The sequence below is a fragment of the Pseudomonas sp. B21-059 genome (assembly GCF_026016285.1).
GTDB lineage: Bacteria > Pseudomonadota > Gammaproteobacteria > Pseudomonadales > Pseudomonadaceae > Aquipseudomonas > Aquipseudomonas danubii.
The window spans coordinates 6214814-6668797 of record NZ_CP087201.1; the positions used below are offsets into that span (position 1 = coordinate 6214814).

Consider the following 453984-nt stretch of genomic DNA (forward strand, 5'->3'; position numbering starts at 1 on the left):
CACCGTGGCCTACTTCCAGGGCCTGTCCTGCTCGGAGCTGGCCGAACACCTGGCCGCGCCCCTGGGCTCGGTCAAATCCTGGATTCGTCGGGGCATGGAACGCCTGCGCCGGTGCCTTGAATCATGAACTATCGAACCCCAGAACGCCGCCGCGCCCTGGCCGCCGACTACGCCATTGGCCTGATGCAGGGCGCCGCCCGCCGGCGCTTCGAAATGCTCCTGCTGGACGACCCGGCGCTGCGCGAAGAACTGGCGCAGTGGCAGGAAAGCCTCGCCAGCCTGACCGAAGCCCTGCCTGAAGCCGCGGTGCCGGAACGGGTCTGGGCGGGCATCCAGGCACGCATCGAACCGCAAGTGCTGCACGTACCGCAGAAGAACCCGCTGTGGATGCGCCTGCGTCTGGCGCTCGCCGCCTGCGCCGTGCTGGCGACCCTGTACATCGGCTTTATCCAGCAGAGCGATCAGGTGCGCTACAGCGCCACCCTGCTCAGCGCCGACCAGCAACCGGCCCTGCGGATCAAGGCCCATGCCCAGTACCTGCAAGTGGAACCCCTGACCCTGGCGGCTGTTGGCCTGGACCGCAGCCTGGAACTCTGGGCGATCCCTGCCGACGGCAAACCGATTTCCCTCGGCGTGGTGCCGGTAGGCGGCCAAGGCAAGATCAACCTGAGCCCGGCCCAACGCGAACTGCTGGGCACCCCGATCGCCCTGGCCGTGAGCCTGGAACCCCACGGCGGCTCACCTACCGGCCAGCCCACCGGGCCGGTGTTGTACCAGGGGCAATTGGCGGCGCTGTAACAGGCACCTGCTGCCGCAGGAGCGGGCTTGCCCGCGAACGTCGTCAGGGTAAACTCCGCGCCCAGGCCCCCCGTCGCATCCTTGCAGGCAGGCCCTTGCCTGCCATGCAAGCCCCCGCCTTGCCTGGCGCCATCCATCGAACGGACTCTTATGAAAGCTGCGCTCTACAGCGGCCTCCTGCTGGCCCTGGCTATCGCCGTCTTGCTCTGGCGAATCGGCACCCCGGTCGATAGCAGCCAATGCGCCAACACGGCCCCGGGCCCCCTGACCGGCTTCATCCGCCAGCACTTCAGCGATCGCCAGGGAGCCGACTGGCGCGACGACGGCAGTGCCTTGGGCATTCTTGGCGTTGCCGAGGCCCAGGCGTTCGCCCGCCAACCCGAGCGTTACTACTGCGAAGCCCTGAACCTGCTGCAGGACCCACAGCGAACCCAGACGGAAAAGGTGCATACCACGGCCCTGATGCTGTCCCTGCCCCTCGACTACTACCTGGACCTCATGGACCGCAGCCACCAGCTGTATCAGCGCGGGGCCATGGACCGCCCCGTCCTGACCCTGGTGCTGATACCACGAGGCACGGCGCTGAACTACTGGTGGCTGCCCCAGTGGCGCTCGCGCTTCCAGCGGGATGCGCCAGGCATCCTGGCCGAGACCGACATAAAGGAAATCCTGAGTGGCGAACACTGGTTCGACTACCCGGGCAGAGGCTATTGATCAGGCTTGATTGGCGGGCAACACAAACCCGCCAATAGGCGGGTTTGTGAATCTGCATGAGGCTATCTGAACAATTCGGCATGGCTGCCCAGGTCGACAAAGGTCACAAGACCGGCTCGGGCCACGTCATAAATCAGCAGAAAATCGCCACCGATATGACACTCCCTGAAACCGTCCCACTCCCCCTTCAGCGCATGATCGAGATACTGCGCCGGTAGCGGCTCCCCCAGGAACAACAGCACCATGACCTTGCGCACTTCGTGCATGTCACGACGCCCTGCACGCCGATAGCGCTCCCAGGACTTTTTAAACTCCGGCGTTTGTGCGCATTGCCTGGGCAGGTCAGCGCGCTTTGGGTTCCTCTCCGGCTTCGCCATCAGCATCCCTCAACATGTCGTCAATCGAGTCGTACTGACGACGAATCTCACGCGCCTGCGCCATGGCACGAGCGGTTTTCTCCGATGGGACACGCACTTCGAAAGGCAGTCCCTGCACGGCCACAACCTGACGCAGGAAAAGACGCATGGCATCGCTCAGGCTCAGCCCACAGGCATTGAGCACAGCGGTGGCACTGACCTTCAAATCCTCGTCTATGCGGCAACGCACGTCAGTGGTTTTCAGTAATGCAGCCAAGGTATCACCTCTATTAGTTATTTGTAGCTACATTGTGGCTACGTTTTTCCATTCTGCGAGGTCGACTCTTTGCGGTCAACCGATTTCAGTGGACCGGACTCGTAAACAGGACCTCGTGCACGTTCAGCGACGCCACAGCGGACGAAACCTTCTGCAAGACATCCACCCCCCAGCGCCTTGCTGCCTCACGCACCAGCGGCTTATAGTCCGCCGGTCGCTCAAATAGCGACCGGGTTTGGCGACCCGACGAACTACGGTCAGAAGCATCTCTTACTCATTACGGAGATTTACTTATGGACCGCTACATGCCCATCACCGGGCAAGACTGCAACATCCCCTCCCTACTGATCGACACCCAGGCGCCACTGGATGTGCTCCATGAAGCCGCCGCCTTCCGTATCCGCGCCGTGACCCAGGTGCTGGAGCAACTGGCCTTGAGCGATGCGCTGGGCAAGGACCCGGTACTGGCCCAGGAGCTGGCCCAGCTCTGCGCCATTCCCCTGCGCGATGGCTGCGACCTGATGGATGTGCTGGGACGGCGCTTGCGCGCCACACTGATCGCCTGATTGAAAGTGCCCTCACCCCAGAAGAAAAAAACGCCGCGTTCTCGGCAAGAGAACGCGGCGTTTTAAGTGACTGACAGGCTTCAACCCAAAGGCTGACGGTCCTCAGGCAGCGCTGAACAGTTTGTGCGGGTCGATGACGAATTTCTTCGGTACGCCGGCATCGAACTCGCCATAGCCGCGCGGGGCATCGTCGAGGCTGATGACTTGCACGCCCACCACTTCGGCGATGTTGATGCGGTCCCACATGATGGCCTGCATCAGTTGGCGGTTGTATTTCATCACCGGGGTCTGGCCGGTGTGGAAGCTGTGGGACTTGGCCCAGCCCAGGCCGAAGCGGATGCTCAGGCTGCCCATCTTCGCCGCGGCGTCCACCGCGCCCGGGTCTTCGGTGACGTAGAGGCCGGGAATGCCGATCTTGCCCGCCACCCGTACCACGCCCATCAGCGAGTTGAGCACGGTGGCCGGGGCTTCGTGCTGGGCACCGGCATGGCCGTGGCCCCGGGCTTCGAAGCCCACGGCGTCCACCGCGCAGTCGACTTCCGGCTCGCCCAGCAGGGCGGCGATCTGTTCGTGCAGCGGGGTGTCCTTGGACAGGTCGGCAATTTCAAAACCCTGGGCCTTGGCGTGGGCCAGGCGCACCGGGTTGACGTCGCCGACGATCACCACCGCCGCCCCCAGCAGGCGCGCAGACGCAGCGGCGGCCAGGCCGACCGGGCCGGCCCCGGCCACATAAACGCTGCTGCCCGGGCCAACGCCGGCAGTCACCGCGCCGTGATAACCGGTGGGCAGGATGTCGGAGAGGCAGGTCAGGTCGCGGATCTTCTCCATGGCCTTGTCGCGATCCGGCAGTTTCAGCAGGTTGAAGTCGGCGTAAGGCACCAGCACGTACTCGGCCTGGCCGCCGGTCCAGTCGCCCATGTCGACGTAGCCATAGGCGCCACCGGCGCGGGCCGGGTTGACGGTCAGGCAGACCCCGGTGTGTTGCTCCTTGCAGGAACGGCAGCGCCCGCACGCGACGTTGAACGGCACCGACACCAGATCACCGATCTTCAGGTTCTCGACGTCGCTGCCCTTCTCGATCACTTCGCCAGTGATTTCATGACCCAGGACCAGGCCGACCTGGGCGGTGGTACGGCCACGGACCATGTGTTGGTCCGAACCGCAGATGTTGGTGGAGACTACGCGCAGGATGACGCCGTGCTCGATCTTCCTGCCGCGCGGGTCCTGCATTTTTGGATAGTCGATTTTCTGTACCTCGACCTTGCCGCTGCCCAGATACACGACACCACGATTACCAGACATGCTTTCACCTCGCTGTTGTTGTTATGGAACCGCGTTACCCAAAGGGGGAAACACGTGGATTGCTCGGGTACGGATGCTGTTTCGTTTTCAAAATCGCTTTCACGCCAACAGGCGCAACGCCTGTAGGAGCGAGCTTGCTCGCAAAGGGCTGCGCAGCAGCCCCAAGAATCATCAGAGCACCACCGTGCGGTTGCCGTTCAAGAACACCCGCCGTTCGATGTGGTAGCCCACCGCCCGGGCCAGGGTCAGGCCCTCGATGTCACGCCCCTTGGCGATCAGGTCTTCGGGGTAGTAACTGTGGTCCACCACCTCCACGCCCTGGGCGATGATCGGGCCTTCGTCCAGGTCGTTGTTGATGTAGTGCGCCGTGGCCCCCACCAGTTTCACGCCCTTGTTGTAGGCCTGGTGATAGGGCTTGGCGCCCTTGAAGCCCGGCAGCAGCGAGTGATGGATATTGATCGCCTTGCCATCGAGCTTGCGGCACAGCTCCGGCGACAGCACTTGCATGTAGCGGGCAAGGATCACCAGTTCGGCGCCGGACTCCTCGATCACCTGCCACACCTGACGCTCCTGGGACGGCTTGTCGTTGGGGTCGAGGGGGAAGTGGTGGTAGGGAATCTGGTGCCAGTCGGCCAGGGGCTTGAGGTCCGGGTGGTTGGACACCACCGCCACCACGTCCATGGGCAACTGGCCGATGCGCTGGCGATAGAGCAGGTCGTTGAGGCAGTGGTCGGCCTTGGAGACCATGATCACCACCTTCGGCCGGTAGTGCGGCGCGGTCAGCTCGAAGTTCATCTCGAAGGCTTTGGCGCGCTCGGCCAGCCCCTGACGAAAGCCCTGTTCGTCGAGGCCGTCGGGCTGGCGAAATTCCACGCGAATGAAGAAGCGGCCCGAGAGTCGGTCATCGAAGGAGTGGTGCTCGGTGACGTAGCAACCCTGCTCGAACAGAAAGCGGGTCACCGCGTCCACCGTGCCGAGCACGCTGGGGCAGTCGGCGGTGAGAATCCATGTATCGGGGGCGCGGCTCATCAGATGGGCTCCTGTTGACGAAAGCACTGTAGCCGCTGCCGAAGGCTGCGCTCGGCCCCGCAGGGGGCGGCTCTTCGAGCCTTGTCGCAGCCCGCGGCAGCGGCCACAGGGTTAGGGTTCAGGCCTGGACGCTAAGGCCGTATTCGGCGGCGGCATCCTGCAGCCACATCCACCAGTAATCGGAAAAGCTGCGACGCACCAGCAATTCCCAGGTGTCTTCGCCGGTGCGGCGGATCACCAGTTGCGACTTGGCGAACACCGTGCCCACCGCCTTGCCCACCGGGAAGTTGTTGGGGTGCACGTCGTAGCTGGTGGACTTCATCAGCACCTGGCGCACGTTGGGGCCGGACAGTTCGAGGATCTGCTGGCCGCCGCTGACGTTGACGATCTGGATGTGCAGGTCGCCCAGGGCGGCGCGCAGGTTCTGCTCGGCGGCGAACTCTTCGCCGCTGGGCACGATCAGCAGCCACTCATCCGGGCCCAGCCATTGCAGGCTGGTTTCACCCTTGACCACCACGCTCAGGGCACCCGGCAATTCGATGCCCAGGGCCTTGTGCACGCCGGCGGCGAAGGCCGGATCGTGGCCGTCGCCACGGATCGTCAGGTGACCGAGGAGTTTTTTCTCGCGCAGGATCACACCGGCGTTCTTGCGGCCCTTGCCCACCAGGCTCGGCAGGTCGGCGTGGTGCAAAGACGACTCGGCCTTGGCCCCGGTGGTGGGGCGCTGTTGGTAAACGTTGACTGCGGTCATGGAGCACCTGTCCTTTATTCTGTGGTCCGGTTCCGGTTGCCGCTGCCAGGGGCTGCGGTCGCGTGGGAACCGGGCGCAAGGTTTTGCATCCCGGGCAGGTCCTGCGGACCTTGGCGCAGCCTGCGGCAGTGGCTACAGGGTGCGTGCCCGGGTTCATGTCATATGTTCTGGCGGTCGCCCTTGGGGTCGAAGAACACCGAGGAAACGATTTCCGCCTCGATCACCCGGCCATCGGCCAGGGGCGCGAAGACCCGCTCGCCCAGGCGCTTGAGGCCGCCTTTGACCACGCCCAGAGCAAAGGAATAACCCAGGGAGTTGTGGGCATAGCTGGAGGTCACGTGACCGACCATGCTCATCGGGATCGCCTGCTTGGGGTTGAACACCAGTTGCGCGCCTTCCGGCAGCCACTGGGTCGGGTCGATCGGCTTGAGGCCCACCAGTTGCTTGCGCTGCTCGCGCACGCAGTCTTCACGGTTCATCCCACGCCAGCCGATCCACGAGAACGGCTTGGTCCGGCCCACGCACCAACCCATGTTCAGGTCGTCCGGGGTCATCGAGCCGTCGGTGTCCTGGCCGACGATGATGAAACCCTTCTCGGCCCGCAGCACGTGCATGGTTTCGGTGCCGTAAGGGGTCAGGTTGTACTTCTTGCCAGCCTCGACGATCTGCTCCAGCACACCCATGGCGTAGTCGGCCTGGACGTTGACCTCGTAGGACAGCTCGCCGGTGAACGAGATACGGAACACCCGCGCCGGCACGCCGCCCACCAGGCCTTCCTTCCAGGTCATGAACGGGAAGCCGTCCTTGTCCAGGTCGATGTCGGTGACTTCGCTCAGCAGCTTGCGGCTGTTGGGGCCCGACAGGGTCATGGTGGCCCAGTGGTCGGTGACCGAGGTGAAGTACACCTTGAGGTCCGGCCATTCGGTCTGCTGGTAGATCTCCAGCCACTGCAGCACGCGGGCCGCGCCGCCGGTGGTGGTGGTCATCAGGAAGTGGTTGTCGGCCAGACAGGCGGTGACGCCGTCGTCGAAGACCATGCCGTCTTCCTTGCACATCAGGCCGTAGCGGGCCTTGCCCACATCGAGCTTGGTCCAGGCGTTGGTGTAGATGCGGTTGAGGAATTCCCGGGCATCCGGGCCCTGGATGTCGATCTTGCCCAGGGTCGAGGCGTCCAGCAGGCCGACGCTGTCGCGCACCGCCAGGCATTCACGCTTGACCGCGGCATGCAGGTCTTCGCCGTTTTTCGGGAAGTACCAGGGGCGCTTCCACTGGCCGACGTCTTCGAACTCGGCGCCATTCTTCACATGCCAGGCATGCAGCGCGGTGAAACGCACCGGCTCGAAGATGTGCCCGCAGTGCCGGCCGGCCACGGCGCCGAAGGTGATCGGCGTGTAGTTCGGGCGGAACATGGTGGTGCCCATCTGCGGGATGCTGACGTTCAGCGAACGGGCGGCAATGGCCAGGCCGTTGACGTTGCCCAGCTTGCCCTGGTCGGTGCCGAAGCCCAGCGCGGTGTAGCGCTTGACGTGCTCCACCGACTCGAAGCCCTCGCGGGTCGCCAGTTCGATGGCGGCGGCGGTGACGTCGTTCTGCAGGTCAACGAATTGCTTGGGCGCCCGCGCCGTGCCTTTTTCATGGGGCACCTGGAACAGCGCCAGGGTCGGTTCTTCCAGGCGGGTCAGGGCTTTGGGCAACACGCCCTCGACGCTCTCGAATCCGGCTTCGCTGGCGGCGCGCACGCCACCTTCGAAACCGTCGGCCAGGGTGTCGCCGAGGCTGTAGACGCCGTTGATACCGCCGACACACACGCGTTTCTGCGGCGCTTCACCGGGCACGAAACCGAGGATGTCTTCACGCCACACCGGCTTGCCGCCCAGGTGCGAAGCCAGGTGCACCACCGGGCTGTAGCCGCCGGAGCTGGCGATCAGGTCGCAATCGAGCCATTCGCCGGGGCTGGTGACCTTGTGCGCCTTGACGTCGATGGCCGCTACGCGCGCGCCAGTCACGTGCTTGCTGCCACGGGCTTCGATCACCGCACTGGAAGTGAGGATGCGAATACCCTTGGCCCGGGCTTCTTCCACCAGGGCACCGCGGGGGTTGTGCCGCGCATCGGCGATGGCCACCACTTGCAGGCTGGCGTCGAGCCAGTCCAGGGCCACGCGGTAGGCGTGGTCGTTGTTGGTAGACAGCAGCAGTTTCTTGCCCGGGGCCACGCCGTAGCGACGCACGTAGGTGGACACCGCGCCGGCCAGCATGTTGCCCGGCACGTCGTTGTTGCCGTAGACCAGCGGCCGCTCGTGGGCGCCGGTGGCCAGCACCACGCGCTTGGCGCGGACCCGGTGGATACGCTGGCGCACCTGGCCAATCGGCGCGCGGTCGCCGAGGTGATCGGTGAGACGCTCGTGAATGGTCAGGAAGTTATGGTCGTGGTAGCCGTTGACCGTGGCCCGTGGCAGCAGCAACACATCCGGCAGCGACTTGAGCTCGGCGACCACACTGGCCACCCACTCCACCGCCGGCTTGCCGTCCAGGCTTTCGCGGCTGTCCAGCAGGCTGCCGCCGAATTCTTCCTGCTCATCGGCCAGGATCACTCGGGCGCCACTGCGGGCAGCGGCCAGCGCAGCGGCAAGACCAGCAGGGCCGCCACCGACGATCAGCACGTCGCAGTGCTGGTTCATGTTGTCGTAGGTGTCCGGATCGTTCTCGGTGGGCGAACGGCCAAGGCCCGCCGCCTTGCGGATGTACTTCTCGTAGGTCATCCAAAACGATTGCGGGTACATGAAGGTTTTGTAGTAGAAGCCCGGCGGCATCAGCTTGCCGCCGACCTTGCCGAGAATCCCCATCATGTCGTTGTTGACGCTAGGCCAGCCGTTGGTGCTGGTGGCCACCAGGCCCTGGTACAGCGCCTGTTGGGTGGCGCGCACGTTGGGGATCTGGGTGGCTTCGGTGGCGCCGATCTGCAGCACCGCGTTGGGCTCTTCGCAGCCCGCGGCGAAGATGCCCCGGGGCCGGGAATACTTGAAGCTGCGACCGATGATGTCCACGCCGTTGGCCAACAGGGCCGAGGCCAGGGTGTCGCCCTCGAAGCCTTTGTAGGTCTGGCCGTTGAAGGTGAAGGTCAGGACTTTGTTGCGGTCGATGCGTCCGCCGTTGGACAGGCGATTGGTCTGGCTCATACCTTCTCTCCAGCAGCCTTGGCGGTGAACTGCGGTTTGGTGCCTATCTTGTAGGTTTCAAGAATTTCGTAGGTCACGGTGTCGCGGGTGGCGTTGAAGTACTGGCGGCAACCGGCGGCGTGGATCCACAGCTCGTGGTGCAGGCCGCGAGGGTTATCGCGGAAGAACATGTAGTCGCCCCACTCCTCGTCGGTGCAGGCGTTGGGGTCCAGCGGCCGGGGAATGTGCGCCTGGCCGGACGAATGGAATTCCTCTTCGGAGCGCAGCTCGCCGCAGTGAGGACAGAAGATATGCAACATAGGGAGTTGTCCTTTTAGTGGGCGACCGCAGCAGCGCCGTGTTCGTCGATCAGCGCGCCGTTGTGGAAACGGTCGATGGAGAAAGGGGCGGCCAATGGATGCATCTCGCCCTTGGCCAGACTCGCGGCAAACACGTTGCCCGAGCCCGGGGTGGCCTTGAAGCCGCCGGTGCCCCAACCGCAGTTGAAGAACATGTTCGGCACCGGGGTCTTGGAAATGATCGGGCAGGCGTCCGGGCTGGTGTCGACGATGCCGCCCCACTGGCGGTTCATGCGCACTCGGGAGAGGACCGGGAACATCTCGACGATGGCCTGGATGGTGTGCTCGATCACCGGGTAGGAGCCGCGCTGGCCGTAGCCGACCCAGCCGTCGATACCGGCGCCGATCACCAGGTCGCCCTTGTCCGACTGGCTGATATAGCCGTGCACCGCGTTGGACATGATCACGCTGTCGATGATCGGCTTGATCGGCTCCGACACCAGCGCTTGCAGCGGGTGGGATTCGATCGGCAGGCGGAAGCCCGCGAGCTTGGCCATGTGCCCGGAGTTACCGGCGGTGACCACACCGACGCGCTTGGCACCGATAAAGCCCTTGTTGGTCTCGACGCCGATGCACACGCCGTTTTCCTTGCGAAAACCGATGACTTCGGTCTGCTGGATCAGGTCCACGCCCAGGGCGTCGGCAGCCCGGGCAAAGCCCCAGGCCACGGCGTCGTGACGGGCCACGCCGCCACGGCGCTGGACTGTGGCGCCGAGGATCGGATAACGGGTGTTTTTCGAGCAATCCAGGTAGGGGATCTCGTCCGCCACCTGCTGGGTGTTGAGCAGCTCGCCATCGATGCCGTTGAGGCGGTTGGCGCTGACCCGGCGCTCGGAATCACGGATGTCCTGCAGGGTGTGGCACAGATTGTAGACCCCGCGCTGGGAGAACATGACGTTGTAGTTGAGGTCCTGGGACAGGCCTTCCCACAGCTTCATCGCATGCTCGTAAAGCTGCGCCGACTCGTCCCACAGGTAGTTGGAACGCACGATGGTGGTGTTGCGCGCAGTGTTGCCGCCGCCCAGCCAGCCCTTTTCCACCACCGCGACATTGGTGATGCCGTGTTCCTTGGCCAGGTAGTAGGCCGTGGCCAGGCCATGCCCGCCACCGCCGACGATGACCACGTCGTAGACCTTCTTCGGGGTCGGCGTGCGCCACATGCGCTGCCAGTTTTCATGGTGGCTGAGAGAGTGCTTGAAGAGGCCGAAGCCCGAATAGCGTTGCATAGTCATTGCTCCAATTGCGGCTCTCAGCGGTAAACCGGGAAATCAGCGCACAGGGCTGCCACCTGGCGAGCGACATTGGCCTCGACGTCGGCATCGCCGAGGTGATCGAGGATGTCGCAGATCCAACCGGCCAGTTCAGTGCACTGGGTGACCTTGAATCCGCGGGTGGTGACCGCCGGGGTGCCGATGCGCAGGCCGGAGGTGACAAACGGCGACTGCGGGTCGTTGGGCACGGCGTTCTTGTTCACGGTGATGTGGGCGCGGCCCAGGGCGGCGTCGGCATCCTTGCCGGTCAGGCCCTGACGGATCAGGCTGACCAGGAACAGATGGTTGTCGGTGCCACCGGACACTACATCGTAGCCGCGTTTGATAAATACGCCGGCCATGGCCTGGGCGTTGTCGATCACCTGTTGCTGGTAGGCCTTGAACCCGGGCTCCAGCGCTTCCTTGAAGCACACCGCCTTGGCGGCGATCACGTGCATCAACGGACCGCCCTGGGCACCCGGGAACACCGCAGCGTTGAGCTTCTTCTCGATCTCTTCGTTGGCCTTGGCCAGGATCAGCCCACCACGGGGACCGCGCAGGGTCTTGTGGGTGGTGGTGGTGACCACGTCGGCATAAGGCAGCGGGTTGGGATACAGACCGGCGGCCACCAGCCCGGCGACGTGGGCCATGTCGACGAACAGCAGCGCCCCGACCTTGTCGGCGATCTGCCGGAAGCGCGGGAAATCCAGGGTCTTGGAGTAGGCCGAGAAGCCGGCGACGATCATCTTCGGCTTATGTTCCACGGCCAGACGCTCGACCTCGTCGTAGTCGATCAGCCCGGTGCGGGTATCGATGCCGTACTGCACGGCGTTGTACAGCTTGCCCGAGGACGACACCTTGGCGCCGTGGGTCAAGTGGCCGCCATGGGCCAGGCTCATGCCGAGAATGGTGTCGCCGGCCTGCAGCAGCGCCAGGTACACCGCGCTGTTGGCGGAAGAACCGGAGTGCGGCTGGACGTTGGCGTAATCGGCGCCGAACAGCTGCTTGGCACGCTCGATGGCCAGGGCCTCGACCTTGTCCACATGCTCGCAGCCACCGTAGTAGCGCTTGCCCGGGTAGCCCTCGGCGTACTTGTTGGTCAGCCCGCTGCCTTGCGCCTGCATCACCCGCTTGCTGGTGTAGTTCTCCGACGCAATCAGCTCGATGTGATCTTCCTGGCGTTGTTCCTCGGCATTGATCGCCGCCAGCAGTGCATCGTCGTAACCCTGGATCTGGTCTTGCTTGCTGAACATCACGTCTCTCCCAGCGGCGGCGCTGCGCCTTTCGTCTCGGTGAGGCCAGCCTTAAAGCTGCGCCCTTTGGATGCGATGGTATGACCGGCAAGGGGAACTCAAATGCCTATGGACGCCACGCAAAGGTGCGTTTACGACATGCCTTGGCGCCCACGGACAAATGCCTCGAACCGCTGCCCAGTGAAGGCTCTGGATCGGCGCCTTCAGGATCTCCGCGTCTGCTGCATCGCAATGCCGCCCAAGCCGTTCGCAGCCTGCGGCAGCGGCTACAGGAGTTGGCGCAGGGCCAGCAGCAGGAGAAAGTGCGCCGGGTACAGCAGGTAGGCCCAGCGGCGCATGGCCGGCACCGACCCGCCACGCAGCCCCCGCAGCAGCATCACTCCCAGCCACGGCGCCAGCAGACAAACGGCAATACCGCAGGTCGCCACCGGATTGCCCAGGCGCGCCGCCGGGAACAACGTTTCCCACTGGTTGGCCGCCAGGCACAAGGCCCCGGGCAACAGGCTGAAATACCAGGGGCGACGCAGCACCAGCAGCAAGGCCAGTGGCAGCAACACCCCGAAGGCGCCAAACATCAGCCAGCGGGAAAAACCCAGCGCCAGCAACAGGGCCACCAGGCCAAGCGCCAAGGCCAGTCCCCGACGCTGCTGCCAGCCCCGGGCCACCAGCAGGCCCAGGGCCAGGGTCGGCAACACATTCAAGGTGTCGGGATCAGGAATGAACAGGCGATAGGGAATCTCGCTCAGCAGGCTGAACAGCAGCAGCCAGCCCAGGTAACGCCATGGTCCGGGCCGACGGTCGGTTTCAACCCTGGCCCGGGTCAGATTCACCGCCATCGCCAGGCAGAACCAGGGAAACGCCAGGCGCCCCGGCACGTACAGCCAGTCCAGGCTCAAGCCCACATACCGCAGGTGATCCAGCACCATGCTCAGCAGCGCCAGCCACTTCAGCGCATCCAGCGCCTCATCGCGCCGGCGGTTGTCGGTTTTCAGCATCGCATCGCGCATAAATCCTTATGGGCCCTGCATTATTCCGGCATAAACAGAGCGTGTGCTCGGCCATTGTTCTTGGGTAAAGTGCGCACCATCATCGACCACGGAACTCTCTTACACGGAAGCCGGCCATGACCGACAAAAGCCAACAGTTCGCCAGCGACAACTACTCCGGCATCTGCCCCGAAGCCTGGGCCGCCATGGAGCAGGCCAACCACGGCCACGAGCGCGCTTACGGCGACGATCAGTGGACCGCTCGCGCCGCCGATCATTTCCGCAAGCTCTTTGAAACCGACTGCGAAGTGTTTTTCGCCTTCAACGGCACCGCCGCCAACTCCCTGGCCCTGTCGTCGCTGTGCCAGAGTTACCACAGCGTGATCTGCTCGGAAACCGCCCACGTCGAAACCGACGAATGCGGCGCTCCGGAGTTCTTCTCCAACGGTTCCAAACTGCTGATCGCCGGCACCCAGAACGGCAAGCTGACCCCGGAATCGATCCGCGAGATCGCCCTCAAGCGCCAGGACATCCACTATCCCAAGCCGCGGGTGGTGACCCTGACCCAGGCCACCGAAGTGGGCAGCGTCTACACCCCTGAAGAAGTGCGCGCCATCAGCGCCACCTGCAAGGAACTGGGGCTGAACCTGCACATGGACGGCGCGCGTTTCTCCAACGCCTGCGCCTTCCTCGGCTGCACCCCAGCGGAGCTGACCTGGAAGGCCGGCGTCGACGTGCTGTGCTTTGGCGGTACGAAAAACGGCATGGCGGTGGGTGAAGCGATCCTGTTCTTCAACCACAAGCTGGCGGAAGACTTCGACTACCGCTGCAAGCAGGCCGGCCAGCTGGCCTCGAAAATGCGCTTTCTCTCGGCGCCCTGGGTCGGCCTGTTGGAAAATGACGCCTGGCTCAAGCACGCCCGCCACGCCAACCACTGCGCGCAGTTGCTGGCCCAACTGGTGGCCGACATCCCTGGCGTGGAGCTGATGTTCCCGGTGCAGGCCAACGGCGTGTTCCTGCAACTCTCGGAACCGGCGATTGCCGCCCTGACGGCCAAGGGCTGGCGCTTCTACACCTTCATCGGCAAGGGCGGCGCGCGCTTCATGTGCTCCTGGGACACCGAAGAAGAACGCGTGCGCGAACTGGCAGCGGACATCCGCACCGTCATGAGCGCCTGACCCATCCCCTGCGCATGTAGGAGCTGGCTGGCCAGCGAAGAGGCCCGCAACCCGGGCGCCGGTCTCACAGGCGCCTTCGCCGGCAAGCCGGCTCCTACAACGGCCAGCGCACCTCCCACCCCGTAGGAGCTGGCTAGCCAGCGAACAGGCCCCCAAGCCAGGTGCCGATCTCACAGGCGCCTTCGCCGGCAAGCCGGCTTCTACAACGACACGCACTCCTCCACGGGAGCTGGCTGGCCAGCGAAAGCATCAGTTCACAAATTCCTGAACTGATTATTTGCCCCTGCTGATTCAACATCCGCCACCTTTATCCGAGACTCCGGGGTCGACCTATAAAAACAAAGGCTCCACCCATGACGACTCAGTCTTGCGTCACCGAAAAGGCCCAGTCTCCTGGCCTTGCGATCGAAACCCGCTCCATCGACTACGTGCCGCGCAACGAGCGCCACGGCAAGGTCTGGCACCAGGGCCCCTTCTGGTTCACCGGCAACTTCGTGCTCACCACCATGGTCACCGGCTTCACCGGCGCGGCCCTGGGCCTGAGTCTGCCCTATGCCATCCTGGCGATCGTCATTGGCGTGTGCCTGGGCACCTTCTGCATGGCCTTCCACGCCAACCAGGGGCCGCGCATGGGCCTGCCGCAGATGATCCAGTCCCGCGCCCAGTTCGGCCTGCGCGGGGCCATCGTGCCGTTCACCGCGGTGGTGTTCGTCTACATCGGCTTCAACGTGTTCAACGTGATCCTCGCCACCGACGCCATCAACACGGTGATCCCCGGGGCCCGGGCGCCCTGGTACACCCTGATGATCGCCATCGCGGTGCTGATCGCAGTGGTTGGCCATGACCTGTTGCACACCGTGCAGCGCTGGCTGACCTACGTGATGATCAGCGTGTTCGCGGTGCTCACCGTCAGCGCCCTGCTGACCCTGCAGGCCGACTCGGCCCTGGCCGACCCGCAGTTTTCCTGGTCGGCGTTCCTGATCCAGCTGTCGGCCGCCGCCGGTTACCAGATCAGCTATTCGGTGTACGTCTCCGACTATTCGCGCTACCTGCCGCACCAGACGCCGTCGCGCCAGGTGATTTTCTGGACCTACCTGGGCGCCGCCGGCTCGGCCCTGTGGCTGATGTCCCTGGGGGCCTTCCTGGCGTCCGCCCTGCCCTCACCAGATGCCATCGCCAGCGTGCGCGAAGTGGGCAACACCCTGATTCCCGGCTTCGGCACCTTCACCGTGCTGATCGCGGTGCCGGCGCTGGTGGGCATCATGGCGGTCAACTGCTACGGCGCCATGCTCACCGGCATCAGCGCCATTGACGGTTTCAAGTCGATCAAGCCCAACCTCAAGAGCCGGGTAACCGGCATCCTGCTGGTGGCGGTGGTGATCTTCCTGATCGCCATGAACATTCCCGAAAGCTACCTGGGCAGCTTCAACACCTTTGTCCTGCTGATGCTGTACTTCCTGGTGCCCTGGACCGCGGTCAACCTCGCGGACTTCTACCTGGTGCGCAAAGGCCGCTACGCCATCAGCCACATCTTCAATCCCGCCGGCATTTATGGCCGCTGGTCCAGCGCCGGGTTGCTGGCCTACTTCCTCGGTTTGCTGGCGATGGTGCCGTTCATGTCCCTGAGCTTCTACCAGGGCCCACTGTCCCAGGCCCTGGGCGGCGCCGACGTCGCCTTCGTGATTGGCCTGGCGGTGGCCGGGCTGGTCTACTGGGCACTGACCCGCAACCTGGACCTGGAAGCCGAACGCCTGGCTATCCAGGCCAGCGAACAGCAACTGGAAGGAGGCGCGCAATGATCCCCCAGACATCCCTGAAAGTGGCCTGCCAGCAACTGGCACCACGAATCGGCGACCTGGACTACAACTGCACCCTCAGCACCGAGGCCATCCGCCAGGCCGCCGCCCGCGGCGCCCAAGTGGTGGTGCTGCCGGAGCTGGTGCAGAGCGGCTACGTGTTCCGCGACCTGCAAGAAGCCCTGACACTTTCGGAAAGCCTCGACGGGCCGACCTTGAGCCTGTGGAAAACCCTGGCCGAAGAACTGCAGGTGGTGATTGTCGGCGGCTTCTGCGAGCGCCTGGACGATCAGCGAGTGGCCAACAGCGCCGCCCTGATCGAGCCTGAAGGAACGCTGACGGTGTATCGCAAGGCGCACCTGTGGGACCGGGAGAACCTGATCTTCACCCCGGGCGACGAGCCGCCCCCCGTGGTGCCCACCCGCTTCGGGCCGATCGCCATGATGATCTGCTACGACCTGGAGTTCCCCGAATGGGTGCGCCTGCCGGCCCTGGCCGGGGCCGCGCTTTTATGCGCGCCGGTGAACTGGCCAGACGGCCCGCGCCCGCCCAGCGAGCGGCCGGCGGAGATGGTCCGGGTCCAGGCCAACGCGGCGGTCAACCGGATGTTCATCGCCGCCTGCGACCGCTGCGGCGAAGAGCGCGGGGTGAACTGGGTGGGCGGCTCGACCATCGTCGATGCCGATGGCTATCCGTTGGCGGGCAAGAATCGGGAAAACGGGCAGCAGTTGCTGCTGGCGGAGCTGAACCTGGCCCAGGCCTGGCACAAGTCCATCAGTGAACATAACCATGTGCACCTGGATCGGCGGCCCGGTCTGTACTAACTAATCAGCCTCGACTGCAAGCCCTCTCGACCATCCGGGCCATGCCTTGCTCCGGGACCGAGGTGCTTGCAGACGCCCGATTGCGTCAATCTGTAAACCAGAATTCAACTGTGGCCCAGAGCACCACTGTAGATACTTTTAAAATCAGGCATCGAGTGATCCTCCTACAGATCCAACTACCCGAACACAGGAACAAATTAGTATTTATATAGCCAGCACAAGCACCAAAACAAAATGACTCTTTGTAAAAATCAATTAATAAAACAACTGAAGTTTCTCGCCAGCGCAAACATGACACCGCCCCCTCACCCCGCCCCCATACACCAAGTTCCCGAACAGCAAGCCGTCTATATTTTGACGCGGAGACGGAACTCATCGACAGGTATTTCTTACCTGCAATAAAGAACGCCTCCGCCGACAACCCTTAGTTCAAGCAAACAAAACAACTCCACCCCCGTGCATTATTCATTCAAGACATCGGAATTTACCGCCCAGATCAACATCCATCCACCCGAGCACGAACAGCATCTGCGCAAATACTACAAACGTCCTAAATAACACCACGCGACACCCAATTACAGCCTATAAAGAAATATCCACCTCTCTTCAGGCACTTACCCGAAAATGCTTTACCCCCTGCCTATAACATCATCCGGACAGCCACCCCAGGGCATTCACTAAAACCTGCCACAGCCCTTAAGACGCACACTCTTCGACTTTCAGTACTTATTCTATAGCTGACACCACATTCAAAACTCTACCCTTGAAGAACTGCCTTTAAAAACTACAACACCCTGGCAGCCCCTTGGTTTGCGCCCTCTCAACCACGCATTCCAAACAACCTAACAATACGAACATTTATTATTCAAAGAGCGCCTCTTATAAAGCGCCTTGAACAATCTTAAAATAATACCGCACCCTCAAGGAGAGTTTCATGAGGCCTGTACCGCTTTTATTTTCAGTCACGGCACTGGGGGTTTTCTCTGCTTTTGCCAACGTCTCGGCCGCTGCCAGCTATGCGCCGCTGCACAATAAATCCATGGGCATCGATACCTGCTTGGCCGTTGGCGAAGATAAGAGCCGGGTGTTCTTTGCTCCCTGCAATGGCTCCCGCGAACAGAACTGGACAGTCTCCGCACACAATGGCGGTCACTATTTCATTCACAACGAATCAAGTGAGACTCAATGCCTGCGAACCTTGTCCAATGGCAGAACGGTCACTCTCGGTGCCTGCAGCGGCGACGGCTACACCTCAATGCGACTTTGGACCGTCAAACACAACCTGGATGCCAGTATCACCCTGAGAAACAAATACAGCCTTGATCAGGGACGCAAGGAGACCCTGAACGCCGATGCCGCCAACAGCACTCCATCCATGTCGGTGCCCCATGTGGAAGACGCCGCACACTGGACGTATTCCGGCGAAATACCCTCACCGAAGCGGCCACTTCTAGGTCACAAGAAAGCCCTGGTAATGGCCACTCATTACAATGATTCCCTTCCTGCGAACCCCAACCTCATCCACGATGCCGTGCTCGGTGAGGGAGACTACCGGACCTCGTTGAAGAATTATCTGCGTCTGGCTTCCCACGGAAAACTGACGCTCGACGGAAAGTTTCTGAGCAACATCAATCTCGGCGAACGGCCAGCGACCTGTGACTCGTCCATGATTCTCGACCGCGCACGTTCTGCTGCTCGCGCACAAGGTGTCGAGCCTGACGAGTACGACTTCCTGATGGTGGATATCTCCAGATCCTCCAACTGCAGGTGGGAAGGACTGGCACAGACGCCAGGCAACTGGATACTGAGCAACGGCGTGGGCCACAAATACTGGATGTGGAGCCACGAGTTTGGCCACAACCTGGGTTTCCTGCACTCCTCCACACTACAGGACTGTCCGATCAGCGACGGTGTAGTGCGACTGAACTCGCAGTGCCGTAAGGGAGGCGGGGCGGATGCAGCAGACACCATGGGCGGCGGAGGTGAAAGAATGTACCCGGCGCACTACCAACTGTTCACCGGCTCGCTGGAAGACAGCGATGTTCCTGTCATAAAAAAACCGGGCACTTACAAACTGACACCGCTCTGGCAGTCAGGTGGCGCACAAGGCTACCGTCTGTATCGGTCCGACGGCTCGACGCTGGTGCTGGAGTATAGGCAGCCACAGCCCGTGTTCGAGGAGTGGCCAGTGGACAGCCCCTTCGTCAACGGCGTGACAGTGCGTGAGGTCCGGTATTCAGGTAACACCGTGGCCCACACCCTTGTCGATGCCACACCCGCAAGTACCTCAGGCATGAAGGATGCGCCGCTCATGCCCGGTTATTCCCTGCACGATGAGCTCTCCGGAAAGTTGATTACGGTGCTATCGGCAGACAACAACAGCACTGTCATCAAAGTGGAAGATCGCGCAACGCTCGACTGAAGTCGCCCCCCCAATGGCAATGCCCCTGCAGACAGAGCCCTGCGCCCTGTCTGAAGCCTCTTGCTCAATACTGTACGGAGAGGCCGTCCAAGTGCCGGCCTTTGCGTCTCAGTATTCCACCCGCACGTCGCCCTTGGGCACGCTGCAGCAGGACAGGATGTAGCCTTCGGCTTCGTCTTCCTCGGTGATCCCGCCGTTGTGTTCCATCACCACTTCGCCGCCCAGCTTGAGTACCTTGCAGGTGCCGCAGATGCCCATGCCGCAGGCCTTGGGGATCATCAGGCCGAGCTTGGCTGCGGCCGCGTGCACGGTTTCCCCCGGGGCCACGCGGATGCTCTTGCCGGAGGCGGTGAACTCCACCTGATGCAGGTCGGCGACATCCACTTCCGGCGCTTCGGCGGCTTGCTCGGCATGCTCCACCGCGTCGGCCCGGGCTTCGGGCGGGGTCGCGCCGAAGGATTCCTCGTGGTAGCGCGCCATGTCGAAGCCGGCAGCTTCCAGCAGGCGCTTGACGGCATTCATGTAGGGCGTCGGCCCGCAGCAGAACACTTCCCGCTCCAGGAAGTCCGGGGCCATCAGTTCCAGCATCTTGTGGTTCAGGTAGCCGCGATAGCCGGCCCAGGGCTCGCCCAGGCCGTGTTTCTCGCAGATCAGGTGCAAGCTGAAGTTGTCGATCCGCGAGGCCATGTGTTCCAGCTCGCGGTGGTAAATGATGTCCTTGGGTGAGCGGGCGCTGTGGATGAACACCATGTCGACGTTGCCGTTGGTGTCGTAGAACCAGCGCGCCATGGACATCACCGGGGTGATGCCGACGCCGCCGCTGAGGTAAAGCACTTTCGGGCTGGGGAAATCGATGGCGTTGAACAGCCCCACCGGCCCGTGCACCGCCAGTTCCTGGCCTTCATGCAAGGTGTCGTGGAGCCAGTTGGAGACCTTGCCGCCCGGCACGCGCTTGATGGTCACCGAGAAGCTGTAGGGCACCGATGGCGAGCTGGAGATGGTGTAGGAACGCATCACCGGCTGGCCTTCGATCTCCAGCTCCAGGGTGACGAACTGCCCGGGCTTGAAGAAGAACATGATCGGCTGGTCGGCCATGAAGCAGAAGGTCCGCACATCCCAGGTTTCCTGGATGACTTTGACGCAACGGACGATGTGACGGCCATTGGCCCAGGTCTGGGTGGTTACCGGGTTGAGGAAGGTGTTGGACATGCTGTTCTCCACGGCCGACTGTCGGCGTCTTGTCAGCGATTCTGCGTAAGGCTTCTCGCGCCCATTTACCTATCTGCGACATTCACATGCTTATCGCGACCAGCCCCCAGTTACAGGGGCTCCCCCGTCGGGAACAGATTGGGCCATGTCGCCCATGGATAAGGTTCAAGGCGCCCGCGGACCCACACTCGCCTCAAACACGACAACCGATTTTTCGTGACTTGCGTAGCACCCACCGTAGCCACTATTTAATTCGCCGGCCGCACCGAACGGCCATGAGGACTTGAACGATGGACGTCACCGCAACCCTGAGCTTGGGCGATCCACTGGAACCTGCACGCAAGGCCACTGCACAGATGCTGCAGGAGCGCGAGCGGACCTTCTCCCTGCCGCAGCCTTTCTACTGCGACGACAGACTGTTCGATATCGACATGCAGGAGATATTCCAGAAGGAATGGCTGATCGCCGGCATGACCTGCGAGATCCCCACCAAGGGCAACTACATCACCCTGCAGATCGGCAAGAACCCGATCATTGTCATCCGCGGCGCCGACGGTGTGGTCCACGCCTTCCACAACGTCTGCCGCCACCGCGGCTCGCGGCTGTGCACCAGCGACAAGGGCAAGGTGGCCAAGCTGGTCTGCCACTACCACCAGTGGACCTACGAACTGGACGGGCGCCTGCTGTTCGCCGGCACCGAGATGGGCGCCGACTTCGACATGAAGCAATACGGCCTGAAACCGGTGAACGTGAAAACCGCCGGCGGCTACATCTTCATTTCCCTGGCCGAGAATCCGCCGGCCATCGACGACTTCCTCTCCACGCTGGCCCATTACATGGAGCCCTACGACATGGAGAACACCAAGGTGGCGGTGCAGACCACCTTGCACGAAAAGGCCAACTGGAAGCTGGTACTGGAGAACAACCGCGAGTGCTACCACTGCGTCGGCTCGCACCCCGAGTTGCTGAAAACCCTGCTGGAATGGGACGACGTCACCGACCCTCGCGCCGACCAGGCGTTCAAGGACCATGTGGCCGCGTCCGCCGCCGCCTGGGAAGCCGAGAAGATCCCCTACGCTCACGCCAGCTTCGGCCTGCGCAATCGCATCGTGCGCATGCCCCTGCTCAAGGGCACCGTGTCCATGACCCTGGACGGCAAGCAGGGCTGCGCCAAGCTGATGGGGCGGATCAAGAACCCGGACCTGGGCTCGATGCGCATCCTGCACCTGCCGCACTCATGGAACCACTGCATGGGCGACCACATCATCGTGTTCACCGTGTGGCCCATCAGCGCTCAGGAAACCATCGTCACCACCAAGTGGATCGTGCACAAGGACGCGGTGGAAGGCGTGGACTACGACGTCGAGCGCATGCGCCAGGTGTGGGACGCCACCAACGCCCAGGACCGGCGCCTGGCGGAAGAAAACCAGCGTGGCATCAACTCCACCGCCTACCAGCCGGGTCCGTACTCCAAGACCTATGAGTTCGGCGTGGTCAACTTCGTCGACTGGTACAGCGAGCGCATGCTGAGCAACCTCGGCGCAGAACCGGCGCCTTATCTCAAGGGTGTGCCGGTCACTGGCTGACACCGCAGGAGTTCGGCAGCGGCTACAGGATTATGTAGCCGCTGCCGCAGGCTGCGAACGGCTTGGGCGGCATTGCGACGCGGCAGACGCAGCAGACGCAGCGAGCTTGAGAACGCTTGAGGTCCGGCGGGAAACCGTCAAGCAAGGTCCTGCGGACCTTGTCGCAGCCTCGCGGGCTCGGCAGCGGCTACAGGGCCTTCAGGGCTGTGACCAACTGACCGCGCCGGTCTCGCCAATGAAGTCTTCACTGATCTGCGAGCCGCTCAACTTCACTCTCACATAGCCATTGCGCACCCGCAGCGGGTAGTTCGGATCATCTGCCGACAGGGTTTCCGACCACAGCACCTGAGGGTTGCCTTTCAATTCGCGAGTGACGCCATAGGGAATCGCCCCGTGGCCGATGCAGCGCCCGTACATACCGTCCTTGGGCGCATAGCAGATGCCGTTGTGCAGGTGCCCCCAGTACCAGTAGTCCGGCACCCGGCCCAGGGCCGCGACCACCTGTTTGTACAGCGCGGTCTGCTGCTGGCCGCTGATATCCAGCCCCTGGTGATGACTGAGGACCATGATCTTGCGCCCCTGCCCCTTGCTCGCTACCAGGTCCTTGAGCCATTGCTGCTGCGGGGGATTGAGGTTGCCGTCCATGTACAGGTTCATTTCATCGGCGGCATAGGCGCTGTCCAGGCCGACGATCAGCCAGTGGCTGTTGAACAGGGCGAAGTAGCTGGTGCCTTGCTGCTTGGGAAACAGCGCGGCGATCTCGGCAAAGTAGCCATGGGCACCGCTGTACATTTCATGGTTGGAGTTGAGGCTGAATGACGCCTGGCGGCCCATGGGCCAGTCGGCAAGGTCGGCGCTCTCTTCGCTGCCGGTACCGGCGTAATACACATCTCCCAGGTGGACGGTGAAATCCGGCTGGTCCTGCTTGATCAGGTCCGCCACGCGCTGCGCCGCCGAATTGGGTTGGAAGTAGCCGGTGCCCCAATCCCCGGCCATGTCCAGCAGCACGTTGTCGGCCATCTCGATCAGCGCCGGGGTGGTGCCGAAGGTCGCGTGCTTGCGCAGGTTCTCGATCCAGTTGAGCAAGGCCTCGCTCCAGCGCAGGTCCAGCAGCTCCCATTGGCGACAACCCAGCAGGGTGCCGTCCTTCATCACCTGGGTCTGCAGCTCGGCCACCGTTTGCGGCAAGGGCTTGGCGTTGCCCAGGTGCAGGACCGACAGGCCGTGGGCCAGCTCCCAGGGCACCGGCGCCTGACCGGGGGGCAAGTCGCCGTGAATCAGGGCGTACTGCGCCTGGTCATGGGCGCGCTGCAGCAGTTGCACGATCGCCTGCAGCTCCTTCGGTTCAAGCTCGCTACGGAGTTTTTTCCAGGCCAGCTCGAGTCTGGCCAGCAGCCCGTCGACCCGGGCTTTGACCTGTTCGTATTCATGTTCCAGATTGCTCACAAATGACATGCCGGCATCCCTCTTGATGGTCCCTTTGCCCAAACGCCGAACGGGCGTCACAGGGTCTTCATGTATTCGATCAACTGCCACTTCTGCTCTGCGGAAAGCTGCGTGCCGTACAGATGGCCGCTGTTGCTGTTGCCCTCCAGGTGGGTGTCGTACTTGAAGGAGCCCGGCCCCTGCACCGCCGCGCCACTGGTGATGAAACCGACCTTCTGCGGGTCATACACATCCGAGCCGGTGTAGAACACCTGGGGCCGCAATTCCGGAGCCTGCAACAGGTCCCAGAGGCTCGGCACCGAGCCGTTGTGCAGATAAGGCGCCCGCAGCCAGACACCGTCGGTGGGGGTGTTGCTGTAGCTCTGGGTCTTGCGATAGGCACCGAAATCGAAAGGCGGCTTCTTGAACCCATGGAAGGCTTGCACCAGGCCGGTGGTGAAGGAGTCCAGGCGGTGAGGATCGGTGCCCAGCGTCTGGATATTGGTCGTGACCTGGCCGGTGTCGGCCTTGCCGAAATCATGGCAACCGGCACAGTTGGCCTCCCACAGCGGCTTGCCCTGGGCCACCTTGGCCTGATCGAGGGCGAACGGCCAAGCCGGCGGTTTGTGCCCCAGCAGCCAGTTGGTGACCCGGTTGAAGCTCTCAGGCAGCACCGATTCCGGGGTCGCGCCCACTGCCATCGCCGCCGCGTAGTTGCGCTCGCGGATCTGGTTGTTGTTGCCGTCCCAGTGCAGGTACATCGATTCCCGCGGCTTCTGGTTCCAGATCTGCGGCAGGTCCACGGTGCCGATGGTGGAGTCGTCGGGGAAGCCGAACACCACCATCTTGGTCGGGTTGAAGGTGTCGGTGCGCCCTGGCCCTTGCTGCGGCCGCAGCTTCTGCCAGGCATAGGCCTGCTTCTGCTTGAGCAGCGCGCTCTTGGCCATGGGCATGATCAGGTAGCGGTTGTACAGGCGTTCGACAAAGCCCAGCTGGAACTTGGCGTTGATCGCGTTCATCAGCGCATCCACGGTGAATTTCGGATCGCTGGCGCAATCGTAGGCGAACCACTGGAAGGCCTGGAGCTGCATCAGGTTGGCCGGTGCGGTGGGCACCACCTGGGACACATCGCTGGCGCTGGCCCGGTAGGCACCGGTGTGGCACAGGGCGCAGTTGGGCTCCACCGTGGGGTAGCCGAGCTGCCGCTTGGCCATGCCCACCGGCAGGTCCCGGCCGTTCTCGTAGAGGAAGCCGAAGACCTCGTAACCGCCGGGGCGCGGGAGTTTTTCCGGGCACAGTTGCGGCAGCACGGCAAACAGGTAGTAAGGAATCCGCGCTTCGATCCCCAGGCCGATGGCGGCGTACTTGAAGTGATCCTCGTCCGAGGCTTCCGGCGGCTGGGGCACTTCGCGAATCATGTTGACCCACGTGGCATAACCGACCACCCCCAGGACCAGCAGCAGGACCAGGCTGCCCACGCGAAAGCTGTGGCGCTTCCAGCAGGCGGCCCAGTACTGGCGCCAGTCGTGCAGCCCGGCACAGAGCAGGGCCCAGGGCCGGTTGGCCGGGGCACTGCCCAGGTACAGCAGGATGCCGAGGATCAGGAACATGCTGAGGTCGCCCATCAGCATGGGCACGAACACCTGGGCCTGGTTGCTGGTATTGATCAGGTAGATCCAGAACGCCACGGCGATCAGCCGCGACAGCACGCACAGCCAGGAATGCACCACGAAGCGCGGCGCGTTACAGCCCGAAGGCATGTAGAACAGGCTGATGCCCACCAGCAGCATGCCGGTGTTTTCCAGCCAGGGGTCCGACAGCACCGGCGGCAAGCCGACCACCGCGGTCAGCAGCGCCGGGGCAAACAGCGCCGGCAGGGCGAACACCATGTTCATGGCGATGCCCAGCCAGATGAAGCGTTGGAACCAGCGGATATAAGCGTTCATATCAACCTTCCCTGCATCCATGTGTAGCGGCCGCCGCAGCCTGCACTTGGCCTCCAAGCGCGCTTGCTGCGGTGCCTGTTGCTTGATCTGGCGCGGGCCCGCGGCGATCTTGCCGCGGGCTGGCCTGGGTCAGCCCCGGGCGGTCTTTTCCAGGTGCGCCAGCATCAGCGGGTACACATCGACCACCGCGTTCTTGCCGAAGATGCAGTCGATGTGTCCGTAACCCGGCACCACGTGGCGGCTGAACAACTCGGGGCCATGGAGTTGGCTCAGGCGTTCATAGGTCTTCTGCGTGCTTAGCGGCAGGTAGCACTGGTTGTCGGCGCCGCTGATAAAGCAGATGGGCAACTTCAGCCGATCGAAATGCGGCATGTAGACGTCACGCCCCTTGAAGTCCACCAGGTGCCCCTTGCGACAGATCAGTGCCAGATGCTCGAAGGTCTCGATGTTGGAGGCGCCGAACAGCTCGTGCAGGTTGTCGTGCAGGGTCTGGTTGAGGGTGTCGTGGCGGTACAGCGAGGCGTACATGAAGGTGATGCGGTGGCACACCGGATTGGTGCAGTAACCCTGGGCCTCGATCCGCGCGTAGCCGTTGAGCGCCGTGTCGTAGAGGCGGTTGAACAGGCTTTCCTTGCTGTCGGCGTAGGCCGTCAGGGACTTGATGCCGATGGCGTCGAGCATGCCCGGCAGGTGCAATCCGGCCTTGATCCCGGTGGCGGTGGCCACCACGGTATCGGCGGCAATCTGCGAGCAGACCACCGAGCGCACGTCCTGCAGGCCCGCCAGCAGCGACATGAAGAAGGTCGTGGCGCCATAGCAATGCACCACGCATTGCACGTCACGGGCCCCGGTCGCCTGCTTGATCTGGCCGATGGCGGCCTTGAAATCATAGGCCGCGATCTGGTCGCCATTGCATTCCCGCTTGCTCGCCGGCAACAGGATGCTGACCCGGAAATCCAGGAGCCAGACGTCATAGTCGTGCTTGCACAGGTACTCCAGCAGGTTGGTCTGGATGGTGTCGGTGGAGAAGATGTTGGAGCCCACGCCAAGCCCATGCACCAGCATCACCGGGCCTTTGCTGCCGGCCTGGTAGCGGGTCAGGCGCAGCTGCACCCGGTCTTCGGTCTCGAAGAACTGCACCGTGGGCACCGGCGCATCCAGGGGCCGCTTGTTCCGCGGCGGCGCGTCGGGGTTGAAGTAGATGTCTCCGGCGAACACGCCGCCGTAGCTCTCCCAGAGAATCCCGGCGAAGAACTTGCCGAAGCGCGCCAGGGCCTCGATGCGCTCACGCTCGTTGCGCGCATTGAGCACCTTCATGGTGGTCATCTGCCTGGCGAAGTCCGCCGGCAGGATGTGCATCACCCCGGAGCCCAGCACCGGGCCGCTCTTGTCCTGGCCGCGGTACAGGGTCACGTACAGGGTGCTGGTGTCGGGCCAGATGTTCAGCACGCCGTGATCCTCGGGCACGGTCTTGAACGCACTGAAGTAGTACTGGTTGCCGTCCTCGGCGGTCAGGCGCATGTCGTAGTTCATGTGGCGCACGCCCACCTGCTGCTGGAACTCCTCGAACAGGTTGAACACCCCGTGGCTGGCCACCAGGGGCTGAGCCGACAGCGCCGGAGCCTCCAGGGTGCCCACCAGGGTGGCAGCGTGCTCGGGCTCCTTGATCATCCGGTTGAGGTCGTTGGCCGTGATGGTCAGGGTGAACTCGATGGGAGAGTTCTGCGCCTCGCCGCGCTTGGCCGCCTCCTGATAGAGCGCCAGATCGGTGCCCTGGGGCTGGGTGAAGGCCGTGGAAAAATATCCCTTCATGGTCTCGGTGAACTGCACGCCCAGGGTCGGCGCCGGCACCGCCTTGCTCGGGGCCGAGGGCAGGCTGTAATCGATCTTCCAGCCCCGATCTTCGGCCAGCAGGCGCATGTTGCGCTCGCTGACCGCCGAGATGGTCAGCAGCGGATTGACCGCCAGTGAAGTCGGAATCACCGCGCCGTCCGCCACATACAACCCGGGATAGACCTCGGTGCCGCTGGCGCCGCAAAACACCTGGCCCTTGTGGTTGACCACCCCCTGAGCGGCGTCTTCGCCCATGACGCAGCCGCCCAGCGGGTGCACCGAAACGATGCTGTGCTTGAGCAGCTTGGTCCAGATCGGGTTCTCCACCCAGACTCCGCCCAGCGCCTTGGTGCTCTGGTACAGGCGCTCGTTGCCAAGAATCACATTGGGCTGCTGGCCAACGCCCGGCCAGTCGATGCGCAGTTGATCCTTGGCGTCCAGCAGCATGCGGCCGCGGCCATCGTCATGGCTCATGATCAGGTAGGTCTGCATGTTGTGCAGCGCACCGTAATAAGGCCCCCGCAGAAAGCTCTCGGCCTCCCGCTCCTTGTAGCCCAACTGAGCGCTGAGGCTGTTGTCGGTGGCCTTGCCCAGGGTCGCGGCAAACAGCGCCATGCTGGGCACCATGGCCCGGCCCAGGGCACCGGGAATCGACCCCTCCTCGATGACCATGCGGCTGCGCCAGTCGCCTTCGGTGCGCATGTCGATGATGGAGGTGATGCACGGCCCCACGGGTTTGAGCTCACTGGCCGAATGGGTGCCGAAGCCGATGCCGTTGATGGTCTGCTCACAGTTATGGCCGAACCCGAGGATGTCGCCGTTACCGCTCATGTGCTCACCCAGCTGGTCCGAGGTGGACAGGCCCTTGGCCCTGGAGCGCAGGAGAATTTCCGTGGAACCCAGGGTGCCGGCACTGAGCACCACGATGTCGGCCTTGACGAACAGGGTCGGCGCCGAGAACTTCTCGCGACCGCTGTCCAGATATTGGAAATGCACGATCCAGCCATCGCCCTCCCGCTCCAGGTAGCGCACTTCGGCCTGGCAGAAAATCTCGGCGCCATGATTGCTGGCGTCCGGCAGGTAATTCATCAAGGTGGTGTTCTTGGCCTTGTTGTTACAGCCCGAGACACAGTCGCCACAGTGGTTGCACGGCAGTTGCTCGACCCCGACATGGTTGAGGTTGTTGGGCAGCTTGGTGAAGGTCACGTTGATCGGCGGCTTGTAGAAGTGCGCACCCTGCTTGAGATACTCCGCGGACTTCTGGTTGGCCTGGAGCTTGGGCAAGGTCGGCGCCGAATCGGGATAGGGATTGGGCTTGAGCATCTCCCGGGCCCGGGCATATCCCTCCTTGAGCAAGGTATCGCGATGCTCGCGCACCGCCCGGGGCCAGCGCGGGTCGTCGAAGACCCCGGGTTCGGGCTCCAGGGCGACGTTGGCATTGATCAGCGACGTGCCTCCCAGGCCGCAACCGACCACCACGTTCTGCTGGGCGTTGACGTGCAGATCGAAGAGCCCGGTGCGTGAGCCGATGTGGCCGTCGGGGTCATGCACCTGCAGCTCTTCGGTGGCGGTGGCCAGGGTGTTGGGGTACTCGCCCGGCTGGATCTCCCGCCCTCGCTCCAGCAGGCAGACACGCCGACCGGCCCGGGACAATCGGGAAGCGGCGATGCCACCTCCGTAGCCGGAACCGATGACAACAACGTCGTAGTGTTCCTGGATCTCGCTGATGGGGGTCGCGATCCGAGTCATGGCGGGGTTCCTCTCAGGCTGATGGGGCAACTCTGTGGTCGCCTCTAATGGGTGCATCCGTCAGCGCGCAGGCAGCCGAACAGGCAGGCCTTGGCGCCTGAAACACAAGCAGTGAAGGGACAAAACGAAGGGCAGGGCTACAGACGTGCGCGCTGGTTGGCGGCACGGCGACGGGTACGTCTAGGGAGGGGGGCCCCGGTCGGATAAACCTGCGATAAACGACAATCCATTGCCTGCACTCCCTGAGCCGGATGTGGATAAGTTGCCGCTAAGTCCTTGTGGCATCAGTGAAGACAGGCCACCTATCACTGTCAAGAAAGCCATTAGAACTGTACGAAATTTGATCTATTGCCGTACACGCTATGGATTACAGGGGGTGCAGCCTTCCGCGAACATGTTATCCACACCTTGGCCCACAGCAACTGTGGGCAAATGAGCGAGGGTTGGGGATATTTCAGCAGGCAATGCCAAGAAAATCCGTGACTTATGGGAAAACAGCGGTTTTGCCGGCAATTGATCAATTATTGAACAAAGCTCTGAAAGGCACGTATTCAGAGGCCTGTAGAGGAAGGCGAACACCTTATCCACAGAACGGCCAACAGACTTTGGGGGCAACTGGGGTCAGAAGCATCAGCAACTGTGGAAAACCCCTGGAGGCCGCGAAATATCGAGGCTTTACCCGAATAATCGAGCCTGAACAGCGTATTTGGATGTTTTTTGATCAAACCATTCAAGCTCAGGTTCTACGGGGCCTGCAGCGCTAAGCGAACATCTTATCCACAGAAGCGCCAACAGACTTTGGGGGCAAGTGCTGTGCAAAAGTCTCTTCGGCTACTTCCCTGCCCTGGAAAAAAAGCCATGAAAATCGCCAGCTTAGACTGATCAAAATTCGAACAGACGGCTACAGGGCTTGTTTCACAAGGGCTTGAGCAAGGCGCGAACACCTTATCCACAGGTACGCACACAGGGATTGTGAGTAAACCCACCAGCGCCTTATCGGAGCTGGCTTGCCAGGGAACGACGATGCCCAGAGGTGGGCAAAACCCTAGCGGCCCCTTCGCCGACAAGCCGGCTCCTACGGCGGGTGCAGGCGCGATTTCCCTGGTAGGAGCTGGCTTGCCAGCGAACGGCGGTGCTCAGAGGTGGGTGCACGGCCCGAGGGCTGTGCATAAGCCTGAGCTCAGCGGACCACGCCTTCTTCGATGAGCAACTTGAGAATGGCCTCGGCGCCGGCCTCGGGGCTCACGCCCTTGAGCACTTGGCCGGTGCCGCCGCTGGCCTTGGCGGTGGCGGCCTTCATGCGATCCGCGCCGCTCTTGGCCTTGATCACTTTCAGGCGCTTGGGCCGCGGTTTGGCCGGTTGCAGGCTGGAGGCTGTGAGTAACTCGTCTTCCACCACCACGACCTGATCGGCCTGCAACAGACCACGGCGCGCCGGGCCATAGGCGCTCTGGCGCGGTTTCGGCGCGGCGTTATCCACAGTGGCGAGAAACGGCAGGCGCACCTTGAGCCGCCGCCGCTGGCCACGGGGCAAGGCTTGCAGGACATGGGCCACGCCATCGGCCAGGGATTCGACTTGCGCCAGCCCCACCACCAGCGGCCAGCCAAGGTTTTCCGCCAGCAGAAACGGCAGCATGCCGGAGCCTTCGCCGGTTTCTGCCTGGCTGCCGGTGAGCACCATCTGAGCGCCCGCGTCGCGCAGGTACTGGGTCAGGATCGGCAGGGCATCAGCGCCTGCAGGCTGTTCCAGCACGTGCAGCTGTTCCAGGCCCATGCCCAGGTAAGCACGCAGGGCCGGTTCGGCGACGTCGCCGGCATGCAGCACCTGCAGTTTGTCCCCCGCCAGTTGCAGGCCCAGTTCCACCGCACGGGCGTCTTGTTCGGCGCGCCGTGGACGGCCGGAGGTCGGGTGAGCGCCTATCGATACCAGGCTGATCACAGTGCTGTTCATAACGTCCCCTTAAGCCGCGTCGCGCTTGGCATCGTTGCGGTAAGCCGCTACCGCCGCGATCAAGGCCTTGAGAATTTCCGCGCTGTCGCCAATCACCGACAAGTCGGCGCGTTTGATCATGTCGCAGCCCGGGTCGAGGTTGATGGCCACCACCTTGTCGCAGGCGCCGATGCCCTGCAGGTGCTGGATCGCCCCGGAAATCCCCACCGCCACGTAGACCCGCGCGGTGACCCAGATGCCGCTGGCCCCCACTTGCCGATCTCGGGCCATGAAGCCGTCGTCCACCGCCACCCGCGAGGCGCCTTCGGTGGCACCCAGGGCCGCGGCGGTCTGGTGAAACAGTGGCCAGTCCTTGACCCCGTTGCCCCCGGAAAAGATGAATTCGGCCTCGGCCATGGGAATCGCCGCCGGGTCCACCGCCACCGCGCCCAGATCCTCGATCCGCGCCAGACTGCGGGCCACCGTTGTGGATAACTCCACCGGCAAGGCTTCGTGGCGGGTTTCGCTGACCGGCTCGGCGCATTCGGCGGCGGCCAGGATCAAGCGTGGCGCTGGCCGCGCCAGGTCCTGCAGCCCGGCACCGGCACGGCCGATGCACTGCCCGTCCTTGACCTGCCAGACCCGGGTCGCCGGGCGTTCGCCCAGGGCCGCGGCCAAGCGCCGGCCCAGTTCGCCGCCACCGCTGCGGCTGTCGGGCAGCAGCCAGTGACGCGGGCTGAACTGGTTATCCACAGCCCGCAGGCCCTGCACCCGTTGTTCCGGTGCATAACCGTCGAACTCGCTGCCTTGCAGCACCAGCAGGCGGTCGACGCCCGCCGTGGCAAAGGCCGATTCCTTGTGCTCGCCAAACACCACTGCCAGCACTGCGCCGTCCTGGCCTGCCAACTGGTGGGCCAGGCCCAGCAGGTCGCGGTCGTGGCTGCTCAGGCGGCCGCCGACCATGTCCGGCACCACGCTGATGTAGAACGCCGGCTGCGCCACCTGATGCAGCGGCAACTGCACCTCGGTCGCGGCCGTGCGCTTGGCGCTGCCGCCCTGCTGGGCGCCACTGCGGTCGATGCGCTTGAGGCCGTTGGGGCCGATAAAACCGATGCCATGGGGATTCTTGCGGATCAGGCCATTGGGCCCCATCCAGCTGTGTTGCGCCGGCTGCATGGCCGCGTGCAGCGGGTGCAGGCGGTTGCGGGCAATCCATTCAGCCCGAGGATCGCGGCGGATAATGTCGCTCATCAGTGCACCTCCGCAGGTTCGGGTTTCACCGACGCCGGCGCTTTGCCCGGGGCGGCGTCTTCGAGCAAGGCGTCGGCCACCAGTTCGGCGATGTCCTTGATCATCGGCCGCGGCTCCACCACCCCTTCGAGCATGGCCGTGCACTGTGGACAACCCACGGCCACCAGCTCGGCGCCGGTTTCGCGGATGTCTTCCATGCGCATGTCGGGTATCCGTTGCTTGCCCGGAATGTCGGTGATCGGCGCCCCGCCGCCACCGCCGCAGCAACGGGAACGAAAGCCCGAGCGCTGCATTTCCTTGATCTCGATGCCCAGGGCCCGCAGTACGTCCCGAGGGGCTTGGTACTCGCCGTTGTAGCGGCCCAGGTAGCAAGGGTCGTGATAGGTCACGCTGCTGCCTTTGTGCTGGCCCAGGTTCAGCGCACCGGCGCCGATCAGTTCGGCCAGGTAAGTGCTGTGGTGCTGCACCAGATAGTGGCCGTTGAAGGCGCCGTACTCGTTTTTCAGCACATGGAAACTGTGGGGATCGCAGGTGACGATGCGCTTGAAGCGGTACTTGGCCAGGGTCTGGATATTGCGCTTGGCCAATAGCTGGAAGGTTGCTTCGTCGCCCAGGCGTCGGGCCACGTCGCCGCTGTCGCGCTCTTCCAGGCCGAGCACGGCGAAGTCCACCTTGGCCGCTTTCAGCACTTTGACGAAGGCGCGCAGGGTGCGCTGGTTGCGCATGTCGAAGGCGCCGTCGCCGACCCAGAACAGCACATCGGTACTCTGCTTGTCGCTAAGCAGGGACAGGTTCAGGTCCGCCGCCCAGTTCATCCGTCCGCCCGGGTTGAAACCGCCGGGGTTGTCGGTGGCGATGAGGTTTTCCAGGACCTCGGCGCCCTTGTTCGGCGTCGCGCCCTTCTCCAGGGTCAGGTGGCGGCGCATGTCGACGATGGCATCGACGTGCTCGATCATCATCGGGCATTCCTCGACGCAGGCCCGGCAGGTGGTGCAGGACCACAGGGTCTCGGCGTCCACCAGGCCGTTGACGATGGGCTGGTGCGGATGGCCGCCATGTTCGCCGATGGGCCTTCCTGGATAGGGACTACCGGCGAACTGCGCGTCGGTGCCACCAGCCAGGCCGACCACCATGTCCTGAATCAGCTTCTTCGGGTTCAGCGGCTGGCCGGCGGCGAAGGCCGGGCACGCCGCCTCGCACTTGCCGCACTGCACGCAGGCGTCGAAGCCCAGCAGCTGGTTCCAGGTGAAATCCTTGGGCTTTTCCACCCCCAAAGGCGCGCTTGGGTCTTCCAGGTCCAGGGGCTTAAGGCCCGTGGAACGGCCACCACCAAAGCGCTCGGCGCGACGGTGCCAGGCCAGGTGCAAGGCGCCAGCGAAGGCGTGCTTCATCGGCCCGCCCCAGGTCATGCCGAAGAACAGCTCGGACACGCCCCACAGCACACCGACCGCCAGAATCGTCGCCAGCAGCCAGCCACCGAAATGTTCGGGAAGGATGCCCGCCACCGGCAAGGTCACCACAAAGAAACTCACCGAGAACGCCAGCAGGCTTTTCGGCAGGCGCATCCACGGGCCCTTGGACAGGCGTGCCGGTGGGTTGCGCCGACGCTTGGCGACGAACAGCGCGCCAACGAACATCAGCGTGGTGGCCAGCAGCAAGGCGTAGCCGAGGATGCGGTTATGCAGACCAAAACCATGCACCAGGATCGCCAGCACCGCCGCCAGGACAAAGCCGCCCGCCGTGGCCACGTGGGTGTTGGCCATGTATTTGTCCCGGGCCACCACATGGTGCAGATCCACCATGTAGCGCTTGGGCATGGCCAGCAGCCCGCCGATCAGATCGACCTTGGAGGCTCGCCCCTGGCGCCACATGGCCACGCGCCGCAGCGCGCCGAGGACCGCGAGGCCGACGGCGGCGAACAACAGAATGGGAAGAAGGGTGTTCAACATGGTGGAGCTCCCAAAGACCGGGTCGGTCGTTGTAGCCGCTGCCGCAGGCTGCGCCCGGGCGGCACTGCGTCACAGGACAGATGCTCTTGAGGGCCCCGGAAGGCCCTTCGGGCCTTATCGCAGCCTGCGCAGCGGCTACAGGTGGCTTAGAAATCCTTGCACAGGCGCAGTGCGTCGTAGATCGCAGCATGGGTGTTGCGCTGGGATACGCAGTCGCCGATGCGGAACAACAGGTAGCCCTCCCCCGTCTCGCTCAGGCACGGCTGCGGCTTGATCGCGAACAGCGCCTCGACGTCCATCTGGCCCTTGTTGCGCGAACCTTCCTTGAGCCCGTAGTAGAGCTCTTCGTCAGGACGCACGCCGTTTTCCACCACCACCTGGTCCACCACCCGCTCTTCGCGGGCGCCGGTGTATTCGTTCTCCAGCACTGCCACCAGCTTGTCGCCCTCGCGGTAGACCTTCTCCAGGGTCAGGTCCCCGGTCATGATCACTTCCTTGGGGTACAGGCTGCGGTAGTAGGTAGGGAACGAGGTACCGCCCACGGCGATGCCCGGCTTGATGTCGTCGGTGACGATCTCCACTTGCGAGCCCTTGTCGGCGATGAAGTCGGTGACCGACATGCCGGTGAACTCGCAGATGGTGTCGTACACCAGCACGTTCTTGCCCGGCGCCACCTTGCCGTCGAGGATGTCCCAGCTGCTGACCACCAACCCTTCGGCGGCGCCCCAGTGCTCGTTCTGCTCGATGAACGGATGGCCGCCCACGGCCAGCACCACCACGTCGGGGCGCAGGTCGAGGATGGTCGCGGTGTCCGCCGCGGTGCCCAAGCGCAGGTCAACTTTCAAGCGCGCCAGTTCCAGCTGATACCAGCGGGTAATGCCGGCGATCTGATCCCGTTGCGGGGCCTTGGAGGCGGTGGTGATCTGCCCGCCAATGGCGTCTTTTTTCTCGAACAGGGTCACGTCGTGGCCACGTTCGGCCGCCACGCGAGCGGCTTCCATACCGGCAGGACCGGCGCCGACCACCACCACCTTGCGCTTGATGCCGGTGGTCTTCTCGATGATGTGCGGCACGCCCATGTATTCACGGGAGGTGGCGGCGTTCTGGATGCACAGCACGTCCAGGCCCTGGTACTGGCGGTCGATGCAATAGTTGGCGCCGACGCACTGCTTGATCTGGTCGATCTGGCCCATCTTGATCTTGGCGATCAGGTGCGGGTCGGCCATGTGGGCGCGGGTCATGCCGACCATGTCGACGTAACCGCCTTCGAGAATCCGCGTGGCCTGGTTCGGGTCCTTGATGTTCTGTGCGTGCAGCACCGGGACCTTGACCACTTCCTTGATGCCCGCCGCCAGGTGCAGGAACGGCTCCGGCGGGAAGCTCATGTTGGGGATCACGTTGGCCAGGGTGTTGTGGGTGTCGCAGCCCGAGCCGACCACGCCGATGAAGTCCAGCATGCCGGTGTCGTCGTAATACTTGGCGATCTGCTTCATGTCCTCATGGGACAGGCCGTCCGGGTGGAATTCATCGCCGCACAGGCGCATGCCGACACAGAAGTCGTCGCCCACTTCAGCGCGCACCGCCTTGAGTACTTCCAGGCCGAAGCGCATGCGTTTCTCGAAAGTGCCGCCCCATTCGTCGGTGCGCTTGTTGACCCGCGGGCTCCAGAACTGGTCGATCATGTGCTGGTGCACCGCCGACAGCTCGACGCCATCCAGGCCGCCAGCCTTGGCCCGACGCGCAGCCTGGGCGTAGTTGCCGATCACCCGCCAGATCTCTTCCGGCTCGATGGTCTTGCAAGTGGCGCGGTGCACCGGCTCGCGCACCCCGGACGGCGACATCAGGGTCGGCCAATTGAAGCCGTCCCAACGCGAGCGCCGGCCCATGTGGGTAATCTGGATCATGATCTTGGCGCCATGCTTGTGCATGGCGTCGGCCAGGTTCTGGAAGTGCGGGATGATGCGGTCGGTGGACAGGTTCACCGAGCTCCACCATTCCTGGGGGCTGTCGATGGCCACCACCGAGGAACCACCGCAGATGGCCAGGCCGATGCCGCCCTTGGCCTTTTCTTCGTAGTACTTCACATACCGTTCAGTCGTCATGCCGCCGTCGGTGGCATAGACCTCAGCGTGGGCGGTGCTCAGCACACGGTTGCGGATGGTCAGTTTGCCGATCTGGATCGGCTGGAACATCGCTTCGAAAGCCATTTTTCTTAACTCCGCTTACAACGGTTTGACGACGAACAGGCCATCGTCGTGGCCTTCTTCGGAACCACCGTAAACCTGCTCTGCCACGGTGCGGATCTTGCTGCCACGGGCTTCCAGGATCTGGTCCATGGCACCGGCGAACCAGCCGGTGAACATGTAGTCCACCTTGCGCCCGACCTTGCCGTACACGTAGACGAACGCCGAGTGCTCGAGCTTGACGCTGGCGGTGCCTTTATCCAGGTCGATGTCCTGGATCTTGAACAGGCCCCAGCCGCGCTGGGACAGACGCTTCATGTAGTGCTCGAACACTGCGACGCCTTCCAGGCCGTGGCATTCGGCTTCTTTTTCGCACCAGTGCCAGGCGGACTTGTAGCCGGCCTTGTAGAGGATCTCGGCGTAGGCATCGGCGCCCAGCACTTCCTCGATACCCATGTGGTTGTTGACGAAGAAATGCCGCGGCACGTAGAGCATTGGCAGGGCGTCGGAGGTCCAGACACCGGTTTCGCTGTCGACTTCGATAGGCAGTTGCGGGGCGATCTTGGCCATGTTTCAAAACTCCGGAATTCTGTGGATAAGTACGTCTGTAGCCGCTGCCGCAGGCTGCGAAAAGGCTCGAAGCGCCTTCCGAGGGCCGCAAGAGCGCGTCTCCTTCGGAGCCGATCGCAGCCTGCGGCAGCGGCTACAGGAATGTGCTGTGGGGGGTGGCCTTATTCGCCCCAGACGTCCTTCAGGACGCTGACCCAGTTCTCGCCCATGATCTTGCGCACCACGCGCTCGCTGTGGCCGCGCTTGAGCAGGGTCTCGGTGAGGTTGGGGAACTCGCCCACGGTGCGGATGCCCAGGGGGTTGATGATCTTGCCGAAGTTGGTCAGGCGCCGGGCGTAGCCCTTGTCGTGGGTCAGGTATTCGAAGAAGTCCTGGCCATGGCCCTGGGTGAAGTCGGTGCCGATGCCGATGGAATCCTCACCGACAATGTTCATGGTGTATTCGATGGCTTCGGCGTAATCGTCGATGGTCGAGTCGATGCCCTTGGCCAGGAACGGCGCGAACATGGTCACGCCGACGAAACCGCCGTGGTCGGCGATGAATTTCAACTCGGCGTCGGACTTGTTGCGCGGGTGCTCCTTGAGCCCGGACGGCAGGCAGTGGGAGTAGCAGACCGGTTTCTTGGATTCGAGGATCACTTCCTCGCTGGTCTTGGAGCCGACGTGGGACAGGTCGCACATGACCCCGACGCGGTTCATCTCGGCGACGATCTCGCGGCCGAACCCCGAGAGCCCGCCATCACGCTCGTAGCAGCCGGTGCCCACCAGGTTCTGGGTGTTGTAGCACATCTGCACAATGCCCACGCCCAGCTGCTTGAACACCTCGACGTAGCCGATCTGGTCTTCGAAAGCGTGGGCATTCTGGAAGCCGAAGAGGATGCCGGTCTTGCCCACTTCCTTGGCCTTGCGGATATCCGCGGTGGTGCGCACCGGCATCACCAGGTCGCTGTTTTCGCGGATCAGTTTCTGGCTGGCGGCAATGTTGTTGACCGTGGCCTGAAACCCTTCCCAAACCGACACCGTGCAGTTGGCTGCGGTCAGGCCGCCCTTGCGCATGTCCTCGAACAGCTCGCGGTTCCACTTGGCAATGATCAGCCCGTCGATAACGATGCTGTCGGCGTGTAATTCGGCTGGGCTCATCAGGCTGTCCCCTTATTGGCGATTCCTGCGCCGAATCGTCTGCCGGCGCTTTGGGGTCAGCATATGCTTGAGGGCCGGGGCGCCCCGGTGCAAAAACGACAGGGGAATTGCCGAAAGCGTCAAGACCCGACAAAGGGCCGGATGTAGGGGCATGGCGCCCTCTGTTCTTTGCCTGGGGCTTGCGCCAGAATTCGCCGCTTCAACGAAAGCTTCACTGGATGAGGGGCAGTGCTGCAATGAAACCGATCTTCCTGGCCTTGATATTGATAGCCACCGGCGTACAGGCGGCCGAAGAGGCCGACAGCACGCCCTGCGACGGCGTGGAAAACGACGTGCAGACCCTGGAATGCGCGACCTACAACCGCACCACCGCCGAGCAGTTGCTGAGCGACAACGTGCAAAGCCTGCTGGAACGCCTGGGCACCCTGTACGGCAACGACAAGGCGCAACTGGCCGACATCAGCGCCAAGGTCAAGAACGCCCAGCAGCTGTGGCAGAAGCAGCGCGACGCCGACTGCGCGGTGGAATCCTTCCCGGCCAAGCCCGGAACCAAGGCCTACACCATCGCCACCAATGATTGCCTGGCGCGGATGAGCGACGAGCGCTCGGAGTTCATCGAGTCCATCGCCCAGGAATGACCCGCCACCGGTAGGAGCGGGCTTGCCCGCGAAGCATGCCCGACACCGCCCCATGTCGCGGCGGGAAAAGCTTCGCGAGCAAGCTCGCTCCTACGCCGGTCACGGGGTCAAGCGCCGCCGCGAAAGCACGAGACACCCCAGGCCGTCAGCTTGAACGGCAGATGGTAGTGCTGGCGCGGATCATCCAGTCCGAAGCGATACACCAGCACATCGAGAAACGGCACTTGCGGTGACGCCTGGCCCTGGGCTCGATAGAACGCCGCCACGTCCAGCTCCACCTCGTAGACGCCCCGGTCGAAGCGGGCCGCCAGCTCGCTCAGCGGGGCCAGCAGGCCGTTGTCGGCAATCTGCCCTTCGCAGAGCCACTCCTCGCCCAGGCGGCGTACCCGAACCTGCATGCCTGCGGCCACCTTGCCGCTGGCGACATCCACCACATGGATGGACACTCCGCCGTTCATTTCCAGAACCCCACATGAGCCTGGGCCGCTTCGTTTTCCAGCATCGGCCCCAGCACCGGGATCTGCCGCTGCCCCCGGGCAAAGACTTCACGGCATGGCAGGGAAAAGGTCGGGTTTTCCGGGTGATCGCCGGTCAGTGCCAGCAAGGCATGCTCGGACAAGGCGTAGACCACCCGACCAATCCCGGTCCAGTAGATGGCCCCGGCACACATGCAGCAGGGCTCGGCGCTGGTGTACAGGGTGCACTGGGCCAGCTCCTCGGGGCCCAGGAGCCTTGCGGCCTTGGCGGCAGCGGCGAGTTCGGCGTGCTGGGTCGGGTCGCCTTCGGGGGGCATGGAGTTGTTGCCGGCACTGGCAATGATCTTGCCGTTGCGGTCCGCCACCAGGGCGGCGAACGGGTGGCGGCCGCGGGCCTTGGCCTCTTCGGCCAGTTCAATGCTCTGGCGCAGCAGTTGCAGGTCCAGCTGGCTGACGCCGGCAGGGATGGGGGAAAGAATCTGGGTCATCTTGACCTCCTTTTCATGGACAGGGGCCCGCCGAAAAAAAGCGGGCCTGATAGCCGTCTTCAGTCACCAAGCCCGGCCTGGGCGGCCAGTTCTTGGGCCGCAGACATGCGGGGATTGAGCAGCAGGTTGAGCACGATGGCGGTGAGGGCGCCGAGGAAGATGCCGCTTTCCAGCAGCAGCTTGAGGGGGCCGTGGGCCTGGGCGAACAACGAAGGAAAGGACATCGGCAGCACGCCGACACTGACCGACACAGCGACGATGATGCCGTTGCCAGTGCCCTCGAACCTCACCCGTGACAGCTCCTGGATGCCGGCCACGGTGGTCATGCCGAACATGACGATGGCGCAGCCCCCCAGTACCGGGGTCGGCACCGCAGCCACCAGCGCCCCGAGCTTGGGAAACAGCCCCATGAGGACCATGATCGCGCCGGCTGCCGCCACCACGAAGCGGCTCTTGATCTTGGAGAGCGCGATCAGTCCGGTGTTCTGGGTAAAGGCGTTGTAGGGGAAGCTGTTGAACAGGCCGCCGAGCAGGGTGGACAGGCCGTCGGCGCGAAAGGCGTCCCCCAGGGTGCGCTGGGTGGTCGGCTTGCCGGTGAGTTTGCCAATGGCCAGACAGTTGCCGGTGGTCTCGGCCATGATCACCAGCATCGCCAGGGTCATGATCAGGATCGGCATCAGGGAGAATTGGGGAGCCCCGAAGGCCATGGGCGGGCTCAGCTCGAACCAGGCCGCTTCGCCCACCTGGGCAAAGTGGGTCATGCCGCAGGCCGCAGCGATCAGGCTGCCCACCAGCAGCCCGATCAGCACACTGAGGTTGCCGATAAAACCGGAGAACTTGCCATAGATCACCAGGGTCACCGCCACCGTGGCCAGCCCCAGCAACAGGTTGGCCGGTGCGCCGAAATCCTCGGCGGCGGGGTTGCCGCCCCCCAGCCAGACGGCCGCCGCCGGCATCAGGGAAATGCCGATGATGGTGATCAGACTGCCGATCACCACCGGTGGAAAGAACCTCAGCAGACGGCTGAACAGCGGAGCCATGGCAATGGTCAGGACCCCGGCGGCGATCACCGCGCCGAACACCTCGGCCAGGCCGAACTGCTTGCCGATCATGATCATCGGCGCCAGGGCAATGAAGGAGCAGCCCTGGATCAACGGCAAGCGTGCGCCGAAGCGCCAGAAGCCCAGGGTCTGGATCAGGGTGGCAACGCCGGACGTCAGCAGGTTGGCGTTGATCAGTAAAACCACCTGGGCCGCAGTCAAGCCCAGGGCATTGCCTAGAATCAACGGCACCGCCACCGCACCGGCATACATCACCAGCACATGCTGCAGGCCGAAGGTGAACAACTGGCGAACGGGCAGGACCTCGTCCACTGGGTGAACCCGGGGAATGTTCATGTCGCAGATCTCCTGAAAGTGCAGCTCTTGTAGTTGTTCTGGCAGGCATCCGGGGGCAATGCCCCGGCAGGATGTACGAACGTCGGCGCCCATGATCTGTGCTTGAATACGATGCAACAAATGAGCAGCCATCGTTTTTAACGATGGATTGGACAAGCCTGTCCTGGGGTCGGGAGACGCGATGCGCTTTTCACTGGAACAACTGCAGATGTTCGTTCAGGCCGCACAAACCGGCTCGTTCTCGGCCGCTGCCCGCAAGCTGGGCAAGACCCAGTCCACGGTCAGCGTGGCCATTGCCAACCTGGAGGCCGACCTGGGGGTGGAGCTGTTCGACCGCAGCAGCCGCAGCCCGGTGCTGACCGCCAGCGGAAAGAAGATGCTGCTGCAGGCCGAGGCGGTGCTGGAGCGCTGCCTGACCCTGCAAGCCAATGCCGACTGCCTGTCGGAGGCGCTGGAGCCGCAGTTGTCCATCGTGATCGAAACCCCTTACGGCCCGCTGATGCCGGTCTTGCGCGAGTTCGAGCAGGCCTTCCCCTATGTCGACCTGCTGATCCGTCATCCGCTGTCCGGAGATGCCAGTGAGTTGGTGGCCCGTGGCGATGCGGTGCTGGGGATCGCCTTTTCGCAACCGGGCTATCCCCAGGAGCTGGAGTTCCAGCAGATGGGCAAGCTGATCATGTTGCACGTCTGCCACCCGGATCATCCCCTGGCCCGGCTGGACAACGTGACCTTCGACGACCTGCATGGGCAGCGACGCCTGGCCTTCAGCGCCCACGCCGACAAGCTGCCCAGCAGCGAGTACCTGCGCTGCAGCCAACTGTGGCAGGCGGAAAACTACCTGGCGCTGCTGGAAATGGTCCGCGCCGGCCTGGGCTGGGCCACCCTGCCCCGGCAACTGATCCAGCGTGAACTGGCCAAGGGCGAGCTGGTGGAACTGCAACTGGGGGCCTATCCCCACACCGACTGGCTGGTGGGCGTGGACCTGCTCTGGGCCCGGCAACGGGTGATGGGCAAGGCCGAACGCTGGCTCAAGGAACGCCTGCTGCGGCACAAGGTGTACGAAGTGGATCGGCGCGGACAGTCCACGACCTGGTAACGCTGGCGCGGGCAACAAAGGGACAAGGTTCTAGGCTTGGCCGGACAGCAAATATAAGCAAGGATTCGCAATCCTTATAAAAGGCTTATATAGTCCGCCATGAACGAAATCCTCTGGAGTCGAAAAGCGGTCAAGCAGTTGATGCGACTGCACCACGAGCATCAGGTCCAGGTTCGTGATGCGATCGCCCTGCTGGCCGACATGCCCGCCAGTGGCAACGTCAAAGCCCTGTCCGGCCACACCTATGCCTATCGCCTGCGGGTTGGCCAGTACCGCGTGCTGTTTGATTGGGACGGGGTTATCCATATCGTCAGTGTTCAAGAGGTCAAAAAACGTGATGAACGCACCTACTGACATCCAGATCATCCACGGCCCGGACGGCAAGCCGGCGTTCGTGGTGATTCCCTACGCGCAGTACGTTGCGCAGCAGAATGAGCCTGATCTGATCCCCCATGGCGTGGTCAGTCGCATGGTCGATGGCGCCACGCCGATCCGGGCCTGGCGCGAGCACCTGCACCTGACCCAGGATGAGGTTGCCAAGCGGCTGGGGATCTCTCAGCCGGCCTTCGCCCAACAAGAGAGCGTGGCCCGACCCCGCAAGAGCACCCGGGAAAAAATTGCCGCCGTCTTCGGTATACGCGCCGACCAGCTGGAGCTGTAAGCTGCGCCCCACTCAACGATTGAAAGGGTTACTCATGAGCATCTGCGGTATCGAGATCAAGGGCAGCGAAGCCATCTTCGCCCTCGCCTCCCTGCAAGACGGCGCGCCGCACCACCAGGCGCTGGCCATCAAGAAGATCGCCCTGGAAGACGACGATGACGCGGGCAACGTTCGCGACTTCGCCGCCCGGATCGACGCCTTTGTCCGCGAACACGGGATTACCCGCATCGCCATCAAGAAGCGCAGCAAGAAAGGCGAATTTGCCGGCGGCCCCACCACCTTCAAGATCGAAGGCGTGTTTCAGTTGCTGGATAATTGCGAAGTGACCCTGCTGTCGCCGCAAACCATCAACGCCCAGCACAAGAAGCACAGCTTCGAGCTGGGGGCGAGCCTCAACAAATACCAGCACGAAGCCTACAAGACCGCCTGCGCCGCCTTGCTGAAGAAATGATCCTGAGGCCCTGCTTAGCGGTCTAACGCCAAACATCCAGCGCGCCTGAGATCCTCGCGTCCCTGCGGGCCGTTCGCAGCCTGCGGCAGCGGCTACAGTTGGCGCCGATAATGCTGCAGCCAGTCGGCGAATGAATTGTCTTCCAGGGCATAGGCGCCCCGGCTGGACTTCCACACCAACTCCTTTTCCCGCAGGGCATCGATACAGGCTTGCACCGTCTGGGTGCCCGGTTGCGTATCGCTGCCCATGGCCTGCAACGCCTTGGCCACCGCCGCCAGGGTGTCGTCGGTAAAGGGCGCGAACGGCAGGTTGTTGCGCGAACGCTCCACCATCACTTCCAGCACCGCCCGCTGGGACAGGGTCAGACCGTTCCAGGCGCTTTCGAATTCGCTCCAGACACCGGCTCGGAGAATCTCGGCGCTGCTGCGCAACAACTCGTTGAGCTGGCTCGCCTCCCCCAGCTCCAGGGCCACCTGGCCGATGATGCTGCGGAGCATTTCCGGACGCCGGCCAACCCATTCGAAGGCCTGGTCCAGATCATCGGCATTGAACTGGTTGGTGGGCGCCAGATGAGCGTTCAGATGGGCGGTGTAGGCCTTGGTGAAATCCCGTCCCAACAGCGGGAACGGGGTGATGCTCGAACCAAAGAACGGCTGGTTACGGTTGAGCACCAGATGGGCCAGCTTGTCGCGATTGGACCCGGTGAACACCAGGCGCAAGCCACTGGTATCCATGTCCCGCCCCTGATTGAGCTGATCCCGGGCCGCCTTGAGCGCGAACATGGCATTCAACCCGGCCTCCGAGCTCAAGGCATGCTGGGCCTCGTCGATTATCAGCACCACCGTCTTGCCCGCGGCGCTGTGGAGCAATTCCAGGGCCTGGGTCAGGGTCGCGCCCTCGGGCAACTGGGACTTGCTGAAATCCCAGGACAGGGTGCGCAGAAAGCTGAGCTTCTCCACCCCGAGGGACTTGGCCAGTTTGCGAATGCCTTTCTCGAAAGGCACCAGCGCCCCGGCAATGGCCGCGGCGATCAGCTCGGCGGGGTCTTTTTCGCGATTGGCCCAGAGGTCGACATAAACCGCCAGCCAGCCACGGCTCTGGCATTCGGGCAGCAGGTCCTCGCGCAGGAAGGTACTTTTCCCGGTGCGCCGCGGCGCCGCCAGGAACAGCCCCGAGCTGTAATCCTGAATCCCCGAACCCACCAGGCCATCGGCAATATTGAGCGCCAGAGCAGGACGACGAAACACGAAACCGGTGTTTTTCGACATGGTTTTATACTCAATTATTGCCAGGACTATAATTTATAGCCGCGAGTATAATTGACTATAAACCCCTGTCAAACCGACTCCTGGCCGCTCCCCAGCAGGCGTCGGTCTTCACGGGGACAGTGCACGAAACGCGCGCGGTAACTGCGGGTGAAGTAGGACGGCGACTCAAACCCGCAGGCGATGCTCACCTCCAGCACGCTCATGTCGGTCTGGCGCAGCAGTTGCCGGGCCTTCTCCAGGCGCAGGCCCAGATAGAAGTTGCTCGGGGTGTCGTTCAAGTGCAGGCGGAACAGCCGCTCCAGCTGACGCCGGGTGACCTTGATCGACTCCGCCAGGGCCAGGGTGCTCAGGGGCGGCTCGCTGTGCTGCTCCATCTCGCCGATCACCTGCACCAGTTTCTTGTTGCTGATGCCGTAGCGGCTGGCGACTTCCATGCGCTGGTGATCCTTGCGCGGGCGGATGCGCCCGAGCACGAACTGTTCGCTGACCTGGATCGCCAGTTGCGGGCCGTGGGCCTGGGCGATCAGGTCGAGCATCATGTCGATGGACGCGGTGCCACCGGCACAGGTGATGCGCCGACGATCGATCTCGAACAACTCCTGGGTCACGCTCAACTGTGGATAAGACTCCTTGAAGGCCTCGATGGCTTCCCAGTGCAGGGTCACCCGGTGCCCCTCCAGCAGCCCGGATTCCGCGAGAATCACGCTGCCGGTGTCGATACCGCCGAGGGTCACGCCCTCCAGGTCCAGGCGTCGCAACCAGTGTTCCAGGGCGGGACTCAGGCACTTCAACGGCTCGAAGCCGGCCACCACCCACAAGGTTGCGCCCTTCTTCAGCGGCTCCAGGGCCGCGTCAACATTGACCGACATGCCGTTGCTGGCCAGCACCGCGCCGCCGTCGGCGCTGAGCACATGCCAGCGATACAGCTCGCCACGAAAACGGTTGGCCACCCGCAGTGGCTCGATGGCGGAAATGAAACCGATGGCGGAGAACCCCGGCATCAGCAGGAAGTAGAAGTCCTGGGACATGCAACGCACTCCGGTGACGGCCAGCGTGGGCCCTGTGATACGCCAAATGCCCCCCTGCCACAAGGGGCCAGGTCGCTGCAGTGCAAGAGTCGGTCGCCGCTGTGCGTTTACCGCCGGCGACGCCTGCGTACCTTGAGCTCACCGACGCACCAAGACGCCGGGATCGACAATAACAACCTGCCGAGGGAACCCACATGAAACGACTGATCAGCCGCTGTGTGCTTGCGCTTAGTGGTAGCGTTTTTCTGACGTCGGGAGCCATGGCCGCCGACGCCCCCAGTTGCCAGAACGTACGCCTGGGCGTGGTCAACTGGACCGACGTGATCGCCACCAGCGCCATGACCCAGGTCCTGCTCGATGGCCTCGGCTACAAGACCAAGCAGACCAGCGCCTCGCAACAGATCATCTTCGCCGGCATCCGCGACCAGCGCCTGGACCTGTTCCTCGGCTACTGGAACCCGCTGATGACCCAGACCATCACCCCGTTCGTCGACGCCAACCAGGTCAAGGTCCTGGCCGAGCCCAGCCTCAAGGACGCCCGCGCTACCCTGGCCGTCCCCTCCTACCTGGCCGACAAGGGCCTGAAGACCTTCGCCGACATCGCCAGGTTCCAGAAGGAGCTGGGGGGCAAGATCTACGGCATCGAGCCCGGCTCGGGAGCCAATACCCAGATCAAGGACATGATCGCCAAGAACCAGTTCGGCCTGGGCAAGTTCCAGCTGGTGGAGTCCAGCGAGGCCGGCATGTTGTCGGCGGTGGCCCGGGCGGTGAAACGCAATGAAGCCATCGTGTTCTTCGGCTGGGCGCCGCACCCGATGAACGTCAACATCAAGATGACCTACCTCAGCGGCAGCCAGGACGCCCTGGGCCCGAACGAGGGCCAGGCCACGGTCTGGACCGTCACCGCGCCGAACTATGCCGAGCAGTGCCCGAACGTGCACCGGCTGCTGACCAACCTGACCTTCAGCGCCGAGGACGAGAGCCGGATGATGCAGCCGCTGCTGGAGCACAAGGACGCCCTGGAGTCCGCCCGGCAGTGGCTCAAGGACCACCCGCAGGACCAGCAGCGCTGGCTGGAAGGGGTGACCACCTTCGATGGCAAGCCGGCCGCCGAACACCTGCAACTGACCAGCAAGTAAGCAACCGCCACTACCGCCCCGCAGCCCGCACCGGGCTGCGCATGGCCACCTCATGCCCCCAGCAAACACGCCTGTAAGGAACCGCACCATGAACCACGACGTCATCATCACCTGCGCACTCACCGGTGCTGGCGACACGACCGCCAAGAGCCCCCATGTGCCGGTCACCCCGAAGCAGATAGCCGCCGCCGCGGTAGAGGCCGCCAAGGCCGGCGCCACGGTGGTCCACTGCCACGTCCGGGACCCTGCGAGCGGCAAGTTCAGCCGTGATGTCGCGCTGTACCGCGAAGTCATGGAGCGCATTCGCGAGGCCGACGTCGACATCATCGTCAACCTCACCGCCGGCATGGGCGGCGATCTGGAGATCGGCGCCGGCGAAAGCCCCATGGAGTTCGGGCCCAACACCGATCTGGTCGGGCCGCTGACCCGCCTGGCCCATGTCGAGGAACTGCTGCCGGAGATCTGCACCCTGGACTGCGGCACCCTCAACTTCGGCGATGGCGACACCATCTACGTGTCCACCCCGGCCCAACTGCGGGCCGGCGCCAAGCGCATCCAGGAGTTGGGGGTGAAAGCCGAGCTGGAAATCTTCGACACCGGGCACCTGTGGTTCGCCAAGCAGATGATCAAGGAAGGCCTGCTGGACAACCCGCTGTTCCAACTGTGCCTGGGCATTCCCTGGGGCGCCCCGGCGGACACCACCACCATGAAGGCCATGGTCGACAACCTGCCGGCGGATGCGGTCTGGGCCGGCTTCGGTATCGGGCGCATGCAGATGCCCATGGCCGCGCAAGCGGTGCTGCTGGGGGGCAACGTGCGGGTCGGCCTGGAAGACAACCTGTGGCTGGATCGCGGCGTGCTCGCCACCAACGGCCAACTGGTGGAGCGGGCCACGGAGATCCTCAGCCGCCTCGGCGCCCGGGTCCTGACCCCGGCCGAGGGCCGCCAGAAAATGGGCCTCAAGCAACGCGGCTGACCCCAGTCCACCTCTCTGTGTAGGAGCGAGCTTGCTCGCGAAGAGGCCGTCACATCAGACCCCATAGCAGCCAGCTTGCCGACGCAGGTGCGCGCAAAGCCGCCAAGCGCTTCGCTGGCAAGCCAGCGCCTACAGACTCTTTTTTCAGGAAGACGCGATGACTTTTATCACCAACATCAAAACCTTCGCCGCTCTGGGCAGCGGCGTGATCGGCAGTGGCTGGGTGGCCCGCGCCCTGGCCCACGGCCTGGACGTGGTGGCCTGGGACCCGGCGCCGGGCGCTGAAGCTGCCCTGCGCCAGCGGGTCGCCAACGCCTGGGTCGCCCTGGAACAACAGGGCCTGGCCCCCGGCGCATCGCCACAGCGCCTGCGCTTTGTCAGCACCATCGAAGAGTGTGTGAAAGACGCCGACTTCATCCAGGAAAGCGCTCCCGAGCGACTGGAGCTCAAGCTGGAACTGCACAGCAAGATCAGCGCCGCGGCCAAGCCCGACGCCCTGATCGGCTCCAGCACCTCGGGCCTGCTGCCCAGCGAATTCTACGAAGGCTCGACCCACCCGCAACGCTGCGTGGTGGGTCACCCGTTCAACCCGGTGTACCTGCTGCCGCTGGTGGAAGTGGTGGGCGGCCAGCACACCGCACCCGAGGCGATACAGGCGGCGATCCAGGTCTATGAATCCTTGGGGATGCGGCCACTGCATGTGCGCAAGGAAGTGCCGGGTTTCATCGCCGATCGCTTGCTCGAAGCCCTGTGGCGCGAAGCCTTGCACCTGGTCAATGACGGGGTGGCGACCACCGGGGAAATCGACGACGCGATCCGCTTTGGCGCCGGCCTGCGCTGGTCGTTCATGGGCACCTTCCTCACCTACACCCTGGCCGGAGGCGACGCCGGCATGCGCCACTTCATGGCCCAGTTCGGCCCGGCGCTGCAACTGCCCTGGACCTACCTGCCGGCCCCGGAGCTGACCGACAAACTGATCGATGACGTGGTCGAGGGCACCGCCGAGCAACTGGGCAGCCACAGCATTTCGGCCCTGGAGCGCTATCGTGATGACTGCCTGCTGGCGGTGCTGGAGGCGGTGAAAACCACCAAGGCCAAGCACGGCATGCACTTTCACGACTAACCCAACCCCTGTAGGAGCTGGCTTGCCAGCGAATAGGCCCTCAAGCCCGGCGCAAACCCAACGGACGCCTGCGCCGGCAAGCCGGCTCCTACCGTTATCCGGTGATCCTATGCCTGCCCTGACCACCTACAGCACCCGCATCATCAAAGACTGGGTCGACTACAACGGCCATCTGCGTGATGCCTTCTATCTGCTGATCTTCAGCTATGCCACCGATGCACTGATGGATCGCCTGGGGCTCGACAGCGACAACCGCGACGCCAGCGGCCACTCACTGTTCACCCTGGAACTGCACCTGAACTACCTGCACGAGGTGAAGCTCGACACCGAGGTCGAAGTCCATACCCGGATCATCGGCCACGACCGCAAGCGCCTGCACCTGTATCACAGCCTGCACAAGGTCGGTGATCCCCAGGAGCTGGCCGGCAACGAACAGATGCTGCTCCACGTCGACCTCGCCGGCCCCCGCTCCGCGCCATTCGACGAAGCGGTGTTGCAGCGCCTGCAAACCATGGCGGCCGAGCAGGCCGAGCTGCCGCGTCCCACCTACATCGGCCGGGTAATTGGCCTGCCAACGGAAAAATGACAACCAGCCCGAAAAGGAGATCGCCGTGAACATCGCCGCCCTTGCCGACTATCGCCGTTATCCGCTGATCAGCCCGTTGAGCGCCGTCCAGGTACTGCCGGACCGGGTCCAGGTGCACTGGGCCGATGGCCGCCTCAGCCCCTTTCACCATCAATGGCTGCGGGACAACTGCCCCTGCCCGGAATGCGTCTACAGCGTGACCCGTGAACAGGTGCTGGAAATCGTCGATGTGGCCGAGGACCTCGGCTGCCACGGGGCGCACATCGACAGCCAGGGCTGCCTGTGCCTCGAATGGTCGGACGGCCACCGTAGCCGCTTCGATCCCGGCTGGCTGCGGGCCCACGCCTATGACGAGCAATCCCGCGAGGAGCGCCGCGCCCACAAGGCGCACAGCCAGTTGTGGGACAGCAGCCTGCAACTACCGGTATTCGAGTATCAGGCCCTGATGGACGATCCTGCGGCTCTGCTGCAATGGCTGCTGGCCCTGCGCGACACCGGCCTGACCCAGGTCCGGGGCGCCCCCACGGAACCCGGTTCGCTGGCGCTGATCGCCCGACGCATCTCGTTTATCCGCGAGAGCAACTTCGGCGTGCTGTTCAATGTGCAATCCAAGGCCGACGCCGACAGCAACGCCTACACCGCTTTCAACCTGCCGCTGCACAGCGACCTACCCACCCGCGAGCTGCAACCGGGGCTGCAGTTCCTGCATTGCCTGGTCAATGACGCCGTGGGCGGTGAAAGCATCTTCGTCGACGGCTTTGCCATCGCCGATGCCTTGCGCCGTGAAGACCCCGAGGCCTTCCTGACGCTGTGTGAAACACCCGTGGAATTTCGCAACAAGGACCGCCACAGCGACTACCGCTGCCTGGCGCCGATCATTGCCCTGGATGCCCTGGGCCGGGTGGCGGAGATCCGCATGGCCAACTTCCTGCGGGGGCCTTTCGACACCTCGGTGGAGCAGATGCCCAGGCTGTACCACGCTTACCGTCGATTTATCGCCATGACCCGAGAGACGCGGTTCCGGGTCATCCGCCGCCTCGACCCGGGACAACTCTGGTGCTTCGACAACCGCCGCACCCTGCATGCCCGCAACGCCTTCGACCCGTCCAGCGGCGCCCGGCATTTCCAGGGCTGCTACATCGACCGCGACGAGCTGCTCTCCAGGATCCTGGTCCTGCAGCGCTGATCCCCATCCCACCGGCCACCGGCTCCCCGCAGGAGCCGGCTGGCCAGCGAAGCTTGCCGGCAAAACCTCCACAGGCAAAAAAAAGCCCCGATCAAGCCGTGACAGGATCGAGGCAGGGACTACTGCTGAGGAGCTGCGGTGAGAAGGTGACCAAACCAACACGGCGCGAGCTGGTTGCAGTCTGCCCACTCTGCCTGCTCGCGAGTTAGCCGAAAACGACCTGCCCGTAGGCAATAGGGTCATTGCAGGGGTTCAGATGTCCTCGGTATAGAACACCACCGTCACGTAGAAATAGCCGATCTTGTGCCAATCCCGGCGCTGGTTGTAGGGCGTCTCTTCAGAGCCCATGCCGATCTGATAATGACGCCCGGTCTTCTTATCCCTATAGGAAATGAACCCCTTCGTTTCCCAGCCACAGCAGACAAACTTGAGCCCCTCCTGCAGCCCCAGTTCCCGCTGCAGATAGCGCTCTACCTGATGGGCATCCTGACCTTTGACCCGATACCTCGCGGTGAGCGGTGCGCCCTGATCCTCGGGCTGCGACTCACAGTGAAAAAACTCCAGGGATTTCGGCGGATCGGTCATGGCCCGCAAAAAATCGCCACACTCGGTGGCTGCCGCAGCCGCGCTGCAAACCATCCACAACAAACAGGCCAAACCCAGGTTGAACATCACTTTCATCCACTACAGCTCCCTATATTTCTGCCCCAACGGCCATCCTGCCAACCCCCGCCGCTTGCGGCGGGGGTCCTTGAGCGCCAGCACGGCTCAATATCCACCCTTATGCAAGCCCGGGCCATCACACGCAAGCGCCGCGAGACTTGATTGACCGTCTTTTTCCAGACGCTGTTGCAACCGGCCATCAGCCATCGAGTTAGCCGAAAACGACCTGTTCATAGGTAAACGGGCCATCGCGACCATCTGTCCTTGCCGCCGCCCGGACGGCCAACCAGAATCGACTGACGACCACGTTACCTGAATAAGGATGAGCGTCATGATGCATGCGGATTTGATTGATCAGGACGACCTGCTGGGACAACTCCGGGCCCTGGGTTTCGAGATGCCCGCAGGCGCCAGCGCCGAGCAGGCCTGTGAATGTGCGGTGCGCGGTTTGAGCGATGCACGGGCCAAGGCGCTCAAGGGCATGGTGGAGCAGATGCTCACCGGTAATGCGACCATTCTTCCCGCGGTGCGCCAGGCCATTGATCGCCAGTTGCTGCCGGCCCTGGCCGAGTACCTGCAGCAAAAACGCGCGTGAGTCTCCCTGTGCCCTGAGCGGATTGCTAGAGTGCGCGTCCCTCTGGCGAAAACAGGCAAGCACTCATGATCCCGATACAGCCCGGCTCATCCGCCGACGCGGCCAGCTGGCTGCAATTGCGCCTGGGCCTGTGGCCCGACTGTCCGCCAGAGGAGCACCTGGCCGAAATCCGCCAGATGCTGGCCGCACCCGAGCGCTATGGCTGCTGGCTGGCCTTTGCCCAGAACGGTGAAGCCATCGGCCTGGCCGAGGCGGCGCTGCGCCACGACTACGTCAACGGCACCGAGAGTTCGCCGGTGGTGTTTCTCGAAGGAATCTATGTGGCTCCCGAGCACCGTCGCCAGGGCGTTGCCCAGCAACTGATCGAGCAGGTCAGCCAGTGGGGACGCCAGGCCGGGTGTGTGGAGATCGCGTCTGACACCAGCCTGGACAATCTGGCCAGCCAGACACTGCACCACGCGCTGGGCTTCGAAGAAACCGAACGCGTGGTGTATTTCAAGAAGCGTCTGTGACTACAGACGCACGCTGGCGAAGGTCGACTCGTTGCGCGCCTGACTCAAGGCCGACAGCGGGCCGGACAGCGGCGCCAGGACCATGGCTTGCGGCAGCGGCATCATCGCCACCTGCTGGGTGGTGTTGGAGCCGATGCGCTCGTCACGGGGCGGAATGCCGAAGTACTCGCGGTAGCACTTGGAGAAGTGCGGCGTAGAGACAAAACCACACACCGACGCCACTTCGATGATCGACATCGGCGTCTGCTTGAGCAGTTGCCGCGCGCGGATCAACCGCAGCTTGAGGTAGTAGCGCGACGGCGAACAATGCAGGTACTTCTGGAACAGCCGCTCCAACTGTCGCCGGGAGACGGCCACGTACACCGCCAGCTCGTCCAAATCGATCGGCTCTTCGAGGTTGGCTTCCATCAGCGCAACGATTTCCTGGAGCTTGGGCTGGTTGGTGCCGAGCATGTGCTTGAGGGGCACGCGCTGGTGATCCTGCTCGTTGCGGATGCGCTCGTAAACGAACATCTCCGAGATCGCCGCTGACAACTCACGGCCATGATCGCGACTGATCAGGTGCAGCATCATGTCCAGTGGCGCGGTGCCGCCGGAGCTGGTGAAACGGTTGCGGTCGAGGGTGAACAGGCGGGTGCTCATGGCGACCCGGGGGAAGGCTTCCTGCATCGACGCCAGGCATTCCCAGTGCACGCTGCAATCGAAGCCGTCCAGCAGACCGGCGCAGGCCAGGGCCCAACTGCCGGTGCACACCGCGCCGAGGCGGCGCGACTGGCGAGCCTGGCTTTGCAACCAGGACACATGTTCACGGGTCACGGTGCGCTGGATGCCGATGCCGCCGCAGACGATCACGGTGTCGAGGCTGGGGGCTTTGTGCATGGAGGCGTCGGGGGTGATTTGCAGACCGTCACTGGCCCAGACCTGACCGCCATCGACGCTGAGGGTGGTCCAGCGATACAGCTCGCGGCCGGACAGTTGGTTGGCCATGCGCAGGGGTTCGACTGCGGAGGCCAGGGAAATCAGCGTGAAATTGTCCAGCAGCAGAAAGCCGATGGATTGAGGCGCACGGTTCTGGGGTTGGGCCCCGGAGTTGAACGACGTCATCGCGATATCTCCTCACACAAAGCGGGTGATGGCCTCAGGCGGAGGCTCTTTTTATGTGCCCTGCGACTCATCGGAGGCGGGCTTGATATTCACAGAGCAATTGCCATGCCTAAAGTTGAATGGGCATTCAATAACTCCTGAAAACGACGTCGCGACGCGTCTATATAGCCCTTGGCAATGTGCGGATAAGAAGCGCCGGAATCACCGCACAGAAGGCGGCAGGCGCAGCGGTGAGCAGTTAGGTAGCACTTGCGCGACCGATGCGTCGGGCCAGGACTGGCGAGTGTCACTCAAAGCACAACCGAGCGACGGACGCCGAGGTCCATCAGCCCGCTTGGCCACTTGTCTATTCACGACGCGCTAAAAGGTGGCGCGCCCCTCCTCTGATGAGCAATTTGGGCGCGCCGCCGTCCCTGTGCAGTAGCCGGCGTAGCGCCCCATGCAGACTCAACACTCCACCGCACTCACCGCCAGCCCACCGCGAGAAGTCTCTTTATATTTGTCGTGCATGTCGGCCCCGGTATCACGCATGGTGCGGATCACCCGATCCAGGGAGATGAAATGCTGGCCATCGCCGCGCAAGGCCATCTGCGCGGCATTGATCGCCTTCACCGCGGCAATCGCGTTGCGCTCGATGCAGGGCACCTGCACCAGCCCGCCCACCGGGTCGCAGGTCAGGCCGAGGTTATGCTCCAGGCCAATTTCCGCGGCGTTGCACAACTGCTCGGGCGTGGCCCCGAGAATCTCCGCCAACCCCGCCGCGGCCATGGCACAGGCCGAACCCACTTCGCCCTGGCAACCGACTTCGGCCCCGGAAATCGAAGCGTTCTTCTTGCACAGGATGCCGATGGCCGCCGCGCCCAGAAAGAAGTCCACCACGTTGGCGTCGGTCACGTCCTCGCTGAACTTCATGAAATAGTGCAGTACCGCCGGAATGATCCCCGCTGCGCCGTTGGTGGGCGCGGTGACCATGCGTCCACCGGCGGCGTTCTCTTCGTTCACCGCCAGGGCGAACAGGTTGACCCACTCCATGGCGCTCAAGGTCGAGCCGATCACATTGGGTTTATTGAGCTCCTGCAGGCTGCGATGCAGCTTGGCCGCGCGCCGACGTACATTGAGCCCGCCGGGCAGGATGCCTTCGTGTTTGAGCCCCTGTTCCACGCAATCCTGCATCGCGCGCCACAGCGTCATCAGGCCGCTGCGGATTTCCTCTTCCGAACGCCAGACCTTCTCGTTGGCCAGCATCAGTTCGGCGACTCGCAGGTTGTGCTTCTGGCACAGGCTGAGCAGTTCCACCGCACTGGAGAAATCGTAAGGCAGCTCGCTACGATCCAGGTCCGCCACGCCACTACTGGCCTGGGCCTGGTCGACGACAAAACCGCCGCCCACTGAATAATAGGTATCGCGCAACAGCTCCCCGCCCTCACCTTCGGCCACCAGGGTCATGGCGTTAGGGTGAAAGGGCAGGTTTTCGTCCAGCAGGCGCATGTCCCGGGACCAGGTGAACGGCACAGCCAGCCGTCCGTCCAGCAACAGGGTGTGGGTTTCCCTGAGCCGTTCGATGCGCGGGCCGATCAGCGACGGGTCGATCGCATCGGGCCACTCCCCCATCAAGCCCATGATCACCGCGTTGTCGCTGCCATGGCCAATGCCGGTGGCCGACAGCGAGCCGAACAGTTGCACTTCGATCCGCCGCACCTGCTCCAGCAGATGGCGTTCCTTCAATACCTGGACGAATAACGCCGCGGCGCGCATGGGCCCGACGGTGTGGGAACTGGAAGGCCCGATGCCGATCTTGAACAAGTCGAAAACACTGATAGCCATTACTGCGTAACTCCTCGATGAGCACAGTCCAGGCGCTGAAAACGCCCTCTGACGGAGCTGCTACGCTCAAGCTGCAATCCGCCGAGAAGGGCGCATCATCAGGCTTTTACCGCGCCTCGCGACGTCTGACACCGACCCACTCATGCCCACCAACGCCGCCTGGCGCGAGGCTCGGGTTCTGGGCGTTTTTTGCGGTGCAGATGCAGGAAAAAATGCCCGGAAACACTGTAAGCGACCTCACCGACACTGGATGCGACCCTCCCTGTACTGGATACGACGCACCCCGTAGGCGACAGTTTTTCACTGGTACATGATCAGTCTCGACTCGATTGCAAGGCACGGTGGTAGAGCTGTCCCCGGCACACCAACCGCCACACTTATAAGCGCGGTCCATACGCCGCCAGAAAAACATCCAGGAGTCCCCCCTATGAAAGGTTCCCCGTTGTTGTTGGCCGCCATGCTGAGTCTGCCGCTTCTGGCACACGCCGCAGAACCGGAGCAATGCAGCACCGTAAACTTCTCCGATGTCGGCTGGACCGATATCACCGTGACCACCGCCACCACCAGCGTTGTGCTCAACGCCCTGGGCTACAAGACCAAGACCACGATGATTTCCGTGCCGGTGACCTACAAGTCCCTGGCCGACGGCAAGAACATGGACGTGTTCCTCGGCAACTGGATGCCGACCATGGAAAACGACATCAAGCCCTACCGCGACGCTGGCACCGTGGAGACCGTGCGCGCCAACCTGGAAAACGCCAAGTACACCCTGGCAGTTCCCGAGTCGCTGTATGACAAAGGCCTGAAAGACTTCGCCGACATCGCCAAGTTCAAGAAGGAGCTGGACGGCAAGATCTACGGCATCGAGCCGGGCAACGACGGCAACCGCACCATCCAGACGATGATCGACAAGAACGCCTTTGGCCTCAAGGACGCCGGCTTCAAGGTGGTGGAGTCCAGCGAGGCGGGCATGCTGTCCCAGGTTGAGCGCGCTCAGCGTCGCGACACCGCGGTGGTGTTCCTGGGCTGGGAACCGCACCCGATGAACACACGCTTCAAGATGAAGTACCTGACCGGTGGCGACGACTTCTTCGGCCCCAACTTCGGCCAGGCCACCATCTACACCAACACCCGCAAGGGCTACACCACCGAGTGCAGCAACGTGGGCCAGTTGCTGAAGAACCTGTCGTTCACCCTGAACATGGAAAGCACCCTGATGGGCAACGTGCTGGACGACAAGATGAAACCTGACGCGGCCGCCAAGGCCTGGCTGAAGAAGAATCCACAGGTGCTCGATACCTGGCTCGCTGGCGTGACCACCATTGACGGTAAACCCGGCCTGGAAGCCGTGAAGGCCAAGCTTGCCCAGTAATCGCTTACGCCGGGCGGGCTTGCCCGCCCGGGCTGTTTTTTCCTTGCATGCGGACGTTCAATACCATGCTCACTGATCAGAAAATCCCCCTGGGCCAGTACATCGCGGCTTTCGTAGACTGGTTGACGAAACACGGTGCCAGCACCTTCGATGCGATCGCTACCACCCTGGAAACCATGATCCACGGCGTGACGTTCGCGCTGACCTGGTTCAATCCCCTGGCCCTGATCGGCCTGATTGCCCTGCTGGCGCACCTGATCCAGCGCAAATGGGGCCTGACTGTATTTGTCGTGCTGTCCTTCCTGCTGATCCTCAATCTGGGGTACTGGCAGGAAACCATGGAAACCCTGGCCCAGGTGCTGTTCGCCACCCTGGTCTGCGTGCTGATCGGCGTGCCCCTGGGAATCGTCGCCGCGCACAAGCCGCTGTTCTACACCATGATGCGTCCGGTCCTGGACCTGATGCAGACCGTCCCCACATTCGTCTACCTGATCCCGACCCTGACCCTGTTCGGCCTCGGGGTGGTACCCGGCCTGATCTCCACGGTGGTGTTCGCCATTGCCGCGCCGATCCGCCTGACCTACCTGGGCATTCGCGATGTTCCACAAGAGTTGATGGACGCGGGCAAGGCCTTTGGCTGTTCGCGCCGTCAGTTGTTGTCGCGCATTGAGCTGCCCCACGCCATGCCGAGCATCGCCGCCGGTATTACCCAATGCATCATGCTGTCGCTGTCGATGGTGGTGATCGCCGCCCTGGTCGGCGCCGACGGCCTGGGCAAACCCGTGGTCAACGCACTCAACACCGCCGACATTGCCCTGGGCTTCGAAGCCGGCCTGGCGATCGTGCTGCTGGCGATCATGCTCGACCGCATCTGCAAACAACCTGAAGCCAAAGTAGGGGGTGACGCATGAGCATAATCCGCTTCGATAACGTCGACGTTATCTTCTCCAAGGACCCACGGGAGGCGCTCAAGCTGCTGGACCAGGGCATGACCCGCAACGAGATCCTGAAGAAAACCGGGCAGATCGTCGGCGTGGAAAAAGCCAGCCTGGACATCCAGAAAGGCGAGATCTGCGTGCTGATGGGCCTCTCCGGTTCCGGCAAGTCGAGCCTGTTGCGCTGCATCAACGGCCTGAACACCGTGAGCCGCGGCAAGCTGTTCGTCGAACACGAAGGCCAGCAGATCGACATTGCCTCCTGCTCCCCCGCCGAACTGAAGATGATGCGCACCCAGCGCATCGCCATGGTGTTCCAGAAGTTCGCCCTGATGCCCTGGCTGACGGTGCGCGAGAACATCAGCTTCGGCCTGGAGATGCAGGGCCGACCGGAGAAGGAACGGCGCAAGCTGGTGGACGAGAAACTTGAGCTGGTGGGCCTGACCCAGTGGCGCAACAAGAAGCCCGACGAGCTGTCCGGCGGCATGCAGCAGCGTGTGGGCCTGGCCCGCGCCCTGGCCATGGACGCCGATATCCTGCTGATGGACGAACCCTTCTCGGCCCTCGACCCGCTGATCCGCCAGGGTCTGCAGGACGAGCTGCTGGAACTGCAACGCAAGCTGAGCAAGACCATCGTGTTTGTCAGCCACGACCTGGACGAGGCCCTGAAGCTGGGCAGCCGCATCGCCATCATGAAAGACGGGCGGATCATCCAGTACAGCAAGCCGGAAGAGATCGTGCTCAACCCCGCGGACGACTATGTGCGCACCTTCGTCGCCCACACCAACCCGCTGAACGTGCTCTGCGGTCGCAGCCTGATGCGCAGCCTGGACAACTGCAAGCGGGTCAACGGCTCCGTGTGCCTGGACCCGGGCGGCGACTCCTGGCTCGACCTGGCGGAGGGCAACACCATCAAGGGCGCCCGCCGCAACGGCTCGCAGATGGACCTGCAGAACTGGACTCCGGGGCAGGCGGTGGAAGAACTGGGCCGACGCCCGACCCTGGTGGACTCCAACATCGGCATGCGCGACGCCCTGCAGATCCGCTACCAGACCGGCAACAAACTGGTGCTCCACGACAACCAGAAAGTCGTCGGCATCCTTGGCGACAGCGAGCTCTACCACGCGCTGCTCGGCAAGAACCTGGGTTAAGCCGCAGACACAAAAACGCCGCGAGCAATCGCGGCGTTTTGCTTTATCGACACACGCCCTTCTGTAGGAGCTGGCTCGCCAGCGAACAGGCCCTGAAGCCTTGCAGCCCCCTTGAAGGGCGCCTTCGCCGGCAAGCCGGCTTCCTACAGCGGGTGGAGCCGCTCCGTCGGGAGCGGTCCGTTACTTCACTCAGCTATAGACCCGGCCAAGGAGCTGCCGATGGCTTTCGAACTGATCGAGCACATCACGGGTGATCTGCTCCTGGGTGAAGCCCATCAAGTCGTATTCCTGGCTGCCGTTGTGCAGGTACACCTCGGCGCGGTAGAAACGACTGCGCACTTCGCTGTCCGCCCCTTCCGGCTGGGCCGATTCGCTCGGTGCCGCCAGGTAGCCGTCCAGGCTCACTTCATAGACGAAGGGATTGCCTTCCTCCATTTCCACCCGCAGGCCCAGCAAACTCTTGGACTTGCCCAGGTTGGTCTGCACTTCATGGCCCAGGGTGCGCAGTTGCGCGACGGCTTCCTGCAGCGCCGGGCTGATGTGCTTGTCCATGTAACGCTGCACCACCGACTGGGTCGGTTGCAGGTCCAGCTGGGTCAGGCGCTCGCTGAAACCACGGCGACCGCGCTCGGCCAATTGCGCTTGTTCCTGCTCGATCTGCACGTCCTGGCGCATGGCCTTGTGCAAACCGAACATGAAGAAGATCAGCACCACCGAGAACGGCAGGCCGGCCAGCACCACCATGGTCTGCATGGCTTCGAAGTTACCGGCGAACAACAGACCGATGGTCACCAGGGTGATCACCACCGACCAGAAGATCCGCAGCCAGTGCGGGGCGTCTTCGTCGACGTTGCCGCCTTTACAGGACAGGTTGGCCATCATCACCGCGCCGGAGTCGGCGGGGGTCAGGAACAGCACGAAGCCGACGAAGATCGAGACACCGATGACAATCTTCGAGGCCGGGTAGTGCTCAAGCAGTTGGTAGATCGCCATGGACGGCTGTTCCAGCGCCGTCTTGCCCAGTTCCACCGCTCCCTGGTTGACCACCAGGTCCAGGGCCGAGTTACCGAAGATCGACAGCCAGGCCAGGGTGAAGCCCAGGGGAATCAGCAGCACGCCGGCGACCAGCTCACGCACGGTGCGACCACGGGAAATACGCGCAATGAACATGCCTACGAATGGCGCCCAGGAAATCCACCAGGCCCAGTAGAACAGGGTCCACAGGCCCAGCCAGCGGTCGGACTTGGCGTTGTCGCCTTCGTACACATAGAGGTCGAAGGTCTTGAGCACCACACCGTTGAGGTAGTCGCCGATGTTCTGCACGAAGCCGTTGAGCAGGTGCAGGGTCGGGCCGAACAGCAGGACGAAAATCAACAGGCCGCTGAACAGCACGATGTTCAGGTTGGACAGGCGGCGGATGCCGTTTTCCACACCGGACACCGCGGCAATGGTGGCCACCGTGCTCATGACGATGATCACGATCAGCAGGTTGGTGTTGCTGTGCTCCATGCCGAACAGGTTTTCCAGGCCGGAAGACACCTGCATCGAACCAATCCCGAGGTTGGTCACCAGGCCCAGCAGGGTCACGAACATGCCGAAACCGTCCACTGCGTGGCCGGCCGCGCCCTTGACCCAGCGCTCGCCCACCAGCGGATACAACGCCGAACGCAGCGCCAGCGGCTGGTTATGACGATAGGCAAAGTACGCCACCGCCAGGCCCACCAGGGCGTAGATCGCCCAGCCATGCAGGCCCCAGTGCAGGAAGGTCAGCTGCAACGCCTGGCGTGCGGCCAGGTTGCTGCCGGGTACGCCTTCGGGCGGGTTGAAGTAGTGATCCAGGGGCTCGGAAGCACCGAAGTACAGCAGCGAGATACCGATACCGGAGGAGAACAGCATCCCGGCCCAGGCACCGTAGCTGAAGTCCGGGGTGTCTTGCTTGGTCCCCAGCTTGAGCTTGCCGTAGGAGGAGAACGCCAGGCCCACCACGAACACCAGGTAAGCGGCGATCACCACCATGTAGTACCAGCCGAAGCTGCGGGACAACCAGGCCTGGGCAATGCCCAGCAGTCGGCCGGCCTCTTGCGGGGCGATGATCAGAATGGCGGTCAACAACAGGATCAGCGCGGTGGAGGTGTAGAACACCCAACCGTTGACCCGCACCTTCTCCGGTGGGGTCTTTATAAGAGAGGCAGAACTCATTGCACAGATGCTCCAGGCAGTGCGAGAGAAGGACACAAGGCAACACCGCACCCGACCAATCGGTTAGTTGGCAGCCGATCATCGGGTGATATAAAGACACCCCGAAAAAGCCCGAAACCGCAAAAGCCGCGTTGCGCACCCGCATCCAAGGTCAGTGACGAACCTGCAGCTCGTCGCCTGTTCCCCGGAGCGTCCTGCCCCTTCAACACGTCCTTACTCTTGCCGGTCCACGCCATGCCACGTGTAAGTTTTGGGCTATTTCGGAGGTCGTTTTCCCGCCGTCCGCGAGTAGGAAAACCTCCCCAGGCAGCGACGATTTGTCGCAGATCTTATTCTTTGTTGATTGAACGTTCAATCAAAACAAAATAGACTGGCCCACAAGTCGACCGGCGTCATACGCCCGCCGACAGGCCTAAGGAGAGGTATCAGATGCCCAAGGTCGGTATGCAACCCATACGCCGCCAGCAATTGATCGAAGCCACGCTACAGGCCGTCGATCAGGTCGGAATGGGGGACGCCAGCATTGCGCTGATCGCCCGTTTGGCCGGTGTTTCAAACGGCATCATCAGTCACTACTTTCGGGACAAGAACGGCCTGATCGCAGCGACGATGGGTTACATCATGAGCATGCTCAACGAAGGCGTCAGAGCACGCCGCCAGGCCCTGACGGACGACAGCCCGCGCGCTCACCTGAAAGTGATCATCGAGGGCAACTTCGATGCCAGCCAGGTGAACGGCCCGGCAATGAAAACCTGGTTGGCCTTCTGGGCTTCCAGCATGCACCAGCCCGATTTGCACAGGTTGCAGCGGATCAACGACCACCGCTTGTATTCCAACCTGTGTTGCCAGTTCCGCCGTGCCCTGCCGCTCTACCATGCGCGCAAGGCAGCTCGCGGCCTGGCGGCTTTGATCGACGGTTTGTGGCTGCGTGGTGCCTTGTCGGGTGATGCATTCGACACCGACCAGGCGATACGGATCGCTTACGAATACATGGATCTACAACTGGCTAAGCAGGAGCGCCAGAGCACAAAAGAGACGCTCGGCCCCTGACCCGCCACTGATCAACGTGTCCTGAACTTCGGGATACGCCCGGTGGTCAAGCCCACTACTTAATGCACTTGCGAGGACACTATGGCCCGTTTCGAACTGCAAAAACTCTACATCGACGGCGGCTACACCGATGCCGGCAGCGACGCCACTTTCGATGCCATCAACCCGGCCAACGGTGAAGTTCTCGCACAAGTGCAGCGTGCGACCAAGGAAGACGTGGAACGCGCCGTGGTCAGCGCCGAAAAAGGCCAGAAGATCTGGGCCGCCATGACTGCCATGGAGCGTTCGCGCATCCTGCGTCGCGCCGTGGAAATCCTCCGCGAGCGCAACGACGAACTGGCCGCTCTGGAAACCCTGGACACCGGTAAAGCCTTCTCCGAAACCAAGTACGTGGACATCGTCACCGGCGCTGACGTGCTGGAATACTACGCAGGCCTGGTACCGGCCATCGAAGGCGAGCAGATCCCGCTGCGCACCACCTCCTTCGTCTACACCCGTCGCGAGCCTCTGGGCGTAGTGGCCGGCATCGGCGCCTGGAACTACCCGATCCAGATCGCCCTGTGGAAATCCGCGCCAGCCCTGGCCGCCGGTAACGCGATGATCTTCAAGCCCAGCGAAGTCACCTCGCTGACCACCCTGAAACTGGCCGAGATCTACACCGAAGCCGGCGTACCGGCTGGCGTGTTCAACGTGCTGACTGGCAGCGGCCGTGAAGTCGGCACCTGGCTGACCGAGCACCCGCGTATCGAGAAAGTCTCCTTCACCGGCGGCACCGACACCGGCAAGAAAGTCATGGCCAGCGCTTCCAGCTCCTCGCTCAAAGACGTGACCATGGAACTGGGCGGCAAGTCGCCGCTGATCATCTTCGACGACGCCGACCTGGATCGCGCCGCCGACACCGCCATGATGGCCAACTTCTACAGCTCCGGTCAGGTCTGCACCAACGGTACTCGCGTGTTCGTACCGAGCCACCTGAAAGCCGCTTTCGAAGCCAAGATCGCCGAGCGCGTAGCGCGCATCCGCATCGGCAACCCGGAAGACGAAAACACCAACTTCGGTCCGCTGGTCAGCTTCCAGCACATGGAAAGCGTGCTGGGCTACATCGCCAAGGGCAAAGCAGAAGGTGCCCGCGTACTGTGCGGCGGCGAGCGCCTGACCGACGGCGAATTCGCCAAGGGTGCCTTCGTTGCACCGACCGTGTTCACCGACTGCACCGACGACATGACCATCGTCCGTGAAGAAATCTTCGGCCCAGTGATGGCGATCCTGACTTACGAAACCGAAGAAGAAGTGATCCGCCGCGCCAACGACACCGACTTCGGCCTGGCTGCCGGTATCGTCACCAAGGACCTGAACCGCGCCCACCGCGTGATTCATCAGCTCGAAGCCGGTATCTGCTGGATCAACGCCTGGGGCGAATCCGACGCCAAGATGCCGGTTGGCGGCTACAAGCAATCGGGTGTTGGCCGTGAGAACGGCATCAGCTCGCTGAACAACTTCACCCGCATCAAGTCGGTACAGGTCGAGCTGGGCGACTACGCCTCGGTGTTCTAAGACACCCAGCCTGAACGACAACCCCTGTAGCCGCTGCCGCAGGCTGCGAAAAGGTCCGAAGGACCTTCCTGCGATCGCCGAAGCACGTCCGCTGCGCGGCCGATCGCAGCCTTCGGCAGCAGCTACAGGCCTATTGATCGTGCGACCTGACCAATCTCAAAGAGGGTGCATTCAATGTCCCAAGAATTCGATTACATCATTGTGGGTGCCGGCTCTGCCGGTAACACCCTGGCGACCCGTCTGACTGAAGACGAAGGCGTCACCGTCCTGCTGCTGGAAGCCGGCGGCCCGGACTATCGCTTCGACTTCCGTACCCAGATGCCGGCGGCACTGGCCTTCCCACTGCAAGGCCGTCGCTACAACTGGGCCTACGAGACCGATCCAGAGCCACACATGAACGGTCGTCGCATGGAGTGCGGTCGCGGCAAGGGCCTGGGTGGCTCGTCGCTGATCAACGGCATGTGCTACATCCGCGGCAACGCCATGGACTACGACGGCTGGGCCAAGCTGCCAGGCCTGGAAGACTGGACCTACCTGGACTGCCTGCCGTACTTCCGCAAGGCGGAAACCCGTGACATCGGCCCCAACGACTACCACGGCGGCGAAGGCCCGGTCAGCGTGACCACGCCCAAAGCCGGCAACAACCCGCTGTTCCACGCCATGGTCGAAGCCGGTGTACAAGCCGGTTACCCGCGCACCGAAGACCTGAACGGCTACCAGCAGGAAGGCTTCGGCCCGATGGACCGTACGGTCACCCCTAAAGGTCGTCGCTCCAGCACCGCCCGCGGTTACCTGGACATCGCCAAGAAGCGTTCGACCCTGACCATCGTCACCCACGCCCTGACCGACAAGATCCTCTTTGACGGCAAGCGCGCCGTGGGCGTGAGCTACCTGCAAGGCAGCACCGAAGAGCGCGTGGAAGCCCGCGCCCGCAAGGAAGTGATCGTCAGCTCCGGCGCCATCGCCTCGCCGCAACTGCTGCAACGCTCCGGCGTCGGCCCCCGCGCCCTGCTGGAAAGCCTGGACATCCCGGTGGTCCACGACCTGCCGGGCGTCGGCGAGAACCTGCAGGACCACCTGGAGCTGTACCTGCAGTACGCCTGCACCCAACCGGTGTCGCTGTACCCATCGCTGCTGTGGTGGAACCAGCCGGCCATCGGTGCCGAATGGCTGTTCAACGGCACCGGCATCGGCGCCAGCAACCAGTTCGAAGCCGGCGGTTTCATTCGCACCCGTGAAGAGTTCGAATGGCCGAACATCCAGTACCACTTCCTGCCGGTGGCGATTAACTACAACGGCAGCAACGGCGTGAAAGAGCACGGTTTCCAGGCGCACATGGGTTCCATGCGTTCGCCGAGCCGTGGTCGCGTGCAGATCAAGTCCAAGGACCCGCGCCAGCACCCGAGCATCCTCTTCAACTACATGGCCACCGAGCAGGACTGGCAGGAATTCCGCGACGGCATCCGCCTGACCCGGGAAATCATGCAACAGCCGGCCCTGGACGCCTTCCGTGGTCGAGAAATCAGCCCGGGCATCGAGGTGCAGACCGACGAGCAACTGGACACGTTCATCCGCGAGCACGCCGAGACCGCGTTCCACCCATCCTGCTCGTGCAAGATGGGCACCGACGACATGGCGGTAGTGGATGGCCAGGGTCGCGTGCACGGCATGCAAGGCCTGCGCGTGGTGGATGCCTCGATCATGCCGATCATCACCACCGGCAACCTCAACGCGCCGACCATCATGATGGCCGAGAAAATCGCCGACAAGATCCGTGGCCGTCAGCCGCTGCCCCGCAGCAAGGCCGACTACTACGTAGCGGGCAACGCCCCGGTGCGTGGCAAGCCAATGCGCGATATCACTCCGACCGCGCAGTAAGCAGTACTGGGCACCGACCGCAAGGGTCGGTGCCTTTTTCACCTCCCCGCGTATTTCCTGCCCCCGCATTGCCCGCACTGCCTCCTTGATCGCAGCCTCCGGCAGCAGCTACAGTTCTGCAACTTGCCCATCCCCTTCGCCCCGGAGTCCACCGACGCCTATATCTGTAGGAGCCGCCGGGCAGCGTTCCGTTTGCTGGCGACAAGACCCGCCCGCTATCGCGTCTCACAAGGAGGTTCTCCATGTTCGACTTTCACCCCCAGCTCAAGCAGCGCTTTGCTGCCTTGCGCACGGGCGCCGAATTCTTTTCCCTGCGCTACGTGCGCGAGTCGGACCAATACCTGTCAGTGCGCAAGAACGTTGCCGAACCACCGAGCCTGGGCCGCGACGAAGGGGCAATGCTGACCGCACGGGTGCGTGGTGTGGAAGCCTACGCCGCCACCAGTGACCTCTCGCAAGGCGGCCTGCAAGCCGCCCTAGACCGCGCCGAACACCTGGCTCGGGTGATCGCCGCCCACGCCCTGCTGGACCTGCGCGAGCAACCGGTATCCAGCCACCGTGGCGACTACCTTTCGCCGAATCTGGACCAGCCCTTCCCATCCCTCAGCGACTGCTACCAGCTGCTGGGCGACGAATCGGCCTCGGTGCCCAAGGACGAGCGCCTGGTGAACTGGCAAGTGGGCATCGGCGTGACCCAGGTCGAGCAGATCTACCTCAACAGCGCCGGCGCCGAGCTGCGCCAGGCTCAGCGGTTTGTCTACCCGGGCCTGGATGTCACCGCCTACGACGGTAGCGACAGCCAGACCCGCAGCCTGGGCCGGGAAAACTTCGGCCAGCAGGGCGCCGGTGATGTGATCAGCCGTTGCGGCCTGCTGGGCGCGGCGCCACGGGTGGCCGACCAGGCGCTGCAACTGCTGCTGGCGCCGAACACCCCGTCAGGCCAGCGGGACCTGCTGCTGATGCCGGACCAGATGATGCTGCAGATCCACGAGTCCATCGGCCACCCCCTGGAACTGGACCGCATCCTCGGCGACGAGCGCAACTACGCCGGCACCAGTTTCGTCAAACAGGAAGATTTCGGCCGCCTGCAATATGGCTCGTCCCTGCTCAACGTGACCTTCGACCCACAGATTCCCGAGGAGTTGGCCAGCTATGGGCATGACGACGATGGCAGCGCCGCCAGCAAGCAGTTCCTGATCCGCGAGGGGCTGCTGGTACGTCCCTTGGGCAGTGCCCTGTCGCAATACCGCAGTGGCCTCGACGGCGTTGCCAACAGCCGCGCCAGCAGTTGGAACCGCGCCCCCATCGACCGTATGGCCAACCTCAACGTCGAGCCCGGCGACCAGCCCCTGGACCGCCTGATCGGCCAGATCGAACACGGCATCCTGATGTCCACCAACCGCTCCTGGTCCATCGACGATGCGCGCAACAAGTTCCAGTTCGGCTGCGAATGGGGCCAGTTGATCGAAAACGGCGAGCTCAAGGGCGTGGTCAAGAACCCCAACTACCGGGGTATTTCCGCACAGTTCTGGCGCAACCTCTGCGCGGTGGGCGATCGCAGCACCTTCCAGGTCCTGGGCACGCCCAACTGCGGCAAGGGCGAGCCCAACCAGGTAATCCGCGTCGGCCACGCTTCGCCGGCCTGCGTGTTCAGCAAGATTGACGTATTCGGAGGAGACGCCTGATGAACAGGACGATGAATCAGGCCGAGCAGTTCAAGGCATGGGTGCAGTGGCTGCAGGACGCGATCAAGGAATCGGAACAGTTCACTCTGAGCTACTCGGCCGAGTCCTCGGAGTTCATCCGTTTCAACCACGCCAAGGTGCGTCAGGCCGGGCAGGTGCAACAGGCCAGCCTGCACTTCAAGCTGATCGAAGACGGACGCCACGCCGACTTGAGCATCACCTTGAGCAACGACCCCGAGGTGGACCGTCAGCGCCTGGTCGAAGCCCTGCAACAGTTGCGCGAAACCCTGCCGCTGCTGCCGGCGGACCCGTACCTGATGCTCAATCACGCCCAATGGCAATCCCACCACGTGCAGGACCATCCGCTGCCCGATAGCGAGCAGGTGGTGGCACAGATCGGCCGCGCCGGTGCCGGCCTGGATCTGGTGGGCATCTATGCCGCCGGCCCCATCAGCCGAGGTTTTGCCAGTTCCGCCGGAGCCTTCGGCTGGCATCAGGCCAATAGCTTCAACTTCGACTTCAGCCTGTTCCACGCCAATGGCGAAGCGGTGAAGGCCAGCTACGCGGGACACGCCTGGGACGACGCAGCCTTCGCCCAGCGCTTCGACCAGGCCCGTCAGCAACTGGAGTTCCTCGGTCGACCGCTGCGCACCCTGACGCCGGGGCAGTACCGCGCCTACCTGGCACCGGCGGCCCTGGAGGAGATCATGGGCATGCTGGCCTGGGGCGGGTTCTCGGCCCAGTCCATTGCCAGCAAGCACAGCCCCCTGCAGAAGCTCTACGCGGGCGATGCCGCCCTGAGCCCCCTGGTGTCCCTGGACGAACAGGTCAGCGGCTCCCTGAGTCCGGCCTTTTCCGATGAGGGCTACCCGCGCAGCGACCTGTCGCTGATCGCCGCCGGCAATGCCAACGCACAGTTGATCAACTCCCGCAGCGCCGCCGAGTACGGCCTGACCAGCAACGGCGCCGGCAGCAGCGAATACCCCAGTGCGCTGAACATGGCCGCCGGGCAGCTGTCGCAGCAGGAGATCCTCAAGCAACTGGGCACCGGCCTGTACATCAGCAACCTGTGGTACCTCAACTACTCGGACCTGCCGGCAGCGCGCCTGACCGGCATGACCCGCTTCGCCACCTTCTGGGTGGAGAACGGCGAGATCCAGGCCCCGGTGAGCACCATGCGTTTCGATGACAGCGTCTACAGCCTGCTGGGTTCACAACTGGAGGCCCTGACCGAGCAGCGCGAACTGCTGCTTTCGGCCAGTACCTACGGCCAGCGCCAGACTGCCTCGATGCATTTGCCCGGAGCCCTGGTCAGTCGCCTGACCCTCACCTTGTAAGCGACAAGCCGCAAGCTGTAAGCGGCAAGCTTGAAGCTTATGGCTTGCCGCTTGCCGCTGCCCTTGGGAGATCCCATGCCCGAACGCACGCCTCTCGATGCCACCACCGCCCGCTGGGTGCCCTGGGTGGTGGCCATCGCCTTCTTCATGCAATCCCTGGACGGCACCATCCTCAACACGGCGCTGCCAGCCATGGCCCAGGACCTGGCGGAAGACCCGCTGCGCATGCAGGGGGTGATCATCGCCTACATGCTCACCGTGGCCCTGCTGATCCCAGCATCGGGCTGGATCGCCGACCGCTTCGGCACCAAGAAGATCTTCTTCGGCGCCATCTTGCTGTTCAGCATCGGTTCCCTGCTGTGCGCGATGTCCAACACCCTGAGCCAACTGATCGGCGCCCGGGTGATCCAGGGCCTGGGCGGGGCACTGATGCTGCCGGTGGGACGGTTGGTGGTGCTGCGAGCCTACCCGCGTTCGGAGCTGGTGCGGATCATGGGCTTCATCACCATTCCCGGGCTGCTGGGCCCGCTGATCGGCCCGACCATGGGCGGCTGGATGGTGCAGTACCTGACCTGGCACTGGATCTTCCTGATCAACCTGCCAGTGGGTGCGGTGGGCTGCTATGCGGTGTGGCGTTTTATCCCCGACCTGCGAGGCAGCGAGCGCACCCGTTTCGATGGCCTGGGCTTTGTGCTGTTCGGCGCGGCGATGGTGCTGATCACCATCGCCATGGAAGGCCTGGGGGAACTGCACCTGCCGCACCTGCGGGTGATGTTGCTGCTGTTTGCCGGGCTGGCCTGCCTGGCGGCCTACTGGCTACGGGCCGGGCATATCGACACCCCGCTATTCGCCCCTTCGCTGTTCAAGGTGCGGACCTTTGCCGTGGGCATCCTCGGCAACCTGTTCGCCCGCCTGGGCAGCGGTGCCCTGCCGTTCCTGGTGCCGCTGCTGCTGCAGGTGGCGCTGGGTTATTCACCGTCCCAGGCGGGGATGAGCATGCTGCCCCTGGCGGCCGCGGCGATGCTGGCCAAGTCCATTGCCCGGCCGTTGATCGAGCGCCTGGGCTACCGCATCGTGCTCACCGGCAACACCCTGGCCCTGGGGCTGATGCTGGCCAGCATGGGGCTGGTCAGCGAGCACACGCCTTATCCCCTGCTGCTGGGCATGCTGGCAGTGCTGGGGGCGATCAACTCGCTGCAGTTCACCGCGATGAACACCGTGACCCTGATCGACCTCGACGATGCCGCCGCCAGCAGCGGCAACAGCCTGTTGTCGGTGGTGGCGCAACTGTCCCTGAGCCTGGGGGTGGCCTGTGCCGGTGCGCTGCTGGGCGGTTTTACTGCACAAGTAGGCAATGACGGAGTGAACACCGTGCTCGGCGCCTTCCAGCTGACCTTTCTCACCGTGGGCATCATGGCGATGCTGGCGGCGGCGATCTTCCTCCAGCTGTCGCCCACCGATGGCCGAAGGGCGCGCAAGGTCGAGGAGCAGCACATCGAGCATTGAGCCGCACACACCCCTCCGTAGGAGCCGGCTTGCCGGCGAAGAGGCCCCCGAGCATTGCACCAACCTCGCGACCGCTTTCGCTGGCAAGCCAGCTCCTACACAAAACCACCTTTGCGCGGTTGCTCGTCCAGAATTTGCAGGTTATGGGAGCGAGGCTGATACACTGCGCGACATTTTGTTTTGCAGGCCAGTCCCGTGACCACCATTGCCACCGCTTTTAATACTTTGCCCCTGTCTCCCGCCATGCTGGCTAACCTCGACTCCCTCGGTTATGCCCAGATGACGCCGATCCAGGCGCAGAGCTTGCCGGTGATCCTCAAGGGCATGGACCTGATCGCCCAGGCCAAGACCGGCAGCGGCAAGACCGCGGCCTTCGGCATCGGCCTGCTGAACCCGATCAACCCGCGCTACTTCGGCTGCCAGGCCCTGGTGATCTGCCCGACCCGCGAGCTGGCCGACCAGGTGGCCAAGGAAATCCGGCGCCTGGCCCGTGCCGAAGACAACATCAAGGTCCTGACCCTGTGCGGCGGCGTGTCCTTCGGCCCGCAGATCGCTTCCCTGGAACACGGCGCCCACATCATCGTCGGCACCCCGGGGCGTATCCAGCAACACCTGCGCAAGGGCTCGCTGGTGCTTGATGGCCTGAACACGCTGATCCTCGACGAAGCCGACCGCATGCTCGACATGGGTTTCTACGACGCCATCGAAGACATCATCGAGCAGACCCCGTCGCGCCGGCAGACCCTGCTGTTCTCCGCCACGTACCCGGTGGGCATCAAGCAACTGGCGTCGAAGTTCATGCGTGATCCGCAGACGGTGAAAGCCGAAGCGTTCCACGACGACACGCAGATCGAACAGCGTTTCTACGAGATTTCCCCGGAAGAACGCATGAGCGCAGTGACCAAAGTCCTGCACCACTTCCGCCCGGCTTCCTGCGTCGCTTTCTGCTTCACCAAGCAGCAAGTGCAGGAAACCGTCGATCACCTGACCTCCAAAGGCATTTCCGCCGTCGGCCTGCACGGCGATCTGGAACAGCGTGACCGCGATCAGGTGCTGGCGATGTTCGCCAACCGCAGTACTTCGGTACTGGTCGCCACCGACGTGGCCGCCCGCGGCCTGGACATCGATGCGCTGGACATGGTGATCAACGTCGAGCTGGCCCGCGATTCGGAAATCCACATTCACCGCGTTGGCCGTACCGGTCGCGCTGGCGAAAAAGGTATCGCGGTCAGCCTCGTCGCACCGTCCGAAGCCCATCGCGCGCAAGCCATCGAACAGCTGCAGAAAGCCCCGCTGAACTGGGATCAGGTCGACAACCTCAAGTCCCAGGGCGGCGCCCCGCTGCAGCCACCGATGAGCACGCTGTGCATCGCGGGCGGGCGCAAGGACAAAGTGCGTCCGGGCGATATTCTCGGTGCACTGACTGGCGACGCCGGCATCCCGGGCGCCCAGGTCGGCAAGATCGCGATCTTCGACTTCCAGTCGTATGTGGCGGTTGAACGCACCGTGGTCATGCAGGCGCTGCAACGTTTGAACAACGGCAAGATCAAGGGCCGTTCGCTACGCGTGCGCGTCCTCTAACCCCACTGCTTGAGCTGTCGTTCGCTCCTAACGAGGACACCGTTTTGCGTTCTACCCAAGTCGTGATCATCGGCGCTGGCGCGGCCGGCCTGATGTGCGCCCTGACCGCGGCCGGCCGCGGTCGCCAGGTATTGCTGCTGGACCACGCCAACAAGGCCGGCAAGAAAATCCTGATGTCCGGCGGTGGCCGCTGCAACTTCACCAATATGTACACCGAGCCCGCCAACTTCCTTTCGCAGAACCCGCATTTCTGTAAATCGGCCCTGGCCCGCTACACCCAGTGGGACTTCATCGGCCTGGTGGCCAAGCACGGCGTGCCCTACCACGAGAAGAAACTCGGCCAGCTGTTCTGCGATAACAAGTCCAGCGACATCCTCGGCATGCTGCTCGACGAATGCGATCAGGTCGGCGTCGAACTGCGCCTGGACACCTCGATCCAGCAGATCGAAAAGCTTGAAGCCGGCTATCTGCTGCAGACCACCCTGGGCGCGGTGCAGTGCCAATCCCTGGTGATCGCCACCGGCGGCCTGTCGATCCCGACCTTGGGCGCTACCGGTTTTGGCTATCAGGTCGCCAAGCAGTTCGGCCATGAACTGCTGCCGACCCGTGCCGGCCTGGTGCCCTTCACCATCACCGATCAGCTCAAGGAATTGTGCAGCGAGTTGTCGGGCACCTCGGTGGACTGTCTGGTGAGCTGCAACGAGCAGAGCTTTCGCGAGAACATTCTGTTCACTCATCGTGGCCTCAGCGGCCCGGCGATCCTGCAGATTTCCTCCTACTGGCAACCCGGCGACAGTGTCGAGATCAACCTGCTGCCAGACCACGACGCCCTGGGCTGGCTGCAACAGCAGCAGGCCGAGCGCCCCAACAGCGAGCTGAAAACCCTGCTGGGGGAAATCTTCACCAAGAAGATGGCGGGACTGCTGGCCGAGCACTGGTTCGTCTCCAAGCCGATGAAGCAATACACCCCGGCGGAACTGGCGGACGTGGCGCAAAAACTCGGCAGCTGGCAGTTGGTGCCGGCGGGCACCGAGGGCTACCGCACCGCCGAAGTGACCCTGGGCGGGGTCGATACCCGCGAGGTGTCGTCCAAGACCATGGAATCGCTGAAGAGCCCGGGGCTGTATTTCATCGGTGAAGTGCTGGACGTCACCGGCCACCTGGGCGGCTTCAACTTCCAGTGGGCCTGGGCCTCGGGCTACGCGGCGGCGCAATACGTCTGAGCCGCTGCAATCCCTGTAGCCGCTGCCGCAGGCTGCGACAGGTCCGCAGGACCTCAGCGGACCTTGAATCGCCGCGCCCCTTCGGGTCGTTCGCAGCCTACGGCAGCGGCTACAGGCGCCCGACCGGCAACGGCAACAGAATTTGTCGGCCGATGTGACGGCGGCATTGCGCCGTCGTCAATACTGGCTCAATTTAGCTGCATCGCCCCGGAAGGCCTGTCCCACTCCATGTCATCGACTTCTTTTCGTCAGTCTCTGCGCCGCCTCTGGGCGCTGGATAAATTCAGCTACAGCGTGCGGGTGTTCATCGCCCTGACCGGCAGCATGGCGCTGTGCTGGTATCAGGATGAGATGGGCCTGCTGATTCCACTGTTCCTCGGCATCATCGCCAGCGCCCTGGCGGAAACCGACGACAGCTGGCAAGGCCGGCTCAACGCCCTGGCCGTGACCCTGGTGTGCTTCAGCATCGCCGCGCTGTCGGTGGAATTGTTGTTCCCCTACCCCTGGATCTTCGCCATTGCCCTGGCCCTGGCCAGCTTCGGCCTGACCATGCTCGGGGCCTTGGGGGAACGCTATGGCGCCATCGCCTCGGCGACCCTGATTCTCTCGGTCTACACCATGATCGGCGTCGACCAGCGCGGCGGCGCGGTGATCGACTTCTGGCACGAGCCGCTGCTGCTGGTGGCCGGCGCGGCCTGGTATGGCCTGCTCTCGGTCCTGTGGCAGGCGCTGTTCTCCAACCAGCCGGTGCAGCAGAGCCTGGCCCGGCTGTTTCGTGAGCTGGGTTTCTACCTCAAGCTCAAGTCATCCCTGTTCGAGCCAATCCGCCAGTTGGATGTGGAAGCCCGGCGCCTGGAGCTGGCCCAGCAAAATGGCAAGGTCGTGGCAGCCCTCAACGCCGCCAAGGAGATCATCCTGCACCGGGTGGGCAATGGCCGGCCGGGGTCGAAAGTCAGCCGCTACCTGAAGCTGTACTTCCTGGCCCAGGACATCCACGAGCGCGCCAGTTCGTCCCACTACCCCTATAACGCCCTGACCGACGCCTTCTTCCACAGCGACGTGCTGTTTCGCTGCCAGCGCCTGTTGCGCCAGCAGGGCAAGGCCTGCCGCGCCCTGGCCGAATCCATCCAGCTGCGCCAGCCGTTCGTCTATGACGCCAGCTTCGCCGAGGCCCTGAGCGACCTGCACGCCTCCCTGGAACACCTGCGCATCCAGAGCAACCCGGCCTGGCGCGGGCTGCTGCGCTCGCTGCGCGCCCTGGCGGCCAACCTTGGCACCCTCGACCGCCTGCTCAGCGACGCCAGCAACCCCGACGCCCTGGCCGATGCCACCGACAGTAGCCTGCTGGACCGCTCGCCGCGCAACCTCAAGGATGTCTGGACTCGCCTGCGCACCCAGCTGACACCGACATCACTGCTGTTCCGCCATGCCCTGCGCCTGCCCCTGGCGCTGAGTATCGGCTACGGCATGGTGCATCTGATCCACCCATCCCAGGGCTACTGGATCATCCTCACCACGCTGTTCGTCTGCCAGCCCAACTACGGCGCCACCCGGCGCAAGCTGGGGCAGCGGATCGTCGGCACCGCCATCGGCCTGACCATCGCCTGGGCGCTGTTCGACCTGTTCCCGAGCCCCTTGGTGCAATCGCTGTTCGCCATCGCCGCCGGGGTGGTGTTCTTTACCAACCGCACCACCCGCTACACCCTGGCCACCGCCGCCATCACCCTGATGGTGCTGTTCTGCTTCAACCAGGTGGGCGACGGTTACGGGCTGTTCCTGCCGCGGCTGTTCGATACCCTGCTGGGCAGTCTGATCGCCGGGCTGGCGGTGTTCCTGTTCCTGCCGGACTGGCAGGGCCGACGCCTGAACAAGGTGCTGGCCAACACCCTGACCTGCAACAGCATCTACCTGCGCCAGATCATGCAGCAGTACGCCGCAGGCAAAAGCGACGACCTGGCCTACCGCCTGGCCCGGCGCAACGCCCACAACGCCGACGCGGCGCTGTCCACCACCCTGGCCAACATGCTCATGGAGCCGGGGCATTTCCGTAAGGAAGCCGACGTGGGGTTCCGCTTCCTGGTGCTGTCACACACCTTGCTCAGCTACCTGTCGGGGTTGGGCGCGCACCGGGAAACCCAACTGCCGGGGGAAGTCCGCGAGCACCTGATCGACGGTGCCGGGGTCAGCCTGGCGGCGAGCATCGACGAGATTGCCCAGGGCCTGGCCAACAAGACCCCGATCGCCATCCAGAGCGATGCCGAGGAAGCGTTGGCCAATGAGCTGGAGCAGATGCCGGATGAAATCGACGAAGGCCAGCGTCTGGTGCAGACCCAGCTGGCACTGATCTGTCGACAACTGGGCCCGTTGCGGACCCTGGCGGCGCACCTGATCAAAGACACCAGCGACGACGCAAAACCGTAGGAGCCGGCTTGCCGGCGAAAGAGGCCGCAAGATTTATGCAAGGTTCGGGGCCGCTTTCGCTGGCAAGCCAGCTCCTACAGACAGCCCCCTGTTCGGTTACATACCGTGTTGGCGCAACAGGCGGTCGTAGCTGCCGTCGGCCTTCATGGCGGCAATTTCCCGGTCGAACTTGGCAACGATCTGCGCATGCTCGGGGTTTTTCAGGCTGACCAGGATATGCAGGCCGTTCTCGCTCAGGGGCTTGGGCAGGAACTCCACGGCGTTGCGCACCCGAGGCGATTCCCGGGCCAGGTAGTAGCGGGCGACGTATTCGTCTTCCAGAGTCAGCTTGACCCGGTCCGCCGCCAGCATGCGCACGGCCATGGCGAAGTTATGCACCAGAACTTTCTGCAGGTTCGGGTCGTTGTCGAACTCCGGCGAATAGGCGTAGCCACGCACCACCGCCACCGGGTACTGATGCAGTTGCTTGAGGTTGTTGTATTCCAGCGAGGCATCCTTGCGCTTGATGAAGCGCACTCGGTTGACCAGGTACTCCGAGGAAAACTGCCCCAGATGGGTGCGCTCTTCGTTGTACCAGGCATTGACCAGTACGTCGTAGCGTCCCTCGCCAACCCCCATGAGAGCCCGGGCCCAGGGCACCTGTTCGAACTCGCTGGCATAGCCGGCACGGGACAGGGCGGTGCTGACGATATCGGTGGCCACCCCGCCATTGACCAGGGTCGCATCGGTAAAGGGGGGCCAGGCGTCAGCGACCAGGCGCAGCTTCTCCGCAGAAGCGCTGTGGCCCAGCAACAGCAATCCGATCAAAGCCAAAGCTCGATGCAATCGCAGCATGCTAAAAGATCCTTAGCGGGCACAGGGCCCAGCGCGTTCCAGCCGACACTCGAGGGCCCCTGCCGGTATTCGACAGGGCAGCCCAGCCCCTAACACTAGCTCATCAGAACCGCTGCACAGGACTTGAAAACAGATTACACAAAGAAGACAAAGGCCAGTAACAACAATAGTGGCATTTTGACCTAACTCACAGAAACAGCCTCTGGGTGCTGCTCGACAAGACATCCGGCGGCGATGTGCCTAGTATTTCGCACAGCACTTTCTACAGGATATGAAGATGACCATCGAATGGGTCTGCAAGCATCACACCGATCTGGGCAAGGAACAGTTGTACGCCATCCTGCAACTGCGCACCGAAGTCTTTGTCGTGGAACAGAAATGCCCCTACCAGGAAGTGGACGGCCGCGACCTTGAAGGCGATACCTGCCACTTGATGGCCTGGGACGACGACCGCCTGCTGGCCTATGTGCGCCTGCTGGACCCGATCTCCCAAGGCGGGGACGTCGTGATCGGCCGCGTAGTGATCGCCGAACAGGCCCGTGGCCAGGGCCTGGGTCATGCCCTGATGGAGCAGGCGCTGAAACAGGCGCAACGGCACTGGCCAGAAACCCCGATCTACCTCTCGGCCCAGGCCCATCTAAAGGATTACTACGGACGCTACGGCTTCATCGTCGCGGGTGAGGAATACCTTGAGGACGGCATTCCCCATATCGGCATGCGCCGGGCCTGAGACTCAGGGATAACCCAGCACTGTCTTGATCTGCCGCAGATTGGGCTCGATCCAGCCCTTGTCGATGGCTCCCCAGCTATGGATCCGGTAGCGCCCGGCATGATTGCGGGCGCCATCCTGCTGCTCGAACTCGCAGAGGATGTCCAGGTCCGCCAGGGCGGCGATGGTGTCCTGGGCGGTGCGTCGGGGCATGCCCGTGACTTCGGTCAGCGCCGGCACACTGCTGGCCAGGCCGCTGTCGATCAGATACGCCACATACAGGCGGCGGTAGAAACTGCTCTTGGTCTTGCTGACATCCATCGCCTACTCCCTTTCACTAAGCACTAATCCGCCGCTCCCGCCTTGGCTTGCAGGTCGCGCCAGGTCAGGTAGACCCGCAGGTCGAACTCCAGCTGGTGATAGCCCGGCAGCATATGCTCGCAGAGCTTGTAGAACGCCTTGTTGTGGTCCGATTCCTTGAAGTGCGCCAGCTCGTGCACCACGATCATCCGCAAGAACTCCGGCGCCGCCTCCTTGAACAGGGAGGCGATGCGGATCTCCTTCTTGGCCTTGAGCTTGCCGCCCTGCACCCGGGACACCGTGGTGTGCAGGCCCAGGGCGCGGTGGGTCAGGTCCAGGCGGTTATCGAACAGCACCTTGTCGATGGCCGGGGCGTTGCGCAGGTATTCCTGCTTCAGCTCCAGAGCGTAGTTGTACAACGCCTTGTCGCTCTGTACCGCGTGCTTGTGCGGATAGCGCCGGCTCAGGTAGTCCCCCAGGCGATCTTCGTCGATCAGCTGGCGCACTTGCTGTTGCAGGGCGACGGGGTAGGCCTGAAGGTATTTGAGTGCAGTCATGAAGGGGCAACGCAAGGTGCAAAGAGCGCCAGTGTAGCGAATTCAGGCCGGCAACGCGCTCCAGTCAAAAGGCTGGGCAAATTGACTGGCACTGCTGGCAGTCAGGGGGCGCGCCACCAGGAAACCCTGCACGTATTCACAACCATTGGCCTTGAGCCATTCGTATTGCTCGAGGGTTTCCACGCCTTCGGCAATCACCAGCAGGCCGAACTGTTTGCACAGGTCGATCACACTGCGGGCGATGGCGGCATCTCGCGGCGAAGTCAGCAGGCGAGCGATCAGGTGCCGGTCAAGCTTGAGGGTGTCCAACTGCAGGTCACGCAGGTACGCCAGACAGCAGCTGCCTGATCCGAAATCGTCCAGGGCCACCCGCACCCCCAGCTCATGCAACTGCTGCAACTGCTTGCGGGTCTCGTCCAGGTTCTGGGTCAGTGCCGCCTCGGTCACCTCCACCTCCAGCTGACGAGGCTGCAGGCCATGGCGCAACAACACCTGGCGCAGTTCGGTTGCCAGGTTGGGCATGCCGAACTGGGTAGCGCTGAGGCTGACACCCAACACCAGGTCCGGGCTGAATACCTGTTCCCAATCCTTGCGCTGAGCGGCGCCCTGCTGATAGATCCAACTGCCCAGGCGGCTGATCAACCGCGCCTCTTCCAACAACGGCAGAAACAGCCCGGGCGGTACATCGCCGACACTCGGGTGCCGCCAGCGCAGCAACGCCTCGAACCCTCGCAAGCGGCCATCGGCAATGGCCACCTGGGGCTGATACACCAGGGTGAACTCCTTGCGCTCCACCGCGCTGCGCACGCTTTCTTCAAGCATCAGCCGGGACCGGGCACGGCCGTTCATTTCATGGTCGTAGTAACGGTACTGCTGACGGCCGGCACGCTTGGCCTCGTACATGGCGATGTCCGCCGCGCGCAACAGGCCATCCAGATTGGAACCGCAGTCAGGGTAGATGGCGATGCCAATGCTGGCCCCCAGCACCACCTCCATGCCATCGATCTGCTGGCTGATGGACAGGCGTTCGATCAGTTTTTCGGCGATTTTTGCCGCCTGCTCCGGGAAGCTCAGCTCCAGCAGGGCCGTGAACTCGTCGCCGCCCATGCGCCCGAGAATGTCGAACGAATGCAGGCATTCCTTCAACTGTTCGGAGACCCAGCGCAGCACCCGGTCACCGGCATCGTGCCCCAGGGAGTCGTTGACTCGTTTGAAGCCGTCCAGGTCCAGGTAGAGCAGGACCAGAGACTTTCCCGAGCGATCGCTGCGCAGCAGGATGTTCTCCACGGTCTGATAGAAACCGCGCCGGTTGAGCAGGCCCGTCAGCGGATCGGTAACGGCCTGGTACTCCAGCTGTTGATGCAGGTGTCGAACCTCGGACATGTCCAGCAAGGTCACCACCATGGCCTTCTGTTCGCTGGGCAGGGGCGCGCAGGACAGGGCCACGCAGATCTGCTGACCGGGGACGGTCCGCAACAGGGCGTCATGCAGACGATAGGTCTCGCCCCTGCGGTAGCAGGCGTAGAGTTCGGATTCGTTCCAGTCGGGGACGTGGGGCTTTTGCAGGTAATCGAGGAAGGGCGAGCCTTCCAGATCTTGCACCTGGGCATTGAGCAAGCGCGAGACCGCTGGATTGGCGAAGCGCACATGGCCGCCTTCGTCCACCACCAGGATGCCTTCGGCGGCGTTGTCCAACACCGCGGCGTTGAACGCTCGCGCCACCTCCAGATCATGACTGAGGTGCTGCAGGGCTCGGCGGTTGCGCTGTTGCTCCAGCAAAGCCTGGACCTTGGGCTTGAGAATCTGCGGGTCGAAGGGTTTGAACAGGTAGTCCACCGCGCCACTGGCGTAGCCCTTGATCACGGCATCCTGGGACTGCTCGTTCGCGGTGAGGAAGATGATCGGTGTCAGCCGGGTACGCTGGCTGCCGCGCATCAGTCGAGCCACCTCAAAACCATCCATGCCGGGCATCTGCACATCCAGCAGCACCAGATCCACCTCATGCTCGAGCAACAGGCCCAGGGCCTCGACACCGGAGGCAGCGGTCATCACCCGCCAGTCCTGGCGCTGCAACAGAGCACGCATGCTTAGGAGATTTTCAGGATAGTCATCAACGATCAGAAGAGTGGAGTGGCCTTCGGCCACCTCCGGATGCACGCATTCCATGCTGCTTCTCTTGCCTGTAATAAGACTGAGCGGGTGAGAAAACCTGGCTAAAACTGTGGACTCACTCTAGACCCGGATCTTGAAAAGCAGAAGCCGCCATCACGTCATCGCTCCGCCAATGGCGCCGACTCCCGACTAACGGTCACAGTTGTGCAGCATAAAAACCGGGAAGGATGGCATTTCGATATTTTGCTGACGTCAGATATCCGCCGTACGGACCTCGCCCGGCTTCCGTTCTGCGTTATAAAGACGCCCGAAGAAGCGCAGGCTAAAGCCCTCGGCGACCTGCACCAGACCTTTCCTTGCGGAACCTCTCACCATGATCGATCTGGCAACCTGGAACCTCAGCGTTCCCGTCGGCAGCCCACCGGCAACCATTGACACCCCCACCCTGGTCAAAGGCTTCAAGGACCAGTACTTCCACTCCGATAGCGGCACCCTGTTCTTCTGGTCGCCGGTGACCGGATCAAAAACCGAGAACGCCATCTACCCGCGCACCGAGCTGCGGGAAACCTATTCCAACGGCACCCTGCGCAACTGGACCTATCCCGAGGCCGACAACCTGTTGTACGCCACCCTGGCAGTGAAGCAGGTGCCCTCGTCGGGCAAGATCGTCGTCGGCCAGATCCATGCCTACAACAGCACCAAGCCCCTGGTGAAAGTGGAGTACCAGTACAAGACCAGCCAGGGCAGCGGCAATGTCGTGGCCAAGGTGCGCATGCGCCCGGATGACGACGAAGGCCGGGTCATCACCGTCGCCAGGAACGTGCCCATGGATCGGGAGTTTTCCTACCTGATCCACCTGAGCCCCGGTGGTGCCCTGGGGATCAGTGCTGCGGGCTATCAATGGGATGGCCAGCTGAGCGCCACCTGGCGCGACAAGCCGCTGTATTTCAAGGCTGGCGTTTATGTCCAGGACAACAGCGGCTACACCAGCGAGGGCGGCAAGGTGACCTTCTCCAAGCTGGATATCGACCACAACAAAATCTAACCCCGTCTCTGTGCAGGAATCCCAGGCACAAAAAAGCCCGCATTGCTGCGGGCTTTCCGGATGACGCTAAGGCTTAGTTGACCTTGGCGTTCAGCTCACCCTTGAGGTAGCGCTGGAACATCGCTTCCAGGGAGATCGGCTTGATCTTCGAAGCGTTGCCGGCAGTGCCGAAGGCTTCGTAACGGGCGATGCACACGTCGCGCATGGCGGTTACGGTGGCACCGAAGAACTTGCGTGGGTCGAACTCGCTCGGGTTGGTGGCCATCAGGCGACGCATGGCACCGGTGGACGCCAGGCGCAGGTCGGTGTCGATGTTGACCTTGCGCACGCCGTACTTGATGCCTTCGACGATTTCTTCAACCGGCACGCCGTAGGTTTCTTTGATGTCGCCGCCGTACTGGTTGATGATCGCCAGCCACTCCTGCGGAACCGACGAAGAACCGTGCATCACCAAGTGGGTGTTGGGGATGCGCTTGTGGATTTCCTTGATGCGGTCGATGGCCAGCACGTCGCCGGTAGGCGGCTTGGTGAACTTGTAGGCACCGTGGCTGGTACCGATGGCGATGGCCAGGGCGTCGACCTGGGTCTTCTTGACGAAGTCCGCGGCCTCTTCCGGATCGGTCAGCATCTGGCTGTGGTCCAGCACGCCTTCGGCACCGATGCCATCTTCTTCACCGGCCATGCCGGTTTCCAGGGAACCCAGGCAGCCCAGCTCGCCTTCTACCGACACGCCGCAGGCGTGGGCCATGGCCACGGTCTGTTGAGTGACGCGCACGTTGTATTCGTAGTCGGTCGGCGTCTTGCCGTCTTCGCCCAGGGAGCCGTCCATCATGACCGAGGAGAAGCCCAGCTGGATCGAGCGCTGGCAGACGTCAGGGCTGGTGCCGTGGTCCTGGTGCATGCACACCGGGATATGCGGAAACTCTTCGATCGCCGCCAGGATCAGGTGACGCAGGAACGGCGCACCGGCGTACTTGCGCGCACCGGCGGACGCCTGAACGATCACCGGGGAGTCAGTCTTGTCAGCGGCTTCCATGATGGCGCGCATCTGCTCAAGGTTGTTGACGTTGAAGGCTGGAACGCCGTAGCCGAACTCGGCTGCGTGGTCCAGCATCTGGCGCATGCTGATGAGTGCCATTGTGTGTGTGTCTCCCGGTCGAGGGTCGTTAATCGTGCAAGCCTGCCGTAGCGGCGACTGCTATTCAAGTGATTGCAGATCGGGGGTCAGCCCGCCCTGTTGTATCCGTTAAAACCAAATCTCTACAGCCCTGTAGGAGCCGGCTCGCCGGCGAAAGGGGCCTTGAACCTTGCACAGGTCTGGAAGGCCGCCTTCGCTGGCAAGCCAGCTCCTACTGGGCCTTGCAGCCGCGGCCGATCAAGTCATTGGTGGCGACCCAGTAAACCAGGCCCTCTTCACCCTTGACGTGAAACGCCAGCATGTCATCGCTGTACAGCGAACCCGAACCACTGGGCTCAAGCTTAAGGCGCCGAACCTGATCGTCGCCCCCCAGGCGCACGTCGACCGCCTTGCGGCTGTCGTCGGTGTAGCGCCAAAGCACTTGTGCCTGGCTGTCACACACCCAGGTCGTCCAGTTGTCGGGAGCCGGCGACTTGAGCAGGTTCAGGTTGGCGCACCCTGCCAGCAAGCCCAGCATCGCCACGGCGATCAAACCTTTCATCGATGTTCCTCGGCTGACAGCCCACAGGCCCCAGCGCGTTGCGTTATCCAATCCGACCCGTCAAGGGCAGCCCTGTTCCCTGGTCTTTGACGGTGTCTCGTACTTCTCCAGGCCCTCTGGGCCCAGACGCTTGTTAATCACCGGCGCCGTTTCGGCCTGCCAATCGGCCTGATAGCAGCCTTTGTCCGGCTCACCGGCCTCATCGGCCGATTTTGCCTGGGGAGTGCCGGAGCACCCCGCCAGCAAAGCCGCGGCGATCAACAGTGGCAATGTCTTGACCATCAGAACACTCCTTTGCCCGGCCAACGGGAATCTCAGGCCTTGGCCCGGGCTTCCAGGACTTCAACCGCCGGCAGTACCTTGCCCTCGACGAACTCGAGGAAAGCGCCGCCACCGGTAGAAATGTAGGAGATCTGCTGGGCCACGCCATACTTGTCGATGGCCGCCAGGGTGTCGCCACCGCCAGCAATGGAGAACGCGGCGCTGTCGGCGATGGCCTGGGCCAGCACCTGGGTGCCGTTGCCGAACTGGTCGAATTCGAACACGCCTACAGGACCGTTCCAGAGGATGGTCTTGGAGGATTTCAGCAGCTCGGCGAACTGCGCGGCAGTCTGTGGACCGATGTCGAGGATCATGTCGTCAGCGGCAACATCAGCGATCAGCTTGACGGTAGCTTCGGCGCTTTCGGCGAACTCCTTGGCCACGACCACGTCCACCGGCAGCGGTACGCTGACCTTGGCAGCGATGGCACGGGCGGTGTCCAAGAGGTCCGGCTCGTACAACGACTTGCCCACCGGATGCCCGGCAGCGGCCAGGAAGGTGTTGGCGATGCCTCCACCGACGATCAACTGGTCGCAGATCTGGCTCAGGCTGTTGAGCACATCCAGCTTGGTGGACACCTTGGAACCGGCAACGATGGCCGCCATCGGCTTGGCCGGGTTGCCCAGGGCCTTGCCCAGCGCCTCCAGCTCAGCAGCCAGCAGGGGACCTGCAGCGGCTACTTTGGCGAACTTGGCCACGCCATGGGTCGAACCCTCGGCGCGGTGCGCGGTGCCAAAAGCATCCATCACGAACACGTCGCACAGGGCAGCATATTGCTGGGCCAGTTCGTCGGCGTTCTTTTTCTCGCCCTTGTTGAAGCGCACGTTTTCGAACAGCACGATGTCGCCGGCCTTGACCTCGACACCACCCAGGTAGTCGGCCACCAGTGGCACTTCACGGCCCAGGGCGCGGCTCAGGTAATCGGCTACCGGCTTGAGGCTGTTCTCGGCAGAGAACTCGCCTTCGGTCGGGCGGCCCAGGTGCGAGCAGACCATCACCGCTGCGCCTTTTTCCAGGGCCAGCTTGATGGTCGGCAGCGAAGCCAGGATCCGCGCATCGCTGGTGACAACACCGTCCTTGACTGGGACGTTGAGGTCTTCGCGGATCAGTACGCGCTTACCTTGCAGATCGAGGTCGGTCATCTTCAACACGGTCATGGGTCGCAATTCCTGGGTTACTGTTGTTCAGAAACAGAGAGTTTAGAGTCAGAGCGTGGAGTGGCTGTTTGCAGGTAGTGCCCAGCAACATCCAGCATCCGGTTGGCAAAGCCCCATTCGTTGTCGAACCAGGCCAGGATGTTCACCAGCCGAGGGCCGGAAACGCGGGTCTGACTGGCATCGACGATCGCCGAATGGGGATCATGATTGAAATCACAGCTGGCGTGAGGCAACTCGGTATAGGCCAGCAAGCCCTTGAGCGGACCGCTGGTGGCGGCCTCGCGCAGAATCCGGTTGACCTCGGTGGCGTCGGTATCGCTCACGGTCTGCATGGTGATATCCAGGCAGGACACATTGACCGTCGGCACTCGCACAGCTTTGGCCTGAATTCGCCCGGCAAGTTCCGGCAACAAGCGCTCGATACCACGCGCCAGACCAGTGGACACCGGGATCACCGACTGGAACGCCGAACGGGTCCGACGCAGATCCTCGTGGTGATAGGCGTCGATCACCGGCTGGTCGTTCATCGCCGAGTGAATGGTGGTGATCGACACGTACTCCAGGCCGATGGCCTGATCCAGCAGGCGCAACAGCGGCACACCACAGTTGGTGGTGCAGGAGGCGTTGGAGACCAGCAGCTCGGCGCCGGTCAGACACTCCTGGTTGACCCCGTAAACGATGGTGGCGTCGACATCCGCCTCGCTGGCCATCGGCTGGGAGAACAGCACCCGTGGCGCGCCGGCGTCGAGGAAACGCTGGCCGTCTGCCCGGGTGTGGTAGGCACCGGAGCATTCCAGCACCAGATCGACGCCCAGGGACGCCCAATCGATGCCTTCGGGGGTGGCACTGCGCAGCACTTTCACGCAGTTGCCATTGATATGCAGACAGTCGCCATCGACCTTCACCTCGCCGGGAAACCGGCCGTGGGTCGAGTCGAAGCGTGTCAGGTATTCAACACTGGCCATGTCGGCCAGATCGTTGATGGCGACGATCTCGAATCCAGCCGCAGCCCCCCGCTCGAACAGAGCACGCAAGACGCAACGACCAACCCGGCCGTAGCCGTTGAGTGCAACTTTATAGGGACGCGATTGAGGCATGGGGTTCTCGATCAGGCACAGGCAGACGAACTTGTTATACGCACCCCATCGCAGGAGCTGGCTTGCCAGCGATCAGCGGCGTGTCAGGCAGGCCGCGAATCGCTGGCAAGCCAGCGCCTACAAAGGGATCGCGGTGGCTGGGCCACCGCGTGCTTTTTTAGTCTTCCAGCAGCTCTTCGGCCTGGCCCAGGATGTTGTCCAGGGTGAAACCGAACTCTTCGAACAAGGCCGGCGCAGGCGCCGACTCGCCGTAGGTGGTCATGCCGATCACCCGGCCTTCCAGACCCACGTACTTGTACCAGAAGTCGGCGTGAGCAGCTTCGATGGCGATCCGCGCGCTGACCTGCAACGGCAGAACCGATTGCTTGTAGCCCGCGTCCTGAGCGTCGAACACGCTGGTGCACGGCATGGAAACCACGCGCACCTTGCGGCCCTGCTCAGTCAGCTTGTCGAAAGCCTGGACCGCCAGGCCCACTTCCGAACCGGTGGCAATCAGGATCAGCTCAGGCTCGCCTGCGCAGTCTTTCAACACGTAGCCACCGCGGCTGATGTCGGCGATCTGCCCGGCATCACGGGTTTGGTGCTGCAGGTTCTGGCGGGAGAAGATCAGCGCCGATGGGCCGTCCTTGCGCTCCAGGGCGTACTTCCAGGACACCGCCGACTCCACGGCATCAGCTGGACGCCAGGTGTCGAGGTTCGGGGTGCTGCGCAGGCTGGTCAGTTGCTCGATCGGCTGGTGAGTCGGGCCGTCTTCGCCCAGACCGATGGAGTCGTGGGTGTAGACATGGATCACCCGCTGTTTCATCAGCGCCGACATGCGCACGGCGTTGCGTGCGTATTCCATGAACATCAGGAAGGTCGCGCCGTAAGGCACCAGGCCACCGTGCAAGGCAACGCCGTTCATGATGGCGGTCATGCCGAACTCGCGCACGCCGTAGTACATGTAGTTGCCGCTGGCGTCTTCAGCGCTGACGCCCTTGCAGCCTTTCCACAGGGTCAGGTTGGAGCCGGCCAGGTCAGCCGAGCCGCCGAGAAATTCAGGCAGCAGCGGGCCGAAGGCGTTCAGGGTGTTCTGGCTGGCTTTACGGCTGGCGATGGTTTCGCCCTTGGCCGCGACTTCAGCGATATAGGCATTGGCCTTCTCGGCAAAGTCCGCGGGCAGATCGCCCGCAAGGCGACGTACCAGTTCATTGGCTTCGGCAGGGAACGCAGCGGAGTAGGCAGCGAAACGCTGATCCCACTCGGCTTCCACGGCGCGACCGGCTTCCTTGGCGTCCCACTCGGCGTAGATGTCGGCCGGGATTTCGAACGGGCCATGGTTCCACTTCAGTGCAGCGCGGGTCAGGGCGATTTCCTCGGCACCCAGTGGTGCGCCGTGGCAGTCTTCCTTGCCCTGCTTGTTCGGCGAACCGAAACCGATGGTGGTCTTGCAGCAGATCAGGGTCGGCAACGGGCTCTTGCGCGCGGTGTCGATGGCGGTCTTGATCTCTTCCGGATCGTGGCCGTCGACGTTGCGGATCACTTGCCAGTTGTAGGCTTCGAAACGCTTGGGCGTGTCGTCGGTGAACCAGCCTTCGACTTCACCGTCGATGGAGATGCCGTTGTCATCGTAGAAGGCGATCAGCTTGCCCAGGCCCAGGGTACCGGCCAGGGAGGCTACTTCGTGGGAAATGCCTTCCATCATGCAGCCATCACCCAGGAATACGTAGGTGTGGTGATCAACGATGTCGTGACCTGGACGGTTGAACTGCGCCGCCAGGACCTTTTCCGCCAGGGCGAAGCCCACGGCATTGGCCAAGCCCTGACCCAGTGGGCCAGTGGTGGTTTCCACACCCGGGGTATAGCCGAATTCCGGGTGGCCCGGAGTGCGGCTGTGCAGTTGGCGGAAGTTCTTCAGGTCATCGATCGACAGGTCGTAGCCGGTCAGGTGCAGCAGCGAGTAGATCAGCATCGAGCCGTGACCGTTGGACAGCACGAAGCGGTCACGGTCGGCGAAGGATGGATTGCTCGGGTTGTGCTTGAGGTAGTCACGCCAAAGTACTTCGGCGATATCCGCCATACCCATGGGGGCACCTGGATGGCCGCTGTTGGCTTTTTGCACGGCATCCATGCTGAGGGCACGAATGGCGTTGGCACGCTCACGACGGCTGGGCATCGCTGATCTCCTGAGGATTGAATAAAACGAAACGGAAAAAAGGCCTGCATTTTCCCTCAGGCGTCTGGCGGGGGCAATGACAGATAGTCACTCAGGCATGTTTTTCCCAAGGATAAGCACTCAATCCACTGGAGAAACCCGCTCGCCGTTCGTTGACAAGGCAACGAACGGCTCTGGCAAAGGCCCCTGCAACAGCAATATCAAAAAGTTTTGATATTGCTGTTGCAGGGCTTTGCAGGCACCTCTAGACTGCGCCCCTATGAACCTGCACGCACCCTCCATTGAGCATGACGATTGCGACGAACTGGCCGCCCTGTGCAAGGCCGGCGGCGATCCTCTGCGGCTCAATGTATTGCGCGCACTGAGCAACGACTCGTTCGGCGTACTGGAACTGGCTCAGATCTTCGCCATCGGCCAGTCCGGCATGAGTCACCATTTGAAGGTCCTGGCCCAGGCCAACCTGGTGGCGACCCGCCGTGAAGGCAATGCGATTTTCTATCGCCGTGCCCTGCCCCATACCGAACTCCTGGGGGGCAAGCTTCACGCAGCACTGCTGGACGAAGTGGACCAGGTGCGGCTGCCGGCGGATGTCCAGGGCCGGATCGGCCTGGTGCACCGGCAACGGGCCGCAGCCAGCCAAGACTTTTTTTCCCGGGTGGCGGAGAAATTCCGCGCCCAGCAGGACCTGATCGCAGGACTGCCCCAGTACCGCGACAGTGTCCTCGCGCTGCTGGACCAGCTGAGTTTCAAGCCAATGGCCACGGCCATTGAAGTGGGCCCCGGTGACGGTGGATTTCTCCCTGAACTGGCCCGACGCTTTGCCCAGGTAACCGCTCTGGACAACAGTCCGGCAATGCTTGAACTGGCGCGCCAGCTGTGTGAGCGCGAAACATTGGCTAACGTCAGTCTGCAATTGGCCGATGCATTGGATGGCGTGCCACTGACGGCCGATTGCGTAGTGCTGAATATGGTCCTGCACCATTTCGCCGCACCGGCCGAAGCCATCAAGCAGATGGCCCGATTGCTGCAACCAGGCGGCAGCCTGTTGGTAACAGACTTGTGCAGCCACAACCAGAGTTGGGCCAAAGAGGCTTGCGGCGATCTCTGGCTAGGGTTCGAACAAGATGATTTGGCCCGCTGGGCCAGCGCTGCGGGACTGACTCCCGGGGAAAGTCTCTATGTAGGCTTACGTAATGGTTTCCAGATCCAGGTCCGCCACTTTCAGCGACCGGCTGGCGACACTCACCATCGGTAAATTTAGGAAACTCTCGAGATGAGCGAATACTCCCTTTTCACCTCCGAGTCCGTGTCTGAAGGGCATCCGGATAAAATCGCCGACCAGATTTCCGATGCGGTGCTGGACGCCATCATTGCCCAGGACAAGCATGCCCGCGTCGCGGTGGAAACCCTGGTCAAGACTGGCGTGGCCATCGTCGCTGGCGAAGTCACTACCACTGCCTGGGTCGACCTGGAACAGATCGTCCGTGACGTGATCTGCGACATCGGCTACACCAGCTCGGACGTCGGCTTCGACGGCGCCACCTGCGGCGTGATGAACATCATTGGCAAGCAATCCCCCGACATCAACCAGGGCGTTGACCGCGCCAAGCCTGAAGACCAGGGCGCCGGCGACCAGGGCCTGATGTTCGGCTACGCCAGCAACGAAACCGCTGCGCTGATGCCGGCGCCGATTGCCTTCTCCCACCAACTGGTCCATCGCCAGGCTGAAGCTCGCAAATCGGGTCTGCTGCCATGGCTGCGTCCGGACGCCAAGTCCCAGGTCACCTGCCGCTATGAAAACGGCATCGTGGTCGGTATCGACGCCGTGGTGCTGTCGACCCAGCACAACCCGGAAGTGTCCTACAACGACCTGCGTGAAGGCGTGATGGAACTGATCGTCAAGCACGTGCTGCCAGCCGAGCTGCTGCACAAGGACACCCAGTTCCACATCAACCCGACCGGCCAGTTCATCATCGGTGGCCCGGTGGGCGACTGCGGCCTGACCGGCCGCAAGATCATCGTCGACAGCTACGGCGGCATGGCCCGTCACGGCGGTGGCGCGTTCTCCGGCAAGGACCCATCCAAGGTTGACCGTTCCGCCGCTTATGCCGGTCGCTACGTGGCCAAGAACATCGTTGCCGCCGGCCTGGCCGAGCGTTGCGAGATCCAGGTGTCCTACGCCATCGGCGTGGCGCAACCGACTTCGATCTCGCTGAACACCTTCGGCACCGGCAAGATCAGCGACGACAAGATCGTCAAGCTGGTACGCGAGCACTTCGACCTGCGTCCTTACGCGATCACCACCATGCTTGACCTGCTGCACCCGATGTACCAGGAAACCGCGGCCTACGGTCACTTCGGCCGTGCCCCACAAACCAAGACCGTGGGTGAGGACACCTTCACCACCTTCACTTGGGAAAAAACCGACCGCGCCGACGCCTTGCGCGCTGCTGCCGGCCTGTAAGCTTCACCTGGCAACATCCAAAGCCCCGCCCGGCTCGCCCGGCGGGGCTTTTTTGTGGCTGAAGGTTTCCTTGCAGAGCCAGCCGACAACCGTCGATACAGGGCGCTGCGCCATTGACGACGAGTTTTGGCGCCCGATGAAACACCCGGCAAACACCTTCGTCCAAGCCCACAGCCAATCCCCTCTAGCCTTTAGCGCATGCCCATCAGAGCAAGGATGCTCCCCATGCTGCCAAGACTCTTCCTGCTGCTTCTGGCCCTCGCCGCTCTACCCGCTCAGGCCCAATGTCCTGACTGGCCAACGTCCCAGGCCAACCTGGAAATCACCGCCCTGCAACAACAGCTCAAGAACTGGGACACCCGCTACCACCGGCACGGCCAATCGCCTGTAGCCGACGAGCTGTACGACCAGTCCCGTCATCGCCTGGCCAACCTGCGGCACTGCTTTCCACAGATTCCCGTGACAGCGGACCGGCCGTTGCTCGACGCCCGGGGCAGCATCCCCCACCCTATTGCTCACACCGGAGTGGAAAAACTCCCCGATGACAATGCCGTCCAGCTCTGGCTAAAAGGTCGCGAAGGTGTTTGGGCGCAACCCAAGATCGACGGCGTGGCCGTGACCCTGATCTACCGCCAGGGTCGCTTCCACCAGGCGTTAAGTCGGGGTGACGGCCTGCTGGGCCATGACTGGAGCGCCAGCGCCCGTCAGATCCCGGCCATCCCCAAACAATTGCCACAGCCCGTGGACCTGCTGCTGCAAGGGGAGCTGTATCAACGACTGGAGCAACACATCCAGTCCCGCGCGGGCAGCCTCAATGCTCGCAGCCGGGTCGCCGGATGGCTGGCACGCAAACACCTGTCGAGGGCAGAAGCACAGCAGATCGGCCTGTTTGTCTGGGACTGGCCCCAAGGCCCCGCCATCTTGAGTGAACGCCTGGAGCAACTGGCGCAACTGGGTTTTCCCGAGGGCGGTGAATACAGCCGGCCCATCACCGGGTTCAGCGAAGCTCGGCAATGGCGAGAGCACTGGTACCGCTCACCCCTGCCCTTCGCCAGCGACGGCATCATCCTGCGGCAGAGCCAGCGCCCGGCCGCCGAGCGCTGGCAGGCCAAAGCGCCGCACTGGATCGCCGCGTGGAAATATCCCTACGCCCAGGCCCTGGCCCATGTGCGTCAGGTGCGATTCCGCATCGGCCGCACCGGACGCATCACCCCTTTGCTGGATATCGAGCCTGTCACCCTCGACGACCGACAGATCCGTCGTGTCAGCGTCGGCTCGCTACAACGCTGGCGGGCACTGGATATAGCGCCCGGCGATCAGGTGGCCATCAGCCTTGCCGGACTGACCATTCCGCGCCTGGAGAGCGTGGTACTCAGGAGCCCGCAACGCCAGGCCATCGAGGCTCCGGCCCAGGAGGACTTTCATGGCTTGAGCTGCTGGCAGCCCTCTCCCGGTTGCGAGAGTCAGTTTCTCGCGCGGCTGACCTGGCTCAGCAGCAAACAGGGCCTGGACCTGCAGAATATCGGCGAGCGAACCTGGAGCAGGCTGATTGAAACAGGGCGTATCAAAGGCCTGTTGGATTGGCTGACCCTGGATCAGGCGGAGCTTGCTAACATTGCCGGCTTCGGCAAGCGCAGCAGCTCTCGTTTACTCGAGAGCCTGCACCGGGCAAGACAGCAACCCTTCCCTCGCTGGCTGAAATCCCTGGGGCTGCCCCCCAGTGGCTCAGCTGACCTGAGCGGGCCATGGCAAACCCTGGCGCTGAAAAGCAGCCAGGACTGGCAGGACGAGGCAGGAATAGGAGCGGAACGTGCTGCGCAACTGACGGCATTCTTTCGTGATCCACAGGTACTGGCCCTGCGTGCCGCCTTGAGTGAAGCGGGTATCGAAGGTTTTTAATCCATCATCCTGGGGCGCAGGTTGAACCACCCAGGCGGGATTGGGTTCCAACACCCCACTCCCGATGCCAGCGTCAATATTTTAATTGGTTATTTTTTGATCTTTTTTCCACCTGGAGCCTTCCATGAAACTGTTTCCATCCCTCGCTGCCTTGACCCTGTGCAGCCTGATGAGCGCGCCCCTGCTGGCCGCCGAACAAGCTCCGCAACTGACCGGTTGTGCCGCCAAGCGCCAAGCGATCATGACCCAGATTGAACAAGCCAAGGCTCATGGCAATAGCAATCAGCAAGCCGGCCTGGAGCGCGCCCTGAGTGAAGTCAACGCCCACTGCACCGATGCCTCGCTGAAGAAGGATCGGGAAAACAAGGTGCTGGAAGCCAAGCACGAAGTCAGCCGGCGCCAGGCCGATCTGGAAAAAGCCATGAAGAAAGGCGACTCGGAGAAGATCAACAAGCGCAAGGACAAACTCGCCGAATCCCGCAAGGAACTGCAGCAAGCCCTGGACGAGCTGGACAAGTAAGCGGCGCTTGTCGTGGCGAGGGGGACTGCTCCCTCGCCAGCGCAAAACACCTTGTCAGAACCGCCACTCAGTGATTGCGGAATTCTTTGTGACAAGCACTGCAGACATCCTCGACCTTCTGCACTGCCGGCCCCAGGTTACTGGCCTTGTAAGGCTGGACCTGGCTGATGGTCACCAGTTCACCGGTGGCCGCCTCCAGGTTGCGTGCCAGCTCCTGGAACCGCGCCTGCTTGCGCCAGACGTCATCGGTGGCGCTGGTGTGATCTTCTTCCTTGACCTCGGGGAAGTGCTTCCAGGGTTCATGGGACAGGCTGTCGAGCTTGACCGCACCTTCGGCAAAACGCGCACCGTCGAAAGGAATCCGCCCACGCAGCATGCCCCCCAGGTCCTCGCCGATCTTGAGCATCTGTTTGAAAATTGCCTTGCGCTGACCCAGGGGAGAGTTGGGATCGACACCGCCACAGGCGGAAAGCGTCAGGCAGGCCAGCAATACAACAGAAAGTCTTTTTAGCGTCATGGTGGCTTCAGGTCAGGTCACGGAAACGGCGGCCAGTATCCTCGCCTCCCCGGCAAACACCAATAGCCCTATTAACAATAGGGGTTGCCCACTGCCACCCAGTCTGTGGATAACCCCTCAAGGAAATACAGCATGAACCCGAGCTTCCTCCGCTGGCGTCGCCACCTGCTCTGGACCCTGCCAGCCCTGGCGCTGCTTGCCGGCTGCAACGGCGGCGATAACGGCAAGCCTGCGCCAACCCACGCCTTGGCCACCTACAACAGTGCGCCGTGGGAGTCGTTGCCCAGCGTAGCCGATAACGACCTGCTGGCCGGCTTCGGCTCCTGGCGCAGTGCCTGCAACCGCCTGAAAGCCGACCCGGTGTGGGGCGCCACCTGTGCTGCAGCGGCCAACGTGCCACAGACTCCGGCCGCCATCCGCGACTTTCTCAAGGAACACCTGGAAGTCTATGGGCTGCGCTCGGGCAGCGGCAGCAGCACCGGCTTGATCACCGGCTATTACGAACCGGTGTATCCCGGCAGCCTGACCCAGACCCGAACGGCCAATGTACCGGTGTACGGCGTGCCGGACGACATGATCATCGTCGCTCTGGACAGCCTCTATCCGGAACTCAAGGGCAAGCGCCTGAGGGGCCGCCTCGAAGGCCGGGTGCTCAAGCCCTATGACGATGCCGCGACCATCGAAGCCAAGGGGGTGAAGGCTCCGGTACTGGCCTGGCTGACCGATCCGATGGACCTGCAATTCCTGCAGATCCAGGGGTCGGGAAGGATCCAGCTGGATGACGGTCGCCAACTGCGGATCGGCTACGCCGACCAGAATGGCCACCCGTACCGGCCCATCGGCCGCTGGTTGGTGGAGCAGGGGGAACTGAAAAAAGAGGACGTGACCATGGGCACCATCGCCGCCTGGGCCAAGGCCCATCCGACGCGGATTCCCGAACTGCTGGGCAGCAACCCAAGCTACGTGTTCTTCAATCGCAACCCGGACAGCAACGAAGGCCCCCGTGGCTCATTGAACGTGCCGCTGACTTCCGGCTACAGCGTCGCAGTGGATCGCAAGGTCATTCCCCTGGGCAGCCTGCTGTGGCTGTCCACCACTCGTCCCGACGGCAGCAGCCTGGTACGCCCCGTAGCCGCTCAGGACACAGGCGGCGCGATTACCGGAGAAGTCCGTGCCGATTTGTTCTGGGGCACCGGCGAGGCGGCCGGACAACTGGCCGGCGACATGAAGCAGCAGGGACAGATCTGGATGCTCTGGCCCAAGGGCGCGGCGCTGCCCAAAGTACCGGAAGTGCCCGATACCCCTTGACCCCAGTAGCCGCCGGCTTGCCGGCGGAGGCGACCATGAAGACGCTTTCGCCGGCAAGAGGGTGTTTCAGACTGAAACGAAGAAGAAACTGGCGATCAGGCCCATGCCCACGAACCACACCAGGGACCGCAGGATCGCCCAGTCCGCCAGGTAGCAGATCATGTACAGCAGACGGCTGGTGACAAACAGCACCGCCAGGACGTTGATGGTCACCAGTTCGGCGTTACCCGCCACATGGGCAATGATCACCGCCGCAGCAAATGCCGGAGTCACCTCGAAACCATTGAGCTGCGCGTTGTGGGCACGCTTGGGCAGCCCCTCCAGGGTACTCAGGAACGCCCGTGGGTCATGGTTGTAGCGAAGCCCGTATTTGCCTGCGCCCTTGGCGATGGCGGTACACAGGTAGGGCAGAACAATTGCGATCAACACACACCAGAAAGCGACAGTCATGGAGCAAATCCTTTTTTAGAGTTTTAGGGGGTGTTCAGAACTTCATCACCAACATGCCAATCAGCACCAATCCACAGGCTAAGAGCCGTGGCCGGCCGAAAGGTTCTTTCAGGTAGCGCATACCGAACAGCACCACCAGAATCACACTGATTTCACGTAGCGCCGCCGCTTCTGCAATCGAGCCCAACTGCATGGCCCAAAGCACCAGAGCGTAGCTCAACAGTACACAGAAGCCGACGCTCAGCCCCAAGCGCCACTGCTCACGCCAGAACTGCGCGAACGCGGGCCGCTTCCACACCACAGCCACCAGGGGAAAGGGCCAGGCGCTGAGCAGCGTGACCCAGGTCAGGTAGTCCAGCGGGTGCGACCAGCGGCGCAGGGCCTGGCCGTCGATAAAGGTATAGCAACCGATGCACAGGCCGATCAGCGCCACCACCGGCAGCATGCTCCAGGGCAGGCGCGCGCCGCCTCCGCCTTGCCAGAGCAGGCAAAGCATGCCGAAGGGAATCAGCAGGATGCCGAGAATTTGCTGGGTGCTCAGGACCTCGCCGGCAAAGATCAGGGTCAGGGCCAGCACCACCAGGGGCGACAAGCCGCGCATCAACGGATAGACCAGCCCCAGATCACCTACCCGATACGCCTGGATCAGCAGATAGCGGTACAAGAGTTCGAAGGCCGCCGAGGCGATGATCCAGGGCCAGATCTGCGGCGGCGGCCATTGCAGGAAAAACAGCATGATTGCCACGAACAGCAACGCCACGCTGTCCATGCAGGCCACCACCAGCAATCGTTCACCGCTGAACTTGATCAGGGTGTTCCATGCCGCATGCAGCAGCGCCGCCACCAGAACCAGACTTGTCGCCAGCACCTCACACTCCCTGTTTGCCTGAAGGTCATCGGATCTCGTGCGGCACGGTCATGCTTGGGCAGAGTGCCCGACCACAGAGCGGGAATCCTCGCATGCCGGCTGCCCGGCTTGCACTGGTTGCCCGCTTTTTTGGCAGTGGCGACAGCGAATTCGGCAGCATGGGCGTGCCCGGGGCATTTTTACCGCCAGGCCTGCAACGTCGCCCCCTCGCTGCGGTCAATGGGTGCGGCTCAACAGCATTGCCGTGGCAAGGGAGCGGACTCCCGCGCCATAACGAACTGTGTCCCGTCCCGTCGCCGGCACATCAAACCTTTGGCCTGAAAGAGTTCAGGCTGCTTTTCCTGCGATCATCCAAAGGAGTCCGGATGCTTGAACTTGTCGCTGCTTTTATCTGCCTGACCACCCTGCTCACCTACGTCAACTTCCGTTTTATCGGCCTGCCGCCGACCATCGGCGTCATGGTCACCGCCCTGCTCTTTTCCTTGTTGCTGCAAGGACTGAGCTACCTCGGTTTCCCCGGCCTGGAAGAGCATGTCGAGGAACTGATCGGCAAGATCGACTTCGGCGACCTGCTGATGAACTGGATGCTGTCGTTCCTGCTGTTCGCCGGCGCCCTGCACGTCAACCTCAACGATCTGCGCAGCTATCGCTGGCCCATCGGCCTGTTGGCCACCGTCGGCGTGCTGATCGCCACCTTCGTCATCGGCAGCCTGGCCTACTGGATCTTCGGCCTGTTCGGCTGGCACGTAAGTTTCCTCTACTGCCTGCTGTTCGGCGCACTGATTTCCCCCACCGACCCCATCGCGGTGCTGGGCGTACTGCGGACCGCCAACGCCTCCAAGCCGCTGAAGACCACTATCGTCGGCGAGTCGCTGTTCAACGACGGCACGGCGGTCGTGGTGTTCACCGTGCTGCTGGGCATCGCCCAACTGGGTGAAACCCCAACAGTGAGCGCCACTGCCTGGCTGTTCGTGCATGAAGCCATCGGCGGCGTGGTGTTCGGCGGGCTGATCGGCTACCTGGTGTACCTGATGATCAAGAGCATCGAGCAGCACCAGATCGAAGTGATGCTGACCCTGGCTCTAGTGATCGGTGGTTCGGCCATGGCCAGCGAGATCCACGTATCGGCACCGATCGCCATGGTGGTAGCCGGCCTGATCATCGGCAATCTGGGGCGCAACCTGGCGATGAACGACATGACCCGGCGTTACCTGGATGGTTTCTGGGAACTGCTGGACGACATGCTCAACGCCCTGCTGTTCGCCCTGATCGGCCTGGAACTGTTGCTGCTGCCGTTCAACTGGCTGCACCTGGCGGCCGCGAGCCTGCTGGCAGTGGCTATCGTACTGTCGCGCCTGTTGACCGTGGCCCCGGCAATCCTCCTGCTGCGCCGCTGGCGCAGCGTGCCCCGGGGCACCATTCGCGTGCTGACCTGGGGTGGCCTGCGCGGTGGCGTCTCAGTAGCGCTGGCGCTGGCCCTGCCCCTGGGGCCGGAACGCGACCTGGTGCTGAGCATCACCTACATCGTGGTGCTGTCCTCGATCCTGCTGCAGGGTCTGAGCATCGGCAAGCTGGTGCGCCATGTCACCCAGGAAACCCCGGCAGCCAAGACCGAGGCCCACTGATCACTTCTTGATCTGTCGCGGATCGGGTGCCCCTGCCCGATCCGCGTTTTTGTTCGGCGTACCGCTCTCGCTGCGCACCTGGGCATGGCTGATCAGAGCGAAGATGAAACTGCCGCCGATGATGTTCCCCGCCAGGGTCGGCCCGGCGAACACCTGCCAGAAATCCCGCCACCCCAACTCGCCGGCAAACACCAGGTAAGAGACTTCGGCCGAGCCCACCACGATGTGGGTGAAGTCCCCCAGCGCCATCAGGTAGGTGATGAGGATGATGATCCACATCTTGGCGCTCTCCATGGACGGAATCATCCACACCATGGTGGCGATCATCCAGCCGGAGATGATGCCCTTGGCGAACATCTGCGAGCTGTCGTTCTCCATCACCTTGCGGCCGATTTCCAGAAAGGCCTGGTCGGTTCGGCTGTCGAAGATCGGCAGGTGCAGCATCACGTAGGCCACCAGCAAGGTGCCGCACAGGTTACCCACCAGCACCACGCCCCATAAGCGCAACAACCGCCCGAAGTTCTGCAGGCTCGGCTTGCTCATCACCGGCAATACCGCGGTCAGAGTATTTTCCGTAAACAGTTGCTGGCGCGCGAGAATCACCGCCAGAAAGCCCGCACAGTAGCCGAAGCTGGCGATCACTTTGAAGGCTTCGCCATCCGGCAGGCGGGAGTTGAGCAGGCCCATGCCCATCAGGGACAGGCCCATGGTCAGGCCGGCAGCCAAGGCCGACCACCACAGGGCAGCGACGCTGCGCTCCAGCTCCTGATCGCCCTGGGTGCGGATGATTTCATGCAGGACCGCCGCGCGGGGCGGCTGGTTACGGTCGACGTCCTGCTGCTCCGCGGCCGAAAGACCGGGGGTTTTACCGTCGTGTCGAGTGTCCATGGGAGTCCTGAACCAGGTGGGTCGTATGAGTTACGACATGCGAGGTTCAGGGCTGTTCCGTTCGGATTGGAGACCTCAGGCTGGCGAATGGGGTCAAGGCATTCGCCGACGCGTGGGTTCAGGCTTCGTCCTTGAACTGGTCCTTGACGTACTTGATTTCGGTGCGCCCGTGAGGCGCCGGCAGGCCGTCTTCACCCAGGTTGACGAAGACCATCTTCTCTACGGTGAGAATGGATTTGCGGGTGATCTTGTTGCGCACTTCGCAGGTCAGGGTAATGGAGGTGCGACCGAACTCGGTGGCGGTGATGCCCAGCTCAATGATGTCGCCCTGGCGTGAGGCACTGACGAAGTTGATTTCCGAGATGTACTTGGTGACCACTCGCTGGTTGCCCAGCTGGACAATGGCGTAGATCGCCGCTTCTTCGTCGATCCAGCGCAACAGGCTGCCGCCGAACAGCGTGCCGTTGGGGTTGAGGTCTTCGGGCTTTACCCACTTGCGGGTGTGGAAATTCATATTCACTCCTGACCGTCCTGCCAATTGATGCCCGGCATAATGGCAGACCGGACGGTCATGCTCTACGCAACATCGACTATGGTCGCGATTAACGATCTTCATCCAGGCGACAGAAACACTTTTGGAAGTCTGGCTCTGGCGGCTATAATCGCCACCGTTTCAAAACGGTCATCTGCACTTGATACCGTTTTCCCGCCACCTGTCCGAGGGGCGCTGCAGCAGGCATGACCTGTCAGGCTCGGATGGGGCGTTGTCGGTACAGGCTTCCCTGTACGGACACTAAACGCACAACGGCGCCCATTCGCACACTACGAATGGAGGCTCTTCATGAGCGCTGTAAACACGCCTGCAGATTTTACCGACTACAAAGTCGCCGACATTTCCCTGGCCGCCTGGGGCCGTCGCGAAACCATCATCGCCGAGTCGGAAATGCCCGCTCTGATGGGTCTGCGCCGCAAGTACCTGGCTGAACAGCCACTCAAGGGCGCGAAAATCCTCGGCTGCATCCACATGACCATTCAGACCGCCGTGCTGATCGAAACCCTGGTTGCCCTGGGTGCCGAAGTACGCTGGTCGTCCTGCAACATCTTCTCGACTCAAGACCAGGCCGCTGCCTCCATCGCCGCCGCCGGCATTCCTGTGTTCGCCTGGAAAGGCGAAACCGAACAAGAGTACGAGTGGTGCCTGGAGCAGACCATCCTCAAGGATGGCCAGCCTTGGGACGCCAACATGATCCTCGACGACGGCGGCGACCTGACCCAGCTGCTGCACGACAAATACCCACAGGTACTGGATCGCGTTCACGGCGTGACCGAAGAAACCACCACCGGCGTACACCGCCTGCTGGACATGCTGGCCAAGGGCGAGCTGAAGATTCCTGCGATCAACGTCAACGACTCGGTGACCAAGAGCAAGAACGACAACAAGTACGGCTGCCGTCACAGCCTGAACGACGCCATCAAGCGCGGCACCGACCACCTGCTGTCCGGCAAGCAAGCGCTGGTCATCGGCTACGGTGACGTGGGCAAGGGCTCAGCCCAGTCCCTGCGTCAGGAAGGCATGATCGTCAAGGTTTCCGAAGTCGACCCGATCTGCGCCATGCAAGCCTGCATGGACGGTTTCGAACTGGTTTCGCCGTTCATCGACGGTATCAACAACGGCACCGAAGCCTGCATCGACAAGGCCCTGCTGGGCAAGATCGACCTGATCGTGACCACCACCGGTAACGTCAATGTTTGCGACGCAAACATGCTCAAGGCCCTGAAAAAGCGCGCCGTGGTCTGCAACATCGGCCACTTCGACAACGAAATCGACACCGCTTTCATGCGCAAGCACTGGGCATGGGAAGAAGTGAAGCCACAGGTACACAAGATCCACCGTACCGGCCATGGCGATTTCGACCCACAGAACGACGACTACCTGATCCTGCTGGCCGAAGGCCGCCTGGTGAACCTGGGCAACGCCACTGGTCACCCAAGCCGCATCATGGACGGTTCGTTCGCCAACCAGGTTCTGGCGCAGATCTTCCTGTTCGGCCAGAAGTACGCCGACCTGTCGCCAGCCCAGAAAGCCGAGCGCCTGACCGTTGAAGTCCTGCCGAAGAAACTCGACGAAGAAGTGGCCCTGGAAATGGTTCGCGGCTTCGGCGGCGTGGTCACTCAACTGACCAAGCAACAGGCTGACTACATCGGCGTGACCGTCGAAGGTCCGTTCAAGCCAGACGCTTATCGCTACTAAGAGCAGCTGCAAGCGTTGAGCTTCAAGCGGCAAGCCAGGGCCACAAGCCGGGCTTGCCGCACAAAGCCTCACGCTTTGCCCCTATTTGCTTAAACAGTGTCAGGCAACAGGCTCCAGAATCAGGAGATGAGCGCACCCACGCTTCTCTTGGCGCTTTCAGCTTGCGGCTTGTAGCTGGAGGTTGCTTCCATGTCCCAAGATCGTCGCTACAGCTTCGAGTTCTTTCCGACCAAGACCGATGCTGGGCATGAAAAACTGCTTGCCACTGCCCGTCAGCTGGCCAGCTACAACCCCGACTTCTTTTCCTGCACCTACGGTGCCGGCGGCTCGACTCGTGATCGTACGGTCAACACCGTGCTGCAACTGGAGAGCGAAGTAAAAGTCCCTGCCGCACCGCACCTGTCTTGCGTCGGCGACAGCAAGGACGACCTGCGCGGTCTGCTGCAGCAGTATCAGGCAGCTGGCATCAAGCGCATCGTTGCCCTGCGCGGCGACCTGCCTTCGGGCATGGGCATGGCCAGCGGCGAGTTGCGCCACGCCAACGATCTGGTGAGCTTCATTCGTGAAGAAACCGGCAGCCACTTCCATATAGAAGTCGCCGCCTATCCGGAGATGCACCCGCAAGCGCGCAACTTCGAAGACGATCTCACCCATTTCGTACGCAAGGCCAATGCCGGTGCCGACAGTGCGATCACCCAGTACTTCTTCAATGCCGACAGCTACTTCTACTTCGTCGAGCGCGTGCAGAAGATGGGCGTAAACATCCCGATCGTGCCGGGCATCATGCCGATCACCAACTACAGCAAGCTGGCGCGCTTTTCCGACGCCTGCGGCGCCGAGATCCCTCGCTGGATCCGCAAGCAACTGGAAGCCTACGGTGACGACAGCACCAGCATCCAGGCTTTCGGTGAGCAGGTCATCAGCCAGATGTGCGAGCGCCTGCTGCAGGGCGGCGCACCAGGACTGCACTTCTACACCCTGAACCAGGCCGACCCGAGCCTGGCCATCTGGAACAACCTGAAGCTGCCGCGCTGATCGGCAACACTTCACCAGGCCCCGGCGCAAACCGGGGCCTTTTTATTTGCCCAAGCCTTGAGCCAGAGCGGCTGGAACTCCCCCTAGCAATTGCATGATCTCTCGTCGTAATCTCCAGCAATGTCCGTCATTGCCCAGCTGCTGATAGCCCTCCTCTGCACTTGCCTGAGCGTCGCCGCCCATGGCGAGAAGCTGCGCATTGTCACCGAACCCTGGGCGCCTTATGTCTATGAGGAAAACGGCAAGGCCCTGGGGCTGGACTACGAAACCACGGCCATTGTCTTTCAGCGCCTGGGGATAGAAGTAGAGTGGCAGTTCCTACCATGGAAACGCTGCCTGGCCATGCTGGAAACCGGCCAGGCCGACGGAGCCCTGGATATCTTCCATAGCGACCAGCGCGACCGCACCTTGCTCTATCCCAGCGAACCTCTCTCGGATGTGGAGTTCGTGATGTTCTACGCCAAGCAGCGCCCACATCCGTTCAAGCATCTGGATGAACTCAAGGGCCTGACCATCGGCACCTCTCCCGGCTACCTGTATAGCGATGACTTCAGCAATTCGACCCTGTTCAACCGCGAGCCGGCGCCGACCCATGAAGCCAACTTCGGCAAGCTGCTACTGGGACGCATCGACCTGTTGATCACCGACAAGCGAGTGGGCCAGCATCTGCTGGACAGCCTGGGCATTCGCGATCAGGTCAGCCAGAACCCTACGGTCATCAGCCGCCAGAGCCAGTACCTGGCGCTGCGCCGCAACGCCGGGATGGACCTTTTGGTGCAACGCTTCGGCGCCGAACTCAAGCGCTTCAAGCGCGAACCGGCCTACGCCGAGTTGAGCGCCAAGTACGGGGCGGAACCTGTTCTGCCCCCTGTCAGGTCATCCTCTACCCGGGGGTCAGAAAAAACCGTTGAGCAGCAGGAAAGCAGCGCATACTGATTGCTCTGTTATACTCCGGCCTCCCGCCAGGCTCACGCCCGGACGCTGGAACCTGTTCAAGGCCTCTCCACCCCGCTACGGCGCAGCCAACCGGCCCGCGCGAGCCTGTGTTGGATGAGTCTTCAGGCCAGCAGGACCGGACGGGATTGCGTCCTCTTAAACGCCATTCACGCCCGGCAAGATTATCCCTTTGGGCCAAGCCCTCACTAAAACAGGATTACTCATGTCCTTTGCTTCCCTCGGTCTCTCCGAGGCTTTAGTCGGTGCCATCGAAGCCGCCGGCTACACCCAGCCTACTCCGGTGCAACAGCGGGCCATTCCCGCCGTGTTGCAAGGTCGCGATCTGATGGTCGCGGCACAGACAGGTACTGGTAAAACCGGCGGTTTCGCCCTCCCGATCCTGGAGCGGTTGTTTCCCAACGGTCACCCGGACAAATCCCAGCGTCACGGCCCGCGCCAACCGCGCGTACTGGTCCTGACCCCGACTCGCGAACTGGCCGCGCAAGTGCATGACAGCTTCAAGCTGTATGCCCGCGATCTGAAGTTCGTCAGCGCCTGCATCTTCGGCGGCGTCGGCATGAACCCGCAGGTCCAGGCCATGGCCCGTGGCGTCGATGTGCTGGTGGCGTGCCCCGGCCGCCTACTGGACCTGGCCGGCCAAGGCAGCGTCGATCTGTCCCACGTGGAAATCCTCGTGCTCGACGAAGCCGACCGCATGCTCGACATGGGCTTCGTCCATGACGTCAAGAAGGTCCTCGCCCGCCTGCCTGCCAAGCGTCAGAACCTGCTGTTCTCCGCGACCTTTTCCAAGGACATCACGGACCTGGCCGGCAAGTTGCTGCACAACCCCGAGCGCATCGAAGTCACCCCGCCGAACACCACGGTTGAGCGTATCGAGCAGCGGGTGTTCCGCCTGCCCGCCAGCCACAAACGCTCGCTGCTGGCGCACCTGATCACCGCTGGCGCCTGGGAACAGGTGCTGGTGTTCACGCGTACCAAGCACGGCGCCAACCGCCTGGCCGAGTACCTGGACAAGCACGGCCTGAGCGCTGTGGCGATCCACGGTAACAAGAGCCAGAACGCCCGCACCAAGGCCCTGGCCGATTTCAAGGCCGGCGACGTACGCATTCTGGTAGCCACCGATATCGCCGCCCGCGGCCTGGATATCGACCAACTGCCCCACGTGGTCAACTTCGAGCTGCCTAACGTCGACGAAGACTACGTGCACCGTATCGGTCGTACCGGCCGTGCCGGTCGCTCGGGCGAGGCCATCTCCCTGGTGGCTCCGGACGAAGAGAAACTGCTGAAAAGCATCGAGCGCATGACCAAGCAGAAGATCGCCGATGGCGACCTGATGGGCTTCGATGCCAGCGCCGTGGAAGCCGAGAAGCCGGAAGTGCGCGAGCGTCCGGACGTACGCAACCCGCGCAATCCTCGTGGCCCACGTGGCGACGGCCCGAACGGCGGCGGTGGCGGCGGTGGTCGCAAGGACAAGGGCAAGGACAAGGGCGGCAAAGACAAGCCGGCCCGTGGCGAGCGCCCGGCCCGCGAGCAGAAACCGCGTGAAGGCACTCCGGCCCGCGAACAGCGCCAGCCGACGCCACGTGCCGACCGGGCACCGGATGAGTTCCTCGACGACGACGTGGACAACTTCGGTAACCGCGCTGACTACGTCAGCCCATACCAGAACAAGAACAACCAGGGCCGTGGTCGCCGTCCAGGGGCTCCGGCCCAGGGCGCCGGTGCCGGCAATCCGCCACGCGGCGGCGCTGGTGGTGGCCAGGGTCGCTCAGGCAACCCACGCAACAGCAACGGCAGCACCACCGGCACCGCACCGGCCAAGCGCAGCGGCGGCCCACGCAACGGCGCCCCTCGTGACAGCCAGGGGCGTCGCGACGAGTCGCGCAATCGTCGCCCGAACCGTGACGAACAGCCACGCCAGGAGCCGGCAGTGCAGAATCCTCGGGGCAACCAGCCGAAGATCATGCACAAGGAGTCCAAGGCCGATCGCTTCCCGACGCCTGAGCAACTGGACCAGTTGCCGAGCCGCCCACGGGGCGAGAAGCCGGCACTGCTGACCCGCAATCGCTGAGTCCGCAGGCTGCAATGAAAAACGCCCCTGGTCGCAAGACCCGGGGCGTTTTTTGTGGCGACTGGTCGAGGGCGCTTTCTGTAGCTGCTGCCGCAGGCTGCGAACGACGGGGAGCCCGGCGCAAGGGCCTGCCAGGCTCACCGGGTTGCATGACGGGCAATAAAAAACGCCCCCGATTTGTGGTCGGGGGCGCTTTTTTTGCCTTGGCGCAGATTGCGATCAGTCCAATAAGGGCTGTGCGAATTGAATCGCGAAGGCCCTGCGGGCCTTATCGCAGCCTGCGGCAGCGGTTACAGACGAAGCATTACTTCGCTTTCACACCTTCAAAGGTGATGTACAGGTCGACGTTGTTGGACGCCGGGCCCAGGTCCATCATCTTGCCGAAATCCTGGCGATTGATGCTGGTGGTGCCTTCGAAGCCGGCACGGTAGCCGCCCCATGGGTCCTTGCCTTCACCCAGGAAGGTGGCCTTGACCACAACCGGCTTGGTCACACCGTGCAGGGTCAGGTCGCCGGCCACGTCAGCGGTCAGCTTGCCGTCGGCATTCTTGCCGGTAGGCTTGACGCTGGTGGAGACGAACTTGGCATCGGCAAACTTGCCAGCGTCGAGGAAGTCCTTGCTGGTGATGTGCTTGTCACGTTCGGCGTGGTTGGTGAACACGCTGGCGGTGCGCACATTGACTTCGATCTTGGCGTCTTCAGGCTTGGCCGCGTCGAAGCTGAACTTGCCGTCCAGGTCCTTGAAGGTACCGGTGATGAAGCTGTAGCCCAGGTGGCTGATCTTGAAGTCGATGAAGGCGTGCTGGCCTTCCTTGTCGATCACGTAGTCCGCTGCCATCACTTGACCGGCCGCCAATACAGCCGATCCGATTGCCAGAGCGGCGAGAGTCTTTTTCAACATGCTTTCTATTCCTTTTGAGTCGAGGTTGAACATCAGGCTTTGCGACCCAGCATTCGGCTGAGGGTCGCATCACGATCGATAAAGTGGTGCTTCAAGGCCGCCAGACCATGGATGCCGGCAAAGATCACCAGCGCCCAGGCCAGGTACAGATGCACCACGCCTGCTACATCTGCCTGGTCCGGCAGTCCGGAAACCAGGGCAGGAACTTCAAACAAGCCAAACACCGGGATACCGACGCCGTCTGCGGTGGAGATCAGGTAACCGGCAATCATGACCGCGAACAGACCCAGGTACAGGAACCCATGTCCCAACTTGGCCCCCAGGCGGGTCAGACGTCCATGATTGGCCGGTGCCGGTGGTGGTGGGCTGACAAACCGCCACAGCACCCGCAGCAGCATGATCGCAAACAGCGTCAGGCCAATACTCTTGTGCAGGTCCGGGGCGTCTTTGCGCCAGGTGCTGTAGTAGTCGAGACCGACCATCCACAGGCCCAGAGCGAACAATCCGAAGACGGCCAGGGCCACGCCCCAGTGCAGAACAATGCTTACCCAGCCGTAGCGCGAAGAAGAATTACGTAACTGCATCGAGTTGCATCCTGTAAGAAACGCTGACCAAGACTAGCGATTTACCTATCGAATTAAAGCGAAAAATTTTGCTTTGAAATATCGAGAAATACGATCGATAGTCTGGGCCGGGCTCGTTAAGAAAAGATTAAGGACCATTTCAGAAGACTCAGGGATAACCAAGGGCGGGTGCCCTGGCAGCTCTCAGACACGTCTTTGCGTACAGGGCGCATTTGTCTGACCGCCGCCCCACACAATAGGTTGTCCCGCGGCCATGCATTGCATAGGCTTGCCCGATTCCGCCTCCAGGAGACTCTACATGGGCCTGAATAACCAGTGGATGCAACGCGATCTCGCGGTACTGTGGCATCCCTGCACCCAGATGAAAGACCACGAACAACTGCCTTTGATCCCCATCAAGCGCGGTGAAGGTGTCTGGCTGGAAGACTTCGAAGGCAAACGCTACCTGGACGCGGTCAGTTCCTGGTGGGTCAATGTATTCGGCCACGCCAATCCGCGCATCAACCAACGCATCAAGGATCAAGTGGACCAGCTGGAGCATGTGATCCTCGCCGGTTTCAGCCACCAGCCGGTGATCGAGCTGTCCGAGCGCCTGGTGCAGATCACCCCCGAAGGCCTGACCCGCTGCTTCTACGCCGACAACGGTTCGTCGTGCATCGAAGTGGCGATGAAGATGAGCTTCCACTACTGGCTCAACCGCGGCCAGCCGGCCAAGAAGCGCTTCGTCACCCTGAGCAACAGCTACCACGGCGAAACCATCGCCGCCATGTCGGTGGGCGACGTACCGCTGTTCACCGAGACCTACAAGGCCCTGCTGCTGGACACCCTCAAGGTGCCTAGCCCGGACTGCTACCTGCGTCCCGACGGCATGAGCTGGGAAGAGCATTCGCGAAACATGTTCGCCGCCATGGAACAGACCCTGGCCGAACACCACGACACGCTAGCCGCAGTCATCGTCGAGCCATTGATCCAGGGCGCCGGCGGCATGCGCATGTACCACCCGGTGTACCTCAAGCTGCTGCGCGAAGCCTGCGACCGCTACGGCGTGCACCTGATCCATGATGAGATCGCCGTGGGCTTCGGCCGTACCGGCAGCATGTTCGCCTGCGAGCAGGCCGGCATCCGTCCGGACTTTCTGTGCCTGTCCAAGGCCCTGACCGGCGGCTACCTGCCTCTGGCCGCGTGCATGACCACCGATGAGGTCTACAGCGCCTTCTACGATGACTACCCCACCCTGCGCGCCTTCCTCCACTCCCACAGCTACACCGGCAACCCGCTGGCCTGTGCGGCGGCGCTGGCGACCCTGGACATCTTCGAGCAGGACAACGTCATCGAGAACAACCGCGCCCTGTCCCAGCGCATGGCCAGCGCCACTGCGCATCTGGTGGATCACCCCCACGTGGCCGAAGTGCGCCAGACCGGCATGGTCCTGGCCATCGAAATGGTCCAGGACAAGGCCAGCAAGAGCGCCTACCCGTGGCAGGAACGTCGCGGCCTGAAGGTGTTCCAGCACGCCCTGGAACGCGGCGCCCTGTTGCGTCCCCTGGGCAACGTGGTGTATTTCCTGCCGCCCTACGTGATCACCCCGGAGCAGATCGACTTCCTCGCCGAAGTCGCCAGCGAAGGCATCGACATCGCCACCCGCGACAGCGTCAGCGTGGCCGTGCCCAAGGACTTCCACCCGGGCTTCCGCGATCCGGGCTGAGTCCCTCGCCCCGCTCCTGCACCCTCTGGCGCAGGAGCGGGCTTGTCAGCGAAGCGCTTCGACACGCACCGCACCATCGTTCATCGCCGGCAAGCCGGCTCCTACAGCACAGAGAAACCAGATGAGATTGTCCCGCTTCTTTATCGACGCCCCCTTGAGCCTTGGCGAACACGAACTGCCGGAAGCCCAGGCCCATTACATCGGACGCGTGCTGCGCATGGCCGAAGGTGATGCCTTGCAGGTGTTCGACGGCTCAGGGATGGAGTTTCGCGGCACGCTGGTGGAAGTGGGCAAGAAGCGGGTACGGGTGCAGCTGGATGAAAGCTTTGCCGGCCAGGACGAGTCACCGCTGCAGATTCACCTGGGCCAGGGCCTGTCCCGGGGCGAGCGCATGGACTGGGCGATCCAGAAAGCCACCGAACTTGGGGTCAGCGAAATCACCCCGATCTTCAGCGAGCGCTGCGAAGTGCGGCTCAAGGACGAACGCGCCGACAAGCGCCTGCTGCACTGGCGCCAGGTGGCCATCAGCGCCTGCGAGCAATGCGGTCGTTCCCGCGTTCCGCTGATTCATCCGCCCGTGCTGCTGGCGGACTGGATCAAGCAGACCCAGGCGGACCTGAAACTGGTCCTGCATCCCGTGGCCCAGCCCCTGGAAAGCCACGCCAAACCCCAGACCCTGGCCTTCCTGATTGGCCCGGAAGGCGGCCTGTCCGATGCCGAAGTGGAGCAGGCCCACGGTGCAGGCTTTCTGCCTGCCCGTCTTGGCCCTCGCGTGCTGCGCACCGAAACCGCCCCCGTGGTCGCCCTGGCCGTGGCCCAGCAACTGTGGGGCGACTTCTAAAACAGTCCCCGTTCAAACACCCACCGTAGGTGGCGGCGCAACAGCCGGTTATTGCACCGGGTCGCTGGTGGGCTGGGCGATGATCGCCTTCAGCTCGGCAGTCATGGGGAACTCCAGGTTCAGGCCCTTGGGCGGAATCGGCTGCTGAAACCAGCGCTGGTAGATGCCGTTGATCTCGCCACTGCGATACAGATCCGCCAGGACCCCATTCACCAGGGCCAGGAACTGCGGGTCATCCTTGCGCACCATGCAGCTGTAGATCTCACGCGACTGCTCCTCCCCCACCACCACCCAATTGTGCGGGTCCCGCGCCTTGGCCCGTTCGCCGTAGAGCAGCGCATCATCCATGTAGAACGCCGCCGCACGCCCCGACTGCAGCATCTGGAACGCCTCGCCGTGGTCCTTGGCGCTGATCACGAACATGTCGATCTTGTGCTCGACGTTGTAACTCTTGAGAAACCGCTCGTTGGTGGTCCCCGCCGTGGTCACCACGTTCTTGCCCCGCAGGTCGGCGAAGCTTTTGATCCCGCTGTCCTTGGCGGTCAAGAGTTGCCCTTTGACGTAGATAAAACCGTAGGAAAACGCCACCTGCTTCTGCCGCTCGGCGGTAACCCCAGTGGAACCGCACTCCAGGTCCACGGTGCCGTTCTGCACCAGGGGAATGCGCGTCTGCGAGGTCACCAGGTTGTACTTCACCCTCAGCTTGGGCAGGTGCAACTGCTGCTGGATGCGCTCCACCACCTTGCCCGCCAGCTCCACCGAATAGCCCATGGGCTGGCCGCTGTTGTCGCCGACGTAGGAAAAGGGCACCGAGGCATCGCGATAACCCAAGGTAATACTGGAGCTATTGGCGATCTTGGCCAGGGTGCCGTCCAGGGGCGCCTCGTTGGCCTGGGAAACGGCGCTGAACAACAGCCCCAGGGTGCAGCCGAGCAACGTGATCTTATGCATTGTTATTCTCCGTTGTGGGTAGAGGTGATTCAGCGGCGAACAGCGATGACGCTGATTTCGACGAGGATCTGCGGGCGCGCCAGGGCCGCCTGCAAGGTCGTGCGCGCCGGCGCCTGCCCGGGGGACAGCCAGGCCGACCAGACTTCGTTCATCACCGCGAAATCGGCCTGGATGTCCTTGAGGTAGATCGTCGCGCTCAAGAGATGATCCTTGTCGCTGCCCGCCTCGGCCAGCAAGGCGTCGATCTTCTCCAGGACCTCCCGGGTCTGGCCGCCGATGTCGCTGCTAGAGCCCGGCACCTGGCCGGAAAGGAACACCAGTCCGGCAAAGGTGACGGCGCCGCTGAGGCGATGGTTGCTGTGGATACGCTGGATACTCATCTGAAGACTCCTGTTGAACGTTCAGGCGACGCGGGGCGCCAGGCCCTGCATGTCGATGCTGGTGGAACGCTGGCCAATCAGTTCGCCCAGCAGCTGGCCACTGCCACAGGCCAGGGTGAATCCCAGCGCGCCGTGACCAAGGTTGAGCCACAGATTGCGATAGGCGGTGGCGCCGATCAGCGGCACGCCGCTGGGAGTGGCGGGACGCATCCCGGCCCATTCGCTGGCCGCCGCATAATCACCGGCGGCGGCGAAGGTCTGCTCGGCCTGACGCCGCATCAAGGCCAATCGAGCCGGGTCCGGGGACGGATCGAAGCCGACGATGTCGACCATGGCCGCCACCCGCAACTGCTGGCCGATCCGGGCGTAGACGATCTTGCGGTTGTAGTCGGTGATGCTGATATCCGGCGCGCGGTGCTCAGGACCGATGGGCACGCTGAGGCTATAGCCCTTGAGCGGATACAGGGGCAGCTTGAGCCCGGGCAGGCGCAGCTCGGCGCTGCGGTGACCGGCCGCCAGCACCAGGTGCTCCACCGCTAAGAGCCGGTCGCCCAGATCGATGGCCTGCACCCGGTCGCCCTGGTGATGAATGCCCCGAACCCGCTGGCCCAGGAGCATCTCGCAACGCCCGGAAGCCCGCAGCCGCGCCGCCAACTGCTGGCAAAAGCCATGACAGTCGGCCACTTCCTCGTCGGGGGTGTGGATGCCGCCGACAAAGGGCGCGTCGCCCAGGGTCGGTTCCAGCGCCGTGCACTCGGCGGCCGACAACACCTGCTGCTGGCGGCGGTCCGCGAGGTTGTGCCGGGCGTGGTCGAAGCTGCCACGCTCACGAAAGGTCACCAGCTTGCCATTGCGCCGCCAGTCGAAGCCCTGCAGGCCATCCTCTTCGCGCCAGCGTTGCAGGGTACTCTGGCTGAGCAATGCCAAACGCAGCAGGTGGGCGCCATTGCGCTGGTTCACCGAATGCCGACAGGCACCGAGAAACCCCGCCAACCAACGCCATTGCGCCGGGTCCAGGCGCGGGCGCAGCTTGAGCGGCGAGTCGCCCTTGAGCATCCAGCCCAGGGCCTGCCAAGGCACACCGGCATCGGCCAGAGGCGCTACATAGCGATAGGACAACTGCCCGCCATTGGCGAAGCTGGTCTGGCTGCCGAGGGCATCCTGGGCTTCCACCAGCGTCACTTCCAGGCCCTGGCGAACCAGGGCATAGGCGCTGGCCAGGCCAATGACGCCACCGCCGATGATGCAAACCCGCTGACTCATGACTGTCCCCGACCGCTTGTTGAATGGCGCAAGGTTAGGGGCAGGTGACAGGCGCCGAACAATGAATAAAGATGGACCACCCATAAACAAAGGTTATGGACTGCCCATGCGACTGCGTCACATCGAAATCTTCCAGGCCATTCGCCAGACCGGCTCCATCAGCGGCGCCGCGCAGCTGCTGCACGTCTCCCAGCCGGCAGTGAGCAAGGTCCTGCAGCACGCCGAACTGCAACTGGGTTTTCCGTTGTTCCTGCGGGTACGGGGCAAGTTGCAGCCCACGCCCGAAGCCCTGGAGCTGGAGCGGGAAGTGGACAAGGTCAGCGAAAGCCTGCAAGGGGTCAGGCGGCTGGCGCAGAACCTGCGCCGGGCGCCGGGCCAGAGCCTGCGCATCGGCGCCACCCCAGCCCTGGCCCTGGCACTGCTGCCGCCGGCCATCAGCGAATGGACCCGCCGCTACCCGGACAGCCTGTGCGAACTGTCCAGCGCCCATAGCCGCGAACTGGTGCAGAACCTGCTGATGCGGGAAATCGATGTGGCCCTGACCCTGCAGCGCCCGGATCACCCCGGGCTCTGTGCACAGCCCCTGGCCGAGGGCGTGCTGGTGGCCCTGGCACCGCTGGACTACTGGCCGGAGCCAACCCGGGGCCAGCCACTGGCCCTGATGGAACTGGCGGATGCACCGCTGATTGGCCTGAGTAGCACCGATCCGCTGTCAGCCCGGCTCGACAGCTACCTCAAGACCGTGGAACCGCCGCCTCGGGTGAGCATTGCCGTTCAGACCTACTCCCTGGCCCGAGCCATGGTGGAGTCCGGTGCCGGGCTGGCCTTGATCGATCCCTTCACCGCCCTGGGCGCCTCACCGGCCAGCACCGCCATCCGCCCCCTGAGTCCGCCCCTGCCCATCACCCTGTACGCCGTGACCCGCACCGCCGAACCGCCGCCCCACACCCTGGCCAGCCTGCTGCAGATTTTCTCTCGTCAGGCCCAGGCCCAGCTGGACCACCCCTTATAGGACGTAGAACAGGATGGCGATGAAGTGCAGCAGGCTGCCGGCGATCACGAACAGGTGCCAGATGCCATGGGCATGGCGCAGGCGGCTATCCAGGGCAAAGAAGATGATGCCCACGGTGTACAGCACGCCACCCGAGGCCAGCCAGGCAAAACCGGTGGGCCCCAAGGCCGCCAGCAGCGGCTTGACCGCCACCAGCACGATCCAGCCCATGACCGCGTAGATCACGATGGACAGAATTCGCGCCTCGGAACGCGGCTTGATCTCCTGCAGGATGCCAATCAGCGCCAACCCCCAGACAATCCCGAACAGGGTCCAGCCCCAGGGCCCGCGCAGGGTCACCAGGCAGAAGGGGGTGTAGCTGCCGGCAATCAGCAGATAGATGGAAAAGTGATCGACCTTCTGCATGATGCCTTTGGCCCGCCCACGCACGCTGTGGTAGACCGTGGACACGCTGTAGAGCACCAGCAAGGTGAAGGAATAGATCGCCACACCGACGATCTTCCACGGGTCGCCATCGAGGCTGGCCAGCACCACCAGCCAGATCCCGCCGACAAACGCGGCGATCGCTCCCAGCAAGTGGGTCCAGGCGTTGAATCTTTCTCCGTGATACATCTGTCGCTCACCCTTGAAACATTGAAAAAACACGCAAGGCTCAGGCCTGCAGCTTGAAAGCGCAACATGTCTATTGGGGCACGGCCAATAAAAAACCAGCGGCCACGCCCTGACTCATCGGGCATCATCAGCCCCTCATCAGCCGAGGCCAGTCCATGCTCATCGACGAAGAGTTGACCCTGAAAAAGCTCGAAGTGTTTCTGGCCTTCATGCGCACCGGCAATCTGGCCCGCGCTGCCGCCGAGTTGCAGACCAGCAATGTCAGCGTGCACCGGGCCATCCACTCCCTGGAAAACGCTCTGCGCTGCCCGCTGTTCAAGCATGAGGGGCGCAACCTGACGCCGCTGGAAAGCGCCTTCGTACTGGAAGAGCGGGCCCAGAAACTGGTCCAGGACGTGGTCGAGAGCGTGCGCCTGACCCGTGAAGCGGCGGGCTTCTCGGCAGAACGTTTCAAGCTCGGCGCGCTTTACTCGCTGACGGTGAAAACCGTACCGCAACTGATCATGGGCCTGAAGCTGCGCCGCAGTGAACTGAACATCGACCTGATCCTGGGCTCCAACATCGACCTGCTGTACAAGCTCAAGAACATGGAAGTGGACGCCATCCTGATTTCCCTGGACGACAGCGTCAACGACCCGGACTGCGAACAACTGCCGCTGTTTTCCGACGACATTTTCCTTGCCACCCCCGCCGATTCGCCCTTCGCCCAGCAGCGTGAAGTGGACCTGGCGGATGTACGGGATGCCACCTTCATCACCCTGACCCAGGGCTTTGCCACTCATCAGGACGGGGCGCGGGTGTTCAAGCAGGCGGGGTTCGAACCCAAGGTAGCGATGCAGGTCAACGACATCTTCACCTTGCTGAGCATGGTCAGTTCAGGGGTGGGTTATGCGTTGCTGCCGGGGAGGATCGCGGCCGTCTACGAAAACCGCGTGAAACTGATACCGCTGCAGGCGCGCTACCGCCTGCAGCAACATATCGGCGTGGTGTTTCTCAAGGCCAAGGAACGCGACCCGAACCTGTTGGCACTGTTGGCCGAATGCCGGATGTACGCCAATCGGCAAATCACGTAGGAAGCCGGTTCCTGCCAAAACGCGTCATTCGCAACACCGCAACCCGCCGTAAGCGAAGGCGTCCATAAGACCTGTGCACGTCTCAAAGGCCCCTTCGCCGGCAAGCCGGCGCCTACGCGCCCAGCAGGCCACGCATCAGCAGGAACAGCAGCGACGGCCCCAGCAGACAGCCCAGGGCCGTGTAGAACGCCGCCGTCAGGCAACCATAGGGCACCAGCTTCGGATCGGTGGCCGCCAAGCCCCCGGCGACGCCGCTGGAAGTGCCCATCAAGCCGCCGAAGATCACCGCGCTGCGCGGGTTGTTGAGGCCGATCAACGGTGCCACGAAGGGTGTCATCACCATCACCAGAATCGCCTTGATCAACCCCGCGGCAATCGACAGCGCCATGACCTCGGAGCTGGCGCCGATGGCGGCGCCAGTCACCGGCCCGACGATGTAAGTCACCGCCCCGGCGCCAATGGTGGTCAGGCTCACCGCATCGGTGTAACCAAAGGCCATGGCCACCCCCACTCCCGCCACAAAGGACGAGCCAACCCCGACGAACAGCGCCAGCACCCCCACGAATCCGGCGCGCTTGAGCTCCTCGACACTGACACCGAAGGCGGTGGCGACAATCGCGAAGTCCCGCAGCATGGCCCCGCCCAACAAGCCGATGCCCGAGAGCAGCGGGATATCCACCACGCCCTTCTGCCCGCCGGTGAAGGCGCCGCCCACGTAGGACAGCACCAGCCCCAGCAGAATGGCGATGGCCGAGCCATGCAGGCGGCCCTTGGTAAAGGTGTTGGAGATCCAGTAGGAGACCCACATGGTGATCCCGATCACTGCAAAACCGCTGATCAGCCCGTAGCCGCTAATGACCTTCATCATCGATTCGTACATGGCCCTTACCCCACCGTTTTCTGAGGAGCGGCCACATCCGGCGCCTTGTTGCCGATGCGCACCAGCACCGGCACCAGGGCAAAGGCGATCACCACCGCCAGGGTGCCCGCCAGGATCGCCATCGGCCCGCCCTTGAGCGCGCCATACACGTTTTGCTGGGCGGCCATGGCCACCACGATGGGGATGTACACCGCGCCCCAGAACTCCACGCCCTGCTCGGACTTGCCGGCGAACAAGCCGCGCTTGTGCAGGTAGCTGCCCAGGCCGATCAACAGCAGCATGGCAATACCGACGCCGCCGACATTGGCCGGTACGCCGATCAATTTGCCCAGCAGCTCACCGATGAAAATACCCACCAGGGTACAAAAGGCCAGGAAGGCCACACCGTAGATAATCATTGTTGTTGTCCTCAAAGTGCATCGTCGAAGTTGTTGTTCTTGTGCTTCGTCAGCCTGAGTCGGTGCTCTATCGGTCGCGGCTTCCCTCCTCACGCATCAGCGCCTGCAAGGTGTCCAGGCGCGCGCCGTCGAAGGCGATCACCGTCCCCTGGGCAAACACCCGGCGGGCCAACCCGGTGAGTACCGCGCCGGGTGGCAGTTCGATCTGCAGGCGCACCCCGCGCTCGTAGGCGCTTTGCACGGTGCCGCGCCAGTCCACCACCCGGCACATGTTGAACGCCAGGTCATCGCGCACCTGCTCCACCGTGCGCAGCGGTCGGGCCCGGCTGCCGCTCAGATAACCCAGGGCGGGCACCTGCAAGGGCACTTCGGCAAAAGCGGCGGCCAGGATCTGGGCCGGTTGTTCCAGCAACGGGCAATGGGACGGCACGCTGACCGCCAGACGCTTGGCCACGCCGACTCCACAACCCCGGGCCAGCTCGGCCACGGCATGCATCGCCGCATCGCTGCCGGCGATCACCACTTGGCTGTCGGCGTTGATGTTGGCCAGGTACACCGGCGTTTGCGGGCTGTGGACCTGGGCCAGCAACCCCTCCACCAGCGCCAGATCCAGGCCGATCAATGCGGTCATGCCATAGCCCTGCGGATAGGCTTGCTGCATCAACTGGCCACGCAGGCTCACCAGTCGCAACGCATCGGCAAACCCCAGGGCCCCGGCCACCACCGCCGCCGGGTAGGCACCGATGGACAAGCCCGCCACATAGTCCGCCTTGACCGGCGCTTGCAGCAGGGTACGGGCACAGGCCACGCCAGCGATCAACAGGCACAACTGCACGGCCCGTGTGCTGGCCAGGGCCTGGGGCGAATCCAGGGTCAGCACATCCTCGCCCAGCACTTCGCTGGCCTCGTCCAGGCAGGCGCGGATTTCAGGGCTTGGCGGCAAACGCTGGAGCATCCCCGGCTGCTGCGCGCCCTGGCCCGGGAACACCAGCAAGCTGCTCATGCCGCCTGCTCCAGCGCGCACCAGGGGTCGCTGACCAAGCGTGCGCCCTCGGCACTTTTAAGCAGCACCCGAGGCGCCGTTCCCGCCCATTCCCGCAGGGCCAGAGCGCCGGCCGGCACCTGCAGTTGCAGATCCACCAGGCACTCGGCGCACTCCAGCAGGGCCAGCAACTCGCGGGCCTGAGCCCGGGAAAAAGGTTCCGGCGTGCGCAGGATCAGGTCCAGGTCGCTGTGCTGATGCAGCGCGGCAATCCCGCAGGCCAACTCAAAACCGGCGCTGCCGCTGACGCCCCAGACCAGGCCCAGGGCATCCAGCTCGCCGCGTAGCTGCTGCAACGCCCGAAGCGCCGGCAATGAGCGCGAGCCGGACATCCGGCACAGCGCCTCGGGATGTACCCCACGCTGCACCGACTCCAACGCCAGCACAGCCGGGTAGCGCTGCTCGCGGGTGCGACCGCGCAGGCCGACAGCAATCTGCCCCGGCGCCGTCAGCGCCCGCCGCACCACCACCGGCTGCCCGGCCTCCAGCACGGCAAAGGCCCAATCCGGCGCATCGGCGGCCAACTGCGCCGGGGTCATGCCCCACAGCAAGTCGTGGGGCAGCCAGGGGCCGAGGCCGTTCACCATTGTTCCCGCAGCAATTGGCGAACCCGGCTCGACGCCGCCCGGTTCGACGCCCCCAGACGGCAGCTCAGGTCGACGCCTTTGGCCCGCACATCGGCAATCGCCGCCAACAGGCATTCCTCGACGACCGCCAGATCCTCCACTGCCGGCTGTTCAATCTGCCGCACCGATACGCTTTCCCAGAGCAGCCCGAGACTGGCGTAGCTGTCGATGTCATAGGCCATGGGCGGCACGCTGGCGGCCAGGGCTTCCAGTTCCTCGACACTGCGCAGGGTGACCCGCGCCGCCGACGCCTTGCCCATGGCATGCACCATCACCCCGGGATCGCGCAGGGCGATCAAGCGGTTGGCCTGATAACCGTGGGCCAGAAAGGCTCCGGACATGGCCTTGCCCACCAACAAGGCAATCACCGGGTGCCCGGCCAGCCGCGCCCGGGCGTAGCTGTCGGCCGCCGCCGCCAGGGCCTGATGGATGCCCAGGGCTTCTTCGCGACGGCCATAGGCCTGGCTCGGTACATCGACAATGGCGAGCAGCGCCCGCTTGTGAGGCTGGTCGCAGTCGGCATCGATCAACTCATCCACGGCCTTGGCCAGGCCCCAGCCTTCCAGCAGGCCAACCTCGCCCTGACGGGCACGGGGAAAGCGATTTTCCGGGTCGGCCACCACGGCGATAAAACGCACCGCCTGCCCCGCCAATTCACCATCGGCCACCCGCAGCGACGGCGGCAGGCCGGCCACCAGCGCGGCGCCGCCACTCAAGGCGTTGAACCAGTTCAAACCCCGCAAAGAACAAGCACTCATGAGCGGTCTCCTTGATACAGATCGCGAACCGTCGCTGCATCGATTTGCGGCGTGGTGTCTAAACGGGCCAGGCGTTGCAGGTACAGATCGGCCTCGCGGCTGCGTTGCCGCTCGGGCAAGCCCAGGGCCAGCAACTCGCGGACCTGGGCCTGGATCTGCGCCACATCGTCGGCCACATAACGGTCCACCAAACCGCTGGCGAAACGCTGCTCGCCGCCGGTCAGGCTCCAGATGAACGGCCGGTCCCGGGAGTCGTATTCCTCAAGCCCGGCTTCCTGCTCGATCACCTGCGGGCCGTTGAGCCCCAGGCGCGCTTCCTGGGTGACCACGAGATAACTGCACAGCCCGGCGGCAATCGACATGCCGCCAAAACAGCCGACACTGCCGGCCACCACGCCGACCACCGGCTGGTACTGGCGCAGGTCGACAATCGCCGCATGGATGTCGGCAATCGCCGCCAGTCCGAGGTTGGCTTCCTGCAGGCGCACGCCACCGGTTTCCAGCAGCAGCACGGCACAGGTCGGGATGCCGTTGCGGTTGTCCTCGGCAGCCAGTTCCAGGGCTCCGGCGATCTTCGCCCCGCCCACTTCACCCAGGCTGCCGCCCTGGAACGCGCCTTCGATGGCGGCAATCACCACCGGCAAACCGGCGATGCTGCCCTTGGCGATCACCACGCCGTCGTCGGCCTGGGGCACCACGCCCTGACGCGCCAGCCAGGGCGACATGACCCGCTGGAAAGGGTCCAGCAGCTCGCGAAAACTGCCGGCATCCAGCAAGGCCCGGGCCCGCTGCCGGGCGCCCAGCTCGACGAAGCTGTGCTTGTTCAATAAACGTGCGCTGTCAGTCATGGCCGATCTCCTCGAAGCCCTGTTCCAGGCGCAGGCGCACCACCCCCGGGGTGGCGCCGAAATCATGGATGTCGATCAGCAGCGCCGGCGGCAACTGGCCGTCGAACATGCGCTCGAACAGGTGCTGCCAGCGGGCGGCGCTGCCGTTTACCGAAGTCTGCACCTGGATGGTCAATGTGCCGGGCTGACCCGGCTCCAGCAGCACTTCCAGGTCGCCGGAGCCAACACAGCCCACCAGGGCGCGGCCACGGCCGGGCTGGCCGGCGGGGAATTGAAAAGACAAGGTTTCCATTACAGCGCTCCCTGGATAAAGGCGTCGGCGGATTCGATCCGGTCCAACAGCAGGCTGGCCGCCAGCAAATCAGCGGCGCCGCCGGGCGAGGCATTCAAGGTCAACAGTTGCAGGTCCAGCTCATGCAAGCGACGACGACCGGCGAGGCTGGCGCTGCCACCGGCATCGAGCACCGCCTGGGCGCCCTGCTGCATGGCCTGCAAGCCTTGCTCACCGGCGCGGTACAGCACGCAGGTGTCCGCCAGACGGCTCATGATCGCCAGCAAGGCATCAAGCCGGGCGTTCTGTTCGCCATGGCCCTGGGCGCGGCTGCGCTTGAGCTGTGGCAGCCCCCGTTGCAGCACCGCGGGGAAGCCTTGCTGGGCTTCTTCCCGAGCACCGCGCACGCCGTAGCGCAGCGCCACCTGGGCGCCATGACTCAAGGGCCGTGGCGCGTAACGATCCTCCAACAGGGCCAGACGCGCAGCCCGCAGCGCAACGCTGCCGGCACCTGTGGATCGAGGCTCCAGCGCAGCGGCGGCCACCAGCAGGCCCAGGGCCCAGATCGCCCCACGATGGGTATTCACCCCCGCCGTGGTGGCGAGCATGGCCTGTTCGCCTTCGCGGCCGATGCGGCCCAGGGCTTCGCGCAGGGGCAGGCCGACTTCACCGAACGCCAGCGCCGCTTCGGCCATTTCCTTGAAGGCCGGCCACAGGGCCAGGGCCGAAGCGTGCATCAAGCCCAGGTGCAGATCGGTATGGGCGCCATTGCCACGGCGGTCCACCAGGGCCGGCTTGGGCGACAGGTCGGCCTCGTCGATCAACGCGTCCACCGCCAGGTCCGCCAGGCGTTCGGCCAGACTCAGGCTGTTTGATTGCAGGTTGAGTGCGTGCATTACCAGCTCCTGAACTTGGCGGGCGGGTTGTACAAGCCACCGGACCACTGCACCAGATCGGCGACGCTTTTCGCCGCCAGCAGCTCGCGGCTGGCGTCGGTCCGGCGAATGCCCAGGTCTTCGGGCAAGGCGATCAACCCTTCACGACGCATGCGCGCGGTGTCCTTGGGGTTGTGGCGCAAGCCGATGGCGGTCACCCCAGCCACCGCGGCGATCATCGCCTGGCGTTCTTCCAGGGAGCGGGCCTTGTACAGGTAGGCGATGCCTTCCTCGGTGAGCAGGTGAGTGACGTCGTCGCCGTAGATCATGATCGGCGCCAGGGGCATGCCGCTCTTGCGCGCCACTTCCACGGCATCCAGGGTCTCGACAAAGGTCGGTTTGCCGCCTTCCTGGAAGGTTTCCACCATCTGCACCACCAGCTTCTTGCCGCGCTCCAACATGGCCTGGGGTGCATCGCTTTGATCCTGGCGCATATCGAGCCAGGCCGGAGTGCCGTGGCGCCGCCCGCGCGGGTCGTGGCCCATGTTCGGTGCCCCGCCGAAACCGGCCAGACGGCCGCGGGTCACGGTGGAAGAGTGGCCGTCGCCGTCCACCTGCAAGGTGGCGCCGATAAACAGGTCCACCGCGTATTGCCCGGCCAGCTGGCAGAACATCCGGTTGGACCGCAGCGAGCCGTCGCGGCCGGTGAAGAACACGTCCGGGCGTGCAGCGATGTAGTTCTCCATGCCCAGTTCGGTGCCGAAGCAATGCACGCTTTCCACCCAGCCGCTTTCGATGGCCGGGATCAGGGTTGGGTGGGGATTGAGGGTCCAGTTGCGGCAGATCTTGCCCTTGAGCCCCAGGGACTCGCCGTAGGTCGGCAGGATCAGCTCGATGGCCGCGGTGTTGAAACCGATGCCGTGGTTCAGCGACTGGACATTGTGTTTTTCGTAGATGCCGCGGATCGCCATCATCGCCATCAGCACATGCACCGGCTTGATATGCCGTGGGTCGCGGGTGAACAGCGGCTCGATATAGAAAGGCTTGTCGGCCACCACCACGAAGTCGACCCAGGATGCGGGGATGTCGACCCGGGGCAGCTCGCTGACATCGTCCACCAACTGGTTGACCTGGACGATGACAATGCCGTCGCTGAAGGCCGCCGGCTCGATCAGTGCCGGGGTGTCCTCGGTGCTGGGGCCGGTGTAGATGTTGCCGGCACGGTCGGCCATGAACCCGGCGGACAGCACCACATTGGGGATCAGGTCCACCACCAGCCGTGCATAGAGTTCGATGTAGGTATGAATGGCGCCGATTTCCAGCAGCCCGTCTTCCAGCAACTGGCTGATGCGCAGGCTCTGGGTGCCGGCGAAGGAGAAGTCCAGCTTGCGGGCGATGCCGCGCTCGAACAGGTCCAGGTGCTCGGAACGGCCGACACTGGGCATGATCATGTGCAAGTCATGCAACTTGGCCGGGTCGGCCTTGGCCAGGGACCGCGACAGGAAGTCCGCCTGCTTCTGGTTATTGCCCTCCAGCACCACCCGGTCGCCGGGCAGGATCAGGGCTTCCAGGGCGGCGACGATCTTGTCGCTCGGCAACACCACGCCATCGGCGATGGCCCGCACCTGTTCGAGGCGCCGCTGCTTTTCGCTGCGCCGCCGCGACCAGCGCGCGTCGGGGGAAATTATTGTTGTCATGCTCACTCCACGGGTTCGCTGTCGTGGCAGTCACCATAGGAGTGAAACCTGGGGTCATCAATCAAGCCCGGCGTTGGATAGTTACGCTGAGCGTAACGATTGCCAAGCCAATGGCGCCGTTTCTCGCTCTCGGTACACAATGCCCACCGGACCGGCCAGCCAATGGCCTGAGCAGACAATAATGAGAGTCAGCATGGACACACCGATTCGCTCGAACCAGGCGTTGCTGGAACAGATCAAGCACGGCCTGAAGCCCGACTACCTGATGTTCTGGGGGCACCAGCCGACCCGGGACGGGCGCCCTTCCCCGAGTTGCTTCAGCCAGTGGTTTGCCGCCGGTTTCGAGATCGAGGGCATCCACTATCCCAGCGCCGAGCACTTCATGATGGCCGGCAAGGCCCTGCTGTTCGACGACCGGGAAACCCACGGGCGCATCCTCAAGGCCGTGACGCCCGCCGATGTGAAGCAACTGGGCCGTGAGGTTCGTGGTTTCGATGACACGCAATGGCAAGCGGCGCGCTTCGACATCGTGGTCCAGGGCAACCTGGCCAAGTTCAGCCAGCACTCGGCCCTGGGCGAGTACTTGCTGTCCACCCGGGACCAGGTGCTGGTGGAAGCCAGCCCGGTGGACCGGATCTGGGGCATTGGCCTGGCCGCCGAGGACGCCAAGGCCAGCCGGCCGGAGCAATGGCGCGGCCTGAACCTGCTGGGCTATGCGCTGATGGAAGTGCGGGACAGGTTGCGTACTGCCTGAGGCGCTGCTTTCGCTGGCAAGCCCGCGCCTACAGGCGGTTTGGTGCAGGAGCCGGCTGGCCGGCGAAGCGGCCCTAAAGCCCCCCCACCAGCAACTCTTCCAGCGCCAGCAGATCCGGCACCTTGGCCACCAGCTCGGCCACCTGCACCGCGGCTTTTTCCAGGGGCGCCAGGGGCACGTCGACATAGCTCAGTTGGCTGTCGAGCTTGCAGGAACGGGGAATGCCCTGCACCAGCAAGGCGATGAACTTCAGTTCCGGGCGCCCGCCCAGGGCATTGAGCACCACGATGCGAGCCCGCTCGCCGATCACCGTCTTGTTGCCACAGGCCGATTCGAAACTGATCAACGGAATCCGCCGCTCGCGCCAGAGCACCTGGCCCAGGTACCAGGGTGGCGAGTCCAGGTCGAAGGCGCCCTGCTGGTAGTCGATCAACTCGGCCACTGCCACGTTCGGCAAGATCAGGGTGCGGTCGGCCAGGGGCAACAACAGCCCGGTGAGGGTGCTGGAGCGGTGATCAAGCATGGTTCTTGCTCCACAGGGCGATGCTTTCCAGCAACACCGACTCTTGATAAGGCTTGCCGAGGTAGTCGTTGACGCCAATGGCCATGGCCCGATCGCGGTGTTTCTGGCCGGTACGGGAGGTGATCATGATGATCGGCAAGTGCTGCAGACGGGGATCGTTGCGCACCTGGATCGCCACTTCGAAGCCGTCCATGCGCGGCATCTCGATATCCAGCAGCATCAGGTCCGGGGTGTGCTCGGCCAGCACGGCCATGGCATCGACTCCGTCCTTGGCGGTGAGCACGTTCATGCCGTGGCGCTCCAGCAAGCGGCTGGTGACCTTGCGCACAGTGACCGAGTCATCCACCACCAGCACCAGCATCGGCCGTGGCGGCTCCACCTCGCTGGCCGCTTCCTCCCCGGCCGGACGCGGCAGGGGCGCTTGCAACTGCTGTGCGCGGATATGCGCCAGCAGGTCGAGAATCAGCACCACCCGGCCATCGCCGAGAATGGTCGCACCGGACAGGCCCTGCACCGCCGCGAACTGCGGGCCCAGGCTCTTGACCACGATCTCCCGGGTGCCGGCCGTGGTGTCCACCTGCACCGCGATACGCTGCTCGTTGCAGTGCACCAGCAGCACCGGCAACGGCAGTACCTGGCCCAGGAGCTTGGGCCGCGGCACGGTGTGCAGCAGCTCCCCCAGGTAGCACAGGTCATAGCGCTGGCCGGCGTATTCATAGCGCGGCGGGTCGAGTTGGTAATAGGCGTCCAGTTCACCCGGCAGCACCCGGACGATGCCTTCCACGGTGTTCAGCGGGATGGCGTACTGCTCGTCGGCGCACTGCACCATCAATGCCCGGTTGACCGAGACGGTGAATGGCAAGCGAATACGGAAATGCACCCCCTGGCCGGCAATGGAGTCGATGCTCATGCTGCCGCCCAGTTGGCGCACTTCTTCATGGACCACGTCCATGCCCACGCCACGCCCGGAGATCTGGGTGATCTTCTCGGCGGTGGAAAAGCCCGGCTGCATGATGAACTGCAGCACCTCGCGGTCGCTGATGGGCGCCTGCGGGTCCAGCAGGCCGCGCTTGATGGCCTTGTTGCGCACCGCCTCCAGAGGCACTCCGGCACCGTCGTCGCGCATGTCGAAGATGATGTCGCCGCCCTCGCGGGACAGGTCGAGGGTGATCCGCCCCTGTCGCGGCTTGCCGGCGGCCAGCCGCGCCTCGACGGATTCCAGGCCGTGGTCCACGGCGTTGCGCAGCATGTGCTCCAGGGGCGCCACCATGCGTTCGAGCACGTTGCGGTCCATTTCCCCCTCGGCGTTGCCCACCACGAATTCCACGTCCTTGCCCAGCTCTTCGGCCACTTGGCGCACGATGCGCTTGAGCCTTGGCACCATGCGCTCGAAAGGCACCATGCGGGTGCGCATCAGGCCTTCTTGCAACTCGGTGTTGATGCGCCCCTGCTGCTGCAACAGGTTCTCGGCGTCATGGTTGCGTCGGTCGAGGGTTTCCTTGAGGTCCAGCAAGTCCGAGGCCGATTCGAACAGGGCCCGGGACAGCTGCTGCAACTGCGAGTGTCGATCCATTTCCAGGGGGTCGAACTCTTCGTAGCCCAGGCGCTCGGCCTCCACCTGCTGGCGGCTGAGAATCCGTCCCTGGGTCTCGGTGTCCAGGCGGCGCAGCTGGTCACGCATCCGCTCGATGGTGGTTTCCATCTCGCCAAGGGCCACCCGGGCATCGTTGACCTGTTGTTCGATGCGGCCACGAAAGATCGATGTCTCCCCGGCCAGGTTCACCAGGTCGTCCAGCAACTCCGCCGATACCTTGACCATGTCCCCGGCTGCCGCCGCTTCTGGAGCGGGTGCGACAGGCTCGGGCTTGCTCGCCGGTAGCGGGGTTGGCACCCCAGACGTGGACGGCACACGGGGATGGCTCAGGTCGTGGATGGCGTCGATGAGTTTCTGCGCCGCCTCGATGGGCTGGCCAGCCCGGGCTGCGTCGAGCATCTGCGCCAGGCGGTCGTGACTTTTCTGCAACAGGGTGAACAGCGCCGGGCTGGGTTGCAGCAGGCCGGCGGACAGGCCTTCGAAGAGAAACTCCAGCTCGTGGGCCAGATCGCCGATGGGGGCAATCTCCACCATCCGCGCACCGCCCTTGAGGGTGTGCAGGTCCCGCAGCAGGGTTTCCACTTCCTGGCGAGCCTGGGGGTCGGCCTGCCAGCGCCCCAGGGCCGCGGCGGAGCTGTCGATGATGTCGAAGCCCTCTTCAAGGAAGATCTCCAGCAGCTCCGGGTCCTGGGCGGCACTGTCTTCCTGCGCCGCGCTCGGCACCGGTTCCGCAGGGCTTGCGGCCTGCTGCCGGTAGGCCCGCACGGCATCGACCTGGGCCCGGGACTCGTCCAGCGGCCGTTGCCCCTGCAATTGCTCCAGCAGCAGCGCCAGCTGCTCATGGCTGCTGCGCAATAGCAGGCCCAGGTGCTGACTGTGGCTGTAGCGCCGGTCCACCAGCCCCTCGTACAGCGACTCCAGCTCATGGGCCAGTTCCGCCACCGGGGCCACTTCGGCCATGCGCGCACCGCCCTTGAGGGTATGCATGTCCCGCTGCAGGGACGACAGCGGTGCAGCATTTTCAGGATCGGCCAGCCAGCGCTGTAAGGCCTGGTCGGCGCTTTCGAGGATATCCACCGCTTCTTCGAGGAAGATCTCGACGATCTCGTCATCGGCTTGCAGAGGATCTGCAACCTGCTCCAGGCCAGCGGTGGCCGCCCCCAGTTCACTGATACTCAGGACGCGACTGCCATCGCTTCTGATCAAGCCGGTGGCGGACGGGTCGAGGCCCTGGTGCAACAGTTTGCGCAGGGCCTCGACCCGCTCCGGCCGCGGGCTGACTTCCTGGCCCGCCGCCAGCTCGTCGAGCATGTTGATCAGGGCTTCATGGGCGCTTTCGGCTTCATTGAAGAAGCCCTCGCTGACCGCCAGGCTGCTTTCCTCCACGGCGCCATAGAGATCGAGCAGGGCCTCGCACAGCTCATCCACCGGATGCAGGTCGGCCAGGTGAGCGCCTTCGCCAAGGGTGGTCAACTCGTCCAGCAAGGCGCTGAGCTCCTGGCGCTCGCCGGGATGCTGCTGCCAACGCCGCAACAGGCTTTCGGCATCCAGCAGGATGTCCATGCCCTGGGCCAGGAAGTTATTGATCAGTTGCGGATCACGCTTGGCCCGAGGGGCACTGTCCGGAGCGTTGAGCAAGGCTTCCAGCCGCTCCCCCAGCAGCACCAGGACGCGGCCGACCAATGAGCGGGCACCATCGATGGGCGCCAGCGGATCACTGTCCAGCTGCCGCAAGCCACGGCGCAGCAGGCCTTCGGCCTCCAGCAGAAGTTCCACTTCGTCCAGGTCCAGGGGAATCAGGTGCGCTCGGTACTCCCGGGCCAATTGGTCGAAGGGCCCGGCCAGCTCGGCGATGGGCAGCACTCCGGCCATGGAGGCGCTGCCCTTGAGGGTGTGCAGGGCACGTTGCAGTGCGTCGCTGGCCTGCAACGGCACGTGCTCGGCGGCCTGATCGAGAAAACGCTGGATGCTGTCCAGGTGGGTCTGGGCTTCGGCACGGAAGATTTCCAGCAACTGCGGGTCGAGGGCGTGGTCGTCCGGCGCCACGCTGGCGGGCTCCTCGGCGCCCTTGGCCAGGGCATGGGCACGCGCCGCCAGGCGATCGACATCATCGCGCTGACGCTGACCCTGGACGGCGAACTCGGCGATCAGCTCAGGCAACAGCTCCAGCGTGTCCTCCACCAGCTGCAGGACCTCGGGGCCGGGGGCCACGCTGTGTTCCAGCACCCGATTGAGGAGGTTCTCCACCGCCCAGGCCAACTCCCCCAGCACCAGCGCGCGCACCATGCGACCGCTGCCCTTGAGGGTATGAAAGGCCCGGCGCAGCTCACTCAGGGCGGACGTGCCCTGGGGGTCGGCCGCCCAGCGCGGCAGGTACTCGCGAAGCATTTCCAGCACTTCCTCGGTTTCTTCGAGGAACACTTCCCGCAGTTCGTCGTCCACGGGCTCCTCGTCCCGAGGGGGCGGCAGCAGGCTGCCCGGGGTGATCAGGGCCGGCGGGTTGAGGGCCGATACCGGCACCGCCAGCGCATCCGCCAGGGACTGTGCCACCTGGGGATCATCCAGCGCCTGCAGGTCCTGCGCCACTTGGGCCTGGTTGGGACTCAGGGGCTGATCCAGCAACGGCACCTGTTCCACCGGTACATAACCGAGGGCGGCCAGGCCTTGCTCGGCAACGTCGAGGATTTTTTCGCCCGGGGCTTCATGGTCCTCGCTCAAGCGCTCCAGGTAGTACTCCAGGCTGGTGATCACGTCAGCCAGATGGTCCAGTTGCTGCCAGGCCGGCCTGGGTTGCGCCAGCAGCAGATGCTCGGTGATGAACTGGTTGCAAGCCTCCATCAGGCTGGCGGCACGGGGCAGCGGAATCATCGCCAGGGCACCGCGCACCTGGGTCAGCAGCTCTGGCAGCGAAACCAGTAGCTCGCGCTCCCAGTCACCTTCGATGCACTCGATGATCAGGTCCTTGGCCTGCTGCAGGCAGAGCCGTGCCTCCCTGATCACCAGTTGGTGGATCTGGGTCAGGTCGGTGGTGGGCAGGCGGCTTTCTTCGCGACTCTCCGGCTCCACAGTGCCGACCATGCCGGCCAGGGTCGCCTCGACATACAACAGGGCACCGGCCACATCCATCAACACCGCGTCGTCCGGCGCCCGCTGGCCCTGAGCCAGACTCTGCACCACCGCCAACTGGTCGATGATCACCTTGCGCGGCTGGCCGAACCCCAGCACCGCCAGGGTGTCGGCGATCTGCCGCAGCGGCGACAGCAGGCTGTCCAGGTCGCCGGCGTGCTGGCGATCGCTGCGCACGAACAGGTCGAGGCGCTCCTTGACCCGCACCAGGCCGTCGCACACGGCCGCCAGCACCGAACGCATGGCATCGCGATCGGGGCCGGCCATGCGGGCCCGCTCCTCGTCGACCACCGCGCTGTCGGGCAAGGCATCGTCCAGTCCGTAACGTTCTTTCATGGTCAGCATCAATGGAGTGGGGTGGCGCGCCTTGGCGATGTAGAACAACAGGCTCTTGAGCAACTCGGCGGGCGCCGCCTGGTTGATGCCGGGCATGCCTTGCTCCAGGAGCCGCTTGAGTTCCTTGTCGGCGTCCTTGAGCAGGCTGCGCACCGCCGGGCTGTTGGCGATCTCGTTCTGGCGCATGCCTTCCACCAGGGCCGAGGCGATATGCCACAAAGGCGCCAGCGGCGCATCCTGGCACAGGGCCTCCAGGCGCTCGAAGACCTTGGCCATGTGGCCCAGGCAAATGTCGGCGTCCTGCTCACGCAGCAGGTCCACCAGCGCGGTCTGCAGCATGTGTCGCAGCTTGCGCAACTGGGTCGGGAATTCCAGGGGCTCCAGGGCCGCCAGGGCCTTGTCGGAAAGAGGCGGCAGGCTGGGCAATTGCGGGCTGAACAGGCTGGTTTCCGAAAGCAGGCTTTCACCCCGAGCGCTGCGCAGGTCGTTGAGCAGTGGCAACACCACCAACGGCAGGTCGCGCCGGGCGCTCTGCACCCGGTCCAGGTACTGGGGCAACTGGCTGATGGCCTGGCGCAGCAGGCGCAGGGCTTCGTCACGCTGGGCCACCCGCTGTTGCTGCAGGGCCAGGGCGAGTTTCTCCATCTCCTCGGCCAACAGCGCGGCGCCGTAGAACTCCACCATCTGCAGGCTGCCATGGACCTGATGAATCCCCTCCAGGCACTGGTCGAGGGCGTCCAGGGCCTGGGGATCGTCCGCCAGGTGCTCCAGTGCCTGATAGGCCTGCTTCAAGGTCTCGGCAATTTCGCCCTTGACCCATTCCAGGGCCACATAGTCATGCCGGTCAACCATAACCACTCCAGTCAAAACCTTCTGTGCTCGCCAGATCGCAAACGGGTTCCCAGCGTCAGCGGTTGTCATTCGGGGCCGGTCCCCGGGTCGCCGGCAGGGTAAAGCCGGATACAGAGCGGCGCAGTTGGCTGGCCATCTTCGCCAGGTTGCCGATGCTCTCGGCGGTCGCAGTGGAGCCGGACGAGGTTTGCGAGGTGATCTGCTGGATCACGTTCATGGTCAGGGAAATCTGACCGGCCGAGGAGGTCTGTTGCTGGGCCGCATTGGAGATGCTCTGGATCAGCGCCGCCAGGGTCCTGGATACGCCCTCGATTTCTTCCAGGGCCACCCCGGCGTCCTGGGCCAGGCGCGCACCGCGCACCACTTCGGTGGTGGTCTGCTCCATGGAGATCACCGCTTCGTTGGTATCGGTCTGGATCGCCCGCACCAGGGTCTCGATCTGTCGCGTGGCCGCCGAGGAGCGCTCCGCCAGCCGCTGCACTTCATCGGCCACCACGGCAAAACCGCGCCCGGCATCCCCGGCCATGGAGGCCTGGATCGCCGCGTTCAAGGCCAGGATGTTGGTCTGGTCGGCAATGTCGTCGATCAGGCTGACGATATCGCCGATTTCCTGGGAAGACTCACCCAGGCGCTTGATGCGCTTGGCGGTGTCCTGGATCTGTTCACGAATGTTGTCCATGCCGTGGATGGTGTTGTGCACCACTTCGTTGCCCTTGTTGGCGATCTCCACCGAGCGCTCGGCCACCGCCGAGGACTCCGCCGCGGTGGCCGAGACCTGATCGATGGACTGGGCGATGTCGTTGATCGCCGTGGAGGCTTCGCAAATCTGCTGCGCCTGATGCTCCGAGGCTTCCGCCAGTTGCATGGCGGTGGCCTGGGTTTCCTGCACCGCGCCGGCCACCTGACCCGCCGTGAGGTTGATGGTGGCCACCAGGTCGCGCAGTTGGTCGACGGAATAGTTGATGGAATCGGCAATGGTGCCGGTGAAGTCTTCGGTCACCGAAGCGGTCACCGTCAGGTCGCCGTCCGCCAGGTCCTCGATCTCATCCAGCAGACGCATGATCGCGTTCTGGTTGCGCTCGTTCTTCTCGGCGGTTTCCAGCAACTGGCGGTTGGTTTCGCGGACCATCACCAGGCCGATGAGGATGATCGACGCCAGTGCCAGCAGGCCCAGGACGTAACCGCCGATGGTGTCCAGCTTGCGACTGCCGGCCAGGTTCTCGAAGCCGGTGGCCAGCAGCGAGGCTTCGTCCAGCAGGGTCTGGGACAGGCTGAAGATGTTGCTCGCCGATTCGCGGACCTGGAACAGCTCGGGCGAGGTTTCGAGGATCTCGTCCACGGAACCGGAAACGAACTCGAACAGTTCGGAAATCTCCGTCAGGCGGGACCGGGCGTCGAGGTCTTCGACCTGGCTGATCTTCAGCCCCGGGTTGCCTTGCAGCATGCCGTTGAGCACCTGGCCGAATCGTGCGGCATCGCGGCCGAATGCATCGGCGGCCTGCACGGCGTTTTCGTCGCCGGCCAGCACCGTATTCACCGCACCGAGAATCCGTTCGGCCAACAGCGACTGGCGCTGGGCCATGGCCACCTGGGCTGCCGGAGCGCCGCGCTGGAGCAGGATCTCCACCACCTTTTCGTATTCCACCTGCAACTGCGGCACGGTTTCCGCCAGGGTCGCGGCCACCTGGTGCAGGGACAACACTGTCTGTTCGCTGGCCAGGATCGCGTCGGTGTTCTTCAGCAGTTTTTCCCAGTCCAGCTGCACGGCGCGCATTTCCTGGCGCAGGGCCACCGGGGCCCCGGGCAGGCCGGTGGCCGGGTCGCCCTTCTTCAGATAGCCCCAACGCTGGGCAAAGTCATTGCGTGCATCCCCCAGCAGCTTGAACGCCGCGGCCTTGCCCGCCGCCGCTTCGGTGGCGTTCTTGGCGATGCGCTGGGACAGCACCCGCAGCTCGCCAGCATGGCCGATGTACTGCTTGTCGTAGGTGGCCTGGGTATTGAGGTAAGCGAAGTTGGCGAACAGCAGCATGATGAACACGATCAGTGCGATGAACAGCACGATGATCTGCGAGCGACTGCGGGAGCCCTCCAGGGGCTTGCCGGTTTTGGCTTTGGTCATCGATCAGGCCTGTGGCGAGCGGGCGGTCCCGCGTTCGGGTCCCCGGGACGCACGCATCGCCAGGGCAGCATGGATTGATCCAGGAAGGCACGGGCCTGCCATGGCACTGCAAACGGGCTGCACAGCCGTCGGGGCGTCATTCATGCCGCCACCTCCAGGAACCCGGGAGAACGGGCCAGGGCGAAGGGGCTGAACACCTGCCAGACCTGATCACGACGGAACTGCCCTTGCAGGTAGGGATTGATCGCGGCGTCGCAGAATCCGCCAAGGCCGGGCTCCAGGCTGTCCTGGGCAAAGTGCTGCAGGCCGGCCACCTCATCCACCAGCAGGCCGGCGAACAGCTCTTTGTACTCCACCACCAGCACTCGCCGCTGCTTGCGCAGGGGCGACAGTTCATGACCAAAAAAACCGCACAGGTCCATGATCGGCAGCAGGCGCCCACGCAGGTTGGCCACGCCCTTGACCCAGGGTTTGACCCCGGGCAGCAGGGTGTAGCGCGGCTCGTGCAGGACTTCGCTGATCTCGCCCATGGCCGCGACGTACCAGTGCTCTCCCAGGCGGAAACCGATACCGCTCCAGCTGTGCTGGCGGGTTTCCTGGGACGGCAAGTCGGCAGCCAGCAGGCGGCAGCGCTGGTCGATCTCCAGCAGCAGCTCGAAGGCGGTCTGGGATTCGCTCATGGCCGGGCGATCAGCCGGCCAGGACGTTGTTCAGGGTCTTGATCAGGGTCTCTTCGTCCACCGGCTTGGTCAGGTAGTCCTTGGCGCCCTGGCGGGTGCCCCAGACCTTGTCGGTTTCCTGATCCTTGGTGGTGATGATGATCACCGGGATGTGGCTGGTCTCGGCGTCCTTGGTCAACTGCCGAGTGGCCTGGAAGCCGTTGAGGCCGGGCATGACGATGTCCATCAGCACCGCATCGGGTTTTTCTTCCCGGGCCAGGGCCACGCCGTCGGCACCGTTCTCGGCCTTGAGCACTTCATGGCCGTGCTTTTCCAGCATGCCGGTGAGTTTGTACATTTCAGTCGGCGAGTCATCGACGATCAGAATACGAGCCATGGTCTTCCCCATACGGTATAGGCGCGCGGCCCGCGGGCCGGACACCATTGTGCGTGTCTACTGTGGCGCAAGCGCGACAAAGTCCGGAACGTGGGCCTTGATTGCGCTCAGCAGTTCTTCCTTGCTGAAGGGTTTGGTCAAAAACTGGTCGGAGCCGACGATACGCCCCTTGGCCTTGTCGAACAGGCCGTCCTTGGAGGACAGCATGATCACGGGAATGGACTTGAACGCGCTGTGGTTCTTCACCAGCGCACAGGTCTGATAACCGTCGAGCCGCGGCATCATGATGTCGACGAAAATGATTCCGGGGTGGTGGTCGACGATCTTCGACAGCGCTTCGAAGCCGTCCACTGCGGTAATGACTTCACAGCCGACGTTCTTCAGCAGCATTTCGGCCGTGCGGCGAATCGTCTTCGAATCGTCGATCACCATCACCTTCAAGGCGTTGGAATGCTGTTCCATATCTGCTCTGCCATCGCCCCAGCGAATGATTTGATCCGGTACCGCTGGCCAACGCCCCAAACCCTTGAACTTCAAGGCCTCGGCCCGGCATGCGAGCCTTTTTAGCACACTCTCCCCCCTGCAATCTATGGACCACGCCAGGCAGTGGTTTTTCCTTGACCCAGGCCCTTGTCAGCGCCACTCTGACGCCACTTTTTTTGCCTTGCATCCACTCATTTTCTTAAAGGAATCCACCCATGAGCGTTCGCGTCGGGATTGTCATGGACCCTATCGCCAGCATCTCCTACAAGAAGGACAGCTCGCTGGCCATGCTGCTGGCCGCCCAGGAGCGCGGCTGGACCCTCTTCTATATGGAGCAGCGCGACCTGTACCAGGGCGCCGGCGTGGCCCGGGCGCGCATGCGGCCGCTGCAGGTGTTCGCCAACCCGGAGAAATGGTTCGAGCTGGACGCCGAGATCGACTGCCCGCTGAGCGATCTGGACGTGATCCTGATGCGCAAGGACCCGCCCTTCGACATGGAGTTCGTCTACTCCACCTACCTGCTGGAACAGGCCGAAAGCGCCGGCGTGCTGGTGGTGAACAAGCCCCAAAGCCTGCGCGACTGCAATGAAAAGCTGTTTGCCACCCTGTTCCCACAGTGCACCCCGCCCACCGTGGTCAGCCGTCGCGCCGATGTATTGCGCGAGTTCGCCGCCCAGCATGGCGATGTGATTCTCAAGCCCCTGGACGGCATGGGCGGCACCTCGATCTTCCGTCACCGCGCCGGCGACCCGAACCTGTCGGTGATCCTGGAAACCCTGACCGTGCTCGGCAGCCAGCAGATCATGGCCCAGGCCTACCTGCCGGCCATCAAGGACGGCGACAAGCGCATCCTGATGATCGATGGCGAGCCGGTGGATTACTGCCTGGCGCGCATCCCCGCCGCCGGTGAAACCCGTGGCAACCTGGCCGCCGGCGGTCGTGGCGAGGCCCGTCCACTGAGCGACAAGGATCGCTGGATTGCCGCTCAGGTCGGCCCGACCCTGCGGGCCAAGGGCCTGCTGTTCGTCGGCCTCGACGTGATCGGCGAGCACCTGACGGAAATCAACGTCACCAGCCCCACCTGCATCCGTGAAATCGACAATGCCTTCGGCACCCAGATCGGCGCACGGCTGATGGATGCCATCGAACGCAAACTGCAAGCCGCCAGCAACAAGCCGCAAGCTTGATCTGCATCAAGCTGCAGCTTGTCGCTTGAAGCTTGGCACTCAAGGCTTGAAACCAACATTGCGTTATCATGCGCCGCCTGTGAAACCGTGATGTTGGTTGTGTGATGCCTCCTGTGATGTCGAACCGTCGATGAACCTCCCGTCCGATCTGCCCCCCGAGCTGGCCCATAGCGGCGTGCGCGCGGCCGATCGCCTGGGATTTACCCTGTTCCTGGCGGCGCTCCTGCACCTGGCACTGATCCTCGGCCTGGGCTTTTCCTTTGCCGAACCCAAGGCGATCAGCAAGACCCTGGAAATCACCCTGGCCACCTTCAAGAGCGAGACCAAGCCGAAGAAGGCCGACTTCCTCGCCCAGGAAAACCAGGAAGGCAGCGGCACCCTTGACAAGAAAGCCATTCCGAAAACCACCGAAGTCGCCCCCTTTCAGGACAACTCGGTGAAAAAGGTCGTGCCGCCACCGTCAGTCAAACCTGAAGTCAAGGAAGTCGCGCCCAAAGCGGCCGTGGCCACCACCGCGCCGAAGCCGAAAAAGACCGTGACCCAGCGTGAAGAGGTCAAGAAAGACCCGACGCCAAAGGCCGATACCCCGCGTTTCGACAGCGCCCAACTGTCCAGCGAGATTTCCAGCCTGGAAGCCGAACTGGCCAACGAACAGCAGCTGTACGCCAAGCGCCCACGCATCCACCGCCTGAGCGCCGCCTCCACCATGCGCGACAAGGGCGCCTGGTATAAGGACGAGTGGCGCAAGAAGGTCGAGCGCATCGGCAACCTCAACTACCCCGAGGAAGCCCGGCGCAAGCAGATCTACGGCAACTTGCGGCTGATGGTCTCGATCAACCGCGACGGTTCCCTGTACGAAGTGCTGGTGCTGGAGTCCTCCGGCCAGCCGCTGCTGGACCAGGCCGCCCAACGCATCGTGCGCCTGGCGGCGCCGTTCGCCCCCTTTACCGGCGACCTGTCGGACATCGACCGCCTGGAAATCATCCGCACCTGGCGCTTCGCCCGGGGCGACAAACTGTCCAGCAACTGATCTTTCGCCCCTGTGACCTCGAAGAGGCCCGACAGAGCGGCGCAAATGCCAATGACGCCTTCGCTGGCAAGCCAGCTCCTGCACAGGGCGCGCTTGTCAGCCGGGCCCGCCACCGCCACACTAGCGCTCATGAAAAATGTCAGCCCCAGCTATCTCAAGCATCACTTCCTGATCGCCATGCCCCATATGGCCGACCCGAATTTTGCCCAGACGTTGACCTATATCGTCGAGCACAATGCCAGTGGCGCCATGGGCCTGGTGATCAATCGGCCCCTGGACCTGAGCCTGGCCGATATCCTCGAACAATTGCGCCCCGACGAAGAACCGTCGCTGCTGTGCCAGCATGTGCCGATCTTCAGCGGCGGCCCGGTGCAGACTGATCGCGGCTTTGTCCTGCACCCCAACGGCCCGATCTATCAGGCCACGGTGGAATTCGAAGGGCTGTCCCTGTCCACCTCCCAGGATGTGCTGTTCGCCATTGCCGACGGCGTGGGCCCGGCCAAGAGCCTGATCGCCCTGGGCTATGCCGGCTGGGAAGCCGGGCAGCTGGAAGCCGAACTGGCGGACAACGCCTGGCTGACCTGCCCCTTCGACGCCGACATCCTGTTCAACACCAGCAGCGAATTGCGCCTGGAAGCCGCCGCCCGGCACCTGGGGGTCAACCTCAGCCTGCTCACCAGCCAGGCGGGGCACGCCTGATGGCCTTGCGACTGATCCTGGGCTTCGACTACGGCACCAAGCAGATCGGCGTCGCCGTCGGCCAGGCCATCACCGGCCAGGCCCGGGAGCTGTGCACCTTGAAGGCGCAGAACGGCGTGCCGGACTGGAATCAGGTGCAAGCGCTGATGACGGAATGGAAACCCGACGCCGTGGTGGTGGGCCTGCCCCTGAACATGGACGGCAGCCCCAGCGACATGTGCGTGCGCGCCGAGAAGTTCGCCCGGCGCCTGAACGGCCGCTTCAATGTGCCCTTCTATACCCACGATGAACGCCTGACCACCTTCGAGGCCAAGGGCGAACGCCTGGCCCGGGGCGGGCAGAAAGGCAGTTACCGCGACAACCCGGTAGACGCCATCGCCGCGGCCCTGCTGCTGCAGGGCTGGCTCGACGAAAACGCCACGCTGTTGAATACCTGAGATCCCGAATCCTGAAGATGCGCGGCCCCTGGCCGCGCGCCTCCTGGCCCAACACCAGCCGTAAGTTCCCGTGCCCTGCTGCCCGGCAGCAGGCGCGAGCCCACGAAGGAGCCACCATGAGCCTGCCCAATCCCGCCGCCCTGATCAGCCAGATGGCCACTGATCTCAACGCCCACCTGGCCCAGCGCGCCATCAGCGAGCCGCGCTTCATCGGTATCCGTACCGGTGGCGTGTGGGTGGCCCAGGCCCTGTTGGAAGCCCTGGGCAGCGACGCACCCCTGGGCACCCTGGATGTGTCCTTCTACCGCGACGACTTCAGCCAGAACGGCCTGCACCCGCAAGTTCGCCCTTCGGAACTGCCGTTCGAGATCGAAGGCCAGCATCTGGTGCTGATCGATGACGTGCTGATGAGCGGCCGGACCATCCGCGCCGCCCTCAACGAGCTGTTCGACTATGGCCGTCCAGCCAGCGTGACCCTGGTCTGCCTGCTGGACCTGAACGCCGCCGAGCTGCCGATTCGTCCGAATGTGGTGGGCGCGACCCTGTCGCTGGCCGCCCACGAGCGGGTAAAATTGTCCGGTCCTGCGCCGCTTCAACTCGAGCTCCAAGACCTCGCCCTCTAACTCGCCCTTTTAAGAGTCCATTGCGATGACGCCTCTAGACGCCAAGCGCCCGCTGCAGCTCAACGATCAGGGCCAGCTGCGCCATTTCCTGTCCCTCGACGGCCTGAACCGCGAGCTGCTGACAGAAATCCTCGACACCGCCGACTCCTTCCTCGAAGTCGGCGCCCGGGCGGTCAAGAAAGTCCCGCTGCTGCGCGGCAAGACCGTGTGCAACGTGTTCTTCGAGAACTCCACCCGTACCCGCACCACCTTCGAACTGGCGGCCCAGCGGCTGTCGGCGGACGTGATCACCCTGAATGTCTCGACCTCCTCGGCGAGCAAGGGTGAAACCCTGCTGGACACCCTGCGCAACCTGGAAGCCATGGCCGCCGACATGTTCGTGGTACGCCACGGCGACTCCGGCGCCGCGCACTTCATCGCCGAACACGTGTGCCCGCAAGTGGCGATCATCAACGGCGGCGACGGCCGTCACGCCCACCCGACCCAGGGCATGCTCGACATGCTGACCATCCGCCGGCACAAGGGCGGCTTCGAGAACCTCTCGGTGGCCATCGTCGGCGACATCCTGCACTCGCGGGTAGCCCGCTCGAACATGCTGGCGCTCAAGACCCTCGGCTGCCCGGACATCCGCGTGATCGCACCGAAAACCCTGCTGCCGATCGGCATCGAGCAGTACGGGGTCAAGGTCTACACCGACATGACCGAAGGCCTGAAAGACGTGGACGTGGTGATCATGTTGCGCCTGCAGCGTGAACGCATGCAGGGCGGCCTGCTGCCCAGCGAAGGCGAGTTCTACCGCCTGTTCGGCCTGACCACCGCACGCCTGGCCGGGGCCAAGCCCGACGCCATCGTCATGCACCCGGGCCCGATCAACCGCGGTGTGGAGATCGAATCGGCGGTGGCCGACGGTCCGCACTCGGTGATCCTCAATCAGGTGACCTACGGCATTGCAGTGCGCATGGCGGTACTGTCCATGGCCATGAGCGGGCAGACCGCCCAGCGACAATTCGAGCAGGAGAACGCCCAGTGAAGCTCAGCATTCTCGGCGCCCGCGTCATCGATCCAAGCAGCGGCCTGGATCAAACCACTGATCTGCATCTGGAAGCCGGCAAGATCGTCGCCATCGGCGCCGCACCCAATGGTTTCAATGCCGTCACTATCATCGACGCCAAGGGCCTGGTGGCCGCGCCCGGCCTGGTGGACCTGAGCGTGGCCCTGCGCGAGCCGGGCTACAGCCGCAAGGGCAGCATTGCCAGCGAAACCCGCGCCGCCACGGCCGGTGGCGTCACCAGCCTGTGCTGCCCGCCGCACACCAAACCGGTACTGGATACCTCGGCCGTGGCCGAACTGATCCTCGACCGCGCCCGGGAAGCCGGCAACAGCAAAGTCTTCCCGATCGGGGCTCTGAGCAAGGGACTGGAAGGCGAACAGTTGGCCGAGTTGATTGCCCTGCGTGACGCCGGCTGCGTGGCCTTCGGCAATGGCCTGGAAGGCTTCCGCAGCAACCGCACCCTGTGCCGTGCCCTGGAATACGCCGCCACCTTCGACCTGACGGTGATCTTCCACTCCCAGGACCGCGACCTGGCCGAAGGCGGCCTGGCCCATGAAGGTGCTACCGCCAGCTTCCTCGGTTTGCCGGGGATTCCCGAAAGCGCGGAAACCGTGGCCCTGGCCCGGGACCTGCTGCTGGTGGAACAAAGCGGCGTGCGCGCTCACTTCAGCCAGCTGACCAGCGCCCGGGGCGTTGAGCTGATCGCCCAGGCCCAGGCCCGCGGCCTGCCAGTGACCGCCGATGTGGCGCTGTATCAGCTGATCCTCACCGATGAGGCGCTGATCGACTTCTCCAGCCTGTATCACGTGCAGCCGCCACTGCGCTCGCGGGCCGACCGTGATGCCCTGCGTGCAGCGGTGAAGTCCGGGGTGGTGCAAGCCATCTCCAGCCATCACCAGCCCCACGAGCGCGATGCCAAGCTGGCGCCGTTCGGGGCCACCGAGCCCGGCATCAGCAGCGTCGAGTTGCTGCTGCCACTGGCCCTGACCCTGGTTCAGGACGGTTTACTGGACCTGCCGACCCTGCTGGCGCGCCTCAGCGCTGGTCCTGCCGAGGCCTTGCGCCTGCCGGCGGGCAAGCTGGTGGAAGGGGGCGCAGCGGACCTGGTGCTGTTCGACCCTGCCAGTTCCACCGTGGCCGGCGAGCGCTGGCTGTCCAAGGGCGAGAACTGCCCGTTCCTCGGCCATAGCCTGCCGGGCGCGGTGCGCTACACCCTGGTGGATGGGCATATCAGCTATCAAGGCTGATTGCCTGGCTGGTGCCCTGTAGCCGCTGCCGCAGGCTGCGAACGGCTCCGAAGGAGCCGCCGCTCCTGATGGCGGTCTGCGGCAACAGCTACATGCAACGCCATCACCGCCTGCGCCGCTGACTGGGTCAACGGCGTTTGGCGTTTTCCAGGGAGACCTGGTCGTTCAGGGTCCAGAAGTCGTACAGCACCCCCAGGAAGAACAAACCACCGGTGAACAGGTAGAGCACACCGCTCAACCATTTGCCCTGGTACATGCGATGTACGCCAAATACCCCGAGGAAGGTCAGCAGAATCCAGGCCACGCTGTATTCCACGGGACCAGAGGTAAAGCGCAAGTCCGCTTCCCGATCCATGGACGGGATCAGGAACAAGTCGATCAGCCAGCCAATGCCCAATAGACCAAGGGTGAAGAACCAAATGGTCCCGGTCACCGGCTTGCCGTAATAGAAGCGGTGAGCGCCGGTAAAACCGAGAATCCACAACAGGTAACCGATCACCTTGCTGTGGGTGTCATGGGCGGATGCATCCTGACGATAGGTGTTCATTAAGAGCCTCTTGCTAGGTGATAGATAAATATTCTTAAAATCTTTGTGACTTTTTTACAGGCTTTCGACGTGTGGACAATGTTACCTTCTGTTCCGCCAAAGCCTTGTACTGCCTGACTTCTGACGGTTTTCTGCGTCAAGTTGCCACCTCTTTGCCGAAGTTGACCCCAAGGTTGAATCGACAAACGGCCACGGAAGTGACCTGAAAGCTGTTATAAAGTTGCGCGCTAACCAAATAAGAGCCTTGCCTAATGCGACCATTTTTCAAGACATGGCTAACCATTTGCCTATTAATGCCACTGGCCGCCCACGCCACCAACCGTGAGCAACGACTTCCCAACGTTAATGGCTACACCCCGAAACCCCATGTTTCGACGGTCACCGCCAAGAACAAGACCACCATCAAGCACCCCACCCGCCTGAGCAAGGCCGACAGCAAGCTGGTGGCCAACAACGCCGGCCGGCCAAGCACCACTGTCCTCAGCCGTGCGGTCAATGTGCTGGGCACCCCCTATCGTTGGGGCGGCAGCAGCCCAAGTAAAGGCTTCGATTGCAGCGGCCTGGTGCGCTACGCCTTCAATGACGTCGCCGCCGTGGACCTGCCACGTACCTCCAACGCCATGGCCAGCGGCCACGGGCAGAAGGTCGAGCGCAAGGACCTGAAGCCGGGCGATCTGCTGTTCTTCAACATCAAGAGCCGCAAGGTCAACCACGTCGCCATCTACCTGGGCGAAGACCGCTTTATCCACGCCCCACGGCGCGGCAAGGCAGTGACCATCGACACCCTGAAGAAACCCTACTGGCAGAGCCACTACGTGGTTGCCAAGCGGGTACTGCCCAAGGAACAGGCTCCTCTGCGGGTCGTGCAGCGCTGATCTGCTGATTCGCCCATTCGCCGGCAAGCCGGCTCCTACACCCACCTGTAGGAGCCGGCTTGCCGGCGAATGCATTTCCAACCCTGTCAAAAGCTCTCCGGCATCCGGGCCTGCTCCCGCGCCTGTTCACGGCTGATCAGCCCTTGCCCCAGCAATGCCTTGAGGCTCATGTCCAGGGTACGCATGCCCTGGGCCCCGCCGGTCTGGATCGCCGAATACATCTGCGCCACCTTGTCCTCGCGAATCAGGTTACGGATCGCCGCATTGCCGAGCATGATTTCGTGAGCCGCCACCCGCCCACCGCCCACTTTCTTCAGCAACACCTGGGCAATGACCGCCTGCAACGACTCGGCCAGCATCGAGCGCACCAGGGCCTTTTCCTCCCCCGGAAACACGTCCACCAGCCGGTCGATGCTCTTGGCCGCGGATGCAGTGTGCAGGGTGGCGAACACCAGGTGCCCGGTTTCGGCGGCGGTCAGGGCCAGGCGAATGCTTTCCAGATCGCGCAACTCTCCCAGCAGGATCACGTCCGGGTCCTCCCGCAGCGCCGCACGCAAGGCGGTGGCGAAACTGCGGGTATCACGCGGCACCTCGCGCTGGTGGATCAGGCAACTTTTCTGCGGATGAATGAACTCGATGGGGTCTTCGAGGGTGAGGATGTGCTGCTGCCGATGCTGGTTCAGGTGATCGATCATCGCCGCCAAGGTGGTGGACTTGCCGCTACCGGTGGGCCCGGTGACCAGCACCAGCCCCCGGGGCGCTTCGGCAATCTGCTGAAACACTTGCCCCAGTCCCAACGCCTCCAAGCTCAGTACCCGTGACGGGATCAGGCGCAGCACTGCAGCCGCTCCCCGGGAGTGCTGGAAGGCATTGACCCGGAACCGCGCCACGCCCGGCAGTTCGTAGGCAAAGTCCAGATCCTGCTGGCTGGCGAACACCTGCCGCTGTGGCTCGCTCATCAGGCCATGCATCAAGGACAGCACCTGCTGTGCATCCAGGGCCGGGCTGTCCAGCGGACGAATATCGCCATCAATGCGCAGCATCGGCGCCAGTCCGGCAGACAGATGCAGGTCGGAAGCGCCCCGGGAGATGCTCAAAGTCAGGAGTTCGGTGATGTCCATAGTGCCCCCCAATTCCAGTAGAATGCCGCGAGCTTCAGACCCAGCCGCCATGCCGGGCAATGACCGGCGCGGCCCTTGAGCGATGCTCGGGCCGGTCGACAATCAGGGTCTGGTGGATTCATGCGGCGGTTGGCGGCCAAGGTCACAGGCTCCCGGTCGCCGGTACTTTTGAGAAGAAATCGAATGTCCACGATAGCAGACAACATTGCCCAGCTAGCCGAGCGTATCCGCAGCGCCTGCCAGGCCGCACAGCGTGCCCCGGACAGCGTCATGCTGCTGGCCGTGAGCAAGACCAAACCCGCCGCCGCCCTGCGCGAAGCCTATGCCGCCGGCCTGCGGGACTTCGGCGAGAACTACCTGCAAGAAGCCCTGGGCAAACAACAGGAACTGGCGGACCTGCCCTTGAGTTGGCACTTCATCGGCCCCATTCAGTCGAACAAGACTCGCGCCATTGCCGAGCATTTTGCCTGGGTGCATTCCGTGGATCGCTTGAAAATCGCACAACGCCTGTCCGAGCAACGCCCCGCCGAACTGCCACCGCTGAACATCTGCATCCAGGTGAATGTCAGTGGCGAAGCCAGCAAGTCCGGCTGTACCCCGGCCGACCTGCCAGACCTGGCCAGGGCCATCAGCGCCTTGCCACGCCTGCAACTGCGCGGGCTGATGGCGATTCCCGAGCCCACCGAGGACCGCGCCGCCCAGGAAGCCGCCTTCGCGGCGGTGCAGGCCCTGAACAACCAACTGCGCGACAACCTCAAGCTGCCCCTGGACACCCTTTCCATGGGCATGAGCCACGACCTCGAAGCGGCCATCGCCCAGGGCGCCACCTGGGTGCGGATCGGTACCGCACTGTTTGGTGCCCGCGACTACAGTCAGTCCTGATGCGACTGACACTGACCTCTCATAAGGACCTGTCATGAACACGACTCGTATCGCTTTTATCGGCGCCGGCAACATGGCGGCCAGCCTCATCGGTGGCCTGCGGGCCAAAGGCCTTGAGGCGGCACAGATCCGTGCCAGTGACCCCGGCGCCGAAACCCGGGCCAAGGTGGCTGCCGAACATGGCATCCAGGTGTTCGCCGACAACGCCGAAGCCATCGCCGGCGTCGATGTGATCGTCCTGGCGGTCAAGCCCCAGGCCATGAAAGCCGTGTGCGAAGCCCTGCGCCCGAGCCTGCAGCCGCAGCAGCTGGTGGTGTCCATTGCCGCCGGCATCACCTGCGCCAGCATGAACCACTGGCTCGGCGAGCAACCGATCGTGCGCTGCATGCCCAACACCCCGGCGCTGCTGCGCCAGGGCGTCAGCGGCCTGTATGCCACCGCCCAGGTCAGCCCTGAACAGCGCCATCAGGCCGAAGAACTGCTGTCCGCCGTGGGCATCGCCCTGTGGCTGGATCAAGAGCAGCAACTGGACGCAGTGACCGCGGTGTCCGGCAGCGGCCCGGCGTATTTCTTCCTGCTGATCGAAGCCATGACCGCCGCTGGCGAAAAACTCGGCCTGCCTCGGGAAACCGCCGCCCAACTGACCCTGCAGACCGCCCTGGGGGCGGCTCACATGGCAGTGTCCAGTGACGTCGACGCCGCCGAGCTGCGCCGCCGCGTGACGTCGCCAGCCGGCACCACGGAAGCCGCGATCAAATCGTTCCAGGCCAACGGCTTTGAAGCCCTGGTGGAAAAAGCATTGGGTGCCGCCGCGCACCGCTCGGCCGAAATGGCCGAACAACTCGGTCGTTAACTCGCCCCTACAAAGGAATCGATAATGTTCGGACTCAACGACGCTGCCATTTTTGTGATTCAGACCCTGGGCAGCCTGTACCTGCTGGTGGTCCTGCTGCGCTTCATGCTGCAAGTGGTACGGGCGAACTTCTACAACCCTATCTGCCAGTTCATCGTGCGCGCCACCCAGCCACTGCTCAAACCCCTGCGCCGGGTGATCCCCAGCATGTTCGGGCTCGACATGTCCTCGCTGGTCCTGGCCCTGATCGTCCAAATGGCGCTGTTCGCCATCGTCCTGACCCTCAGCCAAATCTCCTTCAATGCCCTGGGCCTGCTGCTGTGGGCGCCGATCGGCATCTTCGCGCTGTTCCTGAAGATCTGGTTCTTCGCCATGATCATCAGCGTGATCCTGTCCTGGGTCGCTCCTGGCAGCCAGAGCCCGGGCGCGGAACTGGCCTACCAGATCAGCGAGCCGCTGCTGGCACCATTCCGACGCATCGTGCCCAACCTGGGCGGCCTGGACATCTCGCCGATCCTGGCCTTCATCGTGATCCAGCTGGTGCAACAGTGGCTGATTCCGCGCCTGGCGCTCTACACCTTCATGCCCCCTGAGTTGTTCGGGCTGATCTGATGAGCTACTTCCGCTGGGACGGTGACGATCTGATTCTCGATTGTCACCTGCAACCCAAGGCCAGCAACGACGAGTTCGCTGGCCTGCATGGGGAGCGGCTGAAGATCCGCCTCACCGCCCCGCCTGTGGAGGGCAAGGCCAATGCTCACTTGATGGCGTTCCTGGCCAAGGCTTTCGGCATTCCCAAGAGCCACGTCAGCCTGGTCAGTGGCGAGTTGAACCGGCAGAAGCGCGTGCGCCTGCAAGCGCCGAAGAAGCTGCCGGATCTGCCGGGGCTGGCGCGCCCTGCCTGATTCTTCGGCAAGCCGGCTCCTACGCCCCAGGTCCGCTGTAGGCGCTGGCTTGCCAGCGAATCTCACCCCGCCATTTCTCCAACCAAATACAGCCCCGGGCTTTGCTTGCCGCTGGGGACAGCGGTCTTTAGACTTACGCCTCATTTAAATGAGAGCAGGGTCGATGCCAACTGCCTTTCCCCCCGATTCTGTTGGTCTGGTCACGCCAGAAATAGCGCACTTCAGCGATCCTCTGGCCCTGGCCTGCGGACGCGCGCTACCGGCCTACGACCTGATCTACGAAACCTATGGTCAGCTCAACGCCAGCGCCAGCAACGCGGTGCTGATCTGTCACGCCCTGTCCGGCCATCACCACGCCGCCGGCTACCACAGCGTTGATGACCGCAAACCCGGTTGGTGGGACAGCTGCATCGGTCCCGGCAAGCCCATCGACACCAACAAGTTCTTCGTGGTCAGCCTCAACAACCTCGGCGGTTGCAACGGCTCCACCGGCCCCAGCAGCCTCAATCCGGAAACCGGCAAGCCATTCGGCGCCGACTTCCCGGTGCTCACCGTGGAAGACTGGGTGCACAGCCAGGCGCGCCTGGCGGACCGCCTGGGCATTGCCCAGTGGGCGGCGGTGATCGGCGGCAGCCTGGGCGGCATGCAGGCCCTGCAATGGACCATCACCTACCCGGACCGGGTACGGCACTGCCTGGCCATCGCCTCGGCCCCCAAGCTCTCGGCGCAGAACATTGCCTTCAACGAAGTGGCACGCCAGGCGATTCTCACCGACCCGGAGTTCCACGGCGGTTCCTTCCAGGAACAAGGCGTGATCCCCAAGCGCGGGCTGATGCTGGCGCGCATGGTCGGGCACATCACCTACCTGTCCGATGACTCCATGGGCGAGAAATTCGGCCGCGGCCTCAAGAGCGAAAAGCTCAACTACGACTTCCACAGCGTCGAATTCCAAGTGGAAAGCTACCTGCGCTATCAGGGCGAAGAGTTTTCCGGGCGTTTCGACGCCAACACCTACCTGCTGATGACCAAGGCCCTGGACTATTTCGACCCGGCGGCGAACTTCGACGACGACCTGGCCAAGACCTTCGCCAACGCCAGCGCCAAGTTCTGCGTGATGTCCTTCACCACCGACTGGCGCTTCTCCCCGGCCCGTTCCCGGGAGCTGGTGGACGCGCTGATGGCGGCGCGCAAGGACGTCTGCTACCTGGAGATCGACGCACCCCAGGGGCACGACGCCTTCCTGATCCCGATCCCGCGCTACCTGCAGGCCTTTAGTCACTACATGAACCGCATTACCTTGTGAGGACTCGATGAGAGCCGATCTGGAAATCATCCAGGAATGGATCCCCGCCGGCAGCCGCGTCCTCGACCTGGGCTGCGGTAACGGCGAGCTGCTGAGCTGGCTGCAGGAACACAAGCAAGTCACCGGCTACGGCCTGGAAAACGACCCGGACAACATTGCCGAGTGCGTGGCCAAGGGCATCAACGTGATCGAGCAGGACCTGGACAAGGGCCTGGGCAACTTCGCCAGCAACAGCTTCGATATCGTGGTCATGACCCAGGCCCTGCAGGCCGTGCACTACCCGGACAAGATCCTCGACGAAATGCTCCGGGTCGGCCGCCAGTGCATCATCACTTTCCCCAACTTCGGCCACTGGCGCTGCCGCTGGTACCTGGCCAGCAAGGGTCGGATGCCGGTCTCGGAGTTCCTGCCGTACACCTGGTACAACACGCCGAACATCCACTTCTGCACCTTCGAGGACTTCGAAGAGCTGTGCCGCGAGCGGCAAGCCCGGGTGATCAACCGCCTTGCCGTCGATCAACAACACCGCCACGGGTGGGCCAGTAAGCTATGGCCTAATCTGTTGGGAGAGATCGGCATCTACCGCGTCAGCAGTCCCGGCCTGCAGGATCACAAAGTCGCGGTATAAACCACGTTGCATCGAGGAGAACCACCATGGGACGTCTGGTTACATTTCTATTGGCCGCCTGCCTGAGCCTGAGCGCCCTGGCCGCGGACCCGATCAAGGGCGAACGCAAGGAAGTGTTCGGTGACATCACCGTGCACTACAACACCTTCAACTCCACCTACCTGCAGCCTGACATCGCCAGGGCGGCAGAGCTGGTTCGCAGCAAGAACCAGGGCGTGATCAACGTCTCCCTGATCAAGGATGGCAAGCCGCTGGTCGGCCAGGTCAGCGGTACGGTCAAGGACCTGACCAGCAAGAGCATCCCGCTGAAATTCCGCCAGATCACCGAACAGGGCGCGATCTACTACATCGCCCAGTTCCCGGTGGAACAGCAAGAAAACCGTACGTTCACCATCACCGTGCAAACCGGCGGTGACACCAACAGCTTCAGCTTCAACCAAGAGCTATTCCCGGGCGAATAATGAACCTCACGCAACTCGTACTGGCCAGCCACAACGCCGGCAAACTCAAAGAACTCCAGGCCATGCTCGGCGCCTCGGTGCAACTGCGCTCGATCGGCGAGTTCAGCAGCGTCGAGCCGGAAGAAACCGGTCTGTCGTTCGTCGAAAACGCCATCCTCAAGGCGCGCAATGCCGCGCGCATTTCCGGCTTGCCGGCACTGGCGGACGATTCCGGCCTGGCCGTGGACTTTCTCGGCGGCGCGCCGGGCATCTACTCGGCGCGCTATGCCGACGGCCAGGGCGACGCGGCGAACAACGCCAAGCTGCTCGAAGCCCTGAAAGACGTCCCCGAAGCCCAGCGCGGCGCGCAATTTGTATGCGTCCTGGCCCTGGTGCGGCACGCCGACGATCCGTTGCCGATCCTCTGCGAAGGCCTGTGGCACGGGCGCATCCTCACCGCCGCCAGTGGCGAACACGGTTTCGGCTACGACCCGCTGTTCTGGGTGCCGGAACGTGACTGCTCCAGCGCCGAGCTGGGCCCCGTGGAGAAAAACCAGCTCAGCCACCGCGCCCGCGCCATGGCCATTCTGCGGCAACGCCTGGGCCTGCAATGAGCCAGGACCGATCCGCGTCGCCGCTGATTCTCGGCGGCGCGCCAACGCCTCGGGCGGCGCTGCCCCAGTTGCCGCCCCTGGCGCTGTACATCCACATCCCGTGGTGTGTACGCAAATGCCCTTATTGCGATTTCAACTCCCACGCCGCCAGCCCGACGTTGCCGGAAGAAGAGTACGTCGACGCCCTGCTGGCCGACCTCGACCTGGAGCTGCACGCGGTGCATGGCCGCGAGCTGAGTTCGATCTTCTTCGGCGGCGGTACTCCGAGCCTGTTCAGCGCCCAGGCCCTGGGGCGGCTGCTCCAGGGCGTGGAACAACGCATCGCCTTCGCCAGCGATATCGAAATCACCCTGGAAGCCAACCCCGGGACCTTCGAGCAGGAGAAATTCACCGCCTATCGCGCCCTGGGAATCAACCGCCTGTCCATCGGCATCCAGAGCTTCCAGGAACAGAAGCTCAAGGCCCTGGGCCGCATCCACAACGGTGACGAAGCGATTCGCGCCGCCGGCATGGCGCGCCAGGCCGGATTCGACAACTTCAACCTGGACCTGATGCACGGCTTGCCGGATCAGTCCCTGGACGATGCCCTGGGCGATCTGCGTCAGGCCATCGCCATGAAGCCGACCCACCTGTCCTGGTATCAGCTGACCCTGGAACCCAACACGGTGTTCTGGAACCAGCCACCGGTGCTGCCGGAAGACGACACCCTGTGGGATATCCAGGAAGCCGGCCAGGCACTGCTGGCCGAGCATGGCTACGCCCAGTACGAAGTCTCGGCCTACGCCCAGCCCGGACGCGCGGCGCGGCACAACCTGAACTACTGGAGCTTTGGCGACTTCATCGGCATCGGTGCCGGCGCCCACGGCAAGCTCAGCCACCCGGACGGGCGCATTCTGCGCACCTGGAAGACCCGCCTGCCCAAGGACTACCTGAACCCGGCCAAGCCATTCAAGGCAGGCGAGAAGACCCTGGGCAACGACGAGCTGCCGTTCGAATTCCTGATGAACGCCCTGCGCCTTACCGATGGCGTCGACGCCGCACTGTTCGCCCAGCGCACCGGCCTGGATCTGGCCAGCCTTGCCGAAGGTCGGCGCCAGGCCGAACAAAGCGGCTTGTTGCAGGTCGAACCGTCACGCCTGGCGGCCACGGCCCGCGGGCAACTCTTCCTCAATGACCTGCTGCAATACTTTCTGATCTAAGGAAATCACATGGATCTGGTACTCGACCTGCTTGCCACCGTGTCCCGCTGGAGTCGCAGCAACCTCTCGGAAATCGCCCTGGCATTGGTGGGCTGTCTGCTGGTGCTGTTCGGCGCGGACATCAAGGGCTGGGTCGAGCAACGCCTGGGCGGCATCGCCGGCGCCCTGCGCGTGCCGCTGATGGCCTTGCTGTGCATGGTCGGCAGCGGCCTGGCGCTGATCTATGCCACGCCGTGGATCGTCCGCGGCCTGAGTCAGTTCAACAACTACAGCCTGGCGCCAGTGCTGCTGGTGGTATTGGTGCTGATTGGCGTGGTCGCTGATCGTCGCTGACCTGTCGACCCCCTTCGCCGGCTTGCCGGCTCCTACAGCCCCCCGTAGGAGCCGGCTTGCCTGCGAACGCAATCCAAGGGCAGCCCCCGTTATCAAGGAAGAACATGAGCAAGAAAATCATCGAGGACACCAGCAAGTTCCTCAGCTACGTGCTGCGCCACGAGCCACAGGCCATCGGTCTTGAGCTGGACAGCCAAGGCTGGGGCGATCTCGACGCGCTGATCAGCGGCGCGGCCAAGAACGGCCGGCAACTGAACCGGGAACTGATCGAGCGGGTGGTCGAAGGCAACGACAAAAAGCGCTTCGCCCTCTCCGCTGACGGCCAGCGAATTCGTGCCGTTCAGGGACACTCCAACAAGGCCGTGCAATTGCAGCTTGAGGCAAAGCAACCACCCGCCGTGCTCTACCACGGCACTGCCACGCGCTTCATGGAGTCGATCAATGAGAAGGGGCTGATCCCGGGCTCACGCCATCACGTGCACCTGTCCCAGGAAATCGACACCGCCAAGGCCGTGGGCCAGCGTTACGGCAAGGTGGTGATCCTGCAGGTCGACGCCCAGGCCATGCAGGCCCAGGGTTTCACTTTCTATCAGGCAGAGAATGGGGTGTGGCTGACCGACCAGGTGCCGGTCAGTTTCATCCAAGCCTTGTAGGAGTCAGCTTGCTGGCGAAGGCGTCCTTAAGGGCACCTTCGCTGGCAGCGGAACGCCGCCCGGCCAGCTCCTACAATAGCGAGTCCGGCTCAGTCGATTTTTTCGAACTTCAGATCCCACACGCCATGGCCCAGGCGCTCGCCACGACGCTCGAACTTGGTGATCGGGCGTTCGGCCGGGCGTGGTACGCACTTGCCGTCTTCGGCCAGGTTGCGGTAACCCGGGGCGACGTTCATCACCTCCAGCATGTATTCGGCATAGGGCTCCCAGTCGGTGGCCATGTGCAGAATGCCGCCCACCTTGAGCTTGCTGCGCACCAGCTCGGCGAAGGAGGCCTGGACGATGCGGCGCTTGTGGTGCCGGCTCTTGTGCCACGGATCGGGGAAGAACAGCATCAGCCGATCCAGGCTGTTGTCGGCGATGCAGCGATTGAGCACTTCAATGGCGTCGCAATCGTAGACCCGCAGGTTGGTCAGGCCCTGAGTCAGCACGCCATTGAGCAGCGCACCGACGCCCGGACGGTGAACTTCCACACCAATGAAGTCCTGCTCCGGAGCCGCCGCGGCCATTTCCAGCAGCGAGTGGCCCATGCCGAAGCCGATTTCCAAAGAGCGCGGCGCCGAACGGCCGAACACCTGGTCGTAGTCCACCGGGGCGTCGGCCAGGGGCAGCACGTACAGCGGCGCGCCCTGGTCCAGGCCACGTTGCTGGCCTTCGGTCATGCGCCCGGCGCGCATCACGAAACTCTTGATACGGCGGTGTTGGCGCTCGTCGCCGGCTTCCGGCTGGATTGGCGTGTCGTTTGATTCAGTCATCAATGGCTCTTACTTGATCAGACCATCCAGCGGCGAGGAGGCGCTGGCATAGAGTTTCTTCGGCATGCGACCGGCGAGGTACGCCAGGCGGCCCGCGACAATTGCGTGTTTCATGGCTTCGGCCATCAGCACCGGTTGCTGCGCATGGGCGATGGCCGAGTTCATCAGCACCGCCTCACAGCCCAGCTCCATCGCGATGGTGGCGTCGGAGGCGGTGCCGACACCGGCATCCACCAGCACCGGAACCTTGGCTTCTTCGAGGATGATCTGCAGGTTGTACGGGTTGCAGATCCCCAGCCCGGTGCCGATCAGGCCCGCCAGGGGCATGACTGCGATGCAGCCCATTTCCGCCAGTTGGCGAGCGATGATCGGGTCATCGCTGGTGTAGACCATCACGTCGAAACCTTCCTTGACCAGCACTTCGGCGGCCTTGAGGGTTTCCAGCACGTTGGGGAACAGGGTCTTCTGGTCGGCCAGGACTTCCAGCTTGACCAGGTTGTGGCCATCCAACAGCTCACGGGCCAGGCGGCAGGTGCGTACCGCTTCCACTGCGTCATAGCAGCCGGCGGTGTTGGGCAGGATGGTGTAGCGATCCGGTGGCAGGATATCCAGCAGGTTCGGTTCGCCCGGGTTCTGGCCGATATTGGTCCGGCGCACGGCGACGGTGACGATCTCGGCACCCGAGGCCTCGATGGCCAGGCGGGTTTCTTCCATGTCGCGGTACTTGCCGGTGCCTACCAGCAAACGCGATTGGTACGTCCGACCGGCCAGGACGAAAGGCTTGTCACTACGAACGTTGCTCATCGGAAATCCTCTGTTGGGGTGAGGTTCTTGCAGAATTCTTCATCAGGCCCGGGGCCCTGGAGCCCTCATTCCGGGGCCGGTGAACGCGTCTTCCATGGGAGAGGCCCGGAGCCGGGCCAGGGCGCTGCGCAGAATACGTAGCAGCGCGATTGACGCCAGTGGCTAGCCGCCGCCGATGGCGTGGACCACTTCCACCTGGTCGCCCTCGTTGAGGGCGGTCTCGGCGTGCTGGCTGCGCGGAACGATATCCAGATTGAGTTCCACCGCGATCCGGCGTCCGGTCAGGTCCAGACGGGTCAGCAGGGCCGCAACGGTCGAGCCGTCGGGCAGTTCAAAGGATTCACCGTTCAACTGAATGCGCATGCTCAAGGCCGCCATCATTTTTAGGGGCCAGCATTCTAGCCCGATCGTGACCTAAAGGTCAGCTACAAGCGTCAGCCGGCCCCTTGCAGGCGCCAGGCGGCAAGGCCCAGCAGGAACCAGCCAACCAGGAAGGCCAGGCCACCGAAAGGGGTGATGATGCCCAGCTTGCTGATGCCGCTCAGGGTCAACAGGTACAGGCTGCCGGAGAACAACAGGATGCCCAGGGTGAACGCGATGCCGGCCCAGGTCACCAGCCGCCCTGGAATATGCGCCGCCAGCAAGGCGACGCCGAACAGCGCCAGGGTATGCACCAGCTGGTAAGTGACCCCTGTATGAAAAATAGCCAGGTACTCGGTGCTCAGGCGGTTTTTCAGACCGTGAGCGGCAAAGGCACCCAGGGCGACCCCGGTGAAACCGAAGAAAGCGGCCAGCATCAGGAAGCCACGCAACATGAGGAACTCCAGTCAGATTCAGCGCAAAGGGTCTGTATAATGGCGCGCTCAACGGGTTCGGCCAAGCCATCTCTATGCTGCGTTATCTGTTTCGTCGCCTTGTAAAAGCCTTGATGTGGTTCGTGGTCGGCAGCGTGCTGCTGGTGCTGCTGTTCCGTTTCGTGCCGCCGCCGGGCACCGCCCTGATGGTGGAGCGCAAGGTCGAATCCTGGATCGACAACGACCCCATCGACCTGCAACGCACCTGGAAGCCTTGGGATGAAATCTCCGACAACCTCAAGGTGGCGGTGATCGCCGGCGAGGATCAGAAATTCCCCGAGCACTGGGGCTTCGATATCGATGCAATCCAGGCGGCGTTGATCCACAACGAACGGGGCGGTTCGATCCGTGGCGCCAGCACCCTGAGTCAGCAAGTGTCGAAAAACCTGTTCCTCTGGTCCGGCCGCAGCTACTTGCGCAAGGGGCTGGAAGCCTGGTTCACCGCGCTGATCGAGGTGTTCTGGCCCAAGCAGCGGATTCTTGAGGTCTACCTCAACAGTGTCGAATGGGATGAAGGGGTGTTCGGGGCAGAAGCCGCGGCGCGCCATCACTTCGGCGTCAGCGCGGCCAACCTGTCGCGCCAGCAAGCCAGCCTGCTGGCCGCTGTCCTGCCCAATCCAAGGGTGTGGAGCGCAGCGCGGCCCAGCACTTACGTGATGCAGCGGGCGGGCTGGGTTCGGCGGCAGATGAGCCAGTTGGGTGGGGCCGATTACCTGAATCGGTTGAATGAAGCCCGTAAAGCGCCGTGGGCGGGTTAGGTAAACCAGGCATATTCGCCGACAAGCCACTCCTACAAAAGACACGCAAACAAAAACGCCCCGATCATCTCGGGGCGTTTTGCATGACGCTTCAGGCTTAAGCGGCGATGGACAGCTTCAACTTGTTCATCGCGCTCTTTTCCAGCTGGCGGATACGCTCGGCCGAAACGTTGTACTTCTGCGCCAGGTCGTGCAGCGTGGCTTTCTCTTCGGCCAGCCAGCGCTGGTAGAGGATGTCACGGCTGCGCTCGTCCAGCACTTCCAGCGCTTCGTGCAGGTTGTGGGTGGAGTTGTCGCTCCAATCGGCATCTTCCAGTTGCAGCGCCGGGTCGTAGCGATGGTCTTCCAGGTAGTTGGCCGGCGATTGGAAGGCGCTGTCATCATCCGCTTCAGCAGCCGGATCGAAGGCCATGTCCTGGCCGGTCAGACGGCTTTCCATCTCGCGCACTTCACGGGGCTCGACGCCCAGGCTTTCCGCCACGCGATGCACTTCTTCATTGTTCAGCCAGGCCAGACGCTTCTTCTGGCTGCGCAGGTTGAAGAACAGCTTGCGCTGAGCCTTGGTGGTCGCGACTTTCACAATCCGCCAGTTACGCAGGATGAACTCGTGAATTTCCGCCTTGATCCAGTGCACCGCAAAGGACACCAGGCGCACACCCATTTCCGGGTTGAAGCGCTTCACGGCTTTCATCAGGCCAACGTTGCCTTCCTGGATCAGGTCAGCCTGGGCCAACCCATAGCCGGAATAGCTACGGGCGATATGTACGACAAAACGCAGGTGGGCGAGCACCATCTGCCGAGCCGCCTCAAGATCCTGCTCATAGTAGAGACTCTCGGCCAGTTCACGCTCCTGCTCGGGCGTCAGCAATGGAATGCTGTTCACCGTGTGCACATAGGCCTCCAGGTTTGCGCCTGGAACCAATGCGTAAGCAGGTTGCAAAGAAGTGGTCATACGAAAAAACCTCCGACTCACATAACTCGTGCAGTTCAGCACTGCGAAAATTGACCGGAAACCGCGAAACAAGTTCCCAAATATTCTGAAAGGTCAATACAAGCAAAATGACATTACTTCGGTGCCAGCTCCCTCAGGTGGCGGGCCACCGCAATCCACGCACCGATATAACCCAACAGCACCGCACCAAGCAAGAGCGATAGACCATCAGCAACCGGCACCCCCGCCAGGGCAAAATCACTGCCGTACAAGCCGGCCAAACCGATCACCGCGTCGTTCAGCCAGTTCAGGCCAAACGCCAGTACGCCCCAGGACAGAATCCCCGCACCGAAGCCATACAACGCGCCCATATAAAGGAAGGGACGGCGCACATAGCTGTCTGTGCCGCCGACGAGTTTAATCACTTCTATCTCTGTGCGGCGGTTTTCAATATGAAGACGAATGGTATTGCCTATCACCAAAAGTAATGCAGAAACCAGCAACACCGTCAGGCCGAAGACAAAACGGTCCCCCAGCTTGAGGATGGCCGCCAGCCGCTCGACCCATACCAGGTCCAACTGCGCCAGTTGCACCTTGGGCATTTCCGACAACCGCTGACGCAAGGCCTCCAGGGTCGCCTTGTCCACTTCGCTCGGCGTGACCAGCACTACGCCCGGCAGCGGATTGTGGGGCAGCTCGCGCAAAGCCTCACCCAGGCCGGACTGCTGCTGGAATTCTTCCAGCGCCTTTTCCTTACTGATGAACTCGGCATCCGCCACACCGGGCAGGCCCTTGATCTCTTCGCCAAGCTTCTCACCTTCGCTGGCTGAAGCCCCCAGATCCAGGTACAGCGAAATCTGCGCTGCCCGCTGCCAGGAACCGCCCAGGCGCTCGACGTTGCTGAGCAGCAACGACAGGCCCATGGGCAAGCTCAGGGCCACAGCCATCACCAGGCAGGTAAAGAAACTGCCGATGGGCTGCTTGCCCAGGCGCCGCAGGCTGTCCAGCAAGCTGGCGCGATGGCTTTCGATCCAGGCATGCAACAGGGTGGCGAAATCCGGACCGTCGTCCTCGTCGCGCTTTTTCTTCGGTGGCGGTGCTTCGGAGGCCTTGGGCGCTACGCGCTCCGCCACTTTAGGGGTACGTGTGGCACTCATACGCCGGCCTCCCCGTCGCCAATCAATCGGCCGCGCTGCAGGGTCAGCATGCGGTGACGCATGCGCGCGATCAGCGCCAAGTCGTGACTGGCGATCAGTACGCTGGTGCCCAGGCGGTTGATGTCTTCGAACACGCCCATGATTTCCGCCGCAAGACGCGGGTCGAGGTTACCCGTGGGTTCGTCCGCAAGCAGTAGAGCCGGGCGGTGGACGATGGCTCGAGCAATACCTACGCGCTGTTGCTGACCGGTGGACAGATCACCTGGGTAAAGATCGGTTTTGTCCGACAAAGCCACGCGCTCCAGGGCCGAATCCACGCGCTTGGCGATTTCCGCCTTGGACAGACCGAGGATCTGCAACGGCAGAGCGACGTTGTTGAACACCGTGCGATCGAACAATAACTGGTGATTCTGGAACACCACGCCGATCTGCCGCCGCAAGAACGGGATCTGCGCGTTGCTGATCTGACCCAGATCCTGCCCGGCCAGCAGCAATTTGCCGGAGGTAGGGCGTTCCATGGCCAGCAGCAGGCGCAGCAAGGTGCTTTTGCCGGCGCCGGAATGGCCGGTGACAAACAGGAATTCGCCACGACGGACGCGAAAGCTCAGCTCATGCAGGCCAACGTGGCCATTGGGATAGCGCTTACCGACCTGTTCGAAACGAATCATGAACGCTCCCGCTCGGCAAACAGTGCCTGGACAAAGGGTTCTGCTTCAAAAGTACGCAAGTCATCGATGCCTTCACCGACCCCGATATAACGGATCGGCAGACCGAATTGCTTGGCCAGGGCGAAGATCACCCCGCCTTTGGCAGTGCCATCGAGTTTGGTCAGGGCCAGGCCGGTCAATTCCACGGTCTGGTTGAACTGTTTGGCCTGGTTGATGGCGTTCTGGCCGGTACCGGCGTCCAGCACCAGCAGCACCTCGTGCGGCGCATCGGCGTCGAGCTTGCCGATTACCCGGCGAACCTTCTTCAGCTCTTCCATCAGGTTGTCTTTGGTGTGCAGGCGCCCCGCCGTGTCGGCGATCAGCACATCGATACCACGGGCCTTGGCCGCCTGCACGGCGTCGAAGATCACCGAAGCGGAATCGGCGCCAGTGTGCTGGGCGATGACCGGGATCTTGTTGCGCTCGCCCCAGACTTGCAGTTGCTCCACCGCCGCGGCGCGGAAGGTATCGCCGGCCGCCAGCATGACTTTCTTGCCTTCCAGCTGCAGTTTCTTTGCCAGCTTGCCGATGGTGGTGGTCTTGCCGGCGCCGTTGACGCCCACCACCAGGATCACGAAGGGTTTGTTCTGGGCGACGATTTTCAGCGGCTGCTCCACCGGCTTGAGCATGCTGGTGAGTTCGGCCTGCAACGAGGCGTACAGCGCATCGGAGTCGGTGAGCTGCTTGCGCGCCACCTTCTGGGTCAGGTTCTGGATGATCACCGAAGTCGCTTCGACCCCGACGTCGGCGGTCAGCAGACGGGTTTCCAGGTCTTCCAGCAACTCGTCATCGATGGCCTTCTTGCCCAGGAACAGGCTGGCCATGCCTTCGCCAATGCTGGCGCTGGTCTTGGACAGGCCCTGCTTCAAGCGGGCGAAGAAACCGACCTTGCTCTCTTCAACAGGACGGACCGGCTCGACCACGGGCTCGGGCTCCGCCACCTGGGCAACCGGCTCGGCAACAGGAGCAGGAGCAGGAGCAGGAGCAGGAGCAGGAGCAGGAGCAGGAGCAGGAGCAGGAGCAGGAGCAGGAGCAGGAGCAACAGGCTCCGGCGCGACGAATACCGGCGCTACCGGCGTTTGTACTTCGAGCACCGGAGCCGGGGTGACAACCGGCGCTTCGACCACCGGTTCAGATGCTGGGGCCAGGGCTGGAATCGGCGGAGTGACGTGCTCCGCCTGAGCGTCCTCCACCAGGGCCACCGGCTCTTCCGCTACCGGTAGAGTCAGCCAGGGCTTGTGCTCCGGGCTCGGAGTCAGGGGCAGCTCGGGCGCAACGGCCGCTACCGGCTCGACCTCGACCCGGGGTTGCAGCACCGGCTCGCCGGTCGACAGCACCACCGGCTCGGTCGGGGCTACGCTGGGAGCGGTTTCAATGACCGGAGCCGGCACCGGCTCGACAGGCACTTGCGGCTGTTCGACGACGGGTTCCTGCGGCTTTTTGCGCAGCCATCCGAACAGGCCTTTCTTCTCGCCAGCCGCGGCTGGGGTCTTTTTGTCGTCGTTGGAACCAAACATGGAGACGGCTATCTCAAGGTAGCGATGCGCCAGTGGGCGCTTCGGTAAATAAATATTCGATGCAGAACAGACTGTGTTTCATCCAGCTTGTTCACGCGCAACATGTTGTCGAAATGCCCAAAAGCACTTCAAGGATCGATTTTACTTAAGGACTGGAACGGCAAAATCGGCGAAAAGTCGAAGTTTAGCTGACAAATCAAGGCTTTTTGCCGGTAACTCATACAACCTGCTCAAGCACACTCTGATTCGTGCAAGCCTGATAGGCGTGGCCGCCAGTAAAACGGATCAGTATCCTAGCACCTCCTCGCCCGCACAGGCTAAGACCAAGCGGGCAGCCCAACAGGTTTAAAAACGAATGAATGCTCTAGCCCGCCGCGCTGCAGGCCTGCTGCTCAGCACAGTTTGTCTGCCCCTTGCAGCTCTGGCTGCCGACCCGCAACCCACCCACGAATTCACCCTCGACAACGGCCTCAAAGTGGTGGTCCGCGAAGACCATCGCGCACCGGTAGTGGTGTCGCAGGTCTGGTACAAGGTCGGCTCCAGCTACGAAACCCCGGGCCAGACCGGTTTGTCCCACGCCCTGGAACACATGATGTTCAAGGGCAGCGAGAAGGTCGGCCCGGGTGAAGCGTCCCTGATCCTGCGGGATCTTGGCGCCGAAGAGAACGCCTTCACCAGCGACGACTTCACCGCTTACTACCAGGTCCTGGCCCGCGACCGCCTGGGCGTGGCCCTGGAGCTGGAAGCCGATCGCATGGCCAGCCTGCGCCTGCCGGCCGACGAGTTCGCCCGCGAGATCGAGGTGATCAAGGAAGAACGCCGCCTGCGCACCGACGACAAGCCGCTGTCCAAGGCCTATGAGCGCTTCAAGGCCATGGCCTACCCCGCCAGCGGTTACCACACCCCGACCATCGGCTGGATGGCCGACCTGAACCGGATGAAGGTCGAGGAGCTGCGCCACTGGTACCAATCCTGGTACGCGCCGAACAACGCCACCCTGGTGGTGGTGGGCGATGTCACCCCGGATGAGGTCAAGGCCCTGGCCCAGCGCTATTTCGGCGCCATCCCCAAGCGCGACGTGCCACCGGCGAAGATCCCCCTGGAGCTGGCCGAACCCGGCGAGCGCCTGATCACCCTGCATGTGAAGACCCAACTGCCGAGTCTGATGCTGGCCTTCAACGTGCCAAGCATCGCCACAGCTGAAGACAAGCGTTCGGTCAACGCCCTGCGCCTGGCCGCGGCCCTGCTGGACGGCGGCTATAGCGCGCGCATTCCGACCCAGCTGGAGCGCGGCGAAGAGTTGCTGTCCAACGGTTCCACCAGCTATGACGCCTACACCCGAGGCGACAGTCTGTTCATGCTCTCGGCCACCCCCAACAGCCAGAAGAAGAAAACCATCGCCCAGGCCGAAGCCGGGCTGTGGCGCCTGCTGGACCAACTGAAAACCACCCCGCCGTCGGCCGCAGAGCTGGAGCGGGTCCGGGCACAAGTGATTGCCGGGCTGGTCTACGAGCGTGACTCGATCACCAGCCAGGCCAGTGCCATCGGCCAGCTGGAAACCGTCGGCCTGTCCTGGAAGCTGATGGACACCGAGCTGGCGGAACTGCAAAGCGTGACCCCGGAAGACATCCAGAAAGCCGCCCGCACCTATTTCACCCGGGAGCGTATGAGCGTGGCCCATGTACTGCCTGAGGAGTCCGCTCATGAGTAAGCGCAAGAATGCTTCACCGGTCCTGCTGGGCCTGGCCCTGGTCGCCCTGCTCACCGCCGGTGGCCTGTACCTGTCGCGCTCCGGCGAAAGTAATGCCAGCCAGGCCCTGGACAACGCCAAGAGCAGCCAGAAGCTGCAATCTCTGGCCGAGCTGGATGGCAAGGCCCCCAGCCACCGCAACCTCAATGTGCAGACCTGGAGCACCGCCGAGGGCGCCAAGGTACTGTTCGTCGAAGCCCGCGAGCTGCCGATGTTCGACATGCGCCTGATCTTCGCCGCCGGCAGCAGCCAGGACGGCAACACTTCCGGCCTGGCCCTGCTGACCAACGCCATGCTCAACGAAGGCGTGCCCGGCAAGGACGTGGGCGCCATCGCCCAGGGCTTTGAAAGCCTGGGCGCGGATATCGGCAACGGTGCCTACAAGGACATGGCCGTGGTCTCGCTGCGCAGCCTCAGCGCTGTGGATAAACGCGAACCGGCGCTTGAGCTGTTCGCCGAAGTGGTGGGCAAGCCGACCTTCCCTGCCGACTCCCTGGCGCGGATCAAGAACCAGTTGCTCGCCGGCTTCGAGTACCAGAAGCAGAACCCCGGCAAGCTCGCCAGCCTGGAGCTGATGCAGCGCCTGTACGGCAGCCATCCCTATGCGCATGCCAGCGAGGGTAACGCCAAGAGTGTTCCGGGCATCAGCCTGGCGCAACTGCAGGCCTTCCACGCCAAGGCCTATACCGCCGGCAACGTGGTGATCGCCCTGGTCGGCGATCTGTCGCGCAGCGACGCCGAGGCAATTGCCGCGCAAGTCTCCGCCGCCCTGCCCAAAGGCCCTGCCCTGGCGAAGGTCGAGCAACCCACTGAACCCAAGGCCAGCATCGGCCACATCGAATTCCCATCGAGCCAGACCAACCTGTTGCTGGCGCAACTGGGGATCGACCGTGACGATCCGGATTACGCCGCCGTGTCCCTGGGCAACCAGATCCTGGGCGGTGGCGGCTTCGGCACCCGGCTGATGAGTGAAGTGCGCGAGAAACGCGGCCTGACCTACGGCGTGTACTCGGGCTTCACCCCGATGCAGGCCCGCGGCCCGTTCATGATCAACCTGCAGACCCGCGCAGAAATGAGCGAAGGCACCCTGAAACTGGTGCAGGACGTGTTCGCCGAATACCTGAAAAACGGCCCGACCCAGAAGGAACTGGATGACGCCAAGCGTGAACTGGCCGGCAGCTTCCCGCTGTCCACCGCCAGCAACGCCGATATCGTCGGCCAGCTGGGCGCCATGGGCTTCTACAACCTGCCGTTGAGCTACCTGGAAGACTTCATGCGTCAATCCCAGGCACTGACGGTGGAACAGGTCAAGGCCGCCATGAACAAACACCTCGGCGTCGACAAGATGGTCATCGTCAGCGCCGGCCCCACCGTCGCGCAGAAGCCGTTGCCGCCCCCCACTGACAAACCCGCCGAGCAGCCGCTCGGGGTTCCGGAGCACTGATGGCCCGTCCAGCCCGTCCCAGCAAGAAGCCCGTCCACAACCAGCACAATGGCGTGGGCCAGCTGCGCATCATCGGCGGCGAGTGGCGCAGCCGTAAGCTGAGCTTCCCCGATCTGCCGGGGCTGCGCCCGACCCCGGACCGGGTGCGCGAAACCCTGTTCAACTGGCTGGCCCCCTATGTGGCCGGGGCCAAGGTCATCGACCTGTTCGCCGGCAGCGGGGCGGTGTTCCTTGAAGCCCTGTCCCGCGGCGCCGCCTCGGGGCTGGCCCTGGACAGCAGCAGCGTAGCGATCTCCAGCCTGCGCGAGCACCTGGGAACGCTGCGTTGCACCGTGGGCCAGGCGCAGACCGCTGACGCCCTGCGCTACCTGGAAACCCAGCCGGCCACGCCGTTCGACCTGGCGTTTCTGGACCCGCCGTTCAACCAGAACCTGCTGCCCGCCGCCTGCGCCCTGCTGGAGGAACGCGGCTGGTTGGCGGACGACGCCTGGATCTACACCGAAAGCGAAACCGCGCCATCGACCCTGGGCCTGCCCGGCAGCTGGCGCCTGCACCGTGAGCAAAAATCCGGGCAGGTGTATTACTCCTTGTGGCAACGTATGGCAGACAGCGCCGCGTAGAACCTGTTTACGCTCGGCCGGAACAAGCTGCGCAGCCCACCCGGGCTGTGCAGCGCCGCATCGAGACTCCCCCCGTGCCCAACTCGCCTGATCGTTTCATCCCCGCCTTCGGCCTTGGCAACCCGCACCTGCAGACGCTGTGGGGTCCGCTGTGGCGCCCGACCACCCACCTTGAGCGCCAGCGCGAACGTCTGTGGCTGGATGACGGCGACTTTCTCGATCTTGACTGGCACGGCCCCCATAGCGCCGAGGCCCCGCTGGTGCTGGTGCTGCACGGGCTGACCGGCTCTTCCAACTCACCTTATGTGGCCGGCCTGCAACAGGCCCTCGCCGCCCGAGGCTGGGCCAGCGCAGCGCTGAACTGGCGCGGCTGCTCCGGCGAACCCAACCTGCTGCCCCGCAGCTACCACTCCGGCGCCAGCGAAGACCTGGCTTCGGCCATTGCCCATCTGCGGGCCAAGCGCCCCCAGGCACCGCTGTACGCGGTGGGCTACTCCCTGGGGGGCAATGTGCTGCTCAAGTACCTGGGGGAAAGCGGCAGCGCCAGCCCGCTGCAAGGGGCCACGGCGGTGTCGGTGCCGTTTCGCCTGGACCAATGCGCCGACCGCATTGGCCAGGGGTTCTCCAAGGTCTATCAGGCCCACTTCATGCGCGAGATGCTGGCCTACATCAAGGACAAGCAACGCCAGTTCCAGCACGACGGCCGCCATGAAGGCCTGGCGACCCTGGCGCAACTGGGCCCGCTGACCAAGATGCGCACCTTCTGGGACTTCGATGGCCGGGTCACCGCGCCGCTGCATGGCTTTGCCGATGCCCAGGACTACTACCGCCGCGCTTCCAGCCGCTATTACCTTGGGGAAATCCGCACCCCGACCCTGATCATCCAGGCCGCGGACGATCCCTTTGTGTTCCCCCACAGCCTGCCCGAGGCCGGCGAACTGTCCGCCAGTACCCAGTTCGAACTGCAGGCCAAGGGCGGCCACGTAGGCTTTGTCGGAGGCAGCCTGAAACACCCGAGCTACTACCTGGAACAACGCATCCCGCAATGGCTGACCGGCCTGGACCGCCATGGATAAGCCCGCCCGGGAGTCGATCCGCTTCTGGCAGACCGCGCCCCTGGCCGGGGTCGAGTTGCTGGCCGCGCGCTACATCGAACAGCGCTTCGTGCCCCATGTGCACGAGGGTTATGTGATCGGCATGATCATGGCTGGCGCTCAGCGCTACCGCTACCGCGGGGCCGAACACCTGGCGGGCAGCGGCACCCTGGTGCTGATCAACCCGGACGAATTGCACACCGGGGCCAAGGGTGTTGAAGACGGCTGGCTGTATCGGGCCTTTTACCCGGACAACCGGCAGATTCTCAGCTTGCTGGATGAACTGGAACTGCCCAGCGGCAGCCTGCCGGCCTTTGGCGCCACCCTGTATCGGGACCCGGATCTGGTGCAGGGTTTTGCCCGCCTGCACCACCTGCTGGAAAGCCCGGCCACCGCCCTGCAACAACAGACCCAGTGGCGGGAAATGCTGCTGATGCTGTTGCAGCGCCACGCCGGAGTCCGGGCACTGGGTGAACCTGGGCAGGAACACCGGGCGATTGTCCAAGCCAAGGAACTGCTGCGCTCGCAACTGGCCGCACCGCCGTCATTGGAAGAGTTGGCGGCGGCGGTAAACCTGTCGCCGTTCCATTTCGCCCGGGTGTTTCGCCGGACCACCGGGATTGCGCCCCATACCTGGTTGATGCAACAGCGCATCGCCAAAGCCCGGGCCTTGTTGCGCGATGGCTGCCTGCCGCTGGCAGTGGCGACACAGTTGGGATTTGCCGACCAAAGCCATCTGAGCCGGCAGTTCAAGCAGGTGTATGGGGTGACGCCGGCAGCTTATCGCAGCGCCGTTCTGCAGTAGGGCGGCGCGGCTTTCGCGAGCAGGTTCGCGCCTGCTGCCGCCAACGCGTCCCTGTCGACGCTTTCGCGAGCAAGCTCGCTCCTACAGGTTCGCGGGGGCCTGCGGGCCGTAGGAGCTGGCTTGCCAGCGATGAGGCCGACGGATGCAGCCCGTCAATCGCCGGTGGCGACAGGCCGCTGGGCATCGGTGATCCATTCGCTCCACGACCCGGCATACAGGCGCCCCAGCGGGTAGCCGGCCAGGCACAAGGCGAACAGGTTGTGGCAAGCGGTGACGCCAGAGCCGCAGTAAGCCACCAACTGCTCCGGGGAGCGTCCTGCGAGCTTTTGCGCGAATCGCTGCTTGAGTCGGTCGGCCGCAAGGAAGCGCCCGTCCTCGCCCAGGTTGTCAGTGAATGCCGCGCATTGGGCACCAGGAATATGCCCGGCCACCGGATCGATGGGCTCCACCTCGCCACGAAAACGCGGCAGGCCACGGGCATCCAGCAGGGTCAGGTCCGCCTGACCCAGGCGCTGGCGCAAGTGCTCGGCATCCAGCAGCAGACTGTGGTCGGGCTGGCCGGCGAACCGGCCCGGCACGGTTTGCGGTGCATCCAGGCTCAGGGGCAGGCCCGCGGCGTGCCAGGCTTTGAGGCCGCCATCGAGAATGAACACGCCATCACGCTTGCCCAGCCAGGCCAGCAACCACCAGGCGCGGGCCGCGTAGGCACCGGGGCCGTCGTCATAGAGCACGATCTCGCTGTCGTTATCGATGCCCCAGGCCTGCAGGCGGGCCACCAGTTGCGCCGGCTCCGGCAACGGATGCCGGCCGGTCACGCCCTTGACCACCGGCGCGCTCAGATCCCGGTTCAGATCGGCGAAATGCGCCCCGGCGATATGTCCGTCGGCGTAACTGCGCTGGCCGTAATCCGGGTCTTCCAGAGCAAAGCGACAATCCAGAATCACCAGGCCGGGCTGTTGTTTTTTCTGGTCCAGGGCAAGCGGGCTGATCAACTGCGCGAGGGGCATAGCGGGCTCCTGTGAGTAAGTCGGAGATTGATCCTACTGCACTTCTTCCAGGGCTTGGGCCAGCGGCACGTAAAACTCTTCGAACAGGCCGTTGACCGCTTCCCGGGCCTGCTCGGTGACAAAACCGGCTTCCAGCACCAGCACCTGATAGACGCCGCGCTTGATGGCTTCCTCGCTCAGGTGGGTGGAGTTCTCCCGTGTGGTGCACAGAAAACGCACCCAGGAGGTGAGGATGATCCAGGCATTGAGGGTCAGGGATTCGATCTGCACCTTGTCCATGGCGACGATCCCGGCGTCGACGAAACGTCCGTAGATGGCCATGCCCTGGATCAGGCAACGCTGGGAGAAGCGCCGGTAGCGAGCCGCCAGTTCGGCGTCGCTGTCCAGCAGGTGTTCCAGGTCGCGGTGCAGGAAGCGATAGCGCCACATGGCCGCCAGCAGCGCCTGCAGGTAATAGCGCTTGTCTTCAACGGTGACCGCACGCCCGGGGGGCGGGCGCAGGAAGCTGTCCACCAGACTCTCGTACTCGGCGAACAACACGGCGATGATCGCCTGCTTGTTGGGGAAGTGGTAGTACAGGTTGCCCGGAGAAATCTCCATGTGCGCAGCAATATGGTTGGTACTGACGTTGCGCTCGCCCTGTTGGTTAAACAGCTCAAGGCTGAACTGAACGATGCGCTCGCGGGTTTTTATACGTGGGGCCATGGGCGTGGGCTTTAATCAGAAGGCTGGGGTGCATCTTACGTTCTATCCCCCTGTGGATAAATCGCGACCGGCACCGGATGGTATTTGACAATTTAGAGCATAAGCTCTAAAAAACTAGCCACCCTATAAAAACCGGAGCCCGTCCATGTCTGCCGAAATCGCTTACCTGCAGGATTCCCTTCAGCAACAGGACGAGCTGCATGCGCTGTTCGAAGCCCAGCGCCGGGCCTTCGCCGCCAATCCCATGCCACCGGCCGCACAACGCCAACAATGGCTCAAATCACTGCAGAACCTGCTCGACACCGAACGCCAGGCACTGATCGATGCCATCAGCCAGGACTTCAGCAACCGCAGCGCCGATGAAACCCTGCTGGCCGAGCTGATGCCCAGCCTGCATGGCATTCACTACGCCAGCAAGCACCTGAAAAAATGGATGAAGCCGTCTCGTCGCGCCGTCGGCCTGGCCTTCCAGCCAGCCTCGGCCAAGGTGGTTTATCAGCCGCTGGGGGTGGTGGGCGTCATCGTGCCGTGGAACTACCCGCTGTACCTGTGCATGGGCCCGTTGGTGGGGGCCCTGGCCGCCGGCAACCGGGTGATGCTCAAGCTCAGTGAATCCACCCCGGCCACCGGCCAGTTGCTCAAACAGTTGCTGGCCCGGGTATTCCCCGAGGATCTGGTGTGCGTGGTGCTGGGCGAAGCCGAAGTGGGCATGGCCTTCTCCAAGCTGCGTTTCGATCATCTGCTGTTCACCGGCGCCACCAGCATCGGCAAGCACGTGATGCGCGCAGCGGCCGAAAACCTGACCCCGGTGACCCTGGAGCTGGGCGGCAAGTCCCCGGCCATCGTGTCCCACACCGTGCCCCTCAAGGACGCCGCCGAACGTATCGCCTTCGGCAAGACCCTGAACGCCGGGCAGACCTGCGTCGCCCCGGACTACGTGCTGGTGCCGGAAGAACGCATCGGTGCCTTTGTCGAAGCCTATCGTCAGGTGGTGCGTGGTTTTTTCCCGACCCTGGCGGACAACCCCGACTACACCGCGATCATCAACCAGCGCCAGTTGACCCGGCTCAACGGCTACCTGAGCGACGCCACCAGCAAGGGCGCGCTGTTGGTGCCGCTGTTCGAACAGAGCCAGGAGCGGCGCCTGGGCCATAGCCTGCTCTTGAATGTCACCGACGACATGACCGTGATGCAGGACGAGATCTTCGGTCCGATCCTGCCCATCGTGCCCTACAAGACCCTGGACCAGGCCCTCGCCTATATCACCCAGCGTCCGCGCCCCCTGGCCCTGTACTACTTCGGCTACGACAAGTCCGAACAGCAGCGGGTGCTCAACGAAACCCACTCCGGCGGCGTGTGCCTCAACGACACCCTGCTGCATGTGGCCCAGGATGACCTGCCGTTTGGTGGTGTCGGCCCTTCCGGCATGGGCCACTACCACGGGCATGAAGGCTTCCTGACCTTCAGCAAGGCCAAGGGAGTGTTCATCAAGCAGCGCTTCAACGCGGCGCGCCTGATCTACCCGCCTTATGGAAAATCGATCCAGAAACTCATCCAGAAGCTGTTCATTCGTTAACCAGTACATCGCCGGGTAATAACAACAATGACCCCTAGCCTGTCTGAAACACCCGCGCTGTCACGGCGCGGATTGCTGAAAATCAGCCTTTGCGCCAGCGCCTTCCTGGCCACCGCAGGACTGGGCGCAAGCCTCAGCGGTTGCTCCGCCAGCACGCCCGCCAGCGGCTTCGCCATGCTGCGCAGCAATGACCTGCCGTTTTTGCGGGCGCTGATCCCGGTGATGCTTGAAGGCGCCGTGGCGGCGGACAAGATGCCCGCCGCCATCGACGGCACCCTGGCCAACCTGGACAACGCCCTCAATCACCTATCGCCGGAAATGTTCAAGCTCACCCAGCAGTTGTTCGATGTGCTGGGCATGGCGGTCACCCGCGGCCCGCTGACGGGGATCTGGGGCAGTTGGGAAAACGCCAGCGCCGAGGCCATCCGCAACTTCCTCAGCCGCTGGGAAAACAGCTTCCTGGCCCTGCTGCGCATGGGCCATGCCTCGTTGCTGCAACTGGTGATGATGGCCTGGTACACCCGCCCTGAGTCCTGGGCCCATTGCGGTTATCCCGGGCCACCGAAGGTCTGACCGGCTTTTGTAGCCGCCGCCATAGGCTACGCGCGAGCGCTTAGGTTCGTGGGGCGATGGGGCAGCGGCTGGGGATCGTCAAGCAAGGCCCTGCGGGCCTTTTCGCAGCTTCGCAGGCTCAGCAGCGGCTACAGTGGATCCGCGCCGAGCCTTCAATAATAAGAGAGCGTCCGATATGCCTGTACCTGATCTGTTCCGCGAAGGCCTGAACCGTGGCTGGAAAACCTACAACGGCTCGCAGCTGGAGCAGGACCTGACCCTGGAAGCCGATGTCGCCATCATCGGCAGCGGCGCCGGTGGCGGCACCACCGCCGAAATCCTCAGCGCCGCCGGCTACAAGGTGCTGTTGATCGAGGAGGGCCCGCTCAAGACCAGCGACGACTTCAAGATGCTGGAGGACCAGGCCTACACCAGCCTCTATCAGGAAGGCATCGGGCGCATGAGCAAGGACGGCGCCATCACCATCCTCCAGGGCCGCGCCGTGGGCGGCACCACCCTGATCAACTGGACATCGAGCTTCCGCACTCCCGACCCGACCCTGGAACACTGGGCCAGGGAACACGGGGTGGTGGGCCACAGCTCGGCGGAGATGGCGCCCTGGTTCGAGAAAATGGAGCAGCGCCTGGGGGTGGCGCCCTGGGTCATGCCGCCCAACGCCAACAACGACGTGATCCGCAAGGGCTGCGAAGCCCTGGGCTACAGCTGGCACGTGATTCCGCGCAACGTCCGTGGTTGCTGGAACCTGGGCTATTGCGGCCTGGGCTGCCCCACCAATGCCAAGCAATCGATGCTGGTGACCACCATTCCGGCAACCCTGGAGAAAGGCGGCGAGCTGCTGTACCTGGCCCGGGCCGATCGCCTGCTGCTCAAGGGTGACCAGGTCAGTAGCCTGCAATGTGTGGCCATGGATGCCCGTTGCGTGGCGCCCACGGGACGAACCATCACCGTCAAGGCCAAGCATTACGTGCTGGCCGGTGGCGGCATCAACAGCCCCGCCCTGCTGCTGCGCTCCGATGCCCCGGACCCGCATTCGCGCCTGGGCAAACGCACCTTCCTGCACCTGGTGAACTTCTCCGCCGGCCAGTTCGACGAGGTGATCAACCCGTTCTACGGCGCGCCGCAATCGATCTACTCCGACCATTTCCAGTGGCAGGACGGCACCACCGGCAAGATGTCCTACAAACTCGAAGTACCGCCCCTGCAACCGGCCCTGGCCAGTACCCTGCTAGGCGGTTTCGGGCCGCAGAGCGGGTTGTCCATGGAGCAACTGCCCCACACCCACGCCATGCTGGCCCTGCTGCGGGACGGCTTCCACCCCGATAGCACCGGTGGCAACGTCGAGCTGCGCGGTGACGGCACCCCGGTGCTCGACTATCAGGTCTCGCCCTACGCCTGGGACGGTCTGCGCCGGGCCTTCCACAGCATGGCGGAGATCCAGTTCGCCGGCGGCGCCAAGGCAGTCAAGCCGCTGCACAGCGACGCCCGCTTCGCCAAGACCCTGAATGAAGTCCGCACCCAGATCGACGGCCTGGACCTGGCGCTGTACCGCACCCGCCTGGGCAGCGCCCACGTGATGGGTGGCTGCGCCATGGGCGAAGACCCGAAAAGCGCCGTGGCCGACAGCCTCGGGCGTCACCATCAATTGCGCAATCTGTCGATCCACGACGGCTCGCTGTTTCCCACCAGCATCGGTGCCAACCCACAGCTGTCGGTCTACGGCCTGACGGCGCAACTGGCCACGGCCCTGGCGGAGCGCTTGAAAACGGCGTGAAAAAGCGGGGTATTTTCGTCGTCTATAGTGCTTTCTTCCCTAAAAGGCGACTTGGCCGACCGGGAAGGCTGCGATACCATCCGACTCCCCAACGGATTCCCGCCAGGACGACGCGATGAACCGAGTGTTGTACCCAGGTACCTTCGACCCTATTACCAAGGGCCACGGCGATCTGGTCGAGCGCGCCTCCCGGCTGTTCGACCACGTGATCATCGCCGTTGCCGCCAGCCCCAAGAAAAACCCGCTGTTCCCCCTGGAACAACGCGTGGAACTGGCGCAAGAGGTGACCAAGCACCTGCCCAACGTTGAAGTCGTCGGCTTCTCGACCCTGCTGGCGCACTTTGCCAAGGAGCAGAACGCCAATGTCTTTCTGCGGGGCCTGCGAGCGGTTTCGGACTTTGAATACGAGTTCCAGCTGGCCAACATGAACCGCCAACTGGCGCCGGACGTGGAAAGCCTGTTCCTGACGCCGTCGGAGCGCTACTCGTTCATTTCCTCGACGCTGGTTCGTGAAATTGCTGCCCTGGGTGGCGATATCACCAAGTTCGTCCATCCGGCCGTCGCCGATGCACTGACCCTGCGCTTCAAGAAATAAGCCGTGCGGCCCCGCAGAGGGGCCCTTGCCAGGCGTCAGCCATCGCGCCCGCGTGCACTACGGGCGTCAATACGGCACAATTGCGCGCATTCGTTTTTACATGCCCGGGCCTGCCGCCCAGGCCGGAGTCCCCCATGTCCCTGATCATCACCGACGATTGCATCAACTGCGACGTCTGCGAACCCGAGTGCCCCAACGCGGCCATCTCCCAAGGCGAGGAGATCTACGTCATCGATCCGAACCTGTGCACCCAGTGCGTCGGCCACTACGACGAGCCGCAATGCCAACAGGTATGCCCGGTGGATTGCATTCCGCTGGATGAGGCGCGTCCGGAAACCGAAGAAGAGTTGATGGCCAAGTACCGGAAGATCACCGGCAAGGCTTGAGGAATTCAGCGGCCCTTCAGGGCATTTTCGCCGGCAAACCGGCTCCTACGGCGTTCGTAGGAGCCGGCTTGCCGGCGCAGCTTCTCAGCGCTGGCAACGTGGGCAGTAGACGCTGGCCCGCTGGCCCAGCTTGATCTCCCGCAGCCCCGTGCCGCAGACCTTGCAGTGCTCCCCGCCACGTCCGTAGACGAACAGCTCCTGCTGGAAGTACCCAGGCTGGCCGTCGCCGCCGATAAAGTCGCGCAAGGTGGTGCCGCCCCGCTCGATGGCCGCCGCCAGGATGCGTTTGATCTCGATCGCCAGTTGCAGATAGCGGGCCCGGGAAATGCCCTTGGCTTCACGACGTGGATCGATGCCTGCGGCGAACAGTGCCTCGGTCGCATAGATATTGCCCACCCCCACTACCACCGCGTTGTCCATGATGAACGGTTTGACCGCCATGGAGCGTCCCCGGGATAGCTGGAACAGGCGCTCACCATCGAACAGGTCGGTCAGCGGCTCCGGCCCCAGGCGCGCCAGCAGCTCGTGGTTCAGCGGGTCCAGGCTCCAGAGCATGGCGCCAAACCGGCGCGGGTCGGTGTAGCGCAGGGCCAGGCCCGACTCCAGTTCGATATCCACATGTTCGTGCTTGGCCGCCGGCAGGCCGATTTCCACCAGGCGCAGATTGCCCGACATGCCCAGATGACTGATGAGGGTGCCGACCTCGGCATTGATCAGCAGGTACTTGGCCCGACGATCCACCTGGACGATGCGCTGCCCGGACAGGCGCACATCCAGATCCTCGGGGATCGGCCAGCGCAAACGCCGGTCACGGACGATGACCCGACTGACCTTCTGGCCTTCCAGGTGCGGTGCGATCCCGCGCCGGGTGGTTTCGACTTCAGGTAATTCAGGCATGTCCGCCCCTGGCACTCATTGCGAAATGAACAATCAGTGTGCGCCCAGCTCGCGCACGGTTTCCTTGAGGTTCTCGAAGTCGTAATCCGACAGACCGACGTAGTCGAGAATCAGATGGCCGATGCTGTTCCACTCGTGATCTTCCACCTGGTTGCCCAGCACCCGGTAGGACGCGCAGATGTGCTCGGCCATTTTCAGGATCGCCAGCAGGTTCTTCAGCTGGCTGTTGCGCGAGGACTCGTCGCTGAAGATCGCCAGGGCGTTGTGGTGATTGGCGATGGCATTGGTCACATGCTCCGGCAAGCGCCAGGACTTGGCGGTGTAGTACCCCACCACCGCGTGGTTGGTGTTGAAGGCACGGTTTTCCGTATCCACCACCCGCTGCTCCGGCCCGGCACTGCCATAGGCTTCTTCCAGCACGCTCATGTAATCGGGGAAACGCTTGAGCATCAGCGGCACGCCGCAGTCGTGGAACAGCCCCAGGGCGTAGGCTTCATCCACCGCCTGGGAGCCGGTGCGCTTGGCCAGGGTCAGGCAGGTCATGGCCACATCCTGGGCGGTGTCCCAGAAGCGGTTGAGGGTGACGATGGTTTCATCGCTCATCTCGCCCTTGATCGACTGCGCGTTGATCAGGTTGATGATCGAGCGGCTGCCCAAGAGATTCACCGCGCGCTGGATCGAGGCAATCTTGTTGCTCAAGCCGTAATACGGCGAATTGACGATCTTCAGCAGCGCGCCGGACAGGCCCGGGTCCTGGGATATCAGCTTGGCAATCACTTCCAGGTCGGGGTCGGGCATGTACTGCTCCATCTGCAAATCCACCATGATTTGCGGTTGAGGCGGCACGCTGATGCCTTGCAGGGCCTGCTGAATCTGTTCGGCTGATAGCTCTTGGGACATAAGTACACACTCTGGCTGAGGCGGCGATTCTAACCTCTAACGAGCCAATGTTGGGCGAACGGACAGGAACTTTACCCTGCGCCTTTAGCCGCAGGTCCATTGGCCGTCGCTGAAGTTGCGCAGCAAGGTATAATCGCGCCCTTTTTTCCGGAGCGACGTCATGTCCCTGCCAAGCCTGCGCCTCAAAGCCAACGCCGATCGCCGCCTGCGCGCCGGCCACCTGTGGGTCTACAGCAACGAAATCGATGTAGCCGCCACCCCTCTGCACGGCTTCAAGGCAGGCGACCAGGCGGTACTGGAAGCCGCCGGCGGCAAGCCCCTGGGCGTCGTCGCCATGAGCCCGAACAACCTGATCTGCGCCCGCCTGCTGTCCCGGGACGCCAAGCTGGCCCTGGACAAGTCGCTGCTGGTGCACCGCCTGAACGTGGCCCTGTCCCTGCGCGAGCGCCTGTTCGACAAGCCGTTCTACCGCCTGGTCTACGGCGACTCCGACCTGCTGCCGGGCCTGGTGGTCGACCGTTTTGGCGACATCCTGGTGGTACAGATCGCCTCGGCGACCATGGAAACCCACAAGGACGACGTGATTGCCGCCCTGACCCAGGTGCTCAAGCCCAGCGGCATCCTGTTCAAGAACGATTCCGCCGCCCGTGACGCCGAAGGCCTGAACCGCTACGTGGAAACCGTGTTCGGCCTGGTGCCGGAGTGGGTTGCCCTGGAAGAGAACGGCGTCAAGTTCGAAGCCCCGGTGATCCAGGGCCAGAAAACCGGCTGGTTCTACGACCACCGCATGAACCGCGCCCGCCTGGCGCCGTACGCCAAGGGCAAGCGCGTGCTGGACCTGTACAGCTACATCGGCGGCTGGGGGGTGCAAGCCGCGGCGTTCGGCGCCAGTGAAGTGTTCTGCGTCGATGCCTCGGCCTTCGCCCTCGATGGCGTGGAGCGCAACGCTGCGCTGAACGGTTTCGCCGAGAAAATGACCTGCATCGAAGGCGACGTCTTCGAAGCCCTGAAAGAACTGAAAGCCAGTGAAGAGCGCTTCGACGTGATCGTTGCCGACCCACCCGCCTTCATCAAGCGCAAGAAAGACCTGAAGAACGGCGAAGGCGCCTACCGCCGCCTGAACGAGCAAGCCATGCGCCTGCTCAACAAGGACGGCATCCTGGTCAGCGCCTCGTGCTCGATGCACCTGCCCGAGGACGACCTGCAGAACATCCTGCTGACCAGTGCCCGTCACCTGGACCGCAATATCCAACTGCTGGAACGCGGTGGCCAGGGCCCGGATCACCCGGTGCACCCAGCCATCCCGGAAACCCGCTACATCAAGAGCATCACCTGCCGCCTGCTGCCTAACAGCTGAGCCCGGGCCGACGGCCATTCCCGCCTAGCGCGGGAATGGCCACCGCCCTCGATTGACTTTGCACGACCACGGTTCGATTCTCGGCACCTTCTCAAGGACCGAGAGCACCACACCATGGGCCACTCCCCCGCCACCCCGAACAAGACCTCGGTAGTCATTCTGCTGCTGAGCGCTGCCGCCCTGGGCCTGAACAGCCTGGTCAATCGTCGCTATCAGGGCGCTTGCGTCTGAAGATCGCGCAGACGGCACAAATCCCTGAGGTACAGCAGGAAGGAAAACGCCAAGGGCGGGCCAGTGAAGTAGCGCAAGGACAAAAACCCGCTCTTGAAGGGGTCCAGATGGTGCTCGCGGGTCCAGAAATCGAACAACGCCTGCACCAGCCACGCAGCGCAAAGAGCCACCAGCATCCAGGCTCCGTCCCCCAACAGCCGTCGTTTAAAACCGTCACGTCCCGGCAGCCAGCTGGCGCTGAGTAGCGTCATCAGCAGCAGGAACGCCACCACGCTGTAGATCACCCCGCGGGTAAAGGGCAACTCGCTGCAGGCCAGCACCGCCACCGCCGCCGCAAAGGCCAGCAACAGCGCGGCCTTCCAGGTGCGCCACTGGCGCCGCTGCCCGGCCAGCAGTTGCACGAAGCCGCCGCCCGTCAGCAGGGCCGCGCCCACCACGGCCATGGTGCTGCCGGGCCAGTCGCTATAGAGCACCAGCCACATCAGCATCAGCCCTTGCAGCAGGCCCGTGCCGAGGTAGAACCTCAGGGATCGCATGTTCGCGGACATTCCAGCTCCATTGGAAGGTGATCGAGGGGCGGCGAGTCTAAACCAGGAGCGGCCAGGCGGGCAGCCTCCCTCTCAGATCCTGGCAATCGCACGCCACAGAGCGGCCACGGCATTCCTTCCTGACGCCAGCGGTGTAGAATCGGCGGATTCATCGCCAGTCATCCCCCGGCGGGTTTATGAGCTCAGGCTGAGGCGCGCGGCGATCCCGCGGCGTCATCGGCAGCTTTCGGACACACGGCCATTTCTGAGTGTTCCCAAGGTCAATAGAAGCTCACTCCCCATTTGTTCCCTGATTAGCCGCCCGGAGTGCTCCATGCCTGATTACCGCTCGAAAACATCCACCCACGGCCGCAATATGGCCGGTGCTCGCGCCCTGTGGCGCGCCACGGGGATGAAAGATGACGACTTCAAGAAGCCGATCATCGCCATTGCCAACTCCTTCACCCAGTTCGTCCCGGGGCACGTGCACCTGAAGGACCTGGGTCAGCTGGTGGCCCGTGAGATCGAACGCGCCGGTGGCGTGGCCAAGGAATTCAACACCATCGCCGTGGACGACGGCATCGCCATGGGCCACGACGGCATGCTGTATTCCCTGCCGAGCCGCGAGATCATCGCCGACTCCGTGGAATACATGGTCAACGCCCACTGCGCCGACGCCATCGTCTGCATCTCCAACTGCGACAAGATCACCCCCGGCATGCTGATGGCCGCCCTGCGCCTGAACATCCCGGTGATCTTCGTCTCCGGCGGCCCGATGGAAGCCGGCAAGACCAAGCTCGCCAGCCACGGCCTGGACCTGGTGGACGCCATGGTCATCGCCGCCGACTCCAGCGCTTCTGACGAGAAGGTTGCCGAGTACGAGCGCAGCGCCTGCCCGACCTGCGGTTCGTGCTCCGGCATGTTCACCGCCAACTCCATGAACTGCCTGACCGAAGCTCTGGGCCTGGCCCTGCCGGGCAACGGTTCGACCCTGGCCACCCACAGCGACCGCGAAGAGCTGTTCCTGCGGGCCGGGCGCACCATCGTCGAGCTGTGCCAGCGCTACTACGGCGACAACGACGAGTCGGTGCTGCCGCGCAACATCGCCAACTTCAAGGCGTTCGAGAACGCCATGACCCTGGACATCGCCATGGGCGGTTCCACCAACACCATCCTGCACCTGCTGGCCGCCGCCCAGGAAGCCGAGATCGACTTCGACCTGCGGGACATCGATCGCCTCTCGCGCCATGTGCCGCAGCTGTGCAAAGTGGCGCCGAACATCCAGAAGTACCACATGGAAGACGTGCACCGCGCCGGCGGCATCTTCAGCATCCTCGGCGAACTGGCCCGTGGCGGGCTGCTGCACACCGACCTGCCCACCGTGCACAGCAAGACCCTGGCCGAGGGCATCGCCCAGTGGGACATCACCCAGACCAGCGACGAAGCCGTGCATCACTTCTTCAAGGCCGGCCCGGCGGGCATCCCGACCCAGACCGCCTTCAGCCAGTCGACCCGTTGGGACAGCCTGGATGACGACCGTGAAAACGGTTGCATCCGCAGCGTCGAACACGCCTATTCCAAAGAAGGTGGCCTGGCCGTGCTCTACGGCAACATTGCCCTGGACGGCTGCGTGGTGAAGACCGCCGGTGTCGACGAGTCGATCCACGTGTTCGAAGGCAACGCCAAGATCTTCGAAAGCCAGGACAGCGCCGTGCGCGGCATCCTCGCCGACGAAGTGAAAGAAGGCGACATCGTGATCATCCGTTACGAAGGTCCGAAAGGCGGCCCGGGCATGCAGGAAATGCTCTATCCGACCTCCTACCTGAAGTCCAAGGGTCTGGGCAAAGCCTGCGCCCTGCTCACCGACGGCCGCTTCTCCGGCGGCACTTCGGGCCTGTCCATCGGCCACGCCTCGCCAGAAGCGGCAGCCGGCGGCGCCATCGGCCTGGTGCAGGACGGCGACAAGGTACTGATCGACATTCCCAACCGCTCGATCAACCTGTTGGTCAGCGATGAGGAACTGGCGGCGCGCCGCGTCGAACAGGACAAGAAAGGCTGGAAGCCAGTGGAAGCTCGCCCACGTAAAGTGACCACCGCGCTGAAGGCCTACGCCCTGCTGGCCACCAGCGCCGACAAGGGCGCGGTACGCAACAAGGCCATGCTCGACGGCCTGTGATCGTCGCCCGCAAATGAAAATGCCCCGCCAAGTGCGGGGCATTTTTTTGGCCTTGCATCGCCCTTGCGGACGCCTTCGCTGGCAAGCCAGCTCCTACAGCAGCATTCGGGGTGCTGGTGGCGCCAGCATAGGAGCCGGTTCCGGGTTCTCAGGGCATGCGTTCGCCCAACTGCCCGCGCAGGAAGCGGTACAGGCCATCGGCACTCTTGCGATAGCCGTCGGCGGTCAGGTGCACCAGGTCGTTACGCGCCAGGTCGCTGCCCTGCCATTTGCTGATGGAGCAATCCCCGCCCATGAACGCCTGCCAGTCCCAGAACAGCGTGCGACTGGTCTTCGCCACGTCCTTCTGGATCTGCACGATCTGCCGCAGCGGTTGCGGTTGGGAAGCCGCGCAGCTGCCGGCATTGCGGCGCTTGATGGAGTCCGGCGGCCCCACCAGCAGGATCACGGCCTTGGGCAGGTTCTTGCGCAGCAGCCTGACCTTTTCCTGCAACTGGCTGCGGTACAGCTGCAGATCCAGATCGTCATCGAAGGCTTCGTTGGTGCCATAGGCCAGCACCACCATGTCCGGGCGCAGGGCCTTGAGGGTTTCCAGCCAGCCGGGCTGCCACTTGTCCAGCACATCCAGGCGCGCGCCATTGATGCCCAGGGAGGAGTAGATCACCCCAGCACTCTTCTGCCCGAGGATGTTCCAGCCGCCCAGGGCCAGGCCCTGGTTGTTGGCCACGTTAAAGTCCAGCGGCAGGGTCAGGTTGTTGAACGGCGGGCTGAAGCGCCACTGGCCCCCGGTGGCGGCCAGCATGCGGCTGCTTTTGTTGAGGTTGTCCCGAGCAGTCAGGGTGTTGTTGCTGGACGCCTGGTACAGCGCGGAAATGCGGTACTGCTGGTTGCTCGGCTGGCGCTCGGCGATATGCACCCGCGCCCCCGGGGTCATCGGCAGCGACAGGTAACCGCCCAGGGGAAACTGGTTGCTCTGCTGGTTGCGCGCCGATACCAGGGACCACTGGCGCTTGGCAGCCCCGAGGATCACTCGCTCATAGCGGGTGCCGGGCACCGGTGTGGCCGCCACGAAACCAATGCCGCCATCGCCGTACTGCGCTTGCAGCAGACGGCGCATCTCGCCGCTGAACAGGTCGGCGGCGGTATGGGAGTCACCCAGTTGCACGATGTTGATGGGGGTGCGGTTGGAGGTGCTGAACTTGCGCGCCAGCAGTGCCAGGTTCGGGTCGGTGCCGGTGGTCACGACTTTCTTGGTTCCGCTCCCGGACCGGGCCAGGGCCGAGGCCGGAGTGGCCTGGACCTCGGTGGTCGGGCTGCAACTGCTCAGCAAGGTAATGCCCAGCAACAGCGCAATGCCTTGCAGTCGCCCCATATCAGTGCTCCGTCAATTGTTGACTGGGAAAATTGATCAGCGAGATCACACGCTCAGCGATCAGCTTCTGCCCAGTGGTGGTGAAATGAATACCGTCGTCGACCCGGGTCTTGACCTTCTTGCCATCGCCGGTGGTGCGGTAATAGGAAAACTCGTCGCTCTGGTAGCCGAGAATCTCGTTGGCCGAGACGAAATGCTGCTGATAGCGCTCGATCTGGCTCTTGTACAGGTCGCTCAGGTAAGCCATGGCCGTAGACAGCTTGGGCTTCTCCATGTTCGGCGGACCGACCCAGATCACTTGCACATTGTGGGCCTGGGCGGTGTCGAGGATCGAATCGATGCGCTGGCGATAGGCTGCTTCCCAGTCCGGGGTCTTGAAACGCAGGAACGGTTTGCCCTTGACCACCGGCATGTCCCACGGATCGTTGGGACCGAGGAAGATCACCATCAGGCGGATGTTGGGGTTGCTGGCCAAGGTGCTCTCAACGGTCTTGGGCCAGTTGAAGAAGCTCGGGTATGCAAGGCCAGTGCTCTGCTTGCTGAGGTTGAGGCTCTTGACGTTGTAGCGTTTGCGCAAGGTGTTGGCCATGTGCGGCGCCACGCCCTGCATCAAGGAATCACCGACGAAGAACACCTCATCCCCCGTGGCCAGGCTGGCCATCAGCGGTGCCGTGCGTCCCGGCTCGACCTGAGGCGGATGGCTGACCACAGGAGCCACGGCCACTGGCTGCGGATGCACCGGGGCCGGGACAGGAGCCTGGGTGGCCGTATGGGTCGGTGCCGCGTGCGCAGCACTCAGCGGCGGATGCTCGGGCGCCGGCGCGGTCGCGACCTTCGGCAACGGCGCAGGCTCTTCGTCCGCGGCTGCTTCAGCCTGGGCCACCAGGCTCAGGTCGGCGGTTGCGGCAAAGCTGCCGACAAAGGCCACCCGGGCATTTTCCAGGGCCTGGTTGAGCTGTGCGCCAAAGCGCCACTGCGGGTTCTGCGACAGCCCCGGGATCTCGCAGTCATCGTGGTACTTCTGCTGGCAGTAGAGACGGATCGACTGCTGGTTGAACCACACCAGTAACAGGCTGGTCACCACCAGGGCATAGAACACCTTGGCTGCGCTGCCGAGGCTGACCGATAAGGGCGAACGGTTAGAAACTGGCATAGATGAACCCCGGCACGCCCGACGGTGAGGCGAAGATGACTACGCAGATGAACAGCCCCAGCGGCACTGGATACAACAGCCATGGCAAGCCGGTGGCGGCGGCGAACAGGCGCTGCAGCAGCGCCACGATCCGTGGGTAGAAGGCGACGAACAACAGGCAGCCCAACAGGCTCAAGGCGCTGCTGGCCAGCCCGCTGAAGGACAGGCCGCCCAGGCCACTGAGCATGTCCATGGCGTCGGACAAGGTCGCGCAGCGGAAGAAGATCCAGGCAAAGGCCACGTAGTGGAAGGTCAGCAGGCGAGCCATCAGGTCCGAGCCGATCCAGCTCGGCCCCCGGGCCAGCAACGGGCTGCACAGTTTGTACAGCGCCAGGCCAACGCCGTGCAGCGCGCCCCAGATAATGAAGTTGGCGCTGGCGCCGTGCCACAGGCCAGAGATCAGCATCGCCAGCAGCATGTTCAGGTTGCCGCGCCACACCGGCCCCCGGTTGCCCCCCAGCGGGATGTACACGTAGTCACGGATGAAGGTCGACAGGCTGATGTGCCAGCGCCCCCAGAACTCCTTGAGGTTGCGCGCCGCATAGGGGTAGTTGAAGTTCAACGGCAGACGGAAGCCCAGCAACAGGGCGATACCGGTCACCAGATCGGTGTAGCCGCTGAAGTTGAAGTAGATCAGGAACGAATAGCCGTACACCGCCCGCAGGATCTGCTCGGCCGAGAAGGCCACCGGGCTGTCGAACACCGGGTCGACCCATTCATTGGCCAGCCACGAGCTGAGGAAGAACAGTTTGACCACCGCCACGGCGATCAGGCCCAGGGCCCGTTGCGGCTCCAGCACCTGACGCAACTGCGGCGGGTTGATCTGTTCCAGCATGGGGATCGCCCGGTTCACCGGACCGGCAATCAGGCTGGGGAAAAACGCCAGGTACAGCGCCAGGTCGAAGGGCGAACCCGGCGTCAGCTCTCGACGGTTGATCGACACCAGGTAGCTGACCGAGTGGAAGGCATAGAACGACAGCCCCACCGGCAACAGCACCTCCAGCAGCGGCAACGACACTTCCATACCGAACTGGGCGAAGGCGTTCTGCACCGTGCTGGTGAAGAAATCCTGGTACTTGAACAGGTAAAAGGCCCCGAGCACCAGCAGCAACATCAGGCCATTGACCCAGCCCCGCCCGGGGTAACGCTGGCTCAACAGGCCGAGCAGATACACCAGGGCCGTATAGCCCAGCAGGATGTAGAGAAAGTTCAGGCTGAAGCTGGCGAGGATCGCGTAGCTGGCGGCCAGTAGCAGGCCGTTCTGCAGGCGCAGGCTGAAGCCCAACCCCCAATAAAGAATGAAGAACAGGATGAAACAGAGGCCGAATTCGATCGAGAGATAGCTCACAACGTAGTCCATTACGTGCAGACGGGGACAAACCCGGCACAGGGAGAGCAGGCAGGAGGAGTGGAAACGGGCGCGATTATGGCAGAGGGGGTTTGGCAGTCACAAGTTGAAACATTCTCCGCCTATAGCGGACGCCGGCTCCGCACCGGGCGACAGGCGCCCCTTGCAGGAGCTGGCTTGCCAGCGAAAGCGTCCACAAGGGCGATGCCAGATCCAAGGACCTCTTCGCCGGCAAGCCGGCTCCTACGGATGAAAGCGGCTTGGCGGATCGGTTTACCGTAGGAGCTGGCTTGCCAGCGAAAGCGTCCGCGAGGACGGCGCCAGACCCAAAGGCCTGTTCGCCGGCAAGCCGGCTCCTACAGAGGGGCGGTGTAGAGGCAGGATTACTGGATGTCTTCGGGCTTGACGATTACCCAGTTCTTGTCCGCCGTCACCGGCAGCCCTTCCTTGGCCTGGGCCGCGGCGTGCTTGGCCATCATGCCGTTGAGCTGGGTCATGTACTTGTCCTTGCGGTTGATCCACAGGTGGATGCCGCCCTTGGCCACGTCCACATCATGGAACAGCATGTAGCCGTCGCTGGTCGGAGTGTCGCCGCCCACCAGCACCGGTTTCTTCCACTCGTCGATGTAGGTCAGGATCGCCGCGTGCTTGCCCGCCATCCAGGTGGCCGGGGTCCACAGGTAAGGCGTCAGCTCCAGGCCAAGGTTGGCTTTCTCGTCGTACTTGCCGTCGGTGATCTGCTTGCGCGCGGTGGTCAGGGCGCCGGTCTTGCGGTCCTTGAGCAGGGTGGTCACGCCAATCACGTTCTGCGGCTTGACGTTGTAGCCGTACTTGGGATCGGAGGCGACCATGCGCACCAGCTCTTCGGAGGCGGCGGTCATCACATAGACCTCGATACCGTTCTCCATCAGTTTGTTGTACAGCTCGGTCTGGCCGGTGAAGACCTTGGGCGGGTTGACCTCGATGGTCTTGACCACGTCACCGTCGTAATAGGTGCTCGGCACCGGCTTGCCGGAGGCCATCAGCTCGTCGACGTAGCCCTTGAGTTCCTTGAGGGTGAAGCCGGAGAACACCTGCGCCACCCAGGGGTAGCAGACCATGTCGTCGATTTCACACAGGCGGTAGTAGTAGCTGAACAGGCTTTCCTTGTGCTCGGCGGTATCCTTGAACGGAATCAGTTTCAGCGACGGGTCGAGGCTCTCGCGGGTGATCAGCCCCTTGTTTTCCATGAAGGGCAGCAGGGACTCTTCCAGGTCGTAGCGATAACTGGTGTTGTCCATGTCGAACACCGCGAAGTTACCCTTGTTGGCGTTGGCCGCGATCATCGCGTCCAGCTGCTTGGCCTGCTCCTGCGGCCAGTGCTTCAACTCGGTAGCGAAGGCCTGGCCGGCAAGGCCCAGGCAGAGTGCAACGGCTAGAAATTTCGGCGCGAACTTCATCTGCGGTTTCTCCCTGAGTGAAAGGTTCGACGCTAACAAATCCCTGTGACAGTTCCCGTCTCTACACGACCGCTTGCGTCCCGAGAGCGCCAACCACATGCGCCTGAGCGTCAGCCGCTTATTCCAAAAACGACAGTTGCCATGCGATATCGTTATTAATTCAATAGATTTCAAGCTGTTAGGCTTGCCGGTTCGCAATCGCCCTGAGCCGCGATTGACACAAGTCTTATCGGAGCCCCAATGAATCTGCCGCTGATCCTCAACCTGCTGGTGTTCCTGGCCCTGCTGCTGGGCCTGGCACAAACCCGCCACACCACCTGGAGCCTGGCCAAGAAGGTCCTGCTGGCCCTGGTGCTGGGCGTGGTCTTCGGCATCGCCCTGCACAGCCTCTACGGCGCCGGCCACCCGGTGCTCAAGGCCTCCATCAGCTGGTTCGACCTGGTGGGCAATGGCTACGTGCAGTTGCTGCAGATGATCGTGATCCCACTGGTGTTCGCCTCGATCCTCAGCGCCGTGGCCCGCCTGCACAACGCCTCGTCCCTGGGCAAGATCAGCTTCCTGACCATCGGCACCCTGCTGTTCACCACCGCCATCGCAGCGCTGGTGGGCATCGGCCTGACCAACCTGTTCGGCCTGACGGCCGAAGGGCTGGTGGCCGGCACCCAGGAAATGGCCCGCCTGCAAGTGATCCAGAGCGATTACGCCGGCAAGGTCGCCGACCTCAACGTGCCGCAGCTGCTGCTGTCGTTCATCCCGCAGAACCCTTTCGCCGACCTGGCCCGGGCCAAGCCGACCTCGATCATCAGCGTGGTGATCTTCGCCGCCTTCCTCGGTGTCGCGGCGCTGCAATTGCTCAAGGATGACGCCGACAAAGGGCAGAAAGTGCTCAACGCCATCGACACCTTGCAAGCCTGGGTGATGCGCCTGGTGCGCCTGGTGATGAAGCTGACCCCGTACGGCGTGCTGGCGCTGATGACCAAGGTGGTGGCCGGCTCCAACCTGCAGGACATCATCAAGCTCGGCAGTTTCGTGGTGGTGTCCTACCTCGGCCTGGGCCTGATGTTCGTGGTCCACGGCCTGCTGGTGGCCCTGGCCGGGATCAACCCGCTGCGCTTCTTCCGCAAGATCTGGCCGGTGCTGACCTTCGCCTTCACCAGCCGCTCCAGCGCCGCCAGCATTCCCCTGAGCATCGAAGCCCAGACCAGGCGCCTGGGCATTCCCCAGTCCATCGCCAGCTTTGCCGCTTCGTTCGGCGCCACCATCGGCCAGAACGGCTGCGCCGGCCTGTACCCGGCCATGCTGGCGGTGATGGTTGCCCCCACCGTGGGCATCAACCCGCTGGACCCGCTGTGGATCGCCACCCTGGTGGCTATCGTGACCTTGAGTTCCGCCGGTGTGGCGGGCGTGGGCGGCGGCGCGACCTTCGCCGCACTGATCGTACTACCGGCCATGGGCTTGCCGGTGTCGTTGGTGGCGTTGCTGATTTCCGTGGAGCCGCTGATCGACATGGGCCGCACGGCGTTGAACGTCAGCGGTTCGATGACCGCCGGCGCCATCACCAGCCAAGTGATGCAGCAAACCGACAAGGCGTTGCTGGACGCCGATGAGCACGCGGAACTGGCTCAGGCTTGATTGACCTCTTCGCCGGCAAGCCACCTCCTACAAGGGACGACTTGCCGGCGAAGCGCTTAACGCTTCTCCCACACCTCGAAGCGGTACGCCGGCTTGTCCCCTTCCGGCGGATTCGGCACATCCGACACCAACTGCCATTGGTCCAGATCGAACACTGGAAACCAGGCATCCCCTTCCGGGCTCAAGGCCACCCGCGTCAGATACAGACGATCGGCCTGCTCCAGGCCTTGGCTATAGAGCTGCGCGCCGCCAATCAGCATCAGCTCGTCGGCCCCCTGCTCCAGGGCCCACTCCTCGGCCCGCGCTACCGCGGCCGCCAATGACGGATAGACCTCGGCACCTTCGAGCACCAGATCGGTCTGACGACTGACCACGATATTCAACCGCCCCGGCAAGGGCCGGCCCAAGGAATCCCAGGTCTTGCGCCCCATGATGATCGGCTTGCCCAGGGTCGTGGCCTTGAAGTATTTGAAATCCCCCGGCAGGTGCCAGGGCATGCTGTTGTCGACGCCGATCACGCGGTTTTCACCGAGGGCCGCGATCAGGCTGAGAGGGAGAGATTTTTTCATGCCGGCGAGGATACCAGAGGGCCCAAGCCTGGCAACTTCACCCGACCGCCGCTGCAGCAGTTATGCTCAGCGCACTTTAAAGCGATGGAATGACGCGTGACTGCACTGACTCCCCTGCAACGACTGTGGCTGACCGAAACCGTGCGCCTGCGCGAGGAGCACGCCGGGCCACTGGACGATCAGGAAGCCAACCGCCTGGCCCGCAACCAGGGCGGCGACCTGGCGACCCGCATCCAGACCCGTGCCCTGTGGCTGGCCCAGCGCGACGGCCTGCACAGCGCTCTGCTGCACTGGCTGCAAGGCGCACGCCTGGCCTTGCTGATGCTGGCAGTATTGGCGGTCCTCAGCGGTGCCGGCCTGGCCTTCAGCGCCCTGGGCAACACCCAGCAACCGGTCAATGTGTTCTGGGCCCTGGGCAGCCTGCTGGGCCTGAACCTGATCCTGCTGCTGAGCTGGCTGATCGGTCTGCTGTTCGCCGGCGAGCACAGCGCCAGCCTGGGCCGGCTGTGGCTATGGCTGAGTGAAAAGTTCTCCCGCGACGCCAAAGCCGCGCAGTTGCCACCGGCCCTGTTGCTGTTGCTGCAGCGGCGCAAGCTCAATCGCTGGGCCCTGGGCGCCCTGGTCAACGGCCTGTGGTGCCTGGCCCTGTTCAGCGCCGTGGTCATGCTGCTGTTGCTGCTGACCACCCACCGCTACAGCTTTGTCTGGGAAAGCACCCTGCTGGGCGCCGATGCCTTCGTGGCCATTACCAACACCTTGAGTGCCCTGCCCCGTGGCCTGGGCTTTGGCGCGCCGAGCTTGGCGAGCATCCAGGCCAGCACCCGGGACGTCTACAACACCGAGCTGGTCCGCCAATCCTGGGCCATCTGGCTGGTGGTGCTGGTGGTGATCTACGGCGTACTGCCACGCCTGGTGCTGATGCTGTTCTGCCGCTGGCGCTGGAAACACGGTCTGGCCCGCCTGCAACTGGACCTCAAGCTGCCGGGCTACAGCCAGTTGCGTGAACGCCTGATGCCCAGTAGCGAACGCCTGGGAGTCAATGACGCGGCACCCGAGCAACTGCATCGCGTCGAAGGCGGTGTCAGCGCCCAGGACAGCAGCGGCGCCCTGCTGGTGGCCATCGAGCTGGACGAGCAGCGCCCCTGGCCACCGCAACTGCCGGACAGCGTCAAGAATGCCGGCATCCTCGACAGCCGCGAGTCGCGCAACCGCCTGCTGGAACAGATGAGCCGCTTCCCCCCGGCGCGCCTGGTGATCGCCTGCGATCCGCGACGCTCGCCGGATCGCGGCAGCCTGGGACTGATCGCCGAACTGGCCCGCAGCGCCACGGCCACCCGGGTCTGGCTGCTGCAAGCTCCGCCCGGCCAGGCCCTGGATGCCGACCGCCTGGGCGATTGGCACACCGCCCTGCAGCAGCTGGAGCTGCCGTTCGCCGATTGCGCGCCCCTCAACTGGCTGGAGACCGGTCATGACTGATGCTCGCCAAAAGCCGCTGAAACTGGCGGTGGTCGGCCACACCAACGTCGGCAAGACCTCGCTGCTGCGCACCCTGACCCGGGACGTGGACTTTGGCGAAGTCTCCCACCGCCCCAGCACCACCCGGCATGTGGAGGGCGCCCGCCTGTCGGTGGATGGCCAGCCCCTGCTGGAGCTCTACGACACCCCGGGCCTGGAAGACGCCATCGCCCTGCTGGACTATCTGGAGCGCCTGGAACGCCCGGGCGAGCGCCTGGACGGCCCGGCCCGGCTGGCACGCTTTCTCGACGGCAGCGAGGCTCGGCAACGCTTCGAGCAGGAAGCCAAGGTCCTGCGCCAGCTGCTGGCCTCGGACGCCGGGCTCTATGTGATCGACGCCCGGGAACCGGTGCTGGCCAAGTACCGGGATGAGCTGGAAGTGCTGAGCGGCTGCGGCAAGCCGCTGCTGCCGGTGCTGAACTTCGTCAGCAGCGCCGAGCAGCGTGAAGGCGATTGGCGCGAAGCCCTGGCCCGCCTGGGGCTACACGCCCTGGTGCGGTTCGACAGCGTGGCGCCACCGGAAGACGGCGAACGGCGCCTGTATGAAAGCCTGTCCCTGCTGCTGGAGCATGCGCGCCCGGCCTTGCAACGGCTGATCGACGACCAGCAGGCCCAACGCCTGGTGCGCCAGCAAAGTGCGGCACGGCTGATTGCCGAACTGCTGGTGGACTGCGCCGCCTGCCGCCGCAGCGTAGCCAGCGACACTCAGCAGGAACAGCAAGCCATCAGCGAGTTGCGTCAGGCGATTCGCCAGCGTGAACAGCGCTGCGTCGAAGCCCTGCTCAAGCTCTACGCTTTCCGCCCTCAAGACGCCTCGGCCAGCGATCTGCCGCTGCTGGATGGGCGCTGGGGCGACGACCTGTTCAACCCGGAAACCCTCAAGCAACTGGGGGTGCGTGTCGGTGGCGGGATTGCCGCGGGCGCGGCGGCCGGGGCCGGCGTGGATCTGCTGGTGGGCGGCTTGACCCTGGGCGCCGCGGCGCTGGCCGGGGCCATTGCCGGCGGCGCGCTGCAGACCGCACGCAGTTATGGCAGTCGCCTGCTGGGCAAGCTCAAGGGCCAGCGCGAATTGACCGTGGACGACAGCGTGCTGCGGCTGTTGGCCCTGCGTCAGCGGCAGCTGGTGCAGGCGCTGAACCTGCGCGGGCACGCGGCCATGGACAGCATCCGCCTGGCTACGCCGGAGGATAAGAGCTGGCGCGAGGGCAAGTTGCCGCCAGCCTTGAGCAAGGCTCGGGCTCATCCGCAGTGGTCGTCGCTCAATCCCCATGCGCGCCTGAGCCAGGCCGAGCGCCAGGAGCAGATCGAGGCGCTGGCTCAACATCTGCTGTAGCCGCTGCCGAGCCCGCGAGGCTGCGCCAAAGGCCGCAGGACCTTCAACACTCCCAAAAGCGGCGCCTCCTGCGGAGCCGTTCGCAGCCTGCGGCAGCGGCTACAAAAACCAGGCCCGAACCACGATCAAAGCAGCGCCAAGGCCTTGTCCTTGAGGATCTGCAGGTCCATCACCGGCACCCACATTTCCTTGGCCTGCTCGTCCCAGTGACGCATGCGCAAGCTCAACGCACACAGCGGGTCGAGTTCAAAGGCCGCCGCCTCTGCCGCGCTCATCACCCCACCCTGATACGCCAGGGTGCGTCGGCTGGCCTCGCTCAGCCGCTGGTAGTACCCCGGCTCCTTGAACGTCAGGTAACGCTTGGCCTGGACGTGGTATTCCACCAGTCGTGCCAGGCGCTCGCTGAAGCCCGCCCGGCGCAGATAATCGGCCCCCAGGCGCTCATGGCTGACCACGCCAAAACCGCCCATGTTCTCGGCATCCTGCTGACAGATGTGCCCGATATCGTGGAAGAACGCCGCCAGCACCACTTCGTCGTCATAACCTTCCGCCAGGGCCAACTGCGCCGCCTGGGACATATGCTCGATCTGCGACACCGGCTCGCCGATGTAGTCGTCATCGCCAAAGCGCTCGTACAGGCCGAAAACCTCATCAATCACTTGCTGGCGACTCATCACGCCTCCTCCAGTACCCGGACGATATTGCCCTCGGCCATGGCCGGACCGACGCTCATGCCGACCCCGGTGTGCATCAGCGCCACATGAACCCCAGGGGCGGCCTCCAGGAAGGAGAACGGCCCGGGCCCGCGAGCACCATAGACGCCCTGCCAGCGCTCCACCACCTGGACCTTGCAGCCCAGGGTCTGCTCGGCCAACTCGATCAACCAGTTATCCACCTGTTCGCCATTGAAAGGCGACGGATCGCTGCCGTAATCATGGGAATCGCCGATGATCACCTCACCATAGGGGGTTGGGCTGATCAGCAAGTGAATGCCGTGCTCATGCAGGTGTGGCGCTTCACGCAGGATCTGCGCCTGTACGGCGGCCGCTTCCGGCAGATCGGCAAAGGCGCCGTAATGCACGCAACTGAGCCCGGTGAGCAACGCATGTTGCAGGTTCAGGTTGACCTGGGGCCGGGCGCGAAGCATCTGCAAGCGGCAGATCTGCGGTTGCAAGGCGGCGATCTGCTCGGCCAGCAGGGTCTGATAATCGTGCCCCGAACACAGCACGATGCGTGGCGCGTGGAAGCGGCCAGCGGTGCTGTGCAGTTGCCCCGGCTCGATGTCACGCACCAGGGTCGAAAAGTGGAACTGCACCCCCAGGTCGCGGCGCAGATAGTCGATCAACAGCGGGATGGCTTCCCGGGAATACAGTTGCTGGTCGTCCAGACCGTGCAACGCCGCCCGGTGATGGCGGAATTGACCGCCGTACAGATCATTCAGCGCCGCGCCCTGAAGCAGCTCGACGCGGTAGCCGTGCTCGCGCGCGCGGCCGGCACAGAAGGCCTCCAGCAACTGCTCTTCGGCTTCGTTGCGGGCGAACAGGTAAGAACCGTTGCGCTTGAGTGGCAAGCCGGCCAGTTGCTGCCAGTCCGCCCAGATCTCTCGGCTGGCACGGGCCAGCTCCAGCATGGGGCCAGGTGGCTGGCCGGTGACCAGGGCCTGGCCGAAGTTGCGCACCGAAGCCCCCAGGGGCGTGGCGCTGCGCTCGAAAACTCGCACCCGCAGACCGCGTTTGGCAGCCGCGTAGGCGTGGGACAGGCCGAGGATGCCGGCGCCGACGATCAGTAGATCGCTGTGATGGGTCATGAGTGGTGTCCTGGTGGGAAGCGCCTTCGCCGGCGAGCCGGCTTCTACAAACCCGGTAGAAGCGGCTGGCCGGCGAAAGCGATTGATCGGTTACTGCTTGGCAACCTTTTCCGACTTGCCGTCATAGCGCTTGCGCCATTCGGCGAGGATCTGGTCGCGGTTCTTCGAGGCCCAGGCAAAGTCATTCTTGATCAGGCGCTGCTCGTAGTCCGCTGGCAGTTCGGTCTGCGGCTTGGCGATGCCGGGCTGAGCCAGTACGGCGAAGTTTTCCTTGTACAGCTCCATGGCTTCGGGGCTGGCGGAGAAGTCGGCGAGCTTCTTCGCCGCCTCTTCATGAGGGGTGCCCTTGATCACTGCCGTGGCTTCGATTTCCCAGCCCAGGCCTTCCTTGGGCAGGATGATGTCCAGCGGCGCGCCCTGGCGTTTGAGCTGCACGGCTGGGTATTCGAAGGAAATGCCGATCGGGAACTCGCCGGCGGCGGCCAGCTTGCACGGCTTGGAACCGGAGTGGACGTACTGGCCGATGTTCTGGTGCAGGTCGTCCATGTACTGCCAACCCTGTTTCTCGCCGAAGGTCTGCAGCCAGGCGCTGACGTCAAGGAAGCCGGTGCCCGAAGACGCCGGGTTGGGCATGACGATCTTGCCCTTGTACTCGGGCTTGGTCAGGTCCTGCCAGCTCACCGGTTTGGTCAGGCCCTGCTTCTCGGCCTCCACGGTGTTGAAACAGATGGTCGCGGCCCACACGTCCATGCCGACCCAGGCCGGTGGGTTGGCGGCGTCGCGGTAGTTCGGGCCGATCTTGCCCAGGTCCTTGGGCGCATAACTTTGCAGCATGCCCTGCTGGTCGAGGATCGCCAGGCTGGACGCCGCCAGGCCCCAGACCGCGTCCGCTTGTGGCCGGGCTTTTTCCGCCAGCAGCTTGGCGGTGATGATCCCGGTGGAATCACGCACCCACTTGATCTCAACGTCCGGGTTGGCCTTTTCGAAGGCTTGCTTGTAGGACTTCAATTGCTCGGCTTCAAGGGCGGTGTAGACCGTCAGTTCGGTTTTCGCAGCAAAGGCGTTCAGGCTGACAGCAGAGAGGACGGCAGCGGCAAGAGCCAGGGGCTTGAACATGGTGCGGTTCCTTAGTGAGTGCAGATCAGAGGGTGAGTGAGCAGGAAATCAGTGGCCCGGGGCGCTTTGCCGCCAGGCCTGGGAGCGGCGCAACAGCCCGCGGGAAGCCCCGGCCAGCAGCAGCGAGACGCCGGCCGAGGTGAACAGGATCAGGGTCGACATCGCCGCAGCGCCGCCCACATTGCCGGCGTCGTCCATGTTCAGCACGGCCACGGCGGCGAGGATGGTGTCGGGGCTGTAGAGAAAGATCGCTGCCGACACCGTGGTCATGGCCGAGACGAACAGGTAGCGCACGATGTCCAGCAACGCCGGCAGGCAGATCGGTACGGTAACCCGCAGGTAGTGCCGGTACAGCGGCGCCTTGAGCGACAGCGCGGCGGCCTCGAACTCGGCATCCAGCTGGCGCAGGGCGGTGGTGGCAGTCATCTGCGCGGTGGTCAGGTAGTGGGCGATGGTGCACACCACCAGCAGGGCCATGCTGCCGTAGAACACATGCAGCGGATTGCCGTTGAGGTTGAAGAAGAACACATAGCCCAGGCCCAGCACCAAACCAGGCACCGCCATCGGCACGAAGCTGAGCATGCGCAAGGCCAGGTTCAGGCCACGCTGGCCGCTGGTTTTCTCCATCAGGTAGGCCCCCGTGAAGATCACCACACTGCCGATCAACGCTGTGCACAGGGCCATGGTCAGGCTGTTGCGGTAGGCCAGCCAGCCGCCACCGGCGGTGTCGTTGAACTGGTAGTGGTTCAGCGACAGCGACAGGTTGTAGGGCCAGAACTTCACCAGGGAGGAATACACCGCCATGCCGAACACCAGCAGCAAGGTCGCGCAGATCAGCAGCACGATGGCCAGGTAGCAACCATCGCGCAGCCGCGACGGCGCCGGTTTGAACACCTGGGCACGACCGCTCATGGAGTCGCCATGACGACGGCGCAACCAGGCATCGACGCCGAAACTGAACAACGCCGGCAGCAGCAACACCATGCCGATCAAGGCGCCGCGGCCGAACTGCTGCTGGCCCACCACCGCCTTGTAGGCCTCCAGGGCCAATACCTGATAGTCGCCGCCCACCACCACCGGCACGCCGAAGTCGGTGATGGTCAGGGTGAACACCAGACAGAACGCGGCGAACACCGCTTGCCGGGTGGCCGGCCAGGTGATGCTGCGAAAGGCCTTGGCGGGGCTGGCGCCCATGCTCGATGCGGCGTCGAACAGCCGCGCATCCGCCAGGGACAGGGCCGAGAGCAGGATCATCAGGGCATGGGGAAAGGTGTAGATGACTTCGCCGAGGACGATGCCCCAGAAGCCGTAGATGTTCTCGGCGAACAGGCCACGCAGCATCCCCTGGTTGCCGAACAGATAGACCAGGGCAATGCCCGGCAGCATCGACGGCGCCATCAGCGGCAACAGTGAAAGACCACGCCACAGGCCCTTGCCGGGAATCAGCGTGCGTTGCAGCGCGTAGGCGAACAGATAAGCCAGGGGCACCACGATGGCGGCTACGCTGAGGGAGACTTTCAGGCTGTTGCCCAGCAACCAGTGGAAGTTGTCGCTGGCCACCAGTTCACGGGCCGCCAACCAGCCACCGCCCTGCCCGGCCTCGGCGCTGAAACCGCGCCAGAAGATCGCCAACAGGGGCAACAGCACCGCTACACCCAGCAGGAGCAGAAGCAGAACCTTGCCGCCGACGACAAAGATACGGTCGCCGATCTCGGCACGAGAAGCCTGGCGCGCCCGCTTGGCGGGTAGTGGCAGGGACATTGGCACGCTCATCTTAGGCAAACACCTGGAGGCTGCGCGGCGGCAAGGCCACCCAGATGTCCTGGGCGCCCAGGCGCGGCATGGCTTCCGGGGCCAGCTCCGCCAGCAGCGCATGCCCCGGCAGCTCGTTGAGTTCGAAGCTCATGCGGCAGCGATTGCCGAGGAAAGTAATCTCGCGGACCTTGGCCGGGAACAGGTTTTCCTCATGCACCGGCGGGTTCACGCTGATGGCTTCCGGGCGGCAGAACAGGCGACCCGAAGCGGCCTTGGCCGAATCGTCGGCCAGGCGCACATTCATCCCGCCGACCCGGGCGTGGCTGTCGCTGTTGCGGCTAAAAGGCAGCCAGTTGCCCTGGCCGACGAACTCGGCGACGAAGGGCGTAGCCGGACGATCGTAGATTTCCTGGGGCGTGGCGTACTGCTCGACCTTGCCGTTGTTCATCACGGCGATGCGGTCGGCCATCAACATGGCCTCGTCCTGATTGTGGGTGACCATCAGGGTGGTGATCCCCAGACGCCGTTGCAGCTGGCGCAGCTCGGTGCACAAGTGCTCGCGGACCCGGGCGTCCAGGGCCGACATCGGTTCGTCCAACAGCAGCAGCGACGGTGACGGCGCCAGGGCACGGGCCAGGGCGACGCGCTGCTGCTGGCCGCCAGACAGCTGGCCGGGGTATTTCTTCTCGCTGCCGGTCAGCCCGACCAGTTCCAGCATCTGTGCCACACGCTTGCGCACTTCCTCACGGCCGCTACCGGCCAGGCCGTAGGCGATGTTGGCTTCCACCGTGAGATTGGGAAACAGCGCGTAGGACTGGAACAGGATGCCGTAGTCCCGGGCTTGTGGCGCCAACAGCGAAACGTCCCGATCCCCCAGGTACAACTCGCCCTGGTCCTGGCGCTCAAGGCCGGCGATGCAGCGCAGCAGTGTGGTCTTGCCGCAGCCGGACGGGCCCAGCAGGCACACCAGCTCGCCGGCCGCGACGTCCAGGGACACGTTGTCCAGGGCGGTGAAGGCGCCAAAACGCTTCTGGATACCCCGCACCTTCATCGGCGCGCCGGGGTTGCTCAGGGCAGTTGCAGTGGAGTGGTTCATGGACGGACCTCATCTAGCAGATGAGGCAAATCCTAGAGTTGTAATGCGTCGGCCATATGGCAGTAAGGCAAAAACGACCGATAGTGGTATTCAGGGATTTTGGTTCAACCTGTCAGTCAGGTGCTGCGCCGATGCAGGTCTTTCAGGCGGGAGCCATTTCCTGGGCCAGGCCGAGGAAGGCCGCGGGCAGGCGCGCGTTCTTGCGCTCCTTGAGGCAGTACAGATACTCGACGATCTGCGGGGCATGCTCGATGGTCAGGACCCGCAGTTGCGGATCGTGGGGCACTTCCTGACGGGCAATGATGCTGATGCCGATATTGCGCAGCACCGCCTCGCGGATCGATTCGCGACTGCCGATTTCCAGCAGCGGGCCAAAGCTGACGTGGGCATCCTTGAGCAAGGTTTCAGTAAGGCTGCGGGTGGTGGAGCCCGGCTCACGCATCAACAGGGTGTGCCCGGCCAGGGCATTGAGCGGCACGTGATCCAGCGCCGCCAGGGGGTGGTTGCGATGCACCGCCAGCACCAGCGGATCGCTGCCCAATACCCGGCGGATCAGCCGCGCATCCTCCAGCAGTTGCGAGGAGGCCGCCACATCCACCCGGTAGTCTTCCAGGGCTTCGAGGACTTGCTGGGAGTTGCCGATCTCCACCGACACTTCGACCTGGGGCAACCGCTCGCGGAAAGTCTTCACCAGATCGAGGATGTAGTACGGCGCGGTGGCAGCGATGCGCAATGTGCCCTGCACCTGCCCGCTGTTGCGCAGGAAGAACTCGATGTCAGCCTCCTGCTGCAACAGGTCCTTGACCATGGGCAGCAGGCGCGTGCCTTCGTCGCTGAGGCTCAGGCGGCGACCGCCGCGGTAGAACAGCTCCACCGAATACTGGCTTTCCAGATTGCGGATCTGCGTGGTCACCGTCGGCTGACTGAGGCCAAGCTTCTTCGCCGCCAGGGTGATGCTGCCCAGGCGGGCGACCATGTAAAAAGCCTTCAGCTCGGCACTCAGCATGGCGGCTTGCCGCAGCTGCAAGCTTTGAGCGGCAAGCCGCAAGCTGAAGCCGGTGCGTGTGAGTTCATCACTCTGGTTCTCCCCTCAGTTGCTTGTTGCTTGCCGCTACGGTGGCCTATTTGCGCAGCAGGCGCAGGCCGTTGAATACCACCAGCAGGCTGACGCCCATGTCGGCAAACACCGCCATCCACATGGTGGCGAGCCCGGCAAAGGTTACCCCAAGAAAGATCGCCTTGATGACCAGGGCCAGGGCGATATTTTGCTTGAGCACCACCGAGGTCTGGCGCGACAGGCGAATAAAAGCCGGAATCTTGCGCAGATCGTCGTCCATCAGCGCTACATCCGCAGTCTCGATGGCCGTATCGGTGCCCGCCGCGGCCATGGCGAAACCTATCTCGGCACGGGCCAGAGCCGGAGCGTCGTTGATGCCGTCGCCCACCATGCCCACCCGATGCCCCTGGGCATACAACGCCTCGATGGCTTGCAGCTTGTCGGTGGGCAACAGGTCGCCCCGGGCCTGATCGATGCCCACCTGGGCCGCAATGGCCTGGGCGGTGTGGGGGTTGTCGCCGGTGAGCATCAGGGTCTTGATCCCCAGCTCATGCAACTGCTGGATGGCTTCGCGGCTGGATTCCTTGACCGTGTCCGCCACGGCGAACAGCGCCAGGGGGCCATTGCTGTCCAGCAACAGGACCACGGTCTTGCCCTGCTTCTCCAGGGCGAAGAGTTTTTCCTCCAAGGCCGGGGAGCACAGGCCCAGCTCTTCCACCAGGCGGTGGTTGCCCAGGTGATACAGCTGACCGTTGATTTCGCCGCGCACTCCGCGCCCGGTCAGGGCTTCGAAGTTATCCACAGGGTGCATGGCCAGCTGTTTTTCCACAGCCGCCTGGGCAATGGCCAGGGACACCGGGTGATCGGAACGTCCCGCCAGGCTCGCGGCCAGGGCCGGGGCCGTGTCCTGCGCCAACGGGTCCAGGGACAGGAAATCGGTCTGTACCGGTTTGCCGTGGGTGATGGTGCCGGTCTTGTCCAGGGCCAGGTAGTCGAGCTTGTAACCGCCCTCCAGGTAGACCCCACCCTTGACCAGGATGCCCTTGCGGGCCGCAGCCGCCAGGCCACTGACGATGCTCACCGGGGTGGAGATCACCAGGGCACAGGGACAAGCCACCACCAGCAGAACCAGGGCGCGGTAGATCCAGTCGAACCAGACGCCACCCATGAACAGCGGCGGAATCAGCGCCACGGCCAGGGCGAAGGCGAATACCGCCGGGGTGTAGATTTTCGAGAAGGTATCGACGAAGCGCTGAGTCGGCGCCCGAGCACCCTGAGCCTGCTCCACGGCGTGGATGATCCGTGCCAGGGTCGAGTTGTTGGCGGCGGCGGTCACGCGATATTCCAGGGAACCGGCCTGGTTGATGGTGCCGGCGAACACCTTGTCGCCCACGGTCTTTTCCACCGGCAGGCTTTCACCGGTGATTGGCGCCTGATCGATGGTCGAGCTGCCGGACACGACCTCGCCGTCCAGACCGATGCGCTCTCCCGGGCGAACTCGCACGCGAGCGCCCAGTTCGACGTTTTTCGCCTCCAGTTCGCTCCAGCTGCCGTCCGCCTGCTGCACCGTGACCTGTTCCGGGGTCATCTGCATCAGGCCGCTGATGGCGTTGCGCGCCCGGTCCAGGGAGCGGGCCTCGATCAGCTCGGCCACGGTGAACAGGAACATCACCATCGCCGCTTCCGGCCATTGGCCGATCAGCACGGCACCGGTCACGGCAATGCTCATCAGCGCATTGATATTCAGGTTGCGGTTCTTCAGGGCGATCCAGCCCTTCTTGTAGGTGCCCAGGCCGCCACTGAGGATCGACACCAGGGCCACCAGCGCCACGACCCAGTCGGGGGCGGCATTGGTGAAGTGAATGACTTCGGCGGCCAGCGCGCCGATACCGGACAGGGCCAGCGGCCACCAGGCTTTCTTCACCGGCGCTGCGGCAGGCGCGACTTCGGCGCCGTCCTGCTGCAGAGGCTCGGCGTGCATGCCCAGGGATTTGATCGCTTCGATGATCGGCGTCGTGCTCGGCAGGTCGTGGGTCACCCCCAGCACGCGGTTCATCAGGTTGAACTCCAGCGCCTGAACCCCCGCCAGCTTGCCCAGCTTGTTCTGGATCAGGGTCTGCTCGGTGGGGCAATCCATGGCTTCAATGCGGAAGCTGCTCAGACGCGCGCCGGCAGTCGGTGTTTCACTCAGGGTGACCTTGGACGGCGCCGGGCCGGCAGAACCGCAGCAGGAGGCACCGTGGGTGGCGTGATCATGCGCCTTCACCGGCTGCAGCTTGCCCGCAGGGGCATGGGAATGGTCATGATCGTGATCGTGATCGTGATCGTGATCGTGATCGTGATCGTGATCGTGATCGTGATCAGCATGGGCGTGCTGGGCGTCGGGTTTGCGCGGGTTGTGAATGGAGTCGCTCATAGGGGTCGCGTCCGTATAAAGGTGCTTGTTGCCAAGTGAACACCCTGTAGCCACTATAGGGTCAAGCACCCATTCGGAGACGACGGCAATGAAGATTGGCGAACTGGCGAAACTCACCGACTGTCAGGTCGAGACCATCCGTTACTACGAGCGCGAAGGACTGCTGCCGGAACCGGCCCGCAGCGAAGGCAACTACCGCCTCTACACCCAGGCCCACACCGAGCGCCTGACCTTTATCCGCAACTGCCGCAGCCTGGACATGACCCTCGAGGAAATCCGCAGCCTGCTCAACCTGCGGGACAGCCCCGAAGGCCAGTGCGCCAGCGTCAACGCCCTGATCGACGAGCACATCCACCACGTCAAGGCGCGCATCGACGGGCTACTGGTGCTCCAGGAACAACTGCTGGACCTGCGCCAGCGCTGCAGCGAAGGGCCGGACCTGGATCACTGCGGCATCCTCCAGCGCCTGGAAGTCAGCGGTTCGGTGGCCCCCAGCGAGGCCGAGCCATCCCACGTCGGCCGCAGCCACGGGCATTGAGCCTGGGGCTGGGCGCCGTGGTTTCAGGAACCCCGGCGTCCCGCCGCCAGCAGTCGCTGATACACAAACTCCAGTACATCCAGCAGACGCTGATCCAGCTGTCGCCAGGCCAGGCCCAGGCGCACCAGCCATGCGCTGAACAACCCCACCAGGCAACCGCCAAGAATATCGAAGGGGAAATGCACGCCCAGGTAGACCCGCGCCCAGCTCACCAGCACGGCCAGGGCCAGCATGACCAGCCCGGTCTTGCGCAAGGACGCCAGGATCAGGGCAAAAGCCATGGCGAACATGCCGCTGGCGTGGTCGCTGGGGAAAGAGGCTCCAGGCGCATGGGCGAGGAAATTCTGCCCCAACTCCAGCATGAAGGGCCGCGGATGAAACCACAGGCCACGGATCACCAGGTTGCAGGCCAGGGCGACCACGATGCTCGAGGTCGCCAGCAGGACGATCATTTTCTGCCGGCGCTCGCCAAAGACCCAGAGCACCAGGAGCAGCAGCGGGACACAAAGGACCACCCACTGGGCGAGAAAAATCGCCAGTTCACGCATCGGCAGCGATGCCTCGGCGCTGGCATTGATGGCCAGGAACAGGCTGCGATTGAGTTCTTCCATTCAGGGGCTCGCGATCAACGTCAAAAGGACGACGTCCAGGCTTTCCCGGACCACTCCTGAGAGCCTTGACGCCCGGCAGGCAGGGCAATGCCCGGAAGAGCTCCCGGGCAAAGGTCGATAAAGATATCGGGGGAAATCGACAGGGGCCGCGCGGCCCCTGGGTGCAGCCGCTAAAAGACTTAAACCGCCATCGGCGCGGTCATCGGCGCGTGGTGCTCATAGCCTTCCAGGGAGAAATCGCTCGGCTCGATCAGTTCCAGCCATTCAGGCTGGTAGACGCCGGTCTTGGCGAACTCCGGCACGCGCTCGGAAATCACCAGCTTGGGCATCGGGAACGGCTCGCGCTTGAGCTGTTCGTTGAGCATGTCCAGGTGGTTTTCGTAGACGTGGGCATCACCGATGAAATAGGTGAACCAGCGCGGCGTGTAGCCGGTCAGGCGGCCGATCAGGCTCAGCAGCGCGGCGCCTTCGGTGAGGTTGAACGGCGTCCCCAGCCCCAGGTCGTTGGAGCGGATGTAGAGGGTCAGGGAGATTTCCCGGGTCTCGACATTGGGGTGGAACTGGTACAGCAGATGGCACGGCGGCAGGGCCATTTCATCCAGCTGCGCGCAGTTCCAGCCGTGGAACAGGATTCGCCGGCTGCCCGGGTCGTTGATGATGGTGTCAACGCACTGGCGTACCTGATCGATGGCCTTGTACAGCACCACGTAACCCTGGCCGTCCTCCTCGCCGGCGGCGATCTGCCGGTAGCCCTGGCTCAATGCCAGGTCAATGGCTGCCTGGTTGCTGGTCTTGATCTGCTTGTAGGCCGGCCACTTGCGCCACTGCACGCCGTAGATTTCGCCCAGATCGTCATCGCCCTGGCGGAACGGGTTGGCCAGCCACTGGGCGTTTTCGTTGGCGTTCTGGTCCCAGACCTTGCAGCCCAGGGCACGGAACTCGGCGGCGTTGTTCACCCCGCGCAGGAAGCCGACCATTTCGCCGATGGCCGACTTGAAGGCCATCTTGCGGGTGGTGATGGCCGGGAAACCTTCCTTGAGGTCGTAGCGCAGCATGGCCCCGGGAAAGCTGATGGTGTTCACACCGGTGCGGTTGGCCTGCTTGGTGCCGTTGTTGATGACGTGGGCCACCAGATCAAGATATTGCTTCATGAATTACCTGCATCCTTGAACCCGGGGCACGCCCCGGGATTCGAATTTATTGCGCCGCGCTCTGGGCCGGAGCGCGATGATAAGCCAGCCAGATCAGTCCCAGGCCGCCGAGGATCATCGGCACGCACAGAACCTGACCCATGGTCAGCCAGTTCCACGCCAGGTAGCCCAGCTGTGCGTCCGGCACCCGGACGAACTCGACGATGAAACGGAAGATCCCGTAGAACAGGGCGAACATACCGGAAACCGCCATGGTCGGCCGGGGTTTGCGCGAGAACAGCCACAGGATCAGGAACAACGCCACGCCTTCCAGGGCGAACTGATACAACTGCGACGGATGACGCGGCAACTGCGCCGGATCGCTGAACGGCGGGAAGATCATCGCCCATGGCACGTCGGTGGGTTTGCCCCACAGCTCGGCGTTGATGAAATTGCCGATTCGCCCGGCACCCAGGCCGATTGGCACCATGGGCGCGACGAAGTCCATCAGTTCGAAGAAAGTCTTGTTGTTGCGCTTGCCGAACCACCAGGCCGCCAGCATTACTCCGATGAAACCGCCGTGGAACGACATGCCGCCCTTCCACACCTCGAAGATCAGGGTCGGGTTGGCCAGATAGGCGCTGAGGTCGTAGAACAGCACGTAACCCAGTCGCCCACCGACGATCACCCCCATGGACATCCAGAACACCATGTCCGAGAGCTTCTCCTTGCTCCAGGTCGGATCGAAACGGTTCAGCCGGCGCGACGCCAGCAACCAGGCGCCGCCAATGCCGATCAGGTACATCAGGCCGTACCAGTGGATTTTCAGCGGGCCGATGGCCAGCGCTACCGGATCAATCTGCGGGTAAGGCAGCATTGCGACTCCTCGTAAGGGTTAGAACTCAAATGTCCCGGGGCAAACTGCCAGCCCAGGATTAAGCCAGGATTGCGTCACCACTCAGAACAGGAAGCTGATCCCCACGCAGAACAGTAGCGCGGCGAACAAGCGTTTCAACAGGCGTGGCGACAGTGTGTGGGCCAGGCGCGCACCGATACGGGCGAACACCATGCTGGTCAGGGCAATGCCCAGCAGCGCCGGCAAATAAACGAAGCCGAGACTATGAGCCGGAAGCTGCGGATCATGCCAGCCCAGAATCATGAAACTTAAGGCGCTGGCCAGGGCGATGGGCAAGCCGCACGCCGAGGATGTAGCCACCGCCTGCTGCATCGGTACGCTGCGCCAGGTGAGAAACGGCACCGTCAGCGAACCGCCGCCAATGCCGAAGATCGCCGAAGCCCAGCCGATCACACCGCCGGCCGCCGCCAGCCCCAGCTTGCCGGGCACCTGGCGACTGGCCTTGGGCTTGAGCTCCAGGGTCATCTGCAAGGCCACCACCAGGGCGAAGACACCGATGATTTTTTGCAGGTGCGGGCCGGAAATCGCTTCGGCGGTCAGCGCGCCGAAACCGGCCCCCAGCAGGATGCCCAGGGCCATCCAGGCGAAGATCGGCCAGCGCACCGCGCCACGGCGATGGTGTTCGCGAACGGCATTGACCGAGGTAAAGATGATGCTGGCCAGAGAAGTGCCGACCGCCAGATGGGTCAGCACCGAGGCATCGAAGCCTTGCAGGGTGAAACTGAACACCAGCACCGGGACAATGATGATCCCGCCGCCCACGCCGAACAGCCCGGCCAGCACACCTGCACAGGCGCCCAGCAGCAGATAGAGCAGAAATTCCATGGGAGCATCCGAAAATAAGACCGGCATGGTAACGGATGCGCCGCCCCGGACTCCACTGGATGGCGATGGATACCCATTGGATCTGTGCGTAAAGTGGGCAAAAACACACAGGGGGCCACCTTAATGTGCTTGATCGTATTCGCCTGGCGGCCGGGTCATGCTCAGCCACTGATCGTCGCGGCCAACCGTGACGAATTCTACGCCCGGCCCAGCCTGCCTCTGGGGCAATGGCCGGAGTCGCCGCAGATCCACGCCGGACGCGACCTGGAGGCCGGAGGCACCTGGCTTGGTGTCGGTGCCAATGGCCGCTTTGCCGCCCTGACCAATATCCGCAACCCGCATCAGCCCCCGGCACGACGCTCCCGGGGCGAACTGGTGGCGCGCTTTCTCGCTGGCGACGTAGCCCTGGAAGATTATCTGCACGATGTGGTGGGCCGCTCGGTGGAGTACGCCGGGTTCAACCTGTTACTGGGCACAGCAGAGCAACTGTGGCACTACAACGCCCAGGATGTGCAACCGCAATTACTCAAGCCCGGCGTCTACGGCCTGTCCAATGCCGGGCTCGATACGCCGTGGCCCAAGCTGCTCAAGGCCAAGGCCGCGCTGCAGGAAGTGCTGTCCAATCCACAACCCCAGGCCCTGCTGGCGTTACTCAGCGATCCGCACACCGCGCCCTTCGCCGAACTGCCGGACACCGGAGTGGGTTTGGCTACGGAAAGCCTGCTGTCCAGCGTATTCATCGCCAGCCCCAGCTACGGCACCCGCGCCAGCACCGCGCTGATCGTCAACGCGGATGGCTCGCGGCATCTGCTGGAACGCAGTTTTGGCCCTTATGGCGGGCATCTGGGAGAGGTCGAGCTGAAGGTTTGAAGCGTTCGCCGGCACGCCGGCTCCTACACAGGCCGTTGTAGGAGTCGGCTGGCCGGCGAAGCAAATACTTCGATTACAGGGTCTTGCTCGAAGCCGGATTGATCATCCGTGCCAGGCCGAGTTTCTTCAGCGCCAATTGCAGCGAGCTGTGGATAACTTGCGGGTTGTCGATGGTCATCATCTCGTCCAGCAGTTCCTTGGCTTTGCTCATGTTGATCTGACGCAGCATCCACTTCACTTTCGGCAAGTTGGTGGCGTTCATCGACAGGCTGTCGAAACCCATGGCCATCAGCAGCACCGCCGCCGCCGGATCACCGGCCATTTCGCCACAGATGCTCACCGGCTTGCCTTCGGCGTGGGCATCACGCACCACGTTCTGCAGCGCTTGCAGCACGGCCGGATGCAGGTAGTCGTAGAGGTCGGCGACCCGCGGGTTGTTGCGGTCTACCGCCAGCAGGTACTGGGTCAGGTCGTTGGAGCCCACCGAGAGGAAGTCCACCTGGCGCGCCAATTCCCGGGTCTGATACACCGCCGCCGGAATCTCGATCATCACCCCCACTGGCGGCATGGGCACGTCAGTGCCTTCATCGCGGACTTCACCCCAGGCACGGTGGATCAGGTGCAGGGCTTCTTCCAGCTCATGGATACCGGAAATCATCGGCAGCAGGATGCGCAGGTTGTTCAGGCCCTCGCTGGCCTTGAGCATGGCCCGGGCCTGCACCAGGAAAATTTCCGGGTGGTCGAGGGTCACGCGGATGCCGCGCCAGCCGAGGAAGGGGTTGTCTTCCTTGATCGGGAAGTACGACAGCGACTTGTCGCCACCGATGTCCAGGCTGCGCATGGTCACAGGTTGCGGATGGAAGGCCGCCAACTGCTCGCGATAGATCGCCAGCTGTTCTTTCTCGCTGGGAAAACGCTGGTTGATCATGAACGGCACTTCGGTGCGATACAGGCCTACGCCCTCGGCACCGCGCTTCTGCGCCCGGGCCACATCGGCCAGCAGGCCGGTGTTGACCCACAGCGGCATGCGGTGGCCATCAGGGGTGATGCAAGGCAGGTCGCGCAATGCGTCCAGGCCCTGGGCCAGTTGCCGCTCTTCTTCCACCACATCGGCGAACTGCTTGCGCAGCACGTCACTGGGGTTGGTATAGACCTCGCCGTGATAGCCGTCGACGATCATCTGGATGCCATCGACCTTGGAGTACGGCAGGTCGACAAGGCCCATCACCGTGGGAATGCCCATGGCCCGGGCCAGGATGGCCACGTGGGAGTTGCCCGAACCCAGCACCGAGACCAGCCCCACCAGCTTGCCTTCCGGCACTTCGCCGAGCATGGCCGGGGTCAGTTCTTCACTGACCAGGATGGTGTTGTCGGGGTAGACCAGGGTCTGCTGGCGCTCTTCCTGCAGATAGGCCAGGAGCCGCCGCCCCAGGTCCTTGACGTCCGAGGCGCGCTCGCGCAGGTAGGCGTCGTCCATCAGTTCGAAACGGTTGACGTGATCGGTGACCACTTGGCGCAACGCACCCTGGGCCCATTGCCCGGTCTTGATCACGGTCTTCACTTCGCTGCCCAGGGAGGCGTCGTCGAGCATCATCAGATAGACGTCGAACAGCGCGCGCTCTTCCGGACGCAGTTGGGTCGCGAGTTTTTCCGACAACGCCCGCATATCGGCGCGCACCCCTTCCAGGGCGGTCTTGAACAGCGCCAGTTCAGCGTCGATGTCGGTGATGTATTTGTCCGGGACCACATCCAGATCAGCCGGTGGCAACATCACCACCGCGCTACCTACCGCGGCGCCGGGGGAACCTGGCACGCCGACAAACTTGGCTTCCTGAATACCCTTGCCCTGACGCCCCAGGCCGCGGATCGAACCGGTGGCCTCGGCGTGGGCGATCACCCCGGCCAGTTGCGCGCTCATGGTCACCAGGAAGGCTTCTTCGCCCTCATCGAACTGGCGGCGCTCTTTCTGCTGGATGACCAGAACACCGACTACGCGGCGATGGTGAATGATCGGGGCGCCGAGGAACGAGGCATAACGCTCCTCACCGGTTTCGGCGAAGTAGCGATAACGCGGGTGATCGGCGGCGTTTTCCAGGTTGAGGGGCTCTTCCCGCGTGCCCACCAGGCCCACCAGGCCTTCGTTGGGGGCCATGCTGACCTTGCCGATGGAACGCTTGTTCAAGCCTTCGGTGGCCATCAGCACAAAACGGTTGGTTTCCGGGTCCAGCAGGTAGACCGAGCAGACCTGGCTGCCCATGGCCTCTTTGACGCGCAATACAATAATCCCTAACGCCGCCTTGAGATCCTTGGCGGAGTTAACTTCCTGGACGATCTTGCGCAGCGTATTGAGCATGGCTCGGGGTCGAACTCCGTCGTCAGTCGCGCACTAAAAGGCGCGGGGCAAGCTCTTTGAGAGCGCGGCGATACACTTCGCGCTTGAATGTCACCACCTGGCCCAACGGATACCAATAACTGACCCAGCGCCAGCCATCGAATTCCGGTTTACCGGTCAAATCCATCCGCACCCGCTGCTCGTTGGAGATCAGGCGCAGGAGAAACCATTTCTGTTTCTGGCCGATGCACAGCGGCTGGCTGTGGGTCCGGACCAGGCGCTGCGGCAAACGATAGCGCAACCAGCCCCGGGTGCAGGCGAGAATTTGCACATCTTCGCGCTCCAGCCCCACTTCTTCGTTCAACTCGCGATACAAGGCGTCTTCCGGCGTCTCGTCGGGGTTGATGCCCCCTTGAGGAAACTGCCAGGCATCTTGATTGATACGGCGAGCCCATAGCACCTGTCCGGCATCATTGGTCAGAATGATCCCGACATTGGGGCGGAAACCATCGGGGTCGATCACGGCTACAACCTCGCAAACGCATGTCGCCGCATTGTTCCACAAAGCTTGGGAATGCAGCAACGAGGCTGCTTACCTTATGTGCACTCTTGTGAAAAGACCGTATTCTGGGCACCTTTTTCCGCGACTTTTCAGCGAGTAACTGCAATGCGCCTGGCTTTATTCGACTTGGACAACACGCTTCTGGGCGGCGACAGCGACCACGCCTGGGGCGACTACCTGTGCGAGCGGGGCTTCCTCGACGCCGTCGCCTACAAGACCCGCAACGACGAGTTCTACCAGGACTACCTGGCCGGCAAACTCGACAACGCCGCCTACCTGAACTTCTGCCTGGAAATCCTCGGCCGCACCGAGATGGCCGTGCTTGAGCAATGGCATCGCGACTACATGCGCGACTGCATCGAGCCCATCCTGCTGCCCAAGGCCCAGGCCCTGCTGGCCCAGCACCGCGAGGCCGGCGACAAGCTGGTGATCATCACCGCCACCAATCGTTTCATCACCGCGCCGATCGCCGAGCGCCTGGGGGTGGAACACCTGATCGCCACCGAATGCGAAATGCAGGACGGCCGCTACACCGGACGCAGCACCGACGTACCGTGCTTCCGTGAAGGCAAGGTCATCCGCCTGCAGCGCTGGCTGGAAGAAACCGGTCATGACCTGGAAGGCAGCTACTTCTACAGCGACTCGATGAACGATCTGCCGTTGCTGGAGCAAGTGGCCACCCCAGTGGCCGTCGACCCTGATCCAAACCTGCGGGCCGAGGCTCTGAAGCGCGGCTGGCAGGTGATCAGCCTGCGGGATTGAGCGCTGCGCCGGCTCCTACAAGCCGTAGGAGCCGGCTTGCCGGCGAAGGCTGCTAAACCGGCTTGGCCACCATCAGATAGAAAATCGCCATGAAGGCCAGAAACGCCGGCCAGCCCAAGGCGAACCACCAGCGCATGTAAAGATTGGCCCGCAGTGGCATCGGCACGCCGTCCCGCAGCGCCTGCTCAGCCATCTTGTGCACCCGGATCTGCAACCAGACCACCGGCAACCAGCACAGCCCCGCCAGGACATAGAGCCCCAAGCTCCACATCAGCCAGGCTTGCTGGATCGGCCAGCCCGCCAGATGCACCAATCCCAGCCCACTCAACGGCTGGAAGACGGCCGTCGTTGCAGTAAAGGCCCAATCGGCGAACACCAAATGCTTGAATGTCACGGCAATCACTTCCAGCTTGCCGCTGCGCCAGGCCCGCAGTGCGTAATAGGCCGAGCCCGCGCCGAGGCCGAAAAGAACGGTCGAGGACAGGATATGCAGGGTTTTCAACAGCAGATAAGCACTCATCGACGGGGTTCAGTCCACAACAGCCATAGGGTCGCCACCATCAGCACCAGGTTCTTGGCCACGGCGGCATAAGGGTCAAACCAGAAATGCGGCAGGATCAGACTGATGATCAGGGTGTAGCCGAGCATCAGTGCGAGCTGCGCCTGCAGGGCCCGCCGGCGCCAACGCCGCAGCAGCAGACCGACACCCAGCACCGCGTCGCAGAGCGATCCCGCGATCACCGCCAGTACCGCCCAGGCGCCCTGCACCCCGGCCTCGGCCATGATCCGCAAGCCCCAGTCATAGCCGGGACCGATGCACACCACCGCCGTACCCAGCCAGATCAGCACCATGACCGCCAGCAGCAACGGTCGCAGGGCCAACTGGGTGCTCTGCGCGGCCTGCGGCCAGTCTTGCAGACGGGCTGCCAAGGGCGCGGCGTGATAACCGCAGACCGACGCCAGTACTTCAGGGTCCCCCAGGTTGTCGCAACGGGCCATGCTCAGGCTCTGCCGGTTCAGGGCCCGCCAGCCCAGGCGCTCCCCAATCCTTGCGACCAGCGCCAGGACCACTGAGGGCAACTGGAAGTAGCGCGCCGGGGCCCAGCCCTGGGCCGCACGCAGACGATCCAGCAACTGCGCCATGGTCAGCCGTTCAGGGCCAACCAGCGGCAGCACCATGGACTGCGCGGGCCATTGTCCGATCAACGCAAGCACGGCAGCACTCAGGTCATCCACATGCAGGGGCTGCATTCGGGCCTTGGCGGACAACAATGGAATCAGCGGCCAGGGCGACAGCCGGGCCAGCCAGCCACTGCTGGCGCCACCCGCGCCGAGCACCAGGGATGGCCGCAACACCACGGCCGGAATCCCCAGGCGCAGCAGGTAATCATCCGCAGCCGCCTTGCTCGCCAGAAACGGCACTTGCGGCTGCTGGCCGGCGCCCAAGGCGGAAATCTGCAACACCCGCACACCCCGGGCCGCCGCCAGATCAAACAGCGCACGAGTCCCCAGATCCTGAGTCAGGGTCAACGCCTGGGCATCATTGCTCAACAACCCGGCAGCGTTGATCAACAGGTCGGTATCAGCGGGCAAGTCAAAAGGCTGGGGCTCAAGGCCCAGGCGATCGAGGTCCAGTTGCCGCCATTGCACGCCAGGCAGACTCCGGGTTTGCCGATGGCGACTGGTGGCGATGAGTTGATGGCCGGCAGCGTGCAACGCCGCCAGCAGATGACGGCCGACAAACCCTGTCGCCCCCACCAGAACAACCTTCATGGCAATCCTTAAGGCTTAGACCGGCTTGGCGCCCATGAGGCCAGCAATGGTGACGAAACACACCGCACTGAAGATCGCCAGCGCCAGGGTGAAGGTCAGGCCACTGGCGACCTTGGCGAGACGCAGGCGGTTGAGGCGCACCATCAGCCAGAGCCAGGCCAGAGCGCCCAGGGTGTAGAGCACACTGGAGCCCAGAATCCAGGTCTGCCCCAGCGGCCAACCCACCAGATGAACCAGCCACCAGCCGCTGAATGGCAGGGCCAGCAAACCCACCGCCAGCAGCAGCCAGCCGAACAGTCCCGGGCGGTGCAGCACGCGACTGTAGACCGTCGCATCACCTTGGCGGCGCAAGCGCCAGACCCAGATCGCCAAACCCAGCGCACTGCCCAAGAGCAGCACGGTAGCCAGCACATGAAGCGTCTTCAGCGTGGTCAGTGTTTCCATGTTCTCGCTTCCTTAAGGCTCCGATCCTCAGCGTAGTCGCTCAGCCGAGGAACAGCTGATAAGCCGGGTTATCGCTTTCATCCCAGTACGGATAGCCGATCTGCTCCAGAGCCGCCGGTACCAGATGACGTTCATCGGCCGGTACTTGCAGGCCGGCGACCACTCGGCCATCGGCCGCACCATGGTTACGGTAATGGAACATGGAGATGTTCCAGCGCCCGCCCAGTTTGTTGAGGAAGTTGAACAATGCCCCCGGACGCTCCGGGAACTCGAAGCGCAGCACCACTTCGTCGCTGACCTTCTCGGCATGGCCACCGACCATGTAACGGATATGCAGCTTGGCCAGTTCGTTGTCGGTCAGGTCGATCACCGGAAAACCCTGCTCGGTCAGACTGGCGACCAGGGCACTGCGCGGATCGTTTTCCGGGTGGGTCTGAACGCCGACAAAGATGTGGGCTTCGCTGCCGGTGTTGTAGCGGTAGTTGAATTCGGTGATCTGACGCTTGCCCACCGCCTCGCAGAACGCCTTGAAGCTGCCCGGTTTCTCGGGAATGGTCACGGCGATGATGGCTTCGCGGCCCTCGCCCAGCTCGGCGCGCTCGGCAACGTGGCGCAGGCGGTCGAAATTGACGTTGGCCCCGGAATCGATGGCCACCAGGGTCTGCCCGGTGATACCGCGCTGCTCGACGTACTTCTTGATCCCCGCAACGCCCAAAGCGCCGGCAGGTTCGGTGATCGAGCGGGTATCGTCGTAGATGTCCTTGATTGCCGCACAGATTTCATCGGTGCTGACGGTGATCACTTCATCCACATAGTCCTTGCAGATATCGAAGGTGTGCTGACCGATCTGCGCCACCGCCACGCCGTCGGCGAAAATGCCCACCGTCGGCAGCACGACCCGCTCACCCGCTGCCATGGCCGCTTGCAGGCAGTTGGAGTCGTCCGGCTCGACACCGATCACCTTGATCTCAGGACGCAGGTACTTCACATAAGCGGCAATACCGGCGATCAGCCCGCCGCCGCCCACCGGCACGAAAATCGCGTCCAGTGGCCCCGGGTGCTGACGCAGGATCTCCATGGCCACAGTGCCCTGCCCGGCAATGGTGTGGGGATCGTCGTAAGGATGGATATAGACGTAGCCTTTTTCATCCACCAGCTTCAGCGAATAGGCCAGCGCTTCGGGGAAAGAGTCGCCATGCAGCACCACCTTGCCGCCGCGGGAGCGCACGCCTTCAACCTTGATCTCCGGCGTGGTCTTGGGCATCACGATGGTGGCCTTGACCCCCAGCACCTTGGCCGCCAGGGCCAGGCCTTGAGCATGGTTGCCCGCCGATGCGGTGACCACGCCACGGGCGCGTTCGGCGTCGCTGAGTTGGGTCAGCTTGTTGTAGGCGCCGCGAATCTTGAACGAGAACACCGGCTGCAAGTCTTCGCGCTTGAGCCAGACCTGATTGCCCAGCCGCTCGGAGAGCTGGCGGGCAGTCTGTAATGGGGTTTCTACGGCAACGTCATAAACGCGCGAGGTGAGGATCTTCTTGACGTACTGTTCGAGCATCGGAAAGCATCACTGAGCGGGTTGGGCAGGGCCAAGGAGTCTAACCCAGCGTTTGCCCGGGCGACCACACGAATACAGAGGTTTTAGCCGGCGCCCTCGCCGCCCTCCTGCGGATTGCCAACTCTCCCGCCCAGCCTGGCCGATTAGCCAAACGGGCAATGACCGGATCTGTCGCGGCGCCTATAATGCCGGCCTTTGTGCCCCCCCATTGCCCGCTTCGGAGCCCGCATGACCCAGGATCAACTCAAACAGGCAGTCGCCCAGGCCGCCGTCGACCTTATCCTTCCGAAACTCGATGACAAGAGCATCGTCGGGGTCGGCACCGGCTCCACCGCCAACTGCTTCATCGATGCCCTGGCCCTGCACAAGGGCGCCTTCGATGGCGCCGTAGCCAGCTCTGAAGCCACCGCCGCACGCCTCAAGGGCCACGGCATTCCGGTGTACGAGCTCAACACCGTCAGCGACCTGGAGTTCTACATCGACGGTGCCGACGAGAGCGACGAGCACCTGAACCTGATCAAGGGCGGCGGCGCAGCCCTGACCCGGGAAAAGATCGTGGCCGCCGTGGCCAAGACCTTTATCTGCATCGCCGACGCCAGCAAGTTGGTACCGGTGCTGGGCAACTTCCCACTGCCAGTTGAAGTGATCCCGATGGCCCGCAGCCACGTGGCCCGCGAGTTGGTAAAACTGGGCGGCGACCCGGTGTACCGCGAAGGGGTGATCACCGACAACGGCAATATCATCCTCGACGTGCACAACATGCAGATCACCAACCCGGTGGAGCTGGAACGCCAGATCAATGCCATCGTTGGCGTGGTCACCAACGGCCTGTTCGCCGCGCGCCCTGCGGATGTACTGCTGCTGGGTACGGCCGAAGGGGTGAAAACCCTCAAGGCCTGAGCCTGCCCTGCGGGTAGGCTCAGGCTTGCCGGCGAAGGCCGTCCCAAGGGCCTCTTCGCCGGCAAGCAGAATGCCGCCCGACCGCCTCTACAGTTCAGGTTTCTTGAAGACGTAGAACAGGTTCGGCTCGCTCACCAGATACAGGGTGCCGTCGTCATCCATGGCTATTCCTTCGGCCTGGGGCACGGCCTTGCTCAGGCCCTGGCGGCCCTTGCCCAATGCCAGGGTGCTCAGCGGGCGCCCGTCGACGTCCAGTTCCACCACCAGGCGCGACTCGTCCGACAAGGCCAGCAGATGGCCGCTGCGCTCGTCGTATTGCAGGCTGGAGAGGTCGCGTACAAAAAGCCCGGCATCCCGCTTGGGGTTGTTCAGCACATGCACCCCGTAGGATTTTTCCGGATCGTGATGGGGAAAGCCCTGCACCTCATAGATCAGCATCGGGTCGCGTTCCTTGGCGACGAACAAGCGCTGGCCCTGTGAATCGTAAGCCAGGCCTTCAAAGCCCTTGTTCCCCGAAAGATGCACACCGAGCGTGATCTGCTCGGCCTCTGCCGCATCCACCACGGTGGTTTCGTCGTCCAGCTGAATCTTGATCAGCCGGTGCTGCCGTTCATCGCTGATCACATAGGTATTGGCGCTGATGAACTCCACTGCCTCCGGATCACCAAAGCCCAGCAGAGCAATACGCCGCAGGACCTGCCCGTCCAGGGACAGCTCTACCAGCTCGGAATTCTTGTTGGTCACGGTGAACAGGCTGTTGCGCAGCGGATCGTAGGTCAGTGCCGAAACCTCATCCAGCCCCTCGATAGGCTGCGCCTCCAGTACCACTCGATAATCACCCAGGCCCAGAGATTGCGGGGCCGTCACTTGCCAGTAGGATTGCCAGTCGAACCAGGCGCGCTGCCACAACCGATGGTTGTGGGCAAACGCGGCAAGCAGCACCGCCATCAGGCAGAGGATCAGATAGAGAGGTTGCAAGCGGGTCAGACGATACATGGCGGGCGAACTCGAAATCAGGACAGGCTGATGAAATATCACAGCCGTCTGAATTCAAGCTTAATCGACGATCCGGCAAAGGCGCCGGACCAGGAGATCATTGCTTCTCGAAGCAATAGAACAGATTGGGCTCGCTGACCATGTACAGGTTGCCGGCCTCATCCATGGCCACGCCTTCGGCCCGGGGAATGGTGTTCTGCAGGCCGTTGAAGCCGCCGAGCAAGGCCATGAAGCTGACTTGCTCACCCTGCTCGTCCAGCTCCAGCAACAGATGAGAGTCGGCGGACAGCACCAGGGTATGACCGGTGCGCGGGTCAATGCCCAGGGCCGAGAGGTTACGCAAGTCGAGCTCCTCGCTGGCGAGTTTCTGCTTGCTGCCCTTGAGCGCCTGGCTGCCATCGCTGCTCCAGGTGAAGAGTGCCGCTGGACGCTCCTCGCCCAACAGCAGTTGCTGCTTGCGCGGGTTCCAGGCAATGGCTTCAAAAGCCTTGTTCTGATCTTCCGAAGGGCCCAGGTCGTAGGTCGGAAAATCGGCGATGTTCAGCTCTTTGGTACTGGCATCAACTTTGACGATCACCAGCGAATGCTGACGCTCATCGACTATCGCCAGTAAGCCATTCTCCAAGACTGCCACCCCTTCCGGGTTGCTCCAGCCCACCAGAGGGATCTTGCGCAGGACGTCGCCTTGCAGGGTCAGCTCCGCCAGGAACGGATGCTTGCCCATTACCGAAAACAAAGTTTTGGTCTGCGGGTTGTAGGAGAGATCCGACGCTTCATCGCTCTCCATGCCAGGCAGCGCCTTGGCATCGATGACCACGCGGTAACCGGGTAGCCAGATGCTGGCGCTGCGCTCGGAAGGACTGACAAACCGCTCCTGCACCCAGAGCGCACCACGGTCGTCCCAATGCAGGAGACTGGCAACGCCATAGCAGATCACACCCGCCAGCAGCAGCCAGGAGTACCAGCGCATGCGCAGGCGAATACGCGACATACGACTGCCGAGAGGCTTAGTCAGAGGAGGAGCGCCCATCACAAGAATTCCAGAGGTCAGCCATGGTTGATAGCACGCAGTGTTCAGATCGGCGAACCATAGACCTAGGAATTATCCGGAACGAATGTGAAAAAACAGTAAAAGGCCATGATCTTTCTACGAGGTGTGCCGGATTCCCGGGTCCTCGTAGAAAGTTCCCGATCAACGGACGCTGCTGGTGAAGCGACTGACGCCCGGCAGCTCCAGCACCAGTTCATCACCGACATTCAGCGGCCCGACGCCAACCGGGGTGCCGGTGAGAATCACATCGCCGGCCTGCAGGGAAAAGCAGCCGGCCATGTACTGGATCATCGGCACTATGGGATTGAGCATGTCACTGCTGTTGCCGTCCTGGCGTACCTCACCGTTGATGGTCAGGCGAATGCCGATATCCGTCAGGTCGGCAAAACTGCTGCCCACCACGAATGGCGCGATAACCGCCGCGCCATCGAACGACTTGGCGATTTCCCAAGGCAGGCCCTTGGCCTTGAGCTCGGCCTGCTTGTCGCGCAGGGTCAAGTCCAGGGCCGGGGCGAAACCGGAGATGGCGTCCAGCACTTCTTCGCGGCTGGGCTTGGTGGACAATGGCTTGCCGATCAGCACGGCGATTTCCGCCTCGTAGTGCACCGAGCCGCGCTCGGTGGGAATGGCAAAACCACCTTCCAGCGGCACCACGCAACTGCCGGGCTTGATAAACAGCAGGGGCTCGGTGGGAACCGGGTTGTCCAGCTCCTTGGCGTGCTCGGCGTAGTTACGACCGATGCAAACCACCTTGCCCAGAGGGAAATGAATCCGGGTACCGTCGACATACTGGTGCTGATAGCTCATTACCGACTCCTGCTCGTGTGCTTCATCAGGGCGCTGCTTGCACTCAAACAGCGAAGATCTTGCCCGGGTTCATGATGCCGTTCGGATCGAACACTGCCTTGACTGCCTTCATGTACTCGATCTCAACCGGCGAGCGGCTGTAGGTCAGGTAATCACGCTTGGTCATGCCCACGCCATGCTCGGCGGAAAATCGAACCGTTGTACTTCTCGACGGTTTCGAATACCCACTTGTTGACCGTGGCGCACTTGGCGAAGAACTCGTCCTTGCTCAGGTTGTCCGGCTTGAGGATGTTCAGGTGCAGGTTGCCGTCGCCAATGTGACCGAACCAGACGATTTCGAAGTCCGGATAGTGTTTTGCCGACGATGGCGTCGATTTCCTTAAGGAAAGCCGGCACTTTCGAAACAGTGACCGAAATATCGTTCTTGTAAGGGGTCCAGTGGGAAATGGTCTCGGAGATGTATTCCCGCAACTTCCACAGGTTCTGCAACTGGGTTTCACTCTGGCTCATCACCCCGTCCAACACCCAACCCTGTTCGACACAATGCTCGAAGGTTTCCAGGGCGTGGTTGGCCACTTCTTCAGTGGTCGCTTCAAACTCCAGCAAGGCGTAGAACGGGCAGTCGGACTCGAAGGGAGCCGGCACGTCACCACGGGCCAGGACCTTGGCCAGGGCCTTGTCGGAGAAGAATTCGAAGGCGGTCAGGTCGAGCTTGCTCTGGAAAGCGTGCAGCACCGGCATGATCGAGTCGAAATCGGCGGTGCCGAGCACCATGGCGGTGAGGTTCTTTGGCGCCCGATCCAGACGCATGGTGGCCTCGACCACGAAGCCCAGGGTGCCTTCGGCGCCGATGAACAACTGGCGCAGGTCATAGCCGGTGGCGTTCTTGATCAGGTCCTTGTTCAACTCCAGCACGTCGCCCTTGCCGGTGACCACTTTCATGCCGGCCACCCAGTTGCGGGTCATGCCGTAGCGAATCACCTTGATACCACCGGCATTGGTGCCGATATTGCCGCCAATCTGACTGGAGCCGGCAGAAGCGAAGTCCACCGGGTAGTAGAGGCTATTTTCTTCCGCCAGGTTCTGCAGTTGTTCGGTGACCACCCCCGGCTGGCACACCGCGGTGCGGTCAGTCAGGTTCAGGTCGAGTATCTGGTTCATATAGTCGAAGGACACCACCACTTCGCCGTTGGCTGCCACGGCAGCGGCCGAGAGCCCGGTCCGCCCGCCGGAAGGCACCAGCGCGACCTTGTGCTGATTGGCCCAGCGCACGATGGCCTGGACCTGCTCGGTGGTCTTGGGGAACACGATGGCCGTGGGGGCCGGGGCGAAGTGCTTGGTCCAATCCTTGCCGTAAGCATTCAGGGAGTCAGCGTCGGTCAGCACCTTGCCAGGCTCAACCAGGGTCTTCAGCTCATCAATCAGGGCAGGATTGGTCATCGACAGAACTCTCGAACAATTCATGGTCATCCTGAGAACGCTTCACGTCGCAGGAATGAGTGTTTAGCGGGGCGCGTATGCTAGCATACCGCCCCCGCTAGAGAGTGCCCAAGGGCCTTTCTGCGGTGGCGGTTGCATGCCGTCCAGGTCAGCTCAAGCTGTCCATTTCCCTGCCATTTTTCTCCGGGACACAGGTTTACGCAGATGAGCAAGACTTCTCTCGATAAGAGCAAGATCAAGTTCCTTCTCCTCGAAGGCGTCCACCAATCCGCTGTCGACGTCCTCAAGGCCGCCGGCTACACCAGCATCGAGTACCTCACCGGTTCTCTGCCGGAAGCCCAGCTCAAGGAAAAGATCGCCGATGCACACTTCATCGGTATTCGCTCCCGCACTCAACTGACCGAAGAGATCTTCGACCACGCGAAGAAACTGGTCGCAGTGGGTTGCTTCTGCATCGGCACCAACCAGGTTGACCTGTCCGCCGCTCGCGAGCGCGGCATCGCGGTGTTCAACGCGCCTTACTCCAACACCCGTTCGGTCGCCGAACTGGTACTGGCCGAGGCCATCCTGCTGCTGCGCGGCATCCCTGAGAAAAACGCTTCCTGCCACCGTGGCGGTTGGATCAAGAGCGCGGCCAACTCCTTCGAAATCCGCGGCAAGAAGCTGGGTATCGTCGGTTATGGCTCCATTGGTACTCAGCTGTCGGTACTGGCCGAAGGCTTAGGGATGCAGGTGTTCTTCTATGACACCGTGACCAAGCTGCCACTGGGCAACGCCACCCAGGTGGGCAACCTGCACGAGCTGCTGGGCATGTCCGACATCGTCACCCTGCACGTGCCGGAAACCGCGGCCACTCAGTGGATGATCGGCGAAAAGGAAATCCGTGCCATCAAGAAAGGCGGCATCCTGATCAACGCCGCTCGCGGCACCGTGGTTGAGCTGGACGCCCTGGCGGACGCGATCAAGGACAAGCACCTGATCGGCGCGGCCATCGACGTGTTCCCGGTTGAACCGCGCTCCAACGACGAAGAGTTCGAAAGCCCGCTGCGCGGCCTGGACAACGTGATCCTGACTCCGCACATCGGCGGTTCCACCGCTGAAGCCCAAGCCAACATCGGCCTGGAAGTGGCAGAGAAGCTGGTCAAGTACAGCGACAACGGTACTTCGGTCTCCTCGGTCAACTTCCCGGAAGTGGCGCTGCCGGCCCACCCTGGCAAGCACCGCCTGCTGCACATCCACGAGAACATCCCGGGTGTGATGAGCGAGATCAACAAGGTCTTCGCCGAAAACGGCATCAACATCTCCGGTCAGTTCCTGCAGACCAACGAAAAGGTCGGCTACGTGGTGATCGACGTCGACGCCGAGTACTCGGACCTGGCGCAAGAGAAGCTGCAGCACATCAACGGCACCATCCGTTGCCGTGTGCTGTTCTAAGAGCAGCGGCAAGTTTCAAGCTGCAAGCCATAACTGGCTTGCAGCTTGTAGCTGAAACCTTGCAGCTAGCTGCGCAAAAAAGGGAGCCCATCAAGGCTCCCTTTTTTTGCGCAGCGTTTACGATTATTTCACTATTACTGTGATTTTCTTGGAGACGATGACCGGGCTGAACGGCACGTGGTTCTTGTCGCCCAGCTCCAGCTGCAGGGTGTGCTTGCCCGGGGTCAAGGTCACTTCGGTTTCGGTCTGGGCCTTGCCGAAATGCAGGTGGTTGGCGTCCATCGGGATCGGCAGGTTCTCGGCCGGCAGTTGATCGACATCGATCAGCAGGTGATGGTGGCCGGTATTGGCGGTCTGATCGCCCGCCGGTGCCAGGGCAATGCCTTCAACGCCGAACTTGACCTTGAAGGTCTTGTCCACGGTGGCTCCATCAGCAGGTGAAACGATGAACACCTTGGCGCCCTCTGGTGCCTGAGTACGAGGAATATCCGCCGCGCCCGCCAGCATCGAGGCTCCAAGCAACAGACTGGCCAAGGCCGCACGGGACATAAAATTTTTCATTATCTTCTCCAGTTTTTCCGCAAATCTTTTACGGTTATGACAACTTCGTGGCGATTCGTTGTCGAAGGCACTCAACACCTTAGCAAAGCGAGCCTGAACGGCGCATCGCTCATATAAATTCAAGGAGTGACCATGCGTTTCCTGCCTGGCCTGATACTTTTGCTACCCCTTGTGAGCACTGGCGCTCAAGCCGAACTGATGGACGACATCAATGACCGCGGGGAACTGCGCATCGCCCTGGAAGCCAATACGCCACCCTTCAACTTCAAGGACGACGGCAAACTCACCGGCTTCGAGGTGGAGTTGGGGCAGTTGCTGGCCAGTGAGCTGGACGTGCGCGCGGACTTCGTGGTGACCGCGGCGGCCGAGTTGCTGCCAGGTGTGGAGAGCGGCAAGTTCGACGTGGCCATCAACCACATAGCAGTGACCCCGGAACTCAAGGATCGTTTCGATTTCAGCGAGCCCTATAGCTATTCCAGCGCCCAGTTGATCGTGCGCAAGGAAGAACAACGCCCGCTGTTTTCCCTCCAGGCCCTGCGTGGCCAGGCGCTGGGCGTGGCTCAGGGCAGCCAGTTCGTTGATCAGGCACGGACCGTGGAAGGCATCAACCTGCGCAGCTATGCCGATGCCCAGCAACCGATCAAGGATGTGGCGGACAAACAGATCGACGCGGCCATCAGCGACCGCCTGCTGATTCCCTATGCCATTCGCGACAGTCGCCTGCCCGTAAAGGAAGGCGCCAAGGTGGGCCCGACCCTGAGCCTGGCGATTCCCTTCCAGAAAGGAAACCCGGCGTTCCAGGCGAGCCTGGACAGCGCCCTGCAGCGGATCAAGGCCGATGGGCGACTGATGGCCCTGTCGGAGAAGTGGTTCGGCATGGATGCGAGCAAACCGCCCAAGGCTGAAGCCGGGCAGTAATCCTTGCCCGATAGCCGCCGCACGCTGCGGCTACAGGGCGGCCAGGGCAGCAGCGGCCTCGGGCAGCTGCAACTCACTGAAGACTTGCACGCCATGGCGCTGCAATAGCGCCGCAGTCACGCCCTCGCCCTGAACCTTGATGCCGCTGAAGGTGCCGTCATAGGTGAGCACATTGCCGCAGGACGGACTGTTGGCCTTGAGTACGGCGATACGGATTCCGTGCTTGCGCACCAGTTCCAGGGCTTGCCGGGCGCCGGAGAGAAACTCGGCGCTGACATCCTCCCCCTCAGAGGTCAGCACTGAAGCCTTGCCATCCAGCACCTCGACGCCTTGCCCGCCCGGAATCTCCGCGGCCGCCCGTGGCGTCGGCAAGCCGCCGGCCACCTCCGGGCACAAGGCAACCACCCGGCCCTCTTGCAACCAGCTGGACAATTGATCGAAGGGGCCGCTGGCACCGCCGTCGTAGCGTACGCGGTGGCCCAACAGACAGCGACTGACCAGAATCTTGTGCATCATCAGAACGGCTCGTTACCACGACGCCGGAACCAGCCGGTCAAGGACAGGCGCTCCCGGGTCGCTGGGAGGACTTCATGGGGCACCTCGCCAGAGAGAAACACCACTAGCCGGCCCCCGACGGGGGATACATCGTATGGCTCCTGATCGTTCAGGTACATGCGCAGTTGCCCGCCGTGCTCGGGCAACCATTGCGAGTTGAGGTAGATCACGGCCGACACCATGCGCCGGTCGTCATCGCGAAAGCGATCCACGTGACGCTTGTAGAAAGCGCCCGGCGGGTACATCGCGAAGTGACATTCGAAATCCTCAAGCCCGAGAAACAGGCCTCGATTGAGGGCCTCGCGCAGGCTGTCCATCAACCCCAGATAGGTATCGACGGCCTCGGCCTGGCCGGGCTCGAGCCACTGGATATGGTCGCCGCGAATACCCTCGCGTATCTCCTGAGCCGGGCCTCGCCCTACCGCCGCAGGCGCCAGTTCACCTTCTATTGCACGTTTACGGCACTCAGCCGCCAGTTCGAGGGTCAGACCCTCGGGCAGGAAAATATTCTGCTGCGACCAGCCACAGGCGGCCAGGTCGTCGACGATACGCAACAACAGCGGATGATCAGAGGGTATTTGCATGGCGCGCATAGTATCCAGCATCAGATAAATCTGACAGAGCCACAGAGCGGAGGATCACGCATTTTTTTCCAATGCATTTTCCATTCATTACTTTAGCGGGCGATCCTGATACGAATTCTCGACAACCATCGCCTTGCCCCGGAGAATAGTCGCCTGCTGACAGGAGTCCTTATGCGCCGTTTGCTTTTCTCACTGTTGATGTTCTGCGCCTTGCCTACCTGGGCAGACAGCCACGACCAGTTGTACAAGGTCGCCGGTTGGCCGGAACAGCGCGCGCATTTCAACGATGCCCTCAGCGCCGCCCAGCAGCGCTACCAGAACAGCTTGCCGCCGGCGGTCTACCAGGCCCTGGTGGACAACAGTAACCAGCGCTTTGCGCCCCAGGCCGTGGACCGTCGCGCCGAAGAGCAACTGCGCCGGCATCTCGCCAATCCCGCCCCCGCCCTGGCTTTCTTCCAGTCGCCCCTGGGCCGCAAGATCGTCGCCGCCGAACTGCTGGCCACCCGTCGCGACCAGTTGGCCAAGAATGCTCAGGGCCTGCCGAAGATGCAGGTCAGCGATAACCGCCAATTGATCATCGGCCACCTGGCCCAGGCACTACCGGCCAAGGAGGCCGGCGCGGAAGTCAGCCTGGCGATCGCCGGAGTCGCCGCAGACAGCCTGAGCCAGATGATTCCCGGCCTGCTGGGAGGGGGGCAGGCCCAGGGCATGCTCAACGGTCAGCGCCAGCGATTGATGCAGCAGATCGGCAACGACCTGAACAACACCCTGCTGTACGTTTACCGGGACCTGTCCGACACCGAGCTGGAAGAGTTCGCAACCTTCGCCGAATCCACTGAGGGCAAGGCCTATTACCAGGCAGCCCTGGCAGCGATTCGCGCCGGCCTGGCGGTCGGCCAGAGTACCTCCAGCCTCGCCCCCTGATCCAGCCAACTCACCTGTAGCCGCTGCCGAGCCCGCGAGGCTGCGCAAAACTCCGCAGGACCTTGCCAGGCAATCCAGCGCCGAACCTCCAGCGACTCTTCCGGCCGTTCGCAGCCTACGGCTGCGGCTACACCCATCTCCTGCGGCTCAAACGTGCTGGGTCAGAAAGGCGAAGTACTGATCGCGGTACAAGGGAATTTCATTGGCCAGGTGATGCCGCGCCTCCGGCAGCATCAAGACCTCGGGGGCCGTGAACTTACCGCGAATCACTTGCAGGTTGTGCTCCCAATCCACCGTCATGTCCGCCTGCCCCTGCACGATCAGCGGCTGCCTTGAACTGCGCGGGGCGGCTTCCAGCCGCTTGATCCAACGCGCCAACGCGCCGACCCAGGCAGTGGGCAAACGTTGTGGCTGCAACGGATCGGCCTGAAGGAAGGCAAGAAAATCCGGATCGTTGGAGTTCTCGCTGAAGCGCCGGGCAATGCCGCTGACAAATGGCCGCAACAGGTAATAGCTGAGCATCGACCAGCCCCAGGCTCGGGGTCGCACCAAGGGCGACAGCAGCACCACTTGCCCCTGGGCCGGGCTCTCGGCGCCCTGGTTGAGCAAGTGATCCATGATGATCGCGCCACCGGTGCTTTGCCCGAACAAGTGCCAGGGCTGGGGCAACTCCAGAGACCGCGCCTCGGCGAACAGGCCTTGCAGTACCTGTTGATACACCGCGAAATCATCGATGCTGGCGCGCTCGCCACTGGACAGGCCATGCCCCGGCAGGTCACAGGAAATCACCACGAAGCGGCGCTGCAGAGCCCACTCGATCACATGCCGGTACAAGCCCATGTGATCGTAGAAACCGTGGAACAGAAACAGCGTTGCCTGTGGCTGTTCCGGCCACCACACCTGCGTGACCACCTCGTAGCCCTCCACTTGAAAGCGCCCCAAGCGACTACGTGGCACGAGCGCCCGTCCGGCGAAGTCCAGCCCATAGAAGCGCTGATAGGCCTGGGCCTCCACCGACAAGGGCTGCCCAGCCACCAGAGGTTGCAGACTGGCACGCAGGTGGTCGGGGTCGAAGGTCACGGACATGGGATTTTCCAAAGCGGGGGGCACCGGGGATAAAACAGGCTTTCTAGGCCTGCGATATTCATCTGTCGCGGCAAGCATGGCAAGCTACGCGACCTTCGAGGACCGATCTTAATGCGCCAGCCTTACCGCACCTCCCTGCTTGCCAGCCTGCTCGTCCTGATCTGCGCCGTGGTGCTGTGGTGCGCCTACGACTGGTTCCAGGGACGCTATCTGCGGGCCTTCAGTGAACACACCGCGGTGTTCTCCGGCGACCCGCTGCAACTGCCCGCCGAGCTGGCCGGCCCCGGGGCCATCCGCCTGGTGCACTTCTGGGACCCGGCCTGCCCCTGCAACGTCGGCAACCAGCAGCACCTGGCTGAACTGATCGAAACCTATGGTCCGCGGGGCGTGGAGTTCTATTCCGTGCAGAAGCCCGGCAGTCACGGCCAACTGCCCGCCACCCTGGGCCGCCTGAAGCCCCTCGACAGCCTGCCCGGCGCCGAACAGATTCCCGCCAGTCCGGCGGTGGCGATCTGGGACCGCAACGGCAAGCTGGCCTACTTCGGGCCCTACAGCGAAGGCCTGACCTGCAACTCCAGCAACAGCTTCATCGAGCCTATCCTCCAGGCGCTGGAGAACCATCGCCAGATCAATGCCACCCACACCCTGGCGGTAGGCTGCTACTGTCCCTGGCCAGTCACTGCCAATTAAAGGCATTCGCGCCTATTCAAGGACTGCCTCCTGCGCGAGGCCCATGACTTGTGCTAAATCTCTGCTGCTCTTCCAGGGCGGCACTGAAAACAACAGCAAGGAGCCCGCATGAAACGCAGCCTGACCGTCGTCGCTGTCCTGATCCTCGCCGTGCTGGCGGGTGTCGTCGGTTATCTCTACAGCAAGCAGCCGACGCGTCAGGGCCAGGTGGAAGTCCGTGGCCTGCAAGGCTCGGTCACTGTGCGTTACGACGAGCGTGGCGTGCCCCATATCCGCGCGGAGAACGAAACCGACCTGTATCGCGCCCTGGGTTACGTCCACGCCCAGGACCGACTGTTCCAGATGGAAGTCTTGCGGCGCCTGTCCCGGGGCGAACTGGCAGAGGTCCTAGGGCCCAAGCTACTGGATACCGACAAACTGTTCCGCAGCCTGCGCATCCGCGAGCGCGCTGACAGCTATGTGGCCGGGCTCGACCGTCAGTCTCCCGCCTGGAAGGCCCTGGAAGCCTATCTGGATGGCATCAACCAGTATCAGGACAGCCACGCCAGCCCCATGGAGTTCGATGTTCTGGGCATCCACAAGCGGCCATTCACCGCAGAAGACACCGTCAGCGTCGCCGGTTTCATGGCCTACAGCTTCGCCATGGCCTTTCGCACCGAACCGCTCTTGACCTACATCCGCGACCAGTTGGGCAACGATTACCTGAAAGTCTTCGACCTCGACTGGCAGCCCAAGGGCGTGCTGGCCAAAGGCAAGCCGCAACCGTCCTTGCCCCTGGCCGCTGTCGACTGGCAGGACCTGGGGCAGATCGCCCTCCTGAGCCAGCAAGCCCTGAGCGAGGCCGGACTGCCGCAATTCGAAGGCAGCAACGCCTGGGCCGTGGCCGGCGCTCGGACCAAGAGCGGACGCCCGCTGCTGGCCGGCGATCCGCACATCCGCTACTCCCTGCCGTCGGTGTGGTACGAGGCGCAGCTTTCGGCGCCGGGCTTCGAACTCTACGGCCATCATCAAGCCCTGGTGCCCTTCGCCTTCCTGGGCCACAACCTGGACTTCGGCTGGAGCCTGACCATGTTCCAGAACGACGATCTCGACCTGATCGTCGAGAAGGTCAACCCGGAAAACCCCAATCAGGTCTGGTTCCATGACAAATGGGTCGATCTGATCAGCAGCGAGCAGCAGATTGCAGTCAAGGGCCAGGCGCCGGTGACCCTGACCCTGCGCCAGTCGCCCCACGGCCCGATCATCAACGACATGCTCGGCACCACCGTGGGCAAGGCCCCGGTGGCCATGTGGTGGGGCTTTTTGGAAACCCCCAACCCGATCCTCGATGGTTTCTACCAGCTCAACCGCGCCGATACCCTGGCCAAGGTCCGAGCGGCCTCCGCCAAGGTCCACGCCCCCGGACTGAACATTGTCTGGGCTAACGCCAAGGGCGATATCGGCTGGTGGGCGGCGGCGCTGCTGCCCAAGCGCCCGACCGGGGCGAAACCGGCGTTCCTGCTCGACGGCAGCACCGCCATGGCTGACAAGGAGGGCTTCTACCCCTTTAGCGCCAACCCCCAGGAAGAGAACCCGGCCCGGGGCTATATCGTCTCCGCCAACTTCCAGCCCGTCTCCCCGACCGGCATGGAGATCCCCGGCTACTACAACCTCGCCGACCGGGGTCAGCAACTGGACCGTCAGCTCAGTGACAAAAGCGTGAAATGGGACCTGGAAAACACCCAGAAGCTGCAGCTGGGCACGACAACCGCCTACGGGCCGCGCCTGCTGGCACCGCTGTTGCCCGTGCTGCGGGAAGTGGTCGGCGCGCCTGAGGAACTGAAGCTGGTGGAGCAACTGGCCAAGTGGCAGGGCGACTACCCGCTGGACTCCACCAGCGCCACCCTGTTCAACCAATTCCTGTTCGAGCTGGCCAACGCCACCTTCCATGAAAAACTCGGTGACGCCTACTTCGATGCCCTGATCCAGGCCCGAGTGGTGGATGCTGCCCTGCCCCGGCTGGCGGCCGATCCCGATTCCCCCTGGTGGGACAACCGCACCACGCCCCAGCGTGAAAGCCGGGCCGACACCGTCAAGGTGGCCTGGCACGCCAGCATCGACCACCTCAAGCGCACCCTGGGCGCCAACCCCGCGAAATGGCACTGGGGCAGCGCCCATACCCTGACCCACGGCCACCCGCTGGGGATGCAGAAGCCTCTGGACCGGGTATTCAACGTCGGCCCCCTGGACGCCCCGGGCAGCCATGAAGTGCCGAACAATCTCACCGCCAAGATCGGCCCGGCACCCTGGTCCGTGGTGTATGGCCCCTCGACCCGGCGCATCATCGACTTCGCCGACCCGGCCCACAGCCTGACCATCAACCCCGTGGGCCAGAGCGGCGTGCTGTTCGACAAGCACTACGACGACCAGGCCGAGGCCTACATCGAAGGGGTCTACCAACAGGCGCACTTCAGCGAAGAAGAAGTCACCGCCAACACCCGCAGCACCCTGAAGCTGCTGCCGGCGCGCCGCCCCTGAGCGCTCCGCCCCGTAGGAGCTGGCTTGCCAGCGAAGAGGCCTGCAAGCCTGGCGTGCCTCTCGCGAACGCTTTCGCCGGCAAGCCGGCTCCTACGGCGAAACAGGCGGCATGGGGCAATAAAAAACCTCGCTCCCGGTTACGGGGCGAGGTTTTTTATTGCGAACCTGAGGTGTTGCGAACCTGAGGTCAGACCGCTTCCGGCGCCTGGGCCCGACGTACGTCAGGCTGCTTCCAGGAGTCGGCAGCGCTCTCTTCGATGGCTTGCTGGATCGCGCGCTTGCGAGCTTCTTCGGCGCGGCGGCTGAAGAACCAGACCAGGAAGGTCACCAGGGACACCGCCAGCAGGATCAGGCTGGCCACGGCGTTGATCTCCGGTTTGACCCCCAGGCGCACCGCCGAGAACACTTCCATCGGCAAGGTGGTGGAGCCAGGGCCAGAGACGAAGCTCGCCAGTACCAGGTCATCCAGGGACAGGGCGAAGGACATCATGCCCCCCGCTGCCAGGGACGGCGCGATCATCGGGATGGTGATCAGGAAGAACACCTTCCACGGCCGCGCGCCCAGGTCCATGGCCGCCTCTTCGATGGACAGGTCAAGCTCGCGCAGGCGAGCCGACACCACCACCGCCACATAGGCCGCGCAGAACGTGGTGTGGGCGATCCAGATGGTGACGATCCCACGCTCCTGAGGCCAGCCGACCGCCTGGGCCATGGCCACGAACAGCAGCAACAGCGACAGACCGGTGATCACTTCAGGCATCACCAGCGGCGCCGTCACCAGGCCACCGAACAGGGTGCGACCCTTGAAGTGAGTGATCCGGGTCAGGACGAAGGCCGCCAGGGTGCCCAGGGCCACCGCGGCAACGGCGGTGTAGCAGGCAATTTCCAGGGAGCGCAGGACCGAGCCCATGAGCTGAGTGTTATCCAGCAGGCCGATATACCAGTTGATCGACCAGCCGCCCCATACCGTCACCAGTTTCGAGGCGTTGAACGAATAGATCACCAGGATCAGCATCGGCAGGTAGATGAACAACAAGCCCAGCACCAGCATCATGCTCGAGAAACTGAAGCGCTTCATTCCTTGCCCTCCATTTCTTTGGCCTGACTGCGGTTGAACAGGATGATCGGCACAATCAGGATCGCCAGCATCACCACCGCCAGGGCGGATGCCACCGGCCAGTCACGGTTGTTGAAGAACTCTTGCCAGAGCACCTTACCGATCATCAGGGTTTCCGGACCGCCCAGCAGTTCCGGAATCACGAACTCGCCCACCACCGGGATGAACACCAGCATGCAACCGGCGATGATGCCGTTCTTGGACAGCGGTACGGTGATCTTCCAGAAGCTGTTGAAGGTGCTCGAACCCAGGTCGGCCGCGGCCTCCAGCAGACTGGTGTCGTGCTTCACCAGGTTGGCGTACAGCGGCAGGATCATGAACGGCAGGTAGGAATAGACCACGCCGATGTACACCGCGATGTTGGTGTTGAGGATCTGCAGCGGCTCGTTGATCCAGCCCATGGACATCAAGAAGCCGTTGAGCAGGCCGTTGTTGCTGAGGATGCCCATCCAGGCATAGACGCGGATCAGGATCGCGGTCCAGGTCGGCATCATGATCAGCAGCACCAGCACCGTCTGCAGCTCTTTACGAGCACTGGCGATGGCATAGGCCATCGGGTAGCCGATCAGCAGGCAGAGGATGGTGCTGAAGAACGCCATCTTCAGCGAGCCGAGGTAAGCCGCGATGTACAGCTCGTCGTCGCCGAGCATCGCGTAGTTGCCCAGGTTGAGCAGCACCTGCAGCTTCTGGTCGACGTAGCTGTAGATCTCGGTATACGGCGGAATGGCCACGTCCGCTTCGGCGAAGCTGATCTTCAGCACGATGAAGAACGGCAGCATGAAGAACAGGAACAGCCAGATGAACGGAACCCCGATGACCAGCTGACGGCCACCGGGAATTATTCGATTGAGTCGGCGCTTGAGCTTTCGCATGTTCATGAGCGCAGTACCACGCCGCTGTCGTCTTCCCACCAGACGTAAACCTGGTCACCCCAGGTTGGCCGCGCGCCGCGACGCTCGGCGTTGGCCACGAAGGACTGCACCAGCTTGCCGCTCGGCAGCTCGACGTAGAACACCGAGTGGCCGCCCAGGTAGGCAATGTCGTGCACCTTGCCGCTGGACCAGTTGTACTCGCAGGTCGGCATCTCGGCGGTCACCAGGAGCTTTTCCGGGCGGATCGCGTAGGTCACCGACTTGTCCTGCACCGAGGTGCTGATGCCGTGGCCGACATAGATGCTGCGGTCCAGGTCCTTGCAGGTGATCAGGGCGTGACCTTCGGCATCGTCCACCACTTCACCTTCGAAGATGTTGACGTTGCCGATGAATTCGCAGACCAGGCGACTGACCGGAGTCTCGTAGATATCGATCGGGCTGCCGATCTGGGCGATCCAGCCCAGGTGCATGATGGCAATGCGTTCGGCCATGGTCATGGCCTCTTCCTGGTCGTGGGTCACCATGACGCAGGTCACGCCTACGCGCTCGATGATCTCAACCAGTTCCAGCTGCATCTGCGAGCGCAGCTTCTTGTCCAGGGCGCCCATGGGTTCGTCCAGCAGCAACAGCTTGGGACGCTTGGCCAGGGAGCGAGCCAGGGCCACGCGCTGGCGCTGGCCACCGGACAGCTGGTGCGGCTTGCGCTTGGCATACTGGCTCATCTGTACCAGCTTGAGCATCTCCGCCACCCGGGCGTCGATTTCGGCCGCTGGGATCTTGTCCTGCTTGAGGCCGAAGGCGATGTTCTGGGCCACGGTCATGTGCGGGAACAGCGCGTAGGACTGGAACATCATGTTGATCGGCCGCTCATAGGGCGGCATGTCGGTGATGTCCACACCATCGAGGAAGATTCGCCCCTCCGTTGGCCGTTCGAAACCGGCCAGCATCCGCAGCAAGGTGGACTTGCCCGAACCCGAGCCGCCGAGCAGGGCGAAGATCTCGCCCTTCTTGATTTCCAGGGACACATCGTCCACGGCAACCGTCTCGTCGAACTTCTTCGTGACCCGGTCGATTTTGACCAGCACCTGCTTAGGTGTCTGGTCGCCCTCGAGGGCTTTCTTATAGGCGCCGGAGGCAACTGCCATTTGCGAAACTCCCAACAAAATTTGCAGCCCGCCCCACGTGGGCGGACCTTGGATAGTTTGAGCCTGTGGAACTACTTACCCGTCTTGACCTTGGTCCAGCTACGGGTCATCAAGCGTTGGATATTGGGTGGCAACTCGATGGACACGTAGGTCTTGTCGAGTACAGCTTGCGGTGGATAAACCGCTTCGTCGGTGCGAATGGATTGCTCCATCAGCTTGTCCGACCCGGGATTGGGGTTGGCGTAACCGACGTAGTCACTGACCTGGGCAATCACCTCAGGTTGCAGCAAATAGTTGATGAAGGCGTGAGCCTCCTTGACGTTGGTCGAGTCCTTGGGGATCGCCAGCATGTCGAACCACAGGGCACCGCCTTCCTTCGGAATCGCGTAGGCGATGTTCACGCCCTTGCCAGCGTCGGCGGCCCGGGCCTTGGCCTGGAACACGTCGCCGGAAAAGCCGATGGCCACGCAGATATTGCCGTTGGCCAGGTCCGAGATGTACTTGGACGAGTGGAAGTAGGTCACGTAGGGACGCACCGCCAGCAACTTGGCTTCGGCCTTCTTGTAGTCCTGGGGGTTGGTGCTGTTGGCATCCAGGCCCAGGTAATTGAGGACCGTGGGCATCATTTCATCGGCAGAATCGAGGAAGGCCACGCCGCAGCTGTTGAGCTTCTTGATGTTCTCCGGCTCGAACAGCACGCTCCAGGAGTCGATCTTGTCCACGCCCAGCACGGCCTTGACCTTGTCGACGTTGTAGCCAATGCCATTGGTGCCCCACAGGTACGGCACCGCGTACTGGTTGCCCGGGTCGTTCATCTCCAGACGCTTGAGCAGCGCCGTATCGAGATTGGAGTAGTTAGGCAGCAGGCTCTTGTCGAGTTTCTGGAAAGCCCCGGCCTTGATCTGTTTGCCCAGGAAGTGGTTGGACGGCACCACCACGTCATAACCGGTGCGACCGGCCAGCAACTTGCCTTCCAGGGTTTCGTTGGAATCGAAAACGTCATACACCGGCTTGATGCCCGTGGCTTTTTCAAATTCGGCCAGGGTGTTCTGACCGATGTAGTCGGACCAGTTATAAATATGCACGGTCGGTGCAGCCTGCGCGCCAGCCACCAGCGTCAGGCTGGCGGCGACCAGCATGGCTTTGCGAAATAAAGAAATAGGCAAGTGGAGGTCCTCTTAAATAGTTGGGCCCAAGCTGCCCCGCGCTACCTGACAGCCTCCGAGCTGCCCAGCAACAAAACCGGCGCGCAACTTACCCTCGATAAACCAATCCAGCAAAACTTTCTGTCATTTAATTGTTACCTGTTGCCGCCCTCGCCACGATGACGGCAACAGGTGGTGCTGCAAATTGGCTTATTTGCCGGATTTGATCTTGGTCCAGCTGCGGGTCAGGATGCGCTGGGTCGCGGCCGGCAGGTCGGCAATCGCGTACAGCTTGGCCTGTACGTCAGCTGGCGGGTAAACGCCCGGGTCGCTGGTGATGTCTTTATCGACCAACGGGGTTGCAGCCGCGTTACCGTTGGGGAAACGCACGGCGTTGGTGATTTCGGCCATGACTTCAGGCTTTTGCAGGAAGGTCATGAACTTGTAGGCGCCGTCGACGTTTTCCGCGTCTTTAGGGATGGCGACCATGTCGTAGAAGCTGCCAGCACCCTCTTTCGGAATGTTGTAGCTGACCTTGACCTTGTCACCGGCTTCGGCGGCACGAGCCTTGGCCTGATAGATATCGCCCGAGTAACCCACGGCGACGCAGATATTGCCGTTAGCCAGGTCGGAGATGTACTTGGACGAGTGGAAATAGGCGATCGAAGGACGGATCTTGAGGAACAGGGCTTCGGCTTCAGCCAGTTGCTTCTTGTCCTGACTGTCGGTCGGGTAGCCCAGGTAGTGCAGCGCCACCGGAATCATCTCGGTTGGCGAATCGAGGAAACTGACGCCACAAGCCTTCAACTTCTCGGCGTTTTCCGGCTTGAACAGCAGGTCCCAGGAGTTGGTCGGTGCGTCGGCACCCAATACCGCCTTGACCTTCTCGGCGTTGAAACCGATGCCGATCGAGCCCCACATGTAAGGGAAGGCGTGCTTGTTGCCCGGGTCGCTCACCGATACCGCCTTGAGCAGCGACTCGTTGAGGTTCTTCCAGTTCGGCAACTTGGACTGGTCCAGTTCCTGATAGACACCGGCCTTGATCTGCTTGGCCAGGAAGTTGTTGGAAGGCACGACCACGTCGTAACCGGATTTGCCGGCGAGCAACTTGGCTTCCAGGGTTTCGTTGCTGTCGAACACGTCATAGACCACTTTGATGCCCGACTCGGCTTCAAATTTCTTGATGGTGTCCGGGGCGATGTAATCGGACCAGTTGTAAACGTGCAGTACTTTATCGTCCGCCTGCGCTGCCGCCGCCATCACGCCCATCAGGGACATGGCGAGGAGGGTCTTGCCAGCTAACTTCATACCTAATGCCTTCATGCGTAATGCTCCAATTATTCTTTTTTAACCACTCGCTCAGCGGCCAATCTCGGGGCAACCAAAACGGCGGGTAGTCTGGCAAGATCCAAGGCCGGCTTTCAAGGAAAGACCCATCCTTTATATCTGCTTCGAGCGCTGTGCCCGCAAGCACCACGCTCAAAGCCTAGCACTCAGTTCTGCAGCACACTCAAGGTCAGGTCCAGGCACTTGCGCGCCTTGGCCACCAGTTCGTCGATCTCCGCCTCGCTGATCACCAGCGGTGGCGCAATGATCATGGTGTCGCCCACGGCACGCATGATCAGACCGTTATCGAAGCAGAACTGTCGGCAGATCATGCCCACGCCGCGGCCTTCATAGCGCGCGCGGGTGGCCTTGTCCTTGACCAGCTCGATCGCCCCCAGCAGGCCTACCCCGCGAACCTCACCCACCAACGGGTGATCACTCAGCTCACGCAGACGTTTCTGCAAATAGGGTGCCGCTTTTTCATGGGCGCGCTGGATAATTTTTTCATCGCGCATGATGCGGATGTTTTCCAGGGCCACGGCTGCGGCCACCGGATGGCCGGAGTAGGTGAAACCGTGGTTGAAATCGCCGCCCTCGTTGAGCACCGCCACCACTTCGTCACGGACAATCAGGCCGCCCATGGGGATGTAGCCGGAGGTCAGGCCCTTGGCGATGGTCATCATGTCGGGCTTGAGGTCGTAGAAATCGCTACCGAACCACTCACCGGTGCGGCCGAAGCCACAGATCACTTCGTCGGCGACGAAGAGGATGTCGTACTTGGCGAGGATTTCCTTGATCCGCGGCCAGTAGCTGTCCGGCGGCACGATCACGCCGCCAGCGCCCTGGATCGGCTCGGCAATAAAGGCCCCGACGTTATCCACACCCAGTTCCAGGATCTTCTCTTCCAACTGGTTGGCCGCCCAGATACCGAACTCTTCGGGGCTCATGTCGCCACCTTCACCGAACCAGTACGGTTGCGGGATATGAACGATACCCGGAATCGGCAGGTCGCCCTGTTCATGCATGTACTTCATGCCGCCGAGGCTGGCGCCGGCCACGGTGGAGCCGTGGTAGCCGTTGACCCGGCTGATGATGGTCTTCTTGTTCGGCTGGCCCTTGATCGCCCAGTAATGGCGGACCATGCGCAGCATGGTGTCGTTGCCTTCGGAGCCGGAACCGGTGAAGAACACGTGGTTCATGCCTTCTGGCGCGATATCGGCGATCGCCTTGGACAGCTCCAGCACCGGTGGGTGGGCGGTCTGGAAGAACAGGTTGTAATAGGGCAGTTCGCGCATTTGCTTGCTGGCGGCTTCCGCCAGTTCGTCACGGCCATAGCCGATGGCTACGCACCACAGGCCGGCCATGCCGTCGAGAATTTGATTGCCTTCACTGTCCCAGAGGTACACACCCTTGGCATGGGTGATGATCCGCGGCCCCTTCTCCTTCAATTGCTTGAAGTCACTGAAAGGCGCCAGGTGGTGATCACTGCTGAGGGTTTGCCACTCGCGGGTTTGCGGGTTTTTATGAGTCATCAATCTCTCCTAAGTGTCAGTGAAGGCGCCGCTGGGGGGCAGCGGCGCCCGGCGAATCAGACGGCGAACAGCAGGAATTCCCGCTCCCACGAACTGATCACGCGCTTGAAGTTTTCATGCTCGGCCCGCTTCACCGCGACATAGCCGGTGATGAACTTCTGGCCCAGGTACTTCTCGATGGTCTTGCTGTTTTCCATACGCTCCAGGGCGTCCTCGATGGTCAACGGCAGGCGCAGGTTGCGTCGTTCATAACCACGACCGACCACTGGCGCGCTCGGGTTGTGGCCTTCGACCATGCCGATGAAGCCGCACAGCAGGCTGGCAGCAATGGCCAGGTAAGGGTTGGCGTCGGCGCCCGGCAGGCGGTTTTCCACCCGACGGTTCTGCGGTCCGGCATCCGGCACCCGCAGGCCCACAGTGCGGTTCTCTTCGCCCCACTCGACGTTTACCGGCGCCGAGGTATCGGGCAGGAAGCGGCGGAACGAGTTGACGTTGGGAGCGAACAGCGGCAGCAACTCGGGGATGAACTTCTGCAGCCCGCCAATGTGGTTGAGGAACAGCTGGCTCATGGTTCCGTCTTCGTTGGAGAAGACGTTCTTGCCGGTGTTGATGTCGATGATGCTCTGGTGCAAATGCATGGCGCTACCAGGCTCGCCGGTCATGGGCTTGGCCATGAAGGTGGCCGCCACGTCGTGCTTGAGGGCCGCCTCGCGCATGGTGCGCTTGAACACCAGGATCTGGTCGGCCAGGGACAGGGCGTCGCCGTGACGGAAGTTGATCTCCATCTGCGCCGTGCCGTCTTCATGGATCAGGGTGTCCAGATCCAGCTCCTGCAGTTCGCACCAGTCGTAGACATCTTCGAACAGCGGATCGAATTCGTTGGCCGCTTCGATGGAGAACGACTGACGACCGGTTTCAGGGCGGCCGGAACGGCCGATAGGCGGCTGCAGCGGGTAGTCCGGGTCGTCACTGCGCTTGGTCAGGTAGAACTCCATCTCCGGCGCCACGATGGGCTGCCAGCCGTGGTCAGCGTAGAGCTTGAGCACCTTCTTCAAGACGTTGCGTGGCGACAGCTCGATGGGGTTGCCCTGCTTGTCATAGGTGTCGTGGATCACCTGGGCAGTGGGTTCGATGGCCCAGGGCACGAGGTACACCGCGTTCTGGTCGGGGCGGCAAATCATGTCGATGTCCGCCGGGTCCAGCAACTCGTAATAGATGTCGTCTTCGACATAGTCGCCGGTCACGGTCTGCAACAGCACGCTCTCGGGCAGGCGCATGCCTTTTTCGGCAATGAACTTGTTGGTCGGCGAGATCTTGCCCCGGGTGATACCGGTCAAGTCGCCGATCATGCATTCGACTTCTGTGATCTTGTGGTCTTTCAACCAATCGGTGAGCTGGTCGAGGTTGTTACTCATAAATGCCTCTAGGCTGAGTTTCCTGACTCTCTATTAAGTCAGGCGTTGTGTGACGCTTCGGCGTCGCGTTGTTTTGCCCGTTTGCGGCAGGCATCACCAAAAGCCTGGAAGATGGCCAGATAGTGAGGATTGCAGCTTACCTGCCATTCGGGGTGCCATTGCACCCCCAAAGCAAATGCCTTGCCTCCCTCGACCGAGATGGCCTCCACCAGACCGTCAGGCGCCAGCGCCTCGACCCGCAGGCCCGGCGCCAGACGTTCAACGCCTTGAGCATGAATCGAGTTGACTTGAATCTTCTGCGGCAGGCCCAGATTCGCCAGGACCCCACCCGCCTGGACGTGCAAATCATGGGCAGGCGCGTACCAGGCATCCAAGGGTTGACCAGGCTCGTCATCATGGCGGTGGTCCATGAACGGCTGCACGTCATGCACGTTCTGATGAAGGCTGCCGCCCAGGGCTACATTCATTTCCTGGAATCCGCGACAGATGCCCAGCACTGGAACACCCGCCTCGACGGCAGCATTCAACAGCGGCAGAGTGGCCGCGTCCCGTGCAGAATCATGAGCAGTGTCCGGTGCGCTGGCAGGCCCCTGGTAATGGAAAGGTTCGATATTGGAGGGAGAACCGGTAAAGAGGATGCCGTCCAGGCCGTCCAGAATATCGGACGGGGAAAGCAACTGCGCCATGGACGGAAGAATCACCGGCACGCCCTGGGCTGCGCTGGCTACTGCCTGTACATACTCGTCGCCACTGATGTGATAGGCATGCAGACCGATCTGCCTGGAGCAGGCGGTGATGCCGATTAACGGCAGGCGAGACATGAAACACCCCGGTATTATTGCTGTTATGGGTTTGATTCGAGCTTAGCCTTGTTCATTTTTTTACACAACACCCCCGTAAAAAATACAACACGGCCCGCTCAAGTCTGCGCTACCCGAGGCAGTCGAGTCCCAAAAAACGCCCTGTTTTGCCCCAAAAGAGCCTCGCCAGCCCTTTATTAGGGCGTAAAGAGCCTTACTTGACTTCGGCATGCCGTTCGGGTTGACTGAAACCAGAAAAGATCAATGATTGATATTTTTAACAACAAAGGTGTTGCATCATGTCGGTACCCCCGCGTGCCGTTCAGCTCAACGAAGCGAACGCGTTCCTTAAGGAACATCCTGAGGTTCTGTACGTTGACCTTCTGATTGCGGATATGAATGGTGTGGTGCGCGGCAAGCGCATCGAACGCACCAGCCTCCACAAGGTTTACGAGAAAGGCATCAACCTGCCGGCCTCCCTATTTGCCCTGGATATCAATGGCTCTACGGTGGAAAGCACCGGCCTGGGCCTGGACATCGGCGATGCTGACCGAATCTGCTATCCAATCCCCGATACCCTGTGCAACGAGCCCTGGCAGAAGCGTCCTACCGCGCAACTGCTGATGACCATGCACGAGCTTGAAGGCGATCCGTTCTTCGCCGATCCACGAGAAGTACTGCGCCAGGTCGTGGCCAAGTTCGACGAACTGGGACTGACCATCTGCGCCGCCTTCGAACTGGAGTTCTACCTGATCGACCAGGAGAACGTGAACGGCCGTCCACAACCGCCACGTTCGCCGATCTCCGGCAAACGCCCGCACTCCACCCAGGTCTACCTGATCGACGATCTCGACGAATACGTCGACTGCCTCCAGGACATTCTGGAAGGTGCCAAGGAACAAGGCATCCCGGCCGACGCCATCGTCAAGGAAAGTGCCCCGGCACAATTCGAAGTCAACCTGCACCACGTGGCCGACCCGATCAAGGCATGCGACTACGCGGTACTGCTCAAGCGCCTGATCAAGAACATCGCCTACGACCATGAGATGGATACCACCTTCATGGCCAAGCCTTACCCAGGCCAGGCGGGCAACGGTCTGCACGTCCACATTTCGGTTCTGGATAAAGATGGCAAGAACATCTTTGCCAGCGAGGATCCCGAGCAGAACGCCGCACTGCGTCACGCGATCGGCGGTGTGCTCGAGACCCTGCCGGCGCAGATGGCCTTCCTCTGCCCGAACGTCAACTCCTACCGTCGTTTCGGCGCACAGTTCTATGTGCCGAACTCGCCGAGCTGGGGCCTGGACAACCGTACCGTGGCCCTGCGGGTGCCGACCGGTTCGGCCGATGCCGTGCGCCTGGAACACCGGGTCGCTGGCGCCGACGCCAACCCGTACTTGTTGATGGCCTCGGTCCTGGCGGGCGTGCACCACGGCCTGACCAACAAGATCGAGCCACCGGCGCCGACCGAAGGCAACAGCTACGAGCAGAACGAGCAGAGCCTGCCGAACAACTTGCGCGATGCCCTCCGCGAGCTGGACGACAGTGAGGTAATGGCCAAGTACATCGATCCGAAGTACATCGATATCTTCGTGGCCTGCAAAGAGAGCGAGCTGGAAGAGTTCGAACACTCCATCTCCGACCTCGAGTACAACTGGTACCTGCACACCGTTTAAGCGGTTGTTGCAAAAAAACAACGCCGCGGAGCTGACAGCCCCGCGGCGTTTTTTTGTGCCACTGATCCATGGCCGGCGGATACAGGAATTCTGACGCTCTCGCGTACAATGCCCGCTGCCCAGTAGGAGACACCGATGACGCGCACCGCCCCTCTTCGCAAACCCCGTGCACGCAGCCAGGCCCGGATCGACTCGATACTCGACGCCGCCCGGACCCTGCTAGCCAGCGAGGGTGTGGCCAGCCTGTCGATCTACAGCGTGGCCGAACGGGCGCAGATTCCACCGTCCTCGGTCTATCACTTCTTCGCCAGTGTCCCGGCCCTGCTGGAAGCACTGACCGCCGATGTTCACGCGGCGTTTCGCGCCTGCCTGCAAGCGCCCATCGACCACGACCGGCTCGACAGTTGGCGGGACCTGTCACGCCTGGTCGAACAACGCATGCTCGACATCTACGGCGAGGATGCGGCGGCCCGCCAGTTGATCCTTGCCCAGCACGGTTTGACGGAAGTCACCCAGGCCGATCGTCAGCACGATATCGAGCTGGGTGACCTGATGCACAAGCTGTTCAATCACCACTTCGAGCTGCCGACCCTGCCCCAGGATGTGGATGTATTCGCCCTGGCCATGGAGCTGGGAGACCGGGTGTACGCGCGATCGGTGCAGCAGCACGGGCAGATCACCCCGCGCATGGCGGAGGAAGGCATGCGGGTCTTCGATGCCTACCTGAGCCTTTACTTGCCGCCCTACCTGCCCAAGCGCCCAACGCCGCTCTGAGCGCTCACACCTGCCGCAGCAGCAACCTGTCGATGCTGTGATCCGCTGATTTGTGAATGATCAGGTTCGCCCGTTCCCGGGTCGGCAGGATGTTTTCGACGAGATTCTTCAGATTGACCCGGTCCCAGGTATCGGACGCCACCGACAAGGCATCAAGGTCCGAAAGCCCCTTGTACTTGTTGAAATAGGAATCTGCCGCCTGGAAAGCGGTGTTCTTCAAGTAGACAAAGCGCTCCAGGTACCAGGCTTTGATCGCCTCCTCGGACGCATCGACGTAAATGGAGAAGTCGATGAAATCCAGGGAGTTCAGACCTTGCCCCTGCTCCCCCTGCAACACATTGAGGCCTTCGAGGATGATGATGTCCGGAGCCTCCACCGACTGCGCCTCATCGGCCAGGATGTCGTAGCGGACGTGGGAGTAGATGGGGATCTTCACCGGCTCGCCCTTCCTGCACACCGACTGCAGAAAATCCACGAACAACGGCTCATCGTAGGACTCGGGAAATCCCTTGCGGTGCAGGATATTTTTTTCCTGAAGGGTCGCCAGGGGGAAAAGAAATGAGTCCGTAGTCACCAGATGCACATTGGGCTTGTCCGGCCAATAGGCCAGAAGGGCCGCCAGGACCCTGGCAAAACTGCTTTTGCCCACCGCGACACTGCCGGAAACACCTATGACATAAGGCGCCTTGAAACCTGCCTGGGGGGCCTTGAGTGACTGTACCTGGGCCGCATGCAAATGCAGCAGGCGCGACAGCGGGAGCAGGATCTGCCTCACCTCCTCGGGCGCCATGGGCTGGGTCGGACTGGTCAGCGTCTCCATCTCGGACGGTGACAGACTCATGGGTTCTGCGGCCCGCAGAGCTGACCAGCGATCGCGATCAAACTCCAGATACCCTACGTTTGGACCCTGCTCTGTTGTCATGTTTGTACTGTTCAGGCCTTGCCGAAAGCAGGGAAAGTATCAAATCTGACCGTTATTTACAGCGTCCATGAAAAAAGCCCCGAAGGACTCGCACCCTTCGGGGCTGTTGCACTGCATCGCTCACAACTTGGCGATCGACACCTCGGTGGATTTCACGAAGGCAATCACCTCGCTGCCGATGGACAGTTCCAGCTCCTTGACCGAGCGGGTGGTGATCACCGAAGTGACAATCCCGGAAGCCGTCTGCACATCGATTTCCGACAGCACATCACCTTCGACGATTTCCTTGATGGTGCCTTTGAACTGATTGCGTACGTTGATGGCTTTAATGGTCATGGTATTTCTCCTGGGGTCGAATATGAGTCGCTGTTTTAAAGAGCCCAGCGCAACTGCGTGGGCAAGGGTGAAACGGGTTCCGGCTCCGGCGGTGAGCCTGGCAGTGACAGCACGCGATTGAGGACTTCGGTTTCCAGGGCCGCCAGGCGATGGGAACCGCGCACCCGCGGGCGTGGCAGCTCGACATGCAGGTCAAGGCCCACCTCGCCGTCCTCGATCAGGATCACCCGATCGGCAATTGCCACGGCTTCGCTGACATCGTGGGTCACCAGCAATACGGTGAAGCCATGTTGCTGCCATAAACGTTCGATCAACTGCTGCATCTCGATCCGGGTCAAGGCATCCAGTGCTCCCAGCGGCTCGTCCAGCAGCAACAGTCGCGGCTGGTGAATCAGGGCTCGCGCCAAGGCCACCCGCTGCTTCTGGCCACCTGACAGCGCCGCCGGCCATTCATGGGCGCGATCCGCCAGGCCCACCGCCTCAAGGGCTTCCAGGGCCTGGGGCCGCCAGTTGCCCTTGAGACCGAGCCCAACGTTGTCGATGACTTTCTTCCAGGGCAGCAAACGCGCCTCTTGGAACATCAGCCGGGTGTCTTCGATGGCTGCGCTCAAGGGCGCAGAACCGGCCAGCAACTCACCGCCCGAAGGCTGGTCGAGACCGGCCAGCAGGCGCAGCAAGGTGCTTTTGCCGCAACCGCTGCGGCCCACCACAGCCACGAACTGACCGGCAGGAATGTGCAGATCGATTTCCCGCAGCACCTGCCGCGCCCCAAAGGTCTTTTGCAATTTGCGCACGGCCAGGGGAATGCCCCGCAGCAGCCGTGGAGGTTGTTGAGCCGTCATTGGGCATCTCCCCTGGCCACTTGATAGGCCGGATGCCAGCGCAGCCAGACCCGTTCCAGGCCCCGAGCCGCAAGGTCTGCAAGCTTGCCGAGCAGCGCATACATGACGATGGCCAGCACCACCACATCGGTCTGCAGGAACTCCCTGGCGTTCATGGCCAGATAGCCGATGCCGGAGCTGGCGGAGATGGTTTCCGCGACGATCAGGGTCAGCCACATGAAGCCCAGGGCAAAACGCACGCCCACCAGGATCGAGGGCAAGGCTCCCGGCAGGATCACTTGGCGAAACAGCGCAAACCCCGACAAGCCGTAGCTACGGGCCATTTCCACCAGCGCCGGATCGACGTTGCGAATGCCGTGGTACGTGTTGAGGTAGATCGGGAACAGAGTGCCCAGCGCCACCAGGAAAATCTTCGCCGACTCGTCGATGCCGAACCACAGAATCACCAGGGGAATCAGCGCCAAGTGCGGTACGTTGCGGATCATCTGTACCGAGCTGTCCAGCAAGCGCTCACCCCATTTCGACAAGCCGGTGATAAAGCCCAGCACCAGGCCGATACCGCCACCGATGACAAAGCCCAGCCCCGCACGCCAGCCACTGATGGCCAGGTGAGTCCAGATATCACCGCTGCGGACCAGGCTGATCCCGGCTTCGATCACCGCACTGGGAGCCGGCAGGATGCGGGTCGACAGCCAACCCGCCGACACCGACAGTTGCCACACCGCGAGCAGCAGCAACGGCAGCCCCCAGGGCGCCAGCCGATGCACTATGCGTTGTCCATTCATGGCCGCACCTCAGCTCTGGGACGCGGCTTTGGGAAGGATGTCATTGGCGACCATCTCCCCGAACGGGCTGACGTAACCGGCGGCTTCGGGCAGCTTGGGCCGCTCGATATCCAGGTGCGGGAACAGCAACTCGGCCACTCGATAGGACTCTTCCAGGTGTGGATAACCGGAGAAGATGAAGGTATCGATGCCCAGGTCCGCATACTCTTTCATCCGCGCCGCCACGGTAGGGCCATCGCCCACCAGGGCGGTGCCAGCCCCGCCACGCACCAGACCAACACCCGCCCAAAGGTTGGGGCTGACTTCCAGTTGGTCGCGACGGCCACCGTGCAAGGCCGCCATGCGCTGCTGGCCCACAGAATCGAAACGTGCCAGGGACGCCTGGGCCCGGGCGATTGTGTCGTCGTCCAGATGGGAAATAAGGCGCTCGGCGGCCTGCCAGGCCTCGGCATTGGTTTCCCGCACAATCACATGCAGGCGGATGCCGAAACGCACAGTGCGCCCGAGCCTGGCTGCCTTGTCCCGCACCTGCTGGATCTTCTCGGCCACGGCGGCCGGCGGCTCGCCCCAGGTCAGGACCATGTCCACCTGCTCGGCGGCCAGGTCCTGGGCGGCTTCCGAAGATCCACCGAAATACAGCGGCGGGCGCGGTTGCTGCAGCGGTGGATAGAGCAGCTTGGCGCCCTTCACGCTGATGTGCTGGCCGTCGTAATCCACGGTTTCGCCCTCCAGCACCCGGCGCCAGATACGGGTGAACTCCACGGAAGCCTGATAACGCTCTTCATGGTCGAGAAACAGGCCATCGCCGGCCAGCTCGTCCGGATCCCCCCCGGTCACCAGGTTGAACAGCGCCCGGCCACCGGACAAGCGATCCAGGGTTGCCGCCTGACGCGCCGCCACCGTCGGGGAAATGATCCCGGGGCGCAGGGCGACCAGGAACTTCAGACGCTGGGTCACCGGAATCAGCGACGCCGCCACCAACCAGGAATCCTCGCAGGAGCGCCCGGTGGGGATCAGCACCCCGCCAAACCCCAGACGGTCGGCGGCCTGGGCGATCTGCTGCAGGTAAGCATGATCCACGGCGCGAGCGCCTTCGGCGGTGCCAAGGTAATGGCCGTCGCCGTGGGTGGGCAGAAACCAGAAGATGTTGAGGCTCATGGAGTTGTCTCCTAAGGGGTCGATTTACGGCGCTTTGGCCACGGCGGCAGGGGGCGTCCAGATCACGTCTTTGATGCTCAGCGGCTTGGGAATCAGCTTGAGCTGATAGAAGCTGTCGGCGATTTTCTGTTGCGCGGTGATCACTTCCGGTGTGAGGAAGGCCGCACCGTAGCCCTGGCGTTTCACCGAGGTCAGGGTGATGTCGGTAGACAGGCCCAGCAACGGCGCCACTTGCTGGGTGACCTCCTGCGGGTTGGCCTTGGACCACTCGCCCACGGCCCGCACTTCTTCCACCAGGGTCTTGATCACCTCGGGGTGCTGCTGTGCGTAGGGCTTGGTCGCCAGGTAGAACTGGTGGTTGTCGACGATGCCACTGCCGTCACGCAGCGTGCGTGCCTGCAGTTGCTGCTCGGCTGCCGCCTGGTAGGGGTCCCAGATCACCCAGGCGTCGACGCTGCCACGCTCGAACGCCGCTCGGGCATCGGCCGGAGGCAGGAACACGGCCTGGATATCGCTGTACTTGAGGCCGGCATCTTCCAGGGCGCGGACCAGCAGGTAATGAACGTTGGAGCCCTTGTTCAGCACCACTTTCTTGCCCTTGAGGTCCTGCACCGACTTGATCGGCGAGTCCTTGGGCACCAGGATGGCTTCGCTATGGGGCGCCGGTGGTTCGTAGGCCACGTAGAGCAGGTCGGCACCGGCGGCCTGGGCGAACACCGGCGGGGTTTCGCCGGTTACGCCGAAGTCGATGGAACCGACGTTCAGCCCTTCCAGCAACTGCGGACCACCAGGAAACTCGGTCCACTTCACATCCACGCCCTGCTGCGCCAGGCGCTTTTCCAGGGTGCCCTTGGCCTTGAGCAGCACCAGGGTGCCGTATTTCTGATAACCGATACGCAAGGTCTCGGCTTGAGCTTGAACAATGGCGCCGAAGGACACAGCCGCAGCAAACAGAGCGACCAGACCGCGACGCAAAATGACAGGGCGCATGGCGCTCTCCTTTTTGCTGTGGGGTTGTGGCTGCACCTGCTTGCCCGTTGGCGGGCGAGTAAGGCCAGTACTTCAAATCAGGGGTGTGGCTCAAATGCTCCAGCGAGCACTCAACAGGCGTTCATTCAATACATGCGGGTCCAGCGGTTTGGGGCGACGGGCCATGGCGCTGTGAAACTGCTCCAGAGCCTCTTTCAAACGCAGCTCCAGAGCCTCGGCCAGCTGCGGCTGCACACTGCCTTCGCCATAAGCGATCTGGCTGTCCTCGGCAAAGATGCCCTGGAGCATTTCCTGGGCCTTGAGTGCCGAGAGCACAGGCTTGAGGGCGTAATCCACCGCCAGCATGTGGGCGATGCTGCCGCCCGTGGCCATGGGCAGCACCACCTTGTGGCTCAGTGCGCGTTCCGGCAGCAGATCGAGCAGGGTTTTCAGCGCCCCGGAAAACGACGCCTTGTACACCGGTGTGGCGATCAGCAGGCCGTCGGCCTGTTCAATGTGTTGCAGCAGGTTGATGACCATGGCGCTGTCAAAGCGAGCGTGAAGCAGATCTTCGGCCGGGAAGTCCCGCACCTGGTAACTGACCACTTCCACACCTTGCTGCTGCAACCAGCGCTTGGCCAACTCCAGCAGCACCCCGGAACGGGAGCGTTGGCTGGGACTGCCACCGAGAGAGACCACCAGCATGCAGGGGATTCCTTGAACAAGATAAAGCGATTCGCGGGATGCGATCTCGCCGGACTGAACAGACCTTAACAGCCTATTTTTATATCCATAAATCTTATTTATTCATTTGTTTATTCCTTAAATGAATATAAGGAACGATGATTTTCAGGCAAAAAAATAGGCCGTCGAAACGGCCTTAAAACCCCTGCTTTGTGGTTCTGTTACCTCGGCGTTCTGCGTAGGAACGGGCTTGCCCGCGAAAGGGTCCGCAAGACTTGCACCGGCCTCACTACCGCCTTCGCTGGCAAGCCGGCTCCTACAGCGGTGAGTGGGTCAGCGATTGGGCTGCGGCGTCAGGCGCAGGTAAGGCTTCACTGCGCGATAACCTCTGGGAAAGCGGCGTTTGATCTCTTCCTCGTCCTTGAGCGAGGGCACTATCACCACCTCGTCACCGTCCTGCCAGTTGGCCGGAGTGGCCACTTTGTAGTTGTCGGTGAGTTGCAACGAGTCAATCACCCGGAGAATTTCGTGGAAGTTGCGCCCAGTGCTGGCGGGATAGGTGATGGTCAGGCGAATCTTCTTGTTCGGGTCGATGACGAACAGCGAACGCACGGTCAGCGTGTCGCTGGCATTGGGATGAATCAGGTCATAGAGGTCCGACACTTTGCGATCGGCGTCCGCCAGGATCGGAAAATTGACGATGGTGTGCTGGGTTTCGTTGATGTCTTCGATCCAGCGGTGATGGGAATCCACCGGGTCCACCGACAGGGCAATGGCTTTGACTCCGCGCTGAGCGAACTCGTCCTTGAGCTTGGCGGTGAAACCCAGCTCGGTGGTGCACACCGGCGTGAAGTCTGCGGGGTGGGAAAACAGCACGCCCCAGCTATCGCCCAGCCACTCGTGGAAACGAATCTTGCCGGCACTGGAATCCTGTTCGAAGTCGGGGGCGATGTCGCCCAGTCTGAGGCTCATGGGGTGCTGCTCCTGTGAGTGCGTGATGGAGCTACTCTGCCTGCACCGGAGTTTATTTAAAAAGAATAAATATCGATTTATTCATAACCAAATTGAATATTAAAAATCTCTTCACTGGACGCGCGCGCAGGCGAAGACCACCCTTCTCAACAAGGTTCGAGAAGGCCTTGAGTAGCTGTACAAAGAGGGGGATTCAGGAAGGGCTCACGGGGGTGGGCCTGACTTGAAGCAATACCTCGCCCGGCATTGCGCCGGGCGAGGCTTTATCACGCTATTACAACAGCGGGATCGAGTAGCTGACGATCAGACGGTTTTCGTCCTGATCGCGCTGGCCCGGGATGTCGTTACGCCACATGGCGTTCTTCCAGGTCAGGCCGAGGTTTTTCAACGGACCTTCCGGAATCACGTAGGCAACGGTCAGGTCGCGTTCCCACTCGGAGCGGCCAGTGGCCGAAACTGTACGTTGAGGAGTGGTAGACCCCACCTTGCCGGATGTATCGATGTTGTCGCCACGCAGGTAAACCACACCTGCGGTCAGACCTGGCAGACCCACTTTGGCGAAATCGTAGGAGTAGCGAGCTTGCCAGGTGCGTTCGCCGGCACGGGCGAATTTCTGGATCTGCATGTCGGTGGTCAGGTAAGCCGACGAGCCGTCACCCTGGTTCAGCCAAGGGAAATCGCTGTCACCGTTGCTGACCTGATAGCCGCCGCCGAAGGTGTGGCCGGAAACCGAGTACAGGAACAAGCCACTGAGCAGACGGTTATCAACCTTGCCCTTGGTGATGCCAGTGCCGTAGTCACCGGTGGTGTAGTAAGCCGAGTCGTGGCCATTGGCACCGTCGTTACGGCTGTTGAAGTAGCGCAGGTCAGACTTCAATACGCCCGGGCCGATAGCCCAGTTGTGCAGCAGGCCCACGAAGTGCTGTTTGTAGAAGTCTTGCAGGTTGCCGTAGTAGTACTGAGCCGTCAGGTCTTTGGTGATTTTGTAGTCACCGCCACCGTAGATGAACTTGTTGCTATCACGGCCTGCTGCTGTGTGAGCATTGGCGCCAGCAATGGACAACTCTTCGTTGTTGCTGGAGTTACGACCTTTGGCGTGCTCGATCTGGCCACCGACCAGAGTCAAATCCTTGATCTCGTTGGTAGTGATCTGGCCGCCCTGGAAGGTTTGCGGCAGCATGCGACCATCGTTGGTCACGATAACCGGCAGTTTTGGCTGCAGGGTGCCCAGCTTCAGTTCGGTCTGCGAGACCTTGGCTTTGGCAGTCAGGCCCAGGCTGGAATAGTTATCAACGGCTTCGCCATTAGACTTGCTTGGGAAGACGGTGCCGCCATAGGAAGTGGAGGTGGCGCCGTTAGTACCGCCGCCCGAGTCCAGCTTGATGCCCAGCAAGCCGATTGCATCCAGACCGAAACCGACGGTGCCTTCGGTGTAACCGGAAGTGAAGTTGAGTTGGAAGCCTTGGCCCCACTCTTCCTGCTTACTCTGAGCGCCCGCAGCTTTGGCATCGCCATCGCGGTTATCGGTATTGATGTAGAAGTTGCGCAGCCCCAAGGTAGCCTTGCTGTCTTCGATGAAACCGGCGGCGCCTGCCTGCTGCGCCAAAACCCCTACGGCCACAGCCAGGGCCAAGGTGGACTTGTTCATGTTTCGCTCCTCTCGTTTCTAATTCTTGTGGTTCCTGGCCCCAGATCGAACGCCCGGGTGCCACAGATGCGCGATTAGCGCCAGACCGTGACCGACAAGTCAATCGTAACTATCTATGTCTACGACCATGGTCTAATCGCAGTGATTTGGTCCATGCAGGGTAATGAATTACTCATAAACCCAAAAAGAATTGTTTAGTCCTTTTTCATACTTTTCAGGAATAACGCTAGCCACTGTAAAGCCGAGAGTCCCGGCCTAGGCACTCGCAAGCTTATTTCTGAAAATTGTTCCCCGATTCAGCTCTTCAAGGTCCCCCCGCGCCAGAGGCGTAAAACGTCATGGAGGATCAAAAAAGCGACGCATCATGGCTAAGAGCCTATCCTCCCGTCAATTTGTTACAGTTTTTGTGTCGAAATGAAATTTTTCTGACATGTGCAGAAAACGACAACGCCTCGATCCTGGGGTCGAGGCGTTGTGTATTGCAGAACGAGAAATAGACTCAGAGGGCCTTTTCGAAGATCTTCGAATTGCGCTGGTAGTTGTACAGCGAGGCCCTGGCCGACGGCAGACGTTCGACGCTGCTGGGCACAAAACCCCGCTCGCGAAACCAGTGGGCGGTGCGGGTAGTGAGGACGAACAAGGTCTTCAGCCCTTGAGCCCGGGCCCGGGTTTCAATCCTTTCCAACAGTTCATCACCGCGCTTGCCATGACGATACTCCGGGTTCACCGCAAGGCAGGCCAGCTCGCCGGCGTCGGAGTCGGCAATCTGGTACAAGGCAGCGCAGGCAATGATCATGCCCTCGCGCTCGACCACGCTGAACTGTTCGATCTCACGCTCCAGCACCTCCCGGGAGCGCCGTACCAGGATGCCCTGTTCTTCCAGTGGGCTGATCAGATCCAACAAACCACCGACATCTTCAATCGCCGCCTCGCGCACCCGCTCGAATTGCTCCTGGGCCACCAGGGTGCCGCCGCCATCACGGGTAAAGAGTTCCGTCAGCAGGGCGCCATCTTCGGCATAACTGACGATGTGGCTACGTCCCACCCCCCCACGACAGGCCTCGGCAGCGGCATCCAGCAGTTCGGCCTGGTAATTGCTGCCCAGGCGCTGCAAGTGCGCCGGAACCTGTTGCGGGCGCAACTCGCGCACCAGCTTGCCGTTTTCATCCAGCAGCCCCGGGTCGGCACCGAACAGCAGCAGCTTGTCGGCCCCCAGATCGATGGCGGCGCGAGTGGCCACGTCCTCGCAAGCCAGGTTGAAGGTCTCGCCAGTGGGCGAATACCCCAAAGGCGACAGCAGCACGATGGAGCGCTCGTCCAGCAGGCGATTGATGCCCTTGCGATCGACCCGACGCACTTCACCGGTGTGGTGGTAGTCGACACCTTCCAGCACGCCGATCGGACGGGCCGTCACCAGGTTGCCGCTGGCGACCCGCAACCGCGAGCCCTGCATGGGCGAGGAGGCCATGTCCATGGACAGACGCGCCTCGATGGCAATGCGCAACTGGCCCACGGCGTCGATCACGCACTCCAGGGTCGCCGCGTCGGTAATCCGCAGGCCGTGATGGTAATGGGGCGCCAGACCGCGAGCCGCCAGACGGGCTTCGATCTGTGGCCGTGAACCGTGCACCAGCACCAGGCGAACCCCCAGGCTGTGGAGCAGCACCAGGTCGTGGACGATATTGCCGAAGTTGGGGTGTTCAACGCCGTCGCCCGGGAGCATGACCACGAAGGTACAGTCACGGTGAGCGTTGATATAGGGAGACGCGTGGCGGAGCCAATTGACGTATTCGGGCATGAACCTGAGCCTGTAAATAAAAAGCAGCCTATAAAAGGACGAAACGGAAAACGCACAGCGGGCTGATGGTTATCGTCGGAACAGGCTTGGCAACACGCTTACTCTCCTCATGGGTACGGATCAGGACGCCGGTAATTTACTGAAATTGGGCCGGCGTCAGGCAGTAATGTTCAATCAACTCTCGTAGCAACTGCACAGTAGGCTGCAAGCGTGACATTTCGAGGTACTCCCCGGGCTGGTGGGCGCAGGCAATATCGCCCGGGCCCAGCACCAGCGTCTCGCAGCCAAGGCGCTGAAGATAAGGCGCTTCAGTGCCAAACGCTACTGCTTCGGCACGATGCCCGGTAAGCCGCTCCGCCACCCGCACCAGCTCAGCGTCCTCGGGCTGCTCGAACGGCGGCACCGCAGGGAACAGCGGCGCATAGTCGATCTGCACTTCATGCCGCTCGGCAATGGGTTGAAGTTTCTGCCGGATCGCCTCGCGCAGCACTTGCGGGTCCATGCCCGGCAAGGGACGCAGGTCGAACTCCAGGGAGCACTGGCCGCAGATGCGGTTGGGGTTGTCGCCACCGTGGATGCAACCGAAGTTCAAGGTCGGTTGCGGCACGCTGAACTGTGGATTGCGGTACTCGCGCTGCCACAGCAGCCGCAACCCCCGCAGCTCGCCGATGGCGTCGTGCATGGCCTCCAGAGCGCTACGCCCCAGGCGCGGGTCAGAGGAATGGCCGCTGCGCCCGAGGATATCGATGCGCTCCATCATCACCCCCTTGTGCAGGCGGATTGGCTTGAGGCCCGTGGGCTCGCCGATCACCGCCGCGCGCCCCAGGGGCCGCCCGGCTTCCGCCAGGGCCCGGGCACCGGCCATGGAGCTTTCTTCATCACAGGTCGCGAGGATCAGCAGCGGCTGCTTGAATGGCTGCTCCAGCAACGGTCGCACCGCTTCGATGATCAAGGCGAAAAAGCCCTTCATGTCACAACTGCCCAGACCGACCCAGCGGCCGTCGACCTCGGTCAACTTCAGCGGATCGGTCTGCCATAAAGCGGCATCGAACGGCACCGTATCACTGTGCCCAGCCAGTACCAGGCCACCGGGACCGCTGCCGAAGCTGGCCAGCAGATTGAACTTGCCGGGGCTGACCTGCTGGATATCGCAGGCAAAACCGAGGTCGCCAAGCCAACTGGCCAACAAGTCGATGACCGGACGGTTGGACTGATCCAGCGCCGCTTGAGTGCAACTCACCGACGGCGCGGCGATCAGTGCAGCGAACTGATCTTTCATGGACGGCAATGGCATGAACTGGCTCCGCAGATCCCAAGATGAGGACCATCATAGAGGCATCTCGTGAGAGGAAGGAACCGTCGTGGCGCCTCCGGGCGCCTGGTCCTGTACACTGCACGGCCTTGGCAGCCAACTCTTCCCCCGGCTGCACTCCCGATCCTGGATTTTCCGGCCATGCAGAAAGAAACCGAAATCAAACTCCGCGTCAGCCGCGAAACCCTCGCCGCCCTGCGCGAGCACCCGCTACTGAAAAAACGCAACAAAAGTGGCTGGGAACGCCGTGAGCTGATGAACCAGTACTTCGACACCCCAGAGCGCGATCTGGCCCGGGCCAAAGTCGCCCTGCGCCTGCGTCGTGACGGTGACGCAGTGATCCAGACCCTCAAGACCAGCGGCCAGAGCGTTGCTGGCCTGTCCGAGCGCAACGAGTACGACTGGTCGTTGGCCAAAGCCAAGCTCGACGTGAAAAAACTCGACGGCGAATGCTGGCCCGAAGCCCTGGCCGAGCTGGACAAAAAGACCCTCAAGCCGCTGTTCACCACCGACTTTGTCCGTGAGCGTGCGGAAATCGCCTGGGGCCGTGGCAAGGCCAAAGTGGTGATCGAGGCGGCCCTGGACCTGGGCCAGGTGATCGCCGGCAAGCACAAGGAAGAAATCTGCGAGCTGGAGCTGGAACTGCGTGAAGGCGAGCCCGCTGCTCTGCTGGAACTGGCGGCGGAGCTGGCCCTCACCCTGCCCCTGATGCCCTGCGACATCAGCAAGGCCGAGCGTGGCTATCGCCTGTTCGATGCCGGTAGCTACTCCTTGAGCCTGCCGGCGCCACAGCTGAGCGCCGAAACCCCGCTGGACGATGCCTTCGCCGCCCTGGCCTGGCACCTGCTGGGCAGCAGCCAGCGCCTGGCCGAACAGTATCGCTTCAACGGTCACTGGCGCCTGCTGCAGGACTGGGTGGATAACCTCGCCGAACTGCGCGCTCTGGCCAGCAGCCTGGGCCAGGCTGCGCCACGTCAATCCACCGCTGAGCTGCGTAGCGCCCTGGATGCCCTGCTGGAAGACTGGCGTCCGCTGGTACAAGCCGGCCTCGACGATGAAGACGTGCGCAAAGCCGCGCCGGAGCAGTTCATCGAGGAACTGCAGGACGTACGCTGGGGCCTGTTCTCCCTGAACACCTCGCGCTGGCTGCTGGCCCGAGCCTGGACCGCCGAGCGCAACACCCGTGGCAACCGCCAGGGTGCAGCGCAACTGGGCAGCTGGCTGCCACGCCTGCTGGCCGAGGAAGCGACCTCCCTGCAACTGCCGCGCTACCAGCAGCAGCCGGAAGATCTGGCCGAGCAGTTGCCGCGGATCGAACGTATCCAGGCCTGGCTGCACCACGCCCGCGCCGCACTGGACATTCCGGAACTGGACCGCCTCTACGGTGAACTGAACAAGCTGGCACAACTGGCCAACGAGCCCATTACCGACGAAGCCCTCGATGCCCGCAAGCAACAGGCCATCGCGGTGTTCCAGAACCGCGCCTGGAAAACCCTGCTGCGCATGTAAGCCGCCCCCTTAGCGCAGTACCGGCAGGCTGGTGGTGGACTTGATCTCCGACAGGGCAACGATCGAGTTCACCTCCTGAATGCCGGGCACCATGGACAGTTTCTCGAAGAAAAACCGCTCATAGGCTTCGATGTCCGCGGTCACGATGCGCAGCAGGAAATCCACCGCCCCCATCAGCACATAGCACTCCAGCACCTCCGGAAAACCGCGAATCGCCTCGGTGAACTCGGTGAAGTTGGAGCGTCCGTGGGCGTTGAGCTTGATCTCGGCAAATATCTGCGTGTTGAGGCCGATCTTCTTGCGATCAAGCAAGGTCACCTGGCCACGGATCACCCCCTCTTCCTTCAAGCGTTGAATCCGCCGCCAGCACGGTGACTGGGACAAGCCCACCTGTTCGGCAATCTGCGCACTGGAAAGTGACGCGTCCTCTTGCAGCAACGCGAGTATCCGGCGGTCGTAGGCGTCCAGCTCGCTATGCATAATAAATTCCCTTATCTATAAAATCTTGAATCAAACAATTCTACTTTCATGACTTCCGATCAATCTTAGATAAGAAATACCCGAAACCGAATGTAAAAATTTCTCCACTGATCTGGAGACTGCCATGCCCCATCTCGAACCCGCCCCTGGCCAATCATCCCGCGCCGATGTCTGGAACCAGAACAATGCCCACTGTCGCGTGCACTACCAGATGACGGCCGAGGCCGAAGCCGATGTCCTGTGTCGGGTGCTCAACCACTTCGCCCTGCAATTTCTGGTGCCCCAGCGGGTCACGGTGATCCAGCAAGACGCCACGCTGCACATCGACGTGGAACTCGACGGCCTGAGTTGGCACCGGGCTCGGGTGATCGGCGACAAGTTGCGCAACCTGATCAGCGTCTGCTCGGTAGAACTGGAACGGGCAGAGCCGGCGCAACTGCAGGCCGCTGGCTGAGGCCGGAAAAACCCTGCAACCCTTGGCAGGCGGCGGCCCAGACTGGCGGGGCTATTCTTGGCCATTTGTGGTCAGAGACCCGCGTCTGGACAACAGCCCCAAGGAGCCCCCATGGCTGCCGCACACATTGCCCAGGATCACTGGCTGGACCTCAGTGAGCTGCTGCGTGAACTGCTGGCCCAGGGCCGCATCAGCCAGGATGCCGCCGAACAGGCCCTCAGCACCCGACGTCATGGCACCAGCACCCCCTTGCATCCCCTGGAACTGATTGCCAGTCAGCATCTGCCGGACTTGCAGCGTCCCGGCCAGCATCTGGACCTGGACAGCCTCACCGCGTGGCTGGCCCGGCACGCCGGCCAGCCCTACCTGCGCATCGACCCGTTGCAGATCGACGTCGCCAGCATCACCCCGCTGATGTCCTGCGCCTTCGCCCAGCGGCACAAGATCCTCGCCGTGGCGGTGGATGCCCAAAGCGTCACCGTGGCCAGCGCCCAGCCCTATGTCAGCGCCTGGGAGGCCGATCTGGCCCATGTCCTCAAGCGCTCGATCCACCGGGTGGTGGCCAGCCCGGTGGATATCCAGCGCCTGACCCTGGAGTTCTATCGCCTGGCCAAATCGGTCAGCGGGGCCAGCAGCGAGCAAAGGACAAGCGGCCCGGGCAACCTCGAGCATCTGCTCAAGCTCGGGGCCAGCGACCAGGAGCCGGATGCCGACGACGCCCACATCATCAACATCGTCGACTGGCTGTTTCAGTACGCCTTCCAGCAACGGGCCAGCGATATCCATATCGAGCCCCGCCGCGAGCACGGCACCCTGCGCTTTCGCATCGACGGGGTGCTGCACGGCGTCTACCAGTTCCCGCCCCAGGTGACCCTGGCCATCGTCAGCCGCCTCAAGAGCCTGGGACGGATGAACGTCGCGGAAAAACGCAAACCCCAGGATGGCCGGGTCAAGACCCGTACTCCCGAAGGCAGCGAGATCGAGTTGCGGCTCTCGACCCTGCCCACGGTCTTTGGCGAAAAGTTGGTGATGCGCATCTTCGACCCGCAGGTGCTGCTCAAGGATTTCGATCAGCTGGGCTTCGGCGCCGACGACCTGAACCGTTGGCAAGCCATGACCGCGCAGGCCCACGGCATCATCCTGGTGACCGGCCCCACAGGCTCGGGCAAGACCAGCACCCTCTACACCACCTTGAAAAAGCTCGCGAGCCCCGAGATCAACCTGTGCACCATCGAAGACCCGATCGAGATGATCGAGCCGGCGTTCAACCAGATGCAGGTGCAGCACAATATCGACCTGAGCTTTTCCAGCGGCGTGCGTGCGTTGATGCGCCAGGACCCGGACATCATCATGATCGGCGAGATCCGCGACCTGGAGACCGCCGAAATGGCTATCCAGGCTGCACTCACCGGGCACCTGGTGCTCTCCACCCTGCACACCAACGATGCCCCCGGAGCCATCAGCCGCCTGCTGGAACTGGGAGTGCCTCACTATCTGATCAAGGCCACCCTGATCGGCGTCATGGCCCAACGCTTGCTGCGTACCCTGTGCCCCCACTGCAAGGCGCCCGCCGCCCTCGCCCCGGATGACTGGCAGAGCCTGACCTCCCCCCGACAGTTGCCGCTCCCGCCCCTGAGCAAAAAGGCCGTGGGCTGCGCAGAGTGCCGTGGCACCGGCTATCACGGACGTACCGGCGTCTACGAAATCATGCCCTTGAGTACCCCGCTCAAAGCCCTTGTTCGAGACGACCTCGACCTCGCCGGCCTGCGTCGCCAGGCTTGCGACGACGGCATGCGCAGCCTGCGCCTGGCCGCCGCACAAAAGCTTGCCGATGGCCTGACCAGCCTGGAGGAAGTGCTGCGGGTGACACCTCAAAGCGAAAACCAGTAACCAGGCCCCGCTCGCCCGGAGGCGAACCCCAAGTGCTGGGCTACGCTTTAACCACCGCCAAGACAAGCAGGAAACCAGGCATGAATATTCGTCACAACATGATCGCCTCCGGGGTTCTCAGCCTGCTGGCCATTGCCCTGGTAGCCGGCCTCGGCCTCTGGGGACAGTCACGCCTGGCCAAGGCCCTGCATGACAATGAAGTCAATGCCAATGCCCTGCGCAATCACCTGGAAGCCGACATGATGCACGACGCCCTGCGGGCCGACGTGCTGGAGGCTCTGAGCAGCGAACCCGGCGACAGCGCGGCCGCAGAGGAGGTGCGCAACAGTCTGCGCGAACACGGCGATTGGTTCCGCAAGGCCCTGGCGGAAAACGCCCGGCTGCCCCTGGCGCCGGATATCCGCGATGCCATCAGCGAGTTGCAGCCGGTCCTGGAAAGCTACATTCATGCGGCCGAAAACATCGCCGAACAGGCCCTCAAGGACCCCCAGGCCGCGCGCCTGCAAATGCCGGAGTTTTCTCAGCGTTTCAGTGAAGTGGAGGCCCGCAACTCGGCACTGAGCAGCAAGATCGAAGCCGCTACCGCACAGACCAGCGCAGACAGTGAAACCGCCGTACGCCAAGCCGCCTGGTGGCTGATCGGCGGCAGTCTGATTGCCGCCCTGGCCCTGTGCCTGTTGACCCGCCAATTGCTCATCCGGGTCCTCAAGCCCCTGGAAAAATCCGTCGCCACCGCCCGGGCCATCGCCCAGGGCAACCTGACCATGCCCATCAGTGTCGACAGCCGGGACGAAGCCGGCCAGTTGCAACAGGCCCTTGGCGAAATGCAGGACAACCTGCGGCAGATGATCACCACCATCCGCCATGAGAGCGAGGAGTTGCGGGGGCGCTCCCACAGCCTCAGCGACACCTCGCTGGGCATCGCCGACGGCGCCACCGAGCAGGCCGACGGCGCCACCGACATGGCAGCAGCCATGGAGCAGATGATCAGCAACATTGCCCAGGTCGCCGAGCACGCCCGCAACGCCCAGGGCATTGCCGCCCAGTCCGAGTCCCTGGCCGGCAGCGGCGGCCAGGTGATCCTCGGGGTCGTGGACGGCATGAGCCACATCGCCGAGGCGGTGAACCAGTCGTCCCAGAGCATTACCGCCCTGGGCCAGTCCTCGGAGGAGATCCATTCGATCATCCAGGTGATCAATGGCATCGCCGAGCAGACCAACCTGCTGGCCCTGAATGCCGCCATCGAAGCGGCCCGGGCCGGCGAGGCCGGACGCGGATTCGCCGTGGTCGCCGACGAGGTGCGCAACCTGGCGGCGCGCACCGCGCAATCCACCCGGGAGATCACCGGCATGATCGAGCGCATCCGTGAAACCACCGAGCAAGCAGTGAGCAGCATGCAAACCGGGGTCAGCCGGGTCAGCGACGGGGTGCACATGGCCCAGCAGGCGGGGACTTCGATCAACGAGATTCGCCAGGGTGCCCAACGTTCGGCGCTGATGGTGGAAGAGATTTCCCACACCATCGGCGAGCAGTCCAAGGCCAGCAGCGAAGTGGCGCAACGGGTGGAGATGATCAGTCAGGTAGCCCGGCGCAACAGCCAGGCCATGCGTGAGCTGACCCAAACGGTGGAGCAGATGGAGAACTCTGTGGCGACCCTGCAAACCTCGGTCACCCGCTTCCAGCTTTGAACCTTGCGGCGTGCCCGAATCGCACCGGTGATGTGTGTCCCGATGATGCAAGGACCAAGGTATCCCGGCGCGGGGCGGGGCGCCGCCGTACACTCGTGCTCCTCAAGCCCCTTGAGCAATGACTGAACAGGTGAATGTTATGCAGATCGGAAGCGTACTGTTACTTTTTGTCGGCCTCGCGGTGGCCCTGGTGTTCATGGGGTTCAAGGTCGTGCCCCAAGGCTACCAGTGGACGGTGGAACGCTTTGGTCGCTACACCAACACCCTCAAGCCGGGGCTGAACATCATCATTCCGGTGATGGACCGCATCGGTCGCAAGATCAACGTCATGGAAAGCGTGCTGGACATTCCCCCCCAGGAAGTCATCACCGCCGACAACGCCACAGTGCAGATCGACGCCGTGTGCTTCTTCCAGGTGGTCAACACCGCCCAGGCGGCCTACGAGGTCAACAACCTTGAACACGCCATCCGCAACCTGCTGCAGACCAATATCCGTACCGTGCTCGGTTCCATGGAACTGGACGCGATGCTTAGCCAACGTGACGGCATCAACGAGAAACTGCTGCGAACCGTTGACGAAGCCACCGCGCCCTGGGGGATCAAGATTACCCGTATCGAGATCAAGGACATCAGCCCGCCTGCCGACCTGATGGCGGCCATGTCCGGGCAGATGAAGGCCGAACGAGTCAAGCGCGCCCAGATCCTCGAAGCCGAAGGCCTGCGGGCAGCGGCCATTCTGACCGCCGAAGGCAAGAAGCAGGCGCAGATTCTGGAAGCCGAGGGTGAACGTCAGGCAGCCTTCCTAGAGTCCGAAGCCAGGGAGCGCCAGGCCGAAGCCGAGGCCCGGGCGACCCAGGTGGTATCCGAGGCGATCGCCAGCGGCAACGTCCAGGCGATCAACTACTTCGTCGCGCAAAAGTACATCGATGCCCTGGGCAAACTGGCGTCGGCCAACAACAGCAAGGTGATCCTGATGCCACTGGAGGCCAGCCAGGTGATAGGCGCCGTGGGCGGCATTGGCGAAATCGTCAAGGCCACGTTCGACGGCAAGAAGGTCTGAGGCCCGATCCATGTTGGCATTCCTGCACGCACTATCGTTCTGGGACTGGCTGGCCCTGGGTACTGTATTGCTGATTCTCGAAGTGTTCGGTGCCGGCGGCTACCTGCTGTGGATCGGCCTGGCGGCTGCCGCGGTAGGAGTCCTGACCTTTCTGATTCCCGGCCTGACCTGGGAGGTGCAGTTCCTCCTGTTCGGCCTGCTATCGGTGCTGACCGCCCTGTACTGGTGGCATCGCCAACGCAGTGTGGTGCGCCCCAGCGACCAGCCAAACCTGAACCTGCGCGGGCAGGAGCTGGTCGGCAAGACCTTCGTGGTGCATCAGGCGATCGTTGACGGCCGTGGCCGGATCAAGGTCGCCGATGGGGTGTGGATCGCCAAGGGCGCCGACGCGCCTGTGGGCGCCCGGGTGCGTGTGATTGGCCAGGAAGGCGCCATTCTGCTGGTCGAAAACCTTGACTGATGGGTCACGGAACTCCGCTGGGGTATCTAGAATCAAACGGTGCAGATAACCCCCAGTTGGAGTCACCCATCATGCGTCTGAAAATAGCTGTCGCCACCCTTGCCCTGCTTTCTCTTCCCGTTGGTTCGGCAATGGCCGACACCTTCTGGCGTAACGTCATTTCCTCCGGCGCCACCACCGGCTCCACTTACCTGACCTTCAAGGATCACAAGCTGATCGTCGCCGCCCAAGACGACGCCGGCAGCTTCGTCGCCAGCGAAGGCAGCATTCGCGGCCCGTACCTGGAAGCCGCCATGCAGAAAGTCCGCGCCGACAATCCCGGCCTCAAGGCCACTGACATGGAACTGGCCAACGCTATCCTGGCGAAGAACGCCGTCGCACAGGAGTAAGGATCGTCCCAGGGATGGCTGACAGAAAACGCCGACCTCAGGGTCGGCGTTTTTTTTCGCCCGAGTGACACGCTAGGCTCTGCCAGAAGCCCGGGCCACCGCCGCCAGGCCAGCCAGGGCATAGCTCATCATGTGCTCGATCAGGGCCGGCGGGTCCAGCTCCAGGCCGGGCAGTACATTGCGCGCCAGCGGCTGATGGGCGATCAGCAGGAACAGGCAGGGCGCGAACACACTGACGGCACTGCGCAACGTGGCCGGGTCTTCCGGCGACAGGTGCATGATTTGGCCGAGAATGGTGCGCACGATCTTCGCCTTGGGGAACGCCTGTTCCTCCAGGACCGCCGGCAGCACCGACGAGGGCGACAGCAGCTCGCGGGTCAGCACTTTCAGTGCCCAGCCCTCGCGCTGATTGTTCAGCCCCTCGATCAGCACAGTGATGATCGCCCGCAGCTTATCTTCGGCACTGTCCTGGCTCTCGCTCAGGCTGATCATGGTCTCGATCCGCACCAGGCGATCGTGGGCTTCGCGCAGCACCGCCCGGTACAGGCCGTCCTTGTTCTCGAAGTGATAGTTGACCGAGGCGTTGTTGGCCTTGGAGTTTTCGCAAATCTGCTTGCTGGTGGTGTTGGCGTACCCCAGCTCGGCAAAGAGCTGGCCAGCCGTTTCCAGGATCTGCTGGCGAGTTGCCTGGCCATCCTGACGCGGCGCACGGGCCGCAGCAGGCGGCGGGGAAGCGGAAACGACCATAGACGCTCTCACTAAGTTAAATTCAAATTTGACTTTTGTTTATGGACTGCTTAGCTACAAAGCGCCAGTTTCTCGTTCAACTCCGCGAGCGGATTGCACGAACGTGGCGGCTACTCGTCAATTCACGCCAAAGGATATCAGCATGGAAGCGCGCATCATGACTCCCTTCACCTACTTCTCACTGCCCATGCAGAAGCTGTTCCTGCGTAACCAGGTGGCCATCCGGAACAAGCCCTACGCCAAGTATTTCCGCTCGGAAATGCGCGTGCCGCTGTCCGCTGTACGCAAGATCCAACAAGGCCCGATGGACCTGAAAGACACCCTGACCCCAAGCGTCGAGGACATCAATCGTCTGCTCGACCCGGACTTCGTCAGTGAGGAGTCCGGCTACGCCCTGCTACCGGGGCCGATGGCTTATGTGCAAAGCCGCAAGTTCTTCCCCGGCTGCACCGCACAGATGTTCAAGTGGTGGTTCATGTGGCACCCGGCGGAATCGGAGCGCTATACCCTGTGGTTCCCCTACGCCCATGTCAGCAACCCCTGCGTGAACCATCAGCGCCTGAGCGACGAATCCTTGAGCTTCGAAGAGCGGCTGTATGGCAACACTTTCTGCGCATCGGAGTATGTCGGCGATCGCCTGATGCACTTGCACATCGATTTTCAGGAACCAGCCAGCCTGGGCCTTGACCCTGATCTGTATCGCGAAGCGAAAATCGATGGCAGCGTCAGTGCCTTGATGAGCCTGGCCGATCACCCAGAGGTGCCGGTGTCATTGATGGTGCATCTGTTCAAGGAGGTGCCGGGCGGCATGTACCTGACCAGCCGTTACTGGGTCGGATCGCACCCATCGATGGCCCGCTTTCCCGGAGCTGAAAAAGCATCGGCGCTGCTCAAGGAAAGTGGCTTTGGCGAAGCCGAGCTGGAAACCCTGGCCTATGAATTTGCCGTGCACGATATGTGCGAGTTCAATCATCTGGCCAGCTTCCTGCCGGACCTGTATCGGGAGTTCGGCGCGACTTCAGCCTGAAACAACAGCCATTAAGCCCGCACAACTCAAGGGCTTAATGGCTGGCAATGGATCAACGTGGCGTATCAGGACAAACACCGTTGATCAGCAGAGAAGTGAACTCCTCAATGTCCTGTTCCGCGGTCAACTGCTCGGTCAGCAACCGATACCAGCAAAAACCAAAAATCATATCCAGCAGCAATTCACGGTTGGTGTCCTTGGGGAGCTCGCCATTGCTGATGGCATTTTCCACCAGCTTTTTCGGCAACTCCCTTCTGCGCTCCATGAATTGATCCTTGAGCTGGGTCAATGTTGCTGGATCCAACTGCGCTTCAGCGATGACACAGCGGAAAGCCTCTCCGCATATGGTTTCTCGCCAGACTTTCCAGAGATTGTGTAGCAAAAAGTCGAGATCAGCCTTGAACGAGCCGAGATCAGGAAATTTTCTGACCTGTTCACTCTCGTTTTCATAAACTTCCGCGATCAATGCCGCCTTGTTCGACCACCACCGATAGATCGTTGGCTTGCTGGCACCCGCCCGGCGTGCGACGGACTCGATACTAAGCCCGGAATAACCGCATTCCTTAAGGATTTCGATGGTGGAACTGAGGATGGCTTTATGGGTATGGGGACTTCGCAACGAGCCGATGGAGCTGCGAGATGGGGTACGAGCCACAATAAAAAATCTCCAGGCAGGGCGCTTGACAAACGCAACGCAGGGTATAGGATTCCTCCGAATCGAAATGAAACGGTCCGTTTCGTTTCATTCTTGAAAGAATCATGAACTTCTTGTACCGATCTATCTAGTTTTTAAAGTATCTCATTAGGGTTGAGTAAATCAGGCCCTGCAACTGCGAGTTCCTCGGATTCGAGGCTGCGGCCCGCTTCCCAAAAAGAGACTAGATCGTCTGAAATTATTACTAAACGAAACGTTCCGTATCATAGCATAGAGAGGTTAAGAAAAACAGCTTTCGAGTGGGTTTTCCCCTATTCGGAGTCTGCTGTCCCCCTCCTCTGGGCCGCCGGTTTATGCGGTGTCGCCACGAGACAGGCAGCAAAATTGTTTTCCGTATGTTTCAAGGGTGCTTCTGAGCAGGCACGACCCAGTTTTCTCAAAAAGAATGGAATCAAGAGGAAAATGAACGTGAAAAAAGTAGGCATTGTCAGCTATGGCGCGGGTATTCCGGTATGCCGCCTCAAAGTCCAGGACGTGATCAACGTCTGGAAAAACACCGAGCTCAAGCTGGTCGAGGAAAACCTCGGCGTCACTGAAAGAGCCGTGCTGCAGCCGGATGAAGATGTCATCACCCTCGGTGTGCTGGCGGCGCAACGGGCCCTGGATAAAGTCCCCGGCCATGAGCTCGAAGCCCTGTACCTGGGCACCTGCACCAACCCCTACGACTCGCGAGCCTCGGCTTCGATCATCCTGGAAATGCTCGGCAGCGGTTACGACGCCTATTGCGCCGACGTGCAGTTTGCCGGCAAGTCCGGCACCTCCGCCCTGCAGATCTGCCAGGCCCTGGTGGCCTCCGGCATGACCGGCAGTGCCCTGGCCATCGGCGCCGACACCATCAACCGCAACACCGCGCCGGGCGACCTGACCGAGTCCTATGCTGGAGCCGGCGCTGCCGCCCTGCTGATCGGCAATCAGAACGTCATCGCCGAGTTTGACGGCAGTTTTTCCTGCGCCGCCGATATCGCCGACAACATCCGACCCCAGGGCGATCGCTACATTCGTTCCGGGATGGGCCTGGGCTCGGACAAGAACAGCATCGGCCTGGAAGATCAGACCCGCCGCGCTGCCGAGGGCCTGATGGCCAAGTTGCGTACCAGCGCCGCCGACTATGACTACGTGGTGTTCCAGCAGAACCTGGTGTCCACGCCCTATTCCCTGGGCAAGCACCTGGGCTTCAACACCAAGCAGATCGAACCGGGGATCTACGCCGGCGATGTGGGTGACACTGGCGCCGCCAGCCCGCTGCTCGGCCTGATCAACGTGCTGGACCAGGCCCGTCCGGGGCAGAAGATCCTCATGGTGTCCTATGGTTTCGGGGCCGGCAGTGACGCCATTGCCCTGACCGTCACCGACGCCATCGAGCAGTACCAGAAGCACAACACGCCCCTGCGCGAACTGCTCGAAGCCAAGACCTATGTCGATTACGGCACCTCCATCAAGTACGAGTTCAAGTACCTGCGGGCTGACTACGCCCTGACCGCCTACCTCTGATTACGCCTGTCTACGCAAGGAGCATGTACATGTGCGCACGTCGTGTTGCAATCGTTTCGGCCGCCTATACGCCGAAGCCCGGAAGTTCACGAGTTCGGCAGACGTTCAAGGAAATGATCGTCGAGTCCGCCTATAAAGCCCTCAAGGACGCCAAGATGCACCCCCGGGAAATCCAGGGGGTCGCCTATGGTTATCACGGTGAAGGCATTTCCGAATATGGCGGCCTGGGGCCGACCATTTCCGACGCCCTGGGCATCAGTCCGGCGCCGACCTTCATGAGCACCGCCAACTGCACCAGCAGCTCGGTGTCGTTCCAGATGGGTCACCAGATGGTGGCGTCCGGTGAGTACGACATCGTCCTGTGCGGCGGTTTCGAGAAGATGACCGATCACTTCAACTACGCCGAGTACATCGGCTCCAGCACTGAATGTGAATACGATTACTTCCTCGGTATCTCCCACACTGACGCCTTCGCCCTGGCCACCGCCGAGTACTTCCAGAAGTTCGGCTACGCCGGTCGCGAGGCTGATGTACTGGCCACTTTTGGCCGGCAGATGCGCGTCTATGCCCACAACACCCCGACCGCCACCCGCTATGGCCAGCCGATTCCCACCCTGGAAGCGCTGAAGAACAGCGAAGCCTGCGGTTCGATGCTGGCCTGGGGCGAAGCCAGCGGCTGCGCCATCCTGGTGGCCGAACACCTGGCCCACAAGTACACCGACAAGCCGGTGTTCGTGCGCGGCTGTGCCTACACCGGGGTCTCACACTACTTCGGCACGCGCTTCCACAATCCGACCCTGCATCACCCGGGCCTGCCCAAGGACGTGGGCATGGCCGTCTCGGCCAACTCCATCGCCTGCGCGGAAATTGCCTACAAGAAAGCCGGGATCACCGCCAAGGACATCGACGTGGCACAGGTCTACGACCTGCTCGGCGCCGGGCTGATCCAGATGGAATCCATGGGCATCTGCGGCAAGGGCCAGGCCGGCGACTTCGTACTCGAAGGCGGCATCGCCCTGGACGGCCAACTGCCACTGAACACCGACGGCGGCAACATCGGCCGCGGCCACGCCTCGGGCTGCGACGGCATCCTGCACATCACCGAGCTGTTCCGGCAACTGAGGGGCGAATCCGACAACCAGGTCAAGGGCGCACGCATCGGCGTGTCGCAGAACCTTGGCGGTTATGCGGCGCACAACTCAGTGATTGTCCTCTCGAACGACTAAGGAGCCCGGACCATGTCCATGTACCCAGAACAGATCCACAGAATGACCACCGCCAGCATGCTCCGCGAATGGCGCGAGCATGGCGGCAAGTACCGCCTCGAAGGCAGCCAGTGCGAAGAGTGCAACGAGATCTTCTTCCCAAGGCGCACCGTCTGCGGCGCCTGCAATTCCCTGAGCGTGAAGCCATACCGCTGCAAGCGCACGGGCAAGATCGAAGTCATGGCCCACGCCGAAAACCCGGTCCTGGCCGCCATGGGTTATGGCGAAACAGTGCCGCGCGTCATGGCTATGGTGCGCCTGGATGACGGCCTGGTGATTGCCTCGGAGATTGTCGATGTCTGCGATCCACAGCAGCTGAAAGTCGGCGCGCCAGTGCGCATGGTGATTCGCAAGCATGTGCGCGAAAGCAACTTGGCCTGGCAATACGCTTATAAGTTCGTACTGGATATATAAGTTGTTATTCAAGGTGCCTTTATATAAGGCACCTTGAAGTTAGCCATTAAAATAAAATCCAACTTAAAAGTTACATCAACGGCCGCTTCGCGCCTCGAAGTTGCCTTAAGGTCCTGATTTCCTTTAGGGCCTACAGATTCCTGTGCCTATGAACGGGGACTTTCCCCACCCCTTAACTTATTGGCTTACTTAGAGCCAAGGACCCATCATGTCTACTCTTTGCCTCCCACACGTCATGTTTCCGCAACACAAGATCACCCAGCAACAGATGGTTGATCACCTGGAAAACCTGCATGCCGACCATCCGCGCATGGCCTTGGCCAAGCGCATGATCGCCAACACAGAAGTCAACGAGCGCCATCTGGTGCTGCCGATCGACGAACTGGCGGTACACACCGGCTTCACCCACCGCAGCATCGTCTATGAGCGTGAAGCCCGGCAGATGTCGTCGGCGGCGGCGCGCCAGGCCATCGAGAATGCCGGGTTGCAGATCAGCGACATCCGCATGGTGATCGTCACCTCCTGCACCGGTTTCATGATGCCGTCGCTGACCGCGCACCTGATCAACGACCTCGGCCTGCCCAATTCCACCGTGCAACTGCCCATCGCCCAGCTGGGCTGCGTGGCCGGTGCCGCGGCCATCAACCGGGCCAACGATTTCGCCCGGCTCGATGCTCGCAACCATGTGCTGATCGTATCCCTGGAGTTCTCTTCGCTGTGCTATCAGCCAGACGACACCAAGTTGCATGCCTTCATCTCCGCGGCCCTGTTCGGCGATGCGGTGTCGGCCTGCGTGCTGCGCGCCGACGACCAGGCCGGCGGTTTCAAGATCAAGAAGACCGAGTCGTTCTTCCTGCCCAAGAGCGAGCACTACATCAAATATGACGTGAAGGACACCGGCTTCCACTTCACCCTGGACAAGGCGGTGATGAATTCCATCAAGGACGTGGCGCCGGTGATGGAGAAGCTCAACTACGAGACGTTCGAACAGAACTGCGCGCACAACGACTTCTTCATCTTCCACACCGGGGGACGCAAGATCCTCGACGAGTTGGTGATGCACCTGGACCTGGCCTCGAACCGGGTCTCGCAATCGCGCAGCAGCCTCTCGGAAGCCGGCAACATCGCCAGCGTGGTGGTGTTCGACGTGCTCAAGCGGCAGTTCGATTCCAACCTGAATCGCGGCGATATCGGCCTGCTGGCAGCCTTCGGCCCAGGCTTCACTGCGGAAATGGCCGTCGGTGAGTGGACCGCCTGACGGGAAAACCTGCGTCTGTCCGACCTGACGTTGCCGGGCTGTAAGGCAACGTCAGGCCGCACCCTCACGGCGCGCCGCGCCGGGTTCATGGTTTTCAAGGAAGCAGAGCGATGAACGCTGGAATACCAACCACGGCTGCCGACAGCCGTTACGAAAGATCCATGGTGCTGTTGCTGTCACTGAGTTTCGGGCTGGTGGGGCTGGATCGCTTCATCATCCTGCCGCTGTTTCCGGTGATCATGCACGACCTGCAACTGGACTATCAGGACCTGGGCTACCTGTCCGCCGCGCTGGCCTTCACCTGGGGGCTGTCCGCCCTGGGCATGGGCGGCGTGATCGAACGCCTGGGCACCCGCCGCGTGCTGGTGGCCTCGATTGCCGTGCTGTCGCTGCTGTCCGGCTTCTCCGCGCTGGCCACCGGCGTGCTGGGGCTGGTGATCCTGCGCGGGTTGATGGGCATCTGCGAAGGCGCCTTCACCCCGACCAGCATCATTGTCACCAACGAAGTCTCGCGCCCTGACCGACGCGGGCTGAACCTGGGTATCCAGCAGGCGCTGTTCCCGATTCTCGGCCTGTGCCTGGGGCCACTGATCGCCGCCTACCTGCTGCAGCTTTCCGGCTCGTGGCGGGCGGTGTTCGCCATCATTTCCCTGCCGGGCCTGCTACTGGCCGGCTACCTGTGGAAGGTCTACCGGCCGTTGCCGGCGCCCTCCACCGCGGGCCTGCCCGGCAGCGCCGGGCGCAACTGGCTGGCGGCGTTCAAGAGCGGCAACGTCAGCCTGAACATCCTGATCATGTTCTGCATCCTCACCTGTCAGTTCGTGCTCTGCGCCATGCTGCCCAGTTACCTGACCGACCACCTGCACCTGGAAACCCTGTCCATGGCCTTTGTCATCTCGGCCATCGGCCTGGGCGGTTTCATCGGCCAATTGATCATTCCCGGAATGTCCGACCGCCTCGGACGCAAACCGGTGGTATCGGCCTGCTTCATGACCAGCAGCACCCTGGTGGGCCTGCTGATCGTCAGCCCGGCGATTCCCTGGCTGCTGTTTCTGCTGTTGTTCCTGCTGTCGTTTTTCAATTTCAGCCTGATCTGCATGACGGTCGGCCCGCTGACCAGTGAATCCGTGGCCCCGGCCCTGCTGCCGACGGCGACCGGGATTGTCGTGGGTTTCGGCGAAATTCTCGGGGGCGGGCTGTCCCCGGCCGTGGCCGGGTTTGCCGCCAGCCATTTCGGCCTGCCGTCGATCCTGTACGTGGCCCTGAGCGGCAGCCTGATCGGCTTGCTGATGTCATTTCTGCTCAAGGAAAGTGCGCTCGAACCTCGCCGGACGCGAGCCCCCGAGCCGCTGCCCATCCTCCCCGCCCACTTGCCCCTGAAGGACTAGAGAATCATGGACGATTACCTGCTGTTGCTGGATGTCTGCCACAAGGAACAGCGCGCCATTGGGCTGTTCGACTTTCACAATGGTCGCAGCATGCATGCCCTGTCCGAACACGGTGGGTTATACGAAACCCTGCATTTCTGCGCCCGCCGGCACCTGGATTGGAGCGAGTACCTGCGCAGCCTGCCAGCCCATCCGCAACAGCCTTCCGAGGGACACCCGCAAGGGCCGCTGCGTCCGCCACTCAAACCCAGCGACAGCCTCCTGGCCCAGGTCAGCGAGGTCAGCCTGAACACCCCAAACACCCGCCAGGGCTGGTTCTACAAGGGCAACGGCAGCCTGCTCAAGACCGACGGCGAGGCGCTGATGATCCCGTATCACGCCCTGAGCATTTGCAGTCAGCCAGGGGTGTTCTGCGTGTATCTGGTGGACCACTTCAAGCAACTGCGCTTTGTCGGCTTCAGCCTGGGCCATGACATCCATGACCCGCTGCTCAGCCGCCAGGACGCCAGTTCCTGCGCACAATCACGCCTGCGCCAGTGCGCCATCACTCCGGCGCTGATCCTCGGCGAGCTGCAGAGCAGCCTGTCACTCAATGTACGAGTTGAACGCCAGGGCGTGCAGTTGTCCTACCTCAGCTATCGTCTCGATCTACAGAACTGGTGGGCGATCCGCAAATACTCCCAGGCCTTCCTCGAACAGCATGAGCAGTTCCTGCAACCGGGCATGGTCCACTACGTGTTCCACAGTGCCTGCCGGCGCGAGAGCGAACTGCAGTTGCAACACGGCGACTGGCTGGACCTGGACTGCCCGGAACTGGAACTGGGCCTGAGCAACCAGGTCATCGAAGAAGAGCTGCTGCACCTCTATCCCCTGGACACTCACCCATCCCGGCGCAACACCCAAGGCAGTCGTCCGACGCGGCTACGCCACCCCTACTGAGGCGAGTTCAGCGGTAGGCCTGCACCGGGACGCAGGCGCAGAACAGGTTGCGATCGCCGTAGACGTTGTCCACCCGGTTCACCGCAGGCCAGTACTTGTGGGCCCGGGCATGACCACTGGGCAGCACCGCCTGCTCGATGCTGTAGGGCCGCTCCCAGATCCCGGTGATGTCCGCCAGGGTATGGGGCGCGCCCTTGAGCGGATTGTCCTCGGCCGGCCAATTGCCCTCCTGGACCTGGGCGATCTCGGCACGAATGCTCAGCATGGCCTCGACAAAGCGGTCCAGCTCAGCCTTGGACTCGCTTTCGGTGGGTTCCACCATCAGCGTGCCCGGCACCGGGAAGGACATGGTCGGGGCATGAAAGCCGTAATCCATCAGACGCTTGGCCACATCCTCCTCGGTAATCCCGGTCAGCGCCTTGAGCGGCCGCAGGTCGAGGATGCATTCATGGGCCACTCGGCCATTACGCCCGCTATAGAGCACCGGGAAGGCGCCGCTGAGCTGGGCGGCCAGGTAGTTGGCGGCGAGAATCGCCACCTCGCTGGCATCCGCCAGTTGCGGCCCCATCAGAGCGATGTACATCCAGCTGATGGGCAGGATACTGGCGCTGCCCCAGGGCGCCGCGCTGACCGCGCCATTCTCTGCAAGCGGCCCGTCGATGGGCACCACCGGGTGATTGGCGACAAAGGGCGCCAGATGGGCTCGCACGCCGATCGGCCCCATCCCCGGCCCGCCGCCGCCATGGGGAATGCAGAACGTCTTGTGCAGGTTCATGTGCGAGACATCGGCGCCGATGTCCGCAGGCCGAGTCAGGCCCACCTGGGCATTGAGGTTGGCGCCGTCCATGTACACCTGGCCGCCGTGGCTGTGGATAACTTCACAGATCTGGCTGATGCCCTCTTCATAGACGCCATGGGTCGAGGGGTAAGTGGCCATCAGGCAGGACAGCCGATCACCGGCGGCCTGGGCCTTGGCCGTCAGATCCTCCAGGTCGACGTTGCCGGCCTCATCGCATTCGACGATCACCACCTGCATCCCGGCCATCTGTGCCGAGGCTGGGTTGGTGCCATGGGCCGAGGCCGGTATCAGGCAAATGTGCCGCCCGCCTTGCTGGCGGCTCTCGTGGTAACGACGAATGGCCAGCAACCCCCGCGTATTCGCCCTGGGCGCCGGAGTTGGGCTGCATGCAGATGGCATCGAAGCCGGTGATGGCGCACAACCAACGCTCCAGTTCCTCGATCATCAAGGTGTAGCCGACGGCCTGCTCCCGAGGGGCAAAGGGGTGCAGGTTGGCGAATTCCGGCCAGGTGATGGGGATCATCTCGCTGCTGGCATTGAGCTTCATGGTGCAGGAGCCCAAGGGGATCATCGACTGGTTGAGCGCCAGGTCCTTGTTCTCCAGTTGCTTGAGGTAGCGCAGCATCTGGGTTTCGCTGTGATGGGCGCTGAACACCGGATGAGTCAGGTAGGGGCTGCGGCGCAACAGGCTGTCAGGAAGACCCGAGGCCAGCACCTCGGCATCCAGTTCGGCGACGTCCAATCCATGGTCCGCGCCGAGAAACACGTCCAGCAGCCGGGCCACGGTGGTTTCGTCACAGGTCTCATCGAGGCTCAGGCCCAACTGGCCACGGCCGAGAATTCGCAGGTTGATCTGCAGCGCCTTGGCGCTCTCGATGATCGCGGTCTGACTGCCGCCCACCTCCAAGGTCAGGGTGTCGAAAAAGTGCCGGTTGACCCGCGTTATGCCGTGGCGCTCAAGGCCCGCAGCGAGGATGCAGGTCAATCGATGCACCCGCTGGGCAATGCGCTTGAGGCCAGCCGGACCGTGATAGACCGCATAGAAGCTGGCGATGTTGGCCAACAACACCTGGGCGGTGCAGATGTTGGAGTTGGCCTTCTCGCGGCGGATATGCTGCTCGCGGGTTTGCAGGGCCATGCGCAAGGCCACCTGCCCCCGGGCATCCTTGGACACGCCGATGATGCGCCCGGGCATCGCCCGCTTGTACTCGTCGCGACAAGCGAAAAACGCTGCATGAGGACCGCCGTAGCCCATGGGCACGCCGAAGCGCTGGGAGGAGCCCAGGACCACATCGGCCCCCAGCTCGCCGGGCGGGGTCAGTACCAACAGGCTGAGCAGATCGGTGGCCACACAGGCCAGGGCCTGCTGGGCATGCAACTGATCGATCAACGGCCGCAGGTCGCGGATCTCGCCGTGGGTATCCGGGTACTGCAACAGCGCGCCAAACACCTGATGCGCGGGCAAGTTATCCACAGCATCGACCATCACCTCGAAACCAAACCCCTCGGCCCGGGTGCGCACCACGGAGATGGTCTGGGGATGGCAGTGTTCATCGACAAAAAACAGATTGCTCCTGGACTTGGCCACGCGCTTGGCCAGGGCCATGGCTTCGGCCGCTGCGGTTGCCTCGTCCAGCAAGGAGGCGTTGGCCAAATCGAGGCCGGTGAGGTCGATGGTCATCTGCTGGAAATTCAGCAGGGCTTCGAGCCGGCCCTGGGCGATTTCCGGTTGGTAGGGCGTGTAGGCGGTGTACCAACCGGGGTTTTCCAACACATTGCGCAGGATCACCGTCGGCGTCAGGGTGCCGTGGTAACCCATGCCGATCAGGCTAGTCCAGACTTGGTTCTGCGCGGCATACCCCTTGAGCTTGGCCAGGGCCGCCTGCTCATCCAGCGCCGGCGGCAGGTCCAGGGCGCGATTGAGGCGGATGCCCGGCGGCACCGTCTGCTCGATCAGCTCGATCCGACTCCCCAGCCCGAGGCTGGCGAGCATCGCTTGCTGCTCCTCGGCATCGGGCCCCAGGTGCCGGTGGAGAAATGCGTTGGGCTCGCGTAACTGGCTCAGGGATGGCGACGGGGACATGGCAGGCTCTCTCCGATAAGCGGCGCTCAGCGTCGATGCAACAGGGTGCCAAGCAGCATAGCAGCCGATTCTGCGCGTCGACGCGCTGGCATCCCGAGGCAATCGGTACCATCATGCAGGGCGTCCGCGCGCCAGCCCCGGTGCGCCGCAACCCCTGCTCTCATCGTCCGCTTATCGGGTGCCCCATCGTCATGAGCCAACCGCCTTTCCTGCCGTTCTCCAAACCCACCATCGATGAATCCACCATCGCCGCCGTCGGCGAAGTGCTGCGCTCGGGCTGGATCACCAGCGGCCCCAAGGTCCAGGCGTTCGAAGCCCAGCTCTCGGAGTTCTTCGGCGGACGCACCGTGCGTACCTTCAACTCCGGCACCTGCACCATGGAGATCGCCTTGCGCATTGCCGGCATCGGCCCTGGAGATGAAGTCATCACCACGCCGATTTCCTGGGTGGCCACCGCCAACGTGATTCTCGAAGTGGGTGCCACGCCGGTGTTCGCCGACATTGATCCGGTCACCCGCAACATCGACCTGGCCCAGGTGGAAGCTGCTATTACGCCACGCACCAAAGCCATCATCCCGGTGCTCCTGGCCGGCTTGCCGGTGGACATGACTCGCCTGTACGCCCTGGCCAAGAAACACGGCCTGCGGTTGGTGGAAGACGCGGCCCAGGCCCTGGGTTCCAGCTGGAATGGCCAACGCATCGGCGCCGGTGGCGACTTCGTGTCCTTCAGCTTCCAGGCCAACAAGAACGTCACCTCCTCCGAGGGCGGCTGCCTGGTACTCAATACCCCTGAAGAAGTGCGCCTGGCCGAGAAGTACCGCCTGCAAGGGGTCACCCGCAACGGCTTCGACGGTCTGGATGTGGATGTACTGGGGGGCAAGTTCAACATGACCGACGTCGCCGCTGCCATCGGCCTGGGGCAGTTTGCCCATATCGAGGCAATCACCGCCCACCGCCGCGAGCTGGCCCGACATTACTTCGAGTGCTTTGGCAGCGACTTCGAAACTCGCTATGGCGCCCAACTACCGCCGGCGGACTTCAGCAACAGCAACTGGCACCTGTTCCAGCTGGTACTGCCGGAGCGCAAGGACGGCAAGCCGGCTCGCGCCGTCTTCATGGAGCAGATGCAGGAACGGGGCATCGGCATCGGCTATCACTATCCGCCGATTCACTTGCTGAGCCTGTACCGCGAGCGCGGCTTCAAGGAGGGAATGTTCCCGGTGGCGGAACGGGTCGGTCGTCTGATCGTCTCGTTGCCGATGTTCACTGCCATGAGCAAGGCCGACGTGGAACGTGCGGTGGTGGCGGTGAAAGAGGTGTTGCAGGCTTAAAGGGCCTTCGCGAGCAAGCTCGCTCCTGCACAACGGGAGCGGGCCTGCTTGCAGGAGCGACTTACTCGCCGATGGCGGCCTTGTAGCCGGCGGCGTCCAGCAGTTTCTCCAGATCGGCCGGGTTGCTTGGCTTGAGCTTGAAGATCCAGGCGCCGTAGGGGTCGCTGTTGAGCAGCTCGGGGCTGGCGCTCAGCTCTTCGTTGACGGCGATCACTTCACCGGCCACCGGGGCATAGATGTCGGAAGCGGCCTTGACCGATTCCACCACGCCCGCCTGGTCCCCTGCGCCAAACACGTTGCCAACTTCCGTCAGCTCGACGAATACCACATCACCCAGGGCTTCCTGGGCGTGGTCGCTAATACCCACGGTCACACTGCCGTCAGCTTCCAGACGGGCCCATTCGTGACTATCGGCAAAACGCAGGTGGGCAGGGATATCGCTCATGTTCTGTGTCCTCAAAAAGAAGTGTCAGCGGCGCAAGGCCGGCTGGAAATAGTTAGATCAAAGTCTTGCCGTGGCGCACGAAGGTCGGTTTGACCACCCGGACCGGGTACCACTTGCCGCGGATTTCCACTTCGGCACGGTCAGCGGTGGCCATCGGCACCCGCGCCAGTGCGATCGATTTACTCAGCGTAGGGGAGAAACTACCACTGGTGATCTCACCTTCGCCAACATCGGCGATGCGAACCACTTGATGCGCGCGCAAAACCCCACGCTCTTCCAGTACCAACCCCACCAGTTTCTGCTTCACCCCGGACGCTCGCTCAGCCTCCAGAGCGGTACGACCGATGAATTTGCGTGACGACGGCTCCCAGGCAATGCTCCAGGCCATGTTCGCCGCCAAGGGCGAAACATCCTGGTGAATATCCTGGCCGTAGAGGTTCATGCCGGCTTCCAGGCGCAGGGTATCCCGGGCGCCCAGGCCGATGGGCGAGATCCCCGCTCCCACCAGATCGTTGAAAAAGGCCGGCGCCTGATCGGCGGGCAGGACGATTTCCAGTCCATCCTCACCGGTGTAACCGGTGCGGGCGATGAACCAGTCACCGTCGGTGCCGGCTTCGAAAGGCTTGAGCTGTTGAATCAGGGCGCCACGGGACTGGGTCACCAGCTCGGCGATCTTGTGCCGGGCCTGAGGTCCCTGGATCGCCAGCATGGCCAGCTCCGGTCGCTCGCGCAGTTGCACCTGGAACTCACCCAACTGCGCCTGCATCCAGGCCAGGTCCTGGTCCCGGGTGGCGGCGTTGAGCGCGAGGCGATAAGCGTCCTCGAGGCGATAGACGATCATGTCGTCGACGATGCCGCCGCGCTCATTGAGCATGGTGCTGTACAAGGCCTGGCCAGGGTGCTGCAAACGTTCGACATCATTGGCCAGCAAGTGCTGGAGCCAGGCCTTGGCCTGAGCGCCGCTGACATCGATCACGGTCATGTGCGATACATCGAACACACCGCAATCACGTCGCACCTGATGGTGCTCCTCGACCTGCGAGCCGTAATGCAAAGGCATATCCCAACCGCCAAAATCGACCATTTTCGCGCCGAGGGCGAGATGCAGGTCATACAGAGGCGTACGCTGTCCCATGGGTTTCTCCTTCCGGGCGTGGCGAGGGTGCGGACTGGCGCTGCTAGGGTGAAAGCCTTGAAATAGATGGCTTGCAGCCGATTTCAGCGTCCCGGCCAAACAACAGGCCGCACCGAATGCCGCGCATTGTAGCCGCAAGGTGGAAGGCTGGCACCTAACCGATTCGATGGGCCGAGCGACGAATCAGGCCAATCACCGGCAGCAGCCCCACCAGCACCAGGGTCAGCGCCGGCAACGAAGCTCGCGCCCACTCCCCTTCGCTGGTCATCTCGAAGATCCGCACCGCCAGCGTGTCCCAGCCGAACGGGCGCATCAGCAAGGTGGCGGGCATTTCCTTGAGCACATCGACGAACACCAGCAAGGCCGCGCTCAGGGTCCCGGGCAGCAACAGCGGTAGATACACTTTGAAAAACAGTCGCGGCCCACCCACCCCCAGGCTGCGCGCGGCTTCGGGCAGCGACGGGCGAATCCGCTCCAGGCTGTTTTCCAGCGGTCCGTAGGCCACCGCGATAAAACGCACCAGGTAGGCCAGCAACAAGGCGGACAGGCTACCCAGCAACAGCGGCTTGCCGGCCCCGCCCAACCAGCCGGACAACGGAATCACCAGTTCCCGGTCCAGATAGCTGAAGGCCAGCATGATCGATACCGCCAGCACCGAGCCGGGCAAGGCGTAACCGAGATTGGCCAGGCTGACCCCGGCGCGGATGCCTCGGGTCGGCGCCAAGCGTCGGGCGAATGCCAACAGCAAAGCCACGCTGACGGTGATCAGCGCCGCCATGCCTCCCAGGTACAGGGTGTGGACAATCAGCCCGGCATAGCGCTCATCCAGGTCAAAGCGCCCGCGCTGCCAGAACCACACCAGCAATTGCAGCAGCGGGATCACGAAGGCACAGGCAAATACCAGCAGGCACCAGCCCGTAGCCGCCATGGCCTTGAGCCCAGACAGGTGGTACAGCGCCTTGCCCCGGGGCCGCTCGTTGCCGGTGCGACTGGCGCCGCGGGCGCGTCGCTCGCCGTACAGCACCAGCATCACCGCCAGTAGCAACAGGCTGGCCAGTTGCGCGGCACTGGATAGACTGAAAAACCCGTACCAGGTCTTGTAGATAGCGGTAGTGAAGGTGTCGAAGTTGAACACCGACACCGCGCCGAAATCCGCCAGGGTCTCCATCAGTGCCAGGGCGACCCCAGCGCCGATGGCCGGCCGCGCCATCGGCAGCGCCACGCGCCAAAAGGCCTGCCAGGGCGACTGCCCAAGCACCCGAGCGGCCTCCATCAACCCTTTGCCCTGGGCCAGGAAGGCGTTGCGTGCCAACAGGTAGACGTAGGGATAGAACACCAGCACCAGCACCAGGATCACGCCGCCGGTGGAGCGCACTCTCGGTAGCCGCAAGCCTGTGCCGAACCATTCCCGCAGCAGACTTTGCACCGGTCCGGAAAAATCCAGCAGGCCGACGAAGACAAAGGCCAGTACATAGGCCGGGATCGCGAAGGGCAGCATCAGCGCCCAATCCAGCCAGCGCCGCCCGGGAAACTCGCAGAGGCTGGTGAGCCAGGCCAGGCTCACCCCCAGCAGCGTGACGCCAACGCCGACCCCGAACACCAGGGTCAGGGTGTTGCTCAACAGACGCGGCATCTGCGTGTCCCACAGGTGGGACCAGATCTGCTGGTCGACGGCCTGCCAGGACAGCAGCAGCACACTCAGCGGCAACAGGACCAGGGCCGCTACGGCGAAGACCAGGGGATACCAGCGACGTTGGGCAGGATGGGCCACAAAGAACTCTCGGGCAGGTGGAACGTACAAGGGGAAGCGGCGGCGCCATCGCGGGCAAGCCCGCTCCTATGGCAGGCCGTTAAACAAAACGCCCCGCAAAAGCGGGGCGCAGTATAACGGCAGTCTCAGTTCCAGCCAGCGCGGTCCATCAAGCGAATGGCCTCGGCCTGGCGCTTGCCGGCGATCTCAACCGGCAGGGTATCGGCCACGAACTTGCCCCAACTGGCCACTTCCGCAGAAGGCGCCACCGCCGGGTTGGCCGGGAACTCCTGGTTGACGTCGGCAAAGATCTTCTGCGCTTCAGGCGTGGTCATCCACTCCACCAGCGCCTTGGCCGCCTCCGGATGCGGCGCGTACTTGGTCAGGCCAATACCCGACAGGTTGACGTGCACCCCGCGATCGCCCTGGTTCGGCCAGAACAGCTTCACCGCCAGGTCGGGCTTCTGCTTGTGCAGGCGGCCGTAATAGTAGGTGTTGACGATGCCAACGTCGCATTGGCCGGCGTTGATCGCATCCAACACCGCGATGTCATCGGAGAACACATCGGTGGACAGGTTGTTGACCCAGCCCTTGATGATCTCTTCGGTCTTCGCCGCGCCGTGGGTCTCGATCAAGGTGGCAGTCAGCGACTGGTTGTAGACCTTCTTCGCGCTACGCAGGCACAGACGGCCTTCCCACTGCTTGCCGGCCAGGGCTTCATAGGTGGTCAGTTCGGAAGGTTTGACCCGCTCGGTGGAGTAGGCCAGGGTCCGCGCCCGCAGGCTCAGGCCGGTCCAGGCGTGGTTGGAAGAGCGGTATTGCAGAGGGATGTTGCTGTCGATGACCTTGGAGGTGAACGGTTGCAGGATGCCCATCTGCTCGGCCTGCCAGAGGTTGCCGGCGTCCACGGTGAGCAGCAGGTCGGCGGTGGCGTTTTCGCCCTCGGCCTTGATCCGCTGCATCAGCGGCGCTTCCTTGTCGGTGATGAACTTGATCTTCACCCCGGTCTTCTGGGTGTAGGCATCGAACACCGGCTTGATCAGCTCATCGATACGCGAGGAGTAGACCACGACTTCATCGGCAGCATGGGCGGCGGTGCCGATGAAAGTGAGTGCCAGGGCGGTCAGTAGACGCTTCGGTGCCAACATGGGAGCAGTCTCTCGATTATAAAATGAGGCGAAATGATAAGGACTCCCATTTGCCTTCTCAACCGAACCTGGCGTCGAGGCGTTACCAGATGTTGCGTAGGGTCGTCCGCCAGGAAGCTTCGCCGGCCAGCCGGCTCCTACGCTTGGGCCAGCTCCGGTAGATCGCCGCTCAGGCCCAGTGCCTGACGCACGAACAGCGCCTTGGCCTCGGGCATCTGATCGACCATCTTCAGGCCAGTGTTGCGCAGCCAGCGCAGCGGCAACGGATCGGCCTGGAACAGCCGCTCGAAGCCTTCCATGGCCGCCATCAGCGCCAGGTTGTGGGGCATGCGCCGACGCTCGAAACGGCTCAGTACCTTGACCTCGGCCAAGCGCTCGCCACGGCTGGCCGCTTGCAGCAGCACTTCGGCCAGCACCGCGGCATCGAGGAAACCCAGGTTGACCCCCTGTCCCGCCAGCGGATGAATGGTATGGGCGGCGTCGCCGATCAGGGCCAGGCCTTCGGCCACGTAGCGCTTGGCGTGGCGCTGGCGTAGCGGCACGCAAAGCCGAGGGTCGGCGCTGAGCACTGTGCCCAGGCGACCTTCGAAGGCGCGCTCCAGCTCAGCACAAAACGCGGCGTCATCCAGGGCCATCAAGCGCTCGGCCTCGGTGGGCGTGGTGGACCAGACGATGGAGCACCAGTCGTGCTGCCCGTCCCGTACCAGCGGCAGAAACGCCAGCGGGCCGGTGTCGGTGAATCGCTGCCAGGCGGTCAATTGATGGGGCTGGCTGCTGCGCACACTGGTGACGATGGCGTGATGCAGGTAATCCCATTCCCGGGTGGCGCAGCCGGTCAGGCGACGCACGGCCGAGTTGGCGCCATCGGCGGCGATGACCAGGGGTGCCCGCAGGACCCGGCCGTCCGCCAGGGTCAGCAGCCAGTCATCGCCGGAGCGGCGCATCTGCTCCAGGCGGGCATTGGCCAACAAACCGATGTCGCACTCGTGCAAACGCTCAAGCAAGGCATCCTGAACCACGCGGTTCTCGACGATATGCCCCAACACCTCGGCATGCACGCTGGAGGCCGAGAAGTGAATCTGCCCGGTGCCGCTGCCATCCCAGACCTGCATGTCGCAGTAGGGGCTGCTGCGCCGCGCGGCAATACCGTCCCAGGCGCCAAGGCGCTGCAGAATCCGCTGGCTGGCGGCCGACAAGGCACTGACCCGGGGTTCGAACGGCGACTCGGCGTCGAAGGGTTTGACACTCAAGGAGCCGCCATCGAGCAGCAGCACTTCCAGGCCACTGCCCTGCAACGCCAACGCCAAGGCACTGCCGACCATTCCGGCTCCGACAATCAGCACATCTGCGCGCATTTCCATGCTTTAGGCCTGTCTCGCTTGCGGCTTGAGCCGCACATAAAGGGTTTTATCGACCCGCGCCACCAGGGTGCCGGAGCCGTCATGAATCTCTACCTGCAACTGCGGCAGGTACTTCTCGCCCGTTGCGGTCTGCTGGCGCACTTCGTCGAGCAGCGCCTGGTCAATGCTGAACCGAGCAAACACCGGTCCCTTGCCCGGAGCGATGAAGTCGATGGCCGCGGCCTTGTCCCAGACGATGTAGTCGCGTCCCAGGTTCTCCATCAGCATCAGCATGAAAAACGGGTCCACCATCGAATACAGGCTGCCACCGAACTGGGTGCCGACATAGTTGCGGTTGTACCAGCCCAGGCCCATGGAGACCTGGACTTCGCGGAAATCCGCGCTGATCTGGCGAATCCGCACACCTGCCCCCAGATAGGGCGGATACAGGTTCATCACCCAGCGCAGCAAGCGTGCCTTGCCGACGCGTCGAGTCAGCCACTCACGCATCCGGACGAGTGCCCAGGCCCATGGCCTGGCGCGCGAACCAGCGCTTGGCCGGGGGCAGCAGGTCCAGTCCGAGCAAGCCAAGATTGCGCCCCACCGACAGCAGGGGCAGCTTGCTGCCGAACAGCCGCGTGACCTGATCGGAGAAACCCACGGTCAGGCTCTGGTCCAGGCGCTGGCGCTCGCGATAAGCCTGCAGCACGGCAAAATCGCCCGGCAGCTGCTCGCTGGCCAGCAAGGCATCCGCCAGGGCCTGGGCATCACGCAGCGACAGGTTGAAGCCCTGTCCGGCAATCGGATGCAGGCTGTGGGCGGCATTGCCCAGCACCACCAGATGGGAGCGCACCTGCTCTTCGGCTTCTACCAGGGACAGCGGATACAAATGCCGCGCACCCACTTGTTTCAAGGTGCCCAGGCGGTAACCGAACACGCCCTGCAACTCACTGAGGAAACTCCGGTCATCCAGGTCGGCCAGACGCTGAGCGTCCATGCCCTGGCGGGTCCAGATCAGCGCGCAGCGATTTTCCGGCAATGGCAGCAACGCCATCGGCCCGTCATCGGTGAAGCGCTCGAAGGCCATGCCGTTGTGGGCTTCGCTGGGGGTGATGTTGGCAATCAGCGCGCTCTGGTTATAGGGGCGATTCTTGACCCCGATACCCAATTGTTCGCGCAGGCCGGAGCGGCCACCGTCGGCGAGCACCGCGAGGTCGCATTCCAGTGTGGTTTCGTCATTCAGGGTCAGGCGATAGCCGCCTTCCAGAGGCTCCAGGCGAGTGACCTCCGCCGGACAGCGCCAGCTGATCACGTCCTTGTCCAGTCCTTGCCACAGGCATTGACCGAGCCAGGCGTTTTCCACCACATAACCCAGGGCCGGAACCCCTTCTTCCATGGCCGACAGGCGCGCAGTGGAAAACCGCCCACGGTCGGACACATGAATCTGCTTGATCGGCTCGGCGCGCCGGGAGATCGCTTGCCACAAGCCCAGGCGCTGATAGATCTGTCGGGCGCCAAAGGACAGTGCCGAGGAACGCGCATCGTAGCTGGGCTGGAAGCTGTCGCCGGGGGCGAAGGGTTCGATCAGCACGATCTTCCAGCCCCGGGCCTTGGCTCCGGCCTGCAGGGCCAGGGCCAGGCTTGCGCCGACCAGGCCGCCACCGATGATGGCCAGATTGACCCGGCTCATGAGGCCTGAACTCGGGCTGCTGCCATCAGCGCCTCGATCTCGGCGACACTTTTCGGCACGCCGCTTGTCAGAATTTCACAGCCCTGCTTGGTCACTACCACGTCGTCCTCGATGCGCACGCCAATGCCGCGCCACTTCTTCGCCACTTGCTGGTTGTCCGGGGAGATGTAGATGCCCGGCTCCACGGTCAGCGCCATGCCGACCTCCAACACCCGCCACTCGCCGCCGACCTTGTATTCGCCGACATCGTGTACATCCATGCCCAGCCAATGCCCGGCGCGGTGCATGTAAAACGTCTTGTAAGCCTCACTGGCAATCAGCTCGTCGACTGCGCCTTCCAACAGACCCAACTTCACCAGACCGGCGGTGATCACCCGAACCGTTGCCTCATGGGCCTGGTTCCAGTGCTTGTTCGGGGCGATCTCGGCAAACGCCGCTTCCTGGGCCGCCAGCACCAGTTCGTAGATCGCCTTCTGCTCGGGCGAGAACTTACCGTTGACCGGCCAGGTCCGGGTGATATCACTGGCATAGCAGTCGATTTCACAACCGGCGTCGATCAACACCAGATCACCGTCCTTGAGCAGGGCGTCATTCTGTTGGTAGTGCAGGATGCAGCTGTTGCGCCCGGCCGCGACGATGGAACCATAAGCCGGCATCTTCGCCCCGCCCTTGCGGAACTCGTAGTCCAGCTCGGCTTCCAGACTGAACTCGTGCAATCCGGGGCGACTGGCCTGCATGGCCCGGATATGGGCCTGGGCGGAAATCCGTGCGGCTTCGCGCATCACCTTCACTTCCGCCGCCGATTTATACAGGCGCATGTCGTGCAGCAGATGATCCAGGGCAACGAATTCGTTCGGCGGCTGGGCGCCAAGGTGCGCTTTAGAGCGGATCACGTTGATCCAGTCCATCAGGTGGCGATCGAACTCGGGGTTGCTGCCCATGGCCGAATAGACCCGGTCACGACCTTCGATCAGCCCCGGGAGAATGTCGTCGATATCAGTGATGGGAAACGCATCGTCCGCACCGTAGTCACGGATCGCGCCTTCCTGGCCAGCCCGTAGGCCATCCCACAGTTCCCGCTCGGCATTGCGCTCACGGCAGAACAGCACGTACTCGCCATGCTCGCGACCGGGCATCAGCACGATCACGGCCTGGGGCTCGGGAAAACCGCTGAGGTATTGGAAATCGCTGTCCTGGCGGTAGACGTGCTCCACATCGCGGTTGCGAATGGCCACGGCCGCCGCCGGCAGGATCGCGATGCTGTTGGGCTCCATCTGCGCCATGAGCGCCTTGCGGCGACGGCTGTATTCCGCTCTAGGGATATGAATCATGGGCAGATGCAGTTCCCTGTCAGTCAGTGCAGAGAAGGCTTGGCAGCCGGTGCAACGGTCTTGTTGGTTTCGGTGAACAGCAGCAATGGCGCGACCCGCAGGTACTCCATCACTTCCATGTAGTCGCTTTCACCGTCGTCGGACTCTTCCAGCGCATCCTGTACCTGAGCGATGGCTGCAAGGTCCTGCAACACTTCCGTGGCCTCGACGCTCAGGGCGCTGCTGTCACGGGAGTTGAGGCCGAAACCGGCGAGGAAACCCTGGCACCACTGGCCCAGGGCCGCGGCACGTTCAGTCAATGGCGCGTCGTCGCTGGGCAGCAGCAGGACCACGGTCATGTCGTCGCTGGTGAGCTCGCCCTTGACCATTTCCTGCAGGCCGATCAGGGCGTTGCGCACATTTTCTTGTGGCTCGCCTTCGAGCAGCTCGGAAGCGTCCACCAGCCAGCCGTCGACCTCGAAGCCGGCGCCAGCGCAGCTACGGCCCAGCAACAGGCCGTGCAATTCGGCAGGAGAAACAGGATGACCGCTGCTGCTGAGCAGGGTGGCGAAGGCGTTGTACGGGGAATTCTGAATGGGCATGGGCAGCTAGGCGCCAAGCGGCGCAATGTCTAGAATGAAGGCCTTGTATCGTAGGGCGTGTCATCATTCATTGCCAGCGCCGCGTTGCGCCTTGCGCCCCGTTACAGCGGTCCGCGGGGCCTGGGGCGACGGACAGATTGCCGACCGACAGCACCCGATGCGCCAGGACTGATCGGGCCGTCCAGGCGCTGCCCAGCCAGTTGCCACTCATCAGACCAACTTCAGTGGGACACAATGGAAGACACCGACCTGCACGCACTGATGGCCAGACTCGAACTGCTTATTACCCGGGTCGAGCAACTAAAGAGTCAAAACGCACTCTTATTAGCTCAGGAAAAGACCTGGCGCGAGGAACGCGCGCACCTCATTGAAAAAAACGAAATCGCCCGGCGTAAGGTCGAATCGATGATTTCGCGCCTCAAGGCCCTGGAGCAAGACTCATGAGTTCAAGCAATAGCGTTACCGTGCAGATCCTCGACAAAGAGTATTCGATCATCTGCCCCCAGGAAGAGCGCAGCAATCTGGTGAGCGCAGCCCGTTACCTGGACGGCAAGATGCGCGAGATCCGTAGCAGCGGCAAAGTCATCGGTGCCGATCGCATCGCGGTCATGGCCGCGCTGAACATCACCCACGATCTGCTGCACCGCCAGGAGCGTCCGGATGTGCAGGCCAGCGCCACCACTCGCGAACAAGTGCGCGATCTTCTGGAACGCGTCGACCTGGTCCTGGCCACCGATTCGGACGCAAGCAAGGCTGATTCCTGACAGCGGTTGCGGTATACTCCCGCCACTCCCTGGGGTGCTTGCCAGTTGGCGATGTCCCTGAGCCGATTCGCACTACCCTGGAAGTTGCACGTTGGGCTGGTGTGCATGTCCGCTAGACGGAAAGCCTTAAAGCCTGCTGCATCTTCCGCCTTGAACTTTCGGGTTCAAGGGCTAAGTCGACAGCGGTTCGCCTGGGGAGCCTGAATTCTCAGCCAATGCCAGTTATCCATGCTGGCATTGGTTTTTCCGGGTAGGCTGTTCTGCCATGTCCGACTCTCCATAGCCTCCTCCATGACCGAACCTGCGCCGCTTTCCCGCCCGCAACTTCGACGCATGCTGCGTAAAGCCCGTCGCTCCCTGACACCTGCCCAGCAACGCCAGGCCGCCAGCGGACTGTACCGCCAGCTGGCGCACAATCCAGTGTTTCGCCGAGCCCGACACCTGTCCCTGTACCTGCCCACTGACGGAGAGATCGATCCGCGCCTGCTGCTACGTGCCGCGCAACGCCGGGGCAAGGCCACGTACCTGCCTGTGCTCAGTGCCTGGCCACGGACCAAGATGGTCTTCCAGCGCGTGCGTCCCGGAGAAAAACTGCGCCCCAACCGCTTTCGCATCCTCGAACCCAGGATCAACGTCGCACGCCAACGCAAGGTCTGGGCGCTGGATCTGGTGCTCCTGCCCTTGGTGGGATTTGACGAAGACGGTGGACGCCTGGGAATGGGCGGCGGCTTCTACGACCGCAGCCTGGCTTACCTGGCGCGGCGCAAGAGCTGGCGCAAGCCGAAGCTGCTGGGGCTGGCCCATGAATGTCAGAAGGTCGCGAGACTGGATCAGGCCAGCTGGGATGTGCCGCTACAGGGCACCGTGACTGATCAGGGATGGTACTGCGCCCGATAGACGTCGCGCTGGCTCAGCGACGCCGGGACGGATTCAACGCTTGAAGGGTTGCGGCTGTTGGGCAATCTCGATCGGGGCATCGGTCTTGTTGGCCCATAAGCTCTGCGCATAACCGGTGGTCACAACGCCCAAACCGAACAAAATAACCAAAATCCATAGTAAATCCGGTTGGCGTTTCATCGATTGCCCCCCCTCGGGCAAGTCACACACGATGACAGCAACGGTTTCCATAACAGGCCGTGCAGCAGCGTCAAGCTTAAAATCCCGGCATTCTGCGATAACGTGAACCGACACGCAAATGCTGGCGTCAACCGACTGTCGGTTTGTCATAAAATCCTCCGACAACCTGCCCAACCACCCTTTGGAGGGTAAGAAACATGGCCTATTGGCTGATGAAATCCGAGCCAGACGAACTCTCGATTCAGGACCTGAACAAGCTTAGAAAGGCCCGTTGGGACGGTGTGCGCAACTACCAGGCACGCAACTTCCTGCGCGCCATGGCCGTCGGCGATGAGTTCTTCTTCTACCACTCCAGTTGTCCGGAGCCAGGCATCGCCGGCATCGGCCAAATCATCAAGGCGGCCTACCCGGACCCCACCGCCCTGGAACCGGACAGCGTCTACTTCGACCCCAAGTCCAGCGCCGAGAAAAATGCCTGGAGCGCAATCGACGTAGCCCACGTGGAAACCTTCAGCAAGGTCCTGCGCCTGGACTATCTCAAGCAGCAGACTGCCCTCGCTGAAATGCCCCTGGTGCAAAAAGGCAGTCGCCTGTCAGTCATGCCAGTGACCGCAGAGCAATGGGCGGCTGTGCTCTCTCTACGTTGATCAACCCGCCCCGGTGTGCCGTGGCCTGGCAAGCGCAACGGCACTGGCGCCAGTTTTTTGCCTCGATCGCCATGCAGCCTGCGAACAATAGGTTTAGGCTTGGCCCTTTCATTTGACGAGCATCAAGCGGGTAAAAGCCTTGATACGTCAGACTAGGACGCTATAGCCGCAGGACGCAGAACACATGTCGACGAACCACCGTTCTTCCCGCCTTTTCGCTGTCTCCCTCTTGATTCTGTTGCTCGCCGCTGGTGGCTTCGGTTACTGGAAATCCCTCCAGGATCGTCTGCCGGAAGGGCTGAGCATGGGCAATGGCCGTCTCGAAGCCACTGAGGTGCAGATCGCCAGCAAGATTCCCGGACGCCTGGCGGAAGTGCGGGTCAATGAAGGCGACAAAGTGCTCCAGGGCCAACTGCTGGCCCGGATGGATACCCGCACCCTGGAAGCCCAGCGCAGCCAGGCCGAAGCCGAAGTGCTGCGCGCCCGGGAAAACCTCTCCGCCGCAGAAGCCAACGTGCAACTGCGCCAGAGCGAATTGCTCCTGGCCAATCAGGAACTCAAGCGCTCCCAGGAACTGTTCAGGCGCGGCTTCGCCAGCCAGCAGATCATCGATCAGCAACAGGCACGGCTGAACACCGGCAATGCCGCCGTGCTGGCGGCCCAGGCCCAGGTTGCAGCGGTCAAGGCCGCTATCGGCGCCGCCCTGGCCCAGGTTGCGCAGCTCACCAGCGAGATCGACGACAGCAGCCTGCGAGCTCCCATCGACGGCATCATCCAACTGCGTCTGGCCGAGCCTGGCGAAGTCCTGGGTGCCGGCGGCCGAGTACTGCTGTTGATCGATCCCAATGACCAATACATGAACCTCTACTTGCCAGCCTCGGTCACCGGGCGCCTGACGGTGGGCGATGAATCGCGGATTGTTCTCGACGCCCTGCCCAACCAGCCACTGCCGGCAAAGATCAGCTTCGTCGCGGCCAAGTCGCAGTTCACCCCCAAAGAAGTGGAAACCCGTGACGAACGCCAGAAACTGGTATTCCGGGTCAAGGTGCGCCTGACTCAACCCGCCGCCGTGCCCCAGGCCAAACCGGGGATGCCCGGTGCCGGTTATGTGCGCACAGCCACCGTGGACTGGCCGGCTAACCTGCAATGAATGCCCTGGCGCTGCACGCCACAGGTATCAGCCATCGCTACGGTGCCCAGCAGGCTCTGATCGACATCAGTTTCAGCCTGCCGGCAGGCACACGCTGCGGCCTGATCGGTCCTGACGGTGCCGGCAAGTCGAGCCTTCTCGGGCTGATTGCCGGGGTCAAGAAGCTTCAGCAAGGCGAGCTCGAGGTACTCGGCGGAGCCATCTCCCAGCGCCGCCACCGCAGAAGCCTATACCCGCGCATCGCCTTCATGCCCCAGGGGCTGGGGGGCAACCTGTATCCCGACCTGTCCATCAGCGAGAACATCCGCTTCTTCGCCACCCTGTTCGGCCTGCCACGTGACGAATGCGACCAGCGCATGCACAGCCTGTTGCTGGCCACCGACCTGCTGCGCTTTGCCGAACGCCCGGCGGGCAAGCTGTCCGGTGGGATGAAGCAGAAACTCGGCCTGTGCTGCGCGCTGATCCACGAACCGGATCTGTTGATCCTCGACGAACCCACCACCGGGGTCGACCCGCTTTCCCGCCGACGCTTCTGGGAACTGGTGGAGGATGTACGCCAGCAACGACCACAACTGACCCTGTTGGTGGCCACCGCCTACATGGAAGAAGCCGAACAGTTCGAGCATTGCCTGATGCTCGACCAGGGCAAGTTGATCGCCCAGGGCCTGAGCCGAGAGCTGGCGCAGGTAACGGGCAGCGGCAAGCTGGACGATGCCTTCACTCACTACCAGGGCGACAGCGGCCATGACAATCAGCCACTGGTGATCCCGCCACGTTCTGGCAGTAACCAGGACATCGCCATCGAGGCCCACGAGCTGACCCTGCGCTTCGGCGACTTCACCGCCGTCAACAAAGTCAGCTTCGCCATCGGTCGCGGGGAGATCTTCGGCTTCCTCGGCTCCAACGGCTGCGGCAAGACCACCACCATGAAAGTCCTCACCGGGCTGATGCCCGCCACTGAAGGCAGCGCCAAGTTGCTGGGCAATCCGGTGGACGCCAAGGACCTGGCCACCCGCAAGCGGGTCGGCTTCATGTCCCAGAGCTTTTCCCTGTACGGCGAACTCAGCGTGCGCCAGAACCTGGAGCTGCATGCCCGCCTGTTCGACCTGCCGAAAGCCGAGAGTGGCCCACGCATCGAGGAACTGATCCAGCGCTTCGACCTGGGCGCAATCGCCGAGCAGCAATCCGGCGCCCTGCCCCTGGGTCTGCGCCAGCGCCTGTCCCTGGCCGTGGCGGTGCTGCACCGCCCGGAAGTACTGATCCTCGACGAACCCACGTCAGGGGTGGATCCGGCAGCCCGTGACGACTTCTGGCGACTGCTGATCGAACTGTCCCGGGAACAGGGCGTGACCATCTTCCTGTCCACTCATTTCATGAACGAAGCACAGCGCTGCGACCGCATTTCGTTGATGCACGCCGGCAAGGTACTGGCCTGTGACACACCAGCGGCGCTGCAACAGCAGTTTTCCGGCGACACCCTGGAAGCCGCCTTCGTCCGCTGCCTGGAAGAAGCCCAAGGAGCCGCGGATGCAGCGCCACCTCCTCCGGCGGCTGCCGCCAGCCACGCCATCGCGCCTCCGCGCTCGGGCCTGAGCCTGGCCCGGCTGCTGGCGGTGGCAACCCGGGAAGGCAAGGAGCTATTGCGGGACAAGGTGCGCTTGGGCTTTGCCCTGCTGGGGGCGATCTTCATGATGGTGATCTTTGGTTACGGCATTTCCCTGGATGTGGAAAAGCTCGCCTTCGCCGTCTACGACCAGGATCAGACGCCGCAAAGCCGCGCCTATCTGGAGGCTTTTCGCAGCTCACGCTACTTCGAGGAAAAACCCACCATCCGCAGCTCCGCCGAACTGCATCGGCGCCTGCAGCGCTCGGAGATCAAGCTGGCCCTGGAAATCCCGCCCGGCTTCGGCCGCGACCTGTATGCCGGGCGCCAGCCGACAGTGGCCGCCTGGCTGGACGGCGGCATGCCGTTTCGCGCGGAAACCAGCCGCAACTATGTCGAAGCGGTACACCAGGCCAACCTCGAACTCCTGGCCGAACACAGCAGCCCGGCACTGAACACAAGATCCGCCGCCAAGCTGGAAACACGCTTTCGCTACAACCAGGACGTGGTCAGCGTCAACGCCATCGGGCCCGGGGTCATGGCGCTGATCCTGGCGTTCATTCCGGCCATGCTCACCGCCCTGGGCATCGTTCGCGAGAAGGAACTGGGCTCGATCACCAACTTCTATGCCACGCCCCTGACCCGCCTGGAGTTCCTCCTGGGCAAGCAGGCGCCCTACCTGGCCGTGAGCCTGATCAACCTGGGATTGCTGGTGGCCATGAACCGCTGGCTGTTCGGCGTGCCCTTCAAGGGCAGCGGACTGACCCTGGCCCTGGGCGGCGTCCTCTACGTGCTGGCCACCACCAGCATGGGCCTGCTGATCTCGGCCTTCACCCGCACCCAGATCGCGGCGATCCTCGGCACCATGATCATCACCAGCCTGCCGACCATCCAGTTCTCCGGGTTGATCGTGCCGCGCTCGTCCCTGGAAGGCTCGGCGGCGATCATGGGGCAATTGTTCCCCGCCGGTCACTTCCTCGACATCGCCGTCGGCACCTTCACCAAGGCCCTGGACCTGCGGGAGCTGTGGCCTCAGTGCCTGGCACTGATCGGGTTCTTCCTCGGTTTCACCGGGCTTAGCCTGGTCATGTTGAAAAAGCAGGAGGTCTGATGAACAGGCTCGCCCATATCCTGCGCCTGGGTCTGAAGGAGCTCACCAGCCTGCGTCACGACAGTGTCTTGCTGTTGTTCCTGTTCTACGCCTTCACCGTGGCCATCTACCTGCCGGCAGCCGGCTCGGTCATTGGCGTACACAACGCCAGCGTGGCCCTGGTGGATGAAGACCACAGCGCACTGTCACGACAATTGGCAGAGGCCCTGCAACCGCCGGAGTTCCAGAACCCGGTCGCCCTGCCCTACGACCAACTGGACAAGGTGATGGACAGCGGCCAGTACACCTTCGTGATCAACATCCCTGCCAACTTCCAGAGCGACCTGCTGGCCGGCCGTCAGCCGGCGGTGCAGGTCAACGTCGACGCCACCGCCATGAGCCAGGCGTTCATGGGCGCCGGCTACATTGGCCGAATCTTCCAGCGCGAGTTGCTCAACTATGCCAACCAAGCGGATGCCGCGAGCAAGGCCCCGGCCCTGCTGACCACCCGCGCGCTGTTCAATACCAACCTGGAGGGAGGCTGGTTTCTGGCGGTGATCCAGATCGTCAACAACATCACCATCCTGGCCATCGTGCTCACCGGAACCGCGCTGCTGCGCGAGCGCGAGCACGGTACCCTCGACCACTTGCTGGTACTGCCGCTGACGGCCCTGGAGATCATGCTGGCGAAAATCTGGAGCAATATGCTGGTGGTGGTGCTGTGCACCTGGATATCGCTGGAGGTGATAGTCAAAGGCGTGCTGGGCGTGCCGCTGGCGGGCTCGATGGGGCTGTTCCTGATGGTCACCGCGTTGTATCTGTTCGCCAGCACCGCACTGGGGATCTTCCTTGCCACCCTGGCCCGCTCCACCCCGCAGTTCGGCCTGCTGGCGATCCCGGTGATCATTCCGATGCTGCTACTGTCCGGTGGCAGCACACCGCTGGACAGCATGCCGCAATGGCTGCAATGGGTGATGCAGGGCTCGCCATCAACGCACTTCGTCAGCCTCAGCGCAGCGATCCTGTTTCGTGATGCGGGCGTCAGTGTGGTCTGGCCCGACCTGCTGGCCCTGGCGACGATCGGTCTGCTGTTCTTCGCCATTGCCCTGGCGCGCTTTCGCAAAAGCCTCGCCTCATGAGCCACACGCTGTAGGAGCCGACTGGCCGGCGAAAGGGCCCTCAAGCCCCACGTCGCCCTCTCGGGCGCCTTCGCTGGCCAGCCAGCTCCAACAGCTGAGCGTTACTGGATGATCAGGTTGTTGAACAACAGGTCTTCCACCACCGGCTTGCCGGTTTCGTCATTCATGACTTGCTGCACCTGCTTGAGGGCTTCCTGGCGCAGCTTTTCCTTGGCCTCGACGTTGTTCATGGTGTCGACGGTCTGCTGGGCAAACAGCGCCACCAACTGATTGCGGATCAGCGGCTCATTGGCCTTGACCGCCTGGGCCGAAGCGTCGCCGGTCACCCGCAGGGCCACGTCAGCCTTGTAGACCTTGAGCTTGGGGCCGCCATCCAGGCCGTAGTTACCGACAAAGGGCGGGCTCAGGCTGATGTAACTGACTTTCGGTGCTTCGCCTTCTTTAGCCTCTTCAGCCCCGGCTGCCATCGGCAGGGAGAGGGCCAGCAGCAACATGATCCACGCTTTCACAATTCGCTCCTTAATCCGGTTTGCGGCCTAGCATAAAGGCCCGCCCGCCTGAGCCCAAGCACAAGCTTATGGCTGCCCATCAGGGCCGGGCATGCTCGTTGACCGCCTGATTCACACTCCTACACTTATCGGCCACCACTCCCAAAGGAATAGCCCTGATGAAAGCCGTGCTGTGCAAAGCCTTCGGCCCCGCCGAAACGCTGGTGCTGGAAGAGGTCGCAAGTCCCGTGCCGAAGAAGAACGAGGTCCTGCTGGACGTGCATGCCGCAGGGGTGAATTTTCCGGACACCCTGATCATCGAGGGCAAATACCAGTTCAAGCCACCCTTCCCCTTCTCCCCGGGCGGCGAAGCGGCCGGTGTCATCAGCGCAGTGGGCGAGAAAGTCAGCCATCTCAAGGTCGGCGATCGGGTCATGGCCCTGACCGGCTGGGGCAGTTTTGCCGAACAGGTGGCGGTGCCAGGCTACAACGTATTGCCGATTCCCGCCGCCATGGACTTCAACACCGCTGCCGCCTTCAGCATGACCTACGGCACCTCGATGCACGCCCTCAGGCAACGGGGCAACCTGCAGCCCGGTGAGACCCTGCTGGTGCTCGGTGCCTCGGGCGGGGTCGGGCTGGCGGCGGTGGAAATCGGCAAGGCCATGGGCGCCCGGGTGATCGCCGCCGCCAGCAGCGCAGAAAAGCTCGCCGTGGCCAAGGCCGCCGGTGCCGATGAGCTGATCAACTACAGCGAAAGCAGCCTGAAGGACGAGATCAAGCGCCTGACCGATGGCAACGGTGCCGACGTGATCTACGATCCGGTGGGCGGTGATCTGTTCGACCAGGCCATCCGCTCCATTGCCTGGAATGGCCGCTTGCTGGTGGTGGGCTTTGCCAGCGGACGCATTCCCGAATTGCCGGTGAACCTGGCGCTGCTCAAGGGCGCGGCGGTGGTGGGGGTGTTCTGGGGTTCCTTCGCTCAGCGCCAGCCTCAGGACAACGCGGCCAATTTCCAGCAGTTGTTCGAATGGTTCGCCGCGGGCAAGCTCAAGCCACTGGTGTCCCAGGTTTATCCTCTGACGGCAGCCGCCCGGGCCATCGATGATCTGGGTCAGCGCAAAGCGGTGGGCAAAGTCGTGGTGCAGGTCCGCTGAGGCCGGCTTCCGTCAATAGGCCACAACACCCTTGCAGCGCTTGAGCCGTGCCTCCAGGTTGCGATCCGGCATGGCGTGGCTGCGCAGGGCTTGAATGGTCTGTTCAACATAATCGCGGGTGGTGCCATAACGCCCGCAAGCGCTTTCGAACACCTGGCTCAGTACATGATCCGGCAGATTGCCGGCATAGCTGGGCAGGTGCCGCTCCAGCACAAAACCCAAGGCCTGGACCTGACTGCCATCCTCGAGACGGCAGTTGAGCCAGTGCGGACGGTAAGAGGGATAAGGCATTTCACGCTGCCACAGGGCATACAACGAGGCATCCAGATGCTCCTCCGGCAGCCGGTAGGCGAAGCCGCTGCAGGAACCGCCACGATCCAGGCCAAACACCAGCCCCGGCAGTTCAGGCGTGCCGCGATGCTCGTGGGACCACAGGTACAGACCGCGATGATAACCATGCACCCGGCCACGCATGCGCTCGACCGCCGAACACTCCGGGCGCCAGATCAATGAACCGTAGGCGAACAGCCAGACCGGGCCGCCCTTGTGCCGGGCCATGGTGGACTGCATGGAGCTGAGAAGTTGTTCGTGGGTCAGCTGCGGCCCCAGATCGAGCCGCGGAGGGTAAGCCAGATTCAGATAACTGGATTCAAGGGCTGTCATGGCGAATAGCGTTCGGCTCCCCGCGTAAAAGAAGTTACTTAATAGAACGCTTGGCAGTAACTACAAGACACATAAGTTTCAAGGCAAGTTAAGTGCCACTAGAGCAGCACTCAAGTTGAAGGCTTATATATAACCTACCGGCATTTATTTAATTAGATAAATACCGATGGGCTATATACAGAGTTATAACGAAGGGCACGGACCCGATGCAGTCAGGGCCGCGGGGCGTAGGCGAATACGTCCGCACGCATCTGATGGGCATCCATCCCGGCATTCACCAGAGCGTCCAGGGTGGCGTAGATCATGGCTGGCGAGCCGCTGGCGTAGACATGCACCGGCGACAGGTCGGTGATGTCCTCGCAAACCGCCTCATGCAGCATGCCGCAGCGCCCCTCCCAACCGCACAGGTCGCTGACCACCTTGTGCAGATAGAGATTGGGCAGTTGCTGCCACTCATCCCAGTGTTCCAACTGATAGAAATCTTCCGGCCGGCGTACGCCCCAATACAGGTGCACCGGATACTTGAAGCCTTTGGCCCGGCAGTGCTCGATCAGGCTGTGCATCTGCGCCATACCGGTACCGGCAGCGATCAGCACCAGCGGGCCCTGCGGCAACTCGGCCAGGTGAGTGTCGCCAAAAGGCAATTCGACCCGAGCCATGCGGTTGCGCTGCAACTGCTCCATCAAGCTCTGCGCACTGTTTTCGCGCACCAGCACATGCAGCTCCAGATCACGCCCGCAATGGGGCGCCGAAGCCAGGGAGAAGGCCGACTTCTCGCCGTTATCCCGCTCCAGCATCAGGTACTGGCCCGCATGATAGCGGGGTGGCTTGCCGGCCGGCGCTCGCAGCCTGACCCGCCAGACATCGCCGCCGACCTCAAGGCACTCAGTGAGCTGACACGACAAGCTGCGCACCGGCAACTCTCCCAGCGCAAGGACGCCATCCCACAGCACAATGCAGTCTTCCAGCGGCTCTGCAATGCAAGTGTAGAACTCACCATGATCACGCACATCGCCGGCTTGCTGCACACTGCCCTCCACCAGCAGGGCCGCGCACACGTGACAGTTGCCATTGCGGCAGCTCTGCGGGCATTCATAGCCCAAGCGCCGCGCCGCATCGAGAATCCGCTCGCCGGGCAGCGTCTCAAGCACCGCTCCGGAGGGCTGCAAGGTTACACGCATCAATCTATTCCTAACTGATTCCAGATGGCATCGATCCGGCGGGTGACCGCCTCATCCTTGACGATGACCCGGCCCCACTCTCGGGTGGTTTCTCCGGGCCACTTGTGGGTGGCATCGAGCCCCATCTTCGAGCCCAGGCCGGACACCGGCGAGGCGAAGTCGAGGTAGTCGATCGGGGTGTTGTCGATCATCACCGTGTCGCGCTTGGGGTCCATGCGCGTGGTGATGGCCCAGATCACATCGTTCCAGTCCCGGGCATTGATATCGTCGTCGGTGACGATAACGAACTTGGTGTACATGAACTGTCGCAAAAACGACCAGACACCCAGCATTACCCGCTTGGCGTGGCCCGGGTACTGCTTCTTCATGGTCACCACCGCCATGCGGTACGAGCAGCCTTCTGGCGGCAGGTAGAAGTCGGTGATTTCCGGGAACTGCTTCTGCAGGATCGGCACGAAGACTTCGTTCAGCGCCACGCCGAGAATCGCTGGCTCATCCGGCGGCCGGCCGGTGTAGGTGCTGTGATAGATCGGCTTGATGCGATGGGTGATGCGCTCCACGGTGAACACCGGGAAGCTGTCGACTTCGTTGTAGTAGCCAGTGTGGTCGCCGTACGGGCCTTCGTCGGCCATCTCGCCGGGATGGATCACCCCTTCAAGGATGATTTCGGCGGTGGCCGGGACTTGCAGGTCGTTGCCACGGCACTTCACCAGCTCAGTGCGGTTGCCCCGCAGCAGGCCGGCGAAAGCGTATTCGGAGAGGCTGTCCGGCACCGGGGTCACGGCGCCCAAGATAGTTGCCGGGTCCGCGCCCAGGGCCACGGACACCGGGAACGGCTGGCCCGGGTGCTTCTCGCACCACTCGCGGTAATCCAGGGCGCCGCCACGATGGCTCAACCAGCGCATGATCACCTTGTTGCGGCCGATTACCTGCTGACGATAGATGCCCAGGTTCTGCCGGTCCTTGTTCGGCCCCTTGGTCACCGTCAGGCCCCAAGTGATCAGCGGACCGACGTCGCCTGGCCAGCAGGTCTGCACCGGCAGCATGCCGAGGTCGACGTCGTCGCCTTCGATCACCACTTCCTGGCAGACCGCATCCTTGACCACCTTGGGCGCCATGGAAATGATCTTGCGGAAGATCGGCAGCTTGGACCAGGCATCCTTCAAGCCCTTGGGCGGCTCCGGCTCCTTGAGGAACGCCAGCAGCTTGCCGATCTCGCGCAGTTCGCTAACGGCTTCGGCGCCCATGCCCAGGGCCACGCGCTCGGGCGTGCCGAACAGGTTTCCGAGCACGGGGATGTCATAACCGGTGGGGTTTTCAAACAACAGGGCCGGGCCTTTGGCACGCAAGGTGCGATCGCAGACCTCGGTCATTTCCAGCACTGGGGACACCGGAACCTGGATGCGCTTGAGTTCGGAGCGCTGTTCCAGGCCGCTGATAAAGTCGCGCAAGTCGCGATACTGCATGCGTGAGCCTCGTTTTCGCCGTGGCATTCGGGGCAGGCAGTTTAGCGCCGAACCCACAGGTTCAGAATAGAGAATGTCAGATAGCAAAAAGCCGGGTTTCCCCGGCTCTTGCTGGCCTGATCGATTTACTTGCGTTTCATCGACAGGAAGAACTCATCGTTGGTCTTGGTCTGTTTCAGCTTGTCGACCAGGAACTCGATGGCAGCGACTTCATCCATGGGATGCAGGAGCTTACGCAGGATCCACATGCGCTGCAGCTCGTCGTCGGCCGTCAGCAACTCTTCGCGGCGGGTGCCGGAACGGTTGATGTTGATGGCCGGGAAGACGCGCTTTTCAGCGATCTTGCGATCCAGGGGCAGTTCCATGTTGCCGGTACCCTTGAACTCTTCGTAGATCACTTCGTCCATCTTCGAGCCGGTTTCAACCAGCGCGGTGGCGATGATGGTCAACGAGCCGCCTTCTTCGATGTTCCGCGCGGCGCCGAAGAAACGCTTCGGTTTTTCCAGGGCGTGGGCATCGACACCACCGGTCAGAACCTTGCCGGAGCTCGGGATCACGGTGTTGTAGGCACGGGCCAGACGGGTGATGGAGTCCAGCAGGATCACCACGTCCTTCTTGTGTTCAACCAGGCGCTTGGCCTTCTCGATCACCATCTCGGCCACTTGTACGTGGCGGGTTGGCGGCTCGTCGAAGGTGGAGGCGACCACTTCGCCGCGCACGGTGCGCTGCATTTCGGTCACTTCTTCCGGACGCTCGTCGATCAGCAACACGATCAGATGAACTTCAGGGTTGTTGCGGGTGATGTTCGCAGCAATGTTCTGCAGCATGATGGTCTTGCCCGCCTTTGGCGGAGCAACGATCAGACCACGCTGGCCTTTACCGATCGGAGCGCACAGGTCGATGACACGACCGGTCAAGTCTTCGGTGGAACCGTTACCGGCTTCCATCTTCATGCGCACGGTCGGGAACAGCGGCGTCAGGTTCTCGAACAGAATCTTGTTCTTGGCGTTCTCGGGACGGTCGTAGTTGATGGTATCGACCTTGAGCAGTGCGAAGTACCGCTCGCCTTCCTTCGGAGGGCGGATCTTGCCAACGATGGTGTCACCGGTACGCAAGTTGAAGCGACGGATCTGGCTTGGCGAGACGTAGATATCGTCCGGGCCGGCCAGGTAGGAGGCGTCGGAGGAGCGGAGGAAGCCGAAGCCGTCCTGGAGGATCTCCAGCACGCCATCACCGGAGATTTCCTCACCGCTTTTCGCGTGCTTTTTCAGCAGGGAGAAAATCACGTCCTGCTTGCGCGAACGGGCCATATTTTCTATGCCCATCTGTTCGGCCAATTCGAGCAGTTCGGTAATCGGCTTTTGCTTGAGTTCAGTCAGATTCATATAGGAATGACGTAATCATTTATAGAGGGGGGAAATTAAGCTTTTGGCTTAATGAGGCCGCGCCGCAGAGAAGGCGACAGGATCGCGTACTTATTCGAAAAGGAGAGCGTCGGCGACGGCTTGCAGGGGGCACTGGAGAAACCAATGCGGGGCCGAATGTAACACCTGAGTTTCGGAGCGTCTAGCCCTCAATTACGAAAAAGCCCCGCGTTTTGCGGGGCTTTTCCAGGGCACTGAAAATCGACGCTTAGATGTTGGCGTCGAGGAACGCTGCCAACTGCGACTTGGACAGTGCGCCGACCTTGGTGGCTTCGACGTTGCCGTTCTTGAACAGCATCAGGGTCGGGATACCACGCACGCCATGCTTGGCCGGGGTTTCCGAGTTTTCGTCGATGTTCAGCTTGGCAACGGTCAGTTTGCCTTTGTAGGTTTCAGCAATTTCGTCCAGAACCGGAGCGATCATTTTGCATGGGCCGCACCACTCAGCCCAGTAGTCGACCAGTACAGCGCCTTCGGCTCTGAGTACGTCGGCCTCGAAGCTGGCATCGCTGACGTGTTTGATAAGATCGCTGCTCATGGAATTCTCCAGGTTGTAAGCAAAAAAACGTGGCCCATCATATCCGCCCTTCCCGCATTCAGGAAGCCGGAGATGATTGACTCTAACTATGGTGCCCCATGAGTTTGGGTATAGCTCAGCTCACGAAGATGTGGGGGTGACAAAGGCGATTCCAGTGCGCAGAGCGGCATTGCGCACATGCTCCTGCATGGCCTTTTGTGCCGCCCCCGAAGCGTGCCGGGCCAGGGCGCGGAGGATCTTGCGGTGCTCCTGCCAAGTCTCCATGGCCCGCTCGGGTCGGATGAACGGTAGTTTCTGACTTTCCAGGAAGATCTCGGCGCTGGTGCTGAGGATGCTCAACATCGCCTGGTTGCCACTGGCCAGGAGGATCTTCTGGTGGAACTCGAAATCCAGCCGCGCCGCTGCCTCGAAATCCCCAACCCGCAATTGGCGACGCATGGCCTCGACATTGTCTTCCAGGGCATCCAGCTCATCGGCGGTCAGGGTCACCGCCGCCAACCCCGCGGCAAACCCCTCCAGGGCATAGCGCAACTGAAAGATATCCACAGGCGAAGCCTGAGCGGCGAACGGCCAACTCAAGCCGGCACCGGCTGCCGCTGCCTCGGGAGCCTGAACGAACACTCCCTTGCCCGGCTGCACACTGATTACCCCCAGCGCGCTCAAGGATGACAGCGCCTCACGCAGCGACGCCCGACTAACCCCCAACTGCAGCGCCAGATCCCGCTGCGAAGGCAGCGCATCACCGGGGCCGAAGCCCTGCTCGCTGATCAACTGGCGAATGGCTTGCAGCGCCACTTCGGGTACGGCACGGGTAATCGAATTCATGGGTTTGAGGCTGGCCGGTGCAGGAAAAGCTCCCTTGTAAAGCTATTCGCCGAGCCCGGCAAGTCGTGCCCCAAGGGGGTTCGAGGGTACGACCCCATGCCCGATCCGAGTGCGAAAAAACACACAACTGTTCAGACCAGTAAGACCGACCAAAGCCAGTAAAACCCATATTTCCAGGGCCTTTTCCGCGTGTTGGCATGGCCTGTGCTCTGTCGCCACACAGAAACCACTTCCCACGATTTGCGGAGATTCGCCATGACCAAACGCTGCAGCGCCCTGCTCTCTGCCCTGTTTGCCAGCCTGCTGCTGGCCCAGGCCCCAGCCCAGGCCAATGCCCTGGACGACGTGGTGGCCCGCGGCACCCTCAAGGTCGCCGTGCCTCAGGACTTCCCGCCCTTCGGCTCGGTGGGCCCGGATATGCAGCCCCGGGGCCTGGACATCGACACCGCGCGCCTGCTGGCCGAGCAGCTCAAGGTCAAGCTGGAGCTGACCCCAGTCAACAGCACCAACCGCATTCCGTTTCTCACCACCGGCAAGGTGGATCTGGTGATCTCCAGCCTCGGCAAGAACCCGGAACGGGAAAAGGTCATCGACTTCTCCAAGGCATACGCACCCTTCTACCTCGCAGTCTTCGGCCCGCCCGAGGCGGCCATCGCTGGCCTTGACGACCTCAAGGGCAAGACCATCAGCGTCACCCGAGGCGCCATCGAGGACATCGAGCTGAGCGCCGTGGCCCCACAAGGCGCGACCATCAAGCGTTTCGAGGACAACAACTCCACCATCGCCGCCTACCTCGCCGGCCAGGTCGACCTGATCGCCAGCGGCAACGTGGTGATGGTCGCCATCAGCCAGCGCAACCCGAAACGCATCCCGGCGATGAAGATCAAGCTCAAGGACTCCCCAGTCTACGTCGGCGTCAACAAAAACCAGCCGGAGTTGCTGGACAAGGTCAACCAGATCCTCAGTGCCGCCAAGGCTGACGGCGCCCTGGAGAAGAACTCCCAGTTGTGGCTCAAAGAGCCACTGCCGGCTGACCTCTGATCGGCGCCCCGGAGCTTGAGCATGGCTTATCAGTTCGATTTCCTGCCGGTGCTGGACAATACCGGCCTGCTGCTACGCGGCGCCCTGTTCACCCTGGAGTTGACCGCCATAGGCACCCTGCTGGGGGTCAGCCTGGGGATAGCCGGAGCCCTGGTACGGGCCTGGAAGATCCAGCCCCTGGCGGCGATCTTCGGCGTCTACGTCGAGCTGATCCGCAACACGCCGTTCCTGGTGCAGTTGTTTTTCATCTTCTTCGGCCTGCCATCCCTGGGCCTGCAGATCTCCGAGTGGCAGGCGGCGGTGCTGGCGATGGTGATCAACCTCGGCGCCTACTCCACGGAAATCATCCGCGCCGGCATCCAGGCCATTCCCAAGGGCCAGCTGGAAGCCGCCGCAGCCCTGGCCATGAGCCGCTTCGAAGCCTTTCGGCACGTGGTGCTGCTGCCGGCCCTGGGCAAGGTCTGGCCGGCCCTGTGCAGCCAGATCATCATCGTCATGCTGGGCTCGGCGGTGTGCTCGCAGATCGCCACCGAGGAGCTGAGCTTCGCCGCCAACTTCATCCAGTCGCGCAACTTCCGCGCTTTTGAAACCTACGCCCTGACCACGCTGATCTACCTGTGCATGGCCCTGCTGATCCGCCAACTACTGAACTGGTTCGGCCAACGCTACATCCTGAGGAGCGGCCGATGAGCGACTTCACCTTCTGGGACATCCTGCGCAACCTGCTCAGCGGCCTGCAGTGGACCCTGTTGCTGTCCCTGGTGGCCTTTGTCGGTGGCGGCCTGATCGGCCTGCTGGTCATGACCCTGAGGATCTCCGACAAGACCTTTGCCCGCGCCTTCGCCCGCACCTATATAGAACTGTTCCAGGGCACACCGCTGTTGATGCAGTTGTTCCTGGTGTTCTTCGGTATTGCCTTGCTGGGTGTGGATATCTCGCCCTGGCTGGCGGCCGCTATCGCCCTGACCCTGTTCACCAGCGCCTACCTGGCGGAGATCTGGCGCGGTTGCGTCGAGTCGATCCCCCACGGGCAGTGGGAAGCCTCGTCGAGCCTGGCGCTCAATCCCTATGAACAGCTGCGCTACGTGATCCTGCCGCAAGCGCTGCGTATCGCCGTGGCGCCCACCGTGGGTTTTTCGGTGCAAGTGGTCAAAGGCACCGCGGTGACCTCGATCATCGGTTTCACCGAGCTGACCAAGACCGGCGGCATGTTGGCCAATGCCACCTTCGAGCCCTTCATGGTCTACGGCCTGGTGGCCCTCGGCTACTTCCTGCTCTGCTACCCCCTGTCCCTCAGCGCGCGCTACCTGGAAAGGAAACTGCATGCCTCTGCTTAGAATCTCCGCCCTGCATAAATATTACGGCGAGCACCATGTGCTCAAAGGCATCGACCTGAGCATCGAGGAGGGCCAGGTAGTGGCAATCATCGGTCGCAGCGGCTCGGGCAAGAGCACCCTGCTGCGTACCCTCAACGGCCTGGAGTCGATCAACGACGGCGTGATCGAGGTCGACGGGGAGTACCTGGACGCCGCCCGCGCCGATCTGCGCAGCCTGCGACAGAAGGTCGGCATGGTGTTCCAGCAGTTCAACCTGTTCCCTCACCTGACCGTGGGCGAGAACGTGATGCTGGCCCCGCAAGTGGTGCAGAAGGTGCCCAAGGCCCGGGCTGCCGAACTGGCGCGGCAGATGCTGGCCCGGGTTGGCCTGGCGGAGAAGTTCGATGCGTTTCCGGATCGACTGTCCGGCGGCCAGCAGCAGCGGGTCGCCATTGCCCGAGCCCTGGCGATGTCGCCCAAGGTGCTGTTGTGCGATGAGATCACCTCGGCCCTGGACCCGGAACTGGTCAATGAAGTGCTCAGCGTGGTGCGCCAGCTGGCCCGGGACGGCATGACCCTGATCATGGTCACCCATGAGATGCGCTTTGCCCGGGAAGTGGGCGACAAGCTGGTGTTCATGCACCAGGGCAAGGTGCATGAAGTGGGAGATCCCAAGCAGCTGTTCGCTCATCCGCAGACCGCCGAGCTGGCGAACTTCATTGGCAGCACCGAGCAGGCTTGAGGCTCCAGTGTCGTAGGAGCCGGCTGGCCGGCGCACAGCGACAGCACAGCCTGCCGAGGGTTTTATGCGTTGAATCAACGCATTGGACACTGCGCGTTGGCGCGAGCCGTTGATCGTGGCAGGATGGCGAGGTTATCGACCGAGACCCCCAACCATGCCCCAATCCCAAGCCAAGAATCTGTCCCTGATCGCCGCGATCGATCTGGGCTCCAACAGCTTTCACATGGTCGTGGCCAAGGCCCGGAACGGTGAAATCCGCATTCTCGAGCGGCTCGGTGAAAAGGTTCAACTGGCCGCCGGAATCAACGAAGAACGCCAGCTCAACGAAGAATCCATGCAGCGCGGGCTCGACTGCCTCAAGCGCTTCGCCCAACTGATCAACGGCATGCCGCCGGGCACCGTACGCATCGTCGGCACCAACGCCCTGCGTGAAGCCCGCAACCGTGGCGAGTTCATTCGCCGCGCCGAGGAGATCCTCGGCCACCCGGTGGAGGTCATCTCCGGCCGTGAAGAGGCCCGACTGATCTACCTCGGGGTGTCCCACACCCTCGCCGATACCCCGGGCAAGCGCCTGGTGGCCGACATCGGTGGCGGCAGTACCGAGTTCATCATCGGTCAGCGCTTCGAGCCCCTGCTGCGGGAAAGCCTGCAGATGGGCTGTGTCAGCTTCACCCAGCGCTATTTCCGCGATGGCAAGATCACCCCGGCCCGCTACGCCCAGGCCTACACCGCCGCGCGGCTGGAGATCATGAGCATCGAACATGCCCTGCATCGCCTGACCTGGGACGAAGCCATCGGCTCTTCCGGAACCATCCGCGCCATTGGCCTGGCCCTCAAGGCCGGCGGCCAGGGCAGTGGCGAGGTCAACGCCGAAGGCCTGGCCTGGCTCAAGCGCAAGCTGTTCAAGCTGGGGGATGCCGAAAAGATCGACTTCGAAGGCATCAAGCCCGATCGGCGGGCGATCTTCCCGGCGGGCCTGGCGATTCTCGAAGCCATCTTCGACGCCCTGGAACTGCAGCGCATGGACCACTGCGAAGGCGCCCTGCGTGAAGGCGTGCTCTACGACCTGCTGGGCCGCCATCATCACGAAGACGTCCGTGAACGTACCCTCAGCTCGCTGATGGAGCGCTACCACGTGGACCTGGAGCAAGCCTCGCGAGTCGAAGGCAAGGCCCTGCGCGCCTTCGACCAGGTGGCGGCGGACTGGGACCTGGAGGACGGTGTCTGGCGCGAGCTGCTGGGCTGGGCCGCCAAGGTCCACGAAGTGGGGCTGGATATCGCTCACTACCACTACCACAAGCATGGCGCCTACCTGATCGAGCACTCGGACCTGGCCGGCTTCTCCCGAGAAGACCAGCAGATGCTGGCGCTGCTGGTGCGCGGCCACCGCCGCAACATTCCCAAGGAGAAATTCGCCGAGTTCGGCGATGACGGTATCAAGCTGATCCGCCTGTGCGTGCTGCTGCGCTTCGCCATCCTGTTCCATCACATCCGTGGCACCCAGCAGATGCCTCAGGTGAGCCTGAGCGCCGAAGGCGACCATCTGGATGTGGAGTTCCCGGAAAACTGGCTGGATGAAAACCAGCTGACCCAGGCCGACTTCGCCCTGGAAGCCGAATGGCTGACCCGGGTCGGCATCGTGCTCAACGTTCGCTGACCTGCCACGGACCTGTAGGAGCCGGCTTGCCGGCGAAGAGGCCGCGAAACCTTGCATCGCTCTCGGGGACGCCTTCGCTGGCAAGCCAGCTCCTACAGCTCTTGCAAACCGCACAAAAAAGGCCAGCCCGATGATCGGGCTGGCCTTTTTATTAGCTACGACGCTTGAGGCGCTTAGCGCACCGGCAACACCGGGCTGCCAAGACGCTCCAGCAAGGTCGCCTGGGCACTGCGCGGGTTCTGGTTGCCGGTCGGCGTGTTGCGGATGTAACGGCCGTCGGACTGCAGGCTCCAGCTGTGGGTGTTGTCGGTGAGATAACTCTCCAGCTCTTTCTTGACCCGCAGGATCAGCTTCTTGCCTTCCACCGGGAAGCAAGTCTCGACCCGCTTGTCGAGGTTGCGCTCCATCCAGTCGGCACTGGAAAGGAACATCTGCTCCTCGCCGCCGTTGAGGAAGTAGAACACCCGAGTGTGCTCCAGGAAGCGGCCGATGATGGAGCGCACATGGATGTTGTGCGACACCCCGGCAATCCCCGGACGCAGGCAGCACATGCCGCGCACCACCAGATCGATGCGCACGCCGGACTGACTGGCCTTGTACAGCGCGCGGATGATTTTCGGATCAGTCAGCGAGTTGAACTTGGCGATGATGTGCGCCGGCTTGCCGTCCAGGGCGAACTGGGTCTCCCGGGCGATCATGTCGAGCATGCCCTTTTTCAGGGTGAACGGCGCATGCAGCAGTTTCTTCATACGCAGGGTCTTGCCCATGCCGATCAGCTGACTGAACAGCTTACCGACGTCTTCGCACAAGGCGTCGTCGGAGGTCAGCAGGCTGTAGTCGGTGTACAGGCGGGCGTTGGCCGCGTGGTAGTTACCGGTGCCCAAATGCGCATAGCGCACGATCTCACCGGCCTCGCGACGCAGGATCAGCATCATCTTGGCGTGGGTCTTGAAGCCCACCACGCCGTAGATCACCACCGCGCCGGCCGCTTGCAGGCGGCTGGCCATCTGCAGGTTGGACTCTTCGTCAAACCGCGCGCGAAGTTCGATCACCGCGGTGACTTCCTTGCCGTTGCGCGCCGCGTCCACCAGGGCGTCGACGATCTCCGAGTTGGCGCCACTGCGGTACAGGGTCTGGCGCACTGCCAGCACATGCGGGTCCTTGGCGGCCTGGCGCAGCAGGTCGACCACCGGGGTGAAGGACTCAAACGGGTGCAGCAGCAGAATGTCCTGCTTGCTGATGACGCTGAAGATGTTCTCGCTGTTCTGCAGCAACTTGGGGATCTGCGGGGTGAACGGGGTGTATTGCAGCTCCGGATGACTGTCCAGGCCGGTGATGCTGAACAGTCGCGTCAGGTTCACCGGACCGTTGACCTGATAGAGCTCGGTCTCGTGCAGGTTGAACTGCTTGAGCAGGTAGTCCGACAGATGTTTCGGACAGGTGTCGGCCACTTCCAGACGCACCGCGTCACCGTAGCGACGGGAGAACAACTCGCCGCGCAGAGCGCGGGCCAGGTCTTCGACGTCCTCGGTGTCCACCGCCAGGTCGGCGTTACGGGTCAGGCGGAATTGATAGCAGCCTTTGACCTTCATGCCCTGGAACAGGTCATCGGCGTGGGCGTGGATCATCGACGAAAGGAACACATAGTTGTCGCCAGGGCCGCCGACTTCTTCCGGAACCTTGATGATGCGCGGCAACAGACGCGGCGCCGGGATGATCGCAAGGCCCGAATCGCGACCGAAGGCATCGATGCCTTCCAGCTCGACGATGAAGTTCAGACTCTTGTTCACCAGCAGCGGGAACGGGTGCGTCGGGTCGAGGCCGATGGGGGTGATGATTGGCGCGATCTCGTCGCGGAAGAAGCGCCGGACCCAGGTCTTGAGCTTGGTGGTCCAGTGACGGCGACGGATGAAGCGAATCTGATGCTTCTCCAGTTCCGGCAGCAGAATGTCGTTGAGGATCGCGTACTGGCGATCGACATGACCATGCACCAGCTCGCTGATGCGGGCCAGGGCCTGGTGCGGTTGCAGGCCGTCGGCACCGGCCTGTTCCCGGGCAAAGGTGATCTGCTTCTTCAGGCCCGCGACACGGATCTCGAAGAACTCGTCCAGGTTGCTGGAGAAGATCAGCAGGAACTTCAGGCGTTCCAGCAGCGGGTAGGATTCGTCCAGCGCCTGTTCCAGCACGCGGATATTGAACTGCAGTTGCGAGAGTTCGCGGTGAATGTACAGGCTGCTGTCATCCAGGTTGGGGATGACAATGGCCGGCGTCGGTTGCGCCTCGGCCACTACGGGCACGGGCTCGAGCTCCGGCGAGGTTTCAACCACTGGCTCGACCACCGGCTGAGCGTCTTTTACGGCAACTTCTGAGAGTCCTTCAGTATTCATCGCGTGTTCCTGGGAGGGCTATTTTTGCTCTCGTAACAATTGAGCAGCACGAACGGCAAAGTAAGTCAGGATGCCATCAGCACCTGCACGTTTAAAAGCGGTCAGGGATTCAAGAATAACCCCTTCACCCAACCAGCCATTCTGGATCGCCGCCATGTGCATGGCGTATTCGCCGCTGACCTGATAGACAAAGGTCGGCACCTTGAATTCATCCTTGACCCGAAAAAGGATATCCAGGTACGGCATGCCCGGCTTGACCATGACCATGTCCGCCCCTTCCGCCAGGTCCGCCGCCACTTCATGCAGGGCTTCGTCACCATTGGCCGGGTCCATCTGGTACGAGGCCTTGTCGGCCTTGCCCAGGTTCAGCGCCGAACCCACCGCATCGCGGAAGGGGCCGTAATAGGCGCTGGCGTACTTGGCCGAGTAGGCCATGATCCGCACGTTGACGTGCCCCGCCAGCTCCAGGGCTTCGCGGATCGCCTGGACCCGCCCGTCCATCATGTCCGACGGCGCCACCACCTGGGCGCCGGCCTCGGCGTGGGACAGGGCCTGACGCACCAGGGCATCGACGGTGATGTCGTTCTGTACATAACCTTGTTCGTCGAGGATGCCGTCCTGGCCATGGGTGGTGAACGGGTCCAGGGCCACATCGGTGATGACGCCCAGCGCCGGGAAGCGCTCGCGCAAGGCGCGGGTGGCACGCTGGGCAATCCCTTCAGGGTTCCAGGCCTCGGCCGCATCCAGGGACTTGAGCCCGGCCGGCGTCACCGGGAACAGCGCCAGGGCCGGAATCCCCAGCTCGACCCAATGCGCCGCCTCTTCCAGCAACAGGTCGATGGTCAAGCGCTCCACGCCCGGCATCGAAGCCACCGCCTCACGGCGATTCTCACCGTCGAGCACAAACACCGGCAGGATCAGGTCGTCCACGCTCAGCCGATTTTCGCGCACCAGACGGCGCGAGAAATCATCACGGCGGTTACGCCGCAGACGAGTGGCAGGGAACAGGCGGCTGGCAGGGGTAAAGCTCACGGCGGACTCCAGGGCCCGCGCTGGCGGGCGAGCGTGACAGTTATAAGCGGGCATTATGACGAACAGATGACAGTTGTGCTCAAGCTGTTGACCGACAGCAACACTCATTGTCATTGGCCCAATTGTTCACGTCGAGACACATTTCGATACTTTCCCCAACGTCGTCGAAGGGGTAGGCTGCGCGTTCATTTCGCCAGCATCCAGACAATGCTCCAACAATTTCTTCAGGATTTCGGCTACTTCGCCCTCTTTCTCGGTACGTTTTTCGAAGGCGAAACCATTCTGGTTCTAGCCGGGTTTCTAGCGTTCCGCGGATACATGGATATCAACCTGGTGATGGTGGTTGCCTTCTTCGGCAGCTACGCCGGTGACCAGCTGTGGTACTTCCTGGGGCGCAAGCATGGCCGCAAGTTGCTGGCGCGCAAACCGCGCTGGCAAATGATGGGCGATCGGGCGCTGGAGCATATCCGCAAGCATCCGGATATCTGGGTGCTGAGCTTCCGCTTCGTCTATGGCCTGCGCACCGTGATGCCAGTGGCCATTGGTCTGTCAGGCTATCCGCCGGGCCGCTACCTGCTGCTCAATGGCATCGGCGCGGCCGTCTGGGCCGTGGCCCTGGCCCAGGCCGCCTACCATTTCGGCGCGGTCATGGAAGGCATGCTCGGCAGCATCAAGAAGTACGAACTGTGGGTGCTGGGCGCGTTGCTGGTACTGGGTTTCGGCCTGTGGCTGCGCCGACGCTTCAAGAACGCCCGTCTGGCCAAGCAGATCTATGACGCCGAACAAGCCGCCGAACAGGCCAAGGCCAAGGCTTCGACGACATCAGTGGAGTAACTCGCCGGTCATTGGCATGCTGTCAGCACCCTGAACCAGGAGAAAAACCATGAGCAAAAAAGTTGCAGTGATCCTTTCCGGTTGCGGCGTGTTCGACGGTGCCGAGATCCACGAAAGCGTGATGACCCTGCTGCGCCTCGACCAGCGCGGCGCCCAGGTGCAGTGCTTTGCCCCGAACATCCCGCAGATGCATGTGCTCAACCACCTGACCGGCGAAGCCATGCCCGAGACCCGCAACGTGCTGGTGGAATCGGCGCGCATTGCTCGTGGCCAGGTCAAGGACCTGCGCGAGGCCAATGTCGAAGACTTCGACGCGCTGATCGTGCCCGGCGGTTTCGGGGCAGCCAAGAACCTCTCCAGCTTTGCCACCGAAGGCGCGGCCTGCACAGTCCAGGCGGACGTCCTGGCTCTGGCCGAAGCCTTTGCCGAAGCGGGCAAACCGGTGGGCCTGATGTGCATCGCTCCGGCCCTGGCGGCGAAGATCTATGGTCCTGGCGTGACCTGCACCATCGGCAACGATGCCGATACCGCAGCGGCCCTGGGCAAAATGGGCGCCAGCCACACCGAATGCGCAGTAGGCGACATCGTCGAAGACAAAGCGCGCAAACTGGTGAGCACCCCGGCCTATATGCTGGCGCAATCCATCAGCGAAGCCGCCTCCGGGATCAACAAGCTGGTAGACCGGGTGCTGGAACTGACCCACGAAGGCGAGCAGTGACTCCCTGACACCCCGCTTCAGGAGGAGCCGCTGGTTCCTCCTTCAGGCCTGACGCGCCAGCCGGGTCAGAATCCGGTCCAGAGCATTGGCGAAGGCCTGCTTCTCCCGCTCGCCATAAGGCGCCTGTCCGCCACTGACCTGCCCCTGCTCCCGCAGATCGGTGAACAGATTACGCACCGCCAGGCGCTCCCCCATGTTCTGCGCATCGAACTCCTTGCCACGCGGGTCCAGGGCCGACACACCCTTTTTCACCAAGCGGTCGGCCAAGGGCACATCACTGCAGATCACCAGCTCACCGGGCACGGCATGCTCCACCAGGTAATCGTCGGCAGCATCCGGGCCACTGGGCACCACAATCAGTTTGACGCAGGCGAAAGCCGGCTTGATCTGCGCTTGCCCGGCCACCAGCACCACCTCGAACTGGCGCTTCAAGGCAAAGCGCACCACCTGATCCTTGGCCGCCTTGGGGCAAGCGTCGGCATCGATCCAGACACGCATTGATGTTCTCCTCACAAAATGCAAAACGGGCAAGCCAGCCCCCGCAGGAGCGGGCTCGCCCGCGATCAGCGACGCTGTCGACTCAAGACGCGCGCAGTCGCTGCTTCTCACTCATGCGGCTGCGACTGTACAGCACCACGATCGCCAGGATCGCCACAGCCTGAGCCCCCAGCGAGTAGGCATCGGCATGAATGCCCAGCCAGTCGAAATCGAAGAAGGCTACTGGCCGGGTGCCGAAGATGCCCGCTTCCTGCAAGGCCTTGACCCCGTGCCCGGCAAATACCACCGACAAGGCACACAGCAGCGCCGCGTTGATGCCGAAGAACAGCGCCAGAGGCAGCTTGGCCGAGCCCCGCAGGATCACCCACGCCAGGCCCACCAGCAACACCAGAGCGGTGGCACCACCAGCCATGACCGCGTTATGCCCGGCTGGGCCTGCCTGCAGCCACAGGGTCTCGTAGAACAGGATCACCTCGAACAGCTCGCGGTACACCGAGAAGAACGCCAGCACGGCAAAACCGAAACGCCCGCCGCCGCCCACCAGGCTGCTCTTGATGTAATCCTGCCAGGCCGCCGCATGCCGACGATCGTGCATCCATACCCCGAGCCACAGCACCATGACACTGGCGAACAACGCCGTGGCACCCTCCAGCAGCTCCCGCTGGGAACCGCTGACGTCGATCACATAAGCCGCCAGGGCCCAGGTGGCCAGGCCGGCCAACAGCGCCAGGCCCCAGCCGACGTTGACACTGCGCACCGCCGATTGCTGGCCGGTATTACGCAGGAACGCAAGGATCGCCGCCAGCACCAGAATGGCTTCCAGGCCTTCGCGCAGGAGGATCAGCAAACCGGAGATAAAACTCAGGGACCAGCTCAGGCTGTCGCCACCCAACAACTCGGCGGACGCCTTGAGCTTGGCCTTGGCGGCGTCCAGGCGCTGTTCGGCCTGGGCCACCGGCAATCCGTCCTGCAACGACTGCCGGTAGGCCATCAGGGCCTTCTCCGTGTCCTTGCGCACCGTGGCATCGACGTTGTCCAGGGAGCTTTCCACCAGTTCGAAACCTTCCAGGTAAGCCGCTACCGAAAGATCGTAGGCTTGCTCATGCTCGCCGTTGCGATAGGCCGCGAGACTCTTGTCCAGGGTCGAAGCGGTGTAGTCCAGCAACTGCGCCGGGCCACGCTTGACCTGAGGCGGCTGGGCCCGCTGGGCACGGAAAGTGGCCGCTGCCTGCGGCCCCTGAGCAGCCAGCACTTCAGCAGGCGTCTGCCGGGCCAGGTCGGCCAGATTGAAGCTCTGCTCGCCCTTGGCCGCCGCAGGATCGGCGCTGAACCCGGCGATGTAGGTGGCCAGGTCCCAGCGCTGCCGGTCATCCAACTGATCGGCGAAGGCCGGCATGTCGGTGCCTTCGACCCCCAGCCCCAGGGTGTTGTAGACCGCGTACAGGCTCAGGCGATCAAGGCGCTCGGCATCCCGCAGATTGGCCGGCGGCGGGGTCATGCCCACACCTGCCGGACCATCGCCTGCGCCTTTCTCCCCATGGCAGACCGAGCAATGCTGGGCATACAGCGGCGCACCGCGAGCAGGGTCCGGGGTGATGACCGGCGCCTGGCTGACCTCATAGGCCACCGCCAGCTTGGCCCCCATCTGCCGCGCCAGGCGTGCCACTTGGCTGCCCTCGACGCGATCGTCCACCGCCTTGCGCAAGCTGACGATGCCCTGCTCCAGCTCGGCTTTCTCCGGCTTGGCCGGCAGGTCGGCGATCAGCCCCTGCAGGACCCCGAGAAACTCCACCTGCTCGCGGTATTCGGACTCGTCGATGACCTTGCCGGCTTCAACCGTGGGCGGGTAATCGGCGCCAATGTAATCCAGCAGATGCAGGGCCTTGGGCGCGCCATCGACGGTATCGGCCAGCAGGTTGAAGCTGCAGAGCGCGAGCAGCGGCAGCACCAGCAATGCCAGTAAACGGGAAGGGCCAGTCATGAACGAATCTCAAATGGAAATACGAAGTAACATATTGTTCACTCCCAATGAGTTTCACTCAAGGCTTATCCGCCTATTGCAACACTTGCGCCGACCAGCGCCTGTCCGACACCACCCAGGTGACTCGCCTGCGCCTGAAAAAAGGCCAACACCGACTGACCCTGGGCAAGACCGGCGAACTGCGCTTCAAGCTGGACCAGCGCTACCAAGTCATCAGCCTGCGGCGCGTGGGCGATCAGCTGTTCGTCATCGCCCCCGCGCCCCTGGAAAAGAACCCGCTGGCGGCCTGGTTCGACCACCAATGAGCAGCCGCTCACATAGTGGCAAACACCAATCAAATTGAAGTTAAAAAGCCATTACAGCGCCAGAATCCACGTTTATAATGCCGCGCCCTCTTTATAGCGAGACGGCATTTAAGCTCCTCTTTTTATGAGGAATTGGCAGCGTAGCCGCAGTTCCTGCCAATGGGTTCGTCCAGCCCGACCCGCACGCCAGGCTGTCTCATTCAGGGAAGAAGAAGTACCCATGGCATCCCGCGTCCTCACCTCGATTGCGCTCGGCGCAGTCACCCTGCTCGCAGGCTGTTCGGCCTTTCGCAGCTACGACAACGAGCTTCAGGAAACCAACCAGCAACTGCGTGCCGGCAACCTCGATGCCGCCCTGACCCTGCTGGAAAAAAACAACAAGGGTGAAGACAAGGACCTGCTCTATTACTTCGAAAAGGGCGAGTTGCTGCGGGCCAAGGGCGACCTCAATGGCAGCCAGGCCGCCTGGGGCCATGCCGATCAGGTCGTGGGCAACTGGGAAGACTCGGTCAAGCTCGACACCGACAAGTACCTGGCCCAGTTCGGCAGTTTCTTGGTCAACGACAAAGTCCGTCGCTACGAAGGCTATGACTACGAAAAGGTCATGCTGACGACCCAGATGGCCATGAACCTGCTGGCCAGCAACGACTTCGACGGCGCCCGCATGGCGATCAAGAAGACCCACGAACGCGAAGCGGTGATCGCCGAACTGCGGGACAAGGAATACCTCAAGCGCGAGGACGAAGCCGAGAAGCAAGGGGTTAAAACCGAGTACAAGGACCTCAAGGGCTATCCCGTGGAAGCCCTCGATGCTCCCGATGTGGTCAACCTGAAGAACAGCTACCAGAGTGCGTTCAGCCACTACCTGGCCGGCTTCGTCTATGAAGCCCTGGGCGAGAAGGACCTGGCGGCTCCCGGCTACCGCAAGGCTGCGGAACTGCGTCCCAACACGCCCTTGCTGGAACAGGCCCTGCTGAACCTGGACGCCCCCGTGGAACCGGTGAAAGTCGAAGCCCCGGGCAAATCCTCGGCCAAGTCCAAACGCAAGACGGCAGCCAAGGCTCCGGTCAAGGCTCCGGTGGTAGCGACCCTGGCGGCCGATGAGAGCGACGTGCTGATCGTGGTGCAAAGCGGCCTGGCCCCAGCACGGGACTCGGTGCGCATTCCCCTGCCGCTGCCGATCAACGGCAACCTGGTCATCACCCCACTGTCGTTCCCGGTGATCAAGGCCGATACCTCGACCCAGACCTTCACCCAGATCGGCATCGATGGTCAGCAGCAGAACCTGACCCTGCTCAACAGCACCACCGCCATGTCCCGCCGCGCCCTGCGTGACGACATGCCAGGGATCATCCTGCGCACCACCGTGCGTGCAGTGACCCGTGGCGTGGCGCAAAAGAACCTCAACGAGGTCAATCCCCTGGCCGGCTTGGCCGTGGGCCTGGCTTCGGCGGTGACCGAAGGGGCCGATACCCGCACCTGGCGCACCCTGCCGGACAACACCCAGGTCGCCCGCCTGCGTCTCAAGCAGGGCGAGCACAGCCTCAGCCTGCCTAACGCCCAGGGCGGCACTCAAGTGCAGGTCAAGGTTGATCAGCGCTATCAGGTGATCGCCCTGCGCGTGGTGGGCAACCAGGTGTTCAGCAGCGGCCTGGCCGCTCATGTCATCCCGAACAACGCCGGCCAGAACATGGCCAGCAACCAACGTCCTTAAGCGGAGCCCTCCATGCGCCTGAAACTCCTCGCTGTTGCCGCACTGGCCCTTCTGGCCGGTTGCGCCACTCCGCCACCTCCTGCTCCCGGCAGCGCCGCGAGCAAGGTGGTGGTGATGAACAAGTTCAACAACATCGCCATCGGCGCGATGCGGGTCGCCCGTGAAAACGGCTTCCTGACGGTCAAGGTGGCACTGAACAACACCAGCCACACCAACATGACCATGTACTACCGCTTTGTCTGGCTGGGTGACGACGGTTTCCCGGTTGCCGATGAAGAAAGCTGGAAAGTCTTCAACCTGTACGCGGCCCAGGCCACCTTCTTGCCGGCCATCGCGCCGGTGCCCAAGGCCACTGACTTCCGCCTGGAAGTCAAAACCCAATAAGCCGTTCCTGAACCCGATCAAGAGAGCACTTCCATGTTTGCACGCTTTTCCTTCCTCGCCGTGGTCGCCCTGCTGGCCAGCGGCTGCGCCAATAACTCCCCGGTCCTGGGCGGCAAGAACATCAGCTACGGCGACAGCAAGGCCGTGGAACTGGTGACCAACGAGTTCGGTTCCACCGACCTGCAGATGATCGCCGAATCCATGACCCGCTCCCTGGCCCAGTCCGGCATCCTCCAGGGTCGCCCGGTGGTGCAGGTCTACGATGTGAAGAACAAGACCAGCGAGTACATCGACACCCGCGAGATCACCACCTCGATCAAGACCCAGCTGATGAAGTCCGGCACCGCCCGCTTCGCCAGCGACAACACCGCCATGCAGAGCCAGGTCGACCAGCTCAAGCTGCAGAACCAGAGCGGCCTGTACAAGAAATCCACCGTGGCCAAGACTGGCAACATGGTCGCCGCCAAATACCGTCTTGAAGGCTCCATCAGCTCCATCGTCAAGCGCAGCAGCGACTACAAGGACGTCTTCTACAAATTCAGCCTGCAACTGATCGACGTCGAGAGCGGTCTGGCCGAGTGGATGGACGAGAAAGAGATCCGCAAGACCACGGAGCGCTAAACAATGCGTGCATGGATTGGCATCCTGGCCCTGGCCTGTGCGTTCAGCGCCCAGGCGGCCCCGAAAGTTGCAGTCATGGACCTGGCCTACCAGGAACGAGTGCAGGAATACATTCACGTGGTTTCGGCCCAGCAGAACTACCGCGAGGGCTACTACAGCTCCAGCGGTTCGGCCAGCTACAACGAACTGGAAGCCAGCACCAGCTACATCGAAGAAGGCGAACTGCGCAAGTTCACCGGTGATATCAAGGGCGGCATTCTCAAGTCCGGGATGTTCCAGCTGGTGCAGGGTTCGCCCCACACCGACGCGTCCAAGACCAACGTCTACGACATCATCAAGCGCATCAAGGCGGGCAACTTCAAGGGTGCCGACTACGTGCTGTTCGGCACGGTGTCGGACATCGACTTCACCCAGGACATCAACGAGCTGGCCAATACCAACAGCTACTCGGCGGTACTGGGCCTGACCCTGGTGGCGGACTTCAGCCTGATCAACACCCGCACCTTCGAGATCACCTCGGCGTTCACCGCCATGGGCGAAGGCCAGGACACCAAGCTGGTGAACAGCCGCGACATCCGTGTCTCGCTGAACCGGCCACGGGTGGTACGCGAAGTCTCCAAGGCCCTGGGCGAAGACGTTACCCGGCAGATGGCCGAGCAGTTGGGTCGCGGTGGCTACGAGCAACCGGGGCAAGCGCCGATGCGCAACAACCTGCCGCCGGACACAGCGCCGGTAATCCTGCGCTGAGCCGTACGCAAACGAAAAAGGCGACCCGTGGGGTCGCCTTTTTTTGTCTCTGGATAACTTAGGCCGCGGCTTTGCGAATGGTCGCCAGGAAGCCCGCCGCGCCGAGGAACAAACCGGCGAAGGTACGGTTCATCCGCCGCTGCTGGACCGGGGTACGCAACAAGCGCAGGACCCTGGACGCCAGCCCGGTGTAGCCGGCCATGACGATCAGGTCGACCACGATCATGGTGGCGCCGAGAATCAGGTACTGCTGGACCAGCGGCGCATGGGGGTCGATGAACTGCGGCAGTACTGCCAGCATGAACACCAAGGCCTTGGGGTTGCTGATGTTCACCAGGAAGCCGCGAAACACCAGGGCCAGAGGCTTGCCAAGGGGACGGATGGCCGCGTCATCGCTGAGATCGCTGGGCAGCGCGCGCCATTGCTTGACCGCCAGGTACACCAGGTAGGCCACACCGAACCACTTGATTGCATAGAAGGCGGTGGCAGATGCGGCAAGGATGGCGCCAACACCGGCGGCGACAATGGCAATCTGCAAGGCCAGGCCCAGTTGCAGGCCCAGGGCGTTCCAGTAACCGCGCCAGAAACCGTATTGCAAGCCACAGGACATCGACGCAATGGCGCCGGCTCCCGGAGAAAGACTGATTACCCAACTGGCGGCAAAGAACGCCAGCCATGTTTCAAGCACCATCGCACACCTCGGATCGGATTGGTCGTGACTGCCTAAGCTAATCCTCCGACCCGCGGCTGACTATATTTTTTTCGCCCAAAGGTGATGCACGGCCCTGTAGCCGCTGCCGCAGGCTGCGATAGGTCAACAGGACCAGGGGCAATAGCTGCGCAGCCTGCGGCAGCGGCTACAGAGGAAGGGATTACTTTTCGCCAGTTCCTACCGGCAGCACATCGCTGCCGCGCCAGCGACGCACCGAGCGCTGGAAGAACAGGCTGTTGGGCACCTGGACCATGGCGCTGCCGGTGCCGGCTTCTTCGGACTCGATCAGAGTGGTGTACAGCAGGTTGATCGCCACGACCCGGCCCTTGACGCCAGGCTTGTCGACGGTGTCCACCAACTCCACCACGTCACCCAGGCGGAAGGGGCCAACGGTGAAGATCAGGATCGCGCACAGCAGGTTGGAGAGCACACTCCACATGGCGAAGAAGGCCACCGCCGCCACGGCGACAAAGCCGGACAGGGCGGTCCACAACACCGTGGCGGAAACCCCCAGGCGCTCCAGGACGAAGATCACCGCGCTGCCCATGATCAGCCAGCGCAGACCGCCCCGCAGGGGCATCAGCAACTGCGGCGGGAACGGGTAACGCTCGCCCAGACGGGTCAGGCAACGGGCGACAAAACGCTGGGCCAGATAGCCCGCCAGGAGAATCAGCAGGATCTGCACGCCCACCCACAACGGAGCGACCCACTGCGCCGGCAATGGCAGTTGCAACGCTTCCATCAGGACAGTGCCTCGAGTTCTGCCTGCATGCTTTCCAGCAACTCCAGGGCTTCCATCCAGGCCTCTTCCAGTTCGGACTCGCGGGTCTTGAGCTTGGCTTGCTCAGCCAACAGGTCCCGCAGCTCGTCCTTGCGCGCCGCTTCGTAAAGACCGCTGTCGCCCAGGCTGGTCTCGATCTTGGCCAGGCGCTCATGGACCTTGCCCAGTTCGGCTTCCAACTTGTCGGCCTCGCGCTTGTGCGGTGCCAACTGCTGACGCAAAGCAGCCGCGGCCTGGCGCTGGGCTTTCTTGTCGGTCTTGTCCGGGTTGACCGGCGTGTTGCTGACCGGGGCATTGCGCTGGCGGTAGTCCACCAGCCAACGGGTGTAGTCATCCAGGTCGCCGTCGAACTCCTCGACCTTGCCGTCGGCCACCAGGAAGAAGTTGTCCGTGGTGCTCTTGAGCAGATGGCGATCGTGGGAGACCACCAATACCGCGCCGCTGAACTCTTGCAGGGCCATGGTCAGGGCCAGGCGCATCTCCAGGTCCAGGTGGTTGGTGGGTTCGTCGAGCAGCAACAGGTTCGGCCGCTCCCAGGCGATCAGGGCCAGGGCCAAGCGAGCCTTTTCACCGCCGGAGAAATTCAGCACCGGCTCGTCGATCCGCGCGCCGCGGAAGTCGAAGCCACCGAGGAAGTCGCGCAGGGTCTGCTCGCGCTCGGTGGGCGCCAGCCGCTGCAGGTGCAGCAAGGGGCTGGCCTTGGAATCCAGGGAGTCCAATTGATGCTGGGCAAAGTAGCCCACCACTGTGTTCTCGCCCCGGGTCAGGCGGCCGGACAACGGCTGCAGCTCACCGGAGAGGTTCTTGATCAGGGTCGACTTGCCGGCGCCGTTAGGGCCCAGCAGACCGATCCGTGCGCCCGGCGTCAGTTGCAGCTTGACCTTCTCCAGGATCGTGCGCTCGCCATACCCTAGGCGCGCATCGGAGAGATCGATCAGCGGGCTGGAAATCTTCGTCGACTCGCGGAAGGTGAAGTCGAAGGGCGAGTCCACATGGGCCGCCGACAGCTCCTCCATGCGCTCCAGGGCCTTGATCCGGCTCTGGGCCTGGCGAGCCTTGGTGGCCTGGGCCTTGAAGCGGGCAATGTAGCTTTCCATGTGCGCCCGTTGCGCCTGCTGCTTCTCGTAGGCCTGCTGTTGCTGGGCCAGCCGCTCGGCACGGGCCCGCTCGAAGGCGCTGTAGCCACCGCGATAGAGGGTGATCTTGCGCTGGTCGACGTGAGCCACGTGATCCACCACGGCATCGAGGAAATCCCGATCGTGGGAGATCAACAGCAAGGTGCCGGGATAACCCTTGAGCCAGTCTTCGAGCCAGATGATGGCATCGAGGTCCAAGTGGTTGGTGGGTTCGTCGAGCAGCAAGAGGTCCGACGGGCACATCAGCGCCTGGGCCAGGTTCAGGCGCATCCGCCAGCCCCCGGAGAAGTCGCCGACCTGGCGGTCCATCTGTTCGTTGGTGAAGCCCAGTCCGGCCAGCAGCTTGCGCGCCCTCGCGTCAGCGGTGTAGCCGTCGGCGCTGTCCAGCTCGGCGTGCAGGCGCGCTTGCGCGCCACCGTCATGGGCCGCTTCGGCGGCGGCCAGTTCACGCTGCACCTGGCGCAGACGCAGGTCGCCGTCGAGCACATAGTCCACGGCCAGGCGCTCGAGGGTGTCGACCTCCTGACGCATGTGGGCAATGCGCCAATCGGCGGGCAGGAAGCAGTCACCCGAATCCGGATGCAGCTCGCCACGCAGCAAGGCGAACAGGCTGGATTTGCCGGCGCCGTTGGCACCGATCAGGCCGGCTTTCTGGCCGGCGTGCAGGGTCAGCTCGGCGTCTTCTAGCAGACGTTGCGGGCCACGCTGTAAAGTCAGGTTCTGAAGTCGAATCATAATGGCGGCGGAGTCTACCAGCTTCGCTCGCAACTGGCGCGAGTAGCACTATGTCCTCTGACCTGTGGAATTTTTCCCTGACCATTTATGCCCTTCCCGGCGTGCAGGAAGCCTGCCTGCAACTACAGGACGAAGGTGCCAATGTCTGCCTGCTGCTCTGTGGAGCCTGGCTTGGCCAGCGAGGCGTCCGCTGCGATAGCCAGCGCCTGGAGCAGTTGAAAGAGCTCGCGGCGCCTTGGCACCGGGACGTGGTTCAACCTTTGCGCGACTTGCGCATTGGCTGGCGCGATGCGGCCCGCGAAGACCTTGAGTTGAGTGCCTTGCGCGAACAGGTCAAGACCCTGGAACTGGAAGCCGAACGGCAATTGCTGTTGCGTTTGCAGGAGCGGGTACGGGAATGGCCGGAGGTTCAAGCGAAGAGCCTGGAAGACTGGCTTGAAGGATTGGCGGCCGGAGCCGCCGAACGCAACCGCGACGCGCTGCAGGTGCTGCGCGTCGCGGCGACCGGCGCTTAAGAAGCGCTGGAAGGAGTACCGGCAGTTACCGGAGCGGGAGCGGCAGGAGCTGTGCTCGCAGCCGCTGCTGGCGAGGCTGCTGGCGCGGGTGCAGCTGGCTTGGCCGCAGCCGGTGCTGGAGCCGCTGGCTTGGCTGCCGGGGTGGCGGGTTTGGCCACAGCAGGTTTGGCTGCTGCAGGCTTGGCCGCCGGCTTTTTCGCAGCCGGTTTGGCCGCAGGCTTGGCGGCCGGCTTGGCTGCTGGTTTAGCAGCCGACGATGCTGCTGGCTTGGCAGCTACTGCAGGTTTGCTGGCGGGTTTGGCAGCAGGTTTGGCCGGCGCTTTTGCGGCGGCAGGTTTGGCTGCGGGTTTGGCTGCGACAGGTTTAGCGGCAGCTGTTTTAGCCGCTGCGGGTTTGGCCGCAGGCTTGGCCGCAGGCTTGGCTGCTGGTTTAGCGGCAGGTTTGGCTGCTACAGATTTGGCGGCAGGTTTGGCCACTGGCTTGGCGGCGGCAGGCTTGGCTGCGGCGGCTTTGGCTGCTGGCTTGGCGGCAGCGGTCTTGGCGGCAACAGGTTTGGCAGGCGCAGGCTTGGCGGCAGGTTTAGCCGCTGCGGATTTGCTCGCCGCGGGTTTAGCTGCGCTGGCAGCCGCTTTTTTCGCTACTGGTTTGGCGGCAGATTTGGCAGGTGCTTTAGCTGCAGGCTTGGCCGCTGGTTTCTTCGCCGCGACAGCTACCGGCTTGGCATCACGAGTGCTCAATGCCTTGGCCACTGCTTCCTTCACACGACCAACGCCTTGAGCCAGTTTCAGGCTTTCCTGGGCATCGCGCTTGAGTTGCAGAATGTAGCTGCGGGTTTGTGCCTGGCGCTCTTTCAATGCGTCCAGCAAGTCTTCGAGTTCTTTCACCGCGGTCTTGGCCTTGGCTTGTGCCTTGGCCTTGCCGGCCGCCGCAGCGTCCTGCAATTTGGTGCGCGATTTGTGCAGTTTTTCCTGCGCTTTACCCCGTTGTTTTTCCAGCTTGGCGAGCAGTTTTTCAGCATCAGCCAAGGCTTGGGAACAAGCGTTTTCCAAATGTTCGAGCAGGCTGCCCGACAGCTGTTGGAGCAAATGCAACGGAGTATTTACAGGCTTCTTATTGGCCGACATGGTTTACCTCCTGGCTGACGTGAGTTGCGGCTCATACTAGACCTCTGCTGCTACCGCCGCTAGGGCATGTTGACAGTATCGAAAGCCCGGCGTTGCAGCGGATTGAAAATGTTCTTCGCCGTCATCGAAGTTGCTCACCAACCCGTGCTTTGTCGCTGGCATAATCCACCGCTACTCAGGCCGGAGAGTGCCCATGTCGCGTTACCTGTTTTTATCCCTGAGCCTGTTCTTGCCACTGGCTCAGGCTGCTGCCGAAGCGCCGCCCAATGACGCTCACGACCTTGCCTACAGCCTGGGCGCAAGCCTCGGTGAACGACTGCGTGACGAAGTGCCCGATCTGCAGATCCAGGCATTGGTCGAGGGTTTGAAAGCCGCTTATCAAGGCAAGCCACTGGCCCTAAAAACCGAACGCATCGAACAGATCCTGGCTCAGCACGATGCACGGATCAGCGAGCAGTCGAGCAAGTCGAAAACTGAAGCGGCCCTGGAAAACGAACGACGTTTTCTCGACCAGGAAAAGGCCAAGCCCGGCGTGCGCCAACTGGCCGATGGCATTCTCCTGACCGAGCTGGCACCTGGCAGTGGCAACAAGGCCAGCCCCAACGGTTCAGTCCAGGTGCGCTACACCGGACGCCTGCCCGATGGCACCGTGTTCGACCAGACCCAGCAACCGCAGTGGTTTCGCCTGGACAGCGTGATCGAAGGCTGGCGCAGCGCCTTGTCGCAGATGCCCACCGGCGCCAAATGGCGACTGGTGATTCCTTCGAATCAGGCCTACGGCACCGAAGGCGCAGGCGACCTGATCGCGCCTTACACCCCCCTGGTATTCGAGATCGAACTGCTGGGCGTTGCTGACTAAGGCACAGGAACGAAAAACGGCACGCCAAGGCGTGCCGTTCCTGTATTGCTCCGCCCTGTTTTCAGGCCTGAGCCACCGCGTCCTGCTTGTGGGCGTTATGCAGCACTTCGATCAGGCAATCTTCCAGTTCGAAGCGTTCGTGCAACAGGCCGCCCAGCTCCTTGAACTTCTGCGCCACACACTGACCCGCATCACACAGGTCGTTGAACGCCAGGAGCTTTTCAGTGATCACATCAATACGCGGATAGAGGGTATCGGCCAGCTCAAGCCCGCGCTTGTCGCCAAAGGCCTTGGCCTCGCTGGTGAGCTGCTCGTAGATTTCAAAATGACCGGCGGAAACGTAGTCCACCAGAATCCCGCAGAATTCCTGCAGCGATTTCTTGCTCTCGCTCAGGGCTTCGGGCTCGGCACCCAACGCATCATAGGCTCGAACCAGTTCGTGACGCTCCTGCAACCAGCGGTCGATCAGCAGATGCACTCCACCCCAGCGTTCCTGAGCATTCTGACAACTTTCGAGCATGGTGATCTCTCTTCCCTTATGGGTCATGCCGCTTGCCCGCCGCCCCCCTTCTGGAGACTCTGGATCCGGTCAGGCGCAACAGCATCGAGCAACATAATTCCAGTGACGCGTGCGGGCCAGATTATGCCCGCTCGACAACAGCATCAAGGTACGCAGGAGATAAAGTTCATACAAGCGTTTAATCCGCGCCCTCCCACCAAACCATGACTCAGGGCAACGCTGCAGCCTTGCGAGTGGCTCGAAACAGGCGCAGCAGACGGTAGCCGCTGAAGATCAGCATGATCACGAAAAACAGCAGGCTCCACTCCGGCAGACTCATGTCGAGCAGGGTCCAGGTGACCTCCGCGCAGTCCGATGTCCCCACGAAGGTCAATTGCAGTGCCTGCCACCAGGACAGGTTGCGCAACATGAACGGCATGTCCGGCAGGCAGGCCAGGAGTTGCTCGGAAGGAATGTTCTGCAGCAACACATGACGCCCGGCAGTGATCACCCCGAACAGGCCCAGTATCAGGTTGAGCGCCCAGTAGACAGCTCGTCCCATGCGCCCCGGCCCCTGCACCACAGCCAGTAGATTGACGCCAGCGAACATCATCAGCAGCAAGCGTTGCACGCCCCACAAGGTGCAGGATTCCAGGCCACCACCGGATTGCAGGTTGAACGCCGCCCACGAGGCAAAAGCCCCCACCAGGAACACCAGGGAGAACAGCAAGCGAGAGCCGGCCAGCGACATGAGATATCCGTAACGGAGAGAAACAGGCAGCCACGGTAGAGAAAGCGCTCGCTCCTTTCAAGAAGCGCTATGCCGCAGCGGATCGACAATCAACCGTGAATGAGCCATCAACCCCAAATAAAAACAGGCCGGTTGCCTGCAACCGGCAACCGGCCCTGAAGACGCTTCAGATCCGTACCGGAACCGGCAACGGTGACGCCAGCAGGCGCTCGTCGAGCATTCCCAGGCCTTCCTGGAACAGCTGGTTGCTGCGCTCGGTATCGCCCAACTGAGCCAGCAAACGAGCCAGCTCGGCACAGGCTTCAGGATTGCGCTGCAGTCGCAGGCTGCTTTCCAGGTAGTCCCGGGCCTTGCCCCACAGACTGTTCTGCAGACACAGACGGCCCAGGGTCAGCAGCAAACTCGGGTCGTCCGCATGCTCCTTCAACCAGTGCTCGGCAGTCTGCAACTGGCGCGATGGATCGCTGCCGCGCACCAATCCGTAAAGCCGTGCCAGGTGGCTTTCATATTTGCGCTTGAGGGCTGTGCGCAGGGCCTCTTCAGCCTCGGCTCCCGCCCCCAGCTGACGCAGTTGTTCGGCGTAGGCCAGCACCAGCTGTGGCTCCTGGCGTTGGGCCGAAGTCAGTTGCTGCCAGGCTCGATTGAGAGACTGCAGGGCTGCCACCTGATCCTCTTCGCGCCGTGCCGCCAAGGTCAGGTTCTCACCCCAGGCGCGACGCTCCAGCTCCTGCAACTCGCTGGCCGGCAGGGCCTTGTCCTTGCGCAACTCGGGCAGCAAACGGATCAGCGCCGACCAGTCACCACGCTGTTGATGCAGGCGCTGCAACTGGCGCAGGACCTGAACGCTATGGGGATGGCGCTCATGCATCGCTTGCAGGGTGCTCAGGGCACCTTCGGTATCACCGCGGTCGGTCTGCAACTGGGCATGACTCAAGGCCACCGCCAGCTCGGCCTGGGGCTGGCGAGTCAGTGCCCGCTCCAACAACTGGTCGCACTCCTCATAGTGGCCTTGCTCGTTGGCGGCGCGGGCCGCACCGAGGTAATACAACAGTGGTTGACGTTCGGCCTCTGCAGCACGGTGCAGATGTTTTTGCGCGCTGGCCCAACGACCTTCGGCAAGGTCCATCTGGCCCTGCTCGATGGCGATTTGTACCCGGCGACTCCGATTACGCCGCGACCAGGGATTGACCACACCACCAGAGACCATCACCAATTCGATCAGCAGCTTGATGCCCCAGATCACCAACCAGATCAGCGCCACCAGGGCCAGGGTTGCCCACAGACTCGATTCGTAGCGGAAGTTGCTGTAGGCGATCAGCACGTACCCGGGATGCTCGGCAATGGCCAACCCCAACAGGCCAATGGCTGCGATGAGCAGTAGAACGATCACATAGACGCGCTTCATGGGCTCGCCTCCTGGACGGTGTTCGCCGCAGGTTTGGCCAGAGGCTTGACTGAATCTTCAGCGTTCAGATTGCGCCGCTCGAGATAGGCCTGGACCGTGCTCAAAGTCTTGGCCAGATCCGGGGTGACAACGGTCACGGGCTGCTTGCTCAGTTCGGACAAGCGCTCAAGCATGATCTTGCTTTGCGGATTGTCCTGATTGAAGTTGCTGGTCAGTACATCACGTGCCTCGGTCAGTGCCTGGGTATAGACCGCCGCCTGACCATTCAAGGCAGCCCACTGTGCCTGCTCCAACGTCAGGCTCAGGGCCAGGCGTACCTGAGTCAGCCCCTGGCCGGCCAGCAACGGACGGATGTTCTTGTCGGCATTGAAATCGATGCGGAAATAGCGGGAGATCTGATCCCACCACTGCGCCCAGCGGCTCGCGCCGTCACCGTCGGCGGTCAGCCCCAGCAGTGACTCGCCGCGGTCCTTGTACTCCGGAGCCACGGCGCTGAGCTCAAGGACCTGATCACGCAGGGCTCCCAGTTGCAGGAACAGGCCGGTGCGATCTGGTTGCTCGGTACTGCGCAGAGCCGCCAGGCTCTTGGCCAATTGCTCGCGTGCAGCGAAAGAGCCCGGGTCGTTCTGCTCCCGCAGGATATCGTCTGCGCCCTGGACCAGTGCCTGAGCACTGCTGATGTCTTGCAGTGCAGACAGACGCAGACTGGCCAGACGCAGCAGATGCTCGGCCTCGGCCAGGCGCCAGTCCTTGCGGCTGGCGCCGAGCACGGTTTCCAAGCGCTGACTCAAGCGCTGCTGATCACCTTGCAACTGGGCCACCAGCCGCCGCCGGTCCTCCAGCTCATCGGCTGCCGGCAGTTGTTCCAGGCGTGCACTCAGGCGCTGTTCACTGAGTTTGAAACTCTGCGCCTGATCCCCCAAGGCCTGCAGCTGGCTCAGTTGCTGCTGGTTGTTGGCTTGCAGGCTGCGCACCTGCCAGATCCCCCAGCCGCCAGCGGCGACACCCGCCGCCCCCAGCAGCAGGGCCAGTATCGCCAACCCGTTGCCACGACGCTCAACGGTTGGGGTCGTGGGCTCGGCAGGTGCTTCAGGCACCGGCCGCACTTCATCTTTAGGCAAGGCTGTTTCGCTCACGTATCCATCCTTTGCGTTTAGAGAACGGGCACGGGTTGCTCCCGTAACGCCGTTAGCAAAGCCGCGGCACTGGCGCCGCGACAATCCACAACTTTTTCCGCCCCGGCGGCACGTGCCATTTCGGCGACCCGGGGGCTTGGAACAAACAACGGCATCTTCGCCAACTGCGACCAGGCTGGGCCGGCCAACTGCTGCAAGTGGCTGAAACCCTGTCCACTGCTGACCACCAGGCCGTTCAAGCGTTCCCCCTGAATCCGCTCAAGCAGCGCATCCTTGGCGTAATGCGGCAGGCACCGGCGGTAGAGTTCCAGATAATCGACACTAGCACCTAGGTCACGCAAGCGCTCAGAGAGCAGCTCGCGACCGCCCTCTCCACGGACGATCAGCACCCGTGGCTCAGGCCGCCGGATAGCCTCGCGCAATTGGGGAAGTTCAAGCAAGGCTTCGCTGTCATCACCTGTTTGAGGGTAGAAAACTTGCAGACCGGCATCCGCAAGGATCTGCCCGGTACCGGCACCGACACTGAACCAGCTTTGAGCGGGAGGCTGAGGCCAATAGGCTCGCAGCAAGCCAAGGCCAAGGTGCGCGGCAGGCTTGCTGACCACGATCAGCGCACAGTAACGATCCAGTTCCAGCAGGATCGCCCGCTGCGAATCGCTGACAGGCAAGGCTTGAATCTCCAGTAGCGGCAGGCTGCTGCTGAAGACACCGACCTCAGCCAGGGTCGCTGCCAACGCAGCGCTATCTTCCCTCGGCCGAGTCAGCAGCAGGCGCCACCCGATCACTCTTCGCCCGCCTCGCCGTAGACCGCGCGCAGGATGTCATCGGCGCCCTGGGCCAGCAGGTCGTCTGCCACCTTCACCCCCAGTTCAGCAGCCGACGCTCGCGGGCCACGCGCTTGCGCGCTCAACAACAGGCCACCGCTAGGCTCGCCGACCAGGCCTCGCAGCCAGATCTGATCGCCTTCGAGCACCGCGTAGCAGGCAATCGGAACCTGGCAGCCACCGTTCAAATGCTTGTTCAGCGCTCGCTCGGCAGTCACCCGGCTGGCTGTGTCGGCATGATGCAGAGGCGCCAGCAACGCGTGAATTTCAGTATCGGCACTACGGCACTCGATGCCGACTGCGCCTTGGCCACCGGCGGGCAGACTCTCATCGACACTGATGGACGAACTGATGCGGTCTTCGAAGCCCAGACGGATCAGGCCGGCGGCGGCCAGGATAATGGCGTCGTACTCACCGGCATCCAACTTGGCCAGCCGAGTATTGACGTTGCCCCGCAGAAAACGAATCTGCAGATCAGGCCGACGGGTCAGCAGTTGAGCCTGGCGGCGCAGGCTGGAGGTACCCACCACGCTGCCTTCCGGCAATTGCTCAAGGCTGGCGTAGGTATTGGAAACAAAGGCGTCACGTGGATCTTCACGCTCGCAGATGCAGAACAACCCCAGGCCTTCGGGAAAGTCCATGGGCACATCTTTCATCGAATGCACAGCGATGTCGGCCTGGTTTTCCAGCAGTGCGGTTTCCAGCTCTTTGACGAACAGGCCCTTGCCGCCGATTTTCGACAGGGGCGAGTCCAGCAGTTTGTCACCGCGACTGACCATGGGCACCAGGGTCACGACGAGGCCCGGATGGGCCTCTTGCAGACGGGCTTTGACGTATTCGGCCTGCCACAAGGCCAGTGCACTTTTGCGGGTAGCGATGCGGATTTCGCGAGAGGACATGGATCAATCCGTACTGAATAGATACGGCAGATAATAACAGCTCAGCCAAAGCAGCTTTGACTTGTATCAGAAACGCAGCGCCCTCCCGACGCCAGGCTTGCCTTTTTGTGGGCCTTGAGTCGCGGTCTAGAGCTGCTGCATCATCTTGCGCACACCCGCCACATGGCGTCGGCTAACGATCAGGGCATCACCATTGAGCCCCTTGAGGTACAGCTGGAAATGTCCCAGGGGCGTACGCTGCAGTCGTTCGATCCGCTCTCGGGCCACCAGCGCATTGCGGTGAATACGCACAAAGCGCTCACCAAATTCGTCTTCCAATGCCTTCAATGGCTCATCCAGAAGCACCTCGCCGCTTTCGTGGCGCAAGGTCACATACTTGTGGTCAGCAATGAAATACACCACCTGAGCCAGAGGAATCAGCTCGATACCCTTACGGGTGCGGGCGCTGATGTGACTACGCGGGCCATTGCCGCTTTCCGCCGCCGGCCGGGTCAGGGCCGCCAACTGCACACGATTGGGCTTCTCGGCCTTTTTCAGCGCCTCCAGTAGCAGCTCTGGGCGCACGGGCTTGACCAGATGCCCGACCCCGCTGGCATCGAAGGCCTCTAAGGCGAATTCGTCCGGGGCCGCGCAAAACACCAGCGCCGGAGGCGTCTCGCGTTCGCACAATTTTCCGGCGACCTGCAGACCGTCCAGACCCGGCATGCGGACATCGAGCAAGACGATATCCGGCTTCAGGCTGTCGATCAGGCTCAGTGCCTCTTCGCCATTGGTGGCGCTGGGCTCCAGGACACTGTATCCCTCAAGCTCACTGACCATCCGGCTCAGGCGCTCGCGGGCTAGGGGTTCGTCATCAACGATCAGGACATTCATATTGCGCTGGATTCCTGCGTGAGTCTCGCACAAGGATAGCGTAGACAGGTGGAGTGACGTCCGTCACGGCGATCCACGATAAGACTAGTGCGAAGGCCAAAAAGTGCCGCAAGTCGGGCACCAATATTTACCCGGACCTGCCCGATACCGCCCAAGGTCGGTGGATGCGCGACGGCGTTGCAGGGAATGCTGGTATTCAACACAAAGCCCCCCTCGTTACTGTGGTCGGTGTCCACCCTGGCCGCACCCGCCTCGTTTCGTGGGCGAGTTGCATGGACCTGCGCGGAGTGAACTCGATGGACAGACTCACTGCGAACACGCGAGGGGTGTTACGCAATTGTGCCGGTCCTCCTGTCCAACTGTAGACGGTTGCCAAGACGATATTGCTCAATCGATAAATATCGTTTGATCGATATCACCTTCCGCACTCAAGGCCCCCTGTCCTGATCCACTCCGGATTGTGCCGACCTCAGTCTCTGCGCCCTCGGGACCGGCGACAAGCCACGCAGCACAGGCCCGGAGAAAAAAGCTGCCGACCAGTGCCAGCGACAGCCCAGGCAACCCTGTTATTATCGGCGCCTGTTTTTTACGCCATCTTCCTTCAGCAGATCACGAGCGAATTCATGAGCACTGACAAGACCAATCAGTCCTGGGGCGGCCGCTTCAGTGAACCCGTCGACGCCTTCGTCGCCCGCTTCACCGCCTCTGTCACTTTCGACCAGCGCCTGTATCGCCACGACATCATGGGCTCCATCGCTCATGCCACCATGCTGGCCAAGGTTGGCGTGCTCACTGACGCCGAGCGTGACAGCATCATCGACGGTCTGAAGACCATCCAGGGCGAGATCGAGGCCGGCAGCTTCGACTGGCGCGTGGACCTTGAAGACGTGCACATGAACATCGAAGCGCGCCTGACCGACCGCATCGGCATCACCGGCAAGAAGCTGCACACCGGGCGCAGCCGCAATGATCAGGTGGCCACCGACATCCGCCTGTGGCTGCGGGACGAAATCGACCTGATCCTGGCCGAGATCACCCGCCTGCAAAAAGGCCTGCTGGAACTGGCCGAGCGCGAAGCCGAAAGCATCATGCCGGGCTTCACTCACCTGCAGACCGCCCAGCCCGTGACCTTCGGGCACCACATGCTGGCCTGGTTCGAAATGCTCAGCCGCGACTACGAGCGCCTGGTGGACTGCCGCAAGCGCACCAACCGCATGCCCCTGGGCAGCGCTGCGCTGGCCGGCACCACCTACCCCATCGACCGCGAGCTGACCTGCCAGCTGCTGGGCTTCGAAGCTGTGGGCGGCAACTCCCTGGACAGCGTCTCCGACCGTGACTTCGCCATCGAATTCTGCGCCGCCGCCAGCGTGGCAATGATGCACCTGTCGCGCTTCTCCGAAGAGCTGGTGCTGTGGACCAGCGCGCAGTTCCAGTTCATCGATCTGCCGGACCGCTTCTGCACCGGCAGCTCGATCATGCCGCAAAAGAAAAACCCCGACGTACCAGAGCTGGTGCGGGGCAAGAGCGGCCGAGTGTTCGGCGCACTGATGGGCCTGCTGACCCTGATGAAGGGCCAGCCCCTGGCGTACAACAAAGACAACCAGGAAGACAAGGAACCGCTGTTCGACGCTGCCGACACTCTGCGTGACTCACTGCGGGCCTTCGCCGACATGATCCCGGCCATCAAGCCCAAGCACGCCATCATGCGTGAAGCGGCCCTGCGCGGCTTCTCCACCGCTACCGACCTGGCGGACTATCTGGTGCGCCGTGGCCTGCCGTTCCGTGACTGCCACGAAATCGTCGGCCATGCCGTGAAGTACGGTGTGGAGACTGGCAAGGACCTGGCAGAAATGAGCCTGGAAGAACTGCGCAAATTCAGCGACCAGATCGAGCAGGATGTGTTTGCCGTGCTGACCCTGGAAGGTTCGGTAAATGCCCGTAACCACATCGGCGGCACCGCTCCAGCTCAGGTCCGGGCTGCTGTGGCTCGCGGCCAGGCGTTGCTGGCCAGCCGCTAAGCACCCTGCCCGCAGGGGCCGGCAACCCTCTGCCGGTCCTTGCAAGCTGGCTGCCCGGCGCTAGCGTCCCGATCGCCTGGCGGTAATGAGCGCAGCCTTGTCAGCGGCAATCCGCCTGGCGTTGGGCGTCTGTTCCAGGCGCTCCAACAGGGCCCTGGCCTCTGGCATATCGGCCAGAAAATCGATCCCGAACAGCTTGTCCCCAACGACCAGGGCCAGGTTCACGCTGTACTGGAAATACAGGTCCGCCACGCTCAGGCTGGTACCCGCCACATACGGCGCGAACCGAGCATGCCGGCGCAATGCGGCAAAACCCTGCAGCAATTCGACTCCAGCCTTTTCCTTGATGGCCTCGGGCAGCGTTGCACCGAAGAACACTTCGGGGAAACAGGCTCGGGCCGGCAGCTCGATATAGAGTTCGATCTCCTTGGCCAGTGCCAGCACCTGTGCCCTCTCGAAGGCATCTCCCGGGAGCAGCGCCGGCTCGGGATGGACCTGCTCCAGGTAATCGAGAATCACGCTGGTTTCACTGATAAAGCCCTGCTCCACTTCCAGCACCGGAACCTTGCCCCGGGGACTGATGGCCAGCGCCTCGGGGCTCTGGCCGGCGTAGAACAACACCTCCTCGAAGGGCAGGCCCTTTTCCAGCAGGGCCAGTTTGACCATGTTGTAGTAGTTGCTGATGGCGAAGCCATAAAGCTTGAACATCCCATAGCCTCCAGGCCGTGCAGGGGGTCGGCAGGACTTTTTATAGAAGGTTAATCCACTTCTGACCAGCAGCATCCAGCCTCTGAATACGAGTAAACTGGCGACCTTTCCTTGAGGAGCCTGCCATGAGCGAGCCAACCGATATCGACAACGACGAAGAAGAGTTCGCCGAAAACACCCTGATCGAAGCGATCGAGAACCAGATCGAAAGCGACAATCCGCCAGCAGCCAAGGCCACCTTCAATAAGCTGACTCTGGTGGGTTACGAGCGGGAAGAAATCCTCAACCTGATGGCCCACGTCCTGGCTGTCGAGATCGATGCGATCCTCGAGGAAGACCGCGCCTTCGATACCCAATGGTACGAAGCCGCGCTGCGCGCCCTGCCGGAATTGCCTCCAGAGAAGCAGTAAGCCGGTACTACCGGAGCGCTGCCCGCAGCAACGCTCCGGCACGCCACTCCCGACCTGACTACACTGCAGGCACCCTGCGGCCAAAGACCGCTGCCCCCAGGTACAAAAGTCCTCAGCGAATGCTGGACACGCCGCCGTTCTGCGGTCACCTTAAGAACGCTGACCTCTTATTCCTAGAAAGTCTGGAGTCCTTATGTCGTATACCCCTGAGTTGGTTGCCGAACTGGAAATCCTTGCACTCTTCAACCTGGACAACTCCCAGGAAGGCCTGAAAATCCATCAGACTGCCGCCCCTTCTGCCATCGCCGCCGCCCAACGCCTGTTTGACAAAGAACTGATTACCCAGCCCGATGGGGGCTACCTGACCAGCCTTGGCCGGGATGCTGCTGAACATGCCCAAGGCCTGCTGACCATCCTGAGCGTCAAAGAAACCGCCTGAACACCGTTCCTCGGCCTGCGGGGTTCCCGTCTGTCGGATTCCGTAGGCACCCTCCCGCCAATACGCTAGAAATCTGGCGTCAAAAAACAAAATCAGCTTAAGGCTCGGTCTTGTCTGACGATAAACTGCTGCCGTCCTCAAACCGCCACGTTCGAGCTCAGCTTGAAATGCCCCATACCCATGAAATCCGTCCCGATCTGGATGAAGGAATCGATCGCAAGGTTCTCAGTCAACTGCGCGCGCGTTTTCTCACCCTCAATGCTGGACGCATGGCTCGGGCAATGGAAGGGTTGTCGGCACGCCAGCAGCTGGTCCTCAACCTGCTGCCACTGTTCTTTCACGTCAATCATCCACTGCTGCCCGGCTACGTTTCCGGCGCTACCCCGGCGGGGTTGTCCAACTACGAGCCCGACCCGCAAGCCCTGGCTGAAGCCCAGCGCCTGACCCGCTCCTTTTCCTACAAGCCTCGTCATGGCAATCCACCTCGACCTATCCACGGCCTGTTTCTCATGGGCAGCCTGGGCACCCTGGCCCAGGCGGACCAGAGCGACATGGATGTCTGGGTGTGCCATGCGCCGGACCTGAGCGAAACCGAGCTGGCCGAACTGCAGAAGAAATGCCAGTTGCTGGAAGCCTGGGCCGCGGGCCAGGGCGCCGAGGCGCACTTTTTCCTGATCGACCCCAGCCGTTTTGTCCGCGGCGAGCGGGATACACAGTTGAGTTCGGATGATTGCGGCACCACCCAGCACTACCTGCTGCTCGACGAGTTCTACCGCACCGCCATCTGGTTGGCCGGACGCACGCCGTTGTGGTGGCTGGTGCCGGTGTACGAGGAGTCCCGCTACGAGCGCTACATCCACACCCTGCTCTCCAAGCGCTTCGTACCCGCCGAAGAGAACCTGGACCTGGGCCACATGGCACGCATTCCGCCCGGCGAGTTCATCGGAGCCGGACTCTGGCAGCTGTTCAAGGGCATCGAGTCCCCCTACAAATCAGTACTCAAGCTGCTGCTGATCGAGGTCTACGCCAGTGAGCATCCCAGGGTCCAGTGCCTGAGCCTGCGCTTCAAGCAGGCGGTGTTCGCCAACCGCCTGGACCTGGACGAGCTCGACCCCTATATCGTGGTTTACCGACGCATCGAGGAATACCTCAAGGCCCGTGGCGAGCCCGAGCGTCTGGAACTGGTACGGCGCAGCCTGTACCTCAAGGTCAACCGCAAGCTTTCCAGCGGCAATGGCGCTCGCAGCCCGAGCTGGCAGCGGGCGCTGCTTGAGCGCCTGGCCAGCGAATGGGGCTGGGATCAGCGCCAGCTGGCCCTGCTGGACAGTCGCAGCCAATGGAAAGTGCGCCAGGTCAGCAGCGAGCGCCGGGCACTGGTCAACGAACTCAACTACAGCTACCGCTTCCTGACCCAGTTCGCCCGCACCGAACAGGCCGCCAGCCTGATCAATAAACGCGACTTGAACGTGCTGGGCCGACGCCTGTACGCGGCATTCGAACGCAAGGCGGGGAAAATCGAGTTCATCAATCCCGGCATCGCCCCGGACCTCGCGGAAGACACCCTGACCCTGGTGCAATCGCCGAACAAGAAAGAACCAGGGCAGACTCATTGGGGCCTGTACAACGGCAATCTGACCGCCCTGGAGTGGGAGCACTTCGCGCCTATCAAGCGCAGCCGTGAATTGCTTGAGCTGCTGACCTGGTGCCATCGCAATGGGGTGATCGATAGCAGCACGCGCCTGGCCCTGCACCCTGGCAGCAGCGACCTGAGCGAGTTCGAGCTGTTCAACTTGCTCGGCAGCCTGCAACAGACGGTGGCCCTGCCATTGGCCACCGTCGACGAAGAACAGCTGCTGCATGCCAGCGTACCCGGCGAAGTGCTGATCCTGGTGAACGTCGGAGTCGACCCGCTCAAGCATCACCGCGACCTGAACATTCTCATGACCACCGAGCGCACCGACTCCCTGAGCTACGCCGGGGTGCGGGAAAACCTGGTGCTGACCCTGGATCAGGTCACCCTCAATAGCTGGAACGAGGTCATGGTCGGGCGCTATGACGCTGAACATGCCTTGCTCGAATGCCTGCGGGACTACCTCAACAACCTGCCGTCCGACTCACAACCACGGTTGCGGGTCCGCTGCTTCTGCCACAACCGCGCACAGTTCATCGCTCGGCGGGTGGAGGAGCTGTTCGAAACCGCGCACCACCTCCTGCTCAGTCAGCTCAACTACCGCTACCTGATCCAGGTCCAGCAGCACTTTCACGTCCTCGAACTGGTACCCGGCCAGGTTCGGCATCGGGCCATGGCGACACCCGCCGCACTGCTTGAATACCTGGGCCAGGAGCAAGCCCGCTATAGCCCCCTGCACCTCGATCCCATGGCCCTGGAAGATCACGACCTGGCGCTGATCCTGCCCATGGGCCAGCCAGACTGCATTCAGGTGTTCTACCGGATCATCGAGCAGCACGCCGAACTCTATATCCTCGATGAGCACAACGCCCTGTGGCAGCAGACCCTGCCGTACCACGACGAACAAAGCCTGCTGGTGCCCCTGCAGCGCTTCCTGCAGTCGATCCTCTACCGCCGTGAAGCGCTACAGTCGATGGACAGTAGCCAGGGCGAGAAACCTTTGGACACACTCTACTTGCAGATACTGCCCTCAGGCACCGGTCGGGCGCGCCGGGTAGAGCCGCGACCAGCACCTGCGACCCCCGTAGACAAGGCCTTTTATGACGTGCAGGCGATCATCGGCAAGGCTGCACCTGGCCAGGTGCAAGTCTCGCTGTACTGCAATCAACGGGAGTTTTCCGAACTGGAATATGGCAACCAGCTATTCAGCGCGGTGGCCCAGGAAATCGTCGGACAGCGCCGTGAACCGGAACGCTATCGCTGCTACATCACCGACCTGGACCTGTCCGGCCTGCTCGGTGATATGCAAAGTTCGAGCATTGTGTATCTGCGCTACAAGGCCAGCCTGGAGCGCGCACTGAACGACGCGCTCGAGCAGGTCTAGCCGCAAATCAGAGGTGGTAGTCGCCCGCGGCTTCCGGCTGGTATTCCACTTCCAGCAGAGTCAGCTTCAGGGTCTTGCCACCCGGCGCCGGCCAGTCGATGTATTGACCCACCTGCAAGCCCAGCAAGGCGCTGCCCACGGGTGCAAGGATCGAAATCTTGCCTTCGTCGGCGTTGGCGTCCTGTGGATAAACCAGGGTCAGGTGATAGTCCTTGCCACTGCTTTCCTCACGGCAATGCACACGCGAGTTCATGGTTACGACACCGGCCGGTACTTCATCGTGACCCACCAGCGTTTCGGCACGATCCAACTCGGTTTGCAGTGCAATGACGCCTGGCAGCGAGTCGTCCAGGCTGTCGATCAGGCGCTCCAGACGTTGCACGTCAAGGCGGGTAAGGATGATGGATGGTGCAGTACTCATGATCCTGGCTGACTCCTATTTTTTCTGCACAAAAAAGCAAAACCCCGCCAAATAAGACGGGGTTCTCACCGGCCTCGATGTAGCGAGGCGAAGTCGGACACTATCACAGCACACTGAATAAACAAACCGTACCAGTACGAACCTAAAGTCCCCCGGCTGTACCGCTCTGTTTGCGCTGCAGCGCTTGTGCGCAGATCACTCGCCGCCGCTCGTCATCGGCCGAACGCCACTCGCGAATATCCTCCACATGGCGGAAACAGCCGCGGCAGACCTTCTCCTCATCGAGACGGCACAAACTGATGCACGGCGAACTGACCGCCGGGCTGACATTGCTGTAGAGCGGCTTGGGCGGTCGGGCTGCGGCAGGCTGAGTCACGACCTCAGAGCCCTTCGAAATCGAGCTTGATATCCGCCTGTTCGAGAACGATGCGTTCCAGCATCTCCCCCAGCTGCTCTTCACTCTTGTCACACATCCAGCGCTCGCTTTCCTCGTCGTAGTCGAAGTGGAAACCACCGGAGCGGGCGGCCAGCCACAGCTGGCGCAAAGGTTCCTGGCGGCTGAAGATCACCTGGCTGCCGTTGTCGAACTTGACGGTGAGCACTCCGGCGGAGCTTTCCAGGTCAATGTCCAGGTCGCTCTCATCGAAAATATCCTCCAGCGTCTGCTGGGTGGCGTCCACCAGGTCGTGAAAACGGGCTTCGGTCAAACTCATTGCAGGAACCTCAAAAAGTGTCTACTCACGCTCAAGCGCCGCAAGATACGGACGCTCCCCGGCGAATGCAAAGGATACCGAACAGGCGGATAAATGCGACGCCCATTGTGTCGGAAGCCGACCAAAGCCTCTGAGCAGCCCCTGGCAAAGGCCCGCTGGACGGGAGTTACGCTGCATAGGCAAGCTGCCGGGTGGCCGGTATACTCGGGCGCAATTTACGCATTCTCAAGGATTTCGCCATGAAGCGCCTGATCTCTTCCCTTGCTGCGCTCGTCGCGGTTGCCTGCCTTGTTACCGCCTGCGGCCAGAAAGGCCCGCTGTATCTGCCCGATGACAGCAAATCCCCAGAAGAACAGGCGAAATCGCAGTCGAAGTCGCACAAGCACGACACCTACTAAGGGCTCACCATGGACGCTTTCAACTACCGCGACGGTGAGCTGTTCGCGGAAGGCGTAGCCCTGTCCGCCATTGCCGAGCGTTTCGGCACGCCGACCTACGTCTACTCCCGAGCGCACATCGAGGCCCAGTACCTGGCCTATGCCGAGGCGCTTGCCGGCATGCCGCACCTGGTCTGCTTCGCGGTAAAAGCCAACTCCAACCTGGGTGTGCTGAATGTCCTGGCGCGCTTGGGCGCAGGCTTCGACATCGTCTCTCGAGGCGAGCTGGAGCGCGTCCTGGCGGCTGGCGGCCAAGCCGACAAGATTGTCTTTTCCGGTGTCGGCAAGACCCGTGACGACATGCGCCGAGCCCTGGAAGTGGGCGTCCATTGCTTCAACGTCGAGTCCGCAGAAGAGCTTGAGCGCCTGCAGCTGGTGGCCGCCGAACTGGGTGTTCGCGCGCCAATCTCGCTGCGAGTCAATCCCGACGTCGATGCCGGCACCCACCCGTATATCTCCACCGGGCTCAAGGAAAACAAGTTCGGCATCGACATTGCGACTGCCGAGGACGTGTACATCCGCGCCGCGCAGCTGCCGAACCTGGATATCGTCGGGGTCGACTGCCACATCGGCTCGCAACTGACCACCCTGGCCCCTTTCATCGACGCCCTCGACCGCCTGCTGGATCTGGTGGATCGTCTTGGAGAATGCGGCATTTACCTGCGCCACATCGATCTGGGTGGCGGTCTGGGCGTGCGTTATCGCGACGAAGAGCCGCCACTGGCCGCCGACTACATCAAGGCCGTGCGTGAACGCCTGGATGGCCGCGACCTGGCCCTGGTGTTCGAACCGGGCCGCTTCATCGTGGCCAACGCCGGTGTACTGCTGACCCGTGTCGAGTACCTCAAGCACACCGAACACAAGGATTTCGCCATCGTCGACGGCGCCATGAACGACCTGATCCGCCCAGCGCTGTACCAGGCCTGGATGGATGTCAGTGCCGTCCAGCCGCGGGATGCCGAACCCCGCACCTACGACATCGTCGGACCGATCTGCGAAACCGGCGACTTCCTCGCCAAGGAACGCCACCTGGCCCTGGCCGAGGGCGATCTGCTGGCGGTGCATTCCGCTGGTGCCTATGGTTTCGTCATGAGCTCGAACTACAACACCCGCGGCCGTGCCGCTGAAGTACTGGTCGATGGTGACCTGGCTGTTGAAGTGCGTCGCCGCGAGACGGTAGCCGAGTTATTCGCTGGCGAAAGCCTGCTGCCGGAGTAAGACCATGCTGCTGCGTTTTACCAAGATGCATGGCCTGGGCAATGACTTCATGGTTCTCGACCTGGTCAGCCAGCACGCGCATATTTTGCCCAAGCACGCCAAACAATGGGGTGATCGCCATACCGGAATCGGCTTCGATCAACTGCTGATCGTCGAGGCCCCGAGCAACCCGGACGTGGACTTCCGCTACCGGATCTTCAACTCCGACGGCTCCGAAGTGGAACAGTGCGGCAACGGCGCCCGCTGCTTCGCCCGTTTCGTACTGGACAAGCGCCTGACCACCAAGCGTCAGATCCGCGTCGAGACCAAGAGCGGCGTCATCGAACTGGATGTACGCAACGACGGACAGATCAGCGTCAACATGGGGGCTCCGCGCCTGGTGCCGGCGGACATTCCGTTCCAGGCCCCGGCCCAGGCCGACAGCTATACGCTGGACGTCGATGGCCTGCAGGTCGAGCTGGCCGCCGTGTCCATGGGCAACCCTCACGCCGTGTTGCGGGTGGATGACATCAACAGCGCGCCGGTACACGAACTGGGGCCGAAGGTCGAGCATCACCCGCGCTTCCCGGCGCGGGTCAATGTCGGCTTTCTCCAGGTGCTGGACCGTCAACGCGCGCAATTGCGGGTCTGGGAACGTGGCGCTGGGGAAACCCAGGCCTGCGGTACCGGCGCCTGCGCAGCCGCAGTGGCCGCGATCAGCCAGGGGTGGATGGATTCGCCCCTATTGATCGACCTGCCGGGCGGGCGCCTGTCCATTGAATGGGCAGGCCCTGGCCAACCGGTGATGATGACCGGTCCGGCAGTGCGCGTATACGAAGGACAGGTGCGTCTTTAAGTGAGCGAAATCCATGACTGATCAGCCGCAGGCTCCCGCCGCAAAGCCCGACCCAACGCCTTCTGCCGACCTGGACGCAGCCGCCGTCGCCGCGTACCTGGAGGCCCATCCGGACTTCTTCGTCGAGCACGACGAGTTGCTCCCGGCCTTGCGCATTCCGCACCAGCGCGGCGACACCGTATCGCTGGTGGAGCGGCAGATGAAGATCCTGCGCGAGCGCAACATCGAGATGCGCCATCGCCTGTCGCAATTGATGGACGTGGCCCGGGACAACGACCGGCTGTTCGACAAGACCCGACGCCTGATCCTGGCCCTGATGGACGCCACCAGCCTGGAAGAGGTGGTGATGAGTGTCGAAGACAGCCTGCGCCAGGATTTCCAGGTGCCCTTCGTCAGCCTGATTCTGTTCAGCGACAGCCCCATGCCGGTAGGCCGCTGGGTCTCCGCCGCCGAAGCCCAGGGCGCCATCGGCGGCCTGCTTTCAGAAGGCAAGAGTGTCAGTGGCAGCCTGCGCGAGCACGAACTGGACTTTCTCTTCGGCGAAGAACAGCGCAAGCAGATCGGCTCCACTGCGGTAGTCGCCCTGGCGCACCAGGGCATGCACGGTGTACTGGCCATCGCCAGCCGTGACCCGCAGCACTACAAGAGCTCGGTAGGCACCCTGTTCCTCAATTACATTGCTGAAGTCACCGGCCGCGTGCTGCCGCGCTTCACCCACTCGCTGCGCTCGGTACGCTGACCATGCAGCAGCAACTGGATGCCTACTGCGCACACCTGCGCAGTGAGCGCCAGGTGTCGCCCCATACCCTGCTGGCCTACCGGCGCGATCTCGACAAGGTGTTGGGATTCTGTGAAAAGCAGCAGGTGCGCAGCTGGACCGACCTGGATATCCAGGGCTTGCGCAGCATGATTGCCCGCCTGCACCAGCAAGGTCAGTCATCACGCAGCCTGGCACGCCTTCTATCCGCCGTGCGCGGGCTCTATCACTACCTGAACCGCGAAGGGCTGTGCGATCACGACCCGGCCAACGGCCTGGCACCGCCAAAGGGCGAACGTCGCCTGCCCAAGACCCTGGATACCGACCGCGCCCTGCAACTGCTCGACGGCGCGGTAGAAGACGACTTCCTGGCCCATCGCGACCAGGCGATCCTGGAACTGTTCTACTCCTGCGGCTTGCGTCTCTCCGAGCTGACCAGCCTGAACCTCGAACAGCTGGATCTGGCCGACGGCCTGGTGCAGGTGCTGGGCAAAGGCAGCAAGACCCGTGTGCTGCCGGTGGGCAAGAAGGCCCGGGAAGCCCTGACGCTGTGGCTGCCGCTGCGAGCCCTGAGCAACCCGCCGGACGGCGCCCTGTTCGTCAGCCAGAAGGGGCGCCGCCTGGGGCCACGAGCCATTCAGTTGCGGGTCAAGGCCGCCGGCGAGCGGGAACTGGGACAGAACCTGCACCCGCACATGCTGCGCCATTCCTTTGCCAGCCATTTGCTGGAGTCCTCCCAGGACCTGCGAGCCGTGCAAGAGTTGCTGGGGCATTCGGACATCAAGACCACACAGATCTATACCCACCTGGACTTCCAGCACCTGGCAGCGGTCTACGACAGCTCCCATCCACGGGCCAAACGCAACAAAGGCGGTGAGTAATGACCATCAAGCTGATCACCTTCGACCTCGACGACACCCTGTGGGATACCGCGCCGGTGATCGTCAGCGCCGAAGCCACCCTGCGCCAGTGGTTGACCGAGCACGCACCGAATCTCGGCGGCGTGCCGGTGGAGCATCTGTGGGCCATTCGCGAACGGGTGCTGCAGGACGAGCCGACGCTCAAGTACCGGATCAGCGCCCTGCGCCGCCGGGTGCTGTTCCATGCCCTGGAAGAGGCCGGGTATGAGCACAGCCAAGCCAGCCAGCTAGCCGACCAGAGCTTCGAAGTGTTCCTGCATGCCAGGCATCAGCTGGACATCTTCCCCGAGGTTCAGCCGACCCTGGAGGCCCTGGCCAATCATTTCGCCCTAGGGGTCGTCACCAACGGCAATGCCGACGTGCGTCGCCTGGGTCTGGCGGACTACTTCAAGTTCGCCCTGTGCGCCGAAGACATTGGGGTCGCCAAGCCGGATGCCCGGCTGTTCCATGAAGCCCTGCAACGCGGTGGCGCAACGGCCGAAACCGCCGTGCATATCGGCGATCACCCGGGCGACGACATTGCCGGCGCCCAGCAGGCGGGCCTGCGGGCCATCTGGTTCAATCCTGCGGGCAAGGCCTGGGAAGCCGAGCGCGCCCCTGATGCCGAGATTCGCAGCCTCAAAGAACTGCCAGCACTGCTGGGTCGCTGGCACAGCGGCACATGATGCGGCTCGTTCTGTAGGAGCGAGCTTGCTCGCGATCGCCGCCACGCAGCGCCATTTACCCGGCACGCGCCCATGAAAAAGCCCGCAGCGACGGCGGGCTTTTTCAGCAAGCAAGTAACAAGGCTCAGATAGGCCGGCTGCCGTACTTGTTATCAGGCTTCTTGGGCGGATCGGCGACCACATTGGCCTCGACTTCCTGCACTTTGCCGCCACGGGCCAGGAACTCTTCCATGGCACGCGCCAGTGCATCACGCTCCTTGTTCTTGGCTTCGACACTCGGCAGCTCGTCTACCGAGACGGCGGCCTTGGCCTTGCCTTTGGCGGTCGGAGCAGGAACATCACTGCCGTCGTCTTCCGCCACATCGTCGGCGGCCGCTTCAAGACCTTCTTCGGTTTCGTCTTCGTCACCTACTTCGAGGTCGTCGTTTTCCAGATCATCGTCGCTCATGTTCTACCTCATGACTTGCGAAAAGCAGATTAGTTATAGCCCAGCTGCGCCGACTGTCGAAGGCTGCCGGAAAAAAATCAACGTCCACTGATACTCAGCGGCTTATGCCCGATCACCCTGCAGGGTGGCAAGGACTTTGCGAGCACCGCCATGATCGCGATGCTCGCCCAGATAAACACCTTGCCAGGTGCCTAGCGCCAAGCGCCCCGCCGCTACCGGCAAAGTCAGCTGACAGCCTAGCAAACTGGCTTTGAAGTGCGCCGGAAGGTCGTCCGCGCCCTCGTCGTCATGTTCGTACCCGGCCATGCCTTGAGGCACCAGGGTGTTGAAGAAACGCTCGAAGTCACGCCGTACCGCCGGATCGGCGTTCTCGTTGATGGTCAACGAGGCCGAGGTATGTTGCAGCCATAAATGCAGCAGACCAACCCGACATGCCCTCAACTCAGGCAGGCCGGCGAGCAACTCGTCCGTCACCAGATGAAAGCCCCGGGGCCTGGCCCGCAGGGTAATCAGGGTCTGTTGCCACATACCGATCTCCACGCTTCGGCGCGCATTCTAGCGCGCTCAGGGAAAAAACAAAGCGCCGAATAATCCTGCTTTAGTGTAAGCATTTGTCCTGCTGGAAATCGCCACGGCATACACGCCAATGCTTGTCAGTAAATCCATTCAGCCTTTCTCAATGACAAACGCCAGGCAAAAAAATGCCCGGCCGGAGCCGGGCGTTTTTTCAGGCGCGATTACAGGTTGTAACCCCGCTCGTTGTGTTGTGCCAGATCGAGGCCGACCGCTTCTTCTTCCTCGGTAACCCGAAGCCCGATGATGGCATCCAGGACCTTGAGAATGATGAAGGTCACGATCGCGGTGTAGATCACGGTAAAGCCCACACCTTTGCACTGAATCCAGACTTGCGCGGCGATGTCGGTCACGGTGCCGAAGCCGCCCAGAGATGGAGCGGCGAACACACCGGTGAGGATCGCGCCAAGAATACCGCCGATGCCGTGAACGCCGAAGGCATCCAGGGAGTCGTCATAACCCAGCTTGCGCTTGAGGCTGGTGGCACAGAAGAAGCACACCACGCCAGCGGCCAGGCCGATGATCAGGGCGCCCATCGGGCCAACGGTGCCCGCGGCCGGAGTGATGGCTACCAGGCCGGCGACCACGCCCGAAGCGATACCCAGCGCGCTTGGCTTGCCGTGGGTGATCCACTCGGCAAACATCCAGCCCAGAGCCGCGGCGGCAGTAGCGATCTGAGTGACCAGCATGGCCATGCCGGCAGTACCGTTGGCCGCAGCAGCGGAACCGGCGTTAAAGCCAAACCAACCGACCCACAGCATGGCCGCGCCCATCAGGGTATAGCCCAGGTTGTGGGGAGCCATCGGCGTGGTAGGGAAGCCTTTGCGCTTGCCCAGTACCAGGCACGCCACCAGGCCTGCGATACCGGCATTGATGTGGACCACGGTGCCGCCGGCGAAATCCAGCACGCCCCAGTCCCACATCAGGCCGCCATTGCCGGACCAGACCATGTGCGCGATCGGTGCATACACCAGGGTGAACCAGACGCCCATGAAGATCAGCATGGCGGAGAACTTCATCCGCTCGGCGAAGGCACCGACAATCAACGCCGGAGTGATGATGGCGAAAGTCATCTGGAAGGTGATGAACACCGCTTCAGGGAACAGCGCCGCCGGGCCGGTTACGCTGGCTGGGGTCACGCCCGCCAGGAAAGCCTTGCCCAGGCCACCGAAGAAGGAGTTGAAGTTGACGACGCCCTGTTCCATGCCCGTCGTGTCGAACGCAATGCTGTAGCCATAGATGACCCACAGAATGCTGATCAGGCCGGTAATGGCAAAGCACTGCATCAGCACTGAAAGAATGTTTTTCGACCGCACCATGCCGCCGTAGAACAGCGCCAGGCCAGGAATGGTCATGAACAGCACCAAGGCTGTGGAAGTCAGCATCCAGGCGGTGTCGCCGGAGTTGAGGACTGGAGCTGCCACTTCGTCTGCCGCCATGGCCAGGCCAGGCATTACGAGGGACAAAAGGGCTCCTAGCCCTGCGAATTTACGCAGAGTCATATTGTTTTCTCCTGGGGCGTTGGGTTTGGCGGCTTAGATTGCGTCGGTATCGGTTTCGCCGGTACGGATGCGAATAGCCTGTTCCAGATTGACCACGAAGATCTTGCCGTCACCGATCTTGCCGGTGTTGGCGGCCTTGGTTATCGCCTCGATAACCCGGTCAAGATCCTTGTCGTCAATGGCGACATCGATCTTCACCTTGGGCAGGAAATCCACCACATACTCCGCACCGCGATACAGCTCGGTGTGACCCTTCTGCCGGCCGAAGCCTTTGACCTCAGTGACGGTAATGCCCTGCACGCCGATCTCGGACAGCGACTCGCGCACGTCGTCCAACTTGAACGGCTTGATGATGGCAGTGACTAGCTTCATGAAACTCTCTCCCGAATTGGTGGACTTGCCCCAGGAAAACAAACCCGACTCAAGTCTAAGCGCAGTGCCTGGCTTTGTAACGCATCGTCGGCCTTCCTCAGCCAGACCGACGCCAGCTAACCGCTTCTGACGAAACACTCCCCGCTCCGCCTGCCGCACTGCATTCGTCACAGCGACTGCATCAGTGCATGGGTCACCAAGGTCTAAGCAGAAAGCTTGCCAGCTCGGGAAAAATCAGTGATTTCAGTCCCTTGCCCACGGCCGTCCGGGCTTGCCACAAATCGGCATCGCGGATACGCACAATAACGGTGCGCGAGCGCCCGCCCGGATGCGCGAAAAACGTGCAGAGCGGGCACCACCAAGCCCTTGAGCCGTGCGTGATACACTGCGGCCCATCTGCTATTCAGGACACTCCCATGCTCGCGCCCAAAGACCTTCTCGATGCCCTGAGCGGCCACGCCTCGCGTTTGCTCAGCGGTGAAACACCTCTGCCTCGCAATGAAATCGAAAGCCAGTTCAAGGCCCTGCTGCAAAGCGGCTTCAGCAAGCTGGACCTGGTCAGCCGGGAAGAATTCGACAGCCAGATGGTGGTCCTGGCCCGCACCCGGGCACGCCTGGAAAGCCTGGAGGCCAAAGTGGCGGAGCTGGAAGCCCGGCTCAATCCGGCAGCGCAATGAGCTGAGCCCGCGATTCGCCGGCAAGCCGGCTCCTACAAACCTGGAGCCGGTTTGCCAACGAAAGCCATAGCGCCGGCGACATATCCTGTGCGCATTCAAAGCTCCTCCCGCCAACGACCTCATCTATCCTTGCAGCACCGCAGGACGCGGTTCCCGCTGTCTCAAGGAAGATCTCCCCATGTCCCTGGCAATCATCCACAGCCGTGCCCAAGTGGGCGTACAGGCTCCGGCTGTCAGCGTTGAAGTGCACCTGGCCAACGGCCTGCCGAGCCTGACCCTGGTCGGACTGCCGGAAGCCGCAGTCAAGGAAAGCAAGGACCGGGTGCGCAGCGCCATCCTCAACGCCGGATTCAACTTCCCGCCGCGACGCATCACCCTCAACCTGGCACCCGCGGACTTGCCCAAGGACGGTGGACGATTCGACCTGGCCATCGCCCTGGGCATCCTCGCCGCCAGCGTGCAGGTGCCGGCCCTGGCGCTGGACAACATCGAATGCCTGGGTGAGCTGGCCTTGTCCGGCGAGGTGCGAGCGGTGCGCGGTGTGCTCCCGGCCGCGCTGGCGGCACGCAAGGCCGGACGCACCCTGCTGGTGCCCCGGGCCAATGCCGAGGAAGCCTGCCTGGCCTCGGGCCTGGAGGTGATCGCCGTAGACCATCTGCTGGAGGCCGTCGCCCACTTCAATGGGCACGCCCCCCTTCCGCCTTACGTCAGCGACGGCTTGCAGGAGAATCACACGCCCTACCCCGACCTGCGGGAAGTCCAGGGCCAACTGGCTGCCAAGCGTGCCCTGCTGGTCGCTGCCGCCGGTGCCCATAACCTGCTGTTCAGCGGCCCGCCCGGCACCGGCAAGACCTTGCTGGCCAGTCGCTTGCCCGGCCTGCTGCCAGCCTTGCAGGAAGACGAAGCCCTGGAAGTCGCAGCCATTCAATCGGTGAGCAGCCACAAGCCGCTGCACCACTGGCCGCAGCGCCCCTTCCGCCAGCCCCATCATTCGGCATCAGGCCCTGCACTGGTGGGTGGCGTGTAAAACACATCGATTAATAAGAATTTACATATAAATATGATAAATTCTATTTTTAGGTGAGAATTTTCATTAGGTTTTTGGTGGATTTCATTCAAGCGCTAGCGGAGGATTCAGCGGTCTGGGAAATCCTCGGGGTTAGAGAGGTGCGTTTCCTCGACAACAACCCTTCATCGATTGCTCTCGAATTTTTTTGTTTTAGTCGAGATCCCATTCTTGGCCCATGTAAATGTCTTGTTAGGTCTTTTTATTTGCCGTTCACTGCATTAGTCCAGGTTCTCCCTGGATCTTCATGGCAACACGGACGACAAATAACTAAAAGCCTACGATGGAAAAAGATGCGTGTAATAGATCCTAGGCGATCTCAAATTATAAAATGTCGAAAATCGTATACGAGCGAAGAAATCAAGACCAAAATTTCGCGGGCGGACAACCCTCACAGAGCATTCATGGGCATGACGAATTATGTGCTGTGCAGGGGTTCATTCTTCAAAGTTCGGATACCCTGCGCAGAGTTGATCAGGCACTTCATGTGCCCGACAAAGAGATACGCAAAAGCGATAATCACAGGAGAACTTGATATCTATGCAAACTCTAATCACCCCTGTCACCCAGCAGCAGGACTTACACTTCGCGAGTCTGAAACGACAGAGCTTCTACTTTCGAGCCGTAGGGCCATACGAGCTGCTCGCTATCCTTACAAAATGCTCAAAATTGGCAGAATTATAAACGCAACTAGCCACCAGCATTCCCCCTTGCTTCTTTCAGCGCTACTTCCAACTGAAAACGAAATTTTCATCAGAATGGCAGCTATTTGCGACGATAAGAGCGACACACTTGCCATACAGCTTCACAGAAGCACACGTGTACTAGGGCCGGACTAAATCCGGCTTGGATAGCCGAGCCATCGACAGTCCCGGCTATATTCCATTACACTAATGTTCTTTTTAACTCAAAAGGCCACGACCAGAAACCCCCCATGAAGCGATAGCCTTACTAACTTCTAACCACTTAGAATCAACCTCTTCATCCACATGGGATTTTGACGACTTCGGCGACAACTTACTGACATAATCTACGCTTTGTTTCAAAAGCCCTTCCCCGAATCCAGGACAAAGTTCGGTATCTGGGTCAACATCTTTGAATTTTTCCCAATACCTATCATGATGGGCCTTATCGTTGGCTAACGCGGCCCCTACAGTTATTCCAATTTTATGATCTGGGTAAGCCCTAAAAGAAATATTCTCTATTTTATGGACCAAGCTACTTTCGAGCTTTTCTTTACAAAGCGCCTCCAAGATTTTCCGAGGTATTATATTTTCAACTTCATGGCATTCCAATATCTCCAAATACCTCCGCTCTTTATAACCTGGCGGTATATATTTAAATCGAGCAGCCGTACCTCCTAGCGGCCACTTCGGATGGCACTTATCGCTATCAATATAACATGTGAAAAAGCGCAGTCCAGAGTTCAACCTAATAAAACAATCGTAAGTAGTACTGCCCCCACCCGACAATATTTCAATGTTAAACTTTAGATTGTTTAGACCTTTAATCTGGAGGTAGGTTTTTGCCCCCCATGAATAAATTTCCCCGTCATGGTCATTTTCCGCTAACAAAATTGGTTGCTGTGTAGATGTACTGTCTCGAAACTTAAGATAGCCAGCATTCAGAACTCCATCCGAATAACTTAAAGCATGTTTATCCTCAAAATTTACAGATACATAAAAATCAAACTGCTTATGTATGTATGCGTATTCAGTGCTTTGACTAATTAAAGCATTGAGCGTGCGCTTCGTGAAATGCCCAAACTCTTCTATCTGACTCAGCTCTTTAATGGTTGCTGCATGCATCCATACCAGATGTTTCCCCTCGCCGTGAGATTTAATAATATTCTCCAAGGCAATTATTTTATCTTCGCGATTTATGTGCAAGTCTAGCTTGCTAGGAATATTAATAATCATATTCAGGAGACAAGAACCCAACAGGCCAGTTGACCAAATAACCGTCTTCATCAAAGCCAGAAATTTTTGTTTCTGTTATGCCATCGTCGAGCTTTTGAAAAAGAGTTATATTGACCGAAGATCCGGAGACTTCTTTCTCTCGAACAGCCTCACCGAGAGCGTCAATCAGATGCTTACTATGCGTTTCTATTACAAAATATAAATCCGGCCTCTTGGTTATACTCATAACTCTTGCTAGTGATCTGCCAAATTTATACTGAAGCGCTGGATGAAGATGAAGCTCAGGCTGCTCTAGGACAATTATTCTTGGCACAGATTGTTGTGACACCCTAAATCTTCTAGAGCGCCCCGTGGACACTGACTCTAACCAGATCGAAACTATTACTGGAAGAATCTGGGAGTAGCCAAAGCCCATATCACTGATATTATGGAACTTTTTATCCTCTTCCTCACGAATAAGAAGCTCATAGTGAAGCCCATTTGACATCAGCTTTAGCTCAAAGCCAAAATATTCCAGAATCCATTTACTCAACTGCGCTTGCTCTATTGATTCCAGCGAGTTGATAACCATAGGTAGATTTCCACCTGTATGGTCGACCTCATCCACTCTTAAATCTTGATATCGATAGAAGCGCTCTCCCGCAGCTCTCAAAGGTCCTTGATACCTTACACCGGAGAAAAACTCACTAAACAGCTTGTCTGCAGAGGCCAGCAGTCTATCCAAACCTTTTGCCATTAGTAGAGTAAAGCTTATCTCAGTAATTCTTTCATGCTCTGCTTCTAGACTTTTTTGAAAGTGCCTATCTTTAGAAAATGTTTGAGCTATTTTCCTGCGCAGCTCTTCAGATGGTAATATCGATAGCTCGTCACACTCCGCACGCAATCGAGTTGCCTTTTTCGTACCATGATGAAAGCTTGCGAGGTACTTTGACAAGTAACTTGATGCTTCAGAGGGAATCGGATTAGTTATCGTATAATGTTTAACATCATTCTCACCCTTTACTTCACGCAAGCCGCGAACGGCCAACGGAAGCAATGAGCCATGCTCCGTAACTAGCTTCCCACTGAACGTAAACTGCATACCATATTTAATGTTCGTGGCCGCGACAAGTTCCACCGCATTATTGTTATAGACTAGCTCTATTTTTGTGTTTTCTACAACAAACGAAACTCTTGTTTTTAATTGTTTCTCCGCGACTTTGCTTATAGATATGCTTACACACACATCATATGCATAGCTTTTCTTGTGAAATCCTGAAGAACTGAGAAGCGTAGCTAACGCCCACCCCTCTTCTTTTTCATCCATTTCAATTCTGGTATTGAAATCAAAAGATATTTCTTCACCGCCATCGTGAAGTGCAGTATTGAAGTCACCAAAATCGACTAAATCACCAAACCACAAGATTGGTGATTTCGTATTTGCCTGTATCGACTGACGCAATAAAGGAAACGTACGTAAGAACGTACTTTTACCACAGCTATTCTTCCCCACAAAAATGTTGATCGGTTTTATCGGGATTGGCGTCTGGTTTTCACCAAAACTTCTAAGCTGCCGTGTGCCCAGTGAAAAAATCGTCTGCATTCATAGTTTCCTAGCAAATAAGCAAAACACGCATTTTTAGGAGGTTTCATAACATACTCACCAACTACATCTAGCACTCAGGACTCCACGATTGCATTCATCCCCAAAGCCTACAAATAGAGCGTGAAGCCCCCAAGCTCAGCGGTTGATAACGTTGACTGGGACACGCAGAGGCAATGGAGTGTTGACCCAGTTACTCTGCGCGAGCGCGCGCATGCCGGCAGCCCGTACGCGCAGATCGCCATCGAGCGACCTTACAGTGACGATGATGTGCACCGGCAAGGCTTCCGTGAGCGCAGGTTCATACGCACGCAAAAGCGCAGACGCCTGCAGCCCCCAGACATTACCAGCTACCCCTCGCGGGAAGGCCTTACGATGAACCTTCACCGGAGACCACTTGCTGCCGCTTGAGATTTGTGCGCTTTCGTAGCCGCTTTGGCCTTCCTCGCTCTCCATCGGCACTTTGCCGGTGATGTTGTCGCCTTCGATCGTGCCGAAGCTCAACTCAACGTTTGCTCGTACATACTCGCTACCTGCGTTAGGGTCCAGGGGCGGCGCGTAAACGGCAGTCATAATAATTTCGCCGCGGAATTTTCCATCCTCGATCAGGACATCTGGCATAGGATAAGGCGATTTTCTCCAGCGCATATTTCCAGGAACTAAATTCGCTTGGAAAACGAGGGTGAAGCAGTCGTCCGAATCGTAGAGGGCCCTCAACACGTCATCGGGGCGGCCAGCACCAAAGTACCGACGCTGGTAAGAGTCATAATCCGGTGACGCCAGTTGTGCCGAATGGATCATGAGCGCCTTGACCAGCGATGGTGAGGGGCTGGGATTGGGACGCCCCGCCAGAGCCTGCCAAGCATGGGCAGCCATACATGAGGCCAACGGCGCGGCATAACTCGTGCCGAACGAGGAGTACAAGTGTCCCTGCGGAGCCAGGACTTTGAGACTCGATGTACCAGCGGCCCAAGGGGCGTGGACACCACCGCCAACATGAGCCAGGTCAGGCTTAGGCGTGAAAACAGGGCCAGGACCACAGCGTGAATACGGGGCCGGCTGCCCGGCTGCGGTGAGGCCGTCGATTGCATCGATATGCACTACCGAAGCGACGGTCAGCGAGCGCACGGACTCACCGGGTGTGGAGATCCTGTCCTTGAGCGCTGATGGAGTCGGCCAATTACGACGGGGAAGGTCGTTGTAATTTCCCGCTGCCACGACGAAGAGAACCTGATACTTGTCGCTCAGCTCATCGAGCGTCATCGATAGGTCACTAAAGTTACTCTCGTCGCATGGATCCCCACCAACGGACAGGTTCCAGATCTTCACATCAGGCCGTCGACGTACGGCCTCCTGCAGTCGAAGCTCCAGGTCGCTCATGTGTGACCCAGTTGCCTCAAGGGCGCAGACGTCATGAATGAAAGCCGGCGTTGACGGAATCCATGCGTGCTTATCGTTGTAGAAAGACCCCGCAGCGACCAGCGATGCCACTGCGGTGCCATGCTCATAATTAGTGTCTGGCGGAAGGACGTAGGTGTCGTGTGACTTTACATACGCCGCGATTGGCGATCTGTCTTTGCTTACACCTGTGTCGAACACCGCTACAGTCGGCAACGCTATTTCCTGAGCGGAAGCTTGAGTAGCACTCGTACCGCTTTGAGGGACAACTACCGTGTTCCGCGGATGGAAAACCGGCTCGGCATAAATCGTACGAATTCCCGGCAAGTCCAGAAGCACATCGAGCCCGCTGTCGCCGACACCGTCCAAATCCTGGATGCCAATGATAGGTAGTCCGCGGCCTTGGGCAATCTCGATAAATGGCAGAGAAAGCGACTTTAACGTGCTCAGCACGGACTCGAAGTTGAGCTCGTTCAAGCGATCGTGCTGATACTGAAATAGCCTCATAACAGCTCGTCCATGTTCCAGCAGCTGCTGGCTACCCTGAGGGTTTCGACGCTTACGATCCCAAGGTTCAATCGATTCAATCGCGCTTAGATTGCAGCGGATTGCCTGGGTATTCCGCTTGAGAATGACTCGATTGAACTGGGTCAAGCTGCTGGCAGAAGCACCGACCAGCATCTCATCGATCCTGGCATGACCAGCCGGTTCCAGCTCGGCCTCTTGGGCAAGCTGAACAGGCCGGTGGCTTTTGGCGATGCCGGTATCTCGGAGCTTGAGAACCAAGTGCGAGAGTGCTTGGGGATGAAGCGTCTGCTCGTGAGAAAGTGCACTGGAGGCTTGAATTAGCGCTTTCGAAAGAGCGGCGCGGTATGCGTCATCGACGACTACGAGCTCTTTGCCGCCGCCTCCACCAGTCCGCTCAATCGAAGAGAGGTCTTTTGCCTGAAACGGAATGTGTATGAAAGGGTTTTCAACCCTCGCATTCAACGACTCCCGAGCGGGTACATTCTTGCGAGCCACTGCCGATCTCCTCCTTGAGGATCTTTCTTATTTGCCTAGTCGACAGGTCGTACAGTCTTCCAAGCGTCCTCAGAGAGAAGTACCTGGGCGCCCATCCATTAAGCCACCGAATTTCTGACTCGACAGTAGATAGCACTCGGCCAGCACCTAGCGCAAGATTCAAACCCAGGCGGCGAAGAAGATCGTCCTCGTCAATGGCTGACTGATTCGAAAGAACGACCCCTCGTTTAGTGTCGAGGCATACCTGCTCAATATTAGCCCCGGTTATCCCCTTCGAGACCTTGGCTAGGTTGTCCAGATCCAGAGTTTCCGAACTGAACGGCTCCAAGTATTGCTTCCAAAGCAATTTGCGCAGATATCCATCCGGCTCAGCCATGGGAATGCGGAAGCTGAAGCGACGCCAGATAGCAGGATCGAGTAGCTGGTCATGGTTGGTAGCCGCCACGATGATGGTGCTCTCCGGGACCGCATCGATGTTCTGCAACAACGAGATCACCACACGCTGCAGCTCACCGACATCCCTCTCGTTACCGCGGGCACCGGCCAACGCATCGAATTCATCCAGGAAGAGAACGCACGGCTGCTGCTGCGAATATTCGAACACCCGCCGAAGATTTCGGCTGGTCTGACCAAGGAGGCTGCTCACCAAGGTGTCACAACGCACGGTCAGCAAAGGCAGCTCCAAGTGCGCAGCGACATAACGCGCAAGCTTGGTTTTTCCGGTGCCAGGTGGGCCATAAGTCAGAAGGCGGCAGGCCGTGGCAGCTCCCACACGCGCCAAATCGTCAAACCGGCGAATATTGGCCAGAAACTCATCCACTCGGCTCGCCACCGCGCTCGAAAGCAGCAGCGACTCCTTGTCCAGCGCGGGGCTACTCACATCCACCGTGTGCAAATGACTTTCACCATCGGTGGGCAAGTTGGAGAAGCTGAAACCATTGGCGGCATCCTGGGCGGTTGCAAGCGCAGTGGGTGCGCGTGCCAGTCGCTCTCTAATCATGCGCGCCTGGCGTCTGTCGCCATCGCTTTCAAGCTTGTCGGCCAGAAGGCCGGCATAGTTCGAAGCCATGCTGGCATTCGCCTTGAGGGCCCCATCTAGGATCTTCAAGATTTCAGAGAGGTATTCCACGGGATGATTCGCTCACGGGGTAAACTGTTTCGGAATTTCGCGATAGTGTAGCGTATTAGGCAAAAACCGTTACGCTTTTATGCGTTAGTGATTCGCATAGATCCTGACCATTTTGAGCGCCCGATCCCGCTCTGTCCCGTGAAGCCTCACGTACTGGAGCTTTGAACATTTGTACCTTTGGTGGACAGCGGCATACGGCGTTCACGACAATGCCGCGCCTAGCCAGTGACCGGCGAGGCATGACAGCGACTTCACATCGGACAGGCGAAAGGAACTCAGCCATGCACTACCTCATCGACGGCCAACCTGTTTATTGTCCCCAATGCGGCAAACCTCGCCCCCCCGGCCTTGTGGCTGGGAAGCCCAAGACCGGTTCCACAACGGCGATCACCCTTTCTCCTGTGACTGCAATGCACGCCATCTAATCGCCAAGCAATCCGTGAATAGCGCATTCGATGATGGAGAGGCAGAGACGGCAGCACAGACCGCCGTCGGAAAGCCGACACAAAACGACTCTCTGAGTGGTATGTCATCCTCAGTGCGCCGGATGCCCCGACCACAGTGCTGGAGCGGGTGTTGGGCGGCAATCGACGGCGAAGATCTACCACACCCGACATTAATTCCCTTTGAGAGACACCAATGAACAGTATTCAGTGGTATGCAGTATCCAACCCCGATGGAAAGCGCTATCCCGAATGGAGACGCTCATTTGGGGTGAGTGAAATGGGAATCGTGTTCGTCCCCGCGGCGATGGCTGGAGATGAAACCGAGATGAATGTGATGCTGTGTGCCTGCGGCGATGGACAGAGCACTGCGGTGCACCTGGATCATCACTTTGTGCCAAGCGGCTGGCTGAAAACAGAGTTCCCCAAGCATGTTGAACTGATCGAGTTGATCGAAGGCTACGCGCGAGATCTCCCAGCCGAAATATCCAGGTAGTAGGACAACTGGCTGTACGGGGCCTGGTGAAGCTGTTGCCTCGCGTTACACTCCTAGCCCTGGAGTGGCACTACTGAGCGGTCTCTACAGAATCACGCCGTCGACCACTTCAATACTGAGCTCGTCGCCTACAACAACACCGATTGCCTGGAGCATTTCGTCAGGGATTTCGATGATAAGGTCCCATCTTTCGGGTCTTGGCATTTAACCGTCGCGGGGAGCATGACATGGGGGCCGTAGTCCCAGACAAGCGCCTGGTGCTTCTGGCTGACATTCTTTCCACTGTACAAATGCCCTGCGGGCGACATCCCTCTTCAAGCCTAGCAAAGCACCGAGAGATGAGCCGGAGACGGCCACCCCAGCACCTTGCAGATAGCAAGCTGCAGATTCGACCTCCTCAGCGTGGGGTAGGTACGACCGGGTATCAAGATATTGGTCGACCTGAATGCGCAACCAGTACGGCATTGTCGAGAATGAGTCCGTAAGGCGTGAGCGAGTGAGCTTCGCCTGGCTGCAAGTATCATAGAAGAGCGCTGGCCAATCGACCAGAAGGGCCGCTGCAGCTCGTAGCAAAGCGTATCGCGCCTCCAGTGACTGATACTCAAAATCTAGATGGGCCACCGGGGCGACTTCTATCCCGACTATCCCGCTCAACACGGCGCGTAATCGTCGGCCGTGTCTTCCGCATATCAGGCCTAAAAGTACTCGCAGGCCTGTAAAAAATGACAGACTCAGCGGCAGCCCTTGGAAGAAGCCGTTCCAGTCTCCAAGCTGAACCGCACGGGTGATGGTGAGGAGCATCCGACTGACCGCATTGTTTGCGCAGTCCATGAACCTGGGCTGGGTATCGCCTAATCTGAAATCGCATTTGCTACAGATGCTCAACGCACTTCCGGCGATTAGTTTTGAGCGACCTATCCCGTGCTGGTGGAAGACCACCGGCGACCCACAGGAGGGGCAAATCTGCTCCAGAAAGCAATCGTGCGCTGTGCACACAGTAGAGAGTGCTAAACGCCAGTGGCGACGATAATACGGTGCCGGATCGAGCTTCAGGCAGATGGGACAGAACTGTATGCCCGCCCTGCGACGGGTGCGGTGATAAAGACCGGTGGGGAGCAGAAATGGGACATCTCCACTAACAACAAAGTGTTCAAAAATGAATCCCTCATAGCAGCCCAAGGTCAGGCCTCTTAGCTCCTCGACCGGCCGCCCCGTCGCGGTGGATAAGCAGTCGAGCAGAGCTGACGGAGGATGGCGATCAGAATCGCGATTCCAGATAGGCGCCCTGTACCCCAGCAGATTGGAGTAAAAGGTGTGCAAGGCAAAACCATTAGCAAAAGCCAGCCGCACCATCCAAGAGGTCAGAAGCTCATCCGACAACGGCTGTGGATGGATTGGGAGCATATGCTAGATCCTCGATGCCATTTGCGTCCTATCACTGGGTGAGAGATACCCACACTCGTTCATTACCTCAGCTGTGATCCTTTCCTCACCAGACTCAATTGCGTACTCTGCCGCGGCGTTGAGCAACAGCGACAGCTCCCCTATGTAACCTTCACACATGGCCAATGCCTTGGCTGCCAACGGCCGCTCATGTAACGCCGACTTCTGCCGCAATGGCAGCAATCGCTCAAAGGACATCAAGAGCTGTAGGAATTCCTTGTTCATTTCCCACTTCGGTAGAAACTCGGGAGGAAACCGGTTCTGGATCTGCGGATCGATGCTGACTGCACGGAGCAGATCGCCAGTACCGCAACCTACTATGGAAATTTGAAGTTCGTTACCCAGATACTTCAACATGTTCAGAGATTGTTGCTGCCTTACGGATGTACCCGCGAGCATATTGTGAAGATCATCAATAACGAGAACCTTTAGTTGAATTTCCCTCAAAACCTTTATAACGCGCATGCGCTTAGCATTGGTAGATGATGCAGGATCCTTCTCAAAAAGTTTCCCAAGTATTTCCGAATAGATACTTGCCTCCGTCGGGCTTGGAGGAGTTTCTATTTTAAGCACTGGACACACGATGTGCTCACCACTCGGATTTTCGTCGGGCAAATTGCGCCCAACGAACTTATCAACCAAGTTTGATTTACCGTTATTAGTGTTACCTACGATGAGCATGTTAGGCATGCGTGTTTGCCGCGGATGGACGAGCAACCGGTCGAGCTTTTTGAGGATGGCATTAGCTTGTGGATACCCGATCCATCGTCGGTTGGCAATCCATAGGCTTCGCGCCTCCGCATCCTGCTCAACGAGTTTGAGGGCTTCAGGATGTAGATATTGATAGCTGGTCATGAATCACCCCAACTCTATATCGTCAAACGGCGTGATCACTTCGTCGAACGGATCTAAGTCCTCCGGAACTTCGACACGGGAATCAGCCTTAGATATCTGATGAACACCCAAAGACTGCCTGCGCCTTTGAGCATTCCGCAGACTCCTCTTTTCTCTGGTCCGTTGAGCCTTAGCTAACCGTGTACTTTCAATAGCATTTTCCTCAATTTTCCGCATCAGCGTAACTCCGTGAAAAATCTTTTCCTCATCTGGCTCGTTACTAGGGTCATTCTTTATACGCTTCAGCGCGGCCTTGAGCTCCCAATAGCTGATCGCTGGCCGAGCACTATTCAGGTATGGGATCGGAACGTAGGTTTTTGTGTCTGGGTCCAAGAAGTAAACAACACTTATATCTCTCGGATCGTATGCAAAGATGAATTTCTTGGCTTTGTTTGTATTCTGATCTATCGCCTTGATCCATTTACGCAAAACCGGCGAATAATAATGGATGTAGTTAACCAGCGCGCCAGTCTGCTGTATGGTTCTTTCGAGGTATGGCGTAAAATCTAGGCGAAACGTCTCCTCATCCTCGACCCTAGCTGGTAGTCCAACCCCCAGCTGTGTATCCGAGCCATACACAAGCTGAGCGAATTTCTTGATAGGTGGAATCCCACCGTTACCTGAATGCTTAGCATTATGGTAAGAGTAAACAAAGAAAGTTGTGAACCAAAGCTCCAACTCATCCAAGGTTAAGCACGCCTTTTGTTCCGAATTGTAATCAGCCTTGGCTTTGACGTTTGAAAAGGTCGTTCCTTCCAGCGTATGACACTCAGTCATAAAGGTCCGAAAAGCACGCTCTACATGTGGACCATAGTTTGGCTGATGCCTGGGCCTGTACTCTAAGACTATGTCATGCAGCGCACAGGCTCTTTGCAACATCGTGCCACGGAATTCTTTAGCATTATCGACATGAATTTTTGCCATTTTCCCATGAATCGGCCATTCAGCGAGAATATCCCTCTTAGCTAGCCAATTAGATTTCTCTTGCACCGCATGCGCGATGCACAGACCAGCCGAAAGCGCGCTGGGCGGTTCCAGCGTCAGGCAAAATCCAGTGACCATCTTTGTAGCAACATCAATAGCAATCGTAAGATATGGCCTACCTATGGGTAAGCGGTGTTGCTCATCAACGATAATGACATCCACCGGCGTATGGTCAATTTGTACAACCGCGTTTGGATAATCGCCGCCAGGAAACTCACCTAAGGTAGGCGATATATTATCACGGTAGGCTTTGGACCCATAACGCCTCCTGACCTTAACACCGTCCTCAATATTACTAACTCGCCCGTAAATAGTATTAAGATGCGGCTCGGGCAAGCCGCGAGATTTACAAATCTCCCGAATACGTGTGTGCAACTGGGTGACATTTCGCCGTTCTTTTTTGAGATAATACGCCTCAATCTGCTCATCTATGACGTCTTGGACTTCTTTGGGTAAGCGCCACTGACCTTTGTCAAAGCGGGGCGACTTGGATAGAGAAGATACAAGATTTGTTTCTTCATATCGCTTCAGCCATCTATAGATGGTGGGAACACTCTTGCCTGAGCGCTCCGCAGCATTCTTGACATCTTCCACACTCCGACGCCCCTGCAATAGCGGTTTGATGATTGCAAACCGCTCAAGAGTCTCATCCCAAGTCGCTTGATCCTGGGTTAAATGTGACGAATCTCTAGTCGGGCCGACCTCTGGACTGGACTTGAGGTCCGCACAGCGCACTACCTCGATCGAGGAATCCTCAACACTGCGAATTACAGCCTCAATCAGACCTTTGAGTTCAACAACTATCGAAGCCGAATCTCTCCAGTAGACCAACTGACCTGGTTTGATAGTTTTCATTTCACTACCTCCCCGATAGTAAGCACAGCTTTCATGCTTAACGGGATATTCAGGTCGCAACAAACGGCGCCATTGGCGACCAGATGCCACAAGACAGGGATAAGCTCTCCGCGTACTTTGGGATTTGGGGCTAACATCGCAAGGAGATTGCTCACACTGACTTCGTTGCAGCCTTCGAGCACCTCCAAGACCTGAGCGCGCAGAAACGGGCCAGGCTCTCGGTTTCGAAACGGCCACAGAAATTTGACGTTATCCAAATAGGGCGTGCGAATTTCTCGCTCCGTGTACACCTCAAAACGCCACCCCCGCTGAGCGCAGTACGATTTTGCCGCACGGAACTTGGGCAACAGGTTTCGCCACTGCTCACGAAAATTCGCTCGGTATTTGACCTCATAGAGGATCGGCTGCGGTGATGAGGCCGATGTCTGGAAGGTGATGAGGCCGTCGGGCGTGTACGACCGATCTTCACCGGCGTCGCCCTTGTACTGGATCTTAACGGGCTGAGCCACGAAGCTGCTGACGCGGCGATCAAAGCGGACAAGCTCCATTAGGTCGCGCTCAAGGGTCGATTCGAACCGACCCATCAGCGGTACGATGCCTGTGACGCTACGGCCGCTGACGCCGATGCTGCGGACCGGCAAAGTGGGCAGAGCGTTCTTCATTCTCATTGATCTCTAGAAACTAATCGTATTTTCTCATCTTACGATGTGTTTTACATGGCGGTTCGAAACCTCGTCCGGGAGAAATCACCCTGGCCCATCACGGTGTGTTGTTTCTCGATGAACTGCCGGAGTTCGACCGCAAGGTCCTGGAGGTTCTGCGCGAGCCCATGGAGTCGGGCCAGATCGTCATCGCGCGCGCCCGCGACCGGCTACAGTTTCCGGCGCGCTTCCAACTGGTAGCCGCCATGAACCCCTGCCCCTGTGGCTACCTTGGCGACCCTAACGGACGGTGCCGCTGCACACCGGAACAGATCCAGCGCTATCGCAACAAGCTGTCCGGCCCCTTGCTCGATCGCATCGACCTGCACCTGACCGTGGCCCGCGAAGCCACCGCCCTGAACCCCGAGCCGCAACCGGGGGACGACAGTGCCAGCGCCGCCGCCCGGGTGGCTCAAGCTCGCGAGCTGCAACGGCAACGCCAGGGTTGCGCCAATGCCCATCTCGACCTCCCCGGCCTGAGGCACCATTGCCGGCTATCCACGGCAGACGAACGCTGGCTGGAAGCGGCCTGCGAACGCCTGGACCTGTCGCTACGAGCCGCCCACCGCCTGCTGAAGGTGGCCCGGACCCTGGCCGACCTGGAGCAGGCGGCACGGATCAACCGCGAGCATCTGGCAGAAGCCCTGCATTACCGGCCGAGCACAGGTTGAAGGATCACTCCTTGGACAGATCCACCAGCGGCGTGGGGCGCACTTCGGTCTGGCGTCCATCCTGAATTTTGCCGACAAGACTCAGCGCATCATCCACCGCGGCCTTGTCCGCCAGCAGGTTGTAGCGGATCTGGAATTGCCGTTGCTCCTTGGCGCCGATGGTCGGCACCAGATTCAGCGGACGCTGATAGCGGCGGTTGTAAGAGAAACTGGTGCCCGGCTCCAGTCCCGTCACATAACCCTGGCCCTGGGTGTCGGTGTTCTTCCATAGCGAGAACACCGGCAACTGCTGGGTATTGAAGCCCAACGATACGCCGAGACTGCCCGCCTTGTTATGCAGCACCGCCAGGGTCTCGCCCTTGGCGTCGGCATAAGGCACGACGTTGTAGACGGTCTCGTCATAGTCGCGGGTCGGGCCGCGATAGGTCTGCCAGTCCGCCAGATCGGCCTTGGCTTTGTCGTTGAAGGGCGAGACCTGTTTCACCGGTGCCGCAAACTTGGCCCCCTGCTCAAGGAACGGCGTGCTGAAGTTGCTGTGGTACAGCGCCTGGTATTCCTTCGGATAATCACCGTTGTTGGTCAACCGGTCATTGAGGGTGAAACTGGTGCTGCCGGGCTCGGTAACCAGTTCGGTGGCGACACTGAAATCGACCTTCTTGAACGCCTGCTCCTTGAGCTCGCCCCGCAAGTGAATGGCGTAAGGCGGTTTCTCGTCGATATGCAGGGTGACCTTGCTGGCGGGAATGTTCGCCGCGCGGCCATGCAGTGTCAGCAACTCACCATTGTCCAGGCCAGGGTGCCCGACCCACTCGTAGCCGCAGCGCGTCACCAGCTCATTGAAGCCTTCCAGCCAGCCCAGGCCACCACGGCCATTGAGTTCGATGAACGCCGGATTGACCACTTCCTTGACCGGTGAATCCCAGCCCAGGCGCACATCGCCCACCGAGGCCTGCAACACATTCATGCCCCGGGTCGGCACCACCGAGAGCTTCATCACGCCATTGTCGATGTCGATGATGCTCACCCCTTCCTGGCGACCGCCATGCAAGGTGCGCAAGGTCACGGAAAAGGGCCGCTCGGTCTTTACCCCCAGTTGCTGGCTGGTGAGGTGCAGGTTGTCGGCGGCCTTGTCGCTGTCGAGCAATACATAGTCCCAGGCCATGGCATGGGAAGCGGCGCTCAGCGCAGCGAGGGAGACAAGCAGTTTGAGGGACTTCATCGAGGGATCGCCTTTATTGGAGTTGTACGATTTTTATAGCGCTGAAGAATCGTTTCAGCAAGCCAATAAATCGCGCTAACCACCACAAGATCCCATCATTTGCACTGAGGCCCTCAGTCCTCGAACCCCAACAGCAAGCCCGCCACTTCCAGGACTTCTGCCAAGGCAGCCGCGGCAGCCTCGGGCGAGGCCCGCAGCAGCAGGTCATCGGCGTAGCCCATGGTTTGCGCGAACAACTGTCGTGCCACGCGTTCGGGGCTGGAGCAGCGGAACACTCCGGCCTGGACCCCACGGTGGACGATCTGCGCCAACATCTGCTGCCACTGACCGTTGATCTTCAGGTAGGCCTCGGCCAGCTCCTGGTCATACATGGCCTCGTCCCAGGCATCGAGCCATAGCGCCCAGCCGTCCTCGGCGGAATCGGGCAGGCAATCGCGAAGAAAACCCTGCAGCGCCTCCAAGGGCGCGACGCCTTGCAGCGGTTCGCCCACCGCCTCCAGTTGCTCATTGGCAAAACGTATGAAGGCCTCGCGGCGCAGCTCCTTCCAATCGCTGAAGTAGTGATAGACATGGCTACGGGACAACCCGGCATGCTCGGCCAGGTCGCGAGTGGAGACATCGGCGAACCCCTTGCTGCGGAACAACTCCAGGGCCGCGCCGATGATCTGGTCTTTACGGTCGTTACGGGACATGGGCAATCGGGCCTCTTGACGCCGAGATGGACGGCGCTTGCATTTTGAGCGATCGCTCAAAGATAATTGAGCAGTCGCTCAATATTAACCGTTATCACACCTGTGGTGCACTCATGTCTGTCGTCACCCCATCCGTTATCGTCGACCCCACACAAAAGATCGGCCAGCAATCGGCCGGCCAGACGCTCAAGGCCATTGCCCGGGCGTACCCGGGCAAGCTGTTTGTCACGTTGTCCCTGGTGGCGCTAGAGAACGCCCTGCTGCTGGCCTACCCGCTGTTTGCCGGGTTCGCCGTAGACTCGATCCTGCGGGGTGACACCACCCACGCGCTGATCTACGCCCTGGTGGTGCTGGGCTTCTGGGTCGTGGGGGCCGCGCGGCGAGCGGTGGACACCCGCACCTTCACCCGCATCTACGCCGACCTGGCGGTGCCGGTGATCCTCAATCAGCGCCTGCAGCAGCAAAACACTTCCACGGCAGCGGCGCGGGTGGTGCTGGCCAGGGAGTTCGTCGACTTCTTCGAAAAGCATGTGCCGACCATCGCCACCGCCCTGGTATCGATTGTCGGTGCCGCGGTGATGCTGCTGGTGATCGAACCCTGGATCGGCCTGGCCTGCCTGGGAGCCCTGCTGCTGTGCGTCACCCTGCTGCCGCGCTTTGCACGGCGCAATCAGCAGTTGCACGAACGCCTGAACGATCGACTGGAAAAGGAGATCGGCCTGGTGGCCAAGGTCGGCGCGGCCTCGCTGCAACGCCACTATCGGCTGCTGTCGCGGCTGCGCATCTGGCTCTCGGACCGGGAGGCGGCGGCCTATCTGTTTCTGGGCGCCGTGGCGGCGATTCTGTTTGTCATTGCCATCAGTCAGCTGGCGCTGTCACCCGAGGTCAAGGCCGGGCATGTGTATGCGGTAATGACTTATCTGTGGACCTTCGTCAGCAGCGTCGACGAGGCTCCGACCATGGTCGATCAACTGGCGCGCCTGCGGGACATCGGCAAGCGCGTTGACCCGGGGCTGGGTGAACCGACCGAACCCCGCTAAACCTCAGAACCGCCGGATGCGATAGCCGCCGGCGTGCAGCAGGACCTTGCCCCGCAACCCAGGGTTGCGGGGCGAAAGGGCCACTGTCAGCGGAAGCGGTCGACTTCCTGACGCAGGTCGGCGGCCAGTGTTTCCAGCTCACGGGCAGTGACCGCCAGGTTGGACACCACTTCACGTTGCTCGCTGTTGGCCTGGGCAATGCTCTGCAGGTTGCTGCTGAGCACCGTGGCGGTGCTGCTCTGCTCCTGGGTGGCCGTGGTGATGGCGGCGAACTGCTCGCCGGCGCTGCGGCTCTGCTCGTCGATCAGGGCCAGGGCCGAAGCCACGTCGGCGTTGCGCGACAAGCCTTCCTGCATCAGCCGGTTGCCCTGTTCCATGGTCTCGATGGCATGGCCGGTTTCCTGCTGGATGCTGTTGATCATCTGCGAGATTTCGTCGGTGGCCTCGCGGGTACGCGACGCCAGGTTGCGCACCTCATCGGCCACCACGGCGAAGCCGCGACCCTGCTCGCCGGCACGGGCCGCCTCGATGGCGGCGTTGAGAGCGAGCAGGTTGGTCTGGTCGGCAATCGCGGTGATCACCCCTACAATTCCGCCGATCTCCTGGGAACGTTGGCCCAGGGTATTGATTACCGTAGCCGTGCTGTTGAGCGCCCCGGCAATCTGCTCCAGGGACGATGACGCCTGCTCCATGGACTCGCGGCCGATATGGGTCTGCTGAGCATTTTCTTCGGCCAGGCGCTGGGTGCTGCCCATGTTGTCGGCGATGTTCAGCGACGTGGCGCTGAACTCCTCCACCGCCCCCGCCATGCTGGTGATCTCGCCCGACTGCTGTTCCATGCCTTCATAGGCACCGCTGGACAGACCGGACAAGGCCTGGGCCCGGCCGTTGACCTCAGCGGCAGAACGGCGGATGTGCTCGACCATAGTCGACAAGGCTTCACCCATCTGGTTGAAACTGCGAGCCAGTTGGCCAATCTCATCGTGGCTGGACACATTCAACCGCGCACTCAGGTCGCCGCCGCCCAAGGCCTGGGCCTGACGCACCAGATCACTCAAGGGCGCCAGCTTGCTGCGCAGCAGCCAGACCGTGGCGCCCACCGCCAACAACATCGCCAACAGGCTGCCGATCACCAGACGGATGCCGACGCTCCAGGTCACCGCCCGAATCTCGGCTTTGGGCATGCTCGCCACCACCGACCAGGGACCACCGGCAAAAGGCACCGCCAGGCTGTAGAAGTCTTCGCCCTGGTCGCTCCAGAAGCGGCCCTTGCCCGGCTGCTGCGCTGCATCGGTCATGACCTGCGCGGCCTGATCCAGTCCTTGCACGCCCGCCGGTGGCACCAGCCATTTGTGCTGCTCGTCCAGCAAGGCCAGGGAGCCGCTGTGTCCGATGCGGAAGCGCTGGAGATTGTCGAACTGGGCGTTCTGCGCATCGGTGTAGTCAAAACCAACGAACAACACGGCAATCACCTTGCCGGCACGATCCAGCACCGGGGTGTACTGGGTCATGTAGAAACGCTCGAACAACAGCGCGCGGCCGACATAACCCTGCCCCGCCATGAGTTTCTGATAGGCCGGGTGGGCATGGTCGAGCAAGGTGCCAATGGCCCGGCTGCCGTCCTGCTTGCTCAAGGAAGTGCTGACCCGGATGAAGTCGTCGCCGCTGCGCACGAACAGGGTCGCCACCCCGGCGGTCATCTGCTTGAACTCGTCCACTTCCTCGAAGTTGTTGTTCAGCACCACGTCCCCCAGGTGCAGGCCCGGGGTCTGGACCCCAGCCACACTCACCGGTTGTTCGGGATGCAGGCTCAGGCCGCTGCGGAAGCGGTTTTCAAACAAGCCACTGAGGCGCTGGGTGCTTTCGCGCAGGCTGCTGTGAAAGGTGTTGAGCTGATCCGCCAGCAGGCGCGCTTCGCTGGCCAGGTGCTCTTCTCTAGTGTCGAGATTCGCCGAATCCAGAGAACGCAGGGCAAACAGGGTACTGCCGCTGATCACCAGGGCGAGTATCAAGGCAAGGGCAAGCCCTAGCTGGGAGGCTATCCGGGCACGGGGTTGAGACATGATGGCTCCTTACCGAGAAGGCGGATCATCCTGATCGATCAGCACACTCGGCAGTAATTATTCTAGGATTTTTAGTAATTTAGGACCTTCCTGAACGCTGGTTCCATAACCCATGGATTCGGCGGCGCCCACGAATACTTGAGCGCCTAGCAAGGATATCTCCGCGCCCCCGTCGGCCGGGCACTGCATCGTTTCAGCCGAGGCGCTCTACCTCGGGCAGTTGCATCGCCTGGACCTCGCCCTGGAGAAAGTCGCTGAGGCGACGCAAACGTTCGCCTCCCGGCCGGGTCTTGGGCCACACCAGGTAATAGTTCAAGCCACTGGCGACGGCGGTCGGCCAGGGCAGGCTCAAGCGACCCTGAGCCACATCTTCGGCCACCATCAGCAGATCCCCCATGGACACGCCGTAACCCCGAGCCGCCGCAATCATCCCCAGTTCCAGGGTGTCGAACACCTGCCCGCCCTTGAGGGAAACCTGATCCGTGAGCCCCATCTGCTCCAGCCAACTGCGCCAGTCCCGCCGGTCCGGAGTCGGGTGCAACAACTCCGTGGCCGCCAGCCGCGCCACATCCCAGGGCGGGTCTTCGAGCAGATTCGGAGCGCCCACCGGGATCAACAACTCCGGGAACAGGTAGCTGGCTTCCCAGTCCGGTGGAAAGTGTCCGTTGCTCAGCAGTACAGCGCAGTCGAAGGGCTCCTGGTTGAAGTCCACGGAGTCCACGTCCATCCAGGCACTGGTGAGCTGCACTTCGTTGCCCGGCTGCAGATGGCGGAAGCGACTCAGGCGCGCCAGTAACCAACGCATGGTCAGGGTCGACGGCGCCTTCATGCGCAGGATGTCGTCTTCGGCACGCAGGGTATTGCAGGCCCGCTCCAGGGCACCGAAACCCTCGCGGATGCCCGGCAGCAGCAAGCGCGCCGCCTCGGTCAGTTGCAGATTGCGCCCGCTGCGCTGGAACAGCCGGCAGGCGAAGTGATCCTCCAGGGTGCGGATATGCCGGCTGACAGCGCTCTGGGTAATGGACAGCTCCTCGGCCGCGCGGGTGAACGAGCTGTGCCGCGCCGCCGCTTCAAAGGCGCGCAGGGCATAAAGAGGAGGAAGACGACGGGACATGGACGCGCTCCAGCAGCGGAATGACGCAACGCTACCAGAAAGTTATTCGCATGAGTTTTTATCATGCCAGCAAGTATTTTTATCCCTTTGTGCTATGGCCCGGAAGCGCCGAGAATCAGCGCTCTCCCCGACTTTACCCTGATCGAGCCTGATGACCATGCAGCATCCAGCACGTACCGAACTCTGGGCCATCCTGCGGCTGGCGGGGCCGCTGATCGCCTCCCAGCTGGCGCACATGCTGATGGTTCTCACCGACACCCTGATGATGGCCCGCCTCAGCCCGCAAGCCCTGGCCGGCGGTGGCCTGGGCGCCGCCAGCTATTCCTTTGTCTCGATTTTCTGCATCGGCGTGATTGCCGCGGTCGGCACCCTGGTGGCGATTCGTCAGGGCGCCGGAGACATCCAGGGCGCCGCCCGCCTGACCCAGGCCGGCCTGTGGCTGGCCTGGATCATGGCCCTGGTCGCCGGCCTGCTGCTGTGGAACCTCAAACCGCTGTTGCTGCTTTTTGGCCAGACTGAAAGCAACGTCCAGGCTGCCGGCCAGTTCTTGCTGATCCTGCCGTTCGCCCTGCCCGGCTACTTGAGCTTCATGGCCTTGCGCGGCTTCACCAGCGCCATCGGCCGGGCGACGCCGGTGATGGTCATCAGCCTGGCAGGGACTGTGGCCAACTTCCTGCTCAACTATGCATTGATCACCGGCATGTTCGGCCTGCCGAAACTCGGCCTGATGGGCATCGGCCTGGTGACCGCCATCGTCGCCAACTGCATGGCGCTGGCCCTGGCCTGGCACATCAAGCGCCATCCGGCCTACGCTGCGTACCCATTGCGCCAGGGCCTAGCTCGGCTGAACACCCATTACCTGCGGGAACTGTGGCGCCTGGGCCTGCCCATTGGCGGCACCTATGCGGTGGAAGTCGGGTTGTTCGCCTTCGCCGCGCTGTGCATGGGCACCATGGGCAGCACTCAATTGGCGGCGCACCAGATCGCCCTGCAGATCGTGTCGGTGGCGTTCATGGTGCCGGCGGGCATCTCCTACGCCATCACCATGCGCATCGGCCAGCACTACGGTGCCGGACAATTGCTGGATGCACGGTTGGCCGGACGGGTCGGCATCGCCTTCGGCGCGGTAGCGATGCTGGGGTTCGCGATGATTTTCTGGCTGCTGCCCAACCAGTTGATCGGGCTGTTCCTCGACCACAACGACCCGGCCTTCGCCGAGGTGATTCAACTGGCGGTGAGCCTGTTGGCGGTGGCGGCCTGGTTCGAGCTGTTCGATGGCACCCAGACCATCGCCATGGGCGCGATCCGCGGTCTCAAGGATGCCAAGACCACCTTCCTGGTGGGCCTGGGCTGCTACTGGCTGATCGGTGCCCCTTCGGCATGGCTGATGGCCTTTACCCTGGGCTGGGGACCGACCGGTGTCTGGTGGGGACTGGCCCTGGGCCTGGCCTGCGCGGCCATCAGCCTGACCCTGGCGTTCGAGTGGCGGATGCGCCGCATGATCAAGCGCGAGCCCGAGGTTGCGGCGATGAACGTTCAAGCCAGCAGCGCGGATTGACGGGGAGCGGGTCCCCGCCGCCCAAAGCGGTGGATCAGCACCGGTATCCGTCGCTTAAAGCATCCCCTCCTGCAGCGACTGCTGGCTGCTGCCGAACGTCAGGTACTCCATCAAGTCCGCCAGGGGCAACGGCTTGCTGATCAGGTAGCCCTGGACCTGATCGCAGCCAAAGCCTCGTAGCAACGCCAGTTGCTCCGCGGTTTCCACACCTTCGGCCACCACATCCAGATTGAGGTTGTGGGCCAGGTTGATCATGGCGTGTACCAGTTTGCGGTTCTCTTCACGCTGCTCCATGCCCCCGACAAAGCTCTTGTCGACCTTGAGCAGGGTGATCGGCAGGCTGTTGAGGTGGACGAAGGAAGAGAAACCGGTACCGAAGTCGTCCAGGGAAAAACGCACTCCAAGGCGCCCCAGGGCATCCATGGTCTGCTTCACCAGATCGCTGCGGCGCATCACTGCGGTTTCCGTCAGCTCGAACTCCAGCCACTGAGCCTCGACCCCACGCTCGGCGATCAGCCGGCTCAGGGTCGAGAGCAACTGGCTGTCCTGAAACTGGCGGAACGACAGGTTGACCGCCATATGTAGCGAAGGCAGCCCGCGCTCGCGCAGGGCCTGCATGTCTCGCAGAGCACGGGAAATCACCCAGTAGCCCAAGGGCACGATCAGCCCGCTCTGTTCCGCCAGGGGCACAAACTCGCTGGGAGGCAGCAAGCCGCGCTCGCCGTGGCGCCAACGCACCAGGGCTTCGAGGCCGACAATCTTGCCGTCATGCAGGTTCAGCCGGGGTTGGTAATGCAGCTCCAGCTCATCACGGCGTAAGGCTCGGCGCAGTTCGCTTTCCAGATCGGCGAGGCTGCGGGCGTTGCGGTTGATCCGCTCATTGAAGATATGAAAGGTGCAGCCTTGGGTGCTCTTGGCCTGCTGCATGGCGATATGTGCATGCCACATCAACGGGTCGGCGCCGGCATTGGCCCGGGCATGGGCAATCCCCAGGCTGCAGCCGATCAACAGGCTTTCGCCATCGACCCAATAGGGTTCGGCCATGGCTTCGGTGATGCGTTCGGCCATCCATTCGGCGCGCTGCGGCGCGCGGCGGGTGTCGATCAGCAAGGCAAACTCGTCGCTGCCCAGGCGGGCCAGTTGGTCACCAGCCTCCAGTTGGCTCTTGAGCCGCGACACCACCTGCAGGATCAGGCGGTCGCCGGCCTGGTGGCCGAGGGCGTCGTTGGCGTGGCGGAAGTTATCCAGGTCCAGGTGCCCCAGGGCCAGGCCGCGACCGTCGTTTTCCGCCAGCCGCGCGGCCAGCAGGGTCTGGAAGCCCTGGCGGTTGGCGATGCCGGTCAGGGGGTCCTGCTCGGCCAGGCGTTGCAGGGTGTTTTCCAGCACACCGCGCTCGCGTACATGACGCAGGCAGCGACGCAGGGCGTCGGTACTCAGGCAAGAACCCACCAGCCAGTCGCTGACACCTACCGGGGCTACTGAGGGCTCATGGTCCAGCAATAGAATGGTGGGCAAACTGCAACGCCCGGGACCGGGCTGCAGGCGTGGAATGGTCAGCAGGACCGCATTACGATCGTCTTCGAACAAACGACTGACCGACTCCCAGGTGGGAGCACTGATCAATACCACCGAGTCTCCCAACGGAGCGACACACTCGCGCAACAACGCTGTCCACACCGGCTCTTCGGCCAGTAGCAGCAAACGCAAGGGTTCGACAGGCTTAGACAAGCTAGCTCCCTAGACTCTGCAAAATTAGTTGGCGGCGGGCATTATGGCGCGCAAATAAGCAATAACAATTGATATTGATTATCATACGCAATTTCTTGTACCGCTCTAACTCGAACATTAGACGCATATTCAGCGCGCATCCTGAGGGAAAGTATCAAAACCGGCAAATTTAGATAGCGTTGTGCGTCACAAGTCGGAGAGAGCAGCAGAATCTGTCCAGCCTGTTAAAATGCCCGCCCTTTTCGTAACCGATCCCTTTTTACCGTCATGTCCCGACTCAATCCCCGGCAGCAAGAAGCCGTGAACTATGTCGGCGGCCCTCTTTTGGTGCTCGCCGGCGCAGGCTCCGGCAAGACCAGCGTGATCACCCGCAAGATCGCGCACCTGATCCAGAACTGCGGCATCCGCGCCCAGTACATCGTCGCCATGACCTTTACCAACAAGGCCGCGCGAGAAATGAAGGAGCGGGTCGGCACCCTGCTGCGCGCCGGCGAAGGCCGTGGCCTGACCGTGTCGACCTTCCACAACCTGGGCCTGAACATCATCCGCAAGGAGCATGCGCGGCTGGGCTACAAGCCGGGCTTCTCGATCTTCGACGAAGCCGACGTCAAGGCCCTGATGACCGACATCATGCAGAAGGAGTATTCCGGGGACGACGGCGTCGACGAGATCAAGAACATGATCGGTTCGTGGAAGAACGACCTGATCCTGCCGGCCCAAGCCCTGGAAAATGCCCGCAACCCCAAGGAGCAGACCGCAGCCATCGTCTACACCCATTACCAACGCACGCTCAAGGCGTTCAACGCGGTGGACTTCGACGACCTGATCCTGCTGCCGGTGAAGCTGTTCGAAGAACACGCCGACATCCTGGAGAAATGGCAGAACAAGGTCCGCTACCTGCTGGTGGACGAATACCAGGACACCAACGCCAGCCAGTACCTGCTGGTGAAAATGCTCATCGGCAAACGCAACCAGTTCACCGTGGTGGGCGACGACGACCAGTCGATCTACGCCTGGCGTGGCGCGCGCCCGGAAAACCTGATGCTGCTCAAGGACGACTACCCGTCCCTGAAAGTGGTGATGCTGGAGCAGAACTATCGCTCCACCAGCCGTATCCTGCGCTGCGCCAACGTGCTGATCTCCAACAACCCCCACGAGTTCGAAAAGCAGTTGTGGAGCGAGATGGGCCACGGCGACGAGATCCGCGTGATCCGCTGCCGCAACGAAGACGCCGAGGCCGAACGGGTGGCCATGGAGATCCTCAGCCTGCACCTGCGCACCGACCGGCCCTACAGCGACTTCGCCATTCTTTACCGGGGCAACTACCAGGCCAAGCTGATCGAACTGAAGCTGCAGCACCATCAGGTGCCCTATCGCCTGTCCGGCGGGAACAGCTTCTTCGGACGCCAGGAAGTCAAGGATCTGATGGCCTACTTCCGCCTGATCGTGAACCCGGACGACGACAACGCCTTCCTCCGGGTGATCAACGTGCCGCGCCGGGAAATCGGCTCCACGACCCTGGAAAAACTCGGCAACTACGCCACCGAGCGCAAGATCTCGATGTACGCCGCCACCGATGAAATCGGCCTGAGCGAGCACCTGGACAGCCGTTTCACTGATCGCCTGGCGCGTTTCAAGCGCTTCATGGACCGGGTCCGCGAACAATGCGCCGGCGAAGACCCGATCTCCGCCCTGCGCAGCATGGTCATGGACATCGACTACGAGAACTGGCTGCGCACCAACAGCTCCAGCGACAAGGCCGCGGACTACCGGATGGGCAACGTCTGGTTCCTGATCGAGGCCTTGAAGAACACCCTGGAAAAAGACGAAGACGGCGAAATGACCGTCGAGGACGCCATCGGCAAGCTGGTCCTGCGGGACATGCTGGAACGCCAGCAGGAAGAGGAAGACGGCGCCGAAGGTGTACAAATGATGACCTTGCATGCCTCCAAGGGGCTGGAGTTTCCCTACGTGTTCATCATGGGCATGGAAGAGGAAATCCTCCCGCACCGCTCCAGTATCGAAGCCGACACCATCGAGGAAGAACGACGCCTGGCCTATGTGGGCATTACCCGTGCTCGCCAGACCCTGGCCTTCACTTTCGCGGCCAAGCGCAAGCAATACGGTGAAATCATCGACTGCGCACCGAGCCGCTTCCTCGATGAATTGCCCCCGGACGACCTGGCCTGGGAAGGCAACGACGACACGCCGACCGAAGTCAAAGCCGTTCGCGGCAATAGCGCTTTGGCGGATATACGCGCGATGTTAAAGCGCTAAAATCGACTATTTTTAACTGACCTTTGGCGCAACAGGCGCTATTTGAGGAAGCTCCGTGGAAGCACTGCACAAGAAAATTCGCGAAGAAGGCATCGTGCTTTCCGATCAAGTACTGAAAGTCGACGCCTTTCTGAACCATCAGATCGACCCGCAGTTGATGAAGCTGATCGGCGATGAATTCGCCACGCTGTTCAAGGACTCGGGCATCACCAAGATCGTCACCATCGAAGCCTCGGGGATTGCCCCGGCCATCATGACCGGCCTGAACCTGGGCGTGCCGGTGATCTTCGCCCGCAAGCACCAGTCCCTGACCCTGACCGAGAACCTGCTGTCGGCCACCGTGTACTCCTTCACCAAACAGGTGGAAAGCACCGTCGCCATCTCCCCACGGCACCTGACCAGCAGCGATCGTGTGCTGATCATCGATGACTTCCTGGCCAACGGTAAGGCGTCCCAGGCACTGATCTCGATCATCAAGCAGGCCGGCGCCACCGTGGCCGGCCTGGGCATCGTGATCGAGAAGTCCTTCCAGGGCGGCCGTGCCGAACTGGACTCCCAGGGCTACCGCGTGGAATCCCTGGCCCGGGTCAAATCCCTGGCCGGCGGCGTGGTCACCTTCATCGAGTAACCTCGCCCGTTAGCCCTGCGTAGAAGCTGGCTTGTGTAGGAGCTGGCTTGCCAGCGAAGACGCCCTTGAGAGCAATGCAAGACTTGATGGCCCATTCGCCGGCAAGCCGGCTCCTACGACAGCGTTGGCGAAGTGGCCTGCAGCCCGGCCAGCAGGAACCGCTGATACAGCTCCTCGCGCAGCCCATCGGGCTGCTCCAGCCCCATGCGTTCAAGGTGCGCCGCAAATTCCTCAGGCTCCGGCGCATCGAGTGCCGCCTTGCCCAGCTCAAGGATCTCGCTGAGCTTGAACTTGCTCTTGAGCCAGTTCAGCGCCCGCAGCAGGTCACGCTCTTCATCGCTGAAATCACTGCCCAACGGATACTCCGGAAACAGGTGGCTATGACGCGCCTGGATATTCTGCAAACGCTGTGGGCTGTTGTCGGTAAAACGCGGGTTCAGACGAAAATCCTTCGGCAGTTTTCCGGCCTTCTGTGCCTGCTCCATCAACCCCGGCTGAAAGCGTGAGTCGCTGATGTTGAGCAGCGCCTCGATCACTTGCGCATCCGTTTTACCTCGCAGATCGGCAATGCCGTACTCGGTGATCACGATGTCCCGCAGATGGCGCGGGATGGTGCAATGGCCGTACTCCCAGACGATGTTGGAGCTGACTTCGCCAGCGGATTCGCGCCAACTGCGCAGGATCAGCACCGAGCGAGCATCGTGCAGAGCATGGCCCTGGGCAACGAAGTTGTACTGCCCGCCCACACCGCTGAGCACCTTCCCGCCCTGCAACTGATCGGACACCGCCGCGCCCATCAGGGTCATGGTGAACGCGCTGTTGATGAATCGCGCATCCCGGCGCTGCAGGCGCTTGAGTTCTTCATGGCCATACAGCTCGTTGATGTAGCTGATGGCGGTCATGTTGAACTGCGCCAGCTTGCTCTTGGGCAGCTCGCGCAACCGCTGATAGAAACTGCGCGGGCCAAGGAAGAAACCACCGTGGACCGAGACCCCGCCAGCCGCGGCCGCATCCAGGGTGCCGGCGTTGGCTTGCTGTTGCAGCTCCAAAGTCGGGTAGACCTTGCGCCGCACGATGCCGGCATCCGCCAGGGCCAGCAGGCCGTTGACGAACATTTCACTGCAACCGTAAAGGCCCTGGGCAAAGGGCTCGACGCCGCCTTCGCGGTCGATCAGCGCCTGCCAGTGGTCAACCTGCAGATCCGCCAGCAGGGCACGATAACCGTCGTTGTCGGCCTGCCGTGCCAGCAAAGCTGCGGTCAGCGCGTCGCCCATGGAGCCAATGCCGATCTGCAAGGTGCCGCCGTCGCGCACCAGGGTGCTGGCATGCAAGCCGATGCAATGATCCTGAATCCCCACCGGCATGTTCGGCGTGGAAAACAGGGTGCTGCGCTCCTCCTCGTCGATCAGCAGATCGAGGTCCGCAGCATCGATCTCGGAGTCCCCGGGCATATAAGGCAGGTCACTGTGGACCTGGCCGAGAATCAGGATGGTCTCCCCCGCCGCACGACGCTTGGCGATCATCGGCAGCATGTCGAGGGTGATATCCGGGTTGCAGCTCAGGCTCAGGCGGCCGGGGTGTTGCGGATCGCGGGCCAGCAGTTGCGCCACCAGGTTCAAGCCGGCGGCGTTGATGTCCCGGGCGGCATGGCTGTAGTTGCTGCTGACATAGTCCTGCTGCGCTGCGGCGCTGTGCAAAAGGCTGCCGGGCTGCATGAAGAACTGCTCGACGCGGATGTTCGCCGGCAGGCTGTCGCGGTGCAGGTCGGCAAGGAAATCCAGTTCCGGATAGTCGCCGAACACCCGCTCCACGAAGGGTTCGAGAAAGCGCTTCTGCAAACCGTCGCCCAGGGACGGACGGCCCAGGCTCAGGGCGGTATAGATCGTCAGTTGGCGTTCGGGCAATTGGGCAATGCGACGATACAGAGCGTTGGCAAAACGGTTGGGTTTGCCCAGGCCCAGGGGCATGCCCATGTGAATGTGTTGCGGCAAACGGGCGAGCACTTCATCTACCGCATGCTCGATAGAACAGGATTGCAGCATCTGACCCTCCGGGGACCATCCATGAATTGAGGTTGGACCGAGCTTGCCGGGAGTTTGCTGCCTTGAACAGTGCACTGGCTGAATTACGCCCACAAAAAAGCCGCTCGTAAGCGGCTTTTTCGCTGAAGATGGCGGCTTATTTCAGGCCGGACATCTTCTGGATAGCCGCTTTGAGATCGTCATCGGTGCAATCGGCGCAGGTGCCTTTAGGCGGCATGGCGTTGATACCGGTGATGGCCTTGGCCAGGATTCCGTCGAGGCCGCCCTGGTGATCGGCGCGCTCTTTCCAGGCTGCGGTGTCACCGATTTTCGGCGCACCCAACAGGCCGGTGCCGTGGCAAGCATTGCAATGCTTGGCAATCACGTCATCCGGGGATTTCGCCCCACCGCCACCACCTGCAGAAGCAGCGACTTCCATACCCTTGCATTCCTGCCCCTGAACGCAGACCTGGCCAACAGGCTCAAGACGCTTGGCAATGTCATCATTAGTCGCAGCTTGAGCGCTGACTGCCCAAAGGGCCAATACGGTTGCTGGTGCGGCCAGCATTTTCATAATTAGGTTCACGCGTACACCCTCAATGGTGGCTAGTCACGCCTGCGGCCACGGTTTCGCAGGCGGGCGAAAGTATAACGGTTAGCCCGCCACACTGAAACAACCCCAAAGTCGAAGGGGTCTTAATCGCGGCGAAATGTCGCTGGGGGCCTCTCTGCAAACCTTGCAGGATGCCTCTTGGTCTAGAAATTCGCCGGAGTGGCTGCGCTGATTAGTCGCGCCGGAGCATCGAACGGATTACGGAAACGGTGCGGCTTCGTACTCTCAAAGTAGTAGCTGTCACCGGCCTCCAGGACAAATGTTTCCAGCCCTACCACCAGTTCCAGGCGACCTTCGAGAAGAATGCCGGTTTCCTCGCCGTCGTGGGTGAGCATCTCTTCCCCGGTATCGGCGCCGGGCGGGTAGATTTCGTTGAGAAACGCAATAGCACGACTCGGATGCGCCCGGCCCACCAGCTTCATGGTGACTGCGCCATCGGAGATATCGATCAGTTCGTGGGCCTTGTAGACAATCTGAGAAGGCGTTTCCTGGAGGATTTCCTCGGAAAAGAACTCGACCATGGACATGGGAATGCCGCCCAGCACCTTTCGCAGTGAGCTGATCGAGGGGCTGACACTGTTCTTTTCGATCATTGAAATGGTGCTATTGGTGACGCCCGCACGCTTGGCGAGTTCACGCTGGGAAAGACCTTTCAGTTTACGGATGGATTGTAGTCGTTCACCGACGTCCAATGCGGCAGCCTCCTAGGCGGGAATCAGGCGTTGTTGTAATTGAGCGTTATCATGGCGACAGCGTTCAGTATTTACAACACTTGGCCCCGATTCCCCCGAGGGCAGGCGACTTTCGGTACAACCCGCGCAATCTCAGTCTTCGCAGTACACCAGCGGCACCCGACGCAGGTTGCAGAACAGCTGATAAGGGATGGTATTGGCGGCCAGGGCAACCTCGCTGGCGAGGATGTTCTTGCCCCACAATTCCACCCGGGAACCCAGCCCGGCCTGTGGCACATCCGTCAGGTCGACACACAGCATGTCCATGGACACCCGGCCTAGCAGGCGGCTGCGCTGGCCGTCCACCAGCACCGGAGTGCCGGTCGGCGCGTGGCGCGGATAGCCATCGGCATAACCCATGGCGACCACGCCGATGCGCATCGGCTTGTCGGTGATGAACTTGGCGCCATAGCCCACCGGCTCGCCGGCGGGCAACTCACGCACACAGATCACCTTGGATTCCAGGGTCATGACCGGCTGCAGTCGCTCAGCCACGGAGTTGTTTTCTTCGAACGGCGTAGAGCCATAAAGCATGATGCCGGGACGCACCCAGTCACTGGGCACGCTCGGCCAGCCCATGACCGCCGGCGAGTTACGCAAGCTGATTTCAGCCCCCAGCCCCTGACGAGCCGCCTCGAATACCGCGACCTGTTCACTGCTGCGCGGGCAGTCCAGCTCGTCAGCACGGGCGAAGTGGCTCATCAGCACGATCTTCTCGACCTTGCCGCTGGCCTGCAGCCGTTGATAGGCCGTCTGGTAATCCTTGGGATGCAGGCCAACCCGGTGCATGCCCGAATCCAGCTTGAGCCAGACCGTCAGCGGCTTGGCCACCGGTGTCTGCTCGATGGCCTCGAGCTGCCACAGCGAATGCACCACACACCAGAAATCATGCTCGACGATCAGCGCCAACTCGGAGGCTTCAAAGAAACCTTCCAGCAGCAGGATCGGCGCACCAATACCGGCGGCGCGCAGTTCCAGGGCCTCTTCGATGCAGGCCACGGCAAAGCCGTCGGCCTCGGCCTCCAGCGCCTGGGCGCAACGCACGGCGCCATGACCGTAGGCATCAGCCTTGATCACCGCAAGGGCGCGAACACCCGAGACTTCACGGGCCAGTTGGTAGTTGTGACGCAGGGCTTGGAGATCGATCAGGGCACGGGCAGGGCGCATGGCGGCAGACTTCTAGGCGGTCATGGGAATAAAAAACCGGTGCTGGATGACAGCTGGCCGCCACCGGCACCGGGAGAGGGATCTTGTCGCTTAAGGCAGAGCAGCCACCACGGAAAGCTCGATGAGGATTTCCGGCTCGCAGAGCTTGGCCTCCACAGTGGCCCGGGCCGGGGCCACGCCTTTTGGCAGCCACTGGTCCCAGACACTGTTCATGCCTGCGAAGTGGGCATCGATGTCCTTGAGGTAGATGGTCACCGACAGCAGCTTGCTCTTGTCGGTGCCCGCCAGGTCCAGCAGACGCTCGATGTTGGCCAGGGTTTCCCGGGTTTGCTGTTCGATCCCGGCACTCATGTCATCGCCGACCTGCCCGGACAGATACACCGTACCGCTGTGAACGACGATCTGACTCATGCGCTCATTGGTGAGCTGGCGCTGGATTGACATGTTTAGCTGACTCCTGAGGGTTGCCATAACGGGAAATATCGAGGCCTTCGGCACTGATCTGCGGCTTTTTCTTGGCCATCAGGTCCGCCAGCAAACGACCGGAACCACAAGCCATGGTCCAACCGAGGGTGCCATGACCGGTGTTCAAGAACAGATTACGGAACGGCGTGGCACCGACGATTGGCGTGCCATCCGGGGTGGTAGGACGCAGCCCGGTCCAGAAACTGGCCTGGGACAGATCGCCGCCCTGAGGATAGAGATCGTTGACGATCATCTCCAGCGTTTCACGCCGGCGCGGGTTCAGCGACAGGTCAAAACCGGCGATTTCGGCCATGCCACCGACCCGGATACGGTTGTCGAAACGAGTGATCGCGACCTTGTAGGTCTCGTCGAGGATGGTCGAAGTCGGTGCCATCGCCGGGTTGGTGATCGGCACGGTCAAGGAGTAGCCCTTGAGCGGGTACACCGGAGCCTTGATGCCCAGCGGCTTGAGCAATTGCGGCGAGTAGCTGCCCAGGGCCAGCACGTAGCGGTCGGCGGTTTCCAGTTTGCCGTCGATCCACACGCCATTGATCCGGTCGCCGGCGAAGTCGAGGCGCTGGATGTCCTGGCCAAAACGGAACTCCACCCCCAGCTTGATGGCCATTTCAGCCAGGCGCGTGGTGAAGATCTGGCAGTCGCCGGTCTGGTCATTCGGCAGGCGCAGAGCACCGGCAAGGATGTCGGTGACGCTGGCCAGAGCCGGCTCGACCCGGGCGATGCCCTCGCGATCCAACAGCTCGAACGGTACGCCGGATTCCTTGAGCACGGCGATGTCTTTCGCCGCGCCGTCCAGTTGCGCCTGGGTGCGGAACAGCTGGGTGGTGCCCAGGCTGCGACCTTCGTAAGCGATGCCGGTTTCCGCACGCAATTCGTCGAGGCAGTCACGGCTGTATTCGGACAGACGCACCATGCGCTCTTTGTTCACCGCATAACGGCTGGCAGTGCAGTTGCGCAGCATCTGCGCCATCCACAGGTATTGGTCGATATCGGCGGTGGCCTTGATTGCCAGCGGTGCGTGGCGTTGCAGCAGCCATTTGATGGCCTTGAGCGGCACGCCCGGAGCAGCCCAAGGCGAGGCATAGCCAGGGGAAACCTGGCCGGCGTTGGCGAAACTGGTTTCCATGGCTGCAGCCGGCTGGCGGTCCACCACGGTCACATCAAACCCGGCTCGAGCCAGGTAATAGGCACTGGTGGTTCCGATAACGCCACTGCCCAAGACCAGAACGCGCATTTTCATATCCCTCATCGCGGCTTGACCGCTGACGTTTGTTATTCAGAGCAAAGATGGGCGCAGTGTAAGAAACATTGAGCAGTGATTTTCACTATATAACCGCCTATATTTGGCGAGAATTCTCGGCAATATCGCTTTTCACGGAGGGGCATCCCCTATGCGCACCAATCATCAGACCCGTCGTGCCCTGGACAAGATAGATCGCAATATCCTGCGAATTCTGCAGGCCGATGGACGCATTTCCTTCACCGAGCTGGGGGAACGGGTCGGACTCTCCACCACCCCTTGCACCGAGCGAGTGCGCCGCCTGGAACGCGAAGGAATCATCATGGGCTACAACGCCCGGCTCAACCCGCAGCACTTGAAGGGCAGCCTGCTGGTGTTCGTCGAGATTAGCCTGGACTACAAATCAGGGGATACCTTCGAGGAGTTTCGCCGGGCGGTGCTGAAGCTACCGCACGTGCTGGAGTGCCATCTGGTGTCCGGGGACTTCGACTATCTGGTCAAGGCGCGGATCTCGGAGATGGCGTCCTATCGCAAGCTGCTGGGGGACATCCTGCTCAAGCTGCCCCATGTACGGGAATCCAAGAGCTACATCGTGATGGAGGAAGTGAAGGAAAGCCTGAGCCTGCCGATTCCGGACTGAGATGAGGGGCGCCGGTTCCGCGGCAAGCTGGCTCGGAGCGCGAGGGGCTAGACCAGGACCTGACGATTGCTGGCCATGTAGTCGTGGATCTGCTTCTCGACCCGGGGGTGGATCATCTCCACGGGACGCCGGCCGTTGGGGCACGGCAGGCTCGGCGTGGTGCCGAACAAGCGACAGATCAGCGGGCGTTCGTCATACACCGTGCAGCCATTGGGGCCCAGGTGCACACAGTTGAGCTCGTCCATGGCGGCGTCCTGCTCGGCAGCGGTCTTGCGCGGCAGGCGGGACATTTCCTCAGGCGAAGTGGTGACTGGGCCGCAGCAGTCGTGGCAACCAGGAACGCACTCGAAAGAGGGAATCTGCTGACGCAAACTACGGACGATTTGACGGTTACAGCTCATGAAAAAGGCTACCGGGGCATGAATAGCCATGAATTCTGCCCTAAATGCCTGGCAGCAGACAGGGCCGGGCATCCTGCGGTTGCTGCAAACGAAAGCCCCGGCTTATGCTCCGGCAATTTTTAAAGACCCCCTGATCAGGACACTTTCCATGCCCGCCAGTGCTCAGCCATCCGCCGCCAGCGATCGGCACGCCGCCTCTTACTATGCCGCCAGCAGCCTGCCGCAGCCGGACTACCCGACACTGGCAGGCGAGCTGACAGCGGACGTGTGCGTGGTAGGCGGCGGATTCTCGGGGCTCAATACTGCGCTGGAACTGGCCGAACGCGGGTTCAGCGTGATCCTGCTGGAAGCCCGCAAGATCGGCTGGGGCGCCAGCGGCCGCAACGGTGGGCAGTTGATTCGCGGGGTCGGCCACGGCCTGGAGCAGTTCACCAAGGTGATCGGTAGCGACGGCGTGCGGCAGATGAAGCTCATGGGCCTGGAGGCGGTGGAAATCGTCCGCCAGCGCATCGAACGCCTGCAGATCCCCTGCGATCTGACCTGGGGCTACTGCGACCTGGCCAACAAGCCAGCAGACCTTGAGGGTTTTGCCGAAGACGCCGAAGAGCTGCGCAGCCTGGGCTATCGCCACGAAACCCGCCTGTTGCAGGCCAGTGAAATGCACAGCGTAGTGGGCTCCACACGCTACGTTGGCGGGCTGATCGACATGGGCTCGGGTCATCTGCACCCGCTGAACCTGGCCCTGGGTGAAGCCCAGGCGGCGCAGCAGATGGGCGTGCGTCTGTTCGAGCATTCGGCAGTGACTCGCATCGACTACGGTCCCGAGGTCAAGGTCCACAGCCATCGCGGCACGGTCCGCGCCAAGACCCTGGTGCTGGGCTGCAACGCCTACCTCAACGACCTCAACCCGGAGCTGGGGGGCAAGGTGCTGCCGGCCGGCAGCTACATCATTGCCACCGAACCCTTGAGTGAGGCCCAGGCGCAAGAGCTATTGCCACAGAACATGGCGGTCTGCGACCAGCGCGTCGCTCTGGACTACTACCGGCTCTCGGCCGATCGGCGCCTGTTGTTCGGCGGTGCCTGCCACTACTCGGGACGCGACCCCAAGGACATCGCCGCGTACATGCGGCCGAAGATGCTGGAAGTGTTCCCGCAACTGGCCAAGGTGAAGATCGACTACCAGTGGGGCGGCATGATCGGCATCGGCGCCAACCGCCTGCCACAGATCGGCCGACTCAAGGACCAGCCCAATGTGTATTACGCCCAGGCCTATTCAGGCCATGGGCTGAACGCCACGCACCTGGCGGGCAAGTTGCTGGGAGAGGCCATCAGCGGTCAACAGGGCGGCGGCTTCGACCTGTTCGCCAAGGTGCCGCACATCACCTTTCCCGGCGGCAAGCACCTGCGCTCACCACTGCTGGCCCTGGGCATGCTCTGGCATCGCCTGAAAGAGCTGGCCTGATCTTCCGCGGCTCCTTGTCGCCGCGGATTACAGCCGCCAGAAAGGCTTGAGGCCTTCGGCCCGTGCCTCCTCGCGGCTCAGCCCCACATCCCGCAACTCCTCGGCGGTCAACTCCAGCAACGCCTTGCGGGTACGCAATCGATGCCAGTACAGGTCCCAGGTTCCCAGCCCGGACGGCGCAGTGCACGACAGGGTCGCCGCCGCCCGCTCCTGCTCGACTTCCAGTTCCTGACCGCGTAACGACAACCGCACATCGCTCAAGCCGTTCATCTCCATTGCTCCTGTTTACTCAAGTTGCCATGAGCGAGCATGATGGGCGCCGCACCAAAACCAATACAGACCCAATACAGCGGTATTACTTCCATACAGATTTGCCAAAAATCCCGCTGAATGCCGTATTTTTGCCTCATCTGTACTGGTCCTCCGTGACTGCCACTTCGAGCCAACGCCATGACCCTCTACGTGAACCTCGCCGAACTCCTGGGCACCCGCATCGAACAGGGCTTCTATCGCCCCGGTGATCGACTGCCCTCGGTGCGCGCGCTGAGCGTAGAACACGGGGTCAGCCTGAGTACCGTGCAGCAGGCCTACCGCGTGCTGGAAGACAACGGCCTGGCCATGCCCAAGCCAAAATCCGGGTACTTCGTCCCCCCCAGCCGTGAGTTGCCTGCGCTACCGGCAGTCGGTCGCCCGGCCCAGCGGCCGGTGGAAATCTCCCAGTGGGACCAGGTGTTGGAGCTGATCCGCGCGGTGCCGCGCAAGGACGTGGTGCAGCTGGGCCGCGGCATGCCGGACATCACCACGCCAACCATGAAGCCCTTGCTACGGGCCCTGGCCCGGCTCAGCCGGCGCCAGGACATGCCCGGCCTGCACTACGACAACATCTACGGCGTGCTGGAATTGCGCGAGCAAGTGGCGCGGCTGATGCTGGATTCTGGCTGCCAGCTGGGGGCCAATGACCTGGTGATCACCACCGGCTGCCACGAAGCCCTGTCTTCCAGCATTCGCGCTATCTGCGAGCCCGGGGACATCGTCGCCGTAGACTCGCCGAGCTTCCACGGCGCCATGCAGACCCTCAAGGGGCTGGGCATGAAAGCCCTGGAAATCCCCACCGACCCTATTACCGGGATCAGCCTGGAAGCCCTGGAACTGGCCCTGGAGCAGTGGCCGATCAAGGCCATACAGTTGACCCCCAACTGCAACAATCCCTTGGGCTACATCATGCCGGAGTCGCGCAAGCGGGCCCTGCTGACCCTGGCCCAGCGCTTCGACGTGGCGATCATCGAGGACGATGTGTATGGCGAACTGGCCTACACCTACCCGCGCCCACGAACCATCAAGTCCTTCGACGACGACGGCAGGGTTCTGCTGTGCAGTTCCTTCTCCAAGACCCTGGCCCCCGGCCTGCGTATCGGCTGGGTCGCACCCGGCCGTTATCTGGAGCGGGTGCTGCACATGAAGTACATCAGCACCGGCTCCACCGCCCCGCAACCCCAGGTGGCCATCGCCGAATTCCTGAAAAGCGGTCATTTCGAGCCCCATTTGCGCAAGATGCGTACTCAATACCAGCGCAATCGCGACCTGATGCTCGATTGGGTCAGCCGCTATTTCCCCACGGGCACCCGCGCCAGTCGCCCCCAGGGCAGTTTCATGCTGTGGATCGAACTGCCCGAAGGCTTCGACGCGCTGAAACTCAACCGGGCATTGCTCGACCAAGGCGTGCAGATCGCCGTGGGCAGCATCTTTTCCGCCTCGGGCAAATACCGCAATTGCCTGCGGATGAACTACGCTGCCAAGCCAACCGCGCAGATCGAAGACGCGGTACGCAAAGTCGGCTCCGCAGCCATCAAGCTGCTCAGCGAAACCCAGGACTGAACCCCGGGTCACGTTGCAGGAAGCCCACTGCCCCATGCCAACCCGCGCCGCGATGCGAGACGACCTGACTTGAGCCGTAAACAGGGGTTTATCCTGCCGCTGATCCTGACCTTCGGGCTAGGCGGCTGCGCCACTCAGGAAGTGCCTTACCAGCCCAGCCAAGCGTTGGCCGCCAGTGACTCCAGCTTCGCCCAGTCCATCCGGGCCCAGGCCGCCCCCTACCAGGGACGCTCCGGCTTTCGCCTGCTGCCCAACAGCACCGAAGCCTTCATGGCCCGCGCCGAGCTGATCCGCAACGCCCAGAGCAGCCTCGACCTGCAGTACTACATCGTTCATGACGGCATCAGCACCCGGATGCTGGTGGACGAGCTGCTCAAGGCCGCTGACCGAGGCGTAAGGGTGCGCATCCTGCTGGACGACACCACCAGCGACGGGCTGGACCAGATCATCGCCACCCTGGCCGCCCACCCGCAGATCCAGGTCCGCCTGTTCAACCCGCTGCACCTGGGCCGCAGCACCGGCGTTACCCGAGCCGTGGGCCGCCTGTTCAACCTGTCGCAACAGCATCGCCGGATGCACAACAAGCTTTGGCTGGCGGACAACAGCGTGGCCATCGTCGGCGGGCGCAACATCGGCGATGAATACTTCGATGCCGAACCCAATCTCAACTTCACCGACATCGACATGTTCAGCGCAGGCCCCGTGGCCGAACAGCTGGGCCATAGCTTCGATCAATACTGGAACAGTGCCCTGAGCCGCCCCATAGGCGAGTTCCTGTCTTACGCACCTTCAACCCAGGCCCTGAACAACACCCGCCAGCGCCTGGAAGAGTCGCTACAGGACAGCCACCGGCAGAACCAGGCCCTGTATCGCCAGTTGATGACCTACCAGACTCAGCCGCGCATGGATATCTGGCGCAAGGAACTGATCTGGGCCTGGAACCAGGCCCTGTGGGACGCCCCCACCAAGGTCCTGGCCAAGGGCGATCCCGACCCGCACTTGCTGCTGACCACCCAGTTGGCACCGGAACTCAAGGGCGTCAGCAAGGAACTGATCATGGTCTCGGCCTACTTCGTCCCGGGCCAGCCGGGGCTGGTGTACCTGACCGGCCGGGCTGACGCCGGGGTCGCGGTCAGCCTCTTGACCAATGCCCTGGAAGCCACCGACGTGCCGGTGGTGCATGGCGGCTACGCGCCCTATCGCAAGGCCTTGCTGGAACACGGCGTGAAGCTCTACGAGTTGCGCAGGCAACCCGCAGAGCGGGGCGGCGGCAGCGGTCCGCGGCTGTTCCACAGCAGTTCCTTGAAGGGCTCGGACTCCAGCCTTCACAGCAAGGCGATGGTCTTCGACCGACAGAAGAGCTTTATCGGCTCGTTCAATTTCGATTCACGCTCAGTGCTGTGGAACACCGAGGTCGGGGTGCTGGTGGACAGCCCCGAACTGGCCGAGCATGTACGCGCCCTGGCCCTGCAAGGGATGGCGCCGCCCCTCAGCTACCAGGTCAAACTGGAGGACGGCAAGCTGGTCTGGATCACCGAGGACCATGGGCAGCTGCACAGTCTGAGCCACGAGCCCGGCAGTTGGTGGCGACGCATCAATGCCTGGCTGAGCACTCGCATCGGTCTGGAGCGCATGCTTTGACGCGCTACAAGGATTGCGCCTGGACGCTACCAAAAGCGCCCTGACGCAGCAGCAGAAGCAACAGGCCAAAGGCGCCCGCCGCCACCAACAGCAACATCGCATGACCGCTGACCCACTGGCTGCCCGCCCCTGCCACCAAGGGACCGATCAGACAACCGATGCCCCACAGCTGCGCCACATGGGCATTGGCTCGTACCAGCGCATCGTCGCGATAACGCTCGCCGATCAGGATCAGCGACAAGGTGAACAGCCCACCAGCGCTGGCCCCGAACAGCACCCACAACGGCCAGATCAATACGCTGTCCAACAGCAGGGGAATGGCCAGGCTGGAGCACAGCAGGATCAGCGCGCAACCGGTGAACAGGCCGCGCCGGGAGACGCGATCAGCCAAGGCGCCGATCGGCAGCTGCAACAATGCATCGCCCACCACTACGGTGCTGACCATGGCCAGGGCCACGTCCTCGGTGAAGCCCTGGCTCAAGCAATAAACCGGAAGCAGGGTCAGGATCAGAGCCTCGAAAGTCGCGAACAAGGCCACCGCCCAACCAATCGCCGGCAGCGTCTGACAGAAGCGCCAGAGGTCGATCAGGGTGACATTGCAAGACTCGGTGCTCGGCGCTCCGCTACGCCCCAACAGCAGCAAGGGCGCCGCCACCAACAACCCCACCGAGACCCAGAAGCCGTAGTCCTGCGTGGTCCCCAGGACGCCAAGCAGCAAGGGGCCGGCCAGCTGACTCAGGGCATAGCCGCTGCCATACAACGCCACCAGCCGCCCCCGCCACTGCTCCACCACCAGCTGATTGATCCAGCTTTCCCCCAGAATGAAGATGATGGTCAGCACTACGCCCAGAATCAGGCGCAACGCCAGCCACACCGGATAGCTGGGCAACAGCGCCAGCAGTCCAATAGAGAGCGCACCCGCCCACAGGCACAGGCGCATCAGGTTGGCGGTACCGAAGCGGGCCGCCAGCCGACTGGAAATCTTCGCGCCCAGCAGCACGCCAATGGCCGGCATCGCCGCTACCACGCCGATGGCAAAGGGTCCGTAGCCCCAGCTTTCCAGGCGCAAGGACACCAGCGGCATGGTCATGCCCAAGGCCAGGCCGACACTCAAGACAGCGGATAAAACGGCGAAATAGGTCGCCCAAGGCATTTCCACACTCCTGTGGATGATTATTCTGCAAGCCACAGACAACACAGCCGGACTCCCCTCGCGGGAAGTCCGGCTGCACTGTGGATCAATGGCTGCGGACAGAAGCGCCCATACGACGTGGCGCTTGCCGGCGCAAGCGCCCTTGCGGACGCCATCGCCTCAAACCCGAAGACTCAGAGCTTGATCCAGGTCGCTTTCAGCTCGGTGTACTTGTCGAACGCGTGCAGCGACTTGTCCCGACCATTGCCCGACTGCTTGAAGCCGCCGAACGGCGCGGTCATGTCGCCACCGTCGTACTGGTTGACCCAGACGCTGCCGGCACGCAGTGCCTTGGCCGTCAGGTGCGCCTTGGAGATGTTTGCAGTCCAGACCGCCGCCGCCAATCCGTACGGAGTGTCGTTGGCAATCTGGATCGCCTCTTCCACGCTGTCGAACGCAATCACTGACAGCACTGGGCCGAAGATCTCTTCCTGGGCAATCTTCATCGCGTTAGTGACGCCGTCGAAAATCGTCGGTTCGACGTAGGTACCACCTGTTTCCTGCAGGGTGCGCTTGCCGCCGGCCACCAGTTTGGCGCCATCGGCGTGACCGGCCTCGATGTAGGACAGCACGGTGTTCATTTGCTGGGTGTCCACCAAAGCGCCGACGTTGGTGGCCGGGTCCAGTGGGTTGCCCGGTTTCCAGGCTTTCAGGGCCTCGATCACCAATGGCAGGAATTTGTCCTTGATGGAGCGCTCCACCAGCAGACGGGAACCGGCGGTGCAGACTTCGCCCTGGTTGAAGGCGATGGCGCTGGCAGCGGATTCGGCGGCGGCCTGCAGGTCCGGAGCATCGGCGAACACGATGTTCGGGCTTTTGCCACCGGCTTCCAGCCAGACGCGCTTCATGTTGGATTCACCGGAGTACACCAGCAGTTGCTTGGCGATCTTGGTGGAGCCGGTGAACACCAGGGTGTCCACGTCCATGTGCAGGGCCAGGGCCTTGCCGACGGTGTGACCGTAGCCGGGCAGCACGTTGAACACGCCAGCCGGAATCCCGGCTTCCACCGCCAGGGCCGCGATGCGGATTGCGGTCAGCGGGGATTTTTCCGAAGGTTTGAGGATCACCGAGTTACCGGTGGACAGTGCCGGCCCCAGTTTCCAGCAGGCCATCATCAGCGGGAAGTTCCACGGCACGATGGCCGCGACTACACCCACGGGCTCACGAGTTACCAGGCCCAGTTGGTCGTGGGGGGTGGCCGCGACTTCGTCGTAGATCTTGTCGATGGCCTCGCCGCTCCAGCTCAGCGCTTGCGCCGCGCCGGGCACGTCGATTTCCAGGGAGTCGGTGATGGGCTTGCCCATGTCCAGGGTTTCCAGGAGCGCGAGCTCCTGGGCGTGTTGCTTGAGCAGGCCGGCAAAACGAATCATGACGGACTTGCGCTTGGCCGGCGCCAGGCGCGACCAGACGCCAGAGTTGAAGGTGGCGCGGGCATTGTCCACGGCACGCTGGGCATCGGCGGCGTCACAACTGGCAATAGTTGCCAGCACACGGCCGTCTACCGGGCTGATGCACTCGAAGGTGTCATTGGAAACAGCTGCGGTGTATTCACCGTTGATGTAGGCGCGGCCTTCGATTTTCAGGTCGCGGGCACGTTGTTCCCAATCGGCACGAGTCAGGGTGGTCATACGAGTGTCCTCCTCTTATTTGAATACAAGCGCCATGCGAACTACGCCGGCACTCATGAAGAATTCTGCCCGGCCAGCCTGTTTTCGGCCAAAGGCACCCGCCACCCTAAACCAGCGACCCCTGTACTTTCAATATATTTGACAAAGCCCGGGCAAACAGCATTGCTATGTGCATTTTAATAAACATAGACTCTGGCCTTCATAGCCACTCGCGCCGCAATCACGGGGGAATACAAGAATGAGCATCCACAACGTCGTCGACTTCAGCCAGGCCAACACCGAGGGCGAACGCTACCGCCCCGCTTCGGAAAAAGTCCTCAAGGGCGATCCCGAGCAAGCGGTGTTCAACCACTACGGCAGCCCGTGCGGGCAACTCAATGCCGGGATTTGGGAAGGCGCGGTGGGCCAATGGACGGTGAACTTCACCGAGCACGAATACTGCGAGATTCTCCAGGGCGTGTCGGTGCTGCGAGACAACGACGGCAACGCCAAGACCCTGCGCTCTGGCGACCGCTTTGTGATCCCGGCCGGCTTCAAAGGCACCTGGGAAGTGCTGGAGCCCTGCCGCAAGGTCTACGTGGCCTTCGAACAGAAGGCCTGAATCCCAGGCACAAAAAAACCCGCTTGAAGGCGGGTTTTTTTGTCAGAAGAAAAATCAATTACTTGATTTTGCCTTCCTTGTAGATCACGTGCTTACGAACAACCGGATCATATTTCTTGATCTCGATTTTGTCCGGAGTAGTACGCTTGTTCTTGTCGGTAGTGTAGAAGTGACCAGTACCGGCGCTCGAGATCAAACGAATCAATTCACGCATGATTAGCTCCCTTAAACCTTGCCGCCATCGCGACGGATTTCGGCCAGCACGACATCAATGCCGCGCTTGTCGATGATACGCATGCCTTTGGCAGATACGCGCAGACGCACAAAGCGTTTCTCGGACTCAACCCAGAAGCGGTGATGCTGCAGGTTCGGCAGGAAACGACGACGGGTTTTGTTGTTTGCGTGGGAAATGTTATTCCCAGTCACCGGACCCTTACCGGTAACTTGACAGACTCTAGACATGCCTCAGCCCTCTAAAACCACATGCCCAACCCGGCATGGGTTGGCCGCTTAATCTCTCAGTCATTTGGCGCCAGGCGCCGCGTTTCTTTAGGGTCTTACCGGCTACACCTACAAGCGAAGGAACCGGGCCCCTAGAAAAGAGCGCTGCTTTATACCAGAAAGACCCCATAGCAACAACAGCCGCTGTGTGCAGGATGATGAAAAGTCCTGATTTTCTTGCGCCGGACGCCTGCGGCAAAGGCTACCGCAGAAATCTACCGCTCGTCGCAGAATATATTTCTCTCGAAACCCCGGGAAAAAATCTGCTGCTGAACACGGGCATCCCTACACAAAATCACGGCTCCAGCCCTGACCGCGTCCCAGGTTTCAATGTCGAATACAAAAGGGATAGTCATTTTACAAAGAGGCCACTAGGGTAAGGCATTTCCAGACTGCACTCGCAGATGGGCTTTCGATCTGCACAAGGAACCCGACCATGCGTCTTGCCGCCCTCCCGCTCCTGCTCGCCCCTCTTCTGAGCCCATTGGCCCAGGCCGCCGCGTTGAGCGTCTGCACCGAAGCCAGCCCGGAAGGCTTCGACGTGGTGCAGTACAACTCGCTGACCACCACCAACGCGTCCGCCGACGTGCTGATGAACCGCCTGGTGGAATTCGACGCTGTCAGCGGCAAGGTGGTCCCCAGCCTGGCCGATAGCTGGGAAGTCTCCGCGGATGGCCTGAGCTATGTCTTCAAGCTGCATCCCAAGGTCAAGTTTCACCGTACCGACTACTTCAATCCCAGCCGCGAGCTGACCGCCGAAGACGTCAAGTTCAGCTTCGAGCGCATGCTCGACCCAGCCCACCCGTGGCACAAGGTCGCCCAGAGCGGCTTCCCACACGCACAATCCCTGCAGTTGCCCAGCCTGATCAAGAAGATCGACGCCCTGGACCCGCTGACTGTGCGCTTTACCCTGGATCACGCCGACTCGACCTTTCTCCCCACACTGAGCATGGGCTTTGCCTCGATCTACTCCGCGGAGTACGCCGATCAGTTACTCAAGGCCGGCACCCCGGAGAAGCTCAACAGCCAGCCCATCGGCAGCGGCCCGTTCATTTTCGGGCGCTTCCAGAAAGACGCCTCGATCCGCTACAAGGCCAACCGCGACTACTTTGCTGGCAAACCGGCGGTGGACTCCCTGATTTTCGCCATCACTCCGGACGCCAACGTGCGCCTGCAGAAACTGCGGCGCAATGAGTGCCAGATCGCCCTGTCACCCAAGCCCCTGGATGTCCAGGCCGCCAGTGATGATCCAACGCTGAAGATCGAGAAAACGGCAGCCTTCATGACGGCCTTCGTTGCGATCAACAGCCAGCATCCGCCCCTGGACAAACCCGAAGTGCGCCAGGCGATCAACCTGGCCTTCGACAAGGCCCATTACCTCAAGACCGTGTTCGAAGGCACCGCCGAGGCCGCCAATGGCCCCTACCCGGCCAATACCTGGAGCTACGCCAAAGAGCTGCCGGGCTACACCCACGACCCGGAAAAGGCTCGTCAGCTGCTGGCCAAGGCAGGCCTTAAAAACGGCTTCGAGACCACAATCTGGACCCGCCCTTCCGGCAGCCTGCTCAACCCCAACCCGAGCCTGGGCGCCCAACTGCTGCAGGCGGACCTGGCCCAAGTGGGAATCCAGGCAGAAATCCGCGTGATCGAATGGGGCGAACTGATCCGCCGGGCCAAGGCCGGCGAACATGACCTGCTGTTCATGGGCTGGGCCGGCGACAACGGCGACCCGGATAACTTCCTCACACCACAGTTCACCTGCGCAGCAGTCAAATCCGGCACCAACTTCGCCCGCTACTGCGATCAGAACCTGGACAAGCTGATTACCGCCGGCAAGACCACCAGCGAACAGGGTGTGCGCAGCAAGCTGTACCAGCAGGCCCAGACCCAGATCCAGCAACAGGCGCTGTGGCTCCCTCTGGCTCACCCGACCGCTTTCGCCCTGACCCGCAAACAGGTCGAGGGCTATCAAGTGAGCCCCTTCGGCCGCCAGGATTACTCGAAGGTCAGCGTCAAGTGACACACCGGCCAGCTTCAAGGTCAGGGCCGACCTTGAAGCTGGCCGCCTTCAGATCCAGCCATATTCGGCCATGGACAACGGATCGCCCTCTCCGACGATGAAGTGATCCAGCACCCGTACATCGATCAACTCCAGGGCTTCTTGCAAACGCCGGGTCACCACCCGATCGGCCGGGCTGGGCTCAGAGATGCCCGATGGGTGGTTGTGACAGAGAATCACCGCTGCCGCGTTATGCGCCAGGGTGCGCTTGAGCACTTGTCGCGGGTACACCGTGGTGCTGTCGATCGACCCCTGGAACAGCACCTCAAAGGCCAGGACCCGATGCTTGGTGTCGAGAAACAGACAGCCAAACACCTCGTGGGGCTCATGTCGCAACATCGACTTCAGGTAATCGCGCACCACCAGCGGACTTTCCAGGGCTGACTGGCGGTGGAGTTTTTCTGCCAGATGCCGACGCGCCATCTCCAACACCGCTTGCAACAGTGCGTACTTGGCCGGCCCCAATCCCAACTGGCGGGTGAAGGTCAGCTGATCGGCTTCCAGCAGACTGCGCAAGCTGCCGAAGCGATGCAACAGGTGCCGCGCCAAGTCGACCGCACTTTTTCCAGCCACCCCGGTGCGCAGGAAAATAGCCAGTAATTCGGCGTCGGAAAGGCTGATGGCGCCCTGCTCCAGAAGCCGTTCCCGCGGGCGCTCCGCCGCAGGCCAATCACGAATACTCATCACACCTCCCTGTGCATGGCGCCGCTGTTCGGCAGCGGGCGCTGTGCTATCTTAGCCCCCTCTTTTTTGCGTGGTATTTCACCTGGGGAGGGGGCATGCCACGCAGCAATCACTTAACGGAAAAACAGGCCTATGCAGCGGCTGTATCGGAAACGCATCGTGCTCGGCGTCGGCGGCGGCATTGCCGCCTATAAGAGCGCGGAGCTGGTTCGCCGACTCCTCGACCAAGGCGCCGAAGTGCGTGTGGTCATGACCCGGGGCGGCAGTGAGTTCATCACCCCGCTGACCATGCAGGCCCTCTCCGGGCACCCGGTCCATCTCGACCTGCTGGACCCGGCCGCCGAAGCCGCCATGGGTCACATCGAACTGGCCAAATGGGCCGATCTGGTGCTGATCGCCCCCGCCACGGCCGACCTGATCGCCCGTCTGGCCCAGGGCATCGCCGATGACCTGCTGACCACCCTGGTCCTGGCCACGGACGCCATCGTCGCCATCGCTCCAGCGATGAACCAGGCCATGTGGCGCGACCCGGCCACCCAGGCCAACACCCAATTGCTGCAAAGTCGTGGCCTGCGAGTCTTCGGCCCAGCCTCCGGCAGCCAGGCCTGTGGCGACGTCGGCCTGGGCCGCATGCTGGAAGCCAACGATCTGGCGCTGTGCGCCGCCGACTGCTTCCAGCACCTGGCACTGACCGGCAAACACTTGCTGATCACCGCCGGGCCGACTCAGGAAAACATCGATCCGGTGCGCTACATCACCAACCATAGCTCAGGAAAAATGGGCTTCGCCCTGGCCGAGGCAGCCGTCGAGGCCGGCGCCCGGGTCACCCTGATCACCGGACCGGTGCACCTGCCGACCCCCGACAGAGTCACTCGGATCGACGTAGTCAGCGCTCGCGACATGCTCGCGGCCTGCGAGGCGGCCATTCCGTGCGACGTTTTCATCGCCTCCGCGGCGGTCGCGGACTACCGCCCGGAAGTCGTCGCCCCACAGAAATTAAAGAAAGACCCTACGAAAGGTGACGGCCTGCTACTACAGATGGTGCGCAACCCAGATATCCTGGCCACCATCGCTACGCGGCCGGATCGGCCATTCAGTGTCGGTTTCGCCGCCGAAACCGAAAATCTGCTCGACTACGCTGCACGCAAATTGAAGGACAAGAACCTCGACCTGATCGTCGCCAACGACGTAGCCAACCCGAGCATTGGCTTCAACAGCGAGGAAAACGCCTGCAGCGTGATTGACCGGGAGTTGCACGCAACTCTCTTCGCCCAGACCAGCAAGGGCAAGATTGCCCGCCAACTGATCTCTTTTATCGCCGAACGGCTGAACCAGGTTTAACTTCAATGCACGCTCTACAAGCCAAGATCCTCGACCCACGCATCGGCAACGAATTCCCTCTGCCGCAGTACGCCACGCCGGGCTCCGCCGGCCTCGACCTGCGCGCCATGCTCAAGGAAGACACCATCCTGGAGCCAGGCCAGACGCTGCTGATCCCGACCGGGCTGTCGGTCTATATTGGCGATCCGGGCCTGGCGGCGCTGATCCTGCCGCGCTCCGGCCTGGGCCACAAACACGGCATCGTACTGGGCAATCTGGTCGGCCTGATCGACTCGGACTACCAGGGCGAACTGATGGTTTCCTGCTGGAACCGCGGCCAGACTGCCTTCAATATCGCCGTCGGCGAGCGTATCGCCCAACTGGTGCTGGTGCCGGTAGTGCAGGCGCACTTCGAAGTGGTTGAGGCTTTTGATGAAAGCCAGCGCGGCGCAGGCGGTTTCGGCCACTCCGGCAGTCACTGATTGCGCGCCCTCGGGCCAGGCACTTGGTCCGGCCCCAGGGTGACTGCAAGACATTTAAGGATAAATGACCACCAGTTTCTGCATGCCCCCTCGGGCCCGCCAAATCAGGCCCTTGAGCGTCCGCGGAGCGGCAAGCGCCCTCCAGATGGCACTTACACAGTACGAACTCTATGCTGAAAACGCCGTCATACCCTTCAGTTTGAGCCCGCCGGCCCGTCATTTCCCCGGCCGTACTGCCCCCTCTTCAAATGGAGCACCCTCAGTGATGAGCAACGCAGCCAAAGTCGCCCCGACATTTCCCGAGAGCATCTTCCGCGCCTATGACATCCGCGGTGTTGTACCGCAAACCCTGACCGCAGAGACCGCCTACTGGATCGGCCGCGCCGTTGGCTCCCAGAGCCTGGCTCAGGGCGAACCCAACGTCTGCGTAGGCAGGGACGGCCGCCTGTCCGGACCAGAACTGGTAGCGCAACTGATTCAGGGCCTGCACGACAGCGGCTGCCACGTCAGCGATGTCGGCCTGGTGCCGACTCCAGCCCTTTACTACGCCGCCAACGTCCTGGCCGGCAAGTCCGGGGTGATGCTCACCGGCAGCCACAACCCGTCGAACTACAACGGTTTCAAGATCGTCATCGCCGGCGACACCCTGGCCAACGAACAGATCCAAACCCTGCACCAGCGCCTCAAGACCAACAACCTGAGCAGTGCCCAGGGCAGCATCACCAAGGTCGACATCCTGCCGCGCTACGCCGAAGAGATCGCCCGAGACGTGAAGCTGGCTCGCCGCCTGAAAGTCGTGGTGGATTGCGGCAACGGCGCCGCCGGGGTCATTGCCCCGCAACTGATCGAGGCCTTGAACTGCGAAGTCATTCCGCTGTTCTGCGAGGTAGACGGCAACTTCCCCAATCATCACCCGGACCCGGGCAAACCCGAGAACCTTGAAGACCTGATCGCCAAGGTCAAGGAAACCGGCGCCGACCTGGGCCTGGCCTTCGACGGTGACGGCGATCGCGTCGGCGTGGTGACCAACACCGGCAGCATCGTTTTCCCCGATCGACTGCTGATGCTGTTCGCCAAAGATGTAGTGGCGCGCAACCCGGACGCGGAGATCATCTTCGACGTCAAATGCACTCGACGCCTGATTCCGCTGATCAAGGAATATGGTGGTCGCCCGCTAATGTGGAAGACCGGTCACTCGTTGATCAAAAAGAAAATGAAGCAGACCGGCGCCCTGCTGGCCGGCGAGATGAGCGGCCACGTGTTCTTCAAGGAACGCTGGTTCGGTTTCGACGACGGCATCTATAGCGCCGCGCGGTTGCTGGAGATCCTCAGCAAGGAAACATCTACCGCGCAAGAGCTGTTCGCCACCTTCCCGAACGATATTTCTACGCCGGAAATCAATATCCATGTGACCGAAGAGAGCAAATTCAGCATCATTGATGCCTTGCACGACGCGCAATGGGGCGCAGGCGCCGACCTGACCACCATTGACGGGGTGCGAGTCGACTATGCCAAGGGCTGGGGCCTGGTTCGCGCCTCCAATACCACCCCTGTGCTGGTGCTGCGCTTCGAGGCTGATGACGAAGCCGAGCTGCAGCGGATTAAGGACGTGTTCCACGTCCAGCTGAAACGTGTTGCACCTGACCTCCAACTACCGTTTTGACTGTTTGAAGCACCGGAGCCCTGAATGACCATCGAACGCGATGCCGCCGCCAATACCGCCAAGGTCCTATCCGAAGCGCTGCCTTACATTCGCCGCTATGTCGGCAAGACCCTGGTGATCAAGTACGGCGGCAACGCTATGGAGAGCGAGGAGCTGAAAACCGGCTTCGCCCGCGACATCGTGCTGATGAAGGCTGTCGGGATCAACCCGGTGGTGGTGCACGGCGGTGGCCCGCAAATCGGTGATCTGCTCAAGCGCCTGTCGATCGAAAGCCACTTCGTCGATGGCATGCGCGTGACCGACGCGCAAACCATGGACGTGGTGGAGATGGTCCTAGGCGGCCAGGTCAACAAGGACATCGTCAACCTGATCAACCGTCACGGCGGCAGCGCCATCGGCCTGACCGGTAAAGATGCCGAGCTGATCCGGGCGAAGAAGCTTACAGTGACCCGCCAGACACCGGAAATGACCACGCCGGAAATCATCGATATCGGCCATGTGGGCGAAGTGGTCGGGATCAACACTGACCTGCTGAACCTGCTGGTCAAGGGCGATTTCATTCCGGTGATCGCGCCGATTGGCGTGGGCGCCAACGGCGAGTCCTACAACATCAACGCCGACCTGGTCGCCGGGAAGGTGGCTGAAGCACTGAAGGCTGAAAAGCTGATGCTGTTGACCAACATCGCTGGCCTGATGGACAAGTCCGGCAAGGTCCTGACCGGCCTGAGCACCCAGCAGGTGGACGAGCTGATCGCCGATGGCACTATCTACGGCGGCATGCTGCCGAAAATCCGCTGCGCCCTGGAAGCGGTACAAGGTGGCGTCGGCAGCTCCCTGATCATCGACGGTCGCGTACCCAATGCGATTCTGCTGGAGATCTTCACCGATACCGGTGTCGGCACCCTGATCAGCAACCGCAAGCGCCCTTAAGCGACAGCCACAAAAAAGTCCCCGCCCGGTATCTCGGGCGGGGGCTTTTTTATCTACGCGATCTTTGTAGGAGCTGGCTTGTGTAGGAGCAGGCTTGCCAGCGAAGGCGCTCACACGCGCAACTCAGGACTCAAAGGTCTCTTCAGCGGTAAGCCGGCGCCTACAGTGTCAGATTCCGTACTGCGCGCGATAGGCTTGCACTGCCGGCAGATGTTGCTTGAGCGCCGGATCGTCCGCCAGGAACTGCAGGACCTGGGTCAGGGAAACGATGCTCACCACTGGAATGCCGAAGTCACGCTCGACTTCCTGGATCGCCGACAACTCACCGTTGCCACGCTCCTCGCGGTTCAGTGCGATCAATACACCTGCCGCCTTGGCGCCTTCCTGGGACTCGATGATCTGCATCACCTCGCGAATTGCCGTGCCCGCAGTGATCACGTCGTCGATGATCAGCACATCGCCGGTCAATGGCGCGCCTACCAGGCTACCGCCTTCACCGTGCGCCTTGGCTTCCTTGCGGTTGAAGCACCAAGGCAGATCGCGCTGATGATGTTCAGCCAGAGCCACTGCAGTGGCTGCTGCCAAGGGAATGCCTTTATAAGCCGGGCCAAACAGCACATCGAAGGGAATGCCGCTCTCGACAATCGCCGCCGCATAGAAACGCCCCAGCTGGGCCAGGGCCGAACCGCTGTTGAACAGGCCGGCATTGAAGAAGTAAGGGCTGGTGCGCCCGGACTTCAGGGTGAACTCACCGAAGCGCAAAACCCCGCGATCGATGGCAAAACGAATGAAATCGCGCTGATACGCCTGCATGAAAAAACCCCAGATACCACGGATTTAGCTAATTAGGTAGAGCTCGGGTATCATACACGCACGTGATTTTTGGGGCCATTTATGCGGATCATCAGTGTGAACGTCAATGGTATTCAGGCTGCAGTGGAGCGTGGTTTGCTCAGTTGGCTGCAGGCACAGAATGCCGACGTCATCTGCCTGCAGGACACCCGCGCCTCTGCCTTTGAACTGGACGACCCAGCCTTCCAACTGGATGGCTACTTCCTTTATGCCTGCGATGCTGAAGTCCCTGCCCAAGGCGGTGTGGCTTTGTATTCGCGGTTGCAGCCGAAGGCGGTCATCAGCGGCCTCGGCTTCGAGACAGCCGATCGTTACGGGCGCTACCTGCAAGCCGATTTCGACAAGGTCAGCATCGCGACCTTGCTGCTTCCATCAGGGCAGAACGGCGATGAAGACTTGAACCAGAAGTTCAAGTTAATGGACGACTTCGCCCGTTATCTGGATAAGCAGCGGCGTAAACGTCGCGAGTACATTTACTGTGGCTCGCTGTACGTGGCGCAACAGAAGCTGGATATCAAGAACTGGCGTGACGGCCAGCAATCTCCGGGCTTCCTGGCACCTGAGCGCGCCTGGATGGACGAGATTATCGGCAACATGGGCTATGTCGATGCCCTGCGCGAAGTCAGTCGCGAAGGCGACCAGTACAGCTGGTGGCCGGACAACGAACAGGCCGAGATGCTCAACCTGGGCTCGCGCTTCGACTATCAGTTGCTGACTCCCGGCCTGCGCCGCTTTGTCCGCAGCGCACGCTTGCCGCGTCAGCCGCGTTTTTCGCAGCATGCGCCGCTGATCGTGGACTATGACTGGACACTGACCATCTAAGCGTCCGTTCACAGCCACAAAAAAGCCGACATCACAGTCGGCTTTTTTGTGCTCGCTCTATTTGATCAGGCGCCAGGTGAAAGGGTACCGATATGGCACTCCCTCTCCAGCCTTGACTCCGCCGATGATGGTCAACACCAGGGCACCAATCGCCAGCAGGCCGAACATAAAGAACCCGATTATCACGATCATCAGCAGGAAACAGACTGCCGAAGCGATAGCGACAGTCAGCTGAAAGTTCAGCGCTTCCTTACCCTGTGCATCGATGAAGGGGTCGGTCTCGCGCTTCATCTGCCAAAGAATCAGCGGCCCGATCAATGTGCCGAATGGAACCCAGATCCCCAGCAAGGCGGACAAGTGACAAAACATTGCCCATTGCCGAACTTCATGGCTCGGGGTGGGCTGGGGTAGCTGCTCATCACTCATGATGCTCTCCTTGCTGAAGACTGGCGCTCATCAATCGGCGAGTGCCGCCTGCTGCAGTTGGAAGATTTCATTCATGCCTTGCTGAGCCAGGGCCAGCATTGCATTCAGTTCAGCTGGCTGGAATGGCGCACCTTCGGCAGTGCCCTGCACTTCGATGAAACCACCAGTGCTGGTCATGACGACATTGAGGTCGGTTTCGGCGGCCGAGTCTTCCAGGTAATCCAGGTCCAGGACCGGCTCCCCCTGGTACATACCCACCGATACTGCCGCAATCATCTGCTTCAATGGATCGCCGCCTTTCAGGCCGCCGCGCTTCTTGATCACTTTTAAGGCGTCGACCAGAGCCACCATCGCGCCAGTGATCGATGCGGTACGGGTGCCACCATCAGCCTGGATCACATCGCAATCGACATACAGGGTGATGTCGCCCAGCTTGGACATGTCCAGGGCGGCGCGCAGGGAGCGACCGATAAGGCGCTGGATCTCCAGGGTGCGGCCGCCTTGCTTGCCACGGCTGGCTTCACGCTGGTTACGCTCGCCGGTGGACCGCGGCAGCATGCCATATTCGGCCGTCAACCAGCCTTGACCCTGCCCCTTGAGGAAGCGCGGCACGCCATTCTCGACACTGACAGTGCAAATCACCTTGGTATCACCGAACTCGACCAGTACAGATCCCTCGGCGTGTTTGGTGTAGTTGCGGGTGATGCGGATCGAGCGGAGCTGATCGGCAGCGCGACCACTTGGACGTTTCATAGGGGAATACCTGTACGGGGACGGAAAACTGCCGGGCATTATAAAGCCCGCAACCGCACCAGGGCACGCCTAAAACGGCCAAAGGCATATTTACGCGTCAGATCGGTCCTGTAGCGATGACCTGCAGCCCATTGTCAGCGCCAGGGATTGGGGCCTCCGGCCGCACTGCGCTACAATCCTGCGCCTTCGCAGCCTGTCGGCTTCAATTCATCACTATCAGGCCCGCTCAATCCTCCTGGGATTGGTGCCGGCGCTGAATCGGAGGTACCTCCATGGTGCACAGCATGACCGCCTTCGCCCGAGTCGAACGGGCCGGCACTCAGGGCACCCTGAGCTGGGAATTGCGCTCGGTCAACAGCCGCTACCTGGAGCCGCACCTGCGTTTGCCGGAAGCCTTTCGCGACCTCGAAAGCGCAGTCCGCGAAGCCTTGCGCCAGGGCCTGTCCCGGGGCAAGGTCGAATGCACCCTGCGTTTCACTGAAGAAACCACCGGCAAGCCGCTGCAAGTCGACCGTGAACGTGCGGCACAACTGGTGGCTGCCGCTGAAACCGTCGCCAGCCTGATCAAGCAGCCGGCAGCCCTGAATCCACTGGAAGTCCTGGCCTGGCCCGGCGTGCTGGTGGCCGACGCCACCGACCCGCAAGCCTTGAACAGCGATGCCCTGGCCCTGTTCAACCAGGGCCTGAAAGACCTGAAGAATGGCCGCGAGCGCGAAGGCGCCGAACTGGCCCGGCTGATCAACGAACGCCTGTCCTCCATTGAAGAAGACGTGGCGACCTTGCGTGAGCTGGTCCCGCAGATGCTCGCGACCCAGCGCCAGAAAGTCCTCGACCGCTTCGCCGACATGCAGGCCGAACTGGACCCTACCCGTCTCGAGCAGGAAATGGTCCTGTTGGCGCAGAAGAGCGATGTCGCTGAAGAACTGGACCGCCTGAGCACCCACATCATCGAAGTACGCCGCGTGCTCAAGTCCGGCGGCGCTGCCGGTCGGCGCCTGGACTTCCTGATGCAGGAGCTCAATCGCGAAGCCAACACACTGGGCTCCAAGGCCTTCGACCCGCGCAGCACCCAGGCTGCGGTCAACCTCAAGGTGTTGATCGAGCAGATGCGCGAACAAGTGCAGAACATTGAGTAAGGCAACTGACATGACCCACAGCACCGGCACCCTGTACATCATTTCCGCCCCGTCGGGCGCGGGCAAAAGCAGCCTGGTCAAGGCCCTGACCGACGCCAACCAGGAGATCCGCGTCTCCGTCTCCCACACCACCCGCGCCATGCGCCCAGGTGAAGTGAATGGCGTGAACTATCACTTCGTCGAACGCAGCGAGTTCGTGAAGATGATCGAGCACGGCGACTTTCTCGAGCGCGCCGAAGTTTTCGGCAACCTTTATGGCACCTCACAAAGCCACCTGCAGCAGACCCTGGACGAAGGCCACGACCTGATCCTGGAAATCGACTGGCAGGGCGCCGAGCAGGTGCGCAAGCTGATGCCTCAGGCACGCTCGATCTTCATTCTGCCGCCGTCGCTGCAGGCCCTGCACCAGCGCCTGACCAACCGCGGGCAGGACAGCGACGAAATCATCGAAGGGCGGATGCGTGAAGCCGTCAGCGAAATGAGCCACTACGTCGACTATGACTACCTGATCATCAACGACGACTTCGCCCACGCGCTGGAAGATCTGAAAGCGATTTTCCGCTCCAATCAACTGCAACAGAAACGTCAGCAGCAGCGTTTTGGCAAACTGCTCGCCGAATTGCTTGGTTAAACAGCACTTCCCAAAACCGCTGCAAGCGCTTTACATTGGCACTTGCAGCGCGTTGAAGAGCTTGGTCAAAAAATCAGCGCTTCCCTAAACGCTGGTGATTTTTTAAACTGTTGAGTCCGCTCGCCCATCCGGGCAGCGCGCATATTGCATTTGCTACGAGGAAGACCATGGCCCGCGTAACCGTTGAAGACTGTCTAGAACACGTGGATAACCGCTTTGAGCTGGTCATGCTCTCTACCAAGCGTGCCCGTCAACTGGCAACCGGCGGCAAAGAGCCGAAAGTAGCATGGGAAAACGACAAGCCTACCGTTGTCGCCCTGCGCGAAATCGCTGAAGGCCTGATCGACTACGCAGCTATCGCCGAAGCCGAAATCGTTGAAGATGAACCGCTTTTTGCTGCTTTCGAGGACGAGTCCAACGAGGCCGTCTGAGCCTATGCCTGGTCGACGTAGCACGGCGCGGGATCACAGCTTACGGCAGGAGATATCATGCCGAGCATAGACGCCCTCGCCGATCGCTTATCGACCTATCTCGGCACGGACCAGGTCAATCTGGTCCGCCGAGCGTATTTCTACGCCGAACAAGCCCATGACGGTCAACGCCGTCGCAGCGGCGAGGCGTACGTCACGCACCCACTCGCGGTAGCGAACATTCTTGCCGACATGCACATGGACCATCAGAGCCTGATGGCCGCGATGCTGCATGACGTGATCGAAGACACCGGAATTGCCAAGGAAGCGCTCAGTGCGCAGTTTGGTGAAACCGTGGCCGAACTCGTGGACGGGGTCAGCAAACTGACCCAGATGAACTTCGAGACCAAGGCCGAAGCCCAGGCGGAAAACTTCCAGAAGATGGCCATGGCCATGGCTCGCGACATTCGCGTGATCCTGGTCAAGTTGGCCGATCGCCTGCACAACATGCGCACCCTGGAAGTGCTGTCCGGCGAAAAACGCCGGCGGATCGCCAAGGAAACCCTGGAGATCTATGCCCCAATAGCCAACCGCTTGGGCATGCACAGCATCCGTATCGAATTCGAAGACCTTGGCTTCAAGGCGATGCACCCGATGCGCTCCGCGCGGATCTACCAGGCGGTCAAGCGCGCCCGGGGCAACCGCAAAGAAATCGTCAATAAGATCGAAGAGTCCCTCAGCCACTGCCTGGCCATCGATGGCATTCAGGGCGAGGTCAGCGGTCGCCAGAAGCACCTGTACGGTATCTACAAGAAGATGCGCGGCAAACGCCGGGCCTTCAACGAGATCATGGACGTCTATGCGTTCCGCATCATCGTCGACAAAGTAGACACCTGCTACCGCGTGCTCGGCGCTGTACATAATTTGTACAAGCCACTGCCGGGACGCTTCAAGGACTACATCGCCATTCCCAAGGCCAACGGCTATCAGTCGCTGCATACCACGCTGTTCGGTATGCACGGAGTACCAATCGAGATCCAGATTCGTACCCGGGAAATGGAAGAAATGGCCAACAACGGCATCGCCGCACACTGGCTGTACAAATCCAGTGGCGACGAACAGCCGAAAAGCACCCACGCCCGCGCCCGCCAATGGGTCAAGGGCGTCCTGGAGATGCAGCAGCGCGCTGGCAACTCCCTGGAATTCATCGAAAGCGTGAAGATCGACCTGTTCCCGGACGAGGTCTACGTGTTCACGCCCAAAGGCCGGATCATGGAGCTGCCCAAAGGCTCCACCGCGGTGGACTTTGCCTATGCGGTGCACACCGACGTGGGCAACAGCTGCATCGCCTGCCGGATCAACCGTCGCCTGGCCCCGCTGTCCGAACCCCTGCAAAGCGGTTCCACCGTGGAGATCGTCAGCGCCCCGGGAGCACGGCCGAACCCGGCCTGGCTCAACTTCGTGGTCACCGGCAAGGCCCGCACCCACATTCGTCACGCCCTCAAGCTGCAACGTCGCTCCGAGTCCATCAGCCTTGGCGAACGCCTGCTGAACAAGGTGCTCAACGGCTTCGACAGCTCCCTGGAAAAAATCCCGACGGAACGTATCCAGGCGATTCTTCAGGAATACCGCCTGGAGCTGATCGAAGACCTGTTGGAAGACATCGGCCTGGGCAACCGCATGGCCTATGTGGTCGCCCGCCGCCTGCTGGGCGAAGGCGAACAACTGCCGAGCCCGGAAGGCCCGCTGGCGATCCGCGGCACCGAAGGCCTGGTGCTGAGCTACGCCAAATGCTGCACGCCGATCCCTGGCGACCCGATCGTCGGCCACCTGTCCGCCGGCAAGGGGATGGTGGTGCACCTGGACAACTGCCGCAATATCAGCGAAATCCGTCACAACCCGGAAAAATGCATCCAGCTGTCCTGGGCCAAGGATGTCACCGGCGAATTCAACGTCGAACTGCGCGTCGAGCTGGAACACCAGCGCGGCCTGATCGCGCTGCTGGCCAGCAGCGTCAATGCCGCCGACGGCAACATCGAGAAAATCAGCATGGACGAACGCGATGGTCGCATCAGCGTGGTCCAACTGGTGGTCAGCGTGCACGACCGCGTGCACCTGGCTCGCGTGATCAAGAAACTGCGCGCCCTGACCGGGGTCATCCGCATCACCCGCATGCGCGCGTAGCCCGTCCATTACAAGGAGTCATTCATGACCAAGACCGTTATCACCAGCGACAAGGCCCCGGCCGCCATCGGTACCTACTCCCAGGCCATCAAGGCGGGCAACACTGTCTACATGTCGGGCCAGATTCCCCTCGATCCAAAAACCATGGAACTGGTGGAGGGCTTCGAAGCCCAGACCGTCCAGGTCTTCGAGAACCTCAAGTCGGTAGCCGAGGCCGCTGGCGGTTCGTTCAAGGACATCGTCAAACTGAACATCTTCCTCACCGACCTGAGCCACTTCGCCAAGGTCAACGAGATCATGGGCAAGTACTTCCAACAGCCTTACCCAGCCCGCGCCGCCATCGGCGTGGCCGCCCTGCCCAAGGGCGCACAGGTTGAAATGGATGCCATTCTGGTCATCGAGTAACACCCGCGGCGCAGCTGTTCAGGCTGCGCCGTTTTCGTTCTGAAAGGATTTCGTCATGCGCCAAGCGCTAGCTGTTTCGCTGCTCGCCTTATTGCTCGGCGGTTGTGCCAGCGACCCCGCCAAAAACGATGTGGGCGGCATCTGGATCAATCAGGTAGCGATCGACGCAGCCTCCAAGGGCGGCCCTTTGCGTGAAGCCCTCCAGGCTTACGGCCCGAACCTGGAATGGGAACTCAACACCAAAGCCGGCCAGGCCCGCTACACCAATGGCTTCGAGACCATCGAAGGCAAGATCATCGGCGACGGCTCAAACACCACAAAGGTCGAGTTCTATGGCAGCGCTGCCACCGAACTCAAACGCAACGGCAAGCAGTTGCTGCAAGTGGCCAACGACAACGAGCCTGAACAAGTGTTTGCCACGCCCAAAGACCCGGCACCTGAAGGCGCACCACTGGGCGCCAACTTCGAGCGTGCCTTGTACTCGGCCTATCTGGGTGGCAAATGGAAAATCGTCAGCGGTCCAGGGCTGGGCAACGAAGTACAGTTCCAGGCCAACGGCGCCGTGCAAGGCCTGCCAGGCGCCGATCGCTACGCCCTGTGCCTGGCCGGTGACTGCGCCTCCATGAGCGGCGGCAACGACAGCATCTGGCTGCAGCTCAATGGCCAGGGCAACTCCTGGATCTTCGTCCGCAAGGATCAGCAGTTGGAAATTTTCCAGGCGGTGAATACCGCACTGGCGGATGAAGTGCCCTCGCTGACACCGGGCAGCCAGCAATGGCTGCTGGAAAAACAATGACCCTCCTGTAGCCGCTGCCAACGGTAGCGGCTACAGCCCGGTTCAAGCTTGGCCCTGAAGAATCTCCGCATACCCATCGCGATAACTCGAGTAACGCGGCACCCAGCCCAAGGCCCGGGCTCGGGCATTGCTGCAACGCTTGCTGCCCGTGCGCCGAACGCTGGCATCATCGGACCACTCAGTCACGCCCAGGCGTTCACGCAGCCAGCCAACCACTTCCGCCAGAGGCGCAGGCGCGTCATCCACGCCTATATAGCAGTCGTCCAGGACAGCACCACCCTGGTCAGCCTTGAGCAAAAACGCTAGCAACCCCGCCGCGTCGTCGGCATGAATGCGATTGCCATACAACGGCGGATCAATCGCCACCCGATAGCCGCGACGCACCTGAGTCAGCAACCATTCACGGCCCGGCCCATAGATACCGGTCAGACGCACCCGACTGGCAGGAATCCCACTGTTCAAGGCCACCTGCTCCGCCTCCAGCATCAAACGGCCCGAGTAGCCGGTCGCCAGGGTCGGGGAGTTCTCGTCGACCCACTCGCCGCCCTTTTGCTCGTAAACACTGCTGCTGGACACGAACAACAAGCGCTTGGGCTGCTGGCCATGCTGCTGGAGCCAGCTCAGGACATGCTGCAAGCCCTCGACATAAGCCGCACGATACCCGGCCTCGTCATGCTCCGTGGCCGCCGCGCAGTACACCAGATAATCCACGGACGCTTGCGGCCAGTGGGCCGGACATTGCTCGCTGAACAGATCACCGGCAACGCCAATCACCCCCTGAGGCAGGCGCGACACCGTGCGGCGCAAGCCATAAACCTGCCATTGTTCAGCCAGCAATTGAGTCGCCAGGCGACTCCCGACATCACCGCAACCGGCGATCAAAACAGAGGGGGAGGACATCAGAAAACTCCTTTCAGAAAGGCCAAGACTAGCCTCGACTTTGGATGAACGGCTAGAAATCGAGGAAAAATAGTTACTGTATTACTTTTGTTAACAAGAATTAATTGCAATAATAACCGCCCATTTGTTCTCGGCCCAGCGAGGCCTAGAAGGACATTCACCCTTTCCTCTTCTCAGGTCCGGCCAGCATGACAAGCAATCCACTCTCCGCCTCGCCAACCAAACGCCCAAGCCCGCTGCGCGCCGTGAGCGCGGTTGCAGCGCTGCTGTGCAGCCTGCTGCTGGCACCGACCGCAGCCTTCGCCGACCAGAACGCGCCGGCCACCGCCGCAGCCCCTGCCGCGACTGCCCCGGCCGCCGAGCTTCCGGCTGCCAACCCGGCAACTCCCGCCGCCGCCCCAGCGGCTGGCGAGCCGGCTCAGGCCGAAGGCCAGCCAGTGCTTGGTGAAAACGCTCCCGAAGTCCTCGAAGCCGACAACAGCCTGGGCATGGCCCACGACCTGTCGCCGTGGGGCATGTACCAGAACGCCGACATCATCGTGAAACTGGTAATGATCGGGCTAGCCATCGCCTCGATCATCACCTGGACCATCTGGATCGCCAAAGGCTTCGAACTGCTGGGCGCCAAACGCCGCCTGCGCAGCGAAATCGCCGCCCTGAAAAAAGCCACCACGCTCAAAGAAGCGAGCGCCACGGCCGCCAAGGAGGGCACCCTCGCCCACCTGCTGGTGCACGACGCCCTGGAAGAAATGCGCCTGTCGACCAACAGCCGTGAGAAAGAAGGCATCAAGGAACGGGTCAGCTTCCGCCTGGAGCGTCTGGTAGCCGCCTGCGGCCGCAACATGAGCAGCGGCACCGGGGTACTCGCCACCATCGGCTCTACCGCACCGTTCGTCGGTCTGTTCGGTACCGTTTGGGGCATCATGAACAGCTTCATCGGCATCGCCAAAACCCAGACCACCAACCTCGCCGTGGTCGCCCCGGGTATCGCCGAAGCCCTGCTGGCCACCGCCCTGGGCCTGGTTGCAGCGATTCCCGCGGTGGTGATCTACAACGTCTTCGCTCGCTCCATCACCGGCTATCGGGCCCAGGTGGCAGACGCCTCGGCAGAAGTCCTGCTGCTGGTCAGCCGTGACCTGGATCACCAGCCGACCGAGCGCTCCGCACAACCGCACATGGTGAAAGTGGGGTAATCAGCCATGGGCTTGCATTTGAAAGAAGGCGCAGGCGACGACCTGGCCGAAAACCACGAAATCAACGTCACGCCGTTCATCGACGTGATGCTGGTGCTGCTGATCATCTTCATGGTGGCCGCCCCTCTGGCCACCGTGGACATCAAGGTCGATCTTCCTGCCTCCAGCGCCAAGCCGGCGCCGCGCCCCGAGAAACCGGTGTTCCTCAGCGTCAAGGCCGATCAGCGTCTGTTCCTGGGTGAAGATGAGGTCAAGGCCGAAACCCTCGGGGCCATCCTCGACGCCCGGACCCAGGGCAAGAAGGACACCACGATCTTCTTCCAGGCTGACAAGGGCGTGGACTACGGCGACCTGATGAGCGTGATGGACACCCTGCGGGCCGCCGGCTACCTGAAAGTCGGCCTGGTCGGACTTGAGACGGCAGCCAAGAAATGATCACGACGCGCCAAAGACTGACGCGTTACAGCGGTAGCCTGGCGGTGGTGCTGGGCGTCCATGCGGTGGCGATCCTGCTCGCCCTCAATTGGTCCAAGCCACAGCCGATGCCCATTCCACCACAAGCCATGGTGGTCGAACTGGCGCCTGCCCCTGTGCCGCCTCCCCCGGCACCACCGAAAGTGGTGACCCCGCCGCAACCGCCGGCGCCCGTGGAAGAACTGCCGCTGCCCAAGCTCGCCGAAGCACCGAAGCCGACTATTTCGGTGCCCAAGCCGGCCAAGCAGAAGCCCAAGCCGCAGCCGCCAAAACCGGTGGTCAAGCCCGAGCCGCCCAAGGAGAAACCTTCCGAGGAAAAGCCCAGCGACGCTCCGGTAACCCCGTCGCCGTCCAAGCAGCCCGCTCCAGCGACCCCAGGCCCATCACCGGCCCAGGCCGCCGCCAAGGCCAACTGGCAGGGTGAGTTGCAGGCCCACCTGGCGAAGTACAAGCGCTACCCGGGCGAAGCCCAGCGGCGCGGCAAGGAAGGCACCAACTCCTTGCGCTTCGTGGTGGATGCCGAAGGCAAGGTGCTGTCCTACGAGCTAGTGGGACGCTCGGGCAACGCTGATCTGGACCGGGCCACCCTGGACATGATCCGACGGGCCCAGCCACTGCCCAAGCCACCGGCCGACATGCTCACCAACGGCAGCGTGGAAATCACCGCCTCGTACAACTACGAGATCGACAGAAGCCGCGGCCGCCGCTGATACAACGCAAGGGCACCTCAGGGTGCCCTTGTCGCTTGTGCAGCCTGAAGCAGACATTGGCGGGTGTCGCACTCCACCCTCTGTCTGATAACGTGCGTCTATCGATTGCAGCCGTTATGCTTGGCCGCAACCTCATGGACGCCCGCTATGACTCTCACAGAATTGCGCTACATCGTTACCCTCGCCCAAGAGCAGCACTTCGGCCACGCCGCCGAGCGTTGCCATGTCAGCCAGCCGACCCTTTCGGTAGGCGTGAAGAAGCTTGAAGACGAACTCGGTGTGCTGATTTTCGAGCGCAGCAAGAGCGCGGTGCGCCTGACGCCGGTAGGCGAAACCATCGTTGCCCAGGCGCAGAAGGTCCTGGAACAGGCCCAAGGCATCCGCGAACTGGCCCAGGCCGGCAAGAACCAGCTGACCGCACCGCTGAAGGTGGGCGCCATCTACACCGTCGGCCCTTACCTGTTCCCGCACCTGATTCCCCAGCTGCACCGGGTCGCTCCGCAGATGCCGCTGTATATCGAAGAGAACTTCACCCACGTCCTGCGCGACAAACTGCGCAACGGCGAGCTGGACGCCATCATCATCGCCCTGCCGTTCAACGAGGCCGATGTCCTGACCCTGCCGCTGTACGACGAACCCTTCTATGTGCTGATGCCCAGCGGCCATTCCTGGACCAAGAAGGAAACCATCGACGCCAGCCTGCTCAACGACAAGAGCCTGTTGCTGCTGGGCGAAGGCCACTGCTTCCGCGATCAGGTACTGGAAGCCTGCCCGACCCTGACCAAGGGCAACGACGGCGCCAAGCACACCACCGTGGAATCCAGCTCCCTGGAAACCATCCGCCACATGGTCGCCTCCGGCCTGGGCATCTCGATCCTGCCGCTGTCGGCGGTGGACAGCCATCACTACGCTCCCGGCGTGATCGAAGTTCGCCCCCTGACTCCACCGGTGCCGTTCCGCACCGTAGCCATCGCCTGGCGCGCCAGCTTCCCGCGGCCGAAGGCCATCGAGATCCTCGCCGACTCGATCCGCCTGTGCTCGGTGGCCAAGCCGCCCGCCGCGAGCTAAGCAAGCGCAATGACTGAGCTGTCGAAAGTGCCGGTCACGGCACTCAAGGGCGTCGGCGAAGCCATGGCCGAGAAGCTGGCCAAGGTTGGCCTGGAGAACCTTCAGGACGTGCTGTTCCACCTGCCCCTGCGCTATCAGGACCGTACCCGAGTGGTGCCGATCGGCGCTCTGCGCCCCGGCCAGGATGCGGTGATCGAAGGTACCGTCAGCGGCGCCGATGTGGTCATGGGCAAGCGCCGCAGCCTGCTGGTGCGCCTGCAAGACGGCACCGGCGGCCTGAGCCTGCGCTTCTACCATTTCAGCAATGCCCAGAAAGACGGCCTGAAACGCGGCACCCGCGTGCGCTGCTACGGCGAAGCCCGACCCGGCGCCTCGGGACTGGAGATCTACCACCCCGAATACCGCGCCATCAGTGGTGACGAGCCGCCGCCGGTGGATCAGACCCTGACGCCGATCTACCCCCTGACCGAAGGCCTGACCCAACAGCGCCTGCGCCTGCTCTGCCAGCAGAGCCTGGCGCTGCTGGGCCCGCGTAGCCTGCCCGACTGGCTGCCCGAAGAACTGGCCCGCGACTATCAACTGGCGCCCCTGGACGATGCGATCCGCTACCTGCATCACCCGCCGGCGGACGCCGATGTCGACGAACTGGCCCTGGGTCACCACTGGGCCCAGCACCGCCTGGCGTTCGAAGAGCTGCTGACCCATCAGCTGTCCCAGCAACGCCTGCGCGACAGCCTGCGCTCCCAGCGCGCCCCGGTGCTGCCCCTGGCCAAGAAGCTGCCGGCCAAATACCTGAAGAACCTCGGCTTCGCCCCCACCGGCGCGCAACAGCGAGTCGGCAACGAAATCGCCTACGACCTGAGCCAGCCGGAGCCCATGTTGCGCCTGATCCAGGGCGACGTAGGGGCCGGCAAGACCGTGGTCGCCGCCCTCGCCGCCCTGCAGGCGCTGGAAGCCGGTTACCAGGTGGCGCTGATGGCACCGACGGAAATCCTCGCCGAGCAGCACTTCATTACCTTCAAGCGCTGGCTCGAGCCCCTGGGCCTGGAAGTCGCCTGGCTGGCAGGCAAGCTCAAGGGCAAGAACCGCGCGGCGGCCCTGGAACAGATTGCCGGCGGCGCGCCGATGGTGGTGGGCACCCATGCCCTGTTCCAGGATGAAGTGCAGTTCAAGAACCTGGCCCTGGTGATCATCGACGAACAGCACCGCTTCGGCGTCCAGCAGCGCCTGGCCCTGCGCCAGAAAGGCGTGGGTGGCCGCCTCTGTCCGCACCAGCTGATCATGACCGCCACACCGATTCCGCGAACCCTGGCCATGAGCGCCTACGCCGACCTGGATACCTCGATCCTCGACGAACTGCCGCCCGGCCGGACCCCGGTCAACACCGTGCTGGTGACCGACAGCCGCCGCGTCGAAGTGATCGAGCGGGTGCGCGCGGCCTGCGCCGAAGGGCGCCAGGCCTATTGGGTCTGCACCCTGATCGAAGAGTCCGAAGAGCTCACCTGCCAGGCGGCCGAAACCACCTTCGAAGACCTCTCCAGCGCTCTGGGCGAACTGCGCGTGGGGCTGATTCACGGCCGCATGAAACCGGCTGAGAAAGCCGCGGTGATGGCCGAGTTCAAGGCCGGCAACCTGCAACTGCTGGTGGCCACCACCGTGATCGAGGTCGGGGTCGATGTGCCCAATGCCAGCCTGATGATCATCGAGAACCCGGAACGCCTGGGCCTGGCTCAGTTGCACCAGCTGCGCGGCCGGGTCGGGCGCGGCAGCGCCGCCAGCCACTGCGTGCTGCTCTACCATCCGCCGCTTTCACAAATCGGGCGGCAGCGCCTGGGCATCATGCGCGAGACCAACGACGGTTTCGTCATCGCCGAAAAGGATCTGGAACTGCGCGGCCCCGGGGAAATGCTCGGCACCCGCCAGACCGGCCTGCTGCAATTCAAGGTCGCCGACCTGATGCGTGACGCTGACCTGCTACCGGCCGTGCGCGACGCCGCGCAGGCCTTGCTGGAGCGTTGGCCGGACCATGTGAGCCCGCTGCTGGAACGCTGGCTGCGCCACGGCCAGCAATACGGCCAAGTGTGAACCAACGCTCAGTTAATGGACCATGGGCATAACCAAGCTGGTTATACTCGTCAAATTGTAGAAAAACGGATACCAGGCCATGACAGAAGTTGCCCTCGCCACTGCAACCCCACACGCTCCGTCTGTTATCCGGTTGCTGCTCGGCAAGCTGGCCATCAGCTACAACGAAGTGCTCGACCAGCCGGGCCTGCCGGCTGCGCGCAAGGTCCAGGCCGTGCTCCTTGACGATGCCGTCGGCGCGCTGATGGTGCTGTTTCCGCAGAGCCAGCTACTGGACCTCAACCGCCTCACCGAACTCACCGGCCGCCGTCTCACCGCGGTGTCCACCGAACGCCTGGAGCGCATGCTCGGCAAACACAGCCTGAGCCTGCTGCCCGGCCTGCCGGCACTCACCAGTTCCCCCTGCCTGTACGAAGAAAGCCTGCTGCGCGAACCCAGCCTGTTGATCTATTCGGGCGAGCCGGGCGTGCTTCTGGAAATCACCAGCGAAGCCTTCAAGAGCATGCTCAACAAGGCCAGCGCCGGGCATTTCGGCGAACCCCTGAGCAGCATCCGCCCCAACCTCGATCGCCCGGATGACGACCGCGAGGAAATCACCCAGGCCATGCAGGCGTTCACCGCGCGGCGTATCCAGCAACGCCTGGAAGCCACCATCGAGATCCCGCCGCTGGCGGAAACCGCGCAGAAGATCATCAAGCTGCGGGTCGACCCCAACGCCACCATCGACGACATCACCGGCGTGGTGGAGACCGACCCGGCCCTGGCCGCGCAAGTGGTCAGCTGGGCCGCCTCGCCCTACTACGCGTCGCCGGGCAAGATCCGCTCGGTGGAGGACGCCATCGTCCGCGTGCTGGGCTTTGACCTGGTGATCAACCTCGCCCTGGGCCTGGCCCTGGGCAAGACCCTGAGCCTGCCCAAGGACCAGCCGCAGCACGCCACGCCCTACTGGCAGCAATCGATCTACACCGCAGCGGTGATCGAAGGCCTGACCCGCGCCATGCCTCGGGCACAGCGCCCGGAAGCCGGCCTGACCTACCTCGCCGGCCTGCTGCACAACTTCGGCTACCTGCTGCTGGCCCACGTGTTCCCACCGCACTTCTCGCTGATCTGCCGGCACCTGGAGGTCAACCCGCACCTGTGCCACAGCTATGTCGAGCAGCACCTGCTGGGCATCAGCCGCGAACAGATCGGTTCCTGGCTGATGCGTTACTGGGACATGCCGGACGAGCTGTCCACCGCCCTGCGCTTCCAGCACGACCCGAGCTACGACGGCGCCTACGCCGAGTACCCGAATCTGGTGTGCCTGGCGGTACGCCTGCTGCGCAGCCGTGGCATCGGTTCCGGCCCTCACGAGGAAATTCCCGACGCACTGTTCGAGCGCCTGGGCCTGAGCCGCGACAAGGCCGAAGACGTGGTGAGCAAAGTGCTGGAAGCGGAAGTGCTGCTGCGGGAACTGGCTTCGCAGTTCAGCCAGGCCTGACCCCATTCGCCGGCTAGCCGGCGAAATCCCACCCTCAAGCCTTGGGCTTGGCCTTCTTCGGTTTCAAATACTTGGTCAAGCCCTGGAACCAGATCACCAGCGCCGGATTGCCCTTGATCTGGATCGACTTGTCCTGAATACCGGTCATGAACGCCAACTGCTTGTTCTTCGCCTGCATCGTGGCGAAGCCATAAGCGGCATCCTTGAAGGCAATGGCGAACGCCGGCTCCGGATAGAACCCCGAACGGCTGGTCACGCGCTGGTCTTTGACGAAGAAGTGTCGAGCAACCTTGCCGTCGAGCGTCTGCAACTGGAACACCAGTTCCTTGTCACCCAACTGTTGCTGAAAAGCAGGATTGTTGCGGCTGGCTTTGCCCATCAACAGGCCAAGCACCCAGAGAAGAAAACGAAATTTCATGCACGGCGCCTCAGTGGAATTATTGGATGGCCGCCGCAGTTTAACCTGTAACTCGAAGAGCGCCAGCCGATCTGCTCGATTACTCGGAGATCGACTGGCGTTCAACGCTTATCGCTACATCTTGTCAGACAATCACTGACTCAGACGTTAGGGCAAGGCACCGGTGCCCAATCACCCAGGTCCGGGCTCTTGCACATGCTGTTGACCTGGGTCTGGCCGGTGGTAGCGACCTTGTTGCTCTCGGCCTGCTTGGTCTTGGCCTGCTGGATCGACTTCTCGGTGCTCACCGCTTCCGTCGGTACAGTCGGCAGCTTGGGTTGCTTGACCTTCTGCTGCTTCTTCTTGCCACCGGTGGTGGTCACCGGGGTGGTGTCGGCGGTGGCGACTTTCACCACGTCGGTACGTTGCACGCCCACTTGCTGCAGGTCCTGCTCGTAGGCCTGGTTGTACTTGCTCAGGTCTTCGCTGGCCCGGCCGTTCACCGCGGCAATCAGGTCATTGGACTCTTTCAGGCCGCTGACGATTTCCGCCAGGCGCTTGCGCCCTTCCACATCATTGATGCTGTTGGCCTTGCGGGCAGTGATCAGGCTGTCGAAGGCACGCTGGTAGCAGGTCTGCGAAGCACGGGCGTAGGCGGTGCTGCGGTCGATGTCGGCAGCACTCTTGTTGACGTCAGCGGCGTAGGAAGCGATGCGCTGATTGTCATCGGCGATCTGCTTCTGGCGCTCGGTGTAGTAACCGGCGGCACCACCGGCCAGGGCACCACCGGCCGCACCGATGGCGGCGTTGCGACCACGGTTGTCGCCGTCGCCGGTCAGGGCGCCGAGCAAGGCACCGCCAGCAGCGCCCAGGGCGGCACCGGTGACCACCGACTTGGTCATGTCCGAATCAGTGGCGCGCAGGTGCTGCACCGGCTCGTAGCAGCTCGGGTAGTACTCGACCTTGGTGGTGGAGGCGACCTTGGACACCGGAGAGGTCGCGCAACCGGTCAATACGGTGCTGAACCCGGCGGCAACCAACAGCAGGTGACGCTTGGATGTTGAAGCAAATGGGTTGCGGGAAAAAAGCATGTTCGTGATCTCGATTAAGTTTGACCAACTCGGTACGACGCCAGGTCGTCCGAGCTCCTCCAGGCTCGACAGACAGCGGCCGGTCATGACTTCTGACCGGTCGATGCGAGCAGTTCCTTCAAAATCGTCGCCGGGTCGGCTCGCCGTTGCTGGCGATAATTCCCGACATGGCGGACGAATAACGTAGCGCGCGTCACCAGGCTCTTGCCGAGCACCGGCTTGCGATTGAGTTCTTCCTTGATCCGTTGAAATTGCGCCTGGATCACCGCGTCGGTGTAACGGGTGCCCGTGGCCAGGTTGTCGATGTAGATCGCCACCGCCCCGTCCAGTGCGCTGCGGCCGTTGTCGATGGCTTCGGCGAACAGCTTGGCGCTGGGTTCGTCCTTGGCATCGATGGCCTGCTGCTGGCTCTTCTTCAGGTTGGTCAGGCGGATGTTGTAGTTATTGATGGTCTCGGCCACCAGGGCCGACGACTGGATCAGGTTGCCCGCCGCTTCCTCGCGCTGCTGGGCGATCAGCGAGACGTTGCGCTTGAGCTCTTCGTTGACCAGCCCCAGCTCCGCCTGCAGACGCGGGTCGACACTGGCGGCGATGATGGCGTCCAGGCGCTTGGTGGGGTCCTGGGCGTCATCGATGGCGTCGGTCAGGGACGCCAGGCGGCCTTCCTTCTGCCACTGGGCGAACAGCTCCTTGTAGCGCGAACGCGGGGCCGACAAGGCGCCGATGGCCACCCGAAAACCCGTGGTTTCATTGCTCTGCTCAGTTCCGTCGGCGCCAAACAGCGGGTACTCGCGGCGCATGCCGGTAAACAGCGTGCCCTCGCCTTCCAGGTAATTGCCGCCCTTGACCACGAAGCCACCATAGGTGCCCTGGCGCCGTCCGGCGCGCACCAGCTGGAACGACTCCTGGACCATCTCGGCGGCATTGCCGATCACGTCGAACAGGCCGATGGGGTTGGGCAGCTTGGTGCCGATCGGCATCAGCCGCGCCGCCTGGCCCGTGCCGCCGGCCACCTGATTGAACACCGCCCAGTCCGCCAGCGGGCCATCGCTCTCGCTGCCCTCCAGGCGCCGTGGAAACAGCCGCCCTTCCAGCTCCTGGCGACTCACCGCCTGACCGCCACGGGCGGCGTATTCCCACTCCACTTCGGTGGGCAGGCGCACGAAGCCCAGGCCGCCGTCTTCGGAGGAACTGCCACGGCCGCTGACCGGCAGCAAGTCACGGTGATGCTTCATCAGCCAGGCGCTGTACACCGCCGCGAAACGCTCGGCCTCGAAGCGCGACAGCTTGACCTTGGGCAAACGCCCCTGCATGCCCTCCGAGGCTTCACAGGCCGGGGCCGGCTCGCCGCTGGCCAGGGACTGGGCCTGGGCCATCACCTGGGCGTACTGGCGAGCGGTGACTTCGTACTTGCCGATGAAATACAGCATCGGCTTGAGGGGCACCCCGGCACCGGTTTTCGGCAAGGCCGGAGCAATGGTCTTGCTCCAGGCGCCAGGCAGGTCCTTGAGGGTGAACTGGCCATTGATGTAGTCCCGGCGATAACCGGAGATGAACGATTGCTGGTAGCCGCTCTCACCTTCGCTGAAGGGATAGCCAAGGTTGACCTCGCGGTCGTCCAGGGTGCCCTGGGCCAGGACGTAGACATAGCGGAACACCATCTCGCCTTCACAGGGCAGCGGCAGACTGACGTCGTCCGGCAAGGGCTTGGGGTTGTCCATCTTGTTGCCGGGCTCTTGCGCCCACACGGCGCCGGCCAGGGTCATGGCCAACACGGGGCCGATCAACTTATACATCGCGAATTCCTTCACAGGCTTCAATGCGCGACACCCGCCAGCCGCCCAGCGCGGCGGCCAGGGTGCTGACGCCCAGCGTCGCCAACAGGGCCAGCCCGTAATGGGCCGGCAGCAGATGACTGGCGTACTCGCCGGGCACCTGCATGAACAAATGATTCAGCCCGGCCTGGGCCAGGCCATACAGAGCGCCACTCAACAACGCAGCGAAACCGGCGCTGTACAGCGCCTGGGCCACCACGAACAACAGCAGGGCGCCGGTGGAGAATCCCAGCAGGCGCAGCACCGACAACTCCCGGCGCTTGCGCTCCACCGCCGCCAGGGCCCCGGCGAAGATCGCCGCAAAGGCGCCCGCCAGGGCCAGCCCGGCGATCACCCAGAAGACAATGGACAGGTTGCGACTCAAGGACTGCACCTGGGCGATGGTCTGGGCCTGGGTCGCCACCAACAGGCCACGCTCGGCGAAATAGCGGCGCAAGGGTTCGACGTCATCCAGGCTGCGGGCATACAGGCGAAAGGCCGGGTAGACCCGCTGCGCGGACGCGGCCGGCGCTTCGCCGAGCCAGCCAAGGGCCGCCACGGCACGGCCGTCGCGGTAGTCCTCGGCGGCCTCCAGCAAGGCCAGCGGGGCGAACAGGGCATCCCGGGCAAAGGCTTCCAGGGGCAATACGCCCTCCACCTGGACCCGGGTCCGCTGCACTTCGCTGCGCCCCGCCACTTGCCGGCCGAAGCTTGCCTGCAGCCAATCACCAGGCTGTACGCCAAGCTTCTCGGCGGCGGTACGGCTCAGGAGCACGCCACTCATGTTCCGCGGCACCGGCAAACGCCCGAGCAGGGGGTCCGAGACAGCGGTCGGCAACATTTCCACGGTCAGTCCGATATCCCCCGTGCCCCGGGACAAGTCTGCCGTCGCGGCAATCTGCCGGGTGCGCGGCAAGGCAAAGGCTACGTCCGGACGCTGGCCCAGTTCAGCAATGAAGCTGGCGCTGAAACGTCCACCGCCCAGGGGAATGATCTCGCGTACCGCCGGGTCTTTTTCCAGGCGCTCGGTGAGGCTGCTCACCAGCCCGAACTTGAGCCCGAACAGCACCAGCAACGGCGCAATCACCGCCACCAGGGCCAGCACCGAACAGGCCGACAACCAGGTATCGGCGCGGTAGTCCTGCCAGGCCAGGGCTGCGGTCAGGGACGCACGCATCAGCAAGCCTCCCCCAGCGTCGCGGTGACCCCGCCGTCGGCATCGCGCTGGCAGGCAATGCGCCGCACCTGCAAGCCGTTGGCCCGGGCCAGCACCTCATCGTGGGTGGCGATCACGCAGCACAGCCGCTGATCCCGCGCCTGTTGCACCAACAGTTGCATCACCCGCTGAGCGTTCAAGGGGTCCAGGGCCGCGGTCGGCTCATCCGCCAGCAGCACCTGCGGACCATGGGCCAAGGCCCGGGCACAACTGACCCGCTGACGCTGGCCCACCGACAGAGCGGCAGGCTTTTTGTGCAGTTGATCGGCGATTTCCAGGCGTTCGGCCAAACGCCGTGGAATGCCCTCGTCCGCCAGCCCCAGCAACTGCCGGGGCAGGCTGATGTTGCTGCGCACATCAAGAAACCCCAGCAGACCGCCAGTCTGCAGCACATAACCCAGGTGCCGGCTGCGCAACTGCGCCAGGGCACTGTGACCGGTGCCGCGCCAGATGCCGGCAATGTCGATGGGGTCATTGGCCGGCGCGAATTCAAAGCGCGCCGCCGAGTCCGGAGCCAGCACCAGCGCCAGCAGATCGAGCAGCGTGCTCTTGCCGCAGCCGCTGGGGCCGACCACCGCCAGTTGATCGCCCGCACGCAATTGCAGCCTGGGGATCACCAGGCTGTAGCGCTGGCGACCCTCGCCGCGACTCTTGCGCACCTCTGCCAGATCGAGCATCACGGCAGGGTCGACAACGGAACGCGGTACAGGGCATCACCCGGCTCGGCATCGCCGAAGCGCACCCAGTTGGCCAGGTCGTTGTGGAAGGTCTCGTAGAGACGGATCTTCGAATCCAGCTCGTCGATGAAATCTTCCTGCTCGGCCACGCTCAGGGACAGCCACAGGTCCTGGGTCATGTTCAGCGACTTGCTGCGGTACGGCAGCCCTTCCAGGTATTCCCCCAGCACGCCGCCGTCGGCCAGGTTGCCGCCCTTGCGCAGAGCCGAGGGGTCGCGGCTCATGTAGGCACTGGCGCTGGCGATTTCCTGGAAGAAATCCTTGGGCGAGGTCTGGGTCTTGCGTGCCGCATCGACAATCAGCTTCAGCGACTGCTGCAAGTCGTTGAGCTGCAGCTTGGTGAGCATCACGCAGACCTGGAAGGCCGGCAGCGCCGGGTTGGTCAGGTCGCGGTCGGCGGTCCAGGCGCTGACCAGCTGCGGCGCCTGACTCGCGGATTTGCGACCGAGGAAATCCATGTGCATGGCGTAGCCGATGGCTGCCGACTTCTGCGCGATGCTCGGCGCCGCCGCCAGCTGCGGGACGTCCTGGTTCTGGTTGCTGCGCACCTGATGCACCAGGTCGGCGAACACCGTGCCGATCTCGTCGACCTGCTCGCCGAACTTGCGCACATCGCCGCCGGGCACCGGAATGTACAGGTCGCCGATCTTCGGGTTGGCGTCGGCAGTCAGCACCCGGTACTGGGTTTCCGCCTGGGCGTGGTTTTTCTTGCCGGCATCGGTGCGCAGGTGCAGGGCGTAGATCTTGATCTGCTTGCCCAAAGCCGCCTGACGCACTTCCGCCTCGTTCATCTGGGTGCGGCTGTAAGGATCGTTCTTGCGCAGGGCCCCGGCATCACTGACCAGCAGGATCAGGCGACCGCCGTAGCCCTTCCAGTCCATGCCTTCCACTGCCTGCATCACCCCGGCAAAGGCGTCTTCGTTGAACGAGTGGCTGGAGACACTGGTGGCCTTGACCTGGCTCACCAGCTCCTGGAAGCGCTGCGGGTCGCGGCCCTGATCCAGGGTCACCAGGGTCTTGGTCACGTACTCCAGGCCCGGGGTCTTGCTGGTGTTGTTGCGAAACCCCACCAGGCCGAAGCTGACACTGTCCAGCTCGCCGCGCGCGGCGATCTTGCTCTGCAGCTCGTGGACCACGTCGCGCACCTGATCGATGTACGGCTGCATCGACACCGAGGTGTCCACCACCAGCACCACTGCCGTGCGGAAGGCATCGGCGGCGGCCGGCGGGCTGTTCGCCGGCAGGCGCTTGCCACTGCTGTCGCTGATGCTCTGCGGGCTGTTGCCCGGGTCGATCGAGGCGACATTGAGCAACTGCACCGGCTGACCGTTCTCGTCGAAGCTCTCCTTGGCGTCGAAGATCGGCAGCAGGTAGAACTGCTCCTGGGGCACTGCGCTGGCATTGGGTTCCAGGGCCAGCACCTGCTGCTCGTCCTGGGGATTCTTCTGCGCCCTGAGCAGCAGGTTCTTGGCCGCCGCCGGGTCCGCCAGCAAACGCTCCAGCTCGCTGGCCTGACGCACGAACATCACCGGTGCACGACCGGAACGCTCGGTAAATTTCAGCACCAGGCTCTGCTTCCAGTCGCTGACCTGCTCGGCCGGCAGCCAGCCGGCGCTGCGCCCGTCACTGGCAGCGCCCAGGCGCAGCCAGGAGCGGCCGTCGAGGTTCTTGCGCTGGTACACATACAGCACCGAGAACGCCGGCACCGACTTGTCCGGCGTGGCGCCCGGCTCGCTGGAAAAGCTCGCCCCCGGCTTGCTCAGCACCCGCTGGAACAGGGTCTTCTTGCCCGGCATCAGCAACGGCCGCTGGCCGCCATCGACATCCGCTGCCAGTGGCTGCTCCACCGGTGGCGCCACCACGGCAGGCGGGGTGCTGACCGTCGAAGCGGACTTGGGCGCAGGCGCCGGGCTGTCGCCGGACAGCCACCAATAACCAGCGCCGGCCACCGCCAGGGCGACGGCCACGGCGACGCCGGCCAGGGCCAGCACCGGGCCACGGTGCTGTTCGGAAGCCCCACTGCCGGCTGGTGGCAGATTGGAGGTGCGCGGCGGCGGCGCTGGCTCCTCGGGCGGCTCGCGGCGCGGCGCCGGTTGTGGCGCAGGTGCCTGCCGGGGAATCTCGATCGACACCGGGGTCAACCCGGCGAGGTCGTTGCCCTGAGGTACAGGCTGGGGTGCAGCCTGAGGCGGCAACGGCAACGGCTGGATCAGCGTCGCCTCGACCTCGGTCGCCTCCGGCGGCAGGTTGTCCAGGGCCGTCAGCAAGGCCGCCGCATCCGGATAACGTTCCGCCGGGTCCTTGGCCAGCAGCTTGCGCAGGATGTGCTGGTAGCGCCCGTGGTGCAGCGGCAGCTCCGGCAACGGCTCGGTGAGGTGGGCCAGGGCCGTGGACAGGGCGTCGGTGCCGTTATACGGCAGCTCGCCGACGAGAATCTCGTACAGCACCACGCCCAGGGCATAGAGGTCGGCGCGCCCGTCGATGTCCTGGCCCCGGGCCTGTTCCGGGCTCATGTAGCTCGGCGTGCCCACGGCAAAACCGGCCTGGGTGAATTGGGTGCGGTCATCCAGGGACTTGGCGATGCCGAAGTCCGAAAGCACCGCCGTGCCGTCGGCGCGGAACAGGATGTTGGCCGGCTTCACATCACGGTGCACCAACCCCTGGGCGTGGGCATAACCCAGGGCCGAAGCGATCTGGCGGATGTAGGCCAGGCCCTGCTCCGGGGTCAGCCCGGCGGCAATGCGCTCTTTCAGGGTGCCGTTGGGCAGGTACTCCATGGCCATGTAGTACAGCTCGCCGACATTGCCGATGTCGTGGATGGTCACGGTGTGCGGATGGGACAGGCGCGCCAGGGTCTTGCCCTCGCGCAAAAAGCGCTCGCAGAAGCTCGGGTCGGCGGCCAGCGCCGCGGCCATCACCTTGAGCGCCACCTTGCGCTCAAGCGAACGCTGGGTCGCCAGGTACACGGTGGCCATGGCGCCTTCGCCAATCTCGCCCTGGATGTCAAAGCCGGGAATCAGAATATCCATGGTCACTGTCCTGCGGCCTTGATCACGATGGCGGTGATGTTGTCCGGCGCGCCCCGTGTCAGGCCCAGGTGAATCAGGCTACGCACCACGTCGTTGGGCTCGCTGTGGCTGAGCACATCGCGCAGCTCGAAGTCTTCGGCGGTCTTGTTCAAGCCGTCGCTGCACAGCAGGAAGGTGTCGCCGTCCTCCACCTGCAGGTCGACCTGGGACAGCTCCAACTGGGCTTCGACGCCAATGGCCCGGGTGACGATATTGGCCCGGGGGTGCACCCGCGCCTCGGCTTCGCTGAGCAGGCCACTGTCCTGCAGGTCCTGGACGTAGCTGTGATCCCTGGAAATGCTTTCCAACTGCTCGTCCCGCAGCCGGTACAGGCGGCTGTCGCCGGCCCACAGGCACACCGCCCGAGCACCGCGCACCGCCAGCAGGACCACGGTGCTGCCCATCATGGTCACCCCGCGATTGGCGGTTTCCTCGCGCACGGCGGCATTCACCGCCGCCAGGCCATTGCGCAGCGCGGCGACGTAATGGTCGAGGCTGTCGACCGGCGCAATGCCGCGCAGGCTATCGACGATCAAGCTGCTGACGTAATCCCCGGCAGCGTGCCCGCCCATGCCGTCGGCCACCAGCCAGAGGCCGGCTTCCGGGGCTTCGAGCCAGGCGTCTTCATTGATTTTCCGCACCATGCCGACATGGCTGTAGCTGGCGGACTGGTAGGACAGTTGTGGCGCTGAACCCATTTAGACGGCACCTTCTTGTCCGAGCAAAAATTGCGCAAAATCGCTGGCCGGCGGCAGCCCCTGGCAACGCAGGAGCATCGGGCTGATGGACGGCGAACCCCGGCCCCACCAGGCGCTCGACCCTTCACTGCCCTGGGTCGCGAGGATCGCGCCACGGGACTGTGGATCGCTGACATAAAACCGCTGCAGGCCGGCGAAATGGCTGCATTCGGCGCGAGTCGCCGGGCTCGGCGCTCCCAGGGCCTGCAACCCGTCCTCCAGGGCTTCGAAACTGGCGTCCTGGTCCAGGGTCGCCAGCAGCAGCTCTTCCACCTGTTCGAACCACAGCTCCGGGCCACTCACCAGGGAGGCCACATCGCTTTCAGGCTCCAGCAAGGCGGCCACGGTCAGGGGGAAGTAACGCCCGACCCGGTCGATGCTCGGCATCACCACGCCCACCGCCGCCTGGGGCCCACAGACTCCCGGAGCCAGGGCGAACCGCCACAGCGGGCTGACCAGGTAGGCGTTCAGCCACTGCTCGCCCAGGGCGTTCTGGCTGGCCAGCAAACCCGCCGCCAGCCAACTGTCCCAAGGACCGATGAAACTCTGCGGCAAGCCACGGCTGACAAAATCGCCGCGGCTGGCCAACTTGCCGTACAGGCCGACCACCGTCATAGCCGCTCCGGCAGGCTGAAGCCGCTGAGCACCCGGCTCTTGAACGGGTTGAAGGCACTGCTGGCCCGCAGTTCGTAGGAAATGCTCGCGCCATCCACCCGCAGCCGCAGGTTGAAGCGGTCCGGCGAGTTGGTGGCGGTCAGGTCCGATTGCTCCAGCAGGCGGAACCAGGCCCAGGGACCGTCCAGGGTGATCCCGGAGCGCCCAGTGGCCGATGGCGGCATGATCGACAGGCGCACCACGCCGATGCTCCCCGGGTTCGGCCATTGCATGGCCACCGGCCGGCTCGGACCGTGGTCGTAGCTCAGTTGCTGGCCATCCAGGTCGAGGAGGAACTGGCTGATGTTGGCGTCCATGGCCACCGGCTTGAGTTCGAAACGCACCGCCGGCTGGGTCCCGCCACTGGAGCGGAAGAACGCATCGCGGATGTTCGAGGCGCGCTGGAAGGTTTGCAGCACGCCGGGGGAAATGCCCAGCTTCTGCGCCGCGCCCGGCTGCCAGCTCCAGGTGGTGGTCGAGGTGTTGACGTAAGGCTGCAGGTACTTGCGGAAGTAGTTGTCCATCACCCCGCCGGTACCGAAGAACTGCCCGAAGTCTTCCAGGGTCGCGTCCCGCGAGCTGCCCGGCGACATCGGATAACGCCCGCTCAGAGACTGGCGATAAACGTTCACCACCTCGCTGACCCAGGCCGCATTCAGTTGGTTGCGCACCCCGCCCATCATGGTGTTGGTGGTGGAACTGACCACCGATTTCACCAGCCCCTGGACCACCGGCGGCTGGCGCTCGGCGGTCAGGCTGACCCGCGCCGCCGCGGCACTGGCCTGGTTCTTGGCCTCGCCCAGCAAGGCATCGCCGCTGGCCCCGACCATGGCACTGACCTGCACGTACAGGGCATTCATGTCCGCCAGCAGGCCGTCGATGGCCGCCGGCTCGCCCTCGCCCTTGCTCACCAGGCTGTTGAGCTCGGCAAAATGCGCACTGACCGGGTCTTCGCTGCTGGCCACGGCCGCCGGATTGCCCGCCTGTTCCTGGCCCAGCAGGGAACCCAGGCGCTGCTTGAGTTGATCCACACCGCCCTCGACCTTCTGGCCCTGGGCCGCCAACAGGCGTTCTTCCTGTTGCAGATCGGTTTCCTTGGCCACCGCCACCAACAGCTTCTTCAGCGGCGAGGTGGGACCGGAAAGAATCCGCAGCACGTCCGCGGCCTGGGCCACGCTGGTGATCGGCACGAAGTCGATGTCCGCCAGCAAGGCGTCCCACTGGCGCAGGTAGTCCTGGAAGTACAGGCGACGCACGTCGGCGGCAAGGCTGGCGACGTTCTGCTGGTCGGCCTGATCGCGGCCCAGTACCCACTGCTCTTCGGCCAGGGTGCCGGCCTGGTTGAGACTGGCCAGGAGGAAGCCTTCGCGGTAGCCCTTGGCGGTGAACAGCCCGCTCAGGGGTTCGCTCAACGGCTTGCCGCTCTTGCGGGTGAACACCAGCGCCGCGTCACGGCCACCGGCCTCGCTGAGGCGGAAGTCCGGCACACCGTCCGGCAGCTTGGCGCGCTTGACCCGGTCATACACGCGCTGGGCCACCGGCAGCTGTTGCAGCTGGCGGCGCAGGTCGTCGATCAGGCGCTGGTCCAGACGCGCATTGGGCGGATGTTTTTCGAACAGCGCCTGCAGGTGGCCGGTCAGGGCCTGGCGCTGCTCGGGCGGAAGGTCGCGGGCCAGGGTCCGGTCCCAATCCAGGGTGATCCAGGCCTTGATGAAGTCCGGATCGTAGTGCTCGCTGTCCGCCAGCATCAGGTAGGCCTTGAGGCCCTCGTAGAGGAAGTCCGAGTTGCCGCCGCTGTGCAGTTGCTCTTCGATGCGGGTCATCAAGCGCGGGGCGAACACCGCCACCAGCAGCTTGCGATAGACGCTGGCGGCCTCGGCTTCGAGCATGTCGCCCTGATACAGACCCAGGCCTTCGGCCCAGCCCGGCGCATCGCCGGCCAGGTTGCGCGTGGCGTTGAGCAGCGGCAGCACCGCCAGCACATCGCGCTGGGCCGGGCTGAGGCTTTGCACGTCCTGACGCACCGGGCCGACGCGCTGGTCGACCTGGGCGATATAGGCCTGGTTGGCCCGGTAACTGATGATCCACAAGGTACTGACCACCAGCACCAGGGCCACGGTGGCCGCCAGGGCGCCCCGAGCGATCCATTTACGCCGCCGCTCGACCTTGGGGTTGACCCCCACCAGCCCGCGCTCGGCAAAGGCCACCGCGCTGAACAGTTTCTCGATGAAGTAGCTGCGCCCGGTGCCGGTCTGCCGCGCCAGGTGCTGGCGGTCCAGGTTCATGCTCTGGGCCATGGCGCCGATCAGGCGGTCGATGGGGCTGCCTTCCTGGGTGCCGCTGGTGAAATACACCCCGCGTAGCAGCACGCGCTCTTCGAAGGCGTTGGGTTTGAACACGCCTTCGAGGAAGCCCTGCAAGGACTCCTTGAGCGCCGCGAATTGCTGCGGGAAGCCGTAGATCAGGTCGCGCCGGGCCGGATCGCGCTCCTGTTGCAGGCGCTCCACCAGGCGTTCGTTGAGGCGCTGCTCGAGGGCCGCCAGCTCCGCCGGCAACTGGGCCAGCGGGCTGTCGCCGCTCTTGCCGTCGTCCAGGGCGAAGGTCATGCCCCAGACCTGGGCCCGCTCTTCCTTGCTCAGGGAATCGAAGAACTCCATGAAACCCGGCACCAGATCCAGCTTGGTGAGCATCAGGTAGATGGGGAAGCGCACTCCCAGCTGGGTGTACAGCTCCTGGATACGCAGGCGAATCGCCGCGGCATGCGCCGCCCGCTCGGCTTCGCTGCTGAGCAGCAGGTCGGAGAGGCTGATGGCGACGAAGGCGCCATCGATGGGCCGCCGCGAACGCTGGGTTTTCAGCAGGTCGAGAAAGCCCAGCCAGGCCGCCTTGTCCACCGCGGCATGGCTGTCCTGGGTGGTGTAGCGCCCGGCGGTGTCCAGCAGCACGGCCTGATCGGTGAACCACCAGTCGCAGTTGCGGGTGCCGCCGACGCCGCGCACGGCACCGGCGCCCAGCTGCGCGGCCAGGGGAAAATGCAGGCCGGAGTTGACCAGCGCGGTGGTCTTGCCCGAGCCCGGTGGCCCGATGATCACGTACCACGGCAGCTCGTAGAGGTTACGCCGCTCGTCACCGCCGAGCTTGGCCTTCTTCAACAGCGCCAGGGCTTCGTCCATGCGCTGGCGCAGGGCCGCCAGTTCCTCGGCGGTGGCCACGCTGTCCGGGTCCGGCGGGGTATCGGCGGCCAGGCTTTGCAGGACTTTGGCCGCGTGCCGGCGGGCCTGGATGATGCGAAACACCCGGTAGCCGATCCACACCGCGAAAATGACAATGATCAGCGCCCAACGCCGCCCTTCCGGCACCAGGAACTCCAGCAACGGGCCAATGAACCAGATGATCAGGCTCAGGGCGATCAGCCCCAGCAGTGGAATCACCCAGCGCGTCACAAAACTGAAAAACGCCTTCACTCGACTCCCTCCGCCAATACGCTGATTTCTACCCGACGATTGCGCGCCCGCCCTTCAGCGGTGGCATTGGTTGCCAACGGCTCGGTGTCGCTGCGGCCTTCGGCGCTGAAGCGCTCCGGCTGCCCGGTCTTCGCTGCGAGAATCTGCAACACCGATTCGGCGCGGGCCTGGGACAGCTTCCAGTTGGACGGGAAGCGCAAGGTGGCGATCGGTCGGTTGTCGCTGTGGCCGGTGATCCGCACCTGGCCCTTGACCTTGCGCACGGCGTCGGCGATGCGCAGCATCAGCGGCTGGTAGTCATCGAGGATGCTGGCGCTGGCCGAGGCGAACAGCTCGTCGCCACGGATGGTCACCACCGAACGGTCGACGGCGTCTTCCACCGCCACCCGCCCAGCCTTGATGTCCTCGGCAAGAAAGCCCGCCAGGCGCGGACGCTCGACAATCTTGGGCTGGATCACCGGGCGGTCCAGGGTCTGCACCGGGATCTCGCCCAGGGCATGGATGTTCTTGAACACCGGCTCAGCGTCCGCCGCCAGCTTCAGGCGCAGGCCGAACAGCAGCGTCAGGAGCAAGGCCACACCAATGGCGATACCGACCCAGGGCGGCATGAACTGGGCCAGGCGATCACGGGCCACGCTGACCCCGCGCCAATGGGGCGAGAGCTCGCGCTCATGCTCGCCACGGGCACTGCGGATGATCGCCGCAGTGCGCTCGCGCAGGGCTTCGAGCTGGCTGCGACCGTCGATCATCACCCGGTAGCGGCCTTCGAAACCCAGGCACATGCACAGGTACAGCAGCTCCAGCAGGTACAGGCGCTCGCGGGGGCTTTGCAGGCAGTGCTCCAGCAACTGGAAGACCTTCTCGCCGCCCCAGGCTTCGTTGTGCACGGTGATCAGCAGGCTCTGCTTGCCCCAATCGCTGGTGCTGCCCCAAGGGGTGCTGAGCACCGCTTCATCCAGGGCGGTGCACAGCGCATAGCGGGCCAGCAGCACATCGTTGCGCGGCACGCCAGCGGCCTCGGCCCGCTCCTCGAACTGGCGCAGATAGGCCAGCAGTTGCGCCCGCAGGCTGGCCGGCGCCGGATGGGCCAGGGTGTTGCGCAGCCGGGTGAGCAAGGCCAGCAGCGGGCCGGCAGCACTCTCCAGGGGGTTCAGGCCCTGGGCCTGGCCGGCCGGCAGCGGCGCCGCCGGCATGGCCAGGGACGGCGCTGGCGCCGGAGCCGGACGCCCGGGCTCGGGAGCACGGCCACCGGGGCGCGGCATGAATTGGGTGCGGTCATTGGCCGGGGACGGCTGCCCTGCCGAATCGTCGAAAGGATGCATCGCGACTTATCCTCGAATGGCCCAGAAGGCCAGGTTCAAGCCCGGGAATTCCCCGGCGACGTGGAACGCGAAGCCGCCGGAATGAACCAGCTGCTTCCAGTGCTCGCTGCCACGGTCGAGCTCGTAGTAGGTGGAGCCGGCGTGATACGGCAACTGCCGTGGCGCCACCGGCAGCGGCAACAGGCCGATGCCCGGCAACTGCAGGTTGACCAGATCGCGGATGTGCTCCACCGAGCCCACTTTGCTCTGCTGGGCAAAACGCCCGCGCAGGGTCTCGCCGGGCACGTCGGCGCGCACCACCAGGATGAAGCTGGCGCTCTCCAGCAAGGTGCGGTCCGCCAGCATGGCCACGTGCACGCCGTAGGCTTTCTCGACAATCGGGATCGGCGTCGCCTTGCTGTCGATCAGCATCGACAGGGCCTCGCGCAGGGCCTGCATCACCGGGGCAAAGCTCAGGGCCAGCTCATCGTGCTGGTACTGCGGGTACTCAGCGGGGCGTCGAGCGCTGTTGGAGAAGGTCGAGAATTCGCCGGCCAGGCTCACCAGTTCGCTGTACAAGCGCTCGGGGTGCAGCGGGCTGATCTGGTTCAGGTGGCTGACCAGCGGCTGGGCGCGGTTGACCAGTTGCAGCAGCATGAAGTCGGCGATTTCCGAAGCGCCTCCGGCCCCCGAAGCCACCACCCGTCCGGCCAGGGCTTCGCCCCGCTGGTGCAGCAGGCCCAGCAGCTCGCTGCGAAAGGCGCTCAAGGGCTTGGACGCGGCCACATCCAGCAGCGGCGGGATGTAGCTGTCATCCAGCACCAGGGCGCGGTCGGCGCGCTTTTCCTTGACCCGCACCACACCGATGGCGGCGTAGTCGCTGAGGCCGTCCGCCGCGGTCAGCAGGCGCAAGGCTCGGGAGCCCACCGCCACCGGCGCACGGTTTTCAAAGGGGGCGTTGTCGTCCCGCACCTCGCGCACCTGGCTCAGGTAACGGGCAGCGCCCAGCTCCTCGCCTTCGTCCACGGTATCCCGGGCGCCGGCGCGCTTGAGCGGCAGCGCCAGGTAAACCAGGCCATCGCGCAGGCTGTCGTCGATGCTCAGCGGGCTCGGCGCCAGGTCGTCATGGGGAATGTTGAACGGTGTGCCGTCGGGCAACAGGCCGCGGGCGCTGACAATGGCCAGCTTGCCCTGGGCCAGCAGGCCCTGATCGATACGCAGCTCGGAGAATCCCCAGGCCCCTGCCGACAGCGGACGGCTGCGGGCATCGATGAGGTTTTCCAGGTAACGGTCATGCTGCTGGAAGTGCTGGGTTCCAATGAACATGCCTTCCGACCAGACCACGCGATTGTTCCAGGACATGGTTGCTCCGATTGCCTATTGGGCAGGGCTGGATGGGGGGGCCACGAGCTCGGCGCTGATCGCGCGGACATCGAGGACGATCTGATACTGATTGTTCAGGCGCTGCGCCGTGTTGACCCCGACTCGCCACAGGGCCTGGTCCACTTCGCGATAGCCCACCAACAGGCCGACCTGACGGGTGGCCGGGTCCAGGGTGCGCTTGAGGGTGAACTGGTCGCCGGGCTTGACCAGCACTTCATCCTGGTCGATGAGGTCCGGGCCCAGGGTGGCCGGGGCCCGCTCCGCCAGGGCGAAGTAGTCGGCGCGCATGAAGGTGGCCGGGTTCTTGAGTTCGAAGATCCGCACCCGCACCGGCGTGCTCAGGCCGTCAGGGCCCGGGTTGAGCCCGGCCACGGCCTGGAAACGCAGCTCCACGGTGGTGGCGCCAGGTTCTTCCTTGGCCGGCTCGGCGGGCGTTGGTGCGTCCTTGGCACAGGCCGCCAGTACCAGCATGGCGACCAATGTCAGCAATCGTTGAATCATCCTGCGTCCTCAATGACGTGTCAGCTGTCCGTGTATCCGTGTGTTCGGGGGGTTCCAGGCGCGCTCAGGAACGGCGCAGCCGGTGGGTATGCTCTTCGTAGGCGCGACTGAATTCACGACCGAAAAGGTCCTGGAAATCGTCCTGGGCCTCTTGGGAAATCTGCTTGTAGAGCGCCGTGAACTGCTGCCAGTTCTGCGCCTGCCGCGAACCGCTGAACAGGTTGCCCAGGCCACCGGGGCGGGCCATGCGGGCTTCCAGCTCAGTGGGTTCGAAGCGCCCCAGCAGGTGCTTGATCGCGGCTTCCACGCCGGCCATGACGGCCAGCTGGTGAGCCCGCAAATCGTCGAAGCTTTCCTGCACCGCCTGGTCCGGGGCCATGAACGCCTGGTTGCTGTGGCGCAGCAGCAGGAGCATGGCTTCGTCCACGTTAGGGGCAAACTTCAGCGGGTTGTTTTCCACCGGGCGGATCATGGTCTGCTGCATGCGGAACTCGCCCTTGAGGCTGCTGCGGGCACGCAACACATCGATCAGGCCTTCCACCATCAAGCGGTAGCTGCGCCCCAGGCTTTCCATCTGCGCCTGGGCCTGCTGCGGGTCGATGCGCAGCTGGTCCAGCCCGGCGCCCCGCAGGAAGGCTTGCAACAGGTCGGTTTGTGGCCCCGGCTCGACCGCTGGCGCTGGCGCTGGCGCAACGGGAGCCGCAGGGGCGACAGGGGCAACGGGCACCACGGCTGCGACCTCGATCGGCTGCGGCTGCGGCTGCGGTGGTACTGCACTGAACTCAGCGACGCTGGCAAAGGGGTCCGGGGCAACAGGCGGCGCTGCCACTGGCGCTGCGCTCGCCACCGGAGCCGGTCGGGCCGGTGTTTCGCCGAACAGGTCCCAGTCCTCCGGAATCACCGCCGCGCCCTGGGGCGCAGCCGGCTGAGACGCAGCTACGGGCTGAGGCACGGTCGTGGGGGTCGGCGGGCGAAAATCGTGCTGCTCGGCGGGCACATGATCGGGCTGAGTGGCCGGAGGCGTGGCGCTCGGAGTCAGGAAATCGAACAGGTCAGGAAAAGTGTCCTGGGCCGAAGCCCCCTGAAAATGCGCCACCGGCGCCATGGCAATCGGCTCGATCGGCGTGGGAGGCGACGAGTGGCGCCCCATCAGCGCTTCGAAACTGTTGGAGCTGTCCCCGGAAAAGGCCTCAACCTGAGCACGATTGAGACTGAAATCGATCCGCGCACTGATTTCATAATCGCCAATGCGAATAACCTCGCCATCTTCCAATGGCTCACTGCTACCCCGGCGCATACGAATACCGGCACGGACTAACTCCACACCATTAGTACTGTTATCGGTCAAATAATAACGGCCATCCTTGTATTGGATGACACAATGTCGCGCTGAAACTAAGCGCTCGGGATCAGGAAGTACCCAGTCATTATCGGAACTACGGCCAATTGCCATCATTCCCTGATCCATTAGTTTCTCAGGGCATTGGCCAGGGGTAATCTTGTGATAACTAGTGATAGTCAAACACAGCGACATTGCGCCTCCTTGCTGTACTTCCGCGTGCGAACCGGCGGCGGGGAAAAAGTTCCGTAAAAAATGAAAAACCCGCAAAAAATCCTTTAAACAGCACCGTTCACAGCATGATCGCTCAACTTAAACTACACAGATGACAAAAGCCTTTCGTCCCGCCCCAATCTGACTCGCCGGTCAAGGAACTAATAAGTCGACATAACACTGTCATGCGGGGCGAATAGCTTACCTTGACAAGCCACAACTACTACACCAAAAATGTACAACTTCTTGAACACGGATGATGGCTCACTAGTATCAATGAGTCCATGTTAACCAAGAAATGTGCGCGAGTTCACAAACAACTAGTGCATTAATTGCCTGACTGTCCTGCAGGCTGATAGGGAGATCGAACCAGGTGGATGTACCGATGTTGCTCGCCGCTATTTCAGCAACTTCGCCTTGTGGCGAAGACCTGGAATATGACGCGGAATTCTTGCACTTGGAGCGGGCCGCACAAGGCCAGCCCGAGCGCAGCATGGGCGACTCGATCCTGCCGGCCGAGCCGCCGGACTGGCGCAGCGTCCAGCAACAGAGCCTGGACTTGCTGGCCCGCAGCAAAGACCTGCGCATCACCCATTTCCTCCTGCAAAGTACCCTGGCCCTTGAAGGCCTGCCGGGCCTGGCCACCAGCCTCGACCTGATCAACGGTTTGCTCCGTGATTACTGGGCCGAGCTGCACCCGCGCCTGGACGCCGACGACGACAACGATCCCACGGTGCGGATCAATGCCCTGGCCGGCCTGGCAGCAGACTCCACTATCGGCCTGTTGCGCGAAGCCATCCTCACCCGTTCCCGGACCTTCGGCCCGGTGAGCGTGCGCGCGGCGCTGAACGCCGCCGGCCTGCAGCACTTCTCGGGCGAAAGCCTGGGTTCCGATCACTTGGCCGGGGCCCTGCAAGACAGCGACCCAGAGCACCTGGAAGCCATTCGCCACGCCTTGAGCAGCGCTCGCTCGGCGGCCGAATCCATCGAAAAGCAAGTCAGCGAACAAGTGGGTTCCGCCAGCGGCGTTGACCTCAGCGCCCTCAAGCAGCCCCTACGCCTGGCGCTGCAGGTGCTGGGCCAGCACGCCCCGCAAACCAGTGAAAGCCCGACCGATGAGCCCGCCGAAGCCCCCGCGAACGAGGCCGGCAACGCGCCCGTGGCGCCAGCCGCAACGCGGATTTCCGGCGAGATCAACAGCCGTGAGGACGTGCTGCGCAGCCTCGACCGGCTGCTGGCCTACTACAGCCGTCACGAGCCTTCGAGCCCGCTGCCGGTGCTGCTCAACCGAGCCAAGAATCTGGTCAACGCCGATTTCGCGGCCATCGTGCGCAATCTGATCCCCGATGGCATGTCCCAATTTGAAAACCTGCGCGGCCCCGAATCCGACTAACCCCGGTACGGCCGAACAGCATCGTCAGCGGCAATCACCGACCGACGCCAACACCGTCGCAACAGCGACCAGGAGCACAACGTGGCGAAGCAAAGTTCTCAAAAGTTCATCGCGCGCAACCGCGCGCCCCGGGTGCAGATCGAGTACGACGTCGAACTCTACGGCGCCGAGAAAAAGGTCCAGCTGCCCTTCGTCATGGGCGTGATGGCTGACCTGGCCGGCAAGCCCGTCGAGCCCCTGGCGGCGGTGGCCGATCGCAAGTTCCTGGAAATCGACGTCGACAACTTCGACTCGCGCCTCAAGGCCATGCAGCCACGGGTCGCGTTCCACGTGCCCAACGAACTGACCGGCGAAGGCAACCTGAGCCTGGACATCACCTTCGAGAGCATGGACGACTTCAGCCCCGCCGCGGTGGCGCGCAAGGTCGACTCCCTGAACCAGCTGCTGGAGGCCCGTACCCAACTGGCCAACCTGCTGACCTACATGGACGGCAAGACCGGCGCTGAAGAAATCATCATGAAAGCCATCAAGGATCCGGCGTTGCTCCAGGCCCTGGCGAGTGCGCCAAAACCTGTGGACTCCGAGCCGAACGCGTAAATCAGGACCAACGATCATGACCGAATTGATGCGTGACAATCAGGCCCAACCCGGCGCCACCGAGCAGGCCAGCGAATTCGCTTCGCTGCTGCTGCAGGAATTCAAACCCAAGACCGAGCGCGCTCGCGAAGCCGTGGAAACCGCCGTGCGGACCCTGGCCGAACAGGCCCTGGCACAGACCGACCTGGTGTCCAACGACGCCATCAAGTCGATCGAATCGATCATCGCCGCCATCGACGCCAAACTCACCGCCCAGGTCAACCAGGTGATCCATCACCCGGAATTCCAGAAACTGGAAAGCGCCTGGCGTGGCCTGCACTACCTGGTCAACAACACCGAGAGCGATGAGCAGCTGAAGATCCGCGTGCTCAACATCTCCAAGCCGGAGCTGCACAAGACCCTGAAGAAATTCAAGGGCACGGCCTGGGACCAGAGCCCGCTGTTCAAGAAGATGTACGAAGAGGAATACGGCCAGTTCGGCGGCGAGCCTTACGGCTGCCTGGTGGGCGACTACTACTTCGACCAGTCGCCACCGGATGTCGAGCTCTTGGGCGAGCTGTCGAAAGTCTGCGCCGCCATGCACTCCCCGTTCATCGCCGCGGCTTCGCCGACCGTGATGGGCATGGGTTCGTGGCAGGAACTGTCCAACCCGCGCGATCTGACCAAGATCTTCACCACCCCGGAATACGCCGGCTGGCGTTCGCTGCGTGAGTCGGAAGACTCGCGCTACATCGGCCTGACCATGCCGCGCTTCCTGGCGCGCCTGCCGTACGGCGCCAAGACCGACCCGGTGGAAGCCTTCGCCTTCGAAGAAAACACCGACGGCGCCGACAGTTCCAAGTACACCTGGGCCAACGCCGCCTACGCCATGGCGGTGAACATCAACCGCTCGTTCAAGCATTTCGGCTGGTGCTCGCGGATTCGCGGCGTGGAATCGGGTGGCGAGGTGGAAAACCTCCCGGCCCACACCTTCCCCACCGACGACGGTGGCGTGGACATGAAGTGCCCGACCGAGATCGCCATCTCCGACCGCCGTGAAGCGGAACTGGCGAAGAACGGCTTCATGCCGCTGCTGCACAAGAAGAACACCGACTTCGCCGCCTTCATCGGCGCCCAGTCGCTGCAGAAGCCCGCCGAGTACGACGACCCGGACGCCACCGCCAACGCCAACCTGGCCGCGCGCCTGCCGTACCTGTTCGCCACCTGCCGCTTCGCCCATTACCTGAAGTGCATCGTGCGCGACAAGATCGGCTCCTTCAAAGAGAAGGACGAGATGCAGCGCTGGTTGCAGGACTGGATCCTCAACTACGTCGACGGTGATCCGGCGCACTCCACCGAAACCACCAAGGCCCAGCACCCACTGGCCGCGGCGGAAGTGGTGGTCGAGGAAGTCGAAGGCAACCCGGGCTACTACAACTCGAAGTTCTTCCTGCGCCCGCACTACCAGCTCGAAGGGCTGACCGTGTCGTTGCGCCTGGTATCCAAACTGCCGTCCGCCAAGGGCGCCTGACCCATAACCGACTCAAATCTGTCGCCGCCGCCACAAGCCGCGCAAGGCCCCCAGGGCCTCGCGCAGCGGCGCCAGACGCTGAATCAACATCGTGGCAAGTGCCACACAGGGAGAAAACATGGCTGTTGATATTTTCATCAAGATCGGTGACATCAAGGGCGAGTCCATGGACAAAGCCCACAAAGACGAAATCGACGTGCTGAACTGGAGCTGGGGCATGTCCCAGTCCGGCAACATGCACGTGGGTGGCGGCGGCGGTGCGGGCAAGGTGAACATCCAGGACCTGTCGCTGACCAAGTACGTCGACAAGGCCTCGCCGAACCTGATGATGCATTGCTCCAGCGGCAAGCACATCGACAAGGTGCGCCTGACCGTGCGCAAGGCCGGCGGCGAAAGCCAGGTCGAGTACATGATCATCGACCTGGAAGAAGTGCTGATCACGTCCCTGAGCACCGGCGGCTCGGGCAGCGATGACCGCCTGACCGAAAACATCACCCTGAACTTCGCTCAGGTGATGGTCGAGTACCAGCCGCAGAAAGCCGACGGCACCAAGGACGGCGGCCCGATCAAGTACGGCTGGAACATCCGCTCGAACACCAAGCGCTGATCCGCTGCGGTCGCGCCGCGGCGGCGAAAGATCCGGGCCATGCTGCATGCATGGCCCGGGTTGCGAGGACGTTGTCCTCGTTCGCAGCCTGCGGCAGCGGCTACAGGGGTGTGCGCCTGTGCCCCTTTTCGTGACGTCATGCCTGCGCAATCCGATCCTGGAGCGAACCCTTTGGTAACCGACATCGCCGCCCGCGATCGCTTGCAACCCTCTTTGCTGGATCGTCTGACCGACGATGAGCCCGGCAACCTGAAAGAAAGCCCGGACAAGCGCGTGCTGTCCCTGAGCCAGCTCAAGGCCTCGGTACTGCGCGACCTGGCATGGCTGCTCAACACCACTTCCCTGCTGGAAGCCGATGCCACCCTGCACACCCCCGCCGGTACGTCGGTGGTCAACTACGGCTTGCCGGCCCTGGCCGGGTACAGCGCGTCGAGCATCGATATTCCGGCCCTGGAAAGCCTGATCCACCAGGCCATCGCCACCTTTGAACCACGCATCCTGCGCAGCACCTTGCGGGTTCGCGCGCGCACCGCGCCCGGCGAGATGAACCACAACGCCCTGAGCTTCGAGATCGAGGGCGATCTGTGGGCCCAGCCGATGCCCCTGCGCCTGCTGCTGCAAACCGACATGGACCTGGAATCCGGGCATGTCCGGGTGGTGCAAGCCGACTCCCGGAGGCGCTCATGAATCCGCGCCTGTTGGAGCTGTACAACCAGGAACTGCACCACGTGCGCGAAAGCGCCGCGGAGTTCGCCAAGGAATACCCGAAGATCGCCAGCCGCCTGACCCTGTCGGGCATGGACTGCGCCGACCCTTATGTCGAGCGCCTGCTGGAAGGCTTCGCCTATCTGACGGCCCGGGTGCAGTTGAAGCTCGATGCCGAGTACCCGACCTTCACCCACAACCTGCTGGAGATCGCCTACCCGCACTACCTGGCGCCGACCCCGTCGATGACCGTGGTGCAGTTGCAGGCCGATCCCGATGAAGGCTCCCTGAGCAGCGGCTTCACCCTGGAGCGCGACACCAGCCTGCGGGCCGCCCTGAGCCGCGACACCCAGACCTGCTGCGAGTACCGCACCGCTCACGCGGTGACGCTGTGGCCGCTGCAAGTCAGCCAGGCCGAATACTTCGGCAACCCGGCAGCGGTGCTCGGACGCCTGGCCGCCAACGAGCCCAAGGCCAAGGCCGGGCTGCGCCTGACCCTGCGCACCGGTGCCGAACTGCCGTTCAACAGCCTGGCCCTGGAGCAGTTGCCGCTGTACCTGAACGGCAACGACGAGCTGCCGTTCCGCCTCTACGAACAGTTGCTGGGCAACGCCTGTGCGGTGTTCGCCCGGGCTCCGGGCAGCGACTGGGTCGAGCGCCTGCCACTGGACGCCCTGCGCTCCCGTGGCTTCGACGACCGCGACGCGGCCCTGCCAGTGGTGCCCCAGGCCTTCCAGGGCTATCGCCTGCTGCAGGAATACTTCGCCCTGCCCAACCGCTTCCTGTTCGTCGAGTTCGCCCAGCTGGGCCGTGCGGTACAACGCTGCGCCGGCCAGGAGCTGGAGCTGATCGTACTCTTCGAGCGCTTCGACCAGAGCCTGGAAGGCAGCGTCGGCACCGCCCAGTTCGTGCCCTTCTGCACCCCGGCGATCAACTTGTTTCCCAAGCGCCTGGACCGCATCCACCTGTCCGACCGGGTCAACGAACACCATGTGATCGCCGACCGCACCCGACCCATGGATTTCGAAGTGCACTCGCTGACCGCCATCAGTGGCCACGGCACCGGGCCGGAGCAGCCATTCCTGCCGTTCTACGCGGTGCGTGACCCGTCCCGCTACGGCCGCGACCAGGCTTACTACATCGTCCGCCGCGAACCCCGGGTGCTGTCCAGCGACCAGCGCCGCAACGGCCCGCGCTCCACTTACATCGGCAGTGAGTCCTTCGTCAGCCTGGTGGACAGCCAGCAGGCGCCCTACCGCCATGACTTGCGCCAGCTCGGGGTTAGCGCCCTGTGCACCAACCGCGACCTGCCGCTGTTCATGAACACCGGCAACGCCAAGACCGACTTCACCCTGGCCGACAGCGCCCCGGTGCAGGCCATCCGCTGCCTGGCCGGCCCCAGCCGACCACGCCCCAGCCACGCCCATGACGGCAAGGCCTGGCGCCTGATCAGCCAGCTGTCGCTGAACTACCTGTCCCTGAGCGAACAGGGCCAGGGCGCAGCGGCCCTGCGCGAGCTGTTACGGCTGTATGGCGACAGCAACGACGCGGCCCTGCAATTGCAGATCGAGGGCCTGCGGGACGTCAGCAGCAAGGCGGTGACACGGCGCCTGCCGATGCCTGGGCCGATCGTCTTCGGCCGGGGCCTGGAGATCACCCTGCAATTCGATGAAAACGCGTTTCGCGGCACCGGGGTGTTCCTGCTCGGCGCGGTCTTCGAGCGCTTCCTGGCACGTTACGTGTCGATCAACAGTTTTACCGAGACGGTGATCCGTACCACCGAACGCGGCGAGATCATGCGATGGAAAGCCAAGCCCGGACGTCGTCCGACTCTTTGAATACGCTGACGGCGATGCACGCCGAGCCCTGGGAGTACGACTTCTTCCAGGCCCTGCGGCGTATCGAATGCCTGTCGCCGCAACTGCCGCGCTTCGGTCACTCCCTGCGCCTGGCGGACGATCCGCTGCGCCTGGGCCAGCAGGCCGATTGCACCTTCGCCCCCTCGACCCTGGCTTCGGTCACCCCGGGCAGCGACGGCGCGGCCACGCGCCTGGAGCAGTTCTTCTTCGGCCTGGGCGGCCCCAACGGCCCCCTGCCGCTGCACATCACCGAGTACGTGCGCGAACGCCAGCGCAACAACGCCGACAGCACCAGCAAGCGCTTTCTCGATGTGTTCCACCATCGCCTGCTGAGCCTGTTCTACCGGGCCTGGGCCGAAGCCCGGCCGACGGTGAGCCACGACCGCCCGGACGACGACTACTGGTCCGCGCGGCTGGCGGCCCTGAGTGGCCGGGGCATGCCCAGCCTGCTCAAGCAGGGGCTGATTCCCGACACCGCCAAGCTGCACTACAGCGGCCACCTGGCGGCCCAAACCCGCTACCCGGACGGCCTGCGCGCCATCATCGGCGAGTACTTCGGCCTGCCGGTGGCGATCGAGGAATACGTCGGCCAGTGGCTGGAGCTGCCGGAGCGCAGCCGGGTCGGGGTGCAGTCCCATCAGCTGGGGGTGGACTTCTGCCTGGGCAGCCACGTCTGGGACCGCCAGCACAAATTCCGCATTCGCCTGGGTCCGCTGAAGCTAGAGGACTACCAGGGGATGCTGCCCGACGGCCAGCCGTTCAAGGAACTGGTGGCCTGGGTCGCCGAATACCTGGGCTTCGAGCTGGACTGGGACCTGAACCTGGTCCTGCTCAAGGACGAAGTACCCAAGCTGCAACTCAACGGCCGCCAGCGCCTGGGTTTCAACACCTGGCTCGGTCAACCCGGCAGTGATGCCAAGGATCTAATACTGGCCCGGCACTACGCCGACCTGGCCACTACCTCACGTACACCAAGGAGCACAGAGCATGGGTGAAATCAGTCGCGCGGCGCTGTTCGGCAAACTCAACAGCGTTGCCTACAAAGCCATCGAAGCCGCCACGGTCTTCTGCAAATTGCGGGGCAATCCCTATGTGGAACTGGCCCACTGGCTGCACCAGTTGCTGCAACTTGCGGACTCGGACCTGCACCGCATCATCCGCCAGTTCAACCTGGAGCCGGCGCGCCTGGCCAAGGACCTGACCGAAGCCCTGGATCGCCTGCCCCGGGGCTCGACTTCGATCACCGACCTGTCGTCCCACGTCGAGGAAGCGGTGGAACGTGGCTGGGTCTACGGCAGCCTGATGTTCGGCGAAAGCCAGGTGCGCACCGGCTACCTGGTGATCGGCATCCTCAAGACGCCAAGCCTGCGCCACGCGCTGCTGGGGCTGTCCCGGGAGTTCGACAAGATCAAGATCGAGGCCCTGTGCGAGCGCTTTGACGAGTACATCGGCGACTCGCCGGAAAACGCCCTGAGCGCCAGCGACGGTTTCACTGCCGGCGCGGTGCCGGGCGAAGCCAGCGGCGCCATGGCCCCCAGCGCCCTGGGCAAGCAGGAAGCCCTCAAGCGCTTCACCGTCGACCTCACCGAGCAGGCCCGTAGCGGCAAGCTCGACCCCATCGTCGGCCGTGACGAAGAGATTCGCCAACTGGTGGACATCCTCATGCGCCGCCGCCAGAACAACCCGATCCTCACCGGCGAAGCCGGGGTCGGCAAGACCGCGGTGGTGGAAGGTTTCGCCCTGCGCATCGTCGCCGGCGACGTGCCGCCGGCGCTCAAGGACGTCGAACTGCGCAGCCTGGATGTCGGCCTGCTGCAGGCCGGTGCCAGCATGAAGGGCGAGTTCGAACAGCGCCTGCGCCAGGTCATCGAAGACGTCCAGGCCTCGCCCAAGCCGATCATCCTGTTCATCGACGAAGCCCACACCCTGGTGGGCGCCGGTGGCGCCGCCGGCACCGGCGATGCGGCCAACCTGCTGAAACCGGCCCTGGCCCGCGGCACCCTGCGTACCGTGGCCGCCACCACCTGGGCCGAGTACAAGAAGCACATCGAGAAAGACCCGGCCCTGACCCGGCGCTTCCAGGTGGTGCAAGTGGCCGAGCCGTCGGAAGACAAGGCGCTGCTGATGATGCGCGGCGTGGCCTCGACCATGGAGCAGCACCATCAGGTGCAGATCCTCGACGAGGCCCTGGAAGCCTCGGTCAAGCTGTCCCATCGCTACATCCCAGCGCGCCAGTTGCCGGACAAATCCGTCAGCCTGCTGGACACCGCGTGTGCCCGCGTCGCCATCAGCCTGCACGCCGTGCCGGCCGAGGTGGACGATAGCCGCCGGCGCATCGAGGCCCTGGAAACCGAGCTGCAGATCATCGCCCGGGAACAGGCGATCGGCGTGGCCATCGGCAACCGCCAGGTCAACAGCGAAAACCTCCTGGCCGCCGAGCGCGAGCGCCTGGCCGAGCTGGAAAGCCGCTGGACGCAAGAGAAGACCCTGGTGGACGAACTGCTGGCGACCCGCGCCCAACTGCGGGAAAACGTCGGCCTGGTGGACAGCGACGTTGGCGACGCAAGCCACGGCCTGCGGGAAAAGCTGCTGGACCTGCAACAGCGCCTGACGGCCCTGCAAGGCGAAACCCCGTTGATCCTGCCGACCGTGGATTACCAGGCGGTGGCCTCGGTGGTCGCCGACTGGACCGGGATTCCCGTGGGCCGCATGGCCCGCAACGAACTGGAAACCGTGCTCAACCTCGACCAGCACCTGAAGAAACGCATCATCGGCCAGGACCACGCCCTGCAGATGATCGCCAAGCGCATCCAGACCTCCCGCGCCGGCCTCGACAACCCCAACAAGCCGATTGGCGTATTCATGCTGGCGGGCACCTCCGGGGTGGGCAAGACCGAAACCGCCCTGGCCCTGGCCGAAGCCATGTACGGCGGTGAGCAGAACGTCATCACCATCAACATGAGCGAGTTCCAGGAAGCCCACACCGTGTCCACCCTCAAGGGTGCCCCGCCGGGCTACGTCGGCTACGGCGAAGGCGGCGTGCTCACCGAAGCGGTGCGGCGCAAGCCGTACAGCGTGGTGCTGCTGGACGAAGTGGAAAAGGCTCACCCGGACGTGCACGAGATCTTCTTCCAGGTGTTCGACAAGGGCGTCATGGAAGACGGCGAAGGCCGCATGATCGACTTCAAGAACACCCTGATCCTGCTCACCACCAACGCCGGCACCGAGCTGATCGCCAACGTCTGCAAGAACCCGCAGACCCTGCCCGAGCCGGAAGAGATCGCCAAGGCCCTGCGCCAGCCATTGCTGGAGATCTTCCCGCCGGCGCTGCTGGGGCGCCTGGTGACCATCCCCTACTACCCACTGAGCGACGACATGCTCAAGGCGATCACCCGCCTGCAACTGGGACGGATCAAGAAGCGCGTGGAAAGCACCCACAAGGTGGATTTCGATTTCGACGACGAGGTCATCGACCTGATCGTTTCCCGTTGCACCGAGACCGAGAGTGGTGGCCGCATGATCGACGCCATCCTGACCAACAGCCTGCTGCCGGACATGAGCCGCGAGTTCCTCACCCGCATGCTCGAAGGCCGCGCGCTGGCCGGGGTGCGCATTCGCCAGCGGGACAACGAATTGCACTACGACTTCAGCGAGCCGGCCTGACCCCGGGTTCCCTGTAGCCGCTGCCGCACAGGCTGCGAACGAGCTGGTCGGCACTCCGCCGCAGCGGTCGCGCGCTTGAGGGCCAGAGAAGGCCCTTCGGGCCTTGTCGCAGCCTTCGGCAGCGGCTACAGGGAGCGCGCCGGACGCCGTGTTCAGGCACACCACGCATTCAACGAGACTGACGATGCTATTTCAGCAATCCACACGACTGGCACAGGTCAATTGCCCACTGGGACCGGACGTCCTGCTGCTCAACAGCATGGGCGGCGGCGAAGAGCTGGGGCGCTTGTTCGATTACCAGCTGCAGCTGACTTCCAGCGACGCCAACATCGACCTCAACCAGTTGCTGGGCAAACCCATGGGCCTGAGCGTGCAGTTGGACGACGGCAGCCAGCGCTATTTCCACGGCATCGTGGCCCGCTGCAGCCAGAACGTCGACAGCGGCCAGTTCGCCAGCTACCAGGTGACCCTGCGCCCCTGGCTGTGGCTGCTCAGCCGCACCTCCGACTGCCGGATTTTCCAGAACCTGAGCATCCCGCAGATCATCAAGCAGGTGTTTCGCGACCTGGGCTTTTCCGATTTCGAAGACGCCCTGAGCCGTCCCTATCGGGAATGGGAATACTGCGTGCAGTACCGCGAGACCAGCTTCGACTTCGTCAGCCGGCTGATGGAACAGGAAGGCATCTACTACTTCTTCCGCCACGAGAAGGACCGCCACGTGCTGGTGCTGGCTGACGCCTACGGTGCCCACAGCAGCGTGCCCGGCTACGCCTCGGTGCCCTACTACCCCCGGGACGAGCAACAGCGCGAGCGCGACCACATCTTCGACTGGCACCTGGCCCAGGAAGTCCAGCCCGGCTCCCTTGAGCTCAACGACTACGACTTCCAGCGCCCCAGCGCACGGATCGACGTGCGCTCGGCCATGCCGCGCCCCCACAGCGCCGGCGACTACCCGCTTTACGATTACCCCGGCACCTACGTGCAGAGCAGCGACGGCGAGCACTACGCGCAGACCCGCATCGAAGCCCTGCAAAGCCTGCACGAGCGCATCGAACTGAGCGGCAATGCCCGTGGCCTGGGGGTGGGCAACCTGTTCAACCTCACCGGCTTCAGCCGCCAGGACCAGAACCGCGAATACCTGATCGTCGGCATCCACTACTACGTGGTCCAGGAGAGCCTGGAGACCGGCGGCAGCGGCGGCTCGGCACAGTTCGAAAGCCACCTGACCTGCATCGACGCCCAGCAGAGCTTCCGCCCCCTGGCCAAGACCCAGCGACCCATCGTCCAAGGCCCGCAGACCGCGCGGGTAGTGGGCCCGGCCGGGGAAGAGATCTGGACCGACCAATATGGCCGGGTCAAGGTGCACTTCCATTGGGACCGCCACGACCAGTCCAACGAGAACAGCTCGTGCTGGATTCGCGTGTCCCAGGCCTGGGCCGGCAAGAACTGGGGCTCGATGCAGATCCCGCGCATCGGCCAGGAGGTGATCGTCAGCTTCCTCGAAGGCGACCCCGACCGCCCGATCATCACCGGCCGGGTGTACAACGCCGAGCAGACCGTGCCCTACGACCTGCCGGCCAACGCCACCCAGAGCGGGATGAAGAGTCGTTCGAGCAAGGGCGGCAGCCCGGCCAACTTCAACGAAATCCGCATGGAAGACAAAAAGGGTGCCGAACAGCTGTACATCCACGCCGAGCGCAACCAGGACATCGTGGTCGAGGTCAACGAAAGCCACTCGGTGGGCAATGACCGGGTCAAGAGCATTGGCCGCGACGAGACCGTGACCATCGGCTCTGCCCGCCTGCGCGCGGTGAAGGAGCTCGACGTGCTGGTGGTCGGTGGCAAAAAGACCGACAGCATCAGCCAGAGCTACATCATCGAAGTGGGCGAGAACCTGCGCCTGGTCTGCGGCGAAAGCGTGCTGGAGTTGAACGCCAGCGGCCAGATCAACCTCAGCGGCAAGCAGATCAGCTTCTATGCCTCGGGCGATGCCGAATTCAATACCGGCGGCGTGCTGCACCTGAACAACGGCGGCAGCGCCGGCGCGACCCCTGAAGGCCAGGGCGTCAAAGGCAGCATCGATGCCAGCGTCGACGCCATGTTTCCCAAGCCCCAGGGCACCCCCTAACCAGAGCCCAGCGCCATGACTTATCGCATCAATGAATTTCAGTTCGCCTTGCCGCCCAGCGAGCTGCTGGACGCATCGATCAACATCCTCAAGTTCCCGGAGCTGGGCACCTCGCTGATCGTCAGCCGCAGCCAGCTGGCCGAGGGTGAAACCCTGCAGAGCAGCTTCGACAGCCAGCTCAAGAAACTCGAACAACAGGTTCAGGAGCTGCGCTACCAGCCCGGCGTGGCGATTCGCGTGGGCAGCGCCCAGGAGGTCGACGCTCTGGAGCTGCGCAGCCAGTTCAACAAGGGCACCGAGCAGGTCTTCCAGTACCAACTGGCGCTGGTTCTGCCCGGTACACGCAAGATGCTTGCCCTCAGCTACGTCAAGGCACAACCGCTGAACGATAGCGACGCCGCGCACTGGGCCAGCATCAAGCAATCCCTGAACTTCAACACGCCTTGATGATGAGCCAGCGGCATGTCTGACGCACTTCTGTGGGCCGCACGCCTGGGTGACGGGCTCGAACACAGCTCGATGATGGCGGACATCCTCAGCGGTGTGCTGGAGGTCGCCGCCAACATCGCGATTACCGCCCTGGCCACCGCCGCCGTGGTGGCCGCGACCGGCATCACCGTGGCCACAGGCGGGCTCGGAGCCTGCCTGCTGGGCGCCGTAGTGGGGGTGATCGTCGGGCTGGCGATGAGCAAGACCGGGGCCGACAAAGGCCTGACGAAAATGTGCGACTGGATAGGCAACGCGCTGTTTCCGCCCTCCGTGCAGGCCACCATCCTCAGCGGCTCCACCGATACCCTGACCAATAACATTCCGGCTGCACGGGCCGCCGGTACGGCGCCGCCCCCTGCCCCGCCCTCGGGCACCCCGCAAAGCCCGGAACCCACCAGCGAGTCACCGGGGCCGTCAGAGGCGGAGCCCGGCTTCCTGGACATGGCCAAAGGGTTCTTTTCGCAGATGTGGCGCCCGACCGTCGCCACCCCCGCACCCGGTGCAGAACCCAAGCCGCTGGACCTGGTGACCTGCACCAAGCATCCGCCGATGCCGCCGCAGTTTCTGGCCGAAGGCTCGGAAAAGGTCTCCATCAACGGCCAGCCAGCGGTGCGTAGCGGCGATCGCAGCACCTGCGATGCCAAGGTGGTCTCGGCGGGCATGGTGTCGTCCAACGTGTCCATCGGCGGCGGCTCGGTGGTGGTGCGCGAGATCCGCAGCGGCAAGACCCCGGGGATAGGCCTGGCGATTACCGTGCTGATGATGCTCAAGGGCGGCAAGGGCAACTTCAAGGCCAACCTGCCCTGCATGTTGCTGGCGGGGGTCAATTCGTTTGTGGTCAGCCAGGCCATGGGCGCCCTGACCAATGCCGCGGTGGGCTCGCCGAACCCGGTGCATGCGGCGACCGGGGCCAAGGTCCTGGGCGGCGTCGCGGACATGGACTTTGTCTTGCCGGGCCTCTTGCCCATCGACTGGCAGCGCTTCTACAACAGCCTCGATCAGCGGCGCGACGGGCTGTTCGGTAACGGTTGGAGCGTGCCGTACGAAATCAGCGTGTTGATCGAACCTCACCCCGAGGGCGGCGAACATCTGGTGTACCTCGATGAGCAGGGCCGGCGCATCGATATGGGCTCGATCCCCCTGGGCGCCGCCGCCTTCAGCCCAGGCGAAGGGCTGAGTGTCAGGCGCAACGGCAACGGTCAGTTGCTGATCGAGAGCAACAACGGCTTGTACCGTCTGTTTGAACCCGATCCCGTGCAAGGCTCGCGGCTGCGCCTGAGCCAGTTCGGCGACCGCAACGACAACCGCATTTACCTCGACTATGACCCAGCCGGGTTGTTGATCCGCCTGCGCGACACCTTCGACCTGGTTCAGGTCGAACTGATCTACAGCGCGCAATGGCCCCGCCGGGTCCAACAGATAGAGCGCCTGTACCCGGACCAGCAGCGGGAAATCCTCGCCCTTTACGCTTATGACGCCCATGGCGATCTGGCTCAGGTACAGGACGCCAGCCAGCACGTACAGCGGCGCTTTGCCTACGAGGATGGGCGCATGGTGGAACACCAGCTGCCGAGCGGACTGCGCTGCTTCTATCAGTGGGCGCAGATCGACGACATCGAATGGCGCGTGGTCCGGCACTGGACCGACAGCGGCGAGGAATACCGCTTTGACTATGACTTGCAGGCGGGCATCACCCGGATAGAGGACGGCCTGCAACGCCAGAGCATCCGGCACTGGGACCAACAGCATCAAATCACCGGGTACACCGACAACCTGGGGCAGACCTGGCAGTTCCAGTGGAATGACGAACGTCAGTTACTGGGTGCAACGGACCCACAGGGCGGGCAATTCCAGCTCAGCTACGACGAAGCCGGCAACCTCAGCGAGACCCTTGATCCCCTGGGCAGACGCGAGTCGACCCTGTGGCTGGAGCATTGGTCGCTGCCGCGGATCGAAACCGACGCCGCCGGCAACAGCTGGACCTACGACTACGATCCACGGGGCAATTGCATCCGTGAAACCGATCCTCTGGGCCATGCCACCCACTATCGCTATGACAGCCAGGGGCGGATGGTCGAGATCACCGATGCCAGCGCAAAGACCAAGCGTCTGCAGTGGAACGACCTGGGGCAGTTGCTGCGATTCACCGATTGCTCCGGCTACCCGACCCACTTCAGCTACGACCGCCGCGGCTACCTGCAGGCCATCACCGATGCCATGGGCGAACAGACGGTCTTCCAGCACGACGCCCGTGGGCGCCTGCTGCGCAACCAGCTCGCGGACGGCCGCGTCGAGCAGTTCCTGCGTGACCACAGCGGCCAGCTGACCGGTTACATCGATCCGGCCGGGCACGCCACCCACTATCAGTACGATCGACAGGGCCAGCTTCAGGTTCGCATCGATGCCCATGGGCGCCGGGTGCAGTTCAGTCATGACGCCTACGGCCGCCTTCAGGCGCTGCAAAACGAAAACGCTGAAAGCTACCGGTTTGCCTGGGATGCCGGGGATCGCCTGATCCGGCAACAGGACCTCAATGGCAGCGTGCAGCAGTACCACTATGACGTGCTGGATAACGTGGTTGGCGTGGAGTACCTGGCCGCCCCCTCGGGCAGTGCGCAACCGCCGAGTATCGTCCATCGCCTGGAACGCGATGCGGTGGGCCGGATTCTCGCCAAGGTCACCGCCGACGGCTTGACCGAGTATCAGCATGATCCGTTGGATCAACTGACACGGGTGGTCTTTACCGGCCAGAACCAGCAGTCGCAAACCCTGTCCTTCGCCTATGACGCCCTCGGCCAACTGCTGGAAGAGCAGAGCGCGGACGGATGTTTGCAGCATCACTACGACGAGCTGGGCAACCTGTGCCAGAGCCAGTTGCCTGATGGGCGCTGGATCAACCGCCTGTACTACGGTAGCGGTCACCTGCACCAGATCAATGTGGACGGCCAGGTGGTCAGCGACTTCGAACGCGATCGCCTGCACCGCGAAGTGCTGCGGACCCAGGGCCAGCTCACGACCCTCAGCGAATATGATCGCGCCGGACGCTTGCGCTCGCGCCTGCAACGTCCGACCCGGCAGCCCGCGGCGCTGCCGGCGCCGGTGCGCAAGCACTTTGAGTATGACCCTGCCGACAATCTCATCGGCCGGCTCGAACAGCGCCCACGCGGCGGGCAACACCAGCTGTATCACTACGATGCGAGCGAACGCATCATCGCCAGCCAGGACAACCTCCTGGGCCAGACCGAAACCTTTGCCTACGACGCTGCCGCCAACCTGCTGGATGGCCAATCGGCCGCGTCCGGACCGGTGCTGCACAACCAGCAGCGCGTGTTTCAGGACAAGCACTTCCGTTATGACGGCTTTGGCCGGCTGATCGAGAAACGCAGCGCCAGCCACCTGATCCAGCACTTCAGCTACGACGCGGAACATCGGCTGATAGAGGTGTGCAATCAGGCCGGTCAGCGGGAAACAAGGGTAAGGATGAGCTACGACCCCTTGGGTCGCCGCATCCAGAAAACCGAACATGACGCTCAGGGCTATCTGCTGGGCGAAACCCGCTTCGCCTGGGATGGCCTGCGCTTGCTGCAAGAGCAGCGCAACAGCACCACCAGCCTCTATCTGTATGTCGACGATGGCTTCGAGGTGCTGGCCCGGATCGATGGCAAGGGCGCCCTGCAGAAGGTCCGGCACTATCACAACGACCTCAATGGCCTGCCGCTACAACTGACGGAAGCCGATGGGCACAGCGTCTGGCAGGCCCGTTACCGGGTCTGGGGGAACATTGCCGAGGAAGAGCGCGAGCCCTATTACCTCGAGGAACAGAACCTGCGTTTTCAAGGTCAGTACCATGACCGCGAGACTGGGCTGTACTACAACACGTTCCGTTTCTACGACCCGGACATCGGCCGCTACATCAGCCCCGACCCCATCGGGCTCGAAGGCGGCCTGAACCTCTACACCTACGGCCCCAACCCGCTGACGTATTTTGATCCGCTGGGCTGGACAGGCACCTACATCTTCACCAATGGCAAGATCTCTTACATCGGCAAGGGACCGGTGACCCGCATGAACAGCTCGATGCTCGCCCGCATCAAGGGCAAAGCCAATGCTACGCAGTTTGCCCATTTGGACTTCGGCGACAGCAAGATGGGCTTCATGGTGGAACATCGTCTGATGCAGAAGTACAACGCGCGCAACTCGGCGAAGTTCGCCAACAGCCCGAATCTCAACTCGCCGGGCAAAAAGTATTACGAAGCTGCGGATGCCAAGACCCAGCGCAAAGTGAACAGGCTGGTCACGAAGTTGGACAACAAGTTCAAGAAATCCGGATCATGTGGGGGTAAGTAATGAAGAATTTCAGCTACAACGAAGACATAGACGCACTGGAAATACCGGTCCAACAGTTCGCCGCAGGTATCGAATACGCCAGCAAGAAGGGCTACGCCAACCTGCGGGTCATGGGCTCTGCCAAAGCGGCCAAGGGTGCGCCGCTGGACTTGAGTGCGCTGAGTGGGCACAGCAGCGTGAAATCGCTGGATCTGTCGGATGACATCGACCTGAAGCAGGTGGATTTGAGCCCGCTGTACTCGTTGCCGCAGCTGACGTTGCTGTCGATCCCCTACCTGCAGGGGCGTATCGACTTCTCGCAACTGCCCAGCCTTCAGACGCTGTACATCACCGGCGCCGACGAGGCGCTGGAACCCCTGGAGCTGCCACGGCTCAAGCACCTGCTGCTGGTAGCGGTGAAGAATCAGGATTGCGAGTTTCTCTCGAAGCTCACCGCCCTGGAGGAACTGCGCATCAGCGGCGGCGGCATCGAGCGGCTGGCCGGCATCGAGCGGCTGGACAAGCTGGCGTCGATTCAAATCCAGCACAGCCCGAAGATGCTCGATATCAGCACCATCAACGCGCTCAAGAGCCTGAAAGCCCTGCACATCGAAAAATGCAGCCAGCTACGGGACTACGGGTTCCTGGCGCAAAACAACACCCTTGAGGACGTGTTCATTTCCGAGCTCGACTCGGTGTCGTTCGCCCCGGCAATGGAGCGCCTGAGTTCACTGCAATTCTGGGATCTGAAAGACGGCGACATGAGCCCGCTGCTGACCTCCAAGAGCCTGAAAGAGGTCTACTTTCATCCGAAGAAAAAGCACTACAGCCATAGCCTCAAAGAACTCAATGCCGCGTTCGGCCAGTGAGCGGATGCCTGGGCATCTGCCTCGACGCCAGCCGGGTCAGATCGCCGTGCCGCGATTCTTGCCCGGCTTCATGATCAGCAACTGATCCAGCTCGCGCTTTCTGGCGCGGGTGACGAATTCCAGCGCGGCCTGCAGGTCCTGTTCGAACCGCTCGAAGGTCGCGCGATCGATGGCGTAGTACTCCTCGTAATCGACCATGCCGTTGCTGACCGGAAAGGAGACGTAGTACTGGCCGGAGACTTCTTCGATGCCCATCGAGAACATCTCTTCGCGGCTTACAAACAGATCGTTGAATTTCATGTCGGTCCTTAGAAGGGGAGGATTTTCCAATCCAGGTCACTGGTCTTGACGCCACCGGCGTCGATCACGGCCTCGCTGGTGCCCTTGGGCAGCTTGCCCCCGGGAATCCAGAACTCGTTGGCACCGGCCTCGTTGCCCGAAGGAATGCGCAGGTTCATGTCCCGAGGCGCCGGCAGGTCGATACGTACCAGCTCGCCACCGGAGTCGAGAAAGTTCTCCGGCAGGCCCAGGGCCTCTTCCAGCGCGCGGTTATTGCCCTTGGTCCTGGCCAGCAGTTGGTCAACTTCGTGCCGGGGCATTATGAACGAAGTACCATCGCGCTGACCGATGCCGTATTTGTCCAGGTTGGCCTTGGGCATCAAGCGCGAGGCGCCCTTGTCGAACTGGGCCAGGTGCCGGGAGATGTATTGCGGGGTCAGGTACTCGGAAGGGTCCGGACGCGAGCCCTTGGGTATGCCGAGGATGTCCGCCTCGCTGAACCCCGGCTTGAACTTGGGCGGCTCGATCGACTTCGCCATCTTCGGCCCCAGGCCCAGCAGCGCCATGCCCGCCATGCCCTGGAGCAGGTCGCGATAGCCCGGGCCCAGGCGTTCCCCCAACTGCCCCAGCAACTCCATACCCGCCATCATCGCCCCGCCAATGGCGACGAAACCGGCAAATGCGGCAAAGCCGGCCATGGCCGCCATCACCAAGGCGCCGCCGGCGGCCAGAAGGCCCAGCGCTTCCAGCCCGGTGTGCATCCAGCCTTCGATATCCAGGACAAAGGCAACCTGCACCGTGGCCCCGCCAATGAAGGTGTTTTCGCTGCCGGTCTTGATGTGGGCGCCGCAGACCATCTTGCTTTGCAGGCGCGCCGCCGGCTTGCCGTTGATGGTGACCTTGGCGCTGCCCTCGGCGATCAGTACCGGGAACGGCCAGATCGGGTGGTTCATGGGCAGGCCGCTGCAGGAGGATGAGTGGTCCTGCCCCGCGCGCATGGCATTGCGCAGGTTGATGTAGACGTTGAAGCTGCCCTCCACCAGCACCCCCGTGCTGGGTTCAGGCAGGTTGAAAATCGTGCTCAGGCCCTTGGCGATCTGGAACATCGACAGGCCACCGGCCGCGACCGAACCGGCGATGATGGCGATCGCCACCCCTCCGGTGGCCACGGTCGCCGCCACCACCGCGGCGCCAATCAGGGCACCGACAACGGCCCCCGCCACCATCGCCGCCACGCCAAAACCGTGGGCGATCTCATCCCCCAGGCGCGCTGCTGCCAACATATCCATGGTGCGCTACTCAGCGAAGGGATCAGGCCCGCGAAGGCTGAGGCTTGAGGCTCTGCATGGCCTGTTTCCAGGCCGGCTCGTGGTGCACCAGGTCTTGCGGCGTGGTGGTCAGGGTGGTGATCAGCACCGCCGGCTTACGCTCGATGAACACCTGGCGCAGCATCAGCTCGCGACCTTCGCGTTTCCAGCTGTAGTCCAGCAGGACCGAGGCGTGGCCGTGCATGTCGAACTCCCAGCGCTTGATCAGGGTGAAGCCCGGCAGTTGCTGCTCGGCACCGCTCAGTTGCCGGGCCACGTAATCGGCGAATGAGGCGTCGCCCTGGCTCGGGTCGCGGCTGATGACGAAGCTGGCTTCCTGGGCGCCGCCCACAGCCGGCAGCTTGAAGATATTGATGCTCTGGTCCTGCCAGGCGTCGGGGATGTCGAGGTCGGCTTCTTGAATGCGGTAAGAGGACAAGAGGTTCGCGTTCCATGCTGAGGGGGGTCGGACAGCGGCGGATTTTCAAGCAATGACCGGCAACAATCAAGGAACCCGTCGGCAACTTTGAACAAACCAATCCAGCCCGGCAAAGGCACCAGGATCAGGCTCAGCGTGCTTCCAGACAGGAGGCATAAGCCTGGGCAAAGCGCCGGTCGAACTTGAGGGCCTGGGGCTCCTCGGGATCGATGCTGACATTCCACAGCGCTTGCTGCGGCACGTCGTAGCGAACCCAGCCGATGATCCCGCTGCCGGAGGTTTCGTAGAACAGCTGCAGGCTCAGTTCATCGCCATCATCGCGGTCGATCAGCAGCTTGAGTCGCTCTGGGGTGGTGAAGTCGCGGTAGGGAAAATCACTGCTCCTGACCATTTCGGTGAGGTAGCCGTAGCAGCCTTGAGCCGGGTTGGCCTCATCGGCCAGGGCCGACAGGGTGCAAGCGCTGAGCAGCAGGCTCAGGCCCACCCGGTTCAAGTACCGCATGATTGCCCCTTGAGGGTCAGGGTTTGGATCTGATCGTTCATCTCGATCTTTGCCAGCACCTGGCGGTCGTGGGATTCCTGGTACTCGCTGAAGTTGTTGCGCTTGAGGATGTTCAGGGTGACGCGGATATGGGCGCCGGCATTCTGGTACTCGCTGCGCTCGGGGCCCTGAGCGGCGCCGGTGAGCTCCACCAGTTGCCCGCCGGTCTTGAGGTAGAGAAAGCGCTCATCCACTTCCACCAGCAAACGCGGCGCCTTGGGCGCCACGCTGTAGTCCTCGCGGGCCAGGGAATAGCCGCAGAGCCAGACGCCGGCGCTGTCGTATTTCTGACTGTGGAACCAGTTGAGGGCCTCGCGATAGCCGATCTGGGCCAGTCGCGAGTCGCTGCCGGCAAAGGCCGATGACAGGCCAACGGAGAGGATGCAGGCCAGTAGCATGGCGGCGATATCGGGGCGCCCCAGGTAGCGCAACGCGGCCACCCATGCCGGGGGTTTGTCAGTGGAACGGGTCATCCTTGGCCTTAGATCACGTGTCGGACAATCGCGCATCCTAGCCACGCCACTGCGGCTTCGCAAGCTGATCCGCAAGCAATCAGCGGGCAAAAAAAATAGGCACCCGATGCGCTCGGCGTGCCTATTTTCCCCTGCAAGCTCCCGCTGCCGGGAGCTCGCTCAATGCTTATGGGTTGACGCTGTCTTTCAGCGCCTTGCCCGGTTTGAATGCCACGGTGTTGCTGGCCTTGATCTTCACCGGCTCGCCGGTTTGCGGGTTCTTGCCGGTGCGGGCGCCACGGTGGCGTTGCAGGAAGGTGCCAAAACCAACCAGGGTGACGCTGTCTTTGCGGTGCAGAGCCCCGGTGATCTCTTCAAGGATGGCGTTGAGCACGCGATTGGCCTGCTCTTTGGTCAGGTCCGCTTTTTCAGCAATGGCTGCGGCGAGTTCTGGTTTACGCATAGTGTGAAGCCTCTTTGACGGTTTTTTGTTGTTATGTCCGTGCTGTTCACGGGAACAGCGCCCAAGGCGCCGCAGGCTCTACGCTGCGGCAGACGGGAGTGAGGATGGCACGCGCTTGAGAGTGGCGCCAGTCTTGCCACGACCTTTGTAGGTGCAAAAACCCGGTTATTCCGACAGAACGACCGGTATTTAAGCCAGCAGGGCCGGGAGTTCCTTGTTCAGGGCCAGTTTCTCCATCACCGCCGCCCCGGTCAGGGCGTAACCCAGCAGCTGGCCACTGGCGTCACGGCACAGCACCTTGATGTCGGCCCCCTGCCCTTCAGCGGTCCAGACACCTTCGGCGCCCCGTGGCGGTGGCGACACCACCAGCGGGCAGACCGGGGTCTTCACGGTGATCGGCATCGGCCCGTAGCTGACTGCGGTGGGCTTGCCGGCCAGGGTTTGCGCCAGGGCCCGGGCGCAGCTCATCAACGGCATCACGTACAGCAGGTTGAGGCCGTCGACCTCGGCGCAATCGCCCAGGGCATAGATATTGGCGTGGGAGGTTTTCAGCTCGCGGTCCACCACCACGCCGCGATTGACCACCAACCCGGCAGCCGCGGCCAGATCAATGCGCGGACGCAGGCCAATGGCCGAGACCACCAGATCGCAGGCGATCACCTGGCCATCGGACAGATGGGCTTCCAGGCCGTCGGCGCAGCGTTGCAGGCGGTTGAGCACCGGTCCCAGGTGGAAGCGCGCGCCCAGGCTTTCCAGTCCGGCCTGGACCGCTGCCGCAGCGGCCGGGTGCAGCAGGGTCGGCATCACCTGTTCGCACGGGGCCACCAGGTCCACGCTGTAGCCGCCAAGGATCAGGTCGTTGGCAAACTCGCAGCCGATCAGCCCGGCCCCCAGCAACAGCACCCGACGCTTGCCCGCCGCCGCGGCGCGAAAGCGTGCGTAGTCTTCCAGGTCGTTGATGGGAAAAATCAGTTCGGATGCGTCGCCCTGCACCAGCACCCGCACGGTTTCCGCGCCCCAGGCCAGGATCAGATCCCGGTAGGCCACCGCCTCCTCACCAATCCACAAACGCTTGTGGCCCGGATCGATACCGCTGATGCGGGTGTGGGTGCGAACCTCGGCCTTGAGCTGCTCGGCCATGGCGCCGGGCTCGGCCATGCTCAGGCCGTCGGCGTCCTTGTTCTTGCCAAAACCGGTAGACAGCATCGGCTTGGAGTAGGAACGGCCGTCATCGGCAGTGATCAGCAACAACGGCGTTTCTCCGTCGAGCTTGCGAAATTCCCGGGCCAGGTTGTAACCCGCCAGACCTGTTCCCACGATCACCACCGGTGCGCTCATTCCCTGCTCCTTGTTATTGGTCGTTCAATCCACAGAATTCGATCAGGCGATCTCGATCATTTCGAAATCCATCTTGCCCACGCCGCAGTCCGGGCAGAGCCAGTCTTCAGGCACATCTTCCCAACGGGTACCCGGCAAAATACCGTCGTCCGGCCAGCCTTCCGCTTCGTTATAAATCAGGCCGCAGACCACACATTGCCACTTTTTCATTGATGCATTTCCTCGGGAGTTCAGGCTCGGTCGATGGATCGACTCTAAAGGCCACGCTGATCAGCGTCCGGCACTGGGGTTTTTTACTGATCACTACCGGCAGATGCAAGCACGTTCGTGCTGCCAGGCGTCCTGGATCAATCAAAACCGGCGGTTGCCATGCTAAGCTCGCCGCCTCATTTGCTGCCAATACTGACCCACTGTGCCGCACTCAATGCCCCCCGCACCGGCCCCGACCTGGCTGGTGCAAAGCCGTCTGTCCCCCTTCCCCGGCTCAGCCGTTGCCAACTGGCTGTTCGATGAAGGGTCGCTGACCCGGCGCCTGACCCGACTCTCCCGCGACGGCTTCAGCGTCACGCCGCTGGTGGAGGAATGGCAAACCCTGCGCAACGACGAGTGCGCGGCCCTGGGCCTACCCGAGCAGAGTGAAGGCTGGGTTCGCGAGGTGTACCTGCGGGGCCACGGCGAAGCCTGGGTATTCGCCCGCAGCGTGGCCGCCCGCAGCGCCTTGCAGCAAGGCGGCTTGAACATCGACGAACTGGGCAGCCGCTCCCTCGGGGAACTGCTGTTCTGCGATGAAGCCTTTACCCGCCAGCCCATCGAAGTCTGCCGCTATCCACAAGCCTGGCTGCCCACCGCAGTGGCCACCGAGGGGCTCTGGGGCCGGCGTTCGCGTTTCGATCGCGGCCCCTTGAGCCTGCTGGTCGCCGAGGTCTTCCTGCCCAGCCTGTGGCGCGCCATCGAAGCCCAACCGGAGGCCTGCTGATGTACCTGAGCCTGCTCAAATCCCTCAATCGCCTGCATCCACGGGCCTGGGACTTCCTGCAACTGACCCGCATGGACAAGCCCATCGGCATCTACCTGCTGCTGTGGCCGACCCTGGTGGCCCTGTGGATCGCCGCCGAGGGCCAGCCATCCCTGAGCCATGTGCTGATTTTTACCTTCGGCGTGATCCTGACCCGAGCCGGCGGCTGCGCCATCAACGACTTCGCCGACCGCAAGGTCGACGGCCAGGTCAAGCGCACCGACCAACGGCCCCTGGCCACCGGCAAGGTCAGCGCCAAGGAAGCCCTGGCACTGTTCGCGCTCCTCATGGGCGCAGCCTTCCTGCTGGTGTTGTGCACCAACGCCACCACGGTCTGGCTGTCGTTCGGCGCCCTGGCCCTGGCGGCCTGCTACCCCTTCATGAAGCGCTACACCTATTACCCACAGGTGGTCCTGGGTGCAGCCTATTCCTGGGGCATTCTGATGACCTTCACCGCGCAGAACAGCGAACTGCCAGCCAGTGCGTGGCTGCTGTACATCGCCAATCTGCTGTGGACCGTGGGCTACGACACCTACTACGCCATGACCGACCGCGACGACGACCTGAAGATCGGGGTCAAGTCCACGGCGATCCTGTTCGGCGATGCCGACCGGGTGATCATTCTCACCTTGCAGGGCTTGTCATTGGGCTGCCTGCTGCTGGCCGGCGCGCGCTTCCATCTGGGGGTCTGGTTCCACCTGGGGCTGCTGGTGGCGGCGGCGTGTTTTGCCTGGGAGTTCTGGTACACCCAGGATCGCGACCGGATGAAATGCTTCAAGGCCTTCCTGCACAACCACTGGGCGGGCATGGCGATCTTTATCGGCGTGGTCCTGGATTACGCGTTGCGTTAGACCGTCAAGCAAGGCCCAGCGGGCCTTTTCGCAGCTTCGCCATGGCTCAGCAGCGGCTACAGAGATCGGTGTAGCCGCTGCCGCAGGCTGCGAACGGCCCGAAAAGGTCAGTCGGACTTGGCGACCTTCCAGGCGCCGTCCATCTTGCCTTCACCGGTCATGTCGCCGGGCTTCTTGTCCATCACAAAGCTGTACAACGGCTTGCCGTCGTAGGCCCACTGCGCCTTGCCGTCATCACGCTTGACCACCGTCCACTTGCCCATGTCCTTGTCGCTGCCCTCGGCCATCAGCGGCGGCCAGTTGGCGGCACATTTGTCGTTGCACATGGATTTTCCGCCGGCATCCTTGGCAAAGGTGTAGAGGGTCATGCCCTGGAGATTGACCAGCACGCCGTCCTTGCTCATCGCCGGGTCAGCGGCCATGGCGAATGTCGGCAGGGCCAGGACAGCGCCTACCAGCAGGACTTTCAACGATTGCTTGAACAGAGTCATGGAAACCTTCTTTTGTGGTTGTCAGGAATCGGACCCAAAGCGTAGTCGACGAAGCTGCACCGCGCCTCGCGACCTGAAATACTGTCACACGACTGCAATAATTCCGTTATCTAATGCGGCGCAAGACAGTTAAATGACAAGAGGTTCCAGCATGGTTGGCAGAAGCATTCTGATCGTTGACGACGAAGCGCCGATTCGCGAAATGATCGCCGTTGCGTTGGAAATGGCCGGCTATGACTGCATGGAGGCAGAGAACTCTCAGCAGGCCCATGCCATTATCGTCGACCGCAAGCCGGACCTGATCCTGCTGGACTGGATGCTCCCCGGCACCTCCGGCATCGAGCTGGCCCGACGCCTCAAGCGCGACGAGCTGACCGGGGACATCCCGATCATCATGCTCACCGCCAAAGGTGAAGAGGACAACAAGATCCAGGGCCTGGAGGTCGGCGCCGACGACTACATCACCAAGCCGTTTTCGCCCCGTGAGCTGGTGGCCCGCCTCAAGGCCGTGCTGCGCCGCGCCGGCCCTACCGATGGCGAGGCGCCGATCGAAGTCGGCGGCCTGCTGCTGGACCCCATCAGCCACCGGGTGACCATCGACGGCAAGCCGGCAGAAATGGGCCCCACCGAATACCGCCTGCTGCAATTCTTCATGACCCACCAGGAGCGTGCCTACACCCGCGGCCAGCTACTGGATCAGGTCTGGGGCGGCAATGTGTATGTCGAGGAACGCACCGTAGACGTGCACATCCGCCGCTTGCGCAAAGCCCTGGGTGACGCCTACGAGAATCTGGTACAAACCGTGCGCGGCACCGGCTATCGTTTTTCCACCAAGGCCTGACAACAGCGGCAAGCGACAAGCGGCGCGCCGATGAGTGACCGCTTCAACACTTGCAGCTCGGAGCTGCTTCACCCCCACGGACGTGTTTCAAGTGAATCAAAACTGGCATGGCACCCTGATTCGCCACCTGCTGCTGTTGATCACCGGCTGCCTGCTGGTGGGCCTGATCAGTGGTTACTACGGCTGGAGCCTGGCCGCCGGCCTGGGCATCTACCTGGCCTGGACCCTCAAGCAGCTGCTGCGCCTGCACGAATGGCTGCGCCTGCATCAACCCGACGAAGCTCCGCCCGACGGCTATGGCCTGTGGGGTGAGGTGTTCGACAGCATCTATCACTTGCAACGCCGCGACCAACGGGTGCGCGGGCGCCTGCAGGCGGTGATCGACCGGGTCCAGGAGTCCACCGCGGCCCTGAAAGACGCGGTGATCATGCTCGACAGCGACGGCAACCTGGAATGGTGGAACCGCGCCGCCGAAACCCTGCTGGGCCTCAAGACGCCCCAGGACAGCGGTCAGCCGGTGACCAACCTGGTGCGCCATCCGCGCTTCAAGGAATACTTCGAGCAAGACAACTACGCCGAACCGCTGGAGATCCCCTCCCCGGCCAACGACCGGGTCCGCATCCAGCTGTACATCACCCGCTACGGCAACAATGAGCACCTGATGCTGGTGCGCGACGTGACCCGCATCCACCAGCTGGAACAGATGCGCAAGGACTTCATCGCCAACGTGTCCCACGAACTGCGTACCCCGTTGACGGTGATCTGCGGCTACCTGGAGACCCTGCTGGACAACGTCGAGGAAGTGAATCCGCGCTGGAACCGTGCCCTGCAACAGATGCAGCAGCAAGGCGGGCGCATGCAGACCCTGCTCAACGACCTGCTATTGCTGGCCAAGCTGGAAGCCACCGACTACCCCTCGGACAACCAGCCGGTGCCCATCGATGGGCTGCTGCAATCGATCAAGAGCGATGCCCAGGCCCTGTCCGGGGAGCGCAACCAGCGCATCACCCTGGAAGCCGACGCCTCGGTACAGCTCAAGGGCAGCGAGGCGGAACTGCGCAGTGCCTTCTCCAATCTGGTGTTCAACGCGGTGAAATACACCCCGGCCGAAGGCAATATCCACATCCGCTGGTGGGGCGACGACCAGGGCGCGCACCTGAGCGTGCAAGACTCCGGGATCGGCATCGACAGCAAGCACCTGCCGCGCCTCACCGAACGCTTCTACCGCGTGGATTCGAGCCGCAACTCCAATACCGGCGGCACGGGCCTGGGCCTGGCCATCGTCAAGCACGTGCTGCTGCGTCATCGCGCACGCCTGGAAATCAGCAGCGTACTGGGCCACGGCAGCACCTTTACCTGCCATTTCGCCCCGGCCCAGGTTAAAAAAGCCGCAGCTGGCAGCCTTACCGAACAGCGCTGACCGTGGTTTGCCCCTAGGCAATCGCCCCGTCAGCCGCTACATTGCGTCACTTGTGCCTGCCATTCAGGCACCGCCTTTCCTTCTTCTTCGAATACACGGAACCCGCAAAACTCCATCATGGACCCTTCCCCTGGTTTCACCCTCGCGTCTCTGTTCGCCGACTTCGGCATGATTCTTTTTGCTCTGATCCTGGTCCTGCTCAACGGCTTTTTCGTTGCCGCAGAGTTCGCCATGGTCAAGCTGCGCTCGACTCGAGTCGAAGCCATCGCCCACAAGAACGGCTGGCGCGGGCAGATCCTGCGTACCGTGCACAGCCAGCTGGACGCCTACCTGTCGGCCTGCCAGTTGGGCATCACCCTGGCCTCCCTGGGCCTGGGCTGGGTCGGTGAGCCGGCGTTCGCCCACCTGCTGGAGCCGCTGTTGGGCGCCGTAGGCGTGAACTCCCCGGAAGTGATCCGCGGCGTGTCGTTCTTCACCGCGTTCTTTATCATTTCCTACCTGCACATCGTGGTCGGCGAGCTGGCGCCCAAATCCTGGGCGATCCGCAAACCCGAGCTGCTGTCGCTGTGGACGGCGGTACCGCTGTACCTGTTCTACTGGCTGATGTACCCGGCCATCTACCTGCTCAATGCCAGCGCCAACACCATCCTGCGCATTGCCGGCCAGGGCGAGCCCGGCCCGCACCACGAGCATCACTACAGCCGTGAAGAACTCAAGCTGATCCTGCACTCCAGCCGTGGCCAGGACCCCAGCGACCAGGGCATGCGCGTACTGGCCTCGGCCGTGGAAATGGGCGAACTGGAAGTGGTGGACTGGGCCAACTCCCGAGAGGACCTGGTCAGCGTCGAATTCAACGCGCCGCTCAAGGAAATCCTTGCCCTGTTCCGTCGCCACAAGTTCAGCCGCTATCCGGTCTACGACAGCGAGCGCAACGAGTTCGTCGGCCTGCTGCACATCAAGGACCTGCTGCTGGAACTGGCGGCCCTGGACCATATTCCCGAGTCGTTCAACCTGGCCGAGCTGACTCGCCCGCTGGAGCGTGTGTCGCGGCACATGCCGCTGTCGCAGTTGCTGGAGCAGTTCCGCAAGGGCGGCTCGCACTTCGCCCTGGTGGAAGAAGCCGACGGCAAGGTGATTGGCTACCTGACCATGGAAGACGTGCTGGAAGTGCTGGTGGGCGACATCCAGGACGAACACCGCAAGACCGAGCGCGGCATCCTCGCCTACCAGCCAGGCAAGCTGCTGGTGCGCGGTGACACGCCGCTGTTCAAGGTCGAGCGCCTGCTGGGCATCGACCTGGACCATATCGAAGCCGAAACTCTCGCCGGCCTGGTGTACGAAACCCTGAAACGGGTGCCGGAAGAGGAAGAAGTGCTGGAAGTCGAAGGCCTGCGCATCATCATCAAGAAGATGAAGGGACCGAAGATCATCCTGGCCAAGGTGTTGATGCTGGATTGACGGGCCCTTCGGCCCGTTCGCCGGCAAAGGTCATTGTTTGCCCAAGGCAAAATTCGGCAGATCCCCCAGCGGCTGGTTGAACTGATAGGGAATCGACACCAGCCCCAGCCCGGTATTGCGCTGCACCACAAAATGCAGGTGCGGCCCGCTGCTGTTGCCGGTATTGCCCGACAACCCCAACGGGCTGCCCACCGCCACCCGCTGCCCTTCGCGCACACTCACCGAACCTTGCTTGAGGTGCAGGTACACACCCATGGTGCCGTCGTCGTGCAGCACCCGGACAAAGTTGCCCGCCGGATTGTTGCCCCGGCCGCTCTGCGCATTCTCGGTCTTGACCACCACCCCGCCCCTGGCGGCGATGATCGGCGTGCCCACGGGCATGGCGATGTCCATGGCATAACGGCTCCTGGGACCGAAATGGCTGTATTGGCCATTGGCGCCCTGGGTCAGGCGAAACGGCCCGCCACGCCAGGGCAGCGGGTAGCGATAGGCCTGGGTGGTCGCTACCGGGTCCCCCAGGGAGTAACGGAACCTGGGGACATAGCTCAGGGGCTGGTCGGCGCGAGTCGCCGTGAGCAGCGCCAGGCGCTGCCTGCTGCGGGCCGGCAGTACCTGTCGGATCGGGCGTCCGGGCGCTCCGCTGACGTTGTGCAAACCGGCAAAGCCCAACTCGATCTCCACCGGCGCGTAGAGGTCGTTGCGCACATACACCGCGTCCCCACCCTTGTGCTTCTGGATATCCAGGCGCACCTGGCGCTCCAGGTGTTCTTCCATGCGATCGCGAAACACGAACGCCTGGGCGCCCGGCGAAGGCCGGTCGCTGTAGGACACCACGCCATCGGCGTCGATGGACTTGTAGACCGTCATCGCCGCCAGCGACGTGGCGACGAGGGACAGTCCACAGAAAAACAGCAGGCGCACAAACATTGGGCAGCTTCTTGGCAGGTTATGCAGCCACGCTATCAGCCAGATATGGAGCTTGTGTGAATCAGGCCGGCACCAGGGGTTCCAGGCCTGGCCCATCGAAGCGCAGATCCACCCCCAGATGGGCCGCCTCCGAGAGGTTGACCAGGGCATCGAGGGAGAACTTGTTGATCTTGCCGCTGAGCACGTCGTTGAGGCGTGGCTGGGTGATATTGAGGCGCTTGGCCGCCTCCTTCTGCGAGAGGCCCCAGGCTTGCACGGTCTTGCCCAGTTCGAGCATCAGCTTGGCCCGCAGGCGCATGTTGGCGGCTTCCTGGGGAGTGGCCTCAAGGGCATCCCAGACACTGGTGAACCGCTGAGTAACCGGTGAATCAGTCATGACGTGAACCTGCTTCCTGATATCTGGCGCGAGCCAGTTCGATATCCCGCGCTTCGGTCTTGCGGGTGGTCTTGCGCACCGCATGCAGCACATAGATGGTTGCCGGCCGCTTGACCACATAGAACACCCGAAACGCCCCTGAATCCTCATGGACCCTGATCTCGAAAACGCTCGGACCGATGGTTTTCACCGACCTGCAATCGTAGGGCTGTTCACCCTGCTGCAGCAGATCCAACTGGAAACCGGCGGCCCGACGGGCATCTTCAGGGAACGCCCTGAGATCTCGCAGCGCGCTCCCGACAAACACCACATCCTTGTGCCTGGGCATCGAACCTCTCCTGTTAATGAACAGGAACAAGGCTAATCAACACGGCCAGGACCGGCCGCGCCGGGTTGTTTCAAGGCATGGCCGCAAGCGCTGAAAAGCACGTAGCGCTATGCACAATCTATATCCAAACAGATATAAATCAAGGGCAGAAAAATCAATCGGACGTACGGCAGAAAGTATCGAGGGGTACGGCGAAGGCCTTGTAGCTTGAGGGTTACGGCCTATGTTGCGAGTGGTTCGCTCGATAACGGGATGCTGCAGCAGGCCGCCTCAGCGCAAGGCAAAAATCCGCAACGGGAAAAGTGTTTTCCGCAGGTTTCCGCAGCCTCGATCCTCGTAGGAGCCGGCTTGCCGGCGAAGAGGCCCGCAAGCCTTGTGTTGCTCTTGTGGACGCTTTCGCTGGCAAGCCAGCTCCTACAGCGAGCCAGCTCCTACAAAGCGGACTGGGAGGATCAGGCGCCGGGAACGAAATGCTTCTGGGCGGTGCCGCGGGCGATCAGGCGCGAGATGTAGTCGAGCTTCTGAGCATCCTGGTCGACGAAACGGAAGGTCAGTTGCAGCCAATCGCTGTCCGGCTTGGGCTCCAACGCCACCACCGCATGCAGGTAGCCGTTGAGCCGCGCCACTTCAGCGTTGTCGCCCTGCTCCAGGTCCAGCACCGCGCTCTCCAGCACTTGAGGCAGGCTGTCGGTACGCTTCACCACCAGCAACGCTTCCTTGATGCTCAGGGCCTTGATCACGCACGGCTGATTGCCGCTGGACAACCGCAGCTGGCCCTGGCCACGACCGCCACTGGCCGCTGCCGCGGGCGTCGGCGCCTTGACCGGAGGGCTGTTGAGCAAACCACGCGCCGGCGCTGCGGCTGCAGAGGCCGGCGCAGGGGCGGCCGGTTTGGCAAACGGATTGACCGGGGGCGAAGCCGCCCCCACCACCGCCGGCTTGCCGCCGGTCAGGGCGCTCAGGGAGTCATTGCCGAAGGCCGAGTTCATCTTGGTCGGCGCGCTGTTCATCAAGGTGTCGAGCTTGCCGACCTTGTTCAGCGCCTGCTTGACCTTGGTCAGCAACTGTTCGTTGGTGAAAGGCTTGCTCACATAGCCGGAAACCCCGGCCTGGATCGCCTGCACCACGTTTTCCTTGTCGCCACGGCTGGTGACCATGACGAACGGCATGGTTTTCAGCGCTTCTTGCTCACGGCACCAGGTCAGCAGCTCAAGGCCGGACATTTCCGGCATCTCCCAATCGCACAGGACCAGGTCGAAGGCTTCGCGGGCGAGCATCGCCTGAGCCTTCTTGCCGTTGATCGCGTCTTCGATCTTGATGCCAGGGAAGTAGTTGCGCAGGCACTTCTTCACCAGGTCACGAATGAACGAAGCGTCATCCACCACCAACACACTTACCTTACTCATCGACCACCCCTTTAAAAATCCCGGCAAGCATAACGCTGGCTGATGGCACTTTGCCAAAACTCTTCAGTCACGCCGGGACTTTTCGTTCGCGGGTGCTGCTTTTCAAATTCGAGGAGCACAAACAAAAACGCCCGGCCAAAGGGCCGGGCGCTCTTCTCGGGCACTCTTACTTATCGTCAGCTTGATCCGGAACATTAGCGGATTCGCCACTTGTGCCTTCAACTTCTTCCTTCATGCGCTTGAGCCCCAAATGGCGCACGTCGGTGCCACGCACCAGATAAATCACCAGCTCGGAAATGTTGCGCGCGTGATCGCCGATCCGCTCCAGCGAACGCAGCACCCAGATAATGCTCAGAACCCGCGAGATAGAGCGCGGGTCTTCCATCATGTAGGTGGCCAGCTCGCGCAGCGCGGTCTTGTATTCACGGTCGATGATCTTGTCGTACTGAGCCACGGAAAGTGCCAGGTCGGCATCGAAGCGGGCAAAAGCGTCCAGGGCATCGCGCACCATGTTGCGCACCTGGTCGCCGATGTGCCGCACCTCCACGTAGCCACGAGGAGCTTCGCCCTCTTCGCACAACTGGATGGCCCGACGGGCGATCTTGGTGGCTTCGTCGCCGATGCGCTCCAGATCGATCACCGACTTGGAGATGCTGATGATCAGGCGCAGGTCGGAAGCCGCCGGCTGGCGACGGGCGAGGATGCGCAGGCATTCCTCGTCGATATTGCGCTCCATCTGATTGATCTGATCGTCAATCTCGCGCACCTGCTGGGCCAACCCGGAGTCGGCTTCGATCAGCGCGGTGACCGCGTCATTGACTTGCTTCTCCACCAGCCCGCCCATGGCCAGCAGGTGGCTGCGCACCTCTTCCAGCTCGGCATTGAACTGCGCGGAGATGTGGTGGGTGAGGCCTTCCTTCGAAATCATGGTTCTGCTCCACAAAAGCTGTAAGCCGCAAGCTACAAGCTGCCAGTTGATAGGTTTCGTCGCGTTGAACTGCTGTTACTTGCCGCTTGAAGCGTGCGGCTTGCAGCTGCTTTCTAGCCGTAACGCCCGGTGATGTAGTCTTCGGTCTGCTTCTTCGCCGGATTGGTGAACAGCGTATCGGTATCGCCGAATTCCACCAGTTTGCCCATGTACATGAACGCGGTGTAGTCGGAAACCCGCGCCGCCTGCTGCATGTTGTGGGTGACGATGACGATGGTGAACTTGGATTTGAGCTCGTAGATCAGTTCTTCGACCTTCAGGGTCGAGATCGGGTCCAGGGCCGAGCAGGGTTCGTCCAGCAGCAACACTTCCGGTTCCACGGCGATGGTCCGGGCAATCACCAGACGCTGTTGCTGGCCGCCGGACAGGCCCAGGGCCGATTCGTGCAGGCGGTCCTTGACCTCATCCCACAGCGCCGCGCCCTTGAGCGCCCACTCTACGGCTTCGTCGAGCACACGCTTTTTGTTGATGCCCTGGATACGCAGGCCGTAGACCACGTTTTCGTAGATGGTCTTGGGGAACGGGTTGGGCTTCTGGAACACCATGCCGACCCGACGACGCAGCTCGGCCACGTCTTCGCCCTTGCGGTAGATGTTGTTGCCGTAAAGGTTGATCGCGCCTTCTACACGGCAGCCGTCCACCAGGTCGTTCATGCGGTTGAAGGTCCGCAGCAGGGTCGACTTGCCGCAACCGGACGGGCCGATGAAAGCGGTCACGCGCTGCTTGGGGATGTTCATGCTGACGTCGAACAGTGCCTGTTTCTCGCCGTAGAACAGGCTCAGGCCGGGCACTTCGATGGCCACGGTTTCCTGTTCCAGGCTCAGGCTCTGCTTGTCGCGGCCCAGGGCAGACATGTTGATGCCGTGAGTATGTGCTTCGTGTTGCATGGGATGCTCCCTGTGCTACCAATTCGTTTGTCGTGAACCGCAGGCGTCTGGCCTGCGGTGACATCATTGTGTTCTGTAGAAGCCAGCCGATTAGCTGTCCAGCGCCTTGTACTTCTCGCGCAGGTGGTTGCGAATCCACACGGCCGACAGGTTGAGCACGGCGATCACCAGCACCAGCAGCAGCGCGGTGGCGTACACCAGCGGCCGCGCCGCCTCGACGTTGGGGCTCTGGAAGCCGACGTCATAGATGTGGAAGCCCAGGTGCATGATCTTCTGGTCCAGGTGCAGGTACGGGTAGTTGCCGTCCACCGGCAGCGACGGCGCCAGTTTCACCACACCCACCAGCATCAGCGGCGCCACTTCACCGGCGGCACGGGCCACCGCGAGGATCATGCCGGTCATCATCGCCGGGCTGGCCATCGGCAGGACGATCTTCCACAAGGTCTCGGCCTTGGTCGCGCCCAGGGCCAGGGAACCTTCACGCACGGTGCGGGGAATCCGCGCCAGGCCTTCCTCGGTGGCCACGATCACCACCGGCACTGCCAGCAGCGCCAGGGTCAGGGAAGCCCAGAGCAGGCCCGGGGTGCCGAAGGTCGGCGCCGGCAGAGCTTCGGGGAAGAACAGCCGGTCCACGGAACCGCCCAGCACGTAGACGAAGAAGCCCAGGCCGAATACGCCGTAGACGATGGCCGGAACCCCTGCCAGGTTGTTCACCGCGATGCGGATCACCCGGGTCAGGGTGTTCTGCTTGGCATATTCACGCAGGTAGACCGCCGCCAGTACGCCGAACGGGGTGACGATCATGGCCATGATCAGGGTCATCATCACGGTGCCGAAAATCGCCGGGAAGATCCCGCCTTCGGTGTTGGCTTCACGGGGGTCGTCGCTGAGGAATTCCCAGATCTTGCTGAAGTAGAAACCGATCTTGGTGAAGGTGCCCATGGCATTCGGCTGATAGGCGTGCACCACCTTGCCCAGGCTGATCTCCAGCTCTTTGCCGTTGGCATCGCGGGCGGTCAGGCTGTCGCGATTGAACTGGGCGTGCAGGTCATTGAGCCGGGCTTCGATGTCCTGGTAACGGGCATTGAGTTCGGCCCGCTCGGCGTCCATGTCGGCTTGAGCGGCGGGGCTCATCTGGCCCTCCAGCTCCAGCTTGCGACCGTGCAGGCGGATGCGCTCCAGACCGGCGTTGATCGCGCCGATGTCGGACTTCTCCAGGCTCTTGAGCTGGGCCGCCAGTTGGTTCACGCGGTTGATCCGTGCTTGCAGCTCAGGCCAGGCGGCCTCGCCTTCGGCGACCACCTTGCCGCTTTCCTTGACGTTGACCAGGTAGCCGTAGAAGTTGCCCCACTCACGGCGCTCGATGGCCATCAGCTCCTTGGGGTAGCTCTGGTTGGTCAGCCACTCACCGACGATCCAGGTGAAGTCGTTGCCGTTCAGGTCACGGTTGCCGACCTTGATCAGCTCCCGGGTCATGAACTCCGGGCCCTGGTCGGGCACCGGCAAACCGGCACTCTTCAGGCGCGCCCGGGGCACTTCTTCCTTCTGCACCACTTCACCGATGACCAGGTGGTTGGCCTGGCCTGGCACGTTATAGCTGGCGTGCACCAGGTCGGCCGGCCAGAAGTGGCCGAGGCCGCGCACGGCGATGACC

General features: G+C 62.6%; 418 protein-coding genes, 1 other RNA gene, 6 pseudogenes and 1 riboswitch (2 of these 426 only partly in view). Of the genes and pseudogenes, 193 read left to right on the plus strand and 232 right to left on the minus strand.

Translation table 11 applies throughout. The features are described from left to right. The 3 genes from LOY69_RS27700 to LOY69_RS27710 form a co-directional block, all read left to right on the plus strand. Positions 1-127 carry the 3' portion of a sigma-70 family RNA polymerase sigma factor gene (locus tag LOY69_RS27700; RefSeq protein WP_102881080.1) on the plus strand. 518 nt of this gene lie to the left of the window's left edge, so 127 of the gene's 645 nt are visible here — the last part of the coding sequence; the start codon falls outside the window, past its left edge; the stop codon is at positions 125-127. Then, positions 124-798, plus strand: a complete 675-nt coding sequence (locus tag LOY69_RS27705; RefSeq protein ID WP_110652386.1) for an anti-sigma factor domain-containing protein — start codon at positions 124-126, stop codon at positions 796-798. The genes LOY69_RS27700 and LOY69_RS27705 overlap by 4 nt, the downstream gene beginning before the upstream one ends. Before the next feature lie 150 nt (positions 799-948). Beyond that, positions 949-1512, plus strand: coding sequence for a hypothetical protein (locus LOY69_RS27710; protein ID WP_253129879.1), 564 nt, complete (start codon positions 949-951; stop codon positions 1510-1512). A 62-nt stretch (positions 1513-1574) separates the two neighbouring features. Here the strand turns inward: LOY69_RS27710 and LOY69_RS27715 are convergent, their stop codons facing one another. Both LOY69_RS27715 and LOY69_RS27720 read right to left on the minus strand, forming a co-directional pair. Then, positions 1575-1895: a type II toxin-antitoxin system YafQ family toxin gene (locus tag LOY69_RS27715; protein WP_306766516.1), complete on the minus strand. Its 321-nt coding sequence runs from the start codon at positions 1893-1895 to the stop codon at positions 1575-1577. Then, positions 1855-2145 (minus strand): type II toxin-antitoxin system RelB/DinJ family antitoxin, encoded by a 291-nt coding sequence (locus LOY69_RS27720; protein ID WP_102881082.1) that lies wholly within the window; start codon positions 2143-2145, stop codon positions 1855-1857. Before LOY69_RS27720 ends, LOY69_RS27715 begins: the two co-directional genes overlap by 41 nt. Before the next feature lie 293 nt (positions 2146-2438). On the opposite strand from LOY69_RS27720, the gene LOY69_RS27725 reads away from it, so the two are divergent. Beyond that, on the plus strand, positions 2439-2711 hold the full coding sequence (locus LOY69_RS27725; protein ID WP_092309094.1) for a hypothetical protein: 273 nt from the start codon (positions 2439-2441) through the stop codon (positions 2709-2711). Positions 2712-2813: 102 nt separating this feature from the next. Here the strand turns inward: LOY69_RS27725 and fdhA are convergent, their stop codons facing one another. The 8 genes from fdhA to LOY69_RS27765 form a co-directional block, all read right to left on the minus strand. Beyond that, positions 2814-4013 (minus strand): formaldehyde dehydrogenase, glutathione-independent, encoded by a 1200-nt coding sequence (fdhA, locus tag LOY69_RS27730; protein WP_047306414.1) that lies wholly within the window; start codon positions 4011-4013, stop codon positions 2814-2816. A 171-nt stretch (positions 4014-4184) separates the two neighbouring features. Then, positions 4185-5042 (minus strand): formyltetrahydrofolate deformylase, encoded by an 858-nt coding sequence (gene purU, locus LOY69_RS27735; protein ID WP_060841437.1) that lies wholly within the window; start codon positions 5040-5042, stop codon positions 4185-4187. A 118-nt stretch (positions 5043-5160) separates the two neighbouring features. Then, positions 5161-5793 carry a sarcosine oxidase subunit gamma gene (locus LOY69_RS27740; protein WP_047306416.1) on the minus strand — a complete coding sequence of 211 codons (633 nt, stop codon included), beginning with the start codon at positions 5791-5793 and terminating at the stop codon, positions 5161-5163. A gap of 158 nt (positions 5794-5951) precedes the next feature. Beyond that, a complete protein-coding gene (locus LOY69_RS27745) occupies positions 5952-8969 on the minus strand; it encodes a sarcosine oxidase subunit alpha (RefSeq protein WP_102881083.1) in 3018 nt (1005 codons plus the stop codon). After that, on the minus strand, positions 8966-9268 hold the full coding sequence (locus LOY69_RS27750; RefSeq protein ID WP_011063902.1) for a sarcosine oxidase subunit delta: 303 nt from the start codon (positions 9266-9268) through the stop codon (positions 8966-8968). Before LOY69_RS27750 ends, LOY69_RS27745 begins: the two co-directional genes overlap by 4 nt. A 14-nt stretch (positions 9269-9282) precedes the next feature. Then, positions 9283-10533, minus strand: a complete 1251-nt coding sequence (locus LOY69_RS27755; protein ID WP_016964291.1) for a sarcosine oxidase subunit beta family protein — start codon at positions 10531-10533, stop codon at positions 9283-9285. Positions 10534-10556: 23 nt separating this feature from the next. After that, entirely contained in the window at positions 10557-11810 is a 1254-nt protein-coding gene (locus LOY69_RS27760; protein WP_047289636.1) for a serine hydroxymethyltransferase, read from the minus strand. 266 nt (positions 11811-12076) lie between these two features. Then, on the minus strand, positions 12077-12817 hold the full coding sequence (locus LOY69_RS27765; protein WP_110594431.1) for a TraX family protein: 741 nt from the start codon (positions 12815-12817) through the stop codon (positions 12077-12079). A gap of 116 nt (positions 12818-12933) precedes the next feature. Between LOY69_RS27765 and LOY69_RS27770 the strand changes: the two genes are divergently transcribed. From LOY69_RS27770 to LOY69_RS27785, 4 genes are all read left to right on the plus strand, one after another. Then, positions 12934-13974: a threonine aldolase family protein gene (locus LOY69_RS27770; RefSeq protein ID WP_102881086.1), complete on the plus strand. Its 1041-nt coding sequence runs from the start codon at positions 12934-12936 to the stop codon at positions 13972-13974. 353 nt (positions 13975-14327) lie between these two features. Beyond that, positions 14328-15773: a purine-cytosine permease family protein gene (locus LOY69_RS27775; protein WP_102881087.1), complete on the plus strand. Its 1446-nt coding sequence runs from the start codon at positions 14328-14330 to the stop codon at positions 15771-15773. Continuing rightward, on the plus strand, positions 15770-16594 hold the full coding sequence (locus LOY69_RS27780; protein WP_265073871.1) for a nitrilase-related carbon-nitrogen hydrolase: 825 nt from the start codon (positions 15770-15772) through the stop codon (positions 16592-16594). Before LOY69_RS27775 ends, LOY69_RS27780 begins: the two co-directional genes overlap by 4 nt. Positions 16595-17528: 934 nt before the next feature. Next, complete coding sequence (locus LOY69_RS27785) at positions 17529-19016, plus strand: hypothetical protein (RefSeq protein ID WP_265073872.1); 1488 nt, start codon at positions 17529-17531, stop codon at positions 19014-19016. A gap of 108 nt (positions 19017-19124) precedes the next feature. Here LOY69_RS27785 and gbcB read toward each other — a convergent pair whose 3' ends face one another. Beyond that, on the minus strand, positions 19125-20225 hold the full coding sequence (gene gbcB, locus LOY69_RS27790; protein WP_265073873.1) for a glycine-betaine demethylase subunit GbcB: 1101 nt from the start codon (positions 20223-20225) through the stop codon (positions 19125-19127). Positions 20226-20515: 290 nt separating this feature from the next. On the opposite strand from gbcB, the gene gbcA reads away from it, so the two are divergent. Then, positions 20516-21811, plus strand: coding sequence for a glycine-betaine demethylase subunit GbcA (gbcA, locus tag LOY69_RS27795; RefSeq protein ID WP_102881090.1), 1296 nt, complete (start codon positions 20516-20518; stop codon positions 21809-21811). 198 nt (positions 21812-22009) lie between these two features. On the opposite strand, the gene LOY69_RS27800 is transcribed toward gbcA, so the two are convergent. The 9 genes from LOY69_RS27800 to LOY69_RS27840 form a co-directional block, all read right to left on the minus strand. Continuing rightward, positions 22010-23266 (minus strand): metallophosphoesterase family protein, encoded by a 1257-nt coding sequence (locus tag LOY69_RS27800; RefSeq protein WP_265073874.1) that lies wholly within the window; start codon positions 23264-23266, stop codon positions 22010-22012. Between the two features lie 47 nt (positions 23267-23313). Further along, the gene (locus LOY69_RS27805; RefSeq protein ID WP_102881092.1) at positions 23314-25182 is read right to left on the minus strand and encodes a hypothetical protein; all 1869 of its coding nucleotides are present in this window, start codon (positions 25180-25182) and stop codon (positions 23314-23316) included. 129 nt (positions 25183-25311) lie between these two features. After that, positions 25312-28764: an alpha/beta fold hydrolase gene (locus tag LOY69_RS27810; RefSeq protein WP_265073875.1), complete on the minus strand. Its 3453-nt coding sequence runs from the start codon at positions 28762-28764 to the stop codon at positions 25312-25314. Positions 28765-29944: 1180 nt separating this feature from the next. Continuing rightward, positions 29945-30715: an electron transfer flavoprotein subunit beta gene (locus tag LOY69_RS27815; protein ID WP_102881094.1), complete on the minus strand. Its 771-nt coding sequence runs from the start codon at positions 30713-30715 to the stop codon at positions 29945-29947. A gap of 9 nt (positions 30716-30724) precedes the next feature. Then, on the minus strand, positions 30725-31945 hold the full coding sequence (locus LOY69_RS27820) for an electron transfer flavoprotein subunit alpha/FixB family protein (protein ID WP_110652394.1): 1221 nt from the start codon (positions 31943-31945) through the stop codon (positions 30725-30727). Next, positions 31945-33894 carry a dimethylglycine demethylation protein DgcB gene (gene dgcB, locus LOY69_RS27825; RefSeq protein WP_265073876.1) on the minus strand — a complete coding sequence of 650 codons (1950 nt, stop codon included), beginning with the start codon at positions 33892-33894 and terminating at the stop codon, positions 31945-31947. The genes LOY69_RS27820 and dgcB overlap by 1 nt, the downstream gene beginning before the upstream one ends. A 146-nt stretch (positions 33895-34040) precedes the next feature. Beyond that, complete coding sequence (dgcA, locus tag LOY69_RS27830; RefSeq protein WP_102881097.1) at positions 34041-36101, minus strand: dimethylglycine demethylation protein DgcA; 2061 nt, start codon at positions 36099-36101, stop codon at positions 34041-34043. A 15-nt stretch (positions 36102-36116) separates the two neighbouring features. Further along, positions 36117-36647 carry a 4-vinyl reductase gene (locus LOY69_RS27835; RefSeq protein ID WP_102881098.1) on the minus strand — a complete coding sequence of 177 codons (531 nt, stop codon included), beginning with the start codon at positions 36645-36647 and terminating at the stop codon, positions 36117-36119. A gap of 161 nt (positions 36648-36808) precedes the next feature. Then, positions 36809-37786, minus strand: a complete 978-nt coding sequence (locus LOY69_RS27840) for a dipeptidase (protein WP_102861999.1) — start codon at positions 37784-37786, stop codon at positions 36809-36811. Positions 37787-38022: 236 nt separating this feature from the next. Between LOY69_RS27840 and LOY69_RS27845 the strand changes: the two genes are divergently transcribed. After that, on the plus strand, positions 38023-38424 hold the full coding sequence (locus LOY69_RS27845) for a lysozyme inhibitor LprI family protein (protein WP_110594409.1): 402 nt from the start codon (positions 38023-38025) through the stop codon (positions 38422-38424). Positions 38425-38531: 107 nt separating this feature from the next. On the opposite strand, the gene LOY69_RS27850 is transcribed toward LOY69_RS27845, so the two are convergent. Genes LOY69_RS27850 through LOY69_RS27860 form a run of 3 tightly spaced genes read right to left on the minus strand, consistent with a single transcriptional unit; the run spans position 38532 to position 40785 of the window. Beyond that, positions 38532-38882: a hydroxyisourate hydrolase gene (locus LOY69_RS27850; RefSeq protein WP_102881100.1), complete on the minus strand. Its 351-nt coding sequence runs from the start codon at positions 38880-38882 to the stop codon at positions 38532-38534. Next, complete coding sequence (locus LOY69_RS27855) at positions 38879-39388, minus strand: nucleoside deaminase (protein ID WP_265073877.1); 510 nt, start codon at positions 39386-39388, stop codon at positions 38879-38881. Before LOY69_RS27855 ends, LOY69_RS27850 begins: the two co-directional genes overlap by 4 nt. A gap of 59 nt (positions 39389-39447) precedes the next feature. Continuing rightward, a complete protein-coding gene (locus tag LOY69_RS27860; protein ID WP_265073878.1) occupies positions 39448-40785 on the minus strand; it encodes a nucleobase:cation symporter-2 family protein in 1338 nt (445 codons plus the stop codon). Positions 40786-40966: 181 nt separating this feature from the next. Here LOY69_RS27860 and LOY69_RS27865 point away from each other — a divergent pair, with 181 nt between their 5' ends. The 4 genes from LOY69_RS27865 (at position 40967) to LOY69_RS27880 (ending at position 42993) form a co-directional block, all read left to right on the plus strand. Beyond that, positions 40967-41881: a LysR family transcriptional regulator gene (locus LOY69_RS27865; protein WP_265073879.1), complete on the plus strand. Its 915-nt coding sequence runs from the start codon at positions 40967-40969 to the stop codon at positions 41879-41881. A 99-nt stretch (positions 41882-41980) separates the two neighbouring features. Further along, positions 41981-42235 (plus strand): type II toxin-antitoxin system RelE family toxin, encoded by a 255-nt coding sequence (locus LOY69_RS27870; RefSeq protein ID WP_102881104.1) that lies wholly within the window; start codon positions 41981-41983, stop codon positions 42233-42235. After that, positions 42219-42542, plus strand: a complete 324-nt coding sequence (locus LOY69_RS27875) for a helix-turn-helix domain-containing protein (RefSeq protein WP_102881105.1) — start codon at positions 42219-42221, stop codon at positions 42540-42542. The genes LOY69_RS27870 and LOY69_RS27875 overlap by 17 nt, the downstream gene beginning before the upstream one ends. 34 nt (positions 42543-42576) lie before the next feature. Then, the gene (locus tag LOY69_RS27880; RefSeq protein WP_102881106.1) at positions 42577-42993 is read left to right on the plus strand and encodes a DUF3010 family protein; all 417 of its coding nucleotides are present in this window, start codon (positions 42577-42579) and stop codon (positions 42991-42993) included. Between the two features lie 92 nt (positions 42994-43085). Here the strand turns inward: LOY69_RS27880 and LOY69_RS27885 are convergent, their stop codons facing one another. Beyond that, positions 43086-44261, minus strand: a complete 1176-nt coding sequence (locus LOY69_RS27885; protein WP_102881107.1) for an AAA family ATPase — start codon at positions 44259-44261, stop codon at positions 43086-43088. 68 nt (positions 44262-44329) lie between these two features. Then, on the minus strand, positions 44330-45289 hold the full coding sequence (locus LOY69_RS27890) for a GlxA family transcriptional regulator (RefSeq protein ID WP_102881108.1): 960 nt from the start codon (positions 45287-45289) through the stop codon (positions 44330-44332). Positions 45290-45483: 194 nt separating this feature from the next. Here LOY69_RS27890 and LOY69_RS27895 point away from each other — a divergent pair, with 194 nt between their 5' ends. The 5 genes from LOY69_RS27895 to LOY69_RS27915 all read left to right on the plus strand — a co-directional run bounded on the left by LOY69_RS27895 (position 45484) and on the right by LOY69_RS27915 (position 50299). Beyond that, a complete protein-coding gene (locus LOY69_RS27895; RefSeq protein ID WP_110594403.1) occupies positions 45484-46428 on the plus strand; it encodes a choline ABC transporter substrate-binding protein in 945 nt (314 codons plus the stop codon). Between the two features lie 88 nt (positions 46429-46516). Further along, positions 46517-47404 carry a 3-keto-5-aminohexanoate cleavage protein gene (locus tag LOY69_RS27900; RefSeq protein ID WP_265073880.1) on the plus strand — a complete coding sequence of 296 codons (888 nt, stop codon included), beginning with the start codon at positions 46517-46519 and terminating at the stop codon, positions 47402-47404. A gap of 157 nt (positions 47405-47561) precedes the next feature. Continuing rightward, the gene (locus LOY69_RS27905) at positions 47562-48527 is read left to right on the plus strand and encodes an L-carnitine dehydrogenase (RefSeq protein WP_110594400.1); all 966 of its coding nucleotides are present in this window, start codon (positions 47562-47564) and stop codon (positions 48525-48527) included. A gap of 109 nt (positions 48528-48636) precedes the next feature. After that, positions 48637-49113, plus strand: coding sequence for a thioesterase family protein (locus LOY69_RS27910; protein WP_110652404.1), 477 nt, complete (start codon positions 48637-48639; stop codon positions 49111-49113). A 25-nt stretch (positions 49114-49138) separates the two neighbouring features. Next, positions 49139-50299 carry a gamma-butyrobetaine dioxygenase gene (locus LOY69_RS27915; RefSeq protein ID WP_115581119.1) on the plus strand — a complete coding sequence of 387 codons (1161 nt, stop codon included), beginning with the start codon at positions 49139-49141 and terminating at the stop codon, positions 50297-50299. A 252-nt stretch (positions 50300-50551) separates the two neighbouring features. Here the strand turns inward: LOY69_RS27915 and LOY69_RS27920 are convergent, their stop codons facing one another. Beyond that, a complete protein-coding gene (locus LOY69_RS27920) occupies positions 50552-50980 on the minus strand; it encodes a DUF4952 domain-containing protein (RefSeq protein ID WP_102881114.1) in 429 nt (142 codons plus the stop codon). A 313-nt stretch (positions 50981-51293) separates the two neighbouring features. Between LOY69_RS27920 and LOY69_RS27925 the strand changes: the two genes are divergently transcribed. Next, on the plus strand, positions 51294-51557 hold the full coding sequence (locus LOY69_RS27925; RefSeq protein ID WP_025131152.1) for a hypothetical protein: 264 nt from the start codon (positions 51294-51296) through the stop codon (positions 51555-51557). 65 nt (positions 51558-51622) lie between these two features. Further along, positions 51623-52069, plus strand: a complete 447-nt coding sequence (gene aac(6'), locus LOY69_RS27930) for an aminoglycoside 6'-N-acetyltransferase (RefSeq protein WP_102881115.1) — start codon at positions 51623-51625, stop codon at positions 52067-52069. Here the strand turns inward: aac(6') and LOY69_RS27935 are convergent, their stop codons facing one another. Then, positions 52070-53173 carry a GlxA family transcriptional regulator gene (locus tag LOY69_RS27935; RefSeq protein WP_060841469.1) on the minus strand — a complete coding sequence of 368 codons (1104 nt, stop codon included), beginning with the start codon at positions 53171-53173 and terminating at the stop codon, positions 52070-52072. It lies immediately after the preceding gene. 447 nt (positions 53174-53620) lie between these two features. Continuing rightward, positions 53621-54997 carry an L-serine ammonia-lyase gene (locus LOY69_RS27940; protein WP_102881116.1) on the minus strand — a complete coding sequence of 459 codons (1377 nt, stop codon included), beginning with the start codon at positions 54995-54997 and terminating at the stop codon, positions 53621-53623. Positions 54998-55424: 427 nt separating this feature from the next. On the opposite strand from LOY69_RS27940, the gene LOY69_RS27945 reads away from it, so the two are divergent. From LOY69_RS27945 to choV, 3 genes are all read left to right on the plus strand, one after another. Continuing rightward, entirely contained in the window at positions 55425-56369 is a 945-nt protein-coding gene (locus LOY69_RS27945) for a choline ABC transporter substrate-binding protein (protein ID WP_102881117.1), read from the plus strand. Between the two features lie 65 nt (positions 56370-56434). Continuing rightward, positions 56435-57280 carry a choline ABC transporter permease subunit gene (choW, locus tag LOY69_RS27950; RefSeq protein WP_102862017.1) on the plus strand — a complete coding sequence of 282 codons (846 nt, stop codon included), beginning with the start codon at positions 56435-56437 and terminating at the stop codon, positions 57278-57280. After that, positions 57277-58455 (plus strand): choline ABC transporter ATP-binding protein, encoded by a 1179-nt coding sequence (gene choV, locus LOY69_RS27955; protein WP_253084015.1) that lies wholly within the window; start codon positions 57277-57279, stop codon positions 58453-58455. The genes choW and choV overlap by 4 nt, the downstream gene beginning before the upstream one ends. Positions 58456-58644: 189 nt before the next feature. Here choV and LOY69_RS27960 read toward each other — a convergent pair whose 3' ends face one another. Beyond that, entirely contained in the window at positions 58645-60597 is a 1953-nt protein-coding gene (locus LOY69_RS27960; protein ID WP_240322063.1) for a BCCT family transporter, read from the minus strand. Between the two features lie 486 nt (positions 60598-61083). Here LOY69_RS27960 and betI point away from each other — a divergent pair, with 486 nt between their 5' ends. The 9 genes from betI to yccS all read left to right on the plus strand — a co-directional run bounded on the left by betI (position 61084) and on the right by yccS (position 74889). Beyond that, positions 61084-61704: a transcriptional regulator BetI gene (gene betI / locus LOY69_RS27965; RefSeq protein ID WP_016966359.1), complete on the plus strand. Its 621-nt coding sequence runs from the start codon at positions 61084-61086 to the stop codon at positions 61702-61704. Between the two features lie 81 nt (positions 61705-61785). Continuing rightward, entirely contained in the window at positions 61786-63258 is a 1473-nt protein-coding gene (gene betB / locus LOY69_RS27970) for a betaine-aldehyde dehydrogenase (RefSeq protein ID WP_102881119.1), read from the plus strand. A 174-nt stretch (positions 63259-63432) separates the two neighbouring features. After that, a complete protein-coding gene (betA, locus tag LOY69_RS27975; protein ID WP_102881120.1) occupies positions 63433-65136 on the plus strand; it encodes a choline dehydrogenase in 1704 nt (567 codons plus the stop codon). Positions 65137-65378: 242 nt separating this feature from the next. Further along, a complete protein-coding gene (locus LOY69_RS27980; protein ID WP_265073881.1) occupies positions 65379-66821 on the plus strand; it encodes a TldD/PmbA family protein in 1443 nt (480 codons plus the stop codon). Further along, a complete protein-coding gene (locus LOY69_RS27985; RefSeq protein WP_102881122.1) occupies positions 66821-68158 on the plus strand; it encodes a TldD/PmbA family protein in 1338 nt (445 codons plus the stop codon). Before LOY69_RS27980 ends, LOY69_RS27985 begins: the two co-directional genes overlap by 1 nt. A gap of 75 nt (positions 68159-68233) precedes the next feature. Next, entirely contained in the window at positions 68234-69664 is a 1431-nt protein-coding gene (gene mdtD / locus LOY69_RS27990) for a multidrug transporter subunit MdtD (RefSeq protein WP_102881123.1), read from the plus strand. A 243-nt stretch (positions 69665-69907) separates the two neighbouring features. After that, the gene (gene dbpA / locus LOY69_RS27995; protein WP_253084176.1) at positions 69908-71245 is read left to right on the plus strand and encodes an ATP-dependent RNA helicase DbpA; all 1338 of its coding nucleotides are present in this window, start codon (positions 69908-69910) and stop codon (positions 71243-71245) included. 44 nt (positions 71246-71289) lie between these two features. After that, positions 71290-72468: an NAD(P)/FAD-dependent oxidoreductase gene (locus LOY69_RS28000; RefSeq protein WP_110652410.1), complete on the plus strand. Its 1179-nt coding sequence runs from the start codon at positions 71290-71292 to the stop codon at positions 72466-72468. A gap of 228 nt (positions 72469-72696) precedes the next feature. Further along, positions 72697-74889, plus strand: a complete 2193-nt coding sequence (yccS, locus tag LOY69_RS28005) for a YccS family putative transporter (protein WP_102881126.1) — start codon at positions 72697-72699, stop codon at positions 74887-74889. A gap of 96 nt (positions 74890-74985) precedes the next feature. Here the strand turns inward: yccS and LOY69_RS28010 are convergent, their stop codons facing one another. Continuing rightward, positions 74986-75723: a substrate-binding periplasmic protein gene (locus LOY69_RS28010; protein WP_102881127.1), complete on the minus strand. Its 738-nt coding sequence runs from the start codon at positions 75721-75723 to the stop codon at positions 74986-74988. A gap of 277 nt (positions 75724-76000) precedes the next feature. On the opposite strand from LOY69_RS28010, the gene LOY69_RS28015 reads away from it, so the two are divergent. Beyond that, positions 76001-76453, plus strand: coding sequence for a GNAT family N-acetyltransferase (locus tag LOY69_RS28015; RefSeq protein ID WP_110652411.1), 453 nt, complete (start codon positions 76001-76003; stop codon positions 76451-76453). 3 nt (positions 76454-76456) lie between these two features. Here LOY69_RS28015 and LOY69_RS28020 read toward each other — a convergent pair whose 3' ends face one another. Genes LOY69_RS28020 through LOY69_RS28030 form a run of 3 tightly spaced genes read right to left on the minus strand, consistent with a single transcriptional unit; the run spans position 76457 to position 79455 of the window. Then, positions 76457-76753, minus strand: coding sequence for a winged helix-turn-helix domain-containing protein (locus LOY69_RS28020; RefSeq protein ID WP_102862029.1), 297 nt, complete (start codon positions 76751-76753; stop codon positions 76457-76459). 23 nt (positions 76754-76776) lie between these two features. Further along, entirely contained in the window at positions 76777-77289 is a 513-nt protein-coding gene (locus LOY69_RS28025) for a M48 family metallopeptidase (RefSeq protein WP_102881129.1), read from the minus strand. Between the two features lie 42 nt (positions 77290-77331). Next, a complete protein-coding gene (locus LOY69_RS28030) occupies positions 77332-79455 on the minus strand; it encodes a putative bifunctional diguanylate cyclase/phosphodiesterase (RefSeq protein WP_102881130.1) in 2124 nt (707 codons plus the stop codon). A gap of 319 nt (positions 79456-79774) precedes the next feature. Here LOY69_RS28030 and LOY69_RS28035 point away from each other — a divergent pair, with 319 nt between their 5' ends. Further along, positions 79775-80446 (plus strand): polysaccharide lyase family 7 protein, encoded by a 672-nt coding sequence (locus LOY69_RS28035; protein WP_102881131.1) that lies wholly within the window; start codon positions 79775-79777, stop codon positions 80444-80446. Between the two features lie 73 nt (positions 80447-80519). Here the strand turns inward: LOY69_RS28035 and fba are convergent, their stop codons facing one another. The 6 genes from fba to tkt all read right to left on the minus strand — a co-directional run bounded on the left by fba (position 80520) and on the right by tkt (position 86855). Next, on the minus strand, positions 80520-81584 hold the full coding sequence (gene fba, locus LOY69_RS28040; RefSeq protein ID WP_003229012.1) for a class II fructose-bisphosphate aldolase: 1065 nt from the start codon (positions 81582-81584) through the stop codon (positions 80520-80522). Between the two features lie 211 nt (positions 81585-81795). Beyond that, positions 81796-82125 carry an MliC family protein gene (locus LOY69_RS28045; RefSeq protein WP_102862033.1) on the minus strand — a complete coding sequence of 110 codons (330 nt, stop codon included), beginning with the start codon at positions 82123-82125 and terminating at the stop codon, positions 81796-81798. Positions 82126-82185: 60 nt separating this feature from the next. Further along, positions 82186-82407, minus strand: coding sequence for a hypothetical protein (locus LOY69_RS28050; RefSeq protein ID WP_102881132.1), 222 nt, complete (start codon positions 82405-82407; stop codon positions 82186-82188). A 32-nt stretch (positions 82408-82439) separates the two neighbouring features. Next, positions 82440-83603 (minus strand): phosphoglycerate kinase, encoded by a 1164-nt coding sequence (locus LOY69_RS28055; RefSeq protein WP_102862035.1) that lies wholly within the window; start codon positions 83601-83603, stop codon positions 82440-82442. A 17-nt stretch (positions 83604-83620) separates the two neighbouring features. Then, on the minus strand, positions 83621-84700 hold the full coding sequence (gene epd, locus LOY69_RS28060) for an erythrose-4-phosphate dehydrogenase (RefSeq protein WP_110652412.1): 1080 nt from the start codon (positions 84698-84700) through the stop codon (positions 83621-83623). A 157-nt stretch (positions 84701-84857) separates the two neighbouring features. Next, a complete protein-coding gene (tkt, locus tag LOY69_RS28065) occupies positions 84858-86855 on the minus strand; it encodes a transketolase (protein WP_102862037.1) in 1998 nt (665 codons plus the stop codon). Between the two features lie 259 nt (positions 86856-87114). On the opposite strand from tkt, the gene LOY69_RS28070 reads away from it, so the two are divergent. The 4 genes from LOY69_RS28070 to LOY69_RS28085 all read left to right on the plus strand — a co-directional run bounded on the left by LOY69_RS28070 (position 87115) and on the right by LOY69_RS28085 (position 91738). Continuing rightward, positions 87115-88110, plus strand: coding sequence for an ArsR/SmtB family transcription factor (locus LOY69_RS28070; RefSeq protein ID WP_102881134.1), 996 nt, complete (start codon positions 87115-87117; stop codon positions 88108-88110). Between the two features lie 18 nt (positions 88111-88128). Then, positions 88129-89319 carry a methionine adenosyltransferase gene (gene metK / locus LOY69_RS28075; RefSeq protein ID WP_102862039.1) on the plus strand — a complete coding sequence of 397 codons (1191 nt, stop codon included), beginning with the start codon at positions 88129-88131 and terminating at the stop codon, positions 89317-89319. Between the two features lie 216 nt (positions 89320-89535). Next, positions 89536-91218: an NAD-dependent DNA ligase LigB gene (gene ligB / locus LOY69_RS28080; RefSeq protein WP_265073882.1), complete on the plus strand. Its 1683-nt coding sequence runs from the start codon at positions 89536-89538 to the stop codon at positions 91216-91218. A 124-nt stretch (positions 91219-91342) separates the two neighbouring features. Further along, a complete protein-coding gene (locus LOY69_RS28085; RefSeq protein WP_102862041.1) occupies positions 91343-91738 on the plus strand; it encodes a DUF1090 domain-containing protein in 396 nt (131 codons plus the stop codon). 67 nt (positions 91739-91805) lie between these two features. Here the strand turns inward: LOY69_RS28085 and LOY69_RS28090 are convergent, their stop codons facing one another. Beyond that, positions 91806-92255 carry a c-type cytochrome gene (locus LOY69_RS28090; RefSeq protein ID WP_265073883.1) on the minus strand — a complete coding sequence of 150 codons (450 nt, stop codon included), beginning with the start codon at positions 92253-92255 and terminating at the stop codon, positions 91806-91808. Between the two features lie 132 nt (positions 92256-92387). Between LOY69_RS28090 and LOY69_RS28095 the strand changes: the two genes are divergently transcribed. Then, a complete protein-coding gene (locus LOY69_RS28095; protein ID WP_110652415.1) occupies positions 92388-93563 on the plus strand; it encodes a murein transglycosylase A in 1176 nt (391 codons plus the stop codon). Between the two features lie 66 nt (positions 93564-93629). Here the strand turns inward: LOY69_RS28095 and LOY69_RS28100 are convergent, their stop codons facing one another. Both LOY69_RS28100 and LOY69_RS28105 read right to left on the minus strand, forming a co-directional pair. Continuing rightward, complete coding sequence (locus tag LOY69_RS28100) at positions 93630-94013, minus strand: MAPEG family protein (RefSeq protein ID WP_102862043.1); 384 nt, start codon at positions 94011-94013, stop codon at positions 93630-93632. Between the two features lie 34 nt (positions 94014-94047). Beyond that, positions 94048-94881, minus strand: a complete 834-nt coding sequence (locus LOY69_RS28105) for an EamA family transporter (protein ID WP_102862044.1) — start codon at positions 94879-94881, stop codon at positions 94048-94050. Positions 94882-95246: 365 nt separating this feature from the next. Here LOY69_RS28105 and LOY69_RS28110 point away from each other — a divergent pair, with 365 nt between their 5' ends. After that, positions 95247-96506, plus strand: a complete 1260-nt coding sequence (locus LOY69_RS28110; protein ID WP_123389898.1) for a cation:proton antiporter — start codon at positions 95247-95249, stop codon at positions 96504-96506. Here the strand turns inward: LOY69_RS28110 and LOY69_RS28115 are convergent, their stop codons facing one another. After that, on the minus strand, positions 96507-97394 hold the full coding sequence (locus tag LOY69_RS28115) for a formate/nitrite transporter family protein (protein WP_102862046.1): 888 nt from the start codon (positions 97392-97394) through the stop codon (positions 96507-96509). Between the two features lie 118 nt (positions 97395-97512). Continuing rightward, entirely contained in the window at positions 97513-97908 is a 396-nt protein-coding gene (locus LOY69_RS28120; RefSeq protein WP_060841501.1) for an acyl-CoA thioesterase, read from the minus strand. Positions 97909-98107: 199 nt separating this feature from the next. Further along, positions 98108-98214, plus strand: a riboswitch (S-adenosyl-L-homocysteine riboswitch). A 21-nt stretch (positions 98215-98235) separates the two neighbouring features. Between LOY69_RS28120 and ahcY the strand changes: the two genes are divergently transcribed. The 4 genes from ahcY (at position 98236) to LOY69_RS28140 (ending at position 103708) form a co-directional block, all read left to right on the plus strand. Continuing rightward, positions 98236-99645, plus strand: a complete 1410-nt coding sequence (gene ahcY / locus LOY69_RS28125; RefSeq protein ID WP_102862047.1) for an adenosylhomocysteinase — start codon at positions 98236-98238, stop codon at positions 99643-99645. Positions 99646-99834: 189 nt separating this feature from the next. After that, on the plus strand, positions 99835-100680 hold the full coding sequence (metF, locus tag LOY69_RS28130) for a methylenetetrahydrofolate reductase [NAD(P)H] (protein WP_102881139.1): 846 nt from the start codon (positions 99835-99837) through the stop codon (positions 100678-100680). 120 nt (positions 100681-100800) lie between these two features. Further along, the gene (locus tag LOY69_RS28135) at positions 100801-101616 is read left to right on the plus strand and encodes a substrate-binding periplasmic protein (RefSeq protein WP_110594367.1); all 816 of its coding nucleotides are present in this window, start codon (positions 100801-100803) and stop codon (positions 101614-101616) included. 223 nt (positions 101617-101839) lie between these two features. Continuing rightward, positions 101840-103708, plus strand: a complete 1869-nt coding sequence (locus LOY69_RS28140; RefSeq protein ID WP_102862050.1) for a DEAD/DEAH box helicase — start codon at positions 101840-101842, stop codon at positions 103706-103708. A 304-nt stretch (positions 103709-104012) separates the two neighbouring features. Here the strand turns inward: LOY69_RS28140 and LOY69_RS28145 are convergent, their stop codons facing one another. Both LOY69_RS28145 and LOY69_RS28150 read right to left on the minus strand, forming a co-directional pair. Next, on the minus strand, positions 104013-104609 hold the full coding sequence (locus tag LOY69_RS28145; protein ID WP_102881142.1) for a YceI family protein: 597 nt from the start codon (positions 104607-104609) through the stop codon (positions 104013-104015). 32 nt (positions 104610-104641) lie between these two features. Next, on the minus strand, positions 104642-105193 hold the full coding sequence (locus tag LOY69_RS28150) for a cytochrome b (RefSeq protein WP_102881143.1): 552 nt from the start codon (positions 105191-105193) through the stop codon (positions 104642-104644). Between the two features lie 298 nt (positions 105194-105491). On the opposite strand from LOY69_RS28150, the gene LOY69_RS28155 reads away from it, so the two are divergent. Both LOY69_RS28155 and LOY69_RS28160 read left to right on the plus strand, forming a co-directional pair. Beyond that, positions 105492-106898 (plus strand): adenosylmethionine--8-amino-7-oxononanoate transaminase, encoded by a 1407-nt coding sequence (locus LOY69_RS28155; protein ID WP_110652416.1) that lies wholly within the window; start codon positions 105492-105494, stop codon positions 106896-106898. Between the two features lie 121 nt (positions 106899-107019). Further along, the gene (locus LOY69_RS28160) at positions 107020-107739 is read left to right on the plus strand and encodes a 16S rRNA (uracil(1498)-N(3))-methyltransferase (RefSeq protein WP_102881145.1); all 720 of its coding nucleotides are present in this window, start codon (positions 107020-107022) and stop codon (positions 107737-107739) included. A gap of 48 nt (positions 107740-107787) precedes the next feature. On the opposite strand, the gene LOY69_RS28165 is transcribed toward LOY69_RS28160, so the two are convergent. The 3 genes from LOY69_RS28165 to LOY69_RS28175 are packed head-to-tail and all read right to left on the minus strand — an operon-like array spanning position 107788 to position 110333. Beyond that, the gene (locus LOY69_RS28165) at positions 107788-108690 is read right to left on the minus strand and encodes a transporter substrate-binding domain-containing protein (RefSeq protein WP_265073884.1); all 903 of its coding nucleotides are present in this window, start codon (positions 108688-108690) and stop codon (positions 107788-107790) included. A gap of 29 nt (positions 108691-108719) precedes the next feature. Then, complete coding sequence (locus tag LOY69_RS28170) at positions 108720-109070, minus strand: RidA family protein (RefSeq protein ID WP_102881147.1); 351 nt, start codon at positions 109068-109070, stop codon at positions 108720-108722. Positions 109071-109091: 21 nt separating this feature from the next. Continuing rightward, positions 109092-110333, minus strand: a complete 1242-nt coding sequence (locus LOY69_RS28175; protein ID WP_265073885.1) for a D-amino acid dehydrogenase — start codon at positions 110331-110333, stop codon at positions 109092-109094. 106 nt (positions 110334-110439) lie between these two features. Here LOY69_RS28175 and LOY69_RS28180 point away from each other — a divergent pair, with 106 nt between their 5' ends. Next, positions 110440-111345, plus strand: a complete 906-nt coding sequence (locus tag LOY69_RS28180) for a LysR family transcriptional regulator (protein WP_110594354.1) — start codon at positions 110440-110442, stop codon at positions 111343-111345. On the opposite strand, the gene trhA is transcribed toward LOY69_RS28180, so the two are convergent. Continuing rightward, the gene (gene trhA / locus LOY69_RS28185) at positions 111340-111957 is read right to left on the minus strand and encodes a PAQR family membrane homeostasis protein TrhA (protein WP_102881150.1); all 618 of its coding nucleotides are present in this window, start codon (positions 111955-111957) and stop codon (positions 111340-111342) included. The two genes, LOY69_RS28180 and trhA, sit on opposite strands and share 6 nt — an antisense overlap. Positions 111958-112112: 155 nt before the next feature. Here trhA and LOY69_RS28190 point away from each other — a divergent pair, with 155 nt between their 5' ends. Continuing rightward, positions 112113-113030 (plus strand): LysR substrate-binding domain-containing protein, encoded by a 918-nt coding sequence (locus tag LOY69_RS28190; protein ID WP_265073886.1) that lies wholly within the window; start codon positions 112113-112115, stop codon positions 113028-113030. A 112-nt stretch (positions 113031-113142) separates the two neighbouring features. Here LOY69_RS28190 and madM read toward each other — a convergent pair whose 3' ends face one another. From madM to mdcA, 9 genes are all read right to left on the minus strand, one after another. Then, the gene (gene madM / locus LOY69_RS28195) at positions 113143-113910 is read right to left on the minus strand and encodes a malonate transporter subunit MadM (RefSeq protein WP_102881151.1); all 768 of its coding nucleotides are present in this window, start codon (positions 113908-113910) and stop codon (positions 113143-113145) included. Positions 113911-113915: 5 nt separating this feature from the next. Next, positions 113916-114308 (minus strand): malonate transporter subunit MadL, encoded by a 393-nt coding sequence (gene madL, locus LOY69_RS28200; RefSeq protein WP_102881152.1) that lies wholly within the window; start codon positions 114306-114308, stop codon positions 113916-113918. 67 nt (positions 114309-114375) lie between these two features. Next, positions 114376-115311 carry a malonate decarboxylase subunit epsilon gene (mdcH, locus tag LOY69_RS28205; RefSeq protein WP_170001825.1) on the minus strand — a complete coding sequence of 312 codons (936 nt, stop codon included), beginning with the start codon at positions 115309-115311 and terminating at the stop codon, positions 114376-114378. Then, complete coding sequence (locus LOY69_RS28210; protein ID WP_265073887.1) at positions 115308-115934, minus strand: malonate decarboxylase holo-ACP synthase; 627 nt, start codon at positions 115932-115934, stop codon at positions 115308-115310. Before LOY69_RS28210 ends, mdcH begins: the two co-directional genes overlap by 4 nt. After that, positions 115931-116734 (minus strand): biotin-independent malonate decarboxylase subunit gamma, encoded by an 804-nt coding sequence (mdcE, locus tag LOY69_RS28215; RefSeq protein ID WP_265073888.1) that lies wholly within the window; start codon positions 116732-116734, stop codon positions 115931-115933. Before mdcE ends, LOY69_RS28210 begins: the two co-directional genes overlap by 4 nt. Next, positions 116731-117582: a biotin-independent malonate decarboxylase subunit beta gene (locus LOY69_RS28220; RefSeq protein WP_102881155.1), complete on the minus strand. Its 852-nt coding sequence runs from the start codon at positions 117580-117582 to the stop codon at positions 116731-116733. Before LOY69_RS28220 ends, mdcE begins: the two co-directional genes overlap by 4 nt. Then, entirely contained in the window at positions 117575-117874 is a 300-nt protein-coding gene (locus LOY69_RS28225; protein WP_102862062.1) for a malonate decarboxylase subunit delta, read from the minus strand. The genes LOY69_RS28220 and LOY69_RS28225 overlap by 8 nt, the downstream gene beginning before the upstream one ends. Further along, complete coding sequence (locus tag LOY69_RS28230) at positions 117874-118749, minus strand: triphosphoribosyl-dephospho-CoA synthase (RefSeq protein ID WP_110594347.1); 876 nt, start codon at positions 118747-118749, stop codon at positions 117874-117876. The genes LOY69_RS28225 and LOY69_RS28230 overlap by 1 nt, the downstream gene beginning before the upstream one ends. Further along, positions 118749-120425, minus strand: coding sequence for a malonate decarboxylase subunit alpha (mdcA, locus tag LOY69_RS28235; RefSeq protein WP_265073889.1), 1677 nt, complete (start codon positions 120423-120425; stop codon positions 118749-118751). The genes LOY69_RS28230 and mdcA overlap by 1 nt, the downstream gene beginning before the upstream one ends. Before the next feature lie 193 nt (positions 120426-120618). On the opposite strand from mdcA, the gene LOY69_RS28240 reads away from it, so the two are divergent. After that, positions 120619-121179, plus strand: coding sequence for an NADAR family protein (locus tag LOY69_RS28240; RefSeq protein WP_110594344.1), 561 nt, complete (start codon positions 120619-120621; stop codon positions 121177-121179). Between the two features lie 73 nt (positions 121180-121252). Here LOY69_RS28240 and LOY69_RS28245 read toward each other — a convergent pair whose 3' ends face one another. The 6 genes from LOY69_RS28245 to pilG all read right to left on the minus strand — a co-directional run bounded on the left by LOY69_RS28245 (position 121253) and on the right by pilG (position 131247). Beyond that, positions 121253-121702, minus strand: coding sequence for a chemotaxis protein CheW (locus LOY69_RS28245; RefSeq protein ID WP_102862066.1), 450 nt, complete (start codon positions 121700-121702; stop codon positions 121253-121255). Beyond that, positions 121695-127610, minus strand: a complete 5916-nt coding sequence (locus LOY69_RS28250) for an Hpt domain-containing protein (protein WP_265073890.1) — start codon at positions 127608-127610, stop codon at positions 121695-121697. Before LOY69_RS28250 ends, LOY69_RS28245 begins: the two co-directional genes overlap by 8 nt. A 55-nt stretch (positions 127611-127665) precedes the next feature. Then, on the minus strand, positions 127666-129729 hold the full coding sequence (locus LOY69_RS28255; protein ID WP_102881160.1) for a methyl-accepting chemotaxis protein: 2064 nt from the start codon (positions 129727-129729) through the stop codon (positions 127666-127668). Between the two features lie 140 nt (positions 129730-129869). Further along, complete coding sequence (locus LOY69_RS28260; RefSeq protein ID WP_102881161.1) at positions 129870-130409, minus strand: chemotaxis protein CheW; 540 nt, start codon at positions 130407-130409, stop codon at positions 129870-129872. 10 nt (positions 130410-130419) lie between these two features. Beyond that, complete coding sequence (gene pilH, locus LOY69_RS28265; protein WP_011064000.1) at positions 130420-130785, minus strand: twitching motility response regulator PilH; 366 nt, start codon at positions 130783-130785, stop codon at positions 130420-130422. 57 nt (positions 130786-130842) lie between these two features. Further along, positions 130843-131247 carry a twitching motility response regulator PilG gene (pilG, locus tag LOY69_RS28270; RefSeq protein WP_025131048.1) on the minus strand — a complete coding sequence of 135 codons (405 nt, stop codon included), beginning with the start codon at positions 131245-131247 and terminating at the stop codon, positions 130843-130845. Between the two features lie 236 nt (positions 131248-131483). Here pilG and gshB point away from each other — a divergent pair, with 236 nt between their 5' ends. The 7 genes from gshB to LOY69_RS28305 all read left to right on the plus strand — a co-directional run bounded on the left by gshB (position 131484) and on the right by LOY69_RS28305 (position 137542). After that, complete coding sequence (gshB, locus tag LOY69_RS28275; protein ID WP_102881162.1) at positions 131484-132455, plus strand: glutathione synthase; 972 nt, start codon at positions 131484-131486, stop codon at positions 132453-132455. Between the two features lie 130 nt (positions 132456-132585). After that, positions 132586-133485 carry an energy transducer TonB gene (locus tag LOY69_RS28280; RefSeq protein ID WP_102881163.1) on the plus strand — a complete coding sequence of 300 codons (900 nt, stop codon included), beginning with the start codon at positions 132586-132588 and terminating at the stop codon, positions 133483-133485. 129 nt (positions 133486-133614) lie between these two features. Beyond that, positions 133615-134184, plus strand: coding sequence for a YqgE/AlgH family protein (locus LOY69_RS28285; protein ID WP_102862072.1), 570 nt, complete (start codon positions 133615-133617; stop codon positions 134182-134184). Further along, a complete protein-coding gene (gene ruvX / locus LOY69_RS28290; RefSeq protein WP_102862073.1) occupies positions 134184-134621 on the plus strand; it encodes a Holliday junction resolvase RuvX in 438 nt (145 codons plus the stop codon). Before LOY69_RS28285 ends, ruvX begins: the two co-directional genes overlap by 1 nt. 116 nt (positions 134622-134737) lie before the next feature. Further along, positions 134738-135244, plus strand: a complete 507-nt coding sequence (gene pyrR, locus LOY69_RS28295; protein ID WP_060841533.1) for a bifunctional pyr operon transcriptional regulator/uracil phosphoribosyltransferase PyrR — start codon at positions 134738-134740, stop codon at positions 135242-135244. A 25-nt stretch (positions 135245-135269) separates the two neighbouring features. Then, a complete protein-coding gene (locus LOY69_RS28300; protein ID WP_011064007.1) occupies positions 135270-136274 on the plus strand; it encodes an aspartate carbamoyltransferase catalytic subunit in 1005 nt (334 codons plus the stop codon). Next, positions 136271-137542 carry a dihydroorotase gene (locus tag LOY69_RS28305; protein ID WP_265073891.1) on the plus strand — a complete coding sequence of 424 codons (1272 nt, stop codon included), beginning with the start codon at positions 136271-136273 and terminating at the stop codon, positions 137540-137542. The genes LOY69_RS28300 and LOY69_RS28305 overlap by 4 nt, the downstream gene beginning before the upstream one ends. A 127-nt stretch (positions 137543-137669) precedes the next feature. Here the strand turns inward: LOY69_RS28305 and LOY69_RS28310 are convergent, their stop codons facing one another. Continuing rightward, the gene (locus LOY69_RS28310) at positions 137670-138089 is read right to left on the minus strand and encodes an NINE protein (protein WP_102862075.1); all 420 of its coding nucleotides are present in this window, start codon (positions 138087-138089) and stop codon (positions 137670-137672) included. Positions 138090-138340: 251 nt separating this feature from the next. On the opposite strand from LOY69_RS28310, the gene LOY69_RS28315 reads away from it, so the two are divergent. Then, positions 138341-138964: a C40 family peptidase gene (locus LOY69_RS28315; RefSeq protein ID WP_102862076.1), complete on the plus strand. Its 624-nt coding sequence runs from the start codon at positions 138341-138343 to the stop codon at positions 138962-138964. An 86-nt stretch (positions 138965-139050) separates the two neighbouring features. Here LOY69_RS28315 and LOY69_RS28320 read toward each other — a convergent pair whose 3' ends face one another. Beyond that, the gene (locus LOY69_RS28320; protein WP_102881165.1) at positions 139051-140085 is read right to left on the minus strand and encodes a type IV pilus twitching motility protein PilT; all 1035 of its coding nucleotides are present in this window, start codon (positions 140083-140085) and stop codon (positions 139051-139053) included. 183 nt (positions 140086-140268) lie between these two features. On the opposite strand from LOY69_RS28320, the gene LOY69_RS28325 reads away from it, so the two are divergent. The 11 genes from LOY69_RS28325 to LOY69_RS28375 all read left to right on the plus strand — a co-directional run bounded on the left by LOY69_RS28325 (position 140269) and on the right by LOY69_RS28375 (position 147895). Continuing rightward, entirely contained in the window at positions 140269-140967 is a 699-nt protein-coding gene (locus tag LOY69_RS28325; protein ID WP_170001809.1) for a YggS family pyridoxal phosphate-dependent enzyme, read from the plus strand. Positions 140968-141001: 34 nt separating this feature from the next. Then, positions 141002-141820, plus strand: a complete 819-nt coding sequence (gene proC, locus LOY69_RS28330; protein WP_102862079.1) for a pyrroline-5-carboxylate reductase — start codon at positions 141002-141004, stop codon at positions 141818-141820. Positions 141821-141844: 24 nt separating this feature from the next. Next, a complete protein-coding gene (locus tag LOY69_RS28335; protein WP_102862080.1) occupies positions 141845-142432 on the plus strand; it encodes a YggT family protein in 588 nt (195 codons plus the stop codon). Beyond that, on the plus strand, positions 142432-142725 hold the full coding sequence (locus LOY69_RS28340; protein ID WP_110594334.1) for a DUF167 domain-containing protein: 294 nt from the start codon (positions 142432-142434) through the stop codon (positions 142723-142725). Before LOY69_RS28335 ends, LOY69_RS28340 begins: the two co-directional genes overlap by 1 nt. A gap of 163 nt (positions 142726-142888) precedes the next feature. Then, a complete protein-coding gene (gene metX / locus LOY69_RS28345; RefSeq protein WP_102862082.1) occupies positions 142889-144028 on the plus strand; it encodes a homoserine O-succinyltransferase MetX in 1140 nt (379 codons plus the stop codon). Positions 144029-144035: 7 nt separating this feature from the next. Then, complete coding sequence (gene metW / locus LOY69_RS28350; protein WP_011064017.1) at positions 144036-144656, plus strand: methionine biosynthesis protein MetW; 621 nt, start codon at positions 144036-144038, stop codon at positions 144654-144656. Positions 144657-144682: 26 nt separating this feature from the next. Further along, on the plus strand, positions 144683-145117 hold the full coding sequence (locus tag LOY69_RS28355; protein ID WP_102881169.1) for a DUF4426 domain-containing protein: 435 nt from the start codon (positions 144683-144685) through the stop codon (positions 145115-145117). Then, complete coding sequence (rdgB, locus tag LOY69_RS28360) at positions 145114-145710, plus strand: RdgB/HAM1 family non-canonical purine NTP pyrophosphatase (protein WP_167365682.1); 597 nt, start codon at positions 145114-145116, stop codon at positions 145708-145710. The genes LOY69_RS28355 and rdgB overlap by 4 nt, the downstream gene beginning before the upstream one ends. Next, entirely contained in the window at positions 145707-146909 is a 1203-nt protein-coding gene (gene hemW / locus LOY69_RS28365) for a radical SAM family heme chaperone HemW (RefSeq protein WP_123389941.1), read from the plus strand. The genes rdgB and hemW overlap by 4 nt, the downstream gene beginning before the upstream one ends. A gap of 9 nt (positions 146910-146918) precedes the next feature. Beyond that, the gene (locus LOY69_RS28370) at positions 146919-147242 is read left to right on the plus strand and encodes a DUF3392 domain-containing protein (RefSeq protein WP_011064021.1); all 324 of its coding nucleotides are present in this window, start codon (positions 146919-146921) and stop codon (positions 147240-147242) included. Positions 147243-147346: 104 nt separating this feature from the next. Then, entirely contained in the window at positions 147347-147895 is a 549-nt protein-coding gene (locus tag LOY69_RS28375; protein WP_265073892.1) for an RNA 2'-phosphotransferase, read from the plus strand. Positions 147896-147984: 89 nt separating this feature from the next. On the opposite strand, the gene trmB is transcribed toward LOY69_RS28375, so the two are convergent. The 4 genes from trmB to LOY69_RS28395 form a co-directional block, all read right to left on the minus strand. Beyond that, on the minus strand, positions 147985-148710 hold the full coding sequence (gene trmB / locus LOY69_RS28380; protein ID WP_016967620.1) for a tRNA (guanosine(46)-N7)-methyltransferase TrmB: 726 nt from the start codon (positions 148708-148710) through the stop codon (positions 147985-147987). Between the two features lie 9 nt (positions 148711-148719). Further along, positions 148720-149514, minus strand: coding sequence for a thiazole synthase (locus tag LOY69_RS28385; RefSeq protein ID WP_007921204.1), 795 nt, complete (start codon positions 149512-149514; stop codon positions 148720-148722). Between the two features lie 162 nt (positions 149515-149676). Next, on the minus strand, positions 149677-149877 hold the full coding sequence (gene thiS / locus LOY69_RS28390) for a sulfur carrier protein ThiS (protein WP_162884096.1): 201 nt from the start codon (positions 149875-149877) through the stop codon (positions 149677-149679). Between the two features lie 71 nt (positions 149878-149948). Next, a complete protein-coding gene (locus LOY69_RS28395; RefSeq protein ID WP_102862088.1) occupies positions 149949-150329 on the minus strand; it encodes a DUF423 domain-containing protein in 381 nt (126 codons plus the stop codon). A 74-nt stretch (positions 150330-150403) separates the two neighbouring features. Here LOY69_RS28395 and mtgA point away from each other — a divergent pair, with 74 nt between their 5' ends. Beyond that, positions 150404-151126, plus strand: a complete 723-nt coding sequence (mtgA, locus tag LOY69_RS28400) for a monofunctional biosynthetic peptidoglycan transglycosylase (RefSeq protein WP_102862089.1) — start codon at positions 150404-150406, stop codon at positions 151124-151126. A 97-nt stretch (positions 151127-151223) separates the two neighbouring features. Here mtgA and rpoH read toward each other — a convergent pair whose 3' ends face one another. The 4 genes from rpoH to ftsY form a co-directional block, all read right to left on the minus strand. Then, on the minus strand, positions 151224-152078 hold the full coding sequence (rpoH, locus tag LOY69_RS28405) for an RNA polymerase sigma factor RpoH (RefSeq protein WP_016967616.1): 855 nt from the start codon (positions 152076-152078) through the stop codon (positions 151224-151226). A 113-nt stretch (positions 152079-152191) separates the two neighbouring features. Continuing rightward, positions 152192-153214: a permease-like cell division protein FtsX gene (gene ftsX / locus LOY69_RS28410; RefSeq protein ID WP_102862090.1), complete on the minus strand. Its 1023-nt coding sequence runs from the start codon at positions 153212-153214 to the stop codon at positions 152192-152194. Next, positions 153211-153882, minus strand: coding sequence for a cell division ATP-binding protein FtsE (ftsE, locus tag LOY69_RS28415; RefSeq protein ID WP_016967614.1), 672 nt, complete (start codon positions 153880-153882; stop codon positions 153211-153213). The genes ftsX and ftsE overlap by 4 nt, the downstream gene beginning before the upstream one ends. Beyond that, positions 153879-155438, minus strand: a complete 1560-nt coding sequence (gene ftsY, locus LOY69_RS28420) for a signal recognition particle-docking protein FtsY (RefSeq protein ID WP_265073893.1) — start codon at positions 155436-155438, stop codon at positions 153879-153881. Before ftsY ends, ftsE begins: the two co-directional genes overlap by 4 nt. 355 nt (positions 155439-155793) lie before the next feature. Here ftsY and LOY69_RS28425 point away from each other — a divergent pair, with 355 nt between their 5' ends. The 5 genes from LOY69_RS28425 (at position 155794) to LOY69_RS28445 (ending at position 161151) form a co-directional block, all read left to right on the plus strand. Beyond that, the gene (locus LOY69_RS28425) at positions 155794-157149 is read left to right on the plus strand and encodes a M16 family metallopeptidase (RefSeq protein ID WP_102862092.1); all 1356 of its coding nucleotides are present in this window, start codon (positions 155794-155796) and stop codon (positions 157147-157149) included. After that, the gene (locus LOY69_RS28430) at positions 157142-158632 is read left to right on the plus strand and encodes a M16 family metallopeptidase (RefSeq protein WP_253084039.1); all 1491 of its coding nucleotides are present in this window, start codon (positions 157142-157144) and stop codon (positions 158630-158632) included. Before LOY69_RS28425 ends, LOY69_RS28430 begins: the two co-directional genes overlap by 8 nt. Further along, a complete protein-coding gene (rsmD, locus tag LOY69_RS28435) occupies positions 158632-159252 on the plus strand; it encodes a 16S rRNA (guanine(966)-N(2))-methyltransferase RsmD (RefSeq protein WP_265073894.1) in 621 nt (206 codons plus the stop codon). Before LOY69_RS28430 ends, rsmD begins: the two co-directional genes overlap by 1 nt. Positions 159253-159326: 74 nt before the next feature. After that, complete coding sequence (locus LOY69_RS28440) at positions 159327-160328, plus strand: hydrolase (RefSeq protein ID WP_102862095.1); 1002 nt, start codon at positions 159327-159329, stop codon at positions 160326-160328. After that, complete coding sequence (locus tag LOY69_RS28445) at positions 160321-161151, plus strand: AraC family transcriptional regulator (RefSeq protein ID WP_110594322.1); 831 nt, start codon at positions 160321-160323, stop codon at positions 161149-161151. The genes LOY69_RS28440 and LOY69_RS28445 overlap by 8 nt, the downstream gene beginning before the upstream one ends. Positions 161152-161303: 152 nt before the next feature. Here LOY69_RS28445 and LOY69_RS28450 read toward each other — a convergent pair whose 3' ends face one another. Next, complete coding sequence (locus LOY69_RS28450) at positions 161304-162158, minus strand: sulfurtransferase (protein ID WP_110652433.1); 855 nt, start codon at positions 162156-162158, stop codon at positions 161304-161306. 33 nt (positions 162159-162191) lie between these two features. Further along, complete coding sequence (locus LOY69_RS28455) at positions 162192-162863, minus strand: TetR/AcrR family transcriptional regulator (protein WP_102881181.1); 672 nt, start codon at positions 162861-162863, stop codon at positions 162192-162194. 145 nt (positions 162864-163008) lie between these two features. Between LOY69_RS28455 and LOY69_RS28460 the strand changes: the two genes are divergently transcribed. The 5 genes from LOY69_RS28460 (at position 163009) to LOY69_RS28480 (ending at position 167764) form a co-directional block, all read left to right on the plus strand. Then, complete coding sequence (locus LOY69_RS28460) at positions 163009-164439, plus strand: coniferyl aldehyde dehydrogenase (RefSeq protein WP_102862099.1); 1431 nt, start codon at positions 163009-163011, stop codon at positions 164437-164439. Positions 164440-164466: 27 nt separating this feature from the next. Further along, a complete protein-coding gene (locus tag LOY69_RS28465; RefSeq protein ID WP_102862100.1) occupies positions 164467-165012 on the plus strand; it encodes a twin-arginine translocation pathway signal protein in 546 nt (181 codons plus the stop codon). Between the two features lie 175 nt (positions 165013-165187). Then, entirely contained in the window at positions 165188-166783 is a 1596-nt protein-coding gene (locus LOY69_RS28470; protein ID WP_123389954.1) for a GMC family oxidoreductase, read from the plus strand. 115 nt (positions 166784-166898) lie between these two features. Next, a complete protein-coding gene (gene coaD, locus LOY69_RS28475) occupies positions 166899-167378 on the plus strand; it encodes a pantetheine-phosphate adenylyltransferase (RefSeq protein ID WP_003195136.1) in 480 nt (159 codons plus the stop codon). Positions 167379-167512: 134 nt separating this feature from the next. Then, positions 167513-167764, plus strand: a complete 252-nt coding sequence (locus LOY69_RS28480) for a YfhL family 4Fe-4S dicluster ferredoxin (RefSeq protein ID WP_011064042.1) — start codon at positions 167513-167515, stop codon at positions 167762-167764. 84 nt (positions 167765-167848) lie between these two features. Here LOY69_RS28480 and mutM read toward each other — a convergent pair whose 3' ends face one another. Both mutM and LOY69_RS28490 read right to left on the minus strand, forming a co-directional pair. Continuing rightward, the gene (mutM, locus tag LOY69_RS28485) at positions 167849-168661 is read right to left on the minus strand and encodes a bifunctional DNA-formamidopyrimidine glycosylase/DNA-(apurinic or apyrimidinic site) lyase (protein WP_102862102.1); all 813 of its coding nucleotides are present in this window, start codon (positions 168659-168661) and stop codon (positions 167849-167851) included. Between the two features lie 33 nt (positions 168662-168694). Continuing rightward, positions 168695-169507: an HDOD domain-containing protein gene (locus LOY69_RS28490; RefSeq protein ID WP_162884160.1), complete on the minus strand. Its 813-nt coding sequence runs from the start codon at positions 169505-169507 to the stop codon at positions 168695-168697. Between the two features lie 214 nt (positions 169508-169721). Between LOY69_RS28490 and LOY69_RS28495 the strand changes: the two genes are divergently transcribed. Beyond that, entirely contained in the window at positions 169722-170918 is a 1197-nt protein-coding gene (locus LOY69_RS28495) for a class I SAM-dependent rRNA methyltransferase (RefSeq protein WP_102862104.1), read from the plus strand. A 212-nt stretch (positions 170919-171130) separates the two neighbouring features. On the opposite strand, the gene LOY69_RS28500 is transcribed toward LOY69_RS28495, so the two are convergent. Continuing rightward, positions 171131-171697 carry a hypothetical protein gene (locus LOY69_RS28500; RefSeq protein WP_265073895.1) on the minus strand — a complete coding sequence of 189 codons (567 nt, stop codon included), beginning with the start codon at positions 171695-171697 and terminating at the stop codon, positions 171131-171133. Positions 171698-172010: 313 nt separating this feature from the next. On the opposite strand from LOY69_RS28500, the gene ilvD reads away from it, so the two are divergent. Next, positions 172011-173852: a dihydroxy-acid dehydratase gene (gene ilvD / locus LOY69_RS28505; RefSeq protein ID WP_102881185.1), complete on the plus strand. Its 1842-nt coding sequence runs from the start codon at positions 172011-172013 to the stop codon at positions 173850-173852. Positions 173853-174000: 148 nt separating this feature from the next. On the opposite strand, the gene LOY69_RS28510 is transcribed toward ilvD, so the two are convergent. From LOY69_RS28510 to LOY69_RS28525, 4 genes are all read right to left on the minus strand, one after another. Then, complete coding sequence (locus tag LOY69_RS28510; RefSeq protein WP_207814979.1) at positions 174001-175224, minus strand: SGNH/GDSL hydrolase family protein; 1224 nt, start codon at positions 175222-175224, stop codon at positions 174001-174003. A gap of 1 nt (position 175225) precedes the next feature. Further along, a complete protein-coding gene (locus LOY69_RS28515; protein WP_265073896.1) occupies positions 175226-176377 on the minus strand; it encodes a DUF459 domain-containing protein in 1152 nt (383 codons plus the stop codon). Further along, complete coding sequence (locus tag LOY69_RS28520) at positions 176364-177764, minus strand: MBOAT family O-acyltransferase (protein ID WP_240322051.1); 1401 nt, start codon at positions 177762-177764, stop codon at positions 176364-176366. Before LOY69_RS28520 ends, LOY69_RS28515 begins: the two co-directional genes overlap by 14 nt. A gap of 383 nt (positions 177765-178147) precedes the next feature. Further along, the gene (locus LOY69_RS28525) at positions 178148-179203 is read right to left on the minus strand and encodes a haloacid dehalogenase-like hydrolase (protein WP_110594309.1); all 1056 of its coding nucleotides are present in this window, start codon (positions 179201-179203) and stop codon (positions 178148-178150) included. 240 nt (positions 179204-179443) lie between these two features. On the opposite strand from LOY69_RS28525, the gene LOY69_RS28530 reads away from it, so the two are divergent. Further along, positions 179444-180835, plus strand: coding sequence for an L-cystine transporter (locus tag LOY69_RS28530; protein ID WP_102881188.1), 1392 nt, complete (start codon positions 179444-179446; stop codon positions 180833-180835). 56 nt (positions 180836-180891) lie between these two features. Here the strand turns inward: LOY69_RS28530 and LOY69_RS28535 are convergent, their stop codons facing one another. Continuing rightward, positions 180892-181404: a dihydrofolate reductase gene (locus tag LOY69_RS28535; protein ID WP_265073897.1), complete on the minus strand. Its 513-nt coding sequence runs from the start codon at positions 181402-181404 to the stop codon at positions 180892-180894. Between the two features lie 96 nt (positions 181405-181500). Here LOY69_RS28535 and LOY69_RS28540 point away from each other — a divergent pair, with 96 nt between their 5' ends. Next, positions 181501-182880, plus strand: coding sequence for a DUF2868 domain-containing protein (locus LOY69_RS28540; RefSeq protein WP_170001789.1), 1380 nt, complete (start codon positions 181501-181503; stop codon positions 182878-182880). Next, on the plus strand, positions 182873-184252 hold the full coding sequence (locus LOY69_RS28545; RefSeq protein WP_110594304.1) for a GTPase/DUF3482 domain-containing protein: 1380 nt from the start codon (positions 182873-182875) through the stop codon (positions 184250-184252). Before LOY69_RS28540 ends, LOY69_RS28545 begins: the two co-directional genes overlap by 8 nt. A gap of 125 nt (positions 184253-184377) precedes the next feature. On the opposite strand, the gene LOY69_RS28550 is transcribed toward LOY69_RS28545, so the two are convergent. The 7 genes from LOY69_RS28550 to LOY69_RS28580 form a co-directional block, all read right to left on the minus strand. Then, positions 184378-184926, minus strand: a complete 549-nt coding sequence (locus tag LOY69_RS28550; RefSeq protein WP_102881192.1) for a phosphonate degradation HD-domain oxygenase — start codon at positions 184924-184926, stop codon at positions 184378-184380. After that, a complete protein-coding gene (locus LOY69_RS28555) occupies positions 184926-186059 on the minus strand; it encodes a TIGR03364 family FAD-dependent oxidoreductase (RefSeq protein ID WP_213665213.1) in 1134 nt (377 codons plus the stop codon). Before LOY69_RS28555 ends, LOY69_RS28550 begins: the two co-directional genes overlap by 1 nt. 90 nt (positions 186060-186149) lie before the next feature. After that, positions 186150-187175 (minus strand): putative 2-aminoethylphosphonate ABC transporter substrate-binding protein, encoded by a 1026-nt coding sequence (locus LOY69_RS28560; protein ID WP_102881194.1) that lies wholly within the window; start codon positions 187173-187175, stop codon positions 186150-186152. 48 nt (positions 187176-187223) lie between these two features. After that, on the minus strand, positions 187224-188948 hold the full coding sequence (locus LOY69_RS28565) for a putative 2-aminoethylphosphonate ABC transporter permease subunit (RefSeq protein ID WP_102881195.1): 1725 nt from the start codon (positions 188946-188948) through the stop codon (positions 187224-187226). Position 188949: 1 nt separating this feature from the next. Continuing rightward, a complete protein-coding gene (locus LOY69_RS28570; protein ID WP_265073898.1) occupies positions 188950-190026 on the minus strand; it encodes a putative 2-aminoethylphosphonate ABC transporter ATP-binding protein in 1077 nt (358 codons plus the stop codon). Between the two features lie 142 nt (positions 190027-190168). Next, positions 190169-191032 carry a LysR family transcriptional regulator gene (locus LOY69_RS28575; RefSeq protein ID WP_102881471.1) on the minus strand — a complete coding sequence of 288 codons (864 nt, stop codon included), beginning with the start codon at positions 191030-191032 and terminating at the stop codon, positions 190169-190171. A gap of 115 nt (positions 191033-191147) precedes the next feature. Beyond that, a complete protein-coding gene (locus LOY69_RS28580) occupies positions 191148-193499 on the minus strand; it encodes a heavy metal translocating P-type ATPase (protein WP_265073899.1) in 2352 nt (783 codons plus the stop codon). Positions 193500-193587: 88 nt separating this feature from the next. Between LOY69_RS28580 and cadR the strand changes: the two genes are divergently transcribed. After that, a complete protein-coding gene (gene cadR / locus LOY69_RS28585) occupies positions 193588-194037 on the plus strand; it encodes a Cd(II)/Pb(II)-responsive transcriptional regulator (RefSeq protein WP_092308673.1) in 450 nt (149 codons plus the stop codon). 23 nt (positions 194038-194060) lie between these two features. Here the strand turns inward: cadR and LOY69_RS28590 are convergent, their stop codons facing one another. The 4 genes from LOY69_RS28590 to LOY69_RS28605 all read right to left on the minus strand — a co-directional run bounded on the left by LOY69_RS28590 (position 194061) and on the right by LOY69_RS28605 (position 197519). Then, a complete protein-coding gene (locus LOY69_RS28590) occupies positions 194061-194648 on the minus strand; it encodes an undecaprenyl-diphosphatase (RefSeq protein WP_110594299.1) in 588 nt (195 codons plus the stop codon). Positions 194649-194827: 179 nt separating this feature from the next. Further along, the gene (locus tag LOY69_RS28595; protein WP_015637397.1) at positions 194828-195799 is read right to left on the minus strand and encodes a thymidylate synthase; all 972 of its coding nucleotides are present in this window, start codon (positions 195797-195799) and stop codon (positions 194828-194830) included. 46 nt (positions 195800-195845) lie between these two features. After that, positions 195846-196655, minus strand: coding sequence for a prolipoprotein diacylglyceryl transferase (lgt, locus tag LOY69_RS28600; RefSeq protein ID WP_102862122.1), 810 nt, complete (start codon positions 196653-196655; stop codon positions 195846-195848). A gap of 81 nt (positions 196656-196736) precedes the next feature. Then, positions 196737-197519, minus strand: a complete 783-nt coding sequence (locus tag LOY69_RS28605) for a sulfite exporter TauE/SafE family protein (RefSeq protein ID WP_102862123.1) — start codon at positions 197517-197519, stop codon at positions 196737-196739. Positions 197520-197642: 123 nt separating this feature from the next. Here LOY69_RS28605 and LOY69_RS28610 point away from each other — a divergent pair, with 123 nt between their 5' ends. After that, positions 197643-198389 carry an NRDE family protein gene (locus tag LOY69_RS28610; RefSeq protein WP_110594297.1) on the plus strand — a complete coding sequence of 249 codons (747 nt, stop codon included), beginning with the start codon at positions 197643-197645 and terminating at the stop codon, positions 198387-198389. A gap of 73 nt (positions 198390-198462) precedes the next feature. On the opposite strand, the gene ptsP is transcribed toward LOY69_RS28610, so the two are convergent. Beyond that, entirely contained in the window at positions 198463-200742 is a 2280-nt protein-coding gene (ptsP, locus tag LOY69_RS28615; protein WP_102862125.1) for a phosphoenolpyruvate--protein phosphotransferase, read from the minus strand. Between the two features lie 22 nt (positions 200743-200764). After that, positions 200765-201244 carry an RNA pyrophosphohydrolase gene (locus tag LOY69_RS28620; protein WP_011064073.1) on the minus strand — a complete coding sequence of 160 codons (480 nt, stop codon included), beginning with the start codon at positions 201242-201244 and terminating at the stop codon, positions 200765-200767. 144 nt (positions 201245-201388) lie between these two features. Here LOY69_RS28620 and LOY69_RS28625 point away from each other — a divergent pair, with 144 nt between their 5' ends. After that, complete coding sequence (locus tag LOY69_RS28625) at positions 201389-202045, plus strand: HAD family hydrolase (RefSeq protein WP_102862126.1); 657 nt, start codon at positions 201389-201391, stop codon at positions 202043-202045. 52 nt (positions 202046-202097) lie between these two features. Here LOY69_RS28625 and LOY69_RS28630 read toward each other — a convergent pair whose 3' ends face one another. Genes LOY69_RS28630 through ilvA form a run of 4 tightly spaced genes read right to left on the minus strand, consistent with a single transcriptional unit; the run spans position 202098 to position 205817 of the window. Beyond that, positions 202098-202565, minus strand: coding sequence for a DUF2269 family protein (locus tag LOY69_RS28630; RefSeq protein WP_102862127.1), 468 nt, complete (start codon positions 202563-202565; stop codon positions 202098-202100). Further along, positions 202562-203818 (minus strand): SDR family oxidoreductase, encoded by a 1257-nt coding sequence (locus tag LOY69_RS28635; RefSeq protein ID WP_102881202.1) that lies wholly within the window; start codon positions 203816-203818, stop codon positions 202562-202564. The genes LOY69_RS28630 and LOY69_RS28635 overlap by 4 nt, the downstream gene beginning before the upstream one ends. 15 nt (positions 203819-203833) lie before the next feature. After that, positions 203834-204262 carry a DUF2269 family protein gene (locus LOY69_RS28640; RefSeq protein WP_110594294.1) on the minus strand — a complete coding sequence of 143 codons (429 nt, stop codon included), beginning with the start codon at positions 204260-204262 and terminating at the stop codon, positions 203834-203836. 40 nt (positions 204263-204302) lie between these two features. Then, the gene (gene ilvA / locus LOY69_RS28645; protein ID WP_110594292.1) at positions 204303-205817 is read right to left on the minus strand and encodes a threonine ammonia-lyase, biosynthetic; all 1515 of its coding nucleotides are present in this window, start codon (positions 205815-205817) and stop codon (positions 204303-204305) included. 228 nt (positions 205818-206045) lie between these two features. Between ilvA and rpiA the strand changes: the two genes are divergently transcribed. Continuing rightward, positions 206046-206717, plus strand: coding sequence for a ribose-5-phosphate isomerase RpiA (rpiA, locus tag LOY69_RS28650; RefSeq protein WP_102881205.1), 672 nt, complete (start codon positions 206046-206048; stop codon positions 206715-206717). 87 nt (positions 206718-206804) lie between these two features. On the opposite strand, the gene LOY69_RS28655 is transcribed toward rpiA, so the two are convergent. The 4 genes and pseudogenes from LOY69_RS28655 to LOY69_RS28670 all read right to left on the minus strand — a co-directional run bounded on the left by LOY69_RS28655 (position 206805) and on the right by LOY69_RS28670 (position 211011). Beyond that, positions 206805-207713 carry an SdiA-regulated domain-containing protein gene (locus LOY69_RS28655; protein WP_102862131.1) on the minus strand — a complete coding sequence of 303 codons (909 nt, stop codon included), beginning with the start codon at positions 207711-207713 and terminating at the stop codon, positions 206805-206807. A 97-nt stretch (positions 207714-207810) separates the two neighbouring features. Next, the gene (locus LOY69_RS28660; protein ID WP_413787135.1) at positions 207811-208743 is read right to left on the minus strand and encodes an SdiA-regulated domain-containing protein; all 933 of its coding nucleotides are present in this window, start codon (positions 208741-208743) and stop codon (positions 207811-207813) included. A gap of 162 nt (positions 208744-208905) precedes the next feature. After that, positions 208906-209571 (minus strand): fumarylacetoacetate hydrolase family protein, encoded by a 666-nt coding sequence (locus LOY69_RS28665; RefSeq protein WP_102862133.1) that lies wholly within the window; start codon positions 209569-209571, stop codon positions 208906-208908. A gap of 43 nt (positions 209572-209614) precedes the next feature. Beyond that, positions 209615-211011: pseudogene (locus LOY69_RS28670) on the minus strand (FAD-binding oxidoreductase). 204 nt (positions 211012-211215) lie between these two features. Here LOY69_RS28670 and serA point away from each other — a divergent pair. Beyond that, entirely contained in the window at positions 211216-212445 is a 1230-nt protein-coding gene (gene serA, locus LOY69_RS28675) for a phosphoglycerate dehydrogenase (RefSeq protein ID WP_011064084.1), read from the plus strand. Between the two features lie 123 nt (positions 212446-212568). Here the strand turns inward: serA and LOY69_RS28680 are convergent, their stop codons facing one another. Beyond that, positions 212569-213006, minus strand: a complete 438-nt coding sequence (locus LOY69_RS28680; RefSeq protein WP_102881207.1) for a DUF4399 domain-containing protein — start codon at positions 213004-213006, stop codon at positions 212569-212571. Between the two features lie 132 nt (positions 213007-213138). Between LOY69_RS28680 and LOY69_RS28685 the strand changes: the two genes are divergently transcribed. Beyond that, positions 213139-213924 (plus strand): transporter substrate-binding domain-containing protein, encoded by a 786-nt coding sequence (locus LOY69_RS28685; protein ID WP_253084056.1) that lies wholly within the window; start codon positions 213139-213141, stop codon positions 213922-213924. 30 nt (positions 213925-213954) lie between these two features. On the opposite strand, the gene LOY69_RS28690 is transcribed toward LOY69_RS28685, so the two are convergent. Continuing rightward, positions 213955-214437 carry a DUF523 domain-containing protein gene (locus tag LOY69_RS28690; protein WP_102881473.1) on the minus strand — a complete coding sequence of 161 codons (483 nt, stop codon included), beginning with the start codon at positions 214435-214437 and terminating at the stop codon, positions 213955-213957. A 2-nt stretch (positions 214438-214439) separates the two neighbouring features. Further along, entirely contained in the window at positions 214440-215072 is a 633-nt protein-coding gene (locus LOY69_RS28695) for a 2OG-Fe(II) oxygenase (RefSeq protein WP_265074924.1), read from the minus strand. Positions 215073-215234: 162 nt separating this feature from the next. Here LOY69_RS28695 and LOY69_RS28700 point away from each other — a divergent pair, with 162 nt between their 5' ends. Then, positions 215235-215987 (plus strand): DUF2059 domain-containing protein, encoded by a 753-nt coding sequence (locus tag LOY69_RS28700; RefSeq protein ID WP_110652452.1) that lies wholly within the window; start codon positions 215235-215237, stop codon positions 215985-215987. A gap of 147 nt (positions 215988-216134) precedes the next feature. Here LOY69_RS28700 and LOY69_RS28705 read toward each other — a convergent pair whose 3' ends face one another. After that, entirely contained in the window at positions 216135-217073 is a 939-nt protein-coding gene (locus tag LOY69_RS28705) for an alpha/beta hydrolase (protein WP_102862139.1), read from the minus strand. A gap of 111 nt (positions 217074-217184) precedes the next feature. Between LOY69_RS28705 and LOY69_RS28710 the strand changes: the two genes are divergently transcribed. Both LOY69_RS28710 and LOY69_RS28715 read left to right on the plus strand, forming a co-directional pair. Further along, complete coding sequence (locus tag LOY69_RS28710) at positions 217185-217763, plus strand: DUF6436 domain-containing protein (protein ID WP_115581164.1); 579 nt, start codon at positions 217185-217187, stop codon at positions 217761-217763. 108 nt (positions 217764-217871) lie between these two features. Continuing rightward, positions 217872-220280, plus strand: a complete 2409-nt coding sequence (locus LOY69_RS28715) for a penicillin acylase family protein (protein ID WP_102881211.1) — start codon at positions 217872-217874, stop codon at positions 220278-220280. 187 nt (positions 220281-220467) lie between these two features. On the opposite strand, the gene LOY69_RS28720 is transcribed toward LOY69_RS28715, so the two are convergent. From LOY69_RS28720 to LOY69_RS28755, 8 genes are all read right to left on the minus strand, one after another. Next, on the minus strand, positions 220468-221358 hold the full coding sequence (locus tag LOY69_RS28720) for an ABC transporter permease subunit (RefSeq protein ID WP_102862142.1): 891 nt from the start codon (positions 221356-221358) through the stop codon (positions 220468-220470). Then, on the minus strand, positions 221355-222236 hold the full coding sequence (locus LOY69_RS28725) for an ABC transporter permease subunit (RefSeq protein ID WP_170001853.1): 882 nt from the start codon (positions 222234-222236) through the stop codon (positions 221355-221357). The genes LOY69_RS28720 and LOY69_RS28725 overlap by 4 nt, the downstream gene beginning before the upstream one ends. A 35-nt stretch (positions 222237-222271) precedes the next feature. Next, positions 222272-223414, minus strand: coding sequence for an ABC transporter ATP-binding protein (locus LOY69_RS28730; protein WP_041120308.1), 1143 nt, complete (start codon positions 223412-223414; stop codon positions 222272-222274). A gap of 71 nt (positions 223415-223485) precedes the next feature. Next, positions 223486-224580: a polyamine ABC transporter substrate-binding protein gene (locus LOY69_RS28735; protein WP_110652456.1), complete on the minus strand. Its 1095-nt coding sequence runs from the start codon at positions 224578-224580 to the stop codon at positions 223486-223488. Positions 224581-224769: 189 nt separating this feature from the next. Beyond that, entirely contained in the window at positions 224770-225867 is a 1098-nt protein-coding gene (locus tag LOY69_RS28740; protein WP_102881213.1) for a polyamine ABC transporter substrate-binding protein, read from the minus strand. 185 nt (positions 225868-226052) lie between these two features. Then, a complete protein-coding gene (locus LOY69_RS28745; protein WP_102881214.1) occupies positions 226053-227417 on the minus strand; it encodes an aspartate aminotransferase family protein in 1365 nt (454 codons plus the stop codon). Between the two features lie 56 nt (positions 227418-227473). Further along, the gene (locus LOY69_RS28750; protein ID WP_102862147.1) at positions 227474-228832 is read right to left on the minus strand and encodes a glutamine synthetase family protein; all 1359 of its coding nucleotides are present in this window, start codon (positions 228830-228832) and stop codon (positions 227474-227476) included. A gap of 38 nt (positions 228833-228870) precedes the next feature. Further along, positions 228871-229653, minus strand: coding sequence for a gamma-glutamyl-gamma-aminobutyrate hydrolase family protein (locus LOY69_RS28755; RefSeq protein WP_102881215.1), 783 nt, complete (start codon positions 229651-229653; stop codon positions 228871-228873). A 278-nt stretch (positions 229654-229931) separates the two neighbouring features. Here LOY69_RS28755 and LOY69_RS28760 point away from each other — a divergent pair, with 278 nt between their 5' ends. Together LOY69_RS28760 and LOY69_RS28765 are read left to right on the plus strand one after the other, a co-directional pair. Next, positions 229932-231308 carry a glutamine synthetase family protein gene (locus tag LOY69_RS28760; RefSeq protein ID WP_085581012.1) on the plus strand — a complete coding sequence of 459 codons (1377 nt, stop codon included), beginning with the start codon at positions 229932-229934 and terminating at the stop codon, positions 231306-231308. A gap of 135 nt (positions 231309-231443) precedes the next feature. After that, positions 231444-232082, plus strand: coding sequence for a TetR/AcrR family transcriptional regulator (locus tag LOY69_RS28765; protein WP_110594277.1), 639 nt, complete (start codon positions 231444-231446; stop codon positions 232080-232082). A 4-nt stretch (positions 232083-232086) separates the two neighbouring features. Here LOY69_RS28765 and coaA read toward each other — a convergent pair whose 3' ends face one another. From coaA to argE, 11 genes are all read right to left on the minus strand, one after another. After that, positions 232087-233004, minus strand: a complete 918-nt coding sequence (coaA, locus tag LOY69_RS28770; RefSeq protein WP_265073901.1) for a type I pantothenate kinase — start codon at positions 233002-233004, stop codon at positions 232087-232089. A 120-nt stretch (positions 233005-233124) separates the two neighbouring features. Further along, positions 233125-233340 (minus strand): TOBE domain-containing protein, encoded by a 216-nt coding sequence (locus tag LOY69_RS28775; RefSeq protein WP_011064106.1) that lies wholly within the window; start codon positions 233338-233340, stop codon positions 233125-233127. 35 nt (positions 233341-233375) lie between these two features. Continuing rightward, the gene (gene ssuB / locus LOY69_RS28780; RefSeq protein ID WP_102881218.1) at positions 233376-234182 is read right to left on the minus strand and encodes an aliphatic sulfonates ABC transporter ATP-binding protein; all 807 of its coding nucleotides are present in this window, start codon (positions 234180-234182) and stop codon (positions 233376-233378) included. Beyond that, positions 234179-234967: an aliphatic sulfonate ABC transporter permease SsuC gene (ssuC, locus tag LOY69_RS28785; protein ID WP_102862152.1), complete on the minus strand. Its 789-nt coding sequence runs from the start codon at positions 234965-234967 to the stop codon at positions 234179-234181. Before ssuC ends, ssuB begins: the two co-directional genes overlap by 4 nt. Positions 234968-234976: 9 nt before the next feature. Further along, positions 234977-236125: an FMNH2-dependent alkanesulfonate monooxygenase gene (gene ssuD, locus LOY69_RS28790; RefSeq protein ID WP_265073902.1), complete on the minus strand. Its 1149-nt coding sequence runs from the start codon at positions 236123-236125 to the stop codon at positions 234977-234979. A gap of 24 nt (positions 236126-236149) precedes the next feature. Beyond that, positions 236150-237115 carry a sulfonate ABC transporter substrate-binding protein gene (locus LOY69_RS28795; RefSeq protein WP_265073903.1) on the minus strand — a complete coding sequence of 322 codons (966 nt, stop codon included), beginning with the start codon at positions 237113-237115 and terminating at the stop codon, positions 236150-236152. 90 nt (positions 237116-237205) lie between these two features. Beyond that, positions 237206-237799 (minus strand): NADPH-dependent FMN reductase, encoded by a 594-nt coding sequence (ssuE, locus tag LOY69_RS28800; RefSeq protein WP_102862155.1) that lies wholly within the window; start codon positions 237797-237799, stop codon positions 237206-237208. 312 nt (positions 237800-238111) lie between these two features. Beyond that, positions 238112-238750: a peroxiredoxin gene (locus LOY69_RS28805; protein ID WP_102862156.1), complete on the minus strand. Its 639-nt coding sequence runs from the start codon at positions 238748-238750 to the stop codon at positions 238112-238114. Between the two features lie 274 nt (positions 238751-239024). Continuing rightward, positions 239025-240398: an OprD family porin gene (locus LOY69_RS28810; RefSeq protein ID WP_102862157.1), complete on the minus strand. Its 1374-nt coding sequence runs from the start codon at positions 240396-240398 to the stop codon at positions 239025-239027. A 499-nt stretch (positions 240399-240897) separates the two neighbouring features. Beyond that, on the minus strand, positions 240898-242196 hold the full coding sequence (gene argA / locus LOY69_RS28815; protein WP_102862158.1) for an amino-acid N-acetyltransferase: 1299 nt from the start codon (positions 242194-242196) through the stop codon (positions 240898-240900). 136 nt (positions 242197-242332) lie between these two features. Beyond that, on the minus strand, positions 242333-243490 hold the full coding sequence (gene argE, locus LOY69_RS28820) for an acetylornithine deacetylase (RefSeq protein WP_102881220.1): 1158 nt from the start codon (positions 243488-243490) through the stop codon (positions 242333-242335). 159 nt (positions 243491-243649) lie between these two features. On the opposite strand from argE, the gene LOY69_RS28825 reads away from it, so the two are divergent. Then, positions 243650-245017, plus strand: a complete 1368-nt coding sequence (locus LOY69_RS28825) for an inorganic triphosphatase (protein WP_102862160.1) — start codon at positions 243650-243652, stop codon at positions 245015-245017. Positions 245018-245026: 9 nt separating this feature from the next. Here the strand turns inward: LOY69_RS28825 and LOY69_RS28830 are convergent, their stop codons facing one another. Then, the gene (locus LOY69_RS28830) at positions 245027-245497 is read right to left on the minus strand and encodes an Lrp/AsnC family transcriptional regulator (protein WP_065902318.1); all 471 of its coding nucleotides are present in this window, start codon (positions 245495-245497) and stop codon (positions 245027-245029) included. 124 nt (positions 245498-245621) lie between these two features. On the opposite strand from LOY69_RS28830, the gene LOY69_RS28835 reads away from it, so the two are divergent. The 7 genes and pseudogenes from LOY69_RS28835 (at position 245622) to LOY69_RS28860 (ending at position 251438) form a co-directional block, all read left to right on the plus strand. After that, the gene (locus tag LOY69_RS28835) at positions 245622-245951 is read left to right on the plus strand and encodes a hypothetical protein (RefSeq protein WP_123389993.1); all 330 of its coding nucleotides are present in this window, start codon (positions 245622-245624) and stop codon (positions 245949-245951) included. A 111-nt stretch (positions 245952-246062) separates the two neighbouring features. After that, complete coding sequence (locus tag LOY69_RS28840) at positions 246063-247841, plus strand: GspE/PulE family protein (RefSeq protein ID WP_265073904.1); 1779 nt, start codon at positions 246063-246065, stop codon at positions 247839-247841. Positions 247842-248347: 506 nt separating this feature from the next. After that, positions 248348-248674: pseudogene (locus LOY69_RS30720) on the plus strand (HAMP domain-containing protein); the annotation flags it as partial. Between the two features lie 141 nt (positions 248675-248815). After that, a complete protein-coding gene (locus tag LOY69_RS30725; RefSeq protein ID WP_371826187.1) occupies positions 248816-249529 on the plus strand; it encodes a methyl-accepting chemotaxis protein in 714 nt (237 codons plus the stop codon). 139 nt (positions 249530-249668) lie between these two features. Further along, complete coding sequence (locus LOY69_RS28850; protein ID WP_102862164.1) at positions 249669-250589, plus strand: SPFH domain-containing protein; 921 nt, start codon at positions 249669-249671, stop codon at positions 250587-250589. Positions 250590-250599: 10 nt separating this feature from the next. Then, positions 250600-251049 carry an NfeD family protein gene (locus LOY69_RS28855; protein ID WP_265073906.1) on the plus strand — a complete coding sequence of 150 codons (450 nt, stop codon included), beginning with the start codon at positions 250600-250602 and terminating at the stop codon, positions 251047-251049. A 71-nt stretch (positions 251050-251120) separates the two neighbouring features. After that, entirely contained in the window at positions 251121-251438 is a 318-nt protein-coding gene (locus LOY69_RS28860; RefSeq protein WP_016966055.1) for a DUF2388 domain-containing protein, read from the plus strand. Positions 251439-251510: 72 nt separating this feature from the next. Here the strand turns inward: LOY69_RS28860 and LOY69_RS28865 are convergent, their stop codons facing one another. After that, complete coding sequence (locus LOY69_RS28865) at positions 251511-252185, minus strand: TetR/AcrR family transcriptional regulator (protein WP_102862167.1); 675 nt, start codon at positions 252183-252185, stop codon at positions 251511-251513. Positions 252186-252327: 142 nt separating this feature from the next. Here LOY69_RS28865 and phlG point away from each other — a divergent pair, with 142 nt between their 5' ends. Continuing rightward, on the plus strand, positions 252328-253212 hold the full coding sequence (gene phlG / locus LOY69_RS28870) for a 2,4-diacetylphloroglucinol hydrolase (RefSeq protein WP_102862168.1): 885 nt from the start codon (positions 252328-252330) through the stop codon (positions 253210-253212). 52 nt (positions 253213-253264) lie between these two features. Here the strand turns inward: phlG and LOY69_RS28875 are convergent, their stop codons facing one another. Continuing rightward, a complete protein-coding gene (locus LOY69_RS28875; protein WP_102881225.1) occupies positions 253265-253867 on the minus strand; it encodes a TetR/AcrR family transcriptional regulator in 603 nt (200 codons plus the stop codon). Between the two features lie 462 nt (positions 253868-254329). On the opposite strand from LOY69_RS28875, the gene LOY69_RS28880 reads away from it, so the two are divergent. From LOY69_RS28880 to LOY69_RS28905, 6 genes are all read left to right on the plus strand, one after another. Continuing rightward, complete coding sequence (locus LOY69_RS28880) at positions 254330-255418, plus strand: hydroxymethylglutaryl-CoA synthase (RefSeq protein ID WP_102862170.1); 1089 nt, start codon at positions 254330-254332, stop codon at positions 255416-255418. Positions 255419-255447: 29 nt separating this feature from the next. Further along, positions 255448-256644 (plus strand): thiolase family protein, encoded by a 1197-nt coding sequence (locus tag LOY69_RS28885; RefSeq protein WP_016966051.1) that lies wholly within the window; start codon positions 255448-255450, stop codon positions 256642-256644. Positions 256645-256656: 12 nt separating this feature from the next. Then, positions 256657-257097, plus strand: a complete 441-nt coding sequence (locus tag LOY69_RS28890; protein ID WP_102862172.1) for a Zn-ribbon domain-containing OB-fold protein — start codon at positions 256657-256659, stop codon at positions 257095-257097. Positions 257098-257305: 208 nt separating this feature from the next. Next, a complete protein-coding gene (locus LOY69_RS28895; RefSeq protein ID WP_102862173.1) occupies positions 257306-258355 on the plus strand; it encodes a type III polyketide synthase in 1050 nt (349 codons plus the stop codon). Between the two features lie 110 nt (positions 258356-258465). Then, on the plus strand, positions 258466-259743 hold the full coding sequence (locus LOY69_RS28900) for an MFS transporter (RefSeq protein ID WP_265073907.1): 1278 nt from the start codon (positions 258466-258468) through the stop codon (positions 259741-259743). A 6-nt stretch (positions 259744-259749) separates the two neighbouring features. Beyond that, positions 259750-260682, plus strand: a complete 933-nt coding sequence (locus tag LOY69_RS28905) for a fumarylacetoacetate hydrolase (protein WP_170001751.1) — start codon at positions 259750-259752, stop codon at positions 260680-260682. 7 nt (positions 260683-260689) lie between these two features. Here the strand turns inward: LOY69_RS28905 and gcvP are convergent. Further along, positions 260690-263564: pseudogene (gene gcvP / locus LOY69_RS28910) on the minus strand (aminomethyl-transferring glycine dehydrogenase). Between the two features lie 191 nt (positions 263565-263755). Here gcvP and LOY69_RS28915 point away from each other — a divergent pair. Continuing rightward, positions 263756-264895 carry a DegT/DnrJ/EryC1/StrS family aminotransferase gene (locus tag LOY69_RS28915; RefSeq protein WP_265073908.1) on the plus strand — a complete coding sequence of 380 codons (1140 nt, stop codon included), beginning with the start codon at positions 263756-263758 and terminating at the stop codon, positions 264893-264895. Positions 264896-264956: 61 nt separating this feature from the next. Here LOY69_RS28915 and gcvH read toward each other — a convergent pair whose 3' ends face one another. The 9 genes from gcvH to LOY69_RS28960 all read right to left on the minus strand — a co-directional run bounded on the left by gcvH (position 264957) and on the right by LOY69_RS28960 (position 274315). Then, positions 264957-265340, minus strand: a complete 384-nt coding sequence (gcvH, locus tag LOY69_RS28920; protein WP_102881230.1) for a glycine cleavage system protein GcvH — start codon at positions 265338-265340, stop codon at positions 264957-264959. A gap of 52 nt (positions 265341-265392) precedes the next feature. Beyond that, a complete protein-coding gene (gcvT, locus tag LOY69_RS28925; RefSeq protein ID WP_102862179.1) occupies positions 265393-266475 on the minus strand; it encodes a glycine cleavage system aminomethyltransferase GcvT in 1083 nt (360 codons plus the stop codon). 154 nt (positions 266476-266629) lie between these two features. Then, the gene (locus tag LOY69_RS28930) at positions 266630-268246 is read right to left on the minus strand and encodes an ABC transporter permease (RefSeq protein WP_102881231.1); all 1617 of its coding nucleotides are present in this window, start codon (positions 268244-268246) and stop codon (positions 266630-266632) included. 125 nt (positions 268247-268371) lie between these two features. After that, the gene (locus tag LOY69_RS28935) at positions 268372-269373 is read right to left on the minus strand and encodes an extracellular solute-binding protein (protein ID WP_123390009.1); all 1002 of its coding nucleotides are present in this window, start codon (positions 269371-269373) and stop codon (positions 268372-268374) included. Positions 269374-269510: 137 nt separating this feature from the next. Continuing rightward, positions 269511-270728: a 2-octaprenyl-3-methyl-6-methoxy-1,4-benzoquinol hydroxylase gene (locus LOY69_RS28940; RefSeq protein WP_250329826.1), complete on the minus strand. Its 1218-nt coding sequence runs from the start codon at positions 270726-270728 to the stop codon at positions 269511-269513. 9 nt (positions 270729-270737) lie between these two features. Then, entirely contained in the window at positions 270738-271223 is a 486-nt protein-coding gene (locus LOY69_RS28945) for a DUF4442 domain-containing protein (RefSeq protein WP_102881233.1), read from the minus strand. Next, the gene (gene ubiH, locus LOY69_RS28950; protein WP_102862184.1) at positions 271216-272403 is read right to left on the minus strand and encodes a 2-octaprenyl-6-methoxyphenyl hydroxylase; all 1188 of its coding nucleotides are present in this window, start codon (positions 272401-272403) and stop codon (positions 271216-271218) included. The genes LOY69_RS28945 and ubiH overlap by 8 nt, the downstream gene beginning before the upstream one ends. Next, positions 272400-273734 (minus strand): Xaa-Pro aminopeptidase, encoded by a 1335-nt coding sequence (gene pepP / locus LOY69_RS28955; RefSeq protein ID WP_102862185.1) that lies wholly within the window; start codon positions 273732-273734, stop codon positions 272400-272402. The genes ubiH and pepP overlap by 4 nt, the downstream gene beginning before the upstream one ends. A 23-nt stretch (positions 273735-273757) precedes the next feature. Next, positions 273758-274315 carry a YecA family protein gene (locus tag LOY69_RS28960; RefSeq protein ID WP_102862186.1) on the minus strand — a complete coding sequence of 186 codons (558 nt, stop codon included), beginning with the start codon at positions 274313-274315 and terminating at the stop codon, positions 273758-273760. A 234-nt stretch (positions 274316-274549) separates the two neighbouring features. Between LOY69_RS28960 and LOY69_RS28965 the strand changes: the two genes are divergently transcribed. The 4 genes from LOY69_RS28965 (at position 274550) to LOY69_RS28980 (ending at position 275976) form a co-directional block, all read left to right on the plus strand. Then, positions 274550-274759, plus strand: coding sequence for a TIGR02449 family protein (locus LOY69_RS28965; protein WP_011064144.1), 210 nt, complete (start codon positions 274550-274552; stop codon positions 274757-274759). After that, on the plus strand, positions 274756-275079 hold the full coding sequence (locus tag LOY69_RS28970) for a cell division protein ZapA (protein WP_016962902.1): 324 nt from the start codon (positions 274756-274758) through the stop codon (positions 275077-275079). Before LOY69_RS28965 ends, LOY69_RS28970 begins: the two co-directional genes overlap by 4 nt. A 23-nt stretch (positions 275080-275102) precedes the next feature. Next, positions 275103-275281: non-coding RNA, 6S RNA (gene ssrS, locus LOY69_RS28975), on the plus strand. 89 nt (positions 275282-275370) lie between these two features. After that, positions 275371-275976: a 5-formyltetrahydrofolate cyclo-ligase gene (locus tag LOY69_RS28980; protein WP_110652934.1), complete on the plus strand. Its 606-nt coding sequence runs from the start codon at positions 275371-275373 to the stop codon at positions 275974-275976. 33 nt (positions 275977-276009) lie between these two features. Here the strand turns inward: LOY69_RS28980 and LOY69_RS28985 are convergent, their stop codons facing one another. Further along, a complete protein-coding gene (locus LOY69_RS28985) occupies positions 276010-276306 on the minus strand; it encodes a hypothetical protein (protein WP_102862188.1) in 297 nt (98 codons plus the stop codon). Positions 276307-276353: 47 nt separating this feature from the next. Between LOY69_RS28985 and LOY69_RS28990 the strand changes: the two genes are divergently transcribed. The 4 genes from LOY69_RS28990 (at position 276354) to LOY69_RS29005 (ending at position 281785) form a co-directional block, all read left to right on the plus strand. Next, a complete protein-coding gene (locus LOY69_RS28990) occupies positions 276354-276803 on the plus strand; it encodes an EVE domain-containing protein (protein WP_265073909.1) in 450 nt (149 codons plus the stop codon). A gap of 184 nt (positions 276804-276987) precedes the next feature. Beyond that, positions 276988-277953: an HlyD family secretion protein gene (locus LOY69_RS28995; protein WP_102862190.1), complete on the plus strand. Its 966-nt coding sequence runs from the start codon at positions 276988-276990 to the stop codon at positions 277951-277953. Then, the gene (gene rbbA / locus LOY69_RS29000) at positions 277950-280667 is read left to right on the plus strand and encodes a ribosome-associated ATPase/putative transporter RbbA (protein ID WP_123390014.1); all 2718 of its coding nucleotides are present in this window, start codon (positions 277950-277952) and stop codon (positions 280665-280667) included. The genes LOY69_RS28995 and rbbA overlap by 4 nt, the downstream gene beginning before the upstream one ends. Beyond that, entirely contained in the window at positions 280667-281785 is a 1119-nt protein-coding gene (locus tag LOY69_RS29005) for an ABC transporter permease (RefSeq protein WP_115581180.1), read from the plus strand. Before rbbA ends, LOY69_RS29005 begins: the two co-directional genes overlap by 1 nt. A 101-nt stretch (positions 281786-281886) precedes the next feature. Here the strand turns inward: LOY69_RS29005 and LOY69_RS29010 are convergent, their stop codons facing one another. Next, on the minus strand, positions 281887-282294 hold the full coding sequence (locus LOY69_RS29010; RefSeq protein ID WP_102862193.1) for a flagellar basal body-associated protein FliL: 408 nt from the start codon (positions 282292-282294) through the stop codon (positions 281887-281889). A 158-nt stretch (positions 282295-282452) separates the two neighbouring features. Between LOY69_RS29010 and LOY69_RS29015 the strand changes: the two genes are divergently transcribed. Then, positions 282453-283430, plus strand: coding sequence for an NADPH:quinone oxidoreductase family protein (locus tag LOY69_RS29015; RefSeq protein WP_265073910.1), 978 nt, complete (start codon positions 282453-282455; stop codon positions 283428-283430). Between the two features lie 12 nt (positions 283431-283442). Here the strand turns inward: LOY69_RS29015 and LOY69_RS29020 are convergent, their stop codons facing one another. From LOY69_RS29020 to LOY69_RS29045, 6 genes are all read right to left on the minus strand, one after another. Beyond that, positions 283443-284093, minus strand: a complete 651-nt coding sequence (locus LOY69_RS29020) for a gamma-glutamylcyclotransferase (RefSeq protein WP_102881240.1) — start codon at positions 284091-284093, stop codon at positions 283443-283445. Between the two features lie 212 nt (positions 284094-284305). Beyond that, positions 284306-285274, minus strand: a complete 969-nt coding sequence (locus tag LOY69_RS29025) for a CDP-6-deoxy-delta-3,4-glucoseen reductase (protein WP_213665229.1) — start codon at positions 285272-285274, stop codon at positions 284306-284308. Beyond that, the gene (gene ubiD, locus LOY69_RS29030; protein WP_011064155.1) at positions 285274-286740 is read right to left on the minus strand and encodes a 4-hydroxy-3-polyprenylbenzoate decarboxylase; all 1467 of its coding nucleotides are present in this window, start codon (positions 286738-286740) and stop codon (positions 285274-285276) included. The genes LOY69_RS29025 and ubiD overlap by 1 nt, the downstream gene beginning before the upstream one ends. 125 nt (positions 286741-286865) lie before the next feature. After that, positions 286866-288125: a transcription termination factor Rho gene (gene rho, locus LOY69_RS29035; protein WP_017125454.1), complete on the minus strand. Its 1260-nt coding sequence runs from the start codon at positions 288123-288125 to the stop codon at positions 286866-286868. Positions 288126-288372: 247 nt separating this feature from the next. Next, positions 288373-288702 carry a thioredoxin TrxA gene (trxA, locus tag LOY69_RS29040; protein WP_102881241.1) on the minus strand — a complete coding sequence of 110 codons (330 nt, stop codon included), beginning with the start codon at positions 288700-288702 and terminating at the stop codon, positions 288373-288375. 120 nt (positions 288703-288822) lie between these two features. Beyond that, on the minus strand, positions 288823-289527 hold the full coding sequence (locus LOY69_RS29045; RefSeq protein ID WP_110652930.1) for a FadR/GntR family transcriptional regulator: 705 nt from the start codon (positions 289525-289527) through the stop codon (positions 288823-288825). Positions 289528-289782: 255 nt separating this feature from the next. On the opposite strand from LOY69_RS29045, the gene LOY69_RS29050 reads away from it, so the two are divergent. The 5 genes from LOY69_RS29050 to ppx all read left to right on the plus strand — a co-directional run bounded on the left by LOY69_RS29050 (position 289783) and on the right by ppx (position 294283). Further along, positions 289783-290568 carry a transporter substrate-binding domain-containing protein gene (locus LOY69_RS29050; RefSeq protein WP_102862198.1) on the plus strand — a complete coding sequence of 262 codons (786 nt, stop codon included), beginning with the start codon at positions 289783-289785 and terminating at the stop codon, positions 290566-290568. A gap of 21 nt (positions 290569-290589) precedes the next feature. Further along, complete coding sequence (locus tag LOY69_RS29055; protein WP_265073911.1) at positions 290590-291258, plus strand: amino acid ABC transporter permease; 669 nt, start codon at positions 290590-290592, stop codon at positions 291256-291258. Next, entirely contained in the window at positions 291255-291905 is a 651-nt protein-coding gene (locus tag LOY69_RS29060) for an amino acid ABC transporter permease (protein ID WP_102881244.1), read from the plus strand. Before LOY69_RS29055 ends, LOY69_RS29060 begins: the two co-directional genes overlap by 4 nt. Further along, positions 291892-292626 (plus strand): amino acid ABC transporter ATP-binding protein, encoded by a 735-nt coding sequence (locus LOY69_RS29065; protein WP_102862201.1) that lies wholly within the window; start codon positions 291892-291894, stop codon positions 292624-292626. Before LOY69_RS29060 ends, LOY69_RS29065 begins: the two co-directional genes overlap by 14 nt. A gap of 154 nt (positions 292627-292780) precedes the next feature. Then, entirely contained in the window at positions 292781-294283 is a 1503-nt protein-coding gene (ppx, locus tag LOY69_RS29070) for an exopolyphosphatase (RefSeq protein WP_102881245.1), read from the plus strand. A gap of 173 nt (positions 294284-294456) precedes the next feature. Here ppx and ppk1 read toward each other — a convergent pair whose 3' ends face one another. Continuing rightward, complete coding sequence (ppk1, locus tag LOY69_RS29075; RefSeq protein ID WP_102881246.1) at positions 294457-296670, minus strand: polyphosphate kinase 1; 2214 nt, start codon at positions 296668-296670, stop codon at positions 294457-294459. Positions 296671-296688: 18 nt separating this feature from the next. Beyond that, entirely contained in the window at positions 296689-297702 is a 1014-nt protein-coding gene (gene hemB, locus LOY69_RS29080; protein WP_060841658.1) for a porphobilinogen synthase, read from the minus strand. Between the two features lie 207 nt (positions 297703-297909). Between hemB and LOY69_RS29085 the strand changes: the two genes are divergently transcribed. Next, complete coding sequence (locus LOY69_RS29085) at positions 297910-298536, plus strand: DedA family protein (RefSeq protein WP_102862204.1); 627 nt, start codon at positions 297910-297912, stop codon at positions 298534-298536. Between the two features lie 49 nt (positions 298537-298585). Next, positions 298586-299254, plus strand: a complete 669-nt coding sequence (elbB, locus tag LOY69_RS29090) for an isoprenoid biosynthesis glyoxalase ElbB (RefSeq protein WP_102862205.1) — start codon at positions 298586-298588, stop codon at positions 299252-299254. A 42-nt stretch (positions 299255-299296) separates the two neighbouring features. On the opposite strand, the gene LOY69_RS29095 is transcribed toward elbB, so the two are convergent. Together LOY69_RS29095 and LOY69_RS29100 are read right to left on the minus strand one after the other, a co-directional pair. Next, positions 299297-299752: a YaiI/YqxD family protein gene (locus LOY69_RS29095; RefSeq protein ID WP_102881247.1), complete on the minus strand. Its 456-nt coding sequence runs from the start codon at positions 299750-299752 to the stop codon at positions 299297-299299. 82 nt (positions 299753-299834) lie between these two features. Then, positions 299835-301733 (minus strand): cytochrome c/FTR1 family iron permease, encoded by a 1899-nt coding sequence (locus tag LOY69_RS29100; RefSeq protein ID WP_110652925.1) that lies wholly within the window; start codon positions 301731-301733, stop codon positions 299835-299837. 47 nt (positions 301734-301780) lie between these two features. Here LOY69_RS29100 and LOY69_RS29105 point away from each other — a divergent pair, with 47 nt between their 5' ends. The 5 genes from LOY69_RS29105 to LOY69_RS29125 all read left to right on the plus strand — a co-directional run bounded on the left by LOY69_RS29105 (position 301781) and on the right by LOY69_RS29125 (position 305504). Beyond that, positions 301781-302038 carry a hypothetical protein gene (locus tag LOY69_RS29105; RefSeq protein WP_265073912.1) on the plus strand — a complete coding sequence of 86 codons (258 nt, stop codon included), beginning with the start codon at positions 301781-301783 and terminating at the stop codon, positions 302036-302038. 220 nt (positions 302039-302258) lie between these two features. Then, the gene (locus LOY69_RS29110; protein WP_110652923.1) at positions 302259-303752 is read left to right on the plus strand and encodes a COG3014 family protein; all 1494 of its coding nucleotides are present in this window, start codon (positions 302259-302261) and stop codon (positions 303750-303752) included. A 12-nt stretch (positions 303753-303764) separates the two neighbouring features. Further along, on the plus strand, positions 303765-304136 hold the full coding sequence (locus LOY69_RS29115) for a YcfL family protein (RefSeq protein WP_060841665.1): 372 nt from the start codon (positions 303765-303767) through the stop codon (positions 304134-304136). Positions 304137-304169: 33 nt separating this feature from the next. Further along, positions 304170-304757, plus strand: a complete 588-nt coding sequence (lpoB, locus tag LOY69_RS29120) for a penicillin-binding protein activator LpoB (RefSeq protein WP_060841666.1) — start codon at positions 304170-304172, stop codon at positions 304755-304757. 3 nt (positions 304758-304760) lie between these two features. Further along, the gene (locus LOY69_RS29125) at positions 304761-305504 is read left to right on the plus strand and encodes a penicillin-binding protein activator LpoB (RefSeq protein WP_102881252.1); all 744 of its coding nucleotides are present in this window, start codon (positions 304761-304763) and stop codon (positions 305502-305504) included. Between the two features lie 58 nt (positions 305505-305562). On the opposite strand, the gene LOY69_RS29130 is transcribed toward LOY69_RS29125, so the two are convergent. The 3 genes from LOY69_RS29130 to LOY69_RS29140 form a co-directional block, all read right to left on the minus strand. After that, positions 305563-306195 (minus strand): LysE family transporter, encoded by a 633-nt coding sequence (locus LOY69_RS29130; protein WP_102881253.1) that lies wholly within the window; start codon positions 306193-306195, stop codon positions 305563-305565. Between the two features lie 181 nt (positions 306196-306376). Next, positions 306377-306958 (minus strand): mechanosensitive ion channel family protein, encoded by a 582-nt coding sequence (locus LOY69_RS29135; protein ID WP_102881254.1) that lies wholly within the window; start codon positions 306956-306958, stop codon positions 306377-306379. Next, positions 306958-308868 carry an ATP-binding cassette domain-containing protein gene (locus LOY69_RS29140; RefSeq protein ID WP_110594248.1) on the minus strand — a complete coding sequence of 637 codons (1911 nt, stop codon included), beginning with the start codon at positions 308866-308868 and terminating at the stop codon, positions 306958-306960. Before LOY69_RS29140 ends, LOY69_RS29135 begins: the two co-directional genes overlap by 1 nt. A gap of 50 nt (positions 308869-308918) precedes the next feature. On the opposite strand from LOY69_RS29140, the gene LOY69_RS29145 reads away from it, so the two are divergent. Next, entirely contained in the window at positions 308919-309383 is a 465-nt protein-coding gene (locus LOY69_RS29145; RefSeq protein ID WP_102881255.1) for a TIGR02444 family protein, read from the plus strand. On the opposite strand, the gene LOY69_RS29150 is transcribed toward LOY69_RS29145, so the two are convergent. Then, positions 309380-310507: an AlgP family protein gene (locus LOY69_RS29150; protein ID WP_265073913.1), complete on the minus strand. Its 1128-nt coding sequence runs from the start codon at positions 310505-310507 to the stop codon at positions 309380-309382. The genes LOY69_RS29145 and LOY69_RS29150 overlap by 4 nt on opposite strands. Before the next feature lie 193 nt (positions 310508-310700). On the opposite strand from LOY69_RS29150, the gene LOY69_RS29155 reads away from it, so the two are divergent. After that, the gene (locus LOY69_RS29155) at positions 310701-311366 is read left to right on the plus strand and encodes an FKBP-type peptidyl-prolyl cis-trans isomerase (RefSeq protein WP_170002951.1); all 666 of its coding nucleotides are present in this window, start codon (positions 310701-310703) and stop codon (positions 311364-311366) included. 61 nt (positions 311367-311427) lie between these two features. Here the strand turns inward: LOY69_RS29155 and rsd are convergent, their stop codons facing one another. The 7 genes from rsd to LOY69_RS29190 all read right to left on the minus strand — a co-directional run bounded on the left by rsd (position 311428) and on the right by LOY69_RS29190 (position 317753). Further along, positions 311428-311886, minus strand: a complete 459-nt coding sequence (gene rsd / locus LOY69_RS29160) for a sigma D regulator (protein WP_102862217.1) — start codon at positions 311884-311886, stop codon at positions 311428-311430. A 208-nt stretch (positions 311887-312094) separates the two neighbouring features. Beyond that, positions 312095-312616, minus strand: coding sequence for a disulfide bond formation protein B (locus tag LOY69_RS29165; protein ID WP_102881258.1), 522 nt, complete (start codon positions 312614-312616; stop codon positions 312095-312097). Positions 312617-312782: 166 nt separating this feature from the next. After that, positions 312783-314021 (minus strand): heme biosynthesis protein HemY, encoded by a 1239-nt coding sequence (locus tag LOY69_RS29170; protein WP_110652920.1) that lies wholly within the window; start codon positions 314019-314021, stop codon positions 312783-312785. Next, positions 314018-315157, minus strand: coding sequence for a uroporphyrinogen-III C-methyltransferase (locus tag LOY69_RS29175; protein WP_102881260.1), 1140 nt, complete (start codon positions 315155-315157; stop codon positions 314018-314020). The genes LOY69_RS29170 and LOY69_RS29175 overlap by 4 nt, the downstream gene beginning before the upstream one ends. 17 nt (positions 315158-315174) lie before the next feature. Continuing rightward, on the minus strand, positions 315175-315942 hold the full coding sequence (locus LOY69_RS29180; RefSeq protein WP_102881261.1) for a uroporphyrinogen-III synthase: 768 nt from the start codon (positions 315940-315942) through the stop codon (positions 315175-315177). Next, positions 315939-316880: a hydroxymethylbilane synthase gene (hemC, locus tag LOY69_RS29185; RefSeq protein WP_102881262.1), complete on the minus strand. Its 942-nt coding sequence runs from the start codon at positions 316878-316880 to the stop codon at positions 315939-315941. Before hemC ends, LOY69_RS29180 begins: the two co-directional genes overlap by 4 nt. A 126-nt stretch (positions 316881-317006) precedes the next feature. Then, entirely contained in the window at positions 317007-317753 is a 747-nt protein-coding gene (locus tag LOY69_RS29190; RefSeq protein ID WP_102862223.1) for a LytR/AlgR family response regulator transcription factor, read from the minus strand. A gap of 623 nt (positions 317754-318376) precedes the next feature. Between LOY69_RS29190 and argH the strand changes: the two genes are divergently transcribed. Beyond that, positions 318377-319771: an argininosuccinate lyase gene (gene argH, locus LOY69_RS29195; RefSeq protein ID WP_102862224.1), complete on the plus strand. Its 1395-nt coding sequence runs from the start codon at positions 318377-318379 to the stop codon at positions 319769-319771. A gap of 60 nt (positions 319772-319831) precedes the next feature. On the opposite strand, the gene LOY69_RS29200 is transcribed toward argH, so the two are convergent. Further along, on the minus strand, positions 319832-320479 hold the full coding sequence (locus LOY69_RS29200; RefSeq protein WP_102862225.1) for a glutathione S-transferase: 648 nt from the start codon (positions 320477-320479) through the stop codon (positions 319832-319834). Between the two features lie 125 nt (positions 320480-320604). Between LOY69_RS29200 and LOY69_RS29205 the strand changes: the two genes are divergently transcribed. The 3 genes from LOY69_RS29205 to LOY69_RS29215 all read left to right on the plus strand — a co-directional run bounded on the left by LOY69_RS29205 (position 320605) and on the right by LOY69_RS29215 (position 324342). Next, entirely contained in the window at positions 320605-320889 is a 285-nt protein-coding gene (locus LOY69_RS29205; RefSeq protein ID WP_102862226.1) for a hypothetical protein, read from the plus strand. A 193-nt stretch (positions 320890-321082) separates the two neighbouring features. Next, positions 321083-321328, plus strand: coding sequence for a TIGR02647 family protein (locus LOY69_RS29210; protein WP_025130885.1), 246 nt, complete (start codon positions 321083-321085; stop codon positions 321326-321328). A gap of 167 nt (positions 321329-321495) precedes the next feature. Further along, on the plus strand, positions 321496-324342 hold the full coding sequence (locus LOY69_RS29215) for a class I adenylate cyclase (protein ID WP_265073914.1): 2847 nt from the start codon (positions 321496-321498) through the stop codon (positions 324340-324342). Positions 324343-324349: 7 nt separating this feature from the next. Here the strand turns inward: LOY69_RS29215 and rnk are convergent, their stop codons facing one another. From rnk to cyaY, 3 genes are all read right to left on the minus strand, one after another. Then, positions 324350-324763, minus strand: coding sequence for a nucleoside diphosphate kinase regulator (gene rnk / locus LOY69_RS29220; RefSeq protein ID WP_011064182.1), 414 nt, complete (start codon positions 324761-324763; stop codon positions 324350-324352). A gap of 142 nt (positions 324764-324905) precedes the next feature. Beyond that, entirely contained in the window at positions 324906-325139 is a 234-nt protein-coding gene (locus LOY69_RS29225; RefSeq protein ID WP_102862228.1) for a DUF1289 domain-containing protein, read from the minus strand. Between the two features lie 4 nt (positions 325140-325143). Beyond that, a complete protein-coding gene (cyaY, locus tag LOY69_RS29230; RefSeq protein ID WP_102862229.1) occupies positions 325144-325476 on the minus strand; it encodes an iron donor protein CyaY in 333 nt (110 codons plus the stop codon). Positions 325477-325715: 239 nt separating this feature from the next. Between cyaY and lptM the strand changes: the two genes are divergently transcribed. The 6 genes from lptM to LOY69_RS29260 are packed head-to-tail and all read left to right on the plus strand — an operon-like array spanning position 325716 to position 330308. Further along, a complete protein-coding gene (lptM, locus tag LOY69_RS29235) occupies positions 325716-325874 on the plus strand; it encodes an LPS translocon maturation chaperone LptM (RefSeq protein WP_082729310.1) in 159 nt (52 codons plus the stop codon). A gap of 9 nt (positions 325875-325883) precedes the next feature. Next, positions 325884-327131 carry a diaminopimelate decarboxylase gene (gene lysA / locus LOY69_RS29240; RefSeq protein ID WP_265073915.1) on the plus strand — a complete coding sequence of 416 codons (1248 nt, stop codon included), beginning with the start codon at positions 325884-325886 and terminating at the stop codon, positions 327129-327131. 4 nt (positions 327132-327135) lie between these two features. Beyond that, entirely contained in the window at positions 327136-327966 is an 831-nt protein-coding gene (dapF, locus tag LOY69_RS29245; protein WP_265073916.1) for a diaminopimelate epimerase, read from the plus strand. Positions 327967-327979: 13 nt separating this feature from the next. Then, entirely contained in the window at positions 327980-328705 is a 726-nt protein-coding gene (locus LOY69_RS29250; RefSeq protein WP_102881265.1) for a DUF484 family protein, read from the plus strand. A gap of 2 nt (positions 328706-328707) precedes the next feature. Then, complete coding sequence (xerC, locus tag LOY69_RS29255) at positions 328708-329604, plus strand: tyrosine recombinase XerC (protein WP_265073917.1); 897 nt, start codon at positions 328708-328710, stop codon at positions 329602-329604. Further along, a complete protein-coding gene (locus tag LOY69_RS29260; RefSeq protein ID WP_170002937.1) occupies positions 329604-330308 on the plus strand; it encodes an HAD family hydrolase in 705 nt (234 codons plus the stop codon). Before xerC ends, LOY69_RS29260 begins: the two co-directional genes overlap by 1 nt. Before the next feature lie 124 nt (positions 330309-330432). Here LOY69_RS29260 and sutA read toward each other — a convergent pair whose 3' ends face one another. The 4 genes from sutA to glnK form a co-directional block, all read right to left on the minus strand. Further along, positions 330433-330756, minus strand: a complete 324-nt coding sequence (gene sutA / locus LOY69_RS29265) for a transcriptional regulator SutA (protein WP_007926654.1) — start codon at positions 330754-330756, stop codon at positions 330433-330435. A gap of 102 nt (positions 330757-330858) precedes the next feature. After that, positions 330859-331284 carry a secondary thiamine-phosphate synthase enzyme YjbQ gene (locus LOY69_RS29270; RefSeq protein ID WP_102862235.1) on the minus strand — a complete coding sequence of 142 codons (426 nt, stop codon included), beginning with the start codon at positions 331282-331284 and terminating at the stop codon, positions 330859-330861. Positions 331285-331493: 209 nt separating this feature from the next. Continuing rightward, a complete protein-coding gene (locus LOY69_RS29275; RefSeq protein WP_102881269.1) occupies positions 331494-332831 on the minus strand; it encodes an ammonium transporter in 1338 nt (445 codons plus the stop codon). A 33-nt stretch (positions 332832-332864) separates the two neighbouring features. Beyond that, positions 332865-333203, minus strand: coding sequence for a P-II family nitrogen regulator (glnK, locus tag LOY69_RS29280; RefSeq protein ID WP_002555808.1), 339 nt, complete (start codon positions 333201-333203; stop codon positions 332865-332867). A 416-nt stretch (positions 333204-333619) separates the two neighbouring features. Here glnK and LOY69_RS29285 point away from each other — a divergent pair, with 416 nt between their 5' ends. Both LOY69_RS29285 and LOY69_RS29290 read left to right on the plus strand, forming a co-directional pair. Beyond that, positions 333620-333880: an accessory factor UbiK family protein gene (locus tag LOY69_RS29285; protein ID WP_072451854.1), complete on the plus strand. Its 261-nt coding sequence runs from the start codon at positions 333620-333622 to the stop codon at positions 333878-333880. Between the two features lie 178 nt (positions 333881-334058). Continuing rightward, positions 334059-334901 (plus strand): annotated as a pseudogene (locus LOY69_RS29290) (YifB family Mg chelatase-like AAA ATPase); the annotation flags it as partial. 947 nt (positions 334902-335848) lie between these two features. On the opposite strand, the gene LOY69_RS29295 reads toward LOY69_RS29290, so the two are convergent. The 4 genes from LOY69_RS29295 to iteA all read right to left on the minus strand — a co-directional run bounded on the left by LOY69_RS29295 (position 335849) and on the right by iteA (position 341997). Next, positions 335849-336865 carry a hypothetical protein gene (locus LOY69_RS29295; protein WP_265073918.1) on the minus strand — a complete coding sequence of 339 codons (1017 nt, stop codon included), beginning with the start codon at positions 336863-336865 and terminating at the stop codon, positions 335849-335851. Further along, positions 336855-338447 carry an AAA family ATPase gene (locus LOY69_RS29300; protein ID WP_265073919.1) on the minus strand — a complete coding sequence of 531 codons (1593 nt, stop codon included), beginning with the start codon at positions 338445-338447 and terminating at the stop codon, positions 336855-336857. Before LOY69_RS29300 ends, LOY69_RS29295 begins: the two co-directional genes overlap by 11 nt. A 138-nt stretch (positions 338448-338585) precedes the next feature. Next, positions 338586-340868 carry a S8 family anti-phage peptidase IteS gene (iteS, locus tag LOY69_RS29305; protein WP_265073920.1) on the minus strand — a complete coding sequence of 761 codons (2283 nt, stop codon included), beginning with the start codon at positions 340866-340868 and terminating at the stop codon, positions 338586-338588. Beyond that, positions 340819-341997, minus strand: coding sequence for an anti-phage ATPase IteA (gene iteA / locus LOY69_RS29310; protein WP_265073921.1), 1179 nt, complete (start codon positions 341995-341997; stop codon positions 340819-340821). The genes iteS and iteA overlap by 50 nt, the downstream gene beginning before the upstream one ends. A 639-nt stretch (positions 341998-342636) precedes the next feature. On the opposite strand from iteA, the gene LOY69_RS29315 reads away from it, so the two are divergent. Then, positions 342637-342936 (plus strand): hypothetical protein, encoded by a 300-nt coding sequence (locus LOY69_RS29315; RefSeq protein WP_232894407.1) that lies wholly within the window; start codon positions 342637-342639, stop codon positions 342934-342936. A 204-nt stretch (positions 342937-343140) separates the two neighbouring features. On the opposite strand, the gene LOY69_RS30730 is transcribed toward LOY69_RS29315, so the two are convergent. The 4 genes from LOY69_RS30730 to LOY69_RS29330 are packed head-to-tail and all read right to left on the minus strand — an operon-like array spanning position 343141 to position 347774. Beyond that, positions 343141-344340, minus strand: coding sequence for a TniQ family protein (locus LOY69_RS30730; RefSeq protein WP_413787136.1), 1200 nt, complete (start codon positions 344338-344340; stop codon positions 343141-343143). Between the two features lie 3 nt (positions 344341-344343). Continuing rightward, positions 344344-345234 carry a TniB family NTP-binding protein gene (locus tag LOY69_RS29320; RefSeq protein ID WP_265073922.1) on the minus strand — a complete coding sequence of 297 codons (891 nt, stop codon included), beginning with the start codon at positions 345232-345234 and terminating at the stop codon, positions 344344-344346. Between the two features lie 3 nt (positions 345235-345237). Further along, the gene (locus LOY69_RS29325; protein ID WP_265073923.1) at positions 345238-347112 is read right to left on the minus strand and encodes a Mu transposase C-terminal domain-containing protein; all 1875 of its coding nucleotides are present in this window, start codon (positions 347110-347112) and stop codon (positions 345238-345240) included. After that, entirely contained in the window at positions 347109-347774 is a 666-nt protein-coding gene (locus LOY69_RS29330; RefSeq protein ID WP_265073924.1) for a TnsA endonuclease N-terminal domain-containing protein, read from the minus strand. Before LOY69_RS29330 ends, LOY69_RS29325 begins: the two co-directional genes overlap by 4 nt. Positions 347775-347830: 56 nt before the next feature. Between LOY69_RS29330 and LOY69_RS29335 the strand changes: the two are divergent. Continuing rightward, positions 347831-348484, plus strand: a pseudogene (locus tag LOY69_RS29335) (ATP-binding protein); the annotation flags it as partial. A gap of 4 nt (positions 348485-348488) precedes the next feature. Here the strand turns inward: LOY69_RS29335 and LOY69_RS29340 are convergent. Then, positions 348489-349703 carry an aldose 1-epimerase family protein gene (locus LOY69_RS29340; protein WP_102862238.1) on the minus strand — a complete coding sequence of 405 codons (1215 nt, stop codon included), beginning with the start codon at positions 349701-349703 and terminating at the stop codon, positions 348489-348491. Between the two features lie 113 nt (positions 349704-349816). After that, positions 349817-350395: a TetR/AcrR family transcriptional regulator gene (locus tag LOY69_RS29345; RefSeq protein WP_102881272.1), complete on the minus strand. Its 579-nt coding sequence runs from the start codon at positions 350393-350395 to the stop codon at positions 349817-349819. A 113-nt stretch (positions 350396-350508) separates the two neighbouring features. Between LOY69_RS29345 and LOY69_RS29350 the strand changes: the two genes are divergently transcribed. Next, entirely contained in the window at positions 350509-351435 is a 927-nt protein-coding gene (locus tag LOY69_RS29350; protein ID WP_170002931.1) for an ABC transporter six-transmembrane domain-containing protein, read from the plus strand. Between the two features lie 86 nt (positions 351436-351521). On the opposite strand, the gene LOY69_RS29355 is transcribed toward LOY69_RS29350, so the two are convergent. Next, complete coding sequence (locus LOY69_RS29355; RefSeq protein ID WP_110594236.1) at positions 351522-353498, minus strand: methyl-accepting chemotaxis protein; 1977 nt, start codon at positions 353496-353498, stop codon at positions 351522-351524. Positions 353499-353691: 193 nt separating this feature from the next. Then, positions 353692-354612 (minus strand): LysR substrate-binding domain-containing protein, encoded by a 921-nt coding sequence (locus LOY69_RS29360; protein ID WP_265073925.1) that lies wholly within the window; start codon positions 354610-354612, stop codon positions 353692-353694. 157 nt (positions 354613-354769) lie between these two features. Between LOY69_RS29360 and LOY69_RS29365 the strand changes: the two genes are divergently transcribed. Then, positions 354770-356170, plus strand: coding sequence for a NorM family multidrug efflux MATE transporter (locus LOY69_RS29365; RefSeq protein ID WP_180988447.1), 1401 nt, complete (start codon positions 354770-354772; stop codon positions 356168-356170). 54 nt (positions 356171-356224) lie between these two features. Here the strand turns inward: LOY69_RS29365 and LOY69_RS29370 are convergent, their stop codons facing one another. Next, positions 356225-357898, minus strand: coding sequence for a putative bifunctional diguanylate cyclase/phosphodiesterase (locus LOY69_RS29370; RefSeq protein WP_102862244.1), 1674 nt, complete (start codon positions 357896-357898; stop codon positions 356225-356227). A 267-nt stretch (positions 357899-358165) separates the two neighbouring features. Here LOY69_RS29370 and rep point away from each other — a divergent pair, with 267 nt between their 5' ends. After that, on the plus strand, positions 358166-360175 hold the full coding sequence (rep, locus tag LOY69_RS29375; RefSeq protein ID WP_265073926.1) for a DNA helicase Rep: 2010 nt from the start codon (positions 358166-358168) through the stop codon (positions 360173-360175). Positions 360176-360230: 55 nt separating this feature from the next. Beyond that, complete coding sequence (locus LOY69_RS29380) at positions 360231-360803, plus strand: xanthine phosphoribosyltransferase (protein WP_011064203.1); 573 nt, start codon at positions 360231-360233, stop codon at positions 360801-360803. Between the two features lie 113 nt (positions 360804-360916). On the opposite strand, the gene LOY69_RS29385 is transcribed toward LOY69_RS29380, so the two are convergent. The 6 genes from LOY69_RS29385 to dadA form a co-directional block, all read right to left on the minus strand. Beyond that, positions 360917-362845: an acetyl-CoA hydrolase/transferase C-terminal domain-containing protein gene (locus tag LOY69_RS29385; RefSeq protein ID WP_265073927.1), complete on the minus strand. Its 1929-nt coding sequence runs from the start codon at positions 362843-362845 to the stop codon at positions 360917-360919. Between the two features lie 136 nt (positions 362846-362981). Then, complete coding sequence (locus tag LOY69_RS29390) at positions 362982-363398, minus strand: c-type cytochrome (protein WP_102881278.1); 417 nt, start codon at positions 363396-363398, stop codon at positions 362982-362984. Between the two features lie 182 nt (positions 363399-363580). Then, positions 363581-364129 (minus strand): cupin domain-containing protein, encoded by a 549-nt coding sequence (locus tag LOY69_RS29395; RefSeq protein WP_102862248.1) that lies wholly within the window; start codon positions 364127-364129, stop codon positions 363581-363583. Between the two features lie 132 nt (positions 364130-364261). Further along, positions 364262-365335, minus strand: a complete 1074-nt coding sequence (gene alr / locus LOY69_RS29400; protein ID WP_250329735.1) for an alanine racemase — start codon at positions 365333-365335, stop codon at positions 364262-364264. A 90-nt stretch (positions 365336-365425) separates the two neighbouring features. After that, a complete protein-coding gene (locus LOY69_RS29405) occupies positions 365426-365779 on the minus strand; it encodes a RidA family protein (protein WP_102862250.1) in 354 nt (117 codons plus the stop codon). Continuing rightward, positions 365751-367052 carry a D-amino acid dehydrogenase gene (gene dadA / locus LOY69_RS29410; RefSeq protein ID WP_102862530.1) on the minus strand — a complete coding sequence of 434 codons (1302 nt, stop codon included), beginning with the start codon at positions 367050-367052 and terminating at the stop codon, positions 365751-365753. The genes LOY69_RS29405 and dadA overlap by 29 nt, the downstream gene beginning before the upstream one ends. Before the next feature lie 157 nt (positions 367053-367209). Here dadA and LOY69_RS29415 point away from each other — a divergent pair, with 157 nt between their 5' ends. Next, positions 367210-367698 carry an Lrp/AsnC ligand binding domain-containing protein gene (locus tag LOY69_RS29415; protein WP_011064210.1) on the plus strand — a complete coding sequence of 163 codons (489 nt, stop codon included), beginning with the start codon at positions 367210-367212 and terminating at the stop codon, positions 367696-367698. Positions 367699-367745: 47 nt separating this feature from the next. On the opposite strand, the gene LOY69_RS29420 is transcribed toward LOY69_RS29415, so the two are convergent. Beyond that, positions 367746-368099, minus strand: coding sequence for a YkgJ family cysteine cluster protein (locus LOY69_RS29420; RefSeq protein WP_102862531.1), 354 nt, complete (start codon positions 368097-368099; stop codon positions 367746-367748). 148 nt (positions 368100-368247) lie between these two features. Between LOY69_RS29420 and LOY69_RS29425 the strand changes: the two genes are divergently transcribed. Then, positions 368248-369561, plus strand: coding sequence for an NAD(P)/FAD-dependent oxidoreductase (locus tag LOY69_RS29425; protein WP_221810280.1), 1314 nt, complete (start codon positions 368248-368250; stop codon positions 369559-369561). Between the two features lie 27 nt (positions 369562-369588). On the opposite strand, the gene LOY69_RS29430 is transcribed toward LOY69_RS29425, so the two are convergent. After that, positions 369589-369831 (minus strand): DUF1127 domain-containing protein, encoded by a 243-nt coding sequence (locus LOY69_RS29430; protein ID WP_102881281.1) that lies wholly within the window; start codon positions 369829-369831, stop codon positions 369589-369591. A gap of 180 nt (positions 369832-370011) precedes the next feature. On the opposite strand from LOY69_RS29430, the gene LOY69_RS29435 reads away from it, so the two are divergent. Then, complete coding sequence (locus tag LOY69_RS29435) at positions 370012-371436, plus strand: PLP-dependent aminotransferase family protein (protein WP_102862253.1); 1425 nt, start codon at positions 370012-370014, stop codon at positions 371434-371436. A gap of 69 nt (positions 371437-371505) precedes the next feature. Next, positions 371506-373077: a phospholipase D family protein gene (locus tag LOY69_RS29440; RefSeq protein ID WP_110594231.1), complete on the plus strand. Its 1572-nt coding sequence runs from the start codon at positions 371506-371508 to the stop codon at positions 373075-373077. A 4-nt stretch (positions 373078-373081) separates the two neighbouring features. Here the strand turns inward: LOY69_RS29440 and LOY69_RS29445 are convergent, their stop codons facing one another. Continuing rightward, the gene (locus tag LOY69_RS29445; protein WP_265073928.1) at positions 373082-374230 is read right to left on the minus strand and encodes an MFS transporter; all 1149 of its coding nucleotides are present in this window, start codon (positions 374228-374230) and stop codon (positions 373082-373084) included. Positions 374231-374403: 173 nt separating this feature from the next. Then, positions 374404-375897 (minus strand): aldehyde dehydrogenase, encoded by a 1494-nt coding sequence (locus LOY69_RS29450; RefSeq protein ID WP_102881284.1) that lies wholly within the window; start codon positions 375895-375897, stop codon positions 374404-374406. Between the two features lie 238 nt (positions 375898-376135). Between LOY69_RS29450 and LOY69_RS29455 the strand changes: the two genes are divergently transcribed. Further along, positions 376136-376498 (plus strand): cupin domain-containing protein, encoded by a 363-nt coding sequence (locus LOY69_RS29455; protein ID WP_265073929.1) that lies wholly within the window; start codon positions 376136-376138, stop codon positions 376496-376498. 58 nt (positions 376499-376556) lie between these two features. Here LOY69_RS29455 and rpmG read toward each other — a convergent pair whose 3' ends face one another. Together rpmG and rpmB are read right to left on the minus strand one after the other, a co-directional pair. Then, positions 376557-376712, minus strand: coding sequence for a 50S ribosomal protein L33 (gene rpmG, locus LOY69_RS29460; protein WP_003177274.1), 156 nt, complete (start codon positions 376710-376712; stop codon positions 376557-376559). 11 nt (positions 376713-376723) lie between these two features. After that, positions 376724-376960 (minus strand): 50S ribosomal protein L28, encoded by a 237-nt coding sequence (gene rpmB / locus LOY69_RS29465; RefSeq protein WP_011064219.1) that lies wholly within the window; start codon positions 376958-376960, stop codon positions 376724-376726. A 475-nt stretch (positions 376961-377435) separates the two neighbouring features. On the opposite strand from rpmB, the gene LOY69_RS29470 reads away from it, so the two are divergent. After that, positions 377436-379019 carry an ABC transporter substrate-binding protein gene (locus tag LOY69_RS29470; RefSeq protein WP_265073930.1) on the plus strand — a complete coding sequence of 528 codons (1584 nt, stop codon included), beginning with the start codon at positions 377436-377438 and terminating at the stop codon, positions 379017-379019. Positions 379020-379067: 48 nt separating this feature from the next. On the opposite strand, the gene radC is transcribed toward LOY69_RS29470, so the two are convergent. Beyond that, positions 379068-379742, minus strand: coding sequence for a RadC family protein (gene radC, locus LOY69_RS29475; RefSeq protein WP_102881287.1), 675 nt, complete (start codon positions 379740-379742; stop codon positions 379068-379070). Between the two features lie 132 nt (positions 379743-379874). Between radC and coaBC the strand changes: the two genes are divergently transcribed. The 4 genes and pseudogenes from coaBC (at position 379875) to argB (ending at position 384137) form a co-directional block, all read left to right on the plus strand. Next, the gene (gene coaBC / locus LOY69_RS29480; RefSeq protein WP_102862260.1) at positions 379875-381083 is read left to right on the plus strand and encodes a bifunctional phosphopantothenoylcysteine decarboxylase/phosphopantothenate--cysteine ligase CoaBC; all 1209 of its coding nucleotides are present in this window, start codon (positions 379875-379877) and stop codon (positions 381081-381083) included. A 5-nt stretch (positions 381084-381088) separates the two neighbouring features. Further along, on the plus strand, positions 381089-381544 hold the full coding sequence (gene dut, locus LOY69_RS29485) for a dUTP diphosphatase (RefSeq protein WP_102862261.1): 456 nt from the start codon (positions 381089-381091) through the stop codon (positions 381542-381544). Positions 381545-381809: 265 nt separating this feature from the next. Continuing rightward, positions 381810-383207: pseudogene (locus tag LOY69_RS29490) on the plus strand (phosphomannomutase/phosphoglucomutase); the annotation flags it as partial. A 24-nt stretch (positions 383208-383231) separates the two neighbouring features. After that, a complete protein-coding gene (gene argB, locus LOY69_RS29495) occupies positions 383232-384137 on the plus strand; it encodes an acetylglutamate kinase (protein WP_011064225.1) in 906 nt (301 codons plus the stop codon). A 168-nt stretch (positions 384138-384305) separates the two neighbouring features. Here argB and pyrE read toward each other — a convergent pair whose 3' ends face one another. Continuing rightward, positions 384306-384950, minus strand: a complete 645-nt coding sequence (gene pyrE / locus LOY69_RS29500) for an orotate phosphoribosyltransferase (protein WP_110594227.1) — start codon at positions 384948-384950, stop codon at positions 384306-384308. A gap of 81 nt (positions 384951-385031) precedes the next feature. On the opposite strand from pyrE, the gene LOY69_RS29505 reads away from it, so the two are divergent. Beyond that, positions 385032-385811: an exodeoxyribonuclease III gene (locus tag LOY69_RS29505; protein WP_102862264.1), complete on the plus strand. Its 780-nt coding sequence runs from the start codon at positions 385032-385034 to the stop codon at positions 385809-385811. Positions 385812-385868: 57 nt separating this feature from the next. Here the strand turns inward: LOY69_RS29505 and LOY69_RS29510 are convergent, their stop codons facing one another. Both LOY69_RS29510 and rph read right to left on the minus strand, forming a co-directional pair. After that, on the minus strand, positions 385869-386237 hold the full coding sequence (locus LOY69_RS29510; protein WP_102862265.1) for a DUF4870 domain-containing protein: 369 nt from the start codon (positions 386235-386237) through the stop codon (positions 385869-385871). 30 nt (positions 386238-386267) lie between these two features. Continuing rightward, positions 386268-386990: a ribonuclease PH gene (gene rph / locus LOY69_RS29515; RefSeq protein WP_016964145.1), complete on the minus strand. Its 723-nt coding sequence runs from the start codon at positions 386988-386990 to the stop codon at positions 386268-386270. A 272-nt stretch (positions 386991-387262) separates the two neighbouring features. Here rph and LOY69_RS29520 point away from each other — a divergent pair, with 272 nt between their 5' ends. From LOY69_RS29520 to LOY69_RS29545, 6 genes are all read left to right on the plus strand, one after another. Then, the gene (locus tag LOY69_RS29520) at positions 387263-388126 is read left to right on the plus strand and encodes a YicC/YloC family endoribonuclease (RefSeq protein ID WP_102862266.1); all 864 of its coding nucleotides are present in this window, start codon (positions 387263-387265) and stop codon (positions 388124-388126) included. 10 nt (positions 388127-388136) lie between these two features. Beyond that, positions 388137-388757 carry a guanylate kinase gene (gene gmk / locus LOY69_RS29525; RefSeq protein ID WP_102881289.1) on the plus strand — a complete coding sequence of 207 codons (621 nt, stop codon included), beginning with the start codon at positions 388137-388139 and terminating at the stop codon, positions 388755-388757. A 167-nt stretch (positions 388758-388924) separates the two neighbouring features. Beyond that, complete coding sequence (gene rpoZ, locus LOY69_RS29530; RefSeq protein ID WP_007921129.1) at positions 388925-389188, plus strand: DNA-directed RNA polymerase subunit omega; 264 nt, start codon at positions 388925-388927, stop codon at positions 389186-389188. A 57-nt stretch (positions 389189-389245) separates the two neighbouring features. Continuing rightward, positions 389246-391351, plus strand: coding sequence for a bifunctional GTP diphosphokinase/guanosine-3',5'-bis pyrophosphate 3'-pyrophosphohydrolase (gene spoT, locus LOY69_RS29535; protein ID WP_102881290.1), 2106 nt, complete (start codon positions 389246-389248; stop codon positions 391349-391351). Between the two features lie 24 nt (positions 391352-391375). Further along, complete coding sequence (locus tag LOY69_RS29540) at positions 391376-391756, plus strand: RidA family protein (RefSeq protein WP_007921133.1); 381 nt, start codon at positions 391376-391378, stop codon at positions 391754-391756. Between the two features lie 55 nt (positions 391757-391811). Further along, positions 391812-392552, plus strand: coding sequence for a hypothetical protein (locus LOY69_RS29545; protein WP_102862269.1), 741 nt, complete (start codon positions 391812-391814; stop codon positions 392550-392552). 42 nt (positions 392553-392594) lie between these two features. On the opposite strand, the gene LOY69_RS29550 is transcribed toward LOY69_RS29545, so the two are convergent. Further along, on the minus strand, positions 392595-393452 hold the full coding sequence (locus tag LOY69_RS29550; RefSeq protein WP_265073931.1) for an SDR family oxidoreductase: 858 nt from the start codon (positions 393450-393452) through the stop codon (positions 392595-392597). Positions 393453-393640: 188 nt separating this feature from the next. Between LOY69_RS29550 and exbB the strand changes: the two genes are divergently transcribed. From exbB to LOY69_RS29580, 6 genes are all read left to right on the plus strand, one after another. Further along, positions 393641-394645 (plus strand): tonB-system energizer ExbB, encoded by a 1005-nt coding sequence (gene exbB, locus LOY69_RS29555; protein ID WP_265073932.1) that lies wholly within the window; start codon positions 393641-393643, stop codon positions 394643-394645. A gap of 6 nt (positions 394646-394651) precedes the next feature. Continuing rightward, positions 394652-395080 carry a TonB system transport protein ExbD gene (gene exbD, locus LOY69_RS29560; protein ID WP_102862272.1) on the plus strand — a complete coding sequence of 143 codons (429 nt, stop codon included), beginning with the start codon at positions 394652-394654 and terminating at the stop codon, positions 395078-395080. Then, positions 395077-395829, plus strand: coding sequence for an energy transducer TonB (locus LOY69_RS29565; protein WP_102862273.1), 753 nt, complete (start codon positions 395077-395079; stop codon positions 395827-395829). The genes exbD and LOY69_RS29565 overlap by 4 nt, the downstream gene beginning before the upstream one ends. A 147-nt stretch (positions 395830-395976) precedes the next feature. Further along, on the plus strand, positions 395977-396897 hold the full coding sequence (locus LOY69_RS29570) for a hydrogen peroxide-inducible genes activator (RefSeq protein WP_102881293.1): 921 nt from the start codon (positions 395977-395979) through the stop codon (positions 396895-396897). Positions 396898-396906: 9 nt separating this feature from the next. Beyond that, positions 396907-398982: an ATP-dependent DNA helicase RecG gene (recG, locus tag LOY69_RS29575; RefSeq protein WP_102862275.1), complete on the plus strand. Its 2076-nt coding sequence runs from the start codon at positions 396907-396909 to the stop codon at positions 398980-398982. A 79-nt stretch (positions 398983-399061) separates the two neighbouring features. Further along, entirely contained in the window at positions 399062-400462 is a 1401-nt protein-coding gene (locus LOY69_RS29580; RefSeq protein ID WP_102881295.1) for an aminoacyl-tRNA deacylase and HDOD domain-containing protein, read from the plus strand. Between the two features lie 34 nt (positions 400463-400496). On the opposite strand, the gene LOY69_RS29585 is transcribed toward LOY69_RS29580, so the two are convergent. The 13 genes from LOY69_RS29585 to tagH all read right to left on the minus strand — a co-directional run bounded on the left by LOY69_RS29585 (position 400497) and on the right by tagH (position 418359). After that, complete coding sequence (locus tag LOY69_RS29585; protein ID WP_102862277.1) at positions 400497-400880, minus strand: helicase; 384 nt, start codon at positions 400878-400880, stop codon at positions 400497-400499. A 140-nt stretch (positions 400881-401020) separates the two neighbouring features. After that, positions 401021-401950: a type VI secretion system-associated lipoprotein TagQ gene (gene tagQ / locus LOY69_RS29590; RefSeq protein WP_102881296.1), complete on the minus strand. Its 930-nt coding sequence runs from the start codon at positions 401948-401950 to the stop codon at positions 401021-401023. Between the two features lie 83 nt (positions 401951-402033). Then, positions 402034-403716, minus strand: a complete 1683-nt coding sequence (locus tag LOY69_RS29595; RefSeq protein ID WP_372342486.1) for a formylglycine-generating enzyme family protein — start codon at positions 403714-403716, stop codon at positions 402034-402036. A 22-nt stretch (positions 403717-403738) separates the two neighbouring features. Next, positions 403739-404941 (minus strand): ABC transporter permease, encoded by a 1203-nt coding sequence (locus tag LOY69_RS29600; RefSeq protein WP_102862280.1) that lies wholly within the window; start codon positions 404939-404941, stop codon positions 403739-403741. Next, positions 404941-405657 carry an ABC transporter ATP-binding protein gene (locus LOY69_RS29605; RefSeq protein WP_102881298.1) on the minus strand — a complete coding sequence of 239 codons (717 nt, stop codon included), beginning with the start codon at positions 405655-405657 and terminating at the stop codon, positions 404941-404943. Before LOY69_RS29605 ends, LOY69_RS29600 begins: the two co-directional genes overlap by 1 nt. Beyond that, the gene (locus tag LOY69_RS29610; protein WP_265073933.1) at positions 405657-408746 is read right to left on the minus strand and encodes a serine/threonine-protein kinase; all 3090 of its coding nucleotides are present in this window, start codon (positions 408744-408746) and stop codon (positions 405657-405659) included. Before LOY69_RS29610 ends, LOY69_RS29605 begins: the two co-directional genes overlap by 1 nt. Before the next feature lie 2 nt (positions 408747-408748). Then, positions 408749-409483, minus strand: coding sequence for a PP2C family protein-serine/threonine phosphatase (locus LOY69_RS29615; protein ID WP_102862283.1), 735 nt, complete (start codon positions 409481-409483; stop codon positions 408749-408751). Next, complete coding sequence (gene tagF / locus LOY69_RS29620) at positions 409484-410137, minus strand: type VI secretion system-associated protein TagF (RefSeq protein WP_102881300.1); 654 nt, start codon at positions 410135-410137, stop codon at positions 409484-409486. After that, positions 410134-413640: a type VI secretion system membrane subunit TssM gene (gene tssM / locus LOY69_RS29625; protein ID WP_102862285.1), complete on the minus strand. Its 3507-nt coding sequence runs from the start codon at positions 413638-413640 to the stop codon at positions 410134-410136. The genes tagF and tssM overlap by 4 nt, the downstream gene beginning before the upstream one ends. Further along, positions 413637-414962 carry a DotU family type VI secretion system protein gene (locus tag LOY69_RS29630; protein ID WP_265073934.1) on the minus strand — a complete coding sequence of 442 codons (1326 nt, stop codon included), beginning with the start codon at positions 414960-414962 and terminating at the stop codon, positions 413637-413639. Before LOY69_RS29630 ends, tssM begins: the two co-directional genes overlap by 4 nt. A 6-nt stretch (positions 414963-414968) precedes the next feature. Next, the gene (gene tssK / locus LOY69_RS29635; protein ID WP_102862287.1) at positions 414969-416303 is read right to left on the minus strand and encodes a type VI secretion system baseplate subunit TssK; all 1335 of its coding nucleotides are present in this window, start codon (positions 416301-416303) and stop codon (positions 414969-414971) included. A 15-nt stretch (positions 416304-416318) separates the two neighbouring features. Beyond that, positions 416319-416825 carry a type VI secretion system lipoprotein TssJ gene (gene tssJ, locus LOY69_RS29640; RefSeq protein WP_102881302.1) on the minus strand — a complete coding sequence of 169 codons (507 nt, stop codon included), beginning with the start codon at positions 416823-416825 and terminating at the stop codon, positions 416319-416321. Positions 416826-416889: 64 nt separating this feature from the next. Further along, positions 416890-418359, minus strand: a complete 1470-nt coding sequence (gene tagH, locus LOY69_RS29645) for a type VI secretion system-associated FHA domain protein TagH (RefSeq protein ID WP_265073935.1) — start codon at positions 418357-418359, stop codon at positions 416890-416892. Between the two features lie 391 nt (positions 418360-418750). Between tagH and tssA the strand changes: the two genes are divergently transcribed. From tssA to LOY69_RS29705, 12 genes are all read left to right on the plus strand, one after another. Continuing rightward, on the plus strand, positions 418751-419770 hold the full coding sequence (gene tssA, locus LOY69_RS29650) for a type VI secretion system protein TssA (protein ID WP_213664444.1): 1020 nt from the start codon (positions 418751-418753) through the stop codon (positions 419768-419770). Positions 419771-419851: 81 nt separating this feature from the next. Next, a complete protein-coding gene (tssB, locus tag LOY69_RS29655; protein WP_102881305.1) occupies positions 419852-420367 on the plus strand; it encodes a type VI secretion system contractile sheath small subunit in 516 nt (171 codons plus the stop codon). Between the two features lie 16 nt (positions 420368-420383). After that, positions 420384-421877 (plus strand): type VI secretion system contractile sheath large subunit, encoded by a 1494-nt coding sequence (gene tssC / locus LOY69_RS29660; protein ID WP_102862291.1) that lies wholly within the window; start codon positions 420384-420386, stop codon positions 421875-421877. A gap of 118 nt (positions 421878-421995) precedes the next feature. Further along, a complete protein-coding gene (locus LOY69_RS29665; RefSeq protein ID WP_011064257.1) occupies positions 421996-422484 on the plus strand; it encodes an Hcp family type VI secretion system effector in 489 nt (162 codons plus the stop codon). A gap of 171 nt (positions 422485-422655) precedes the next feature. Further along, positions 422656-423171, plus strand: coding sequence for a type VI secretion system baseplate subunit TssE (gene tssE / locus LOY69_RS29670; protein WP_102862292.1), 516 nt, complete (start codon positions 422656-422658; stop codon positions 423169-423171). Beyond that, complete coding sequence (gene tssF / locus LOY69_RS29675) at positions 423168-425027, plus strand: type VI secretion system baseplate subunit TssF (protein WP_110594215.1); 1860 nt, start codon at positions 423168-423170, stop codon at positions 425025-425027. The genes tssE and tssF overlap by 4 nt, the downstream gene beginning before the upstream one ends. Then, the gene (gene tssG / locus LOY69_RS29680) at positions 424991-426043 is read left to right on the plus strand and encodes a type VI secretion system baseplate subunit TssG (RefSeq protein WP_253084099.1); all 1053 of its coding nucleotides are present in this window, start codon (positions 424991-424993) and stop codon (positions 426041-426043) included. The genes tssF and tssG overlap by 37 nt, the downstream gene beginning before the upstream one ends. Then, positions 426036-428711, plus strand: a complete 2676-nt coding sequence (tssH, locus tag LOY69_RS29685) for a type VI secretion system ATPase TssH (protein ID WP_110652898.1) — start codon at positions 426036-426038, stop codon at positions 428709-428711. Before tssG ends, tssH begins: the two co-directional genes overlap by 8 nt. Before the next feature lie 184 nt (positions 428712-428895). Then, entirely contained in the window at positions 428896-430839 is a 1944-nt protein-coding gene (locus tag LOY69_RS29690; RefSeq protein ID WP_110652897.1) for a type VI secretion system tip protein VgrG, read from the plus strand. Between the two features lie 15 nt (positions 430840-430854). After that, complete coding sequence (locus tag LOY69_RS29695) at positions 430855-431286, plus strand: DcrB-related protein (protein WP_123390081.1); 432 nt, start codon at positions 430855-430857, stop codon at positions 431284-431286. 15 nt (positions 431287-431301) lie between these two features. Next, on the plus strand, positions 431302-435675 hold the full coding sequence (locus LOY69_RS29700) for an RHS repeat-associated core domain-containing protein (protein WP_265073936.1): 4374 nt from the start codon (positions 431302-431304) through the stop codon (positions 435673-435675). After that, complete coding sequence (locus LOY69_RS29705; protein ID WP_265073937.1) at positions 435675-436523, plus strand: hypothetical protein; 849 nt, start codon at positions 435675-435677, stop codon at positions 436521-436523. Before LOY69_RS29700 ends, LOY69_RS29705 begins: the two co-directional genes overlap by 1 nt. A 36-nt stretch (positions 436524-436559) precedes the next feature. Here LOY69_RS29705 and LOY69_RS29710 read toward each other — a convergent pair whose 3' ends face one another. From LOY69_RS29710 to LOY69_RS29745, 8 genes are all read right to left on the minus strand, one after another. Next, entirely contained in the window at positions 436560-436823 is a 264-nt protein-coding gene (locus tag LOY69_RS29710; protein ID WP_265073938.1) for a hypothetical protein, read from the minus strand. 8 nt (positions 436824-436831) lie between these two features. Next, the gene (locus LOY69_RS29715; protein WP_110652893.1) at positions 436832-438091 is read right to left on the minus strand and encodes a PAAR domain-containing protein; all 1260 of its coding nucleotides are present in this window, start codon (positions 438089-438091) and stop codon (positions 436832-436834) included. Between the two features lie 22 nt (positions 438092-438113). Then, positions 438114-438548, minus strand: coding sequence for a DcrB-related protein (locus LOY69_RS29720; RefSeq protein ID WP_102862302.1), 435 nt, complete (start codon positions 438546-438548; stop codon positions 438114-438116). Positions 438549-438678: 130 nt separating this feature from the next. Further along, complete coding sequence (locus tag LOY69_RS29725) at positions 438679-439050, minus strand: hypothetical protein (RefSeq protein ID WP_265073939.1); 372 nt, start codon at positions 439048-439050, stop codon at positions 438679-438681. Then, positions 439038-439562, minus strand: a complete 525-nt coding sequence (locus tag LOY69_RS29730; RefSeq protein ID WP_170001421.1) for a hypothetical protein — start codon at positions 439560-439562, stop codon at positions 439038-439040. The genes LOY69_RS29725 and LOY69_RS29730 overlap by 13 nt, the downstream gene beginning before the upstream one ends. A gap of 166 nt (positions 439563-439728) precedes the next feature. Then, entirely contained in the window at positions 439729-440004 is a 276-nt protein-coding gene (locus LOY69_RS29735; RefSeq protein WP_102862305.1) for an HU family DNA-binding protein, read from the minus strand. A gap of 189 nt (positions 440005-440193) precedes the next feature. After that, positions 440194-441342, minus strand: coding sequence for an NAD(P)/FAD-dependent oxidoreductase (locus LOY69_RS29740; protein WP_265073940.1), 1149 nt, complete (start codon positions 441340-441342; stop codon positions 440194-440196). A gap of 42 nt (positions 441343-441384) precedes the next feature. Next, entirely contained in the window at positions 441385-441552 is a 168-nt protein-coding gene (locus LOY69_RS29745; protein ID WP_025130776.1) for a rubredoxin, read from the minus strand. Positions 441553-441754: 202 nt separating this feature from the next. On the opposite strand from LOY69_RS29745, the gene LOY69_RS29750 reads away from it, so the two are divergent. After that, positions 441755-442318, plus strand: coding sequence for a chorismate--pyruvate lyase family protein (locus LOY69_RS29750; RefSeq protein ID WP_102881318.1), 564 nt, complete (start codon positions 441755-441757; stop codon positions 442316-442318). Beyond that, positions 442318-443208, plus strand: coding sequence for a 4-hydroxybenzoate octaprenyltransferase (ubiA, locus tag LOY69_RS29755; protein ID WP_102881319.1), 891 nt, complete (start codon positions 442318-442320; stop codon positions 443206-443208). The genes LOY69_RS29750 and ubiA overlap by 1 nt, the downstream gene beginning before the upstream one ends. Positions 443209-443315: 107 nt before the next feature. Here ubiA and LOY69_RS29760 read toward each other — a convergent pair whose 3' ends face one another. After that, on the minus strand, positions 443316-443699 hold the full coding sequence (locus LOY69_RS29760) for a hypothetical protein (protein WP_102881320.1): 384 nt from the start codon (positions 443697-443699) through the stop codon (positions 443316-443318). 151 nt (positions 443700-443850) lie between these two features. On the opposite strand from LOY69_RS29760, the gene phoB reads away from it, so the two are divergent. The 3 genes from phoB (at position 443851) to LOY69_RS29775 (ending at position 447418) form a co-directional block, all read left to right on the plus strand. Next, a complete protein-coding gene (gene phoB, locus LOY69_RS29765; protein WP_003177195.1) occupies positions 443851-444540 on the plus strand; it encodes a phosphate regulon transcriptional regulator PhoB in 690 nt (229 codons plus the stop codon). A 91-nt stretch (positions 444541-444631) separates the two neighbouring features. Next, positions 444632-445960 carry a phosphate regulon sensor histidine kinase PhoR gene (gene phoR / locus LOY69_RS29770; protein WP_265073941.1) on the plus strand — a complete coding sequence of 443 codons (1329 nt, stop codon included), beginning with the start codon at positions 444632-444634 and terminating at the stop codon, positions 445958-445960. 117 nt (positions 445961-446077) lie between these two features. Beyond that, positions 446078-447418, plus strand: a complete 1341-nt coding sequence (locus LOY69_RS29775; RefSeq protein ID WP_102862311.1) for a hemolysin family protein — start codon at positions 446078-446080, stop codon at positions 447416-447418. 30 nt (positions 447419-447448) lie between these two features. Here the strand turns inward: LOY69_RS29775 and LOY69_RS29780 are convergent, their stop codons facing one another. The 7 genes from LOY69_RS29780 to pstA all read right to left on the minus strand — a co-directional run. Beyond that, positions 447449-448345 carry a M23 family metallopeptidase gene (locus LOY69_RS29780; protein WP_265073942.1) on the minus strand — a complete coding sequence of 299 codons (897 nt, stop codon included), beginning with the start codon at positions 448343-448345 and terminating at the stop codon, positions 447449-447451. 61 nt (positions 448346-448406) lie between these two features. After that, positions 448407-448721, minus strand: a complete 315-nt coding sequence (locus LOY69_RS29785) for a helix-turn-helix domain-containing protein (RefSeq protein ID WP_016964955.1) — start codon at positions 448719-448721, stop codon at positions 448407-448409. After that, complete coding sequence (locus LOY69_RS29790; protein WP_110594205.1) at positions 448714-449049, minus strand: type II toxin-antitoxin system RelE/ParE family toxin; 336 nt, start codon at positions 449047-449049, stop codon at positions 448714-448716. The genes LOY69_RS29785 and LOY69_RS29790 overlap by 8 nt, the downstream gene beginning before the upstream one ends. Positions 449050-449501: 452 nt before the next feature. Beyond that, complete coding sequence (locus tag LOY69_RS29795; RefSeq protein ID WP_265073943.1) at positions 449502-450455, minus strand: response regulator; 954 nt, start codon at positions 450453-450455, stop codon at positions 449502-449504. A 166-nt stretch (positions 450456-450621) separates the two neighbouring features. After that, positions 450622-451383: a phosphate signaling complex protein PhoU gene (gene phoU / locus LOY69_RS29800; RefSeq protein ID WP_025130765.1), complete on the minus strand. Its 762-nt coding sequence runs from the start codon at positions 451381-451383 to the stop codon at positions 450622-450624. A gap of 113 nt (positions 451384-451496) precedes the next feature. Continuing rightward, positions 451497-452330, minus strand: coding sequence for a phosphate ABC transporter ATP-binding protein PstB (gene pstB / locus LOY69_RS29805; protein ID WP_102862316.1), 834 nt, complete (start codon positions 452328-452330; stop codon positions 451497-451499). A 90-nt stretch (positions 452331-452420) separates the two neighbouring features. Beyond that, positions 452421-453984, minus strand: partial view of a phosphate ABC transporter permease PstA gene (gene pstA, locus LOY69_RS29810; protein WP_102881326.1) — the 3' portion only. 107 nt of this gene lie beyond the right edge of the window; only the last 1564 of its 1671 coding nucleotides appear in the window; its start codon lies beyond the right edge, outside the window — the gene reads right to left on this strand; its stop codon occupies positions 452421-452423.

Excerpts from the sequence above, each read along its gene's own strand:
- ftsE (WP_016967614.1), bottom strand. The coding sequence starts at position 153,882 with ATGATTCGTTTCGAACAGGTCGGTAAGCGCTATCCCAATGGCCACGTT.
- LOY69_RS28100 (WP_102862043.1), bottom strand. The coding sequence starts at position 94,013 with ATGACTGTCGCTTTCTGGTGTGTGTTGATCGCAATTGTTCTGCCCTAC.
- rpoZ (WP_007921129.1), top strand. The coding sequence starts at position 388,925 with ATGGCCCGCGTAACCGTTGAAGACTGTCTAGAACACGTGGATAACCGC.
- LOY69_RS27905 (WP_110594400.1), top strand. The coding sequence starts at position 47,562 with ATGACTTTTATCACCAACATCAAAACCTTCGCCGCTCTGGGCAGCGGC.
- phlG (WP_102862168.1), top strand. The coding sequence starts at position 252,328 with ATGGAAGCGCGCATCATGACTCCCTTCACCTACTTCTCACTGCCCATG.
- LOY69_RS28465 (WP_102862100.1), top strand. The coding sequence starts at position 164,467 with ATGACCCCTAGCCTGTCTGAAACACCCGCGCTGTCACGGCGCGGATTG.
- LOY69_RS28720 (WP_102862142.1), bottom strand. The coding sequence starts at position 221,358 with ATGAAGCGCTTCAGTTTCTCGAGCATGATGCTGGTGCTGGGCTTGTTG.
- LOY69_RS28580 (WP_265073899.1), bottom strand. The coding sequence starts at position 193,499 with ATGAGCGACTCCATTCACAACCCGCGCAAACCCGACGCCCAGCACGCC.
- LOY69_RS29725 (WP_265073939.1), bottom strand. The coding sequence starts at position 439,050 with ATGCGGTACTTGAACCGGGTGGGCCTGAGCCTGCTGCTCAGCGCTTGC.
- LOY69_RS28015 (WP_110652411.1), top strand. The coding sequence starts at position 76,001 with ATGACCATCGAATGGGTCTGCAAGCATCACACCGATCTGGGCAAGGAA.
- argE (WP_102881220.1), bottom strand. The coding sequence starts at position 243,490 with ATGCCATTGCCGTCCATGAAAGATCAGTTCGCTGCACTGATCGCCGCG.
- LOY69_RS29615 (WP_102862283.1), bottom strand. The coding sequence starts at position 409,483 with ATGGGTTCAGCGCCACAACTGTCCTACCAGTCCGCCAGCTACAGCCAT.
- xerC (WP_265073917.1), top strand. The coding sequence starts at position 328,708 with ATGCAGCAGCAACTGGATGCCTACTGCGCACACCTGCGCAGTGAGCGC.
- pilG (WP_025131048.1), bottom strand. The coding sequence starts at position 131,247 with ATGGAACAGCATTCCAACGCCTTGAAGGTGATGGTGATCGACGATTCG.
- LOY69_RS28460 (WP_102862099.1), top strand. The coding sequence starts at position 163,009 with ATGTCTGCCGAAATCGCTTACCTGCAGGATTCCCTTCAGCAACAGGAC.
- LOY69_RS28865 (WP_102862167.1), bottom strand. The coding sequence starts at position 252,185 with ATGGTCGTTTCCGCTTCCCCGCCGCCTGCTGCGGCCCGTGCGCCGCGT.
- LOY69_RS28145 (WP_102881142.1), bottom strand. The coding sequence starts at position 104,609 with ATGTTGAAAAAGACTCTCGCCGCTCTGGCAATCGGATCGGCTGTATTG.
- LOY69_RS28740 (WP_102881213.1), bottom strand. The coding sequence starts at position 225,867 with ATGAAGTTAGCTGGCAAGACCCTCCTCGCCATGTCCCTGATGGGCGTG.
- trhA (WP_102881150.1), bottom strand. The coding sequence starts at position 111,957 with ATGTATCACGGAGAAAGATTCAACGCCTGGACCCACTTGCTGGGAGCG.
- trxA (WP_102881241.1), bottom strand. The coding sequence starts at position 288,702 with ATGAGCAGCGATCTTATCAAACACGTCAGCGATGCCAGCTTCGAGGCC.
- LOY69_RS29210 (WP_025130885.1), top strand. The coding sequence starts at position 321,083 with ATGTCGTATACCCCTGAGTTGGTTGCCGAACTGGAAATCCTTGCACTC.
- LOY69_RS27745 (WP_102881083.1), bottom strand. The coding sequence starts at position 8,969 with ATGAGCCAGACCAATCGCCTGTCCAACGGCGGACGCATCGACCGCAAC.
- LOY69_RS29775 (WP_102862311.1), top strand. The coding sequence starts at position 446,078 with ATGGACCCTTCCCCTGGTTTCACCCTCGCGTCTCTGTTCGCCGACTTC.
- rph (WP_016964145.1), bottom strand. The coding sequence starts at position 386,990 with ATGAAACGTCCAAGTGGTCGCGCTGCCGATCAGCTCCGCTCGATCCGC.
- LOY69_RS28850 (WP_102862164.1), top strand. The coding sequence starts at position 249,669 with ATGCAGATCGGAAGCGTACTGTTACTTTTTGTCGGCCTCGCGGTGGCC.
- LOY69_RS28860 (WP_016966055.1), top strand. The coding sequence starts at position 251,121 with ATGCGTCTGAAAATAGCTGTCGCCACCCTTGCCCTGCTTTCTCTTCCC.
- LOY69_RS29695 (WP_123390081.1), top strand. The coding sequence starts at position 430,855 with ATGACTTATCGCATCAATGAATTTCAGTTCGCCTTGCCGCCCAGCGAG.
- LOY69_RS29595 (WP_372342486.1), bottom strand. The coding sequence starts at position 403,716 with ATGACCCTGGCCGGCGCCGTGTGGGCGCAAGAGCCCGGCAACAAGATG.
- LOY69_RS27835 (WP_102881098.1), bottom strand. The coding sequence starts at position 36,647 with ATGGCCAAGATCGCCCCGCAACTGCCTATCGAAGTCGACAGCGAAACC.
- LOY69_RS29630 (WP_265073934.1), bottom strand. The coding sequence starts at position 414,962 with ATGCATCCTTTCGACGATTCGGCAGGGCAGCCGTCCCCGGCCAATGAC.
- LOY69_RS29140 (WP_110594248.1), bottom strand. The coding sequence starts at position 308,868 with ATGATTCGACTTCAGAACCTGACTTTACAGCGTGGCCCGCAACGTCTG.
- LOY69_RS27875 (WP_102881105.1), top strand. The coding sequence starts at position 42,219 with ATGAACGCACCTACTGACATCCAGATCATCCACGGCCCGGACGGCAAG.
- spoT (WP_102881290.1), top strand. The coding sequence starts at position 389,246 with ATGCCGAGCATAGACGCCCTCGCCGATCGCTTATCGACCTATCTCGGC.
- LOY69_RS28995 (WP_102862190.1), top strand. The coding sequence starts at position 276,988 with ATGTCGACGAACCACCGTTCTTCCCGCCTTTTCGCTGTCTCCCTCTTG.
- pyrE (WP_110594227.1), bottom strand. The coding sequence starts at position 384,950 with ATGCAGGCGTATCAGCGCGATTTCATTCGTTTTGCCATCGATCGCGGG.
- LOY69_RS29735 (WP_102862305.1), bottom strand. The coding sequence starts at position 440,004 with ATGCGTAAACCAGAACTCGCCGCAGCCATTGCTGAAAAAGCGGACCTG.
- LOY69_RS29425 (WP_221810280.1), top strand. The coding sequence starts at position 368,248 with ATGCCCGCCAGTGCTCAGCCATCCGCCGCCAGCGATCGGCACGCCGCC.
- LOY69_RS28430 (WP_253084039.1), top strand. The coding sequence starts at position 157,142 with ATGAGTAAGCGCAAGAATGCTTCACCGGTCCTGCTGGGCCTGGCCCTG.
- LOY69_RS29705 (WP_265073937.1), top strand. The coding sequence starts at position 435,675 with ATGAAGAATTTCAGCTACAACGAAGACATAGACGCACTGGAAATACCG.
- dadA (WP_102862530.1), bottom strand. The coding sequence starts at position 367,052 with ATGCGCGTTCTGGTCTTGGGCAGTGGCGTTATCGGAACCACCAGTGCC.
- LOY69_RS29430 (WP_102881281.1), bottom strand. The coding sequence starts at position 369,831 with ATGAACGGCTTGAGCGATGTGCGGTTGTCGTTACGCGGTCAGGAACTG.
- fba (WP_003229012.1), bottom strand. The coding sequence starts at position 81,584 with ATGGCACTCATCAGCATGCGCCAGATGCTGGACCACGCAGCCGAGTTC.
- LOY69_RS28710 (WP_115581164.1), top strand. The coding sequence starts at position 217,185 with ATGCGCCAGCCTTACCGCACCTCCCTGCTTGCCAGCCTGCTCGTCCTG.
- LOY69_RS28095 (WP_110652415.1), top strand. The coding sequence starts at position 92,388 with ATGAACCCGAGCTTCCTCCGCTGGCGTCGCCACCTGCTCTGGACCCTG.
- LOY69_RS28155 (WP_110652416.1), top strand. The coding sequence starts at position 105,492 with ATGGGCCTGAATAACCAGTGGATGCAACGCGATCTCGCGGTACTGTGG.
- metK (WP_102862039.1), top strand. The coding sequence starts at position 88,129 with ATGAGCGAATACTCCCTTTTCACCTCCGAGTCCGTGTCTGAAGGGCAT.
- mtgA (WP_102862089.1), top strand. The coding sequence starts at position 150,404 with ATGCTGCGTTATCTGTTTCGTCGCCTTGTAAAAGCCTTGATGTGGTTC.
- lysA (WP_265073915.1), top strand. The coding sequence starts at position 325,884 with ATGGACGCTTTCAACTACCGCGACGGTGAGCTGTTCGCGGAAGGCGTA.
- LOY69_RS27840 (WP_102861999.1), bottom strand. The coding sequence starts at position 37,786 with ATGAGCCCAGCCGAATTACACGCCGACAGCATCGTTATCGACGGGCTG.
- LOY69_RS29115 (WP_060841665.1), top strand. The coding sequence starts at position 303,765 with ATGCGCCTGAAACTCCTCGCTGTTGCCGCACTGGCCCTTCTGGCCGGT.
- gbcB (WP_265073873.1), bottom strand. The coding sequence starts at position 20,225 with ATGTCCAACACCTTCCTCAACCCGGTAACCACCCAGACCTGGGCCAAT.
- LOY69_RS28260 (WP_102881161.1), bottom strand. The coding sequence starts at position 130,409 with ATGAGCGAATCCCAGACCGCCTTCGAGCTGCTGCTGGAGATCGACCAG.
- LOY69_RS29745 (WP_025130776.1), bottom strand. The coding sequence starts at position 441,552 with ATGAAAAAGTGGCAATGTGTGGTCTGCGGCCTGATTTATAACGAAGCG.
- LOY69_RS28245 (WP_102862066.1), bottom strand. The coding sequence starts at position 121,702 with ATGCTTGATCACCGCTCCAGCACCCTCACCGGGCTGTTGTTGCCCCTG.
- LOY69_RS27705 (WP_110652386.1), top strand. The coding sequence starts at position 124 with ATGAACTATCGAACCCCAGAACGCCGCCGCGCCCTGGCCGCCGACTAC.
- ppx (WP_102881245.1), top strand. The coding sequence starts at position 292,781 with ATGCCCCAATCCCAAGCCAAGAATCTGTCCCTGATCGCCGCGATCGAT.
- thiS (WP_162884096.1), bottom strand. The coding sequence starts at position 149,877 with ATGCGCATTCAGTTGAACGGTGAATCCTTTGAACTGCCCGACGGCTCG.
- LOY69_RS29340 (WP_102862238.1), bottom strand. The coding sequence starts at position 349,703 with ATGAAGTCCCTCAAACTGCTTGTCTCCCTCGCTGCGCTGAGCGCCGCT.
- tssH (WP_110652898.1), top strand. The coding sequence starts at position 426,036 with ATGGGTGAAATCAGTCGCGCGGCGCTGTTCGGCAAACTCAACAGCGTT.
- LOY69_RS28085 (WP_102862041.1), top strand. The coding sequence starts at position 91,343 with ATGAAACTGTTTCCATCCCTCGCTGCCTTGACCCTGTGCAGCCTGATG.
- LOY69_RS28495 (WP_102862104.1), top strand. The coding sequence starts at position 169,722 with ATGTCCCTGCCAAGCCTGCGCCTCAAAGCCAACGCCGATCGCCGCCTG.
- LOY69_RS28830 (WP_065902318.1), bottom strand. The coding sequence starts at position 245,497 with ATGCATAGCGAGCTGGACGCCTACGACCGCCGGATACTCGCGTTGCTG.
- metF (WP_102881139.1), top strand. The coding sequence starts at position 99,835 with ATGTCCCAAGATCGTCGCTACAGCTTCGAGTTCTTTCCGACCAAGACC.
- LOY69_RS28355 (WP_102881169.1), top strand. The coding sequence starts at position 144,683 with ATGGGACGTCTGGTTACATTTCTATTGGCCGCCTGCCTGAGCCTGAGC.
- LOY69_RS29435 (WP_102862253.1), top strand. The coding sequence starts at position 370,012 with ATGACCCTCTACGTGAACCTCGCCGAACTCCTGGGCACCCGCATCGAA.
- ilvD (WP_102881185.1), top strand. The coding sequence starts at position 172,011 with ATGCCTGATTACCGCTCGAAAACATCCACCCACGGCCGCAATATGGCC.
- LOY69_RS28535 (WP_265073897.1), bottom strand. The coding sequence starts at position 181,404 with ATGAAAAAATCTCTCCCTCTCAGCCTGATCGCGGCCCTCGGTGAAAAC.
- LOY69_RS29050 (WP_102862198.1), top strand. The coding sequence starts at position 289,783 with ATGACCAAACGCTGCAGCGCCCTGCTCTCTGCCCTGTTTGCCAGCCTG.
- LOY69_RS28640 (WP_110594294.1), bottom strand. The coding sequence starts at position 204,262 with ATGGAAACACTGACCACGCTGAAGACGCTTCATGTGCTGGCTACCGTG.
- rsmD (WP_265073894.1), top strand. The coding sequence starts at position 158,632 with ATGGCCCGTCCAGCCCGTCCCAGCAAGAAGCCCGTCCACAACCAGCAC.
- LOY69_RS27935 (WP_060841469.1), bottom strand. The coding sequence starts at position 53,173 with ATGACGTCGTTCAACTCCGGGGCCCAACCCCAGAACCGTGCGCCTCAA.
- ptsP (WP_102862125.1), bottom strand. The coding sequence starts at position 200,742 with ATGCTCAATACGCTGCGCAAGATCGTCCAGGAAGTTAACTCCGCCAAG.
- dgcB (WP_265073876.1), bottom strand. The coding sequence starts at position 33,894 with ATGTTGAACACCCTTCTTCCCATTCTGTTGTTCGCCGCCGTCGGCCTC.
- LOY69_RS28545 (WP_110594304.1), top strand. The coding sequence starts at position 182,873 with ATGACTGATGCTCGCCAAAAGCCGCTGAAACTGGCGGTGGTCGGCCAC.
- hemC (WP_102881262.1), bottom strand. The coding sequence starts at position 316,880 with ATGTCCTCTCGCGAAATCCGCATCGCTACCCGCAAAAGTGCACTGGCC.
- LOY69_RS27985 (WP_102881122.1), top strand. The coding sequence starts at position 66,821 with ATGAACAGGACGATGAATCAGGCCGAGCAGTTCAAGGCATGGGTGCAG.
- LOY69_RS28180 (WP_110594354.1), top strand. The coding sequence starts at position 110,440 with ATGCGACTGCGTCACATCGAAATCTTCCAGGCCATTCGCCAGACCGGC.
- LOY69_RS28700 (WP_110652452.1), top strand. The coding sequence starts at position 215,235 with ATGCGCCGTTTGCTTTTCTCACTGTTGATGTTCTGCGCCTTGCCTACC.
- LOY69_RS28835 (WP_123389993.1), top strand. The coding sequence starts at position 245,622 with ATGCCCCATCTCGAACCCGCCCCTGGCCAATCATCCCGCGCCGATGTC.
- tssF (WP_110594215.1), top strand. The coding sequence starts at position 423,168 with ATGAATCCGCGCCTGTTGGAGCTGTACAACCAGGAACTGCACCACGTG.
- LOY69_RS29085 (WP_102862204.1), top strand. The coding sequence starts at position 297,910 with ATGCTCCAACAATTTCTTCAGGATTTCGGCTACTTCGCCCTCTTTCTC.
- rpiA (WP_102881205.1), top strand. The coding sequence starts at position 206,046 with ATGACCCAGGATCAACTCAAACAGGCAGTCGCCCAGGCCGCCGTCGAC.
- LOY69_RS29135 (WP_102881254.1), bottom strand. The coding sequence starts at position 306,958 with ATGGAAGCGTTGCAACTGCCATTGCCGGCGCAGTGGGTCGCTCCGTTG.
- LOY69_RS28445 (WP_110594322.1), top strand. The coding sequence starts at position 160,321 with ATGGATAAGCCCGCCCGGGAGTCGATCCGCTTCTGGCAGACCGCGCCC.
- LOY69_RS28230 (WP_110594347.1), bottom strand. The coding sequence starts at position 118,749 with ATGCACGCACTCAACCTGCAATCAAACAGCCTGAGTCTGGCCGAACGC.
- tssJ (WP_102881302.1), bottom strand. The coding sequence starts at position 416,825 with ATGATTCAACGATTGCTGACATTGGTCGCCATGCTGGTACTGGCGGCC.
- LOY69_RS29780 (WP_265073942.1), bottom strand. The coding sequence starts at position 448,345 with ATGTTTGTGCGCCTGCTGTTTTTCTGTGGACTGTCCCTCGTCGCCACG.
- LOY69_RS29565 (WP_102862273.1), top strand. The coding sequence starts at position 395,077 with ATGATCACGACGCGCCAAAGACTGACGCGTTACAGCGGTAGCCTGGCG.
- ssuE (WP_102862155.1), bottom strand. The coding sequence starts at position 237,799 with ATGCTGGTGGTCTCTCTCGGTGGCAGTCCCAGCCAACGCTCCCGTTCC.
- LOY69_RS27755 (WP_016964291.1), bottom strand. The coding sequence starts at position 10,533 with ATGCAACGCTATTCGGGCTTCGGCCTCTTCAAGCACTCTCTCAGCCAC.
- cyaY (WP_102862229.1), bottom strand. The coding sequence starts at position 325,476 with ATGAGTTTGACCGAAGCCCGTTTTCACGACCTGGTGGACGCCACCCAG.
- LOY69_RS28240 (WP_110594344.1), top strand. The coding sequence starts at position 120,619 with ATGGACACACCGATTCGCTCGAACCAGGCGTTGCTGGAACAGATCAAG.
- LOY69_RS27770 (WP_102881086.1), top strand. The coding sequence starts at position 12,934 with ATGACCGACAAAAGCCAACAGTTCGCCAGCGACAACTACTCCGGCATC.
- LOY69_RS28340 (WP_110594334.1), top strand. The coding sequence starts at position 142,432 with ATGAGCTACTTCCGCTGGGACGGTGACGATCTGATTCTCGATTGTCAC.
- LOY69_RS27900 (WP_265073880.1), top strand. The coding sequence starts at position 46,517 with ATGAACCACGACGTCATCATCACCTGCGCACTCACCGGTGCTGGCGAC.
- LOY69_RS28335 (WP_102862080.1), top strand. The coding sequence starts at position 141,845 with ATGTTCGGACTCAACGACGCTGCCATTTTTGTGATTCAGACCCTGGGC.
- LOY69_RS28515 (WP_265073896.1), bottom strand. The coding sequence starts at position 176,377 with ATGCCAGTTTCTAACCGTTCGCCCTTATCGGTCAGCCTCGGCAGCGCA.
- LOY69_RS27780 (WP_265073871.1), top strand. The coding sequence starts at position 15,770 with ATGATCCCCCAGACATCCCTGAAAGTGGCCTGCCAGCAACTGGCACCA.
- tkt (WP_102862037.1), bottom strand. The coding sequence starts at position 86,855 with ATGCCCAGCCGTCGTGAGCGTGCCAACGCCATTCGTGCCCTCAGCATG.
- LOY69_RS28970 (WP_016962902.1), top strand. The coding sequence starts at position 274,756 with ATGAGTTCAAGCAATAGCGTTACCGTGCAGATCCTCGACAAAGAGTAT.
- LOY69_RS28570 (WP_265073898.1), bottom strand. The coding sequence starts at position 190,026 with ATGAACCACTCCACTGCAACTGCCCTGAGCAACCCCGGCGCGCCGATG.
- pepP (WP_102862185.1), bottom strand. The coding sequence starts at position 273,734 with ATGATTCATATCCCTAGAGCGGAATACAGCCGTCGCCGCAAGGCGCTC.
- LOY69_RS27890 (WP_102881108.1), bottom strand. The coding sequence starts at position 45,289 with ATGTCCCAGGACTTCTACTTCCTGCTGATGCCGGGGTTCTCCGCCATC.
- ppk1 (WP_102881246.1), bottom strand. The coding sequence starts at position 296,670 with ATGAATACTGAAGGACTCTCAGAAGTTGCCGTAAAAGACGCTCAGCCG.
- LOY69_RS27860 (WP_265073878.1), bottom strand. The coding sequence starts at position 40,785 with ATGAACATTCCCCGGGTTCACCCAGTGGACGAGGTCCTGCCCGTTCGC.
- LOY69_RS28510 (WP_207814979.1), bottom strand. The coding sequence starts at position 175,224 with ATGGGGCGACTGCAAGGCATTGCGCTGTTGCTGGGCATTACCTTGCTG.
- LOY69_RS28565 (WP_102881195.1), bottom strand. The coding sequence starts at position 188,948 with ATGAGCGTGCCAATGTCCCTGCCACTACCCGCCAAGCGGGCGCGCCAG.
- coaBC (WP_102862260.1), top strand. The coding sequence starts at position 379,875 with ATGCAGCGGCTGTATCGGAAACGCATCGTGCTCGGCGTCGGCGGCGGC.
- LOY69_RS29550 (WP_265073931.1), bottom strand. The coding sequence starts at position 393,452 with ATGTCCTCCCCCTCTGTTTTGATCGCCGGTTGCGGTGATGTCGGGAGT.
- mdtD (WP_102881123.1), top strand. The coding sequence starts at position 68,234 with ATGCCCGAACGCACGCCTCTCGATGCCACCACCGCCCGCTGGGTGCCC.
- LOY69_RS28885 (WP_016966051.1), top strand. The coding sequence starts at position 255,448 with ATGTGCGCACGTCGTGTTGCAATCGTTTCGGCCGCCTATACGCCGAAG.
- LOY69_RS28450 (WP_110652433.1), bottom strand. The coding sequence starts at position 162,158 with ATGCCCCTCGCGCAGTTGATCAGCCCGCTTGCCCTGGACCAGAAAAAA.
- LOY69_RS27845 (WP_110594409.1), top strand. The coding sequence starts at position 38,023 with ATGAAACCGATCTTCCTGGCCTTGATATTGATAGCCACCGGCGTACAG.
- ssuB (WP_102881218.1), bottom strand. The coding sequence starts at position 234,182 with ATGACGGCTCAACAACCTCCACGGCTGCTGCGGGGCATTCCCCTGGCC.
- LOY69_RS29365 (WP_180988447.1), top strand. The coding sequence starts at position 354,770 with ATGCAGCATCCAGCACGTACCGAACTCTGGGCCATCCTGCGGCTGGCG.
- LOY69_RS29385 (WP_265073927.1), bottom strand. The coding sequence starts at position 362,845 with ATGCTGCAATCCTGTTCTATCGAGCATGCGGTAGATGAAGTGCTCGCC.
- LOY69_RS28480 (WP_011064042.1), top strand. The coding sequence starts at position 167,513 with ATGTCCCTGATCATCACCGACGATTGCATCAACTGCGACGTCTGCGAA.
- LOY69_RS28575 (WP_102881471.1), bottom strand. The coding sequence starts at position 191,032 with ATGCTGAGTGCCGAGCTGAAGGCTTTTTACATGGTCGCCCGCCTGGGC.
- LOY69_RS28455 (WP_102881181.1), bottom strand. The coding sequence starts at position 162,863 with ATGGCCCCACGTATAAAAACCCGCGAGCGCATCGTTCAGTTCAGCCTT.
- lgt (WP_102862122.1), bottom strand. The coding sequence starts at position 196,655 with ATGCTGCCTTACCCGCAGATTGATCCGGTAGCGCTGGCCATCGGCCCG.
- LOY69_RS29715 (WP_110652893.1), bottom strand. The coding sequence starts at position 438,091 with ATGGATATGTTGGCAGCAGCGCGCCTGGGGGATGAGATCGCCCACGGT.
- LOY69_RS29795 (WP_265073943.1), bottom strand. The coding sequence starts at position 450,455 with ATGAGTAAGGTAAGTGTGTTGGTGGTGGATGACGCTTCGTTCATTCGT.
- LOY69_RS28175 (WP_265073885.1), bottom strand. The coding sequence starts at position 110,333 with ATGAGTCAGCGGGTTTGCATCATCGGCGGTGGCGTCATTGGCCTGGCC.
- coaD (WP_003195136.1), top strand. The coding sequence starts at position 166,899 with ATGAACCGAGTGTTGTACCCAGGTACCTTCGACCCTATTACCAAGGGC.
- LOY69_RS28705 (WP_102862139.1), bottom strand. The coding sequence starts at position 217,073 with ATGTCCGTGACCTTCGACCCCGACCACCTGCGTGCCAGTCTGCAACCT.
- LOY69_RS29055 (WP_265073911.1), top strand. The coding sequence starts at position 290,590 with ATGGCTTATCAGTTCGATTTCCTGCCGGTGCTGGACAATACCGGCCTG.
- LOY69_RS28190 (WP_265073886.1), top strand. The coding sequence starts at position 112,113 with ATGCTCATCGACGAAGAGTTGACCCTGAAAAAGCTCGAAGTGTTTCTG.
- rnk (WP_011064182.1), bottom strand. The coding sequence starts at position 324,763 with ATGAGTACTGCACCATCCATCATCCTTACCCGCCTTGACGTGCAACGT.
- ilvA (WP_110594292.1), bottom strand. The coding sequence starts at position 205,817 with ATGCTCGAACAGTACGTCAAGAAGATCCTCACCTCGCGCGTTTATGAC.
- LOY69_RS28045 (WP_102862033.1), bottom strand. The coding sequence starts at position 82,125 with ATGAAAGGTTTGATCGCCGTGGCGATGCTGGGCTTGCTGGCAGGGTGC.
- mdcA (WP_265073889.1), bottom strand. The coding sequence starts at position 120,425 with ATGACAACAATAATTTCCCCCGACGCGCGCTGGTCGCGGCGGCGCAGC.
- alr (WP_250329735.1), bottom strand. The coding sequence starts at position 365,335 with ATGCGCCCTGCCCGTGCCCTGATCGATCTCCAAGCCCTGCGTCACAAC.
- LOY69_RS29325 (WP_265073923.1), bottom strand. The coding sequence starts at position 347,112 with ATGAAAACTATCAAACCAGGTCAGTTGGTCTACTGGAGAGATTCGGCT.
- LOY69_RS28940 (WP_250329826.1), bottom strand. The coding sequence starts at position 270,728 with ATGCGCGCAGATGTGCTGATTGTCGGAGCCGGAATGGTCGGCAGTGCC.
- phoB (WP_003177195.1), top strand. The coding sequence starts at position 443,851 with ATGGTTGGCAGAAGCATTCTGATCGTTGACGACGAAGCGCCGATTCGC.
- LOY69_RS28375 (WP_265073892.1), top strand. The coding sequence starts at position 147,347 with ATGAGCAAGAAAATCATCGAGGACACCAGCAAGTTCCTCAGCTACGTG.
- LOY69_RS28990 (WP_265073909.1), top strand. The coding sequence starts at position 276,354 with ATGGCCTATTGGCTGATGAAATCCGAGCCAGACGAACTCTCGATTCAG.
- tagQ (WP_102881296.1), bottom strand. The coding sequence starts at position 401,950 with ATGCTTTTTTCCCGCAACCCATTTGCTTCAACATCCAAGCGTCACCTG.
- LOY69_RS28625 (WP_102862126.1), top strand. The coding sequence starts at position 201,389 with ATGCGCCTGGCTTTATTCGACTTGGACAACACGCTTCTGGGCGGCGAC.
- gcvH (WP_102881230.1), bottom strand. The coding sequence starts at position 265,340 with ATGAGCGATATCCCTGCCCACCTGCGTTTTGCCGATAGTCACGAATGG.
- LOY69_RS28935 (WP_123390009.1), bottom strand. The coding sequence starts at position 269,373 with ATGTTGGCACCGAAGCGTCTACTGACCGCCCTGGCACTCACTTTCATC.
- LOY69_RS29295 (WP_265073918.1), bottom strand. The coding sequence starts at position 336,865 with ATGATTATTAATATTCCTAGCAAGCTAGACTTGCACATAAATCGCGAA.
- LOY69_RS29450 (WP_102881284.1), bottom strand. The coding sequence starts at position 375,897 with ATGACCACCCTGACTCGTGCCGATTGGGAACAACGTGCCCGCGACCTG.
- LOY69_RS27820 (WP_110652394.1), bottom strand. The coding sequence starts at position 31,945 with ATGAGCGACATTATCCGCCGCGATCCTCGGGCTGAATGGATTGCCCGC.
- LOY69_RS29710 (WP_265073938.1), bottom strand. The coding sequence starts at position 436,823 with ATGAAATTCAACGATCTGTTTGTAAGCCGCGAAGAGATGTTCTCGATG.
- LOY69_RS28110 (WP_123389898.1), top strand. The coding sequence starts at position 95,247 with ATGCTTGAACTTGTCGCTGCTTTTATCTGCCTGACCACCCTGCTCACC.
- yccS (WP_102881126.1), top strand. The coding sequence starts at position 72,697 with ATGTCATCGACTTCTTTTCGTCAGTCTCTGCGCCGCCTCTGGGCGCTG.
- LOY69_RS27800 (WP_265073874.1), bottom strand. The coding sequence starts at position 23,266 with ATGTCATTTGTGAGCAATCTGGAACATGAATACGAACAGGTCAAAGCC.
- LOY69_RS29320 (WP_265073922.1), bottom strand. The coding sequence starts at position 345,234 with ATGACCAGCTATCAATATCTACATCCTGAAGCCCTCAAACTCGTTGAG.
- LOY69_RS27865 (WP_265073879.1), top strand. The coding sequence starts at position 40,967 with ATGCGCTTTTCACTGGAACAACTGCAGATGTTCGTTCAGGCCGCACAA.
- LOY69_RS29165 (WP_102881258.1), bottom strand. The coding sequence starts at position 312,616 with ATGTCGCTGGCCGGCTCTCGCTTGCTGTTCTCCCTGGTGTTCCTGGTG.
- LOY69_RS28905 (WP_170001751.1), top strand. The coding sequence starts at position 259,750 with ATGGACGATTACCTGCTGTTGCTGGATGTCTGCCACAAGGAACAGCGC.
- cadR (WP_092308673.1), top strand. The coding sequence starts at position 193,588 with ATGAAGATTGGCGAACTGGCGAAACTCACCGACTGTCAGGTCGAGACC.
- LOY69_RS27775 (WP_102881087.1), top strand. The coding sequence starts at position 14,328 with ATGACGACTCAGTCTTGCGTCACCGAAAAGGCCCAGTCTCCTGGCCTT.
- LOY69_RS28595 (WP_015637397.1), bottom strand. The coding sequence starts at position 195,799 with ATGAAGCAATATCTTGATCTGGTGGCCCACGTCATCAACAACGGCACC.
- LOY69_RS28225 (WP_102862062.1), bottom strand. The coding sequence starts at position 117,874 with ATGGAAACCTTGTCTTTTCAATTCCCCGCCGGCCAGCCCGGCCGTGGC.
- LOY69_RS29510 (WP_102862265.1), bottom strand. The coding sequence starts at position 386,237 with ATGAGTGATGAGCAGCTACCCCAGCCCACCCCGAGCCATGAAGTTCGG.
- LOY69_RS27895 (WP_110594403.1), top strand. The coding sequence starts at position 45,484 with ATGAAACGACTGATCAGCCGCTGTGTGCTTGCGCTTAGTGGTAGCGTT.
- rho (WP_017125454.1), bottom strand. The coding sequence starts at position 288,125 with ATGAATCTGACTGAACTCAAGCAAAAGCCGATTACCGAACTGCTCGAA.
- LOY69_RS28055 (WP_102862035.1), bottom strand. The coding sequence starts at position 83,603 with ATGACCGTGTTGAAGATGACCGACCTCGATCTGCAAGGTAAGCGCGTA.
- LOY69_RS29605 (WP_102881298.1), bottom strand. The coding sequence starts at position 405,657 with ATGCTCGATCTGGCAGAGGTGCGCAAGAGTCGCGGCGAGGGTCGCCAG.
- elbB (WP_102862205.1), top strand. The coding sequence starts at position 298,586 with ATGAGCAAAAAAGTTGCAGTGATCCTTTCCGGTTGCGGCGTGTTCGAC.
- LOY69_RS29270 (WP_102862235.1), bottom strand. The coding sequence starts at position 331,284 with ATGTGGCAACAGACCCTGATTACCCTGCGGGCCAGGCCCCGGGGCTTT.
- LOY69_RS29445 (WP_265073928.1), bottom strand. The coding sequence starts at position 374,230 with ATGCCTTGGGCGACCTATTTCGCCGTTTTATCCGCTGTCTTGAGTGTC.
- LOY69_RS28810 (WP_102862157.1), bottom strand. The coding sequence starts at position 240,398 with ATGAACAAGTCCACCTTGGCCCTGGCTGTGGCCGTAGGGGTTTTGGCG.
- LOY69_RS28030 (WP_102881130.1), bottom strand. The coding sequence starts at position 79,455 with ATGGAATGCGTGCATCCGGAGGTGGCCGAAGGCCACTCCACTCTTCTG.
- argA (WP_102862158.1), bottom strand. The coding sequence starts at position 242,196 with ATGCCCGAATACGTCAATTGGCTCCGCCACGCGTCTCCCTATATCAAC.
- LOY69_RS30730 (WP_413787136.1), bottom strand. The coding sequence starts at position 344,340 with ATGCTCCCAATCCATCCACAGCCGTTGTCGGATGAGCTTCTGACCTCT.
- LOY69_RS28745 (WP_102881214.1), bottom strand. The coding sequence starts at position 227,417 with ATGACTCATAAAAACCCGCAAACCCGCGAGTGGCAAACCCTCAGCAGT.
- LOY69_RS29200 (WP_102862225.1), bottom strand. The coding sequence starts at position 320,479 with ATGTTCAAGCTTTATGGCTTCGCCATCAGCAACTACTACAACATGGTC.
- madM (WP_102881151.1), bottom strand. The coding sequence starts at position 113,910 with ATGTACGAATCGATGATGAAGGTCATTAGCGGCTACGGGCTGATCAGC.
- LOY69_RS29190 (WP_102862223.1), bottom strand. The coding sequence starts at position 317,753 with ATGAATGTCCTGATCGTTGATGACGAACCCCTAGCCCGCGAGCGCCTG.
- lptM (WP_082729310.1), top strand. The coding sequence starts at position 325,716 with ATGAAGCGCCTGATCTCTTCCCTTGCTGCGCTCGTCGCGGTTGCCTGC.
- mdcH (WP_170001825.1), bottom strand. The coding sequence starts at position 115,311 with ATGAGCAGCTTGCTGGTGTTCCCGGGCCAGGGCGCGCAGCAGCCGGGG.
- choV (WP_253084015.1), top strand. The coding sequence starts at position 57,277 with ATGAGCATAATCCGCTTCGATAACGTCGACGTTATCTTCTCCAAGGAC.
- LOY69_RS29600 (WP_102862280.1), bottom strand. The coding sequence starts at position 404,941 with ATGCGTGCGTCCCTGACCGCAGCCCTGGCCTGGCAGGACTACCGCGCC.
- LOY69_RS28795 (WP_265073903.1), bottom strand. The coding sequence starts at position 237,115 with ATGCGCCCTGTCATTTTGCGTCGCGGTCTGGTCGCTCTGTTTGCTGCG.
- LOY69_RS29665 (WP_011064257.1), top strand. The coding sequence starts at position 421,996 with ATGGCTGTTGATATTTTCATCAAGATCGGTGACATCAAGGGCGAGTCC.
- LOY69_RS28680 (WP_102881207.1), bottom strand. The coding sequence starts at position 213,006 with ATGAAAAATTTTATGTCCCGTGCGGCCTTGGCCAGTCTGTTGCTTGGA.
- LOY69_RS28140 (WP_102862050.1), top strand. The coding sequence starts at position 101,840 with ATGTCCTTTGCTTCCCTCGGTCTCTCCGAGGCTTTAGTCGGTGCCATC.
- LOY69_RS28960 (WP_102862186.1), bottom strand. The coding sequence starts at position 274,315 with ATGCCCATTCAGAATTCCCCGTACAACGCCTTCGCCACCCTGCTCAGC.
- LOY69_RS28610 (WP_110594297.1), top strand. The coding sequence starts at position 197,643 with ATGTGCTTGATCGTATTCGCCTGGCGGCCGGGTCATGCTCAGCCACTG.
- LOY69_RS29025 (WP_213665229.1), bottom strand. The coding sequence starts at position 285,274 with ATGCGTGTAACCTTGCAGCCCTCCGGAGCGGTGCTTGAGACGCTGCCC.
- LOY69_RS29455 (WP_265073929.1), top strand. The coding sequence starts at position 376,136 with ATGAGCATCCACAACGTCGTCGACTTCAGCCAGGCCAACACCGAGGGC.
- lpoB (WP_060841666.1), top strand. The coding sequence starts at position 304,170 with ATGTTTGCACGCTTTTCCTTCCTCGCCGTGGTCGCCCTGCTGGCCAGC.
- LOY69_RS28760 (WP_085581012.1), top strand. The coding sequence starts at position 229,932 with ATGTCGGTACCCCCGCGTGCCGTTCAGCTCAACGAAGCGAACGCGTTC.
- LOY69_RS27855 (WP_265073877.1), bottom strand. The coding sequence starts at position 39,388 with ATGACCCAGATTCTTTCCCCCATCCCTGCCGGCGTCAGCCAGCTGGAC.
- LOY69_RS27980 (WP_265073881.1), top strand. The coding sequence starts at position 65,379 with ATGTTCGACTTTCACCCCCAGCTCAAGCAGCGCTTTGCTGCCTTGCGC.
- LOY69_RS28500 (WP_265073895.1), bottom strand. The coding sequence starts at position 171,697 with ATGTCCGCGAACATGCGATCCCTGAGGTTCTACCTCGGCACGGGCCTG.
- dut (WP_102862261.1), top strand. The coding sequence starts at position 381,089 with ATGCACGCTCTACAAGCCAAGATCCTCGACCCACGCATCGGCAACGAA.
- LOY69_RS29215 (WP_265073914.1), top strand. The coding sequence starts at position 321,496 with ATGCCCCATACCCATGAAATCCGTCCCGATCTGGATGAAGGAATCGAT.
- LOY69_RS29155 (WP_170002951.1), top strand. The coding sequence starts at position 310,701 with ATGTCGCGTTACCTGTTTTTATCCCTGAGCCTGTTCTTGCCACTGGCT.
- LOY69_RS30725 (WP_371826187.1), top strand. The coding sequence starts at position 248,816 with ATGGAGCAGATGATCAGCAACATTGCCCAGGTCGCCGAGCACGCCCGC.
- LOY69_RS27710 (WP_253129879.1), top strand. The coding sequence starts at position 949 with ATGAAAGCTGCGCTCTACAGCGGCCTCCTGCTGGCCCTGGCTATCGCC.
- phoU (WP_025130765.1), bottom strand. The coding sequence starts at position 451,383 with ATGATTTCGAAGGAAGGCCTCACCCACCACATCTCCGCGCAGTTCAAT.
- LOY69_RS27810 (WP_265073875.1), bottom strand. The coding sequence starts at position 28,764 with ATGACTCGGATCGCGACCCCCATCAGCGAGATCCAGGAACACTACGAC.
- LOY69_RS27940 (WP_102881116.1), bottom strand. The coding sequence starts at position 54,997 with ATGGCTATCAGTGTTTTCGACTTGTTCAAGATCGGCATCGGGCCTTCC.
- LOY69_RS27920 (WP_102881114.1), bottom strand. The coding sequence starts at position 50,980 with ATGAAAGTGATGTTCAACCTGGGTTTGGCCTGTTTGTTGTGGATGGTT.
- LOY69_RS28555 (WP_213665213.1), bottom strand. The coding sequence starts at position 186,059 with ATGACCCATCACAGCGATCTACTGATCGTCGGCGCCGGCATCCTCGGC.
- LOY69_RS29470 (WP_265073930.1), top strand. The coding sequence starts at position 377,436 with ATGCGTCTTGCCGCCCTCCCGCTCCTGCTCGCCCCTCTTCTGAGCCCA.
- LOY69_RS29250 (WP_102881265.1), top strand. The coding sequence starts at position 327,980 with ATGACTGATCAGCCGCAGGCTCCCGCCGCAAAGCCCGACCCAACGCCT.
- LOY69_RS29785 (WP_016964955.1), bottom strand. The coding sequence starts at position 448,721 with ATGACTGATTCACCGGTTACTCAGCGGTTCACCAGTGTCTGGGATGCC.
- LOY69_RS28635 (WP_102881202.1), bottom strand. The coding sequence starts at position 203,818 with ATGAAGGTTGTTCTGGTGGGGGCGACAGGGTTTGTCGGCCGTCATCTG.
- ssuC (WP_102862152.1), bottom strand. The coding sequence starts at position 234,967 with ATGAATGGACAACGCATAGTGCATCGGCTGGCGCCCTGGGGGCTGCCG.
- LOY69_RS28655 (WP_102862131.1), bottom strand. The coding sequence starts at position 207,713 with ATGTATCGTCTGACCCGCTTGCAACCTCTCTATCTGATCCTCTGCCTG.
- LOY69_RS29790 (WP_110594205.1), bottom strand. The coding sequence starts at position 449,049 with ATGCCCAGGCACAAGGATGTGGTGTTTGTCGGGAGCGCGCTGCGAGAT.
- LOY69_RS28325 (WP_170001809.1), top strand. The coding sequence starts at position 140,269 with ATGTCCACGATAGCAGACAACATTGCCCAGCTAGCCGAGCGTATCCGC.
- LOY69_RS28985 (WP_102862188.1), bottom strand. The coding sequence starts at position 276,306 with ATGACAAACCGACAGTCGGTTGACGCCAGCATTTGCGTGTCGGTTCAC.
- LOY69_RS28315 (WP_102862076.1), top strand. The coding sequence starts at position 138,341 with ATGCGACCATTTTTCAAGACATGGCTAACCATTTGCCTATTAATGCCA.
- LOY69_RS29045 (WP_110652930.1), bottom strand. The coding sequence starts at position 289,527 with ATGAATTCGATTACCCGTGCCGTACCCGAAGTGGCGCTGCAAGCCATT.
- LOY69_RS27925 (WP_025131152.1), top strand. The coding sequence starts at position 51,294 with ATGATGCATGCGGATTTGATTGATCAGGACGACCTGCTGGGACAACTC.
- LOY69_RS29520 (WP_102862266.1), top strand. The coding sequence starts at position 387,263 with ATGGTGCACAGCATGACCGCCTTCGCCCGAGTCGAACGGGCCGGCACT.
- LOY69_RS29350 (WP_170002931.1), top strand. The coding sequence starts at position 350,509 with ATGTCTGTCGTCACCCCATCCGTTATCGTCGACCCCACACAAAAGATC.
- LOY69_RS29205 (WP_102862226.1), top strand. The coding sequence starts at position 320,605 with ATGAGCGAGCCAACCGATATCGACAACGACGAAGAAGAGTTCGCCGAA.
- LOY69_RS28070 (WP_102881134.1), top strand. The coding sequence starts at position 87,115 with ATGAACCTGCACGCACCCTCCATTGAGCATGACGATTGCGACGAACTG.
- LOY69_RS27815 (WP_102881094.1), bottom strand. The coding sequence starts at position 30,715 with ATGAACAGCACTGTGATCAGCCTGGTATCGATAGGCGCTCACCCGACC.
- dapF (WP_265073916.1), top strand. The coding sequence starts at position 327,136 with ATGCTGCTGCGTTTTACCAAGATGCATGGCCTGGGCAATGACTTCATG.
- pyrR (WP_060841533.1), top strand. The coding sequence starts at position 134,738 with ATGAGCCTGCCCAATCCCGCCGCCCTGATCAGCCAGATGGCCACTGAT.
- ftsX (WP_102862090.1), bottom strand. The coding sequence starts at position 153,214 with ATGAGTGCCACACGTACCCCTAAAGTGGCGGAGCGCGTAGCGCCCAAG.
- coaA (WP_265073901.1), bottom strand. The coding sequence starts at position 233,004 with ATGACAACAGAGCAGGGTCCAAACGTAGGGTATCTGGAGTTTGATCGC.
- LOY69_RS28300 (WP_011064007.1), top strand. The coding sequence starts at position 135,270 with ATGACGCCTCTAGACGCCAAGCGCCCGCTGCAGCTCAACGATCAGGGC.
- LOY69_RS29345 (WP_102881272.1), bottom strand. The coding sequence starts at position 350,395 with ATGTCCCGTAACGACCGTAAAGACCAGATCATCGGCGCGGCCCTGGAG.
- LOY69_RS29005 (WP_115581180.1), top strand. The coding sequence starts at position 280,667 with ATGAACAGGCTCGCCCATATCCTGCGCCTGGGTCTGAAGGAGCTCACC.
- LOY69_RS28855 (WP_265073906.1), top strand. The coding sequence starts at position 250,600 with ATGTTGGCATTCCTGCACGCACTATCGTTCTGGGACTGGCTGGCCCTG.
- LOY69_RS28775 (WP_011064106.1), bottom strand. The coding sequence starts at position 233,340 with ATGACCATTAAAGCCATCAACGTACGCAATCAGTTCAAAGGCACCATC.
- LOY69_RS28695 (WP_265074924.1), bottom strand. The coding sequence starts at position 215,072 with ATGCGCGCCATGCAAATACCCTCTGATCATCCGCTGTTGTTGCGTATC.
- LOY69_RS28900 (WP_265073907.1), top strand. The coding sequence starts at position 258,466 with ATGAACGCTGGAATACCAACCACGGCTGCCGACAGCCGTTACGAAAGA.
- ubiH (WP_102862184.1), bottom strand. The coding sequence starts at position 272,403 with ATGAGCCGGGTCAATCTGGCCATCATCGGTGGCGGCCTGGTCGGCGCA.
- glnK (WP_002555808.1), bottom strand. The coding sequence starts at position 333,203 with ATGAAGCTAGTCACTGCCATCATCAAGCCGTTCAAGTTGGACGACGTG.
- LOY69_RS29285 (WP_072451854.1), top strand. The coding sequence starts at position 333,620 with ATGCTCGCGCCCAAAGACCTTCTCGATGCCCTGAGCGGCCACGCCTCG.
- LOY69_RS28945 (WP_102881233.1), bottom strand. The coding sequence starts at position 271,223 with ATGCGTGAGTGGCTGACTCGACGCGTCGGCAAGGCACGCTTGCTGCGC.
- LOY69_RS28150 (WP_102881143.1), bottom strand. The coding sequence starts at position 105,193 with ATGCAGTTACGTAATTCTTCTTCGCGCTACGGCTGGGTAAGCATTGTT.
- metX (WP_102862082.1), top strand. The coding sequence starts at position 142,889 with ATGCCAACTGCCTTTCCCCCCGATTCTGTTGGTCTGGTCACGCCAGAA.
- LOY69_RS29015 (WP_265073910.1), top strand. The coding sequence starts at position 282,453 with ATGAAAGCCGTGCTGTGCAAAGCCTTCGGCCCCGCCGAAACGCTGGTG.
- LOY69_RS28120 (WP_060841501.1), bottom strand. The coding sequence starts at position 97,908 with ATGAATTTCCACACCCGCAAGTGGGTAAAGCCCGAAGACCTCAACCCC.
- LOY69_RS28755 (WP_102881215.1), bottom strand. The coding sequence starts at position 229,653 with ATGTCTCGCCTGCCGTTAATCGGCATCACCGCCTGCTCCAGGCAGATC.
- LOY69_RS29740 (WP_265073940.1), bottom strand. The coding sequence starts at position 441,342 with ATGAGCGCACCGGTGGTGATCGTGGGAACAGGTCTGGCGGGTTACAAC.
- LOY69_RS29125 (WP_102881252.1), top strand. The coding sequence starts at position 304,761 with ATGCGTGCATGGATTGGCATCCTGGCCCTGGCCTGTGCGTTCAGCGCC.
- LOY69_RS28165 (WP_265073884.1), bottom strand. The coding sequence starts at position 108,690 with ATGCATAAGATCACGTTGCTCGGCTGCACCCTGGGGCTGTTGTTCAGC.
- ubiA (WP_102881319.1), top strand. The coding sequence starts at position 442,318 with ATGTACCTGAGCCTGCTCAAATCCCTCAATCGCCTGCATCCACGGGCC.
- LOY69_RS29130 (WP_102881253.1), bottom strand. The coding sequence starts at position 306,195 with ATGGTGCTTGAAACATGGCTGGCGTTCTTTGCCGCCAGTTGGGTAATC.
- LOY69_RS29105 (WP_265073912.1), top strand. The coding sequence starts at position 301,781 with ATGAGTTTCACTCAAGGCTTATCCGCCTATTGCAACACTTGCGCCGAC.
- LOY69_RS28560 (WP_102881194.1), bottom strand. The coding sequence starts at position 187,175 with ATGTTCAAGCCCCTGGCTCTTGCCGCTGCCGTCCTCTCTGCTGTCAGC.
- LOY69_RS28320 (WP_102881165.1), bottom strand. The coding sequence starts at position 140,085 with ATGGACATCACCGAACTCCTGACTTTGAGCATCTCCCGGGGCGCTTCC.
- exbB (WP_265073932.1), top strand. The coding sequence starts at position 393,641 with ATGACAAGCAATCCACTCTCCGCCTCGCCAACCAAACGCCCAAGCCCG.
- LOY69_RS27715 (WP_306766516.1), bottom strand. The coding sequence starts at position 1,895 with ATGCTGATGGCGAAGCCGGAGAGGAACCCAAAGCGCGCTGACCTGCCC.
- LOY69_RS29330 (WP_265073924.1), bottom strand. The coding sequence starts at position 347,774 with ATGAAGAACGCTCTGCCCACTTTGCCGGTCCGCAGCATCGGCGTCAGC.
- LOY69_RS29275 (WP_102881269.1), bottom strand. The coding sequence starts at position 332,831 with ATGACTCTGCGTAAATTCGCAGGGCTAGGAGCCCTTTTGTCCCTCGTA.
- LOY69_RS28685 (WP_253084056.1), top strand. The coding sequence starts at position 213,139 with ATGCGTTTCCTGCCTGGCCTGATACTTTTGCTACCCCTTGTGAGCACT.
- LOY69_RS28890 (WP_102862172.1), top strand. The coding sequence starts at position 256,657 with ATGTCCATGTACCCAGAACAGATCCACAGAATGACCACCGCCAGCATG.
- LOY69_RS27880 (WP_102881106.1), top strand. The coding sequence starts at position 42,577 with ATGAGCATCTGCGGTATCGAGATCAAGGGCAGCGAAGCCATCTTCGCC.
- LOY69_RS29315 (WP_232894407.1), top strand. The coding sequence starts at position 342,637 with ATGAACAGTATTCAGTGGTATGCAGTATCCAACCCCGATGGAAAGCGC.
- LOY69_RS28825 (WP_102862160.1), top strand. The coding sequence starts at position 243,650 with ATGCAGAAAGAAACCGAAATCAAACTCCGCGTCAGCCGCGAAACCCTC.
- epd (WP_110652412.1), bottom strand. The coding sequence starts at position 84,700 with ATGCCTCAATCGCGTCCCTATAAAGTTGCACTCAACGGCTACGGCCGG.
- tssK (WP_102862287.1), bottom strand. The coding sequence starts at position 416,303 with ATGTCCTGGAACAATCGCGTGGTCTGGTCGGAAGGCATGTTCATTGGA.
- tagF (WP_102881300.1), bottom strand. The coding sequence starts at position 410,137 with ATGACGGTGGTCGGCCTGTACGGCAAGTTGGCCAGCCGCGGCGATTTT.
- LOY69_RS28250 (WP_265073890.1), bottom strand. The coding sequence starts at position 127,610 with ATGGTTGACCGGCATGACTATGTGGCCCTGGAATGGGTCAAGGGCGAA.
- LOY69_RS28310 (WP_102862075.1), bottom strand. The coding sequence starts at position 138,089 with ATGAACACCTATCGTCAGGATGCATCCGCCCATGACACCCACAGCAAG.
- hemW (WP_123389941.1), top strand. The coding sequence starts at position 145,707 with ATGAGCCAGGACCGATCCGCGTCGCCGCTGATTCTCGGCGGCGCGCCA.
- LOY69_RS29145 (WP_102881255.1), top strand. The coding sequence starts at position 308,919 with ATGTCCTCTGACCTGTGGAATTTTTCCCTGACCATTTATGCCCTTCCC.
- LOY69_RS27760 (WP_047289636.1), bottom strand. The coding sequence starts at position 11,810 with ATGTTCAGCAAGCAAGACCAGATCCAGGGTTACGACGATGCACTGCTG.
- LOY69_RS27805 (WP_102881092.1), bottom strand. The coding sequence starts at position 25,182 with ATGAACGCTTATATCCGCTGGTTCCAACGCTTCATCTGGCTGGGCATC.
- LOY69_RS28470 (WP_123389954.1), top strand. The coding sequence starts at position 165,188 with ATGCCTGTACCTGATCTGTTCCGCGAAGGCCTGAACCGTGGCTGGAAA.
- rpmG (WP_003177274.1), bottom strand. The coding sequence starts at position 376,712 with ATGCGTGAATTGATTCGTTTGATCTCGAGCGCCGGTACTGGTCACTTC.
- LOY69_RS29700 (WP_265073936.1), top strand. The coding sequence starts at position 431,302 with ATGTCTGACGCACTTCTGTGGGCCGCACGCCTGGGTGACGGGCTCGAA.
- LOY69_RS27885 (WP_102881107.1), bottom strand. The coding sequence starts at position 44,261 with ATGTCGAAAAACACCGGTTTCGTGTTTCGTCGTCCTGCTCTGGCGCTC.
- LOY69_RS28895 (WP_102862173.1), top strand. The coding sequence starts at position 257,306 with ATGTCTACTCTTTGCCTCCCACACGTCATGTTTCCGCAACACAAGATC.
- LOY69_RS29420 (WP_102862531.1), bottom strand. The coding sequence starts at position 368,099 with ATGAGCTGTAACCGTCAAATCGTCCGTAGTTTGCGTCAGCAGATTCCC.
- LOY69_RS28690 (WP_102881473.1), bottom strand. The coding sequence starts at position 214,437 with ATGCACAAGATTCTGGTCAGTCGCTGTCTGTTGGGCCACCGCGTACGC.
- LOY69_RS29355 (WP_110594236.1), bottom strand. The coding sequence starts at position 353,498 with ATGTCTCAACCCCGTGCCCGGATAGCCTCCCAGCTAGGGCTTGCCCTT.
- radC (WP_102881287.1), bottom strand. The coding sequence starts at position 379,742 with ATGAGTATTCGTGATTGGCCTGCGGCGGAGCGCCCGCGGGAACGGCTT.
- LOY69_RS28285 (WP_102862072.1), top strand. The coding sequence starts at position 133,615 with ATGAAAAATGTCAGCCCCAGCTATCTCAAGCATCACTTCCTGATCGCC.
- ssuD (WP_265073902.1), bottom strand. The coding sequence starts at position 236,125 with ATGAGCCTCAACATCTTCTGGTTTCTGCCCACCCACGGCGACGGCCAT.
- trmB (WP_016967620.1), bottom strand. The coding sequence starts at position 148,710 with ATGACTGAATCAAACGACACGCCAATCCAGCCGGAAGCCGGCGACGAG.
- LOY69_RS27850 (WP_102881100.1), bottom strand. The coding sequence starts at position 38,882 with ATGAACGGCGGAGTGTCCATCCATGTGGTGGATGTCGCCAGCGGCAAG.
- LOY69_RS28530 (WP_102881188.1), top strand. The coding sequence starts at position 179,444 with ATGAATCTGCCGCTGATCCTCAACCTGCTGGTGTTCCTGGCCCTGCTG.
- LOY69_RS28880 (WP_102862170.1), top strand. The coding sequence starts at position 254,330 with ATGAACGTGAAAAAAGTAGGCATTGTCAGCTATGGCGCGGGTATTCCG.
- gshB (WP_102881162.1), top strand. The coding sequence starts at position 131,484 with ATGAGCGTTCGCGTCGGGATTGTCATGGACCCTATCGCCAGCATCTCC.
- LOY69_RS28730 (WP_041120308.1), bottom strand. The coding sequence starts at position 223,414 with ATGGCAGTTGCCTCCGGCGCCTATAAGAAAGCCCTCGAGGGCGACCAG.
- LOY69_RS29730 (WP_170001421.1), bottom strand. The coding sequence starts at position 439,562 with ATGACCCGTTCCACTGACAAACCCCCGGCATGGGTGGCCGCGTTGCGC.
- LOY69_RS29505 (WP_102862264.1), top strand. The coding sequence starts at position 385,032 with ATGCGGATCATCAGTGTGAACGTCAATGGTATTCAGGCTGCAGTGGAG.
- LOY69_RS28050 (WP_102881132.1), bottom strand. The coding sequence starts at position 82,407 with ATGGTCAAGACATTGCCACTGTTGATCGCCGCGGCTTTGCTGGCGGGG.
- LOY69_RS27740 (WP_047306416.1), bottom strand. The coding sequence starts at position 5,793 with ATGACCGCAGTCAACGTTTACCAACAGCGCCCCACCACCGGGGCCAAG.
- recG (WP_102862275.1), top strand. The coding sequence starts at position 396,907 with ATGACTGAGCTGTCGAAAGTGCCGGTCACGGCACTCAAGGGCGTCGGC.
- LOY69_RS29545 (WP_102862269.1), top strand. The coding sequence starts at position 391,812 with ATGCGCCAAGCGCTAGCTGTTTCGCTGCTCGCCTTATTGCTCGGCGGT.
- proC (WP_102862079.1), top strand. The coding sequence starts at position 141,002 with ATGAACACGACTCGTATCGCTTTTATCGGCGCCGGCAACATGGCGGCC.
- LOY69_RS28035 (WP_102881131.1), top strand. The coding sequence starts at position 79,775 with ATGATCGATCTGGCAACCTGGAACCTCAGCGTTCCCGTCGGCAGCCCA.
- LOY69_RS29110 (WP_110652923.1), top strand. The coding sequence starts at position 302,259 with ATGGCATCCCGCGTCCTCACCTCGATTGCGCTCGGCGCAGTCACCCTG.
- betB (WP_102881119.1), top strand. The coding sequence starts at position 61,786 with ATGGCCCGTTTCGAACTGCAAAAACTCTACATCGACGGCGGCTACACC.
- LOY69_RS29020 (WP_102881240.1), bottom strand. The coding sequence starts at position 284,093 with ATGACAGCCCTTGAATCCAGTTATCTGAATCTGGCTTACCCTCCGCGG.
- dgcA (WP_102881097.1), bottom strand. The coding sequence starts at position 36,101 with ATGGCTTTCGAAGCGATGTTCCAGCCGATCCAGATCGGCAAACTGACC.
- gmk (WP_102881289.1), top strand. The coding sequence starts at position 388,137 with ATGACCCACAGCACCGGCACCCTGTACATCATTTCCGCCCCGTCGGGC.
- choW (WP_102862017.1), top strand. The coding sequence starts at position 56,435 with ATGCTCACTGATCAGAAAATCCCCCTGGGCCAGTACATCGCGGCTTTC.
- dbpA (WP_253084176.1), top strand. The coding sequence starts at position 69,908 with ATGCTGGCTAACCTCGACTCCCTCGGTTATGCCCAGATGACGCCGATC.
- LOY69_RS29405 (WP_102862250.1), bottom strand. The coding sequence starts at position 365,779 with ATGTCAATCCAGCGCCAGCTCACCAATGAGCGCATGAGTCAGATCGTC.
- LOY69_RS28805 (WP_102862156.1), bottom strand. The coding sequence starts at position 238,750 with ATGAGCCTCAGACTGGGCGACATCGCCCCCGACTTCGAACAGGATTCC.
- rpoH (WP_016967616.1), bottom strand. The coding sequence starts at position 152,078 with ATGACCACTTCTTTGCAACCTGCTTACGCATTGGTTCCAGGCGCAAAC.
- metW (WP_011064017.1), top strand. The coding sequence starts at position 144,036 with ATGAGAGCCGATCTGGAAATCATCCAGGAATGGATCCCCGCCGGCAGC.
- LOY69_RS29580 (WP_102881295.1), top strand. The coding sequence starts at position 399,062 with ATGACAGAAGTTGCCCTCGCCACTGCAACCCCACACGCTCCGTCTGTT.
- ligB (WP_265073882.1), top strand. The coding sequence starts at position 89,536 with ATGCTCCCCATGCTGCCAAGACTCTTCCTGCTGCTTCTGGCCCTCGCC.
- LOY69_RS27945 (WP_102881117.1), top strand. The coding sequence starts at position 55,425 with ATGAAAGGTTCCCCGTTGTTGTTGGCCGCCATGCTGAGTCTGCCGCTT.
- LOY69_RS29610 (WP_265073933.1), bottom strand. The coding sequence starts at position 408,746 with ATGGATATTCTGATTCCCGGCTTTGACATCCAGGGCGAGATTGGCGAA.
- LOY69_RS29390 (WP_102881278.1), bottom strand. The coding sequence starts at position 363,398 with ATGAAAATGCTGGCCGCACCAGCAACCGTATTGGCCCTTTGGGCAGTC.
- ruvX (WP_102862073.1), top strand. The coding sequence starts at position 134,184 with ATGGCCTTGCGACTGATCCTGGGCTTCGACTACGGCACCAAGCAGATC.
- LOY69_RS28915 (WP_265073908.1), top strand. The coding sequence starts at position 263,756 with ATGAGCCAACCGCCTTTCCTGCCGTTCTCCAAACCCACCATCGATGAA.
- LOY69_RS29170 (WP_110652920.1), bottom strand. The coding sequence starts at position 314,021 with ATGAAGCGCGTCTATGTGATCGTTCTACTGCTCATCGCAGCCATTGGC.
- LOY69_RS27765 (WP_110594431.1), bottom strand. The coding sequence starts at position 12,817 with ATGCGCGATGCGATGCTGAAAACCGACAACCGCCGGCGCGATGAGGCG.
- LOY69_RS27725 (WP_092309094.1), top strand. The coding sequence starts at position 2,439 with ATGGACCGCTACATGCCCATCACCGGGCAAGACTGCAACATCCCCTCC.
- LOY69_RS28665 (WP_102862133.1), bottom strand. The coding sequence starts at position 209,571 with ATGAGCTATCAGCACCAGTATGTCGACGGTACCCGGATTCATTTCCCT.
- LOY69_RS28395 (WP_102862088.1), bottom strand. The coding sequence starts at position 150,329 with ATGTTGCGTGGCTTCCTGATGCTGGCCGCTTTCTTCGGTTTCACCGGG.
- purU (WP_060841437.1), bottom strand. The coding sequence starts at position 5,042 with ATGAGCCGCGCCCCCGATACATGGATTCTCACCGCCGACTGCCCCAGC.
- LOY69_RS29760 (WP_102881320.1), bottom strand. The coding sequence starts at position 443,699 with ATGACTCTGTTCAAGCAATCGTTGAAAGTCCTGCTGGTAGGCGCTGTC.
- LOY69_RS28025 (WP_102881129.1), bottom strand. The coding sequence starts at position 77,289 with ATGACTGCACTCAAATACCTTCAGGCCTACCCCGTCGCCCTGCAACAG.
- madL (WP_102881152.1), bottom strand. The coding sequence starts at position 114,308 with ATGATTATCTACGGTGTGGCCTTCCTGGCCTTTTGTACCCTGGTGGGT.
- pilH (WP_011064000.1), bottom strand. The coding sequence starts at position 130,785 with ATGGCTCGTATTCTGATCGTCGATGACTCGCCGACTGAAATGTACAAA.
- tagH (WP_265073935.1), bottom strand. The coding sequence starts at position 418,359 with ATGTCGCTGTGTTTGACTATCACTAGTTATCACAAGATTACCCCTGGC.
- LOY69_RS27750 (WP_011063902.1), bottom strand. The coding sequence starts at position 9,268 with ATGTTGCATATCTTCTGTCCTCACTGCGGCGAGCTGCGCTCCGAAGAG.
- LOY69_RS29415 (WP_011064210.1), top strand. The coding sequence starts at position 367,210 with ATGCGCACCAATCATCAGACCCGTCGTGCCCTGGACAAGATAGATCGC.
- rbbA (WP_123390014.1), top strand. The coding sequence starts at position 277,950 with ATGAATGCCCTGGCGCTGCACGCCACAGGTATCAGCCATCGCTACGGT.
- LOY69_RS29690 (WP_110652897.1), top strand. The coding sequence starts at position 428,896 with ATGCTATTTCAGCAATCCACACGACTGGCACAGGTCAATTGCCCACTG.
- LOY69_RS27870 (WP_102881104.1), top strand. The coding sequence starts at position 41,981 with ATGAACGAAATCCTCTGGAGTCGAAAAGCGGTCAAGCAGTTGATGCGA.
- LOY69_RS28020 (WP_102862029.1), bottom strand. The coding sequence starts at position 76,753 with ATGGATGTCAGCAAGACCAAGAGCAGTTTCTACCGCCGCCTGTATGTG.
- LOY69_RS28660 (WP_413787135.1), bottom strand. The coding sequence starts at position 208,743 with ATGGGCGCTCCTCCTCTGACTAAGCCTCTCGGCAGTCGTATGTCGCGT.
- ftsY (WP_265073893.1), bottom strand. The coding sequence starts at position 155,438 with ATGTTTGGTTCCAACGACGACAAAAAGACCCCAGCCGCGGCTGGCGAG.
- LOY69_RS29150 (WP_265073913.1), bottom strand. The coding sequence starts at position 310,507 with ATGTCGGCCAATAAGAAGCCTGTAAATACTCCGTTGCATTTGCTCCAA.
- sutA (WP_007926654.1), bottom strand. The coding sequence starts at position 330,756 with ATGAGCGACGATGATCTGGAAAACGACGACCTCGAAGTAGGTGACGAA.
- LOY69_RS28590 (WP_110594299.1), bottom strand. The coding sequence starts at position 194,648 with ATGGAAGAACTCAATCGCAGCCTGTTCCTGGCCATCAATGCCAGCGCC.
- LOY69_RS29570 (WP_102881293.1), top strand. The coding sequence starts at position 395,977 with ATGACTCTCACAGAATTGCGCTACATCGTTACCCTCGCCCAAGAGCAG.
- LOY69_RS29585 (WP_102862277.1), bottom strand. The coding sequence starts at position 400,880 with ATGAAATTTCGTTTTCTTCTCTGGGTGCTTGGCCTGTTGATGGGCAAA.
- LOY69_RS28385 (WP_007921204.1), bottom strand. The coding sequence starts at position 149,514 with ATGAGCAACGTTCGTAGTGACAAGCCTTTCGTCCTGGCCGGTCGGACG.
- gcvT (WP_102862179.1), bottom strand. The coding sequence starts at position 266,475 with ATGGGACAGCGTACGCCTCTGTATGACCTGCATCTCGCCCTCGGCGCG.
- rpmB (WP_011064219.1), bottom strand. The coding sequence starts at position 376,960 with ATGTCTAGAGTCTGTCAAGTTACCGGTAAGGGTCCGGTGACTGGGAAT.
- LOY69_RS28115 (WP_102862046.1), bottom strand. The coding sequence starts at position 97,394 with ATGGACACTCGACACGACGGTAAAACCCCCGGTCTTTCGGCCGCGGAG.
- LOY69_RS29065 (WP_102862201.1), top strand. The coding sequence starts at position 291,892 with ATGCCTCTGCTTAGAATCTCCGCCCTGCATAAATATTACGGCGAGCAC.
- LOY69_RS29360 (WP_265073925.1), bottom strand. The coding sequence starts at position 354,612 with ATGTCCCGTCGTCTTCCTCCTCTTTATGCCCTGCGCGCCTTTGAAGCG.
- LOY69_RS29540 (WP_007921133.1), top strand. The coding sequence starts at position 391,376 with ATGACCAAGACCGTTATCACCAGCGACAAGGCCCCGGCCGCCATCGGT.
- mutM (WP_102862102.1), bottom strand. The coding sequence starts at position 168,661 with ATGCCTGAATTACCTGAAGTCGAAACCACCCGGCGCGGGATCGCACCG.
- LOY69_RS28135 (WP_110594367.1), top strand. The coding sequence starts at position 100,801 with ATGTCCGTCATTGCCCAGCTGCTGATAGCCCTCCTCTGCACTTGCCTG.
- LOY69_RS28965 (WP_011064144.1), top strand. The coding sequence starts at position 274,550 with ATGGAAGACACCGACCTGCACGCACTGATGGCCAGACTCGAACTGCTT.
- LOY69_RS28750 (WP_102862147.1), bottom strand. The coding sequence starts at position 228,832 with ATGAGTAACAACCTCGACCAGCTCACCGATTGGTTGAAAGACCACAAG.
- LOY69_RS28630 (WP_102862127.1), bottom strand. The coding sequence starts at position 202,565 with ATGAGTGCTTATCTGCTGTTGAAAACCCTGCATATCCTGTCCTCGACC.
- LOY69_RS29095 (WP_102881247.1), bottom strand. The coding sequence starts at position 299,752 with ATGCGTGTCTGGATCGATGCCGACGCTTGCCCCAAGGCGGCCAAGGAT.
- LOY69_RS28170 (WP_102881147.1), bottom strand. The coding sequence starts at position 109,070 with ATGAGTATCCAGCGTATCCACAGCAACCATCGCCTCAGCGGCGCCGTC.
- LOY69_RS28525 (WP_110594309.1), bottom strand. The coding sequence starts at position 179,203 with ATGAAGTTCGCGCCGAAATTTCTAGCCGTTGCACTCTGCCTGGGCCTT.
- LOY69_RS28840 (WP_265073904.1), top strand. The coding sequence starts at position 246,063 with ATGGCTGCCGCACACATTGCCCAGGATCACTGGCTGGACCTCAGTGAG.
- LOY69_RS28980 (WP_110652934.1), top strand. The coding sequence starts at position 275,371 with ATGACCGAACCTGCGCCGCTTTCCCGCCCGCAACTTCGACGCATGCTG.
- LOY69_RS29100 (WP_110652925.1), bottom strand. The coding sequence starts at position 301,733 with ATGACTGGCCCTTCCCGTTTACTGGCATTGCTGGTGCTGCCGCTGCTC.
- argH (WP_102862224.1), top strand. The coding sequence starts at position 318,377 with ATGAGCACTGACAAGACCAATCAGTCCTGGGGCGGCCGCTTCAGTGAA.
- LOY69_RS27910 (WP_110652404.1), top strand. The coding sequence starts at position 48,637 with ATGCCTGCCCTGACCACCTACAGCACCCGCATCATCAAAGACTGGGTC.
- LOY69_RS29260 (WP_170002937.1), top strand. The coding sequence starts at position 329,604 with ATGACCATCAAGCTGATCACCTTCGACCTCGACGACACCCTGTGGGAT.
- LOY69_RS28765 (WP_110594277.1), top strand. The coding sequence starts at position 231,444 with ATGACGCGCACCGCCCCTCTTCGCAAACCCCGTGCACGCAGCCAGGCC.
- LOY69_RS28370 (WP_011064021.1), top strand. The coding sequence starts at position 146,919 with ATGGATCTGGTACTCGACCTGCTTGCCACCGTGTCCCGCTGGAGTCGC.
- LOY69_RS28605 (WP_102862123.1), bottom strand. The coding sequence starts at position 197,519 with ATGGAATTTCTGCTCTATCTGCTGCTGGGCGCCTGTGCAGGTGTGCTG.
- LOY69_RS28220 (WP_102881155.1), bottom strand. The coding sequence starts at position 117,582 with ATGACTGACAGCGCACGTTTATTGAACAAGCACAGCTTCGTCGAGCTG.
- serA (WP_011064084.1), top strand. The coding sequence starts at position 211,216 with ATGAGCAAGACTTCTCTCGATAAGAGCAAGATCAAGTTCCTTCTCCTC.
- betI (WP_016966359.1), top strand. The coding sequence starts at position 61,084 with ATGCCCAAGGTCGGTATGCAACCCATACGCCGCCAGCAATTGATCGAA.
- LOY69_RS29300 (WP_265073919.1), bottom strand. The coding sequence starts at position 338,447 with ATGCAGACGATTTTTTCACTGGGCACACGGCAGCTTAGAAGTTTTGGT.
- tssG (WP_253084099.1), top strand. The coding sequence starts at position 424,991 with ATGGAAAGCCAAGCCCGGACGTCGTCCGACTCTTTGAATACGCTGACG.
- LOY69_RS28160 (WP_102881145.1), top strand. The coding sequence starts at position 107,020 with ATGAGATTGTCCCGCTTCTTTATCGACGCCCCCTTGAGCCTTGGCGAA.
- LOY69_RS28090 (WP_265073883.1), bottom strand. The coding sequence starts at position 92,255 with ATGACGCTAAAAAGACTTTCTGTTGTATTGCTGGCCTGCCTGACGCTT.
- LOY69_RS28425 (WP_102862092.1), top strand. The coding sequence starts at position 155,794 with ATGAATGCTCTAGCCCGCCGCGCTGCAGGCCTGCTGCTCAGCACAGTT.
- gbcA (WP_102881090.1), top strand. The coding sequence starts at position 20,516 with ATGGACGTCACCGCAACCCTGAGCTTGGGCGATCCACTGGAACCTGCA.
- rep (WP_265073926.1), top strand. The coding sequence starts at position 358,166 with ATGTCCCGACTCAATCCCCGGCAGCAAGAAGCCGTGAACTATGTCGGC.
- fdhA (WP_047306414.1), bottom strand. The coding sequence starts at position 4,013 with ATGTCTGGTAATCGTGGTGTCGTGTATCTGGGCAGCGGCAAGGTCGAG.
- LOY69_RS28255 (WP_102881160.1), bottom strand. The coding sequence starts at position 129,729 with ATGACCAAAGCCAAAACCGGCAAGCCCCTGGAGGGCTCCCGCAGTCGC.
- tssC (WP_102862291.1), top strand. The coding sequence starts at position 420,384 with ATGACCGAATTGATGCGTGACAATCAGGCCCAACCCGGCGCCACCGAG.
- LOY69_RS29060 (WP_102881244.1), top strand. The coding sequence starts at position 291,255 with ATGAGCGACTTCACCTTCTGGGACATCCTGCGCAACCTGCTCAGCGGC.
- argB (WP_011064225.1), top strand. The coding sequence starts at position 383,232 with ATGACCATCGAACGCGATGCCGCCGCCAATACCGCCAAGGTCCTATCC.
- exbD (WP_102862272.1), top strand. The coding sequence starts at position 394,652 with ATGGGCTTGCATTTGAAAGAAGGCGCAGGCGACGACCTGGCCGAAAAC.
- ubiD (WP_011064155.1), bottom strand. The coding sequence starts at position 286,740 with ATGCAGTATCGCGACTTGCGCGACTTTATCAGCGGCCTGGAACAGCGC.
- LOY69_RS28280 (WP_102881163.1), top strand. The coding sequence starts at position 132,586 with ATGAACCTCCCGTCCGATCTGCCCCCCGAGCTGGCCCATAGCGGCGTG.
- betA (WP_102881120.1), top strand. The coding sequence starts at position 63,433 with ATGTCCCAAGAATTCGATTACATCATTGTGGGTGCCGGCTCTGCCGGT.
- ahcY (WP_102862047.1), top strand. The coding sequence starts at position 98,236 with ATGAGCGCTGTAAACACGCCTGCAGATTTTACCGACTACAAAGTCGCC.
- LOY69_RS28550 (WP_102881192.1), bottom strand. The coding sequence starts at position 184,926 with ATGAGTCGCCAGCAAGTGATTGATGAGGTTTTCGGCCTGTACGAGCGC.
- rsd (WP_102862217.1), bottom strand. The coding sequence starts at position 311,886 with ATGCTCGAAAGTTGTCAGAATGCTCAGGAACGCTGGGGTGGAGTGCAT.
- pstB (WP_102862316.1), bottom strand. The coding sequence starts at position 452,330 with ATGCAACACGAAGCACATACTCACGGCATCAACATGTCTGCCCTGGGC.
- LOY69_RS27785 (WP_265073872.1), top strand. The coding sequence starts at position 17,529 with ATGAGGCCTGTACCGCTTTTATTTTCAGTCACGGCACTGGGGGTTTTC.
- mdcE (WP_265073888.1), bottom strand. The coding sequence starts at position 116,734 with ATGAGTGCTTGTTCTTTGCGGGGTTTGAACTGGTTCAACGCCTTGAGT.
- LOY69_RS28010 (WP_102881127.1), bottom strand. The coding sequence starts at position 75,723 with ATGCTGCGATTGCATCGAGCTTTGGCTTTGATCGGATTGCTGTTGCTG.
- LOY69_RS28715 (WP_102881211.1), top strand. The coding sequence starts at position 217,872 with ATGAAACGCAGCCTGACCGTCGTCGCTGTCCTGATCCTCGCCGTGCTG.